We start from the raw sequence: 455777 nt of genomic DNA, 5'->3' as shown, positions 1-455777 counted from the left end.
GAGGACGCCATCAGAAACCGTCAGGTCCAGCTGGTGATCAACACGACGGACGGCAACAAGGCGATCTCCGACTCCAAGTCGCTCCGCCGTGCAGCGCTGATGCAGAAAGTGCCCTATTACACCACGATGGCGGGCTCGCTTGCTGCGGCTGAAGCCATTGCGGCGCTGAAGGGCGGCCAGCTCGAAGTAAAGCCGCTGCAGAGCTATTTTTAAGCGATAAAAAATGAGCGCGCCGTTCGATCAGCGGCGCGCCATCAGATCCATCAGCTTTCTGCCGGAGACGCCACGGCGGGAGCCTTGACCGCAGGTTCCCGACGCAAACGCTTGGTGAGCCGCAGATTGAAGAAAACGGCCAGACAGGCGACGGCGAGCGCAAACGCAAAAATCGTGACAATACCAGCCTGAACGGCATCCGGCAGAGCCCCCTCCCGGATGCCGGAGGCATTGGCGACGAAGCCGAAAAATGCGCCGCCGATTGCAAATCCGATCGACTGCAACAGCGGCAGAAGCGCTGCCATGCGATCACGATCATTGTCACTCGCCTTTTCCAGAAGAATCTGGCTGAGCGGGCCCCATGTCAGGCCGAATGCAAACCCGACAAAGACCTGCCCCAGCCCCGCGAGAACAACGCTGCCCGACGCAAATGCAACCAGCATCAGGCCGTAGCCAGCGGCAATGAGCGGACCGCCGAAAGCAGCGCAACGTTCGCGTGCCTGTGCATCGCGGTTTGAAACCCAGAAAGCAACGAGGCTCCAGCAGATGGCCAGCAGCGACCGCACCAGACTGGCGGCAAGTGTTTCCAGTCCGGCAATCTCGATCAGGGCGTAAATGAAATAGACGGAGCCAGCCGCCGCTGTCACCGGCATCAAGAAAGTCAGCCAGACGCCGTTTCCGATGATCGAGTTGGAGGAGAAAGCGCTATGGGGGAGAATGCGGGTCTGTCCGCGTTGATCGATCCAGAAAAACAGCCCGATAATGCCAGCCGAGGCCAGAAGGAAAATGAAGGCCGGCCCGATCTCGACCAGCGAGGCGGCAGACATCAACAGCACGGCACCGGCAAGAAACATCAATTGCAACCAGGGTGCACCCGCGCCGCCTTCGCCTCGCTTCTCCCCTTCGGGAACATAAAGCGAGAGCAGGAGCGCAAGCGCTGCCACGGGGATAGTGAGCGCAAACGGCGCGCGCCAGGACACATATTGCGTCAGCGCTCCCGCAAGTGCCGGCGCTATGAAGGCCGCTGCAGCCCAGACCAGCGATTCCAGGCCGAACACACGGGCAATCAGGCCACCGGTATAAACCTGTGGGATCAGCATATAGGCAAGCCCGATCGCTGCACCTTCAGCCACTCCCTGCAGCGCCCGCCCGGCAAGCAGGATTTGCGGATCATCTGCAAGATATCCCAAAAGAGATCCAGCCATCAGCACCAGATTGGCAAGCACCAGCGGCCAGCGCAGCCCGAAGCGACCGCGGATCGCCGATGCCGCAGCACCTGTGGTGACCGACGCCACCAGAAAGAGGATAAAGGACCACGGCAAGAGCCACGGACTTGCAAATTCATCGGCCGCAGCTGGCATCGCAGCAGAGACGAAGAACTCACTGAAGGCGAAAATCATCGTGGTGATGGACAAGAGAAACGTCGAAACGCGCCGCTCCGGCGTCACCAGGCCGGACCATGCGGCAACCTTTTTTTCGTCAGTCTGCAACACGAGAATCCTCCCCCAGCCCTTCCATTATCATGAGGCGGCCATAAATGCATTTTTAATTTTCCAAGTAAATGCTTTGAAAAATAAAAATGCGCTGTTCGCTCTACTGCTTCGCATCTCACACCTAACCACGATCGACGGCAAACACCATCATATCGTTCCTTCCGCGATATAGCCGGTAGTGCTCATGATCTCTGATTCAGTTTTCGCAAAGATCACGCTAAACTTTTGAAATAAAATGATTTTGTTGCCGTTTAGCAGGGATTTGGAACCTTTTCAAATCGACTGCGTTTGATTGATGACAGGGGAAAGATCATGCAAGAATTCGGACCGAAATTGCTCGAAGCGCTGACAATGATACTGGGCATGGCCTGGAAAACGGGTTGGTCGCTGTCCCTCGGCTTCATGATTTCGGCGATCATGCAATCCATCGTTGCCTCCGACAAATTGCGCGACGTGCTGGGCAAAGGCACCCCGAAGGAGATCGCCATTGCAACGGCAGCCGGTGCGGCAAGTTCCAGCTGTTCCTATGCATCTGCCGCCATCATGCGCACCCTCTTCAAGAAAGGTGCTGCGCTCGTCAACGCGCTCGCCTTTCTCTTCGCCTCCACCAACCTTGTGATTGAGCTTGGCGTCATTCTTCTCCTGATCATGGGCTGGCAGTTCATGGTTGGGGAGTGGATCGGCGGGATCGTGCTGATCACGATTATGGTGATCATCGTGAAGCTCACCTATCCGTCCAAACTGGTGGAGGAAGCGCGCAGGCACGAAGAAGAATCCAAAGGCCACGAACATGGCAGCATGGTTCTGGAAGGCGACACCTGGACGGAACGGCTCAAAAACCCGAAAGCCCCTGTCAGGATTGCCCAGAACTTCGTCATGGAATGGTCCATGTTGTGGAAGGATATCCTCATCGGCTTCGTCGTTGCAGGCCTCTTGGGCACATTCGTACCCGACAGTTTCTGGCAGGCCCTTTTTCTCAAAGATGCCGCGCCCTGGATTCAGGTGATTGGAAACGCCATGATCGGCCCCATCATCGCAATTTTCACCTTCGTCTGTTCTGTCGGCAATGTGCCGCTGGCCGCAATCCTCTTTTCAGGAGGCGCATCCTTTGGCGGCGTTCTCGCCTTCATCTACGCCGATCTCATCATTCTGCCGCTGCTGGACGCCTATCGCCGCTATTTCGGCTGGCGCATGGCCGCCTATATCGGTGGTGTCTTCTTCGTTACAATGGTGATTGCGGCGATCATCATGGAACTTGCCTTTGAAGGTCTCGGCCTCGTTCCGCAAGGCGGCCTGGATATCAAACAGGAACTGACCCAATTCAGCATCGACTACACCTTCTGGCTCAACCTGATCTTTGGCGCCGGCGCCATCTGGCTCTTCTGGCTGAACCACAAAAACCCGATGCATCACGACCACCATGACCACAGCGACCACGACGCCCACGCGCATCACCACGACTGAGCAAGGAGCCGGGAAATGTTCATGATTCCAACTGGCTGCAGGATTGAACGACGTGTTGCCAAGGGCGTGCCGCATCATTTGACCACCAGCCCGCACCTTTGCTCCCAGTTAAAAAATTCTCGCTTTTTGCCACATTTTCTGCCATAAAAGCGCAATCGATTTGCAACGGTCCTGTCGCATACCGCTTCCGGGGCCGTTTTATTTTGTGCCTGCGGCGGAAAAGCGGGCCAACAGGGGAAGGAAACAAAATGGTTGAAAAAGTCCCGATGACCCCAAACGGATTCGCGCAGCTCTCCGAAGAGCTTCGCTGGCGTCAACAGGAAGAGCGCCCACGCATCATTGAGGCGATTGCCGAAGCGCGCGCCCATGGCGACCTGTCCGAAAACGCTGAATATCACGCTGCCAAGGAAGCGCAGAGCCTCAACGAAGGCCGCATTGGCGAGTTGGAAGATCTCGTTGCCCGCGCAGAGGTCATCGATCTGACAAAGATGTCCGGCGCCACAATCAAATTCGGCGCAACCGTGAAACTGGTTGACGAAGACACGGAAGAGGAAAAGACCTACCAGATCGTCGGCGATCAGGAAGCCGACGTGAAGCAGGGCCGCATCTCCATCTCTTCACCGATCGCCCGCGCATTGATCGGCAAGGAAGTCGGCGACAGCATCGAAGTGAACGCACCCGGCGGTTCGCGCGCATACGAAATTCTGGCTGTAAACTGGGGCTGAGCCCCAGTGGGTCGGATAGATCACGCGATGCCTTATACTGATCCCTCTCACGTCGATATCATCGCCCCCAATTTCAAACGCCGTCTTTCCGGCGTGACCTCCACCATCGTTCAGCTCGTGCCGGTGCAAAACCGGCTCGGGCAACGTGTGGCCGTCATCGGCCCCGGCCTGCCCACGTCCCTGCCCCGCATCCGAAAACGCGACCTTTGGAAACTCTGGCTGAAACCAAAGGGGCAGAAACGTCGCGTCTGGCATGCGCGCCGCAACACCGAAATGCTGGCCGGCATTGTGCTGCGCGATGTTCTGCGCATGCCGCTGAAGCTGCTCTTCACCTCCGCCGCCCAGCGCCACCACACTGGCTATACCCGCTGGCTGATCTCGAAGATGGATAGGGTTGTCGCCACAAGCGGTCGCTCAGGCTCATTCCTGAAGGTCGACCACACGGTGGTCATGCACGGGGTCGATACAGAGCTTTTCAAACCCGCAGAGATCCGTCCCGAAACAGAAATCGCCGACCGGTTTCCCGGAAAGCGGATCGCCGGCTGCTTTGGCCGCGTGCGTGCGCAGAAAGGGACCGACCTTTATGTGCGCGCGATGATCGCGCTGCTTCCCAAATATCCCGATTGGGTGGCCGTGATTTCGGGACGCACCACCCAGCAGCATCAAGCCTTTGCCGATGAACTGAAAGCCGAAATCGACAAGGCCGGCCTCTCCGACCGCATCGTCTTTATCGGCGAAGTCGACGATATCAAGCCGTGGTTCCGCTCCGTCTCCCTTTGTGTGGCCCCATCCCGCAATGAAGGTTTCGGACTGACGCCGCTTGAGGCCATGGCGTCCGGTGCTGCCGTGGTGGCAAGCGACGCAGGCGCTTATGCGGAGATGATCGAGCCGGAAAAAACCGGCCTTGTGGTTCCAGCCGGTGATGGTGAAGCATTGCGAAACGCCATTGAGGTGTTTTTGGCCGATCCGCAGCGCACAGACGCAGCAGGCACTGCAGGCCGTGCACATGTGACCGAGCACTTCGAGCTCTCACGCGAAGCCGGTGCGTTGGGCGAAATTTACAAGGGTTTGCTTGAAGCGTAAAAGCGCCTCAAGCCCCTGCATTGCCCCGCTCGAGCGCCTGACGCCAGTAATCTGAATATTCCAGCTCACGCCAGACATGCGGGCGATCCTTGTAATAGACAATGTCGTCCTTTTTCAGCGCCGCAACCTTCTGCGGCTTCAAGGAATCCGAGACGAAGGTAACCGCAACAAGCCCTTTGCGACGGCGGGCAACCCATGGCACGTGGTTGCGGAGCTTTTCCAAAAACGTCCATCGCGTGAAAATGAACTCGTCTGCGAACTTGACCGCAAGCGTATCGGGAAAGACTTTCACAAGATGTGTTGCCTGTGACGACACGAAGCGCTCATCGGAGGCATATTTCTTCGGACGGACCTCCATCGGCTCAGCATAAATCCGCATCATCTCATCATACACGAACCAGGCATCTTCCGGAAAAAAGCCCATCAGCGAGGAATTCGCAAAATAGTATTTGCCGCGCAGAATGGGGCGAACGTAGTTCTGGATTTTCCAGAATTGGATATGATGGTTCGGCATCATGTTGATGCCGCGACGCTTGCGCACCACCTTGGCAAGGCGCGCCACATCTCCGCGGATCATCGTATCAAGATCGAAGAAGATGACCGGAACGCCGGGCTCGAAAAGGCCTTTCTGGTAGATCGCCAGTTTCGCCACGCAGCCATCGGTCATCACGTTCATCGGCTGGGGGAAGTCGGGAAAGCGTTCGATGCGGATTTGCGGATCGAATTGACCATCGACATCATCGGTAATGCAGCAGAAGCGAACCTCTTCGGTTGCATATTTACGGATGGAGTCGAACATGAAGTTCACCTCCCCCGCACTGTAACGGGTGCCCCATTTCACGCAGGCGATCTGTATCATTTCAAGTTCCAGCTTTCGTAAGCAGCTTCGTTGCGCGCCCAATAGCGCGAATGCTCAAGCTTGTCGACCGCGTGCCGGTATCGGGGCGGCCGCCGCCTAGAATTCAACCAGATTGAGCTTCTTCACCTGCCGGATGGTCAGCATGGTGCGCACCGTATCGACATTCTCATCCGCCGTCAGGGTCTCGATGACAAATTCCTGAAAGACGCTGAGGTTTTCAGCCACGCAGCGCAGCAGAAAATCGCTCTCGCCAGACACCATCCACGCTTCTCGCACAAGCGGCCATTTCTGCGTCGCAGCCGCAAAGGCTTTCAGATAGGGGTCAGACTGGTGCTGCAGCCCGATCATGCAAAAGGCCACCAGATCAAGACCCAGTTGCGGCGCATTCAGAATCGCGTGGTAGCCTTCGATGACGCCGGTTTCCTCCAGCCGCCGCACCCGCCGCAGACAGGGTGGTGCGGAAATGCCCACGCGCTGTGCGAGTTCGACATTCGTCATACGGCCATCGGCCTGCAGTTCTTTTAAAATTTTGATATCGATCGCATCAAGCGAAGCACGAAACATGAAAAAAGCGATTCCCGTCGCAGGTCCTGAGCCAAGTCATACTATAAGAGTAGATTTGCACAAGCTTCCAGCCTTTCTTGGTATTTTATGCCTCGCAGTCACGGACTTCTGTTGGTAACCCGTTCGGCATCTTGAGACACAGGCCGGCAACACCTAAATTGTTGCCAAATTAACGGATATCGGTCCGGCCTTCGCGCGCCGGATATGGAAGGAAAACGCCATGAGCGACCGTCACACCAAAGTGCTCATCATCGGCTCCGGCCCCGCCGGCTATACTGCCGCCATCTATGCCGCCCGCGCCATGCTGGAACCGGTTCTGATTGCCGGTCTCGATCAGGGCGGCCAGCTGATGATTACCACGGACGTGGAAAACTATCCGGGCTTTGCCGATCCGATCCAAGGCCCATGGCTGATGGAACAGATGCTCAATCAGGCAAAACATGTCGGCACCGAAGTCATTAACGACATCGTCAGCGATGTGGACGTGACCAAGCGCCCCTTCGTGGTGAAGACAGATTCCGGCGTCACATGGACGGCCGACACGGTGATCATCGCCACCGGCGCGCGCGCCAAGTGGCTGGGCCTGGAATCGGAACAGACCTTCCAGGGCTTCGGCGTCTCGGCCTGCGCAACCTGCGACGGCTTCTTCTATCGTGGCAAGGATGTGATCGTGGTGGGCGGCGGCAATTCTGCCGTTGAGGAAGCGCTTTATCTCTCCAATCTCGCCAAATCCGTCACAGTCGTTCACCGCCGCGACTTCTTCCGTGCAGAAAAGATCCTGCAGGAGCGCCTGTTGGCCAAGGACAATGTGAAGGTTGTCTGGAATGCACAGATCGACGAAATTACCGGCGACAATGCGCCCCGCTCCGTAACCGGGGTGAAACTGCGCGATTCACAGACCGGCGAAATCACAGAAATGGCAACCGACGGCGTGTTCATTGCAATCGGTCATGCGCCTGCAACCGAGCTGTTCCACGGCAAATTGCAGTTGAAACCGAATGGCTATCTATGGACAGCGCCGGATTCCACTGCCACAAGTATTGAAGGCGTATTTGCCGCAGGCGACGTGACGGACGACATCTATCGTCAGGCCGTCACCGCAGCTGGCATGGGATGCATGGCAGCGCTTGAAGCAGAACGCTATCTGGCTGGCCACGCAAGCATGCAGCAGGCGGCGGAATAGCCATCCAATTCGGCCCAGGGTCGCAGGCATAAAAAGGCCGCGACCCAAATCGACAACCTGAGGGGAACAGGCATGCCGGGACCATTGGACTGGGACAAATTGCGCATTTTTCATGCAGCTGCGGAAGCGGGTTCGTTCACGCATGCGGCAGAAATTCTGCATCTGTCACAGTCGGCCATCAGCCGCCAGGTGTCTTCACTCGAAGCAGATGTCGGCACGAAGCTTTTTCACCGCCACGCACGCGGCCTCATCCTCACGGAACAAGGCGAGCTGCTCTATCAGACCGCGCACGACGTCTTGATGAAGCTTGAGCATGTGCGCATGCAGCTTACCGAAACCACCGAGAAGCCGAGCGGCAAGCTGCGCGTCACCACCACGGTTGCGCTTGGACAAGGCTGGCTGAACGACAAGCTGCAGGAATTCCTGAACCTCTACCCGGACATGCAGGTACAGCTTCTTCTCGACAATGAAGAGCTGGATGTAAACATGCGCCAGGCCGATTGCGCCATCCGCCTGCGCCAACCCCAGCAATCCGATCTCATTCAGCGCAAGCTCTTCACGGTGCATATGCATGTCTATGCCTCGCCGTCTTATCTAAACCGCTATGGCGAACCGCAATCGCTGCAGGATCTCGACAACCACAAGATCATCACCTTCGGCGAGCCAGCGCCAAACTATCTGTTGAATGTGAACTGGCTCGAAATTGCCGGTCGCAGCCCGGATAATCCGCGTATACCGCAACTTCAGATCAATTCGCTGATTGCGATCAAACAGGCCTGCCTGAAAGGGATCGGCATCTCCATGCTGCCCGACTACATTGTCGGCCGCGACCCGGGTCTCGTGCAGCTTGTGACCAACGCCGACATTCCCTCTTTCGACACCTATTTCTGCTATCCTGAAGAGATCAAGAACGCTGCCAAGCTCAAAGCCTTCCGCGATTTTATCGTCTCCAAGGCGCGCAGCTGGAACTTTTAAGCAACACTCGGGAAAGTTCACGTTTTTGTTTTCGAAGCGTCGAGATGAGCGGCGGGTAATTTCGTATGTATACCAACGATTTAGGCAAGGATACAGCAAGCCATGCAGTTCGCGCATAACTGACATGCGCTCACATGAGTTGCACCTTGCCCAATAAAGCACCATATCCAGCTCAGTTATTGCGCATGGCGGTTCTTCCCAGTGCCGCTGCAATAACTGTTCCCCTCTGGAGGTTTATTTACCTTCACAACTCATAAGGGCCCGAGAGCAATCTTGCGGCCCTCTTTTTTTTGCCTTGCAGAATGTCGAAACCCGCGAGTCCCGCGTCTATACAATCAGACAGCTTCGCACCACCTTTCGTCGCTTAATCTAATGCTCAGAAACGATTCTGACAGAAGATAAGGCTCCTTTAATGTCCCTCAAAGTTCCAGACCTCGGTATGCTGGAGACAATGCGCGAAGAATATGCGCAACATCTCGCCAATTGTCAGGCACTGATCGATACCATTCCTGAACAGCATAGAATGCAGCGGCGCAACGCAGGCTTCCATGCCGACGCCTCTGTTGTCGCCGCACTGGGGAATTCATTGGGGCATGACAACATAAAGCTTCTGGAAATCGGCGTGTGGAAGGCAGCCACCTTGACCTATTTCCTCAAGAAGACAGGTCCGGCAAGCACCGCAGTGGGACTGGATGTCTTTCAGTTCGAAAACCAGCTTCTGGAGGCCAAGTTTGTGATTGCGCGGCAGGACCTTGTGGCACGAGCAGAGTTGCTTGTCGGCCCATCTCACTCCATCCCGAAGCCCATTTTCGATGCCGGACAAAGCTTTGATATTGTCCACATCGACGGTTCACACACATTTATGGACGCATGCCGCGATATCCTGATCTATTACCACTTCCTCAAGCCAGGCGGCTGGATGGTGATCGATGACTATAAGGACGATAAGCATTCCCCGGAGGTCAGAACAGCCGTCGACACACTGGTTGACAGAAACATCATCCGCGAAAGCAACAAGGGCTCTCTGGAGGGCTGGACAAATTATCTGATACAGAAAGCGTCTTAAAAGCCCATCAGCTGCAGCATCCACCATTTGTAAAGTCACGCCGCACAAAAAAAGGGCCGCGGATTGCGCCGCAGCCCTTTCCAACTCAATCACTGAAGCCGCTTTATTTGCAAGCTGCGCAGAAGCGCTGGATGCGGCTGCAGGCGTCTTCGAGGATCGCTTCAGATGTCGCGTAGGAAATGCGGAAGTTGGGGCTGAGGCCGAATGCAGTGCCGTGCACGACGGCCACGCCCTCTGCTTCCAGAAGCTCGGTTGCGAAATCCTCATCCGTTTCGATGACCTTGCCGGACGGCGCAGTCTTGCCGATGAGACCGGCGCAGGATGGATAGACATAGAACGCACCTTCCGGTGTCGGGCAGGAAATACCGGTTGCCTGGTTCAGCATGGAAACAACCAGATCACGGCGGCCCTGGAAGATCGCCTTGTTCTTCTCGATAAAGTCCTGCGGACCGTTCAACGCTTCAACAGCGGCCCACTGGGCAATTGTGTTGGTGCCCGACGTCTGCTGTCCCTGGATCATGTCCATGGCCTTGATCAGCTCGAGCGGACCAGCTGCATAGCCGATGCGCCAGCCGGTCATGGCATAGGCCTTGGACACGCCGTTGATGGTCAATGTGCGGTCATAAAGCTTCGGCTCCACCTGAGCAGGTGTGGTGAACTTGAAGTTGTCGAAGCAGAGATGCTCGTACATGTCGTCTGTCATGACCCACACATGGGGATGCCGCAGAAGAACATCCGTCAGCGCCTTCAGTTCAGCTTCCGTATAGGCTGCGCCCGAAGGATTGGACGGCGAGTTGAAGATGAACCATTTGGTCTTCGGCGTGATCGCCTTTTCAAGGTCTTCCGCCTGAAGCTTGAAATTGTTTTCGGTCGTGGTCGGGACGAAGACCGAGGTGCCGCCGCAAATGGCGACCATTTCCGGATAGGACACCCAGTAAGGGGCCGGAATGATCACTTCATCGCCGGGGTTAAGCGTCGCCATCAGGCCGTTGAAAAGAATCTGCTTTCCACCCGTACCGACGATCACCTGGGCTGCGGTGTATTCAAGACCGTTTTCGCGCTTGAACTTGTCGGCAATGGCCTGGCGCAGCTCGGGAATACCGGAAATCGGCGAGTATTTGGTCTCACCGCGGTTCATCGCGTCAATCGCCGCCTGCTTGATATTGTCCGGCGTGTCGAAGTCGGGCTCGCCGGCGGAAAGGCTGATCACATCGCGGCCTTTGGCTTTCAGTTCACGGGCTTTCTGAGCCATACCGATAGTAGCCGAGGGTTTTACGCGGGAGAGAGCATCAGCGATGAAGGCCATCATTATGTCCTTGAAGGTTTGAACTGTGTTGGAAGACAGCGCCACGCTGTCCAATGGTCTATGTCGAAATTGCCGGTGAGATTCAAGTCAAAAGCCGAAACCGCCGACGGATTCGCCGAAAAATGCGGACTGCCTTGCAGCTTGAACCGTGCCGCCGACAGACGTGTCCCTCGGCACCATTCATGCTTAAGGTAGGGGTAACTTATTGTGTGGTATTTTTGCAGCCTGTAAATCCGCGACCAGAAAACAGGCTGAAAGCCATGCAATCGAGTTCCATCCTGAAAAATATCGCCCGCCAAAATGACGGTACCTATACGACGTCGCATGGCGATTTTGAGCTGCGGAGCGCATTCCAGCCGATTTTCGGGACCAATAGCGCCGGTCGATTGGAACTGCGGGCATTCGAAGGGCTCGTGCGCGCAAACCGCAACGGCGAACCCGTTTCGCCCGGCGTCTTCTTCGAAAGCCTCTCGCGGGCTGAGATGCAGGATGTGGATAGCCTTTGCCGCACGCTGCACATTCTCAATCTCGGCCTCATGCAGCGGCGACAGGCAAAGCTTTTCGTGAACTTTCACCCCGGCGTCTTCGTCACGCCACACGATATTCGCCACGAAGTGGACCGTATTTCGCTTGCCACCTATGAGGCTGGCCTCACACCTGATCGCATTGTCTGCGAAATCGCCCGCGCCAATGCGGCCAATGCCGAAAACGAAGCCCTGCTGGTCGAACGCCTGCGCCAACTCGGCTTCCGCATCGCCATCGACGAATATGGCGAAGACGAAAGCGATGCCCAGCGCGTCGACAGCCTTCGCCCCGATTATGTGAAATTCGAGGCCAGTTGGGTGCTGGAATTCCTGGATAACCCCACTGGCTCTGCACTGCTGAAGATGATGGTGCAGCAGTTCAGCGAACGCGGCATCGAAACCATCTTCGAAGCATTGGAAGAAATCGAGCAGGTGGAGATCTGCCAGGAACTCAACGTGCCGCTAATGCAGGGCTATGTCTTGGCGCGTCCGCAAATTGCGCCGACGAATTTCAATCAGGAATACCCCGAGCAATATCTGCCCTTAAGCGCAGGCAATGGCGGTTCACACAGTTCACCTGCTGGACGTTCGCTTGCGGGTGCCGCCATGGCGCGCCGCCAGACAGCCTTCGGGAAACGCCAGTCCTGACACAGCCCCCCCAGGGCCTCACAATCCACATCAGGTCCGATGCCTAGACGCCTGTTTTCGCCGCTTTTCACGGCCTAAAAAAGCCGCGGGCATGGCCCGTCTTTGCCACAATCTGGCCCTTTCCCGGTCGCCTTCTGATGCAAGATGAAGACTGGGCAGGGAACGAAGGTTAGCGGTCTTCCTGATCTGGAAGCCATCTCACGCTCCATTCCAATGTGACGCTCTGTTCCCTCGGGAACATGCAACGCGCGCCCGGTGCAATAGGCATTTTAGCCTACGCATCCGATCTTTATGGGGGTTCACATGTTTCTCGATGACGAAATTGCTTTTGCCAAAACCCGCCGCTCATCGCTCAAACCGCTCATTTCAGTGGCCTTGATCGCAGTTCTCGGCGTCTTCATCACCCTGACCAGTCTGGCGCATTCGGCGCTGGCCGGCGAAAAGATTTCACCGCTTTTGACACCGAATGGCGTGAATATGGGTTCGCTGCTCCTGCCCTCGCAAGAGCCCGGCTATTATGTCGAAGCCCCGCGTCTCAAGGCGGATGTGCAAATCGACGTGACCGGACCGATCCTGCGCGCCAAGGTCACCCAGCGTTTCCAGAACCCGGGCAAAGGCTGGGTCGAAGGCACCTATGTCTTTCCCCTGCCCGAAGATTCAGCCGTCGATTCGCTGCGCATGCAGATTGGCGACCGTTTCATCGAAGGCAAGATAAAGCCGCGCGAAGAAGCCCGCGAGATTTACGAGCAGGCCAAGCGCGAAGGTACCAAGGCCGCTCTTCTGGAACAGCAGCGTCCCAATATTTTCACCAACCAGGTGGCCAATATTGGGCCCGGCGAAACCATCGTTGTGCAGATCGAATATCAAGAGACCGTGCACCAGACGAACGGCGAATTTTCCTTCCGCTTCCCTATGGTTGTCGCGCCGCGCTATTCGCCCATGCCCGTGGTGCAGAATGTGCGCTTTGGCGACGAAAGCGGCTTTGCCGTTGCCGAAGATAGTATCAAGGACCTCGACAAGATCACCGCCCCTGTGCTCGATCCGCGCGACAATGCCAAGATCAACCCGGTTACGCTGACCGTCAATCTGAACGCGGGCTTTGCCCTCGGCGACGTCACCTCTCCTCACCACAAGATCAACATCAGCGCTGACGGGCTGGACGGCAAAACCATAACGCTGAACACCGACGAAGTGCCGGCAGATCAGGATTTCGAACTGACCTGGAAAGCAGCCCCCGGCAAAACACCCGCCGCCGGTCTCTTCCGCGAACAGGGCCCTAACGGCAAGGACTATCTTCTGGCCTTCGTCACGCCGCCATCGCTGAAGGATGACAATGCACCCGCACCCAAGCGCGAGGCGATCTTCATCATCGACAATTCCGGCTCCATGGGCGGAGAATCGATCAAACAGGCCAAGGCAAGCCTGGAGCTCGCCATCGCAGCACTGAAACCTGAAGATCGTTTCAACGTCATCCGCTTCGACGATACGATGACAGTCTACTTCCCGCAGCTTGAGGCCGCTGATGACCAGCACAAGCAGGACGCCATTGCCTATGTGCGTTCACTGCAAGCGGAGGGCGGAACCGAAATGCTGCCCGCACTGAAAGCGGCGCTGTCCACGCAGGGTCCGGTTGCCGACGGCGCATTGCGGCAGGTGATCTTCCTCACCGATGGCGCTATCGGCAACGAATCCGACCTGTTCGGCGAAATCGCCAGAAACCGCGACGACGCCCGCGTCTTCACCGTCGGCATCGGTTCTGCGCCCAACAGTTATTTCATGACCAAGGCCGCCGAGATCGGCCGCGGCACCTATACCCATATCGGTTCGGAGGATCAGATTTCCGAGCGCATGATCGCGCTTTTCAACAAGCTTGAAAATCCGGTCATGACCGATATCACCGCCAGGCTTGAAAGCGGCTCGGATGCTGAAATCACACCCGACCCGGTTCCCGACCTCTACGCAGGCGAGCCTATTGTTCTAACCGCTGTGATCCCGACAGGTGAAAATGGCGAACTGAATATCACCGGCCAGGCAAATGGTCAGCCGTGGCGCACAAGCCTTGATCTGTCCAAAGCCGCAAAAGGCAGCGGCATTGGCAAATTGTGGGCGCGCCGCAAGATCGCCGATCTTGAAGCAACCCCTTACACCGATGACGGTCGCCAGAATGTCGATGCCGAAATCGAGAAGGTGGCGCTCGAACATCATCTCGTCTCACGCATGACAAGCCTCGTCGCCGTCGACGTGTCGAAGTCGCGCCCCGACGATGAGCAGCTGGACCGCACCAAAATGCCGCTGAACCTGCCCGCCGGCTGGGACTTCGACAAGGTCTATGGTGAGGTCTCTGCGCCCGCACCCGCCGACAAGAGCCGTGGCATTACGCTGGCGCAGGTGCAGAACATCGCCAAAATGGCAGCCAATTCGGTCGCTCAGGCACCCACCGCAGAAGCCGCGAGCATTGTTGCAACGCGCACGAAAAGTGTGGCGCTGCCGCAAACGTCAACACTGGCAGATCGTGATATCCTCTTGGGTCTGATGATGCTCGCCTTTGCCCTGATGGGTGGCTGCCTGCTCTTCTTGAGCCGCAGCGGCCTGAAAACCTACGCAAAGGCATGGGGTTGGCGAGATGAGTAACAGGAAACGTGGGGGCGGCTGGGAGAGCCAGAGCGCCCTCACCCGCGTGACCATTATCGTGCTTGCGCTGGTCGGCATTGCCGGCACGGCCCTCATCTGCAGCGGTCTTTACATCAAGGCCAAGGCGCGCCTGTCGCAATATTTGCTGCAACAGAGCTTTGCCGCGCGTCTGGCAGGCGACACCGATGCCCGGCCTTGGCCCTGGGCGGATTTTACCGTTGCAGCCAGAATATCCGTGCCGCGCCTGAACATTTCCGAAATCGTGCTGGAAGGCGCAACCGGCCAGACGCTGGCCTTCGGCCCCGCGCTCGTGAACGGAACGCCCGAACCCGGCGCGCCCGGAACCTCCGTGATAGCAGCCCATCGCGACACGCATTTTGCATGGCTGAAGGATCTGCAGGTGGGCGACCTGATCAACGTCGAAACGCCCGACGGCATTGACAGAACCTTCCGCGTCAATGGCAGCCGGGTCGCCGACTGGGAAAACAACGGCATCAATGCCGCAGCCTTCGGCACCCACCTGGCCCTTGCCACCTGCTGGCCCTTTGATGCGAAAACACGCGGCCCGTTGCGCTATATTCTCGATGCGGAACTGATTGACGATCCAGTCAATATCGCCTCGTCGGAGTAATCACCGCCGCTTTGCTTCGCTGCGCAGCGCAACGACAAGACGCCAGCCAAGAAGACCGGCAACCGCGCCTGCGGCCAGAAAACCGCTGGCATTTTCCGCAAGATCAGCGACGGCGGAAATGTTGCTGGAAAAGAAAAAGCCGAGCCCCACATAAAGCCCCACCCAGACGAATTCGCCTGCCGCGCCCGCAATAGTGAATACAAGCCAGTTCATGGACGCCGCGCCACCGATGAAATTCACATACGGCCCCAGCGGACTGAAAAGCCAGCGGGAAAAAAACACCGCAAGCCCACCATGGCTGTCCAACTGCAGTTTCGCCTTTTCCAGCATATTGGCGCGTCTTTTATCACGCGATATCCATTTGAGAATGGCGATACCAGCCCCTCGCCCGGTTGCGTAACCCATCTGATCGCCTGCCATGGCCGCGACATACGCTGCCAGAAAGACCTGCCACAGGGAAAGATCACCGGAGGCGACCAGTGATCCGCTTAAAATCATTGCGATTGACACTGGAACCGGTAGCGCAAGGCAGCTGAGAAAGGTGATCAAGGCCAGGAACGGCAAGCCATACTCTGTTGCAAGGCTGAGTACGCCATCGATCATCTTGCCTCTTGCTCCTTCAGCAATTGCTGAACGGCCGCATCAACCTCCTGCTTGAACGTCTCATAGGAAACACCTGCACCGTCAGCGATGTCCTCGATGGGTCTGCGCCGCAAACCGCCACGCTGATCAGGATCAATGTCGAGCGCTTGGACAAGCGCTTCAACCGGCACATTCCAGGAATGCGCCACATAACGAAGCGTCATCCACGGCTCGAGTGGCTGGTTGCGGTGTGAGGGATCGTGCCAATAGAGCGCTGCGAAGACAAAGCGCAGCGCAAACAGCAGTGTCAGCGCCGCCGCCACTGAGAAGGCAATCAGCAACAGCCTGTTTTCCTGCCATAATCTCCGCAGCATTCTCATCCACGCCCCCACGTTTAAGTCAGCTATCATTATGGCAATCGCGCCTTGTCGCCAAGCTTTTGGCCTGATAGTGCCGAGGCAAGAACAGGCCTTCGACTTAAAAAGAGACAGACAATGACACGCATTCAGGCAAACCTTGTGCTCCTATTGGCAGGCGCAATATGGGGCGCCGGCTTTGTCGCACAATCAACGGCGATGGAGACTATCGGCCCACTCTGGTTTGTCGCATTTCGCTTCCTGGCTGCAAGCCTGACCATTCTTCCTTTCGCAATCTGGGAATCCAGACGAGCAGAAACAGCCCTGACCCGCCGCCACAAGCTCGGTTTCACAGGCGTTGGCCTTGCACTATGCGCCGGCATCGTATCGCAGCAATACGGGCTCTTGACCACGAGCGTGACCAATTCCGGCTTCCTGACCGGTCTCTATGTTATCTTCGTTCCCCTGCTCGTCGTCATCCTGTTGCGGCGTGCGCCGCACTGGATCATCTGGCCGGCTTCGCTTCTCAGCTTCGTCGGCATCTTTCTCCTGAGCGGTGGAAAGCTCGAGGGCTTTTCAAGCGGCGACTGGCTGACGGTACTCTGTGCATTTTTCTGGGCGGTTCAAGTCTTTCTCATCGGTATTTTTGCAGCAGACAGCGGCAGACCGATCACGCTCTCGCTCTGGCAATTCGCCATTACAGCAGTCATATCACTGGTATTTGCTGCAGCGCTCGAACCCGTCACCCTCGAGGGTATCACAGGGGCCAGCCTGGAAATTGTCTACGGAGGCGTCGTCTCCTCCGGCATCGCCTTCTCGCTGCAGGTGATCGGCCAGCGTTACACAACCTCCGCTCAAGCCGCGATTTTCCTCTCCTCGGAGTCCCTCTTTGCAGCCCTCTTCGGCATCACGTTGCTGGGAGAAGAGATACCGGCGATCGGCTATCTGGGTTGCGCCTGCATCTTTATCGCCATGATCGCCGTCGAACTCGTTCCGGAACTCACCAAGCCCAAGACGGCGCGTGCGTGAGGTTGCGTTTTCTTCGCATCGCAAAACTTTCACTTGCCAATTTGCGAGAACTGCAGCAATCTTGACTCTGTTCGGGCATTTTACGAACACGGGAAGACCTCATAATTCAGCGCGCCGGAGACGCAAAAAAGTTCCGGGCGGGGCAATTCCAACACTGGCCGGGCCAGCGAGGCATGAGACCGCGGTAAAAATCAAGGACCTTTCCTCTTCATTCGAGAACTGCCTGCCGCGCGCCCCTGAAAAGGCACTTATTGAAGAAGCCCATAGTGGCATGGGCACATGAAAGGACTTGAACATGGCCTCAACCGGCACTGTTAAATTTTTCAATTCTGAGAAGGGTTATGGTTTTATCAAGCCTGATGAGGGTGGAGCAGATATTTTCGTCCACATCTCTGCCGTTCAGGCATCTGGCCTGACCGCGCTTACGGAAAACCAGAAGGTCAGCTTCGATACCGAGCCGGATCGCCGCGGCAAGGGTCCCAAGGCCGTCAACCTCTCCGTCTCCGACTAACCGATCTGAAATTCTTTTTTCAACCCGGCCCATCAGAGTATCGGGCCGGGTTTTTCGTTCAGCTTGCATTCAGGTTGGGCCGACTATCTTCAACCTCAACAGCCGAAAGAACGGCTTGAACAAGGGATGAAGAACATGAACAGGCTCACGAAAATCATCGTTTTGACCACAGCAGTTGCTGCAACCACGATTTCGACCATTCCCGCAGCCAATGCAGGCGAGCGCTGGCACCATCATCATCACGAAAGTGAAAGCCGTGGTGGCGGACTGAGCGGCGGCGACATCGCAACGATCGGTGTTCTGGGATTGGCCGCAGGCGTGCTTGCCTCATCCGTTGTGACGTCCAACTCCGCGCCTTCAGGCCGCGTCTACATCGACCCCCCAGTCGAGCCCGGCTACTATCCCGCCCCACCGGCGCCCCGCTACGAGCGCAGCTACCAACCGCACTATGCGCAACCTCCCCGCCCGCGCTACGTAAACAGCACGCTGGAACCGTGGACACGCGAATGGTTCGATTATTGCTCGGATCGCTACAGAAGCTTCAATCCGCGCACCGGCACCTATAACGGCTACGACGGACGCACCCACTTCTGCACCGCTGGCTGAACGCTTAAGCAGAGCAGAGAAACACACGAAAGGAGCCGCTTCGCGCGGCTCTTTTTGCGTTTAAATACCAGTCAGAAATGGATTGGTTCGGCGTTCATTGCCGATCTGTCCGCCGGGACCGTGGCCACAGATAAACCCGATATCGTCGCCAAGCGGAAGAACCTTGTTCTTGATGGAATCGAGAAGCTGTTGGTGATTGCCGCCGGGAAGGTCGGTGCGCCCGATGGAGCCGGAAAACAGCACATCGCCCAGATGCGCGAATTTCTGCTTGGCATTGAAAAAGATCACATGGCCCGGCGCGTGTCCCGGCGTGTGGAAGACCTCGAATTCATGATCTCCGAAGGAGAGTGTCTCGCCCTCCTCCAACCACCGGTCGGGAACCGCATTGCGAACCGTCATCTGTGCTCCAAAACGCTGCGCCTGTGCTTCAAGCGCGCTGAGAAGCGGTTCATCGTCCTTGTGCGGTCCAATGATATCGAGCCCCAGCGCCTCTTTCAGTTCCATGGCGCCGCCGGCATGGTCGAGATGACCATGCGTGAGCCAGATCGCATGAAGCTTGATGCCGTTTTCCCTGATCGTCTGCAGGATCACGTCGACGTCGCCGCCGGGATCGACGATCACGCCTTCCTTGGTGTCCTGGTCGAAAAGCACCGTACAGTTTTGTTCGAAGGGAGTGACGGGAATAATCCCGGCCTGAAGCATACCCATGAGAAATCTCCGTTTGCGGCGGTAACATAGTCGCTTTGACCGTGCACGCAACCGCCGGAGAGCGTTCTCTTTCGGATTTAGCCGGCTGGAAACGTCGTGAACACGACGGAGGAAATCATCACGAGAAACGCAAAGACGTTGGCCGCCGCATAAACAAACACTACAGGGCGGAGGGGATTGGAATTGCTGGTGGAATTGTCTGTCTGCGTTTTCATGGTGCTCGTCCTTATTCACGATGAATGAATGCACCAATAGCGCAATGGTTCCCTGCCCACGGTTCCCTGGGGAACGCACGTGAGAAAAATGCCAATCGTCAAGACAACATCACTTTGTGCACTGTTTGCGGCAAATATCGGCCACAGAACCATTGACAAAATGTCGCACCCGCCCAATCTGGGTATGAACCATGATTTGAAGGAGGCACATCTTGGATCCTATTTCTATCACGATCGCGCTGATTGCCGGCGTTTTGGCGGGCAACATTCTCAGCGCTGCCATGAAGCAGGACAGCATCAATTTCGTCTGGCGCACCGTTTTCGGTGCCGGCGGCGGAATAATCGGCTTCATTTTCTTCGGCGCGCTCAATGGAAACGGCACTGTGACAGGCCCGCTTGTCGACATTTACACAGGTGCATTCGGCGGCGCGATCCTGACCGCAATCGCAGGTGCCGTCATGGCCCCCATTTTCCCCAAAAAGCGATAACCTTTTCCCACACAAGCACATCAACTGTGTGTATACGGGAAGCTGCGAGGTGGCTTCCCGCTTGCGGTAATACCCTGCCAAAGCTACCTTCTCGACCAAAGAAAACGCCAAAAATGACTGGCATCATAAGGGGAAAGGCTTCGTGGCAGGCAAACAGAACAGGGCAGAGCCCCTGGATCAACCCATCACCGCCGCCGATGGCGTCGATTTGGAAATCATCGAGCTCTTGTTTTTCGCCTACCGGGATTTCACCTCAGACGCGGATGCAGCACTTGAAAGCAGCGGCATGGGGCGCGCCCACCATCGCGTGATCCACTTCGTCAACCGGCAGCCGGGCATGACGGTTGCCGATCTTCTCGACACGCTCAAAATCACCAAGCAAAGCCTGTCACGTGTTCTCAAGACGCTCATCGATTCAGGCTATATTGCCCAGGTTGTCGGCCCGCAGGATCGTCGTCAGCGTCGGCTCTACCCCACAAAAAGCGGGCGTGATCTCGCCCTTGCCCTTGCCAAGCCACAGTCTGAACGCATTGAAAAGGCGCTTGCCGACGCCGCACCTTCAGAACGGGCAACTGTCGTGCGTTTCCTGACCAACATGCTCAATTCCAAAGGTGAGGTCTGAGCCATGCCTGAAAAGAAGCCGCTGCCGGATGATGCACCCCACCTTTTGGTGGTCGATGACGATGTGCGCATTCTCGCCCTTCTGAACCGCTATCTCCAGGAGCAGGGTTTTCGCGTAACGGCGGCCGAAAGCGGAGCCGAGGCACGCCGCAAGCTTGAAGGCCTGGAGTATGACCTGATTATCGCAGACATCATGATGCCGGGCGAAAGCGGCCTTTCGCTGACGAAATCGCTGAAGGAAATCCGCAATATACCCGTCATTCTCCTGACAGCGCTGACGGAGGCGGAATCGCGTATTTCCGGACTGGAAGCCGGTGCTGACGACTATCTCGGCAAACCGTTCGAACCGCGCGAACTTGTGCTGCGCATCAACAACATCCTGCGCCGCGCCTTCACCGACCAGCCGATGAAGATCGAACAGATCATGTTCGGCCCATTCACCTTCTCGCTGACCAAGCGCGAATTGAAGCGCGGTGCAGAGTTGGTCAAGCTGACAGACCGCGAACAGGAAATCATGCTGGTTTTTGCAGAAAATGCCGGCGAGACCGTGCCCCGCTACAGCCTGAGCGACAACGAAGCAGGCGAGCGCTCCATCGACGTGCAGATCAACCGACTGCGCCGCAAGATCGAGGACGATCCGGCAAACCCGGTCTGGCTGCAGACAGTACGTGGCATCGGCTACAAGCTCAGTATAGAATGATCTATTCAGATCCGAAGCGAGGGGAAACCCGCAGCGAATGACCGTATTCGAAACCATACGCGGCGACAATGACAAGCCCTCCAAGTCGCGCTTGCGCAACTTCATCCGTTGGCTGCGCAGGCAGCTTCCCACGGGGCTTTATGCGCGCACGCTTTTGATTATCATCCTGCCGATGGTAATCCTGCAGGCGGTTGTGGGCTATGTATTCATGGAGCGCCACTGGCAGCTCGTCACCCAGCGCCTTTCAGAATCGGTAACCCGCGACATCGCAGCCATCATCGAGATTGTGCAGACCTACCCGCAGGATAGCACCTATGGCGACATCGTGCGCATTGCCCGCGATCAGCTTGACCTGAATATCACCATCGAACAGGACGACAAGCTTCCCCCGCCCGGCCCCAAGCCGTTTTTCTCGCTGCTTGACCAGACGCTTAGCCAGGAGATCGCAAACCAGATACAGCGCCCCTTCTGGATCGACACCGTGGGCAACTCCCAGCTGGTGGAAATCCGCATTCTGCTCGAAGGCAAGGTGTTGCGGGTCTTTGCCCCGCGCAGCGCCGCTTATGCCTCCAACAGTGGCATATTCCTGATGTGGATGACCGGCACCTCGCTGGTGCTGATCGGCATCGCCATTCTGTTCCTGAGAAACCAGATTAGGCCAATTCTGGCGCTGGCAAAGGCGGCGGAAAGCTTTGGCAAGGGCCAGAAAATGCCGGAAGGTTTTGCGCCGCGCGGAGCCGATGAAGTGCGCAAGGCAAGTCTCGCCTTCATTCTGATGCGTGAACGTATCGAGCGGCAGATCGAGCAGCGTACGGCCATGCTGTCGGGCGTCAGTCATGATCTGAGAACAATCCTCACGCGCTTCAAGCTGCAGCTGGCGCTGGCCGGCGACAATCCCGAATTCGACGCGCTGAACAAGGATGTCGAAGACATGCAGATGATGCTGCAGGGCTATCTCGACTTCGCCCGCGGCGAAAGCGAAGAAGATTACGGCGAAGTGAGCCTGAAAGAGCTTTTCCAGCGGCTGGAAATGGAAGCTGAATTGCAGGGCAAGTCCTTCCGCGGCGAATTTGACGGGGATGACGAGCTCAAAGTCCGTCCCAATGCTTTCAACCGTCTGGTCTCCAACCTCAGCTCGAATGCCTGGCGCCATGCCGACACACTGGAAGTGAGCGCCCGCCACAGCGCCAAATGGCTGACATTGACTTTCGATGACAACGGCCCCGGCATTCCCGAGGACCGGCGCGAAGACGTCTTCAAACCCTTCTTCCGCCTCGATGAAGCGCGCAATCTGAATGCATCGGGAACCGGGCTCGGGCTTGCCATTGTCCGTGATATTGCCCGCGGTCACGGTGGCAGTGTCGCACTCTCCGATAGTGCACTGGGCGGCCTGCGCGTGACCGTGCGCATTCCCGCATGAAACATCAGCGCTCGTAAACTCCGCTGCCCTCTGGCAGTCCGCGCCGGCTGTTGAGCCGGCGGTAGGCTTCGAGCCGAAAGGGCATGCGCGCACGCATCTCATCCAGCGGCGCGACCAGACGCCCTCCCCGGCCAAGATATTGATCCAGAATTTCGACAATCCGACGGTTCGGCCAGGGCTTGTTCACAATGCTCAGAAACGCGTTGAAAGCATCATATTCGTTTCCCGGTCCGGCGCGATAGGCAATCATGGAATAGGCAAAGGCCGTCGAGCGGCTGACACCCATGTGGCAGTGAACGAGGATGCGCGAAGAACGGTTCTCGGCAGCAGGTCGCACCGTCTCGAACAGGCTGACCACAATATCGGGAAACCGGCTCGTATCCTTCAGGTTTTCCTGATCGCGCAACCGGGCAATGATGTGCTCGCCGTTTTGAATGATCGGCAAAAGATGATCAGGCAGCTCAGGATCGAGAAGCGAAATGACATGACTGGCCCGCCACCGACGCGCCACATCCGCCGCGTTTGGCAAACAACTGACCCGAAACCGCTCGCCGAGCAGGCTTAAAGGCATCATTTCCCCCAGAGAATATCAGATAGTCCCTGAGCGGAAGTGTGCGCGTCAAATACGGCAAAAGACCGGCTTGCGAAGATCGTTGGAGCATAATTCGACCGGAGTGAAACGAGGATCGATCACATTAAGCTTTAGAAATAAACGGTTAGAGTATCGGGCGATACTCTAGAGTGCCGACCTGATTCATTGAGGTCGAATGGCGCTTCAGCGTTTTTCTCAGCAGAGTCTTGAGCCGTCCGGTACCGGCAGCTCTACCCCACCGAGAACGACAGCGCCGGCCTCGTCCATGAAGCCAAGCACGAGAACCTCCGACATGAAAGGCCCGATTTGCCGCGGCGGGAAGTTGACGACACCCATGACGCGACGCCCGACAAGCGTTTCCGGCGTATAGTGCACGGTCACCTGCGCCGACGATTTGCGGGTTCCGATCTCCGGGCCAAAATCCACCACCATCTTGATCGCGGGCTTGCGTGCCTCCGGGAAAGGCTCAGCGGAAATGACCGTTCCCAAACGGATATCCACCTTGGCGAAATCGTCGTAGCTGATCGTATCGGTCATGATTGTCCGCTTCAGTCTGCAAGTTCCTGGGCGCGCGCCTTGGCGGCGGCAATCGCTGCGTCAAACAGCGGCTGCATCCCCTCTTCCGCCATCAGCACCTGCAGCGCGGCAAAAGTGGTGCCGCCAGGTGACGTCACATTCTCGCGCAATTTTGAAGCAGTCTCCGGGGACTGGTAGAGCATTTCACCAGCCCCCGAGACCGTTTCCCGTGCCAAGCGCATGGCGAGGTCCGCCTGCAGGCCGGCTTTTCGGCCCGCCTCCGCCATACATTCCACGAGATAGAAGACATAGGCAGGCCCACTGCCGGAAACGGCGGTGACCGCATCGATTTCGCCCTCGGTACCGACCCATTCCACCGGGCCGCTCACCTTGAGCAGATCATGAACCTCTGCGCGCTGCGCATCTGTAATGTCAGGCGTCGCGAAAGCCCCGGTAATGCCGCGCCCGACCATGGCCGGCGTATTGGGCATGGCACGCACCATGCCGGCTTTACCAAGATGTGTCTCGAGAAATGCAAGCGTCTTGCCCGCTGCAACAGAAACGATAACCGTATCGGACCCGACCAGCCCTTTCAGAGGCGGCAAAACCGTCTCCATCATCTGCGGCTTGACCGCCAGAAACAGAATACCGGCTTTGAGCCCTTCGGGCGCGGCCTTTTCAACGCGAACGCCATGCGCTGCGCAAAGCTCGGCCATATGTGGCGAAACGCCCGGATCAATGACGAGTACAGAGCCACCTTCCAGCCCGCTCTTCAGCCAGCCGGAGAGCATTGCGCCCCCCATATTGCCGGCTCCGATGAGTACGAGCGGTGAAGTTGGAGATACCGTCATTATGCCTCCCCGGCCGTTTCAAACATCACGGCATCAACAGCGCTGGCAGCGTCCATTCCGGACCAGACCACAAACTGAAATGCCTGAAAATAAGCTTCGCACGCTTCCAGCGCATTGGAAAGCAGAACCTCGACCTGCGCGCCTGTCGGCTCAACCCCGCCTGCCAGCAGCAGCGATTGGCGAAAGATCACCACATCTTCCTGACGCCACAGATCAAAATGCCCCATCAGGGTCTGACCGTTGACATGCGACAGCAGGCGGATCACTTCATTGACGCGGCTTTCCGGCACCTTGATATCGAAGGCGCAGGCAAGATGCAGCGCTTCCAGATCTTCCATCCACGAAAAGGAGATGTGGTAATCGGCCCATACACCGGCCACTGTCATGGCAATTTCATCGTCGCCGGCGCGCTCGAACGTCCAATCATTGTTGCAAGCAACGAACTCGATCACATCAACAGGATGAGATTGCCGTGCGTAGTCGAATTGAGCCAGGCCCATGAAATGTCCTTCCGGTGCGTGCAAAAGCACACGATCGATCTTCATTTTGGTTCGGATCCGAGAGAACGAACCGCCTTTCAAAACGCTAGAGTGTGCGCCCTGTCCGAAACTTGCGGCTCGCTTCGAATCGTCATGTAAAATCAGTGTATAATGGCGATATGAGCGCGCCAGCCCCGGTCTTACGAATTTGCCGGCGAATCTGTGGACAGGCCCGGATTCACTTTTTCAAAAGAGCGGGATAAATGACTCTTTCAAAAACGCTTTTTGGGAACATCCACAGGACCAAAAAAAATATCGAAAAATAATGTTGAATAGAAAGCCGGCTAATGCGTTGCCCTTCAACGGTGATTCACGTCGAAAAAAACGCGCTGCCAGAATGAGACTTCGAACAACAACAGTCGGCGCGTTGCGTTTCTGCAGATCGACCCTGGTTAATACTTCAAGCGAAATACAAAAAAGCGCCCACCATAAGGCAGGCGCGCATTTCCAAAAACAAATGCCCGCAGACAAAGAGTGCTTCCTGCCCGTTCACAACAAACTGCAGGACATGCGGCCAACGAGATTGAAACGACTCAGCTTTTCGCCAGCTTCTCTTCGAGTGCGGCAATGCGGGCCTCAAGCTTTTCGTTCTCGTCGCGCGCCTTGATGGCCATTTCACGAACGGCTTCAAACTCTTCACGCTTGACCAGGTCCATGGAATTCAACCAGCGCTCGGCCTGCGCCTTGAAAGCTGTTTCCATTTCCTGGCGCACGCCTTGGGCGGCACCTGCTGCATCCGTCATCAGCTTGGCGAAATCATCGAAAATCCGGTTCGGTCCTGTGGACATGACAGCCTCCTCGCGTGCGTGCGGACGGTTATTGAAACACTCGCTTTCAGTTAGGATTTATGGGGGCATTTTGCAAGCATACAATCCAGCACTTGTTGCCGCTCTGGGGCGCTTCAACACTTGACCATTGGGCGATCTCTCTGCATTTTCCGCTGGTTCCATGAAAGGACGACGTAAGTGGAAGCTGTATTGAGTACATTGGCGGCGATCGCATATCCGGAAATCAACCCGATTGCATTTTCCATAGGGCCGCTTGATGTCCGCTGGTACGGGCTTGCCTATGTGGCCGGTATTCTGATCGGCTGGTACTATGCCCGCAAGCTTGCCGCGCGCGATAACCTCTGGCCGAACAACACCTCGCCCATTACCCTGCAGCAACTGGACGACTTTGTCTTCTATGCAGCCATCGGCATCGTGGTGGGCGGACGTCTGGGATATGTCATCTTCTATGAGCCCGGAAAGGTGCTGGAAAATCCGCTCTGGATATTCGCAGTCAACCAGGGCGGCATGTCATTCCATGGCGGTTTCCTCGGCACCACCATTGCCATGATCTGGTTCGCCCGCCGCCACGCCATCCCGCTGTGGAGCCTTTTCGATATCATCGCGGCGCAGGCACCCATCGGCCTTTTCTTCGGCCGCATGGCCAATTTCATCAATGGCGAACTGTGGGGCCGCATCACCGATGTACCATGGGCTATGGTCTTTCCGACCGGTGGTCCGTTCACCCGCCACCCCAACCAGCTTTATGAGGCGGGCCTTGAGGGCATTACGCTGTTCATCATCCTCGCGGTGAGCATTTTCATCGCAAAGGCCTTCAGGAAGCCCGGCCTGCTCACCGGCATATTCGTGACCGGCTACGCCTCCTTCCGCATCTTCATCGAATTCTTCCGCGAGCCGGATCAGCAATTGGGCTTCCTTTATGGCGGCTGGCTGACCATGGGAATGGTCTTGTCGCTGCCCATGCTGCTTGTCGGCCTTTGGGCCGCCGTTCGCGCGCTGAAAGCTGCCCCTAATGAATGAATGGACCCGTTTGATGACGACGCCACTTGGCGAAAAAATCAAAGCCCTTATCAAAAGCGGTGGCCCGATCAGCGTCACGGACTATTTCGCCCTGTGTCTCGCTGACCCGGAACACGGCTATTACAAGACCCGCGAGCCCTTTGGCCGCGAAGGCGATTTCACCACCGCACCGGAGATCAGCCAGCTCTTTGGCGAAATGGTCGGTGTTTTCATGGTTCAGGCCTGGCACGCGATGAACAAGCCGCCACGCTTCAATCTCGCCGAAATTGGCCCCGGCCGCGGCACCATGATGAGCGACATGCTGCGGGTGATCGAAAAGCTCTCGCCAGATATGTTCGACGCGGCCTCTGTCCATCTGGTGGAGACCAGCCCGCGCCTTCGCCGGATACAGGCCGAGACCCTGGCCCCGAAGGTCGACAAGATCGAATGGCACGATGGCTTTGACGGCATACCGGACGGCCCTCTTCTATTGGCCGCCAACGAACTGTTCGACGCGATCCCGATCCGCCAGTTCGTCAAGACCGAAACCGGCTTTCGCGAACGCATGGTGGGACTGGATAGCGACGACGCGCTAACCTTCACGCCCGGCATTGCCAAACTCGATCCTGCACTTCTCCCCGGCCCCGCTGCAAACCAGCCCATCGGCACAATCCTCGAAATCGCCCCGGCGCGCTGCGCTGTCATGCAAGCCATCTGCCAGCATCTGATGCTCCATGGCGGTGTGGCGTTGGCAATCGATTACGGCTATGTGGAATCGGGCTTCGGGGATACTTTGCAGGCGCTTCACGCTCATGCGTTCGACCCACCACTTGCCCGCCCAGGCCTTGCCGATCTGACGAGCCACGTCAATTTTGAAGAGCTGCTGCTGACGGCTGCAAAAACGGGTATTCACGTCAACGGGTTGACGGAACAGGGCGACTTTCTGATCGGCATGGGCATTGCGGAAAGGGCCGAAGCCTTGGGCCGCGGGCAGGACCAGCAAACGCAGGACACACTGCGCTCCGCGCTCGAACGTCTTGCCGGACAAGCAGATGGCCAGATGGGATCATTGTTCAAGGTCATGGCTGTGTCCCATCCGCCGATGGCGCTTGCACCCTTTGTGCCGCCCGCCAACTCTTGACATAAATGCCTGATAGGACCCTTCATGCGTGCGATGGCGCGCCGCCAAGGATCGCATTGACATGGGGAGACACGACACGATGACCGATCAGAGCCCTGCCCCCTTGCAAACTGCGCTGCTGAACGAAGGCGACGTGGCGCTGCATGGCTTTTTCACACGTAAAGGCGGTGTCTCCGCCGGCATCTATAGCGGTCTCAATGTCGGCCTCGGCTCCGAAGATGACAGGCAGAACGTGGCACAAAACCGCGCGCGCGTCGCCGCATGGTTTGGTGCCGCGCCGGAAAAGCTCGCAACCGTGCATCAGGTCCACTCGCCCGACGTGGTGACGGTCGATGACGCATACGATGGGGACCGCCCGAAGGCCGACGCCATGGTAACCGCAACGCCTGGCGTGGTGATTGGCATTCTGACAGCTGATTGCGGGCCCATCCTCTTTCTCGATCCTGAAGCCCGCGTTGCAGGCGCAACCCACGCAGGCTGGAAAGGTGCACTCACCGGCGTTCTCGAGAGCACGGTCGAGGCGATGGAGCGCCTTGGCGCGAAGCGGGAAAACATCCGTGCCGTTCTCGGCCCGTCCATCAGCGTCGACAATTATGAAGTCGGCCCTGAATTCGTGGAACGCTTCATTGCGCAGGATCCGACATACGAGCGTTTTTTTGCCCCATCCCGCAGAGCGGGGCACGCCATGTTTGACCTGCCCGCGCTGACACTCGCAAGACTGGCCGATGCCGGCGTGACGGCTGAGAAGACCGGTCATTGCACCTATTCAGATGAAGAACGATTCTTTTCCTACCGCCGTACCACACACCGGAAGGAGCCTGATTACGGCCGCCAGATATCGGCAATCATGCTTAAGGAATAGGTCTGGAAACGCTTGAACGCCCAACCCGCCCGCCCGAACATGTGGGTTTTGCCGTCAAAGCATTGACACGAGCCAGCCAAGGCACCAAAAATTTGCCCAACCCGGGGGCGTCCACGTGCAAATTGGCAAAATGATCCAAAAGCTCATCGCACCGCTTTTAATTGCAGCGATGGCAACGGCGTGCAGCACGTCCGAAACGCTGACGCCACCTGCCGATATCGGCAGCAGCAGCGCGCCTGACACCGCTCAGCAATTTCCCGCCAGTCAGCCGATGCAGCAGACCTCGATGGACGAAAGCCAGTTTCCGGCGGCCCCTGAGCAGCAAGAGCAGCCTATCGACCAGCAACCGCAAAATACCAGCCCCGTCCTTGGCACGCCGGGCGGCATCTCGGCGACCAACCGCTCGATTTTCCAGGCACCCGCCGGGCAGGCCGCAACGGTCTCCGGCTCAATACGCTTCCTGCCCGTCATTGGCGCACCCATTGAGGCCGTCACACCGCTTTCGCAGCAATTGGGCACGGCAGCGCGGGCGCGCGGCCTGACGCTGAAAAGCTCCAGCGACAACTCCGCAGACCATATGCTGAAGGGCTATTTCTCCGCCTTTGCCGATGGCGGCATGACCACGATTGTTTACGTGTGGGACATACTCGACGGAGCCGGCACACGTCTTCACCGCATTCAGGGACAGGAAAAGGTCAGCGGGACCTCTGCCGACAACTGGTCGATCGTGCCTGCCACGACAATGCAAAAGATCGCCAACGAAACAATCAGCGCCTATATCGCGTGGCGTCAAAATGCCGGTGGGTGAAACCACCTGTGAACCCTGCGGCCGCATCAATCCAACGGAAATTTCGGGCGCAAGGCTTTTGCCCCTTGCAATCGCGATGAAGGACGCTAAAAAGCGCGCATCCAGCACGAACACAGGCGGCCGAAAATGAAAGTTTTCGCAGGCAATTCGAACCGGCTTCTGGCGGAATCGATCTGTAACTATCTTGAAGTCCCCTTGGGGAAAGCCAGCGTCCGGCGTTTCGCCGATCAGGAAATTTTCGTTGAGATTCAGGAAAATGTCCGCGGTGAAGACGTTTTCGTCGTTCAGTCGACCTCCTTCCCGACGAATGACCATCTCATGGAACTGCTGATTATCATCGATGCGCTTCGCCGTTCCTCGGCACGGCGCATTACAGCGGTTCTTCCCTATTTTGGCTATGCCCGACAGGACCGCAGAGCCTCCGGCCGCACGCCGATCTCAGCCAAACTGGTCGCCAACCTGATCACCGAAGCCGGTGCTGACCGCGTTCTGACCCTCGACCTTCACGCAGGCCAGATCCAGGGCTTCTTCGATATCCCGACGGACAACCTGTTTGCAGCCCCCGTATTGGCGCGTGACGTCAAGGAACACTATGACCTGAAAAACGTCATGGTTGTTTCACCCGACGTTGGCGGCGTTGTGCGTGCACGCGCGCTTGCCAAACGCATCGACTCTCTCCTGGCCATCGTCGACAAGCGCCGTGACCGACCAGGTGAATCCGAAGTCATGAACATTATCGGCGATGTCACCGGCAAGGACTGTATTCTGATCGATGACATCGTGGATTCTGGCGGCACGCTTTGCAACGCGGCCGATGCGTTGCTCGCCAATGGCGCCACCAGCGTGACCGCCTACATCACCCACGGAGTTCTTTCCGGCGGTGCCGTAGCCCGCGTTTCCAGCTCCAAGTTGAAGGAACTGGTGATAACAGATTCCATTCAGCCCACCACGGCTGTGCAGTCGGCCCACAATATCCGCGTGATCTCCACTGCGAACCTGCTCGGCGAAGCAATCAACCGTACCGCAATGGAATCGTCCGTCTCGAGCCTCTTCGATTAAAATTAGTAAAAAATCGACAAAAATACATTGGGCTGGAGCAGCATGCTCGCAGCCCATTGTTTTTTATCTGGAAATTCCGCTGATGCCAATTTTTCGGCGGTTGCTATGCAACCCTGGCGCTCTCTGTCGTTGAATTCTGATAACCTAAAATTAGTGTTTTGAACCCCATTTGGTCGCAATACGGAGTTTTTCGTCATTGTGATGCTGCAGCATCGTGGGGGATTTGGAATATGACTACGAAAGCAACTCAGTTTAGCAAGTTGATGCCGCACTCGGTCAAGGCAAAGTTTGCCGGGCTTGTGATTGGCGCAACGCTGGTCTCGTGTTTGAGCGTCGGCGCAATCAGCTACTATGAAGGCCGGCTCGGCCTGATCTCTGCAAGCCAGTTGCGGCTGGAGACGGAAGCCCAGACGAAGGTCAAGGATCTGAAAAGTTTCGACAGGCGCCTGGAACAGGTTCTGGCGGAGATTTCGCAGAACGCATCGATCGGCGATGCAGCAAAATCTATCCCCACCTCCATGCAATATGAGCGTGACGACGTTTTGAAGGCTTTTCAAGACCCGGCTATGAATGAAGAAGAGCGCGCAGCGTTTAGCGGCGCGTCCCTGAAGCTGCTCTATGCAACACAGCATGCGGCAATTCACGGCACACTCTACAACGCTTGGAAAAACGCCAATCTGTCTGAAATCTACGTTATCGAGCCTGAGGGAACGATCTTCTTCACGATCACCAAAGGTGCTGACTTCCTGACCTCGGTGAACGATCCGGCAAACGCAAGCATCAAGGCGGTGGTTGACGCCGCCAATGCGGGTGGCCTTGAAGACGTGCACAAGAGCGGCTTTTCGCTGCAGCCAAACGGCAAGGTTTCGGCATTCGTTTCCCGTCCCCTCGTTGTTTCGGAATGGGGTCAGCAGAAGCGGCTCGGCACAATGGTCGTGCGGATCGATGCCGACAAGCTTGCAAATGTCATAGGCGGCGAAGACGGCGGGGAGGCACTCGACAGCGCCTTCATTCTCGGCGCAGATGGAACTCTGCTGGCAGGCCAGATTGACAAGGCCGGTGACAAAACCGCTCCAGCAGCGATCGAAACAGCTGCCAAGGCAGGCGAAACCGGCACAGAATTCGCCGAAACCTCAGAAGGCAACGTCTTCTTCTCCTATCTTCCCGTTGAATTGGTGGGCGAACAACATCTTCTGGCCGTCGGACAGACCGAGGACAAGGTTCTCGCCGCCGCCCAGGATCTGGCAAAGCTGGCATTTTCGGCCACGCTTGCTATTCTTGTCATCATGGGTCTGATTGGCGTATTCGTCGCCTCCCGCCTCACCCGCCCGCTGACCAAGCTGGCTGCGCTGATGAACCGCCTCAACGAAGGCGACAAGGCGATTGAGGTCGACGGAACCGAGCGAAGCGACGAAATCGGCACCATGGCCCGTGCGCTCGAAAGCTTCCGACAAAGCGCGGTCGACAAGGACCGCATGGAGCACGAGGCCGAAGAAACAAGCCAGCGTGTTGAATCCGAACGCAAGAACCGCGAAATCGAAAAAGCCCGCAGCGCCGAAGAACTGCAGGCCGCCGTCTCCGCACTCGGCACCGCCTTGAAGGCACTTTCTTCCGGCAAGCTCGACATCCAGATCGAAACGCCGTTCGTGGCACAGCTCGATCAGCTTCGCCTCGATTTCAACAATTCCGTCAAGACCTTGGAAGAGACGATCCGCTCGATCGGCGCGTCCGTCGATACCATCCGGGCCGGCTCGGGTGACCTGCGCAGCGCCTCGCAAGACCTTTCCGACCGCACCGAACGTCAGGCAGCATCGCTTGAAGAAGCAGCGGCTGCACTGGCCGAAATGACGGATTCGCTGCGCAACACCCTCAACCGCTGCGAAACGGCAAACCAGATGACCGGCCAGACACTGGAAGGCACTTTGGCCTCCGGCGTTGTGGTCAAGGATGCCATCTCCGCCATGCAGCGCATTGAAGAATCGTCCGCTGAAATCCGCAAGATCATCGACGTGATTGATCAGATCGCCTTCCAGACCAACCTTCTGGCGCTCAATGCCGGTGTGGAAGCGGCCCGCGCAGGCGATGCCGGTAAGGGTTTTGCGGTCGTGGCACAGGAAGTGCGCGAACTCGCACAGCGCAGCGCGGAAGCGGCAAAGAACATCAACTCGATCATCGAGAATTCGGCTTCCGAAATCTCCAACGGCGTTGGCCTCGTCCTCAAGACGGGTGAAAGCCTCGGCGAGATCGAAGAAAACGTGAAGGCCATCAGTGGCCATATCGGCGCCATTGTCGAAGCATCGCGTGATCAGTCTGCTCGACTGGGCGAAATCAACTCTACCGTCAACGCGCTTGACCAGGTGACCCAGCAGAACGCTGCCATGGTGGAAGAAACGACCGCTTCCGCACACAGCCTCGATGGCGAAGCCTCAAACCTTGCCGAACTCGTCTCGCGCTTTTCTGTCACGGGCAACGCAAGCTACAGGCAGCATGCAGCCTGAACCCAACTGTCAGTTTGAAATGCAAACCGGGCCCCAGCGGCCCGGTTTTTTGTTGGCCAGATAGAAACCACTCAGAAGCGATTTCTCCTCAGCGCTTAGAAGAAGCCCAGCGGTTTCGCGCTATAGCTGACCAGCATGTTCTTGGTCTGCTGGTAATGATCGAGCATCATCTTGTGGGTTTCGCGACCGATGCCGGATTGCTTGTAACCGCCAAACGCGGCGTGGGCAGGATAGGCATGATAGTTGTTCACCCACACACGACCCGCTTCAATGTTGCGTCCAAAATTGTAGCAGCGGTTCGCATCGCGGCTCCACACACCGGCTCCCAGACCATAGAGCGTATCATTGGCAATCTGCAGCGCCTCTGCATCGTCCTTGAATGTGGTGACGGAGAGAACCGGGCCGAAGATTTCCTCCTGGAAGATGCGCATCTTGTTATGGCCGCTAAACACGGTCGGTTTCACATAGAAACCTTCCGCCAGATCGCCCTCAAGCACATTGCGCTCACCACCGGTCAGCAGTTCGGCCCCCTCGCCTTTGCCAACTTCGATATAGGAGAGGATCTTGTGCAGCTGTTCGGAAGACGCCTGTGCGCCAATCATCGTTGACGCATCCAGCGGATTGCCCTGAACGATGGCATTGACGCGTGCAAGCGCCTTTTCCATGAAGCGATCGTAGATCTTTTCATGAACCAGCGCACGGCTCGGGCAGGTGCAAACCTCGCCCTGGTTGAGCGCGAACATGGCAAAACCTTCCAGCGCCTTGTCCAGATAGTCATCATCTTCCGCCATGACATCGGAGAAGAAGATGTTGGGCGATTTGCCACCCAGCTCCAGCGTCACCGGTATGAGGTTCTGCGATGCATATTGCATGATCAGCCGACCGGTGGAGGTCTCACCCGTAAATGCGATCTTGGCAATACGCGGGCTGGAGGCCAGCGGCTTGCCGGCTTCAAGGCCGAAACCGTTGACGATGTTGAGAACACCGGCCGGCAGCAGGTCCGCGATGATATCCATCAGCACAAGGATGGAGGCCGGCGTCTGTTCGGCAGGTTTCAGAACGATGCAATTGCCGGCGGCAAGTGCGGGCGCAACCTTCCAGGCAGCCATCAGGATCGGGAAGTTCCAAGGGATAATCTGGCCGACCACACCGAGCGGCTCATGGAAGTGATAGGCGATGGTGTCGTGGTCGACTTCGCCGATTGTACCTTCCTGCGCGCGGATCGCAGCGGCAAAATAGCGGAAATGATCAATCGCCAGCGGAATATCAGCGGCCATCGTTTCGCGGATCGGCTTGCCGTTGTCCCAGGTTTCAGCCTGCGCAATGATTTCGAGATTTTCCTCCATGCGGTCCGCAATCCGGTTCAGAATGCGGGCGCGTTCGGTGGTGGACGTCCGCCCCCAGGCCACCTTTGCAGCATGGGCCGCATCAAGCGCCAGCTCGATATCCTTTTCATCCGAGCGGGCAACTTCGCACAACAGTCCGCCATTCACCGGTGTTGTATTCTCGAAGTAACGACCAGCGACAGGTTCGCGCCACTCGCCACCGATGAAGTTGCCGTAACGAAGCTTGAATGGTGTTTCCACGATCTTCTGGTGAAGCATGTCTTTCCTCCTCAAAGAGCTCACAATTGAACTGGCGCCCAATTTGAAGGTCGCGCAGAAAAACAAAAGTGGGGCGAATGAAGCCGGAATTTAATCTGTCGCAAGGCTGATACAATTTAAGCGACACGCGACATCATCCAGCAGCGCAAAAAAAAGCTCCCCACGCCGGGGGAGCATCAAGATGGGAGGAGAAGTGGTTTTGAAAATGCCTTTGGGGGGGCAGGACCTAATTCAGGCCCAGCCGTCTGATCTTGCGGTGCATGGTGGCGCGGCTGATACCGAGTTTGACGGCAGCACGTGACACATTGCCGTTTGCCCGCGACAGTGCCTGGCGGATGGCGGCGCGCTCTGCATCCTCCAGCCCCTCAGCATCGTCGCTCGCCACCTCGCCCAGAAGATCAGCCGCCGGAAGACCCGCGGAAATTCGCGAATCGTCCAGTTTCAAGGCAAGTCGCGCCGCCCGGTTTGCACCAAGCACAATGTCGTGCCGGTCAACGGCAATCAGTGCGTTAGGGCCGGAATGACTGACCATCACGATGCGCGCATGCGGAAAAGCCCGGCGAAACAGGTTGGTTTCAATGCGCATTGCACAATCCCGCACCGCGCTGGACAGGATGGACATGGTGGCTTCCACCGTGTCGTCACGACAGGTGGAGATATCAAGCGCTGCTCGTATGCGGCCATTGTGGTCGCGGATCGGTGCGCCTGCACAGCTGAGATTGATATTTGACGAAAGAAAGTGTTGGTCTCGGTAAATAGTCGATGCCCGCTGGTCGGCAAGGGCCGTTCCGATCCCGTTGGTGCCGACGCTTTCCTCGCTCCAGAGCGTGCCCGACCACAGACCGAAGTCGCGAAAATCCTTATCGTCGCCGATTGCGCCGCGCCGATCCAGAACAACGCCGTTTTCATCCGTCAACAACACGCAGAAGCCGGATTGCGCGGTCATTGAGAAGAGACGATCCATTTCACCTGTCGCCTCTTCAATCACGAATGACGAACGCTCACGCACATGATGAAACTCGCTTTCGCCCAGCCGCTGAGGCTCGCGCGCCACTTCGGGCGCCAGTTTGTGCTGGCTGACACAGCGCCGCCAAGATGCGGCAATTGGCGAGCTCGCAGCAGCAGACGAATGCTCCGCTGTGGAGTAAACGCGATCGGCATGTTTTTCTGAATCCAACATTTGCTCCTCCCAAAGCAATGGAGAATACCCATCCGGTTAAACACACTGAGCGAAAACAACCCGGATAGACTTACAAATACCATCGACTGTGCTTTTTGCAGAATGATACTTTAGCGCAATCTGCCCACCGAAACTTGACCCGGATCAAAAATGCGACAGTTTCGACCAAAAACTGCAGCCATCCGTCACAAAAGTTTCGTCTCGTCGCCACGGAAATCGCTTCACCAAGATGAGCATACGGGGCTACACCCCTTGAGATTGCGCATTTTCAGACGCTTTGAGCGCTTGCAAAAACCGGACGACTGCGTTATGAGCCCGCATCCGTCTGGACACCCTTGGAGGCAAGGCGGTCAAGCAGAGTGTATTCTCTTGCTTCAAATCGGCTCATTTTGTGGAACGCAAGACTGCAAATTGGCCGGTTTCTCCAGTACATTCGAAAGGAAAGACCATGAGCCACGCATCATACGAGCTCAAGGCCGAAAAGCGCGAACGGGTTGGTAAGGGGTCCTCCCGCGAACTTCGCCGCAACGGCCGTATCCCTGCAGTTATCTACGGTGACAAGAAAGACCCCCTTTCCATCACCCTTCCCTACAAGGACGTGACGCTGAAGATCCACAATGGTGGCTTCATGACGACGATCGCGACGATCGACGTTGATGGCGAAAAGATCTCGGTTCTGCCGAAGAGCTACCAGCTTGATCCGGTTCGCGACTTTACCATGCATGTCGACTTCCTGCGCGTTTCTGCAAACACACAGGTAACGGTTGCTGTTCCGGTTCACTTCATCAACGAAGAAAAGTGCCCCGGCATCAAGATCGGCGGCGTGCTGAACATCGTCCGCCACGAAGTGGAGTTCCACTGCCCGGCCAATTCCATTCCGGAATTCATCGAAGCAGACTTGGAAGGCTTCAAGATCGGCGAAGGTATTCACATTTCGCACATCAAGCTGCCGAAGGGCGTAACGCCGGTCATCACCGACCGTGACTTCACCATTGCTACGATTGCTACCCCTGCTGGCGGCGTCAAGGAAGAGGAAGAAGTCACAACCGAGACCGAAGAATAATAGCTTCTCGGCTCAGCTCATCATCGAAAGCCCGTACGTCAGTGCGGGCTTTTTTTGTTACACTCACGACGCTTGGGTAAAGTTTGGCTTAACCACGAGACAACAGAGCACCCGAAAAAAGGCTCTCTTCAGCTTCATTTAAGAAAAAACTGTCATATTACCGTCGCATAAAAGCACGAATCGGAACTGAAGCCCCTGATGCCAGCGATGCAGACACACTCGGTTGAAAATCGATTTATCATAATCGTGCTCGCGGCATTGTTCGTGTTCGTCGCACCTCTGTTTGCCCTGTTTTACTTCCTGACCGCAGAACGCGCCTTAAGCGAGCGCGTCAACCGCGCCGAAGTCACCATGATGGCAAACGCCCAGGCACTCGGCAAACCGCTTTGGGATTTCGACGTGGAGAGCGTCAACAAGATCGCCGCCTCCATTGTTTCCGACAACGACATTCTGGCTGTGCGCGTCATCGACAACTCTGGCGGTATCGATGTCCAGCTGCCCGAAACCGTGGATGTGGCCGATGCAGGCGAAATCCGGGTCCTGCAGACGGATATTCAGTACGCCTCCATTGATGGCACCAAACATGTCGGCTTTCTGAAAATCACGATTGGTGCCGGCGGCTTTCTGTCGCTGATCCACTTCCGCGAACTGGCCTTCATGGGCATCTTCGCATTTGCCGTGGTGATCCTTTCTGCCGCCGCAATCATCGCCAACCGGATCACGATCATACGTCCGCTTTTGAAGCTCACAGAAGCCATCAGCGCAACGCGGCATCTGGGCTCTCGCCACCGTGTCGATTGGGACTCATCCGACGAGATGGGCGTTTTGGCGAAAAATTTCAATGATATGCAGACAGAACTCGAGCGCGAGGAAATGCAGCTTCGCTCTGCCCATGCTCTCGTTCAAAGCGTCTACAATCAGACCCCAGCCATGCTCTATTCTCTGGACGCAGCCGGCGACATATCCGCCGTCTCGGATTATTGGATTCTCGCAACCGGTTACCAGCGCCACGAGGTCATAGGCCGCCCCTTCCAGGACTTCGTTGCCAAGAAAGCCCTGAGCGCCTACCGCCGTCGTGCCAAACCGGCCATTGGTGCCGGTGCGACACCCGGCGTCACCGTGTCCTTCCTCTGTGCCAATGGCGAGACGATCGACGTTCTGATCCGCGAAACAGCTGCACTTTCGGAAAACGGCCAATTTCAGTCTCTCTCGGTCATGACCGATGTGACGGAGCTGAAGGAAGCGGAAAACCGCAATCACCGGCAAGCCATCACCGACCATCTGACAGGGCTTTTGAACCGCCAGGGTTTTGAGATCACGCTGGACGAAAAAATCGCCGAAACCGACCAGAAAAACGAGGAACTGGCCTGCCTCTTCATTGACCTCGACCGCTTCAAATGGGTCAACGACAATCTGGGACATGCCGCCGGTGACGCAGTGCTGCGCGAAGTCTGCAAACGTATCACCAATCAGATCCGTCCCACCGACACGGTTGCAAGGATCGGCGGCGACGAATTTGCAATTCTGGTCCCCGCCCGCGATGTCAAGGCAGCGGCGAGCAACATAGCCGAACGTATAATCGATGCTCTCGAAGAGCCGTATGTGCTGGAAAACAATGTCGCGAGCCTCAGCGGCAGCGTCGGCATTGCGCTTTATCCCGCCCATGCAAAGAATGCCGCCGAACTTCTGCAGAAGTCGGACATGGCGATGTATGAACGCAAACGCAACGGCAAGAACGGCACCCAGTTTTTCTCCGACACCTTGTCCGACATGGCTCGCGTACGCTCAGAGCTTGAACGCGATATTTCCGATGCGCTCGAAAACGATTGGTTTGAACCGTGGATGCAGCCGATCGTGAGCCTGAAGACCGGCCAGGTTGTCGGCTTCGAGGCGCTCATGCGGCTTTGCCATCCCATGCGCGGCGTTCTCCCGCCGGCCGATATCATTGTCGCCGCCGAAGAGAACGGCACCATCCACGCGATCGGCGACAGGATTATGGAAAAGGCGGTGGAATACATTGCCCGAATACACAAGATGCCCGGTTTCGAGAAGTGCCGCACAGGTATCAATATCTCGCCCTTGCAGATAACCCCTGACCTGCCGGCCAAGTTTTCGGCATACCTCATGAAACATAATGTTGCACCGAGCTCCATCGTGCTGGAAATCACCGAGGCGGTGCTGATGCAGGAAAACCCGGAAATCTTCCGTGTGCTCGATATCCTGCGCGACTCAGGTATGAACCTCGCCCTCGACGACTTTGGAACCGGTTATTCATCGCTCAGTTATCTGCACCGCTTCCCGGTCAACGTGGTCAAGATCGACAAATCGTTCATAAGGGCATTGACCCCCGAAAGCGCAATACTGCGCGACAAAAGCTATCTCTTGCTGGAAGGCATTTGCACGATTGCGCATCAGATCGACTGTGATGTTGTAGCCGAAGGGATAGAGGATGCAGCAATAGCCGACCTTCTTGCAAAGATGGGCATCGATTTTGTGCAGGGCTTTCACTTTGCCAAACCGATGAGCATTGGTGATGTCGAAAACATCTATGGGTCTGAGAAGCAGCGTCACATAGCCGCAAATTAAGAGGGATGGCCGAATGAAGACGGGTGCAGACAAGGAATTTTCCTCCACGCCGTCTTCGCCTGGCATCGAAGAACCGCATCGCCATGAATGGACGCCGGAAACCGCTCGTCCCCATAAATGGCGCAGAAAACATCCAGCAACCGCGGGCCGAACGGGATATTCAAGAATTCCGCCGCCTGCAGCAAAGATGGAACCACACATGAAAATGAAATCCATATTTGGCTTGAAGACAGCCGTTTTCTGCGCGGTATCATTGGTGTCGGCAACACAAGGCCATGCAGACGACAAGCTGCAGATTCTGACGGAAGATTACGCGCCGATGAACTTTCTGCGCGATGGCAAGATCGTTGGTGCCTCCACCGAACAGGTGGAGCTGCTGCTCGAACGTGCGAAGATTGATTATTCGCTCGAAATGGTGCCCTGGGCGCGCGGCTACGCCCTGACACAGAACGAAAAAAACAATTGCCTCTACAGCACAGCACACACAGATGAGCGCAACGCCAAGTTCAAATGGGTTGAACCGCTCGTGGTCACAAGTTCCGTGCTGATTGCCAAGGCCGGATCGGATATTCACCCCCTGCGGGTGGAAGACGCCTGGCAATATACGGTCGGCACCCAGCGTGCGGATGTGACCTATGACCTGCTGGTATCGTTCGGCTTTCCGAAAATAGACATTGCCGCAAATTTTGACATGACACTCAAGAAGCTGCTGGCCGGGCGGATTGACCTCATGGTCGCATCCGACGGCTTTTTCCGGGATGCAAAGGAAAACGGTGCCGACATCGAGATCGCATTCGTCTTGAGCCAGCAGATCAACTCCATCGCCTGCGGAAAGAAGGTTCCCGACGAGGTGATTACTAAGATGCAGACCGCCTTGGACAGTCTGATAGCCGACGGCACGCAGGAGCAAATTCTCAAGAAATATGGGATGGCGATCGAATGATGATGAAGCGCAAATGTAAATACGCCACCACATTCGCTGCATTGATCGGCTTCACGGCCTTGTGCGCGGGGCACAGTCCAACTCTTGCCGCCGAAAAGATTCATCTGGTGACAGAACAATATGCACCGTTCAACTATTCCGAAAACGGCGTCCTGAAAGGACTGACAGTCGAACTGGTCGAGGCCGTCATGAACGACGCCGGTCTCGAATACGATATGCATATCATGCCTTGGGCGCGCGCTATTGCGCTGGCGGAAAACAAGGCCGACCACTGCGTGTTTGCAACCGTTCATACCAGCGAACGCGATAAACGTTTCAAATGGGTCGAGCCGCTCGTCACGGCCAGAAATTATCTGACGAAATGGACAGGCAGCGACGTCCACGCCGAAACCATAGAGGAAGCCACTCAATACCTGGTCGGCTCACAGCTTGGCGACTACACGGTCGATGTGTTGAAGAGCAAGGGCTTCGAACGTTTGGATATCACATCGGAAATCGATTTGACGCTCAACAAACTCATCAAGGGCCGTATTGACCTCATGCCAATGGCCGATGCCATGTTGAAAGAAAAACAGGCTGCAGGCATTCCCATCGAACCGATGCTGGTCTTGACCAAAGTCATCAACAGTGTCGCTTGCAACAAGGACATGTCCGATGACGTCATTGCCAAAATGCAGGCAAGCCTCGACAGGATAACGGCAAACGGTACCAAGGCCGCTATTTTCGACAAATACGGCTTCTCACACGATAACTTTTAACAGCCTCAATACTGCCTGACGACTTGACAGACGCGGTGGTATTGCTGCTTTTCGGCGATAAACGCGGTCTAGAGCATCGAGCGATAATATTGAGCCATTCTGCGGCAAGGAATTTCCGTCAGGATCGAGGACTTTACCGAAGGCTGTACCCTTAGGTACAGTCGAGGTGAAGGCCGACGATGATGGCGGAAATTCGTGCCGCCCGACGGGTTGGCCGAAACCGGCCCGCCACAGCGTCGAAGGGTTTGACTGTAGCTATGGCTACAGCCTGCACCCTTCTCCTCGTGGAACGAACCGGTTTGGGCCAACAGAATGGCTCAATATTATCGCCCGATACTCTAAAACGGTCAGAAGCAGATGAAGATTATTGCAGGGCTCGGCAATCCGGGCGCAAAATACGCTGGCAACCGCCACAATATCGGCTTCATGGCCGTCGATGCGATCCACCGCAAGGGACCGTTTGGAAGTTGGTCGCGAAAGTTCAAGGCGGAAATCGCAGAAGGCGAAGTCGACGGCGAGAAAGTGCTGCTGATGAAGCCGGACACCTTCATGAACCTCTCCGGAGAAGCCGTTGGTGAGGCCATGCGCTTTTACAAGCTCTCGCCGGCAGACATCATTGCCATCCACGACGAGCTGGATTTGCCGCCCGGCAAAGTGCGCATCAAGACAGGTGGCGGCCATGGCGGACATAACGGCCTGAAGTCGCTCGATGCGCATTGCGGCAAGGACTACAAACGCCTGCGCCTCGGCATCGGACATCCGGGTGCCAAAGAACTGGTGCACAACCACGTGCTGGGTGATTTCTCGAAGGCGGATCAAGCCTGGCTCGATCCGTTGCTGGACGACATTGCGTTGAATGTGGGCCTGCTTCTGGAAGGTGATGGCTCAAAGTTCATGAACAAGCTTGCAGGTCCTGCAGACCACAAGAAAAAGCCTGAGCCAAAGCCGGCCGCAAAGCCGAAGTCGCATATTCATCAGGCCCGCAACGCCAAGCCGAATATTCCCGAAACCGGCCCCATGGCCGAAATGCTGAAGAAGATGTTCGGCAAGGGCTGAATATTATCGCCCGAAGCTCTAGGGTCAGGACCTATTCTTCCGGCTCTGTCTCGAACATCAGCGGGAAACCGCTTTCCTTGGCCATGTCGATCGCTTCGCTCGCCTTGGTTTCCGCAATATCGCGCGTGTAGACGGCAACCACGCAGGACCCTTTCATATGGGCCGTCAGCATCACATGATTGGCAGCACTTTCGCCCATGCGGAAGACGTAGTTCAGGATCAGCACAACAAACTCACGCGGCGTGTAGTCGTCGTTGATCAGGATCACCTTGTAAAGCTTCGGCTTCTCGATCTTTGGCTTGGTGACGGTGTTCGGTTTGATGATCGTGTCTGGCTTGGCCATGAAAAGGCTCCCACACAAAGGTATTTGCGGCTGAATTCATGTAAATCTGTCGGTATCACACGATTATACACGCATCGGCCGCGACCTCCAAACCAAACATGCCCCTCTGCCCCTTGACCTTTGACGGCCTCTTGCCGCATAGCCACTCCAGACAAATTCAAGAAACAGCGGGTTTTCAAAAACCATGGGCTTTAAATGTGGTATCGTCGGACTTCCCAATGTTGGCAAGTCCACACTCTTCAACGCGTTGACACGCACGGCTGCAGCGCAGGCCGCCAACTATCCCTTCTGCACAATCGAGCCGAATACCGGCGAAGTGGCCGTGCCCGATGCGCGCATGCGCAAACTGGCGGATGCGGCCAAGTCGAAGGAAATCATCCCGACCCGCATTTCCTTTGTAGACATTGCCGGCCTGGTGCGCGGAGCCTCCAAGGGCGAAGGTCTCGGCAACCAGTTCCTCGCCAATATCCGCGAAGTAGACGCCATCGTTCATGTGCTGCGCTGCTTTGAAGACGACGACATCACCCATGTGGAAGGCAAGATCGACCCGGTCGCCGATGCCGAGACGATTGAAACCGAGCTGATGCTTGCCGATCTGGAAAGCCTGGAACGCCGTGTGGACCAGACCCGCAAGCGCGCCACCGGCAAGGACAAGGAGGCCGTCCTTGTTCTTCCCATGATGGAAGCAGCGCTGAAGCTGTTGCAGGAAGGCAAACCGGTCCGTCATCTTCTCAAGGACATTGCCGCTGAAGACCTGAAAGTCCTGCGCGGTCTGAACCTTCTGACCTCCAAGCCGGTTCTTTATGTCTGCAACGTAGCCGAAGAAGATGCTGCCAACGGCAATTCCAAATCTGAAGCCGTTGCGAAGATGGCAGAAGAGCAAGGCGCTGAGTCTGTTGTCATTTCTGCTGCAATCGAGGCAGAAGTCGCGCAGCTCCCCGATGAGGAGGCAACCGAATTCCTCTCCGCACTCGGTCTTGAAGAAGCCGGTCTCGACCGTCTGATCCGCGCCGGCTATAAGCTGCTCGACCTGATCACCTATTTCACGGTTGGCCCGAAGGAAACGCGTGCGTGGACGGTCGTCCGCGGCACCAAGGCGCCACAGGCCGCAGGCGTCATCCACACGGATTTCGAACGCGGCTTCATCCGCGCCAACACCATCGCCTATGACGACTACATCGCCTATGGCGGGGAAGTGGGTGCAAAGGATGCCGGCAAGGCGCGTGACGAAGGCAAGGAATACGTGGTTCATGACGGCGATGTCATCCACTTCCGCTTCAACACCTGACTTTCCCAAGACATCAGCCAAAGCCCGTGCCGCGCGCCTATGTCAGTCTGACAGGCGGCGCGGCATTTACCTTCTTTTCAAACATCGGCATCGCAGGCCGGCAATTTCGCGCGCGCATCTGAACAAATGACAGATGGCCTGCTATTGATCATTGCGGCTGCGATTCTGCCCACAAAGCGTTATTCGCGCCGCACCGGGGTTTTCGAACGGATGAATTCAGCAGCCTTTGCCTTTGGTTCGCCAAAGCATAATTTGGGAAAGAGCACTGCATGGAATATTTGAACGCTATTCTTTTAGGTATTATCGAAGGCATTACGGAATTTCTGCCGATTTCGTCGACCGGCCACCTGATCATCGCCGAGCAGTGGCTTGGGCAGAGATCGGACATGTTCAACATCGTCATCCAGGCCGGTGCCATCCTTGCCGTGACAGTCATTTACTGGAAACGCATCTGGGCACTTGCCACCGGCCTCCGCGATCCGCAGAATTTCAAATATGCCGCCAAGCTTGCCGTCTCATTTCTCATCACAGCGGTTCTCGGCTTTGTCATCACCAAGCTTGGCTTCACACTGCCTGACAGCGTCATCCCCATTGCCTGGGCGCTGATCATCGGCGGTTTCTGGATTATCTTTGCCGAGCGCATGGCCGCACGTGCCAAACCCAGCAGCGAAATCACCTGGACGGTGGCGATCGTGGTCGGCCTGGCGCAAATTGTCGCCGCCGTCTTCCCTGGCACCTCGCGTTCGGCTGCGACCATCTTCGCCGCCCTGCTCTTCGGCACCGGAAGCCGGGTTGCAGCAACCGAGTTTGCCTTCCTCGTCGGCATTCCCACCATGTATGCAGCCAGCGGCTACGAGCTTTTGAAGTCTTTCAGGGCGGGCGGTCTGGCCAATGAGGATCTGACCTCGCTGGCGATTGCCTTCATTGCCTCGACCATCACCGCCTTCGTCGCGGTCAAATGGCTCTTGGGTTATATTCAGGTCCACCGCTTCACGGTCTTCGCCGTCTACCGCATCATTTTCGGCGCGGCACTCTTTGCCATGTTCTATCTTGGCTGGGTCAGCTGACCGTTGATATAAAAGGCCGGGCGGTCCGCAAATCCCGCCCGGCCTTTTTCTGTCTCAATGTCCTGCAGAATGGTCGTCACCCTGCAAACCGCAACGGATTGTCTTATTCCGGCAGAGTGGTCGACTTGTCTTTTGCACGGCGCTTGCAGGTGGAAATACCAAACAGCGCGTAGAAGGGGCACATTGAAATCACGCTTGTCGCCAGCGCGAAAATACCAGCCGCAAGCGCAACTTTTGCCTGCCAGCCGCCAGCCGGCAAGGTCAGGAAAACGACCAGCATTGAAAGACCGATTGCGGCACGCAGCGCGCGGTCACTGGTACCCAGATTCAAATTGAACATAATGCCAATCCTTGTGTCATATATTATATGGCAGCTAGATAGTTATGCGCGAATGTGATTTCCATAGCCGAATGACGCATTTGATTTCACACTCTGTTCACAAAACTGTAAAGCTTTTTGTTCGATATGTTCACGGTTGAACTTTCCTGCAAATGCGTCCACTGTCGAGCGCTCCATTCCGACGCGATTTCAAACACAGGAACGATACATGCCAGACGCGCAACTCATGTACGAGGACTTCGCACCAGGTGCTATTTTCGAGTCAGATGAACGGACCGTTACAGCTGACGAGATCATTGAATTTGCAAGCGAATTTGACCCCCAGCCGATGCATCTCGACGAAGCCGCCGGCAAGGCCAGTATTCTCGGTGGCCTCTCCGCATCCGGTTGGCATATCTGCTCGCTGAGCATGTCGCTTTTCTTCGACAGCATCCTTTCCAGAGCAGCCGGTGAAGGTTCCCCCGGCATCGACATCGTCGAGTGGCGACGCCCGCTTCTGGCCGGCGACACGATTCGCCTGACCACCGAAATCAAGTCCACGCGCGAACTCAAGTCCCGCCCAGGTATCGGCATGTTGGGCATTGAGCAGAAAATCACCAATGATCGCAATCAGACGGTCATGCGGCTGGAATGCTCTCTCATGGTTCGTATGCGCAACGGAGGACTGCCACAATGATGATGAAGGATATGACACCGGTCGGCGAGCCTGTCGTCATCGGCAGCTACACATTCAGTGAAGCCGACATCGTGCGTTTCGCCCGGAAATTCGACCCGCAATATTTTCACACAGACCCGGAGCGCGCCAAGGAGTCCGTCCTAGGCGGTCTATGCGCTTCCGGCTGGCATGTTTGCAGCGCCTGGATGCAGGTCAACTTGAAATTTCTCTTTGCCGAATTTGCAAAACTGGCAGCTGCCGGCAAGGCCCCGCCCAAAATGGGTCCGGCCATGGGATTCCGTGACCTGAAATGGCTGAAGCCCGTTTATGCCGGCGACACTGTCACCTACAGCAACACGTTTCTGAGCCAGACAGATGCACCTGCGCGGGAAGATCGTGTCATCAACGAGATACTCTGTGAGGGCGTCAATCAGCGCGGTGAAAAGGTGATTTCCTTTATCCCGCGCGTCGTCGAATTCAAATAGGCAGGTTCCCCATGTCCATATACGATTTTGAAGCCGTGGATATTTCCGGCAAGCCTCGCAAACTTGCAGAGTTCAGGGGCAAGATCATGCTGATCGTCAACACGGCCAGCGCCTGCGGTTTTACGCCCCAATATGCGGGTCTCGAAACGCTTTATGAAAAATACAAGGACGACCTCGTTGTTCTGGCTTTTCCCTGCAACCAGTTCGGCGAGCAGGAAAAGGGCGACAGTGCGGAGATCAAGGATTTCTGTGATCTGCGTTTCAACGTGACCTTTCCGCTGTTCGAAAAGATCGACGTGAACGGACCTGAAGCCCACCCGCTCTATCAATATCTGAAGAAAGCTTTGCCCGGTCTTCTCGGATCGCAGAAAATCAAATGGAACTTCACCAAATTTCTCATCGACCGCGACGGCAAACCCGTCCAACGCTATGGCCCGCCGACCAAGCCGGAGGCGATTGAGAAAGATATTGTGGCGTTGCTGGGCTGATTGCGGCCAGTCAGCGGATTTGCGGCAGGCGGGCGAGCACCCGATCAGGAAAATGCGTGATAATGAGCCGGCGCCACAGACGCCAGCCAAGGCCAAAGCCCAGAACCACGATGCCGACCGCAAGCAGCATGGACATGAAACGCGCATCGCCTTCGAGGTTCGCAAACCAGTTGCCGCCACCCTGCTGCAGCAGCGTGCTGAACGCATATCCCAGATAGACGAGACCCGCCGTCACGAAAGCACGGCGATCAAGAACAAGACCAAGCAGCATCATCAGCGCGACGGCAACCACCATGGCCACAGCATTGGCCGTGCCTGCACCCGGGTTCAAAGCATCGAAAACCGTCTTCAGGATTGCCGGCACCGCCACCAGGTAAAGCCAGAAGGCAATGTCGGAACGGCGGGTTACCCGCACCGGGTCCGAAATATCCAGAACGATGGCGGCAACAGTCAAAACGACGCCACTCGTCAAAAGCACGAAATACATCGCGTTTTCGACATTGTGCGGAAAGAGAAGCAGGCCAAGCGTTCCCAGTATAGCGGCAACGCCGGCAATCAGCAGCCCGGCAAAGGCGACCGGAACGCGATAGCGCCAATAATAGAGGCCGATCAGTACAAAAACGACGGCACTGGATATAATGTTGATCCATTCCGGTGAAGACGCCTTTATGTCATCCATCAAACCGGAATCGATGGAATCCACCACCGCAACCACGCACAAGGTGCCGGCAATCAGGCAGGCAACGGCCAGCACGAAGGACGGCAGGGCAAGTCGCTGCCGTTTTACAAAAATCTCCGAGAGAACAATCACGGCGGCCAGCATGGCATAAAATGACCAAAGGCCAGCAATGGCGACAAGCGTGACGAGAACACCAATAGTGATCAACACATCGTGGTAACCGCGGATGAAGCGCGGCATCTCGCTCTCCTCATCCGGATTGACGAAATCAGCATCATAGGCCGGCGCGGAGGCGGAAACGAAGCCAACGCCCTGTTGATCCAGATAGACCGAAAGCGGTTCGATCTTGTCGGGCGCGACCAGACCTGTGTCTGACGCCTTTTTGAGAACCTCGCGAAGTTCAGCAGCCATGCGGATCAATGCCCTTCGAATTCAACAAGCGCGCGCACATCAACACCCAGCGCTTCCAGCTTCTTGCGACCACCCAGCTCCGGCAGGTCGATGATGAAGCAGGCTGCGACGATATCGGCACCGATCTGCTGCAAGAGCTTCACGGCACCTTCAGCGGTTCCGCCGGTCGCAATCAGGTCATCGACCAGAATAACCTTCTCGCCGGGCTGGATGGCGTCTTTGTGCACTTCCATCTCATCCACGCCATATTCCAGGCTGTAGGCGATCCGCACCGTCTCATGCGGCAGCTTGCCCTTCTTGCGGATCGGCACAAAGCCCGAGGAAAGCTGGTGCGCGACGGCACCGCCGAGGATGAAGCCTCGCGCCTCCATGCCGGCGACCTTGTCGATCTTTGTACCGGCATAGGGATGCACCAGCTCATCGACGGAGCGGCGAAACGCACGCGGGTTTCCCAGCAAAGTGGTGATATCGCGAAACATGATGCCGGGCTTGGGATAATCCGGAATATTGCGGATTGCGGCAATAAGTTCCTGTTGCAGTGTCGTCGTCATGCGTCTTCCCTCAAAAGGTCGAGAATCTCTTAGAGCAAGTTATGAAGGATGGAAAGGCGCGAGGTGCGCCGGTTCCGGAAACCTTATACCAGGAGCGTCTTGAGAACGAGATTGGGATCGCCTGCCTGTTCCGGGGTGATCGGCTTGCCCGATGCCAGAAGACGTCGCGCAACCATATGATCACCGGCGCTGTTGATGCTGTCCACGGCACGCAGGTCACCGTTGCGGAAATGGAAAATGGAGAACTTATCTTCATCCACATTGCCGCGCACCACATGCGTATCCGTGCCGGTGCTTAGACCCGCAATCTGCAGCTTGATATCAAACTGATCGGACCAGAACCACGGCACGGCATGATAAGGCTGTGGCGTACCGCTGATGGCGGCGGCAACGCTCTTGGCCTGATCGATTGCGTTCTGCACCGATTCCAGCCGCACCGGCTCGCCGGCAAAGGGATGATGATAAAGAACGCAGTCGCCGGCGGCATAGATATGCGGATCACTTGTCAGCCCATGCTCGTCGACAACAATGCCATTGCCGCAATCAAGCCCTGCCTCAACCGCCAGCTCACAATTGGCAATCACGCCGATACCGACCAATGCAAGATCAGTCGCAATCACCTCGCCATTGGCAAGTGTCACGCCTTGAAGTTTGTCATTCTGCCCGACAAGCCCGCTCACACCCGTGCCCGTCAGCACGGTTGAACCGTGCTTGCGGTGGAGACCTTCAAAATAGCGCGAGATGTCCTCAGTGACGGCACGCCCCATCACCCGGTCGGCGGCTTCGATAATGGTGACGTTCTTGCCCTGCTTGCGGGCAACAGCGGCAAATTCCAGTCCGATAAACCCGGCCCCGATCACCGCAACATTCTGCGCCTGGGCGAGCGACGGACCGATCAGATCGATATCGGTCAGCGTGCGCAGGTAAAAGACGCCAGCAAGGTCCGCGCCCGGAACCGGCAATTTGCGGACCCGCGCGCCCGTTGCCAGCACAAGATCGCCATAGTGATAAACCGTGCCTTGATCATCCTTCACGGTTTTCGCCGTGCGGTCGATCGCCACCGCCTGACGCCCGGTCAACAACGTAATTGCGCCGTTTGTGTAGAAGTCGCGCCCGCGCAGTTCCAGCCGTGCAGCATCCATTTCACCCAGCAGATAGGCTTTCGATAACGGCGGACGTTGGTAGGGCGGGTGCACTTCCTCGCCGATCAGGGTGATCGTGCCCTCATAACCGTTCTTGCGAAGGCTTGCTGCACATTCCAGCGCTGCCTGCCCTGCCCCGATAATCAAAACGTCAGATCGCATTTCACTCGTCATAAAATTACCTGCTCATAACTGGCTGCCGAAAACCCACACGCGCAACGTTGTTGCAGCAGAATGAAAGACCGTCAAGCTTTGGCCTCCCTTGTGCATAAGCAATACCGATGCTCCGATAAGGGGTAGCTTGGCCCAAATCAATGACTGCACAAATCCTTCATGCTATGAAACAAGACTGCCGGTTTTGGCATGCAGGATTGCACTTTTCGTTCACATGGAGGAGACGATGGAAGGAAGGGGCATTGGCGTCACGATCTACGCTCTCTTCGGCGAGGAAGAGGGCTCCATCCAGGATCCGGAATTTATCCACATTGAAGACATCAAGAGCCGCTCCCGGCTCTACGAATGGCGCATCTCCACCCATGCTCATAACAGAATGTTCCAGATCATTTACATCGCCAGCGGCGGCGTAGCGATGCGCATGGAGGGAAAAGCCTCCAAAATCAAAGGGCCATGCGCCATCACGATACCACCCGGTGCCGTTCACAGCTTTGCATTCCAACCCGAAACTGTGGGCTACGTGCTGACAGCAGCAGACACATTGCTTCTCGACGCCCGCTTCATCCGGTCCCGCCCGTTGATCGAGCCACTTCTCAGCGAACCAAAGAGTGTCGAATTTCATGGCAGCCCACAGACCGCCGCATTCGCCGAGAATCTGTTCGTCGGCATGCTGCAGGAATTCAGCCAGGCCATGCCCGGTCGCAGTTCAATGCTCGACTGGCTGCTGCGGTCGATCCTGCTGACGGTCGCGCGGCAGGTGGCGATGACCGAAAATGCAGCGGGACGCAGAGGACCGGCACGGGAGCGCTTCTCGGACTTTCTTAAACTGGTGGAAGATCACTACCGCAGCCATCTGACGGTGCAGGACTATGCCGATAAAATGGCCATGAGCGCTGCGCGGCTCAATCGGCTTTGCAAGTCCGTGGCGGGAAAACCGGCACAGGAAATCATACATGCCCGCGTGGTGCTCGAGGCCCAGCGCCTGCTCACATACACCTCGGCCACATCGGCGGAAGTGGCCTATGAACTCGGCTTTCGCGATCCAGCCTATTTCACCCGCTTCTTCCGCCGCGAAACCGGCGTGACACCCAGCACATTTCGCCAGGACGTGGAATGAAAAAGGGCGGCCCGATGAGCCGCCCTCTGCAACTATGATTGCCTGAAAGGATCAATGTTCCTTGTTGGCGTAAACCGACTTCTTCGTCAGATAGATCAACGCGGTGAAGATCGCCAGGAATACCATGACCATAAAGCCAGTGTGCTTGCGCTCTTCGAGATGCGGCTCTGCAGCCCACATGAGGAAAGCAGCTACGTCCTGGGAATACTGATCCACCGTCTGCGGCGAACCGTCATCATAGGTCACCTGATCGTCGGAAATCGGCGGTGCCATGGCAAGCGACGGAGAACCGGCAAAGTAAGGATTGAAGTGGGTGCCTTCCGGCAGTTCCCAATCCGAACCGTCGATGTTCTTGATACCTTCCGGAGGATCCTGGTAGCCGGTCAGGAGTGCGTGAATATAGTCCGGACCACCTTCCTGATACTGCGTGAAGATATCGAAGACGAAGGTCGGAAAACCACGGGTGACACCACGGGCCTTGGCCAGCAGGGACATGTCCGGCGGAGCCGCACCGCCATTGGACGCTGCAGCCGCTTCCGGGTTCGCGAACGGTGACGGGAAATGGTCAGAAGGAACAGCCTTGCGGGTGAACATGTCACCGTCGCCGTTCGGGCCATCTTCAACTTCGTAATTGGCCGCGAATGCCTTCACCTGCGCCTCTGAATAGCCCAGATCTTCCAGCGTACGGAAAGCAACCAGGTTCATGGAGTGACAGGCCGAGCACACTTCCGTGTAGACCTTGAGACCACGCTGAAGCTGGGCCTTGTCATAGTGACCAAAGGGACCGGCAAAGGACCAATCCATTTCCTTCGGCTTTAAAACCGGAAAGTGGCTGTTTGCAATCGCGTGGGTGACTTCAGCTGCGAGGCCATGCGCCTCGCCGCCTTCTTCTGCTGCCTGGGCCAGACCGAAACTGGTCACGGCTGCGGCAAAGACAATGCTCGTTACAAGCTTTTTCATCGTTTTTATCCTTTCGCCGCTCAAATCAGGCTTTGCCGCTCTTTTCCAGAACCGCTTCCGTAATCGAATTCGGAATGCGCTTCGGGGTCTCGAAAAGACCGAGCAACGGCATGATGATGATGAAGAAGCCGAAGTAGTAGGCCGTACCAAGCTGTGCCATCAGCGTGTAGGTGCCTTCTGCCGGCTGTGAGCCGAGCCAGCCAAGCATGATGGCATTGGCCACAAAGAGCCAGAAGAACAGCTTGTACCACGGACGATAAACCGCAGAGCGAACCTTTGACGTATCGAGCCAGGGCAGGAAGAACAGGATGATGATCGAACCGAACATCACCAGAACGCCGCCAAGCTTGGAGTCGATCGGGCCGATGTTGAAGGTGATCGCACGCAGCATCGCGTAGAACGGCAGGTAGTACCATTCAGGAACAATGTGCGCCGGCGTCTTCAGCGGGTTGGCTTCGATATAGTTGTCCGGGTGGCCCAGATAGTTCGGCATGTAGAAGATGAACCATGCGAACACCAGCAGGAACACGCTCAGACCGAGAGCATCCTTCAGCGTCGCATAAGGCGTGAAGGGAACCGTATCGGTCTTGGACTTCACTTCAACGCCGGTCGGGTTGGTCTGGCCCGTGACGTGCAGCGCCCATACGTGCAGGATAACGACGCCTGCAATCATGAACGGCAGCAGATAATGAAGCGAGAAGAAGCGGTTCAGCGTCGGGTTTCCAACGGCGAAGCCGCCCAGCAGGAAGTTCTGGATCCACTCGCCCACCCATGGGAAGGCCGAGAAGAAGCCGGTGATAACCGTCGCGCCCCAGAAGGACATCTGACCCCAGGGAAGAACATAGCCCATAAAGCCGGTCGCCATCATCAGAAGGTAGATGACAACGCCCAAAATCCAGAGGATTTCGCGCGGCGCCTTGTAAGAGCCGTAATAGAGGCCGCGGGCAATATGCAGATAAACTGCGATAAAGAAGAATGACGCGCCGTTGGCATGCATGTAGCGCAACAGCCAGCCATGGTTCACATCACGCATGATGCCTTCAACGGAATTGAAAGCCATATCGATGTGGTCGGTATAATGCATCGCCAGAACGACACCGGTCAGGATCTGGACAACCAGCATGACCGAGAGCATTGCGCCGAATGTATATGCGTAATTCAGGTTACGCGGAACCGGGTAAGCGACAAAGCTGTCATAGACCATACGCGGCAGCGGAAGGCGCGCGTCAACCCATTTTTCAATACCGGTTTTTGGTTCGTAGGAAGAATGTCCACCACTCATAATCAGTTATCCCCTCAACCGATCTTGATCGTCGTGTCGTTGACAAAAGAGAACTCCGGCATGTGGAGGTTCTCCGGTGCCGGACCCTTGCGGATGCGGCCGGCGGTGTCATAGACGGAGCCGTGGCACGGACAGAACCAGCCACCATATTCACCGGCCTGACCAAGCGGAATGCAGCCCAGATGGGTGCACGATCCGATCATCACGATCCAGTTTACCTTGCCCTCGCCGGCTGAACGGTCAACGCCGGTTGCGGGCGCATCGGCAGGAAGGTTTGCGTTACGCGCAATCGGATCCTTCAACTCGTCCATCGGAACGCCGTTGGCTTCCTCGACTTCCTTGTCGGTACGGTTGCGGATGAAAACCGGCTTGCCGCGCCATTTGACGGTCAAGGACATGCCCGGCTCCAGAGCCGAAACATCGACTTCAATGGAAGCCAGCGCCAGCGTCGAAGCATCCGGGCGCATCTGATCGATAAACGGCCATGCAGCAGCAACGGCGCCTACCGCGCCTGCCATGCCGGTCGTCAGGTAAAGAAAGTCGCGACGAGTAGGCTCGCCGCTCGCTTCGCTTGTGGTCTCGTGTTCGCTCACAGCTCAATCATCCCCTGCACAGGAAGTTCTAAAGTCTAGGGCCCGATGAATTGGTCATTTGCAGCCGCAATACGGCCACAGATTCCCCTCCAATCCGGCGCGTTCTATGCTTGATCGCAAATTATGTCCAGCCTTGGCAAGACCGAGGAGGCACAATGTCGCGGGAATTTTGCAATTCGCTTTATTTCTACACAGGTTAACATTGGCTGCCATGCGTTGCCTCAAGGGCGGAAAAGCGCCATTATTGCCTTGCTTCCGGACATCATTTGGCTGCATTGTCCGGTCATTGCAGGTTTCATCTGGTTTTCTCGAAATTTCAGCATCCATGGCGACATTCATTTTGCATTCTGCAGCAATTTTGCTGTTCTTTTCCGCGCTGCGCTACGTTACCGGTTTCTGGCTGTTCTCCTTTATCTATAGTTTTCAAACGCATATCAGCATTTTGGTGGCGCTCGTCTGCGTGCCATTTCTCATTGCACGGAAGCGCCCCGGACTTGCCATCCCGCTTTTCATTGCCGCCATCGGGCTGGGAGTTCATTCGCTTTATCTGAAAGGCTATTTCCAACCTTCACCCGATATCGCAGCCGGCACGCCGGAATTTCACCTGCTCGAGTTCAACGTCCTCGGCGACAACACCGAAGGCGCTGCAGAAATTGCGGCTTTGTTGGAAAGCGCCGATATTGATGCCGCCGTCATCCTCGAATCCGGCCCGCTGGCCCCCTATCTGGACCGTCTTTCCGAGCGATTCCCCTACCGGCTGGGATGTGGCGAAGGCACAGACACCTGCGACCTGATGATTTTGTCGCGATATCCGCTGGAAAACACACGTGTCGATAATCTGAGCGACTTGCGCCGGCACCGTTTTGCCCGCGCCGAACTCGAAATCGACGGAAAGCGGCTGACGCTTGTGGCCGCACACCTGACAAAACCCTACTTTGACGACTATCACACCGAAGAACTCAGTGTTCTGGGCAGGCGACTTTCCCGGCTGAAAGGACCGCTGGTCTTGGCCGGGGACTTCAACTCTTCAATTCTGGCACCGGATATGACGCGTTTCGTGAAGCATAGCGGGTTGAACACCTTCCATGGCGAGCCTGCCACTTGGCCGGTGGAACTCGACCGCTTCGGGATCGGCATCGATCATGTTTTTGCCCGCGAACCTCTTGAGGTCACCTCGCTTGTCCCGCTTGACGACAACTACGGTTCCAACCATTACGGCCTGCGCGCGACGATTGCCCTGACGCAGAATTGAGGCGACTCAGACGCTCTCAGCCGGTTCACCGGCGATGAAACCGCCGGATTGCCGCGCCCAAAGTTCGGCATAAAGCCCCTCCCGGCTCAAAAGTTCGTCATGGGTTCCCATTTCAACGATCGCCCCTTTGTCCATAACGATCAGGCGGTCGAGCGCGGCAATGGTGGAAAGCCGGTGCGCGATCGCCAGCACGGTCTTGCCTTCCATGAGCCTGTAGAGATTGGACTGGATGGCCGCCTCGACTTCGGAATCAAGTGCAGACGTGGCCTCATCCAGAACCAGAATGGGCGCGTTTTTCAGCATCACCCGCGCAATCGCCACGCGCTGGCGCTGCCCACCGGAAAGCTTCACCCCGCGCTCGCCCACATGGGCGTCGAAACGTTCACGCCCGCGCTGGTCTTTCAGTGTTTCGATGAATTCCAGCGCTTCGGCCCGCCGGCAGGCATCAATCAGCTCGGCTTCGCTCGCATCCGGTCTGCCGATCAGGATATTGTCGCGGATCGAGCGATGCAGCAGGGCCGTATCCTGCATGACCATGCCGATCTGCCCGCGCAGCGATTCCTGTGTCACATCGGCAATATTCTGTCCGCCAATGGTAATGCGCCCGCCTTCCAGATCGTAAAACCGCAACAGAAGGTTCACCAGCGTGGATTTGCCGGCACCCGATCGCCCGACAATCCCGATCTTTTCACCGGCGCAGATTTCAAAAGACAGATCGTCTATGACACCACTGCCCTTACCGTAGTGAAACCGGATATGCTCGAAACGGATCGTCGGTTCGGTCATTTTCAACGCAGTCGCATTCGGCTTGTCGAGAAGGCTGATTGGACGCGAGATCAGTTCGGCGGAATTCTGGATCGTGCCGAAATTGCGCATCATCGCGTTGAGCTGCGTCATCAGTCGCCCCAGCAGCATGTTGAGGCGCAGAACGAGGCCGAGCGTGAAGGCAACACCACCAGCCGTCACCTCCCCCTGCAGCCAAAGATGGATCGAAAGCACGCCGAAGGCGGAAATCATGATGCCGGAAAGCAACGCCAGCGTGGCGCGCACCGCAGTCAGCACCCGGGTAAAGGGAAAAATCGCCTTTTCAAATCGCGCAAACCCATCGCGGATATGCTGGTCATGGTCTTCGCTGCGCCCGAAAAGCTTGAGCGTCTGGATATTGGAAAAGGCATCCACCACCCGCCCGTTCAGCATGGAACTGGCTTCGGCTGTGTCGCGCGCATATTTTCGCACCCGCGGCACGAAGAAGCGCGCCGTGAAACCGAAAAGGACCACCCACAGCGCCACAAGACAGGAAAGCCGCCAATCAAGCTGCGCTACCAGCACCATGGTCGAAACGGTGTAGATGACGATGAACCAGGCAACCTGCAGCACCGAGATGACAAGATCGCCCGAGGCCTGCCCAGCATTGAGAACCTTGGAGACGATGCGGCCTGCAAAATCGTTCTGGAAAAAGCTGAGCGGCTGGCGCGACACATGCAGATAGGACTGCCAGCGCACCATATTGAAAAAGCGCGCAACCACCGTCTGCTCTTCCACCAGCGCGCCGAGCGACGTCACCATAAAGCGCCCGACAAGCACAACAGCCAGCATACCGAAAAGCGCGGAACCATGAGCGGAGAGAAGTTCGCTCCACCCTGCCCCCGTCGGCAGCGTGTCGAAAATATCGACGAGTTGTCCGACAAACCAGAAAAGAGAGGCTTCAAGCAAGCCAACCAGTCCGCCGAGGATCAGCATGGCCACAAACGGCCCCTTGGCCTGCCGGATATAGAACCACACAAACCCGATGACATCGCTTGGCGGGCGAATATCGCCACGCGGTTCGTAAGGGTCTATCCAGTTTTCAAAGAGGCGAACAAGAGGCTTGATGAACATGGCCTCGTGTATAGGTGAATTGCCGCTGCGCGCAAGTTACCGTTTTGCAGCGGATCGAAAGCCTGCCCGGCGACGGACCTACTCTGCAGCCGCATCATCAAATTGTGCGGCGATGAATCCACCAGACTGGCGCGCCCAGAGTGCCGCATAAAGCCCACCCTTGGCGACCAATTCGTCGTGCGTTCCCATTTCCACAATACGGCCCTTATCCATAACGACCAAACGATCAAGCGCGGCAATGGTCGAAAGCCGATGGGCAATTGCCAGCACTGTTTTCTTTTCCATGAGCTTCGTCAGATTTGCCTGGATAACCGCCTCGGCCTCTGAATCCAGCGCAGATGTCGCCTCATCGAGAATGAGGATCGGCGCATCCTTCAAGAGCACCCGCGCAATGGCCACACGCTGGCGCTGACCGCCGGAAAGTTTCACCCCGCGTTCGCCGACATAGGCCTCATATCCCTTGCGCCCTTCGCTATCGGCAAGGCCGGAAATGAACTCGTCGGCATTGGCCATCCTGGCGGCAGCACGCACCTCGTCCTCGCTCGCATCAGGCCGACCATAGCGAATATTGTCGCCCACCGAGCGGTGCAACAGCGAGACATCCTGCGCAATAACCCCGATATTGTCGCGCAGGGAGGATTGAGTGACAGAGCTGACGCTTTGTCCGTCGATGAGAATTTGCCCCGACTGCAGGTCGAAAAAGCGCAGGAGCAGCGACACCAGTGTCGATTTGCCCGCGCCGGAAACACCGACGAGCCCAACCTTTTCGCCCGGTTTGATGGTGAGCGAAAGCTGATCGACCACCGGCTGCCCAGCGCGATAGGCGAAGGTGATGTTGTCAAAACGGATTTCGCCGCGTTCCACCGTCAGCGTTCCCGCCTTCGGTGCGTCCAGAATGGTCGGCGGCGTGGTCAGCACCGGCATAGCGTCTCTCAACGTGCCAATGGTGCGGAAGATCTGTTGTCCCATGCTCTGGAAGGCCTGACCATTGGCCGCAAGTCGCTGTACGGCGGCCACAGCGGCCACAAATTCGCCAATGGAGACGAAGCCGCCGCGCAACCCGAAAATGCCGACCACAAATGTCGCCAGATAAAGCAGCGCATTCAAGGCAATCAGAATCATGTTCGACGAGATGAACACACGCCGCTCCTGATGCTGGCTTTCAATCGAGGTGCCGATGGCCTTGCGGATCTGACCGGCCTCGCTGTCTTCAGCGGCAAACTGCTTGACCATCTGAATATTGCTGTAAATATCCGTCATCGCGCCAACGACAAGGCTAGACGAGCGCGCAACGCGTCCCGAGCGGCTGGCATAAAGCGGCACAACGCGCCAGGTGAGAATACCGTTCAGCACGGTCCAGACCAGAACCGGCATGGCAAGCGGCCATGACAGGGCCGCCAAAAGGATGAGCGAGCCGAAAAACTGCACGACGAAATGCGGCATGTCCTGAAAGGCAAGCGATAGCTGGCTCTGCACCGCATTGGTGACCTGCGAAATACGGCTCGCCACCTGCCCTGCAAAAAGCTCGTGGAAAAACGCGATATCCTGACGTTCAACCGCCTTGTGCCCCTGCCAGAGAATGGCGGCAGGCAATGCAACACCAAGGGACTGCGAGACCACCGTTCGATTGACAAAACCAAGCGCCGGACCAACCGGAAAGATCAAGACACCGAGCGTTACCAGCGTCGGCCAGTGCATGCCCAGGAAAACGTCGACACTGCCACTGGCAATACCGTCGATAAGGAAGGAAAGCCCCCACACTGTCGACAGGTTGATGCATTCCATAACAATGCTCAAAATGGCGATCAGGATCAGAACGCCGCGAAAGCGTTTCATGAAATGCAAGAGAACCGCCACCGGTCCGCTGGCGGGAAGCGGCTCAACTGGCATGTCGAGCGGCTTCACAAGTCCCTCAAAAGGGCGAAATATGAAATCTGCAAACGACATGAATGCACCCGCAATTCAGCAAAAAGAGGCGGAAGATGCAGGCTGCACCCTCCGCCGCATGACCTTCTAAAATCCAATAGCCGCCAAAATCTGGCAGCAATCGAAAGACTATTCCGCCGCCTGTTCCTCAAGCTGCGCATCAATGAACCCGCCAGACTGGCGCGCCCAAAGCGATGCATAAAGCCCGTTTTGGGCAACGAGATCGTCGTGCTTGCCCATTTCGGCAATGCGGCCCTTGTCCAGCACCACGAGGCGATCCATGCCGGTGAGCGTCGAGAGGCGGTGGGCAATGGCAATCACCGTCTTGCCCTCCATCAGTGCAAACAGGTTTTCCTGAATGGCCGCCTCGACTTCGGAATCGAGCGCGGAGGTTGCCTCATCCAGAATGAGGATCGGCGCATCCTTCAGGAACACCCGCGCAATGGCAATACGCTGGCGCTGACCACCGGAAAGCTTCACCCCACGCTCGCCCACATGGGCATCAAGCCCAATCCGGCCCTTCTGGTCGGTGAGGTTCTGAATGAAATCCCAGGCATTGGCGCGTTTTGCCGCTGCAATGATCTCCTCATCGCTCGCATCCGGACGGCCATAAGCGATATTGTCGCGAATGGAGCGATGCAGCAGAGAGGTATCCTGCGTCACCACGCCGATCTGGCTGCGAAGACTGTCCTGGGTGAAGGTCGAGATATCCTTCCCGTCGATGCGGATCGCACCCGCCTCCAGATCGTAAAACCGCAACAAGAGGTTCATGATCGTGGTCTTGCCCGCACCCGAACGGCCAACAAGACCGAGCTTTTCACCCGGCTTGACCTCCAGCGACAGGTTGTCGATCACGCCGCCTTCCTTGCCATAATGAAAGCGGATGTTCTCGAACTTGATGTCGCCTTTGGTCGGCCCGATGGGCGCTGCATTGGCCGCATCATTAACCTCACGCGGCCTGGACAGCATGTTCATGCCATCATAGACCGTGCCGATATTTTCAAACAGCGCCGACACTTCCCACATGATCCACTGCGACATGCCCTGCAGACGCATGACCACGGCCGCAGCAATGGCCACCGTGCCGACAGCAATCGTGCCAGACAACCAGAACCAGATGGAAAGCCCCATGATGAAAGCCAGCGCAATACCGTTGTTCAGGTAAACGCAGAAGAACAGCATGGTGACGAGACGCATCTGCCCGTGAACGGGTTTCAGAAACGCATTCATGCTCTCGCGGGCGTAGCTTTCCTCACGGCTTGCATGCGAAAACAGCTTCACCGTTGAGATGTTGGTGTAGCTATCGACAATCCGGCCCGTCATCATGGAGCGCGCATCGGCCTGCTCCTCTGAGATCCGCCGCAGACGCGGAACGAAATAGAAAAGCAGCGAGACATAAACCACCAGCCAAAGCACCAGCGGTGCCACAAGCCGCCAATCCGCCGAACCGACAAGCGCAAAAACCGAGACGAAATAGACGCCGACATAAACCATCACGTCGAGCATCTTCATCGCCACTTCACGCACCGCCAGCGAGGTCTGCATCACCTTGGTGGCAACGCGCCCGGCAAATTCGTTGGAGAAAAAGCTCACACTCTGGCGCAGCAGATAGCGGTGCATCTGCCAGCGGGCAATCATCGGGTAATTGCCGAGCAGCACCTGATGCATGACCAGCGATTGCGCCAGAACGATCAGCGGCAGACCGACCAATATGAAGGCCCCCATGCCGACAAGCTTCCAGCCTTCATCGGCCACAAAGGTCTCGCGATTGGCCGCACTGAGCCAATCGACGACATGGCCAAGGAAGCTGTAAAGCGCGACTTCGCCAACACTGATCGCCGCTGTCAGCACCGCCATGAGAAGAAGCCAGGGCAGCGCCTCGCGCGAATAATGCAGACAAAACGCAAAGAATGTCGCCGGCGGCTGGCCGGGTTCCTTTGCAGGATACGGATTGAGGCGTCTTTCAAACCAGCCAAACATGGCGGTCTCCTTTGAAAATCCCATGGAGGGGAGATGTAAGTATTGAAAAGCTGCGAAAAGGGGCGCGCAAAAACGCCCTTGGGAAAAGCCCGCAGCCCGATAACGATTTCAGATAGAGAAGAACCCGCTAATCAAGCAGCCTCAGCACAGTGGGGCGAATGCACCAAATCATCGGTTCTGCCATGATCGCCTCCTGCTTGCGGGTTTTAAAGATGGCGGCAAGCTAGCCGAGTCTTTGAGATTTGACCACCCACATGGCGCGCAAATTGTGCATCCCGCCCGCTCGCATTGCAAAGCTTGTTGCCCCCCGGCAACATTTGCGATAGCGCTGCGCCTCATGCCGAATTTAAAAATCGCACTCTACCAGCCTGATATTCCGGGCAATACGGGAACCATCCTGCGCTTTGCCGCCTGCATGGGCCTATCGGTTGAAATCATCGAACCGGCAGGCTTCATTCTCTCCGACAAGAACCTGCGCCGCGCCGGCATGGACTATATCGCCTCAGTCACCATGACCCGCCACATCAATTTCGAGCACTTCGAGACATGGCGCAAGCAAACCGGCCGCAGACTGGTACTTGCCAGCACCAAGGCAGCCGTGCCCTATACGGATTTTGAATTCAGAGACGATGATATCCTGCTCTTCGGACGCGAAAGCGCAGGCGTCCCCGATCACGTCCACAACGGAACCGACGCCCGCATCCTGATCCCCATGGCAGAAGGCCAACGCTCTATCAACGTGGCATTATCCGCCGCCATGATCTCAGGGGAAGCGCTGCGGCAGACAGGTTTTGCCTGAAGGCTTGCCGACCCAAATCGACTAACCGGTAAGCTGTTAACGGAAAGCGAAGGCATATTCCGCCTGCGTTCCCGAGCCCATATACCCGGCACCTGTCGTCCAGCCCGACAAGATGTCATTGGTTCTGCTGAGCTCCAGGGTAGGATTATCCGTCCCCCGATATGAGATTATTGTTTGGCCGTTCCAGGCATAGGCGACCGCGTAGAAGCCCGCTCCTTTCCAGTCGGCTACATCAATGTTATTTGGTCGGGCCAGAATTCTAGCATTCCCAATAATCCCCGCTTCGCCAAGCCCGTCAGCGGTGCCTGCGCCGTCGAGTACCTCGTCTTCAATGCCAGCGTTGTATCCTCTATTATAGGAATCCATCGACAGGATCGCCATCATCAATTCGGGGGAAATAGACATTGCCAGTCACCTCGTCTTAAAATCTATTGCGTACAGGGTTTCTTCAACTGCCAGTTCATCTGCAAATTTCTTGTAAGTTGGCTTTATTCTGCCGCTTTGGAGGCCCAACCATCTCAACACCGCTTCCACCTTGCCCTTGGTCACCGGCTCATCTGTGATGGATAACGTGATGGATTGAAGGTGATAGCCGAGACCGAATGTGGCGGCGAAATCATTGGGATCGACACGCTTCACGCTCGCCGGGTCATCAATGTCGTCAAAGGTCACCAGAAGCGGATAGCGATCAGAGGAAAGCTCTGTCGTCGCGTGCAGTGTTTCGAAGGCACCATAGATTTTTTCAAGCGCCTCACGCCCTTTCGGTTGAGGCACGAAACCGGCGTCGGCAAATGCGTGCAGCGCAGTCTCATGGCCATACCCCTTCAACAGGGCAAACAGGTAACGGCCGCCCCCAAGGTCAACGACGACGGCCTCTCCCTTCAGTGAACTTGACGAACTTCCCCTGAAGTCACCAAGCCCGACATTTTCCGACAGAAGCGAGACTTCGATCTCTGAGACAGCGCTCCCCTCTTTCAACCCCTCAGGTGTTTCCACACTGACCGTCAGCTTTTGGTGCCATGACCAATCCTGGCCGCAGCCGGAAAGAAAAATTGTAATCAGAAAAATCGAGATGATGCGGGCCGTAAAACGCAGTGACTTCAAGTCGGATCACCTTTGGACTGCTGCTGAAACCGATTGTCTTCGTCAGACACGAAATGCCAATTTTGCACGATTCAATGTTCAACCAAACGTATTTTTGACTAGGGAATGCAAGCGGCCCGTGTTTGACCAACCAAATAAAACGGGGAAGCGCTGCTGAATGCAGGCTTCCCCTAGATGCTGAACCGAAATGCATAGCCTCCGCCCGATCAGGCAAACAGCATGAGCATGTTTTGCGGCTGCTGGTTGGCGATGTTGAGGGCTGTGGTCTGGAGCTGCACCTGCACTTTTTGTGCAGCCATGTTCACCGCCTGCTCTTCCATATTGGCATCCACCAGGCGCGCGACGCTGCGGTCGGTCACATCCTGCATGCGCTGCATGAAATCGGTATTCATGGTGATGCGGCTTTGCGTGGCGCCCAGTTTTGCACCGGCATCCGTCATGGAACTCAGCATACCGTCCATGGCCGAAATCATGCCGTCCAGCTCATCATTGGTCGTGTTGGCGGAAACCGAAATTTCCTGACCTGACGATGGCGTGGTGGAGCCTGCATCAAGCAGCTTGTAATCATAGGCGTTGCCCGCTGGCGTCGTGCCGGTATAGGACTTGGTCAGAAGGCCGTCGGCTGCGTCACCCTTGGCGACGAGATTGGTGGTATTGGTATCGAAATCCAGCGTTTCGACGTTGATCGAGCTGTCTTCATTGGCCGAGACGCCTGCAACCAGCGAGGTTGTACCCGGCTTTTCGGCTGCGCCCGTTGAAAGCCAGTTCTGGCCGGAAAAGCTCGTCGATTCAGAAACCGATGAAAGCTGTTCTTTCAGCTGCGAAATTTCCGCATTCACCGCATCGCGCTGCGTTCCGCTGACGGATTTCGCCAGGATCAGCTTGTTGCGAATATCAGAAACCAGATTGGTCGCCTGCTCCATGCCAAGTGCTGCCGTATCGGCTGTGGCCTGCGCAAGGCCCGAAGCATCCATTGCCGCGCTCATGGAGGTGCTGTTCGACGACATCGATTTGGCAATCGACCAATAGGCGGCATTATCCTGGGCGGCGTTGACCTCTTTACCGGAGGCAACCACCTTGTTTGTTCTTTCCAGCGCCGAGGTCGAGCCCGTGAGAAGGGCGACAGCTGATGCAGCAGTGGCATTAATCGAGATACCGGACATAGTGGGTATTCTCCGTTTGATTTCCATTGCATGCCGGCTCTCCGGCCAAGACAGATCGGCATCATGCCGCTGCCGGCGGTTGATAGACGCCAAGCAGACTGCTCCACATGCCACAATGACAGCAATGTCTTTCGCGGCGTTTGAAAAGATTGCTAAAAGTTTAACAATGCTGCATTTTTCGTGAAAAGCGTTTCGAGGAGAAAATGGTATGGCGCGTGCGGTGATATTCGGAGCCGGAGCAATCGGTTGTTTCAACGGGCTCTCATGGCTGTCGGAAAATCTCGACATTGCCTTTCTCGGTCGACCGAACACAGGCACGGAACTGAAAGAGCATGGCGGCACGATCACTGGCCCTTTTGGCAATCGGCACATTTCCGCAGAAAAAATCACCTATGGCACGACGCCGGATATCCTGCGCGAAAGCGAGATCATTTTTCTTGCGGTGAAGGCAACCGGCAACGAAACCGCAGCCGATGAAATCAGGGCCAATGCCAAACCGGGCAGCCTGATCGTTGCCCTGCAGAATGGCGTTGGAAATGCCGAGAGGCTCCGCGCCTGGCTGCCGGGTTTCGACGTTGTGGAGGGCATGACGCCGTTCAATGTGATCAAGACTGGTCCGGCCCAATGGAAGAAGACAATGAATGGCAAGGTGATCCTTGCCGATCATCCAAAACTCAAGCACTTTCTGGAACCGTTGAGCAGAACCGAATTCGACGTCCGGTTTCACGGCAACATGCGCGCAGTCTTGTGGAGCAAGCTGTTGCTCAATCTGAACAATGCGCTCAATGCGCTTTCAGGCGAAACCATTCACGCCGAATTTTCCAACCGGCAATGGCGCAAAATTCTGGTGGCCGCACAGCGCGAGGCCTTTGCGGTGATGGATGCGGAAGGGATAGAACCTGTACAGTTCACGCCTCTTCCACCGCGTTCTCTTCCCGCCTTCCTCAGCACACCAAATGTCATTTTCAACACGCTCGGCCTGCGCATGCTGGGCGTGACGCGCGACGCACGCTCCTCCATGTCGAGCGATTTTGCCGCCAATCGCAAAACCGAGATCGACTATTTGAACGGCGCTGTCGTTGATGTAGCGTCCCGCCACAACATCGCCTGCCCGGTCAACACCGCCATCGTGCGCATGGTCAAGGAAGCCGAAGCAGGCGGACGGAGAACGTGGTCCGCAAAGGAAATGTCTGCGGTAATCAGAAGCGGAAAATTCTAATCGGCTGTCGGAAGCCGTCGCATGGTGAATTCGATATCGCCGGTGTCGGTCTGCCGCCAGCTTTCCACGGTTGTCCAATAGGCGGCTTTGGGAAAGGCATCGAACCATTCACGCGCTTTCACGCGCGCTGCCTCGCGCGGCAAACAGAAGGTTTCACGCACGAACTGCCCATCGCGCCGCCCGGCATTTTGCTGCCGATGCCTGGCGATCTGCTGCTTCAATCCATCCAGATTGGGTGGCCTTGGAATACGCGCCATCACTTTTGCCCGACGTTCGATGCCTGAAAAACATGGGACCTGGCAGGAAAAGAGTCAATAAGTCGCAACATTTGCGCGCACCCTGAAATCACGTGGTTTTCTTTACCCGTCACATGTTCTAGAGCAGGAGTATGAACGCGATGAGGGCGCATCGCCAAAAATATGCGAATTGAACGGGGCAATACATGGAACGGCCGGACCTGCCGAAGGGGCTTCCATCCGATATCGAAGACAAGAAAGCTGCAGCGAAAGCCTGGTTTGAAAGCCTGCGCGACCATATCTGCGCGGAATTTGAAAAGCTCGAAGATGAGTTGACAGGCCCGCTGTCCGATTTTCCCGCCGGGCGTTTCACCGCCAAAGACTGGCAGCGAGACGAGGGAAAAGGCGGCGGCGGACGCATGTCGATGATGGAGGGCCGCGTTTTTGAAAAAGTCGGCGTGCACACCTCGACCGTCTATGGCGAGTTTTCAGACGATTTCCGCGCCCAGATGCCAGGCGCCAAGGAAGACCCGCGTTTCTGGGCCTCGGGCATTTCGCTGATTGCCCATCCGGTCAACCCCAATGTGCCTGCGGTGCATATGAACACCCGCATGGTGGTGACGACCTCCCGCTGGTTTGGCGGCGGCGCTGACCTGACGCCGGTTCTTAATCGCCGCCGCACGCAGGATGATCCCGACAGCCGCCTCTTTCACCGCGCCATGCAGATTGCCTGCAACCGCCACGCTCACGTTGCCGATTATGAGCGGCTGAAAGAATGGTGCGACCAGTATTTTTTCCTGCCCCACCGCAATGAAGCACGCGGCATCGGCGGCATTTTCTATGACTGGCTGCATTCTGAAGGTGAAGCGGGCGGCTGGAATGCCGATTTTGCCTTCACACAGGATGTCGGGCGCACCTTCGCACTCGTTTATCCGAAGATCGTGCGCACCAACTTCAACAATCCCTGGAGCGAGGAGGATCGCAACGAACAGCTGATCCGCCGCGGACGCTATGTCGAGTTCAACCTGCTTTACGACCGCGGAACGATCTTCGGCCTGAAAACAGGCGGGAATGTCGAATCCATTCTGTCGTCCATGCCGCCGGTCGTGCGTTGGCCCTGAGCGGGCCTGATCCAAATGGGGCAATTTTGTGATCTTGGGATTTTGGGATTCCCAAGTGCACAATTCGTGTTATCCTCTTTTTACATCATTGGAGGAGGATAGAAGCATGACTGAGTTTCGTAATCCTGCATACAAGCAAGATGCCCCCGGTTCGGCGGCGTCAGATGTCAATCGCATTCCGTCCAAGCGTTTCAAGAATACCGAATGGACAAAGGTGATCCAGCTCGAAGATAAGCCTTCGGATACGGTAAACCACGGGCCGGCATCCAGCGACGCCTACAATTCATGGGCAATGCCGGAACACCTGCGCGAAACGCACTAGCAGGCGGGATTAAACATGCACGCCTCCGTTCAATCGCCGAGATGCGCGACAAGAACGGCGGCGTCCTCCCCATGGAAATTGCACTGCGTGACAAAACGCATGCCGGCGAAAGGAGGAAACGATGAAAACCTTTGAATGTGGTAGCCTGGTCCCCGGGTGTGACTGGCACACCCGCGCAGACGATAGTGCCGAAGTGGTTCGCCGCGCGGTGGAACACCTGCGTCACACCCACGGCGAGACATATATCCGCGAAAATATGGTCGAAGAGATCAAAGCCCGGATCAGAGACACGTCCAAAGCGGCTTAAATTGACAGTTGGCAGATTGCGCCTGTTATCTGCCTCCGCGTTATCAGTATATTTAAGCTTTGCACCTAGGCTCCCCTCGTTGAAAAGGGGAGCGTTAAGTGGCGCTGATCAGCATACCGACAATTTTCATTTGTGCGTTTATTTCGATGGTCACGGCCAGCGTTGCAATGGGCGTTGTCGCATTAAACGACCGTCGGGAGAGCGCTGCTGGCTATTGGTTTTTGTGCTTTCTGCTCGGTGCCATCGCTCCGCTCGTCGTGTCCGTGCGCTCGATCTTTCCGGAGCATATCGTCCTTTTAGCCGCCACGCACTCCGTTATATCATTCTCGGCCTACATGCTTTTTTGGGCCGGCTTTCGTGCGTTCAGCAATCAAGCGGTGCCGAAATGGCCTATTTGGCTGACACCGACAGTTTGGCTGGCAATCTATTTGCTCTGGCCGCAGCTACGCCATGATACATATCTGCAAATCGCGCTGCATGGCGGGATCACGGGTGCGATAACATTGTTGTCGGCCTATACACTTTATGGCAATCCGCTCAACCGCCGCCTCCCCATGGCGTTTCCGCTATTGGTATTTCTTGTTGCCCACGTCGTTGTCATTTTCGCTCAGGTCGTTTTTGCCCTCACCAACCCCTCACCTAGCGTGGTTACGCATATCAACAACGCGTTGTGGAAGCTCTTCATGCTGGAGTCGTTCATCCACACCGTCTTCGTTGCGATCTCCTGCGTCATTCTCATCAAGGATCGTTCAGAAGAACAGCATCGCATTGCATCCGAAACCGACGCGCTGACAGGCATATCCAATCGCCGGGCCTTCGTAAAAGACACCGAACGCCTGCTGGAAGACGCCAATGACAGTGCTGCACTTGCCATCATCGATGTCGATCACTTCAAACTGATCAATGACCAATATGGTCACCAGGCCGGCGACCACGCGCTGATAAAATTTGCGCACTTGGTAAGTGAAAAGCTGCCGCCATCTGCCTTGTTCGGACGATTGGGCGGTGAAGAATTCGGCATCTATCTGCCGCAGTCTGCCGATCAGGCAGAACAGACACTCGAACTATTGCGCCAGCACGTTGCTGCCAGAAGCATTCAGTTTCATAACGTGGAAATCAAGCTGACAGTCAGCATCGGCATGGCCACAGTTGAAAAGGCAGGCAATGGTTTCGACCTGCTGGTTGCCGCAGCCGACTGCGCGCTCTATATCGCCAAGGAAAGTGGACGTGACAAGCTGGTGGTCTTCTCACCCGCCCAGCGCCTTCACAAGATTGTCGAAAAAGATGGCGAGAAACGCATCGGCCTTGCTGATGATCGTGTAAGCCGCAAGATCTCGCGCGGCACACCGCTTTCAGCAGCAGACTGAGGTTCGGTTATGGCCGGACGTTAATCCGGCTTAGCCAACAGCGCTTTGGCGCGCTCAAGCAGCATATCCCGATCGCCGGAGAAATTACGCTCGACCCAGGCATCTTCGACCTTGCCCAGTATCTCTCCGATCTGCGGACCCGGTGTAACGCCAAGCGCAATCATATCGGCACCGCTGATGGGAAATTGCGGTCGAGACCAGTTTTCAGCCCGCCGCACAAGTTCACTCAGCCGCGCAACCTTTGCCGTCATATCGATATCGCCACCACTCTTGGCGCGCGCAATAGCAAGCTTGATGCGAAGCCGGGTCAGAATGCCGTCGGGACCATACCGGTAAAGCATCCGGTCAAGCGCTGTCCCGGCAAGATCATCGGCAATCTCCGGCGCTGCGGCCCAGCGCTCGAAGAAGCCCGCCTCGGCCTTCGACATGCGCAACCGTTCGGCCATGGCGCTCAACCGCGCGCTGTCCGGCGGCACCATGCCGGCCAGCCGAAACAGCGGATCAGGCTTCCAGCCAAAGGCTCTGCCCGCGTCCACCAGCGCAGGCACCTCGTCGATCCCCCATTTTTCGCTTTCCGGCAGAACCAGCGTCAAAACACCGGTCGTGCGCATCCACAAGAGCGCCCGACCAGGATCCTCAGCGGCCAGAAGTTTTTTGAGCTCCTGCCACACGCGCTCCGCCGAGAGTTTGGAAATACCCTCTTTCGTGCGTGCAATCGCCTTCAGGGCGCTGGCATCGGGCCTGCCGGACCCGTAATGAGCGAAGAAGCGAAAGAAGCGGAGAATCCGCAGATAATCTTCGCGAATACGATCTTCAGCCTCACCGATGAAGCGCACTGTGCGGGTTTCGACATCGGCAATGCCATCGACAAGGTCGATCACCTGGCCTTCCGCGTCCGCATAGAGGGCGTTCATCGTCAGATCGCGACGCTCGGCATCTTGCCTCCAGTCCGTACCGAAAGCCACCTCGGCATGGCGCCCAAAGGTCTCCACGTCACGCCGCAGGGTCGTCACCTCAAAGCCACGGCCTTCCACCACCAGCGTCACGGTGCCATGTTCTATTCCGGTTGGCACAGCCTTTAGACCGGCATCTTCAGCCCGCGCCACCACATCCTGGGGAAGCAGTGTCGTTGCAATATCAACGTCAGAGATCGGCAGGCCCATCAGCGCGTTTCGCACCGCACCGCCCGCCACGCGCGCCTCGCCACCATCACCGTTGAGGAGGTCCATCACCCGCTTCAGCCGCGGTTCGTTGAACCAGTCTTCCTGAGCGACACTCACCATCCGTATAGCCTTTCGTAGAGTGTGCGCAGAATTCCGGCCGTCACACCCCAAATGTAATGCTCACCATAAGTCATGGAATAATAATAGCGCTCGCGTCCTTCCCAGACGCGGCTCTCGAGACGATGGTTACCCTCATTCATCAAGAAAGCCAGCGGGACCTCGAACACGTAATCCACCTCGTCCGGGTTCGGCTCAATCACAAAGCCGGGGCGCACGGAGGCAATGACCGGGGCGATCTTGAAACCTGTCATTGTGGAATAGTCTGGCAGCCGCGCAATCACATCGACATATTCAGGCGCCAGTCCGATTTCTTCTTCCGCCTCGCGAAGGGCCGCTGACTCAACCGACACATCGCCCGCATCAACTGCGCCACCAGGGAAAGCCACCTGCCCTGAATGTTTACGCAGATTGGACGTGCGCCGGGTAAAAATAACGCGCGGATCACCGTCATCATCAATCACCGGTATCAACACTGCTGCGTCGCGCAGATGAACTTGCGTCAACGTCTCGGCAAGTCCCGGATTGAGCAAAACATCGGCATGATCTTCCCAATCGAGATGGTCCGGCTCGCCCACCTGCTTAAGCGCCCGCCGCTTGAACTCCTCGATACTGAACCGTTCACGCGTCATTCGCTCAGCGATTCCAGCTCGGCCATTGGCATGATCGGGAATGTTGCACCGCCGGAGCGCACGCAGAACATCTCAACGCCATCAATGACAACAGTCTCGCCCAATTCCACCAGATCGTACATGACAGCCCGTGAAACAAGCGCCTCCAGCCGCCCGCGAACGTGAAGGTATGGCTTTAACTCGTTGTTGTCGCCATGAATGACAAAACGCAGTTCATGTTCCGGACCCGCCTCAACAAGATCGCCCACATTGGTGCGGAAGGTCAAAAGCGGCTGACCGTCACGCTCGGTCCGGCGCATCTCGACTGCCAGGAATGGTGCATCCTCGACCTTTATTCCCACCTTTTCCACAGGGGTCACCAGATAGGTCTTGCCATCCTCGTCCTTGCGCAAGACGGTGGAGAACAGCCGAACCAGCGCCTCGCGGCCAATCGGTGTTCCGAGGTAAAACCACGTTCCGTCCGCCCGGATTTCCATATCGAGATCACCGCAAAACGGCGGTTCCCACTTATCCACAGGCGGCAAGCCACGTCCTGATTTTGCCGCCCGCGATATCATCGCCGCCAGTCCTGCCGCATCCGAAGCCTGATCGAGTTTACCGTCTGCCATTCTTTTGTCTTTCTTCCAGTCATTCATGAAATAGTGATTTGAAAAGCGCTTGTCAGCCCGTCACAGGCGAATAAGCTGACATTACGCAAGCGGGGACCGTTTCTCCGCGATTCGGCAAAATCCGGTTTCAAGGAGGCCAACATGAGCGCACCAGCCAGTTTCGAGGATGCCATGGACGAAGCAGCAATCGTTGCTGAAGCGGAAAAAGCGCTTGTGGATATCGCCACCATCAAGGCTGAGATCGGCAAGGTGATCTACGGCCAGGAAGCGGTGGTGGAACAGGCACTTCTGGCCATCCTTTCCAGCGGCCACGCACTGCTGGTGGGCGTGCCGGGGCTGGCCAAGACCAAGCTGGTGACAACGCTTGGAACCGTTCTCGGGCTTGATTCCCGCCGCGTCCAGTTTACCCCCGATCTGATGCCGCCCGATATTCTGGGCTCTGAAGTCATGGATCAGGATGCTGAAGGCCGTCGGTCTTTCCGCTTTATCCGCGGACCGATTTTCACGCAGCTTCTGATGGCCGACGAAATCAACCGCGCCTCACCGCGCACCCAGTCGGCACTCTTGCAGGCCATGCAGGAATATCACGTGACCGTTGCCGGCCAGCGCAACGACCTGCCCCAACCCTTCCACGTTCTGGCCACACAGAACCCGCTGGAACAGGAAGGCACCTATCCGCTCCCCGAAGCCCAGCTCGACCGCTTCCTTTTGCAAATCGATGTTCCCTATCCGGAACTCGAAGCCGAGCGGCAGATCCTTCTCGAAACCACTGGCGTTTCGGAACGCACCGCTGAGCCTGTCATCACCACCGAAAGGCTCATGGAAATTCAAAGGCTCATCCGCCAGATGCCGGTGAGCGAGAAGGTGGTGGACGCCATTCTTGATCTCGTGCGGTCAGCCCGTCCCGGTCACGGCAATGAGATGACCGACAAGAATGTGGCCTGGGGTCCCGGCCCCCGCGCCGGTCAGGCCTTGATGCTGGTGACCCGCGCTCGCGCGCTTTACGAAGGCAGGCTCGCCCCTTCCGTGGACGATGTAATGGCAAGTGCCGAAGCCGTGCTGCAACACCGCATGGCGCTCACCTTCGCAGCCCGTGCCGAGGGTATGAGTGTCAAACAGGTCATTGCCGGCCTCACAGAACAATAGGACGTTATTGGATGGCGGCAATCGGACAAAGCGTTGAACCGGTTGCGGGCAGCGAAGCGCTGGCCCGGGCGCAGGCGCGCGCCGCCCTCATCCCCGACTGCCTTGTCGAAGCACAACGCGTCGCCAATACGGTGATCAGCGGCTGGCACGGCCGCCGCAAACGCGGGATTGGTGAAAATTTCTGGCAGTTCCGCCCCTATGCGCAGGGTGAAAATCTCGCCCGCATCGACTGGCGGCGCTCTGCCCGTGATGATCACACCTATGTGCGCGATCAGGAATGGGAAGCCGCCCACACGATCTGGCTCTGGGCCGACATGTCGCCGTCCATGATGTACAAGTCCTCGCTCGGGCAGGTCTCGAAAGAGAGCCGGGCCTTGGTGCTCATGCTGGCGTTGGCCGAGATCCTGGCAAGGTCCGGCGAGCGCATCGGCTGCCCGGGTGTTATGGAGCCGGTGGCGGCACGCAACGCCTCCGAACGGCTGGCTGTCGCACTTCTGCATTCCGATCAAACCGGCGGTTTGCCCGACACATCCATGATCCGCTCGCGCAGCGATATCGTTCTGATCGGTGATTTTCTCGATCCCGCCGAAACGATCATGAACCGCATTAGGCCGCTGGCAAGACGCGGTTTTCGCGGCCATGTGATCGAAGTGGCAGACCCCGCGGAGGAAGATTTTCCCTATTCCGGCAGAACCGAGTTCTCCGACCCCGAAACCGGCGTAAGAATCACCGCGGGACGCGCCGAAACATTGCGGGACGATTATCGCACCGCCTATTTTGCACGCCGTGAGAGCCTGGGCGAAGGCCTGCGCCAGCTTGGCTGGACCTTCACGCCACATTCCACCGGAAGACTGGCCTCCGAAGCGCTGGTCAAGATTCACATGTATCTTTCCGGCCGTCCCGGCGAAGCGTCAGGTGGGGCGTGATGGGGGCTTTTGCATTCACGGCCCCCTGGCTTCTGGTCGCCCTCATTGCCATTCCGGCGATCTGGCTTTTGCTTCGGTTGACGCCACCGCGACCGCGCCGCGAGGTTTTCCCGCCGCTTGCCATTCTCTCAGGCGTGTTGAAGCCTGAGGAAACGCCCGCCACCAGCCCATGGTGGTTGACCTTGCTGCGCATGCTCTTGGCCACGCTGGCCATTCTGGCCATGGCCGGCCCGGTGCTCAATCCAAACGAAAGCACGCTGTCGTCCACCGGCCCGCTTGTTTTGCTCGTCGACAATGACTGGGCCTCAGCACCGGAATGGGAACAGAGGATCGAAACCGCAAAGGCTCTGGTCGCCGAGGCTGAGGACAAGGACATCCCCGTGTCCGTAGCCTTCACCGCCAACGCACAAAACGATGCGACCGCAGGCGATGCCCGCGCAGCAATCGAAAAGCTCGACGCAGCAAGACCGCAGCCGCTACCGGCAAAACGCGAAACCGCCATCAAGGCCATCAGTGAGGCGCTTGGCGGCACTGAGCCGGGCACCTTTGCATTCGTCAGTTCCGGTGTCGCGGCACAGGATGAGGGTGTTGGTGAAGCCATTGCAGCGCTGAAGCCGCAGGATACGCTCCTGATCGAAGGCGATGCAGCAAGCACGGTTGCTCTGACATCGGTCCGCAACACGGCAAACAGTATCGAAATCAACGCTGCCCGGCTTTCTTCTGCCGAGGCGCAGACATTTCAGGCCGATGCGCTGGACACAAAAGGTCGTGTGATTGCCTCCGGCACACTCAGCTTTGGCGCCGGATCGACGGAGACGACCGGCAGCATTGAAGCCCCCTTCGAGTTGCGCAACGACTTTGCCCGCGTTGTCCTGCGCGCCGAACCGAGTGCGGCAACCACATACCTTCTGGACGACGCCTTCAAGCGCAGACGTGTCGGCCTCCTGAGCGGCGAGGCACGCGATCTCGCCCAGCCGCTTCTGTCGCCACTTTATTACATCCGCGTGGCCCTTTCGCCCTATGCCGATATCAGCGAGCCGGACGGCAGTGATTTCCTCAAGGTCATCCCGCGCCTGATTGAAGAAAAGCCCTCCGTGATCGTGATGGCCGACATCGGTCGCCTGCCGGACGAAGCCTATCCGCCACTGGAGAACTGGATTGAAAATGGCGGCACGCTCATACGCTTTGCCGGTCCGCGCCTGGCCTCCGCACCGACGGATGACCCGCTCGTTCCCATTCGCCTGCGCCAGGGCGAGCGCACACTCTCAGGTGCCATGTCTTGGAGCGAGCCGCAGCCGCTCGCCCCGTTCACCCGCACAAGCCCTTTCTTCGGTTTGCCAACGCCCAAGGACGTATTGATCAACCGTCAGGTTCTTGCTGAACCCTCACCCGATCTTGAGCAGAACACATGGGCAAGCCTTGCTGACGGAACACCGTTTGTGACCGGCAAGAAGGTGGGTTCGGGCAATATCATTCTCTTCCACACAAGTGCGGAAGCCACATGGTCGAACCTGACACTTTCGGGCAGTTTCGTTGAAATGCTGCGCCGGCTGGTGCAGCTCTCATCCTCCACCGGCGGCGCAACTCAGCAGCAGGGCGCCCTGCCCCCTTATCGCCTTCTCGATGCAAACGGTCAGCTCACAACACAGACAGGCGCAGCCAAGGCGCTGCCGGGCGGCGATATCACGCAAACCAGCGTCAGCATCGACAACCCGCCCGGCCTTTATGGGTCCGAAGACGGCTTCCGCGCGCTCAACCTCTTCAGCGCGGGGGCAGAACTGAAGCCGCTCGATCTCACAGGGCTTCCCGCCCTCAGGCAGATGGGCTTTACCGGCTCCGATCAGGTTTCGCTGCGCAGCTATCTGCTGATCGCCGCATTCCTGCTCTTGATTGCAGACAGTATCGCAGTCCTGGTGACCAATGATGCGATCCCGCGTCCCCGCCGGTCGATCTCCACGAGCGCGGCAGTTGTTTTGGCCATCATGTTCGGCATGAGCGCTTTCCATGATGCCCGCGCCGATGATCGCATGCCGGGCGACGAAAAGATCATGGCCGCGGTCGATGAGACCCATTTCGCCTATGTGCTGACCGGCGAAAACACAGTGGACGATGTTTCGCATGCGGGTTTGCAGGGGCTGTCCGAATTCATCAGCTATCGCACCGCACTCGAACCGGGTGAACCGATCGGCGTGAACCCCGAGACGGACGATCTCGTGTTTTACCCGTTCATCTACTGGCCCGTAACCTCCACCGCGCCCGTGCCCTCGCCGGAGGCCATCAGCCGCATCGGTGCCTATATGCGCTCGGGCGGCACGGTGATCTTTGACACCCGCGACCAATATGCCGTTCTTGACGGCACCACGGGCGCAAATGGCAGACGGCTTCAGGACATTCTCTCCAATCTGGATATCCCGCCGCTTGAGCCCGTGCCTGCCGACCATGTGCTGACAAAATCCTTTTACCTTTTGCAGGACTTTCCGGGCCGCTATACGGGTAGCCCGCTATGGGTTGAAGCTGCCGGCGACGCCTCCCCTAGCGGCGCACGCCAGGCCGATGGCGTGTCCTCGATCCTCATAACGGGCAACGATTTTGCCGGTGCCTGGGCGGTGGATGATCAGGGCTATCCGCTGCTGCCGATGTCTGCCTCGGACGGAAACCAACGCGAAATGGCCTACCGCACCGGCGTGAACATCATCATGTATATGCTAACCGGCAATTATAAGAGCGATCAGGTGCATGTGCCTGCCCTTCTCGAAAGGCTCGGCCAATGAGTTCGATCAGCTTTGCGCCGCTTTTGCCATGGCCTGTAATTGCAGCCGGTGCTTTCGTTGCCGCCGTTCTGATTGCAATCGGCTTGCGGGCACGTCTGCGCGGCGCATGGCTGCGCGCCACCGCATTGGTGCTTCTGCTGCTGGCCATCTGCAACCCCTCTTTTGTTTCCGAAATCCGCGATCCGCTCTCATCCATTGTCGCCATCGTGGTGGACAAGAGCCAGAGCCAGCAACTGCCTGAGCGGCAGGCGCAGACGGATATGGCCGTAACAGCCTTGCAGGAGCGCCTTTCAAAACTCTCCGGCATTGAGCCGCGCGTGATCGAGGTGCGCAACAAGAGCGATAACAATTCGCCCTCTACACAGCTTTTCACCGCCCTCACATCCGCACTTTCCGACCTGCCGCCCACCCGCATTGGCGGTGCTGTTCTGGTGACGGACGGTCAGGTGCACGATATTCCAGACAATATCGACCAGCTGGGCTTCAACGCACCGGTTCACGCGCTGATTACCGGGCGTGAAGACGAGTTCGACCGTCGCGTCGAGGTGGTCAAAGCGCCGCGCTTCGGCCTCGTGAAAGAACCCCAGGAACTGACCTTCCGCGTGGTTGATGATGGCAAGAGCCCCGGCGGTGAAGCGCTGGTGACCGTGCGGCTGAACGGCGAGGAATTCGGCAAGGTGCGCGCTGTCCCCGGACGCGAGCAGACCATGCAGTTCACCCTCGACAAGGGCGGCGAAAACGTTCTCGAACTGCAGGTCGCCGCACTGCCGGGCGAAGTGACCGCCACCAACAACACCGCCGTTCACGTCATTGACGGCATACGCCAGAACCTGCGCGTTCTGCTCGTATCGGGCGCACCGCATATGGGTGAGCGCGCCTGGCGCAATCTTTTAAAATCCGACACCTCCGTCGACCTCGTGCATTTCACCATTCTGCGCCCGCCGGAAAAACAGGATGGCACGCCGATCAACGAACTGTCGCTGATTGCCTTTCCGACGCGCGAACTGTTTGTCGACAAGATCAACGATTTCGACCTGATCATTTTCGACCGCTATCAGCACCGCGGTGTTCTGCCGATCCTCTATTATGACTATATCGGCGAATATGTGCGCAATGGCGGCGCGCTTTTAGTCGCCGCAGGCCCCGAATATGCCAGCACCCACACGATCGCCGACACGCCGCTTGCCGACATTCTGCCCGCGCTGCCAACCGGCAACGTGGACAATGAACCCTATTATCCCCGCCTCTCCGATATTGGCCGCAAGCATCCCGTCACACGGGGACTGCGCGGGGCCGACAGCGAACCACCCGCCTGGGACCGTTGGTTCCGCACCGTCGATGTGAACCGGCCATCAGGCGAAACGGTGATGGTGGGTGCCAACGAAGACCCGCTTCTGGTGCTGAACCACGAGGGCGAAGGCCGCGTGGCCATGCTGTTATCCGATCAGGGCTGGCTCTGGGAACGCGGCTACAATGAAGGCGGCCCGCATGTGGCGCTTTACCGGCGCATCGCCCATTGGTTGATGAAAGAACCGGAGCTTGAAGAAGAGGCGCTGACCGCCACATCACAAGGGCTGACGGTCGAAATCACCCGCCAGACGCTCGCCGACTCTGCCGAGCCCGCAACAGTGAAACTGCCCTCGGGCGAGAGTGTGCAGGTGCCGCTGACCCGTGAAGAGCCCGGCCTCTACCGGGGCCGCTTCACGGCCGAAGAAACCGGCCTCCTGCACATTCAAAACGGCGACCTGACCACACTGCTTCACCTGGGCGCTGTGGATGCACCGGAATTCAAGGCCGAAGTCTCGACGACCGAAACACTCCAAAACATCGCCAGTGCCTCCCACGGCATCGTCCAGAGGCTGGCCGACGGTGACGGTATCAAACTGCCGCAAATCCTTCCCGTCCGCGGCCAGGTCCGCATCGACAGCGGCAACCGCATGGTCTTCCGCCTCACCGACGAAACGGTCCTGAAGGGCATCAATACGCTGCCGCTGTTTACGGGGCTTTTGGGATTGGCGGCGCTTTTGATGGCGGTCAGCGCGATGTGGTGGCGTGAGGGGCGATAAGGCACTGGACCGCCTAATCCGCAGAGGGATGCAGGCCATAGTCAACGCCGGCCTCGAAGGCTCGTGTTAAGGTTGCCACCGTGGCGCGTAGCTGAGGCTCAACAGGCGCGTTCATCTCAATGGCCTGCGCAAGCAGTTGGGGATGAACGAAGACCGTGACAGCGTCGCGCACCACGGCTGCCGCTATGGAAACGTCATTCACGTGCCACTCTCCCCGCTCAACACCCTGGGCGATCAGCTTCTCGATCAGCCGGGTCATGCGCTGCGCATAAGCGACGATCATGTCCTGGCGCTCGACCAGAATGCGCCGAAAAAGTTCATGGATCTCCCTGTCGCCTGAGAACCGCGCACGCTTGCGATGATGAATGTCGAGCACCATTTGCAGCAGACGTTCGGCCGCGGTGCCATCCGCCTCCAACCACCTACGGGCAAGTTCCTCTTCTTCATCCATGGCTTCCTGAACGATGGCGTCCATAACCGCGGCCTTGGAAGGAAAGAACCGATAGAGCGCAGCATGGCTGACCCCGAGCGCTCTGCCGATATCCACCATATTCGTCTTGCCTTCGCCCAGCCTGCGGACAAGGGCAGTCGCGGCTTCAAGGATCGTCGCAGGCGAGATGAGATTTTGCTTTTCCGGCATGGGCGGAAAATACGCACGCCGCCACCCCTTGTCAACAAGTTACAATATACGTATTTTGTAACTTGTTACTGAGATCAGACTAAAAGGTAGCAAAATGACCAAGGCCTTCGTAACAGGTGGCACCGGCTTTCTCGGTGGCCGACTGATCAAGATGCTCGTGAACAGAGGCTGGCAGGTGCGCGCCTTGCACCGATCACCTGGTGATGCGGCGAAACTGCAAGCATTGGGTGCCGTGCCGGTACTGGGCGACCTCGACAGCGTGGATGCGCTGTCACGCGGGATCGGTGATGCTGAAGTGGTGTTCCACGCAGCCGCCATGTTCAAGCTGTGGGGGACGGCAGAAGCCTTCGAGCGGGCGAATGTCGACGGAACACGCAATGTTCTGAAGGCCGCAAAGGCACAAGGGGTCAAACGCTTCATTCAGATCGGCGCGGGTGCCGTTGTCATGGGGCCGGGAAAATCCATGCGCGACGTTACCGAAGACGCACCGCTCTCTTTCCCCCATTGGGCGCCTTACATTGCCAGCAAGGGGCGCGCGCAGCAGCTTCTGATCGAAGCCGACGACCCTGCGGGCATGCGCACGGCGATCATTCTTCCCCCCATGATCTGGGGTGCCGGCATGCCCATGATCCGCGAGACAATCCACAATGTGAATGCCGGGAGGTTCAGGTGGCCGGGCGGCGGCAAAAGTCTGATGTCCACCGCGCATGTCGAGAACGTGTGCCATGCCGCAGTGCTTGCGGCTGAAAACTCTACCACCGGTGGCCGCGCCTATTTCGTCACCGACGGTCAGGACCGAAGCCTGCGGGAGGTGATGGGCACCTTGCTTGCCACACAAGGCGTTGATCCGGGCGACAGATCTGCCCCCCTCGGTGTCGCGTGGTTCATGGCGACCATCATGGAAGCGGCGTGGCGCACCTTCCGCCTCAGGGGGGAGCCGCCGCTGACGCGCCAGATGCTGCGACTGGTCGGCTACGACTTCACCATGTCCGACCGCCGCGCCCAAAACGAACTGGGATACACTCCAGTGGTCACTTGGGAGCAAGGCATCGAGGAAATGCGCGCGGCAGCTCTCCGATCATGAACGCCAGGATGCGCGCCACGGCCGCATACATGTTCTTTCGCAGATCGGAGCGACCCGACATTGACAACAAACTAATTTCCATTATTCTGGATATATGGATAATACAAAAACTATCGCGGCACTGGCCGCTCTTGCGCAGGCGACAAGGCTCGAGACCTTTCGGCTGTTGGTATCTAACGAACCCGATGGGATAGCCGCCGGAGAGCTCGCGCGTTTGATCGGCGTGCCGTCGAACACGATGTCGGCGCATCTTTCCACCCTGTCGCAAGCAGGCTTGGTTAAAGGCGAGCGCCATAGCAGATCGATTATCTATCGCGCTGACCTTGATGTGCTGCGAGACGTCACTCTGTACCTTCTCAAGGACTGCTGTGGCGGCAACGCAAGTCTCTGCGCCCCGCTCATTGATGAGCTCAGCCCCTGTTGTCCACCAAACACACGACCGCAGGTAGATGCCTAACCAGAGAGAACACCGTCATGTCCGACAAAGTTTATAATGTTCTGTTTCTTTGCACGGGCAATTCTGCCCGTTCCATTCTGGCCGAATCCATACTGCAAAAGGAAGGCGGAGGGCATTTCAATGCCTATTCTGCAGGAAGTCACCCCAAGGGTGAAGTCCATCCGCTTTCGCTGAAGACGCTTTCCGCGCTCGGTTATCCGCATGAGGGTTTCCGATCAAAGAGCTGGGACGAATTCGCCGAACCCGGCGCTCCGGAGTTCGACTTCGTTTTCACGGTCTGCGACAATGCCGCCGGTGAGACTTGCCCTTTATGGATCGGCCATCCGATGACTGCCCATTGGGGTGTCGAGGACCCCGCGGCTGTGGAAGGTACAGCTTTCGAACAGGAACGAGCCTTTGCAGAAGCTGCACGCTATTTGAAGAACCGCATCGTCGCATTCACCAACCTGCCTCTCGCATCAATCGACAAGATGGCGCTTGAGACGAAGCTTAAACAGATTGGCACCATGGAAGGTTCAACCAATCCCGACGGAAAGGTCGCCTGAGCATGTCCACATTTGAACGCTATCTCACAGTCTGGGTAGCTCTATGCATTGTTGCCGGTATCGCGCTCGGTCACGCATTCCCCGGCCTTTTCCATGCAGTCGGCTCTATGGAAGTCGAGCAGGTCAATCTGCCCGTCGCCGTTCTGATTTGGCTGATGGTCATTCCGATGCTGCTGAAGATCGATTTTGCAGCACTATCCGAGGTGGGAAGACATTGGCGCGGCATCGGCGTGACCTTGCTGGTCAATTGGGCCGTCAAGCCGTTTTCGATGGCTCTGCTCGGCTGGCTGTTCATCGGTTGGCTGTTTCGCCCCCTGCTGCCGGAAACACAGATCGACAGCTACATCGCCGGACTGATCATCCTGGCAGCCGCGCCCTGTACGGCGATGGTCTTCGTCTGGTCCAACCTCACAAAGGGTGAACCACATTTCACATTGAGCCAGGTAGCACTCAACGATTCAATCATGGTCGTCGCTTTTGCACCCATTGTTGCTCTGCTGCTCGGCCTTTCCGCGATCACCGTCCCGTGGAACACGCTCATTCTGTCGGTTGTGCTCTACATCGTCATCCCAGTGATCGTTTCCCAGCTTATCCGCCGCGCGCTTATAACGAACGGTTCGACGACCCGGCTCGAAAGCCTGCTTGGCAGATTGCAGCCTCTGTCCCTTGTTGCCCTGCTTGCAACCCTCATTCTTTTGTTCGGCTTCCAGGGAGAACAGATCATTGCTCAGCCCGGCGTCATCGCGTTGCTTGCTGTTCCCATCCTCATCCAGGTTTATTTCAACTCCGGGCTTGCCTACCTTTTGAACCGCTGGTCGGGCGAGCAGCATTGTGTCGCGGGACCCTCTGCGCTGATCGGTGCCTCGAACTTCTTTGAACTCGCCGTGGCAGCCGCTATCAGCCTGTTCGGCTTCAACTCCGGCGCAGCGCTTGCGACTGTAGTTGGCGTTCTCATCGAGGTTCCCGTGATGCTCTCGGTTGTCTGGATCGTGAACCACTCCAAAGGGTGGTACGAAAGCGCCCCCGCTGTGGCCCGCAATACCACTGCGGTCAAGGAATCCTGATCATGGACGTCACGATCTACCACAATCCAGCCTGCGGGACGTCGCGCAACACGCTCGAGCTTATCCGGCATGCGGGCATCGAACCCACTGTTATCGAATACTTAAACACACCACCGAGCCGCGAAAAACTGGTCAGCATGATTGCAGATGCGGGTCTGACAGTCCGCGAAGCCATTCGTCAGAAGGGTACGCCCTACACCGAACTGGGGCTTGATAATCCGGCCCTATCTGACGATGCGCTTCTTGATGCCATGTTGGCCGAGCCGATCCTGATCAACCGGCCTTTCGTCGTCACTGCGATGGGAACGCGCCTATCGCGCCCGTCCGAAGTGGTCCTCGACATTCTGCCCGCAGACGCTTTCAAGGCACCATTCGTCAAGGAGGACGGAGAGGCCATCTTGGGTGAAGGAGGCAAACGTATTGGCTGATTTTCCCGCCGCCGAGCCGCAACATCTCGCAAAGCCTGATCTTGACGCCCTGCGTCCTGCCTTTTCGAGCCATCCACCGCGAATTATGATCCTCTATGGCTCACTGCGGCAGGTCTCCTACAGCCGCCTTTTGGCCGAAGAAGCAGGCCGGTTGCTGACCGAACTCGGAGCAGAAGTCCGCTTCTTCGACCCATCCGGGCTGCCACTGCCCGATGATGCGCCGGTAGAACATCCAAAGGTTCAAGAACTGCGGCAACTGTCTGAATGGTCTGAAGGGCAGGTCTGGGTCAGTCCCGAGCGGCATGGCCAGATTACGGGTATCATGAAGGCACAGATCGACTGGATTCCGTTGTCCATCGGCGCAATCCGCCCAACACAGGGAAAGACGCTCGCGGTCATGCAGGTTTCAGGCGGATCACAGAGCTTCAACGCCGTCAACGCGCTCCGCCTACTCGGGCGCTGGATGCGTATGATCACAATTCCGAACCAGAGCAGCGTTGCCAAGGCATGGCAGGAATTCGACGCGAATGGGCGGATGAAGCCCTCGTCTTATTACGACCGTGTCGTTGACGTCTGCGAGGAGCTAATGAAGTTCACCCTGCTGACCCGTGATTGCGCCGCCTATCTCACCGACCGATACAGCGAGCGGAAGGAAGAAGCAGCCAGGCTTGAGAAGCGGGTGAGTTTGCAGTCGGTTTGAATGACCAACACCTGAAATAAATTCCTGTCCGTCGATGCGCATGAAAAACCAACGAAGGACAGGAACTTTGAACGGGCACGATGATATTCGCACGGTTCTTGCACACCCGACGCGGCGAGGAGCCCTGAGGCCATATCCATATCGCTGATCACAGCGCAAACCGACCCTCCCCGCAGCCTCGTGCCCCTCACCCCCGCCAGCCAATCACACCTTTCAGCCGCGCATGCGTATCATCCGCCATCGGCACCACAAGCACGCGTGCCGGATCGACCGGGCCGGGAAATTCCAGTGCATTATAGGCCACCTTTTCGAAACCGAGCGGGCCGTAATAGGGTGGGTCGCCGACGAGGATGACGCCTTCGGAGCCTTTTTTGCGCGCGCCTTCCACCGCGATGCGGACAAGCTCGCGACCAATGCCGAGGTTCTTGTGGGAGGGGCGCACGGCGAGCGGGCCAAGGAGATGGCCGTTCACACTGCCCGCCAGCACCGGCGTCATGCGCACAGATGCGATAACGGCACCATTGTCGGTTGCCACGAAGGACAGCGCGCGGTCATGCGGCCCCTGCTCACGGATGCGCTGGGCAGCCTTGGCGAACCGGCCTGGGCCGAACGCTTCGTCATTGATGATTTCGATAATGTCGTCGTGGGTGGCGTCTTCGGTCAGGAAGAGGACGTCGTGCTTTTTCATGGATGTTCAAACCGCGATAAACTGCATAAAAGACCGGTCGCGCAAATGCGCGTTTTCAAAAAGATCTTCAGCGTCGTCGCAGGTTGTTCGCAAACATCGGATGCACATTCCCCAAAAAGTAGGAACGCCGATAGCAGTATTTTTGAGCGTCGCCAATAGCAAAACGGACCGTTCAACGCATTTACGGTTCATTTTCTGATTCCTTGCCACTATCTCCATACGAAAGGAGATTGATAATGGGTAAGCTGGTTGATGGCATCTGGAAGGATGTCTGGTACGACACGAAGGAAAACGAAGGGAAGTTCAAGCGCTCCGAAAGCGCATTCCGTAACTTCGTGACGGCAGATGGTTCACCGGGGCCGACTGGCGACGGTGGCTTCAAGGCAGAAGCAGGACGCTATCACCTCTATGTGTCCCTGGCCTGCCCCTGGGCGCACCGCACGCTCATTTTCCGCAAGCTGAAGAAGCTCGAAGACATCATATCCGTTTCGGTTGTCGATTATCTGATGCGCGAGAACGGCTGGGAGTTCAAGAAGCGCGATGGCGCAACCGGCGATGCGCTCTATGGTCTGGATTATCTCTGGCAGCTTTATACCCGCGCCAAACCGGATTATTCGGGCCGCGTGACCGTGCCGGTTCTGTGGGACAAGAAGCAGAACACGATTGTCTCGAACGAATCCGCCGAAATCATCCGCATGTTCAACTCCGCCTTCAACGATCTGACCGGGGATGAGCAGGATTTCTACCCTGAGGACCTGCGCGACGGTATCGAAGAAATCAACGCGCGCGTCTACGACACGGTCAACAACGGCGTCTACAAGAGCGGCTTTGCCACCACGCAGGAAGCCTATGGGGAAAACGTCTTCCCGCTGTTTGAAACACTCGACATGCTGGAAGAACGGCTGTCTTCGAACCGCTATCTGATGGGCGACCGTTTGACGGAGGCCGACTGGCGGCTCTTTACGACGCTCATCCGCTTCGACCCGGTCTATGTCGGCCATTTCAAATGCAACATCCGCCGCATTGCCGACTATCCGAACCTCTCAGCCTATATGCGCGAGCTTTACCAGTGGCCGGGCGTGAAAGAGACGGTGAATTTCCACCACATCAAGTCGCACTATTATGCAAGCCACACGATGATCAACCCGACCGCAATCGTGCCCGTCGGGCCTGCCCAGGACCTTGAAGCCCCGCACGGGCGGGACAACCTTTAGACCGTCTTACCACTCTTCCGAGATCGGGGCCTCGCCCATGATCTCGGCAAGACGGCGGCGGGTGGCCGGTGTGGTATCTTCCGGCAGATTGCCGATTTCGAAGAAGCCACACTCGATGATTTCCTTGTCCGGCTCACGCGGAGCCGTCTGCTCGACATTGCGGCAGACATAAAGCTGCACATGGTCGCGCGGTGTCACGTTGCGGTTCAGATAAAGCCCGAAGGATTGCGCCGGTTCGGTGAGAACAAGGTTGCCCTCTTCGCGAATTTCCTTGGCAAGCGCTGTCAGCATGGTTTCACCCCATTCAACACCGCCACCGGGAAGATACCAGCCTGGCATATAGCCGTGCTTGACCAGAAAGACGCGGCCTTGCCCATCAAAACAGGCAGCGCGCACGCCGAGCGTCATTCCGCGGCTGAGCAAAAACCATATATGCAGGATCCTGGCCAGAAAGAGCATCCATTTGCTGCTGACTTCCGGGGCGTTTTCTTCACTCATTGTCTTGCTCACCTAAAAACGCGCGGATAAAACCCGCCTATGTTCAAACTTGCCCACATCTCTGATGTCCACCTCGGACCGCTGCCAGCCATTACCATGCGCGAGCTCATGTCCAAGCGAATTACCGGCTATGTCAATTGGCAGCGCAATCGCAAGAAACACCTTTTCGGCGATACGTTAACGCGGCTGATCGAGCATATACGCGCCCAAGCGCCGGACCATTTGGCAATTACGGGTGACTTAGTCAACCTCGCGGCGCGCACGGAAATCGATAAGGCCCAGATGTGGCTCGAAAACCTCGGCGACCCACAGGAAATTTCGGTGGTGCCGGGCAACCATGATGCTTACGTGCCGCGCGCGTTAAGCCGATCTTTAAAGGCCTGGAGGCCGTTTCTGACCGCCGACGGCGCTCCACTTTCCGAAACACCCCAATTTCCCTACCTGAGGGTACGCGGCCCCGTTGCCCTGATCGGTTGTTCGACGGCGCATGCCACGCCGCCCTTCTCGGCAAACGGCACCTTCGGCCCAAACCAGGCAGAACGCACAAGACAACTGCTGAAGGAAGCAGGCGAACGCGGCCTGTTCCGCGTCGTGCTGATCCATCACCCCCCCGTTCGCGGTGCAGCCTCAAACTACAAGCGCATGACCGGCATTCGCCGTTTTGGAAAGATGTTGAGGGAGGTCGGTGCAGAGCTGGTGCTGCACGGCCATACCCATCTCAACACAGTCTACCATCTGGAAGGACGCGATGGGCCTGTTCCTGTCGTTGGCATCGCATCGGCATCGCAAGGTCAGGGCGGACGGAAACCGCCGGCAGGCTATAATCTCTTTTCCATCTCTGGCGAGGCAGGCAATTGGCAACTCACCCGCGAGCGCTTCGCCATGGAGGGCGACGATGGAGCCTTCATCCTCGCGCAGAGCGACAAGCTCTAACCCCTTCTAATCAAGCGTTCTGCGGAAGCGTGTGAGCGCAATCAGAACATAGACCGCGATAAAGCCGATGAGCACGTGGATTTCAAACGAAACCGCATTCCAGTCTGCACCTTTCAGCATGACGGCGCGAATGACACGCAGGAAATGCGTGAGCGGAAAAATCTCACCCAGCATCTGCGCCCATTCCGGCATGCCGCGATAAGGGAACATGAAACCCGACAGCAGGATCGACGGCAGGAAGAAGAAGAAGGTCAGCTGCATGGCCTGCATCTGGTTTCTGGCGGCGGTGGAAAATACATAGCCCAGAAGAACCAGCGCCAGCACGAAAACCAGGATTGCCGCCAGCAGAAGCGTCATGGAGCCGACAAAGGGAACACCGAACAGGAGCTTGGCGGCGACGAGTACCACAACCACCTGCATAGCGCCCACCGCCATGAAGGGCATGACCTTTCCGAGCATGATTTCCGCCGGATTTGCCGGCATGGCAAGCAGGTTCTCCATCGTGCCGCGCTCAATCTCCCGCGTCAGCGCCATCGATGTCATCATCATCATGGTCATCTGCAGAATGACACCCAGAAGCCCCGGAACGATGTTGTATTGCGTCACGCCTTCCGGATTATAGCGCTTGTGCACCACCACCTCGATCTGATTTTCAGCCGATTGCTGCGCTTGAGCCTCCAGCCCCTGCTCGCGCAGAAGCGCCTGCGCAGTGACTGTTGAGAGCGTTGAAATGGCGCCTGAAGCAACCGACGGATCAGTTGCGTCCGCCTCGATGAGAAGCTGCGGCCGATCACCGCGATCAACACGGGCGGCAAAATCGGAGGGAATGGTGACGACGAAGGACACCGTTCCTTCCGCAATCATCTGCTCTGCCTCTTCCGCAGAAGCGCCAACCTTGATGAAACGGTAATAGCCCGTCAGTTCCAGCGCCGACACCATGGCGCGAACATAATGGTCAGGCTTGGTGGAGACCAGAACGGCAGGCAGGTCCTTGGGGTCGCTATTGATTGCAAAACCAAAAAGCAGAAGCTGCATCAACGGCACGCCCAGCATCATGCCAAAGGTGATGCGGTCGCGCCGCATCTGGATGAATTCCTTGGCAAGCAGAGCCCCGAGCCGCTGGAAGGAGAAAAAGCCGCTCATAACATATTGTCCGTGGAGTGCGCCATAAACTCGATAAAGACATCTTCGAGACTGGTCTGCCCCCTGTTGACCTCAACGCCGGGTCGGTTGCGAATATCGGCAAGTGCGGTTTCAAGCGCCGCGCGATCCTCGCCGACCACATGCAGCGTTGCGCCGAAGGGCGCCACCTGTGAAATGCCTTCTCTACCCCTCAACTCTTCAGCCAGTCCGGCAATGTTCTTGCCATGAACAACAAAGGTCGTAAGGCCGGCATTGGAAACCACCTCTTCCACAGTGCCGCTGGCCAGCAGGCGACCATAGGAAATGTAGTTGATGCGGTGACAGCGTTCGGCTTCGTCCATGTAATGGGTGGAAACCAGCACCGTCAGGCCGTCGGCCGCGCGCTGGTGGATCTCATCCCAGAATTCGCGCCGAGCCTTCGGGTCCACGCCAGCCGTCGGCTCATCCAGCAAAAGCAGTTTCGGCTTGTGCATGATGCAGGCAGCCAGCGCCAGCCGCTGTTTCCAGCCGCCCGAAAGCGTACCGGCCATCTGCTTGCGCCGCGCCGTCAGCCCCAGATCCTCAAGCGTATCGCGAACATTCTGCGCCGCAGGTTTCAGCTCATAAAGCCGCGCGACAAACATGAGATTTTCTTCAATGGACAGATCTTCGTAAAAGGAAAAACGCTGGGTCATGTAGCCCACCTCGCGCTTGATCTTCAGACCATCCTTGCGCAGATCGAAACCGAGTACCTGCCCCTCGCCCTCATCCGGCGTCAGCAGACCGCACATCATGCGGATCGTGGTGGTCTTGCCCGAACCGTTCGGCCCGAGAAAGCCGGCAATTTCACCCTCGGCCACTGACATGCTGACATCATTGACAACAGTCTTCTCGCCGAAGCGCTTGGTGAGCCCGCTGACCTCAATCGCATTGGTCATGGATCAGCACCTTCCAGTGCCACATCGACAATCTGACCGGGCTTCAACGCCGCACTGCCAGGCTCCGGCCGCGCCTCGACGAGATAAACGAGCTTCTGCCGGTTATCGAGCGAATAAATCACCGGCGGGGTAAACTCCGGACCGTCGGAAATATAGGTGATGCGCGCCTTGTCTTTGCCCGAACAGCCATCGCAATGCACCGCCAGAACCTTTCCATAAGCGATGGAGGCGAGATATTTCTCAGGCACATAAATGCGCAGCTTCACCGCACCATCCGGCAAAATGGAGACCACCGGCTGCGACGGCCCCGAAAGCTCGCCGACACGGCGGATCACATCGTCGACCACACCATCTGCCGGTGCCTTGAGCGAACGGCGCTGCAGCCGGAACTGCGCCAGTTCCAAAGATGCCTCGGCCTGTTTCACCGCCTCTTTTGCGGCCTCGATCTGCTGTTTGCGCGCCGGCAATTGCGACACGGCAAGATTGGCCTGCATCTGCTGCACCGAAGCATTGGCGAGTTCGGCGGCGGTCTGCGCCTTGTCATAGTCCGATTGAGCGGCAATGCCGCGTTTGAGCAGGTCTGCCGTGCGCTTCAGCGTGCGCTGCGCCTCCTCCGACTGGGCAATCGCCGATGCCAGATTGGCCTGGATGACCGCCACCTCTTCCGGTCGCGATCCCACCTGCAGGTTGGCCAGTTGAGACCTGGCCTGCCCAAGCGCCGCCGTTGCCTGATTGACGGAATAGACCGCATCTTCGCTTTCCAGTTCCGCCACCAGGCTGCCAGCGGCTACGCGGTCTCCACGCTTCACTTTCAGCGTCTCGATGCGCGCCTGATCAATGGGCGCAAGGCGCACATATTCGCCTTCCACATAGCCCGTCGCCAGCGGCTTGTCCGGCGCACAGGCACTCAAAAGCGAGCTGACAATCGGTATGGCGCAAAGCAAGCCTTCAAACATGGCCTAGTCCTTCTTGTAGGCTGCAATCAGCCCGCGCAGGTTCGTTTTCAACACGGCGACAATCTTGTCAGCTTCCTCTTCACGTATGTCTTCCCAGTTCATGCGCTGCATGATCGCGGGCCTGCCGATACGGAAGTAGATGGTTTGCCCAAGCATGCAGAAGGTGGCCAGACGCACCTCTTCCGCCTCCGCATCCTGGCCGGTCGCCATTGCAAAAATCTCGCACATCCGCTCATGAACCGGCTTGAAAAGCTGGCTGTAGACGGTCTGGAAGACCTCCCCCGGCTGCATGACCTCACGCAATATGAACGTTGCAAGCAGCTTGGCTTCGCCTGAAGTGGCAACAAACCGGCCGAATTGCTCCACTTGCCATTCCAGCACGGATACGGCCTCAGCCGGTGACAGTTTCGGCAACGGACCGGCAAAGGCCGGGCCGATGAAGGAGCGTATCCGCCCCATGACATAATCCGCACAGGCAAGCCGCAATCCGGGCTTGCCGCCGAAATGATAGGCAATCGACCCAATATTGGCTGCCGCATGATCCGCAATCTCGCGTGTGGAGACCGCCTCATAGCCCTTTTCCCCAAACAGCCTGAGGGCCGCTTCGACCAGTGCCTTTCGTGTGATTTCCGCACCTGAAATCGGTTTCTCGATATTCACTTTTTTGCCTCGCCTGTAATTCACATCAATTTAATCAATCGATTGATTAAATGTCAATGGCTTTCGGAATGGTTAGTCCGCCCCTGTTCCCCCGGAAACAGCGGCCAGCTGCAAAACGTCGAATAAAGGCGCCAATAGGAACGTATTACCGGGGAAGTGAAATGTTTGAAGCAAGCGTTAGCCGCAACGAAAGTGCGGAGCTGGTTCGTTTTCTACCGCGCATGCGCCGATTTGCCATCACGTTGACACGCAATGCCAACGATGCTGACGATCTGGTGCAGGAAGCATGCGAGAAGACGATCACAAAGGCGCACCTGCGCCCGCCGCAGGCAGGATTTGAAAGCTGGGTTTACACCATGATGCGCAACATGTGGATCGACGAGGTGCGGAAGCGCAAGGTCCGGCTCGGCAAGGGCAACGTGGATTTCTCCGAGCAGGACGAGCTCAATGTCAGCCCATCAGGCGAGGACGCGATCTATATTGCGCAGGTCAAGGAGATGATCCAGTCGATGCCGGAAGGGCTCGCTTCCGTATTCCTCCTCGTCAACGTCGAAGGACACAGCTATCGCGAGGCCGCCGATATCCTGGGAATTCCGATCGGCACCGTCATGAGCCGCCTCTCCACCGCCCGTCTGCGCCTTGCTGAGATGGTCGGACAACCCATGAAGAAAAGGGCATGATTTGAAAACGAACGCTGACATGTTTGACCAGCTCCCCGTAAACGTCCAACTATCTGCCTATCTTGACGAGGAGCTGCCGGAGCCCTTGGCCCGCCGGCTCTCTCTGCGCCTACAAAAGGAACCGGCGCTGCAGTGCGCGCTGGATAGCCTGCGTAGCGGGAGTGCATTGGGAAATCTGCTGTTTGCGGCCTTGTTGAAGGAACCGGTTCCGCTGACCTTCGCCCGCGCTATCCGGCGTGGGCAAGGTATTGCTGCCAAACTGACACAAGACGTCTGATCAACGTTGAGGATGCAAAACACTACCGTCCGAACGCCGAAATCAGCGCATGGGCCACCCGCTCCGGGCACTCATCGAGCAACATATGCCCCACACCGGAAATGGTCGTTTTTTCGAAGTTTTCAGGCATACGCGCCATCTGGCTCACCGGAAGCGTGGGGTCCAGATCGCCCCAATAGACCGCCGCGGGCTTGGTAATGCTTGCCAGCATATCGCGCGGGATCGCGCCTTGTTCCGCCGCGCCTTCCGAAGCGAACATCGCCGCATAAACGGAAAGCAGAGCCTCTTTCGCACCCACCTGCTGACGCTCCGCGACAATCGAATTGATGAGCTCTTCAGGTACATGGAAACCATTGGCGACCATCGTCTGCATTTCAGCACGAATGGCCTCTGCCGTCTCAGCCCGTGCGAAGGCCTTCAGCCCGGCAGCATCGATTTCCGGTCCCATTCCCCCCGGCGCAAAAAGGGTTAGGGAACCCACCCTATCGCCGGCCCGCAATGCAATCAGCGTCGCAACCGCGCCGCCCATGGAATGGCCGGCAAGATGAAACTGGCCTATTCCACGCGCATCGAGATCGGCCAGAAGCGCCTTTGCCATGCGCCCTGCCCCACCTGATCCTTCCGCATTCACGGAATGACGATGCCCCGGAAGGTCATAGACAATCAGCGGCATGGTGGCCGGCAAAAAGCTGCGCACCGAATTCCAAGCCGCAGCACTTCCCCCAAACCCATGGATCAAAACCATCGGTGTCTGTGCCGTGTGGTCCCCGAACAACTCCGCATAAAGCCGCATCAAAATCCCCCCTTGTTTGCCCCAACTATGGCAGACCTTGATCGGCAGCACGAGAGGGCTTATTCGCTTCCACCATGCTGACGCTCGAAAACATCATTTCCGACCGTGGATCGAAATATGCCGTGTCCGGCGGCCCTTGCAACTCTGCCGAGGCGGCAAAAGTCTTCCTTGAGGAACTGAAAAAGACAAAGAAATTCGCCAAGGCGACCCACAACACCTGGGCGTTGATCTGCTCAGAAGGCCAGATCAAGAATGACGACGGCGAGAGCGGTGCAGGCATGATTATCCTGAAGATGCTGGAGCGGGAAAAGCTTGAAAATCATATCGTTGTGGTAACGCGCTGGTATGGCGGCAAACATCTGGGGGGCGACCGTTTCCGTCATGTCCAGAATGCGGTGCGCATCTACCTTGATGAGAATCAAAAAGGGCGCTGAACCGCGCCCCATTGATCGTTCCTCATGCGGCCCCGGCTCTAGCGGCGGCCACCCTTGCGCGGTAGCAAGCCTTCGCGCTGCAACATCTTGCGCTCTGCCTTGCGGCGGCGGCGAATGGCTTCATTCTTCTGACGCGCGCGCTTTTCGGAAGGCTTTTCATAAGCCTTGCGTGCCTTCATCTCGCGATAAAGCCCTTCACGCTGCATTTTCTTCTTCAGTGTCCGGATTGCCTTTTCCACATTGTTGTCTCGCACATAAATCTGCAAATTTCTCTCCTTTCAGGGGAGCTTTCGCTCCACTTCGGTTAAAATCACCACGCAATGATCGGCCAGCCAAACGGCCAAGTCACACGCATACGCAACCGCCGCAACGAACGGTAAAACGCCTCTGACCGTTCATCGCGCAAAATCACTCAAAGCTGAGGATCGAAAGGCGTTTCAAACGCCGAGCCGAAGCAAGATGCCCCGGAAAGAGCAGGTATGTCTGCTCCTGAACAAGCTCCATCAAAGCCAAGGCGGCTCGAAACGATGGAACAAATCGATGATCGGTATAAACAATTTAAGCGCCCGCCGGTCATTTAGCAACCGGCGGAGCCGAATTCATGGGGCAAAACCAACCGTTCAGCCGTACCACGGGCCTTTCACCACGTTGGTTTCGACACCAGCGTCGGTCACCATCTTGGCAAAGGCATCAATGTCGCTGCCCTTGTAGTGATAGGGGTAAACATATTCCGGTGCGAACGCCGCAACACCCGCGCTCGCCTGCTCCACATCCATTGTGTAAGGCAGGTTCATCGGCACGAAGGCAACATAGATATCTTCCAGCGCCCGCATTTCCGCAGTGTCTTCCGTATCGCCGGCAATATAGAAGCGTTTGCCACCAATGGTCAGGATATAGCCATTATCGCGCCCCTTGGGGTGATACTGCAGGCGCTCCTCGGTGGTGTTGTAGGCCGCAATTGCATCGATGCTCATGCCCTTCACCGTCGCGCTTTCACCATTGGCGATCGCGGTCGCCTTCGCCTTCAAGTCCTCGGGCAGCATGTCGTAGACAGCTGGGTTGGTCACCAGCTTGGTGTTCTCGCCGACGATGGCATTCAGCGTCTCGACATTGTAGTGGTCGCTATGTTCGTGGGTGATGAGAACGAGGTCAGGCTTCGGCATGTTTTCATAGAGTGCTGCGCCACCAACCGGATCGTTGTAGATCACCATCGACGGGGTCTCCATCACAAATGAGGCGTGCTGCACCGGGTGAACGACGACCTCGCCGCCCTCCACCGCATAGGTGTCGCCGCCTGCGGCGCGTGCTGCAAACGGCATGATGATGGATGCCTGCAGGCCGATCAGCCCGGCTGCGCCGAGTTTCAAAGTTCCACGTCGTGTAAGCTGCATGTTCCTCTCCATGTTTTTGATGTCATCGGAGGGGCTCGTGCAAGAACCCCGCACATAATCTATTTGGGGACTACGCAGGCCTGGAGCAAACGGATCGCTCCTGACATTTTCGTGAACGGTGTTGACGAGGGTCGAGGGTTCAAGCCTCAGGCACCGCCGCACATATGCTGCGAATCCGGCATGATCCAGCTGCCGTGTGTCTCGGTATCCAGCCCATAATAGAAATAACCGCGATTATCGCCATCCGGGCAATCATGGGGAATTTGCGTCAGGCAGAGAACCACCTTATGCCCCGCCTTCACCTCGTTCATCGGCCACTCGCGATCATAGGAAACCTGGTAGAGCCCGTTGGCGAACTGGAAGACGGTGCCGGATTCTGAATTGTCGTAGCTCAAAGGCTCGCCAAATCGCGTCATCACCTCCGTCACATGGGACATCACGCACTGGGCTGGCACGCTTGGCAGTTCGTCGCTTTCAGAAGGTTCCTGCGCGGCAAATTGCCCTGCCTTGCGCCCAACAAGCGCACGGGCATAGTCCTGCGGCCAGGACGATGATTGCGCCCCGAATGTGGAAAGTGAATAGGCAAGCACGGAGGCAAGGCAAGCCTTGTCCGCTCCACATTTTGCCCGGTCCTGCAACAGGGCCCGTGCGACGTCCTTCTTCGGCTGATGATAGGCCTCGAAACCCTCATAGGCTTTCGACACCATTACATCGAGTTCGGAAAGAACATCGTCGCCGCAAATCGCCTTCTCCTCCGGGGCATTTGCTTTCGCGCAATCAAACGAAGGGTCCGCGAAAACGGACCCGGCACAGAAAAAGAAAGCCGCAAACAGGGCTGCGCGGCAAAAATCACTTTCGATAGCCATCAATATCCCCGGCGGTTGAAGATGGATTGTGTCACTATGCCAAAGACGAAACGCCCCGACAACGGAAAACGCAAGCGCGCAACGGCAGTCCACTACCCTTGCAAAAGCCCCTTCTGGACAAGCGTAAACCGGGTTGCCTCGTTCAGATCATACGAACCCAAATCCTCTGGCAACACCCAGGCAAAGTCTTCAAACTCGTCATTGATCTTTACATCGCGATTGCCCGCATGGCAGTCGAAAATCAGATAGATCATATAGATCTCTTCCGTCGTGCCATCGGCATAAGTCTTTACCCGGCGCTCATCCCGGAACGTCCACGGCTCGACTTTCTCAATAACGAGCGCCTCGCCCAGCTCTTCACGAATTTCGCGCCGAAGCCCCTCTTCAATCGTCTCATCAGGCTCCTGCCCACCACCCGACAATGCCCATTGCCCCGGGAATACCCCGCGGTCTGAAGGCATTTTGCAAAGCAGATAAGCACCCTGGTTTTGGATCAGGGGGCACAGAATAACGCGCTGACGCATGGCAACCTCATGGAAGAATCACATCTAGAGCGTGCAGGCTAACCATTGACCGGCAACATTTAAAGCAAACGACCCGCGATGGAATCAAAAAGGGCGCCGCAAAGACGCCCTTTTCTACAAGGTCAAATCGCTGTTGCGAGCAATCAGCGGCCAATCAGGTTCGCTGCGGAAACGATCGCCTCAAGGGATGCCGCCACGATATTGGCGTTGATCCCAACACCATGGACCGTCTTGCCCGCTGCATCGATTTCCATATAGCAGATGGCGGAAGCATCCGAACCATGCTGCAACGAGTGTTCGGAATAATCGTTCACACTCAGATCAATGCCCAGATATTTCGACAGTGCATCAACAAACCCTGCCACGGGACCGGAACCCTTGCCCTCGATCCGCTTCTTCTCGCCATTGTCGATGATTTCAGCGGCAACGATGCGATAGCCCGGACGATTCGGGTCGGTGTGGGAATGGTGGTCAAGGAACTTCAGGCGCGCGCCAGGCTGCTCTACATAGCGCTCCATGAAACGTTCATAGATGCGCTTCGGCGGAAGCTCCACGCCCTCTTCGTCGGTAATGCGCTGAATCTCTTCGCGGAACTCCACCTGCAATTTGCGTGGCAGGTTGATCCCGTAATCCTCGGCCATGATGTAGGCGATGCCGCCCTTGCCCGACTGCGAGTTGATGCGGATAATCGCCTCATACGTGCGTCCCACATCCTGCGGATCAATCGGCAGGTAAGGCACTTCCCAGAGCGGCTTGTTGGCCGTCTTGATCGCCTTCATGCCCTTGTTGATGGCGTCCTGGTGCGAGCCGGAAAAGGCTGTGTAAACCAGCTCACCCACATAGGGATGACGCTCGGGGATCTTCAATTCGTTGGAATATTCATAGACCGCCTTGATGCGCTCGATGTCGGAGCAATCGAGCTTCGGATCGACCCCTTGGGTGAACATGTTCAGCGCCAGAGTGACGATATCCACGTTGCCGGTCCGCTCGCCATTGCCGAACAGCGTTCCTTCCACACGATCAGCACCAGCCAGCAAGCCCATCTCGGTTGCCGCAATGCCGGTCCCCCGGTCATTGTGCGGATGCAGGGACACGATCACATTTTCGCGGTTTTCGATGTTGCGGCACATCCACTCGATCTGGTCGGCATAGATGTTCGGTGTGGACATTTCCACCGTCGCCGGCAGGTTCAGGATCAGCTTGTTGTCCGCCGTCGGCTGCATCACTTCAATCACCGCATTGGAGATTTCCAGCGCAACATCCAGTTCCGTGCCGGTAAAGCTTTCCGGCGAATATTCGAACCGGTAACCACCGCCCGCCTTCTCCGCCATGTCGCGGATCATCTTGGCGGCATCAACGGCAATCTGCTTGATGCCCTGCACGTCCTTGCCAAACACCACGCGGCGCTGCAATTCCGAGGTGGAATTGTAGAAATGCACAATCGGCTTGTTGGCGCCTTCCAGCGACTCGAAAGTGCGGGTGATCAGTTCCGGGCGGCACTGAACCAGCACCTGCAAGGACACATCATCGGGTACGCCGCCTTCTTCGATGCACCAGCGGGCAAAATCGAAGTCGGTCTGAGAGGCTGAAGGAAAGCCGATCTCGATTTCCTTGAAACCCATGTCGAGCAGCAACTGAAACATGCGTGCCTTGCGATCATGCCCCATCGGATTGATGAGAGCCTGATTGCCATCACGCAGATCGACCGAGCACCAGATCGGCGGCTTTTCAATCTGTTTCGAAGGCCATGTGCGGTCGCTCAAACCCACCTGCGGATAGGCCTGATATTTCACGCCGGCAGCCGGCATGCCGTTTTGCGGATGATAAACTTGCTTGATCATTGTCGTCTCGTCTCTTCCCTTGTGCCGCGCTTTTAGCCCATCAAAGAAGCTTTGGCGACACACATCGGCGCAATCTTTACGCCTGAAATTCAAGTTATAGGGTGATTTTGAAAGAGCGCTTTTGCCTCAGGCGGTTTTCGGCCGCCGGGCGCTCTTTCCTCAGACCCGGCAACCGCGTGTAAGGCCGAGGAGAAGAAGCGAGTTTACGGTGCGCGCGATGATACCGGAAGCATTGCGCTCCCGCGAAATCGTCGTCGTCTGTTTTTCGAACCGTGTCTTCATGGCAAGCCGTATAGCCCGGCATTTGGATTATGGCAAGTCCTTGCGAAAAACGGCATTCATCGCCAGCACCGCGCCACCGGCAATGAGGCCCCAGAATGCGCCCGACACCCCACCGAACGAGAGCCCGGAGGCTGTGACCAGAAAGGTAACGCCCGCCGCCTCGCGTGTGCGCGGATCGCTGAAGGCCGCCGTTGCGGCCCCCGTCAGCGCGCCAATCAACGCAAGACCTGCCACGGCCTTGATATAGACAGGATCAGAAAGCGAGACAAACCAGGTGATCACGCCAGTTGCCAATCCGAAGAGGATATAGAAAAGCCCGCCAAAGGCCGCCGCCCAATAGCGTTTTGTCGTATCGGGATGCGCATCCGCCCCCGCACACATGGCCGCCGTGATTGCGGCCAGATTGACGGCCAACCCGCCGAACGGCGCCGAAAGCAGCGAGAAAACACCTGTACTGGCAAAAAGCGGTCCCGGAGCCGGCTCATAACCATTGACCTTCAAGACAGCCACACCAGGAATATTCTGAGACGCCATGGTGACGATGAAGAGCGGCAGTGCGATGGAAATCAGGGCCTGCAGATTAAATTCGGGTGAGACAAAGACCAGCCCTGCCCCTAGCCCCGGCATGCTCGAGGGATCAAACGAGCCATTCAGATGGTAGGCAGTGAGACCGACAAAGACGGCCAGAGCTGCAGGTAGCGCCCAGAGGCGCTTGAAGACACCGACAACCGCCCAGGCTGCAAAAATCAGGATACCGCCCAGAGGATCAATGCCGACTGCAGTCACGGGAGCCAGGCAAAGCGGCAGCACGATGCCCGCCAGCATGGCATTGGAGAGCGACGGCGGAATGGAGGCCACGGCCCGCCCGAACGGTCTGAATAGACCGGCTGCAACAATCAATGCCGATGATATCAGGAATGCCCCGACCGCTGCTGAAAAGCCACCTTCGACGACACCCGTGCCGGCCAGTAGTGCAGCTCCCGGCGTCGACCAGGCAACCGAAATCGGCATTTTGGACCAGAGCGACAGCACGATCCCGCATAGCCCCATGGCAATGGAAAGCGCGGCCAGACCTGATGCCGCCTGTGCAGGCGTTGCGCCAACCCCTTCAAGCCCCTGCAGGACGACAGCAAAAGAACTCGCAAAACCGGCGAAAGCCACCAGAATGCCCATGAAGAAAGACTGCGCGGAAATATCTTTGAACATATGCCTTTTAAAATTCCAAATTGCCTCAAGCAATTTTGCATAGCGATTGTTGCATCTCAAATCCAGCCGGTGCGATGAAAATCGAAAGGCCCGCCGGGTGAACCGGGCGGGCCTTCAAAAGTCGACGGCAGCGGCTGTAAATCAGCCGATTTCGTCCTGCGAGGTGATGATCTTCGAAACGAGACCATATTCCTTGGCGTCTTCGGCAGAGAGCCAGTAGTCGCGGTCGGTGTCCTTGGCGATTTTCTCAACCGGCTGGCCGGTGGCCTCGGAGAAAATCTTGTTCAGGCGCTCGTTCATCTTGATGATCTCGCGGGCCTGAATCTCGATATCGGATGCCATGCCGCGCGTACCACCGGAGGGTTGGTGCAGCAGGAAGCGGGTATTGGCCAGGCAAACACGGCGCTCCTTGGGGACCGAGACGTAAATCAACGCACCGGCGGAAGCGACCCAGCCCGTGCCGATCATCCAGACCTTCGGCTTGATGAACTTGATCATGTCATGGATGGAATCACCCGATTCCACATGACCGCCAGGAGAATTCACAAAGATGCGGATGTCTTCGTCACCAGCAGCGGCCAGTGCCACAAGCTGCGCGCAAACCTTGTTGGCCAGTTCCTGCGTAATGCCACCATAGATGAAGATGGAGCGCGACTTGAAAAGTGCTGCCTCCGCATCCTTGCCCAACGGCGCTTCTTTCGTCTTCTCGTCGTCTTCTTCCATGCGCATTCCGCAAACTCCAGAATATTCCATTCGAATTCTCCTTGAGATAAGGCGACTCGGATGAGAAAACAATGCAACATTTAAGACAGGCTTAAAAGGGCGCTAAAATGGACAGGGCCGGAATGCCCGGCCCGCCTGCGGCTGAGCCTCAATTCATACCTGATCTTTAGAAAGGCATGTGCCTAACGATGCTTGTCGATCCATGCCGCAAACGCCTTCATGAACGTTTCGAGAAACGTCTTTGTGTTCTCGTTGGTCACGTTTCCGCTGTCATCGAACAGATTACCAAGACCACCAATATAAGCCTCAGGCTGCGCCATGGCCGGCACATTGAGGAAAACCAGCGACTGGCGAAGATGATGGTTCGCACCAAAGCCGCCTATCGCACCGGGTGAGCCGGTAACCACCGCACCCGGCTTCCCGTTCCAGACACTCGAACCCATCGGCCGCGAGCCGACATCGAGCGCATTTTTCAGCGACGCTGGCAGCGAGCGGTTATATTCCGGCGTAACGAAGAGGACCGCATCGCAGGCGGTGATGGAAGAACGGAAATCCTTCCAGGCTGCAGGCGCTTCATCTTCAAGATCGGAATTGTAAAACGGCAGATCGCCGATTTCCACAAAGGAAAAGGCCAGATTCTCGGGTGCCACCCGCTCCAGCGCTTTAGCGAGCTTACGGTTCAGCGAACCCTCGCGCAGGCTACCGACAAGAACAGCGACTTTCACGTTTTCCATCTTTTCTCACTCCTGATTGAACAGCATCATTTTCATGGTAACTTTTGATCGGCACGTCCGTTCCGTTCGGACAAAAAAGTCTGTGCAGTCGCAATTGGAACTATGCACGTCAAAATTTCAATGGACAGCGCGTCCGAACTTCTCCTAACATTGAAGGATATTCAATCGGAATCGGCACGACCCAATCCGGGGTGCCTTGTTGACCAGAAAGAGGGACATAATGTTCAAGAAAATTTCGCTTTCCACCATCGCCTTTGCAGCCGCAACACCGGCCTTCGCCCACCTGAACCCTGCCGAGCATGGTTCTTTCATGGCTGGTCTCTCCCACCCCTTCACAGGCCTTGACCACATTCTGGCTATGGTGTCGGTCGGCCTTTGGGCGGCTATGATCGGCGGCAAAGCGAAGATCGCGGTTCCAGCGGCATTTGTCACAACGATGGCCGTCGGCTTCGCACTGGCACTTTACGGCGTTGCACTTCCTTTTGTCGAACCCGCGATCATGGCCTCCATCGTCGCGCTGGGCCTGCTGGTGGCCATGGCTGTGCGTTTCCCATTGGGTGCCTCTGCCGCAGTGGTTGCCGTTTTTGCCCTCTTCCACGGCTATGCGCACGGTTCTGAGCTCGGTGCTGCCGGTGCCATGCAGTTTGGCCTTGGCTTTGTCGCAGCAACAATCCTCCTGCACGCTGCCGGCGTGGGTCTTGGTGTTGCGCTTGGCCGCTACGAAAACGTCGCCCGCTTCCTCGGCGCAGGCACCGCAGTTGCCGGCCTTGCTTTGATGCTCGGCTGAACCATCAAAACACGCATTGAAAAAAGGCGGGCTTTGCAGTCCGCCTTTTTTGTTATCCCCGGCCTCGATAGGTCGGCACGCCCTGATCCGGCAGCCACAAACCTTCCGGCGGCGCGCCGGTCTGCCAGAACACATCAATCGGAATGCCCCCGCGCGGATACCAGTAGGCACCGATCCTCAACCATTCAGGGTCAAGAAGCGCAACCAGCCGCTTGGCGATATAGACCGAGCAATCCTCGTGAAAGGCCCCATGGTTGCGGAAGGAAAACAGAAAGAGCTTCAGAGACTTGGATTCCACCAGCCATTCACCCGGCACATAATCGATAACGATATGGGCGAAATCCGGCTGCCCTGTCATCGGGCAAAGCGAGGTAAATTCAGGTGCCGTAAACCGCGTGACATACTGGGTTCCCGCATTGCTGTTGGGAACGCGCTCAAGCACGGCTTCCTCAGGCGACGTTGGCGCCTGTGTATTCGCACCAAGCTGCGTCAGCCCGGAAACATCGGTCTTGGACATGTGCGTCTCTCCGTTCAGATTTTGACGCGCCTGCCATGCGCCTTTTCACCTTCCGGTTCAACATGAATTGCGATGCTGGCACCGGAAATGATGGCATGGATCGCGTCTTCAAGCCGGTCACAAATCGCATGTGCATCGCCGACAGCCATGTTCTTCGGCACAACGAGGTGGAAATCGATAAAGACGGCTGGCCCCGCACGACGCGTTCTCAAATCATGCACCCCGATAGAACCCGTCGCGTGGTCGGCGATTGCCTGTTTGATATCGGTTTCCTCTTCCGGCGTCACCGCCCGGTCCATCAAACCATCCAGCGAATGCGAAATGACTTTCCAGCCCTGGAAGAGAATGTTTACGGCAACAATCAGCGCCATGATCGGATCGAGAATGGCATAGCCGGTCGCCAAAACCAGCAACAAACCAACAAGGACCCCACCCGATGTGACAACGTCGGAGAGAATATGACGACCGTCCGCAGTCAGCGCCGGAGAATGGTTTGCCTTGCCGGCCCTGATCAAAGCCCATGCCCAAATGGCATTGATGGCCGCTGCGGCAAGATTGATCGAAAGACCGAGCACCGGCGCCTGCGGCAGTTCGGGCGCCAGGAGATCAGCACTGGCCTGGCGAACAATCAACAGCGCGGCCACGACAATCATCACGCCCTCGATGACCGCCGAAAGATATTCAGCCTTATAGTGTCCGAACTGATGGTCGTGGTCGGCGGGCTTCTGCGAATATCGAATTGCGGCATAGGCGACGATGGCCGCAATCACGTTGACGGTTGATTCCAGCGCATCCGAAAGTAGCGCCACCGAACCCGTCACATACCAGGCAAGCGCCTTCAGCCCCATGACGCCGAAAGCGACCGGAATGGTCCAGAATGCTAAGCGCCGCACGATTGGCGAAAAAGTCGGCATCGTTGCCGGTCCCCGTTCAAATCTCAGCGTGGGATAGACCCGACCTATGACGAGGGCAAGGCATGTTTGAAAAAATACACCGGAAGCTTTGCCGATGAATTGTCGTGGAACAACCACCCCAAATCATATAGTGCTTGGCCAAAGGCCAACCCCATTGAAAGCCTTCGAGACCTGCATGACTGCCTCGGTGACTGCCCAATGACTGCATTGAACCAAACCCCTCTCGAAATCGCTCCGCTTGCGGAAAACCAGCGACAGACCATTGCCGTCATCGGCGCAGGCTTCGTGGGACTATGCTCGGCCCTCTGGCTGCAGCGTGCAGGTCACAAAGTGACGATCATCGATCCTGAGCCGCCGACCGGCAACGTGTCCTATCGCAACGCCTGCTCCTATGGGAACGCCTGCACGATTGCAGCCCACGCGGTGCTGCCGGTTGGAACGCCGGGCATTGTCTGGGATGTCCCCCGCATGCTCCTGCGCGCAGACGCACCACTCTCGATCATCTGGCGCTATCTGCCGCAATTGGCTCCTTGGCTGATCGCGTTTCTCTCTGCCAGCCGAACAAAAGAGGTCGAACGTATTTCCTCCGTATTGGGCCAGATGCTCTATCATGCCGATGCTGCCTGGTTGCCGCTGATGCAGCAATCCGAAAGCATGCATCTGCGCCGCGAAAACGGCTGCCTTTATCTCTACAAGAGCGAAGCCGATTACCGCTCTGCCGAGCAAAACGACCGGCTGCGCGCCAAATATGGCGTGGCGATCGATGAGGTCAGCCGCGATGAAATCCGCGACCTGGAGCCCAATCTTGCCCCGGTTTATGAGCGCGGCGCGCTTTACAGGGACTCGTTCAATCTTTGGAGCCCGCTGCAACTCGCCCAAGCGCTTGCCCGCGCCTTCGAGGCGGCAGGCGGCACATTCGTCAGGCAGGAAGCCCTGAACGTTGAGGCCAACGAAACCGGCGGCAAAGTTCACACAAGCGGCGATCCCGTCGAGGCCGGTCATATTGTTATCGCCGCCGGTGCGCATTCCAAGCGGTTTTGTGCGCAGTTGGGCGACAAGGTCCTGCTTGACACCGAACGCGGCTATCACGTCCTTTTCCCGGAAGGTCGCGATCTTCTGAACCGGCCCGTCTGCTACCCTGAACACGGATTTTACATGGTGCCGATGCAGAATGGCATTCGCACCGTCGGCACCGTTGAATTCGGCGGGCTCAAAAGGCCGCTCAATCCCAAACGCACCGCCATGCTGCGCAATGCGACACCCAAATTGCTCCCCAATGTGGGAACCGCAACCGACGAGTGGATGGGTTTTCGTCCCTCCATGCCGGACTCGCTGCCCGTCATCGGCCCCTCGCCCAAATCACCCAATGTGACCTACGCATTCGGCCACGGCCATATCGGCCTGACGCTGGGTGCTCTGACCGGCTATCTCGTCGCGCAGAATATCGCGGGACAACAAACGCTGATTGACGTGGAGCCGCTGCGCCCGGTGCGGTTTTGAAGGCAGATTTCGTCCCATTGCAGGTGACTGATTGGCAAGTGCGAGACGGGGCAAAATGCCAGTTGTTAATGGCAGATAAATAAGCTAACTGCGACGGTAAACTTTTAAAGGAATGACGGCATTTCATGCGCCGGGGTCATGTCATAAGACTTCTGTTTATTGTTGCGCTGATGCTTGCTGGCTTCACGTACAGGCCACCGCTTGTTCACGCCGGCAATTATGACGTCGCCTATCAACTTCCAGATGGAAGCTTTGCGTCGCTTTGTGCACAAGGGCAGGAACCCGGCGCGCCGGAACACCAGTCGCATCCTTGTGAATTCTGCACACTTTCCCACTCTCTGTTCAGTCAAAATTGCAACTACGAGACATACCTTCCATCTACTATTGCCGGGAAACGCCTGCTTTCCCGGAAGTACGAAGGACCTGAGCAGAAGACCGCGATAGCAAGGCCGCGGTCCCGTGCGCCACCGTTCATCGGCTGAATCTCGAAACAAATCAAACTTCAACAGATTTTTGGCCACGGCTGTCAAAGAACCCGTGCGCCTTGGAGAAATGCGATGAACTTCAACAAATTGATGACGATCACCCTTGGCCTTGCCGCGATTTCATCCACACAGGCTCTCGCCCACTCAACATTGGTCACACGCGAAGCAGCTGCTGAAAGCTATTTCGTGGCGCAAGTGCAAATCCCGCATGGCTGCGACGGCAAGGATACCAACGCGGTTTCAGTGAAAATGCCGGAGGGTTTCATTCTCGCCAAGCCGATGCCAAAGGCAGGCTGGACTTTGGAGATCATCAAGGGCGACTATCAAAAGACCTACGAAAATCACGGTACTGAGGTAAAATCGGGACCTGTGGAAATCATCTGGAAGGACGGCAGCCTGCCGGACGACTTCTACGATGTATTTACCATGCAAGGGAAAGTCACAGGCATTGAAGCCGGAACGGCCCTGCCCTTCATCGTCACCCAAACATGCGGAGATGAAAAACTTGAATGGAATGAAATCGCCAAGGATGGAGAGGATCCGCACGCGCTAAAACATCCCGCTCCCTTGCTGATGGTGACAGAGCCGGCGCATCATCATCATTGATCAAAAAGGGCAGCGGTGTTGAACGGCACCGCTGCCCACTCAGCATAGTTTGAATGCGCTTAAGCCGCTTTCACGCGCGCCCGTTTGGACAGATGCGCCACCACGTTTTCAATCATGCGCATGCCGGCGTCCTGACCGAGTGTCATGATGGATTCGGGATGGAACTGAACGGCGGCAACCGGCTCTTTGGAATGCTCAATCCCCATGATCGTTCCGTCTTCGCTTTCTGCCGTGATCATGAAATCGGGGTGCAGGGTCGAAGGATCGGCGAAAATGGAGTGATACCGTCCAACGGTGATATCTTTCGAAAGACCCGAAAATACAGTCCCCTGCTCCAGCACCCGGATCCGCGACGGCTTTCCATGCATGGGAATGGCAAGTTGGCGCAGCTCACCGCCATAGGCCTCGGCAAGCGCCTGAAGCCCGAGGCAGACGCCGAAGATTGGAAGCGAGCGTGACCGCGCCTTCTTGATCGTCGTCTTGGTATCGAAATCCTGCGGAGAGCCCGGCCCCGGCGACAGCACAACAAGATCAGGATCAATCCGATCAAACACATCATCGGCCACCGGTGAGCGTACGGTCGTGACCGTCGCGCCGGTCTGGCGGAAATAGTTGGCAAGCGTATGCACGAAGGAATCCTCGTGATCCACCAACAGGATTTTCACTCCGCTGCCCACCTTCGCCGCCTCGCGAGAGGCTTTTGAAGAATTGCCGGCACCGGCATCGCGAATGGCTGAAATCATGGCTGAAGCTTTCAGTTCCGTTTCTGCTTCTTCCTCTTCCGGATTGGAATCATTGAGAAGCGTGGCACCCGCACGCACCTCGGCAATGCCGTTCTTGATGCGAACGGTGCGCAGCGTCAGGCCGGTATTCATATCACCATTAAAGCCCACCATGCCAATGGCCCCGCCATACCAGGCGCGCGGGCTCTTTTCATGATTTTCGATAAACCGCATGGCCCACAGTTTCGGCGCACCCGTCACTGTCACCGCCCAGGCATGCGAGAGGAAACCGTCAAAGGCGTCCATATCTTCCCGCAGCCGCCCCTCGATATGGTCCACAGTGTGGATGAGGCGCGAATACATCTCGATCTGGCGACGGCCGATCACCTTCACCGAACCCGGCTCGCAAACACGCGACTTGTCGTTGCGGTCCACATCCGAACACATGGTCAGTTCGGACTCATCTTTCTTCGAATTGAGCAGCTTCAGGATCTGCTCGCTATCGGCAATGGCATCTTCACCGCGTTTGATCGTCCCGGAGATCGGGCATGTTTCGATGCGCCGGCCGGTCACACGCACAAACATTTCAGGCGAGGCACCAACCAGATATTCCTGGTTTCCGAGATTGATGAAGAAGGAATAGGGCGACGGGTTGATTTCCTTCAGCCGCCGGGAAATCTGCGATGGCTTGCTTTCGCAGCGCTCCATGAACTTCTGCCCCGGCACCACTTCGAAAAGATCACCCTTGCGGAAACTCTCCTTGGCCTTCACCACCAGTTTTGCATATTCGCCGACCTGATGGTCGCTGCGCGGCGGAATGGAGTCCGTTTGTTTGAACGGCTCTGCCGGAATGTCGCCCGCCTTGCCTTTGGTGGTCTTGCCGCCCATCTCGAAATCGTAACGGTCGACCCAGGCGCGCGCCGAATAGTTATCCACCACCAGCACTTCGTCGGGAAGGAAAAGCACCATGTCGCGCTGATCCTTGGGCCGCTCGAGCTGCAGTTTGATGGCATCGAACTGGAAGGCGAGATCATAGCCGAAAGCGCCGTAAAGGCCGATGCTGGCATCTTCCTTGGAATGGAAAAGCTCGGTGATGGCACGAATGGCGGTGAAGACCGTCGGCATTTTCGACCGTTCTTCTTCCGTGAATGTCCGATCAGGCTCGTTGACGCTCAGATCAAGCCGACGAGCGGTTCGCTCTCCCATCGTCAACTCGCCGACCTTGGCAAGCGCACCGGCTATAAAGTCAAGAATGACCTCGCCGCGCTCATTATAGGCTTCCACCCAGACATTGCGTCCGAAAGAGGAAATACCGACCGGCGGATCGACGATGGCCGTATCCCAGCGGGTGTAACGGCCGGGATATTCATAATTGGACGACAAAGCCGCGCCGCGGCGCTCATCCAGCATGTCGATATAGCTGGAAAGCGCATCGCTATAGTCGACCTCGCGCCGCTGGCGGACGACTGTCACGCCACCCTTTGTGACATATGCCTCCGAACCGTCGTCCAAAACCCGCGTACTCATAGTCCCTCTTCCTTATCTGGCCCCTTCCTCAGGCAGCCAGACACAAAAAAAGCCGCCTGAGGTTCTCGGGGCGGCTTGTAGCTTAACGCTTCACATGACTGGTCACGGCCGCCTTTAGCGAGCCCACCACCAGTTAGCAATGTTCAGCGTCTTGATCATGGCGAAAAGTGTTAGCGTGGCTTTGTTGAAATCGCAAGAGCCTTGGGGAAAATTCAGGTGCCGCGCCCTGCAAGGCTGGTGAAAGCCTTCACCTTGGCCTCTTTTATTTATGACCGTAACATTTTTTGAAACGAACAATCCCGCTCCCGCTTCATTTCCATTCCACGAAGGCCCGAGAAGGAATGGCGATGACAAAGTGGATATTGATAGCCGTCACGGCACTGGCACTGGCTCAAGGGGCAGCGGCTGAGGATATTCCGATCCCGCAGGAAAGGCCGAAGTTGGAAACGCCAGCACCTGCCTCGCTCCCAGTCCCGACCCCCACATCGCCGAGTTCGGAAAGCACAGATAAGCCCTCGCCCGAAAGCACCGATCAAGAGACGGAAGAGCCGAAGGCACCTGTCGCAAAACTTGAAAAAGAAGACCTAAAAGAGCTCGCCCAATGCCTGAGCGATCTCAGGGCTGAAGGTGCGGCGTTCAAAACGGCTGAACAGATCGACGACGGGGACGGTTGCGGGATCGACAAGCCGATCATCCTCAGTGAAGTGCTGCCCGGCATCAAGGTGATACCGGAGGCAAAACTGCGCTGCCAGACCGCACTCCAGCTTTCCCGGTGGACCAAAGACAGCGTCTTGCCCGCTGCGAAAGTCGCCCTCTCCGGCGACAAGCTGACGGTGATTGAAAACGCCTCCGACTACGTTTGCCGCAAACGCAACAATGCCAAGACGGGCAAAATATCCGAACATGCCCATGGCAATGCAATCGACATTGGCGGCTTCCGCTTTGCCAGCGGAAAGCGTCTTGATGTTGAAGCGCGCGACACCGATTCGACCCTTCAAGGGGCGTTCCAGCGGGCCGCCAGAGCCACCGCCTGCCTCTATTTCACCACGGTTCTCGGGCCCGGCAGCGACGATGCGCACAAAACGCACTTCCATATCGATATTCTGGAGCGGTCGCGCGGATATCGCTACTGCCGCTGAGACCCCCGCCAGCAAGGGAATAAAGTCCACCTCTTGAACGTTGCTCCGGCGTATCCAAATAAACTTCCGGGGATTGCGCGATTGGGAGTTTGTCACCTCCACCACATCCGCTAATCTCGCGCCAGTCAGATTTTTCAGGGGACGCAATATGGCAACGCTTCAATCGCTCGATTCCGAAATCGAAAAGACCCGTTCTGTTGTCAGCGAGATGCGCGGCAAGCTCGAACAATCCGGCAAGGTTCTCGACGAATTTTCCAAGGCCGAAACGAAAATCGGCGATGCCAATTTCGATATCGAAAACGCCCGCATTCAGGATGTGCTGAAACAGCAGAAGGTGATGGAGGCCAATATTGCCGACCTGATCATCGGGCTGGAAGATGCGACCAACGTCTTCGGCGAAGAATTCGAAAGCATGAAGACCTTCTCCGGTTATGAGAAGTTCGTCGGCATTTTCTCAAAGCAGCGCGCCCAGCGCATGCGCACCGACCGTGTGCGCAACATGTCGCTGGCCGGTAACCTGCAGGAATTGCTTGCCAAGTCAGACACGATCGTCGGCATTCTGCGCGAGCAGAAAAGCGTACTCGAAGAGCGCTACGCCAATTCCGAAACCAGCCTGAAACAGGTGATCGAGCGCCGCAAGTCAACCTTGGACGCACTTGAACAGACGCAAAAGCGCATTGAAGAACTCAATCCAATGCTCATGGACATTGAAAACAAGATCGCCTCCTCCACCGACCAGCAGACCCGCGCAGACCTGGAAAGCGAGCGCTCGGCCATGGCGACCGAATATAACCAGATGCAGGCCAAAGAGCAGGAGCTTCTGGCCGAAAGCCAGACGCTGGAGCGCTACACCTCAATGTTCCAGACCTTCGTGGATTCGCTGAACAACCAGATTGCCGCGCAAAACACGCTGATCAACAAGCTGACCATCGATACCGAGCAGCGCATCGTGCTGTACAAGGCGCTGGAAGACTCGCTGAAAACCGCAGCCCAGCAGGACGTTGCCCACCGCATCAACACGCTCGGCAGCCAGGTGGACACGGCCGCTGAAGAGACCATGGCCGGTATTGGCGCCGCTGCCCAGAGCCACATTGGCGACCTCTTGGAAATGCATGAGAAGAACATGCTCTCCACCCAGGATATTCAACGCCGCAAGAAGCTCGCAGACGATGCTTTTGCCCGCCGCTTCAAGGACGTGATGGATAAGCACAACGCCGCTGACTACGTGCAGAAATAAGGTCTTCGGCATCTGAAATGAACGAACAGTCCCCCACCGCTGCACACTATTTCCAGTCGATGGAAGCCGCGCTCGATGGTTTGCAGCGGTTTCTTTCGATGGACACCGAGGTGAACCGGGCGAGCCGGATCATGGGGCCTTATGTGGAGCGATTGGCAACCTCCTTTGCCTGCTGGCGCAATCGCCTCGGCTTTATGGAGCAGTTCCGCATTTCCCGCGCAGAAAGCGGTTTTCCGGTTTTCCAGAACCTGCTGGAATTGGAAAACGACCGCAAAACCGCCCCCGAACGCCTCTCCGCCATTCCCGCAGCCGACCTGCTGCGCGAGGAGATGGCCGATTTCATTCTGCGCCAGAAGTCCTTCCCATCCGATCTGCAAGCCCGCATGGCCGAGCGGCTCTACCTTGAGGAAATCGGTAAAGGCCAGCTTTTTTCGCCCTTCATCCTGCCCGAAACGGTGAATGTCGACGTCAACACCAAGACGCGTCGCCCTGCCTATGGGGTGCGGTGGGCAACGTTTGACGGCTCGCAGATGCTGCCAATCATCTACGCGCTGGTGACAGAGGATTCGTCTCCGAAAATCGCCGACATTCTGGTGACGAAAGATGGCACGCTGAATGAGGATGTCGAGATCCAGTTGCCCGTTGGAGGACTTTTAAACCCCGAGCTTGCCAAACCCTTCGACGCGTTTGCTGAAAAGAACAGCGCCTACGGCCTGTCACCACTGACAATCGCCCGGAACCTCGACCGGGATTTTGCCGACCTGCATCCCAAGCGCCTGCAGCGCGCCATTCTCGGCCCCTTCTATTCAGCCGGTATTACGGAAAACAATGCCCGCGTGAACGATATCATTTCCAAGGTGCGCAAGCCCGAAAACGCCTGGGTTCTGACCTGGACCGTGCAGGAAGTCTTTTCCAAAAACGAGAAGCCGGCCAAAAGCGGCTGGTTTTCATCCACACCGGCGGAAGAAGAATTCCACATCAATACCGACGATCTGGAAGCCACCCGGCAAGGCGTCAGCCTTTATGAAAAACATGCCCTCGTTCCCCACGATGCCTATCAGGCGCTCTATGCCGAGGGCGAGGCCGACAACATCTTTGCAGGCTACAAGGTCCACGTGATTTCGGGCCACAATATCGTCAGCCAGGTGTGAGGAGAAAATCATGGCGCTCAATGCAGGCCTCACCACGATCCACGAAGACGATATCGCCAAACATCAGGCAGCCGCACAATCGCTGGTGACGCGCATGGTGATCATTGAAGCGGATGATCCGGGCGCGAAAAGTGCGCTTGCCGGCACAGGTCGCCGTTTCATTTCCACTGTGTCTTCCACGCCAACGCGCCGCACCCGCGAGGTGGAACTCGCCCGGACAATCCAGTCCATTCCCCCCGGCGATCCGTTGATGACCATTGCGCAGCACACGCTGCTCTATCGCGCCCGGCGTGGCCTGCAGATTGCGCTGGCCATAGCCGATGTCTTCGCCGAACAGACCGATCTGGAAACGCTCAAAAGCCGCAATGCATCAGCTCCACTCGCCGGGGATGAGGCAACACGGTTCAAGTCACTCCTGGCCGCATCCGCCTATATCGCAGCCTTCACCTTTAGTGCCTATCTCGGTGTTAAAATCGATGGCGAAACGGAGCCGGTCAACGACACGCATGAGCCGGATTTCCTGTTCGACACGCCGCAGGATGCGCTGAAATCGCTGATCTCCGGCCTCGACAAGGCTATTGCCGGTTCGCCCGACGAAACCGCCATGACGGCCCGCGCCAAAGCCTTCGTGCGTGAGGCCCTTGAGGGACTGATTTCCCGCAAGGCGCGCTTCACCAGTCTGGCGAGCTTCGAAAACACCCATATTCGCATCGATCAGGATGATTTCGATCTGAACGGCTTCGATGTCGCACCCGGCACCAAGCGCAAGCCGCTGGTGATGAGCTTCAAGAAACCGAACGAAATCATCGGCAATCACATCGCCAAATATCAGGCGCTCAAGCTTGCCAAGATGCTGATGGCCTACGATTTCGACCGGCAGATGAACCCGTTTGTCGAGCTCGGTGGCTTCCTCTTCACCTTCATCGGCGACGGTAATCCGGGAACCGGCAAGACGATCCTGATCCAGATGATCGCGGGCCTGCTGAACGATTATTGTGAGGTCGCGGGCTATGCTTTCCATTATGAAAATTTCGGCGTCGACCAGATTTCTTCCTATCAGGGAAAATCCGGTCAGAACGCCAAGGAATTCATCAACAATGTAATGAGCCCGCGCGCCATCGGCTTCGGCACGATTGACGATATCGACCAGGTGGCCGCCAAACGCTCCGACGACCGCGCCTCTGCCGGTCAGCAGGAAGTAACCGCAGTGCTGATGGAGAGTTTCGCCGGTGCATCCACCGTTGTGCGCGGCAATTGCTCTTTCGGCATGTTCTCCAACTATCCCGAAAATGTCGATGATGCGCTGCGCCAGCGCGCAGGTGCCCGCTGGCTGGTGGACGGCCCGCAAACACGCGACGACTATATTGACATATTCGCCCTGCTTGCCGGCAAGAACCACAGGATTCCGCTGGGCGATCATGAACTTTTTGCCGCTCAGCAAATTCAAAAGGCGGTGTCGGAAGCCTATTCGAGCTACACGCGCCCGCAGGAAGAAGGCTTACGCGCCGTCTGGGATACTTTCGAGAAGGAAATCGGCGCGGTCAAGACGCTTGCCGATATCGGCACCTATCTCCATCGCATCAAACAGGCCGAGCCACGCTTCACCGGTCGCGCCATCAAGAACATCACCGATGCCATCAAGATGCGCACCATGGATGTGGAATTACCGGACGAATGGTTCGAAACCCCGGAATCCTTTATGCACAAACCCTACGATGAGAAGAAGGCCATGATCGAGGCGCTGCGCGGACCGATCACCATCGATATCGTGCTGCAGGAAATCAACCGCTACGCTGACAGCGAATTCCGCTACACAGATAAGTCAGACGACGCAGCAGTCTCAGAGATCATCCGCCGCGAACGCCAGCGCGAGAAGGCCATCCGCGAAATCGAGACCATGAAGAAGGATGGGAGGTGGCAGGTGTAGCAGAAATTCGCTTTTAGCGAATTATATTGAAAGTCTTGCTGGAGCGGCTATAGTGCAGAAAACTATTATATATAGTCGGGAAGCCAGCAAAAACCTGAGCAGGATGCCAGCCAATGACGCAAAACGCATCAGATCGAAAATGGCACAATACGCCAATGACCCGGCATCGCTTGCCAACAATATCAAGAAGCTTCAGGGCGGATATTATTACAGGCTGCGTATCGGTGACTGGCGGGTGATTTTCAAGGAAGACGGCACTGTGGTCGATGTTGTCCGGGTTGCGCCCCGCGGCGACGTTTATAAGGGAATAGACCTATGAATAAGGCAGTTTCTTTCGTCTCGCCAGGTGGCGAGGAATTGATCGTTTTGACCAGAGCACAATATGACGCCTTGATTGAGCGGATCGAAGATCTGGAGGACATGGAAGCAATCCGCCGCCATGAGGCGCGCGTTGCGGCAGGTGAAGAGGAACTTGTCCCCGCCGAATACGTCAGCCGCATGATTGATGGCGAGAGCCCTGTGCGCGTGTGGCGCGACTTTCGCGGGCTGACGGCAAAGGAACTGGCGGCGAAGGCAGGACTGAGCCCCGCATATCTCTCAGAAATCGAAACCGGCAAGAAAGACGGCAGCATTGCCGCGTTGAAATCGATCGCGGATGTCTTGAAACTCGACCTCGACGACCTGTACTGGAATCGCGAAGAAAAAGGACCGAGTGAAGAGTAGCATGCAGCGCCTCCTGGAAGCCGAACTGATTTATGGACGCCTGCTCACCATTTCCGAGCCGCATCTTGTCGAGCGTTATAACAAGGCGATGAAAGGCTTTGGCCTGCCGGAAACCAGGCTCAGCGAATTCGAAATCGACATGACCGGCTTTTCGCCGCAAGTGGCGTCCGAGCTCAACGACAAGGACTATCTTGACCCGCTCAAGGTGAACCGCCGTTTCATCATCATGACCCCGGATCAGGAGAACCTGCCGGTGGTGCATACGAGTTTTTCCAACACCGCCGGCCTGATGCACGAATTTTACGAGGCCAATGCGCGAGCGATTTCCGCAGTCACCATCCGCGATGCGCTCTATGGCGAGATCGAGGATAGCGTCGCCAAGGTCGATACACTTGAAGACCTACTCAAGATCAATGAAGTCTCTTTTCGTGTCCTCTCTGCAGAAGACATTTTGAGCCGGGCCGCGGAGTTGCGGGGTCTCGTCGATCGGCTGAAGGCCGAACCGGATGCATGGCGCGACGATGCCATGCTGAACCGCATGGTGGAGCTGGCCAAAAAGACCGGCGACATACGCGAAAACAAGCTGGTCCCCGACCAGCTCGTCTTCCGTCACGAAAGCTACTGGGCCAACCACTTCGGTGGCGTTTACATTTTCCACGAAGGCCGCGACGCGACCGTGATCTGCGACAAGGATGCGCCCGGCTTCCGGCGCTCGCGCCCGTGGCAGGTGAGCTATATCCCCATCGACGATCATAAGCGCGTCTTTGAATTCCTCATGCGTTCGGGCCGCATAGAACTGCCGCGCGGCTCCTGGGCGGCAGCCACCGGCCTTTTGCAGCACCGTGCCAACATGACGCTGGAAGGGCTGATCCGCGAGACCGTGGCCGACGCAGACTTCAAGGCCAGCGATCCGATCTGGCGCCAGACATGGCTCTCGCGCCACGTCGGATTGGTCGCGGAGGAAGGCTCCTACCCGTTCCTTCAGGATCTTAGCCGCAAACTCGCGCAGACCGGTCAGGCCAATATCAACGACATTCCACACAAATGGCGTTTTCTCGCCGTGCGCGCAAAGCCCGATCATCCCGATTTCTGGCTTGTCGGTCGCCTGATTGCGCAGCTGACACCGCGCGACTATGTATCACGCTTTGTGTTTGACAAGCAGGGCTTCTACGATAGCTATGAGCACTTCGGCGAAATGTTCAGGGAACATGTTGTCAGCACGCTCGCAGACACATATCTGAAAGACAAGAAAACATTCCGCCAGCGGCTATACGGTATTGGAGGCCCTACCCATGCTTGATCCCATCATCATGTTTTTCGAAGGGATGTTTCTGCGCATCGGCCGTGCCTTCGGCATCTTCATAAGCTGGCTTGCCTGGCCCTTTGTTGCCATCACCCGCTGGTTTCGCGGTCGCCATTGGGTGATCAAGGGACCCATTGCGCTGGTGCTGATCGGCCTCGCGCTACTGTACGGCTACTTTATCGTGCAGGCGGAAAGCTGGACGAACTTCAACGCCGCCTATCCCGATAAATATGAATTTTCAAAACGTACAGCTTCTGCCGGGGAGCAGCTGACAGGCGACGCTTCCGGCAGGAAGTGTGAAAATTCAGGCATCGTGGCAGTAACGGCGGATCTTATCGATTTCAACGTCAATCAGAACGCCTGGATCTCCTCCATGATTGCCTACAAGATGGGGCTCTTCGGTCTCGACTGGGACGACACGCCCTTCCTCGACAACAAGGCAAGCTTCCAGCGCGGCATCAACCAGGCGCTTCGCCGCACAGCTGTCGAACTGGTGGATACGCTCGGCCGTGTGCGCGGCACATCGGCGGTCAACAGCGACCTTCAGAACGCCCGCGGCAATCTGCAGTTCGATGAATATACCTGGTATTTTGGTTTGAGCCCCTTCGGACCCAAGACCCCCTCACCGAGCTTCTACCGCTCGGCCATGAAGGATCTGCGCAAGTTCAATTCATCGCTTGAAAATTGCGATGCCGTATTTGATGGTCGCGCCGATAACCTGATGAGCTTCCTTGATCGCATTGCCAACGACCTGGGCTCGACCTCCGACATTCTGCGCGAACGGTCCGAAAACTACAGCTCCGGCTGGTTCGACACACGCGCTGATGACCGCTTCTGGTTCGCCTACGGCCAGCTTTACGCCTATTACGGCATTCTCGAGGCTGCCCGTTCCGACTTCTCCAATGTCGTGCGTGAACGCAATGTCGGCTCTCTTTGGGATCGCCTGGACAAGCAGTTTCAGTCTGCCTTGAGAATTCAGCCCGCCATTATCTCCAACGGCAGTGAAGACGGCTGGATCATGCCGACCCACCTCGCCACAATGGGCTTTTACATTCTGCGCGTGCGCGCCAACATCACTGAAATCCGCGACGTGCTCGACCGGTAGAGCATCCACCATACAAATGAAAAAGCCGCCCGGAATGTCCTGGGCGGCTTTCTTTACCTTGGAATTCGGCTGGCTTATTTCAACGTCGCCAGATAGGCGATCACGTTTTGAACGTCCTCGTCCTTTGTCAGCTTGAAGGTCATCTTTGTCTTGCCGCCCTCGACCTTGTCCTTGATATAGGCCTTCGGGTCCTTCAGATATGCAGCAAGTTCTTCTTCGCTCCAGACAGCGCCCTGTTCGCCGAGCTTTGTGTAAGACTCGTCATACTTGTAGCCATCCACGGCACCAACAGTGCGTCCGACAACGCCGAACAGATTGGGGCCAACCTTGTTCTTGCCATCCTGCTCGAACGTATGACAGGCAACACATTTCTTCGCCACCTTCTCGCCTGCTGCAGCATCGCCAGCGGCTTGAGATACGCCGGCAGACAGCGCGAGACAGCCAAACGTGATAAGAATTTTCTTCAGCATCAATTCCCCTTTCCAGGTTTCAATCATGATTGCCAAGGCACAATCATTGGCATAAGCAGCCTGTATCACAAAACTGCTATCATACCGTTGCTACTAAAGCTCGAATTGCAACTGCGCCTTGACGGAAATCAATCGCAGCGCATTTTGTCTTCCCAGTGGCGGCGACAAAACGACACATATTTTTCGTTTCCACCGATATCGATCTGCGCGCCTTCCTTGATGACATTTCCATTTTCATCAAGCCTGGCGACCATTGTCGCTTTGCGCCCGCAGTGGCAGATCGTGCGCACCTCACGCAACTCGTCGGCAATCGCCAACAACTCCCGTGAGCCCGGGAAAAGCTTGCCCTGAAAATCGGTTCTGAGACCATAGGCCATGACGGGAATTTTCAACCGGTCTGCAACGCGTGCCAACTGCCAGACTTGTTCAGCAGTGAGAAACTGCGCTTCATCCACAAAGACACAGGCAATTTCACCCTCAGCATGCATGCGCGCGATCATCGAAAAAAGATCGTCGCCGTTGTCAAAAGCAATCGCGTCGGATGAAAGGCCGATACGCGAGGAAACCGTTCCCTTGCCCGCCCTTTCGTCGATGGCAGCAATGAGAATCACCGTCCGCATGCCCCGTTCCCGATAGTTATAGGACGCCTGCAGCAGGTTTGTTGACTTGCCGGCGTTCATTGCGGCATAGGAAAAGTAGAGTTTGGCCATGGTTCACCTCCCCTTTTCCATGCGGCCATCCGTGCGAAAAGCCAAGCGCGCACCTCGAAAAACCACAGCAATTTGCATCGACAACCTCAATGCGACAGAAACTGCATCATTTGCGAAATGCACCTTAACAGTTGCCAAAAAGCCCTTGATATTACCGGGCATTGATGTTTCGTTAAGCCAACTTCAAAGAGGGAGAACAATCAAATGTTCATGAAATTCGCTGGAAAATCCGCTCTGGCAGCCGCCGCTTCCGTCCTTGTGCTGAGCATTGCCTCTGCCAATGCAGCAGAGCCGGAAAGCTGTGGCACCGTTCGCTTCTCCGATGTCGGCTGGACCGATATCACGGCAACAACGGCAGCAACATCAGTCGTTCTTGAAGCTCTCGGCTACGAAACAAAAACCGAGTTGCTCTCTGTGCCGGTAACCTACACGTCCCTGAAGAACAAGGACATCGACGTCTTCCTCGGCAACTGGATGCCTTCCATGGCCGCTGACGTTCAGCCTTTCCTCGACGACAAGTCCGTTGAATCCATCACCGAAAACCTCACTGGCGCAGGCTACGGCATTGTCGTGTCGCAGGATGCTTTCGATGCTGGCGTCAAGTCGCTTTCAGACCTCGAAGCGAATGCCGACAAGTTTGATGGAAAGATCTACGGGATTGAGCCCGGAAACGACGGCAACCGTATCATTCTCGACTGGATCAAGGATGGTTCGCTGGCGAATTTCGAACTGGTGGAATCTTCGGAAGCCGGCATGATCTCTCAGGCACAAAAGGTTATGAAAAACGGCGAATGGGTGGCCTTCCTCGGCTGGACACCCCACCCCATCATGGGGGCTATGGATATCGCCTATCTGGACGGAATGGGCGACAGCGGTTTTGGCGCGGCGACAGTGCACACCAATGTTCGTCAAGGCTATCTCGAAGAATGCCCCAATGTCGGGCAATTCCTCAAGAACCTGAAATTCACCCTGGACATGGAAAACGTCATCATGGGCAAAATTCTCGATGACGGCGAGGATGCCAAGGTGGCCGCCACCGAATGGCTCAAGGCCCATCCCGATGCCTACGCCTCATGGCTGGAGGGTGTTACGACCAAAGACGGTGGAAATGCAGCAGAAGCCGTCAAGTCGGCGCTTGGCAGCTGATCAGGCCAAACACAAGAGGGCGGGATTAATCCCGCCCTTCCTCATTGCGCAAAAAACAATTTCTCTCAGGGGCGACAAAGGTGGATTTTCTGACCGACAACAAGGTGCCGATCGGCAAGTGGGCTCAATGGGCCGTAGACTGGCTCACAGACAGCGCGGGCTGGTTTTTTGATGCGCTTTCGTCGTTCTTACGCGTCGTTATCGATGCGCTTCTTCTTGTTCTCCAAGGTCCCGAATTCGTCACCCGAAGCGCGAATGGAGAAATATATTACGCTCTGTTTGTCATCGTTCTGATTTCGGCACTCGCCTGGTTCATGCGACGCTCCGTTTCTGTTGTCGTTCTGACGGCGCTTGGTCTCCTGCTGATCGTCAATCAGGGATACTGGGAAGAAACGACGGACACTCTGGCGCTGGTTTTGGCCGCAACTGCCGTGTGCATGTTGATCGGTGTGCCGCTGGGCATTGCTGCTGCGCGCCGGCCCTGGGTTTACGCAATCCTCCGGCCCATACTGGATCTCATGCAGACGATCCCGACCTTCGTTTATCTCATCCCGGCTTTGATTCTCTTTGGTCTCGGCATGGTCCCCGGTCTGATCGCGACCGTTATCTTCGCCATCCCCGCGCCGGTGCGGCTCACGCGGCTTGGCATCATATCCACGCCAGGCTCCTTGGTCGAGGCGGCCGAGGCGTTTGGCGCAACTCCATCGCAGGTGCTGCGCAAAGTGGAACTTCCCTTTGCCCTGCCTCAAATCATGGCTGGCCTCACCCAAACCATCATGCTCTCGCTCTCCATGGTCGTCATCGCGGCCCTCGTGGGAGCCAACGGACTTGGCGTTCCCGTTGTCCGCGCTCTCAACACCGTCAACATTGCCAAAGGCTTCGAAGCAGGCCTGTGCATTGTTATATTGGCCATCATTCTTGATCGCCTCTTCAAGGTTTCCGGCGAAGGAGAAGGTGCATGACCGCGGTCGTTTTTAAGAATGTCAGCATCGTCTTCGGCGACCGTCCGGAGCGCGCCCTTGCATTGGCCGACGAGGGGAAAAACCGCGATGAGATCAGCGCCGAGACCGGCTTGGTTCTGGGCGTCGCCGACGCGGACCTGACAATTGAGGAAGGCGAAATCGTCGTGCTCATGGGCCTTTCCGGCTCTGGCAAGTCGACCCTGCTGCGCGCCGTCAACGGACTTGCACCTGTGGTTAGAGGCAGCGTGGAGGTGCAAACCAAAGACGGCCCGGTCAATCCCTACACATCAGGCGCAAAGGCCTTGCGCAACCTTCGCATGCACACCGTGTCGATGGTGTTTCAGCAATTCGGCCTCCTGCCCTGGCGAACCGTGGCCGACAATGTCGGCTTCGGTCTGGAACTGGCCGGCGTTTCTGAAAAAGAACGTGAAAAGCAGGTCGCCGAACAGCTTGAACTCGTCAATCTTTCGCAATGGAAAGACCGCAAGGTCAACGAGCTTTCCGGCGGCATGCAGCAGCGCGTGGGCCTTGCTCGCGCATTTGCGACCGGCGCGCCAATTCTCTTGATGGATGAGCCTTTTTCGGCTCTCGACCCGCTGATCCGAACCAGGCTTCAGGACGAGTTGATCGAATTCCAGAGCAGACTGAAAAAGACCATCATCTTCGTGAGCCACGATCTCGACGAAGCCTTCCGCATCGGAAATCGCATTGCGATCATGGAAGGCGGACGCATTGTTCAGTGCGGCACGCCTCAGGAAATCGTCAAGAACCCCGCCAACCAGTATGTCGCCGAGTTCGTGCAGAACATGAATCCGATCGCCATGCTTTCGGCAGCAGATATCATGCGCCCTGGTCCCTCTGACGGCCCGGTCTCGGCAACGGCCAGGTCTAACACGCCGCTGGAGGATATATTGGGCGCGATGGCCGATAAGCCGGGCGATGTGGGCATTGTCGATAACGGCAAGATTATCGGTACGATTTCGGCTCAGGACATTGTCGCCGGACTGACAAAACACAAACGGCGAGAGGCATGAGTGAGAAGATCAATCCGATAAGGGAAACAGATGAAGACGCGCGCCGGCAAGCTCGGCTTCTCTTGCGCGGTTCACCCTTCGGGTCGATTGCTGCTCTTGATCCTGAAACCGGATATCCCAATTGCAGCCGGGTTTTGCTTGGCACCGCTCCCGACGGCATGCCTGTCATACTCATCTCACGGCTATCGGCGCACACAAAGGCGCTGCTTTCCGATGCTCGCGCCTCACTCTTGGTGGGAGAACCCGGCAAGGGCGATCCCCTCGCCTCGCCAAGGCTGACCATCCAGTGCGATGCTCTTCCCGTGGCCCGGCAGAGCGAAGATGACCGCACCATTCGCGCCCGGTTCCTGAGACGTCACAAGAAGGCCGCGCTATACGCCGATTTCGCAGACTTCCTCTTCATGCGACTACGACCATTAAGAGCCAGCCTCAACGGCGGTTTCGGGAAGGCCTACGCTTTGACTGAAAACGACCTGGCAATCGACTCCGATGCGACGACCATGATGGCTGATTACCAGGACAAACTTCTGGAAATTGCAAATCGCGACTGGAAAAATCGCGACCACGAAGATTCGCGACTAGGGAACTATGTCGTCTGCTCTCTTGATCCGGAAGGATTTGACCTGAGGCGCGGCAGTCAGTTCTTACGGTTGGCTTTTCAAAAAACCATGAAAACAGAAGGTGTGAAAAACATCCTGAAAAGCGGCTTTTTCGCCGATTATACATAAGTTTGCCGATATACAATTTTACATACTTGGGTTATTCTCGGGCGGGGATTTTTTTGCCAATTTTTTGTAAAGTTTGCTGGAAAGTCCCACACATTATAGATGTGAGGGAATCGGTACATATGGACTTGAAATTTCTACACGATAATACAGACCCGGCCTCGGAGTTCCTCTCCGCAATGGCCAACGCAAAAAGACTTCTGATTTTATGCAATCTTGTTGAGGCAGAGATCACGGTGGGGGCGCTTGCCGACAAGATTGGTCTCAGCCAATCGGCACTTTCTCAGCACCTATCAAAACTCAGAGCCATGGATCTTGTCGCGACCCGTCGCGATGCGCAAACCATCTATTACTCGTGCACTGACGAGCGCGTTCACGAAATGCTGCAGACACTGAACGGTATCTTCGAGAAGGGTTCCTGCGGCAAGTCTGCCGCGTGAAAAGCCGTGTTCTTTTCGAGGTTCCTGAAAAAGAAGTGGCCTGTGCCATCTTAAAAGATGACACAGGCCAACTCTGCCGCCGGTCGTTAGAAACATATGAAAGCCAATCTGTTTTGCCCTTCGATTGGTGCTTTCAGCCGCTGTAGCAGGTCAATATTCATTATTCGCCATCCAAAGCAACAAGCTTTGGAAAGCGGCTTGTGTCGCTTTGATGACATGACAAACTTGTCCGGACCTGTTCATTTTGGATGGCAATAGGCAGGCTGCCAAAAGACCGCCCAATATCAAGCATCGCATCCAGGTTGCAAAAACAAACTTTTCATCCTCTGAACGCACTTCCGCTTGCATGGTTAACCCTTCGTTATCGTGCGTAGTGTTAAGGATTGGCGCTAAGCATGATCCACATTACCGCATACCGGTGACACCCGAGGGAAGAGCGCGTGAACCAGAGAGAGAAATTGCTGGAACTTGCATGCGAGCGCATCCACAGGCTTGACAAGCCGGCCTGCATCAAGAGCTCGGAGCTCGTTCATATCGAGGTCAACACAGCCTATGCCCGACTGTTCGGCCAATCACCGCAAGCCTTTCCCGGAAAACGGATCGGTTTTTTTGATGCAGCTTTCGTCGGCAGCGAGCGGGAAATAGCCGAGCGCCGCTGCATCGTCTTCGGTGAGGAGACACGCACCAGGGCCAAGGTCGGCACAGCCGAAACGGAATATGACATTATCGCGGAGCAGTTCGTCACGGAACATGGCGGGATATTCCTGTTCGAATATATGGAACCGCTGGAAAGCGCGCCCGCAATACAGGCCGCAAATGATACCTACGTGGCACCCAGGCGCACGCCGACAAACGAGAGCGAAGAGTATCTCTTGCGTGTGATCAAGGATGCGGCGGATGGGATTGATGTCGCGCTGTTCATTCTGTCACCCGATAATCGCCTGATCTACGCGAACGATGCTTTCAAGGCACTTGCAAAGGAAGATCACTTTCCCACCGAGGTCGGCATCTCAATACGCGATGCCCTTATCACCCTCGCCCATGAACATGCCGGCAAGGACGGTTGCCCATCGACACCAGACGAAATCGACGACTGGGTGGAGAGGCGGCTCGACGACCTGAATCAGACCCATTCGGAAAGCATCATCAAGCTGAGCGGCGGCCGGCACATCCGTGCAACCAATCACCGAATGGCAAACGGATATCTGGTCGCGGTGAGGATTGACGTCACCGAAAGTGCAGAACGCGAAGCACTTTTGAGCGAAAGCTACACCGAACTCAGCCTTTTCAAGACTTTCCTCGACAATGTTCCGGTCGCCACCTTTGCCCGCGACGAAAATCACCGCATGATTTACGTCAACGAGACTTATTGCAAGATCGTAGGAAGATCGGCCGAGGAGCTTGTCGGCACCACACTTGAGGATCTCTTTGGCGAAGAGGCTGACAAATACCGCCGATCCAATGAGAGCCTGGCCCGGAACGGCGGCGTCTGGACGGGCGAGGAGACGATCCCGTGCGCCGGAGGCAAACAGACCGACGTCATCAAAAAGCTGATGTGGCTTACCCTTGCCGACGGCAGGCGGATCATGACCGGCTCAATGACCGATATTTCAACAATCAAGGAGCGCGAGGCCGAAGCCGAAGCAGCCAGACGGCGCGCGGAAATGGCCGAGCAAAGACTTGAAGCGGTGATGGATGCGGTCAATTTCGGCATTCTCGTCATCAACCAGGAAACATTCCAGATCGAGATGGCCAACAACGCGATCAACGAAAACTGGGCCGCCGCGGAGCTAGGCGAACTGGAAAGCCGAACCTTCGTCGAGCTTCTGGACTACAATTTTAAAGTCGGCCGATACAATTTCACCGAACAGGAATTCGCAGCCTACAAAGCAAACTGGTTGGAAGACATCCGCCAGAACAGCGAAATGCCGGAAAAGCTCATTCAGCCAAACAATGGCAAACATTTCATCGTGAAGGGCAAGCCGATCGGTGAAAATCGTTTCATGCTCACCTACAATGATATTTCCGAATTGCGCCAGCGCGAAGTGGAGATCATTTCAGCGCGCGCTAAACTTTCGGAAACCGGGAAGCTGATGAACGAGGCACTGTCCTCCATGCAACAGGGCTTTGTCGTCGCCGATTCTCGTATGCGCATCCTCGTAAGCAATGGAGCGGCCCAGAAGATGCTCTCCCTGCCCGACGGACTGACCGATCCAGGCCACAAATGGACGGATCTCATGGAGTATTGCGTTGGGCAGGGTTATTTCACTGAAAGCATGGAAGAATTGACCGAGCGTTGGCGCGAGTGCCGCGCGAGCAGCGTACCAATGCATATGGTCGCCCAGGTCGATAACCAGCGATGGGTGCGCCTCGAAATCAAGGCCTCGCCCGACGATTTGCGTGTTATCACCATGACGGACATTACCGAAGAGCGGGAGCGCCAGAAGAACCTGGAACAGCTGGTCGCCCGCGCTGAAACCGCCGACCGGGCCAAATCCGAATTCCTGGCCAATATGAGCCACGAAATCAGAACCCCGATGAACGGCATTCTCGGCATGGCTGAACTGCTGGCGAAATCGGAGATGGACAACAAGCAGAAGACCTTCACCGATGTGATCGTGAAATCCGGCAATGCACTGCTGACGATCATCAACGACATTCTGGATTTTTCCAAGATCGATGCCGGTCAGATGAAACTGCGCGAAGGCGTGTTCGATCCTCTTGAAGCTGTCGAAGATGTGGCCACGCTGCTGTCCGCTGCGGCCGCCGAAAAAGATGTCGAGCTGATCATCAAAAGCAGTCCCGATCTGCCGGAGAGAATTCACGGCGACGCCGGCCGGTTCCGCCAGATCGTCACCAACCTGGTCGGCAATGCCGTGAAATTCACCGAAAAAGGCCATGTTCTGATTGTTCTCTCATGCGAAGAACAAGACGGCGAGCCCATGCTGAAGTTGGATGTCAACGACACCGGCATCGGTATCCCTGAAAACAAGCTCGGCGATATTTTCGAAAAGTTTTCACAGGTCGACGGATCGTCCACGCGCCGGCACGAGGGAACCGGTCTCGGCCTCGCCATCACGGCGGCCCTCATCAATCTGTTCGGAGGCACCATTGATGTCACAAGCAAGATGGGTTCAGGGACCACATTTTCCACCCGGCTTCCCCTGAAAGCTGCGGAAGGTGCAAGGCTACGCAAAACCTCAATCGGGCATCCAGGCGCCCGCATTCTTGTCGTTGATGATAATGAGGTGAACCGGACCATCCTGATCGAGCAATTGAACAGCTGGGGCTACGATGCCTGCGCGGCCGAAGACGGTCCCCAGGGGCTCGCGGTTCTGGACGCCGCACAGGGACTTCAAGTGCCGGTCCATCTGGCTATCCTGGACTATCACATGCCCGGCATGAATGGTGTGGAACTGGCACGTGCAATCCGCCAGAACGCGTGGTTCGATGACATGCCCATCATGTTTTTGACGTCAATGGACATGGCGGCAGATGAGCAGCGGTTTGCAAATTTGAACGTTCAGGCCCATCTCATGAAGCCGGCTCGGGCTCAGCTTTTGAAAACAACCATTTCCGAGGTTCTCAGCAGCCCGATCGCCAAGTCCGCCACAGGCTCTGCGGAACATGCCGAGACAAGTCCTGCATCACAGGAAGGCGAAGCGCCTGCCGTTGGCGGCGCTTACGTGGACCTGCTGGTCGCCGAGGACAATGAAGTCAATCAGATTGTCTTCACGCAGTTTCTGCAACAGACACGCTATAAATTTCACATTGCACCGAACGGCCTGGACGCTTTCGAGTTCTGGAAAAAGCACCACCCGTCGCTTATCCTGATGGATGTCTCGATGCCCATCATGAACGGCCATGAGACAACCCGAAAAATAAGGGCGCTCGAGGAGGAGCTTTCGCTCCCGCGCACACCGATTATCGGTGTGACAGCGCATGCGCAGGAAAGCGACAAGGAATTGTGCCTTGCTGCCGGCATGGATGACTATATGTCGAAACCCATCAGCCCCGAACGTCTGCAGGACAAATTGCGCCGCTGGATGCCCGCCGGCGAGAGCCGCAAACAGGCCTGATAGAGCAACGGGCGATAATATTGATCCATTCTGTTGGCCCAAACCGGTTCGTTCCACGAGGAGAAGGGTGCAGGCTGTAGCCAAAGCTACAGTCAAACCCTTCGACGCTGTGGCGGGCCGGTTTCGGCCAACCCTTCGGGCGGCACCAATTTCCGCCATCATCGTCGGCCTTCACCTCGACTGTACCTGCGGGTACAGCCTTCGGTAAAGTCCTCGATCCTGACGGAAATTCCTTGCCGCAGAATGGCTTAATATTATCGCCCGATGCTCTGGCCGCGCACCCGTCAGCCGATAATGGCAAACTGATCCACATCCACCAGACCGCGATCCGAAATCTTCAGATGCGGGATGACCGGCAGCGGCAGAAAGGCCAGTTGCAGGAACGGTTCATCCAGCGTCGCGCCGAGATTGAAGGCCGCCTTTCTCAAATCTTTGAGGATATCGCGAACCGTTTCGTAAGGTTCCAGACTCATCAGACCCGCAATTGGCAAGGCGATCTCGCCTGTCACCTTGCCATTTTCCACCACGACAAAACCGCCATTGATATCGGACAGACGGTTGACGGCGACAGCCATATCCTCATCGCTTGCCCCCACCACGCAGATATTGTGGCTGTCATGTCCAACCGTTGAGGCAATCGCTCCCCTCTTCAGACCAAAACCCTGAACGAAGCCGTTCGCGTGATTTCCGTTCTTGCCATGACGCTCAACCACGGCAACTTTGAGAATATCCCGCTCAAAGTCCGCTGTTGTCTCATTGCCCACCACCGGCAGGCGGTAACGCCTGTGTTCGGTGATGATCTTGCCGGGCATGACCCCGATGACCGAACTCTCGCCCTCCGTTGCGGGGATCACGAAATCAGCGGCCTGCACTTCGCGGGCCTTGACACTTTCCAATCCCACAGGAGCCACAGATTTGCGGCTGGCAAAAAGCGCATCGGTGACCAGTCGCCCGGCAGCAAACACCATATCAGCATGGCACCCCTCAAGACTGTCGATCACCACCAGATCGGCTCGCCAGCCGGGCGCTACAAGCCCGCGATCACGAAGACCGAACGCCCTTGCCGCAGAGATTGAGGCCGCCCGATAAATCGCCAGCGGCTCCACGCCGCGCGCAATCGCCGTTCGGATCAGGTAATCGAGATGGCCCTGCTCCGCGATATCGAGCGGATTGCGGTCGTCGGTGCAAAGCGCCAGAAAGGGCGACAGCCGCTCGGTAATGATGGGAATCAGCGCTTCAAGGTCTTTGGAAACCGAGCCCTCGCGCACAAGGATATGCATCCCCTTGCGGATCTTCTCCATCGCTTCGGGGACATTGGTCGTCTCATGCTCAGTGCGCACCCCGGCAGATAGATAGCCGTTGAGGTCATAGCCGCTCAAGAGCGGTGCATGCCCATCAATATGCCCGCCTTGGAAGGCCTCGAGCTTGGCCATGCAGATCGGGTCCTTGTGGACGACGCCTGGAAAATTCATGAACTCCGCAAGGCCGATAACCTTGGGATGGCCCCGATATGGCAGCAGCTTTTCGACCGGCAGATCGGCTCCGGATGTTTCCAGATGGGTCGCCGGAACGCAGGAGGAAAGCTGAACGCGAATATCCATGATGGTTTCGAGTGCTGAGTTCAGGAAATACTCAATGCCCGTTGCCCCCAGCACATTGGCAATTTCATGCGGATCGCAAATCGCAGTGGTCACGCCATAGGGCAAAACACAGCGGTCGAACTCGTGCGGTGTCACGAGTGAGCTTTCAATATGCAGATGCGTATCAATGAAGCCGGGAACCACGATCCGCCCCGATACGTCGATTTCGGTTTCCCCTTCGTAGTCACCACATGTGCCAACGACGGTGTCGCCGCAGATGGCAATATCGGAAGCGACAAGCGCACCGGTCACGAGATCGAAAAACTGTCCGCCTTTGAGAACAATATCCGCTTTCTGGCGACCAGTACCCTGATCAATCCGGCGCTCGAGCGAAGAAACCATTGAAATGCCTTTGTCTTTATTCTCAATCCGTAAAGGTTAGCCTGCCGGCTGCCAAAGCTCAACAGGATTGGACAGCGCCGATGCAAGCGAAAGGAAATGCTTGACAAACGGCGCGATTAATAGGACAAGCTGGCCAGCTTATCTATTGCAGGCCGCAGCGTGAGCGGGCCGCCGTCCAACAAAAAACGGCAATTGAACCAGGCGCGTAAGAAACCGAATACGGCACGCGCCTCTAAGCAAATCTTGAAACTCACAAGTTCCCATTTCACGCGGGGTTCTTGACGCTGAACGCAACCGGAAACCAAACCCTGGGCTTCCGGCATTTGCTGTTTTGCGCACGCCTCGAAAGGTATATATTTTGACGAAGTTTTCCGATTTGGGCCTCGGCCCGAAAAACCTGGCAGCTCTTGAAGCGCTGAACTTCTCCGAACCCACCCCCATCCAGAAACAAGCCATTCCTGTCGTTCTCTCTGGCCGCGACCTGATCGGCCTCGCCCAGACCGGCACCGGCAAGACCGCCGCTTTCGGCCTGCCGCTGATTGAACACCTGCTGCGCGACGAAGCACAGCGCGAGCCGAAGGCTGTCCGTGCGCTGATCCTGGCTCCGACGCGCGAACTCGTGACCCAGATTGCGACCAACCTGAAGGCGCTCGTGCGCCAGACGAAACTCAAGGTCAACATCGTTGTCGGCGGCGCCTCCATCAACCGCCAGACCGAAGTGCTGGCACGCGGCACCGACATTCTGGTGGCAACGCCTGGACGTCTGATCGACCTGACCGAACGCCGCGCCTTGAACCTGACGGCCACGCGTTACCTCGTCCTGGACGAAGCCGATCAGATGCTCGACCTCGGCTTCATCCACGACCTGCGCAAGATCGTCAGACTGGTGCCGAAGAAGCGCCAGACCATGCTGTTCTCGGCCACAATGCCGAAAGCCATAGCCGATCTGGCCGCAGACTATCTGACCGATCCGGCAAAGGTGGAAGTCAACCCGCCCGGCAAGGCTGCCGACAAGGTTGAGCAGTTCGTCCATTTCGTGGCTGGACGCGACCAGAAGGCGCAAATTCTGCGCGACACGCTAAAGGAAAATCCCGACGGCCGCTCGATCGTTTTCCTGCGCACCAAGCACAGTGCTGAAAAGCTGTCCAAGCACCTGATTAATATCGGCTTTGCCGCTGCCTCCATCCACGGCAACAAAAGCCAGGGCCAGCGCGAACGGGCATTGAAGGCGTTCAAGGACGGTGAGGCACGCGTGCTGGTGGCAACCGATGTTGCAGCCCGCGGGATCGATATTCCAGGCGTTACCCACGTTTACAACTACGACCTGCCCACGGTGCCGGACGCCTATGTTCACCGCATCGGTCGCACCGCGCGCGCCGGTCGCGACGGCATTGCCATCGCATTCTGCGCACCGGACGACATCAAGCTGCTGCGCGATATCGAAAAGCTTACCGGCATCGCACTGACTGTTGCAAGCGGCGAGCCACCGGCAAACGAACGCCCGGCCAAATCCGCACAACCTGCACGCCGTCGTGGACGTGGCGGACAGCAGGCCAAGAGCGAGGGCGGCGAACGCGCACCCGGTCAACAGCGCCCTGCACGCAACAAGAACAAACGGCGTGCAAACGCAGGCGGCAACAACAATACAAATCGCCGCCGGCCGAACCGCAACGCCGAGCGCCGCCAGTCCGGCGCGAACTGACAGAAAAAGCGCCGGGCAGCCTGATGCTGACCGGCGCTTCCCGGCTGCAAGGATGAACGCACCTAACGGACTGCCCAAATTTTACGCAGCAAAGCCAAACGTGTAACAGGGCCTGCCACAAAGCAGGCTTTTTTTTCATCATTTTTTGCCAGAAGCGATATGAGTATCTAAATTTACTATTTATATCAGTGGCTTAATCGAAGCATACGTTTTCCGCTAAAACTGTGCATGCTTCTTGCATTCCCTCTCGTGTTGTATTCAAATGAAAAAAACAGAGGGAACAAAGCATTGGCATTCGATGAAATGTTGAATGCGGGATCCGCGCCCAGGGAACCATACAAAAACTATTACGAATGGTATTCCGCACAGGAACCCGGTAGCCTGATGGTCAAATCGAGAGATGCCGAAAACATCTTTCGCAAGACCGGCATAACCTTCGCAGTCTACGGACACGAAGATTCCTCCGAGAAACTCATCCCCTTCGATCTCATCCCCCGGATCATCGCAGCCAATGAATGGCGAAAACTGGCCCAAGGCATCGAACAGCGCGTGATGGCGCTGAATGCTTTTCTGGATGACATCTACCACAAGCAGGAAATCATCAAGGCAGGCCGCCTGCCCCGCGAACTGATCGAAAGAAACGACGCGTTCCTGCCCGAAATGATCGGCATGCGCCCGCCTGGCGGCGTCTATACGCACATCGTCGGTACCGATATCGTGCGCACTGGCGAAGACCAGTTCTACGTTCTGGAAGACAATGCGCGCACGCCGTCCGGCGTTTCCTATATGCTGGAAAACCGGGAAACGATGATGCAGATGTTCCCCGATCTGTTCCAGCGGAACCGGGTGCGCCCGGTGGAAGATTATCCCGCCCTCTTACGCCAAAGCCTGGAATCACTGGCACCACCCGGTTGCGACGGCAGGCCGCGCGTCGCCGTTCTCACACCCGGCATCTACAATTCCGCCTTTTACGAGCATGCCTTTCTGGCCGATCAGATGGGTGTGGAACTGGTTGAAGGCTCCGACTTGCGCGTGATCGACGGCAAGGTCTGTATGCGCACGACATTGGGCTACAAGACGATCGACGTTCTCTATCGCCGTGTGGATGACGACTTCCTTGATCCGCTCACCTTCCGCCCAGATTCCGCGCTTGGCATTCCCGGCATCATGGATGTCTACCGCGCCGGCAATATCACCATTGCCAATGCGCCCGGCACCGGCATTGCCGACGATAAGGCCATCTATTCCTACATGCCCGAAATCGTCGAGTTCTACACCGGCCGCAAGGCCCTCCTGGAAAACGTGCCGACCTGGCGCTGTTCGGAGCCCGACAGTCTGAAATATGTGCTGGAACACCTCGAAGAGCTGGTGGTGAAGGAAGTGCATGGTTCAGGTGGTTACGGAATGCTGGTTGGCCCCACGGCCACGAAGAAGGAACGTTCTGACTTTGCCGCCAAGCTCGCCGCCAAGCCCAACAACTACATTGCCCAGCCAACGCTGTCGCTATCTACGGTGCCAATCCTGGTGAAAAACGGGATCGCACCACGCCATGTCGATCTGCGCCCCTTCGTGCTGGTCTCGAAAAACATTCAGATCATCCCTGGTGGCCTGACCCGTGTCGCGTTGAAGGAGGGGTCGCTCGTCGTCAACTCCTCGCAAGGCGGCGGCACGAAGGACACCTGGGTTCTGGAAGATTGATGAGAGGCTGACACATGCTGGGAAGAACTGCAAACGGCCTCTACTGGATGTTCCGCTATATCGAGAGAGCCGAAAATATCGCCCGTCTTCTGGATGCGGGCCTGAGAATGTCACTGACCCATTCATCCGGAGAACAGGGTGATTGGGAGGGCGTGCTGCAAAGTGCAGGCATGCACACCGCCTATAGCGAGTCCTATGACGACGTGACGAGCGTGGATGCTGTTGATTTCATGCTGAGGGGCAAGAACAACCCGTCCAGCATCATGCACTGCATCGATTCGGCGCGCAGCAACGGCCGCATGGTGCGCACTGCGCTGACCCGCGAATGCTGGGAAGCCACGAACGAATTCTGGATCGACATGAAGCAACTGCTGGCGCGCCGGGTTCGCCAGCAGGATCTGCCCGCCGTGATCGGCAGCATCAAGCAGCGGGCCGGCCTCGTGCGTGGCGCGTTTCACGGCACCACGCTTCGAAACGACGGCTATAATTTCGCCCGCATGGGAACGTTCATCGAGCGGGCTGACAACACGGCACGTATTCTCGATGTGAAATATTACGTGCTCCTGCCCTCGCTCTCCCATATCGGCTCGTCGCTGGACAACGTTCAGTGGGAATCGATCCTGCGGTCGGTCTCGGCCTACCGCGCTTTCGGCTGGGCCTATGATGGCGAAATTACCCCGGCCCATATCGCCGATTTTCTCATCCTGAACAGCCAGATGCCGCGCTCGCTGGCTTATTGTTATGAAAAGATGTGCTCAAACCTCGGCTATCTGGCCAAACAATATGGCCAGACGATTAAAGCCCATGACACCGCGGCCGCGACCTTGAAATCGCTGCAAAAGGGTTCGATTGAAGAAATCATGGATCAGGGCTTGCACGAATTCATCGAAGAATTCATCCACCACAACAACAAGCTTGGCCTGGAAATTTCCGAAGGCTATCGCTTTTACTGAGAACGACGGACCTTGAAGCGATGCGACTGAAAATCAGCCACACGACGGAATATGTTTACAGTGAACCGGTCCAGCACTCGCTGCAACGCCTGCGCCTGACACCGGAAACCGGACCGACCCAGAATGTGATCTCCTGGGAGACCAAGGTTGAAGGGGCCGAGCCGGAGGTTTTCTACATCGACCAATACGGCAATCGCACTGAACTGGTCTCCACCAACGGCGACCAGCACGTCATCCGCATCACAGCAAATGGCGAGGTGGAAACGCTTGATCGCAGTGGCGTTTTCGGCCAGCATAAATCTTTCGCCCCGTTGTGGCTTTTCCGCCGCGAAACGCCGCTGACGAAAGCCGGCAAGCTGGTGCGCGATCTTGTAAAGACACTGGAGCCGGGTGACGAGCTCGCCCGCATGCACTCCCTGATGGCCGCCATCCACGAAAAGGTGGCCTATGTGCCAGGCACCACGACCTCGGCAACATCGGCAGAACAGGCGCTGGAACAGAAATCCGGCGTTTGCCAGGATCACGCGCACATCTTCATTTCGGCAGCGCGTAGTCTGGGTCTGCCGGCCCGCTATGTGTCCGGATACCTGATGATGCCGGAACAGCAGGAGCAGACAGCAAGTCATGCCTGGGCCGAGGTGCACCTGGAGGGTCTGGGCTGGGTTGGCTTCGATCCGGCAAACAATATTTGTCCCGACGAGCATTATGTGCGGATCGCCAGCGGCCTTGATTACCGGGATGCAGGCCCGATTTCAGGCATGGTCACCGGCATTTCCGGCGAGGATATGAAGGTGACGATCAAGGTCGAAGAACAGGGGCAAAGCCAGAGCCAGAGCCAAAGTTGAGCGCCGACCAGAAACCGACCGTGTCCAACCAACTGCCCACCTGGTTAATACCCGGTAGCGCGCTAATCAGTGATGCTGTGCTCGATAAGAAAGATCGGGAAGATGCGCTTGTTGCGGACAAGACATTTCGGAACAGCCGATTTTGCGACTGCGTTCTCGAACTCTCAACGTTCCAACGTTGCAACTTCATCAACTGCGATTTCAAAGGCTGTTCATTCAAGGAAGCGGTTTTCGAAGATTGCCATTTCTGCGAAGACGAAACGGGCTCGGTCTGGCGCTATTGCGAGCTCTCCAAGGCAAGCTTCCGGCGCTGCAACATTTCGCTCAACAAGTTCATCGGCTGCGAGGCCTATGGTTTGACGCTGGAGGATTGTTCGGCCCAGGGCGTCAAGTTCGACCTGAACGTTCACCGCAAAATCGCCACCAAAACGATGTTCGGTGGCCTGACCGCGGAAAAATGCAAGCTGCAATATGCCGACTTCTCATCAATGGACCTGACGGAAAGCCGCCTGGAAAGCTGCGACCTTCGCGACGCCAATTTTGCCGGCTGTGGTCTCAGTCATGCAAGTCTGCGCGGTTCGGCGCTGAACAATGCTGATTTCAGCGAGGCCGTTCTGGATGGCGCAATTCTGGCGCATGCGAGTTTCGACCAGATCGATTTCGCCGCCATGGGTTCTCACCGCAGGGTGGTTGTCAGCAGCGACCAGCACGAAAATATTCTCGCCTCAATGGGGATCGTGACGCTGGATTAAACCACCTATCGAGAGCGGCGCAAAAAACAAAAAAGGCCAAGCAACCATTTGCCTGACCTTCCTTCGAACGAAGTCTTCGCGCCAGTACATCCGTGGCTCCAAAGCTTCGTATGATTTCTATATAGTGCGTCAACATGACATTTCAATGAAGCCTGCCCACAAGTTTCGCGAAATGCTTCCGTGATTTGTCTCAATCAACGATCGGAAACCGACAACGGCGCGAAACATGATCATCGGTCAAAGCATTTTCGATGCCGTAATGGCACGTTTGGAGGAAGAGTGGGAAGAGCGTGGCGAAGGCGGTGCTCAAACCCATCAGCAAGCCTGGACAGGTGCGCGCGGGCTCGGCTCCAGCTTCCTATTGACATCCACGCTGCGCGAAGACCCCGGCGTCTCGAATATGCTCGGCAAAGCCTATTTCGATCTTGTCGATGATGAAATGACAGCGGATGCGACGAGGGAAAGCTCATCCGCAGCCTCGGACTTCGATCCGGCACCGTTTGAGCGCCTCAGTCTCGAGGAAATCGCCCACGACCTCGGAATATCCGACAAAGACACCACCGCCAAGCTGATTGAAAGCCGCCGTCAATTCGCCCGCATCAATCACCCGGACAGGGTGCCGCCGGAGTGGCGCGAAAAGGCCAATATGCGCATGAAAATTGCCAATCTGCTGATCGACGAAGCGATGAAGTTGCAGAAATCTGCAAGCGGGATGTCCAAAGCGCGGTAACTGAAGCCGATGGGCAAAGGCGGTTTGGTTTTCACCCCCTACCAAAGTCCAATATAGAAAAGTTATACGTTATAGCATCTTTTTCGCGGACAGCCTTTTTAGCTTGGGAAAACAATGCTAATTTGGCTGTCAGTGCTAAAGGGGGGAGCCGGGGCATTTGCGGTTAAAACTCACCCCGTTTTAGCTTGAGGGAGAACTTGCGGCACCACACGGGCCGCCTTCAGGGAGGAATAATATATGTTAAACAAGATGCTTAAGGCTGCCCTTACGGGTGCAGCAATGCTGGCGATGACGGGCAGCGCCTTCGCAGCCGACGTTACATTGCGCCTTCACCAGATGCTGCCGCCACAGGCGACGATTCCCGCCAAGGCGATCGACCCTTGGATCAAGAAGGTTCAGGATGAATCTGGCGGGCGTATCGCCATCGAGCATTACCCGGCCATGCAGCTCGGTGGAAAGCCATCTGATCTGGTGGATCAGGTCAAGGACGGCGTTGTGGACTTGATCTGGACAGTGATCGGCTACACACCAGGCCGCTTCCCCAAGACAGAAGCCTTTGAGCTTCCGTTCATGGTGACCAACCCTGTCGCCTCTTCCATGGCATTTCAGGAATATTACGAAAAGCACCTCACGGACGAGTTCAAGGACTATCACGTCATTGCCGTGCATGTGCATGGCCCTGGCCTCATCCATATGCGTGAAGCTGCCATCACCAAGATGGAAGACCTGAACGGCAAGAAGCTGCGCGGCACATCGCGCGTGGTGAACAGCATGTTGACCACGCTTGGCGCCAGCGCCATCGGCATGCCGGTTCCCGCTGTTCCGGAAGCCCTCTCCAAGGGCGTTATCGATGGCACGGTTATTCCGTGGGAAGTAACCCCGACGGTGAAAGTGTCAGAGCTTGCTCCCCACCATACCCAGTTCTCCGGCGGCAAGGCGCTCTACACCGCAACCTTCCTTTTTGCGATGAACAAGGACACCTACGACAACCTGCCGGATGACCTGAAAAAGGTTATCGATGACAATACCGGCATGGAAGTTGCCAAGGCATTCGGTCAGGCCATGGCCGACGGCGATGCAGCTGGTCTTGCGATTGCCGAAAAGGACAACAACGAAATCGTGACGCTTTCTGAAGAAGAAACAGCACGCTGGCAGGAAGTTGCCGACAAGGTCAGCCAGGACTGGGTCAAGGAAATGGACGACAAGGGTCTCGATGGAACCGGCCTTTACAAGGACGCCCAGGACCTGGTGGCCAAGTACACAGCGATGTAATTCGCACAATTGTGCCTTTTATCTGATGTGAAAAGGATCGCGGGGACCCTTCCCCGCGATCTTCTTGCAAAGAAGCGCGTAAACAAAAATAAACCGGGGGATTCCATTGAACGGTAGCTTTTATGCCAAGGCTGAGAAGGCGATGGGTTCGCTTGCTCTTTGGCTGGCACTCTTGAGCGGTGTTTTTCTGCTCATCGCCGTCATCATCACCTCATTGAGCATTGCCGGCCGCTTGGCCATTCCCTTGGGTCTGTCCTCAATTCCCGGCGACTACGAGCTGGTGGAAACGTTTGTCGGCCTCGCCGTTTTCGGTTTTCTGCCCTATTGCCAGCTGGCGCGCGGCCATGTCGGCGTCGATCTCTTCATCATGCCGTTTGGCAACCGGGCGATGCTCCTGACACAGCTTCTGGGCGACCTCGTGATCGCCGGTCTCACACTTCTTCTGACCTGGCGGCACATTCTGGGTGCCATCGACAAATACGATTCAGGCGAAACAAGCTTCATTCTGGCCTTTCCCATCTGGTGGGGGTTTGCCTTTTCCGCTGTGATCATGGTTCTCCTGTGCATCGTGACGCTCTTCACCGTATGGCGCGACATCCATGATCTGCGCACCAACACCACTCTTGAAGTCGGCTCCGGGGGACACTGATGAGCAGCTTTGAAATCGGGCTCTGGTCCTTCCCTATCCTCATCGCGCTGATCTTCCTGCGCATTCCAATCGGGGCTGCGATGCTGCTCGTCGGTATTGTCGGCACCTATGAGGTCACCGGCCGCTGGGTCGTCGTTCTGTCCAAGCTGAAAACGGACACGTGGAGCACCTTTTCCAGCTATTCGCTGTCCATCATTCCGCTCTTCCTGCTCATGGGGCAGTTTGCGGCCCGCGGCGGCATGTCGACTGCACTGTTCAAGGCCGCACAAGCATTTCTTGGCCACCGCAAAGGCGGCGTTGCCATGGCCGCAGTGGGCGCTTGTGCGGGCTTTGGTGCCATCTGCGGCTCCTCGCTCGCCACCGCGGCAACCATGGCGCAGGCGGCCCTGCCGGAACTGCGCAAATATGGCTATGCAGGCGGCATTTCCACTGCCGCACTGGCAGCCGGCGGCACGCTTGGCATTCTCATTCCGCCATCCGTCGTTCTCGTCATTTACGCAATCCTTGCCGAGCAGAATATCGCCAAGCTGTTCATGGCCGCATTCATACCCGGCATGCTGGCAGCCGTCTCCTACATGGTGGTGATAGCAATCTATGTTCGCCTGAAGCCTGAAAGCGCAGGTCATCGCGACCGTATGCCGTGGCGTGAGCGCATACCCGTCATTCTCGACGTCTGGCCGGTCATGGCAATCTTCATTCTGGTTGTCGGCGGTATCTATCTGGGCTGGTTTACCCCGACAGAAGCAGCCGCCATCGGTTCGGCAGGCACGGGCCTGATCGCCTGGGCAAAGGGTGGCCTGAACCGCAGGGAACTGATCGCCTGCTTCAAGGAGACGGCTGTGTCCACCGGCATGATTTTCTTCATCGTTCTCGGTGCCGGCACCTACAATGCCTTCCTCGCCTTTTCGCGCCTGCCGCAGATTGGCGCGGAATGGGTGGTCACCCAGGGCTTCTCCCCCATGCTGGTGCTCAGCATCATTCTGCTGCTCTACATCATCTTTGGCTGCATCATGGATTCCATGTCGATGATCCTGCTGACGGTGCCGATCTTCTTCCCCATCGTCACGGCCATGGACTTCGGCCTGCCACCGGAAGAATTCGCCCTTTGGTTCGGCATTCTCATCCTGATGGTGGCTGAGATCGGGTTGATAACGCCACCTGTGGGGCTCAATCTATTCATCATCAATGCGCTGGCGAAAGATACGCCGACACGGGAAACCTATGCCGGTATCGTGCCCTTCATCAGCGCCGATCTGTTGCGCATCATCATTCTGACCATGTTCCCGGCAATCAGCCTGGTTCTGGTGCGTATGCTCTATTGATACAATGAAGCTCAATGCCGGGAGACAAGCCAGACACCGAAAACAGTCAGGCCCATCCCGGCAAGTGAACCCGCGGTGAGCACCTCACCCAGCAGCGCCCATCCATAAACCGCCGATACCGGTGGCACGAGGAAGAATAGAGCAGAAACCCGCGACGCGTCTGACCTGCGGATCATGAACAGCAACAGCGAAATGGCAACGATAGAGTTTGCCACCACCAGCCAGCTCAATGCGGCAATCAGCTCGCCCGCCCATTCCACCTGCATGGTCTCCAACATAAGCGCCAGCGGAAGCACGCCGAGAAGGCCGACCCAATAATGCACGAAATTGACCGTCACCGGATGGGCGACGACCGGGAAACGCTTCTGATAGAGCGTCCCTGCCGACATGCCGAGCGCTGACAGCACACTGAAAGCCAGCCCATAATCGATCGTCCCATCAAAGCGCGTTCCGGCCACAACAACCGTAACCGCACCCGCCGCACCAATCAGAAGCCCCAGCCATTTGAGCCCGCTCAAACGCTCGCCGGTGACGAAGGGAGACGCCAGCGCAACGATCAACGGTTGGGTTGAGGCAATCACGGCGGCCGCGCCGACAGAGACACCCAGGCTCATACCGGTAAAGGCCGCGCCGAAATAAACCGCCTGCATCATGACGCCGACAAAAGCGATATGAAACCAGTCCTTGAAGTTCGTTGGCTTCGAAGGCCGCATAATAAAGAACAGCGGTGTGACGACAACAACGATGATCCCGAACCGCAAGGTCAGGAACGTCAACGGTTCAACATGCTGAAGCCCGACCTTGGCCACACCAAATCCCGAACCCCAAAGAAGAAGGAAAATATAGGGTGCGGTTGTCGCAATAATTTCCAGTCCGGAAAACTTGGGCTTCCCGGCCGGTGTCTCAGTGGAGGTCATGGCTTCTATACTTTCTGAAAGCGAGCCAGCACCATGATTTGCGAAGCTATCGGAATCAAGCCGAATTCCATTATGTTCAGGTTTATTGAAAATCATTTCAATTCTGCTGATCATATTTCCCGAAACGGCTTCAAACTTCCCCTTGTCGGACTCCAAAGTTTGTTATACAACATAACTAATTTCGGCATCACATTGTCTTTGGGAGGAGAAACATGCCAGTGGTGAATATGCCGGGCATCCGGCCAGTCAACATGGGTGATCTGTCTGTCACGCTTGATAAGGGCAAAGACGGCGTCATGTACATTCGCCCCAAGGATCAATTGAGCGAAGTCCCGGTTTCCATGATCGCCAAGCTGGAAGAATGGGCAGAAAAGACCCCGGATCGCCTCTTCATTGCCGACCGTCTGCCGAACGGCGAGTGGCGAAAGGTGACCTACGGCGAAGCGCGCAAATACGCGCGCTCCGTCGCTCAGTTCATCATTGATCAGGGCCTATCGGTGGATCGCCCTGTAGCAATCCTTTCAGGCAATTCGGTCAACCACGCGCTCGTGGCGCTTGGCTCCATGATGGCCGGCGTTCCCCATGCGCCGATTGCGCCTGCCTATTCAACGAAATCGAAGGATTTCGACAAGCTTCATCATGTGTTCGATCTGATCACACCGGGTCTAGTCTTCGCAGAACATATCGAACTCTACGAAGATGCCATCAAGGCCGTGGTTCTGGAAAGCGTACCGGTCTTCGGAACGGGCGACCTGTCAACGGTCCATGAAGCCCATGACCTGTCTGAAATCATGACGCGTGAGGCAACCACAGATGTCGATTTCGCCTTGTCGGAAGTCGGCCCTGACACGATTGCGAAATTTCTCTTCACCTCCGGCTCGACTGGAAAGCCGAAAGCAGTCATCAACACGCAGCGCATGCTCTGCGCCAACCAGGTCATGATCCGTGACACGCTCGCCTTCCTCAAGGACGAGCCGCCTGTGCTCGTTGACTGGTTGCCCTGGAACCACACCGCTGGTGGCAATCACAATGTCGGCATTACGATTTTCAACGGCGGCACGCTCTATGTTGATGACGGCAGCCCGACGCCGATTGGCATACACAAAACCGTCCACAACCTGCTCGACATTGCCCCAACCCTCTATTTCAACGTGCCGAAGGGCTATGAAATGCTGGTGGAGCACCTGCGCCAGAACAAGACGCTGCGTGAGCGCTTCTACTCCCGCCTGAACGTCCTCCAATATGCCGGTGCCAGCCTTGCAGATCACGTTTTCCAGGCGCTCGAAGAAATGAGCGAGCAGACGATTGGCAAGAAAGTGATGATCATCACGGGCTACGGCTCGACGGAAACCGGGCCATTCCTGGCAACCACCACGTGGCCTGTGGGACGCCCGGGAGAAATTGGCCTGCCCGTTCCAGGCTCGGAGATGAAGCTCGTGCCCAATGGCGAGAAGCTGGAAGTGCGCGTCAAGGGCGCTTCCATTACGCCTGGCTACTGGCGACAGAGCGACAAGACCAAGGAAGCCTTCGACGAAGAGGGCTACTATCTCATGCAGGATGCCCTGAAATTCCACGATCCGGAAGACCCGTCCAAAGGATTGCTCTTCGACGGTCGTGTCACGGAAGACTTCAAGCTGAATACGGGAACCTGGGTGAACATGGCCGGCGTTCGCGCCGCCACCATCCGCGGTCTTGCCCCGCTGGTGCGCGACATGGTGCTGACCGGCCTGGACCTGCCGCATATCGGTGCCCTGCTGTTTCTCGATTACGACGCCTGCCGGACGGAATTTCCCGAGCTCGCCGGCGAGGAAGACCCCGGTGTGATTGCCCGTCATCCTGCGCTGGTGGAACGCATTCAGTCGGGGATCAACGCGCTTGCACGCCAGGCCACAGGCTCATCGACGCTTGTCAGCCGCGTTATCATTCTGGAAACACCCCCTTCCCCCGATGCCAGCGAAATCACCGACAAGGGATCGATCAACCAGCGCGCCGTCATGGCCAACAGAAAACAGGAATGCGACGACCTCTACGCGGACACCATTCCCGCACATGTTCTCGTCGCCGATAAAAAGGGCAAATAGGGAGGCTTCGACATGGATATCAAGGGAAAGGCAGTCGCCATCACCGGCGGCGCGTCGGGACTGGGTGCTGGCGTTGCCCGCCGGCTGGCCGCACAAGGGGCTAAGGTCGGCATTCTCGACCTGAATGAAACGGCAGGCGAAGCCATCGCGGCAGAGATCGGTGGCACTTTTGCCAAATGTGATGTGGCCAGTGAAGAAAGTGCAACAGCCGCGCTGGACAAGCTCGAAGCCGCTCACGGAACGGCAAGCGTGTTGGTCAATTGCGCCGGCATCGGCACCGCATCACGCATTGTCGGCCGCAATGGCCCCATGGACCTTTCAGCCTTCGAACGGGTCATCCGCGTCAATCTCATCGGCACGTTCAACATGATGCGGCTTGCCGCCGACCGCATGCAGAAGCTCGAACCCGGCGAATTCGGCGAGCGCGGCGTGATCATTTCCACGGCCTCCGTCGCAGCCTTCGAGGGCCAGATTGGCCAGGCCGCCTATGCTGCCTCAAAGGGCGGCATCGTGGCGCTGACGCTTCCCGCCGCCCGTGAGTTCACGAAAATCGGGATCCGCGTTCTCACCATCGCACCGGGCCTTTTCAAGACCCCGCTCATGGATGAACTGCCTGAAGACATTCAACAGGGACTGGCCAACTCCATCCCCTTCCCTTCACGTCTCGGCACGCCGGACGATTTCGCCCATCTGGCGCAATCGCTCATCGAGAATCCCTATATCAACGGCGAAGTGATCCGTCTCGACGGTGCACTGCGCATGCAGCCGAAATAACAAAAAGCCGCGCGGTTGAAATAGCCGCGCGGCAAGTCTCCCTTGAGGTTATTCGAACGGCCTCTAATTTGCCGGCTCCAAAGGCGCAGCCGGCACAGAATTCATCTGTTCGCTCTCCTGAACGGCCTTTGCGCGCTCTTCTTCCAGCTTGGCGGCCTTGAGCGTCACAAACTCTGGCGCGGCTTCCACCTGCTCGACAGATGTATTGAGCATCATGGTCTTCGCCCCGTTTTCATCGGTCGAGGTCTGAATGGCATCAGCCGGGACAGCAACCGTGCGGTCGCCCATGCCCAGGAAACCACCAACAGAAAGCGTGAAACCGGAGACCGTGCCGTCCTGATCGACGATCACATCATTGATTTCGGCAACAGTCTCGCCGCCTGAAGACATGACATTCTGGCCGATGTAATCGCTGGCAAGCCACTGACCTTCAGCCTGCGCGGCAATAAATCCACCATCGGTCTGTGCGCCAGCCGTATCGCCTGGGCTTGTCGCAGGTGCTGCTCCATCATTCATCTCCATTGTGCCGCCCGTTGGCGCGATCGGATCGACCTGTGGAGCTTCCTGTGCAAAAACAGGTGTTACCATCGTCAACAGCAACGCATTGGTCGCGAGTAGTTTTCCCGTAAGCATGACGTTCTCCTCTCGATGTTTCACTCAGCGCCTCGTATGTAGAATTTCAATAAGTGCTGAATGCCCAATCTATCAGAGAACGAAAAACCGGCGTTTTCGCGCCAAAATTGAGGACTTTAGACGGAAATATTTGGGCAATGCGGCTCTTTTATTTGTCGGCCGGAACAGCAGGACCATAAAGTACGATTGCGCCGGCAACATCACCTGGCTGAGGCTTCGTGAAGTCTTCGGTATATCGGAAGTTCATCAGAAAGCCCCGCTGCCCAACGTGATCAAGCCCGATGGCGTGGCCGATTTCGTGCATGAATGTGTATCGCAAGTCATAAACATTGAGATCGCCATCCAGCCCGACCTTCCAATGCTTTTCCGGATTGAAGCAGATCAATGCCTTGGCGATGGGAGAAACCGGCGCACGAACATGCCCCTCGGGTTTTTGCAACTGAGAATCGGGTATACTGAATGCACGCTCACCGCGCTTTGCTGCCGATTGCCCAATCAGGCCGGGAGCGACCGGCCTGACATTGGTATAGGCAAAACCGCGCGGTTTCGTCTGCGCGCCGATCACGATATCGGCATGCTCTACGTCGTCCGATTTTATAAACCGGAGATTGGCCACAGCTTCCCAGGCAGCAAAGGCCGCTGCGGCCTCCTCTTCCACCACCTCGGTCGAAACCCTCGCGCGCTCGGCAAGGGGCTCTATGCCCGAAATGCTGGCGCAATTGCGCGCGCCGGGATCAGCATAGTGGTCCTTGGCAAAGGCGTAGCGAACGACTGCAGGACGGCTGTAATCAGCCTCGCCCCACTTCACTGCCCTGCCTTCCAGAAGCAGAAGCTTGTAATCCGCCGCCTCGGCACTAACCGGAACCATTGTTGTAATGAATACGAAGGTGAAAAAGCGCGCCAGACGTCTTCGCATCGATAAAACCGCTCGCAGATATGTATATCTTCAGGCCATTGAAGGCCCCGCCCGCCTTTACTCTTACCCCATCAACCTTGCCAGCAACTGGACAAGCTGGTCGCGCGCATCCTCGCCGCCCAATTTGTCGACAAAGCGTTTTTCATGCTCGGCCCAGCGCGTCATCATAGTTTTGGCAAAGGCTTCGCCTTGCGCGGTCAGGTGAAGCGCCTGCACGCGCCTGTCCTCTTCCGACTTGCGCCTTTCAGCCAGCCCGCGCGCCTGAAGCCCATCGATAATCGCCACGAAATTGGCGCGCTGAATGCCCAGCGCCTCGGCCACCTCGCTTTGCTTGAGACCCGGATTATGCGCGATGATCAACAGGACGGAGAAATCCGCCGGCCTCAGGCCAAGTTCTGAAAATGTTTCCGTAAAATCCTGAAACACCGCAAGCTGAGCCCGCCGCAGGTGATAACCGATCGCCTCGTCCAGTACCGAATAATTGATGATCGTCCTGTCCCCCGACATCCATACCCCCCGCGACGCCGGCACAAACCTCAAAAGCAAAGATGAAGCGCTTGCCCGAACGTCGATAAAGTTATACTATATAACAAAATCACCTTATATCAATTCGAGTTGTGCCTCAACTCAACGGGAGGAAAGCGCTGATGCAGGACGACAAACAGAATATTCGTGTGAGTGTGGAAGGCAAGCTTGCAATTCTCACATTCTGCCGTCCGGAAAAACGCAACGCCATCAACGACAGAACCCTGGATGAACTGCGGTCCTTCTTCTCCAATCCGCCCGAAGGTGTTCGCTGTGTGATCATGCATGGCGAAGGCGGTCATTTTTCTGCCGGCCTCGACCTCTCCGAAGCCGTCCACCGTGAATCCGTCGATGTGTTTAAACATTCGCGCAGCTGGCACGCGGTGATGGAAATGATGCAGTTCGGCGGCCTGCCGATTGTGGCTGCCATGCAGGGTGCGGTTATGGGCGGCGGCCTTGAAATCGCCGCGGCAACCCATGTGCGCATTGCCGAACCCTCCGTGAAGTTCCAGCTCCCCGAGGGCAAGCGCGGCATCTATGTCGGCGGTGGCGCAACAGCGCGCATCTCCCGCATCATCGGCCCCGACCGCATGACCGAAATGATGCTCACCGGCCGTATCTATAGCGGCGAAGAGGGCCAGAGAATTGGCCTCGCCCACTATTGCGTCGGCGAAGGCGAAGCGCTCGCCAAGGCGAGAGAACTGGCCGAAAACATCGCCTCCAACTCCACGCTCATCAACAATATGGTGATCCAGGGCATTTCGCGCATCAACGACATGAGCCGCGCAGACGGCCTCTACACCGAAAGCCTGACGGCCGCCCTGACCCAGACCGGCCCCGACGCCCGCGAAGGGCTGAACGCTTTCCTGGAAAAGCGCCAGCCCAACTTCTCTTAAACAGAGAGGCTTTCAGCCCGAAACAACAAAGAGACGCGTTTTTAAGATTGAAGCAAACGCGTCTCTGCGCTAAGACCGCTCTCGAACGGTGCTAGAGCGAATCTCGCAAGTCCCGTTCCAGTGCGCCCGTAGCTCAGCTGGATAGAGTGTTGGATTCCGATTCCAAAGGTCACAGGTTCGAATCCTGTCGGGCGCGCCATTTATCAGATTTCCCTTTACGGCCCATTCTCGACTCGATTTGCGTACAGTGAACTTTCGCGTGTCGATCGCGCGAATTCACGCAACGTTTGGGGAAACTGGAGAACACCGCAGTGCAGATGGCCTCGCGGGCACCTCCACTCGAAATCCGCGCATCTCATTCATAAAGCGACTTCATCAATCGTGCCGATGATTTCGCTTTTTTGTTGAGTTGTTTGCCGCCAGTATGATGGAGCGTCATGGCCGTGGCCTGCCCCACAGGCGAGGAGTGCGGGCAATTGGAGCCGGGCCATGACGTATAGAAAAAGCCGATGCCTGTTCGATGGCGGCCTCTCATGCGAGGCAATGTACCGCGTTCATGGGGGAAGTCGGCACACGTGTCGGGAGGAAAACTATGAACACGTCCATCCACTCTGCCGAGACCTATCCGGCACTCAGAATGCATATTGATGGCGAGTGGGTGGAGGCCGGCGACCGCCGCACCTTTGACGTCGTCAATCCGGCAACCGGTTCTGTTCTGGCAGCCCTCCCCCTGGTCGACGCTGCAGACCTCGACCGCGCGTTGGATGCAGCCCAAAGAGGCTTCAAGATCTGGCGCAATTCGTCACCCGAAGAGCGCGCCGCCGTGTTGAACGGTGCCGCCCGCCTCTTGCGCGAGCGCATTGATGTGATTGCCCGCAACGCCACCCTGGAAGAAGGCAAGACCGTTGCAGAAACCCGCATAGAGGTGTTGGCAACGGCCGGGCTTTTCGAGTTTTACGCGGGCGAGGCCAAGCGCATTTATGGCCGGGTTCTCGTGCGGCCAGATGGTGCACGTTCAATCGTCATGAAAGAGCCGGTCGGCCCTGTTGCAGCATTTGCGCCCTGGAACTTCCCTATTGCAAACCCGGGCCGCAAGCTCGGTGCGCCCATTGCTGCAGGCTGCTCGGTTATTCTGAAACCTGCAGAAGAAGCACCGGCCTCTGCCATAGCCATTGTCGAAGCGCTCGTTGAAAGCGGCCTTCCTGCTGGCGTCTGCCAACTGGTGTTCGGCGTTCCAAACGAGGTCTCGACGCATCTTCTGGCCTCGCCGATCATCCGCAAGGTCAGCTTCACCGGTTCCACGGTGGTTGGCAAACATCTGATGAAACTGGCCGCCGACAATGCGCTGCGCACCACAATGGAGCTGGGCGGCCATGCACCGGTGATCGTGTTTGATGACTGCGATTTCGACAAGACGATCCAGCTTCTGACCACGGCGAAAGCCCGCAATGCCGGCCAGGTGTGCGTGGCCCCCACCCGCTATTACATTCACGAAAACATTCACGACCGCTTCGTTTCAGCACTCAGCGAACGCATGGCGGCCCTCAAGGTGGGCAACGGTCTGGATCCGGACGTGCAGATGGGACCAATGGCCAACAGCCGCCGACCCGAGGCCATCGAAGGTTTCCTGCAGAACGCCATGAGCCGCGGCGGGCGCATTTTGACCGGCGGCGAGCGGATCGGAAACGAAGGCTTCTTCTTTCAGCCAACCGTGCTGACCAATGTCAGCAACGACATGCGTATCATGAACGAGGAGCCTTTCGGGCCGGTGGCGGCAACGCAGAGCTTTCGCGAGTTCGATCAGGTCGTGGAAGAGGCAAACCGCCTGCCCTTCGGCCTCGCCGCTTATGCCTTCACCGAAAACGCCCGCACCGCCAACCGGATCGGCGCCGCGCTGGAGAGCGGCATGGTTGGCATCAACGCAGTCGTGCTGGCAGCCCCCGACAGCCCCTTCCAGGGTGTGAAACAGTCAGGTCACGGCTCTGAGGACGGTCCAGAAGGTGTTGCCGCCTGCCTCGTCACAAAAAGCATCCATCAACTTTGAGGCGCGTTGTCGCCGTATTGACGCCGGGAGAACGCGGGCAGCAAACCCGCAATCAGGCGCATTTTGGCAAAGGCACAATCTCAAAAACACACTTCATTCGTAATCAAGGAGGAGAAATCTATGAGTGAACGTTATCCGCCCATGCCGGAGCGCAACCCGAACCCGCCTTACAAGCGGATTGCCACCGAAGAGGCATGGCTCCCGCAGGAAATCATGGACATGTACATCAAGGGGCTCGATGACGGTTCTATCAGCGATCCGGGCTTTCGCAGCCTCTGGGGCTTCTTCGGCAAATCCACCACCGAAAAGGCGCGCGCCCATAACCGGCGCATCACCTCGCTCGACGGCGAACGCTTGAAAGACATGGACGAGAGCGGCATCGATATGGCGGTTCTGGCGCTTTCGTCTCCCGGCGTACAGGTCTTTGAGCCCGCTCAGGCCACATCACTTGCCGTAATGGCGAACGACATGCTCGCCGAAGGCATAGCCAACCATCCCGACCGCTTCGTGGGGCTCGCCGCCTTCTCGCCACTCGATATCGGTGCAGCGGAAAAGGAGCTGGAGCGTGGTGTCACCAAACTCGGGCTTCGCGGCGGCATCCTGAATTCGCACACGCTGGGCGTCTATCTGGATGACGAGAAATACTGGGGTCTGTTTGAAGCCGCCGAAGCGCTCAACGTGCCGATCTATCTGCACCCCAACACGCCCCCGGCCGATATGATCGATCCTTTCCTGCCTCGCGGGCTGGATGCAGCCGTCTACGGCTTTGCCTGCGAAACCGGCCTGCACGCGCTGCGGCTTGTGGTTTCCGGCCTCTTCGACCGCTTCCCCAAGCTCAACATCGTGCTGGGCCATTGCGGCGAGGCCCTGCCCTACTGGCTCTACCGCATCGACTATATGCACGGCCATATTTCGAAGACCGGCCGCTATCCGAACGTGCAGCCGCTCAAGCGCCGAGCCTGGGACTACCTCATCGACAATTTTTATTACACATCCTCGGGCGTTGGCTGGACCCCGCCGGTCAAATACGTGATGGACGTCATCGGCCCCGACCGCATGATGTATGCGATGGACTACCCCTGGCAGTTCGTCCAGGGCGAAGTCGGCGTCTTCGATCATATGGATGTGGACGACAAGACGAAGAAGGCATTCTTCGAAGATACAGCCCGCAAGGTCTTCAAAATCTGAAACAATCCACGCATAGAATAACCAAAGGGGCGGTCCAGACGGGCCGCCCCTTCTGCGTTGGTATTCCGAGATGAAACAGCAGCGCTTCGGACCCTTACAAAGCCTGCATGCGAACGCAATCAGCGGATTTTCACATCCAGCACCGCACAACGGCCTTCAGTCTCGATAGCCTTGAGCGCTGCCTCAATCGCATCCGAAAGCTCTTCAGGCTTTTCCACCCGGCGCGCAAAGGCGCGGCTGGCTTCCGCCGTCTTGCAGAAATCCGGTGACGGCTTGAGCTCCACCAGCGGCATCTGGTTGGATTTGGCCGCATGGCCCTCGGGATAGATCGACGTCACCGAGCGACGCACCGCGTCCCACTCGCTATTGTTGGCAATCACGATGAGGATGGGAAGCTGCATTGCCTCGGCGATTTGATGGCAGACCGTGGGGTTTGCAAACATATAGGAGCCGTCGCCCATCACCGCGACGCAAAGCCGATCAGGATCGGCAAGCTGCGCGCCCATGGCAGCCGGAAACGACCACCCGAGCCCGCCGGAATGCGGCGTGTCGAACCAGCTATGCGCTTCGCTGCGCTCCATCGGCCCCAGCACTGCCCCCAATTCGCAAAAGACGGTCGATTTCCTGCCTTTGAGTGCGTCAGAAAGCGCCCGGCTCAATTGCGGTTTGGTCAGTGTCTGGCCGGTGACAGGGGTGCTGACGCGCGACACGTCATCCCGCCAGCTTTGATTGGCCTGCGCTATCCGTTTGCGGCGTTCTGCAATCATCCCCTCATCGCGGGCATGCAATTGCATCGCCTTGAACAGCGCCGTCAGGGTCGCGCCCGTATCACCTGCGAGAGAAAGATGAGACGGAAAATTGCGCACCGGAAAACGGGCATAAAGCGGGTCAGGCCCCAGATGCACAACCTTTGCATCTTGTTTCAACGCGTGTGCTTCCGGCATCCAGGGCGCAAGGCAGTCTATTGCCAACACCACATCTGCCTCGGCCATCCATGGGCCGGGATTGGGGCCGACATGACACGGATGATCTGTTGCTATCGCCAATTGATTGACCCACCAGGATGACACCGCAATGCCCCATTCTTCCGCCCACCGGGCAAAAGCAGCAAAACCGTCCGCATCACCAACGCCGCGCTGAGCGATGATCAGAGGGGACTTGGCCGTTGCCAGCATGGCCGCCAGCTTTTCAATGCTTGCCTGATCCGCAGCCCCCGTTGCCGGTGCAATTGATGGCTCAGCGGTGAGATCGTCAAAGACGATTTCCTCGCAAAGAACCTCACGCGGCAGGGACAGATAGACAGGCCCCTTCGGCGTAGAGCTGGCAATCGCATGCGCGCGGTCGAGAAGCTCGGTGATCTGCTCGGGGAACCGCAGCTCGTAATCCCATTTTGTTGCCTCGCGCACCAGGGCGTGCTGGTCCCGCATCTCCTGGCCCCAGCCGATCGGCACCGTGCGCGCGCCCAACCGCCCGGCTTCGAGCGTCGGTGTGCGGCCGGACATGAGAATAACCGGTATCTGCTCGGCAGCGGCATTGATCGCGCCCATAGCGCCATTGGCCAGACCCACATTGGTGTGCATCATCACCGCCTGCGCGCGCCCGGTCATCAGCGTATAACCATGCGCCATACCGAGTGCCGCACTCTCATGGGGAATAACCACAGCCTCAGGCAACGCCTCACCGCGCGCTTTTGCGGTTGCCAGACCCTCGATAATGGGTGGAAAATCGGTTCCGGAATTGCAAAAGACGTAGTCGACACCGAGCGCTTTCAGTCGTGGAAAAATAGCCGAGCCGGCTGGAATTCGTGTTTCTGTCATGCGCTTTCCCGGCTGGTATTCAAGGTTTCAGGCTCAGACCGGCGCACCAGAAACACCAGAATGGCACCGACGACAGCGGTCGCGAAAATCCAGGGTGACTGCGGTCCGGTCACCACCGGCACAAGCAACATGATCGCGCAGATGCCCGTCAAGCCAGCCCGCATGGCAAAAGAGACTGCCGCACTGGCTTCTGCATAGAGCCACAATGCAATGAGCGTGGTGATCGAAACGAGCGCTATGTCGATGGGCGATCCCATGAGCAGGATCTCCGGCCGATAGCACCAGATGAAGGGGAGAACGAAGGCGGCAAGTGCGGCCCTCAGAGCAAGCGCGCTGGTGAGCCACATGCTGGTCTTGGCAAGGCCCGCCGCCACATAAGAAGCAACGGCAACCGGCGGCGTCAGGAAGGACATCACGCCGAAATAGAAAATGAAGAGGTGTGATGCGAGCGGCGGCACCCCCAGCTCCGTCAAGGTCGGCCCGATCAGCGTTGCCAGAACCACATAAATGGCGGTCGACGGCATGCCCATGCCCAGGATCACGCAGAGAACAGCGGTCAGGAAGAGTACGGTAAACAGGCCATAGGACTCGCCCACCTGTGTCAGCAGGAAGGACAGCGATTGCGCCAGCCCACTCACATTCATCACGCCGACCACAATGCCCGCCCCACCTGCAATCATCAGGATCGGCAGCATGTTGGCGCCGCCTTCAAGGACCAGCTGCTTCCAGTCTTCCAGGTTCAGGAAACGGCCCTTGACCAGAGCAAACGCGAGAAGGACGAGCGCGGACCAAAGCGCGGCCATCGCTGGCTGGGTTCCGGCCCAGAACAGCAGGTAAATCAGCCAAGCGAGCGGAAAGAGAAAAATCCAGCCAGTGCGCAGCACGGCAAGCGCGGAAGGAAGATCAGCCTTTGAAAGACCAACAACCTTTTCACGGCGCGCCAGCGCATCCACGTGGAAAAACAGGCAGAGATAGTAAAACAGTGCCGGGATAAGAGCGGCCTTGACCACGTCGACATAGGATATCTGCAGGAATTCGGCGATCAGGAACGCCGTTGCGCCCATCACTGGCGGCGCAATCTGCCCCCCGGTTGAGGCCACAGCCTCAATGGCCGCCGCCTGATAGGCACGAAACCCCGACTTCTGCATGAGCGGTATCGTCACCACCCCGGTCGACATGATGTTGCCGACTGGCGAGGATGAGACAGAGCCGAAAAGGCCCGATGCCACCACCGCCACCTTGGCTGGCCCGCCCCGACGATGCCCGATAAAGGCAAGGCAAATGTCGGTGAAAAACCGTGTGGCGCCGGAAACATCGAGCATGCGCCCGAAAACGAGAAAGGCAAGAACGAGCGTGGCGACAATGGAAAGGATCGCCCCGACCACGGCGTTCGAGTCCGTATAAAGATAATAAATCAGACTGTTCAGGTTCGTATAGTTAGCCTGAACGGGCTGCGGAAGATGATAACCGAAGAGACCATAAACGATCATTGCCCAAACGAGGATGGTGATGGAGAGACCGCAGGATTTGCGCAACCCCTCCATCAGAGCGATGAGAGCAATCGCACCCGGAATAATCTTGTCCGGAGACTTGCCCGTGATTGAAAACATCCAGGCTTCGGTATGCACCGCAGACCAGGTCCAGGCTGCAAGCCCCAGAAGACCGACAGCGATATCGAGCCAAGCGGTCTTCTTGCCATAGGGATAGGCAAGGTGAACCGCTGCCACCGCCACACCCAAGTAGGTCGCCAGCCATTCATATTGAATAAGCGACACACCCAGACGTTCGGGAAGGTTGATGATCCACGCGATCCCGGCCACAAACAGCACCGCCAGATAGAGGTTCAACAAGCTTTTGGAAACGCGCTTCATCATCAACACTCTCTATGCCCGGATCAGTTCAGGAACGCGGCTTGCTGCGCGTCGTGTTCCGGTGTCCACAAGCCGACTTCCTTGAAGAACCGGATGGCGCCCGGATGGAAGGGGAATGCCAGACGCGGCGGAACCATCCACTCCTGCTTCATGCCTTTCAAGGCCGGCAAGGCAGCCTGAGCATCCGCCCAGTGGGTGTAGATGACCTTGACGAGATTGTAGGCATCATCGTCGGACATGGACGCGCCGACATCAAGGAATGTGTTGAAGGACAGGGCCTTGATCGGCTCCGGCACGCCGATCTGCGCCGGCGAGGGCTCAATATCGACAGCCTGAAGGTCCGGCACCTCGTCCACAACGTCGAGATTGTCGCCCAGCGTCAGCATGCGCACGCCACCGCTGATCGAGGCATCAGCCTGCCGCAACGGCACGATACCGAGTGCCACCATGGCAGAATCAATACGGCCATCCTGCACAGCGTCGATGGCTTCGACAATACCGCCCATTTCAACGGCTTTGACATCCTTTTCCGTCAAACCTGCAGTGGCAAGACCCGCCATGATCACCTGATCAAAGCCAGCCAATGCCTTGTAGCGTGTCACCACGGTTTTGCCCGCGAGATCTGCGACCGACGTCATGCCATCCGATGCACGGGCGAAGAACTGAAAGGCCGGACGCGAAACCACCATCAGGGCGCGAATATTGTCCATTGCCTGCGGATAATTGCCCTTGCCGAGATAAGCATCGCTGGACTCCAGACCGCCCAGAATGCCAGCTTCGATTTCACCCAGATGCACCATGGGCATATAGCTGGTTGTTCCGGTGAAGGGCTGGGCGGTTCCAGGCTTTCCGGTTTCCTTCTGAAAGAGAGCCGAAAGTGTGGTTCCGATCTGGTTGTAAAGTGCGCCGCTTGGCCCAGTACCAATCGTCAGCCGATCGAGCGCCAGAGCCGGACCACCGGCAATCGCGAGCCCAACAGCGAGTGCAGCAACAAATGATTTCTTCACGTCATCCTCCCATTTTGTCGGGCAGCCCACCGCCACCCAGGTTAACTGCAGAGAGGTCTTGTGCCACCGACATTAAGGCGCGCGCGCAAGTCGGTTCTATACTCGGTCAAATCATCCAGACGCCGTTTCAAAAAGCACGGCATGATAAAGGAGATTTTGGCCGGGCGGCCAGTCCGTTTGTTATTGTCCGGACTTTCGGTGGCGACTTTCAATGCTCCTCAACATCCAAAGCCACTCTACTCCCTGAAGAGCCCTCAATGTGCACAGGAACCACTCAATAAAAAAGCGAAATTATGAAAGAGATTAATGAAGCCCCTTTATGAATGACGCGAAACCCGCAGCTGACTTTACCAATCAACGCAGGTCCTCGACCAGCATCTCGGCAAATTTTGCCGCTGCCTCAGGCAGGGAACGCCCCTTCTTGGTGACGATACCGATGTCACGCGTGGCGACAGGCTCGACAATCGGAACCTTGCAAACGTCACGACTCCTGATCTCCTCTGCCAACCGGCTTGGGAACACGCTCACCCCCATATCGCAAGTCACCATCCACTCCGCGCTGTAGAGAAAGCCGATTTCATTGGCGATCTCGAGACCGGCACCAGCATTGCGCAGATGATGCTCTACCACGGCGCGTACACCATAGTCGCGCCGCGAGATAATCATCGGTTCACCCTTCAAGTCTGCCCAGCTGACCGTTGACTGCTTCGCCAGCCGGTGATCGACATTGCACAACAGGCAGAGCGGGTCGGAATGGACCACCTGCACATCGAATTCACCGCGATCTACCGAAGCGATGCCCAGCCCGAAATCCACCTTCTCATCGCGGATGATGGAGAAGAACTGGTCGGGCGCGCAATCGTTCATCGACAGTTCGACATTCGGGTATTTCGTCTTGAAGCGCCGAACTGTCGTCGGAAGCAGCGCAATGCCTGTGGCCGGTGTCGCAGCAATGCGAATGCGTCCACGGTCAAGATTGCGCAAATCATCGGTCAGAACCCCGAGCGCCTGCACATCGTCGAGAATGCGCGTGATCGTTCCAATGGTCAGCTCTGCAGCTTCCGTGGGCGCGATATGGCGCGTGGTGCGGTCGAACAATCGGTTTCCGAGCGCTGCCTCGGCCTGGGACAACAAAACGCTCGCCGCCGACTGACTGACATTCAGCCGCTCTGCCGCCGCGGAAATACGGCCCGTTTCATAGACGGCTCTGATCGCCTGAAGCTGCCGCAATGTGAGATGAGAAATAGGCATTCCCATTTATAAGCATTGATCATGAATCGTGTCCAATTCTAAATCAAAACAGGATTATGAATTCTGAAATGCCCGCTGAAGCGCCAGGCTCCACAGACCGCACATGGCGAAAAAAAGCACAAACCCCGGCGCATGGCACCGGGGTCCCTCAAGCTTCAATCTGAATGCCGCTTTTACCGAGGCTCGCTCGCAAGCCCTTTCACAATGGCATAACACGCCAGAAGCAGCACGATGGTGAAGGGAAAGCCGGTCGAAACGGCCATCGCCTGCAATGCACCAAGACCGCCACCGAGCAGCAGCGCAATTGCCACAATGCCCTCGAAGCTTGCCCAGAACACGCGCTGCGGAACAGGCGCATCCACCTTGCCGCCGGCCGTGATCGTATCGATCACCAGCGAACCGGAGTCGGATGAGGTGACGAAGAACACGATGACCAGAACGATGGCGATGAAGGACGTGATCTGCTGCAGCGGCAATGCCTCCAGCATCGAAAACAGCTTCAGTTCAAGCGGCGCGTTGGCCACGGCCTGATAACCATCATTGACGATCTGGTCGATTGCGGTACCACCAAAGGCTGTCATCCATAATACCGAAACGAGCGACGGAATGATCAGAACGCAGGTGATGAACTCGCGCACCGTGCGGCCACGTGAGACGCGGGCAATGAACATGCCCACAAACGGCGACCAGGAAATCCACCACGCCCAATAAAACGCCGTCCAGCCATCGCGGAAATTATCGTCCGTTCGACCGAAGGGATTGGAAAGCTCAGGCAGATAGCGGGCGTATTCATAAAGGTTGGTGAAGAAGCCGGAGATGATGGCAAGCGTCGGCCCGACAAACAAAACAAACAGCAGCAGAAGGGCTGCAAGCATCATGTTGATCTCTGAGAGCCGCTTGACGCCGGCATCAAGGCCCGCAACCACCGAGGTAAGTGCAACCGCAGTAATCGCCACGATCAGCAGCACCTTGGAAACATCGCTGACCGGCAGTCCAAAAATGTGATTGAGACCGGCATTGGCCTGTTCGGCACCAAAGCCCAGCGACGTGGCAAGACCGAACAATGTTGCAAAAACAGCCAGGATATCGATCACATGCCCTGTCCAGCCCCACACGCGCTCACCGAAAATCGGATAGAAAACCGAGCGCATGGTCAGTGGAAGGCCCTTGTTATAGGAGAAGATCGCCAGCGCCAGCGCCACGATGGCATAAATTGCCCATGGATGCAGGCTCCAGTGGAAGATGGTCGCAGCCATACCGAGATTATGCGCCTCTTCATTGTTGCCAGCAGCACCGCCGAGCGGCGCCCAGCTTTCCGGCGACCCAGCATTTTCGGCAACCGATGAGGAGAAATGCGAAATCGGCTCAGACACGCCGTAAAACATCAGCCCGATGCCCATGCCGGCGGCAAACAACATCGCAAACCAGCCGGAATAGGAATAGTCCGGTGTCGCTTCCTTGCCGCCGATGCGAACCTTGCCGTAGGGCGAAACGATCAGGAAGAAGCAAAGAAGGACGAACACATTTGCCGACAGGAGGAAAAACCAATCGAATGTCGCCGTCAGCCAATCGCGCAAACTGTTGAACATCGATCCGGCCTGCTCCTGAAATGCGAGCGTCAGCAGAACGAACGCGACAATGGTCAAACCGGACACCATGAAGACCGGATTGTGAACGTCGAGGCCGAAAGGCCCGATTGAAGCGGTGATATTGTCCTGACCGATTTCATAATCGGTTTCAATTATGTCGGTTGGCCCTTCCGGTGCCGGAATTCCTGTGTCCGTCATGGGTCTCTCCTGATTTTTATGTTCTGATCAGCCCGGCGATCCCAAAGCCGATGTCCCCTTATTTCGACTTAGGAGCGCACGAGAAATACGGATGCATTCGTATGCGTCGCCAGTTTGCCTCCATGGGAGGGCCAGATGTGGTCGGCAACATTGGGTATATGCGTCGCCATCACGATCAGATCACTTCCCGTGTCGCCAACAGCCTTTACAAGCGCTTGGTCCAGATCCACCGCCGGATCATGGCTGGCGACGCTGTGAGAGGTAGCTTCCAAACCGTATTTCGCAGCCTCCTGCGCCGCAAAAGCCTTCAGCTTCTCACCATATTCGGTGATATTATGGGCCATCGCGCCCGGCGTCTCGGCGGTGACACCCACATAGACGATTGGCGCACCATAGAGCTTTGACAATTCACCCGCCGCTGAAAGCGCCCTTGATAACTTCTCGGCATGCGCCAAATCGACGGGGACCATGATTTTCTTGAACATCCGCCCCTCCATTTCTGTCTTCTCACAAGACACTGTAGTGGTGAAAATGTGTCGCTGTCAAAATAGATGTTCCAATTGCGACATAGACTGATCGATATGTTTCGCCTGTCCACAGGCTGAAGCCCTTCGCAATAAAGGATTGGAGCGCAAAAGATTCCTACAGGTGTTGTGAACGGCTGGCATGTCCGGAGCGGCCTGTGCCATAGTCAATCCAGTTGAAGGAAAGCGATTCCATGCCAAATCTGTCGGAGCGCATTGATCCGGTATTTGAAGATCAGGGCGCTCAAAATCCCCTCGCCGTTCTCAAACGCGTCTATGGCTATCCTGCCTTCCGCGGCAAGCAGCAAGCGGTTGTCCAGCGCGTCGTGTCCGGGCGGGATGCCGTGGTGCTTTTTCCAACAGGGGCAGGTAAATCTCTCTGCTATCAGATCCCGGCGCTGTGCCGTGATGGCATCGGCATTGTCGTGTCACCACTGATTGCCCTGATGCGTGACCAGGTGGAAGCGTTGAAGCAGCTTGGCGTGCGGGCGGCGGCCTTGAACTCGTCCCTGTCGCAGGACGAGTTTGCCGCAGTCCGGAATGCCCTTTCCTCCGGCAGCCTGGACCTCCTCTATGTCACGCCGGAGCGCATTGTCACACCGGCATTCAAGGACATGATCGGTCGCACGAAGATCGCACTGATTGCCATCGACGAAGCCCACTGTGTGTCTCAATGGGGCCATGATTTCCGCCCCGAATACCGGGCGCTGGGGTCCCTGAAAGACGATTATCCCGGCGTGCCGCGCATGGCCTTGACGGCAACAGCAGATCCGCACACACGCGATGACATTATTGAGCGGTTGAACCTGCAGTCGGCAGAGGTTTTTACCACCTCCTTCGACCGCAAGAACATCGCCTATGAAATCGTCGAGCGCCAGCAGGCCCGCCAGCAGCTTCTGCAGTTTTTGAGCCGCCACAAGGGGCAAAGCGGCATCGTTTATTGCTTGTCCCGCGCCAAGGTGGAGGACACGGCAGAATGGCTGAACGGTCAGGGTATTCGGGCACTCGCCTATCACGCAGGTATGGATAGAGCCGTGCGCGACGCCAATCAGGACGCTTTTCTGAAAGAAGAAGAGCTTTGCCTGGTAGCAACGGTCGCATTTGGCATGGGGATCGACAAGCCTAATGTGCGTTATGTTGCCCATCTCGACCTGCCCGGCTCGGTGGAAGCCTATTATCAGGAAACCGGACGCGCCGGACGCGACGGCCTGCCCTCGGAAGCCTGGATGGCCTATGGCATGACCGACGTGGTAAGCCGCACCCGCATGATTGAGGAGGGAGACGCAAGCCCGGAGATCAAGCGGGTAGAACGCGCCAAGCTGAACGCGCTTCTCGGAATATGCGAGACGGCAGGTTGCAGACGGCAGGCCATTCTTGCCCATTTCGGCGAGGCGCATCCGGGTCATTGCGGCAATTGCGATACCTGCCTGAAACCAGTGGAAACCTGGAATGGCACAGAAGCCGCTATCATTGCGCTTGCCGCCATCTACCGCACCGGCGAGCGGTTCGGTGCAGGCCACGTCATTGATGTGATCACCGGCAATGATAACGAAAAGACACAGCGCTTCGGCCATGCCGATATGCCGGTCTTCGGCGCTGGCAAGGATATTCCGGCAAAGACATGGCAATCGGTCTTCCGCCAGCTTCTCGCCATGGGCCTCGTTCGCGTCGATCATGACGCGTTTGGTGCCTTGAAGCTTGAGCCAGAGGCGCGCGCCGTTTTCAAACGCGAGCGCGACATCCATTTCCGCAAGGACCGCCCTGCTGCAGGCAAAAAGACCAAAAGCAGTTCGGCCAGTGCATCAAAGGCAAAATCTGCCTTGGCCGAGGCCGATCAGGCGCTGTTTGAAGAACTGCGCGCCAGGCGTATGGAGATTGCCAAGGAAAACGGCGTCCCGCCTTATGTGGTTTTTCCCGACACCACACTGGTCGCCATGGCCACGGAACGCCCAACCTCGCAAGACGCGCTTTTGGGCATATCAGGTGTGGGGCAAGCCAAGATGGAGCGCTACGGCGATGATTTCCTTGCCGTTATCTCCGCTCACGAAGATTAGGAGCGCCGTTTCGCCGCGTTGTCGGTTGCATACAATCATGTCATAAGCCGCTGGAAACAAGCGAAATCGATCCGAAGGAATTTGTCCGTGGAGACGTCCGAAGACAAGGAAACGATCACCCTTTACGAGGCCATCGGTGCTGACGATACGGTGCGCAAACTGGTGCGTCGTTTCTACGAATTGATGGAGACCTTGCCGGAAGCGCAAAATGCGCGTGCCATCCATCCGCCAAGCCTCCAAAATGCAGAAACAAAGCTCTACGAATACCTGACAGGCTATCTCGGTGGCCCACCGCTCTTCGTGGAAAAATACGGCCATCCGCGCCTGCGCGCACGACATCTCCATGCGCCGATCACCAAGCGGGAGGTCGATGAATGGCTCTTGTGCTTCCGTGGCGCTCTAGACGACACGGTTGAACATCCCAAGCTGCGTGAAATCATCTGGGAGCCAATCGAGCGATTGGCCTATCACATGCAAAACAAGGAAGACGCGCATGAAGGCTGATGCAAATTGGCAGCGCCTCTTCATCCTCTTTTCAGGGCTTTTCGGACTGGCTGGTGTCGCTCTCGCTGCAGCAGCCTCGCATATGGGCGATGAACGGCTTCTGGGCGGGGCGTCAACCATGTGCCTTGCACATGCGCCGGCTCTGCTTGCACTTGCCCTTGCCTATGACAAGCTGAAAACCGCCGCACCCGCAGGTGTCCTTCTGCTTGCCGGGACACTTCTCTTTGCCGGAGACCTTGTCAACCGCCACGTCGTCGGCACCGGCTTTTTCCCCATGTCGGCCCCGACAGGCGGTTTCCTGATGATGGGTGGCTGGCTTGTTGTGGCAATTGGAGCGTTTTTCAAACGCCCCTTAAGCATTTCGGCCAAAACGCAATAGATTGCCGTGCGGATCGTGGATGTAGAATTCTTTCATCCGCCAGGGCCGCACGGTGAAATCGCTCAGGCGCTCAATATCGGCGCGACAGAATTCTTCGTAAAGCTGATCGATTCCACCACCGCGCAGATAGACTGAGGTGTTCTCGCAGATCGTGCGGTTATCACAGAGCCAGAAATGCAGCTCCATGATGTCACGCTTCAAAATGAGATAGGTATCATCGCGATAAATGACATTGGAAAAGCCGAGCTTGCCGGCATAAAAGTCCTGCGTCTCGGCGATATCCAGCGACGGAAGCACCGGCAGCGCCTCCACAGCCATTTCATCGGGATGGATGCTCAACTGATCCCCTCAACAGAACTGAAGCCTTCAAAAACCGGGGGCCCCATATAGATTTCCCGGTGCTGACCCGCATTCTTGTGCGCCTCGCGAAAATGCTCCGATTTCGTCCATGCCTCGAAATCTTCAGCACGCTCCCAGATCGTATGAGATGCGAAGAGCGTGTAGCCTTCTTCATCAAATGTCTTGCCGCGCAAAAGGTGGAACTGCACGAAACCGGGATTTTCCTTCAGTTTCGAATCGCGGCTGCGCCAGATTTCTTCAAATCGCTCTTCGGACCCCTTGGCGACCTTGAAACGGTTCATCGCAACGAACATCGTTGTCACTCCTGTCTTTCGTTTAATCTTTGACCCGGCGGGCCGTGAGGTCAACCACCTCCGCGGCATCGGGAAATTTGAGCGAAGTGTCACGCTCAACGGCAGGAAAAACAACAATGTTGTCTCCGGTTGGTCGCCGCTCTATTTCGCCCATGAAAAGATCGCGCAGTTGAGGGATCAGCCCATCGCCGCGTTGGGCTGCCATATCATGCAGCCTGAAGAGCGGCTGACCGCTGTCAAACCGCCTGTCGTCACTGTCTTTCACTTTGAGATTTACCTTCCGGAGAGTTCGTCAAGCGCCCGCGCCAGGCTGGATTTGGAACCGTTGCGCAACGGAATGAAACGCTTTCCATGTTTCTTGCAGCCTGACTTCACGCGCGAACACGCATCATGGCTGATACAGTCGATCGGGCAGAAAACACAATCGACAGAGGGAAGAACGGTATCAATGCGGCTCACCGCCTCACGAAGACCGCCATCGTGGTGGATCAATTCGGCACCATGTGATTGCGCAATCTTGCGCAGATGGGCAACCTGACAATCCCGTCCGCCGACATAGAGAAAGCTGCGAACGCCCGCACCGTTTTCAGCAGGGCTCGAGCCCACCTCAAACGACGCTTCCTGCTGCGGTTTGCGATTCTTCTTTTTCCCCATTGTCTCACCTCCAATCCTGTGATTGGTGGTGACGTTATATAACTTGAGTATTCGAGTAAAGTATAAACATGACAATCCAACTCATATTAATTTCGAGAGGACGTTCGTGCCTTTGGCTGCCGGGAATGCAGCAATCTCCACCACTGTCATAATGCCTTAGAAATAGCGGGTTAGCTGGAATGAACGAAAAAATGTCAGGTATGTCATGTTCGAACTCACCGAAACCACCCTCGCCAATGAAGCTGCAAACCTCGAGGCAGAACTGCGTGCTCTGAAAGACGCAGTCGCAGTCGAGGGTGCTGCCATTCTCAGCCGTCTAGAGGACGATACGCCACTGGAGGGAGCTTATCGACAAAGAGTGGAGAATCTCTGCCACTATCTCGCGCTGCGCCGCCATGACATTCGCCCACTTCAACGCAGGCTGATGGTGTTGGGCCTCTCCTCGCTCGGGCGGCTTGAAAGTCGCGTTATGCCGACCCTTGAGGCAACGCTGAATGCACTCTCGGCCATCAATGGCACGAGCACTGAAAAACAGCCCTATGACAGCGCCTTATTTTTCGCCGGCGAGACAGCGTTGATCCAGGCAGCCGATGAGCTGTTTGGAGCGCCGCGCGCAAGCCGCCGCGGGCGTATCATGGTGACGATGCCCTCCACCGCTGCCGACGACACCAATTTCGTATCCGACCTTGTGGCGCGTGGAATGGACATTGCCCGCATCAACTGCGCCCATGACGACAAGGAATGCTGGAACAAAATCGCTGAAAATGTGCGCGCCGCAGCCAATGCCGCAGGTCGCCCGGTCAAGATATTGATGGACATTGCCGGCCCCAAAATCAGGACCGAAGACGTCTTGATGCAGAAAAAGGCCCGGCTCAAGCGCGGCGATCTCCTGCGGCTGGTTGCAGAGGGTGAACCGCATCTCGCCGACGATGTCAAAGCCAGCGCGCGGGCGTCCTTGCCCGAGATTGTGACGCGCCTGGAACTTGGACACCGTATCCGCTACGACGATGGCAAACTTGAAGGCGAGGCCATCGCCACAGGTCAAAATGAAGTGATTGTGAAAGTAACACACGCGAAAGCAGGCGGTGTCAAACTGAAGCCTGAAAAGGGCCTCAACCTGCCTGACACGGCCCTCGGTCTTTCGCCGCTGACCTCCAAGGACAAGAGCGACCTCGAAGCCGTATCCGTTATCGCGGACATGATCGGCTATTCCTTTGTCAGCGAGCCAAAAGACATCCCGTTGCTTGATGAGGCACTGGCCGAAATCGGATATCTCGGCGCACCGCTCGGGTTGGTCGCCAAGATCGAACAACCGCAGGCGCTGCGCAATCTGCCGGCCCTGATCCTGGAAGCACGGCGGCAGAACCGGCCATTCGCCGTCATGATCGCGCGTGGTGATCTGGCGGCCGAAATCGGCTTTGAAAGGCTGGCGGAAATGCAGGAGGAAATCCTGTGGATCTGCGAAGCGGCATCCATCCCCGTCATCTGGGCGACACAGGTTCTCGAAGATCTGGTAAAGACCGGCCTGCCCTCCCGCGGAGAAATGACCGACGCCGCAATGGCCTCGCGCGCTGAATGCGTGATGCTGAACAAGGGACCCGCCGTCGGCGAAGCCGTGACCCTTCTCGACACGCTTTTGGCGCGCATGGATGGACACGTCTTCAAGAAGACCCCGACGCTCCGTGCGCTACACACCTGGGAATAGCACGCCTTAAGTCACGGACCTAGTCCGGCAAAAGTGCCGCGATTGCAAGCGCCGTGGCCGTGACCAATGCGCCGGCCCAAATGGAGATATCCACCCAACCGTGACCGATCAGCCCCTCCAGAACGATCACGAACGTCGGGATGAGATAGCCATAGGCCAAGGTCTTGGAAGTCGGCAGGCGTAGCGTCGCATATTGCAGCAGCATATAGGTCAACGCGGTTGTAATGATGCCAAGATACAAGATCGTCACCCAGACAATCGGCGGCATCGCCAGAAGATTGATCTGCAACAGGCTTGGGATGCCGGGGATCAGCAGCCACAGGCCGGTTGCCGCCACTGCCCAGAAACCCACAAATGCGGCATCCTCACCGCGATTATAAAGACGCAGCAACGGCGCATAGGCGGCATGCGCAACAACGCCGACAAAATAGATCATCTCACCACGGCCGACATTAAAAGCAAGCAGCGCCTCGACATTGCCGCGGAAAATGACCCATATCGCTCCGCTTGCCGCAACAATAAGGCTGAGAATGACAGCTGGCTTGCTTCGCTGGCGCATTAATATCCAGGCAAAGACAGCCGACAGAAGCGGCATGAGCGTAAAGACCGCCCCGGTGGCAACCGGAGAGGTGAACTCCAGCGCCACAAACATGGTGAACATGTAGATAGCCATGAGAAGTCCCAGCACGGCAAAGCGCCATGGCGATTTTGGAAACGTCAGTGAGACACCTTGAACGCGGCTGGCATAAAGCCACATCGCCAAAACAGCGACAGCATAGCGCGGCACGTTGATTGCTGCCGACGGGATATATTTCGCCGCCATGCCGCCGAGTGAGAAGGAGCCGGAAATCAGCAAGGCAAAAAGCAGCACCGCAAGATGGGCCTTCACCTTTTCTATGCCTTTGGCGTGCGTATTGTGGGTCACAGTCGACGCGTTCATGTGGACAGGTTTTCCTCAGGCCTTGATGTTGTGTGCAAGCCGGTTTCACGTGCAGGCAAAATCCAGTATCAGTAGGCGGCATCGAGTGGAAGGAGAATTGTGTGGCAAATTTGAAGGCACGGCTGGAGGAACTCTACGAAGGTGAAAGCAATGCCGCGCACACATTCCGCTATGCCTTGCTCGCGCTGGACGTGCTGACCATCGTCTATCTGGTCGTCTCCACCTTCTTCTACGGTTCAATGGTGACCGAAAAGATCGATGCGATTTTCGGCGCTTACCTGCTGATCGATTTGCTGGCCCGACTCTGGATTTCACCACAGAGACTGGGCTTCTTTCTTCATCCGCTGAATCTGGCCGATCTTGTTGCCATGATTTCGTTTCTCGCGCCGGTTCTGGGCGCAGACTTCTCGTTTCTGCGCAGCCTGCGTGTACTTCGGCTCCTGCGGTCTTATCGTCTGCAACAAAAACTCGGACAGGATTTCCCCTATTTCAAACGCAATCAGGATGTCATTCTTTCTGCCGTCAATCTGTTCATCTTCATCTTCGTGATGACAGAAGCCGTTTTCGTCTCCCAATTTGCCGTCAACGAAAACGTGAAGAACTTTCTCGATGCGATGTATTTCACCATCACCACACTGACCACCACCGGCTTTGGTGACATAACCCTGCAGGGACAGAGCGGGCGACTGTTGTCGATCCTCATCATGGTCTTTGGCGTTTCGCTTTTCCTGCGTCTCATTCAGACGATTTTCAGGCCGTCGCGCGTGCGCTATCCCTGCCCCAACTGCGGCCTCTCCCATCACGAACGCGACGCCATCCACTGCAAGCATTGCGGCACGGTTTTGAACATCCCCAACGAGGGCAATGTCTGACGGGTAAAATGCAGCACCAAGCCAAGGCCGAAACATTAATACCATCGGCCATGGATAATTCGTCCAGAACCCAGCGGCAATCCTTTGCCCAAAACGAATGAAAAGTACCAGTAATTGATTGCTTTCTACATTGTTGGGAAGCGGCCCGTCGCTATGATTGCCGCACTATCAACATATGGGAGGAAAGCGGATGCGCACGCAGGTCGCTATCATTGGTTCGGGGCCGTCTGGCCTGATGCTCGGTCAGTTGCTGACCAATGCCGGCATCGACAATATCATTCTGGATCGCGTGGACCGCGACTATATTCTTGGCCGAATTCGCGCCGGTGTTCTTGAACAGGGCATGGTCGATCTGATGGATCGTACAGGTGCCGGTGCACGCATGCACAAGGAAGGCCTGCCCCACGATGGCTTTTCGCTTTCCTTTTCCGGGCGCATGACCCGCATCGACATGAACAAACTGACCGGCGGCAAGCGCGTCATGGTCTACGGTCAGACCGAACTGACCGCCGACCTGATGGATCACCGTGCGGCAACCGGTGGCGTCACCATCTACAATGCCAGCGGTGTCACACCGCATGATTTCGATGGCGACAGCCCCTATGTGACTTACGAAAAGGACGGCGTAACGCACCGCATCGATTGCGATCTAATTGCCGGCTGTGACGGCTTCCACGGTGTGTGCCGCGCCAGCGTTCAGGACAAGGGCGTGCAGAATTTCGAAAAGGTCTACCCCTTCGGCTGGCTTGGCCTTCTTGCAGATGTTCCCCCGGTCCATCACGAGCTGATCTACGCCAACCACGAGCGCGGTTTTGCACTCTGCTCGCAGCGTTCAAAAGAGCGAAGCCGCTATTATGTGCAGGTGCCGCTTTCCGATGAAGTTGAAGGCTGGTCGGATGATGCATTCTGGGACGAGCTGCGCGCCCGCCTCCCCGCCGATGTGGCTGAAAAGGTCGTCACGGGCCCCTCGATTGAGAAGTCCATTGCGCCGCTTCGCTCCTTCGTTGCCGAACCCTTGCGTTTTGGCCGGCTCTTCCTCGTGGGCGATGCCGCCCACATCGTGCCGCCTACGGGCGCAAAAGGCCTGAACCTTGCAGCATCCGACGTTCACTATCTCTTTGAGGGGCTGCAGGAGTTTTACAGCGACAAGAAGTGGAGCGGCCTCGATGTCTATTCGGAACGTGCACTGCGCCGCATCTGGAAGGCAGAACGCTTCTCCTGGTCCATGACCATGCTCATGCACCGCTTCCCCGATGAAGGCGCTTTTGGACAAAAGGTGCAGGAATCAGAACTCGACTACCTCTCCAGCTCAACCGCTGCACAGACAGCAATGGCGGAAAACTACGTGGGCCTGCCTTACTAAGATCTGCCACGCAGAGTAAATTCGGCGGCTTCGGTTTCAGCGAAGCTGAAGCCCGCCGATATAAAACTGCTCCAGGAATCGGGCGGCATCTTCAAACCGCCCTTCTCCGCTCTTATCCGGACCCAGCACAGCACGCACCTGCGCATCAAAATCGGCATAGTGCTGCGTCGTCGCCCAAATAGAAAAGATCAGATGGTAAGGGTCGCAACGCGCAATCTTGCCGGCCTTGATCCAGGCTCGGATCACCTGCGCCTTCTCATCCACCAGCGCTTTCAAATCCGCCAGTTCCTCCTGAATCGAGGGTGCGCCGCGCAAAACCTCGTTGGCAAAAAGCCGGCTTTCACGCGGGTAGTCCCGCGACATTTCCAGCTTGCGGCGCACATAGCTTCTGATTTCCGCGACGGGATCGCCCTCGGCATCCAGTTCCCTCAAGGGATCAAGCCAGGTGTCCAGTACCTGATCCAGAAGTGCGCGGTGTATCGCCTCCTTGGTGCGGAAATAATAAAGCAGATTCGGCTTCGACATGCCTGCCACTTCCGCAATCTGATCGATTGTCGAACCCTTGAAACCATGGAGCGAAAAAACGTCGAGAGCGGCTTCGAGAATGATCTGTTCTTTTTCTTCCTGAATGCGCGTCCGGCGCTGCGTTTTCGCGGCTCTGGGTACAGGCATGAACGATCCCCCGTTTTTAAAAACACCTTTGGCGCTACCGCATACAGTGCCGATCATTAAGGCGCTGCAAGAAAAATGTGCAGCACCCCGATTTTTCTTCTTGAGTGACGCCTCAGAAATTGTATTGTTTACCAATCGGTCAAATTATCAGACAAGCGCTGATGAAACGCAATAACAAAAATCAATAAAGCGAAGTTTGACCTCGGGAACAATGAAAAAGGCTTTTCAGCATATGAAAAAGCCTTCAAAAACTGAGGAGTAAGCACGATGGCGGCACCTGGCGAAAACATGCGGATCAACGGCGACCGCCTGTGGGATTCCCTGATGGAAATGGCCAAGATCGGCCCGGGTATCGCGGGTGGCAACAACCGCCAGACGCTGACTGACGCCGACGCTGAAGGCCGTGCACTCTTCCAGAAATGGTGCGAGGCCGCCGGCATGACCATGGGCGTCGACAAGATCGGCAACATGTTTGCCACCCGCCCCGGCGAAGACCCCGATGCGCTCCCCGTATATGTCGGCTCTCACCTCGACACACAGCCGACGGGCGGCAAGTATGACGGTGTTCTGGGTGTGCTCGGCGCCCTCGAAGTCGTGCGCTCCATGAATGACCTTAACATCAAGACCAAGCATCCAATCGTCGTCACCAACTGGACCAATGAAGAAGGCGCACGCTTTGCGCCCGCCATGCTGGCCTCAGGCGTTTTCGCCGGCATGCACGAACTCGACTGGGCCTATGAGCGCACCGACCCCGAAGGCAAGAAATTCGGCGACGAACTGAAGCGCATCGGCTGGGTCGGCGACGAAGAGGTCGGCGCGCGCAAGATGCACGCCTATTTCGAATACCACATCGAGCAGGGCCCGATCCTGGAAGCCGAAGAAAAGTCCATCGGCGTCGTGACCCATTGCCAGGGCCTCTGGTGGCTTGAATTTACCCTCACCGGCAAGGAAGCCCATACCGGCTCCACCCCGATGAACATGCGCGTGAACGCAGGCCTTGCCATGGCTCGTATTCTCGAAATGGTTCAGGGCGTGGCCATGGATGCCCAACCGGGCGCTGTGGGCGGCGTCGGCCAGATGTTCTTCACCCCGAATTCGCGCAACGTGCTGCCCGGCAAAGTCGTCTTCACCGTCGACATCCGCTCGCCGGACGAGAAAAAGCTGAACGGCATGCGTGCCGCCATTGAGGCAGCGGCTCCAAAAATCTGTGACGAACTCGGCGTCAAATGCTCAATCGAGGCCATCGGCCACTTCGACCCCGTAACCTTCGACCCGACGCTGGTCGCTTCCGTCCGCAAAGCAGCAGAAGACCTCGGCTACAGCCACATGGACCTGATTTCCGGTGCGGGCCACGACGCCTGCTGGGCCGCCAAGGTCGCCCCCGCCACCATGGTCATGTGCCCTTGCGTCGGCGGCCTCAGCCACAACGAAGCCGAAGAGATTTCCAAGGAATGGGCGGCGGCGGGCGCTGATGTGTTGATGCGCGCGGTTGTTGAGACGGCGGGGATTGTGGAGTGAGCGCAATCGCACTATGTTCAAGGCATAACGAGGTGACATCATGTCCGACAAGGTCACGAACGAGCTCATCTATGAAACGCTCAAGCGAATGCAGGAGACGCTCGCCCTGCACACGCAATACCACCTCGAGACAAAAGAGCGTCTCGGCTTCATTGAACAACAATACGCGAGCATTTCGAGACGCATCGACCGCATTGACGAGCGCTTGGAGAGGGTCGAGCGCAGGCTTGAACTCGTCGAGGTCTGAATTTCTCAACAAATTACCGGCATTCGCTTTTTCAGCGTTTCTTGTCTTAGCTATACACGCCTCGGCTGTTGCCGCGTCATGGTCGATTGACGAAGATCGTGACGAACCGCCTATCGAATATTCAGAGCGAGATATTGAAAATGCTGGCATCGTTGCCGTTGACGAAGCCTTTGCGCACTGCGCAGAAATCAAGGCACAAGCGCAAAGGCTGCAATGCTACGACAATGGCATGAGGGAACTGGGTTACAAGGTGGAGAGTGAATAAAATGAGCAGCAAAGTCATCAAGGGCGGCACCATCGTTACCGCCGACCTCACGTACAAAGCCGACGTCAAGATCGAAGGCGGCAAGATTGTCGAGATCGGGCCGAACCTTTCCGGCGACGAAACACTGGATGCGACCGGCTGCTATGTGATGCCGGGCGGCATTGATCCGCACGTTCACCTGGAAATGCCCTTCATGGGCACTTACTCCTCAGACGACTTCGAAAGCGGCACGCGCGCAGGTCTTGCCGGCGGCACGACCATGGTTGTCGATTTCTGCCTGCCTGATCCGAACCAGTCTCTTCTGGATGCCCTGAAGCGCTGGGACAACAAGTCCACCCGCGCCAATGCGGATTATTCCTTCCATATGGCAATCACCTGGTGGGGCGAGCAGGTTTTCAACGAGATGGAAACCATCGTAAAAGAGAAGGGTATCAACACCTTCAAGCACTTCATGGCCTATAAGGGCGCGCTGATGGTGGATGACGACGAGATGTTCTCATCCTTCCAGCGTTGTGCAGCGCTTGGCGCCATGCCGCTGGTTCACGCCGAAAACGGCGATATCGTCGCGCAGATGCAGGCCAAGCTTCTCGCCGAAGGCAATAACGGCCCCGAAGGTCATGCCTATTCGCGTCCGACCTCTGTTGAAGGCGAAGCCACCAACCGCGCCATCATCATCGCCGATATGGCGGGCGTGCCGCTTTATGTGGTGCACACCTCCTGCGATGAGGCGCACGAAGCCATCCGCCGCGCCCGCCAGAACGGCATGCGCGTTTACGGCGAGCCGCTGATCCAGCATCTCACGCTCGACGATTCAGAATACAAGAATGCCGATTGGGACCATGCCGCACGTCGCGTCATGTCGCCCCCCTTCCGTGACAAGAAGCATCAGGATTCGCTCTGGGCTGGCTTGTCTGCCGGTTCGCTGCAGGTGGTTGCCACCGACCACTGCGCTTTCACCACCGAACAGAAGCGCTACGGTGTTGGCGACTTCACCAAGATCCCGAACGGTACCGGTGGCCTCGAAGACCGCCTGCCGATGCTGTGGACCTACGGCGTTGCAACTGGCCGCATCACCATGAACGAGTTCGTGGCCGTCACCTCCACGAATATTGCCAAGATCCTCAACATCTATCCGAGGAAGGGCGCAATTCTTGTGGGCGCTGACGCCGATATCGTTGTCTGGGACCCGAACCGCGAAAAGACAATCTCCGGCTCCAACCAGCAGTCGGCCATCGACTACAACGTCTTCGAAGGCAAGGAGGTGAAGGGCCTGCCGCGTTACACGCTGACCCGCGGCTACGTAGCAATCGAGGAATCAACGGTGAAGACCCGCGAAGGCCACGGCGAATTTGTTGCCCGCGACCCCTTCCCGGCGGTCTCCTCGGCCCTCTCCACCTGGAAGGAAGTCACCGCGCCCCGGAAGGTGCAGCGCAGCGGCATTCCTGCGTCAGGCGTCTAAACTTCAACATGCGAGCCGCGCCTTGGAAAGAATGCGCGGCTCGCTTTTCCTCTTGCGCTGAATAAGCGGCTGAGGTGAACATGCGTCCCATCAAAAAAGAGGCGAAAACGCCCGGGAACAATTTGAAAAATCAACTGGGTAAATATGGCGGAAAATCAGTCAAGCGTCGTTTCGGCGAAAAATCTCGGCCTCACGTTTCAAACCAATGACGGGCCAGTCGTTGCGCTGACCGGCGTGAACCTTGAAGTGAAGAAAGGCGACTTCGTCTCCTTCATCGGTCCTTCCGGCTGCGGCAAGACCACCTTCCTGCGCGCCATTGCCGATCTGGAGAAGGCAACCGAAGGCGAATTGCGCGTCAACGGGACAACGCCGGAGGACGCCCGCAAGAATCGCGCTTATGGCTACGTCTTCCAGGCCGCAGCCCTTTATCCCTGGCGCACCATTGAAAAGAACATCGCCCTGCCGCTGGAAATCATGGGCTATTCTGCCCAGGAGCAACAGGCGCGCATTGCCCGCACCATGGAACTGGTGAACCTCACAGGGTTTGAGAAGAAATTCCCCTGGCAGCTTTCCGGCGGCATGCAGCAGCGTGCATCGATTGCCCGCGCCTTGGCCTTCGATGCCGATCTTTTGCTGATGGACGAACCTTTCGGCGCGCTCGACGAAATCGTCCGCGACCACTTGAACCAGCAGCTTCTGGAACTCTGGGCGCGCACCAACAAGACCATCTGCTTCGTCACCCACTCCATTCCCGAAGCCGTCTATCTTTCCACCAAGATCGTGGTGATGAGCCCGCGCCCCGGTCGTGTGACCGATATCATCGAGTCCACCCTACCCCGCGAACGTCCGCTCGACATCCGCGAAACACCTGAATTCCTGGCAATCGCCCACCGTGTTCGCGAGGGCCTTGCCGCAGGGCATAGCTATGATGACTGAAACTTTGCGCACAAGGGTCTGGCCAGTTGTTGCAGTTTTGATCGTTATCATCGCGCTCTGGTACGTCGCCGCACTCTTCATGAACCGCTCCGTAGCGGTCAACGAAGCTGAGTTGAAAGGCGAAAACCTGACGAGCAGCGAGCTATGGATGAAGTCCTTCACGCTCAAGAAGCCGCTTTTGCCAACCCCCGATCAGATCGGCGTGGAAATCTGGAAAACGACGGCAGAGATGAAGGTGACCTCCAAGCGCAGCCTTGTCTATCATGCATGGGTGACGCTCTCTGCGACATTGCTGGGTTTTGCAATCGGCACGGCCACTGGCATCCTGTTGGCCGTTGGCATCGTGCACAACAAGGCCATGGACAAGTCGCTTATGCCCTGGGTGATTGCCAGCCAGACAATTCCCATTCTCGCTGTCGCCCCGATGCTGATCGTGGTTTTGAACGCCATCGGCATTTCCGGCCTGTTGCCCAAAGCACTGATCTCCACCTACCTTTCCTTCTTCCCCGTGGTTGTCGGCATGGTGAAGGGGTTGCGCTCGCCGGAGGTCATTCAGCTTGATCTGATGCATACCTATAATGCCAACAAGACCCAGATTTTCTGGAAGCTGCGCTTTCCAGCCTCTGTTCCCTTCCTCTTTGCATCGCTTAAGGTCGGCGTTGCAATTTCGTTGATCGGGGCCATTGTAGGTGAATTGCCGACAGGTGCGGTTGCCGGACTCGGCGCACGCCTGCTCTCCGGTTCCTATTACGGGCAGACGATCCAGATCTGGTCGGCGCTCTTCGTTTCCGCCTTCCTGGCTGGCGCCCTGGTTTTTGCAGTCGGTGCAACCGAGCGCGTCGTCAACCGCCTGATGGGCGTGAAACCGGAGGCTAGAGTATGAACCTGGTGATCCTCTTTCTCATCGTCGGCATATGGGCAGCCTCCTGGTTGCTCAACGAATATCTCGTGCGCATCCAACCGTCCGGACCGGCATCCGCGCGCAATATCGACCTTGCGGTTCCCGCCATTTTCGGCATAACCCTGCTCGTTCTCTGGGAACTCATCACCCGCGGTTTCGGGGTGCCGGAAATCCTTCTGCCTGCCCCTTCGAAGATCATTGCCACGGCATTTTCCTCCCTGCCTACAATCTGGCTCGATTTTCAGCAGACCTTCTTCATGGAAGTGTTGACCGGCTATGTGATCGGTTGCGGCGCGGGTATTGGCCTGGCACTCCTGATCGACCGGTCGACTTTCCTGAAAAACGGCCTTCTGCCGCTCGGAAACCTCATCTCCGCCCTCCCCATTGTCGGCCTTGCCCCGATCATGGTCATGTGGTTCGGCTTTGACTGGCATTCCAAGGCGGCCGTCATTGTCACCATGGTCTTCTTCCCACAACTGGTGAACACCATAGCCGGTCTCAATGCCAGCGGCCACATGGAGCGCGACCTCATGCGCACCTATGCCGCAAGCTGGTGGCAAACGATGACACGGCTGCGCCTGCCAGCGGCCTGGCCCTTCATTTTCAACGCATTGAAGATCAATTCCACGCTCGCAATGATCGGCGCCATTGTGGCAGAATTTTTTGGCTCGCCATCCTATGGCATGGGCTTTCGCATTTCGGTCGAAATGGGCCGAATGAACACTGCAATGGTTTGGGCGGAAATTTTGGCCGCCGCCATTGCAGGATCGCTGTTTTACGGGATCGTTGCGCTGATCGAGCGTAAGGTCACGTTCTGGCATCCATCCGTCCGTGGGGGACGGGGATAAAAAACGAAAGAGGGTTGAACAGATGAAAAAGACAATGACATCGCTTCTCGCCGCAAGCGCGGTTGCGCTCTCGGCTTTTGCCGCCCACGCGGCAGATGTGACGCTGCAGCTGAAATGGGTCACCCAGGCGCAGTTTGCCGGTTATTACGTTGCTAAGGACAAGGGCTTCTATGAAGAAGAAGGCCTTGATGTGGAAATCAAGCCTGGCGGCCCCAACATCGCGCCTGAACAGGTGATTGCAGGCGGCGGCGCCGACGTGATCGTCGACTGGATGGGCGCGGCCCTTGCAGCGCGCGAAAAAGGCGTGCCGCTGGTCAATATTGCACAGCCTTATCAGGCAGCAGGCCTTGAAATCATTTGCCCGGCTGATGGACCGATCAAAACCGTTGCCGACTTCAAGGGCCACACGATTGGCGTCTGGTTCTACGGCAACGAAGTTCCCTTCTTCGCCCTCATGAACCGCGAAGGCTTGACCGCTGGTGAGGGTCCCGAAGATGTGAAGGTTCTGCAGCAGAGCTTCGACGTTCAGCCGCTGATCCAGAAGCAGGCCGACTGCATCCACGTCATGACCTATAACGAACTCGGCCAGGCCATCGACGCTGGTTACACGCTCGATAAGCTGACTGTCTTCAACTACACCGACATGGACGCCAACCTCCTCGAAGACGGCCTTTATGTTCTTGAAGACAAGCTTGCCGACCCGGCCTTCAAGGAAAACATGGTGAAGTTCGTGCGCGCGTCAATGAAGGGCTGGGCCTATGCCAAGGAAAATCCGGAAGAAGCCGCTGACATCGTGCTCGACAACGATACAACCGGTGCCCAAACAAAGGAACATCAGGTCTACATGATGGGCGAAGTGGCCAAGTTGCTGGGCGACGCCACCGGCGTGCTGGATGAAGCCGCTTACGAGCGGACGGAAAAGGCCGTTCTGGACCAAGGCATCATCACCAAGAAGCCCGAAGGTGCGTGGACACACGACATCACGGACGAAGCTGTCAAGTAAGCCATCTCGAAAGATTGAACGTCAGAACGCGCGGAAATTCTCTTCCGCGCGTTTTTCTTTGAACCAAATCTCAAAACTTTCGTACTAGACGATATCAGGGATCGTTGTATTGTGCAGTGCAAAAGGTTACACTTATTTAGATTTTGCAGGGGCATACTTGCGCTTCTCTAGTGTGACCACCACATGCAGCCCAATTCGCCGCAATGTGAGTTTGCGCGGCATCTGGAGGGGCATCGCTGCGATTTGTCGCGGCGGCAGGGTTTAAAGTTCAGAAAGTCGGGAAATGACAAGAAACAAACTACGGGTAATTTGCGCGCTTTTTTTGATGACAGCCGCCGCATCGCCGAGTCTGGCTGCCGACACCGAAGGCGCTGAGCCGAAGGTTTCTCTGCCTGCGATTATCGTCACCCCCGTTGAGGTTCGCGACCTTGTCGATCGGGTTGTCGCCTCTGGCACAATCCAGCCTGCCGAAGAGGTCTTCGTGCTTCCGCTGGTAGACGGCCAGCCGATCAAGACACTGAATGTTGACGTGGGCGACACGGTCAAGGAAGGCGATGTGCTTGCCGTTCTGTCGACCGATACGCTCATTCTCCAGAAGGGTCAGCTTGAGGCCAACAAGGCCAAAGTTGCGGCGACCCGCGCCCAGCTTGAAGCGCAACTTGCCCAGGTGAAGGCCAACACCGCAGAAGCCGTGCGCCAGAGCGAGCGGCTCGCCAAGCTTGTCAAAAGCGGAACCGTCTCCACCGCCCAGGCCGACCAGGCAAAGGCCGCGGCCGATGCTGCGCTGGCGCAGCAGACAGCCTCTGAAGAAGCACTCAAGAGCAACGACGCAGACATGAAGGTGATCGATACACAGATTGCCGAAATCGATCTGAAGCTTGCCCGCGCTGAAGTCAAAGCCACTGCCAGTGGCGTGATCTCGGCGCGAAACGCAAAAATCGGCGCGATTGCGGTGGGTGCCGGCGCCCAGCCGCTCTTTACCATCATCCGCGACGGCAAACTTCAACTTAAGGCTGATCTTGCCGAAAGCGATGTGCTGAAGGTCAAGAAGGGTCAGAATGTCAAGATCACCACCACGGCAAACGTGAAGCCGGTGGATGGCAAGGTCGCGCGCGTTGAACCGACCGTTGACCCGACAACCCGTCTGGGCTCGGTGCTCATTGACATTCTCAACCCGGATGAAGCCCGCTCGGGAATGTACGCCCAGGCCTCCATCACGATCGACGAGCATTCTGCACCGTCCCTCCCGCTCACCGCTGTCACGAGCGAAGACGGCGAAAACATGGCCCGCAAGGTTGAAGATGGCGTCGTCAAGTTGACGACAGTGGAGACCGGCATTCAGGATGGCGATTACATCGAAATCACCAGTGGGCTCCAGGCCGGTGACGAGGTTATTGCAAAAGCGGGCGCTTATGTGCGCGATGGCGACAGGATCAATCCGGTGCGCGATCTTGACCAGGCAACGAACTAGATAGGGTCTAGGATATGAACTTTTCCGCATGGGCAATCAGGAATCCCGTCGCGCCGCTCCTGGCGTTCTTCCTTCTCTTGGTCTTGGGCATCCAGTCTTTCTATTCGCTGCCGATCACCCGTTTTCCGAATATTGACGTACCTGTTATCGCGGTTACCGTAACGCAAAGCGGTGCGACACCGAGCGATCTGGAAAGCCAGGTGACGAAGGAAGTCGAAGATGCCGTTGCAGGCATCAACGGGGTCGACACGATCAACTCGACCATCAGTGATGGCTCCTCGCAAACCGTTATTCTCTTCGACGTGGATGTGGTAACCAATCAGGCGCTTCAGGATGTGAAGGATGCCGTCGACCGCATCCGGACCTCTCTGCCTGCCTCCATCGACGAACCGACTGTTTCAAAGATCGACGTTGAAGGTCAGGCAATCCAGACCTATGCCGTGTCCTCCCCCAACATGACGCTTGAAGAGTTGTCATGGTTTGTGGACGATACGGTCAAGCGCGCTCTGCAGGGCCAGCCGGGTGTCGGCCGTATTGACCGCTTTGGCGGCGCGGACCGTGAGGTGCGCATTTCGCTCGACCCGCTCAAGCTCAAGTCGTTTGGCATTTCAGCCTCCGACGTGAACGCCCAGCTCCGCCTGACCAATGTGGACATCGGTTCGGGTCGAAGCCAGATCGGCGGTGGCGAACAGACGATCCGCACGCTTGGTGATGCTCACTCGGTTGAGCGGCTGGCAAACACCACCATCTCACTCGGTTCGGGACGGTTTGTGAAACTTGCCGATCTCGGCACGATCAAGGATACCTACGAGGAGCAGAAATCCTTCTCGCGCTTCGATGGTGACCCCGTCGTGACATTTGCCGTCTTCCGCTCGAAGGGTGCCAGTGAAGTCACCGTTGCGGAAGGTGTGACCGAAGCTCTCAAGGACCTGCGTGCTGCACACCCCAATGTCAACATCAAGCTGATCGACGATGCCGTATACTTTACCTACGGCAACTACGAAGCCGCCATTCACACCCTGATTGAAGGTGCGATTCTGGCTGTTATCGTGGTGTTCCTTTTCCTTCGCAATTGGCGCGCAACGCTGATTGCCGCTGTGGCCCTGCCGCTTTCCGCGATCCCCACGTTCTGGATCATGGATATGATGGGCTTCTCGCTCAACCTCGTCAGCTTCCTGGCCTTGACGCTGGCGACCGGTATCCTCGTGGACGACGCGATCGTGGAAATCGAAAACATTGCCCGGCATATCCATATGGGCAAGACGCCTTATCGTGCAGCCATTGAGGCGGCCGATGAAATTGGTCTTGCAGTGATTGCCACCACCTTCACGATTATCGCCGTGTTCGCCCCGGTTTCCTTCATGCCCGGCATTCCCGGCCAGTACTTCATCCAGTTCGGCTTGACGGTGGCCTTCTCGGTGTTCTTCTCGCTCATGGTGGCGCGATTGATAACGCCCATGATGGCCGCCTATCTGATGAAGGCAGGCGATATCGCTGAAGACCACGAAGCCGCCGACGGCTGGATCATGCGGGCCTATACGAAGGTCGTGCGCACAACCACGGGTCATTGGTATTCACGCTTTGCGACACTGCTTGGGGCCATCGGCTTCCTCGTCGCCTCAGTGATGCTGTTGATGCAGGTTCCCGGCAGCTTCATGCCGCCGGAAGATGCAGGCCGCATCATCCTTTCGCTGGAGCTGCCGCCCAATGCCTCTTTGGAAGAAACCGGCGAGACGACGACAGAGATTTACAACCGCGTGAAAGACATAAACGGGGTAAAGGATGTGTTCGTGCTGGGCGGTTCTTCACCAAAGGGCGATCTGGCCATCAGCCGCGCATCGGTGACACTGTTGCTCGAACACAAGGAATCCTCGCTCGCGACGGCGCTCGTCAATGATCTGGGCGGAAGCATCCCCCTGATCGGGCCATATCTGCCCAAGGTCAAGACGGAAGGGCGCACCCGGCCGCAGTGGGATATCGAGGCGGAAGTCTTCTCCAAGCTTGCCGACATTCCCGATATTCGCCTTCTCAAACTCAATGACCGTGGTGAACGCGACCTCTCCTTCAGCCTGCTTGCCGATACCGACGAAAAGCTGAACGAGGGCACGGCCATCATGGAATCGACGCTGCGCAAGGAACCTCTTCTTGCCAACGTTTCCTCTGAAGGAGCCCTGCCCCGTTCCGAGTTGCGCATTGAGCCCAACGATGACCTGATCGCCCGCCTGGGCATTACGGTTCAGCAGATCTCGGAAACCGTCCGCGTGGCCACAATCGGTGACACGGATGCATCGCTTGCAAAGATGTCGCTTGACGGTCGTCAGATCCCCATTCGCGTGATGCTCAGCACGAACATGCGCAAGGATCCGGCAGCCATCAAATCGCTGCGGGTGAGAACCAATACGGGCGCCTCCGTGCCGCTCTCCAGCGTTGCGAAAATCTACTATGCGGAAGGGCCCGCCACCATCAAGCGGCAGGACCGGAACCGCGTGGTGACCATTGGCGCTGACCTGCCGCGTGGTGTTGCGCTTGATACCGCAACGGCTCGCTTCCAGGCCGCCAAATCCAATCTGCCCGAAGGCGTTCGCTTCGTTGAAAGCGGTGATGCCAAGATCCAGGCCGAGATGCAGCAAAGCTTCGTCAACGCCATGATCCTTGGTTTGCTTCTGGTGCTGATGGTGCTGATCCTGCTCTTCAAGGACGTTATTCAGCCTTTCACCATCCTGCTGTCGTTGCCGCTGGCAATTGGTGGCGTGGCTGCAGCCCTGATCATCACCAACAATGCGCTCTCCATGCCGGTGCTGATCGGTATCCTCATGCTGATGGGCATTGTGACGAAGAACGCGATCCTGTTGATCGACTTCGCCATCGAAATGCGCAACCAGGGCATGCCCCGTCTGCAGGCGATGGTCGAAGCTGGGCGCAAGCGTGCGCGTCCGATCGTCATGACCTCGATTGCCATGTCGGCGGGCATGCTGCCCTCTGCACTGGGCGTTGGCGAAGGTGGTTCGTTCCGCTCCCCGATGGCCATAGCCGTTATCGGTGGCATTATCGTATCGACCGTGCTCAGCCTTGTGGTGGTACCGGCATTCTTCCTTATCATGGACGATCTCTCGCGCGGCCTCGGCTGGATATTTGGCCGCTTCATCGGCAAGAAGGATGAGGATGATGTGGAATTGAGCGGCGAAGAGCTGCAGGAAACCGTGCTCCACACCGCCAGGAGTGTCGACTCGCTTGAAGAGCGCATCAGCAAGCTCGAGGGCAAGAAGAAAGGTTCAAATGTCGTGAACCTCAATTCACTGGCCGCCGAATAAAACTGCCAGAAACAACGAGAAAAGCCGGGCCCCCAGCCCGGCTTTTTTCTTTGTGCGCTGCGTTTTGATTTCGATCAAACCTCAATTGCCAAGTGCGGGGTATGACTGCTCCCCATGAAATGCTGTTTCACAGCGGTAAACGTTCGGGGCGCGGAGGCCAACGGTGGTGAACAAGATCCTGAAATTGAACGGTCGTGACCGAGATATTCTGGCGACCTCACCTTTGTTCAAGGGGATGAGCCAGCAAGGCTTCAGCAAGGTCATAGAGCATGTGGCCGTGTCGTCTTTTGAAGCCAAGGACCTCATCTTCCGCGAAGGTGACAGCCCGGAATATTTTTACACAGTGCTGACCGGCTTCGTGCGCGCCTATCGTCTCAACCGTGAAGGCCGTGAGGCGGATATCGCGGTCTATGGGCCCGGCGATACCTTTGCCGAAACCGGAATCTTCAATTCCGATGCCTACGGCTTCAACGCACAGGCCGCCGAAGGGATTACGCTCGCCCGCTTCGAAACCGAAAGCGTGCGCAAGCTGGTGACTGAAAGCCCGGAAATTGCTTTTGCATTAATGACCACGCTTTCGTGCAATTTGAAAAATGCACTGGAATGCGTCGCCGATGATCGTCTCCACACTGCGCCGCAGCGGGTGGCAAACTTCATCCTCAAGCACTGCCCTGAAAGCGCGCAATCAGCCCGCTTCCGCCTGCCTTTCCAGAAGAGCCTTTTGGCAGGCAAGCTCGGCCTCGCGCCGGAGGCTTTGTCGCGAGCTTTCTCATCGCTGAAATCGGCGGGCGTTTCCGTCCATGGACGCGTTATCGAGATTAACGACGTCAGCGCATTGCGACGTTTTTGAAAACCTGTCTTCACGGGGACTGGTGCGGCCGGCGGGGTGGTCTCTTTCGCAGCGTTAGAGCGGTTCAGCTCTTAACTGAAGCGCTCAAGGCCACAAGCGTGGCCCGGCGCTCATGCGCCGCCCCAGTGGAGCATTGCGCAAAGCGCAATTGGCGTGAGCGAAAAAATGTAGACTGTTTCAGTCAAAAACTGAAACAGTCTAGAGACCACCTTGCATTTTCAAGAATTCGATCACTGACTCTGCACCTTCCGCCTTCTTCATATTGGTGAAGAGGAATGGCTTCTCGAGGCGCTGCTTGCGCGCATCACGCTCCATGACGGTAAGATCGACTTCGACATAGGGCGCCAGATCCGCCTTGTTGATCACCAGCAGGTCTGATCGGGTGATACCCGGCCCGCCCTTGCGTGGAATTTCCTCGCCCTGACAGACGGAAATCACATAGATCGTCAGATCGGCCAGATCGGGTGAAAAGGTTGCCGCCAGGTTGTCGCCGCCCGACTCGATGAAAACGACGTCGAGATCGGGAAACCTTTCGTTGAGTTCGGCAATCGCCTGCAGATTGATCGATGCATCCTCGCGAATGGCCGTGTGCGGACAGCCGCCCGTTTCCACGCCTGAAATACGCTCGGACGGCAGAGCCTGCATGCGCACCAGCGCATCGGCGTCTTCCTTGGTGTAAATGTCATTTGTGACCACCGCGACCGAATAATCCTTGCTCATTGCCTTGCAGAGCGCAGCCGTCAAAGCCGTCTTGCCGGAGCCGACAGGCCCTCCTATCCCCACGCGTAAAGGCCCATTTGCCGATGCCATCACATTCACCCTGTTTCTTTCAATTTCGATCACGAACGGAAAAGCCGTGTCACCTGCGTCTCATGCCGCATGGAGGCAATATCGGCCCGAATGGTTGCGCTGCCAAGATCATCCAACGTAGCACCGCAAGCCGTAGATGCGGCTTCCAGAATAGGCTTTTCAAGGCTCGCCAGCAGGCCGACCCCCTGGCTTTGCCCAATCACACCGCAACGAATGGCGACCGAAACAAGCTGGCTGATTGCCGCATGCAGATAGGCCGAAAGCGCCGCTTCAAGGCCGACATTGTGGGAGCCCGCCACGGCACCCGCCGCCACGGGATACGCCGCACGCGCACCCAGCCAATCGACAGCCTGGCACGGCCAGGCTGAGGCCGCCGTCAGGAACGCGCCACCGAGCGCCATGGTTTCCTTTTGCCGCTCTGCAGACCCCGCCAGGGCTGCTGCGAGATTACTCAGCTCTATCAATGTCCCGCTATCGCCGGCACGATAACTGAGGGAGAATAAAATAGCATCCGTCTTTAGAAAACCATGGCTTAACAGGCTCGCGAGCCAATCATTGAGCGTAGACCCGTCTAAGACACGCCCGTCCTCAATGACCTTCTCCAATCCACCCGAATAAGCGAATGCGCCCACCGGAAACGCGGGAGAAAGCCATGTCATCAACCGCACGAGCGCAGCCGGATCTGTAGGCTCAATCGTGGTGATGATGCCCATGCCCATGTGCCTGTGAGTGATAAGCGCCGCGGACCGGCTGGAAGGGTTCCTCGACATCGCAAACGGATGCGCCAAGGCGCTCCAGCATATCGCGGATAACGTGGTCGCGCAGAATCAGAATACGGTCCTTTTCAACTTGCGCGGCAAGGTGGCGATTGCCGAGATGCCAGGCCAGTTCAATGAGGTGCAAACCGTCGCGTGCACGAACCTCCATCAACGCTTCCGGCTTGGCGTCGATCAGAACATGCCCGCCATTGTCGAGCGCCAGCACATCGCCGCCGGCCAGCATCACCGCCTCCTTCAAGTCGAGCATCACCATGCGCCCGTCTTCAAGATGCAGCAGCTTGCGCCGAAGATGGCGCTCATCATGCGCAAGTGTCACCCGACCGAACAATTCGCCGGGCGCATCGTCAGGCCTCAGGACCGATGTTGCGTAGATCATGCTTCCCCCAGGGTGAGAAGCAAGCAAACACGCTGCACCGCAAAAAATCAAGCGTTTTCAAGGGAACGAATTACGGCGTTTGACGTAGGAACAATCGTCCGTCTTACCGGCAAACAAAAAGCCCCGGCGCGACACCGGGGCTGAATGCAATTCGCAAGCGATGGTCTGTTAAGCAGCCTTCTTTTCAGTCAGCTTTTCCAGAATGTTCTGCGGCGAAGAAACGCCATAGGGATCGGTATCGCAGTTGTCGGAGAAGCCTTCTTCTTCGAACCACTGTTCCACAAAGCCGTCGTTGATAACGGCGGCATAGCGCCACGAACGCATACCGAAACCGAGATTGTCCTTGGCAACGAGCATGCCCATCTTGCGGGTGAATTCGCCGGAACCATCGGGAATAAGCTTCACGTTTTCAAGGTTCTGGCTCTTGCCCCAGGCATTCATCACGAACGCATCATTGACGGAGATGCAGTAGATTTCATCAATGCCTTCAGCCTGAAATTCGGGAAAAAGCTTCTCGAAGTCGGGCAGCTGGTAGGTCGAGCACGTGGGCGTGAAAGCGCCCGGCAAAGAGAAGAGAACAACCTTCTTGCCCTTGAAATAGTCGTCAGAGGTCATTTCCTGCCAGCGGAACGGATTCGGTCCTTCAATGGACTCGTCGCGAACGCGTGTGCGGAACGTTACGTCTGGGACACGTCTGCCTAGCATGTGAATTCTCCTTTATTCGAGTCAAGTCTTGGGAGGACCACTCTTAGATAAGATTGATATTGTGCAATGCAACCAGGAACTAGCATTTATGGCGCAGGCCATCCAGTCCTGAAATGTATACAGATGTGGAAACCGGAAAAATGGGCGGCGACATAGCCGGTGCGGCTATTGTTTGGACAAGGCCATGGAGCCGCCAGCCGCCACCAAAGCCGCGCCAACAGCCCGATTGAGCAGGACAAAGACGCCATCTGATTTGATCAGCCTGCTCAACAGCTTTCCGCCGAGAACGTAAAGCAACACGGCAACGACCTCCATGGCAAGGAATGCCGCACCCATGGCCAAGAGTTGCGGCCAGGCAGCAGCACTCGGATCGAGAAACTGCGGAAAGAAGGCTGTGAAGACTGCAATCGCTTTTGGATTGGCGATCGCAATGGTGAAATCGCGCCGCATGAGGGCACCAATGCCATCATCACGCGACTGCGCCTCAGCCAGTTTGCGCGCGCTGAGGAAAATCTTGACGCCGACATAGACGAGGTAAATCGCACCGGCAATGCGAATAACGCCCAGCGCATCAGACGACGCCGCCAGCAATGCGCCGAGCCCCACCACCGTCAGAAAAATCAGAAAGGCAAATGCCGGCATGCGCCCCATGCCGCCCAAAAACGCACGCTGCACACCAAGACGCGCCCCATTGGAAAAGGCCAGCATATTGTTTGGCCCCGGCACGATGTTGAGAAGAAAGCAGGCGGGAATGAAAAGTGACCAGGCGATCATGAGAGCCTCGAAAACGAATAGACGAATACGGCGATTTAGAGCGCAATTGCCGGGCAGGTCAATTGAACAAACGCAATGACGTCGAAAGCGAAAATGGCAATGGGTTCCACCATCCAGTCCGCAAGCCAGCCGATCTCAGGGCATGCGCCGTCCAGGTATTGCAGCCGATCAATGCATTGAATGAACCGTGCGCTTCGAAAAACTGATCGGAAAACCCATAGCCCGCGCCTTCAACGAGGACCGGCACTCCGCGTTCAAGCACAAAACTCTCCCGGATACGCGCCAGCAAGGCCTTATACCCGCTTGTGCTGATACGAAAGCTTTGCACAGCAGGCGAGGCAATGTCGATTTGACCCGCAACATCAACATGCATCACGGAGCGATCAAGAGTCAGCGCGCGCATCACAGGCATGGGCTTCAATTCCGACCATGTCGGCGTTTCCAGATAAAAGGACCGCCCGCCCCAACCGAAGACGATCCACTCAGCCGCTGGATGATCGATGAGAACCCCGGCGTCGCGCAAATCTGCGAAATACGCCTTCGTTTCGTCCGTTACAGGAATAGCAATGTCCGTATGGATGGGGTTGGAGATAACCAGTATTTCCAGACCACCGCCCGCTTCACCCGCACCGCCTGCAAACTGAAAGGGCCGCGGGATCAACATCCCCGCCAGCCCGGCCAGAACAACGAGCCCGACAAGAACCATGCCGAAGCGCAAGAAAGTGCTCAGGCGGGCCATCGCTTCTTGAGGCTCAGAACAAGAAATACCGCTGAGCCATCGGCAACACGGTTGCCGGTTCGCAGGTCAGCAACTCGCCATTGGCCCGCACCTCATAGGTTTCCGGGTCGACCTCGATCTGCGGCATCAGCGCATTGTGGATCATCGAGGCTTTTCCAATGCCGCCGCGCGTATTCTTCACCGCCACCAGTTCCTTGGCCACACCGAGTTTGCCGGCAAGCCCGGCATCCAGCGAGGCCTGCGAAACGAAGGTCACAGAGCAATTCGTGCGTGCCTTGCCATAGGCTCCGAACATATGACGATAGTGCACCGGCTGCGGTGTCGGGATCGACGCGTTCGGATCACCCATGGGGGCCGCAGCAATCGTTCCGCCAAGCAGCACCATATCCGGTTTTACACCGAAGAAAGCCGGCGACCACATGACCAGATCGGCGCGTTTGCCCACTTCCACCGAGCCAATCTCATGGCTGATACCATGCGCGATGGCCGGGTTGATCGTGTATTTGGCGATATAGCGCTTCACGCGGAAATTATCATTGTCGCCGCTTTCTTCCGGCAGGCGACCTCGCTGCTTTTTCATCTTGTCGGCGGTCTGCCATGTGCGGATCGCAACCTCGCCGACACGCCCCATGGCCTGGCTGTCGGAGGAGATAATGGAGAAGGCACCCATGTCGTGCAGAATATCTTCCGCCGCAATCGTTTCCTTGCGGATGCGGCTTTCGGCAAAAGCGATATCTTCAGGAATGGATGCCGAAAGGTGGTGGCACACCATCAGCATGTCGAGATGCTCGGCAATCGTGTTCTGCGTGTAGGGTCGTGTCGGGTTGGTGGAAGACGGGATCACATTGGATTGCCCGCAAACCTTGATGATGTCCGGCGCATGCCCGCCGCCTGCCCCCTCCGTGTGGAAGGCATGGATAGTGCGGCCTTTGAGTGCGCCAACCGTGTCTTCCACGAAGCCGCTTTCATTCAGCGTGTCTGTGTGGATCATCACCTGCACATCGTAATCATCGGCAACCGACAGGCAGCAATCAATGGCAGCCGGCGTCGTCCCCCAGTCCTCATGCAGCTTCAGCGAGGAAGCACCACCGAGAACCATTTCCTTCAACGCGCCGGGCAGCGAGGCATTTCCCTTGCCGGCAAAGGCAAGGTTCATCGGGAAGGCGTCAGCTGCCTCGATCATGCGGGCAATGTGCCATGGGCCGGGCGTGCAGGTGGTGGCAAGCGTGCCATGGGCCGGTCCCGTGCCACCGCCGAGCATCGTGGTCAGCCCGCTCATCAACGCGTCTTCAATCTGCTGCGGGCAGATGAAGTGTATATGCGCATCCATGCCGCCAGCCGTAATGATCTTGCCTTCTGCGGCAATCGCCTCGGTGCCGGGGCCGACGATAATATCGACGTCCGGCTGCGTATCGGGGTTGCCCGCCTTGCCGATTGCAACAATGCGCCCGTCTTTCAGACCGATATCGGCTTTCACAATGCCCCAATGGTCAACGATCAGCGCATTGGTGATCACCGTATCGACCGCACCATCGGCGCATGTCACCTGGCTCTGGCCCATGCCGTCGCGGATAACCTTGCCGCCACCGAATTTCACCTCAGAGCCATAGGTCGTGAAATCCTTCTCGACCTCGATAAACAGCTCCGTATCGGCAAGCCGCACCTTGTCGCCGGTGGTCGGGCCGAACATTCCGGCATAGGCTGCGCGGGACATCTTATAGGGCATGGATTTCGGGCTCCTGATACGTGGGAATAGGATAGAAAGGATCGGCGCGCCGCAGACGCCCATTGGCCGCATGGGCATCGACCCAGCGCCGTTCGGCATCCCAGGGGTGCAGATCCCACCCCTCATGCGAGAACCCGCCAAGAACGACGTCATCGCCGGGCTGAGCCCGGTTTTCCAGTACATCGGCCATCAAAAGCAGACCACTGGAAGGTGATACGAAATTTGCAGCACCCAGCTGGGTGAGCTCATCTTCCAACCGTTGGTGCAGTTCGAGTGAGCCAGTCCTGAACGTCTTTCCGGTTTCGCGCGCGAAGGCTTCGAATGCCTCGGTATAGTCGTCGCAGAAATCGTCAAGCTCCGGGTGCGTTATGGCAAGGCTTGCGCGCATGCGCTCGTAGCGCTCGGGCGGACGCACACAGTAAATCTCTTTGGCCGCGCGCACCGCCTCACTTTCGCGCCATGCAGCATTGAGAACCATGGCTTTCGCCGGTCGCCCGGTGTTGCACACGGCAACGACATCGGTTCGCTTCGCATCTGCGCCGGCCGAGCGGCAATCATTGAAGCGGATCACCAGATCGACCTCATAGGCAAGCATCGCCGCCTGCCCCAGCGCACCATTGCCGAATATCGCAATCCGCTGCCCCATCCCTTACTTGCTCTCTTCGTCAGCAGGCAGTTCCTCAGGCCAGGCCATGATCTCTTTCAGTTCGCGCGTGCGCTTGCGCGTCAGTTCCGCCTGACAGCTGAAGATCAACAGCGGTTCCATGGAACCACCACGTGCATTGAAGCCTTCAAGATCGCAGGTTCCGTCGCGGTAATCGATCCAGGCACGCTGCCCCTTTTTCAAGGCTTCGAGCGCTCCCTTCATTGAGGGATTGTCGTCGAAAAAAGCATCCTCTTTCTTGGCAAAAGCAACGGCATCCTTGTAAACGGCATTCAGCTCTTCGTCCGCCTTTTCCCAATCGTCATAGGCGCAGGTGTTCAACTCCTGCTGATTGCCGTCCGGATTGCACTTGAAGCCGTCATCGTCATCGTCGCCATAAGCTGGCGCTGAAAGGGCAAGGCAAGCCAAAAGCGGGAAGAAGGCAAGACGCATCTTCATGCGAAAACTCCTCAAAGTTTGCCCATCACATCCTGACGGAAGCCATAAACCTCACGTTTGCCCTGCATGGGAATGAGGCTCACTGTGCGGGTCTGTCCGGGCTCGAAGCGAACCGCAGTGCCAGCCGGAATATCCAGCCGCATGCCGCGCGCTTTTTCGCGCTCGAATTTCAAGCCGGGATTGGTCTCGAAAAAATGATAATGAGACCCGACCTGAACCGGCCGGTCGCCGGAATTCGAAACATCGATCTGTATGGCCTCAAGCCCTGCATTGAGTTCGATCTCGCCCTCTGCGGCAATCACTTCACCGGGAATCATTCAACAATCTCCTGGGCGTTTAACGGATGGGTTCATGCACGGTGACGAGCTTCGTTCCATCCGGGAACGTCGCTTCCACCTGCACATCATGGATCATTTCGGCGACACCTTCCATCACCTGATCGCGGGTAATCACATGCGCGCCCGCCTCCATGAGATCAGCGACAGCACGCCCGTCACGCGCCCCTTCCACCACAAAGTCGGTGATCAGCGCGATGGCTTCGGGATGGTTCAGTTTCACGCCCCGCTCCAGCCGGCGGCGCGCCACCATGGCTGCCATGGAAATCAGAAGCTTGTCTTTTTCACGTGGTGTCAGGATCATGTTTCGCCCGTTATTCTTCCCTCACAGAGTCCAGACTTTCGGGACTGACGCACCGTTGCGCAAGACCGAAATGACCGGAATCAGCAGTTTTCTCAATTCAAAACCGTCTTTTGCCGTCATGCGCACGAGAAGCTTGCCATCCCAATGGCTCGCCCCGCCGCCTGCCTTCTCCACCAATGCCCGAATTTTAGGCAAATGGGCATCGGCATAGGCACCACAATAAATGAGGGTCGCAAAAGCTATGTCCCCGCCGAGAACCGCGCCCACCGCCGTCAAGGCGGAGAGATCGCCATCAAGACGCATCTCTTCTGCATGCAAGAGACGCCCCTCGCGACGCACCCGCCATCGATCACGGAAGAGCCCCCGCTCCACGGCTTCACCCATAGCCGTCCGTCCGAGTATCACAGCTTCAACACCGACAAATTCGGCGTCCTTTGCCAGATCGACATCCAGCCGCCGCGTCAGATGGCCATTGTCATAGAGAATGGTTTCCTGCGGCAGCCAGGCGAGCTTCGCGCCATCGCCCACCCGCAACTGCGTTTCCACCTCGGCAACGCCGCTGCTGGCCTTGTATATCTTTTCGCAGGCCTGCGTGGTCACCACAAGATCGGTGTCAGCACCCGCCTCGATCTCCCACGTCATCCGGTCGCCGCCAGTCAAACCGCCGGATGTGTTGATCAGCACGGCCTCAAGGGATGCATCGAAAGAGTCCGGCATTCGTATCTTGCCGCAGCCTTCCTGAAACAGCGTATCGATGCGGGTGCGGTCTCCCGACCGTTTCACCGCCAAACGTCCCGCACCTTTTGCGCGCTGATGCACCGGCGCAAGCGCGTCCCTCAAGACCATGGTTTCATTCCTCGTCAATGCCGCAAGTCATTCAAAAGCAGTTCCGACGAATAGAAAGCAAGTTTTACACCAATTTGACAAACGCGGCGCATCAAACCGTCAGATGGCGGCGCGCCTCCTCCGTATCCAGCGTTTCCGCCGTCCCCTGATGCACAATCTCGCCGCGATCCATGATGTAAACATAGTCAGCCAGCTCACGGCAGAAGTCTAGATACTGCTCAACGAGCAAGATCGCCATGCCGGTGGAATCGCGCAGATATTGCAGTGCCCGGCCAATATCCTTGATGATGGATGGCTGAATGCCTTCCGTCGGCTCATCGAGCACCATGATTTTCGGACGCGTGACCATCGCCCGGCCGATCGCCAATTGCTGCTGCTGACCACCGGAAAGATCACCGCCACGCCGCGACAGCATGGATCGCAACACCGGAAACAGATTGAAAATGTCATCCGGGATTGAGCGGTCGGCGCGCTTCAGCGGCGCATAGCCCGTTTCCAGATTTTCCCGCACCGTCAAGAGCGGAAAGATCTCGCGCCCCTGTGGCACGAAGCCGATGCCCTGCTTGGCGCGCGCATAGGGTGCCATGCCGTCAAGCGTCTTACCATCAAAGGCAATTTCACCGGCGCTGGTCGGATGCTGGCCGGTGACTGCCCGCAACAGCGAGGTCTTGCCGACCCCGTTGCGACCGAGAACGCATGTGATCTTGCCCATTTCCGCCTGGATATTCACGCCGCGCAGAGCCTGCGCTGCGCCATAGTGCAGATTTACGTCTTTGACCGTCAGCATATCAGCGCCCCAGATAGTTTTCGATCACAGCCGGATCGTTGGAAACAAAATCGATGGACCCTTCCGCAAGGACCGACCCTTCCGCCAGGCAGGTCACTTTCACGCCGAGATCACGGATGAATCCCATGTCGTGCTCCACAACGACGACCGAACGCGTCTCGGCAATTTTGCGCAAGAGAATGGCCGTTTCCGCCGTTTCTGCGTCCGTCATGCCGGCCACCGGCTCATCGACCAGCAGAAGCTTCGGGTCCTGCGCCAACAGCATGCCGATTTCGAGCCACTGCTTTTGACCATGCGAGAGATTGGCCGCAAAATCATCCTTGCGCGCCGTCAAGCGAACCGTTTCCAGAATGTCCTCGATCCGGTCGCGGTCCTCACCGGACAGCTGATAGAACAGCGTTCCGAACACCGTGCGCTTGCGGTCGAGCGCCAGTTCCAGATTGTCCCAGACAGTGTGACTTTCGAAGACGGTCGGTTTCTGGAATTTGCGTCCAATACCAAGCTGGGCAATATCCGCCTCATCCTTCTTCGTCAGGTCAATCACGCCGTTGAAGAAGACATCGCCGGAATCGGGCCTCGTCTTGCCGGTAATGATATCCATCATCGTGGTCTTTCCCGCCCCGTTGGGACCGATAATGGCGCGCAACTCACCGGGCTCCACCACAAAGGAAAGAGAATTCAACGCTTTGAACCCGTCGAAAGAGACCGACACACCGTCGAGGTAAAGCATGCTGTTGGATTTATAATGCTTCATATCCGTGGCCATTACGCAGCCTCCCCGGCTGTTGCCGCTTCGTCTTCAGCAACCTGTTCGGCCTTTGCCGCAGACTTCTCTTTGCGTTTCGCGAGAAATTCCTGAACCGTTCCGACAATGCCCTTGGGCAGAAACAGTGTCGAACCGACAAAAAGAGCACCGAGCGCGAAGAGCCAATAGTCGGGCCAGGCCGCCGTGAAGATCGATTTGCCGCCATTGACCAATATGGCCCCGATAATCGGCCCGATCAGCGTTCCGCGTCCGCCCACCGCGGTCCAGATCACGACTTCGATGGAATTGGCCGGTGCAAACTCACCCGGATTGATGATGCCAACCTGCGGCACATAAAGCGCACCGGCAATACCCGCCATCATGGCCGAAACGGTGAAGATGAAGAGCTTGATGCGTTCAACGCGGTAGCCGAGAAAGCGCGTCCGGCTTTCCGCATCGCGCACGCCCACCAGCACCTTGCCGTATTTGGAGCGGACGACGGCGGACGAGAAGAGAAGTGCCAGCGCCAGCATGAAGGCCGAAAGCATGAAGAGAATGCCACGCGTTCCATCCGCCTGCACGGAATAGCCCATAATATCCTTGAAATCGGTCAGCCCATTGTTGCCGCCAAAGCCCATGTCGTTGCGGAAGAAGGCCAGGAGCAGCGCATAGGTCATCGCCTGTGTGATGATGGAGAGATAAACGCCGTTGACGCGCGAGCGGAAGGCAAACCAGCCGAAAACAAAGGCAAGCAGCCCCGGCACGAGAAGCACCATGATCATGGCAAACCAGAACATGTCGAACCCGTACCAGAACCACGGCAGTTCTTTCCAGTTCAGAAACACCATGAAATCGGGCAGGACCGGATCGCCGTAGACGCCGCGCGTACCGATCTGGCGCATCAGATACATGCCCATCGCATAACCACCGAGTGCAAAAAACGCCGCATGACCAAGCGAGAGAATGCCGCAGAAGCCCCAGACGAGATCCAGCGCCAGCGCCAGCAATGCATAGGTGAGATATTTTCCGAAAAGCTGCATGATATAGGTCGGCACATGCAGCGGGCTGCTTTCCGGCAGAAAGACGCTGGATACGGGGATGAAAATGCCAACGGCGACAAGGATCGCAATCGCAACAACGATCTTTCGATCCATCGCCCTGAAAAGAAATGCTGAAATCATGATTCGACTGCCCTTCCCTTGAGCGCGAAGAGGCCACGCGGACGTTTCTGAATGAAGAGAATGATGAGAACCAGAACGATGATCTTGCCGAGAACAGCACCCGCATAGGGCTCCAGGAACTTGTTGAGCACGCCGAGGGACAGAGCCCCGACCAGCGTTCCCCAAAGATTGCCCACACCACCGAACACCACGACCATGAAACTGTCGATAATGTAGCCTTGGCCGAGGTTGGGTGAGACGTTGTCGATCTGCGAAAGTGCCACGCCGGCAATACCGGCAATGCCCGAGCCCAGGGCAAAGGTCGCCGCATCCACCCAAGGCGTGCGAATGCCCATGGACGAGGCCATGCGGCGGTTCTGCGTAACCGCGCGCATCTGCAACCCGATCGGCGAACGCTTCAGAAGTGCAAGCAGCGCGAAGAAAACACCGATGGTGAAAACGACGATCCACATGCGGTTCCAGGTAATCGTCAGACCACCCAGTTCGAACGCGCCCGACATCCAGCTCGGATTGCCCACTTCCTTGTTGGTCGGCCCAAAGATTGTGCGCACTGCCTGCTGCAGGATGAGCGAAATACCCCAGGTCGCAAGCAGCGTTTCCAACGGTCGTCCATAAAGAAAGCGGATGACCAGCCGTTCGATCACAAGTCCGACAGCACCAGAGACGACAAAGGCAATCGGCAGGGCAATCGCCAGCGACCAGTCGAACAGATGCGGTGCCGAATTGCGGATAATCTCCTGCACCACATAGGTGGAATAAGCACCCAGCATCACCATTTCGCCATGCGCCATGTTGATAATGCCCATCACGCCGAAGGTGATGGCAAGGCCGATGGCGGCCAGCAGCAGAACAGACCCAAGAGAAATGCCGTACCAGATATTCTGCGCCGCATCCCACATGGCGAGATCGGAATTGATACTTTCAATGGCAGCGTCAATCTGCGGTTTCAGACTTTCATCCGCTTGGCCTTGAAAACCGAGGAGCAAGGACAGCGCCTCGCGCCCGCCCATATTCTTGATGCGGGTGATCGCCTCGACTTTTTCCTCCGGCGCGCGCGACGAAATAATGATGGATGCCGCACGTGCCTGCTCCAGAGCTGCCAGCACATTGGCATTCTGTTCCTTTTCGATGGCCGCATTCAGCGCATCGATGGCGTCCTCGTCCGGTGTTTTGATAATCGTATTGGCCGCAGCCAGACGCGTCGAGGCATCCTTTGCCTGCAGCGTCAAACCTCCGACCACCGAACGAATCTGCCGGCGCAGACTGTTCTTGACCTTGATCTTTTCGAAATTCCGGGTGGGTTCTTCACCGGCGACCTCACCGGAAAGCGGATCAGTCAGCTTGTAGTTCTTGCCCGATTTCTTGACGATAAAAACCTGACCATCGGCTTTGCGGACATAGAGATCACCCTCCGAAAGCGCCTCGAGTGCAGGCACGATGGCCGTGTCTCCTGTCGCAGCGAGCTTCTTGATCGTTTCTTCGGTCTGATCGTAACTGCCGAGTGCAAGTTCGTTGATCATTTCGGGCGTTGCGTCTTGCGCTCTCAAGTCCGTCGCCACAAAGGCAACAGCCAAGGAGACAGCAACGAGGAAAAGCTGGATCGCTTTAAGCATCGGCTTGCACCAGGAAAGAAGAGGAAAAAAGGACGGGCGCTTCAAGCACCCGTCCACCAGTTGGCTGGGGAAGAATTAGGAGCCCTTGCCGCCGCACTTGCCGGTTTCGACATTGAAGTTGCCGCAAGACATCGGCGCGCGCCAATCGGAGATCAGCACCTTGGAGTCCGGCAGATAATCCGACCATGCATCTCCCGGAACGAGGCCCGGCGTCTGGGACACGATGTCGAATTGACCGTCTTCCTGGATTTCACCGATCAGAACCGGCTTGGTGATGTGATGGTTCGGCATCATGGCCGAATAGCCGCCCGAAAGGTTCGGAACCGCAATGCCTGGCAGAGCATCGATAACAGCGTCCGGATCGGTCGTCCCGGCAGCCTCAACCGCCTTAACCCACATGTTGAAGCCAATATAATGGGCTTCCATCGGGTCGTTGGTCACGCGCTTGTCGTTACCGGTGAACGCGTGCCACTGCTCGATGAACTCGCCATTGGCTTCGGTATCGACGGATTCGAAGTAGTTCCAGGCAGCCAAATGACCAACGAGCGGTGCGGTATCGATACCGGCAAGCTCTTCTTCACCGACCGAGAAGGCAACGACGGGAATGTCTTCAGCCTTGATGCCCTGGTTGCCGAGTTCCTTGTAGAAGGGAACGTTGGCGTCACCGTTGACGGTGGAAACCACGGCAGTCTTCTTGCCTGCAGAACCAAAATTCTTGATGGCGGATACTTCAGCCTGCCAGTCGGAGAAGCCGAATGGTGTGTAGTTGACCATGATGTCTTCTTCGGCAACGCCCTTCGACATCAGATAGGCTTTGAGGATCTTGTTGGTCGTCTGCGGATAAACGTAGTCGGTGCCTTCCAGAACCCAGCGCTCAACCCCTTCTTCGTTCATCAGATAGTCGACAGCCGGAATGGCCTGCTGGTTGGGAGCAGCACCTGTGTAGAACACGTTGCGCTCGGACTCTTCACCCTCATACTGAACCGGATAGAACAGAATGTTGTTCAGCTCCTTGAACACCGGCAGAACGGACTTGCGCGACACCGACGTCCAGCAACCGAAAACGGCAGAAACCTTGTCTTTCTCGATCAGCTCGCGTGCCTTTTCAGCAAACAGCGGCCAGTCAGACGCCGGGTCAACAACAACGGCTTCGAGTTTCTTGCCGAGCACGCCACCCTTCTTGTTCTGCTCGTCGATGAGCATCAGCATGGCGTCTTTCAGCGTGGTTTCGGAAATCGCCATCGTGCCCGAAAGCGAATGAAGAATGCCGATCTTGATCGTGTCATCTGCAGCAAAGGCGCCGGAAAGCGCGGTGGTGGACATGGCGGCGGCAAGCGCCAGACCTGTCAGCTTTGACTTGAAATTCATGTCGTGGAACCCCTCTTGTTTTTGTCCCGGCCTCCCTGTGACCGTGAGACTGGAGGGACTATCTGACGTCATTGTGCATTGCGATATACGTCAAATTACGTAGGTGGCGGGGGAAAGGGGGAAATACAGGATATCGCAAGCCGTACTACGTCATTTGACGTAGACGCGGCCCAGATGCCCCATGTTTGCGCTTGAACCCTGAGGAACCCCGTGCTTTCTGATCATCAGTGAAACCAGGCCATCCGGGATTGAGCGGAAAATGCCGCATGAAAATTGAGTGCACACACCCATGAGCACCGCACGCCAGCGCATCGTTCCCATACGCCGCGAATATAACCGCTGGGTCGCAAACCAGACGCTGGAAGACTACGCGCTGCGTTTCACCGCCAAGAGTGCACGCCAATATAGCCCCGCCCGCATCTCGCAGACCGCCATCGGCGCGATCTCTTTTCTGGCGCTGGAAGCCGTTGGCGGCACCATCACCATGGCTTATGGCACGACGAATGCCATCTACGCCGTGATTGCCGCCTCCATTCTGCTTCTGGCCATCGGCATCCCGATCAGCCGCTACGCGATCCGCCATGGCGTCGATATCGACCTGTTAACGCGCGGTGCCGGCTTCGGCTATATCGGTTCGACGATCACGTCACTGATCTATGCGAGCTTCACCTTCATCCTCTTTGCCATCGAAGCATCGATCATGACCGGCGCGCTGGAGCTGGCGCTCGGCATTCCGCTCTGGCTGGGCTACATCATCTCGGCCATCGCCGTCATTCCGCTGGTCACCCATGGCGTCCGTCTGATTTCCAGATTCCAGTTGCTCACCCAGCCCATCTGGATCGTTCTCAACATCCTGCCCTTCATCTTCATCGCCTTTCTGGACTGGGAAAAAGTCGATCTCTGGCTGGGCTTTGCCGGTCATGGGCGGCAGTCGGGCGAACTTGGCACGATCGCGCCCTTTGACCTGGCGCAATTCGGGGCCGCTTCAGCCGTCATTCTGGCCCTCATGGCCCAGATCGGTGAGCAGGTGGACTTTCTGCGTTTCCTGCCCGCCGACGGAAAGCCGCAAACGATTGGCCAGCGTGTCGCCCGCTTCTTGGCCGGTCCGGGCTGGATTGTGGTTGGAGCACCAAAGCTGCTGGCCGGCTCGTTTCTGGCGGTTCTGGCACTATCGACCGGCATACCGGCGGGACAGGCAGCCGACCCGGCACACATGTATGTCACCGCCTTCGGCTACATGGTGCCGAACCACACGCTGGCGCTGATCCTCACGGCTGCCTTTGTGGTGGTTTCGCAGCTCAAGATCAACGTCATGAACGCCTATGCGGGCTCGCTTGCCTGGTCCAATTTCTTCTCCCGCCTCACCCACAGCCATCCAGGCCGCGTGGTGTGGCTGTTCTTCAATGTTGCGATTGCGCTTCTCTTGATGGAAATGGGCATCTACCGCTTGCTGGAAGAAACGCTGGGCGTATTCTCCATCATTGCCGCGGCCTGGCTCTGCACAATCTCGGCAGACCTCTTCATCAACAAGCCGCTTGGTCTCGCCCCGCCGGGTATCGAATTCAAACGCGCCCATCTCTACGACATCAATCCGGTCGGCACCGGCTCGATGCTGATCACCGCCGCCATTGCCCTGGCCGCACATTTTGGCGCATTCGGCCCGTTTGCAGCCTCCATGGCCATCTACATTGCACCTGTTGTGGCTTTCATCGCAGCGCCCACCATCGCGATCCTCACCAAAGGCAAATATTACCTCGCGCGCAAACCGAGACCGCAGTGGAAAGACCTCTCCTCCATCACCTGCTCGATCTGCGAACACCCGTTCGAGCCCGAAGACATGGCCTGGTGCCCGGCCTATGCGGCTCCGATCTGCTCTCTCTGTTGCTCGCTCGACAGCCGTTGCCATGATCTGTGCAAGCCCAAAGCCCGGCTGAAATATCAGGTCACGGAAGCGGCCGCTTCCGTGCTCCCGCAAAGTGCCATCGAAAAGCTCTCGACCCGTCTTGGCCGCTATATCCTGACGGCAACGACCGCCATTGCCGCACTTGGCATCATCCTCTGGCTGGTGGCAGAGCGCGCAAGCCATGTCTCGCCGCAGACGTCGGCAACTGTGGACGACATTGTGCTGGCGGTCTTCTTTGTCTTTTCCATCATCACCGGCATTGCCGCATGGTTCTTCGTTCTGGCGCATGACAGCCGCGTCGTCGCCGAGGAGGAATCCCGCCGCCAGAATACGGCACTCTTGAAAGAAATCGCCGCCCACGAAAAAACCGATGCTGAACTTCAAAAGGCCAAGGAAATTGCCGAAGCCGCCAACCAGGCAAAAAGCCGCTACGTTGTCGGTTTGAGCCACGAGTTGCGCACACCGCTGAACGCCGTTCTGGGTTATGCGCAAATTCTTGAACGCGACGAAACAATTCCGCAGCCGAGACAATCAGCCATCAAGGTGATCAAGCGGTCCGCAGAACATCTCTCCGGCCTTATCGACGGACTTCTCGATATCTCGAAGATCGAGGCCGGACGCCTGCAGGTCTATCCCGGCGAGGTCAACACCTATGACTTCCTCGACCAGATCGTCGATATGTTCCGCCCGCAGGCGCAGGCCAAGGGACTGGAGTTTGTATTCGTCCGTTCGGATAATTTTCCCCGCTATGTCCGCATCGATGAAAAACGCATGCGCCAGATCCTGGTCAACCTCATCTCTAACGCGGTCAAATTCACTGATGAAGGAACCGTGACCTTCAAGGCCGAATATCGCAGCCAGGTGGCGACCTTCACCATTGCCGACACGGGACGCGGCATTTCCGAAGAAAACCTGCCGCATATTTTTGAGCCCTTCCAACGCGGCGAGGCCGAAGACATCCGCCCCATGCCGGGCCTTGGTCTTGGCCTGACGATCACCCAGCTTCTATCCCACATGCTGGGTGGCGAGATTTCCGTGACCAGTAAACACAACGAAGGCACCCGGTTTCAGGTTCGCCTCGGCATGCCCGTCATCAACCGCTCCGAAAGACAGCAGGCCGCAGAACGCCGCATCACGGGTTATGAGGGAAGGCCGCGAACGCTCGTCGTGGTGGACGACAATGCCGACCACCGGGATCTGATGGTGGAGGTTTTGAGCCCGCTCGGGTTTATTGTGCTGGTGGCAGGCAGCGGACCGGAATGTCTGGTCTTGATTGAAGGGGCCGAGCCCGATCTGTTTTTTGTTGATATCTCGATGCCGGGCATGTCGGGCTGGCAGCTGGTGGAAAAGCTGCGGGACCGGGGAACCACAGCGCCCATCATCATGCTTTCGGCCAATATCGGAGACGGTGCCACCGGCAGCAATGCCAAGCCTGGCTATAATGACGCCATCGCCAAACCCTTCGACATGAAACAGCTGTTCGACAAGCTGGAAAACCACCTGAAGCTTCGCTGGACCTATGACAATGACACGGAAGCAAAGTCTTCAACCGACGAGGCAATCATCAAAAGCCCCGGCGCAAACCACGTTGAAGAGTTGATTCAACTTGGAGAAATTGGTTATGTCCGTGGTATTGAAGCGAAATTGACGGACCTGGAGCGCGACAGCGCACACCTGCCCTTCACCAAACCGCTTCGCGCCTATGTTCAGGCATTCGACTTGAGCGGTTATGCCCGCTTCCTCGAAACCTACAGGGATACGGAGACGCAGTGACAGCACCTGCAAAGCCACGCGACATTGTTCTCATCGTCGATGACTCGCCCGAAGCTCTTGGCTTTCTGACGGATGCTCTGGAGCAATCCGGCTTCTCCGTACTCATTGCAACCTCCGGCCAGGCAGCCCTGAACATCGCCGAACGCATCACACCCGATATTATTCTCATGGATGCCGTCATGCCCGGCATGGATGGCTTTGAAACCTGTACCCGCCTGAAGGCAAACGCCGCCGTTTCACCTGTTCCCGTGATTTTCATGACCGGGCTCAGCGAAACAGAACATATTGTCCATGCGCTGGAATCCGGCGGCGTCGATTATCTCACCAAGCCGATCAATATCGACGAGCTGCGCGCGCGCATCCGCGTTCACCTCACCAATGCCCGTTCGGCGCAGAATGCCCGTGTCGCCCTCGACGCTGCCGGTCGGCATCTTTTGGCGGTCAGCGCGGACGGGCATGCACAGTGGTCCACACCGCAGGCAACACAGCTCGTCAACGCCGCCACCGGCAGCGACGATGGGCTGAACCGCATCGCCCGCGACATTGCCCAATGGATCGCCAACCGGCACGGCAGCACAGAACCGCTGACCGTTGCTGCGGGTGGCAAGGCAGCGCTGCATCTGAATTATCTGAGTGCAATCGGTCAGGACGAGTTTCTCCTGCGCCTCACCCCCGCCAACAAGGCGCCAGACGACGAGATATTGCGCCAGCATTTTGCTCTCACCGCCCGCGAATCCGAAGTTCTGGCATGGATTGCAAAGGGCAAGTCCAATCGTGATATCGGCGAAATTCTCGGGCTTTCAGCGCGCACGGTGAACAAACATCTGGAGCAGATCTATGTGAAGCTCGGCGTGGAAAACCGGGCATCCGCAGCCGTCAAGGCGGCATCGGTTCTCCACGAAGGCTGATCCGCCCGGGGACGTGCATCGCAATTTCCGCAATGAATTCAGCAAACCGGTAGAATTTCATCCCCGCCGAAACCGGTCCATCTAGCATTGGCGTCAAAGAAAAGAGCATCACCCTGCTTGAGAGGACGCCATGACCGACAACACACCCAATCTTGCCCTTCCCTATATTCTGGCCTCTCAGGCCCAGAAGCACATCACCCACAACGAAGCTTTGCGCCAACTGGACGGACTGATTGCGCTCACGATCTCGAACACGCTCCCATCACCGCCAGCCTCACCGGCAGAGGGCGAAACCTTTCTCATCGCCCCCTCCGCAGACGGAGACTGGGCAGGAAAAGATGGCCAGATTGCCAACTTTGTTGATAGCACATGGCAATACTTCACACCAAAGGCCGGCTGGACCGCATGGTTCAAGACAAACAACCAAATCCTGGTTTTCGACGGCACGGCCTGGGTTAATCCGCTTTCCACCGGCAACCTCGATATGCTGGGCATCAACGCCGCGCCGGATGAAACCAATCGCCTTTCGCTCTCCGCCGCAGCCTCGCTTTTCAACAATGCAGGCAACGGCCACCAGATCAAGGTGAACAAGGCAAGCGCCGGTGATACCGCGTCGCTGCTCTTTCAGACCGCATGGTCGGGCCGCGCGGAAATGGGAACGGCAGGCAGCGACGATTTCACCTTCAAAATGAGCCCTGACGGCGCAAGCTGGAAAACGGCCCTGCAGATCAGCGGCAGCGGCATCGTCACGATGCCACAGCGGCCAATGGCAAAAGCTGACAAGACAGGCGCAGCCTTCACCCCGGCAGACGGCTCCCAAAGCGGTTTTGATACACTGTCCTTGAGCCAGGGCGGCATGACATTGGGTGCGGCCTTGGCAAGCGGCAACGGCTCCAAACTGGTCATACCGGCTGCAGGCACTTACCTATTGTCACTCAACGCAAAAATTCACCCCACAGCCGCCTTTGCCATGCAACTGGTCGCCAAGGGTTCAACGGTTCTGACCTCCGTCTCCTCCGACATGAGCGAAAGCGGTTATCGGACATTCTCAGCAACCACGATGGCCACGCTCTCAGCCGGCGATACGCTCACCTTCCTCCACTCCGGAAGTGCCGAAATCGCCGGCGGCACAAGCCTGACGGCGCTTCTGGTTTAGAGCAGAAAGGTGACCGCCGGCCAGAGGAGCTTGAGCCCCACCAGCACCAGCAACACGTTGATGACCTTGTAGAAATCTTCCGTCGAAAAGCGGCGGACAAGCCAGATACCCGCAAGCGTCGATAGGCCAGCCAGCGGAAACAGCGCCAGCGATATCTTCAACGTCTCCCAATTGAGTTCTCCGAGCATGAGATAAGGCGGAACCTTGATCCAGTTGACAGCGGCAAAGAAGAAGACGCTGGTGCCGACATAGAGGTCGCGCGAAAGCCGCTGCGGCATGACGTAGATCTGAAAAGGCGGGCTACCGGCATGCAGGATCATGCTCGTGAACCCGCCGACCATGCCCCAGAAGATGCCCGGCCCAACCTCCGCCTTTTTGGCAGGCGCATTGGCAACAGCCTTGGAAAACAGGCTGCGCAAACCAAAGACGATCGAAATCAGCCCGATCATGCCGCTTGCCCACTCTTCAGGCAGGTATTCGGCCTGAAAATAACCGATCACAATGCCGATAACGGCGCTTGGCAGCAGGATCAGAATATTGGTCCAATCGATATGCCGACGATAGGCGACGAGGCTGAAAGCATCCTGGAGCAACAGAATGGGCAGCATGATCGCGGCGGCATGAAGAGGCGAGATGGTCAGCGCCAGCAGCGGTGTCGAAAGCGTTGCAACGCCCGCAAAACCACCCTTTGAAAGTCCGGCCAGAGCAACCGCAATAACGGCTGTGATCAAGAATGCCGGATCATAGAAAATCTCCAAGACGCCCCCTTATGGCCCACTCCGGTTAACGCGGGCACGGCGCGGAATAACCCAAAAACAAATCATTAGGAAAGCCATTTCAATTTTTGAAAGCGTATTAAATTAAAAAACATAACTCTCCGCCATAATCCGCGATCATGAAAACAGACGATAAAAGACCGCTGATAACGCATGTTGTCAGACAGTTCCTGCCGAACCGTGGCGGGCTGGAGGATGTTGTCTCAAACCTCTGCCGCGAACTGATCGCACAGGATTATCGCGTGCGCGTGGTCACCCTTGATCGCCTGTTTTCCAACCCGCACGAGACACTTCCCCACCATGAAAGCATTGATGGCATCGAGGTCGTGCGCATTCCCTGGCGCGGCTCCACCCGCTATCCGGTTGCACCATCGGTCTTCGCCCATCTCCGCGACGCCGATATCGTCCACGTTCACGCCATCGATTTTTTCTACGATGCACTCGCCTGGGGTTTTCTGGCGCACCGCAAGCCGATGGTGGTGACCACCCATGGCGGCTTCTTCCACACGGCAGCCCATTCTCGGCTGAAGACTGTTTGGTTCAACACGATTACCCGCGCTTCGGCGCTCGCCTATCGCAATGTCATCGGATGCAGCAAGGCCGATGTCCGGCTCTTCAACCGTATCGCCCCTGGCAAAACCGTGCTGATCGAAAACGCCGCGGCCGTGGAGAAATTTGCAGGTGCCGCCTCACCGAGCGCTCTTCCCCGCATGATCACCATCGGACGGTTTTCCGCCAACAAGCAATTGGGCAATCTTTTGGAGACGGTCGAGGCTCTTGCGCGGGAAAATCCCGCCTGGCATCTCGATATCTGCGGCGTGCCGTCCGACCTCACCGAGACAGATCTGAGAGACCGCATTGCCGCCCTCGGAATTGAGAAAAATGTCAGCCTGCATATCGGCGCGTCGAATGCGGAAATCAAAGAATTAATGGGAAATACGAGCCTCTTCGTATCCGCATCGAACTATGAAGGCTTCGGCCTCGTTGCCATCGAGGCGATGAGCGCCGGGCTTTTCCCGGTGCTCCAGCCCAACGACGCCTATCGCGATCTGGCAGCCGCTCACCCCTTTATCCGCTTGGCTGACTTCACCAAGCCCACCCATGCCGCAGCAGCGATCAAGGAAACCCTTCAATCTGCAACACAACAGCCGGATGCAATCAGGCAGCAAGCGATGGATGCTGCTCTAGGCTATTCGTGGCAGAATGCCGCCGCCCAGTACACGGCCATCTACGACCGAATTCTCAAGACCGAGCGGAAGTGAGAAACGCCCATGACGACGATCAGGACACTGCACAAAAGTGCCATCGCAGGTCTTTGCCTGACCTTGGCAACCTCAAGCGCGTCTGCGACCTGTTTCCGCGGCGTCAACCTGGCTGGCGCTGAATTCGGCGATCTGGGTGGCACCTATGGTCAGAACTATATCTATCCGTCGAAGGAAACGATCCGCTATTTTGCCGACAAGGGCCTCAACACCATCAGACTGCCTTTCCTCTGGGAACGCTTGCAACCGATCCTCGGCTCGGACTTCGACCAGGACGAACTGAAGCGTCTGCGGGAAACCGTCGATGCGGCCAGAGCAGAACATCTCAATATCATCCTGGATGTTCACAACTACGCCTATTTCGCCGGGTCCATGATCGGCTCACACAGCACCACCGTCGCAGATTTTGCCGATCTCTGGGCGCGGCTTGCAAAAGAGTTCGCCAATCAGCCCGATATCAGTTTCGGCCTCATGAACGAGCCGCATGATATTGAAGCTGAGACTTGGCTGGATGCATCCAATCAAGCCATTGCGGCCATTCGCAAAACCGGCGCGAAGAATCTCGTTCTGGTTCCGGGAACCATCTGGACTGGCGCGCACAGCTGGTTTGCCACAACCGAGGTGGGCAACAACGCCGAAACGATGATCAACATTGTCGATCCGGGAAACAATTTCGCCTACGAGTTCCACCAATATCTGGACAGCAACTTTTCAGGGACGCATGACAATTGCCCGCGAGCGACGGACGCAGTTTCAGCGCTCGAAAACGTCACCGCATGGCTGAAGGAAAACGGCAAACGGGGTTTCCTCGGCGAATTCGGCGGCAGCAGCGACGCGGCCTGCCTCAAGGGCATGGCGGCCATGGTGGATTATGTGAACCGGGAAAAGTCGGTCTGGCTCGGCTGGACCTATTGGGCCGGCGGCGACTGGTGGCCGGCCTCCGAACCGCTGAACATCCAACCCCATGACGGCAAGGACCGTCCCCAGATCACGTCTCTGTTGCGTCCGGGTCTTGAGGCGACAAGCTGCGGCGAGCCTTAGGCGCATCCCGGTTCTCGTCGTCATAGGGCGTGCCGAGTGCCGTTCCAAGCAGGAACCACATGAGAGCGCCGGTCTTGATCGAATAGCCGGAATTCGAAATCAGAAGCAGCATCAGGAAGTAGATGATGATCATCGAATGGAATATCCATCCTCGCCTGCTCTTTGAAGGGATAAACACAAATGCGGCCCACAGCCCGATAAAGCCAAAAATACCGAACTGCGTCAGCGTATAGGCAAAGCCGGAATCGGCCACAAATTGATCGGTCGTCTCGAGGCCGAGAACCACATTGATCGGTAGTTTTATCAGAAGAGCCGAGGTGACGGACAAACGTCCGGCAACGCCGTTGTCACCGCCATCAGCGCCGGTTGCAATACCGAACGTAACGAAAGCCGCCAGAATGATGAACGGCACAAGAAGCCAAATCTGCCGCGGCACCATATGATAGAACGGGTAGCCGACCGTCACGACGATGCAGGTCAAGAGCCCGAAACGGGCATCGGCGAAACTGACAATCGCCAGCGCTCCGGCCATGACGAGATAACGGAAACGCATTTTCGTGCTGAAAAGCGCCCAGGCATAGGCAATCGCGCCGAAATTGCCTGCCGATACCGGCTCAAGGAAAATCGACGAAACGCGGTGCTGGCCCAGAAAGGGCAAAATCGTTCTAGGCTCCGGTCGCATACCCGAGATGAAAAGGCCGCGGGTCTGTCCGAACACTTCATCCAGCTGCACCGCACCCTTTGCAAGGTAAAAGCCGAGAACGTTGAAATAGTCGAGATAACGATCCGTATCGAGATATTCGAACAAGCCAATGGCAATGGTCAGCGGCACCGCAACGATAACGAGCAGATTGGCAAGGCGCGGACTGGCCAGCCGCAAACCCGCGAAAATGAAGACGATCGGAATCAGCGCGTCACGGATCGGCTTGGGATCACTCGATCCCTGCACCACCATCAAGAACAGCATGTAGCTGATGAAAACGCCGAGAACCACATAAAGCCCCATGCCACGTCCGGCGGCTGCAAAAAGGGCAAGGCTGATCAGCGTCAACTCGCACAGGATGACCATTTGCGCAGTGACCGGAAAGAGCCGGGTATTCACATAGGTCAGCAGGAAGTTGAAAATCAGCGCGCCGAAAATGGAGCAAAAGGCACAAATGGAAAGAAGGCGTTGATAAGACTTGCCCTCCTCCTGCGCTGACACCGCTGTCGGCAGGATTTGTGCCTCCGACACAGGCTGTGGCGCCGAAAGCGCAAAGCGTGCTGCAATGTCGCTGGGTGCCACACGCATCTTTGTTTACGAAGGCTCCACGACAACGCAGCCAAGCACCTTGTCCTGCCACGGTTCCAGAAGCTGACCCATCTCGTTCAGCGCTGCACCGGTTGCACCGGCCTGATCGGCAACGACGACAACCGCATCGCAGGAACGTAGCAGCACGGGCATCATTTTCTCCGCCCGCGTACCACAGGCATCGACCATGGCGATCGCAGGGGTAAAGCGGTCAGTGTTTTCAAAATAGCCGTCATGGATCTGCTCGAACGGGAGGCTGACACCCTGCCACTCATCATGGACTGCAACCGGCGCGCTTTGAAGACTGATTTTCACCCCGCCGGAGCGCGCAATCGCAGGCTTGGCAGCCGCCATTACCTGATCGTCGGAAATCCACACATCAGCCCGGGCGGATAGCGCCGATGCAATGCCGCGAAGGTCAAAACCCGCGATATGACCACCCGCAAGCGATATGAACAGAATACGATAGGCTTCTTCAAACGCTTCGGCTTCTGTTGCCGCTGTTTCAAGAATATAGGCAATGCGCATGATCGACATATCGCGCAGGTGCTGGGCCTGACCAGCCTTGCGGCCATTCGCCTGCCTGGGGAAGCGCACCAGATTGCTGGCAGGTCCGGGCTCGATATCCGCCTTGATGCGCGCCACCACCGGTATGGCTGCCCCGGCATAACGCTGGTCGGCAACGTTTGATGCAGGAGATGCGCGGCGGACGGCGGACAAACTCGCAACGAGATATTGCAGAATTGCGAGCCCGCAGCCGGCAGCAAAGCCGAACATGGCCGCAGCAGCCAGCACGATCCCCTTTGGCAGGTTCTTCGGCTCCCGCGGCGGTACCGCCGCTGAGATGATGCGGGCGGTTCCCACGTCGCTCTCTTCCTGCTGGCTCAGCCCCTCAGCCCCGGAAAGTGTTGACTGGTACAGCGTTTCAAGCGCCGTTGCCTGGCTTTCCAGTTCTGCCAGTTGCGTCTTCAGCTCCGCAGAATCGCCGGCTGCCTTGCTCGCTGCATCGAATTCCTTTTCCAATGCTGCGACTTTTGACCTGGCAACGAGATAATCGTTCTTCAGGCTCTCACGAACGCGCGACAGTTCGGACTCAATGGAGCGCCGCATGCTGGTGGCCTGCGAGGCAGCAGCTTTCAGCCGCGGATGGTTTGCCCCGAGATTCGCACTCAGCTGAGCCTGGGTATCGAGAAACTGGGCGTAGCGTGCGCGCAGCGAGTCCAGCGCGGTCGACTGGACAACGCCGGCAACGGTGCCCGCTTCCACATCCTCGACCGAGAGCTTGCGAGCTTCATCATAGACTGCCTGTTTGGACGCGGCGTCCTCACGTGCTGCCGCAAGCTGGGTGTTCAATGCTTCAAGCGACTGATCCTGCAAAAGACCTCTGCCGCCGGTGGAAAACAGGCCGTGCTCAGCCTTGAAATCCTCAACAGCCTGTTTTGCCGCATTCAGCCGCTTGCGCATATTCTCGGCCTGCTGATGCATGGTGGAGGCAGAGCGTTCCGCCGTTTGCAGACGGTAATTCCGGCTGTGTTCGAGATAGACATCGGCAAGCGTATTCACCAGATCGGCCGCTGTCTTGGAAACGGGGTGCTTGGCACCAATGGTAAAAACCAAAGACTGGTTTTCACGCTCCACCGTCATGACCTTCATGAGACCTGCAATCGCCGCATTGCGTCGCTCTTCGATAGTTGCCGATAAAGGCGCAGCCATGACGCCATCACGGGAGATGATGAATTCGTCATTTTCCAGATGCAGCCGATCGACCACCTCGCCCCGCAACTCACGCGAACCCATCAGGTAGGCCTGGCTGTCCGCCAATTCGCGGCTGGGCTCGGTCGCTGCAGCCGATCCAACGGGTGCAGCAATGGGTGCATTCAGCTTTGCCGGATCGATAATGAGCTGTCCTGAGGCAAAATAGAGCGGCGTGTAGTAAAGCAGTGCAGCAACGCCCATCAATATGCCCAGAAACATGCCTGCGACCGCATAATACCAGCGCTGCCACAGAATTCCGGACAATTGAAAAATGTCGATGCTCATTACTAACCAACCAGTCTACTGCAACATGCCACAGGCAAAGAGGCCGTCCGAAGACAGCTTCCGCGGTCGCCAGTGTGGCAAAGCATCATTAACAATCGGTCAACCATAGACGCGTTTTGTCGCAGAATTCGGCACGAAGGCGTGTCAAATTGGCGCTGACTTCAATCAATATTAAAGGCGAGCGCCTAGGGTTGCCGGCAACAGAAAAAAAAGCCGGACATGAAGATGCCGCCCGAAAATTCACCGCCATTCATCTCGATGGTCGCCTCCACTCTAGGTCGCGACACGGAACTGTCATTGCTTCTGGAAAGCTTGGCGGCTCAGGGCGATGATCATTTCGAGCTGATCATTGTGGACCAGAATGCAGACGACCGCTTGCTGCCGGTGATCGCGCCCTTCAAGGACAAGTTTCCAATCACCCGCATCCAGACTGACTTGAAAGGGCTGGACCGAGGCCGCAACCTTGGCGCGGCACATGCCCGCGGCGATTGGCTTCTTTTTCCCGACGACGATAGCTGGTATCCGGCAGACTTCCTGAAGAAGCTGCGCTATCTCATCGTGAGCGAACCCGCCGACATCTATTCAGGACGCTCGCTCAATGCCGACGGCAAGGAAATCATGGTGCGTTTCCTCCAGGAAGATGCGGAGATTTCGCGTCAGAATATCTGGCAGGTCCTTATTGAGTGGGTCATTGTCTTGCGCGCCGACGTCTTCCGGGCGGCAGGTGGTTTCGATGAAAATCTCGGCGTCGGCGCCGGCACCATGTGGAGCTCAGGGGAAGGGCAGGACCTTGTGCTGCGTTGCCTGTCTCGGGGCGCACGCGGCCTCTTCAGGCGTCAACTGCACGGCTATCATCCCGAACATCTGGAAAGCCAGACCACACCGGCGTCGATCCAGAAGATGTATGCCTACAGTGTCGGCTACGGTTTCGTCATGCGCCGCCATGGTTTTACCTGGGTGGACATGGCGCCTGCAATCCTGCGCCCGACCGCTGGCATGCTGATCTATTCATTGACGGGCAGAAGCGGTATGGCGAAGCGCTCGCGGCGCATTCTGCAAGGGCGGCTGGATGGCTGGCGCTCATGGGAAGGCCAGCCCGTTTCCGCAACCAATCTCAAAGGTGCTCGAACACATGAATGCTGAGCCCCGGAAGACCAATGCCCGCGTACCAATCATGCGCAATTCTGCGCTCAACGCAGCCGCCGGCATGGCCATGCTTCTCACCGGTTTCGCCTCATCGGTGGTTATTGCGCGCCTGTTGGGGCCTGAAGCCAATGGTGCGATCGCCTTTGCCGTCTGGCTTGCCACCACCGGCGGCCTTGTAGCCGAACTTGGCACCGGGGTTTCGCTTCTGCGCCTGCTGCCGCAATTACACGCCTCCGGTTATGACGCAGAGGCGCGCAGAGGCTTTGGTTCATGGCTCGCACGCGCTGTCACGTTTACAACCCTCATGATCGCACTCGGATACGGTCTGTTCATATGGGCCGCAGACGATGCCCACTGGCTGGCATCTGCTCCGCAGATCACCATCATCACGGCCTTTCTCTTTATTGTTCAGTCGATTGGCTCGTTTTCCAAGAACTTCCTGATTGGCGAGCAGCGCCTCGGAACGTTTTTCAAGATTTCCGTTGTCAGCGCCGTGTTGCAGCTGCTTGTGGTCGCACTTGGTGCCTATTTCTATGGCATTACTGGCGCAATCCTCGGTTATCTTGTTGGCCAATTGGGTCTCTTCGGCCACACGTTGAAACTCCTGAGCAACAAACCGCAGAACTGCGGCGTGGAACTGCGCGGACTGATCAATTCCTCCAGCATCGTCATCGCCGAATTCATCGTCACGGCCATTTTCCTCAACCGCCCGGAAATCCTGTTTCTGCAGCAGCTGACTGACGTTGAAACGGTCGGTTATTATGCCATCGCCATATCCCTGGCAAACCTTGCGCTGCAGCTTCCCATTCAGCTCTCCGGCAGTCTCATGCCGTATTTTGCATCCCACCGCACGGCCAATGGCGGCGAGATACCGAGAGGTGTTTTCACCACCGTGGTGCGCAACTTTGCGCTTCTGGCCATGCCGATGTCCTTTGGACTGGCCGCCGTGGCACAGCCTCTCGTCGTCGGCATCTATGGAGAACCGTTTGCAACCAGCGGCGTCATCGTGGCCATTCTGGCACTCGGCGCACCGGCAAACGTTTTTCTGCAACTGTGCACGCTCTATGTGTTCGCGCTGGACCGGCCTGCCATACGCCTGAAGGTGGCGATCGGCGGCTCAGTGCTTCTGGCCGGCGGCAGCCTTCTCACAATTCCCTATTTTGGCGGTGAGGGCGCAGCCATTTCACGCAACATCGTTTTTGTTCTGATGTGCATCTACATGGTGATGAACATGCGACTGGCAGAAGGTGTGTCCGCCATGCTGCTGCCTGTCCTGCGCATCACCGCAGCAGCCTCGATGACCGGCATGACCGCCTATCTGGTCGCCCATACGCTTGGCGGGTTGGGCGGCGTGGTTCTGGCGATTGTTGCCGGCATGCTTGTCTACATTCCTGGACTTCGCGTCTTCGGTGCTACTACCGCAGAAGACGGCCAACTTTTGGGGCCCGTGGCCAACCGTGCGCCGCGCCGGCTGCGGCCATTTGTCGAGGCGGTCTTGCGGTATGCGATTCCAAAAAGTGCCGGACCCGGCAGCGTCAAGGGAGCTTAAGCCTTGAATATGCACCTTGCCTCCAACCATGAGCCTTCAAAGATCGCATTGCCCGCGCATGCAGCCGAACCGATCTGCTTCGGCGTTTGCGCAGGCTTCTTCATGCCGGCGCAGGACGCTGCTCCGCCATCTGGCACAGCGGTGCTCATCGTCAGCCCGTGGGGCTTTGAAGACGTTTGCCTGCGCAAGTTCCATCGCCAACTCGCCGATGAACTGGCCGCACGCGGTGTACCAAGCCTGCGTTTCGACTTTCCCGGAGCCGGCAACAGTCTGGACGCGCCGCGCGACATATCCGAACTCGAAACGTGGCTGAATGCCATCACGCAAGCCACACAAGCGCTGAAGACGCGTTCGGGCTGTGAAAAGATTATTCTCGCAGGCCACGGATTGGGTGCAACGCTGGCCGCCAAGGCCTTGCCGCGCCTTCCTGATGGTGTCACCGGGCTTGCCCTTCTCGCGCCTGTCTATTCCGGCCGGCTGTGGGCGCGCGAGACGGGCCTCTGGTGGAAAATCATCGCCACAGATCTCGGTATTTCCGGAACCCAGCCGGAAGACGGCAGCCTGACCATTGCAGGACTGACGCTCGCGCCTGAAACCACCAAGGACATCAAGGCGACGAAATTGACCGCGGACATGATCCCGGCAGATAAGAGCGTCATCTTCGCTTGCCGCCCGGGCCGGGAAAACGATACCGTGTTCGCCGAGGAGATGCGTGCTGCAGGCTGCAATGTGGCAAGCATCGCCTTCAAGGGCCACGAAGCACTGATCGCCAACCCGCTGGTGCAGAAAATTCCAAACGACGTGATCACCGAGATCGCCGACAAAATTCGAAAAGCCGCACCCGTCGAGAAGCCGCAGAAGACGCCATCCGTTCCGGCTGCAGCTGCGCTCACCACTGGCGGTTTCACCGAAACAGGTCTGCGCTTCGGCAAAAACAATCGCCTGACCGGTATTCTCTGCGAACCAGTGGGGCCGCGCACCGGTGCGACGGTCATCATCCACAGCACCTCCTATGAGCGGTCCACCGGCTGGGCTCGCTCCACGGTCGAGGCTGCACGCAAACTCGCCGCTGAGGGTATCGCCACATTCCGGTTTGACAGTACCAATGTTGCCGACAGTGCTCCCCTGCCTGAGGCATCGCCGCGCGTCCTTTACACAGACCTTCAGGTTGCCGATCTGAAATCAGCCGTTTCGACGCTGGAAGAGCGCAACATGGGGCCGTTCGTACTTTCGGGCCGCTGCAGCGGAAGTTATGCGTCGTTTCAACTGGCACTCACAGATAGCCGTGTTGCCGGTCTCGTACTCGTCAACAATATCATCTTCGTTCGCGACCCGACGAAGGAACTGGTCGAAGATGTGACCAAGGTGGCGCGACCGCTGGAGGAATATTCCGCCCGCGCCCGCGACCCGGAAACCTTGAAGCGAATTCTGCGGGGCGAAGTCGATATTCCGGCGGCCGCCCGCAATATGCTGAGGTCCGTGGCCAAGCGCGTCGCCTCAAAGATCACGCCCTTTCTCGGTTCCCTTGCCGCAGAAAACCGGCACAATGCGCGCATTGCGGCAGCCTTCAACATGCTCGCCCAAAGAGACCTGCCGCTGACGCTCATCTATGCCGATAATGATGTTGGCCTTGAACAGCTGCAGCTCACCTTCGGCAATCAGGTGGTCGATAATCCGCCAGCCGCCAACGTGCGTTTCAGGTTAGTATCTGACGCCGATCACAACATGACCCCGGCGCATGCCAACGCCGCCGTTGTCGAAGAAATCAGCCGGCTGGCGCATTCCCTCGCTGTCCCTCGGAAGTAAGGTGAAGGGGCGGAAAATTGTGACTCCGCAACAAAGGCTTACAGCGCCAATGTGAATCACTTTGCGCGCAAGCCGGCAAGCTGCCGCCTCCGCGACAAGAAACTGAAGTTCTGATGTATAAACAGTGGCTTGGGAAGAATTGAAGATTCAACTTGCTCAGAACTGCGCTGACGGTTGACCACCCGGCAAACGGAGGGTTCCGGTCGGCTTCTTATCTATTGCATTGTCCAGCGGAGAAAGCCGGATCACACGCTCCTGACCAGGCGCTAGATGAAACCAATTGTCCGAAGCAAGGAAACCGGGAGCTTCGATAATCACATTTTGCGCGAGCCGGTCAGTGGCAACCCTGAGGGTCCAACCGTCCGCATCACTCAGTTCGGCTCGCAGCTCGCATGCATGCCTGGCGGCAGCACGGCCCAGCGGGAAATGAAATGCGGAAGCTATGTCTTCACCGGTCTCCGCCAACAAGAGACGCGCTACGACAACATCATGTGACGGCGGGCCAAAGCGAAATGCATAGGTCGTGTCAAAGAATGCGCCGAAGAAATCCGTTGCCGGAAGGGTTACGCCGGAGCGTGAACCAAGCATCATGTCCTTGCGTCCCGAAACGACCGGAACCTTGCCATCCTTCAGGCAGGTGATTTCAGCGATCACCGCAACATCGTGGCTCAACTCATTGATCAGATTCACATCAAGCCCGTTGGTGCCCTCGTCTGTGAGTGTGATCTGCAACGGACGAAAGGCGCGCCGCGCCGCATGCCAGACGGGTTTCGGCAAGCCGGTCGCATCCACCAGCCCCCAGCCGGGCCCGGCCATCAAATCCTGATAGGTCCACATCAAGGCACCGGCGCAGGACGAACCGGGTTTCCGCCATTCCGCATAAGTCGCCTCAACCACCTCGCCCGTCACGGCACGCGACAGGTCGAGATAGCGCGCCATATCTTCATGGCGCAGCTTGGCCGGTTCGACATCATAGAGAAGCTTCAGATAGTGATCGCGCACATCGTCGAAATCCCAACCTGCCCCACGATCCCTCGGCACGCGCGCCTTCCAGCGCGGATCATGCACCGGCGGCACCGGCAGATGCGTGTCCAGCGTGGCCTGCTCGGGAACATTCGCAAAGGCCAGGCACTCGGCGGCAAAACGCACATTGGCGCGCCGCGCATCATCCAGCGGACGGCAATAGGCGCCCACGCCATAATAATGCGTGACGCCCGCATTCGGCGAAAACGGCATCGCTCCGCCATGGGGCGAGTTCGGAACATAGACGCAATCGGGCCGGATACGCGAGACAATTTGGGGAATGATCTCCTGCGTCAGCGGACCTTCATAGGTCTCTTTCGGCAGGCCCAGCATGGCCGCCTGCTGATGCATTTCAGACCCGCCACAAAAAACGGTGATGGACGGTGATGCGGCGGTTCGCTCCAGAAACTGCTCGATCTCTTGGCCAAGGAGCGAAACCCATTCCTCATCCTTCACCGGATAGTCGAAATTGGCCAGCATCGCCTCCTGCCAGACCATCAGGCCGAGCTCGTCGCAGAGGCGGTAAAAGGCCTCCGCTTCATACACCATCGTGCCGCTGACGCGGATCATGTTCATGCCGGCCTCTGCCGCGCGCTCCAGCCACGGGCGATAGTCTTCAACACCACCCGGCAGGCTGACGATATCCGCATTGGTCCAAACGGCACCGCGGCAGAAGACCGATGTGCCATTGATCTTCAGCGCGAAACCTTGGCCGCCCGCACCATGATCCACCTCTGCGCGACGGAAACCCGTGCGCCCGATGAGATAACAACGGCCTTCGATTTCCAGTTCAATATCGTGAAGCACCGGTTGGCCATGCGTGTGCGGCCACCATGGGGCGACGCCGGGAATGGCCAGAACCGCCGTTCCATTGCGCAACGGTGCTTTCACACCCGCGCAAAGAACGGCGGCATTGTCCACCTCCCCCGAGATTGAAACCTGCAAATGCCCAACGCCATCCTCACCCAGCGTCGGAACAATCTTCACATCACCAATAGCATCGTCCAGAACAAGGCTTACAGGCCGCCACGGGCCGACAGCATGAACCTCCGGACACCAGCCCGGCATGCGGCCAAGCAAGGTTTGCCGGTGACCCCGGATATTGGCCGGCGTAATCATTTGCGGACGCCAACGCGCCCGCGGAATCTTTTTCTTCAGCTCAGGCCCCATCGCCTTGAAGCAAAAGGCAAGTTCGTCTTTGCCCGAAAGCGCAACCTCAACATCGTGAGCAAGGAACATGCTCTTCGATTGCAGGACAAGCACGCCATTCCAATAGACATCGGCAATGCCGGCCAATCCTTCAAGCCGCAGCGTTGCCCTGCCCGTCCCCTCCTCGATTGCCCGAAAATACCAGACATCCTTTTCATCGAGCGACGGAGGGTTATCCCGGTCAAATTGCCCGGCAGCTTCAAGAGCCGCGGCAACAGTTCCCGGCACAGGCGCGTCAAGCAGGTGATTGGACTTGAACGCCTCTCCTGGCGCATCAAATGCCCCCGTCTCCGTGACCACCATGCGCCAATCGCGATCGAGCTGACGGACCTTGCGGCCAGGCAAATGATCAGACGATGGCTTCCACGAAGAGATTGCGTCCATTGTTCTTCAGCCGACTGTCTTGGCGATCTTGGCCATGAGGCTGTCCCAGGCATCTGCTGCGGGATCGATCACGCCGTCCAGCTTGGCAAAATTGCTGCGGGCAACGGCGCGGGCCAGATGAAACTGCGATGTCTTCATCACTTCCGAAATCTTCAGCGCATCATCGCCAGCCGCTTCGAAATCGCCCCCCAGCCATTTCAGATAGCTGGCCGCCAGTTCGAAATTCGCACCTGCCTGACGAAGCGTGTTGAACGCATATTTGTGGAAGAAGCCAAACTCGCGCTGGCCCACGCTTTCTGCCTGATCAACAAAAACACCGGCAAAGGTGCGGATCGGATTGACCTTGGGCGCGCGCTTGAAATGATGGCCGCAGAGCCTGATCGCCTCGGCGCGAATGGCCGCTTCATCCGGATAGGTCTCGGGAAGTTTCACGAACTCGCAATAGGGCAAAAACGGAAGTGCATCCGCCGGTGCATTGCGATGGAACAACCCGTCGAAATCGTCACCTTCCAGATGGAAGAAACCCTCATTGTGGAAATAGTCCATCGAGCGACCGGCAATGTCGATCCGGTTGATCGCAACAGTCGATTTGCCGTGCTCGGAATGATAACCCACACCATGGGTGTCCGGCAGATAATAGCTGTCGACCTCTACCAGCGAATAGCGCCCGCGTTTCAGCTGGTTTTCCACGTGGTTTTCCACACGGTCGTAGATCGCAAGCTCGCTAACCACGATACCGAACAGGGTCTCGAGATCTTCCAGCGGCACCTTGAAGAAGGTGAAATGGTCGCCCTCAAAGTCTTGCGTGAGCGTAAAACCAAGCGTTGCCTCCGGCGGCAGGTTCAGTGCTGAAAGCACTTCAACCCACACATCCGTATAGCAATTGGTCTGCGGCCACATGCGCTCCGGATCGTGGAGCGCATGGATCTGCCAGCCTTGCGGCTTGATGTTCAGCAATTGCGTCATCGGGCTCAGCCCCAGAGCGCCTTGCGAACGCCTTCCGGCCAAAGCTTGGCATCAAGGCCATGGTGATGGAAGAGCGCCAGTGTGATGCGCTCCAGACCGAAGCCGACGCAGCCCGTATGCGCCACCTCACCGTCAGCGGTCTTCAGGCCGAAGGTCTGGCCGAACTTGTCGGTGTGATAGTTGAAGCTGCAGCAGGCAGTCGGGTTCGAGGTCGAGGTGATCGGGATCACCAGCTCGAACTTCAATGTCTGCTCGCGCTGCGTGTTCTTCATCATGCGGCCAGCGCGACCGAAGAAGGGATCGTTCGCCACTTCGATTTCATGGGGAAGCTGCAGTTCGGTCATGATTGCCTGGGCGCGGTCCATCCACTTCTGACGGAAGCCCTGCACATTTTCAGCCTTGCCCATCCACACGAATTCGCGCTGGCGGAAAAGCTGCTGACGCGCCGGGTCCTTGGAAGGCTCGTGGCGGAAGCAGTAGGATTCGATGTCATAAACACCGCCTTCGACAGGCAGCTCACCACGTGCAGCAACGATCGGATAAAGCGGATAGCAAGCCGCCGGCGTGTAGGCGAGATCGGTTGCCTTCTGGTCCTTCGTCCAGTCCTCACCGGCCTGCAGGCACTGGATGAGGCTCATGTGATCGGCTTCGCAGCCGCAGAAGGAATGGATCGTGCCGGCCAGTTGCGGGAAATTGCCCATATAGCCGGACTTCTCGAAGTGCTTCATATACATTCCCGGCGGAAAGCGCATGGTTTCAGCGCCATCTGCGCGGCCAACCCTGGACACCATCGCCTCAATGCCTGAAACGACGTCTTCGAACAGGCCCGAACGCGCATAAAGCCCGTCAACGCCCATATCCATGAGGATGCCTGCATCAAACAGACGATCCAGATAAGAAACTTGCATATCCATGTTCAGGGTCTCCTCAGCCCAGCAGGCTTGTATTCTGCTTATGTGCGAGCAACAGGTTCGACGTGTTGCTCAAAATGCGGTCGTTGGAAATCATGATCTGCGCGGAATGCGCGTCACGAAGGTGACGGCTCAGGCTATAAGGCGTGTTGTTCTTATAGGCCGCAATACCGGCAATCAGCATGCAGTGGTTGATCACGTCGAGCACGCCCTGCGAGGAAGCGAGCTTGATGTTGTTCATCGCCACCAGAAAGCCCATCGAAGTCAGGCTCGCCGGATTGGCCTTGGCCTCGTCATATTTCTGCAGGCCAGCGATCACATTCGACTTGATCAGCTGAAGCTTGCTGGACACCTCTGCCAGGCGTAGCGCACCAGGCGGCATGGAGCCGGGATTTGCCTTGGCAGCCTTGCGCACAAAATCCTGTGCACGGGCAACCGCATTGACGGCAATGCCATACCAGACACCGGACCACAGGATGTGGCAGACAGCGAGCATCGATTCAGCAGCAATTTCGGCAAATGGCTGCGGCAGGATCTGTTCCTTCGGCGCTTCGCCCTTGAACAGAAAACCTTCAGAGCGCGTGCCGCGCATGCCCATTGTGTCCCAGTCATGGGTTTTTTCCAGCGTATACTGGCCCTTCAGGAACACGGTCATCACCTGATCGGTCATGGCCGCATCAGGATGTGCACGGGAGGTGATGAGGATAGCGTCAGCCTGCTCCCCGTAGGAAATCACAGTCGCTTCCTTGGTCAGGCGGCAGATATCACCTTCAACCTCGATGCCACAGATGGAATTGCGCAGGTTGCCGCCGATGCCGGCTTCCGTTGTGGAAGAGGCAATCAAAAGCTGTTCGTCGGCCACGCGGCGCATGAAACCTTCATGCCACGCATCGCCAATACCGTGCTCCACTTCGCTCGAAAGCTTGATGTGGTGCATGGCAAAAATCATCGAAGACGATGCGCATTCCTGGCTGATGATCGAGGAAATTTCCGCGATATCGGCAATCGATGCACCTTCGCCACCCAGATGCACAGGCACCTGAATGCCGAGAAGACGCGCTTCCTTCATGGCCGCAACGGCTTCATGGGGAAAGCGCCCTTCCCTGTCGACGTCATCGGCAAACTGACCGGCAACGGCGGCGGCTTGGCGCGCACGTTCAACCAGGCTTTTGCCCTGAACTTCAGCCAGAACGTTCATTTATGCGGCCTCCTCTTCAAGGATAACCTTCAGCGTATCTTCAATGGCCTGAATGGAGGAGAACGACTTGCGATTCAAAAGGTGATCCGGGAATTCGATGTCGAATGCTTCTTCCAGGCCCAGCATCAGCTGAACGGACGCGAAGGAGGAAAGCCCCGCCGCATAGAGATCGGCATCGTCAGCAATGTCACTGACAGCAACCGGAAGTGTACCATGTTTGGACAACAGGTCCCTGATTTGTTCCTTCATTTTTCATCTCCTAGCCAATCATTCTGTGCCGTTCCGCTACAACGCGCTGGCAAACTAAGGCAAAGATGTACCGCAAGCCTGTTAAGATCGGGCTGACAGAGAAGGAAAAAATTTCGTTAATAGGTTGTGTTAGATTTGAGGGAATGCTGGTGCGCTACACCTGTGTACCTATTGATATATTGCTCAAAGCGCCTTCTACTGACATTGAACTGGTAAATCCGTGGCGGAAGAATGAACGACAATCCGGCGTCAGAATTCGAAGATTGGCTAATCGAAGGCCCTGCAGGAAAATGGCCCGAGCCTTGGGAAGGGAAAGAACTAAGTGTCGAGCAAAAAGCGATTGTCGAAAGAAACGCAAAGCTGTTGCTGGGGAAAAGGGGGCATTGGGACAATAAGGTTGAGCGTTTCATAAGGCACATAATCGGCGCGGAATTCCGCGTACCTGATGAAGTCAAACGATGGAAGAGAATCGCGAGTCATGCCCGAACATATTGCATCAGGTTTGATGGATTCGACTTTGGCAAGAACGCAGACCGGACTATTGATTTAAGAGGCTACACTTTCCCATGCAGTGTATCATTCATTGATACAGTTTTTGCCGATAATGAAGTCAACTTCTCCGAAGCCTCATTTCGCGGTGGGGACGTCTCGTTTGACAGAATGCGTGCCACTGGAGGCAATATCGCATTTGAGAACGCGCAATTCGCGAATGGAGATGTATTCTTTGATTCTGCAGAGTTCGAGGATTGCGACATTTGTTTTGATTTTGCACACTTCGACTGCGGCGCACTCATATTCCAGAACGCAAAATTCGTTACAGAACTCTTGGGCTTCGACAGCACCAATTTTTTCGATTCAAGAGTCGTCTTTGGTGGCGCTTCCTTCACGTCTCCGAGTGAGGAATTCAGCAGAATCAACTTCTGCAATTCGACATTTGGAAAGCAGGAAATTGATTTTCGAACAGCAAGCTTTGAACATTGTTGGCTGAATTTCAGCGGCGTTAAGCTAGATACCGGGGGTATGGCATTTACCCCATTGAACCTTATATCGACAGAAGTTGATTTCACGGATCTAAGTTGCCTTGGCAACTTCGTTGTCTCTGGAAGCTTCCCGAGAAACACAAGCTTCCGTCGTCTTTCAGTAGGCGGAAGCGCCATTTTCCACCAGTGCGAATTCGAAAAGATTCCAGATTTTCGCGATGCAAAATTTGAACGACCTCCCGAAGTCGCAGGTATGCAAGTGCCGCTCCCGGCAATGGAAAGGCATGGGATAATTAGCCTTGCGGCAAACGATGACGATGTTGCGAAGTATCGGAAGCTTAAAGCAATGGCGATTGCCGCAAGCGACCACGAGCGGGATGGCTATTTTTTCGCTCGCGAGATGGCTGCGAAACGTGGAATCGAAAAAACAGACCGTTTTGAACTTGCAATCGATTCCATTTATGCGGTTCTGAGCTTTTATGGACAAAGCATCAAGCGCCCGATATGCGGCTTTGGAATATCTCTATTTGGTTTCAGTCTTGTTTATTCTTTTATCCTGCTTTCAGCCCTGCCGCTGGGAAACTCACCAAGCTTTGCTTTTTACTACTCGCTTCGCAATACATTCCCTTTCGTCAACACACTGTTCCGATTTGCACCCGAGCCAACAGACGAAAACTACAAATCCTGGTTCCAAGCCGCACTCGACCGCGTCTACGAACAAAGCCCTGCAGCATACGAAATCATCGACTTTGTCGCCTTTTTTCAGCAGCTTATCGGCATCGTTTTGCTCTTTCTCTTGCTTCTCGGCCTGAGAAACAAATTCAAGATGCAATAGATTAGGGCAAGCGTTGCTTGCCCCGTCAAAGCAATCTTACCACTGATTATAAGACAAAAACTTCCCGCTCATCGTCACCACGATGCGGTCGCCTTTTTCGTAGGGCACCTTGTCGACGCTCATGTCGAAATCGATGGCGGACATGATGCCGTCGCCGCCTTTTTCGTGGATGAGTTCTTTGAGCGTTTGGCCGTAGACGCCGATGATTTCGTAGAAGCGGTAGATCAGCGGATCGGTCGGCACGGTCTGCGAAAAGACCTTGTTGGGATATTCGGCCAGCACCACGGCAGCCTCCTGCGGCAGGCCGAGTGTCTTGACCAGCGTATCGGCCTTGTCGCGTGGCAGCGAGTTCATGCCGAGACACGCCGATGTGGTAAAGACCTCCGACATGCCGATCGCATCGGCAATTTCAGACCACTTCATGCCGGTTGCGCGCTTGCGCTCAAAAATCATTTCGGTGACGTCCAACTTGTTCATGGCCTGTCCTTTCAGGGTTGTGTTTTCAGGAATAAAGACGAAGAGCGAGCGCAAAACTGAGTGCCGCAAAGAAAAGCGTCAGCATTTGCCAGACAATCAGCGGATGGCGCTCGACGAAAGAAACCTGGGCACCCTGCCCCAGAAAAGCGGGATTGGGATTTTTCAGGTCGAACTCGAATTCGGAAAGCGCCTGATAACGCTTCCATGGATCGGGATGCACCGCGCGCTTCAAGGCCCCGTCGATCCAGTCCGGAACGCTTTCATTATAAAGACTGGCTGAATGATAGCGCAGCTTGCGCGCCTGCTGCCGTGTCCTGATCTTCGACACCGATGCGCCATAGGGCAGCTTGCCGGTGAGCATGTGATAAACGATGACGCCGAGCGAAAAGAAGTCCGCCCGCTCTGTGCCCGTCTCTCCGTAGAAATGTTCAGGCGCGGTAAACTGCAGCGTGCCGAGAATATCGCCATCGTCACCGAGCGGATTGGCTTCCACGACACCGGCCACACGCGTGGAGCCGAAATCGATGATTTTCACCGTGCTTGCATTGTCGATGAGGATGTTCTCAGGCCGCAAATCCTGATGCACCATTTCCATACGGTGGAAAGCGCGCAAGCCTTTGATAATTTGCGCGGTGATATCGCGCACCTGATCAAGTGTGGGGCGAGGATTGTCGATCATCCACTGTGTCAGCGACCGACCCTCAATGAATTCAGTGACCGTGTAGAGGTAGTTGGGTGGCCTTGTCCGCGCATAGGCCTTCAGCACATGGGCCGAATTGATGCGCCGGGCGATCCAGTCTTCCATCATGAAGCGCCGCATATGGCCCTCATCGGAGACCATATCGATGGATGGCACTTTGATCACGACGCGCGCGCCGCTTTCCCGGTCTTCTGCCAGATAGACATGGCTACGCGACGATGCATAAAGCGAGCGCAGGATTGTGTATCCGTCAAAATCTGCACGCGGTGCAAGCACCGGCGGCAAGGGAAGGCGCACGGCCTCGCTTGCCAGATCAGCGGCGTCACCCGAGGCTGGAACGTGGTCGAGCCGAACCACCTGCACCGTCAGATTATCGCTGCTGCCATTGGCAAGTGCGGCCTCCACGATCCGCTCGGCAGCAGCATCGAGATTGTTGTCATTGGCCGCGACCGCATCGGCGATCAGCTTGCCGTCAACGAATTCATAGACCCCATCGCTTGCCAGAATATAGACATCGCCGGGAACAAGCCGTTCCACCCGGCAATCGATCTCCACATCGGGGTTCACACCCATGGCGCGGGCGAGATAGGCCTGCGAGGAAGAAACGACCGTCCGGTGATCGACCGTCAACTGCTCCAGCGAGCGCCCGGAAACCCTGTAGACCCGTGTATCGCCAATGTGAAAAATATGCGCCGACGCCGCCTTGAACACCACGACAGTGAAGGTCGTCACATAGCCCTTGTCCTGGTCGTGGGCATGCTGGCTCTGCCGGCTTTGGGAATAGAGCCAAGCATTGGTGGCGGAAATCACACGCTCGGCGGCAAGCTTCACCGTCCAGGCTTCAGAGGTGCAGTAATAGTCGGTGAGAAAGCTTTTGACTGCGGTTTCTGCGGCGATGTGGCTGACTGCGCTGGATGAAATACCGTCAGCAATCGCAACCGCAATGCCTTTCATGGAGCGCTCCGGCTCTTGCGGAACAAGCGCACCGTGGAAATCCTGATTGATCGCCTTCACGCCCTTGTCGGAAAACTGGCCGATGGAAACGGCAAGACCGGCACCCATGAAACACCTCACCCCCTGAAAGCCTCCGCCCCAACGGTGAGGGGCGGAGAAATGCGCCGCGTTTATTCGGCGGGAGCAACCTTCGCGCTGACGGCAGGGCCGCGCTTCGGAGACGTCTTGTAGTGGGTGGCATAGAGCGTCAGACCGACAAAGGTCAGGCCACCAACAAGGTTGCCGATAACGGTCGGGATTTCGTTGTAGAGGAAATAGTCACCCCAGGTGAACTGGCCGCCCAGAATGATGCCCGACGGGAAGAGGAACATGTTCACGATGGAGTGCTCGAAGCCCATGTAGAAGAAGATCAGGATCGGCATCCACATGGCAATGACCTTACCCGGAACGGAAGTCGACATCATCGCCGCGACAACGCCGGTCGACACCATCCAGTTGCACATGACAGCGCGAATGAAGAGCGTCAGCATACCGCCCGCACCTGCCGCAGCATAACCAAGCGTGCGCCCTTCACCGATATGGCCGATCTTTTCGCCCACCGCATTGGGTGCCTGCGTAAAGCCCATGGTGAAGATAATGGCCATGAACAGCGCAACGGTGAGCGCGCCGGCAAAGTTGCCGATAAATACGAGCCCCCAGTTGCGCATGACCCCACCCCAGGTGCAGCCCGGGCGCTTGGCAAAGACAGCGAGCGGCGCCAGCGTGAAAACGCCGGTCAACAGGTCGAAGCCGAGAAGATAAAGCGTACAGAAGCCAACCGGAAAGAGAAGCGCACCCACAAGAGGCTGCCCCGTATTGACTGTGATGGTCACCGCAAATGCGGCCGCCAGAGCAAGGATTGCCCCGGCCATATAGGCCCTGATCAGCGTGTCCTTCGTAGACATGAAGATTTTGGACTCGCCTGCATCGATCATTTTCGGAACGAATTCAGATGGTGCTAGATATGCCATGTTGGTTCCCCCTTGTAAGGCACATTAGAAACAGGTGAAATTCTCGCTCCTTGGCGACCGCGAACGGCCGTTTATGTGTTTCCTCAATTGTCTTTGGGCGTGATCGCTAAAAACGAAAACGGCGCCGCATGAATGCAACACGATCAGGTTGCATTCACACAGCGCCGTTGCTGCCCGGCCTTTTCGGCCATTTTTTAAGATAGTCATGCCGCGTCGTTGCGGACTAGGAAGAGCTTATATAGCAGAAGAGGAAACTGCACAAGTTTTAAACGAAAAATCATATGAACAAATTTTGTGCAGACATTCGAACGCAATTCCACATGTATTTACAATGCGCTAAAGCGATGCCGCTGCCCGCGTGGCCTGATCATAATGCCCGGAAAGAGCCCGCATGCGCGTGGCAATCTGCGAAAGCGCTTCCGGCGAAACCTCTGTCGCCAGAACCGACTTCACCAGCAACTCCTCGCGAATGGCCGCATAGCGCGCGCAGACATTCTGCCCCTTGCCTGTTACCGCAACCAGCTTCTCCTTGCCTCGTTTCGCACTTTGAATCAGCTTCAAACGCTCCAGCTTCTTGAGCGAGTAGGCAACTGTATGCGTGTCCTCGATATTGAGAACCAGACAGATGTCGGCCAGCGTCTTACCCTTGCCGCGGTGGTTGATGTTATGAAGAACAAGGACATCGAGCGGCGAAAGATCGGGAACACCCGCAGCCGCCATTCCGCGCACCATCCAGCGATTGAAGGCGTGACCCAGCATGATCAGACCAAATTCGACCTCCGAAAGCGCAGGCAGCGACCCGCTGGCAAGATGTCCAGATGACACGATTGGCCCAATTGCAACCTTATCGCCGCCTTCATCGCTTTCCATCACCGCGCTACTCCCGAACATGAATTCGTTTCAGACATCACTGATCTCAACTTGACGACACTTTGTCAATAATTTATCGATAAATTGTATTTAACGAGCGACCGGAGAAAACCTCAATGGAAAAGAAATGGGACTTCTGGATCGACCGTGGCGGCACATTCACCGACATTATCGGCCGCGACCCTGAAGGACATCTCCATGCCCGCAAGATGCTGTCGGAAAATCCCGAAGCTTATCGCGATGCTGCCGTTGCCGGTATTCGCGGCCTTTTGGGACTGGCAAACGGTCAACCTGTTCCCGCCGACCTCGTCAACGAGGTGCGCATGGGAACCACCGTTGCCACAAATGCACTTCTTGAACGAAAGGGCGCACGCGTCGCGCTCATCACCACACGCGGCTTCCGCGACGCACTTGCCATTGGCTATCAGGCCCGCCCGGATATTTTCGCCCGCAACATCCAAAAGCCCGAGGCGCTCTACGACAAGTTGGTCGAACTGGACGAACGCGTTCTGACCGATGGAACGGTCGAAATGCCACTTGATGAGCAAGAGGTCCGGCAATCACTCGAAGCACTGAAGGCAGAGGGTTATGATGCCATTTCCATCGTCTTCATGCACGCCTACCGCTATCCCGATCACGAAACCCGCGTTGCCGATATGGCTCGCCAGATGGGCTTTTCTCAGATTTCCGTCAGCCACGAAATTTCGCCACTCGTGAAATTCGTCGGGCGGGGCGATACCACCGTGGTGGACGCTTACCTCTCTCCCATTCTCAGCCGATACGTGGCTCAAGTTGCCGAAGAACTGGACCTGGAGCGCACCGGCATTCGCCTTCTCTTCATGATGTCCTCGGGCGGTCTTACCGCCGCCAATCTCTTTCAAGGCAAGGATGCCATTCTGTCAGGCCCCGCTGGCGGCGTTGTTGCCCTGGCACAAACCGGCCTTGCTGCCGGTTTCCCGAATGTCATCGGCTTCGATATGGGCGGCACATCCACCGACGTTGCCCATTACGCCGGCGACTATGAACGCGCCTTTGAGACGGAAGTGGCGGGTGTGCGCATCCGTGCACCCATGATGCAGATCCACACGGTCGCCGCCGGCGGCGGCTCCATTCTGCACTTCGATGGCGCCCGCTTTACAGTTGGCCCCGATTCCGCCGGCGCCAATCCCGGCCCCAAATGTTATCGCCGCGGCGGCCCGCTGACCGTCACAGATGCAAACGTCATGACCGGCAAGCTGAACCCGGATCTTTTCCCGGCCATTTTCGGTCCCGATCAGAACGAGCGGCTTGATGTTGAGGCCGTGCGCTTGGCCTTTACCGATCTCGCCGCCAAGATCGGCGACGGCCGCAGCGCCGAAGAGGTGGCCGAAGGCTTCCTGAAGATTGCCGTCGCCAATATGGCCGAAGCCGTGAAGAAAATCTCGGTCGCGCGCGGTTATGATGTCACCCGCTACGCACTCAACGCCTTTGGTGGTGCAAGCGGCCAGCATGCCTGCCTTGTTGCCGACGCGCTCGGCATGAAAAAAGTACTCATTCACCCCTTCTCGGGCCTCTTGTCCGCCTATGGAATGGGCCTCGCCGACGTCCGCGCCTTGCGACAGGGCGCAATCGAGAAAGATCTGAAGGAGGCAATTGCCGCCATCGCCACTGCAGCGACCCCACTCTGCAACGAGGTTGTTGATGAGCTGGCAATCCAGGGGCTGACCGCCGAACGGGTCGAGATCAACGTCAACGCACTCGTTCGCTATGCTGGCACCGACACGACACTGGAAATTGCCGTCTGCACGATGCCGGCAACCGACAATCACGCCGAAGCCATTTCAGGCACCTCAGCGGACAAAATGAAGGCCGAGTTTGAGGCTGCCCATGCTGCCCGTTTCGGCTTCATCGATGAAAGCAAGACACTTGTCGTGGAGGCGGTTGCCGTCGAAGCGGTGGGCGGCGCCAGTCAGGACAGTACGAGAAACGAAACCGAGAAGGCAGCAAGCGAAGCTGCGGCATCAGTACGTAGGCGCTTCTTTTCCCAAGGCACATGGCAGGATGCACCTGTCTATCGACGCGAAGACTTAAACCCTGGCAACATCATGAACGGTCCGGCACTGCTGATCGAAGCCAACCAGACGCTGGTGATCGAACCCGGCTGGCAGGCCAAATTGACAGCCGCAGACAATATCGTTCTCGAACGTGTCGTCGCACTGCCCGCCCACCATGCGGCAGGCACAAAGGCCGACCCGGTGATGCTGGAGATTTTCAACAATCTCTTCATGTCAATTGCCGAACAGATGGGGCTGACGCTGCAAAACACTGCCTATTCGGTCAACATCAAGGAGCGTCTGGACTTTTCCTGCGCCGTTTTCGACACGGACGGAAATCTGGTCGCGAACGCACCGCATATGCCCGTGCACCTCGGCTCCATGGATCGCTCGGTGCAATCCATCATCCGCAACAATGCCGAGATCAAGCCGGGCGACGTCTACGCCATCAACGCGCCTTATAACGGTGGCACGCACCTGCCCGATATCACAGTCTGCACGCCCGTTTTTGCTGAAGACGAAAGCCAGATCCTCTTCTGGGTCGCTTCACGCGGACACCATGCCGATATCGGAGGCATTGCCCCCGGCTCCATGTCACCGGATGCGCGCAACATCGAAGAAGAAGGCGTTTATATCGACAATTTCAAGCTTGTCGACAAAGGCCGCTTCCGCGAGACCGAACTGCGCGATCTGTTGACGGGTGCACGTTACCCGGTCCGCAATGTCACCCAGAACGTCGCCGACCTGAAAGCACAGATTGCCGCCAACAACCGCGGCGTGACCGAAATGAAAAAGGCCATTTCCGGCTTCGGCCTCGATGTGGTCAGCGCCTATATGGGGCATGTTCAGGACAATGCCGAAGAAAGTGTTCGCCGCGCCTTGAGCAAGCTGCAGGACTGCGAATTCAGCTATGAAATGGATCAGGGCTGCAAAATCCACGTCAGGATCACGGTTGATCGCAACGCCCGTTCGGCAAAGGTGGATTTCACCGGCACATCACCGCAGCGCAACGACAATTTCAATGCGCCAGAACCGGTGACCCGCGCCGCCGTTCTCTATGTTTTCCGCATGATCGTTGATGGCGCAATCCCCATGAATGCAGGCTGCCTGCGCCCCATCGAAATCGTTGTACCGGACGGCACGATGCTGTCGCCACAATATCCGGCTGCCGTGGTGGCCGGCAATGTGGAGGTCAGCCAGGCCGTCACAAACTGCCTTTTCGGTGCATTGGGTGCACTCTCGTCAGCCCAAGGGACGATGAACAATCTCACCTTTGGCAACGACACCTACCAATATTACGAGACCATCTGCTCCGGCGCACCCGCAGGGCCCGGTTTCAGCGGGGCCGATGCCGTTCACACGCATATGACCAATTCGCGCCTCACCGACCCGGAAATCCTGGAATTGCGCTATCCCGTTGTGCTGGAGGATTTTCATATCCGCAAAGGGTCCGGTGGCAAGGGCAAGTGGCATGCGGGCGACGGCACCAGCCGCACCATCCGCTTCCGCGCGGAAATGGATTGCTCGATCCTTTCCGGCCACCGAAAGATCAGACCTTTTGGCCTGAACGGCGGCGAGCCGGGCGAATGCGGTCAAAATCTCGTCCGCCGCAACACCGGAAAATCCGAGATTTTGGACGGCTGCGCCCACACATTGCTGAAAGCCGGGGAATCCATCACCATCATCACCCCGACCGGCGGCGGTTACGGCAAGCGGGACTAAGGCCACCCGCAATTTTCATGTTGCTTTTGTGACGGGATCAATCTCCCGCCGCAATTCTTTGCTATCAATCCCTCAAATCGAACGATCACGCGGCGATTCGGGAGGGGATCAAAGTTGCTCGAGAATGCATTCAGACAGGCAGCATTTTGCAGCCAGAACATGAAATCAAACAGTCACATGCCCGCAAACCTGCTTCATCACGCCTTCTGGATATCGCTCGCAACGCTCTCGGCTACAGCCACCTTCGCAGAAGAGATAAAGTCACCCGTCAAAGCCACGAAAAGCGAGATTGCCGCATTCGTGGCGGCAGACCTCGATAAATCGATCACGCTGACCGCCGAGGAGTTCAAGGCATTTGTCGACAAGATGGCAGAAGACGGTGAAACCAAGGCCCTGACCATTCGGCTCATGGGCCTCTACAATTACGCATTCAAGAAAATCGACAAAAACATCGACGGTGTTGTCACGCCGCAGGAATTGCGCAGTGCCAACGACGACTACAAGCGTACAGCAGGCAACTAATACCAGCCTTAGTGGATTGGGCCCGATCCAGAGATCGAGCCCAACTCAAATCAGCCCATACGCTCGGACTTATAGGAGCCCGGGCTCGGCGGGAACACCACCGTGCGATTGCCGTTGATGAAGGTCGAGTGATGGATATGCGCATGGATGGCGCGCGCCAGAACCTGGCTTTCCACATCACGGCCAATCGATACGTAATCGTCTGCCGACTGCGCGTGCGTGATGCGGGCAACGTCCTGCTCAATGATCGGACCTTCGTCGAGATCAGCCGTCACATAATGCGCAGTGGCGCCAATCAGCTTTACACCGCGCTCATAAGCCTGCTTATAAGGGTTTGCGCCCTTGAAGGAGGGCAGGAACGAGTGGTGAATGTTGATGATCCGGCCTGACATCTTCTTGCAAAGCGCATCCGAAAGGATCTGCATATAGCGGGCGAGAACCACCAGCTCGGCACCGGAATCTTCCACAATCTGCATCAGCTGCGCTTCGGCCTGCGGCTTGTTTTCCTTCGTCACCTTGATGTGGTGGAAGGGTAGATCGTGGTTCACGACAATCTTCTGATAGGTCATGTGGTTGGAAACGACGCCCACAATATCGATCGGCAGCGCCCCGATCTTCCAGCGATAGAGCAGATCGTTCAGGCAGTGGCCGAAATTGGAGACCATCAGGAGAACCTTCATCCGGTCGGCGCTGTCGTAAAACTGCTGCTCCATCCCGAATTTCTCGGCGATCGGCTCAAAGCCAGCCGATAGATCATCAAGCGAAACACCGCCCTCGGAGATGAAGGAAACGCGTGTAAAGAACATACCGGTATCCAGGTCATCGAACTGGGAGCTATCGACAATGTTGCATTCGTTATCTGCAAGATAGCCCGAAATCGCAGCAACAATGCCGCGGGTGGACTTGCATTTAACGGTCAAAACATAACTTTTCATTCTTCTGCTCGCTCCCAATGTTTCCCGAGGCGCTGCCCCGTTTGCGATCTCGCTAATCTAGTCAAGACCAGAAAAGTCGCCTCCTCAAAAACGACCTTGGTTTTTCCGCTCGCGAAATGACCCTGACTTGGCGTGACAGTCAAGCAAAATGTATACAATTTTTGCCGGAACAAACCTCAGACGCCCGTTCGGGCATAATCCTGCAGGCGGGTATAACCCATGGAAAGGTGCGCGCGGCGCAGAAGTGCCGCCGCCTTTATATCACCGATCCGCACGGCATTGACGATGCCGATCACCTCACTGCAGAACACAGCAACCTCATTCGCGAGATTATCGGCCGGAACAAGGGTCAGCCAGATACGGCAGGTCTGATAGAACAGCTTCTCGGACACTTCTTTCAGTGGCTCATTTTCGGTGAGAGACTGAAACGCATGAAAGAAGTCGATATTGAGCCGCGCGAAGCCGTCAAGACTGGGCTCCCGCTGTAGGTCTTCAGCACGTCGCCGCATGGTCTCGAACAGGCTCTGCACATCCCGGTCTGGGGTGCGCGGCATAAGCTTGCCCACCAGCTCATTCAGCTCCATCCGCAACTGATAGACCTGGCCCAGTTTGTCGATATCGACATCCGTCACGATGGTGCCCACGCCATGCGCGGACCGCAACAGCCCATCAGCTTCCAAAATCTTGAGCGCCTTGCGCAAGGGCGAACGGCTGACACCGAATTCCGCCGCCAGCGCCTCCTCGCTCAAGCGCATGCCGGGATGATAGACCAGCATGGAAATGCGGTCCCGCAAGGTGGAATACATGATCTCGAAGCGCGCCTGCGCATTGCTGGCATGTTCCAGTGTGGCAATCAGCCCAACGATGGCGCCGTCTTTTTCCTCAACAGTCATGCCGCCTTTACCAGATAGGATTTCAAACCCTCTAGCATATTAAGACAGGCCTGCAACTGTTCGCCCGAAATGAATTCATCGGGCTGATGCGCCTGCGAAATCGACCCCGGCCCGCAAACCACGACCGACATGCCAAGCGATTGAAACAAACCTGCTTCTGTGCCGAAGGCCACGACATCGCACAGCCTGTCACCGGTCAAAGCCGTCACGATATCGCGCGCCTCATTGCGATCTGCCACCTGCAGCCCTTCGACCTCGCCGATGATTTCCGTGGTGATATCAGCCTCTTCGAAAACCGCCTGCATGCCCGGCAGAAGCTCTTCGCGGCAAAACTGCTCCAGCTCCGCCTTCACCCAATCGCCATCCTCAGGTCGAACGGGCCGCATTTCCCATTCCACTTCGCAGCGCCGTGCAATCACATTGCGCGCCGAGCCGCCTTCGATCCGCCCCACCTGAACCGTGGTCCATGGCGGCGAAAAACGGTTGCCCGCAGCATGCGGCGCCTTCTTCAGTTCCTCGCCCAGAACCAGAAGCCGGTTCATAAACTTGGCGGCATAATGGATGGCGTTCACACCCTTGTCGGGTTCGGAACCGTGACCGTCCGTGCCGTGAAAACAGGTCGTATATTCATAGCAACCCTTGTGCCCTTCAATAACCCGCATCATGGTCGGTTCGCCGATAATGCAGACAGACGGCTTCACATCGCCCTGACGCAATTCGTCGGCCAGCTGGCGCGCACCCAGGCATCCCACCTCTTCATCATAGGTGAGTGCGATATGCACGGGGCGCGCAAGATCAAGCTTTGCATAGTCCGGCAGGATGGCCAGCACTGCGGCGATAAAACCTTTCATGTCGCAGGTGCCACGACCGTAATAAAGCCCGTCCGCCTCCCGCAATTCAAAAGGATCACTGGTCCACTCGCTCGGATCGACAGGCACGACATCCGTATGACCGGAAAGCACAATGCCGCCCGGCACATCCGGCCCGATGGAGGCAAAAAGATTGGCCTTTTGCCCCGATATGTCGTTGGAAATGGTCAGCCGTGCGCCAAGGTCACTCAAAACCTTGGCCGCATAGGTGATCAAGGCCAGATTGCCGTCCGACGAAACAGTCGGGAAAGCAATCAACCGTTCCAGGATTGCGACGGTTTCATCAAACAGCGTGTTCGACACCGGCTCAATCCTTCACATAGAGCGCACGCGGACGGTTGCAGAAACACTCAGCCGGACCGCTTTCCTTGATGAGGATGCTTTCGGTGATTTCCAGTCCCCAGCCGTCCATCCACAGACCCGGCATGAAGTGGAAAGTCATGCCCGGCTTCAGCAGGGTCGTATCCTCGTCGCGGATGGAGATGGTGCGCTCGCCCCAATCCGGCGGATAGGAAATACCGATCGGGTAGCCCGCTCGCGCGCCGCGTTCAATGCCTGCGGCCTCCAGCGGCTTGGCCAGCGCACGATAGATATCGCCGGCCATATTGCCGGCCTTTGCCGCTTCCAGCCCCGCCTCAAGCCCTTCAACCAGCGCCTTTTCCGCATCTAGAAGAAACTGCGGCGGCTTGCCGAGAAAGACAGTCCGGCAGAAAGGCGCATGGTAACGGCGGAAGCAGCCGGAGATTTCAAAGAAGGTCGCCTCGCCCTCTTCCATGAAACGCGCATCCCACGTCAGGTGCGGCGCAGAGGCATCCGCCCCACTCGGCAAAAGCGGCACGATGGCGGGATAATCCCCCCACGCATCGTCAAGACCGCGAATGGCGTCGCCATAGATTTCCGCGACCAGATCGGCTTTCCTGACCCCCGGCTTGGAGCGTTCGAACACGCCGTCAATGATCTTTTCCGAAATCCGCGCCGCCTTGCGCATGAAGACGATTTCCTCATCCGACTTCACGGCACGCTGCCAGTTCACCAGACCCGTCGCATCAATGAACTTCGCATTCGGCAGGGTTTCGGTCAGCGTCAGATAGGCCTTGGCGGAAAAATAGTAGTTTTCGAGTTCCACGCCGATCTTCTTGGACGCGTAGCCCTTTCCGGAAAGAATGGAGGCGAGCACCTGCATCGGGTGACGCTCGGTCGATTGCACGTAGTTGTCCACGTAGAATTCAACCCGGCTGTCATCCATCCACACGGTGCGCTTGGCGCCATTGGCATCCTGCCGCCTGCCCCACCAGATCGGGTCTTCGTCATGAAAAACAATGACGCCCTGGTGAACATAGAAAGACCAGCCGTCATAACCTGTAAGCCAGGCCATATTGGAGGGATCTTCGATAAACAGAACATCAATGCCCCGTCTGGACATATCCGCGCGCACAAGTTCAAGGCGTCGCTGATATTCGGCAGAGCTGAAAGGGAGATCGGCACCAGGCATTTCAAAAAACCTCCAACGGATATATTTGTACACAACTGTTTACGAGAGCATTCAAAAATGCAAGAATTATCTTTGTAGAGACCCTAAATTTCCTCTTCAATATTCATGTCGTACACAAATAACGATGCGAGGTGGCCATGACGCTTTCCATGTCCGATATTCTGGCCGCCAGAAAGACAATTTCCGGCAAGGTGATACGCGCGCCGCTTCTGCCCTCTCGCTATTTCTCCGAGAGAGCCGGCGCGCCTTTCTTCATGAAGATGGAAACAATGCAGCCGACAGGCGCGTTCAAACTGCGCGGTGCCACAAATGCCGCATTGAACGCACCTGAGGGAACCACCAAACTGACCTGCTGCTCAACCGGAAACCATGGCCGCGCTGTTGCCCATGCCGCCCACACACTCGGCCTGCAAGCCACCATTTGCATGTCATCGCTCGTTCCAAAGGCCAAGGTGGACGGCATCATCGCGCTGGGTGCGCAAGCACATATCAAAGGCAGGAGCCAGGACGAGGCACTGGCAGAATGCCGCAGATTGAGCCAAAGCGAAGGCGTCTACGAGATCCCTCCCTTTGATCACCCTCTCGTCATTGCCGGACAAGGAACCATAGGCCTCGAAATGCTGGAAGACCAGCCGGATATGGCTGCCATCCTCGTCCCGCTGTCGGGCGGCGGACTGGCTGCAGGTGTTGCACTGGCTGCAAAATCCATAAACCCGAAGATCAAGGTCATCGGCATTACGATGGAGCGCGGTGCAGCCATGTTTGCCTCTGTTCAGGCAGGCCGCCCCGTGGAGGTGGAGGAAGTGGCAAGCCTTGCCGATTCGCTCGGTGGCGGTATCGGGCTCGACAATCAACTGACCTTCACCATGTGCCGCGATCTTCTGGACGACATCATTCTCGTCTCGGAAGATGAAATCTACCACGCGCAGCAAGCGCTTTATTATGAGGAAGCGCAGGTTGCCGAAGGCGCCTCCGTTGTTGGCATTGCCGCACTGCTGGCAGGCAAGTTGCCAATAATAAACGGTCCTATCGGCACAATTATAACAGGTCGCAACCTCGACATGGGCGACTTCACCCGTATCATCGCAGGCGAAGATATCACGCTTGGAAACGATCATCTGAAAGGCCGGCCCTATGCCCCATGACATCAGACTTCTGACGGAAACCGAACTGCGCAAGGTGATCCGCCTCGACATGGAAGTCGTCGATTGCGTGGAGGCAGCCTTCGCAGCGCTCGCCACCGGCAAGGTTGTCATGCCGCCGGTCCTGTCCATGGCCCTGCACGACATCAATGCAGAGGTGGATGTGAAAACGGCCTATGTGCCGGGTTTCGACGGTTTTGCCATCAAGGTGAGCCCCGGCTTCTTCAACAATCCCGCCCTCGGCCTGCCAAGCCTCAACGGCCTGATGATCCTGCTTTCGGCAAAGACCGGCCTGGTCGAGGCCATCTTTCTCGACAACGGCTATCTCACCGATATCCGAACCGCAGCAGCCGGTGCGGTCGCCGCCAAACACCTGGCACCCGCACATGTAGAAACAATCGGAATCATGGGCACCGGCGTCCAAGCGCGTCTGCAGCTTGAGGCCGCACTCCTTGTCCGACCGGCAGAAAACGTGCTGATCTGGGGCCGTGATGTTACCAAGGCAACCATGCTGGCAGGTGAAATATCAGAAGAACTCGGCCTTGTGGCGCGACCCACCCACGACCCGATCCACCTTCTCACACAAAGCCAGCTTGTGGTGACGACGACACCTGCCACAAGCCCCATTCTCACCGAAGCCGGGCTTCATCCCGGCCTGCACATCACCGCCATGGGCTCCGATCAGGAGGGCAAGAACGAAATTGCGCCTGGGCTTTTCGCAGAGGCAAGCAAGGTGATCTGCGACCGCATTTCACAATGCGAATTGCTGGGCGAATTGAGATCGGCGCTGGAGGCCGGGACGCTTCAAGGCACCGAACATGTCGTTGAAATCGGCGATATCATTGCGGGCAAGAAGGCAGGCCGCGTCAGCGAAAACGATATTACCATCTGCGACCTCACCGGCACGGGCGTGCAGGACACGGCCATTGCCACGCTGGCCCTTAAAAAGGCAACCGAGGCAAATGCCGGTTCGGCCATCACGGCCTGATATGTTGGTAACTGGAAATTCTGCCACATGCTGAGACTAGACGACCGTGACCTCGAAATCCTGAGAGTGCTGGCGAGTGAAGCCCGCATTTCCAAGGCCGACCTCGCCAAACGCATCAATCTAAGTCCCAGCCCCTGCTGGAAACGGTTGGAGCGGCTGGAAAAGGCGGGCGTGATTGAAGGTTATCGCGCCGAGGTGAGCCTGAAGAAGCTCGCCCCGCATGTCATCGTTTTCGTCACGATTGAGCTGAAGCATCACCGCACGGAATATTTCCAGAAGTTCGAGCGCTTCATCCGCGATATCGAACAGGTGACAGGCTGCTGGGCGCTTGGCGGCGGTGTTGATTATCTCATGCAGATCACCGCCCGCGATATCGACAGCTACCAGCGGCTGATTGATCGTCTGCTCGACAGTGATCTGGGTGTCGAACGCTATTTCACCTATATCGTCACCAAGGCGGTCAAATCGAGTGGCCCGCCCTTGAAACAGCTTCTCGATGGCTTCCTGACGAATGATCCGTCTGCAATCGACGAGGATTAAGAAAGAAATCGCATTTCTTTCGCCCAATCTTGCTCGTTTCGTTCCCGTCTTTCCCTGCACAATACCAGGCAATGAACGGAGCAAGAAACCATGCAGACAAACGCAATTGAAGGCGCGCCCCTCGCCAATTCGCTTTTCGCGCAGATCGGCAACAAACACCTGATCCGCAGCTTTGGTTATATGGGTGGACGCTGGGTCGATGCAGAGGACAGCACAACTTTTGCCGTGAGCGATCCCGCAGACGAAAGCTGGATTGGCGACGTGGCCAAATTGACAGCCACGCAGGCAAGGCAAGCCGTCGATAGCGCTGACGAAGCCTTTGCCGCATGGTCGCGCCTGCTGCCGCAGGCCCGCGCCCTGCACCTGAAAAAATGGCACGCTCTGATCCTCGAAAATCGCGAAGACCTCGCCCGCATCATGACCCGCGAACAGGGAAAACCTTTGTCGGAAGCACGTGGCGAGATCGACTATGCCGCTTCCTTCGTGGAATTCTACGCCGAAGAAGCCAAGCGCCCGAACATCGAAAGCGTGACCTCGCATCTGCCGGATGCGGAAATGGAAGTCTGGCGCGAGCCGGTCGGTGTGGCAGCCCTGGTCACGCCGTGGAATTTCCCCTGCGCCATGATCACGCGCAAGGCCGCAGCAGCTCTGGCGGCAGGCTGCACTGTCGTGGTCCATCCAAGCGCTGAAACACCCTATAGCGCCCTTGCCTTGGCCGAACTCGCAGACAAGGCCGGTATCCCTGCAGGTGTCTTCAATGTTATCACCGGCTCAGCCCCGGAAATCGTCGGTGCGTGGATGAAAGACAATCGCGTGCGCGCCGTGTCGTTTACCGGCTCCACCGGCATTGGCCGCCTTCTCTATTCTCAAGGAGCAGACACGGTCAAACGGCTGGTCCTCGAACTCGGCGGCCATGCCCCATTCATCGTCTTTTCCGACGCCGATATCGAAAAGGCCGTCGACCAAGCCATTGCAGCAAAATTCGCCACATCCGGCCAGGATTGCCTTGCCGCCAACCGCTTTTATGTTCAGCGTCCCGTTTACGATGCCTTCTGCAAGGCCTTTGCCGAACGCACCTCAGCACTAACGGTCGGCCCCGGCATGAATGACTGCGACATCGGCCCGCTGATGAACAAATCCGCCTTTACCAAACAGGCAGAGCATGTGGAAGACGCCGTTCAAAAAGGCGCGAAACTCCTCACGGGCGGCAAGCGCCATGCAGCAGGCGCGCTCTTCTACGAGCCAACCGTCTTGAAAGACGTGAGCGACGACGCGCTGATCTTCAACGAGGAAACCTTCGGCCCTGTGGCCGGCATTGCCCCCTTCGACGACGAGGCTGAGGTCGTAAGACGCGCCAATAATACCGAATATGGGCTCGTCGCCTATCTCCACACCCGCGACCCTGGCCGCATCTACCGCATCAGCCGCGCCCTTCAGTTCGGCATGGTCGCGGTCAACCGCACCAAGGTCACCGGTGCGCCCATTCCCTTTGGCGGCATGAAACAGAGCGGCATTGGTCGCGAAGGCGCACGCCTCGGCATGGAGGCCTTTACCGAGGTCAAATATGTCTGCCGCGACTGGGGCTAAGCCGGAATTCAAACGAGCCGGAGAAACCCGGCAACAGATTACGAACCACGATTGAACAGAAAGTGAGATTGCCATGCTGACCAACGACCAGCTTGATAAATGGGACCGCGAGAACTTTTTCCATCCCTCCACCCACCTTGCCCAGCATGCGCGCGGCGAAAGCCCGAACCGCATCGTCACCGGCGGCTCCGGCGTCTTCATCGAGGATCGCGACGGCAACAAGCTGCTCGACGCATTCGCCGGTCTTTATTGCGTCAATGTCGGTTATGGCCGCACGGAGATTTCAGACGCCATTGCCGAACAGGCCAAGGAACTCGCCTATTACCACGCCTATGTCGGCCATGGCACGGAAGCATCGATAACCCTTGCCAAGATGGTGATGGAACGCGCGCCGAAAAACATGTCCAAGGTCTATTTCGGCCTCGGTGGTTCGGATGCCAACGAAACCAACATCAAGCTCGTCTGGTACTACAACAACATTCTCGGCCGCCCGGAAAAGAAGAAGATCATCTCCCGCTGGCGCGGTTACCACGGGTCTGGCCTTATGACCGGCTCGCTGACCGGACTTGAGCTGTTCCACAAGAAGTTCGACCTGCCGCTGGACAAGGTTCACCACACAATCGCACCGGATTATTTCCGCCGCGACGACCTTTCCATGTCGGAAGCCGATTTTGTCGCCCATTGCGCCGACGAACTGGAAGCGCTGATCACTCGCGAAGGGCCTGACACGATTGCCGCCTTTATCGGCGAACCCGCCCTCGGCACCGGCGGCCTCACCCCGCCACCTGCTGGCTATTGGGCCGCCATCCAGAAGGTTCTCAAGAAATACGACATCCTGCTCATTGCCGATGAAGTCGTCACCGGCTTCGGCCGTCTCGGCTCCATGTTCGGCTCCCTGCACTACGATATCGAACCCGATTTCATCACCATCGCCAAAGGCCTGACGTCTGCATATGCGCCGCTCTCCGGCTCCATCGTGTCGGACCGCGTCTGGAAGGTGCTGGAACAGGGAACCGACGAATTCGGCGCCATCGGTCATGGCTGGACCTATTCGGCCCACCCGATTGGAGCTGCTGCCGGTATCGCCAACCTCAAGCTGGTCGATAGTCTCGGCCTCGTTGACAACGCGGGCAAGACGGGCGCGTATCTCAAGAACGCACTGAAGGACGCGCTCGGCGAACATGCCAATGTCGGCGATATTCGCGGCGAAGGCCTGCTCTGCGCAGTTGAATTTGTCGAAGACCGCAGTGACCGCAAATTCTTTGATCCGTCGAAGAAGATCGGCTATGCGCTGGCTGCTGCCCTTCTAAAGGAAGGCGTGATCGGACGCGCCATGCCGCAAGGTGACATTATCGGCTTTGCCCCGCCACTTTGCATCAGCGAAAGCGAAGTCGACCATGTGGTCTCAGCCTTCAAGAAAGCAGTTGATAGCGTGCTTTAAAACAAAAAAAGCCTGCCGGGATGCGCATTGCGAACCCGGCAGGCCTTTTCTCAACTGAACCACAGCACGGCAGCTTCAGGCTTCAACCTCAAATCACATCATCGGCTTGATAAGCGTCGTAACGGCCTTTGAAATGCTCAAAAATCTGCAGCGTGCGCCGCGCAATGCCGGTCCAGCCGAAAGCGCGGCGGGCAAAGCGGGCTCCTTCGACGGCAAGCGTATCGCGCAGCCATGGATATTGCATCGGCAGGTTCACCATCGCCGCAAACTCTTCCGGCCGCCTCGGGTCAGCCACAAGCGCATGACGCCCGAACTCGATCTGCTCGTAAAGTCCGCCATGAACCGTCACCACGGTTGGCGTGCCGCAAGCCATCGCCTCCACCGCCGTCATGCCGAAGGGTTCATAACGTGAGGGCAGTGCAAAAACACCCGGCGCGCGATAGCTGTCGGCAAGGTCTGCGTCTTCGACATAACCGCGCCAACTGATCAGGTCCATTACACCGGCTTCTGACGCAATCTGTTTATACTGATCGAGAAGGGCAATATCGCTGTCGGAATTTGCACCCGCCGCCAGCACAAGGCGTGCATCCGGCTGCATATTGCGCAGATGCACCATCGCCTGGATCATCAGGTCATAACCCTTGTTTTCGGCTGCACGGCCCATCATGAAGACATCGTTCGGCCCAAGGTCCAGACGTCTGCGCGCAGCCTCAACCTTATCAGGCGTGGTCGGCGTAAAACGGCCTTCGTCGATACCAGGCGGAATGAATGTGATATGATCTGTGGGAAGCTGATAGTGTTCGGCGATCAACTCCGCCTGCTGCTCGCTCGTGGCAATCACGTGATCGCAGTTTCGATAAAGAATGAATTCCTTCTGAATACGTTCTTCAAATCGGTATCCGGCAATTTCATCTTCATCGGCACCCTGCATATCATGCTGTTTCCACCAGCCCAGCGAATGCGGGGTGTGAACATGGGGAATTTGCAATTCTTCGGCTATCTTCTGGCCGCTGACACCGGCATCCCAGTAATGGCTGTTGACCACATCGTAGCTCAGATTGCGGGCGCGAATAGCCGCCAGCGCATTGGTAACGAAATCGCCGTACCAATCGTGCATATCTTCTTTTCGAATAAAATCTTTGCCGCCAAACGGGATGCGCACAACGCGCAGATTATCGTTGATGACATCTTCCGCCGGCTGGTCTTCAAACTGACGTGTCATCACGTCCACTTTGTAACCCAGCCTTGCAAACCGCTTTGCCAATTCCAGAACGAATACAACCTGACCTCCCGTATCCGGCTTGCCGAGTTCGGGCGAACCGGCAACATAGCCATGCAGGGAGATCATCAACAACGAACCGCTATTTGTTTTTTCCATCTTTATTTTCCGCATCGCCAGAGGCGAAACAAACACTCCTTTTAGGTTTCAATTTCACATTTTAGGTTTCAATTTCTCATTCAGATAAGACGCCATGCGCCAAGAGCCCCTCCAACACGCCGCCGGCGTAGTTGGCTCTGGCGTGATACGTCTTGAAACGCGGCATGACCGCAAGAAGTTCCGCACGCGCATTCCCAACCGCAATGGCCACGCCTGCAGCCTCGAACATGGCAAGGTCATTGCCGGAATCACCGGCAGCGACGGTGTTGTCGATACCGATCGCAAAATGCTCCGCCAGATAGCGCATGGCAGCATCCTTGCCGGTGCCGGGGGCAATCAGGTCGAGATCGCTTTTGCCTGAATAGATCGCCTGATAGGGCAAGCCCGCCTCATCGAGTACCGCAAAAACACGCTCCGCGTCTTCGCGCCCCGGCACGTTGAAGCTCGCCTTGCCGGGGGTCTGAAATTCGCTCGCATGCGTCTCAAACCCCATGCCCTCGACAATAGCGGCAATTTTTCCCCGCGGCCAATCGGCAAAACGCTCCCGCCAGCCCGGCAACCATTCACCATCGACGCGTATTTCAGTTCCTAGTCCGGTAATAATCGCGTCGGGTGCGAAGCCCGCCGGAAAATAATCGGCGACCGTGGCATCGACGCTTGCCGAAGGCCGGCTGGAATTGAGGGCAAACCGGACCCGGCCGTCGGTTTCCTCAATCGCCTCACACAGGCGCGCAAGAGCGTCCTGATCACCGGTGAGCGTGTCATCCACGTCGCTCACCAGAAGCCACTGACCGTCCGCACCCGATCCCATCAACTTACACCCTCCTCGTCCACCAGCAGGGTGTGGGTTGCCTCGTAAATCAGCTCTGACCCGAGTTCGGTCACCGGCATGCTGAGCGTTTCGACGACCACATTCTGCACGCCGACAGCGGCAGACTCGACATAAAAGCCGATTTTGCCGCTCAGATAATTTTCATCCACCAGGCTCAAAACCACATAACCACCAATCGAGACCTCGATATAGGCACCGTGCGCCAGAACCTCGATGTCCCAGCTCCCTTCAGGATTGCCCCTAAAGCTCGCTTCCTGCAGCTGCTCATAGCGGAATGCATGCTCGAATTCGGGCGTCGGGTTGGCACCCCAGGCCCGCATCTGCGCCATGCCATTGATGAGATCCAGCGAGAGATAATAGCCATCGCCCTCCTCATTCGTGCGAATGACGAAGCCGCATTTGCCGAGCCCTTCCAGCCTGAACTGACAGCGCAGGCGAAAATCCACATAGTCGTCGGCCAGCAGAAAGGCCTCATAGCCACTGTCGCATTTCAGATGCAGCTCGCCGCCGCGATCCGTGGCCTTAGCATGCGGATTGCCGTAGAGGCGGCCATAGGAATCCGCCGAGCTTGCCATTGTTGTGCTGGTCACCAGCTTGTCAAAGCCGCTGAACGACTTTGCCTTCAAGCGTCCGGTGGGGCCGCGTTTCAGTTCCTTGGGCGGCGGCAGCAACTTTTTCACAACCTCGCGGCCATTGATCGTTTCGGTCTTGGTGAAAAAGTTGAACAGCAGAAGACGGCCATTGTCGCGGCAGATACGCCCCGCATAATTGCCATGCGGCAACAGAACGTTATCGAAATAGTTCTCGTAAGGCCCTTCGATCTTGTCCGCATACCAATAGTGGATCTTGATGTCCTCGCGGATCGAGCCGAGAAGGTAATAACGGCCATCCAGCTTGAAGAGGTTCGGCACCTCGACATCATCGTAGATGAAGGGATGATGCAGCGGCGCTTCAAACTCGAACCTGTCGGTTTCCACTTCGCGTGCGAGCCCAACACAACCACGCCGGATAATGGGGCCCTCTTTCACGCGCGCAGCACTCAAGAGCAGCCGCTCACCACTTTCCGCGTCATGAAAGAAAAACGGATCGCGAAAGCTCACCCAATGGCGTCCCTCGTCAATGCCGGTTTCATAGAGGTCGCCGGAAATCTCCAACGGGTATTTGCCGTGATTGCAGCGTTCCCACCGGTAGAGGTCCCTCGAGCGGGCAAGCCCCACTCTTTGGATACGGCCGAATTCCGAGCGCGCAAGCCCCGTATAAAACATGCGCCACTCGCCAGGCCTGTCCGGATCGGGTGTCACATGCATGGTCCACAACATGTCGTCGTCCCATTCGCCGGGATCGCCGACAAAAAGCGCATTCTTGACACGCCGCCAGGACATGCCGTCCTCGCTCACCGCATGCGCGATGAAATCGTGGTTCGGCAGAACAAGATGGAAAAGGTGATAGAGACCATCGTGATAAACGACGTCCACATCGCCGATATCAGACCTCAGAAAACCGTGAGAGGCATACATTCGCTTAAATTGCCCTCGTCTTTTGCTATTGCAATTGATGTGCCGCTGAAAGTGCGGCGGGCGCAGGCGCCAATCTCTGAAACGAGATCAAGCGCTTATCGGATTACACCATTCACCCCCTGGGGTCAAAAAAGAACCTCTGGGCAAAGCTTCAAAATTGTTGTTCAATGATCAACGTTGAACATCTTTGGGAGGAGAGGATGGAGTTCGATTACGTCATTGCCGGTGGCGGGTCTGCCGGTGCAACGCTTGCTGCTCGCTTGAGCGAGGATCCGAATATCACCGTTTGCCTGATCGAGGCGGGAGGGCGCGGCGATGATATTTTGATCCGCGCGCCAGCCGGTGTCGTGGCCATGTTGCCCGGTCACGGCAAGATTAACAACTGGGCATTCAACACTGTACCGCAACCTGGTTTGAATGGTCGCAGAGGCTATCAGCCACGCGGTCGCGCCCTTGGCGGATCATCTGCCATCAACGCAATGCTTTACGTCCGCGGCCACCGCGCCGACTACGATCATTGGGCCGAACTTGGCTGCACAGGCTGGGACTGGGAGTCGGTCCTGCCCTATTTCAAGCGGTCTGAAAGCAACGAGCGCGGCAGCGATGACTTTCATGGCGCAAGCGGCCCCTTGCAGGTCAGCAACCAGCGCGAGCCCCGTCCTGTCACCGAAGCTTTCATTGAGGCCGCCCAAACACTGCAATACCGTCGGACTGAAGATTTCAACGCCGGCGACAACGAAGGTTTCGGCCTCTATCAGGTGACGCAGTTTCACGATGCCAAACGCCGGGGCGAACGTTGCTCAGCGGCTGCAGCCTATTTGCACCCGATCATGGAAAGCCGCAAAAATCTGAACATCATCACCAAAGCGCGCGCCAAACGCATTGTCTTCGATGGCAAGCGCGCAACCGGCGTCGAATACCGCCAGGGCAGAGAGGATAAGATCGCCAAGGCAAAGCGCGAGGTTCTCGTTTGCGGCGGGGCATTCGGATCACCACAGTTGCTCCAGCTTTCCGGCATCGGGCGCCCCCAGGATATCAGACCGCATGACATTGAAATGCTGCACGAATTGCCAGGTGTCGGGCAGAACCTGCAGGACCATCTCGATTTCGTTATGGGATATAAATCCAAGGATACCGACAATTTCGGGATCGGCGTGAAGGGAACGGTCAACCTGATCAAACATATTCTGCGCTGGCGCAAGGATGGCTCGGGCATGATCGCGACACCCTTTGCCGAGGGAGCAGGCTTCTTCAAGACAAATCCGGCGCTCGCCCTACCCGACGTTCAGCTGCATTTCGTCATTTCCATTGTTGACGATCACGCACGCAAGCTTCACCCCGGTTATGGCTATTCCTGCCATGTCTGCGCGCTGCGTCCCTATTCGCGCGGCGAGGTGACATTGCAATCGGCCGATCCATTGGCTGATCCGGCCATTGATCCGAAATATCTTTCTGACGAACGGGACCTGAAAACCCTGATTGCAGGAGCCAAGGCCACACGCAATATCATGATGGCGGAGCCGTTGGCGAAATACCGCTACAAGGAGCTTTTCGGCGTCAAGGACGGTATGACGGATGCCGATTGGGAAGCACTGATCCGCGCCCGGTCCGACACCATCTATCACCCGGTGGGAACCTGCAAGATGGGCACTGACGATATGTCGGTCGTCGATCCGGAGTTGCGCGTTCGCGGTCTCGAAGGCTTGCGCGTGGTGGATGCCTCCGTCATGCCCACGCTCATCGGCGGCAATACCAACGCACCGACGATCATGATCGCCGAGCGGGCTGCCGACTTGATCAAACAGGCCGCGGCATGAGGCAGAAAAACGCGGACAACGAGGAGGACGCGACGAAAGGCGCATGACTTGAGCCCTTGTCCAAGGGCCGGTTTTGCGCTTACTACACCACTCTTGGTGGAGGAAAAGAATGATGGCTGAAGTACGCCGGTTTGAAGGGGATTTTGATTACATCATCGTTGGTGCGGGAACGGCGGGCTGCGTGCTTGCAAACCGCCTGACGGAAGACCCGAAAACCCGCGTGCTTCTGCTCGAGGCCGGCGACTCCGACAACTATCATTGGGTGCACATACCCGTCGGCTATCTCTTCTGTATCGGCAACCCGCGCACCGACTGGATGATGAAAACCGCCCCGGAACCGGGTCTCAACGGGCGCTCGCTGGTCTATCCGCGCGGCAAGGTTCTGGGCGGCTGTACGTCCATCAACGGCATGATCTATATGCGCGGTCAGGCCGCTGATTACGACCACTGGCGCCAGCTTGGCAATACGGGCTGGGGTTGGGACGACGTTCTGCCCTACTTCCTGAAATCCGAAGACCATCATGCCGGAAGCAACGCGTTCCACAGCCAGGGCGGCAATTGGAAAGTCTCCAAACAACGCCTGAAATGGGACATTCTGGAAGCCGTGCAGCGCGGCGCACGGGAATTCGGCATAGAGCCCCGCGCCGACTTCAACGACGGCAACAATGAAGGCTCGGGCTTCTTCGAGGTCAACCAGAACAATGGTGTGCGCTGGAACACGGCGAAGGGCTTCCTGCGCCCGGCCATGAAGCGCCCCAATCTGCGGGTGCTCACAAATGCCACTACCGACAAGGTTATCTTCGAAGGCAAGTGTGCCGTTGGCGTAAGCTTCCGCTGGCAGGGCACCGAATATGAAGCACGCGCGGGCTCCGAAGTGCTGCTGACGGCAGGCGCCATCAACTCGCCCAAACTGCTCGAATTGTCCGGCGTCGGCCAACCGGATCGGCTGCAGTCCCTCGGTATTGAACTTGTGCACGAGAGCAAAGGTGTGGGTGAAAACCTGCAGGACCACCTACAAATCCGCACCGCCTACAAGGTCAAGAATGCCAAAACGCTCAACACCTATGCCAATTCGCTCATTGGCAAAGCGCAGATGGGCCTGGAATATGCGCTCAGCCGAAGTGGCCCTCTGTCCATGGCACCCAGCCAGTTCGGCATGTTCACCAAATCCGATCCATCCATGGAAACGCCCGACCTTGAATATCACGTCCAGCCACTGTCGACCAATCGCCTGGGTGAACCCCTTCACCCCTTCCCGGCGATCACCGTCTCGGTGTGCAATCTCAGACCGGAAAGCGTGGGTTCGAGCCACGCAACAAGCAGCAATCCCGAGCCGCAACCGGAGATCAAGCTGAACTATCTCTCCACCGAACGCGACCGTGAGATTGCGGTCAAATCCGTCCAGCAGGCCCGACAGATCATGACGGCAAACGCGCTGAAGAAATATGAACCTGAAGAGTTTCTTCCCGGCCCCGCCATCCAGAACCATGAAGACTTGGTGCGTGAAGTCGGTAACATTGCGACAACGATCTTTCACCCGGTCGGCACCTGCAAGATGGGCCATGACGAAAATGCCGTCGTCGCGCCTGACCTCAAGGTCCATGGCTTGGAGGGATTGCGGGTGGTCGATGCCTCCATCATGCCCAAGATCGTCTCCGGCAACACCGCCTCGCCCGTCGTGATGATCGCCGAAAAGGCTGCCGACATGATCCGTAGAAAAACCGCCTGACAACAAAAGCAAGTTCACAGCCAGGCTTGAACCCGGTATTCTGACGAAGCCACATATGGGGGGAGAACATTTGGGCCAGGCGAAAAAACAGCTGAACCAGCAGCAGGCAAGCCCGGAATTCGGTCCCTGGCTTGCGCAATCATCCATCCTGATCGTCGATGACGAACCCGGCATGCGCAACTTCCTCGCGCGCACCCTGGGCCCGCGCTGTCGCCATATTGAGGAGGCTTCCAACGCACAGGAAGCCTCGCAAAAGCTTGACCAGCAGCATTTCGACGTCGTTATCCTCGACAATATCATGCCCGGCAAGAACGGTGTCGAGTGGCTGGCGGAGCAGCGGGAAATCGGCTTTTTCTCCAACGCCATTTTGATGACGGCTTACGCCGATCTCGATACTGCGATCATGGCGCTGCGGGCCGGCGCGGTCGATTTTGTGCTCAAGCCCTTCCGCTCCAATCAGATCCTCAACGCCGTCTCGCGCTGTCTCGACAGACGCCGGCTGCAAAGCGAGAACTTCGTGTTGCGCCACGAGCTGCGTGAAGCATCCGACCACCTGCGCCTGCGCGATAATCTGGTTGGCACCTCGGCTGGCATTGAGCGTGTGCGCGAAACCATTGCCCGTGTCGCGCCCCTGCCCACCTCGATCCTGATTACCGGCGAGTCCGGCACCGGCAAGGAAGTGGCAGCCCGCTCCATCCACGCACTGTCCGACCGCGCCGACAAGCCCTTTGTGCCGGTCAACTGTGCCGCCATTCCCCATGACATGATCGAGGCCGAGTTTTTCGGCCACCTGAAAGGCGCGTTCACGGGCGCGGAAAATGCCAGAGATGGGCTTTTCCTGCATGCGCAAGGCGGAACGCTTTTTCTCGATGAGGTCGGCGAGCTGCCGCTTGCCACCCAAAGCAAACTCCTGCGCGCCATTGAAGGCCGCCGCATCCGGCCCGTCGGGTCCGAGCGTGAAATCCCCGTTGACCTGCGCTTTGTCTTCGCCACGAATGTGGACCTGGAAAGGAAGGTGGAAGACGGCAGCTTCCGTCCCGACCTCTATTACCGCATCAACGTGATGCAGCTGCAAATGCCACCCCTGCGTGAGCGCGGCGGCGATGTGGTGGAACTCGCCCACCTCTTCATGGATCGTCTGTCCCGCCAGCTGGGCATGCCGGCTGTGGCAATCGATGATGAAATCAGCAATGGCCTGCAGGCCTACCGCTGGCCGGGAAATGTGCGCGAACTGCGAAACCTGATTGAACGAACCCTGATCCTGGGTTCCTTCCCTGATGAGATGCGGCACAAAGGCGATGAAACCACCCCCGCCGAAGGCACGCTGGAGGCGCTGGAACGTCAGCATATTTTGAAGGTGCTGGACGACTGTGGCGGCAACCGCGCAGAGGCGGCGCGCAGGCTCGGCATCTCGCGAAAGACCATCGACCGCAAATGCGCAGTCTGGAATGTCTGAAGATCAGCCGACATCAGCTGCGGAGCCGCGCAAGGAACGTTCGGTGCGCTTCCGCCTTCTGGCAATTGCGCTTCTGCCGATGCTTTTCATCGTGCCGCTGCTGCTCGGCATCACCATGCTGCGCTGGAACGGCAAGTTCGACACGCTACTGATCACCAAGGTCAATTCCGACCTGACGATTGCACATCAATATTTCACGCAGATCCTCGACAACACCGGCGAACGCATCAATGCGCTGGGCCGTTCAGCGGAATTTCGCGACGCACTGACGATCGGTTCCGACATGGATGCGCTTCTGGAAGACAAGCGCAAGCAGTTGGGGCTCGATTTCCTCTACATCTATCAGCCGGGGCGTGATGTCTCCAACGCTGCGCCCGCCAGCGCCAGACCGATTGATCCGGTACGGTGGCCAGCGATTGAAGCTGCCCTTTCAGGCACACCGGAGACAGTCATCGACATCTTCAGCCATGAAGATCTGGCCGCAATTTCACCAGCATTGGCCGAGCAGGCAAGCTTCGACCTCATCGACACGCCAAACGCAGTACCAACAGAGCGCAAGGTCGAAAATCGCGGCATGGTCATTCATTCCGCAAGCCCGGTCATCCTGCCCGGCGGCAGACCTGCGGCACTCGTCGGCGGCACGCTGTTGAATGGGAACCTTGCCTTTATCGATACGATCAACGACCTCGTTTACAAGCAGGCAAGCCTGCCCGCCGGAAGCCAGGGAACGGCAACGCTCTTTCTCGACGATGTGCGTGTCAGCACCAATGTGCGCCTGTTTGAAAATCGGCGCGCACTCGGAACCCGCGTCTCACGCGCCGTGCGCGAAACGGTGCTGGGCGAAGGCAGGGTCTGGCTGAACCGCGCCTTTGTGGTCAACGACTGGTACATCTCCGCCTATGAGCCCATCACCGACAGTTTCGGCAAGCGCGTCGGCATGCTCTATGTGGGCTTTCTGGAGGCCCCTTTTCGCGAAACAAAGCTGACCACGATTGTCTTTATCGCAGCCGCCTTTGTGATCGCGGCGGCCATTTCAATTCCCATCTTTCTGCGCTGGGCAAGCGGTATCTTCCTTCCATTGGAGCGCATGACCGCAACGATTGGCCGCGTGGAAGGCGGCGATCTTTCGGCCCGCACCGCAATTGAACGTTCAGACGATGAAATCGCCCGTGTGGCCTTTCATCTCGACGAGCTGCTCGACCAGATCCAGAGCCGCGACAAGGCGTTGCGGGAATGGAATGAAGCGCTGAACGACCGCGTGGAAGAGCGCACCCGCGAACTGCGCCGCGCCAACGACCAGTTGGAAGCTGCAACCCGCCAGCTGATCCTCTCCGAAAAACTCGCCGCCATCGGTGAAATCACAGCAGGCGTGGCCCATGAAATCAACAACCCCATCGCCGTCATGCAGGGCAATCTTGATGTGCTGCGCTCCACGCTCGGTGAAAATGCCAAGGAGGTGAAGACGGAGATTGCGCTGATCGACGAACAGATCAACCGCATTCACCTGATCGTCACCAAGCTTCTGCAGTTTGCGCGCCCTGAAGAATATGCCGGCTCCGTTGACCGGCATTCCGCTGCCGATGTCGTGGCAGACTGCATCCCGCTCGTTCAGCATCTCCTCAACAAGGCAGATATCGAGGTCAAACTCGAACATCATTCGGATCGGTTGATCCTGATGAACCGCACCGAGCTGCAGCAAATTCTCGTCAATCTGATCGTCAATGCGCTGCACGCCATGCCGAATGGCGGGACGCTGACGCTTAAGGATCGCGATCATATTGAAAACGGCAAGGATGGCGTCCTGATCGAGGTCGAGGACACCGGCATCGGCATGGACGAGACCACGCAGGCACGCATCTTCGACCCCTTCTTCACCACCAAGAAGAGCGAAGGTACCGGCCTTGGCCTTTCCATCAGCCAACAGTTGATCGCCCGCCAGTCAGGCCGGATCTCGGTGAAAAGCAAACCTGGCGAAGGCACCACATTTTCCATCTGGTTGCCGGAAGCAAACTGAGCGGGCGGCTGCGACATTTTGTCCAAACCGAAAGGACAGAATGGGCCAGGACATGGACATTTTGTCCAATTCGAAAAATCGGAAAACCATAAACAATTGAATTTCATCAACTTTCCATAGTGGCATGAAACTTGTTTGTTCCTAGCTTGACCGGTGGGAGGCGGGTCAGGATGCGCGAGGAGGAAAATTGCGCTGTCCGCACCAGCCACCGACGCCGGCAGGGTTCAAACGGGAGGGACATTCAATTGTTTGACAGCCTCAAGAAACAACACATCGTCGCAGGCGATGGATTTAACCGCTGGCTGGTACCGCCGGCATCAATTGCTATTCACCTTTGCATCGGCTCCGTTTACGCATGGAGCATCTTCAATCCGCCGCTGACCAAGGAATTTGGTGTGGTTGCGGCATCATCGGGTGACTGGGGTCTCGATTCCGTTGTCTGGATTTTCTCCGTGGCGATTGTTTTCCTCGGTCTGGCTGCAGCCTTTGGCGGCAAATGGCTGGAAGAAGTCGGCCCGCGCATGGTTGGCGTGGTGGCCGCACTCTGCTGGGGCGGTGGCTTCATCATCGGCGGATTTGGCATCATGATACATCAGCTCTGGCTGGTTTATCTCGGTTATGGCGTCATTGGCGGCTGTGGCCTCGGTCTCGGCTATGTATCGCCGGTGTCCACGCTCATCAGATGGTTCCCCGACCGCCGCGGCATGGCAACCGGCATGGCCATTATGGGCTTTGGCGGCGGTGCCATGATTGCAGCCCCCATCAAGGAATATCTGCTCGGGCTTTATTACAAGGCACCGACATTTTTAGGTGCCGAAGGTGCCGTCAATCTCGTTACCGAAGGCGGCAAGCGCATGGCTGAACTGAACGGCCAGATGGTTGAAGTTGTCGTTGCCAGCGCCAAACAGGTGGCGGGCGCTCCAGTACCGTTGGAGCCCGGCGTTTATGCCGTCGGCACAGGCAATACCGGTGCTGCATCAACCTTCTTCACGCTCGGCATTGTCTATTTCATCGTGATGATCATCGCGTCCTTCTCCTATCGCGTTCCGCGCGAAGGCTGGAAGCCGGCTGGCTGGAACCCGCCTGCAGCCGATGCCGCCAAGGCCAAGATGATCACCCAGAACCACGTTCACATCGACCAGGCCCTGAAGACACCGCAATTCTATCTCTTGTGGATTGTGCTCTGCTTCAACGTGACCGCCGGTATCGGCGTGATTGGCGTGGCAAAAACCATGATGACGGAAATCTTCGGCACCACCCTGCCGCTGATCGTCAACTCGGCCTTCGCTGCCACCTACGTCTTGATGATCTCGGTCTTCAACATGTGTGGCCGTTTCTTCTGGGCGTCCATTTCGGATTACATCGGCAGAAAGAATACCTACCACTGCTTCTTCGTACTGGGCATCGTACTCTATCTCTCGATCCCGTATGCAGCGCAGCAGGTGAGCGCCAACCCGGCAGTCACATGGCTCGTCATGTTCTATGCAGCCACGATGATCATCTTCACCATGTATGGCGGTGGTTTTGCCACGATCCCGGCCTATCTCGCCGATATCTTCGGCACGAAATATGTCGGCGGCATCCATGGTCGTCTGCTCACCGCATGGTCAACGGCAGGTGTTCTGGGCCCGCTGGCCATCACCCAGCTGCGTAGCGCTTCGTTGATCAGCTCCATCAAGGATCTGGCTGCAAAGGTCGATCCGGCAGCCTTCCAGGCGAAGTTCGGCGCAGGCATCGATCAGCTCGATCAGCTCGTTGCGGCAAAAACCGTGACGGTCGCACGCCTGATGGAAATTGCACCCGCTGGCACGGTTGACCCAACCCCCAGCCTTTACAACACCACCATGTATGCCATGGCCGGTCTGTTGGCGATTGCACTGGTGGCAAACTTCCTCGTCAAGCCGGTGGATGAAAAGCACCACATGGAGGAAGAGGACGCAGCATCCAACGTCGCCAAGCTGAAAGCTGCCGAATAGCTTCCCAAGGCTGAACGTGAAAAAGCCGGGCGAGGATCCTCTCGCCCGGCTTCATATTTCAGGTGTGAAAACTTAAAAAAATCAGATCGCCGTTGCGCGGCTGTTTTCGATGTAGATTTCGCGCAGTTTTGCCGCAACCGGACCCGGCTTGCCTGTGCCGATCACAGCCTCATCAATCTGGACGACCGGATAGACGAAGGTCGTCGCCGAAGACACAAAAGCCTCCTTCGCCGCCTTGGCCTCTTCCACGGTAAAGGGCCGCTCTTCCACTTTCATCTGCAACTGGCGTGCACATTCCAATACGGATGCGCGGGTGATCCCCGCCAGAATGCTGTGCGAAAGATCGCGCGTCACAATCGTTCCCTCTTCCGTCACGATATAGGCATTGTTCGACGACCCTTCGGTAATCACGCCATCGCGCACCAGCCAGCCATCATCCGCACCTTGCTTCTTGGCCATATTCTTGACGATGGAAGGATAGAGAAGCTGGACTGTCTTGATATCGCAGCGCTGCCAGCGCAGATCATCCACCGTGATCACCTTCATGGACAGCTCTTCAATTGGCTTTCCGGTCAGGGATTTCGACTGGGTGAACATAACGACCGTATTGGGCGTGGATGCATCCGGATAGACAAAATCGCGGTCGGCAGCGCCACGCGTAACCTGCAGGTAAACCAGCCCCTCGTCGATATTGTTTTCGGCAACCAGTTTGCGGTGCGCCGCCAGAAGCTCCTCTTCCGTCATGGAAAACGGCATGTCGAGTTCATTCAGAGAACGCTTTAAACGCTCATAATGCCCCTTGAAATCAAGCAGTTTGCCATCCAGCACCGACGTCACTTCATAAACCGCATCTGCAAAGAGAAAACCGCGGTCGAAGACCGAAACGCTGGCTTCGTTTTCCGGCACATAATGGCCGTTCACATAGACTATACGCATGAAATTAGCCCCAAAGTTCTGGTTGCGGCGGATCGATCAGCGATCCTTTGAAATGAAGTGGCGGGTCGCGGTCCGCCGCGAGAAGCAGCGGGCCGTCGAGATCGACATAGGCGACATTCTGCGCCACCAGGGTGGCCGGTGCCATGGCAAGCGAAGTGCCGAGCATGCAGCCAACCATGATGCCAAAGCCCATCGCCTCGGCCTCAGCCTTCAAGGCCAATGCCTCCGTGAGACCCCCGGTCTTGTCGATCTTGATGTTGATAAGGTCATACTTGCCAGCAAGCTTGGCAAGCGACGCCCGGTCATGGCAGCTCTCGTCAGCGCAGACGGGCAGCGGGCGCTCCAGATGCTTCAGCGCCTCATCTTCGCCAGCCGGCAATGGCTGCTCCACCATGGCGACACCGAGACGAACGAATTGCGGCGCGAGTTCACGGTAATAGTCCGCCGTCCAACCCTCATTGGCATCGACGATGATGGTGGAATTGGGCGCACCGGCACGCACGGCCTCAATACGCTCGAGATCGCCATCCGCGCCAAGCTTGACCTTCAGGAGCGGACGATGCGCGTTCTCGGCAGCCTGTGCCTGCATCTTTTCAGGCGTTGCCAGCGAGAGCGTATAGGCTGTCGTCAGTGTCTGCGGTGCGGCAAGACCGGCAAGTTGCCAAACCTGTTTTCCGGCCCGCTTGGCTTCGATGTCCCACATCGCGCAATCGAGCGCATTGCGGGCGGCCCCGGCAGGCAGGCGCGTTTGCAAACCCTGCCGGTCAAGTCCGGACGCCAGCTCACCTTCCAGCGAGCGGATCAAGCCGATCACGCTATCGACGGTCTCGTTGTAGCGCGCATAAGGCACACACTCACCGCGACCGGTAAACACGCCATCCGAAATCTCAACCGTCACGACGCGAATTTCAGTCCGCGACCCGCGCGAAATGGTGAAGGTCCCCGCAATCGGGAAGACCTCCTCGCAAACATTCAGCGTGAGGCTGGTCATAGCGCTGCCAGCGCATCCGCCAGACGCTCGGCCCCATGGCGGAACGGATCAACGGTCGGAAGGCCCATGCGCTTTTCAACCTCGGCGCAATAGGCAAGCGACTCCTCATCCGACATGGCCGATGTGTTGAGAGAAATGCCGACAACCTTGCAATCCGGATTGACGATATGCGCCATGGTAAGCGCCAGTTCGCGAAGCGCCTCCAGGCTCGGGAGCTGGTAATCGGGAAGGCCGCGCATATGCGGGCGGTTCGGCTCATGGCAAAGCACCAGCGCATCCGGCTGGCCGCCATGGACCAGCGCCAGCGTCACGCCGGAATAGGATGCATGGAAAAGGCTGCCCTGCCCTTCAATGAGGTCCCAATGGTCGGCATCATTGTCCGGTGTGAGATATTCTATGGAACCGGCCATGAAGTCGGCAATCACGGCATCCAGCGGCACGCCATCACCGGTAATGAGAATGCCGGTCTGGCCGGTGGCGCGGAAGCTTGCCTTCATGCCCTTCGCCTTCATGGCCTTTTCCACGCAAAGCGCAGTATACATCTTGCCAACCGAGCAATCCGTGCCGACGGCCAGCATGCGCTTGCCAGCGCGCTTTTTGCCATTGGCGATCGGATACTGCACGGAGGGAATGCGCACATCGTGCAGCGTGCGGCCGAGTTCCTTGGCCTTGGCAGCAAGATCGGCTTCATTGCGCAGCAGATTGTGCAGGCCTGAAGCAATGTCGAGGCCGGCTTCCAGCGCCTCGATCAACACCGTCTTCCATGCCGGAGAGATAATGCCGCCGCGGTTCGCCACGCCGATTACAAGCGTTTTGACGCCCTTTTCAACAGCCTCGGCAATCGTCAGATCGGGCAGTTTCATATCCGCATTGCAACCTGCGAGCCGAAGCTGCCCAACCGCAAATTCCGGCCGCCAATCCTTGATTCCCTGTGCCACCTTTGCTGCCAATGGGTCAGGCGCATCGCCCAGGAAAAGAAGATAGGGAGTCTCGATCATGTTGGCCTCTCATATGCGGGTTCGAAAAACTGAACCATTTGGAAAAAGCTAACATACAAAAGCGATTGCGCGCCGCAAGGTCATTTTCTTCGCATGTGCAAAATTCATCGACCCGTTAGAGACGATTTTTCCGGGCTCGACCCTTGCAACGACGAGGCCAACAGAAGCAGCGCGCTCTAAACGCCTACTGCTTTGTCCAACCCACTGACTTGCAGACAATCTTGGCCAGCACGCAGCCGCGCGTCGTCATGCTGTCACCGTTCACATCAACGGAGATATCATAGGTCAGACCGCGCTGCGGGTCGCGCGCCTCGCCCTCGAATTTCCCCGTTCCGGTTTGTTCAAGATCCATGATCAGGCGGTCACCGACCTTCTCGCCCTTGGTGCCAGGCTTGATCCAGACGTTGACGGCACATGTGTTGGAACCGCAGTCTTCAATACGCACCCTGGCTTTGCCATCGCCACGCGCCCAAACACCATCCATGGTGTTGGCTTGTGCATATGTAGATGAAACGCCAGCCAGAACGGCGGCACTGAAAGCAGCATATCGAAACATGGCAGCATCCTCCTGTCCAAAGATCATGCTCCGATAACGCTGCAATACAGCTTTTGGTTCACTTGTCGGTAATCCGCTTGGGCAACTGCTCCGTAATGCCCTTCTAACAGCAAACAAACGGAAAGAACCCATGACACTGGCTCTTCTGATTTCGATCGCGATCGTGCTGTCGGTCCTTCTGGCTGGCGCATGGGCCATCCAACGATTGACCGGCAACAGCGGCTGGATTGACACGATGTGGTCCCTGTCGGCGGGCATCGGTGCGTTGATCGGCATCTATTATGCAGCCGGCGCACAGGTTGAGCGCCAATGGATCGCCGCCGCCATCATCCTGATCTGGTCTTTGAGGCTTGCAAGCCATATCGCCAGCCGCAGCGCAGGCGCTTCAGAAGACCCGCGTTACGCCGCACTGATGGAAGAGTGGGGCGAAAAGCGCGCCTCCCGTCTCTTCTGGTTTTTGCAAATCCAGGCCGCCGCCGCCTTCGTTCTGGCGCTTGCCCCGCTTTCCGCTGTCAGCATCAACGCGCCCTTTCCGCAAGGAACCGATTGGCTGGCACTGGCAATTGCTGTCATTGCCATCGGCGGTGAGACACTGGCCGACCGCCAACTCACACACTTCCGCAAAACCAACACGGTCAAGGGTGCGGTCTGCGAAATAGGCCTTTGGAAATATTCACGCCACCCCAACTACTTTTTCGAATGGTTGTTCTGGTGCAGCTGGCCGGTTCTGGCGCTGAGCGGCCTTTTGCAAACGCCGTTTTATGTCCTGCTCGCACTCGGCGCGCCGGCGATGATGTATTGGCTGCTGGTTCATGTTTCCGGCATTCCCCCGCTTGAAAAACACATGCTGAATTCGCGCGGCGAGACCTTCAAGGCCTATCAGGAAAGGGTCAACGCCTTTTTCCCCGGCCCGCGCAGCACCAACGCCTGATATTTGAGGAGAGCAGGATGACGATCATTCAAAATGCCATTACCGCGGTTGAAAAGGTCAATCTTCCCGATTGGCTAACGCTGAGCGGTGTCGAATTTCTGGTGGGCAGGACCAAGCGTAAACTGGCCCGCACTGAGGATCAGGAAGAAGACGCATTTGCGAAAGCCATGCGCAATTTTCCCATTGCCGTTCACACCGAAGAGGCAAATGAGCAGCATTATGAACTGCCAGCCGAATTCTTTGCACTGTGCCTCGGGCCGCAGAAGAAATATTCCTGCTGCCTTTACGATGGTGCCCAGACGACCCTTGCCGAAGCAGAAACGCTGGCCTTGACCGAAACCGTTGAACATGCCGACCTGAAAGATGGACAGAGCATTCTCGAACTCGGCTGCGGCTGGGGCTCGCTTTCGCTGTTCATGGCAAAGCGTTTTCCCAATGCACGCGTCGTATCAGTCTCAAACTCCGCATCACAGCGCGCCTTCATCGAGGAAAAGGCGCGCGCTGAAGGCATCACCAATCTCCAGGTCAGAACCGCCAACATGGTGGATTTCGAACCGGGCGACACGTTTGACCGCATTGTCTCGGTGGAAATGTTCGAACACATGTCAAACTGGCCAGGTCTGCTGGAGCGCACGCGCAATTGGCTCAATCCGGAAGGCAAGCTCTTCCTGCATGTCTTCACGCACAAGAACCGCTCCTACCGTTTCGACCACGAGGACAAGGCCGATTGGATAGCCCAGCATTTCTTCACCGGCGGCATCATGCCCGCCCATGACCTGCTCCGCCGTTTCCCCGACCTTTATCAGGTTGAAGAAGAATGGCGCTGGTCGGGCCAGCATTACGAAAAAACCGCCCATGATTGGCTGGAGAATTTCGACCGCAATATCGACGCCATCCGCCCGATCCTGAAATCGGTTTACGGCAACAACGCCGAAACATGGGAACGCCGCTGGCGGCTTTTTTTCCTGGCAACCGCCGGCCTCTTCGGCCACGATAAAGGGCAGGTCTGGGGTGTATCGCATTACCGGCTGACGCCTGCATGACGAGCGAAAACATCAAAACGCGCGATACGCTGGTGGCTTCAGCCACCAGCGTCGCGTGGATTATCGCTTTGAACAAGCCAGTCTATCCGGCTTACGTGTGGTTTCTCGCCGAAGACTATTTCCGCGTCTCGCTTCTGACAGCGCTATCACTGCCGCTGTTTGCCGCCCTGCCCTTCATAGCCCGCAAAAGTGGATTTGCGGCAAGGGCAGGCATCGTCGCGATCGGCATGATCGACACAACCTTCATCAGCTTCGCGCTTGGATTTGAAACCGGCGCCTGGATGTTTCTGCTCCCGTGTTTCATGCTGGCGCATGGTTTGTTTTACGAGCACGAGAAATGGCCCGCGCGTATCGCAGCTGCCTTTGGCTACGTCGCCTTCCTGATGATCTTTTACCTGAAAGACTATGCAATTGCCGGTGAGATACCAGTCGAGCAGACAACGGCCCTGTTTGCCGTCAACGCCGTCGGTGCAGCATCGCTTGCGGCCTTTATCGTCCTGCGCTTTCCAAGAATGAAGCGGCCCTGATCAGGCCGCCTTGGCCAGCCTGAACTGGTAAACATCGATGTTGCGACTGTCGAAACCCGTTGCGCAATAATGCAGGTAATAGCGCCACATACGATAGAAGCGGTCGTCAAAGCCGAGTTTCCGGATCTCATCCCACTTGGCAACGAAGTCCACATCCCACTTGCGCAAGGTGCGCGCATAATCCAGCCCGAATGCAAAACTGTCTTTCAACGACAGTCCTGCCTCAACAACCGATTTGCGAAACGCCGTCACCGAGGGCAGCATGCCGCCCGGAAAGATATAGGCCTGAATGAAGTCTGCATTGCGCCGATAAGCATCAAAGCGCGTCTCATCGATGGTAATCGACTGTATCATCGCCTCGCCACCCGCCTTGAGCCGTGCAAAAACACGCTCGAAATAGGTCGGCCAATGTTCCTCGCCCACTGCCTCGAACATCTCAATGGAAACGATCTTGTCGAAATGCCCCTGACAATCGCGATAATCCTCGAGGCGAATGTCGCTCCGCTCAGCCAGACCGGCGCGCTGCAGACGCTCGCGCGCAAAAGCAGCCTGCTCCTTGGAAAGCGTCAGGCCCGTAACCTTGCAGCCCGTCTTCGCGATCGCATATTCGGCGAACCCGCCCCAGCCGCAGCCGATTTCAAGGACATGATCATCCGCTGTAATGCCAAGTTCATCCACAATACGCGCATATTTGGCCGTTTGCGCGGCCGCCAGGTCCATGTCGGGCTCGACATAGAGCGCCGACGAATAGGTCATGGTTTCATCCAGCCAATGGCCGTAAAAATCGTTCCCGAGATCATAGTGATAGGCGATATTGCGCCGGCTGCCCTTGCGCGAGTTTCCGCGCAGCTTGTGGCGAAGATAATCTGCAAGTCTCAGCGCGCCTGAGGACTGCGAAGCAACAGATGCGAGCGCTGCCTCATTCGCCAGACCGAAGGCCAGAAATGCGCCGAGATCCGGCGTATCCCAGTCCCCATCGATGTAAGAGCGTGCAAAGCCCAGATCGCCGGATCTGAGAAGCTGCCACAGCGGGCGCGCATTCCAGATGGTGAGTGCTGCATCGGGGCCAGGCTTGGTACCCGCTATGCGGATCGGCTCACTGTGACCAAAGCGCAGTTCGAGCGATCCGACGTCAATTTTCTGCACAATCCTGAGAATGAATCTCTGCCACATTTTCAACCGCACCGGCACCGCATAATCGTCAGAATAAGAGATCTCGGTCATGACGCTTTCGCCCCCGTATTGTCCACATCCACCAGCGTACTCGCGACCCTTTGTCTGGCAGGCACGTGCCGGAATACTTTCATACCCTTCAGCCATATGCGCAACGCCTCAAAATGGATTCCAGCCATAATTTTCAATGTCATAAGCGGATAGGCAAAAAACGCCTTCATGAGTTCTCTGTCGTTCAGCTTGGTGCGTTTCCCGGTAAAGCCAGCAAACAGTAGCGGCCCGCTCTCGTCCTCTTCATTGATCACGATGCTGACCGCCTCTGCGGGCGGCACAAGCCGGAAGTCATACCGGCACTCCATGGGAATGAAGGGGGAAACATAAAGTTCCTTGTTCGCCGAATGGCGGATCGTTCCGTCCCTTGTTACGGCAGGGATGACATAGGTGTGGCGCTCATGAAATGTGTTGCAGACTTCATAAAGCACCAGCGCCGTGGACCCATCTGGCCGGGTCAGAAAATAGACCGTCAGCGGATTGAATACATAACCCAGGATGCGCGGATAAACGAGGATGGATATCCGAAGGTCTTTGTCTTCAACCCCAGCCGAGCGGGCGTGGTTCAACACCCATTCCTTGAGATTTCCCCCGTCCAGCGGGCCATGATCCTGGTCGAAAAAGCTGAAAAGCGAAAACCGGTTATGTCCGAAAAGGCGAAGCCCCCGGTCCATTCTGCCAATTTCATCAATATCGAGGAGCAGCGAAAAGACACGGTACTTCAGCTTATGCTGCTTCGGTCGATGGCGCGTATGCACCACCTCGCCGCGATATATGGCGGAACGCAACGTCATTCCGCAGCGACCATTGCTGGTTCGAGATGAATGCGTCCCGATTCGTTCTCCACACGCCAGGGACGTTTGATGCCGCTGATGGCTTCGGCAACCGCAAGTCCGGCCTGTATGCCGTCTTCATGGAAGCCGCTGCCGAAATGCGCACCGCAATACCAGAGCCCGCCACGGCCCTGCACACGCCACATCTGCCTTTGCGCCTCCATTGCCTTTCGGTCGAAGAGAGGATGTTCGTAACTGAACCGGGCATGGACCTTGTCTTCGGCAATCGCCCGGATCGGATTGAGCGTGACGAAAACCGGATCGGCGGTCTGAAGCTGCTGCAGCCTATTCATCCAGTAAGTGACGCAAAGCTGGCTTTCATCTTCGCCTACGCTGTCGCTGACATAGTTCCAGCTTGCCCACACGCGTTTGCGGCGGGGCATCAGGCCGGGATCGGAATGCAGAACCGCCTCGTTTTTCGTGTAGCCGAAAGCACCGAGAAGTCGGCGCTCGTCGTCAAAGCCGCCCTTGAGCATACGCAAGGCCTGATTGGCATGCGCGGCAATCACCACGTGATCGAACAATTCCGGCTCTTGCCCCTTTACCTGCACCTCCACGGCACCGGGAAGACGCTCCACACGGACAACCGGGCTTCCAAGCCGCACGTCGCCATCAAAATCGGCCAGAAGACGCGTCACATATTCCCGGCTTCCACCATGAACGGTACGCCATGCCGGGCGTTCACCCAGATTGACGAGGCCATGGTTCTTGAAAAAGGAAATAAAGGCCGCAAGCGGATAGTTGCGCATTTCAGGCGCCGTCGTGGACCAGATCGCCGCCCCCATGGGCAGAATGTGATCATCAATGAACGAGCGCGAGTAGTTTTGCGTGGAAAGATAATCACCAAGCGTCAATTCATGCGGCAGGCTGGAATGTTCCATCTGCTGCGCGTTCCGGTAAAAACGCACGATATCACGGAGCATCATCCAGAACCGCAAATTGACGATATTGGAACGCTGTCCCAGCATGGTCGCAAGGTTGGTTCCCGAATATTCAAAGCTCCCGCCACGCAGCGACGCCGCAAAGGACATGTCGGAGGCATCCGTCGGGACATCGAGATATTGGAAGAGAGCCGTCAGATTGGGGTAATTGATCTCATTGTAGACAATGAAGCCTGTATCCACCGGAACCGGGCCGCCTGCTGTCGGGATATCGAACGTGTTGGAATGTCCGCCCGGCCTGTCCTCGGCCTCGAACAGGGTCACATCGGCGCTGTAAGACAACAGCCAGGCAGCCGATAGCCCGCTGATCCCCGAGCCAATCACCGCGACACGACGCAAATGACGATCCTCGAACCTGTCCAACCTCTTCAGCATGTGACGCAAAGCTCCCTGTTTGTTGTGAGGCATTACGCAGAAAGACGAAGGATGGATTGAAAAGTTTCGAATTTTTTCCCATCCTGTGATCCGGCATAAAATCGGCCCCGTATCGCTTGTCATGCAGATCGCCATGGAAAACGGGACCATTGCCAGAACACCGCCGCCGCCAACGCTTTTGGCGGGCCGAGCGGCTGTTCCCGGCAAAACAAAGGACGCAAGAAGCCGCATGGATGATAACGCAGACGGTGCGACAGCACCGGACTTTGCTAAGAAGATTGAGGCAGTTGGCGCCCGTCAGGACAAGCAGGCATTTGAAGTGCTCTTCAGGCACTACGGACCGCGAATCCGCGCTTTCATGCTCAAGAGAAATGCTGATCGGCAACAGGCCGAAGAACTAATGCAGGAAACAATGATCACCGTGTGGAAAAAAGCGGCTCTTTTTGATCCCGCGCGCGGCAATGCATCCAGCTGGATTTTCACCATCGCGCGGAACGTGCGCATCGACGCCTATCGCAAGACGAACCGCCCCGAGTTCGACCCCAATGACCCGGCCTTCGTGCCGGACGAAGTCATCCCGGCGGACGAAGTGGTTCAGATGGGACAATCTGCCGAGCGCGTACGCAGCGCCATGGAAGTCCTCCCGCCCGAGCAATTGCAGCTTTTGAAGCTTGCCTTTTATGAAGAGGCTTCGCACAGCGCCATTGCCGAAAAACTCAACCTGCCGCTCGGCACGGTGAAGTCGCGCATTCGGCTCGCCTTTGCCAAGCTGCGCGATGCCTTGGGAGAACGTCCATGAACATCTCCCACCATATCGGCGACGAACTGCTTTTGGAATATGCAACCGGCGCGCTGAGCGAAGGCTGGAGCGTTGCTGTGGCAACCCATCTGGCCATGTGTCCCCATTGCCGGGCGCGGCTTGCTGCAATGGAAGCGACCGGTGCGCAACTGATGGAAGGCATCGAACCGCCACCGACCACGGAAACCGACGAGATGTCCTGGTCCCTGCTTTCCGAGCGCATTGACACCGTTGATCAGGAAACATCGGGCGAGAAACCGATCAGGTATGAGCCCAGGAAGGAACGTACTGTTCCCGAGCCGCTCTATTCCTATCTTGGCGGAAACCCGGATGAGATCAAATGGCGTTCGCTGGGGCTGGGTGCCTATCATTTCCCGGTCAAGCTCGGCGACAAATCGACATCGGTACGCCTGTTGCGTATCCCCGCAGGCAAGCCTGTGCCCGAACACGGCCATGGCGGGCGGGAGCTGACGCTGGTGCTGAGCGGTTCGTTCAGCGACGCAAACGGACGCTTCGGTCCGGGCGACTTCGAGGAAACCGATGATGACATCGAACATCAGCCGGTGGCCGATCCGGGCGAGGATTGCATCTGCCTTGCCGTTACGGACGCGCCCTTGAAGTTCAAGAGCCGCATCGTACGCATCATTCAGCCGCTGCTGGGCATATGATTTGCCCAGCCTCAAAGACAAAAAGAGGCAATTATGAAAGCTTATGTCAAAGCCGCAATTGGATTGTCGCTGGTGTTTCTCGTCATCGACTTCATCTGGCTTTCTCAGATATCGATTGGCTTTTATCGCACGCATATCGGCAGCCATCTCGCTGAGGAACCGAACCTCGTGGCCGCGGCCGTGTTCTACGTCCTCTATCTCGGCGGCATTCTCTACTTTGCCGTCGCTCCGGCGATCATTCGCGGAACCATGGCCAGTGCGGCCTTTTCCGGCGCGCTCATGGGCCTTGTTGCCTATGGCACCTATGACCTCACGAACATGGCGACCATGTCTGACTGGCCGTTGATTGTCACGGTTGTCGATATGATCTGGGGCGCTGCAATCACCGCCACCGCCGCCGCTGCCGGCTACTGGTTTGCCATGTTTGAGCCAAAACGCAGTCAGAAGGCCGCGCGGTAGATCGCCAACGCATCAGCCTCCGAGACCGGACGCGGATTGTTCACAAGCAGCCGCGTCTGGTTCATCGCATCAGAGGCAAGCCTGGGAAGAAAATCTTCCGGGATATTCATCGCGCGCAAATTCGGCTGCAGCCCGCAGGCAAGCGACAGATCAGCCAGCCGGTCGCAAAACGCTGCTGCCCGCTCCTGCCCTTCCATGTCAGCCAGATTAGGGAAAACGTAAGGTGCCAGTTCTGCATAGGGTTGCGGAGCTGTGACGGCATTGAAGCGCAGCACATGCGGTAGCACCAGCGCATTGGAAAGCCCGTGCGGGATGTGGAAATGACCGCCCAGCGGATAGGCCAGGGCATGAACGGCAGCAACGGGTGAATTGGCAAAAGCCTGCCCCGCAAGCATGGAACCCAACAGCATATCCGAGCGCGCCTCGACATTCTTGCCCTCATGGACCGCTTTCAGGATGGACCGCCCCATCAGCGTGAGCGCCTGAACCGCGAGCATGCGGGACACCGGATTGTTGTTCGGGCTGGCAGACGCATAAGCCTCGATTGCATGCACCATGGCATCAATTCCGGTGGCCGCCGTAATATGGGGCGGCAAACCATAGGTCAGTTCCGGGTCGAGTAGCGCGATATCCGGAAGAAGAACCGGCGAGACCACACCCATCTTCTCGTTCTTGCCCGTCGTGACAATGGAAATCGGCGTAACTTCCGAACCGGTTCCGGCTGTTGTCGGAACCAGAATGAGCGGCAGCCGCGGACCCTTGGCATTGCCGACGCCATAAATATCCATCAACTGTTCTTCGCCACGCGCGAGAAGCGCCACCAGCTTGGCCACATCCAGCGAGGAACCGCCGCCAAGCCCGATCACGCCGCTGACCCCCACAGAAATGGCGTGCTCCGTGGCCTTCAACACCACCCGCTCGGGCGGGTCTGCTTCCACGTCGGCGAAGAGTTCCACCGTCACCCCGGCATCCTGCAGCGGCTGCAACGCCTTCTCCACAATGCCCGTTGCCATCATGCCCGGATCGGTGACCAGCATCACGCAATCACCGATCTGCTGCCGGACAAGTTCCCCGATCCTGCCGAGCGCACCAACACCGAACTGAATGGATTTGGATGTATTGAAGGTAAATGCGTCCATAGTCTCCTCCGCCGCACGCCGCTTGTTGTTCTCCCGTTTGCACAGGTAACACAATTTTTTCAAGCGTTGCACGCCCCCACCTCGAAGGATTGAGAGTCTCCAGTCTTTTTGGAGGTCACGCCCGTAGGACTATGATGGGGACGTACAATCGTTGTCGATCAGCGCGCGAAGATCATCGGCACGACGAACGGCCACTGGCTTCGCCCCGCCTCCGGGGGAATGGCGGGAAACGGCGAGGCGCGGCGCACGGCATCAAGTGCGGCCTGGTCGAGAACCGGTGATCCCGAGCTAGCAACGATGCGAATGGACACGGCCTGCCCGCTTGCCGTAACGGTAAAGCCCACCTGGGCCTGCCCGCCTTTCGCCTGCCGTGCAGCACTTTTCGGGTAGCGCAACGCGCGACGCAGCCGGCGCGCCACCGTGCCTGGATAGTTGGAAACAGCGGCATTGCCAGCGGAACTGTTGGAACGTTTCTGATTGCCTTGAGACTCGGCCCGCCGTGCATTGGCATTGGCCGTGCCTCCGGCGCCGGCCTTGGGCTTTGCTTTCTGTACAACGGTCTTTTTCGGCTGAGCCGGTTTCGGAGGCTCCGGTCTCGGTTGCGGCGTCGGCGGGTTGATGACAGGCTGCATTTCCTCAACCGCCTCCAGCGGCTCGGAAAGCGCCGCCGTCTGCGATGGTTCGATCACCGGGTTCGTCTCACTTGGTGCATACGCCTGGCTATTGGCAGGCTCTATCGCCTGCGTATCGGCAACCTGTTCGGCCTCGGTTTCTTGCGGTGTCAGTTCCTCGCTCTCCTCAGCCTGCACGGCCTCAGTCGGCACCGGCTCGATTTCGGATGTTTCCGAAGCCTCCTGAACCTCGGTTTCGGCACCGGCTGCAACGGCATCGAACTCGCTCTGTCCCAGAAGAATGATCTCACCACCGCCGGTAGCACCCTCGATCAACATGGCATCCTTGTCGCCCTGCATCACGTACGGAACGGAAAAATGCAGACCAACCGACAAGACCAAGGCGGCAAGCCAGTGTTTTGCGCCAAGCTTCATGGTTGCGCTCGTTCGCTGAAGACGACGATCTTGCCGCCGCCCGCTTCATGCAGTGTGGAAACAATGTCCAGAAGCTCGGTTGCAGGAAGCGCCCGGTCGGGCAACAGGCGAATGACCGGCTCTTCCCCTGCGTCCGTAGCCTCGGCGTTCAGCGCCGCAAGATAGGCCTCGGCAGTGGTTTCCCGCCCCTCGTAGATCATCGTGCCATCAACGCGAATGCCCAACATCTTCTCCTGCTGTGCCTCTTCGGCTTCACTGGTCTTGATCGCCTCGACCTCGGGGGCCGCAGTTGGTGCAATTGTGCCGGCAATCAAAAAGAAGATCAGCATCAGGAAAACGATATTGATCAGCGTGATCGTATTTTCCATTTGCCGTGGCTTAGACGGTCGCTCCATGCGCAACATTACATTACCTCGAAATGCTCACCTTCAGACCCATCACACGGAGGCTTTCCAGCGCTTCGACCAGCCGCTGGGAGTCCAGTGCGCTATCGACACCGAGCAGCACGCGCTCGGCACCCTTGTCCTTGTAGGTCTTCATCGTCTCCGTCAAAGCCTCGTTGCTGACCGCCACACCGTTGATCAGCCAGCCATCACTCAAGGGCTTGGCCAAGACGGCCGGGCTTTGAGAGGCGGTACCGCCACGCTGAACCGGAGGTGTAATCTCTGTTTGCGCAAAACGGGAGAAGGTGGAGGTCAGCATGAAAAAGAGCAGCAGCAAAAAGACCACATCAATCAGCGATGTCATCGAAAGCCGCCGCCGCTGATGTCGAGGCGCTTTAACCAGCATAGGCGGCTCGCACACGCCCGTGCGCGGTTGAAGCTTCAACCGCACCGCGCTCCGCCCGTGGCGAGAGCAACGCGCCGACCTGCGTTTCAATGATCATGCGTTCGTTCTCGATACGCGTTTCGAGAAGGGTCAGGATCAACGAAACCGGCATGGCAACGGCAAGACCGGCCGCCGTGGTCAGAAGCGCCACCCAGATGCCGCCGGCAAGAAGCGAAGGATCGACATTGGACCCCGCGCCCTGAAGCTGCTGGAACGCATCGATCATGCCGAGCACCGTCCCGAAAAGGCCAAGCAGAGGGGCCAGTTGTGCAATCGCATCCAGGAGACGAAAACCGCTCTGAAGCTCGTGAAGCCGGGTTGCTGCATATTGGCCGACCTCTTCCTCGATCGCGGCCTTGTCCATGTCGCCCCGCGCCTTCAGCGAATAGGCAAGCGCCACTGCACCGCAAGCCGCACTCTTCTGTTTCTGATACGCCATAAGGTCAGCTGGAACCCGGTCCGCTTTCAGACGCGCGACAAAGCGTTGGGCAACCCGCCCATTGCCGGTCGAGCAAGTGATAAACTGCCAGAGTTTTAAGATCACCAGAGCCAGCGCCAAAACGGAAACAGCCAAAAGAATGGCCACCACTGGGCCGCCCAATGCCAGGAAAGACTTGATCGTATCAAACGCAGCTTGCATGACTATGCTCCAAATTCGATTTTGCTCTTGTTGGCCGTCGCAAGTGCGGCTTCACATGCGTCAACGCCACCGGGAAACCCGTCGCAGGATTTGACTGCGTTGATGAGAACGCGCGAATAGCCGTCACACTTACTGCCAGGAATTTCAAACTGACGCACCACCGTGCGACCGTCCTGCAATTGCCCGAAATTGAGTGTCGTAAGCTTGTCCACAAGACCGTCGGCATTGAAGAATGCAACCTCGAAGGCAGCCTTCTCGATATCGTGTCCGGCGCTGTTTGCAGAGACGAAGGTAAACCGACAACCGGCAGACAGATCCTCCAGATTGTTCAGCTCCAGGCGAATGGAAGGCTTGTCTTCTGCCGCGGCAGCACCGGCGCCAAACACGGCTGCAGCAAGGCTAGCGATGATAAATCTTGAAAATGACATGGCTTTCTCCTTTGTCACTCGGCCGCCAGGCTCAAGTTCGTCGGCTGCGACGCAGCAGACTGCGGCAGCACGAAAATTCCGTCCCGTGGCGGCAATCCCGGTTTCAGGGCACAATCGAACACCGCTTCAAGCACCTCAGCAGTCACCACCTCGGCAGGGGTGCCTTCTGCGACGAAGCGGCCGTCCTTCATGAACGCAATGTGGTCGGCATATAGCGCGCTCAAATTGAGATCGTGCATGACCGCGATGACACCACCACCGCCCGCCGCATAGTCGCGCGCAAGCTCCATGACCGCGAGCTGATGGCGAACATCAAGACTGGAAACCGGCTCATCCATGATCAGCCAGCGCGGTCCCTCTTCACCAACCGGCTCCCATATCTGGCACAGCACGCGCGCAAGCTGGACCCGCTGGCGTTCGCCGCCCGAAAGCTCGTGCACGATACGGCGGGAAAAACCTGCCAGCCCGACCCGTTCCAGCGCGGCTTCCACCATCTGATTACGTACGGCTCTGTTGGAGAAGATACCCGTGGTTAAACCGAGACGAACAACCTCGCCTGCCGTAAAGGGAAAGGTAACGAGCGTTTCCTGCGGGAGCACCGCACGGACCGCTGCCATTTCCCAGGCTTTCATTGCGGATGCATCCACCCCGTTGATCGTCACGCTTCCTTCAAACGCAAGTTCACCGGAGATGGCACGAACGAGCGTCGATTTTCCGGAACCGTTCGGCCCGGCGACCACGGTGATCTCCCCGCTTCTGGCCTGAAAATCCACGCCATGAAGAATGGCTTTCTGGCCATGCCGGACGTTCAGACCCTTTGCCGTTATCATATGCATCGATCTTCCTTTCAAAAGTCGAGAACGCTGCGCCGCCGCAACAGGATCCACAAGAAGAAGGGCGCACCGCCAAGTGCCGTGATGATGCCAATCGGCAATTCGGCGGGCGCGAGCAGCGTCCGCGCCACGGCATCGGCGAGCACCAGCAGAATGGCGCCGAGAAGCGCTGCGCCCGGCAGCAGGAACCGATGATCCGGTCCGATGGAAAGCCTGAGAATATGCGGCACGACGATCCCGACAAAACCGATACCGCCACTCACCGCCACTGCCGTACCAGTCATTGCTGCAACGATGACGACCGCCGTCGCCTTCATGCGCTCGACCGGAACGCCCATATGCCCGGCAGCCGCCTCACCAAGCGCAAGCGCGTTGAGCCCGGCAGCCATGAACGGCAGCACGGTCATCGAGACGGCCAGCACGCCAGCCAGTGTTGCAATCTTCAGCCAATTGGCACCGCCCAGCGAACCGAGCAGCCAGAAATTCAGATCGCGCAGCTGCCGGTCATCGGCCATGAAGAAGAGTATGCCGGTGGCAGACTGCGCAAGCGCACCCAAAGCAATGCCCGCCAACAGCATGGTGGCAATTGAGGTACGACCCTTTCGTGTCGCCAGTTGATAAAGAAGCCCGGTCGTCAAAAGACCGCCAATAAAGGCCGCGAGCGGCAGCGCCAGGAAATTAGCCGTCACAATCTGCGGCAGCGCAATCGCCCCGCCCAGGACGATGATGGTGGCAGCACCGAGACCCGAGCCGGCTGAGACCCCGGCCAACCCAGGATCAGCAAGCGGATTGCGGAATATGCCCTGCATGACAGCGCCTGAAACGGCAAGGCATGCTCCCACCAGCGCGCCCATGACGACGCGCGGCAGACGAATTTGCTGGATGATGAGGATTTCCCGCGGCGCAACCGCATCACTTCCCGACAGGCCCAGCCAATAGCGAATGACATTGCCGACTGAGGCGCTCGACGCGCCCGCCGTCAGCGACATGCCCATGCCGATGACAAGCAGAACGCCGAGGCCGCAGAGCGTGAGAACAGCGACTGCCTCGCGCGATATAAACCCGCCGAGCATTGAGCCTTCTCCGGTCTCGACCACACCGCTCATGGATTGGCCTCGGTTGATTGCATCGCAAATTTCTCGTGCAGCGTTGCAATCGCATCGGCCGTGCGGGGTCCGAATCCCAGAAGATACATGCCATCCATGCGAATGAGTCGGCCCGCCTTGCCGGCTGGCGTTTCGGACACGGCGGCATTGGCAAGGATCGCCTCGTCGGGAAGCGAATGATCGCCCCTGCCATTCATCATCAGGATCACGTCGGGGGCGGCTTCAATCACGGCTTCATTGCTTACCGGCTTATAGCCGGAAAGCGAGGCCATCACGTTCTCGCCGCCCGCGAGCTTGATAATCCCGTCAGCATGCGTGTCGCGACCGGCGGCCATGATCCGGCCGTTCTGAAGCGAGAGGATAAACAGGACCCGTGTTTTGGCGCCTTCTGCAGAAGCGGCTTCCATCGCACGGTCGAGATCAGTCTTCACCTTCGCGGCAAGGGATTCTGCCTTGGCTTCAACACCAAGCGCGGTCCCCACAGCCTCGATTTTCCGCACGATCGCATCCCGATCAAAGCCCTCGGGTATTTCGACAAAAGGAACACCGGCAGATTTCAGCGTTTCAAGGGCATCAGGCGGCCCGGCACCCTCCAGGCTGAGGATGAGGTCGGGATTGAGAGACAGAATGCCCTCCGGCGAGAGCGCACGGATATAGCCGGTATCCGGCAGCTTCAGCGCCTCCGGCGGATAGATGCTGGTGGAATCACGCCCAATCAGCCGCCCCTCTTCACCGAGCGCATAGACAATCTCGGTAACCGAGCCACCAACAGCAACAATGCGTTGGGCATCCTTGTTTCCCTCCGCAAATGCGGCAGGCATGGTCAATAGAAACGCTGCAATTGTGATTGCGAGTTTGGTGAACCTCATCATCATGCCCTCACGCTGCCTTGGACGTGGCAAGGCGCGGAAGGTTCTCGACGATTGCACGCCACTCGACCCGCTCGTCCTGCCCTTCGATCCGCTTGCCGAAAAACTGAATGACGAGATTTCCATCCGCATCATAAGCTTCCAGGGAGGTAACATGCCCCTTGTCCGTTGGCTTGCGCACCGCCCATATTTCAGCCAACCGGTCGTTGCGCAAATGCATGTGGAATGTCTCGTCCATCACATTCAACCACGGCCCCATGGCCTTGGTCGTCTTGATCGGTCCGGAGTGAATTTGAATGCAGCCCTGGTTACCGATAAAGCACATGATCGGAACGGCAATCTCGGCGACCTGCTCCATCAGAAGCGCGACAGCGTCGTGATCGAGCCGCCATGCGAAATCATCACCGATGGTCGATAGAGCCGCCAAACGCGAGATCTTGAGCTTGCGGAGAATGCCCACGAACTGGTGCGTATCCGTCATGGCCTCCCAGCGCTCGCGCAATTCGGTGTGCGGAACGGCAGCGTCGTTTTCATAAACCTCCAGCACGGATGCTGATGTCTGAAGAGAACTCGATTGATTTGCCAGCGCAAGTTCACCGGCCAGCGCACGCCATGCCTCAACATTGCTGGCCGGGCGAAGATGGATCTTGTGAACGGCATCGCCCGCAGCATCGAAGAACTGAAAACTGCGCTTGACGGCATCACCGGCTGCCATCTCTACAGCAAAACCGAAAACCCAATGTTTGGGGAACATGCGCATGTCGATCAACTCGCCCAGCATCATGGCTGCATGCTTGCCCTGAATATAGCGGTCATAAACGCCGATTTTCTCATGAACGGCACTCTCGTTGCGGGTCAAAGCCAGCACCTCCCCGAGAGCTTCCAGACGCGGGAAGATCAGCTCGAAATCCGTCGCGATCCGCGTGGCACCATGTCCAAGCCAAGCGGCGACATATTCAGCTTCGGATATGCCGAAATGCTTGGCAATTTCGCGCTCACGCATCTTCGGATTATCGAGCTTGAACTGACGGATATGTTCGGCGTTCACCATAGCGGCGGTCATAGAAAGGCTCTCCTATTTATTAAGGATAAGCTTGCCCTGTCGCGTGATCTTCAGCCGATAGAATTCGCCATTGTGTTCAATGACGATTTCCTTTCGGCCTTTGAACAGGGACATACTGGAGAGAACCGAACCTTCAACCTTCATGACTGGCTCCAGCGCCTGCGACTTTTCGATCTCGTTTGCCATCGCAAATAAGGGACTTTGCTTTTCCGATTGCCTGGCTTGCCGGAGCTGGCTTGGCGTTTTAAATTCAATACTTGACTGCTATATTCATATTAAATAGGAGACGCAATACATGAGTTAAAAAATCATGTTTAGAACGTGCAAGCCAGCCTCCTCTGCCAGCCAGCGCTTATATGGGATAGGAGAGTAAAATGGGGCTTGTTAAATCCCGGCAGAAGGTTCTGCTGGCGTGCGTTGCATTTGTGGCTGCCGGCGGGGCGCTGGCACAGGATGCCGTGGACAATTCTAACGCATCACAGAAAAAGGGACGCGTCACGCAGCTCGAACGCATCGTCGTGGGTGCAGGCGTGGAGAAAGTGGCTATCGATACGCCGCAATCGGTCAGCGTTATCGACCAGCAGGAAATCGACACCATACAGCCTGAAACCGTGGGCGACATCATCAGGAACATTCCGGGCGTCAACACCAGCGGCTCGGACCGCATGTTCGGCCAGAGCTTCAATATTCGCGGCATTGGCGCGCCCGAAAGCGCTGGTGAAGAAGGCCGGATCATCGTCAATGTCGATGGCGTCAGCAAATTCTACGAGCAATATCGCCTTGGCAGCTTCTTCTCAGACCCCGAACTCTACAAGCAGGTGGAAGTGCTTCGTGGACCGGCATCGTCCACACTCTACGGCTCCGGTGCATTGGGCGGTGTCATAAACTTCGCCACAAAGGATGCTTCTGATTTTCTCGAAGGCGATGAACAAGGTGCCCTGAAGCTCAAGAGCACCTATTCCTCCAACGGCAACGCCATTCTGGAAAACTTCGTGCTGGTCCAGAAAATCAGCCCTGATGTCGATGTGCTCTTCAGCGGCAATTACCGCAAGGCCAACAACTATCACACCGGCGACGGCACCGTTGTCCGCTCCTCCTTCTACAACACCTGGTCGGGCCTTGCGAAAGTGACCGCGAATGTGGGCGATGAAGGAAAATTGGGCGTCTCCTATCAGCATTGGGATTCCGATGCCAACGATCAGGATTATGCCCAGACCGGAACCAGTGAGAGCTTCGGCACTGTCGACCGGCACATCATCGACGACACCTTTATCGTCTCGTATGAAAATCCTTTCACCGACAGCGATCTGCTCGACCTGAAAGTGTCTGCGTCTTATTCCAACACGCTGAACAAGCAGCGCGATGCTAGCGGCAATCCCACAGCGCGTCTGACCTGCGCAACCAGCACGCTCTTCTGCGATTCCGATTACGGCTACAAGGCGTTTCAGCTCAACATCCAGAACACGTCTGAGACCCATGGCGACGGTTGGGATAACTATCTCACCTATGGTTGGCAGTTTGCGCACCAGACCCGCACTGCCGACATCCTGACATCGACGAGCGGCGTGAACTTCCACCCGGAGGGAACCGACCTCAGAAACGGCATTTTCGTGCAGAACGAATTTGTCTGGAACGATGTGTTCACCGTCATCCCGGGCGCACGTTTCGACTGGAGAACGCTTTCGCCGGCATCCTCCACCGGTTTGAAATCCGATTTCAACGACACGGCCTTTTCGCCAAAGATTGCGGCCCACTACAAGATCACGGACAACTTCGCGCTGTTCGGCTCCTTTGCGCACACAGAACGCTTCCCGACCATCGACGAAGTATTCTCCACCGGTGCAAGCCGCTCCACATTCGACCCCAGCCTCGGGTTGAAGAAGGAAAAGTCGGACAACTGGGAACTCGGCTTTGCACTGTCGGGCAACGACCTTCTGCAGACCAACGACAGCGCGCAGTTGAAGACCACGTTCTTCCACAACAACGTGAAGAACCTGATTGCACTTAACCCGGCACTCAAGTCAGGTTACAACCGCGGTGTTCAAGGTTACGTCAACCTTGACCGGGCACGCTTCTACGGCATCGAAGTTGAGGCAGCCTATGATTCGGACTATGTGTTCGCGTCTGCCGCCTACACCCACATCATCGGCAAGAATCTTTCCGACAACAGCTTCCTGCCGTCAGTCGCTCCTGATGAGCTGGCGCTGACGCTCGGTGGTCGCGTCCCGGATTACGATCTCGAATTCGGCATCAAATCCCGCTTCATTGCCGGACCGCAGGATGCGTGCCGCAACGCCACAACGACGGTCTCTTGCACAGGCGGATCATCAAGCCGCTTCTCCAGGCCGTTCAACACCCAGGATATCTTCCTGACCTGGACCCCAAGCCAGGGGCAGATGAAGGGCTGGCAGGCACAGTTCGGCATCGATAACGTGTTCAATCAGAACTACAAGGAGTTCCTGAACAACGATTACTCGAAGGGCCGCACCTTCAAGGTCAGCCTGTCGAAGAAATTCGGCTGGTAAATATCAAAGCCGGTCCCGGACAATTTCCGGGGCCGGCAAAAACAATTATGCCTTCGGCTTTACGCGCGCCGCTGTCTTATTGGCAAAGGCCTCCAACCGGCCACGCGAAGCAGGCTGCGTGTTGACAATACCTGCAACGACAGCCTCCGCATAAGAGGCATCCAGAGCCGACATGTTCTGCATATGAGAAATCGCCGAGCAGATGGCGAAATTGGAAAGCGGCGGGTTCTGTGCAGCGGCCTTCGCAAGTTCCAGCGCCTTGTCCTCACTGCTGCCATCGACGAGATATTGGCAAAGCCCGACCTGCATCGCCTCCTCGCCCTTGTAGATGCGACCCGTCAGCATCATGTCGATCATCCGGGCCTTACCGATGAGGTCAGCCACACGGATGGTGGCCCCTCCCCCGGTAAACAGACCGCGTTGACCTTCGGGAAGCGCAAAATAAGTCGAGTGATCCGCAACGCGGATATGCGCGGACGAGGCAAGCTCCAGCCCGCCGCCAACCACAGCGCCATGCAGCGCTGCAATCACCGGAACGCCGGAATATTCCATCTTGTTGAACGCCTCGTGCCAGCGCAGACACACATGCATGAAATCGGCGGCACTGCGGTCTTCCTGATAATGCTCGATCAGGTCCAGCCCGGCACAGAAGTGGTCGCCCGCAGCTCTGAGAACAACGGCGCCCACGCCTGAACGTGGCAAGAGCGAAAACAGCGCAATCAGCTCTTCGATTGTGTCGGCATTCAAAGCATTGCGCTTTTCGGGACGGTTCAGCGTCACCAGCGCGACGTTCTCCTCCATCTCCACCGCCAAATTCTCAAGGTTCAGCGCCTCAATTCTGTTCATCGTGCTTCTCTCATCGTCATTTTCAGGATCATCATTTTGCAAGCCGCGCATCGAAACCTCCTCCGCGCGCTTCCTGCAAAATGCCTGAACCTGTAGGAGCATATGCCGGTGGCGATGTCACCTGCCACGCGCAAAATTTCGCATTTTTGCTCAAGCTCCGGCGAAAAGGGAAACAATCGCCTTGTTGAATTCGTCCGGCTTGTTGAAGAACGGCGCATGTTTGCCATCCTCGATCTCGATCAGAACATGCGGCCAGTCTTCAGCCGATGAGAGGCGGCGAATGTAATCGTGATTGAGGAACGGGTCGTTGTCGCCATTGACGATGGCAAATGGAAACGCATTCTCCCAAAGACGACGCATCTGGCGGGGCCAGTTCACGATGGCAAGCTTGGTCATCATATAGGCCCGTGCACGCCCGTCCGTGCGCGGCAGGTTGCGATGCATGAAGGCACTTTCAGCCGACTTCGGCGCTGTCGCCGAACTCGCATAATCATAACTCTCCTGCGCAGTGAAAAACTGTTTGCCCGACAGAATAAGGTGCGAACTCGCATCATACCCATCTGCGAAATCATCCGGCACGACAGTCAGCGGTGACGTGCCAGCAATCGCAAGTCCCAGAATTTTGACATTCTCCCGCGCCGCCAGCTCAAGCGCCACATAGCCGCCAAGCGACCAGCCGAAAACATAGGCCTGCGAAACACCCCTGTCGGCCAGCACGGATTCGGCCACTTCAGCATAGGCCACTGCATTATAGGTGGTCTCGGGATCGGCATTGGAAGAGACACCGTGACCGGGAAGGTCAAACGCAATCAGTCGGAAGCGATCCTTCAACGCGGCATACTGTTTGTAGAATGCTTCCTTGCAAGCCGAATTGCCGTGGATCAGCAGAAGCGCCGGCAGATTGCCGCCGCTGTCGGAGATCGCCGTCAGGCCATGCAGGGTCCGGATATAGCTCTCTTTCGCGCCGCTCATCATGGCTTCGCGCGCCGTCTTGCCCCGCTTTCGCCGGTAGGTCGCCGTGACACCGGTTCTCACCCCATCGACCTTCTCGCGCAGCTCCTGAATAAAAGCCCACAGCCCACCTGGATAAAACACCACCACGAGTATGATGATGAGGCCCATGATGATTTCGCGCCAGGGTCCGAGATCAACAAGCAGTTCGGAAAGAAAGGTGATCAAGAAGGCCGCGGCAATCGGCCCCCACAAGGTTGCAGCTCCGCCAACGAGAAGAATGGACAGAATGGTCGTCAGAAACCCGGTGCCATAAACATCAGGCGACGCAACGCGCACATAGGAACCGTAGAATCCCCCAGCAATTCCAGTGAAAAGCGCGCTCGCCGCCAGAGTGAGAACGCGCGTGCGGGCTTCGGAGACACCGCGGGCGATGGCGAAGAACTTGTTGTCGCGAAGAGCAACAGCTGCTCGCCCGAGACGCGAGCGCGTGATTGCATAGAGAAACGCTGTCGAGATGACGAGAAGCGCAAGCGCCGTATAATAATACCCGATCTTGCCGTCACGGATGAACGGGTATTTGCCGATTTTCAGACCCGGAAGAGAGACGACGCCCGATGTGCCACCGGTGAAATCCGACTGACTGACCGTGATCTGGTAGAGTAGCTGACTGACGGCAATGGTGACGAGGATGACGTAGATCCCGTCAAGCCGTAGAACCGGCAATGCAATGGCAACGGCCAGAATAATCGCCGCCGCGCCCGCCAGCACCAGCGCAAGCCAGGGCGAAACCGCGAGAAACTTCGTCGTCAGGGCATAGGTATAAAGACCGACCGCAAAGAGTGCGCCATGCGCGAAATTGAAGAGACCGCCAAAGCCCAGGCTGAAATCCCAGCTGGACGCCACGATGGCATACATGAAAGCCAGAATGAGCAGATGACGCGTGTAACTGTCACTGATCACGAAAGGCGCAACAGCGGCCAGCGCAATGAGAATGAGCGTCGGCCACAGGCCATTGGTGCGGTGAAAGGGAGGATCGTAACGCATCAGACAGACCTTTGCCGCCGGCCAAACAGCCCTTCAGGCTTGGCGACCAGAACGGCAATCATGAGAATGAAGAGAACGGCAGGCGTCCAGTAGAGGCCCACATAATAGGTCGCGAACGCCTCGATGAGGCCCACAAGGAAGGCCGCATAGATGGGCGAGGTAAACCGCGCCACGCCGCCCAGAATAACCACCACCAACGCCTTTTGCAGCGGATCGTCGCCAAGGTTCGGCGTCATGAACCGAATGGAGCCGATGAACACACCTGCAAGCCCGGCCAGAGACGCCGCAAGACCGAAAGTGGCCGCATAAAGCAGTGGCACATTGAGCCCCATCAGCTGGGCGGCTTCACGGTTTTGCGCCACCGCCCGCATGGAGCGGCCAAGCGGCGAGCGCAATAAAAACCAGCCAAGCCCGGCAAGCGCTGCCGCAACAACAACAACCATAACGGCTTCATTGGCGCTGATGCGGAAAAGGCCGAACGCGATATCACCGCTCACCGGCAGCGATATCTGCTTGGAACGCGGCCCCCAGATGACATTAATGACGTTCACAAGGATAGTCGCTCCAGCGAGCGTCGTGATGACGGTCAGGAGCACGATATTGGGCTTGCGCTCAAACGGCTTGATCAGCAGGAACTGGAAGACCACGCCAAGCACGAACATGCCCAGGACCGCCACAATGGCACCGGCCCAGAACCCCAAGCCAAAACCATCGGGATTGCCGACCTGCCAGGCAATATAGGCGCCCATCACAATGAAAGCGCCATGCGCAAAATTGAAAATGCCGAGCGTTGTCCAGACCAGCGCCAGACCAAAAGCCATCAACGAATACAAGACGCCGAGAACCAGCCCGCCAGTAAGAACCGAAACGAAGGTGGACGCATCCATCATCACTGCACCCTCCTGCCAAACAGTTCGGCCATCAGCGTTTCATGATCGGGAATGTCCGATTGGCTGAGCCGACGCGAGATTGATCCGTGGTCGAACACATTGAGCGTGCCGACAAGATCGCGCAGAAATTCCACATCCTGATCAACGAGGATGATTGGCACACCGCTTTCACGGATCGTATGAACCGCACCGGCCAGCTCCAGCCGCAATTTCGGCGAAAGCCCGAGCGTCGGCTCATCCAGAATGAGAAGCTTCGGCGCTGCCAACAATCCGCAGGCCATGGAAAGCATTTGCCGTTCACCGCCGGAGAGAAAGCGGGACTTGGAATGCATGCGCTCCTTCAACCGGGGAAAGAGCTGCAACACGGACCCCTCATCCGATTCACGTCCGCCAGCCAAGGCAGGGGCCGGCGCAATCGAGAGGATTTCGGCAACCGTCATATCGGGAAACAAGGTGGAGCCCTGCGCCACATGAATGAGGCCGGCGCGCGCCACCCGCTTCGGGTCCATGCGCCGCCGCACCAGCACATCATAATTGAGATTGCGTGAGCGCCGCGTCTTGCGCTCGCCTTCTGCAGCCAGATCCTCACCTTCAAACACGATGCGTCCGGCCCAGGGATCGATAATGCCGCTCAGCGTCTTCATCAGCGTGGTCTTTCCATGCCCATTCGGCCCGAAAAAGCCAACACAGGCCCCACGCTCAACGCTCAAGGTCACATCCTTGAAAATCTGCACAGGTTCATAACCGCCGCTCAAGCCGATGACGTCCAGAAGTGCGGTCATTGTTTCTTCCCCAGATAGGCTTCCACAACCAGTGGATTGGCAATCACCTCGTCGGGCAGGCCGTTGGCGATCAGTTCGCCCTGATTGAGAACGGCAAGCCTGTCGGAAACCGCCGTCAGCAGCGGCAAGACATGCTCAATCAGCAGGATCGTCATACCTGCACCCTTCAGCTTCAGGATCAGGGACTGGATGCGCGCAATCTCATGCGGCGTGAGGCTGGAGGCGGGCTCGTCCAGCAGCAAAACCTTTGGCTTCAGCGCTAGAGCGGAGGCAATCATCACCAGCTTGCGCAGGAAAACAGGCAGCGCACCGGCAGGCGTGTTGTGAAGCGTTGCGGGAAAATCGGCCAGTTCCAGCGCCTCTTCCGCAGCCTTCACATTATCGGTAAAGCCGCGTGCCGTACGCGCGTTTTCGGTCGTCACCAGCACATTGTCGATGGCACTCAGCGATGCAAAGACATTCTCGCGCTGAAAGGTGCGCGCCACACCATTGCGGGCGATTTCGTGCGGCTTCATGGTCAGGATGTTCCTGCCCTGAAGAAGCGCCGTTCCCTTGTCCGCGCCGAAAGGCACCTTGGTCACGATGTTGAAAAATGTGCTCTTGCCGCTGCCGTTCGGTCCCGCAATGCCCAAAATCTTCCCCTCATCCACCGTGAGGCTGAGATTTTTGACCGCATGAATACCGCCGAACGACTTCGACAAGCCTTGAACTTCAAAAAAGGCCGACAACGAAAATCTCCGTGACAGATCAAGCGTTGGCCACGCAATTCCGTGGGTGAAACTGCGTGGCCTCTCATGTTGGCAAACGGTTACTTCTTGATCCACGGCGGCGGCGTGAAGGAACCGTTGGCATATTTTGCCGGGCCAACGAGAATGCGTTTGCCGTCTTCGATCTGCCAGAAAGAGGTCGGCACATAGTCATTGCCGATCAAAGCGATATGCGTCTTGGGGTCGAACTTCACGATACCGGCAACGGTTTCCTTTTCCATCGCACCAATCGCCTTGCCGATGGCTTCGTGGTCGCTTGCATCGCCCACCTGCTTCAGCGCGTCGAAATACATGTTCGCCATTTCATAAAGGCCAACACCATAAGCACCGCTTTCGATGCCGAACTTGTCCTTGTATTCGGCAAGCAGCTTCTGCGCACGCGGCCATTTCGGGCTATCCAGCGGACCGCCGATTAGGTTGTAGAGAACACCGTTGGACTGCTCACCCGTCAGCGTCAAGAATTCCGGCACGGACGGCGCATATTGCAGGAACATGATGCTGTTGGTCGGGTCTTCCAGGAACTGCTTGAGGAAGAGTGCGGAATTGCCCGGCAGATAGTCTGTATTGATCACCAGGTTCGGCTTGGTCTCGCGTACCTTGGTGAGGATGGAGCGCCAGTCGGACACTTCGCCAAACGGCACGATTTCATCCACGGTGATGTTCCAGCCGTCCGCCGCAAACACCTGCTTCATGCCTTCCGAAATGCCCTTGGAATACGGGTTGTCGGAAGAAATGATGGCAACCGTCTTGTCGGAAATATCCGCCTTTCCGTCTGCGGCAAATTCCTTCACCACCGGCAGAAGATCGGTCACGTATCCTGCAAAATCTGCGGTGTAGGACCAGCAGCACCAATAGTCTTCCGGCGCCTGGCTAACGATCGCTGCAACGGCCGGCGAAGGCCCTGCCGAGAGATAAGGAATGCCATATTCCTTGAAGAGATCGACCTCGAACATGGAGAGGTTTGCATAGCCGGTCAGCACCACTTCAACGCCGTCAGTGCCGGCCAGACGCTCGACCGCGCTGGTCACATTGGCCGCAGAGCCGTCTTTGACGTCCGCCGTCATCACTTCGAATGTGTATCCGGCGACCCCACCGGCAGCATTGGCCTCTTCCACCGCCCAGGTCACGCCATTGACGAATTCCTGGCCGTCGGAAGCACTCGGCCCGGTCAAAGGAGCCAGCACACCGATCTTGATCGTCTCGGCATAACTGGCGCTGGCGGCCAGAACAGAAAGCACTGTTCCCCCTGCAAGGCCGATGAGAGATTGCGAAAATTTGAACGTCACAGCCATTTTGATCCCCTGTCTGCAATTATCGGTCTATTGTAAGGGAGCAAAATTCGGGGTTAGAACTATCAAACTTTATAAAAATGGCCCGTTTTGGCCGTGTGGGAACGAAAATGACAAGCCTGAGCATGACCGACGATCCGACGGCAGCCGAATCCATGGGCGAGCTGCTTTCGCTGGCCTCAACTTTCACGCGCAAAATGGGTTGCGACTATTTCGGCTACCTGATCACCCGCCTGCCCGACGGGCGGACGCCGGACGAAGACATTTTCATCAGCAACTACCCGGATGAGTGGCTGGATCGCTACCGCGCCCGCAGCTACAAGTTCTATGATCCGGTGGTGACGATATCGCGTCGGTCGCGCCTGCCCTTCTTCTGGGGCGAGCGCGGTTTCCTTCGCCCGTACAGAAAAGCCGAGCGTCACGTTTTTCACGAAGCGAGCGAGTACAGAATTCTGGAAGGTTATGGCATTCCGGCAGCGGGACCGGAGGGCGACGCCGGCATATTTTCCGTCACGCTTTCCAACCGTAATCTGGTTCACGATGTGGTGGAAGAGGAAACAGCGCGTTTGCAGCTTTTCTCAGCCCAATTTCACGACGCCGCAATTCGCCTGGCTTTCGGGCAGGAGCGCCGCGAAGCGCCTGAACTGACGAAACGGGAAAAGGAAGTTCTGTCGTGGACGGCAGATGGTTATTCCAGTGAAGCGGTCGCCGCCCGTCTTGGACTGACAGCATCGGCGGTCAATTATCACATCACCAATGCCTGCCGGAAACTCGGTGCCAGCAACAAGATTCAGGCTGTCGCCCTTACCATCCGCCGCAACCTGATCTGAAGATAAAAAAAAAGGTGTGCGGCGGACTGTTATGCCCAAACGCACACCCGAAGCGTTGCTTCAAGCACATCTGCATGCGCAGCTGTGCTCAGTCACCCTCTGCCACTTCATCGTTGACTTGAGGTACAGGGCGGAAATAACGGCCGACAATGATCGGCAGGACGAAGCCCGCAATACCGAGCGCCCAAAGGCCGATTGCCAAGGGTGAACCCACCAGGACCGACCAGTCGCCATCCGAAATCGTGATCGCACGGCGAAGGTTCACTTCCATCGCATTGCCGAGCAGCACGCCCATGATGACCGGCACCAGCGGAACATCATACTTGCGCAAGACCCAGCCAAGCAGGCCAAACAGGATCATCACGATCAAATCAAACGTCGATCCGGAGATGCCGTAAATGCCGACAAAGGAAATCATCGCCACCGTCGGCATGAGATATTTTGTCGGGATCAGCAGAACACGCACGAAGATCGAAACCATCGGCAGGTTCAGCACCAGAAGCATGACATTGCCGATGAAGAGCGCTGCAATGAGGCCCCAGACCACATCCGGCTGCTGGGTGAAAAGCAGCGGGCCAGGCGTAATATTGAGCGCCATCAGCATGGCAAGCAGAACAGCTGTCGTTCCAGAGCCCGGAACGCCGAGTGCCAGCATCGGCACCAGCGCGCCACCGGCAGCGGCGTTATTACCGGCCTCCGGTGCCGCGACGCCGCGCGGATCGCCCTTGCCGAATGTGCCCTTCTTGTCGTTCAGCCGCTTTTCAAAAGCATAGGCCAGGAACGAACCGAGCGATGCACCGGCACCGGGCAAGACACCGGCAATAAAACCGATGATCGTTCCCCGACCCATGCTGCCGGATGTTTCCTTCAACATGGAAGCCGGCGGCGTAACCCGGCCAAGCTGCATCTTTCCTTCGCTCGCGCCGTCATTGTCGCCACGATGCTCAAGAAAGACAAAAACTTCCGACAGCGCAAAAAGACCAACAATGGCGATCAGGAAGTCGATACCATCATAGAGGTGGACTTCCCCGAAGGTAAGACGCGGCACGCCCGTCTGACCGTCAACCCCGATCATGGCAATGCCGAGACCAAGAGCGGCGGCAAAAGCGGCCTTGCCCTGGTTGCGGCTTGCCACACCGCCGAGGGTCGCAAAGGCCAGGAAGTAGAGCGCGAAATATTCCGCAGGTCCAAAAAGCAACGCCACGTTGACGAGCTGCGGTGCCAGAAAGACCAGGCCCCAGGTGGCAACGAATGCGCCCACAAACGAGGCAATGCCCGAAAGCGCAAGCGCCTCGCCGGCCTGCCCGTTCCTGGCCATCGGATAGCCGTCGAGCGTGGTCATCATCGCCGGTTCGTCACCTGGAATGCCAAGCAGAATGGACGAGATACGTCCACCATACATCGCCCCGTAATAGACCGACGTCAGAAGGATCAGCGCAGAGGTGGCGGGAAGGCCGAGCGTGAAGGCAAGCGGAATGAGGATCGCCACGCCGTTCGACGGCCCAAGCCCCGGCAAGGCACCGATGATGGTGCCGAGAAAACAGCCGAGCAGCGCCAGAGCAAGGTTCTGCCATGTGAGCGCGATGAGAAAGCCATCGCCAAGATTTGCCAAAGTATCCATCGATCAGCCTCCCTTAAAATCCAAGTGGTCCCTTGGCGAGCGAAAGGCCAAGGATCAGATGGAAAACGACATAAATGCCAACCGAAATCGCCACACCGGCAATGACGCCTCTCAGGGGCTCTGCGCCAAGACGCCAGGACAGGAAGGCAGCCGCAAGCGCGGTCGCGATCACGAAACCGGCAGCAGGCAGGAGATAAACATAGGCAACCATCACAGCTGCCGAAATTCCGATTTCCAGAAGCTTCGCAGCCTGCGGCCAATGCGGATTGGCATCCGGTGAAAAAATCATGGCAAGGCTTGCCAGCGCCAAAACGATACCAATCATGATCGGAAAGGTTTTAGGCCCCACCGGATCGGTGATGAAGCTCAGCTCAACCAATGTCGATTGCCATATGTAAAAGGCAGCAACCAGCAGCCCTATGCCGCCGAGAATACGGTCGCTCATATCTCCCCCTTCGCGCGATGCGCAGAACAGAAAAGGCCGCGGACAGAGCTAACCGTCCGCGGTTTATGTCAAATATGTGAGGTTTATTTCAGGATACCGATTTCCTTGGAAATCGCCTGGATGTCGGAGACTGACTCCTGAACAAATGCCTGGAAGTCAGCGCCGCGCTTGTCGAGCGGTGCAAGGCCGTTGGCAGCCATGGTCTCTTTCCACTCGGCAGAATCATAGACCTTGCCGATAGCATCCACCCAATAGTTATAGGCATCGTCGCTCATGCCGCCGGGGGCATAAAAGCCACGCCAGTTGGCACCGATCACATCAATGCCCTGCTCCTTTGCCGTCGGGAAGGATGCAAAATCGCCTTCCAGACGCTCAGGTGCCAGAACCGCAATCACCTTGATGTCGCCGGAATCAACAAAGCCCTTGGCTTCCGATGCATCGCCTGTGAAGGCTGCAACAGAGCCCGCCAGAAGCTGGGTCACAGCCTCGCCACCGCCATCGAATGCAACATACTTGACCGTGCGCACGTCATCGATACCGGCCTTCTTGGCCGCCATGAGAACCTTCAGATGGTCCCAGCCACCCACCGCAGAACCACCTGCGATCGGCGCGGAAGCCGGATCAGCCTTCAGCTTTTCCATGAGTTCCGGCAGCGTATTGATCGGTGAATCTTTAGCAACGGCGATGATACCGTAATCGGCACCAACGCTGGCAACCCAGCGCACCTGATCCATCGTGTTGCCCGGAAAAGCGCCTTGGGCCAGACGGGTGGACGTGGCAGACGAGGCCGCCACAATAAGATCATTGCTGTCATTGCGCTTGTTGACAACAGCGGCATAGGCAACACCGCCACCACCGCCGGCCATATTGGTGACCTGCATCGTGCCGGGAACCAGCTTCAGATCCTGGAGGGTCTTGCCAACCTGACGGCAGGTAAAGTCCCAACCGCCACCCGGATTCGCTGGCGCGATACATTCGGTGGCTTCCGGTTCAAAAGCAAAGGACGGCGCAGAAAACGCCATGACGACAACGGCTGCAGCAGCAGCCTGAGCGAGAATTTTTTTCATATTATCCTCCTGATGGGATGGGCTGCCTCCACAGCCATGACTTGCTTGTGCTAGAAGCGTAACCTGTCATTAACCTGTCAAAGTGCGGGGATTCATTTCTCAGATGCGTTTTTTGCTTGTGGAAGATACGGGCGATGTCGCCGAAGCCATCGCCGAGCGGTTTTCAAAGGCCGGCCATGTGGTTGAGCTTGCAGGCAATTTGTCCGACGCAGAACAGCTTTGCGATTTCAACGACTATGATCTCATCATTCTCGACGTGAACCTGCCGGACGGGATCGGGTTGGATCTTTTGAAGCGGTTGCGTACCCGGCGCAGTGGTGTGCCGGTGTTGGTGCTGACAGCCAGGCTCGCCGTCGACGACAGGATCGGCGCGCTCGATCTCGGCGCAGACGACTACATGGTCAAACCCTTTGATCTCGGTGAACTCGAAGCGCGCACCCGCGCCATCCTGCGCCGCAAGGCCGGCAACACGACGCCGGTGCTGGAGGCCGGCAACCTGCGTTTCGACATGGCTGACCGCAGCGTAACAGTGGACGGTGAACCCCGTGAACTGACCCGGCGCGAGCAGATACTGCTTGAAATTTTTCTGACCCATAAAGGGCGCGTTCTGGACAAGAGCGAACTTTTGACCAAACTCTTCGGCCTTGAAGCCGAAAGCAATGCCAATGCCGTTGAGCTTTATGTCGGGCGACTGCGCCGCAAGATCGAAGGCAGCGACCTGGAGATCAGGACATTGCGTGGGCTTGGCTATCAGGCACGGCTGGCGGAGAGACAATGATCAGGCTCAGTCTCATTTCGTCCTCGGTCGCCTTCCGTCTCGTGATCGTGGTCACGGGCTTTCTGGCGCTGGCCGCCTGTGCCGGCGTTTATGCTGCCTACAGCTACGGACGGGCAGCAGCTGATCAGGCATTCGACCGCCTCTTGACCGGCGCGGCGCTGCAGATTGCCGAACGCATATCCGTCGATGATGGGCGAACGGTTGTCGATCTGCCGCTTTCGGCCTTTGAATTGCTTTCGCTTGCCCCTGATGACCGGGTCTTTTATCGGGTGGTTGGCCCCAGGGGCAACACGCTCACCGGTTTTGACGCGCTCCCCCTGCCGACAGCCGAGACAACCGGCAATAAGATCATCTATGAAACCGCCTATCGCGGTGTTCCGGTGCGCGCAGTCGAGGTGCGGCGCAGGCTGGCCGAACAATCCATTTCCGGCCAGACCGCAGTTATCGTGGCACACACGATGGATGCGCGCGCCGGCCTTGCACGCGATATTGCCGCAAAGGCGATGGCTGCAGTGGCGCTTGCCACACTCGTCATCATTCTCATCACATTCTGGGCCACCCGCTTTGCGCTGAAACCGCTGGACCGTATCGAAACCTCCATCAAGGCGCGCGACCCTACCGATCTCAGCCCCTTCACCGGCAAGGCACCGCGTGAAATCGAGGCGCTGGTTGCCGCAATCAACCATTTCATGGGCAGGCTCGACAGCCGGGTGCGCGACATGCAGGATTTCGTGGCAGACACTGCCCACCAGATGCGCACGCCAATTACCGCCATGCGCGCCCAAACCGAGCTTGCGCTCGAAGAAGACAATCCGCAGCGGCTGAAAGCCACGCTCATTAAAATCCGCCGCCGTGCGGTGGGCGTGAGCCGCTTGATGGAACAGCTTCTCAGCCAGGCGCTGGTGATCCACCGCTCCGACACCGTGCCGCTGTCCAAAACGGACCTGCGTCGCATTGCGCTCGAAGCCGAGCGCGAATACCGCACATCGTCGCTCAAACAGGGCGACGGCATAGAACTCGACTTTCCCGAGGACAATGTGCCGGTCATGTGCGACCCCTTCAGCCTGCGCGAAGCGATCAAGAACCTGCTTGCCAATGCCTTCACCCACGGTCAGCCGCCAGTGACGCTGAAGGTGGAAATTAAGGACGGCTTCGCGCTCCTGAAAGTGTCGGATCGCGGACCGGGCCTGAGCGCCGAAATTACCGAGAAAGCCGGTGACCGCTACATTCGCAACGAAGACAAACCCGAAAGCGCAGGCCTCGGCATCTCCATTGTCCGCCAGGTTCTGAATTCGCATCAGGGCGAACTGTTCACCTGGCGCGCCGAGGATAGCGCGCTGTGGCTTGGCTTTCGTCTGCCGCTGGCAAAGGAGGGGGCTGACGCATGAAATCTGCGCTAAGTAACATCGCAATCGCGGCAATGCTGCTCGCGCCCACCCTGTCTCATGCCGCCACGACCGAATTTCCCGCCAGGCGCGAAAGCAAGGGCGCAACGCTCAGGATCGCGTCGGTCACCGACCTGCCGGTTTTCCGCCCGATGATCGACGCCTTCCAAAGCCGCTATCCGGATATCGCCATCTCCTATGAGGAAAGCACATCCGACACACTGGACGTTGTGCTGGAAAAGGCCTGCCTGGAGGAGAAAGACTTTGCCGATCTCGTCATCTCCTCCTCCCTGCCCCGGCAGATCTGGTTCGTCAACGAAGGCTGTGCCGAGCCGATCGATGAGGTCGCGCAAGGCGGCCTGCCAAACTGGGCGCAATGGCGAAACGAGATCAACGGCCTGACCTATGAGCCCGCCGTGATTGTCTACAACAAGGCTGCAATCCCGCCGGACAAGGTCCCCCGCAACCGCTTCGACCTCATCGACCTGCTGCGCAGCTCGAACACCTATAACGGCAAGGTCGGAACCTACGATATCGAACGCTCAGGCGTCGGCTATTTCTTTGCCTTTGAAGATTCCGAACAGGCCAGCACCTGGGGCCGGCTCCTGGAAAGTTTTGGCCGCAACCGGGTGAAACTCTTCTGCTGCACGGGCGAAATTCTCGATCGCGTCGCCGACGGAAGGCTCCTCTTCGGCTATAATGTGCTTGGCTCCTATGCGCTGGAGCGCATGCGCAAGGACAACCGCCTCGGCATCATCATGCCGTCGGACTACACATTGGTGATGAGCCGCACCGCCTTCATCCCCAAGACCGCCAAAGCCAAGGCCGCCGCCAAGCTCTTCATCGATTTTGTCCTCTCTCGCGAAGGCCAGTCGATCCTCGAAGACAAGATGAACTTCACCTCATCCCTGCGCGGCGCAGAAGGCCTGAAAGACCAACTCACCGGCGGCATAGACTCCCTGCGCCCCATAGCCCTCACCCCCGCCCTCCTCGTCCCCCTCGACCAGGAAAAGAAACGCACTTTCATCGAACAATGGCGCCAATCGGTAAACCCGGACCGGGGACCGTGAGGGGGGCTTAGCAGAACACGCAAGCCATCCTTCAGCTCTTGAAATTTACAGAGGCTGCCTGGAATGCAATCAAGGGGCGTTTCGTATGAGCGTCTCGGTCATACAGAAAGAGCGTAGCCGTTTCAAAAGCTGACCAGCGTCAATGGATGCCTGCAGTCCTGGCGCTCACCCCTCTAGCGACATTTGCGGCTTTGACGACAGCATCAAGCCTTTGCTGGGCCTTTCCGTCCAGCCTTACAAAGCGCGTGCGCATCTTGTCATAGAGTGCAGGCGTTTCTTCAAGCTCTTCTTCGATGAATTCCAATTCCTCGATCATATCGCTGATCTTGCTCAAGGCTTTGTCGACCGCCAGATCACCGGCGTCAAAGCCACGCATATCGGCCACAAAGCCACAGAGAAACCCATCATCTAGTTCATCCAGCCGGCGCTCCACCATTTGCTTGAGCCCTTCAATATCGCCAAGCCCCGTGCGCTGCGAGAGGTTGAGTCGCTTGCCTTCCATATTCATCTGCGCAAGCGTATTCCACAGCGACATGATCATCCCCAAAAAATCGTTCGGTGCGTCCTCGCCTTCGAATTCCGGAAATTCGTCGTCCCACATGGATTTGATTTCCTGAATGGGTGAAACGCCCAAGGCGATTGTCGTGATCTGCCCCCACATGCGAAACTTGACCGACTGCAAAGTCATGGGGCAATCGTATTTTTCGAGGAACGCCGCGAATGCCTCATCGCCGGGATAGGGAATTTTGGGTGGAGTGACCATCATGGGAATTGTCTCGCTGATTTGCGAGGGCGTCATAGTACTTGCAGGCGCTGCAAATCCAGCAGCCTTTGGCAATGGGTGCAGGCGAGAAGGAAGCGAGAGGGCTGTTTGTCGGGAAGTGAATTTCAGGAAAGAACGAAAAAGGCGCGGCGATAATCAAGCCGCGCTATTTTTTTGAGAAGGCACTCAGTTAAGAGCTTTATTTTTCCAATCGCTTTTGCAGGCGACTAATATTTTCAGGGCTACCTTCAAATTCAAAGCCCTGACTAGTCTTTTTAATGCGAACGCCCGACGACGACGCTGCCTGACGTAAATTGCGTTCGATCTTTTGGTTCATGTCACGAACCATCGCGTCGGCCAACGAGCGCCCGTTGGTAAAGGTTCTTCCATTGAATTTCATCTTGATCATAGGTCAGCCTTTCGGTGGATAAGGATCATTGCCATAGCTCCAAGCCTCGCGAAACTTGGCGTCTTGGCCTTGAATGCGGAACTCCGCACCCTGATTGCGAGCAATGTCGCGGCCATATTCAATGGCTTCACGTTGAGTATCAAACGCCTTCGTGAGACGTTCATTACCCTCGCCGCGTACACCCCAACCTTCGCCATTCTTGACGACATATTGATTTTTACCGGTCATTCCGCGCTCCTTTCTAAGCAGCCATCTTATCAGTGCGAGAATTGATCCAATCCCAAGCCGGTTGAGGCAGCCAACCGCTATAGTCACGGGTAATTCCCACAATGAAGAAATTGTCGTTGCCATCTGCAAATGGAGCAATCTTGTCCCAAATGCCCTTGGCCGTGAGGCTGGTGTCAACCAACCAATAAGAGTCGAGATAGTGCCACCAGGCGCCACAGCTCTTGATTGCATCATGAAGATCGCTGTAATTTTGCCCGGGACGGTTCAAGTCGTAGTTAACTGAGTAGATCATGGTATTCCTCAAGGTATGCGATCAGCCAAGTCTTCGGCCTTAACTTCCCATGCTGAAAAAATGTCGCGGCTCGGACATGCCGTCTGTCCGTGCGAAGGTTTTTTTTCAGCATAGGACTTCGAGAAAAGGTGTTGAGCAAATGGACAGCATAGAAAAGACCGGCGCCTTGACGCCTCAAGAACTCGAGGAAGCAATCAACGAGTTTTCAGACGCGGATTTGCTTCGCCTCAAAAAGGTGTCCCAGCTTTACGCGCACTATCCCGTTGAACCGGAAGAGCTTCTACAAGAAGCGTATTGTCGGGCCTTGGCCGGGACCAGAAGCTGTCCAAGAAATGTGAGAGTAGTAAAATTTATCGCGGAAGCGATGCGCAGCATAGCTCACAATGAACTTCAAAAGATCGAAAACCAGCGCGAAGAGATTTCGCTGCAGGACGAAGAATTACAAAACTCGGTGGCGCTTACGCTCAAGGAACCGAGTCCAACCGCAGAGGAAAGGATGATCACAAATGAAACAGTTCGTGGCACAGAAAACAGACTGCTGGACCTATTCGATGGAGACGAAGAAGCACAGCTCATTGTCATCGGCATGTTGACCGGTTCTGAAGGAGCGGAACTGCGGTTGGCAACGGGGCTAGACCAAACCAGTTTCAACACTAAACGGCGTTACATAAGGCGGAAATTGAATGACGCAAGACAGAACGGGTTCACGCTATGACAGACAAGAGATACGACGAAAGAAGGAAGTTGGTGTCGCTCGCCGACGCACTCTTCGACGACCTCTTCTCTATGTCAGATGAAGAAATCATCGCCGAAGTCAGGGAGGCTGGGCTAGACCCCAAAATAGTCGCTGATGAGATGAGAGTAAAATTCAGCGAAGCTTCAATACTCGCAGGCAAGGAGCGCATGAAGGCTGCAAAAGCTCGACTTCGCTCCGCCGAACAGCACCACCGTACCGAGCGAAACACAGATATCGCCGTCGCACGACAAAGACTGCGTAATGCATTGTCGCAAGAGGGGGTATCTATGGCCGCACGAAATGAAACGGAAAATGAGTTGACCGATGAGGAGGTTCTACGAAAATACAATGATCTAATTCGCCTGGGTGTAATCGATCCAGAAAGCGACGGCGACACATGAAGGTAATTAATCCTGCCGAGCGGCTTTTGAAGTCGCTCGGTGTCACCGAGCCCGCTGAAATTGATCTGGAAGCCATCGCCTACGATCAGGGTGCCGAGGTGCGATATTGCAATCTATGCGGATGTGAAGCCGACATTCTCGGCTATAAAAACAGAGCAATCATTTCAGTTGATGAAAATAAGGCACCTCAACGTAAGCGATTTTCAATCGCGCATGAACTGGGGCATTGGCATTACCACCGTGGCAAAAGACTGCAATGCCGAATAGAAGAATATCAGCCTAAGCAAAAAATACAGGCCGAGCGAGTGGCAAATGGTTATGCTGCGTCCCTATTGCTTCCGCATTACCTTGTCTTGCCAAGAGCGCGAGACCGAAAACAACTCAATTTCAAAGTCATCGAAGAATTCGCCAGGGACTTTCACACAAGCTTGCCCGCGACAGCAATTCGCTTAGTTGAGGCCGACATTTGGCCCTGTATGCTGGTGTGCCACACTCGGACAGGTCGACGTTGGTTTACTCAAGCACCTATGTTTCATAGGCGTTGGTTCCCACGTGACGAACTGGACGCACAATCCTCAGCATTTGACACATTATTTGGTAAGTCTGAAGGGGGTAGTGTCCGGCAGCTTATAGGCGCTGATGCATGGTTTGATCGGAATGAAGCGCAGCGCTACGAGATTTTTGAACAGGCGAAGCGCATCAACAGTGATGAGGTACTCGTTCTTCTCACAATCAAAGACAACAAAATGATAGAAGAGGAACCAGAATGGTCGAACCGAAGACGCTACTGATCCAAACCTAGACGAGGAACATCGGTTAGGCCAGTTTCACACCTGACACCCAGAATGGCACCCGGCCCATCTACGCATGGGTTTCCCGTCGCAGAAAAAGACGTAAGCATCTGAAATATTTAAATGTTTTTGGTAGCGGAGGAGGGATTTGAACCCCCGACACAAGGATTATGATTTGGCCAAGGTGTCTGCGCGATGTGGTTCAGGTGTTAGCAGCTTGTTTCGGTAGATCATTGAATTGGTTGAAGTCGGGCTTTCCGATCTATCCCGAGTATTTTCAAATGCGTTCATTCAAGCGCAGCGATTTTAGCTCCCCTGTGGCACCCAAGTTAGAGTAACCACACACAACCGAGCATTTTGCGACTGTTTGACTACACCCCCTCCAGCAACATCTTCTTGATGTCATCAAATTTTGCTCTTGCTGCCGCTTGACCATGATCGTAGGTCTTTGCAAGAGTTTCAGAGGAATTGTCTAGCAGGCCACCGATTTTCTCTGTAGGCCAAATAATAACTGCACGACCAGCCTGCTCTTCGTTGATTGCTATATCAATCAGTCGATTCAATTTAAAAGGCTTTAGGGCGTATTGAATATATTTTGATGCACTTAGCTTACGTCTCTTGAATGGAAATACGAAAACTAAAAACAGCAAAGAAACCAAAACATACCTAAACTTCTTTAGAAGGTTTGCCTTCCCTTTCGTGAGGATAATCACCTTTTTTGAGGAAAGAATTTCAGGTATATCAATAGGTAGCGGATCTAGAGCCGCCGCATCCAAATATGTTTTGCTTTCAAGTGGCACGACCGAGTCAAAGATTAGTGGCGCAGCACTGGCAGCCTTAATCACTTCGTACAAATCGAGCTTCTCCACCTCACGCAAATCCCGGCGTGTATCATCTGATACCGGTCGATTAGTGAAATAGACAATCTGTTCTGATTCCGAATCTTGAACGGGCAAAAAGCACTGAATTTTATGGTGCTTCACTTTGCTTTGATCGATTGGGGTCTCTTTCTTAAATATTGTCTCGACCATGAAATCCAAATCATAGAGGGGTTGGTCTCGATAGAGGTCACCAACGCCTTTGAAATTCATAAATCGTGGATCAGTAAGAAGCGTCGTCCACATTTCTTTGCCAGGATGGTGATCCCCCATGGCGAGATAGTAGACAACGTTACCGGCGCTCGCTGACGCTCCAACCATGTAATCCAGATCATTGGCAAAATTTGGAAATTCACGCAGCACCTCATCGGCCGCACCGGCAATAAAACCAGCCTTTATCCCTCCATCCCCGAGGATCATTGCTATCTTGTTTTGTGTTGATTTTTCCATGGCAGGTTGTAGCCTCTCTAAAGCACTTGGCCGGGGTTTTAGCTGTGAAATTTAACGAATTCAACGCAGATGTCAGGGAAAATTCTACCACAAATAATTTCTGGGATTTCTGTTATCACCATCGCTATGTCCAGCTGCTGCTGCCGATCCTCGGATTGTTCGGTGCAGCAGATTTCTACAGCGCCTACCAAGATCAGAAATGGCCATGGGTATTAATTGGATCCTGCATAATTACGCTGTTGGTTGTCATCCTTGCTTGGAAAAAGGTGTCGCCAGTAGAGCTTCTAAGTCATATTTCATGCCGTCACTTTTATCCTTTTCTATCAAATATCACGCATGAAGAGCGCGAGAAATTCTTACTAAATCGAATTGGTCTTCTAAATGATCTCGAAAACAAGATTATCTCACTACAGAAAACGCATCTTATTATAATAGGAGAAAGCGGCGCCGGAAAATCCACGCTCAAAGAAAATTTCAAGGCCAGAAATAGAGAAAAAAAGATCATAGAATTAGAATCGAACTCTGCTGGCTTTGTAGAAGTTATTGATGCAATTCTCGCCAAGGTTGGAAAAAGCGATAACGTTCAAGCGCAGAGCTTAGTTACTGAAATTATTTCAAATGGTGAGGCTAATCTCAAATCAGCAATCGATAGGCTGGTTGGTCTCCTGTTCGAAGAACCAACAATTTTGATCTTCGACCAATCAGAACGGCTTAGCCCCTCGTTTCAAAGTCTCTCTAAAAAGGATCGGAAGAGAACAACCGAGCTTTTGGAAAAGCTGAAAGAAAGCGAATTCTGCAAGACGATATTCACCATAAGATCGGACAGGATTGATGGCCTAATCTCGATGTTAGGTGAACGCGGCTTCGAGATATTTTTTGTAGAGGGTTTTGACGCAGAGGATGATCTAGGCCTCGCAGAGCGGATTAAGATAAAGCTTAATAAGCTTCAAGTAAATGACACCGATACAACCTGGATTTTAGATAATCTTACTGAAAAAGGTACAATAAACGCATTTATTTTCCAACTCGCCGGATACTTAATTGAAAGCATAGGAATAAAGAAAATAAAAGCAATTGGCGGACGTCTGTATTCGGGAGAGAAGATGTTTCTCGAGGCCTATATCGGCTCGCTGCTAGACGAATTCGGCTACGTACAACATGATCATCTAAAGTCCGCAGATCTCGAGAACATACTTTTCTGCGTTGCAAGCTTCAACAAGCGCAAGAACTCTGCCCTTAACATCAAAGACTTGACACATATAAGTCACCTACCCGAATCCAAGTGTGAGAGATGCATTCAGTTTCTCAGGGACAAAAAAGTCTTCGATGAAAGAGATATAGAGGATCACAGGCTCAGGTTGGTACACGACCTCCTTATGGACCACCTCATGGCTAGAGAACCTAGATTTTTGCCACCCGAGCAAAGAATCGCGATCGAGCAAATAGTAGATCGATCCTCTTCCGAAAAACCGGCATTCACATCCTTAGATTACGTGTCTCCCTTTCTGAATTTTGCTCGTAGAGACGAAAATGGCAGTATTGACATTGGCTTGCCGGAAACCCTGCTATTATGGTTTTTTGCAATCGTCTATTTTTGGAGAATTGCGTTTCCCGAACAGGCATTCAACTTGCTGCTGCCTATAAATGACTATTTTTCGGGAGTGTATCCGGGGATCGTGTTTCCACCAGAAACCGCAACATATATGTTTATCCCAACTGCTTTTACACAGTACATTTGGGTGTCCATCATATACGGGCTCAACAGGGAATTCTTCTACTACCTCAGAAAAACTAACGAGATAAAATACCTGTATTTCTTTAGCAAATTGATTGGACCATTTGGGGCCCTCTTGGGTTTTCTGTTTAGCTTCATACCATCGTTTTTTGTAATCCCAATTGCTTTGCCAGGAGCAATACTCGGATCTATTTACATTTTCATTTCGGTGAAGAGCAAAAGCAACACAGCGATATACAAGTATTTATCACTAACTGGGATAGCAACTATCGGTAATATGATAATATCGCTCGCTGTTGTCTATTTCTTGATTCAAACCGTGTCACACCCCTCAAACGATCATGTCCGCCAGCATGTACTTACAGTAACTTTTATTTCTGGCCTTTTTTGCTACTTCGCTTATCAAATGAGGCTAAAACAGGGTTCAATCTTGGGAAGAACGGTACTGACGACCATGTATGCGGCGGGACGCGTCAAGTCATAGATTCGCGAGGTTTTGAAAAGAGAGCGTTCTAAGTAAACAAGCTAGACAGCGACAAAACCCTCTCAAACCATACCCTGACAATCGGACGTTGCAATCTTATTTTGCGCGTCATGAAGAAAAACCTGACGCCCAAACTGATTGAACATTTGCCGCCTGCGTCTGGCAAGCGCTACGAGGTCCGCGATGAATTGCTGACCGGGCTGTTGCTTCGTGTCTCAGCCACAGGTGCAAAGGTCTGGTATCTGGCAACGCGCATCGATGGCCGGTCCCGGCGCATCAAGCTTGGGTCGTGGCCAATCCTGTCGCTGAAGGATGCGCGTGAAAAGGCGCAAATGATCCTGCGCGATATTCAATTGGGATTGTTTCAGAAGCGCGAGGATGAGCCAGCGCCGAAATCCTTGACGCTTGGCGACGTCATCCCTCAGTTCATCGAAAAGCACGCCAAACGGCACACCAAGGACTGGAAGGGAACCGAAAGCGTATTGCTGCGCATAAACAAGCTTCATGGGCTGAAGATCGACGCTATCAAACGTGCCGATGTCATTCGCGAGCTTGAACGCCTGATATCTGACATTGAGGACAATGGTGGAAGAGGCACACGGGCAAACCGTGGACTGGCTGCAATCAAAAAACTGTATTCATGGTGCATCGATCAAGGCGTTGTCGAAATATCGCCCGTGGCCGGTCTGAAACCGCTCATCAAGGAAGTCGCCCGCGAACGATGGCTGTCCGATACCGAAATCAAATCCTTCCTGATGGGATGCGAGGCGGAAGGTTAGCCGACATCAAACGCAAGATGAGCCGAACGCGTGAGATTGAAGGTATTGAGTCTCGATTACAGTCTATTGCGCTAGACGTCAGTCAGCACTTTGCGGCCAATTTCAAAGGGACAGGACTCAAGGGGCAGCTTGCGGCGCCCTCGAAGCGCGCTGCGATTCAGCTCAAGAAGCTGATGGACACATTCGGTCTGGTCACAACGGAGGTTGTCATTTCGCCACCGGAAATGCGCGAAAGCGACGACGAGATCGACGAGGCTGACGATGATCTGGTCCGCAGCTTCTGGCGCAAAATGATGGATCGCTATAGCGGCGAAGAAGCCTACAACAAGTCGATTGTTGAACAGTTCAAGGGCCCTGGCGATCCGGATATCATCATTGTGGTCGACAAGCTGCTTACAGGCTTCGATGCGCCAAGGAACACTGTTCTCTATCTTGCTCGGAAATTGAAGGAACATGGGCTCCTCCAGGCCATAGCCCGCGTCAATCGCGTGTTCGACGACGAGGATGCACCTGAGAAGCCGTTCGGCTTTATCATAGATTACAACGGCATTCTCAAAGACCTCGGCGAGGCTCTGGCGAGCTACGACGCATTGGAGAATTTCGAAGACGCTGAAATCGCCCAGAGCGTGGTGGCGATCAGGGAAGAAGCCGAAAAGCTGCCGGGTGCGCATGCAGCGCTTCTTGATATCTTCAAATCCGTCTCCAACACCTTCGACGCCGAAGCATACGCCCGGCTTCTTGCGGAAGAAGACGTGCGCGCCGAATTCTATCGGCACCTTTCCGCATTCTCGCGCACGTTTATGATAGCGCTTGCCTCTCCCAGTTTTGTCGAAAACGCAAAGCCGAGCGAGTTGCAAAGATGGCAGAATGACCTGAAGCGCTTCACCTCTCTAAGGGCATCTGTCAGCCTAAGGTACGCGGAACGGGTCGACTGGAAGGACTATGAAAAGCGCATCCGCCAGTTGCTTGACCGACATGTGAACGCGGGGGAAGTCGTCCAGCTCGTCGAACCCTTGAACATCTTCGATGACATCGCGATCGACGAACGGCGCGCGGAAAAACAGGAAACGGATGCGTCGATCGCTGACACGATCGCTCACCAGCTCACCCGATCGATCGAGGAAAAATGGGACGAAGACCCTATTTTCTTCGAGAAGTTTTCCAAGCTCATTCGCGAAACTATCGACGACTTCCACAAGGGCCGCATAGAGGAACTGACGTACCTCGCGAAAATTCGAGGCATCAGGGACAAAGTTCAACAACGTGAAGACGACGGAGACTCTCCTCCCGAAAGATTGCACGAAGACAGCCATGCGACCGTATTTTGGGGATTGGCACGACGCGATTTAGTGTCAGCCGGACTGGACGATCCCGAACTTGCCGCCGATATAGCATTGGAGATCAGCACGATCATCACCAAACGTCGAAAGGTCGGATGGCAGAATGACCGGGACATCGAGAACGCCATTCGTAACGATATCGATGATTTCTTCTTCGAGGAGCTCCGAGACAAGCGTGGGCTGATGGTCGATCCGAAGATACTCGACACCGTTGTCGACGATGTACTGGCTTCAGCGCGGGTCCGTATGGCGCAATGAGCGAACCCATGTCACCCGAGATTGAAATCAGATGGGGCGAGCGTTCGACGCAGGCGATCCTCAGACGCTCCACACGGCGCTATCTGAAAATCGAGGTCATACCAACTGGGCACGTAGTTGTCACCGCTCCAGAGGACGCTGGTGCGCCTGAGATAGCAAAGCGGGCGTCGCGAAAAGGCGAATGGGTTTTTCGTGAGCTGGACAAAATTGCGGGACGCCCCTCGGTTACACCGGTTCGTCGTTACGTTTCCGGCGAAAGCCACCTATTTCAGGGAAAGCAATATCGACTAGCGCTAGAACCCTCGAATGACCCGCATGTCCGGCTTGATGGCGACCGAATGATCCTGTTTGCTCGGAACCCAAATGACGGCTCTCACTGCCGGCGCGTGCTCCTAGGCTTCTATCGCCTTCAAGCGAGAGATGTGTTTCCTGCTCGTCTGGCGGCCATGCTTCCACCTTTCGAGCGCAAAGGTCTTGAACGTCCACACTTAGTCATCAGGGCGATGTCAAAGCGTTGGGGAAGCTATACGGCTTCCGGGCGCATCGTGCTCAACCTTGACCTTATCCGCGCCGCACCTGACTTGCTCGACTACGTGATCTGTCACGAGCTCGCGCACGCGTTCCATGGGGACCATGGATTTGAGTGGCGAGACTTGTTGGCAACAATTATGCCTGATTGGGAGACGCGGAAAGCTCTGCTTGAGCGAAAGCTTCGGTAGCATTTATGCAACTCTAGCATATTGCGAACCCCGCTACACGAAACCAAATTCATCGGATGCAATCGACACCCAGAATGGCATCCAAGTCCTTTGCGCGCGGACCTGTCGGCAATGGCCAAGATAGTTCAGCCAGAGAGGAAAAACCAAGGAACTACATAGCTTTCAAATTCATCGCAATTTTTCGGCTCCAGACCTAGCTCCTTGCCACTGTTTCGTGCGCGTTCGATCCATTCATATGCTTCGTCAATTTCGAAGACCTCGAGCGAGTTACAATCGCGACCCACGTCGTGATGCTTCAGGCGGTTACGAGTAAAGTTCCAGGTCTTAAATGCTTCTTTTCTAGTGATGTTGTCAGCCAATAGTATACCCTTTTGCCTGACAGCTTCAATTTCTGCCCAAGTGCGGTCCGCGGGCACTTGACCACCATTGGCCTCTATCACTCCACAGAATATCGCGTCGGCGGCGCCGGCGAGTGTAATAGCTGATAAATACCTCCCCGAAATAAAAAGGCTAATGGCATCCTCAAGCTGGGTAACCGCAACATCTGCTTTGAGATAAACAGCAGCCGCATGTTCAGTATATTTCCCCATATGGCCATTCCCCTTGACTATATCGGGAATTTAATCCCCTGTGTGGATGGCATTTCGATCGATCGCTAGTTTATGAATCTTGGATTCCGTCCTCCATCCATCAAATGAACGCCTGACGACCGACCAACAATATCAACCTGACACCCAGAATGACACCCCGGCCAATCCGCGCACAGATTTACCGCCTTCGAAAAAGACATAAACATCTGAATTATTTAAAGATTTTTGGTAGCGGAGGAGCGCTACCGCCGATCCACACACCTGCCGGAAATACGCTATCGTCTTCAATTATTCTCTCGACGTCTATCAGCCTAGCAATCTTATGTTAAAGCGAAGCGGACAGACCTCAGATTTAGCCTGCGAAATCTCTGCGTATATTGGGTTGCAGAGTGGCAGAAGTTGGCATCAAATATCACCTTCAAAATGGAGGGTCTGTGTATCCCGCTGTTTTCCAAGGGTCCCATCCTTACGAAACCTCGTGCCATTGATGATAAAGGTCACACCCTTATCACTCCCATAAAGGCTGACCTCACTTACCGACAAACGAAGAAGGCGCCCCCGGTTTTCCGCTACCACGATATCTCCGGCTTCAACCCCGAGGATGGATCGAGCCAAGGCAGATCGCTCTGCCTCCAGCTCAGTCTCCCATCGTTCCATCTCATCCTGCACATGCGCCCAGGCATCTCGCGCGACTCGAAACCGACCTTCCTTGCCGAACCAGATGCTATCTGCCAACGCTAGTGTCTGACCGGGCATTTCTCGCTCCATTCCATAAGCGGTATTCGAAATCATGTCATAGACTTGATCAAGTTCCATCAAAGCTTTGAGGCGCTCCCGGTATGGCTTGACAGCGGCGCTGGAAATCTGGGGCGACAGCGGCACATCCCGTAATATCATGTAATCAATGGGCATGATTTCCCGCAAACTTAATCGACTCGTCACGAAGCGCTCCGCAGGCTCATCTTCGCGCCATGAATTTCGGGTAGCTTCAACCCACAACTCAGTTTTTGAGATGCACAACAAACTCTCCAGAAAGAGACGTGCTTCGGGGCCATGAACATGACGGACGGACCACGCGTGATCGCCCGTCATCAGCGGTAAAACGACATGAGACAGACTGCATTCCCGGACAACGCGGACGAGGGAAGCGATCCTTTCCTGCAACGGCGCTGTCAAACGCACCAGAACCGCCGGGCCTGTGGCCCTATGCCACCTTTGACTGGTTTCGCTTTCGAACATCAACAGCTGCGCGCGGGCCATCGGCATGAGTTTTTCGACGAGCTTCGATGCACTTGCCTGGACGGATTGGTTCCATCGCGTTGCCACGGTCCCATTCTTGACCCAGACATGCCCTCGGCTCTGAACAAGGAGCAAAATCTGAGAAGCGATGTCAGCATCGAGATCTGGCAATCGTCGCGCCCGAATTTCAGCCTGATTGATAGCAACACCCTGGCGTTTTAGGTCCGACAGAGCAGCTTGGTAAAACTGTTGCTGGAGCTTTGACAGCACCTTTGCAGACTTGGCTCGCACAGCTTCACGTCGCCTGCGATCAACCTCATCTTTAAAGGCAGCCAACGGGGGACGTCGGAGCACCTGTCCCGATCTGACTCTGGCCCAATAACCGCGCGCCGGCTTAGGAACCTGAAGCCGAGCGCATAACTTGGCAATCGCCACGTCTGATACAGCGAGTTCTTTCGCTACCTCTTGGGTGGGCTTTTCCCAAACCAATGCAAATAACTCTTCACGAGAGATATTTCGTTTTCGCATGCACATTCACCTTTTATCCGTCCAAATAACTGACAAGCGGGACTATCAGAGGAAGTGCAAGTAGCGCCCTGGAACATTCAAAAGAGGCTCATTAAATTGCGGGCTGCAGAAAATCACACCCGAGTTATTGTGCGATGAGACCGCTATGCGCCAAGTTCAGAATCTCTTAAGGTCCTAGCGTAGGTACTCTTGGTACAGGATCGACGGGAGAGGCTAATGAGGTTCTGGAAAAAAAGAAAAACAAATGAGGGCCCCAGCGCATCGGAATGGGGGGTACTCGTAAGATCTCTTCTAAGAAGACTGCTGCTTCCATTTTGTCAGCCGGCATATGTATTTTTTTTTGTTGTCTCCATGATAATTGGCGCCACAGGTATCTGGGTATCAATTGCCGAAGCTTGGATCTCGACACAAGGGCAAACTCCGCCGGGATCAATTTGGGCTGATCCCAGCGTCTTCAAATCGATTCTAACTTTCTTTGCAGGCCTCGGCTCGTTGTCCTGTATTCAGGTCATAGTCGTCGAGGACAAACAAAAGAATTTGCGCGCGTTACTCTCCCTATTGCTTATTACATTTATTATCTTAGCTGTAGTAGCTGCGCTGCTGGAGAACCGCGGCTCCGGTGAGGGATATCCTTTTCTGGCAACCGGCACAGCCCTAGCAATTGTCACTTGGTGGTTAGCAAACTGGGACGACGAGAAATATTCTCAAAATTCATCTCTGGATCCACTTGGTGGCGATACTGAGACTGCCCCTGCGGGCGACACTGAGGGTTACGCGCTATGACTGGCCGAGAAGAAGGTAGACCTTTCATCAAAGTACCCGCTATCAGAGTAGAACAACCGCTAGGTGAGTTTTACGCTGCCGCCATTCCCGCAAGGAAGCTCCTAGAAGTCTGCTACACAGACAGACTGCGTGCGATTACAGAGGGGGACAGCTACCGACTCGAAGGTTCCCAGCGTCTGATCAATGAACCACGTCTAAAAGTTATCGGACGCTACATTGAAACGAGAGAGGCCGCATTTCCGAATTCCGTCATTTTGGCAGCAAATTATTCAGCCAGCACGGGGCTCAGCGTCCAAGATGACGCAATCAGGTGGCGTATTGAATCGCACACCACAGATGGTGGGTGCCTTGAGCTTGTCATCCCGTCCAAGGAACGCCTTGCTCCGATTATCGACGGACAGCACCGGCTGTTTGGCTTCGCCTACGCCAGTGATGCTCGACTTGATACACCGGTACTCTGCTCCATCTTTCTGGACCTCCCACGCCCTTATCAAGCCTATCTCTTTGCAACAATCAACTCAACACAAAAGCCAGTCGATCGAAGTCAGACTTACGAATTGTTTGGGTACAACATTGAGGAGGAACAGCCAGAACTATGGTCACCCGAAAAGTTGGCTGTCTTTCTTACTCGCAAGCTTAACACCGACATCGAGAGCCCTCTCTATCAGCGCGTTCTAGTTGCAGCAGAGAACGACTTCGCAATCTCCCGTGCAGAGGCAAAAGCCGAGAATCGGTGGATGATTTCAACTGCAACGGTCGTCGACGGGATTACCCGATTGATTTCAACCTCACCCAAAAAAGACGCCGATACGTTACGCACTGGGCGGGAAAAGACTCGTTTAAAGCTCGCTGACGAGCGTTCAGGAGACAAAGCCCCGTTGCGCGAACTTTACATAAACACCCGAGACAAAGTCTTGCTGGGCGCCGTTTCGAATTTCTTCCTGGCAGTACTAGACGTGTGTGGTCCAGAGTTGCCCGCCGGTTCCTATCTCACAAAGACTGTCGGTGTACAGGCTTTGTTCGACACACTGCGAAAGTTGGCGCCGGCCGCACTTGAAGCAAAAGACTTCTCACGTGACTGGTTTGCAGAAAAACTGCGTCCCCTTGGCGAAATTGACTTTACCAACGAAGCCTTTCAGCAAGCCTCTGGGCAGGGACGCACGCAAATCCGCCGTGTCATCTTCCATAAGATTAATCTTGACGAAACTCTAACAACCGAACAACGAGACGACATCGAACAAGTCATCAAAGCCGCAACGAAGTAATATGAATAGCACCTTACGAGCCATTCAAAAACACAGTAGCAACAAGCCTAGGGCACAGAACACATCAATTAAAGCCGACGCAAAAGATTGTCCGAGCCTATTTGAGAAGGCCATCGTCGGAAATCACATTTTACATCAGTATGCGTGGCAATTGCCTGAATATTGAAAATGCGGCACCTTGGCAGCACATGACAACAGAAACAAATGATTCACGGCACCCTTTCAAGCAAGATGGCGACCTACGCCTGCAGAGCGTAACCTTTCCTGAGTCGCTAGATACCTCTGAAGATGATATTGTCGCGCGGCTCTATGTACCCGCGTTGCGTGCATCATCTCGGTATGACAGAGGCGTAGGCTACTTTACGTCTGGATGGCTCAGCTACGTAGCAGAGGGCCTTGCAGCTTTAGCCGCGAACGGTGGCAAAATGCGGCTCATTACAAGCCCACACCTCTCGCCGGAGGATTGGGGAGCGGTCAAGCAAGGCGAGGACGCAAAAAACGACCCGCGAATCCTCGCAACGCTAAATGAAGTTCTTGACGACTTGGAAAGCGCAGCGAAATCTATGCCACTCACGGTGTTGGCATGGCTGATTGCTGATGGTCTCCTCGATCTGCGGATCGCCATTCCCACTGCAAAACTAACTGGAGACTTTCATATTAAGATTGGCGTATTCCAGGATGCGGAAGGAGACTTCATTGCGTTCAACGGATCCCCAAATGAGACTGTTGGCGGTTTTCAGAATTTTGAAAAGCTGCATATTCATCTGGGATGGACCAACGACCGCGATGCAGTACATGCCAAGTCCATCGCCAACACCTTCGATCGCCTCTGGAACAAGCACGACCCAAATGTTCGGTGTTTCGAACTCCCAACCGCCATTCAAAAACGACTGGTAAGGTTTGCGGGAAAGACAAATCGCCCTTACCCGCTTCGTGGGCATAAAAAGATTGGTATCACCAATAAGTGGCGCCATCAGGATGAAGCACTAGCGGAATTCTTAAAGGCCCGCGCGGGTGTGCTCGGAATGGCCACGGGCACAGGAAAAACCCGGACAGCCCTGAAAATCGACACTGAGCTTCGGGAACGAGATCTCATTAGCTCAACTATCGTTGCCGCGTATGGAACAGACCTGCTAGATCAATGGTATAGTGCACTTGTTGGACATGATTATGTCGACTTGATCTATCGGCAGTACGATTCCCATAACGACGCCGACAAGTTTCGACTTTCAAAGCGGCCCGCATGCCTGATTGTAAATCGGCGAAAGCTCGCCGAAGTTATTCGACGACTTTCCCCAGAACGGATCGCTCAGACGTTAATAATTTGCGACGAAGTGCACGGGTTTGGTGAACCAGGACTAGTTTCAGAACTCGACGGACAAATTAAGAAATTTCCATATAGACTCGGGCTGAGCGCAACACCCAGTCGAGAGTATGACGATGATGGAAACGACTTTATCAAAAGGGAAATCGGCCCTGTCATTTTTCGATTTGATATCCAAGAGGCTATCCGGCGTGGCATTCTGTGTGAGTTTGACTACCATCCGATCGAATTTCAGTTCTCACCAAAAGACCGCGCCGCTGTCCAAACAGCCTTCGCGAAACAGCGAAGTCGCGAGGAGGACGGTGATACTGACCGTAAGCAACTTTGGATGGAGCTGGCAAAGATCAAGAAGCTATCCACGGAGAAGATACCTCTATTCGAGGACTACGTTGCACGAAATCCGGCCATTCTCCAAAGAACCATCCTGTTCGTGGAGCAGGCAGACTACGGCGCATTGCTCCAACCGATTTTGATGCGAGAACGCGTCAAATTTCATACTTATTATGGGGATGATGACCGCGAAAACCTAAGACGGTTCGCCCGTGGTGATCTTAGCTGTCTCATTGCATGCAAAAGGATTTCAGAAGGCATCGACATTCAGTCTGTCCACAATATTGTCTTGTTCGCAACGGCCAAAGCACCGATCGAAACAGTTCAACGGGTTGGACGGTGCCTAAGAATTGACCCTAAAAATCCAAACAAACGTGCAACGATTGTGGACTTCATCAAAACCGACGAAGACGACGAACTTCCCCCGCCAGACGCGCCTCTATCCACGGATGAAAGGCGGCGGGCGTGGTTTCAAAAACTTGCGGCCATCCGGCGCGAAAGGGCGGCTATGCCATGATCGACAACGCTATAAGGCGAGCAGTCAAAGCTGTCTGCAAAGTTGACGGGATGAACGAAGACTATGAGCGAGCGCTCGCCACGCTCATAGAAAACACCATGATGGACAATCTCGATACATCGGACATTTACGACCTGCTCGACAAGATCGAGGTCGAGGAGCCAGCTGATGAAGATTAGGATCACCGACTGGCGCTGCGATAATCTCAGGATCGGTGAAGGCACTGAGGTCTTCGAGCTTGGAGATCCTCCCGCACGTTGGTCGCTTGTTCAAATGCCCAACGGTCTTGGCAAGACATCAACTATGACATTGATACGCGCTGTTCTCGGCGAAGAAGACTTAAGCGTCGAAAAAGTGCGTGGTTTTCGCGCCAACGACACCGTCGAGTCTGGCACCTTTGAATTAGGTCTATTGATCGAAGGTCGCGGCGGTGGTCAGGCTAAGCATTACCGCCTTACAGCAGACTTCGACTTCAAAGCTGGCACTTACAGATATTCAACACTGCGAGCTGAAGAACGCGGCGGTGGCCATGAACCTGGGCTCGTTTTGCCGTCAGACCTCAAGCACATCCTAAAGCCCGAATTCATTAAACTGTTCGTTTTCGACGGAGAACTCGCACGGGATATACGGGATCTAAACAAGGCCGCCGCAGATCACGCTATTCGAACGTTGTACCAGCTCGACGATCTTTCGAGACTTCGTCAGCGGATCCGTGATGCGGTATCCAAACGCCAAGAAGCGCTCGAGCGTACCTCGGGCCGAACTCAGAAAGGCGTATCCCGTCATCAAAAGATTTTCGACGAAGCCGCAGGCCAGTTGGCAACCCTCAAAAAGGCGTTGGCAGAAAAGAAGTCCACCCGCACAAAACTCAAACGAGAGCAAGAAGGCGTTCGCACGCAGATCGAAGAGCACATCGCTCGCAGTGGCGATCTAAATGATCGACGACTAAAATTGTCCAAGGATGCTAATGACATAGCCAGCGACATCCAAACCACTACCTTGGCCGCTCTTATTGCTTATCGAAACCCGGCAACGCTTTCGCCAACCATTCGATCACGACTTACGAATCTCGGCACCGTTCTAACGAAGGCAAGACTTCCCAAAAGCGTATCTTCGGATTTTTTTGATGAAATTGCAGATGAAGGGGAATGCATCTGCGGTCGCCCGATTGGAGACGCAGAACGCGAAATCCTTAAGCACCGGAAAGAACAGTATCTAGCTCAGGATCAAATTTCTGCCATTGCAGCTATGAAAGATCGTCTGAATTCAAGCGCCACTTCAGAAACAAGCTTCTCAGCGACCTGCGACACTCTCCACGGTAAACTCGAAGATCGCCAAGCCAACGAAAAGGCCATGGACCGACTGAAGCAAGAGGCTGAAGAACGCGGCGATGAAGATATGGGTCCATTAACTGAACGCGAAAGCGAGATCAATGTTGAACTGGCGGCGCTCAATATTGACATTGAACGCTTGGAAACTGCAGATACTGCCAAGCAGCGCTCTTACCAAAGTACCGCGAAAACAAACATTCCGCTTGCACAAAAGCACTTGGGAGAATGCAAGGCTACGCTTGACGAAGTGGAAGCTTCGTTCCGGCTATCACGCCAGCGAGATAGCCTGCTCGATCAACTCTCAAGAATCGAAAAAAAAGCTCTAGCAGAGCTACGTGAAGTTATCCGAACCGAAACCAATGATCGCTTGAAAACACTAGTTAAAATGGAGCAGCTTCGCGTTAAACGCATTGACGGCGCCCTCGAGCTGGAGTCTGACAAATCATCGAGCAAGGATGATGTCAGCGAAGGACAAAGCCTCTCAGTCGCCTACGCCTTTCTGACGGCATTATTATCCAAGGCCCCCTTCGAGCTACCTTTCATAGTTGATAGCCCTGCGGTGTCATTGGATCTCGATGTCCGTAAAGAAGTCAGTAAGGTCATCCCAACTCTTTTCGAGCAAATGATTTTTTTCGTGATCTCTAGCGAACAAGCGGCGTTTGCAGAGAGCTTCTATGAACTCGAAGATACACGATTTGTTACGTTGTCCAAAACGGCAGATGGCCGAATAGAGACCCACTACGGGCTTGACGAATTTAAACGCCAGTCTGGTGAAGGAATAGCCGAATGAGCCTGCGCCTGACTGAAGATGCTGCATCCTTCTTTTCCAAAATTGACTCCCAGCCGATCAAGGGGGTTAGGTTTCTCGATATCGACAAGTTCTATGCGTGTCTGATGTTAGGGTTTCGATATGCGCAACTAGCGAGCGATCCCTCTTTAATGCCAGCATTTCTTGCTGCAGGCGCCAAATACCCAGACGCTTACCAGCCCTACGACAGCTACCTGCTGGGCCTCCTTGTGGAAGCGGAAATCCGTCGACGCAATCTAGATCCAAAAAACCGGGATCTCATCGAGCAGGAGACCGTAAAGTTGCTTGATCCGCATTCACCACTGGGGCTTAGCGAGGATGGGATTAGGTTTATGAACCGCTATGCCGCCAAAGGATTTGAAATTCTACGTGACGCAATGGCGCCGCCTCGAAGTGTAGACGACTTCCTTGTGGCGTATGCCGATCTCTGGCAAGCTAAAAGCGAGCCAGACTCAGGCCAGCCTGCCTGACCTTAGCTGGTTTATCCCGCGCGAAAATGCAACAATCGCGCGCGCTATATCGTGATCACTTGTGCCTCGGCCAAGCCCTATTCGGAACGCTCGGCGAGCCCGCAGCGTATCTCCAAACATTGCCTTTAGCACCGGAGAGGTCTCTACCCGGTCGGTGGAACAGGCGCTCGAGGCCGAAAAAGCAACCTCGCTTCTCAAAAGGCGCATCAAAGCTAGTGGTTCGACGCCGTCCACTGATACCGAAATAGTATTGGGTAGCGCATTTGACAACTCACCATTGAGACTCACACCTCCGATTTTCCGAAGCCCCTCCGCAAGACGGTCCCGACGGCTTCCGATTTCTGCAACGTCTCTTTCGTATCCTCGAATTACAAGATCGAACGCTGCGGCTAGCGCAATGATCGCTGGGGTATTCAACGTGCCGGATCGAAGGCCCCGCTCCTGTCCTCCCCCGTACAAAACAGGCTCAAGCTCAACGCGCGGCTTTCGCAAGCGCCTATACAGAACGCCTATACCTTTCGGCCCATACATTTTATGTCCGGAGAAGCTTGCAAGGTGCACGTTTGCATTGCTGACGTTAAGGGGGCGATAAGCGGTCGCCTGCGAATAGTCCGTATGAAAAACAAGACCCTTTTCCGCGCAAAGCGCGCCAATTTCATCAAGGGGTTGAAGTATACCAGTTTCGTTGTTCGCCGCCATTATCGACACAAGGCCCGTCTTATCAGTGACTGCTTCGCGAACTGCATCAGTGTACACCGCACCATGCTCTCCAACCGGCACTTGAATGACTTTTGCACCATGTTCAGCCGCCAATCTAGCAAGTGGCCCTTTAACCGACGGGTGCTCAATCATCGAAGTGATAATCTCCGTCTTGCCTGACTCTCTTAGCGCTGGAAAAGCCCCCAACAAAGCAAGATTGTTCGCTTCCGTGGATCCGCCGCAGAAGATGATCTCTGACGAGCGAGCGCCAATTGCTGTCGCTATTATTTCGCGTGCACGCTCAATCGCCTCCGAAGCAGTTGCTCCTGGTAAATGCTCACCACTCGACGGATTCGCGTAATGGGTTCGCATTGCTTCCATCATAACCTCGATAACAGCTGGATCGATAGGTGTTGAAGCATTATGGTCGAGGTAAACAGGGCCGGTCATCGGACGAGAATATCTCCAGCCAGTAACCGGGCTGCATCGCCAGGGGACTTTACCCTCGCCGAAATAGCCGTCAGCCCCCGGTCAATATGTGCACGTAGGCGGCGGATCAGTTCGCGCTCATCGAGCTCTTCACCATCCTCGGTCTCCACCCAACGCAAAAGTGTAGTATATATTGGTTGATCGGCACCAAACAATGTGTATGCATTAAACTCTTGCCCGTCCTCAGTGTCTGTTGCAGATCCGATCTTCCCCATTTCTAACGAGATCGCCATTGCCATGCGGCAAAGAAGATTGGGAGTCAGCGCTGCACGCTGACGCAGAACACGCAATCGGCCAGTTGCCTCATCGGACACGCGGAATTTGCTAATGTGCATAGATCACCTCCGGTAACCGCGCCGTAACCTGTGTTTTCAAATCACCTTGTACTACTCCGATTTCGTATCGGCGCGCCACAAAGGGTGAGACGAGCTCATCGAGATCAGGCGTCAATTCACTATCCGTACATAGAAGGATGATCTGCTGGCTGGCCGTAGGTACATAATCGCTCATAAGCGACCTGCGGTGTGCTCTATCGAGCCGCGAGAGTGGCGTATCGATAATCATAGGCAAGTCACGACCGGACGTCTTGCCGAGTGCCCAAAGCATTGAAATCGCAAAAATCTGGCGTTCTCCGGCTGAAAGTGCTTCCTTCGGAATTTCGACGCCATCGGCCCCAACCAAAGCGATATCAAAAGTGTCGGGATCAATCCGTACACTGCTAAGAAGCCGCTTTTTGCGGATCAACCCATTAAAACAACTCACGAAATGCTCCGAGAGGGAAGTTACGCGGCGCTCCAGTACCTGAACCTCATAGGCAGCAAGAGCCGCGCGGGCTCGGTCACCAAGCTCCATCTTATGGAGTGCAAGTTCAGCGTCAAACTTGACCTCAAGCGCCTGATCGCGATGCTTCTCGAGTTGTTCGATTCGATACCGTAAACTGCTAATTGCCTTTTCTTTTTCCCCTAGCTGGGCCTCCGCTCGCCCACGTTCATATTCCGCAGATTTCAGAGTCTCAAGCGTCTCGTTCGCTGCGCCCTCGTCTAAATTCCGTAGTTGTTTCTTGAGCTTGGCTTGACGCAGCCGCGCGCTGTCAAATTCCTTGCCAAGATCGAAAGCTTGGGTTTTGAGACCTTGGTTGACCGCGCCAATCCTGCCTTTGATCCACGCCGGCTCTGCATCGAGTTTGATGCTACTGGCCTGAGCAGTGGCTTTCGCAAGGAATGCCCTCAACTCGGAAAAATGACTGCTTGTCCAAGCAACACGGTTAGATGTCATTGCCTTATCACCGCTTTCAAAGGCGTCAAGAAAATCCCTGATTGCAGCATTTCCTACGATGAATCCGCCTTCGCCCAGTTTTTCACTCAAGCGACCGAGAAGAGCTGAAGCGAGTCCAAGGGGCAACGGACCCTCGGCAAGCCTCCTCAAATCACCCTGCAGCCAGTCGATGCGCTTTTCCACTTCATTCAAAGTCTGCCTGAGCGCCGTTCGGTCCAAGGCTGCAGCCCCTCCTTCTGCGTCGAATGCCTTTTGTGCTTTGGCAATTTGCCGATCAGCCTTTTCTCGGTCGGCGCGAACTTGCGCAGCATCTTCTTCCAAAAGCACCAAGTCTGCTTTTGCTCCGCTTAAGTCGCGCTCGATGGATTCTAAATCCACCACCGACCCTGACGGATTCCTTCTCGACATATAAACGGTAAGATCACTCCGGAGCTGACCAATTAGATCCAGGCCCAGCAGCGAGCGAATTGCATCCCTCAATCCATCAGTTGAGCTTCCATCAGCAATATCCTGGATTTTTTCTCCATCGAAAAAGAAAAGCTGAGATATCCCCGAGGGAATCATATCTTCGAGGTAATGGTCCCAATCCTCAGGAGGTATATCCTCTATGAGGGCACCGTTCCTTTTGAGCTCAATTGATTCAATCACGGACGTCCCTCGAGCTGCCCACGCTCGCCGAACTTCGTACTCGACCGGATATCCTTCTTCGTTTCGTGTAAAAGTAAGTACGACGAAAGCTGACCTTTCAGCCGCAAGGGCATTAATCCTGCGCAATAGATAGGTTTCGTAATCGGAACGTGCAACGCGTACGCCAAGCGCGCGTTTGCCATAAAGAGCGAGGCGCACAGCTTCAAGAAAGGTTGTTTTGCCTCCCCCATTGTGACCACGCACAAGGATAACAGGGCGACCTTCGTTAGACGCAGGCGAAAGTTCGAACCGATTTTCGCCGCCGTAGAGGCCAAAATTGCAAAGTGTGAGTTCTTTTAGAATCATTTGTCAGCCTTTCTGGCCCATTGATCCCGTTGGGAAATCACCTCCTCACGATTCCGCCACTCGCGCTCCATAACTGCGCCTATTTTCTGGTGAACAGCCGCACGACGCTTCAAGCCACGAACAGACCTTTCCACTTCAAGAAGCTGGGCAAGCAATGCAGGCGGCACATTGTACTCGGCACACACATGTTTCAAGATCACACCATCTTCGCCGTCAAAATTGAATGCACCGTCATCTTCGACCGGCAGTTCACGGCCAAGCACGTCGCGTACCACGGCAGCGACTGAGTCCTCCCAGTCGCCCGCTTCCGTTCGCCATAGTCGGCGTATCTCCTGAAGCTCCTCATCGTGTATGAGTATAGTCTTTTCCCCTGGTGGCGCATTCTTGTTCACCTCGAGCTGCGCCTTCAGAAGCTTTCTAAGAAACGACTTGCGAAATGCGATTGTATAGGGACCAGGAATGGTTTCATTACTGCCGGACTTAAAGACCACACGCCCATCACGCCGACGAAAGTCTCGAACTTTTGGCTTTTCTTCCGGATTTTGGGTTGCTGCAAGTTCGTCACGTAAATCGAGCAACGGCTCCAACCACGTTTCACCGTTATCTATCATGGCTTCCATAGCTTTGTCCTTGGTCACAACGGTACAAACCCAACATCCAAACCTCGAATTGCCGCAACTTTCAGTGTTCTTATCGACAACGAGCGGGCATTCACCCGCTTGCGCGTTCCGATACATCGCGAGTAGTTGGCGGTTATCACCGCCCCAAGGGCTTTCATTCTGAAGGAGATAACTCCAAACATCGTCAGTGCTAAACGCCTCAATCGGGGTGTAGACATAGGCCCCAGGCAGCGTTGAATGCCGCGAGAGCGCACTATTCTTGATCCGATGGAGCGACATGACCTGCGCCCGGGTGGCGCTTTCCGCCCGGCGTACACCCAGCACCATTACTACCTCGCCAAACAGTGCTACCTTTTCTTTGATAAAAGCGTTTGCAGGATCAATCTTCAATCGCTCCGTGCACCAACGAAAGCGTTTTGAGGGAGCTGGGTAACCGCGCCCAAGAAGGTTCACCCAAAAACTATCCTTAACGTCTGGCACGACTTTGCGCGCCTCAATCGGCATCGATTGCGCTCGCGCTGCCTCATTGAGGTTCATCAATGCTTGATCAATATAGTCGACAATTACCGGGGTTTCGACGAGCGTGTCAGAACTCAAGACATAAACCGGTTTCTTCCGTTTGGAGTTAGGCAGCTCTCTCAATGCTGACCAAATCAACTGCAACGCGCAAGTCGAGTCCTTGCCGCCGCTATATCCAATCACCCAAGGTCGATTGTCCCTTTCATAAATCGCCCGAATTTCTTCGAGGACTCCCTTCACCGTATGGTTGGGGCTCTCGTGTTCATGCATTTCATTTTGGGCGTCAAACAGAGTATTCATGTCAAGCTGCCTCCATCTCAAGGAAAGAATTCTCAGCATGACGACCCCGCTCATCGAGCGGCAGCTCGACTGCAGTGCAAAGAACGTTAGCACCAAGTTGGACAGCGCGTTTCTGACCATTCATCCGCGCACCGTTCATAACACGACCTTCCCAAAGGTCAGCGTTCCTTCGCGACCAATCAACAGACTCCAGTTTCCTGACATGCGTCCGCCAATCTTTCGGTTTTTCGGCGAGAAGCCTCCCACCTAAAAGTCCAAGCGCCTGCAAAAGAACCCCGTGGGCATGAACGGTACCTTGGCGAAGATCACAGGATTTCAGCGTGCCGGCATCCAATCGCTGCCAATCAAGCATGACGTCAAAGAGGGCACTCCAGTATTCAACAGCCAAGTCAACAGTGCTCTCGCCGAACCGATTTGCGTCTTTTCCCGCCAACCATTCATTTGCCCGGTTTAGGCTCGACAAGGTGTAAAGTGCAGTGCCGCGATTTGGAATTGAGCTGCGCTCCAAATCTGTAAAACGTCTGAAAAATTCAATCTTATTCAGAATACCGGAAGACAGCTGAGATAGCGGGCTACGACGGTCAAATAACACATTCAACGAACCCGATGGTCGCACGGCATTTTTGTTCAGATCAGCAAACATTTGCTGGCTGCGTTCAAGCCCACGGTCGGCGAATAAAACAACGGAGATAGTCTCATTTTCCAATTCAGGCCTTATTTTAAGGGCTTCCTCAATAGCAGCTCTCCTATGCTGCCCATCATTGATCAGTATTCTTGCGTCCATTGAGACCGTTAAAATCCCGACATTCCTAAGTCCAAGATCGTCTGACGCTGACCTGAAGCTTAACTCGCCATCCACAGATGCACACAGCGAGGAAAGAATATAGTTATCCCAGTTTGTAAAAAGATATTCTGCAATTTGCGGCACTCGCGCCTTGGACAAAACACGCTGAGCACGTAAGTCAGGCGGCAAAGTTTCGTCGTCAAAACTAAAGATACGTGGCACTTGGCCGAGCGGGATCATAACAGTAAAATATGGGTAGCCCGCTTGGGTTCCGCGAATAGCCGAAAAAGAATAGAAATTGTTCATGGGTGATCATCCTTGAGTTGGTGGAAGTTTGTGGAAGTTTGCTTGGAAGTCAACATTTTTTCATCAAACTCAACAGAGAACTCAAATTCCGAACCGAAAGAGTGATGAAAAACGGGCGTGCAAAGCGACGTGGATTTCTCCGTGACCCTCCCAAGAGTGAGAGCGCGGACAGGGGTGCCGTGACGGGTTGGAAGTCGAGAGAGAGGCTCTTGGCGCCCGTCGCGGAGAACCGCGATGTCCAGCAAGAACCGCAAATCCGGCGCCAGGGGTGACCGGATCAATCTCTATTCCGAAATCACCGACAAGATCATCGCCGAGCTGGAGGAAGGCCGCCTGCCCTGGGTCCAGCCTTGGGGGACGGCGGCGGCGAATGCGCCGCTTGGCCTCCCAAGGAATGCCGCCACCGCCCGCCTTTATTCCGGGATCAATGTGCTGCTTTTATGGGGCGCCGTCATCGAGCGCGGTTATTCCGGCCAGGGCTGGCTGACCTTTCGTCAGGCACTGGCGCTCGGCGGCAATGTCCGCAAGGGCGAGCGCGGCACCACCGTCGTCTATGCTGATCGCTTCGTGCCGGATGATGAAAAACGTCGCGCCCTGGAGACCGGCGAGGACGCCCGGACCATACCCTTCTTGAAACGCTTCACAGTGTTCAACACGGATCAATGCGAAAACCTCCCCGAGGCGATCGCGACCGCCGCGCCGCCTGTGCCTCAAGGCATGATCGAGCCAAGGGTCGAGGCGCTGATCAAGGCGACGGGCGTCGATTTTCGGATCGGTGGCAATCGCGCCTTCTATGCGCCAGCCCATGACTACGTGCAGGTTCCACCGCCGCAGGCCTATTTCGAGCCGATCAACTGGCATCGGACCGCATTGCATGAACTTGGACACGCAAGTGGTCATGCCTCCCGTCTCGATCGTAACATGACCGGTTCATTCGGCTCCAAACGCTATGCCTTTGAGGAATTGATTGCCGAGATCAGCGCGGCCTTCTCCTGTGCCGCGCTCGGCATCGTGCCGACCGTGCGTCACGCCGATTATATTGGTTCCTGGCTGGAGATCCTGCGCGAGGACAATCGCGCCATCGTTCGCGCCGCCAGTCAAGCGAGCAAGGCCGCCGATTGGCTGCTCGCCTTTTTGCCGGAACGCATGATGCAAGGCGACGAGACGTGGGCCTCCAGAGACAGGAGGGTGGCATGAAACTCCTGACCGATACTCTGCGCGCCCGCCTGCTCGAAAATGGCAAGCAACCAGATACCGACCATATCCCCGTGGTCAAATTCTTCAATCCGCTGGGCGCCGCCACCTGGATCGCCACGGAACTGGATGAAGACAAGGATACACTGTTCGGCCTCGCCGATCTCGGTTTCGGTTGCCCGGAGCTTGGTTCCTTCAGCCTGTTGGAACTGGCCTCCGTACGCCTGCCCTTCGGCCTCGGGATCGAGCGCGATTTCCTGTTCGAGGCCGATGTTCCGCTCTCGGTCTATGCCGAGGCGGCGCGCCATGCCCGCTGCATTGTCGAGGACAGGCGGAGCCTTGATGCCGCCGCGGCCAGGCGCAAGGCCCGCCGCTGATATCCCTGCCCCAAACGCGGCTCTGCAGTGGATCGGCATCAGGAGAGTGAGAGGGCTGCGCCCTTGTCCGTGACGGGTTGGAAGTCGAGAGAGAGACTCTCGGCGCCCGTCGCGGAGTAAACATCATGGCAACCGCGCCCCAGAAAATCACCCTGTCGTCCTCGCGCGACATTCCCTTCAACAAGCTTCTGCTCTCCCAGTCGAATGTCCGGCGCATCAAGGCCGGCGTCTCGATCGAGGAACTCGCCGAGGATATCGCCCGGCGTGGCCTCCTCCAGGGGCTCAGCGTTCGGCCCGTCACCGACGAGGCCGGAACCGAGACCGGCATGTTCGAGATCCCCGCCGGTGGCCGGCGTTACCGGGCGCTCGAGCTTCTCGTGAAACGCAAGCGTCTCGCCAAGACCGCGCTGGTCCCTTGCATCCTGCGCGAGGATGGTATCGCCGAGGAAGATTCGCTTGCGGAAAATGTCCAGCGCGCACCGCTGCATCCACTCGACCAGTTCCGCGCCTTCCTGACGCTGAAGGAGAAAGGCCAGTCCGAGGAGGAAATCGCCGCGACCTTCTTCGTCTCGGTCAATGTGGTCAAGCAGCGTTTGAAGCTCGCCGCCGTCTCGCACAGACTCCTCGACATCTATGCCGAGGACGGCCTGACGCTCGATCAGCTGATGGCCTTCACTGTCTCCGGCGATCATGAACGCCAGGAGCAGGTCTTCGAGCGGCTCCAGCAATCCTATGACAAGCAGCCCTATGCCATCCGGCGCATGCTGACCGAAGGCGCGGTGCGCGCCTCCGACAAGCGTGTGCAATTCATCGGCCTCGATGCCTATGTCGAGGCCGGCGGCACCGTCCTGCGTGATCTCTTCCAGCAGGACGATGGTGGCTGGCTGCAGGATGTTCCCCTTGTCGAGGAAATGGTGACCGACAGACTGCGGCGGGAAGCCGAGACCATTGTCGGCGAAGGCTGGAAATGGATCGATGCCGCGCCCGACTTTCCCTACGGCCACACATTTGGTCTGCGGCAGTTACGCGGCGCGGAAATCCCGCTCACGCCGCAAGAAGAAGCCGCGCGCGACGCGCTGACGGCGGAATTCGATCAGCTTGAGGCGGACCACGCCGAGGCCGATGAACTGCCGGACGCGGTCGACGAGCGCCTTGGCGAGATCGAGACGGACCTTGAGGCCTTCGAGCAACGCCCGGTCAAATTCGATCCCGACGAGATGGCCCGGGCCGGCGCTTTCCTCAGCATCGCCCATGACGGCAGCCTGCGTGTCGAACGCGGTTTCGTGCGGCCCGAGGACGAGATCGTATCCGAACCTAACGCGGAGACCGTGGACACGGATGAAACGGACGGTGGCCAGCCGGATACGGAGGGCAGCAGCGGCGGCGATGCCGGCACCGGTGCTCCGGAGCCGACCGAGGGTGAAGAAGAGGACGCGCTCGCGCCGATCTCCGATCGCCTGATGGCCGAACTCACCACGCATCGCACGCTCGGCCTGCGCAATGCACTCGCCGAACATCCCGAGATCGCCTTTATCGCGGCCTTGCACGCCTTGGCGCTCTCGGTCTTCTATCATCGCGGATCGGACAGTTGCCTGGAACTTGGTCTGAAGCGGGTTGGGTTCAGCACCCAGACGCCGGGGCTGAACGACAGCGCGATGGTCGAGGTCGCCGAAACTCGGCACGAGGACTGGTCCAAACGCTTGCCGAAAGAATCTGATGACCTTTGGGATACGCTTCTTCTGTGGAGCAACGAAGATCGGCGCCAGCTCTTTGGCCATATGATCAGCCTCTCGGTCAATGCCGTGGCCGAACCCTGGAACAGGCGTCCGCGTGCGCTTGCCGATGCCGATGTGCTCGCGCGGTCTGTCGGACTCGATATGGCTGCCGCCGGTTGGCGTCCGAGGGTGGACACCTTCCTCGGCCGCGTCACCAAGGCGCGCATCCTGCAAGCGGTCAGCGAAGCGAAAGGAGAGCGTGCCGCCGACCGTATCGCCCATCTGAAGAAGGGTGACATGGCGAAGGAAGCAGAGACCCTGCTCGCCGATACGGGCTGGTTGCCGGAGCCACTGCGCACTTCTGTTGAGCCGGAAGCGGATGCCGATGAAGCCGGAAATGCCGATGATCCCGCGACGTCTGAAACACCCGTCGTGGAAACGACGGCAGAAGACGGTGAAACGGCCATGGGCGCGGACGACATCCCGGAGGACAATGACCAAGCCGAACCAACATCTCACGTGGAAGCCGCCGAATAGAGCGGCATCCGAACCGGCAATCCTGGCCCGCCTTCGCGCGGGCCTTTTTCTTTGGAGGCCTTGATCATGACAGAAACAGCAGGTGATCTCGCGGAGCGGCTCGCCCAAAACGCCGAGGCGGTCTGCCGGTCCTATTTGTCCAATGGCCGTAAAACCGGACGCTACTGGGTCGTCGGAGACGTCCGGAACATGCCCGGTAGATCCATGTATGTGCGGCTGGTCCCGAGCGCGAAAGGGACTGCTGGCAAATGGACGGACGCCGCGACCGGTGAACATGGCGATCTACTCGACATCATTCGTGAAAGCCGGGGGCTTACCAGCTTCAAGGAAACCGCTGACGAAGCGCGGCGCTTCCTGGCATTGCCCCAGCCCGATCCAAAGCCGGTGGTGCATCGTGATCGAGTGTCACCGGCACCAATGGGTTCGCCACGGGCGGCGAAGCGGCTGTTCGCGATGTCAGGGCCCATTGCCGGCACGCTCGCGGAAACGTATTTGCGCAAACGCGGCATTAAGGCATTGCACGGAACCGGATCGCTGCGGTTTCATCCGCGCTGCTATTACCGGCCCGACGAGCACAGACCGACAGAAATCTGGCCCGCGCTAATCGCGTCGGTCACCGATCTAAACGGTCACCAGACCGGCGCACACCGAACCTGGCTCAACCCGAACAGCTTCAGCGCGGCGTCTCTCGGCAAGGCTCCGATCGAGACGCCGCGACGGGCGATGGGTGACCTGCTCGGCCACGCGGTGCGCTTCGGCGTGGCCGGAGAGGTCATGGCGGTCGGCGAAGGGATCGAGACCATGCTATCGCTACGATGCGTATTGCCCGAGATGCCAATGGCGGCTGCGCTCTCCGCAGCCCATCTTGCCGCTATCCTGTTCCCCGACACGCTGCGCCGGCTCTACATCGTGCGAGACGACGATCCGGCGGGCGACGGCGCAGGGGACACGCTCGTCGAAAGGGCAGATGCGCTCGGCATAGAGGCGCTGCCACTCTCGCCAATTCTGGGCGATCTCAACGAGGATCTGCGCCTTCGTGGCATCGACGCCTTCCGGGCCTCGATCCGGGTCCAACTCGCGCCGCAGGATGTCGCCAGGTTCATGGAGGCCGTTCTGTCCGCCTGACCGGGAGAGATCGGTGCGGAGTATGGCGATGACGTCGCAGCCTTCGTCAACGGCTCCCCGTGGATGTCGCAGAGGGCCGCGCCCGGCCTTCTTCAGAGGGCGACCGGACAGTAGACGGCCCGGTCCGGCAATGGCTGCGGCCAACGATTTTCCCTCGGCCCTTCGGGCCTTTCCATCGCGAAACAAAATCGCCGGCCTCCGCCATCCTCCGCTGCCGCTTCGGTCCTTGCGCTGACGCTCCAGGATGCAGGCCCGGTCCGCCCGCCGTCTTGTCTGCCTATGAAGGCCGCGGCGGGCGCGGCCAACCGACAAAGGGAGCCACACGATGACACTCGACGACGACACCTTCGAACCCCATCACGAATCCTCGCCGACCGAGCACGCGCTGAACGAACTGGAACTCCATGGCTACCGCCACGACGGGCACGGACCGGACCCACGCCTGGTCCCGGAGGACAACGTCATCGCAGGTGCCGTCTCCGACATCTTCGACGCCCTGATCGCCACCATGGCGGATACCGCCCTCGATGGCGAACTCGACGAACTGCTCTGGTCGACCGTCAACATGTTCCATCGCGCCGCCGACCGGCTCGAACGCAAGCTCGACGACAACGAGCAGGCCCAAAAGCGCGGGCAGCGCGAGCAGGACGGCTCTGAAATCAAGGCCGTCGAGCTCGAACGGCTCATCGAGACCGGACAAGGTCTCATCGAGTGGCGCGACAGCCTGGAGGTTTTCCGCGACAGCGCCGCCGAGCACTATCTGCGCACCACCGGATCGCCCTGGTCGCCGCGCACCGGCTCAAAGGTCAACCACCGCGGACTGACATCGGCGATGATCGACAGTCGGGACTTCATCGCCGAACGCAAACGCGCCAACCGCGAAGTGTTGTTGCCCGCCGGTCCGAAGGTCGCGGTCTCCGGAGGCGCCGATTACAACGATCACAAGCTGATCTGGGACAAGCTCGATCAGGTGCACGCCAAACATCCGGACATGGTGCTGATGCATGGCAAGTCGCCGAAAGGCGCCGAGAAGATCGCCGCCCGCTGGGCCGATCATCGCAACGTCACCCAGATCGGCTTCGCGCCGGACTGGACCAAGCACGGCCGCGCCGCGCCCTTCAAACGCAACGATCAGATGCTCGATGTCCTGCCGATCGGAGTCATGGTGTTCCCCGGCACCGGCATTCAGGAGAACCTCGCTGACAAGGCTAGGAAGCTCGGTATTCCGGTTTGGCGGTTCGGATGAACCACCTAGCTACCGGCCCCGTCGGGTGGAATCGCCATCGCACAAATCTCTTTTGCTCACCCCTACAGGCGTTATGGCGCAAAATCTTCAGGAGGCGAAACAGAAACAAATATTGATTCGGTTACTCTTTTTACGTTGAAGCCCCTTGATGCCGCGACGCATCGTATTAAGACGCGCAGAATCCTTGCAAATCTTGACGTAAACGCTGCATTCCGCATGATTCACAGCAGCAGAAACTTACTCCCTTGCTGAGTAGTCAGGAAGCTTACGACGGATTGCCTCCAGTCGCTCACCTTCAGCCCTAAATTCTTTGAGATCTACATCTTCCAGCATGACAGCCGTTTCATTGGCTTCAGCCCACCGGTTATCTGAGATATAAATCTCCGCAAGCCCTAATAGAGATCGGCTGACTTGCAGTTTTTCTGTATTCCTGTCTGCAAGGCGAAGAACTTTTCGATATGTATCCCTCGCTTTGTCGCTTTCTCCCCTCTTAAACTGAATGTCACCCTTCATTACAAGGCACATATTTAATCTATATTCGTCATTTAATCTCTTAAAACATGATATCGAAAGCTCGATATACTTGTCCGCTTTTTCCAACGCGCTAGTATAAAAATATAGTGATGCAAGTGCATAGTTCAAACCAGCAATCATTACCTCCTTGTCGTTCTCATCCGTTATTTTCTCGGCGATCTCGAGAGATTTTTTGTAATATTTCTCGGCTTCAGGATAGTTCTTTGTTCTACGTTCGATGACCCCTAAATGGCGAAGTCCCTTCGCCTCGTAAAACGCATTTCCTGTATCCTGGCTCAGCTCCATCCCGTGGATAATTGGACGCTTTGCCTCATCGTATCGTCCTAGTTCGACAAGTGACCAACCGACAGAATCAATTAATGCAGATATCTGCTTGTCCACTCTCTCGGATCGAGCGGCTGCCTCTTCAACAACTCTTCCGATTTTTAAGCGGGTTGAAAAGCTTCCGGACTCAAACAATGGGCGGCTGAGCGCCTCACCAATTCTTATTACCTCTACGTAATTTTTACCTCGAAGAGCTTCTCTAAGGGTCCCCAGAAGGCTGTCTTCGAAGGCTTCTGACGGCTCAGGTCGAGACTGAAATGGAAGCGCGCCAAAAACAGAAAGCATAGTTGTCACTGAGCCCGCCGCCACACTTGATGTTACAAGAAGGGATGCCTTCAGGTAGGGTAACGTGGTGTTGGTAAGAAAGGTTAGGCCGAAGTAATCATGTGCCTGCAAAACTCCGAAAAAGAAGGCGAATGCAGCAATAGTCGCTCCCATAAACACTTTGAGATGTTTCATTTTGCCAATCCTTTTGGAAGAATCGCTTTAACCCCAAACTTGTTTTCCGTTCACGTAGGTCCGAGTGACGTTGAAATCTGAATCCAGGATCGCAATATCAGCCGCGAGGCCTTCGCGTAACTCGCCTGTTTCTTCAGAAAGACCCAGATACTGCGCTGGATTACGAGACGCACAGTTAATTGCTTCATAAGTGGGGCATCCTGTGAACTCGATCATGTTCCGTACAGCTACGTTCAGCGTAAGGATGCTTCCAACCAAAGTCTCAGTTCCTTCGAGAACTGCGCGGTCCGGTCTTTTTTCGATCGACCGTGTTCCGATCTGGTGAATTCCTTCATCAAGGCCAGCGACCGCAGAGCCGTCCGTGATAAACATGACTTTTGACTTGTCTTGCTTGCACTTCCAGAAAACACGAACAGATGGCGGGCTTACATGAATACCGTCAGCTATAATCGAGCAGAAGTAGTCATCCCTATCCAGAGCCGCGCCTAGGACACCCGGGTTTCTTGAATTAAGATCAGACATTGCATTGTAGACATGTACGATCATCATTCGAGAAGCATCAAACACACCAACAAGATCTTCGTACGATATTAATGAATGTCCGACCCCAACTCGGAGTCCTCGGTCGACCAAGTCTTTAATGAACTGCTCGCCACCATCAAGTTCTGGTGAAAACGTAACTATGCGAACGTCATCATTTACATACGATGATAAATCGCAATCAATTGGCTCCATCATTAGATCGGCGGCTTGAGCCCCAACTTTTCCAGGGTTTAAAAACGGGCCTTCAAGGTGAAATCCAATCCACTTGGCACCCCCAGCACCAGCGGCGGCGGCTTTCAACTGCCTCAGGTGACTGGGATACTCTAAAAATGGTTTCGTCGTAACAGTTGGACAAAACGATGTTGTTCCAAACTTCGGAAGCCCTTGGCACACAACAGGGATGGCGTCCGCATCAGACTTGAACTCCTTACCAAATGCCCCGTTGATTTGAACGTCAATGAAGCCAGGCGCAATCAAATGGTCATCAGGAATCCGCGTCGCACCATCCACAAATGAGCTTTCAGTATCGATGATTTTGCTTATCCTACCGTCACGGATAACCACCTGGCCGTGAACGATTCTATCGGGTAGCGCGAGATTTCCTTGAATTGTTTCAGTCATCGTAGACCTTTCGTGTTATCGGTTCGATAGCATTGAAGACAACTGTATTCTCGGGAACAGATTTTGCCACAAGAGTACCTGCCCCAATGACGCAGTTGCTACCTATATTGACCCCATCAAGGATCGTTACGTTTCCGCCCACCCAAACATTGCTTCCGATACTTATTCCTTTCCGGACATCTCCCTGGAGCATGGTGGGCAACTCGCGACTTCCGAACGCATGGTTGCTGGCGATAATGTAGCAGTTGGCACCAACTATGGTGTACTGTCCAATGCTGACCCCTCCCCCACCATGGATTATGGTATTTTGTGCAAAGGCGCATTGTCCCTCGACGTTAATGAATCCGCCGTAAGCGTCGAAGTAGCAGTTCTCTTTTAGATATGTTTCAGGTCCAAAACTGATGCCGAAGTCCCTCAGACTAGATCGACCATTCAAGATCACCCCTGGTTGAAGTCGGCAGGATCGACTTAGCCTTATTTGTTCAGGATTTCTTATATCCACCGAGTAATGAATATCAAAAGGACTGATTTCTGATCCGAACTGGTCTATCAACGTGTAGTTGAATGCCCCTTGCCTCACCAACTCAAACAATGAACGTGACTTACGGATAGCACTCACTATGAATTTATTCGGCACTTAAGAGCCTCCGAAATGAGGGCCTGATCGGATTCACCGATCTCCAACGCGTTCTGGTCTCTGAGCTTCATTGCCAAAAGCTTTTTCAGCCATATATCTTTCTCATCGTAAAAAAGTCGAAGCACCCCCTGTGCTTGAAGCCGAGTTTCTGTCTTCAAAGAACGGTAGCGCGATCCTCGATGCTCATATGCTTCCACTTTCCCCATTTCCGAATATCCTGACAAGTTACGGGACTGAACGATCACGATCCTCGTATTTGAACTTCAATATACAAATCCGTGACTTCCAGGCAACGCGCAGGGTCGCACGTCTGGCGATTGCAATCTGTGGCGATGCAGTACATTTCGCTCCGATATGCATACAGCATTTTCGCGCCCGGTGTCGCACCGTTTCTAAGAGCAAGTCTCAATATCTTACGCACGAACTAGGCCCTCATCTCGCCATTCAAGCGTCGATGTGATAAATATCCGTGGCGTCATGGTGGTGGTGGAAGCGCGACCGTTCGGACCTCATCTTACGGAGACACCACCATGATCATCTTGGCAATCATTGCATCCCTTGCTGCAATTGGCGCCCTCTGCTGGTTGCTGTTCACGCTCGCGACCTTCGCACTACCAGCTTTCGCCGGCCTGGCTACCGGAACGTGGGCCTATCAGTCCGGCGCCGGCCTTCCGGGAAGTCTCGTCGCAGGCATCGGCTGCGCCGGCCTCGTGTCCGGCATCTGGTATTTTCTCATCATTGTTGTCCGCCCTATGTGGATGAAGATGGTCGTAGCGCTCGCTTTCGTCGCGCCCGCTGCGATCGCCGGCTATTTCGCCACCCATGGCATCGTGAAACATCTGATACCGATGGAAACCTGGCAGACTGTCTTCTCCGTGATCGGCGCGGTGGCGGTCGGCATCACGTCCTTCGTGCGCGTGACCTCCATGGCCCCGCCCAGACTTACCGAGCGGACCCCCGCCAGCATCTGAACGCACTTGCACGCGAAGCCGAGACAGGGGTTGAGGTCTGTTGCCGCGCCCGTATCGAAGGTTGAGCAATGTGGGGCGTGGTATCGGACGGATCGACGATTTCGGTTGAGCGCCGGCGCTCCCGGACGGCATGGCGTGAGTTGCCCCGAAACGCGCGACCGGCGACGGACGCAGAGCGGCTTGTTTCCGCATCAGGTGGCATCGCTGGGTATGAAGCGGACTGGCCTGCAGGGCCGAAGACGATTTCCGTGCCTTCGCCGGGCTTAAACCGGGGTGTTCGGTATTGCCAATCTCTCCTTGCACGATCCCTTTGAGCCGACCGCTCCAAACGGCCTCTTCAATGGGCTGATCTGGCCGAAGGCCGGCTGCGCCTCGATCGCCTGTAGCTCAATGGCGCCCGTCAAGTTTCTTCCCCTGCCGGCTGCGCCGCCATTCCTCGCGAGGCAATAAACCCGCCGGATCGCCATCCTCCGCTGACGCTGCGGTCGCAAGCGATGCGCCGTCGATCGCCTCCGGCCTCTCCGATCGCCATCGAGGCCGCAATGGTGCGGGATCGAAACCAAAGATCAAGGAGATATCATCATGGCGACCATTGGCACCTTCAAGAAATCCGGCAACGAATTCACCGGCGAAATCGTCACCCTCAACGTCCAGGCAAAGAATGTCCGCATCGTCCCCGAGGCAAGCCAAACCAGCGAAAACGCTCCCAGCCACCGCGTACTGGTCGGCCGTGCCGAAATCGGAGCTGCCTGGTCCAAGCAGTCCAACGAAGGTCGTGACTATCTCGGCCTCAAGCTCGACGATCCAAGCTTCACCGCACCGATCTACGCCAATCTCTTCAGCGATGAAGACGGCGACGGATATTCGCTCATCTGGTCTCGCCCCAGCCGGCGCAACGGCGAGTGATCCGATTGAAGACCTCCGCCCGGCTAGCCCGGGCGGACCATTACCTTATGTACCTCTTCACGAGCACTTAAGACTGCTCGTCCGGTTCGACTAATTTGACATGATCGACGCCAAGAGCCTGGGCCAGCTCGTAAAGAGTGATAACGGTTGGATTCCTGCGACCGCGCTCCAGACTACTGAGATATTGCTGGCTGAATCCGGAACGCGCTTCGACTTCTTCCTGCGTCAGGCCTTTTTCCCGACGAAGGCGGGCGAAGTTCCGACCGACCAGTTTGCGCATATCCATGCGCAGGAAGATTGCGATTTACACACTTTAAGTTTATCAACTATAGTATGTAATTCGCAACTTTGTTTGTTTTTGACGTTATGGGGCCAATTGTGATCTGCATTCCCGGCAAGGTTTAAAAGTTCGTTTTCCAGCACTTTCGGCTTCTCGTAGGTAACGGATTGCCGGACCTTGTGCAAATGTGTTCAAATTGTGTTAATGGAATAGGTGGGATTTTAAGATCCGCCGCAACGGGACGATATATGGCCAACCGGGATTATCTTGACGAACCACCCGCCGAGGATCGGGTTACGGATTATGACCGGTCCCAGTTGAAGACCTATCTGCGGCTCCTCGACGCGGACGCTGATGGTGCGGATTGGAAGGAAGCGGTGCAGATCATTTTCGGGATCGACCCGGATGAGGATGGCGAGCGGGCGTCACGTATCCATTCCTCCCACCTCGCCCGGGCACGTTGGATGACCGAGCGGGGATACCGCGATCTCATGAACGGAAGCGCGCATTAGTTCCGTGATGCGTTTTAGACAACACGCCTTGCCTAAACGGGGACTAGCCAAGATGCAATCAGAACGCGATCAATTCCGCCCGGAGCACTCTTGAGCTTTAGGTGGAGGCATATCCATGGCGGACCATTCCAATTGGCGGCACTCAAAAGCTTATGATTACGTCGAGCAACTCGACCCTGCTCAATTGGCATGGGAATTTCTACGCCGGAATCCCGACTATCAAAAAGACTACGATAAAATTCCGGAGCAGAAGCGCGAAACCGCCAGCGACGACTTGAGCGAACAGTGGGGGCTTCGATTTCCCGGTTTGCCCGAACATGCGCTCGATCGACACGGATATCTTCTTCACACCGCAATCCGATCCTGGAATGCTCATCCTGACGTCGCAATCGCCGGTCCTCGCATCCCCTAATAATCCCGCTATTGTTCTGCAAGAGCAGGCAACGCGCGAAGCGCCCGAAGGGCATTATCTCGATATCCAGTTAGCGGGACAGCGCTTCCCTGCCCTGTTTCTGGAAAGCACGCCCCCAGACGGTCCCGTGGTCGCCATCACGCCTTTCAACCATTCGATGCAGCTCCGTACCGATACGATTCATCGTTTCGCCGCAGCTTATTGGAAACGACGAGCGCTGCCAGATCCTCGAATAACCCCCTATCGCACACGCAATCTCCGGCAAATGCTCCAGGTTCTCGACGGTCACGGCGCTGGCGCCTCCTATCGAAAGATCGCGGAGGTCATGTTCAACACCGGCATTGTCACAGCCGCGCAATGGAAGACCATGCCCGAGCGCGATACAGTCATGCGCCGGTTCCGCGAAGGCCGGAAACTTGTCGCCGGCGGCTATCGTGAACTTCTGTTTCAAAGTCGATCCACGTTCTGACTTCAAACAGGGTGCGAAAGCGCCGTCAATTCTTCGCACTCCCCCTCGCCGGCCTTTCTTCTCCATCGTGCTCGCATGAAGCCGCCGATATCCGGCGGTCTCCAAGTTAATCACGGAGGCACGATCATGTCCGCGACGCAACCCGGCTTGCCGCCACGCTTTCTCAGAACCCCCGAAGCCGCGCGCTTTCTTGGTCTTTCCGGGCGCACCCTGGAAAAACACCGGACCTACGGAACAGGCCCTGCCTATCGCAAACTCGGCGGTCGGGTCGTCTATTCTGTCGAAGACCTGCAGGCCTGGGCAAATCGTGGCGCCAAGATATCGACCTCCGATCCGGGCGTCGGCACCATCCTGCCCGCCAAGCCACATGCCAATCGGCCTTCAAGCTCAAACGGCCGCTGATCCATCAGCATGACGCGATCATCCAAATCAGAGCGGCAGCAGCTCGAATTGTTTCTGGCACTCCCCAGCGACTTTGCCCCCCGTGATGCACAGGACCTCATGGCTTATCCGTTTTTCAGCCTGTCGAAATCACCACGCACCACGCCGATCGATTATCGGTCCGGTCCGGTGGCCATCAGGGTCGAGGCGGTGCCAGAACATGGCATGGCGACGATCTGGGACGCCGACATCCTCATCTGGGCGGCAAGCCAGATCGTCGAAGCCAGGGACAGTGGGCTTCGCACCTCCCGTCTCATGGCAGCAACGCCCTATCAGATCCTGACCTTCATCGGGCGCGGCACCAGCGCACGCGACTATCAGCGCCTCAAGGCAGCGCTCGATCGCCTGCAATCGACCACGGTTGCAACGACATTGCGCCAACCTCCGCGCAATCCACGTGCACGATCCGGCCCTGGAGACAGATCATCATCACGGATGCATCGCTTTTCCTGGATCAATGAGTGGACGGAACGCAGCGATAACCGAGGCATTCCCGAAGGCATAGAGCTTATCGTGCCGGACTGGTTCTACAGGGCCGTTCTGGATGACGCGCTCATCCTCACGATCGACAGGGCGTATTTCCGACTGACGGGTGGACTTGATCGCTGGCTTTACCGGATCGTGCGCAAGCATGGCGGCAAGCAGCCCGGTGGCTGGCGCTTCGATTTCCGCCATCTCTATCTCAAGTCCGGCAGCCTCTCACCCTTCAAGCGCTTTGCCTTTGAACTCAGAACCACGGTCAAGCGGCAACCACTGCCGGGCTATCGTCTTTTCCTCGAATTTGACGCGCGCCGCACGTTGCTCGCCTTCGAACGGACGACCTGTGGACAAGCTGTGGACGCCGTCGTGCTATCGGGAACCCAAACTATCGTGCCATCGGGAACCGGCACCTCGTGCTATCGGGAACCCGAACCAAGGTTAAATGCTGACAATCACAGGGGTAATCGCTCTCTTAACTTAGACTCTAACAAAGAATCTAACTTTTTAAGAGGCGACCGTTTTGGGGAAAACCCGGATCAGAACGACGTCCCGGAACCTGCTGACGACACTCCGAGTGCGCAAAATCGCGGAGATGCGTCATGATCGTCGCGCTCCTCAATCAGAAGGGCGGCGTTGGCAAGACTACGCTTGCCCTCCATCTCGCCGGCGAATGGGCGCGACGCGGTGACCGTGTCACCCTCGTGGATGCCGATCCTCAAGGTTCGGCTCTCGACTGGTCGGAGCAACGCGCCCGGGAAGATCTGCCCCGTCGTTTCGGCACGATCGGTCTTGCGCGCGATACGCTCCATCGAGAGGTACCGGAACTTGCCCGAACTGTAGATCATATCGTCATCGATGGACCGCCCCGTGTGGCCGGGCTTATGCGCTCGGCTCTGCTTTCCGCCGATCTCGTCCTCATCCCGGTACAACCGTCACCCTTCGACGGCTGGGCTTCAGCGGAAATCCTGCGTCTGATCGAGGAAGCCCGCATCTTTCGACCACAGCTCATCGTGCGCTTCGTTCTCAATCGCTGTGCCACGCGCACGATCATTGCCCGCGAAACATCGCAAGCCTTGAGCGATCAGGATCCGCCGGCAATGCGCACAACCATTGGACAGCGCGTCGTCTACGCAACTGCCGCGCAGATCGGTCGGCTCGCCTTCGAGATCGACGGGGACAGCCAAGCGGCCAATGAGATCGCCACGTTGGCTGCCGAAATTCGGGAGCTCATACCATGACGGATCACTCCACCAGGCGCGGTTTCGCGGCACGCCCGAGCGATCCCGAGGGCTGGATCAAATCGGCAAATCGGTCCGAAGCGAAACGCCCGGACTATACCGCGCGGCTGACCATCGACATCACCCCCGAATTGCGCGGACGCATCAAGATCGCGGCTTTCGAACGCGGCGTCACGGTCGCCGACATGCTGCGCGATTTACTCGCACGGGAATTCCCGGAAATCACAGGAGATCAGCCATGACAGGCAGTTCAGTGCCGCCCAGGCCAGGCGTCAAAGAAGATCGTGTCGACCATATGACGCGCGTCGAACTCACATGGATCGAAAAGCGCATCGAACATTGGATTCGCTTCGGTAATGTTGCCGAAGAACAAGTTCTCGACCGTAAGCGGCGGGTGGTGGGCTTCGCGCCCGGAAGCATCTTCGCGTTCGTCCGCTGGGCGGCGAACGACTATGGCACCATCATCTCACGCATCGATATTGTCAGCGCGGTCGAACCGGGCGCGCCATATCAGACCCTTCCTTTCGTGCGCCCCGGTGGTGATATCCTGCTCAAGATCACCGGTTGGCCAAAGGTCGAGCGCGTCCTTCAAACAATCGACGCGATTGAAGCACTCGGCATCGATCCCGCTGACGCCGCGCCAGACTATTGGCGCCACGTCCACAGCCGCCTGATCGTTGGACACGAGCCGCGCGGCTACAGCCGGGCTCAGCATCACGCCTGGCGGCTGCGACAAAGGTCGCAACAATGACCCGGCTTGGTTACATACTAGTCAGCACACTTGGTGCGCTTGCGGTTGGGGCCCCGACATTCGTTCCGGCAGCGCCGAAGCTGATTTGGAACGCTTCAGCCAGCGCGCCGATCGGCCTCTATTCAGTGCAACGGGCGGGACACCTTGCGGTTTCGGATTTCGTTGCCGTCATGCCGCCGGAACCCCTCGCCCGCATGCTCGATCAGCGCGGCTATCTTCCTCTCGGTGTGCCGCTGATCAAGCGCGTCGTTGCGTTGCCACCACAGTCGGTCTGCCGTCATGGTCTCCAAATAACCGTCGATGGGATTGAAATGGCGGAAGCGCAAGAGCGGGATCGGCTTGGCCGGGCCCTGCCCGCCTGGGAGGGATGCAGACGCATCGGCGATGGCGATATCTTTCTTCTCAATTGGCGGCATCCCGACAGTTTGGATGGTCGGTATTTCGGGCCACTACCGCAAAGCACGATCATCGGTCGTGTAGTCCCCTTGCTCACCGAAGAAACGGGAACCGGCCAATTTGAATGGCGGGCTTCGGCTGCGCGAGCACATCGCTCTGGTAACTCCAATTCTATTCCCACCACCCAGAATGACACCGAACGATGATGGATATAGGACAAATCACGCCTGCAAGGGAGAGGTTCCCTCCCCCTCCCCCTCCCCCTCACCCGTATCTCCGCCTCCTTACCGGTTTGCTGGCCTTCAGCATTATTCTGCCCGTTTTCCCGGAACGGGTTATTGCGCAGCCCGCGACAGCAAAGACACGGTCGGTGACAGATCCATATGACACATATGTCACTGAAGCGTCGCATCGCTTCGGACTTTCCAAGCGTTTGCTCTATGCGCTCATGATGGCCGAAAGCGATGGGATCGTGCGTGCGATCTCACCAAAGGGCGCGATGGGTCTGATGCAGATCATGCCCGACACCTGGATCGAGCTGAGCGCCAGATATCGCCTCGGCAACGATCCATTTGATCCGCGCGACAACATCCTCGCGGGCGCAGCCTATCTGCACGAACTCCACGAAAAATACGGATCGCCGGGATGCCTGGCCGCCTACAACGCCGGCCCTACACGCTACGAAGAGTATCTCGTCGGAGGCCGTCCGTTGCCTCTCGAAACGCGCAACTATGTTGCGGTTCTTGCGCCCTATGTCGATGCCTCCGCCACTTCCCTCGCAGCAATCCCGATGCAGATCAGTCGCAGCGACTGGACAAATTCGCCGCTCTTCGCCGCGCAAGCCGAAGACGGTACGGCAGCTGTTCCGCTGACATCTTCTGTGCAGCCTAAGACCAGGCCAGAACCACAGGCTGACAGCAGCGACGTGGGTCTCAAACCTCGCGATAGCGGGCTATTCGTCACTTCATCGCAAGCGAGCGCTCGCCAATGACTTCAAGTGTATCATGGCGAAGAGAAGCGAGCCTCCGCAAAAAGACGGTGGAAATGCATACTAATAGGAAAGACACGACCAAGGGACGGCGAGATAAAAGGCGCACGCCGCTCGAACCACAAGTCATTGAAATGACATGGGTTCCGGCGTGCCGGTCGGTCGGGCCGCGTGCCGCCGCCAATGAATTGTCATGTGATTTCAAAGCTGTTTGCGGCACCGCGGCTAGATTCCGGTATGAGGAAGGAACGCGATGAGCAGCGACGACCGCGACTTCCGTATCCGCCCCGGCCGCATCATTGACAAACGGGTTCCGCGCCAGAAGAGCTTCATCAACCAGGTGATCCGTGCCGCCAAGAAGTCCGGGCATGTCTCAAGCTCGGGAGGCGGTGGCCGCAGTTCTGGATACGGCCGATCGAGCTTCGGCCGAGGCCGCACGCGCTTCGCCCGCGCTCGTCTGTTCAGCCCATCCAGGCGCGTCGTCGTCAAGGCCCGCGTCGTCCGTCACAAGGGCCGCGCTTTTCGCTCCGCGCCTCTCACCGCCCATGTCGCCTATCTGAAACGCGAGGGCGTCACGCGCGATGGCGAGCGCGGTGTCATGTTCGATGCGGCGAGCGATAACGCTAACGACCGCGCTTTCGCCGAACGCTGCGAGGACGACCGGCATCATTTCCGCTTCATCGTCTCACCCGAGGACGCCGCAGACATGCCGGATATGAAGGCGTTCACACGCGATCTCGCTCGGCAGATGGAATCCGATCTCGGCACGAGACTCGACTGGATCGCCGTCAATCATTGGAACACCGACAATCCACATGTCCATTTGCTGGTCCGCGGCGTCGACCAAACCGGCGTCGATCTCGTCATCTCCCGCGACTATATCAGCCGTGGTCTGCGCTCGCGCGGTGAGGAACTGGTCTCGCTGGAACTCGGCCCGAAGCAGGAACACGAAATCCGCGCAACGCTCGAAAAGGAGATCACCGCTGAGCGCTGGACGAGCCTCGACCGCGAAATCCGTTTTGCCGCCGACGATACGGGGCATATCGATCTCCGCCTGGATGCTGGTGACTTGAGCGACAGCGAACCTCGCCGGTTGATGATCGGCCGCCTGCAACATCTGGAGAAGATGGGCCTCGCCGCCCCCGCCGGTCCCAGCGAATGGATGGTCGGCCTCGAGGCCGAACGCAAGCTGCGCGATCTTGGCACGCGTGGCGATATCATCAAGACCATGCACCGCGCCTTTGTTGAGCGTGGCCAGGACCGGGGCATCAGTGACTTCGCGATCGAGACCGGAGAAGAAGGATCACCGATTATCGGCCGGCTCGTGGATCGCGGCCTGCATGACGAGTTGACTGGCGAGGCCTATGCCGTGATCGATGGCACCGACGGTCGCGCCCATCATGTCCGCCTCCGGGGCATCGAGGCCTTCGAGCACGCGCCGCCCCTCGGCGGCATCGTCGAAGTGCGGAGGTTCCGCGGGACCGAGAACCGACGACCCACTCTCGTGCTGGCTCTACGGTCGGATCTCGATCTCAATGGTCAAATCGTTGCGCACGGCGCCACCTGGCTCGATCACCGGCTGGTCGAACGCGCTCCCATGCCGCTCTCGACGGGCGGGTTCGGTGGTGAGGTCAACGAAGCGTTGAAGGAACGCGCGGAACACCTCGCTGATGAAGGGTTCGCGCAACGGCAAGGACAGCGCATCATTCTGCAGCGCGACCTGCTCAACACGTTGCGACGTCGCGAGTTGGACACCGCAGCCGCAAAACTCGCCGATGAAACCGGATTGCCCCATGTGAAATCCGCGACGGGTGAGCACCTCACCGGCACCTACCGCCAAAGGCTAACGTTGTCCTCTGGTCGCTTTGCCATGATCGACAATGGTCTCGGCTTCCAGCTCGTGCCGTGGTCGCCGCCGCTCGAAAAGAAATTAGGGCAAGAGGTCTCCGGGTTGATGCGTAGCAGTGGCGGGGTCGATTGGAGTTCCGGTAGGAGGCAAGGCTTAGCCCTGTAGAACTCAGCATTCGAAGACGCTGGCTTTTGAGGCGCTAGCTCGCGCGCGGATGCTTACAGATGCCGCTACGAAAGCTCCGACGACCACGGCGGAAATGCCCGAAAATGATATCAATCCGCATTCCGCTCCGTCTCTCGAGCCACACGAAATTGAACATTCGGCGGTTTCCTGGGTGTCGAGCAGCAAATAGGTCAGCGGCTCCCTAGGCCTCGCGCCGTTGGTCGAGCGCGGCCGCGCCTATGTCGAGGCCTCGTCTTCGGCCAATACGCGTCGTGCATATGCCGCCGACTGGAGGCATTTTGTCGGATGGTGGCGGCGCCAGGGGTGATCTCCCCCACCCCCTGAACCTGAAACGGTGGGGCTTTACATTACCGCGCTCGCGTCCGACAGAGGACCATCCGGTCGCAGATACACATCTGCCTCGACCATCGAGCGGCGTTTGTCGGCTCTTTCCTGGAACTATAGCCAGCGTGGGCTTCAGTTCGACCGCAAAGACCGCCATATCGCCACCGTTCTCGCCGGCATCCGCAACAGCCACGCAGCACCGCCTCATCAGAAAGAGGCCATCCTGCCGGAAGAGCTGATTGCCATGCTGGTTACGCCAAATCGCCGCACACTTCGGGGCTTGCGCGATCGCGGCCGTGCCGTTGGACGGCTTTGCGGGCGGCTTGCGCCGCTTCCGCGTCAACCTTACCAAGGCGACCGGGCTGCAGCCAAAATTTGAGATAATTTATTATTTAGCCAAGGGCCGAATAAAAGCCGACCTGAGCTTTCGGGAAATCTCATTTGAGAGACGCTCCATATCACATCCAAAATTATCGCTGGGACTGGAGAATATGATGGCCTGATGCATTTCCAACTCGTCTGTTTCAACCTCGGACAGGCTGGTGGCCCTGAAACGTAACCTCGCAGCTTTCAGCGAAGCTGTCATCAATTTGTGTCTAATAGATTTCAGTTCTCTGACTTCAGTGGAAATATCAACTCCACATAGAAATTCAAGCTCACTCGTGGCTTGATCCAAATTTCCAAATACGATTGAAGCCTCGTTCAGAATATAATAGGTGCTGTAAATAGCCCAAAAAAATGGCTCGTCGTCTTCATTGACGAAATAACCGGCTTTGCACCTTTCATCAAGGAAAGTAAAAAAATCGGCGTCGCGCGCTTCGCTCAGAACATCAAGTGATTTTGTTAGAAGCTTTTGAGTTCGAATTACCACCTCACTTCTAGTGGCATAATCAATTTGGCGCTTCCAAGTGGTCAAAGCTGCCAAAGCTACCACAAGCGTTGCAACAGCAGCGCCTGCCTGAATTCCATATAAAGCCAGAGTCCAAATCTCAAATCTGCTCACGCGATACGGATTCTTTCTTCAGTTATTTTACCGTTAGTCACCGTTAGCTTGAAGAGATCACCATCTTTTTGCGTTCCTGGTTTTTTCGCAAAGAAGTGGCATTTGGCAATTCGCTTTTGCCCCGCTGCATTAAAATCTATAACACAAATGTCGTTATCAATTTCAACACGGTGGTTCTTGCCCCACTTCACCGTGACAATGTCAGCCTTGTGAAGGTTTTTTACCTTTGCAATTCTGTCCAAAAGGACGTCCAGTTCATTGACATCTGCAGTGCTTTTTTTTGTGGACGTGCCGGTATCTCTTTCGAGGATGGCGAACACCGCTTCATCTTTGTCTACTTCGTACATATGTCTTCCTCTTGCAACTGCTAGTAATCAAACATTAACCATTCTCGTCGTCAACAAAAAACAACTAGGAGATGCTCTCGTTAAACCTCAGCGTAGTTTTCGCCTCATCTCAATCGGCGTTCACAAACAATCCTTAACTCGCCCACTCCATTGCTGGAAATGTCATCTATTTCAACTATATCGACTGCTTAGGAAAATGCCTTGAACCGTTGCGCGCTTTGCCAAAATAGAGCGACGCCCCTGATTAGGTGGTAATTCAACGGCGCTATTCAATCGATCAAGTGGGGCTGATCGTCCTTTTTACGCTCAACTGTAACCGTTTACTCAATTACCTCACAACGGCACTTGATAACTAAACTGCCAGAGGCGTTTGTGGCCGAATGTCCGCAACCAAAATCCTCTGGGGCCAGATTGCCGTTGTCTTCCTGATCGTCCTCACAACCACGTGGGGCGCGACGGAATGGGTTGCCTGGCGGCTTGGTTTCCAGCCGCAGCTTGGAATGCCGTGGTTCAATCTGGCGGATTTCCCCTTCTACTATCCGCCAGCCTTCTTCTGGTGGTGGTATTCTTATGAGGCCTACGCTCCTCCGATCTTCGTCGAGGGGGCAATCATTGCAGCTTCGGGAGGATTTATGTCGATCGGCGTGGCCATCACGATGTCGGTTTGGCGCGCGCGGGAAGCCAAAGACGTCATTACCTACGGTTCCGCACGTTGGGCCGAACCGCAGGAAATTGCCAAGAGCGGCTTGCTTGGATCGGATGGCGTCGTCCTCGGCAATTTCGAGGAACACTACCTGCGTCATAACGGACCGGAGCATGTGCTTTGCTTTGCACCAACGCGGTCGGGCAAAGGCGTCGGCCTAGTGGTTCCCTCGCTCCTGACCTGGCCCGGCTCAGCCATCGTCCACGACATCAAAGGCGAGAACTGGGATCTGACCGCCGGCTTTCGCGCCAAACACGGCCGCGTGCTGCTCTTCGATCCGACCGACCCAAAATCGTCCCCCTACAATCCCCTGCTCGAAGTCCGCCGCGGTGACTGGGAGGTGCGTGACGTGCAGAACGTCGCCGACATTCTCGTCGATCCCGAGGGGTCGCTCGAACGACGCAGTCATTGGGAAAAGACCGGCCACTCGCTTCTGGTCGGCACCATCCTGCATGTCCTTTATGCCGAACTGGACAAGACACTCGCGGGCGTCGCCGCGTTCCTCTCCGATCCGAAGCGGCCGATCGAGGCTACGCTCAAGGCAATGATGACAACACCGCATCTGGGCGACAAGGGTCCCCATCCGGTTGTCGCGTCCGCAGCACGGGAACTTCTGAACAAGGCTGACAACGAACGCTCCGGCGTTCTCTCCACCGCCATGTCGTTCCTCGGGCTCTACCGCGATCCCGTCGTCGCACGGGTGACCCGGCAGTGCGACTGGCGCATCGCCGATCTGATCGACGGAGAACAGCCGGTCACCCTCTATCTCGTCGTGCCACCCTCGGACATATCGCGCACCAAACCTCTCATACGATTGGTGCTGAACCAGATCGGACGCCGACTGACGGAAGATCTGCAAGCAACGAACCGGCGCCAGCGCGTGTTGCTGATGCTGGACGAATTCCCGGCACTCGGTCGGCTGGATTTCTTCGAGAGTGCCCTCGCCTTCATGGCGGGCTATGGACTCAAGGCCTTTCTCATCGCGCAATCTCTCAACCAGATCGAGAAAGCCTATGGTCCAAACAATGCGATCCTCGATAATTGCCATGTTCGCGTGAGTTTTGCCACCAATGACGAGCGCACCGCGAAACGGGTTTCGGACGCGCTCGGTTCGGCGACCGAAATGAGGGTCATGAAGAACTATGCCGGCCATAGGCTCGCACCCTGGCTCGGGCATCTGATGGTTTCGCGGCAGGAGACAGCAAGGCAATTGCTCACGCCTGGCGAAGTAATGCAACTACCGGCGGATGAAGAAATCGTCATGTTCGCCGGACTGCCGCCGATCCGGGCGAAGAAAGCGCGCTACTACGAAGATCCAAGATTTACCGAAAGGATCATGCCCCCACCTGATCCGGCAAGATTCGAACCACACGTAAACGATGATTGCTGGACAGCTCGTATTGTCGGCGTGCCCGGAAGTCCAGTCTCCGAGGATCAACATGAAGCCGAAGATGCCGTTGATGGCGGTATCCGACGTGAGCCAGACCTCCCCGAGCATGAGGAGATCGTATTGCAGTCCGAGGAGCCGACGCCATCAACGGAATTCGACATGCTCGAGGACGACGCCGACGAGCCAGCGAAACAGGCCCGGACATTTCGTCGGCAGAGCCGTCAAATCGCCCGCCAGGCAACCTTGGATCCCAATGACGGCATAGATTTATGAGGAGTCGATCATGCGCAGCCGGATGAATGTCTATTTCCCGCCAGAGATGCTGAAGCAGATCGCCGATCTCGCTTACCGCAAGGGCCTGTCCCGTTCCGCGATCGTTGAGGCGGCCGTGGCGTCGTTTCTCTCTCCCGATGGATCCGATCGGATGGAGGCAGCTTTCACACGCAGGCTCGACCGGCTCACACGACAGGTCCAGCGGTTGGAACGGGACATCGGCATCAGTGCGGAGACATTGGCGCTCTTTATCCGCTTCTGGCTCACGATCACGCCACCACTTCCCGAAGACGCAAAATCATCCGCTCAGATCAAGGGCCGCGAACGTTTCGAAGGCTTTGTCGAGACGCTTGGCCGACGGTTGCAAAAGGGCCAGAGCTTCTTGAGGGAAATACCGAATGATGTGGACGTCTCGGAAGCACAGGCTCCGCCTCACGACATGCCGGAATAGGTTTAGCTGCACCGCGACACGAAGGAGTGCGCATCGCTGTCTCGCCGTTTCCCTGTCTTTTCACGCCACGCCCCTACTACGCCCTTGAAGCTGTTGCGCGAGGCCATTTTCTGCCTCTCTTACTCATCCCCGAACCGGGATCGCCGTCGCGATCCCAACCAAAATCGGGGGCGAGATGTCGGCGACCTTTCACAAATCGGAAACATCCTCGCGCGGCGCACGCATGCTGCGCACCGCGCTCGGGCCGACCATCGCGCGCTTCCTCGAAGAGCCCGGCATCGTCGAGGTGATGCTTAATCCGGACGGACGGCTCTGGATCGATCGGCTGTCCGACGGACTTTCGGACACCGGTGCACTGGTCGTCCCCGCCGACGGCGAGCGGATCATCCGGCTCGTCGCGCACCATGTCGGCGCCGAGGTTCATGCCGGAAGCCCGCGTGTTTCGGCGGAACTACCGGAAACAGGAGAGCGTTTCGAGGGCCTGCTGCCGCCCGTTGTCACAGCCCCGACCTTCGCCATCCGCAAGCCCGCCATCGCCGTCTTCTCGCTCGACGACTACGTCGCCGGCGGCATCATGGACGTTGGCCAGGCCGATGCCCTTCGCACGGCGGTCGCCAGTCGAAAGAACATCCTTGTCGCCGGCGGCACCTCGACCGGCAAGACCACACTGACCAACGCGCTACTCGCCGAAGTGGCGAAGAGCGCCGATCGCGTCGTCATCATCGAGGACACGCGGGAACTGCAATGCGCCGCGCCCAACCTCATCGCCATGCGCACCAAGGATGGCGTCGCCACGCTCTCCGATCTCGTCCGCTCGTCGCTTCGCCTCCGCCCCGACCGCATACCCATCGGCGAGGTGCGCGGTCCCGAAGCACTCGACCTCCTGAAGGCCTGGGGCACCGGGCATCCGGGCGGCATTGGCACAATCCATGCCGGAACGGCCATCGGGGCGCTGCGCCGGCTTGAACAACTGATCCAGGAAATCGTCGTCACGGTTCCCCGCGCGCTGATCGCCGAGACCATCGATCTCGTCGCCGTCCTCTCGGGCCGCGGTTCCGAACGCCGTCTCGCTGAACTCTCCGCCGTTACCGGCCTCACACCCGGCGGCGATTACCACCTCACAGCAGTCACCCAAACCCCGGAAGGAACCACCGCATGATCCGTCCCGTCTCCCGCCCTCGCCGCCAGATCGCCATCGCCGTTTCGACACTCGCCATCACCGTGATGATGGCGCCTGCCGCCCACGCCGCTGGTTCATCCATGCCCTGGGAAGCGCCGCTCCAGTCCATCCTCGAATCCATCGAGGGACCGGTCGCCAAGATCATCGCGGTGATCATCATTATCGTCACCGGTCTGACGCTCGCCTTCGGTGATACCTCCGGCGGCTTCCGTCGTCTGATCCAGATCGTCTTCGGCCTGTCGATCGCCTTCGCCGCATCGAGCTTCTTCCTGTCCTTCTTCTCCTTCGGCGGCGGGGCGCTCATCTGATGAGTGGCGTTCCTGGCTTCATCGTCCCTGTCCACCGTGCCCTGACCGAGCACATTCTCCTCGGCGGTGCGCCACGTGCGATCGCGATTTTGAACGGCACGCTTGCCGCCGCGCTCGGCCTCGGTCTGCGCCTCTGGCTGATCGGACTCATCCTTTGGGCTGTCGGACACGCCGCCGCCATTTGGGCCGCGAGGCGCGATCCGCTTTTCGCCGATGTCGGCCGACGGCATCTGCGCATTCCCTCCCATCTGAGCGTCTGACAATCCCCATGATGAATCTCACCGAATATCGCCGCACCTCCACCCGGCTCGCCGACTACCTCCCCTGGGCGGCATTGGTCGGCGAAGGCGTCGTCCTCAACAAGGATGGCTCGTTCCAGCGCACCGCCCGGTTCCGGGGACCTGATCTTGACAGCGCCGTTCAGGCCGAACTGGTCGCGGTCGCGCGACGGCTGAACAACGCCTTCCGCCGCCTCGGTTCCGGCTGGGCGATCTTCGTCGAGGCCATGCGCACGCCCGCCCGCGATTATCCGGAAAGCACCTTTCCCGACCCGGCATCGGCACTCGTCGATGCCGAGCGCAGGGCGATGTTCGAAGAGGAAGGCGGACACTATGAGTCGCGCTACTACCTGACCTTTCTCTATCTCCCGCCGGTGGAAGATGCATCACGCTCGGAACGGTTCCTCTATGAGGGCCGAGAACGGGGTGGCGATGCCAATGCCCGCGAGCAGCTTCTGGATTTCATCGACCAAACAGCGCGCGTTCTGGCGCTGCTCGACGGCTTCATGCCCGAATGCACCTGGCTTGATGACGCCGAGACCCTGACCTATCTGCATGCGACGGTATCAACCAATCGGCACCGCGTCCGTGTGCCCGAAACCCCGATCTATCTCGACGCACTGCTCTCCGATCAGCCGCTCACCGGCGGCCTCGAGCCAATGCTGGGAGACGCCCATCTGCGCGTTCTGACCGTCGTCGGTTTCCCGAGCGAGACGACACCAGGCATTCTCGACGAACTCAACCGGCTCGCCTTCCCCTGTCGCTGGTCGACCCGTGCCATCCTGCTCGACAAGGTCGATGCCACCCGGCTTCTCACGCGTATCCGCCGCCAATGGTTCGCCAAGCGCAAGTCGATCGCCGCCATCCTCAAGGAGGTGATGACGAACGAGGCCTCCGTGCTGGTCGACACCGACGCCGCGAACAAGGCCGCGGACGCCGACGAGGCCTTGCAGGAACTCGGCGCGGACGTCGCCGGACAGGCCTATGTGACCGCGACGCTGACGGTGTGGGACAAGGATCCGCGCATTGCCGACGAGAAACTGCGGCTCGCCGAGAAGGTGATCCAGGGGCGCGACTTCACGGCAATGCCGGAAACCGTCAATGCGGTGGAAGCATGGCTCGGCAGCCTTCCCGGCCATGCCTACGCCAATGTCCGGCAACCGCCAATCTCCACTTTGAACCTTGCCCACATGATCCCGCTCTCGGCGGTGTGGGCGGGGCCGGAACGGGACGAGCATCTTGCGGCGCCCCCTCTGCTCTTCGGCAAGACCGAAGGCTCGACCCCGTTCCGGTTTTCCCTTCATGTCGGCGATGTCGGTCACACCATGGTGGTCGGCCCGACCGGCGCCGGGAAATCCGTATTGCTGGCACTGATGGCGCTGCAGTTCCGCCGCTACGCGCAGGCCCAGATCTTCGCCTTCGATTTCGGGGGATCGATCAGGATCGCCACGCTTGCCATGGGCGGCGACTGGCACGATCTCGGTGGCGGATTGACGGATGGCATCGAGGACAGTGTTGCCCTGCAGCCGCTGGCGCGCATCCACGATGTTCCCGAACGCGCGTGGGCCGGCGACTGGATCGCCAACATCCTGCGCCGGGAGGGCGTGACGATCGATCCCCAGGCCCGCGAGCATCTCTGGGCCGCGCTCACCTCGTTCGCCTCCGCTCCTGTCGAAGAGCGCAGCATGACGGGACTCTCGGTCCTGTTGCAGTCGCAGGACCTGAAGCGCGCCCTCCAGCCCTATTGCGTTGGCGGTCCCTATGGCCGTCTGCTCGACGCGGAGAGCGAACACCTCGGCCATGCGCCGGTCCAGGCTTTCGAGACCGAGGACCTGATCGGAACCGGTGCGGCGCCCGCCGTCCTCGCCTATCTCTTTCATCGTATCGAGGCGCAACTCGATGGGCGACCGACCCTTTTGATCATCGACGAGGGCTGGCTAGCGCTCGACGACGAAGGTTTCGCCGGCCAACTTCGCGAATGGCTGAAGACGCTCCGCAAGAAGAACGCTTCCGTGGTCTTCGCCACGCAGTCGCTCTCCGACATCGACAATTCCCCGATCGCGCCCGCGATCATCGAGAGCTGCCAGACAAGGGTTTTGCTGCCGAACGAGCGCGCCATTGAACCGCAGATCACCGCGATCTACAGGCGCTTCGGCCTCAACGACCGGCAGATCGAGATCCTCGCCCGCGCGACGCCGAAGCGCGATTATTACTGCCAGTCCCGCGCCGGCAACCGCCTGTTCGAACTCGCGCTCGGTGAAGTCGCGCTCGCCTTCTGCGGTGCCTCATCGAAAGCTGATCACGCCGCCCTGGCAAAACTTCTCGCCGAACACGGCCGTGAGCAACTCACGGAAGCCTGGCTGCGTACACGCGATATCGGCTGGGCAGCAGACCTCATTCCCAACCTCACCAATATGGAGACCCCATCATGACCCTCCGTCGCACCAGCGTGGCCCTGATCGCCGCATCCGCCCTTTCCTTGCCCGTTGCCCTGTCGCCGCTGACAGCACCGCCCGCCTATGCGCTCTTCGGCTTCGGTGGCATCGTCTTCGACCCGAGCAACTATGTACAAAACGTCCTGACCGCCGCGCGAACGCTCGAGCAGATCAACAACCAGATCACCTCGCTGCAAAACGAGGCGCAGATGCTGATCAACCAGGCGCGTAACCTGACGAGCCTACCCTACTCAGCGCTGCAGTCGCTTCAGCAATCCGTTCAGCGCACGCAGCAACTTCTGAACGAAGCCCGGCGCATCGCCTTCGACGTCCAGCAGATCGATCAGGCGTTTCAGACCACTTACGGCGAGGCCCCACTCTCGGCCTCCGACCAGGATCTGATAACCGGCGCCCGCGAGCGCTGGGAAAACACCGTTGCCGGCCTTCAGGACGCGATGCGCGTGCAGGCCGGTGTCATCGGCAATATCGACACCAATCGCACCCAGATGAGCGAGCTGATCGGCCGCAGCCAGGGCGCGACCGGGGCCTTGCAGGCAGCCCAGGCCGGCAATCAGCTTCTCGCCCTGCAGGGCCAGCAGCTCGCCGATCTCACCGCCGTCGTCGCCGCCAACGGACGGGCACAGGCGCTTGCCGATGCCGAACGGGCCGCCGCGGCCGAACAGGGGCGCGAGCAACGCCGCCGTTTCCTCGCACCGGGATCGGGCTACCAGCCGGGCAACGCCCGGATGTTCAATGGCGGCAATTGAGGCGCATGAGATGGACGGCAAGACCCTCGCACGCATCGGCGCCATCGTCTTCGTCGCGGTCGCCATCACGGCGACCGTGCTCGAAGTGACCCGCGAACCGAAGCCACAATCAAACGCCATTTCCGCACCGGCGCCAGCCGGCCTGTCGAATGACGATCCGGCGCGCACGGAACTCCGGCGCTGCCAGCAGCTCGGCGAGGCGGCAACCCGCGACCGGGATTGTCTCGCGGCCTGGTCGGAGAACCGGCAGCGCTTCCTCGGCACCGAAACGGAAAGGTAAGAGGGCCATGGGCGATACCGGCGTCATCGACCATTTCCTGCAAGTCTTCACCGCCTACATCGATTCCGGCTTCGGCCTGCTCGGTGGCGAGGTGGCGTTCATCGCGACGACCCTGATCGTCATCGACGTGACGCTGGCGGCGCTGTTCTGGTCCTGGGGCGCGGACGACGACATCATCGCGCGTTTGGTCAAGAAGACGCTCTTCGTCGGCGCCTTCGCCTATATCATCTCCAACTGGAACAACCTCGCCCGCATCATCTTCGAGAGCTTCGCTGGCCTCGGTCTTCTGGCAAGCGGCACCGGGTTTTCCGCGTCCGATCTTCTGCGGCCGGGCAAGGTGGCCGAGACCGGGCTCGAAGCCGGCCGGCCATTGCTGGAATCCATCTCCGACCTGATGGGCTACTGGGCCTTTTTCGAGAATTTCATCCAGATCGCGTGCCTGCTGTTCGCCTGGGTGCTGGTCCTCCTCGCCTTCTTCATCCTCGCCATTCAGCTTTTTGTTACGCTGATCGAGTTCAAGCTGACGACGCTCGCAGGCTTCGTGCTCATTCCTTTTGGTCTCTTCGGCAAATCGGCCTTCATGGCCGAGCGCGTGCTCGGTCATGTCATTTCCTCCGGCATCAAGGTGCTGGTGCTCGCCGTCATCATCGGCATCGGCTCGACCCTGTTCTCCGAATTCACAGGCGGTTTCGGCGGCGACCAGCCGACCATCGACGAGGCCATGGCCATCGTCCTCGCGGCACTCTCGCTTCTTGGCCTCGGCATCTTCGGGCCGGGCATCGCCGGCGGCATCGTCTCCGGCGGCCCGCAGCTGGGTGCCGGGTCCGCCGTCGGAACCAGTCTTGCCGCGGGAGGCATGATGGTAGCCGGTGGTGCCCTTGCTTCAAGAGGTGGATCCGCAGCACTCACAGCCGGTTCTGGAGCGGCCCGAGGCAGCGCCGCTCTGGCAGGTGGTGCGGCAACATCCTATTCGCTCGCCTCTGCTGGACAATCAGGAGTCCCCGGTGTCGCAGGCGGTATCGGCGGTGTCGCGAAGGCAGCAGGCGGAGCCATAACATCGCCGCTTCGCCGTGCCGCTACCGGCATGAAGCAGAGCTATGCCGATGGTGGACGCGCCGCCATCGAAGCCGCTGGAGGCTCCGTCAATAACAGCTCTCCCGTTGCGACTGCCGGCACCCAAGCCGACATGCCCACCTGGGCGCACCGCATGAAACGCGCCCAGCGCGTCAGCCACGGTGCCTCCGCCGCCGCTCATTCCATCCGTTCCGGAGACGCCCATGGCGGCGGCTCCACAATCGATCTCTCAGAAGGTGACCGCTAATGTTCAAACGACCAGCAGCCCATTACGGCAGGACGCCGGAACCCGAGACCCCCTATCAGAAGGCCGCGCAGGTCTGGGACGAGCGCATCGGTTCTGCCCGTGTGCAGGCCAAGAACTGGCGGCTCATGGCCTTCGGCTGCCTGATCCTGACGACCGGCTTTGCATCGGCACTCGTCTGGCAATCGACCCGCGGCACGGTGGTGCCCTGGGTGGTTCAGGTCGACGCGCGCGGCGAGGCGCAGGCGGTTGCGCCGGCCGCGACCGACTATGAACCGACCGACCCGCAGCTCGCCTTCCACCTCGCCCGATTCATCGAGAACGTCCGGGCCATTCCTGCCGATCCGATCATCGTACGCCAGAACTGGCTCCGCGCCTACGACTTCACCACCGACCATGGAGCATCGGCGCTCAACGACTATGCTCGTGCCAACGATCCCTTCACCAAGGTCGGCAAGCAACAAGTGGCCGTCGAGGTCTCGAGCGTTATTCGCGCGTCGCCGAATAGCTTCCGCGTCGCCTGGACGGAGCGCCACTATGAGAACGGTCAGTTGTCCGTGACAGAGCGCTGGACCGCGATCCTGACGATCGTCATCCAGCCGCCGCGCAACGCCGAACGCCTGCGCAAGAACCCGCTCGGCATCTACGTCAACGCCATCAACTGGTCCAAGGAGCTCGGACAATGATAGTGCCGTTTTCTCATAAAGCCGGAGGGGCGGTTTTTTATAAAGCCTCTTTTGTGGTTCTCCTGCTTTCCGTATCCGCACTGTCCGGCTGCGCCACCTTCAAGCCCCCGGAAATCAGCTACGACAGCGACGTACCGCCATTGCCCCCGGTGCCGGCGGCGGTAACCGAAGAAAATCCAAAACCGCTTCACGTTCCCCCGGCATGGATACCCGCTCATGGTGGCAAAAAAGCTGACACGTCGACCGGTCGGGTCGAAAACGCCAATGCCGCCGCCCGGATCGAACCAAGGCGCGAGGGGTATTTCAACGCCATCCAGATCTATCCCTGGAGCGAGGGCGCGCTCTATCAGGTCTATGCCGCGCCGGGCCAGATCACCAACATCGCGCTCGAACCCGGCGAGAGCCTGACCGGCGGCGGACCGATCGCCGCCGGCGATACCGCGCGCTGGATCATCGGCAGTACCGAAAGCGGCAACGGCACTGCGCGCCGCGTCCATATCCTCGTCAAGCCGACACGCCCCGACATCACGACCAACCTCGTCATCAGCACGGATCGGCGTGTCTATATGCTCGAACTGCGCGCCGGCGAAGAGCCTTACATGCCCGCCGTCGCCTGGGCCTATCCGGCACGGACGACCGCACAGCGGCGGGCCACACCCGTCCGGCCAACGATACCAGCCATAAACGCGCGCCATTACCGCTACGGCCTGACCGGCGACACCCCGCCCTGGCGGCCGGTCTCCGTCTTCGACGACGGACGCCATGTCTACATCCAGTTCCCGCGCGGCATCGTTCAGGGCGAAATGCCGCCTCTCTTCGTGATCGGCTCCGACGGCGAAGCACAAATCGTCAACAGCCGTATTTATCAAAACATCCTGATTGTCGACCGTGTCTTCGCGGCCGCCGAACTACGTCTCGGCAGCGGCAGAAAGCAGCAGGTCGTGAGGATCGTCAGAACCGATGGGAGGCCAAAGCCGTGAATCCTAATAAAAGTGGATCACAGGACGTGAAGAAACGGGATTCTTCGACCGATGCGGCAACCGCGATGCGACTGCGCGCCAAACCGCCACAGGTCACCCGCTTGTCGCGGAAAGCGCTGGCTACAGCCGGTCTGGTCGTCTCGCTCGCAATAGGAGGTGCTTTGATCTATGCGCTCCGGCCGGCGGACCGGGATTCCGGTGGAGAAGAGCTTTATACGACGGACAACCGACGCACGGCCGATGGCCTCGAAAACCTCCCACGCGACTATACCGGCCCGATACTCGGCCCGCCCCTGCCCGGCGATCTCGGCCGGCCTATCCTCGACGCGCAGCAAAAGGGAAAACCGGTTGCGCCGCCGGTCATTGCAACGCCCGCCACCGACCCCGAGGAACAACGCCGTCTCGCCGAAGCGGAAGCAGCGCGGACCAGCCGCGTCTTCTTCCAGACTGGCGCGGTCGCTCAGAACACGCCCGCTAATGCCGCGGCTCCGGGCTCGTTCGGTCTCGATCTCGCCGGACAGGCGGCTGCCACCACCTCCCAGGATCGCCAACACGCGTTCCTCAATGCGGCAGCCGACCGGCAAACCGTCGCGCCTGATCGCGTCGCGCCGCCTGCCTCTCCCTATGTCCTCCAGGCCGGATCGGTGATTCCCGCCGCGCTCATCACCGGTATTCGGTCCGACCTGCCCGGTCTCATAACCGCCCAGGTCACACAGCACATCTACGACAGCCCGTCAGGCCAAATTCTGCTCATTCCTCAGGGCACACGGATCATCGGCGAATATTCCAACGATGTCGGCTTCGGCCAGCGTCGTGTGCTGCTCGTCTGGAACCGTCTGATCTTCCCAAACGGTCGCTCCATCGTCCTCGAACGTCAGCCAGGCGCCGACACTGAAGGCTATGCCGGCCTGGAAGACGGTGTCGATCATCACTGGTGGGATCTGGCAAAGGCCGCAGGCTTGTCGACGCTGCTAGCGGTCGGCGCTGAATTGACGATGGATGATGACGACCGCCTGGTCCAGGCGATCCGCGAGGGCGCGCAGGATACGATCAACGACGCGGGACAGCAGATCATCCAGCGCCAATTGCAAGTTTCGCCCACACTGACGATCCGACCCGGATTCCCGATGCGCGTCATCGTCACCCGCGATCTCGTCCTCGAACCCTATCGAGGCTGAACCATGACCACGAAACTGAAGCTCTCCACTATTCCCGACGACAAGCCCGTCAAACTTACCGTCGAGCTGCCTGCCGATATCCATCGCGATCTCGTCGCCTACGCCGAGGTAATGGCCCGCGAAACCGGTGACGCCGCACCGGAGCCGGCCCGGCTGATCGCGCCGATGCTGCAACGATTCATGGCGACCGATCGCGTGTTCGCACGCCTGCGGAAATCGAACCGGTCGCCTAATCAGAACTGACTTGGCGTGGCAGCCAATCCGAATTGCCGCGCCGCACCCTTCCCGCCAGAACGTGCGCGGTGCTGACCAGGCAGCGCAGCGCCGGATTGTCGTTCTCGGCAAGCCAGATCGCACTGAAACGCAGAACATCCCTGGGATCGGACAAAGGGCGGAGAATAAGATCCGGAAACTTCACGTCTGTCCAAGCGGAAGACGTTGCCGTAATCCCCTGCCCCAGACTGACCAGATTCATCAAGGTTTCGAAACAGGCGCAACGAATTTCGACCTTTGGCAATGGCGCATGTTCCGCAAGTCTATGGGCGATGTAGTCATGCAATTCCGGCCCAATCGCATGACAACTGGTGATGAACTCTTCTTCGCAAAGATCCGGCCAATCAAGTTTAGCCTTACCCGCCAACCTGTGTCCCTTGCAAAGAGCAATATGTATCTGCTCACACCATAACTCCGCGCATTCGCAGTTTCGGACCGGGGTCGAACATGGCAGAAATACAATATCGAGGTCCCGAGCGCGTAAGGAAGCGACATGCTCATCACGTCCACCGTCGCGAAGATCAACCCGCACCTTTGGATATTCGCGTTGATAAGACATAATAAGACGACGAAGAAACCCTCCAGCAAGTGAGGTCAATAGACCCACACGAATGGCACCAGATTCGGTACGGCCAGCGGCGCAGGCTGATCGTCGAGCCTGATCCAGTTGCTGCAGTGCAGGCCGCACGTCTTCCAGAAAACGCCTTCCCGCATTGGTAAGCCGGACACCTGTATTGCTTCGCTCAAAAAGCGAAACACCAAGCCTGTCCTCCAGCCGCATGAGGGACCGGCTGATGCAAGACTGCCCGATGCCAAGCGCCTCAGCCGCCTGTCTCAGGCTTCCATTCTCAGCGGCGGCTACGAAATAGCGGATTTCTGAAAGTTGGGGCACAATCGATTTTCCACCGATTTAAGAACATCCGGTATTGGTGCAATAGGTGCGTTTTTTCTGGAAGCGCTTAATACAATTTTGGTCAAGCTGTCGCGACCCTTGACCTATTGCCGATCCTGCGAGCTTCGCCCTAGATAATTCAACCGCATTGCAATCGCGATATAATTTTACTTTGCCCTGCCCTTCACAGCCTGCAGACATGCCGTAATCGCGTCTCTGGCCTCCTCCATATCCGAGGTCGTGCCAGACATGAAAATGCGACCCGTTGCCCCCATCATCTGCACGTCGTTGATTGCGGCATTGGGTGCCGCCCGTTCGGCTTCATTAGCGGCGACGCAGGCAAAAAGCGCCGGCTGCATTTCATAGATGAGTAGAGATACGCCGGGAACCAGAATGGAGGCATCGCGCGAGCGGTTGAGAATGATCGCATGCTGGTCGGACAGGTCTTCGATGATATCATGAAACAGTGTTTCCGGCGTCAACTGATCTTCAGGCTTGGCGCCGATCCCCTTGAGGATCGCCTGCCCTGCCTTATCCAGATCGTCCATATTGTCGGCATGCAGCTCAAGCAGGCCGAAATTGCGCTCGGTGAACAAAATCCCCGGTTCCAGATCGGGACGTTCCTTGAGCGCCAAATCGACGATACGATGAATGGAGAGCGCCGGGGCCACTTCGATAATCAGACTGTGCTGACCACGAAATGGGGGATAGCCCCGGGCGCGTGTGGGCGTGGCGAGGTAGGCCGCAAATTGTGGCTGCAGATCACGGACCGGCAAATACACACGGAGTTGAGTCATTATTTCGGCCTTCTTGCCTGTTGGATACTTACTTCAGCTTGGCAGCTTCGAAATACTTGCCGAGGTCTTCATGTGGACGCGGGATCACATGGACCGAGACAACTTCGCCGACATTGCTGGCAGCTTCCGCGCCGGCTTCGGACGCGCTCTTGACCGCGCCGACATCGCCCTTGACGATGACGGACACGAGGCCGCCGCCAACTTCATTTTTGCCAACGATTTCAACGTTCGCAGCCTTGACCATAGCGTCGGCAGCGGTCATCGCGGCGACGTAGCCTTTAGTTTCAATCATACCAATAGCTTGATTAGCCATTTCAGTTCTCCTTCATTAGGGTTTGGGCGTCGCCCGGTTACTTGCCATCGATGGAGCCGATGATCAGCGCATCGATGGGTGCCTTGATCTCAGTGAAATGGCCGGCAGCAACCGAGCCTTGTGTAATCAAGACGTCTTCTCCCACAGCGCAACCGAGCGGATCAAAAGCGATGATCTTGTTGCCTGCGACCTCCACTTCGAGAAGGGCGCCTTTGGGAAGAGATTTGATATGCCTGGATGACCAGACCTGACCTGTAACTTTGCCTTGGATCATGCCGCTTTCCTTTCGATGCGTATGTTCAGGCGCCGCAGTTCATCACGCGCCAGGGGCGTCAGACGCGCGGTATGGCCAAGCATTACGACCCGCGTTCCTTCCGGAAGGTTGTCGACGTCCCTCTCGGTCATCAGGTTCTTGCCAAACTCCTGACGCGCGGACGGCTGCGGTGCCTTCTGCTGAACCGGGACCGGCGAAGCCACGGGCTCAAATTTCGGAACCGGCGGGGCGTGATACTGGACTGAAGGGGCATAGTGCTGCGCCGGTGGATGACCGCAGGCGCCAAGTGAAAACGTATGCCTGCCGCTCATGATATCGTTGTATTTCTGGGGGTCCCGACCGAGATCCAGAATGCGTTTCACAAATGCATTGAGATCACCGTCGCCGTAGAAATCGACCCGCTCATGAACAGTCTTCTGACTGCCACCCAGGCTGCTCTTGAGCGCCTGGATTTCCTCAGAGAGGATCTGACGGATCATGGAACGGATATCGTCCATCAATTCGCCCCCGCCGCACGCAGCGCCGATTCAGCGGCATTGCGCGCATTTCTCACTTCGGCTTCATCACCGGCCAGATAGAGACGGCCATTGGGGCCGATCATCCGATAGTCGATGACTTTGATATTGGCCTCCTTCTCCGCCTCGTTGCAGGCGAGCATGGCATAGGAAGCCGATTGGCATTCCAGCAGGTAAAGGCTGTCGCCGCCAAGGATCATCGAGCCCATGCGATTACGGTTCATCAGAAAGGCATGCTGATCATCGACACGGGTCACGATCTTGGAGGCCAGGATCTTTGGCGGCGCAACGTCTTCGATCCTCGCATCGAGGGCCTGCAACACAGCGTCTGCCGCAGCCTGCACCTCTGAGGTGGATCTGGAGTGAAATTCCAATGTGCCGAACTGCCGCTCGACGACGAGAAGGCCGGCTTTCACATCCGCGCTCTTGAGAGCAATATCGGTCAGCGCTTCGATGTCGAGACCCGGTGCGATTTCGACAATCTGCGCCGCCATTCTGGCGCGCGGCAGGCTGCCGCGCATCCACGTCGCCACGTAAGCGAGCGTTTGTGGCTGAAGCTGATCGATGAAGATAAAAGAACGTAAATCGGGCATTATGACCTCAAGCAACTAGAATTGCTTTAAGCTCTTCCTGGATGAGCTTGCGCAGTTCGGCCCGCACGTCCTGGCCATCCTCTGGCGCGGAAACTGTGCTGACGGGGAAGGTATGGATGGATGGTGTGGGAGGTGGCAGCGTATCGCGCTCGAGGCCCTCGAAAACCCCGAAAGGTTCCGACGCCGAGCTGTTATAGGCGATACGCGCCAAGTTGATGAAATTGTCAGGCTTGAGGTTTTCGCCAACCGAAGACCCGCCCGCAAACCCGGTTCCGATCGTCATGCTGGGGCCAAGGTTGGTTTCAAAACCGGAAGCACCAAGTGAGCAACCCACATTGACGACGATACGCAGTGCCGGAACGGCATTGGCGTAAGCCAATATACGGCGTTCATCCGTGGAGTGAATGACGGCGGAATGCCCCTTGCCGGATTTGCGCATCACCGATCGCGCAGCCGCCAGGCCCTGATGGAAGTCGGCAACGCGGCCAAAAGCGAGGACCGGGCAGAGCTTTTCACGAACCAGCGGTTCCTCAGGCTGGATCAGATCGACAGGCGCCACCAGGATCTCAGCATTTTGCGCGCGGAAGCCCGCCGCCTCGGCAATCACACTGGCGTCCTTGCCGATCATTTCGACGTTGAAGCCCTTCTCTGTGAAGAGCAGCTTGCGCAGAGCCTTAACCTCATCCGGCTTGCAGATATGGGCCTTGGCCTGCTTGAGTTGCTGCAACAGCCGGTCGGCTACCGATTCAAAGGCAAGAATGGTACTTTCGTTGGTACATAGAACCGAATTGTCGAAGCCCTTGGAGCCGACAATATATTGCGCCGTCTTGCGCAGATCGCAGGTGTCGTCCACCAGCACCGGCGCATTGCCGGAACCAACGCCAATGGCCGGATTGCCGGAACGGTAGGCCGCCTTGACGACCGCGGGACCGCCGGTTGCAACGATCAGGTCCACCTCATCGCTCTTCATGAAGTGGTCGATCAGCGGAATGGTTGGCTCTTCGACGATCTGGATCAGGCCGGGAGGCGCACCAGCTGCCTGGGCGGCAACCGACAGGGTGCGCACGGCGTCGGCGCAAACCTTCTTTGCACCCGGATGCGGCGATACGATGATCGCATTGCGGGTGAGTATAGCGAGAATGGTCTTGAAGTAGACCGTCGCCACGGGGTTGGTAACAGGCGTCAGCGCGAACACGACACCTGCTGGCCGCGCAAGCTCGACCGTCTTCTTCGCATGATCGATCCGCGGGGTTACGAAATCGAGATCAGCGTATTTGTCATAGATACCGCGCGAGCAACCCTGGTTCTTGATGATCTTGTGCTCGACGCGTCCATATCCCGTTTCACGGACCGCACGCTCGGCATATTCTCCCGCCTTCGCGAAAGCCGCATCTGCCATCGCTTTGACGATAGCTTTGACGATTTGTGCGTCGGTTTTGGAAAATCGGTCCACCGCCCAGCGCGCGGTATTCAGCATTTGCCCGGCGCGCGCAGCGGCAACATCGGGCGTCAGCATTCTTGGTGCAGAATTCTGTTCTGGCATAATCAAATCTCCCGCCTTAGTTCCGCGACGCCTTTGCCAGCCTCTGGCGCAGCAGAGGCATGGCTGCATTGAAGCGATCTAAAATTTCCTGACACAAAGGCGCATCAAGCAGGACGCCTGGTTTGAATTGCAGGACGCGCTTGTCGAGTGACGAGAAAATCGCCCAGATGCCGTTTTCATAGAGCGCGCGTGAGGCGTAGACGGCGCCTTCGGGATGCTCGAACTCAAGTCCGAGAATGACACCCTTCTGGCGAATACCGCCAAAAATGTCGCTGTTCCGGGACTGTATTTCGGCCAACCCTTCAGCGAAGAACTGTGCCACGGCATGTACATTGACAACGACTTCGGGCCGTTGCAGCATTTCAAGAACCTTGAGACCGACAACGCAGCCAAGCTCGGAGCCGCCGGCAGTGGTGATGTGCGCTGCGCCGTCTTCGCGCTGCCATGCAGCGCAGCGTTCGGTCATGCAGGCAACGCTTATCGGATAGATGCCCCCGCTTATGCCCTTTGCCGAAACGAAGATATCCGGCTGAATGCCGTAGGCCTGCCAGCCCCACATGTGGCCGGTGCGCATCAGCCCCGTCTGCACTTCATCGGCGATATACATCACATCATATTTGCGGCAGAGGTCTACACAGCCGCGCAGATATTCGACCGAAGGCATCGGAAACCCATAGGTCGCCGGAATGGTTTCGAGGATGAAGGCAGCCACATCGCCCTTTTTCAGTTCCGCTTCGAGTGCGCCGAGATCGCGGAACGGCACCTGCGTGAATTCCTCGGGGCGGTCTGCGAGGAAGATCTTACTGAACCGGGCATCGCCTGTGGCAACGGAAAGCCCGGAATGGCCGTGATAGCCCTTGATGATGGAAACGATCCGGCGGCGCTTGGTTGCATAGCGCGCGCTCTTGATTGCCAGCTCGACGGCTTCGGCACCGCCGGCGCCGAAAACGCAGAAGTCCATGCCGGGTGCAGTCTTCAGGAATTCCTCGGCGAAGGCCGTGCGGGCCGCCGAGGGAAACCAGTGATTGCCGATATCGAAGTGATCAAGCGCCAGTTTCAGCGTTTCGACGAGTTCGGGATGACGATGGCCGAAATTGAACGTTCCGCCATTGATGTGCAGATCGATAAGCCGGCGGCCTTCGATATCGTAGAGATAATAGCCCTGCCGCTTGTCGATAACGAGGTCGATGCCCTCGCCGCGCCAGAAATCCACCTTGCCGGGATTCCAGAACGCTCTCGCCTTGGCGTAGAGCTGCTCCTTGTCCTCGAATGAGAATGCGCTGTAATCGAACATGAATACTTTCCTTTGACTGACTTCCAACATACATGTTTTTAAGTCGGGCACAAGTAGGAAAATTCAGAAGCACGATTTCACCCAAAACTGGATAATTTTCGCGAATTTTGAAGAAAATGTTGAATTTCGGTCACTTTTGTAGTTGTGATTTGCCACACGCAGATGTGTGACTTGCAACACAACGGTGCGGCTTGCGATCTGTTGCGGTTATGCAGTAAATCTCCAGAAACGGCGTGTCCCGGGGGAACCAATGGACAAAATTGAACGGCAAACAACAATCATAGAAGACCTCAGCCGTGAGCCGGCGCTTCGCGTGAACGAGCTGGCACGGCGTTATGACGTTTCATCGGAAACAATCAGGCGGGATCTGTCGGCACTCACCGACCGCGGCCTGATCAACAGGACCTATGGCGGCGCGCTACGCATCATTTCTCACGAACCGGCGGTCAGCGAGCGCGAACACATCCAGGTTGCCGAGCGCGAGCTAATTGCACGGATGGCGGTAGACGTCGTCGAGCCCAGCGACGTGCTGATGATTGGCGGCGGCATCACAACGCGCTACTTCGCCAAGGCTTTGGCGCTGTTCAAAGGTCCGCTCACGGTGGTCACGCCTTCGTTCCACGTCGCGCTTGCATTGGGGACATGCGACAATATCTCGGTTCATATGCTGCCCGGCGAGGTCAATGGCCACGAGGGTCTTGTCCAGGGAGCGGACACGATCGAGGCGCTCAGCCGCTATCGTGCGACAAAGGCATTTCTCGGTGCATCCGGCCTTTCTGAGGAGGGCCCCAGTGATGCGGCTATTCCAGCAGGCCGGCTTTACCAGACCATGATGGAGAGGGCGCTCCATACATATGTTCTGGCCGATAGCAGCAAGTTCAACAAGGAGGCTCTGTTCTGTTACGCACGCTGGCAGGCCAATGTCTCGGTGATAACGGACACAAGCCCCGAAAGCGAACTTGATGCAGTGCTGAAAAAGGCCGGCACGGCCCTAGTGCTGCCGTAAGACATCCAAAGCGGATAAAGCAGATGGCTCAGATCAACGAACACGCCGTATGACTTTCCGCGCGCCCTCACAGTCCCGAAAACCTTGTTCATCCCCGCATGCTTTCCAGATATTCCTTGGCGAGACGTACCGTGTTTTTGCAGAAATCGCCCGAAAGCTCTTTGACGACCTCCACTTCCGGGTGGGTGCCCATCCAGGCGAGCAGAGCCACACGGCGCAACATCACAAAAGTATCCAACTCGTCGTAGTCGGCGTTCGGAAGATTCCGCACTTTGCGGTATCCCTTGACCCAGGCTTCTTTCAAAGCCGGAACTTGGGGATGTTCTTCCATAAACGATATGCCGGCGGCAAAATCATAAAGATACCAGCCCAACCCACAGTCATCGAAATCAATGACATAAGTGGTATCGCCGTCGATCAGGAGGTTAGCTAGGCGCATATCCGCGTGGATCAGTCCAAAACGGCCCTTGCTGCGACCGAAAGCATCGAGCCTGTGCTTGATGACCAGCTCAAGCTCTTCAAGCACCTCGCCGTCTTGGGTGCCAACATTCGGCCCATTGCGCCAATCACCCCAAGTCGCATCTGGTCCAAATACGGTTTCGGTCGTCCACTGCATTCGCTCGAAGTCGTTAGGCCTTTCCCATTCCAGGGAATGATTATGGGTATGGGCCGCCATTTCACCCAAGTGCTCGAAAAGCCCGATCAGATCTTCGTCCGGGTTAGGCTCCTTGCCTTCGACGAATTCGAACATCACCATGTAACGTGGAGCGAAACCGGCGCCCATTTCCAATATCTGGATAGGGTCACCATTCCTCCCCACAAGATAATTCGGCGTCTGGACGGAACCTTCCTCCCGCAGGGCTTTTGCCCATGCCAATTCGCATTCGATTGCGCGATGTGTGTGATAGTTTTCACGATGCACGCGCAGAACATTGCGTTTGCCGTTCGGAGAGCGAACCAGGTAGGTCGCATTTTCCGATATGTTGATCAGATGCGCCCGGGAGCCCGAGGGTAGCGCCCACAGCACAAGAGCCTGATTAATCAACTCGTCCGCCGGGGCCTGCTCGTCTTGAACATCGAAAGCTATATTGGTCATGTACGTCACTCGATTATCGTTATAAACTCTACTGGAGGTTCAGCACCTCAGCGGTATCACCTGCCGCGAGGCCAAATGCCAAACTTCCGCCGCTGAACCGCACCGCTTCCCGCGCAACCTGGCCCACATTGGAACCGAACAAGTGCCGCAAAACCTGTCCAAAGATCCGTTGTGAGCCGTATGTATGGATCGAAAGGCACTTAAGAACGCCTCGCTCGAGAAGCGGTTCAGCGATGTCTTCCGACAAATTCCGCTATCTGCAAGGCAGTCCGTTCCGATTTCTCCCAATTCGGAGAATGGCCGACATCCGGGTTGAGCAGGATTTCTGCATTGGGCAATATGTCCGCAAGTTGCCTTTGCGCGTCCTCAACGAAGATTTCATCCTTCGTCCCTCCAAGCACAAGTGTCGGTGTTACAAGCGAATGTAGCGCCATGCCGTCAAAGTCGGCGGGTCGATAATCTATCAACCCCTTGACCGCGGCTTCCCAAACATGCGTGGGAAGCTGACTGCTTTCCTTGACGATATCCTCCATCGACATGGAGGCGTCGACTGGACCAACACAGGTGCCTCCCTGAAACTCCCAAACAAAGTCGGAAGGAACCGGGTCCGCGAATTCAAGCGCTTCTTCGTGGACACTTCGAAGCACAGGATTGTCGGCAGTAATCGCACTTCCGATCAGGACAAGGCTGGAAACCCTGTCCGGATCGCTAAGCGCAATACTCTGCGCGACAAAGCTTCCCATGGAATGCCCCACGATTGCCGCTCGTTCGATGCCCATCAGATTCATAAATTTCACGACATTGGCAGCATATCCCGGTATTGAGTAGGCCTGCTTTGGCTTCGAGGATCTGCCGTGACCCAAGAGAGTTGGCGCATAAGCTGCGAACTTCTGTGGCAGGTAGTCCAGAACCCCTTTGAACGAATACCAGCTGTCAGCATACCCGTGGATCAGGATGATCGGCTGGTCTCCATTTGGCCGACGCACATATTCCATGACGTTCCCATCAGGCAGTACCACCTGCTCAAGATCGTAATGCATGGTCCGCTCCTTACTCACCGACTTGCGATGCCAAGGAATTGGTAGCGTCCGTCTCGACCTGCGAAGACCGCCACCAGCCGATTACCCCGAGGATTACGATAGCGAGCGGGACCAGCCAAACCCTCCATGATTCATCTCCTGTCAGAAGTGAGAGGTTGGAGAGAGCGATCAACGTAAAGCCACCAAGCCCTGCAATAGCGAGGATGGGAGAAAGACGGCTTTGCCACAAGGTCGCGCCGCGCTGATCGGCATTGAAGAAGCGCAAAATAGCAAAGCAGACCAATATTTGGACGATGAGAATGCTAAGCGCCGCTGCCGCCGCCAGCCAAGAGTAGAGGATCGTGTAGGGATCCAGGCTGAGGACTGCCGAAATACCCACGAAGACGACCGCCACAACGGTATAGGAATGGCTTGCAAACTTGGGCGACCGATGCACCGGATGGGCATTACCAAGCGCCTTCGGCAGTAAACCGTCGCGGCCCAGCGCAAAGAGATAACGGCTGATCGTGTTCTGAAATGACAGAGCCGCAGCGAACAGGCTGGTGATGAGCAAGGCCGTCATCGCAACCTTGAGCCAGTTGCCGACCCGAGCGCCGGCAGTGTTCATAAATAAATCTGAGAGATCGCCGTTGGCGACCTCCTTGATGCTGGACGGCCCATATGCAACGACCATGCACCAGGCCGAGAAGGCGTAGAAGATCGTTATTGCGATAACCGCCACATAGGTTGCTGCCGGGATCGTGCGACGAGGATTCTTGGCCTCCTCGGCGAAAATGACGGTCGCCTCGAAGCCGATAAACGATGCCACGGCGAACAACAGACTAATGCCCAGACCGGTTGAGAACACTGCACCCGGCGTAAAGGACGCAAACGAAATGCCCTCAGGGCCGCCACCTTGCAGGAGGATTGCAATATCCAGGATAAGCAGGACCGCAACCTCGCCAAGCATGCAGATACCAAGCACCTTCCCAGAGAACTCAATGTGCCGTGTGGCGAAGAAGTCAACCACGATCATACAGACACCCGCCCATGCCCACCACGGTAGGCTCAAGCCAGCAGATTCCCCGATACCCGACATGACGATGCCGATGAATGCATAAACAGCGATCTGAATTTCGACATAGGTGAGCAAGGTGATTGCACCGGCTGCACCTCCCCACGATTTTCCCAGTCCTTTAGACACAAAGACATAAAATGCTCCAGCGCTACCGACGTGACGGCTCATGGCTGTAAAACCAGCGGCAAAGATCAAATAGACAAGGCCAGCCATGATGTAGGCAGCTGGAGCGCCAGCACCGTTACCAATTCCGAAAGCCAGCGGTGCTGCCCCCACCACGGCAGTGAGCGGGGCAGCCGCAGCAACAACAAAGAAAACTATGCTCGCCATGCCGAGCGCTTCGGGCTTGAGGCCCACCTGAGTTGATTTATCCGACATTTAAATATGTCCCCCTTTAGAGATAAACAAAATCTGCCCAATCCAAAGAAAACATGCTTGACAAAGTCGGACGCGGTTTTTGACAGTTTTTGCCAAAAGATTGCGTTAATGCTTCAGTTTTGTGATATTTTTGCGATGTCCACATACAAGGACCGTAACCACTGGTGAGGGTATCAAATTGGAACCAGCTCGCAGCAGGCCACCTCAGCCTCCAACCGTAGGCCATATGGGCATGGTTCACGCAGGTGTCACAATTGGCTTTGACGAAATCGTGAGGCGACATGGCGGTGATCCTGCACGAGTCATCGAATCGTCAGGATTGCAGCACAGAATTCAACCCGTGATGCAAACCTCCGAAATCACACTGTCTGCCTTCTCGTCGCTGTTGCGCGCAGCTGCGGCAGAAACTAAGCGACCGACCTTCAGCATCGAATTCGCTGAAGCTTTCGATCCAAGGTCCTTCGGAGCGATTGGCTACCTGTTCGAACTCGCTCCGGACATGGGTACTGCGTTGAAGGATTTCTGCGCGGCCTTTGAACTCCTACAAGAAAACACTGAAATTGGAGTCGAGACACACGGCGACTTGGCGCGCATAACATACTCGGTCCGGTCGGGAACGCCGGAAGAGAAGAGCCCAGACGCTGAATTCTCGGTGACAATGCTTGGTGCTGCAATCCGAGGCGGCGGCAGCATTTCTGACGTATGCCGTATCGATCTTGAACACCAACCCAATTGGGAACGAGACGCAGTTCCTGCTTGGCTCGGAACGGATTTTCGACCCAATTCGACCCGCAACGCTATCTATGTAAAACGGAATTCTTTGGACCGTCCGGGTAGGTTCAAAGACGCTTATCTCTACGGGATTTTTGCAGAACGCGTATTCGACGATCTTCGGCACATGGGCTCGAGGAACGACATCGTGAGTATGGTCGTAGAGTTGTTGAAGCATGCAGGCAGCTCTGGTGACTTCGAAAAAGTCACTGCACCTTATGTCGCGCGTCAACTCGGCATAAGTGCACGCACACTGCACAGACAGCTCGCTGCGCATGGAGCGAAATTTCGCGAACTGAAAAACTCGGTGCTGCTAGATAGCGCAAGGCTTCTTTTGTCCGATAATCGATATTCTGTGACGGAGGCCGCCTTTGTTTTGGGCTTCAGCGAGACAAGTGCATTTTCGCGAGCCTTTCGCGAACTTTCAGGCCTATCGCCGGCGCAGTTCAAAAAAAACCAAACCCGCTGCTGCAAATGAACACTTAATAATGAGCTCAATGGCCTATTTTTGAAATCAATTGCTGGATCGTTGATCTGAACCGCTCAATTCTCGACAGCGAAAGCCAAATTGCACCGACCGTAATGGAACCTCACCCGAACGCGAAACCACATCCAAGTGTGCGAATGTCAGATAAGCCCGACCGATTTGCACGCCGCAATTTCTTTCTACGCGATTTGGCAAACGGTCGCCTTTATTGTCTGAGGGTGTTGGCGCAGATTCGTGGGTATGGACAATCCCGATGGCCAATATCAAGATATCGAAGTGAATAGAGCAAGCACGAACGAACGTCGTGCTGGTGTCCCAAGTCAGGTGCGTCCAGTTCTCTCTTCTGAGTCAAACAGTTGCTGTGAAACCCAACCGCCCAGATATAAGAACTTGCCTGTCGTTGTCGATGATGCAATTCTGAAAATCGCGCGGGCGCTTGCACGTCAGGCTGCCAGAAAAGACCATGCGCGCCAACAAGCCGGGAGCGCATATTATGTCGAAACGCGCCGCAATCTACGCAAGATTCTCGACCGATCTACAAAATGAACGATCTGTTGAGGACCAGATTACACTTTGCCGAAAACATGCAGAACAGCACGACCTCACCGTCGTTGCGACATACGAAGACAAAGCGCGCTCCGGCGCTTCGGTCTTCGGTAGAGATGGTTTGCTGCGCCTCATGGATGCGGCCCGCGATGAGGCATTTGACGTCGTTGTTATAGAAGCCCTCGACAGGCTATCGCGTGACATGGAGGATTTGGCTGGTATTCACAAACGCCTTTCGTTCATGAATATCGAAATTCGCGCGGTACATGATGGCGTTGCAAACACTGTTCTTGTTGGCCTCAGAGGTTTGGTCGGCCAACTGTATCGCGAAGACAACGCGCATAAGGTTCGTCGCGGACAGGCCGGACGTGTCGGTCAGGGTCTCGCCGCGGGAGGCATTACCTACGGTTATGCCGCGGTTCCAGGCGAACCGGGTAAGCGACAAATCGTGGAAGAAGAGGCGGAAGCGGTCCGCCGTATTTTCAAAGAGTATGTGGCCGGCCGAACACCCCGCGACATCGCACGCGATCTGAATCGGGATAGCATTCCAGCACCACGTGGATCGAATTGGAACGCCTCAACGATCAACGGCAATTTGCAGCGCGGCACCGGTATCTTGCAAAATGAACTCTACGGCGGTCGACTTGTCTGGAACAAGGTTCGAATGGTGAAAGACCCTGACACCGGCCGCCGGGTATCTCGTCCCAACCCGAAGGCAGAGTGGCAATCGGTCGATGTCCCCGAACTGGCAATTATTGACCAAGAACTTTTTCAGCAAGTTCAGGCACGCAAACGTGAACGTAGTCTGGATCTGCCACATCATCATCGCAGACCCCGGCATATGCTGTCTGGGCTCCTGCGCTGCGGAGCTTGCGGTTCGGGGATGTCGACCAACGGCAAAGACAAATCCGGACGCATTCGAATTCGCTGCTCTGCCGCGACCGAAAGCGGTTCATGTCCCGACCCGAAAACCTTTTACCTCGAAACAGTGGAAGCCACAGTTCTAGATGGACTACGAGCCGAGCTGCAAAGCCCCAAGGTCCTTGCCGAATATGTGAAAACCTATCATGAAGAGCGCAAGCGTTTGTCCGCCGAGGCGAATTCCAATCGTGTTCGGCTGGAACGCAAAGCTGATCAACTCAAGAATGAAATCGACCGGCTTGTGGATCATCTCGCGAAAGGCGTTGGCGACCCGCATGTACTGGGACCCCGGTCAACTGAACTCCACCATCAGCGCGAGGAAATCCTCGCAAAACTGGCTGAAGTGCCGCCACCAGTCGACGTAGTGACGCTACATCCTGCTATTCTGAAGCGCTATGAACAACAGCTTGAGTCCCTTCAGACAGCGCTTAGTGAAGGGGTACGATCGGGTGACCGTGAATGCGCCGAAGCGATCCGGGAGCTTGTCGAAACCGTTACAGTCTACCGAGACCCTTCCACACCAGGCGCGGTGCAAATCGAAGTGTCGGGACGACTGAACACCGTCCTCGGTGACCGTGCCTATCCCAATGGCGTAAAACGGGTGTGTGGATTGATGGTAGCGGAGGAGGGATTTGAACCCCCGACACAAGGATTATGATTCCTCTGCTCTAACCTACTGAGCTACTCCGCCGGGTCAGGCTTCGGGCGCAAGCCCGACAAAAGCGCCTCGGGGTCGAAGCGCATGGCCTTCAGGTGTGCGGCTTATAGGGCGGGGCGGGCTTTTGTGTCAAGCGTGAAAAGGGCAAAAAACTCTTCAAACCCAATTGTCTTTTGCCCGCCCCGACAAAGCCCCACCCAAGCGGGCTTTTCAGGCGGCAGCGGGCTGGCTCAGCACGCGCTTCAGCGCCGCTTCGGCGTCAACCGAGCGTTCGGAACGATCAATGAAACCGCCGCCATAAACGCGGGCCATTTCGCCGGGGGCCGAGTAGAGAACGCAGGCCTGACCCGATGCAATGCCGTCTTCGCCTTCCGCGAGTTCAACGCGCACACCGTCAGCATCGGCATAAAGGGTTGCCGGGCGTGGTGGCCGGGTGGAGCGCACCTTGGCGTAACATTCAAACCCATGGGCAGCAGCCGCTTCCAGCGCTTCATCGCCCAGCCAGTTGACATCGCGCAGATAAATCCGGTGCGTTTCGAGCGCCTCCTTCGGCCCCACGATCACCCGCTTGGAGCGGGCGTCGAGATAGATCACATAAAGCGGTTCGCCGGTTGCCACGCCCAGGCCTTTGCGCTGGCCGATCGTGTAATGCAGGATGCCGTCGTGCTGACCGAGTATCCGGCCATCCAGATGCACGATATCGCCGCCGAGCGCCGCATCGGGCCTCAGTTTGCTGATCACATCGGAATATTTGCCCTGCGGCACGAAACAGATATCCTGGCTGTCCGGCTTGTCGGCCACAGACAGGCCCATTTCGGCGGCCAGTTCACGCGTTTCGGCCTTGGTGAGTGCACCCAGCGGAAAACGCAGATAGTCGATCTGCTCCTGCGTGGTGGCAAAGAGGAAATAGCTCTGGTCGCGCGCCGCATCGGCCGGGCGATAAAGCGCCCGCCGTTCAGGATGATTGCCCATCGGATTGGGTTCGGAGCGGATATAATGGCCGGTCGCCAACGCATCCGCGCCGAGCTCCTTGGCCGTTTTGAGAAGATCGGCAAATTTGACCGTCTGGTTGCAGGCAACACAGGGGATCGGCGTTTCGCCCGCCACATAGCTTTCGGCAAAGGGATTGATCACCGTTTCGCGAAAGCGGGCTTCATAATCAAGCACATAATGGGGAATGCCCAGCATGTCGCAGGCCCGGCGCGCATCGTCAATGTCCTGACCGGCACAGCAGGAGCCTGCCCGGTGCACGGCAGCACCATGATCATAAAGCTGCAGCGTGATGCCGAGCACATCATAGCCCTCGCGCTTCAATATGCCGGCCACGACGGAGGAATCCACACCTCCCGACATGGCCACCACCACGCGCGTATCTTCCGGTCGCTTGTCAAACCCTAAGCTGTTCACGGTCATTTCCGGCTGTTTTCGTTGTTCGGCAAAGGCCGATATTACGACAATTCGTCAAAAAAATGTGGTTTCCATATAAAATCTCGCAGCCGCGCCCGCAAGCCCAAGCCCCGAAAAACAAGGCATATCGCGGGCTTGCAAAGTGCAGAGTTCAAAAAATGAACAAATGGTTTCAAGCTGTTTAGGCAAATTTTAAAACTCGCGGGTCTATTCTCTCACCAATGGTCTTTAGTGTGTGTAGAGAGTCCAATGACCGAAGTAATGCGTCCAAGAGTTAAATATGTCATCGGCCCCGATGGCAGTCCGCTGACAATAGCCGACCTGCCGCCAGCCAATACACGCCGATGGGTAATCCGCCGCAAGGCGGAAGTCGTCGCCGCTGTGCGGGGTGGGTTGCTGAGCCTGGAAGAGGCCTGCGAGCGTTATGCGCTGACCGTGGAAGAGTTCCTCTCCTGGCAGGCCTCCATCAACGATCATGGTCTTGCCGGCCTGCGCACCACGCGCATTCAGCAATATCGCCACTAGGCCGCGCTTCTATTGAGGCAACTTTATCCGCCGCAGACCTCAGGTCTGGCGGCGGATCAGCGCGTGCAGAATGCTGACGCTGACGGCGGAGCCCGCATAGAACCACAGGCCCGGCTGGGTCAGCGCGCTGGCAAAGCCCGATGTCTTCGCCGCAACGATGGCGAGCGCCACCAGCAACACATCCATCATCGACCATTTGGCGAGAACCGGCAGCACACGCTGCAGATGGCCCGCCAGCGCACCGCCGCCCGCCTCAATGGCCACGGTGAGCAGTTTCGCCAGCGGAAACAGGATCGACACCAGCACCACGAGCGTCGCCAGGGCAGCATTTCCGCCAGCCCAGAGTGCGCGCACGATATCGATCAGCGAAGGCGTTTCGGAAAAGAAATAGAGTTTCTCAAAGCGCACCAGCGGCAAGGTTATTCCGAGTGCGAAGGAAAAGGGTCCGAACACCAGAAGAACTGCCAGCAAAAAGTTCATCGGCGCGCGGTCCGTTCAGCCAGCCAGATGCCACCCAGCGCCAATGTGAGCGCGATAAGGTGATAAAGATGGAACGTTTCACCAACCAGGATGATGGAAAGGATCGTGCCGAAAATAGGCACCAGATTGATAAAGAGCCCGGCCCGGTTAGGCCCGATCATCTCCACACCACGAACATAAAACGTCTGCGAAACAAGCGACGGGAAGAGCCCCGCATAGGCAACGATCATCCAGCCGGTAAAGTCGGGAAATAGCATATTCCCGCTTTGATACTCGACGATCCCCATCGGCAGCGAGGCAAGCACTGCACCAGCAAAGGCGAATGTGATCATGCTTTTCCAGTGAACGTCCGGCTTCCAGCGAAGACCGACGGTATAAAACGCATAGACGAGAACGGCCCCCAGAATAAGCAGGTCGCCCTTGTTGAGCGACAGGCCAAAAAGCGTAGCCGGGTCTCCGCGCGCCGCAGTCAACAAGACCCCGCAGAGGGTGATCATGAACCCTGCAATCTGGGCGGAGAACACCCGCACACGGAAGAATACAAAATTGATGATGAAGATGATGGCAGGAACACCGGCCTGAAGAATCACCGCGTTGATCGCCGACGTGTAGTGAAGGCCGGAATAGAGAAAGCCGTTAAACACCGAATAGCCGACAATACCCAGAAGCACGGGAATATACCATTTTCGCCGAAGTACCGGCCAGTCCCGCTTGATCTGAGCCGTTGAGACCGTGAGGATGATGATGAAGGCGATAATCCAACGGAAATTGGTCAGCAGAAGCGGGCTGATATGTCCGACGGCCAGCTTGCCGGCCACCGAATTACCACCCCATATAAGAGCTGTCGTTGTCAGCAATATATAGGCTTTAGCCGCAGATTGGGCTCTCTCTGACATCAACATTTCCTCTCTGCATTCCGTTTCGTGTAAAATATGCGGGTTGATAACGCCCGGTGGAGCGAATTGTCACGTGAAAATCCTTGATACATGCTGCGGGCGGGGTCGCTTTTACAAAATGAACACAGTATAGATGCGCGGGTTTGAGGTCCGCGTGGCAGGTTTTTGAGGCCGCCGCGCCAGTAAACAGGATAAGAAAATCGTATGACGAATGTCGTTGTCGTCGGGTCACAATGGGGTGACGAAGGAAAAGGCAAAATTGTCGATTGGCTGTCAGAGCGCGCCGATATCGTGGTGCGCTATCAGGGCGGCCACAATGCGGGTCACACCCTGGTCATCGACGGTGTCAGCTACAAGCTTTCCCTGCTTCCTTCAGGCGTCGTGCGGCAGGGTAAAATGGCGGTGATCGGCAACGGCGTTGTCGTTGACCCCCATGCACTAGTGGCCGAAATCGACAAATTGGCCGGCCAGGGCGTGGCGATTTCGCCTGAAAACCTGAAAATCGCAGACAATGCCACGCTGATTCTCTCGCTGCACCGCGAACTTGACGGCATGCGCGAAGATGCAGCCTCCAATTCCGGTACCAAGATCGGCACGACACGCCGCGGCATCGGCCCGGCCTATGAGGACAAGGTAGGCCGCCGCGCCATCCGCGTCATGGATCTGGTCAATCTGGAAACCCTGCCGGCCAAGGTGGATCGCCTGCTGACCCACCACAATGCGCTGCGTCGCGGTTTCGGGGTCGCAGAAATCGAGCACGCCACGATCATGAACGAACTGACGGAAGTTCGCGAACGCGTGATTCCATACATGGATACGGTCTGGGCCTATCTCGATAAGAACCGCCGTGCTGGTGCGCGCATTCTCTTCGAAGGCGCTCAGGGCACGCTGCTGGACATCGACCACGGCACCTATCCGTTCGTGACATCGTCCAATACGGTAGCGGGCCAGGCCGCAGCCGGCTCCGGCATGGGGCCGGGCGCACTTGGCTATATTCTCGGCATCACCAAAGCCTATACGACACGTGTTGGCGAAGGCCCCTTCCCCACCGAACTTCATGATGAAATCGGCCAGTTCCTCGGCGAACGTGGTCGTGAATTCGGAACCGTCACCGGCCGCAAGCGCCGCTGTGGCTGGTTTGACGCAGCCCTCGTGCGCCAGTCTGTGGCAACCAACGGCATCACCGGCATTGCGCTGACAAAGCTCGATGTGCTGGACGGTCTCGATGAAATCAAGATCTGCGTCGGTTACAAGCTCGACGGCCAGGAAATCGAGCATCTGCCGGCAAGCCAGGGTGCGCAGGCCCGCGTGGAGCCGGTTTACATCACGCTGGAAGGCTGGAAAGACTCCACCGTCGGTGCCCGCAAATGGGCCGATCTGCCCGCCCAGGCGATCAAATATGTTCGTCAGATCGAGGAACTGATCGGCGCGCCGGTTGCCCTTCTCTCCACCAGCCCGGAGCGTGAGGACACCATCCTGGTCACTGATCCTTTTGAAGATTAACAGCTTTTGCGTTTACTCAGCTTGCACAATGGTTAATAAGCGGACAAGAATGTCGGGGGTAGAAAAAGAAAAGTAAGAATATGGCGGATTTCACAGCGGTCATCCAACGCGCAGTAGACGGTCTCTCAGACAAGTCGCCCGAAATGCGTGTTAAAGTTTATGAGAAGGCAAAAGCTGCCGTTCAGCGCCAGCTTAACGCTATGAATCCGCCCCCGTCGGAAGACCTCGTTGCCCGTCAGATGCAAAAGATCGACGCGGCAATTGCCGAGATTGAGGCGACTTTTGCAACTGAACCCGTTGCCGCGGACGTCCACGAAGAGCCTGTTGTGGAAGAACCCGCCGCAGAAACGGTTGCAGCGGCGGAAGAACAAATTCCCGCCCAAGCGCACCATCGGGACGACCAGCAAGAGCCGGAAACACAGCAACCGGAAGCTGAGGCGCCGGCAGAACCCGAGGACACGACAGAGGTCGAAGAGCCATCCGTCGAGCCTGAAACCCAGCCTCTTCATGAAGCACCCTCGGTTGAGCCGGAAGCAGATTTCCGCGACGAGTCCGCGCACGCCGAAGAAGAGCCCTACGAAACGCCCGAGCCGGAAGAGCCGCAAGGCACTGATGAGCGCGAGTGGTCTGCGCCTTACGATGCAGATAGAAAAACCGAAGAATTCGAAGATGCGCCGCAGCCAGAGGACGCACCAACGGCCTTTGTCGGTGGCAAGCGCTGGGGCTCGCCGCCCGCAAATGAACACTATGAAGCACCATTCCCGGATGCAGATGCGCCGCTGATCGACGAGCAGGCCTACGAAGAAGAGCCGAAGCCTGCCGCGGAGCATAACGAAAAATCTGTTGATCCGGTAGACGCCGATCCGTTCCTTGCTGAAATTGCGGATAGCCATAGCCGTTACGATGCGCCGGAAAACGACCCATTGCAGGATCAGGAATGGGATATTCCATCAATCGACGATGCGCCGGAATACCAATCGGAAGAGCATATTGGTCGAAATCAAGACGATGTGCATGCCCTTCTTGACGAGCCCTATGTTGCAGCACCCACTTCCTCCGAGAGCAATCTTCCCGACGAGGAAGAGGACATTGCCGTCTCGGACGAAGCACAGTCTGGCTACACGTCCCGCAAAAGCGAGCCGGATATCGACCGCATCGTTTCGCGGATCGAGGAGCAGGACGATGACAATGGCCGGGGTGGAATTCTCAGAACGGTGGTCATCGCTGCACTCGCACTGATCGTTGTTGCCGGGCTTTCCTTTGCCGGATGGCAATACCGGGATGAGATTGCGGCGATGTTTGGCACCTCGGGAACAGATATCGCCACCACGGACAATGGCGGTGACGATGGCCCCGTGACTGCAGACGATCAAAATCAGGCCGATGGTGGCGCAACCGCCGATCAGCAGCCCACCGTAACCGGCCCTGAGAAGTTCACGCAGCGCCTTTTGGCGGATGGAACCGAGGTGGAAGGCGAAGCAGGCCCCGCCCCAACAGGCGATGAAGAAGGCAAATCCATCGCCCAACAGGAAGGCGGCACCAGCGCACCGGTTCAGCAGTCAAACGACACAAGTGCGCAGGCTTCAAAGTCTGTGAAAATGTTCCTCTATGAGGAACGGCTTGGTCAGGCCTCTCCAACGGCTATCGAAGGCAATGTCACCTGGACGCGTGAACTGGAAACGCAGGATGTCGGCAATCCCGAGCCTGTCATTCAGGCGAAGATCGAAATCCCCGAACGTTCAATGTCGGCCTTGATTACCTTCAAGCGCAATCTCGATCCGTCGCTCCCGGCAAGCCACATTGTCGAACTCGTCTTTTCGCTGCCCGAAAACTTTGAAGGCGGCGGGATAGAAAGCGTGGTTCGCATCTCCATGAAGGCAAATGAACAGGACCAGGGTCAGGCACTGATTGGCGTACCGGCACGCATAACCGATTATTTCCACATGATCGCCCTCAACTCCCTGCCGGAGGCACAACAGACCAATCTGGAGCTTTTGAGAACGCTGGATTGGATGGATATACCGCTGGTCTACGGGAACGGTCGCCGCGCACTTCTGACGCTGGAAAAGGGTGCCGAGGGCAAGGCCGTTTTCAATCAGGTGCTGAAGGAATGGAGCCAGGAGACTTCAGGCCAATGATGGCCTGAAGAGGTTGGCAAGGGTTCAGGCGTCCACGACACGCAGGCTGTTTGCCTGCTCTTCCGCGAACTTCTGCACGGCTTCCTGAACCTTTTCAAACGCACGCACTTCAATCTGGCGCACACGCTCGCGCGAAACGTCGAATTCGGAGGAAAGCTCCTCCAGCGTGATGGGATTTTCCGACAAACGCCGGGCCTCGAATATGCGCCGTTCGCGTTCGTTGAGAACGCTCATGGCGCGGCTCAGCATAGCGCGGCGGGATTCGAGCTCATCCTGCTCGATCAAGATGTCTTCCTGGCTTTCGGAATCATCCGCCAGCCAATCCTGCCATTGGCCTGAATCACCATCGGACGCGCGAATAGGCGCATTCAGCGAAGCATCGCCGGAAAGACGCTGGTTCATGGAAACCACTTCTTCCTCGCTGACGCCCAGCTTTTCGGCAATTTCACGCACCTGATCAGGCTTCAGATCGCCATCATCAATGGCCTGAATGCGGCCCTTGAGGCGACGCAGATTGAAGAACAACCGCTTCTGATTGGCCGTTGTGCCCATTTTGACGAGCGACCAGGAGCGCAGGATATATTCCTGGATCGAGGCTTTGATCCACCACATGGCGTAAGTCGCCAGACGAAAGCCGCGCTCAGGATCGAACTTTTTGACAGCCTGCATGAGACCGACATTGCCTTCGGAAATAACCTCGCCGATCGGCAGGCCATAACCACGATAGCCCATGGCGATCTTGGCAACGAGTCGCAGATGGCTTGTCACCAGCTTGTGGGCGGCATTTCGATCTTCATGTTCATGGAAACGCTTGGCCAGCATATATTCTTCCTGCGGCTCAAGCATGGGAAATTTGCGGATTTCGTCGAGATATCGGCTAAGACCAGCTTCGCCCGAAGCGATGGTCGGCAATGTATTGCGGGCCATAAAGCACCCCCTCTCTTTTGAACCGGCTTCCCGTGGGCAAGCCCCCTATTTCGCGCCTTCTCCACCCCGAAGCGCGCGCATAGGCCAAGAATAGATAAGCCGCACCACCCCTCGTTTCAAGAGTGGAGCAAACCGCGGCCTATTTTGCCGCACGCTTTTCGTTGCGCAAGGCGCTCAACAACTGCGCCATATCGTCAGGCAGTGGCGCTTCAAATCGCATAACACGTCCGCTCGCCGGATGTTCGAATTGCAAAAGAAAAGCATGCAGCGCCTGACGGTGAAACCCGCCGACAACGGCTTTGGTTCCATCGGAAAGCCGATTGACTTTCGTCTTGAACGCCGTGCCATATTCAGGGTCGCCGATCAGCGGATTGCCGATATGTGCCATGTGGACGCGAATCTGATGGGTCCGCCCGGTCTCCAGGCGGCATTCCACCATCGAGGCAATTGCAGTTCCGTCGGCCTGTTCGCCAAAACGCTCAACAACCTCAAAATGCGTAATCGCTTCGCGCGCGTCCCCGCTCTCAATCGACTTGACCGCACGTTTGGTGCGCGCAGACGAGCGGCCAAGCGGCGCATCAATTGTGCCTTTCAGCTGACGCGGCCTGCCCCAGACCAGCGCCATATAGGCCCGCTCCAGCGGCCCGGTACGCCCATGGTCGGCAAATTGCGCGGCAAGATGGCGATGGGCAATATCGTTCTTTGCCACCACCATCACACCACTCGTCTCCTTGTCCAGGCGGTGAACAATGCCGGGGCGCTTGACCCCGCCAATGCCTGACAGCGTATCACCGCAATGGTGGATCAACGCGTTGACCAGCGTCCCCGTCCAGTTTCCCGCTCCGGGATGAACGACAAGCCCGGCAGGCTTCATGATCACGATCACGTCATCATCTTCGTAAAGAACCTGCAGCGGAATATCTTCCCCCTTGGGTTCCGGGTCCTCCGGCTCAGGCAGCACGACACGCACCTCGTCCCCCGGCCTGATCTTCGCCTTGGGCTCGCTCACCGCCTCTCCGTTGATGCGCACCATCCCCTGCTTGACCAGCGCCTGAATGCGGCTGCGCGAAAATTCGTCGCCCAATGCTGCCGTCAGCCATGCATCCAGACGCCCGCCGGCGCTTTCATCAGCGATGAGGACTTTCATATCGGCGCCGGCTTCGCTAAATGGTGCACTCATTCATTCAATCCCATGAAGGCCGCCCTATGACGACCAACCAATTTGACGATCCCAACGACGAAAAGCCGCTGGACCCGGTTCTGGAAAAAGTCCGCCGCAAAATGATCAGGCTGCTGGTCGTTTCGATAGGCATCATTCTCGTTGCCCTTGTCGGCGTCATTATCGCGATTGTCTACAAGACGAAAGAGGTTTCCCAAAAAGACGTGCCGCAAAGTCAGGCGCTCAGGGTACCCTCCGATGCTCCCGTCAACGCGACCGTCAATCTGCCGGCTGGTTTCAGGGTAACATCGACGGCACTGTCGGGCGATCGCATCCTCTTTTACGGAGTAACGGCGACAGGACAGCCGAAAGCCTATGTCTTCGACATGTCCACAGCAAGCGTCATTGCCGACATCACGCTCAGCGGACAATAAGCGGCATAATCATGCGGCAACTCATCCGCATCACCGACCCGGACGATCCGGCAATTGTCGAGTTCACGAATATCCGCGAGCGCGACCTGACGCGTTCGGGCGGACGTTTCATTGCGGAAGGTACAGTTGTCCTGCGCATGCTCGCCGCCGCCCATCACGCCGGCACCCGCTTCAAGGCACACAAGATCCTGCTGCTGGAAAATCGCGTGGATGGCCTTGATGACATCCTGTCGGCCTTCCCGCCTGATGTGCCTGTCTACGTCGCCAGCGGCGATGTTCTGGATCGCATTGCCGGCTTTCACCTGCATCGCGGCGTTTTGGCCTTGGGGGAACGCCTTGAGCCGCCGCCGCTCAATGAGGTTTTAAACGGACTTCCGCAAAGAGCGCTGGTCGTGGTCTGCCAGGGTCTTGCAAACCACGACAATGCCGGATCGATCTTCCGCAATGCAGCCGCCTTCGGTGTCAGCCACATCATCCTGGATGAAACCTCCTGTGATCCGCTTTACCGAAAGGCGATCCGTGTTTCCGTCGGGTCGGTACTGACCGTGCCCTATGCGCGTGGCGGGAACATCGAAGCTCTATTGCAGACCTTGAAGGATAATGGTTTTGCCTTCTGGGGCCTCTCACCCGCCGGCAAAACCAGCATTCGCGCCCTGCCTAACAGCGAGCGCACCGCATTGATCTTGGGCACAGAAGGTGAAGGTCTGCCGCCACACCTGCTGGCAAGCATCAAAACGGCCCGCATCCCCCAAATGCCCGGTCTTGATAGCCTCAATGTCGCAACCGCCGCCGGCATCGCGCTTTATGAAACGGCCCATGCGATGGGGTTGTTGCCCGACCTCTGAGAGCCTCAGGAACGCTCGCCGTGAAGAACACGGCTGGCGCGCACGCCAAGGCTCACCCTGCCGTTCTTGCTTTCAACGGCGTCATCATCAAGCATGGCGCGGATCTTGGAATTCTCGCCCTCACGCGCCGCAGTTAATGCCACCATACGCGCAGCAATGGACGCGATTTCCTCACGCATCTCATCGTCATGCTCGGGACCCGTTTCCTGCAACAGCTGATTTGTGACCGCACCCTCGGCTGCATGAAGTTCGGAAGCCAGTGCATCCACATCCAGGGTCTCGACAACCGACGGCGGCGGTTCAACCAAATTCAAAACCGGCATTTCGGCTGCATCCGCCAATTCAGTATCCATGTCCACAGGATCAGCTTCCTCTTCAGGCTCATGCAGGTCCAGCGGCATCTTGATGCCTGCCTCCTTGAGCGTTCTGACCGCCTTGCGAGCTTGTGCATTGGCGTTCTTCAACCGCTCCGTCAGCCGCGCTACCTCGTCAACGCGACGCGCCAGTGTATTTTCGCGCCGCGCACTGACGGCAAGTTCACGATCCAGCCTGTCCTGCAGGCTCATCACTTTGTTGACTTCACGCGAGAGGCGCGTTTCGGCCATTCGTGCACGTTCATCGGCACTGCGCTCCATTTCACGCGCCCGGTCACGTTCCAATTTGAACGCTTCAAACGAAGCACGCGCATGCGAAAGCTCCTGATCGCGCTCCAGAAGCTCGTTCCTGTTGGCCTCGAACATTTCGGCCAGATAATCCAGCCGCTCGGTCATGTCCTTGATCTTGGCTGCATCTTCGACGAGTGTCTGGCGTGCAGCCGCAAGTTCGGTCCGCATGCCAAGCTCCCCAGCCTCCTGAGCTCTCAACTCCAGTTCGAGTTCACGCACCTTTTCCTCAAGCGCCTGACGGATATTGTCCAGTTCGGCCTTCTCGGCGGCCAGCGCATAGCTCGCCGCAACAACACGCTCGGCCCGCGTCTGCGCATCAACTGTCCGCTGGCGTTCGGCGATCAGCGATTGCGAAATCTTCGCATTTTCGGCGGCATATTCGGCGCGAACCATGTCCTTTTGCGCCTTCAGCTCCTGGGGGCTGATGGGCAGCGTCGCGCGCATGCGGTTTTCGGTGAAGGAAACGACCCGGCGCTGAATGGCCGGCGCAATCAGAAACGCCAGGAAGGCCGCGCTCAAAAAGCCAAGGGAAAAGAGCAGGATAGACTCTATCACGTTCGTTTCACTCTCATCCTTTGTGGTTGCGCTGGCGCGTTGCGGGCATGATCCATTAAGCACGGGTGCGTGCCGCGGGCAAGTCTATCCTTCTACCGCCCGCCGCCTCTATCCCCTGCGAATGCGTTTGTTCGTGACGCTTAGAACGGGTTCCAGGTCGGCTGCGCCGTCATCTTCAGATAACCGATATTGATGCCGAGCCGTGCACCGACGCCGGTGTGAATCGGGACGACCAGTACATTCTGGTTGCGAAGAACAGTCATCCCGAAACCCGCCACCACATAGGCCGAACCGGATACACCGGCATAGCGCTTATAGATCGCGTTTACATCGGGCAGATTGTAAACCAGCATCATCACGCGGTTACCATTCACACCATAGTCGATACCGAGCGACGGCCCCTGCCAGAACATGGGATAGTTGCCGGCATTCTTGGTCACCAACTCGCCTTCGCCATAGGTGACCCCGGCGATCAGCGCGCCGCCGCCTTCCTGACCAATAATATAACCGTTGGGCAGGCCATAGTTCTTGAAAGCGGATTCCACAACCTTGGCAAATCCGCCGCTCACATTTCCGAAGAAGCCATTTCCGGCATCGATGATTTCCTGCATCGAATACTTGTCATCGGCCCGAGCGGAACCTTGCATCGCGGCCAGCGAAACGACCAACGCGGCAACAAAAGCAGTAAGCCTGACGGCTGCAAAATTCTTCATAAGACGCAGCATGTTTCTCGTCCTTGTCATGTTCGCCGGCCCGCATTCTTCAAAACGCCGCCAGCAAGATCAAAATTCGGTGCGTTTACACATCTGGAGCACATAATGATTTGATCCCGTTAACAATCGGTTTACCAAAAGTGTTGTCATTATGGCACGAACAACGCAGACTCAGTTTCGCGCTGCTCAGAACCATTCCGGGAGATAAACATGGCAAAAAATCCAAACCTGACTCTGGCCGGTGTCGATCTGGCAGCCTTGCTTTGCAGCCGAGTGTGCCACGACGTGATTTCGCCCGTCGGCGCCATCAACAACGGACTTGAATTGCTGGACGAAGGCGGCGCGGATGCGGAAGCCATGGACCTCATCCGCACCAGCGCGCTCAACGCTTCGGTTCGCCTGAAATTTGCCCGTCTTGCATTCGGCGCGTCCGGCTCGATCGGCGCATCCATCGATACAGGCGAGGCCGAAAAGGCTGCCCGCGACTTTGCCGAGGCTGAAGGCAAGACCGAGATTTCCTGGAATGGCCCGCGCGCAATCATCGCGAAAAACCGCGTGAAGCTTCTCCTCAACATGTTCCTGCTGGCCTATGGCTCCATTCCGCGCGGCGGCAATCTGGATATCACGCTCGACCAGCCGGAATTCGACGCCAAGTTCACCATCGTGGCCAAGGGCCGCATGATGCGCGTTCCTGCGAAGTTTACGGAACTGAAAAGCGGCACGCCCGAAGAGGCCGTCGACGCCCATTCAATCCAGCCTTACTACACGCTACTTCTCGCCCAGGAAGCGGGTATGAGCATTGAAGTGAACGAGACGGGCGAAGAGATTATCTACACCGCCTCCATGGAAGCGGCGTAGAGCATTTCCAGCCGAAGCGTGCCTGCTTCGGCGTCAGACAATGCGGCAAAACAAGTAGATAGATAAAAACCGCCCCCTTGGCTTAGCGGAAATTTAACAGGCTCCGTGCTAGATTGGCACGCGTTGGGAAGACCGACGATGATATCGCCGCGTCACGTTGCGAATGGAGCATGTTATGCCGCAGGTCCTCATTGCAGACGAATCCGATATTGTGCGCAAGGTCGCCAAGCGCATCTTGTCGGGTCTGAACCTTGACGTGCTCGAAAGCACCTCGGCGAATGACGCCATCGTACAATCCCTGAGCGCGCTTCCGAAATATCTGATCGTGGATTCAAAGATGGACGGCGCGACCGATGTGATCACACAGATACGGTCCATGCCGGGCGGCAGCGAAACCCACATCTTCTATTGCGTGGTGGAAGCCGATCTGAAGACCCTGCTCTCGGCCCGGCGGGCCGGTGCCGACGATGTGCTGCAAAAGCCCTTCGACCGCAGCGTTCTGCTGGAAAAGTTCCAGGCCCTCCAGCCAGCCGCCTAAAGCATGTCGCGTTTAATCGCCCTCGATTAAACGATAACGTACATGCGATGCATATGAGCTAGAGCAACAGGCACACCCCGTCAAAGGCAGCCAATTCCACCGCATTCCCGCTGACTTCCGCACGCGAGGCCGGCATCGGCAACACCTGTGGATTGGAAAATTCGGAAGGCGTGATGAACGTCCTGCCCTCTGCAGTGAGATTGAAGGCAAAGAGAAGTCTTGTTTCAGCGTCGCTGCGCACGAAAACCAGAAGATCGTCATTGCCTTCGATAAACTGAATGTCGCCCTCCCGCATCACCGGGTTTTGCCGCCGGAAAGCAAGCACGGCGCGATAATGCTCCAGCACAGACCCGTCAACATCCTGCTGCTCGCTCAGGGCAAGCGCAAGATGCTCCTCTGGCACCGGCAGCCACGGCTCGACCTCTGAAAAACCGCCATGCGTGGTCCCACCATCCCAGGGCATCGGCGTGCGGCACCCATCGCGGCCCTTGAAGGCCGGCCAGAAGCGAATGCCATATGGGTCCTGTAAATCCTCAAAGCGCAGTTCCGCTTCCGGTAGACCCAGCTCCTCGCCCTGATAGATGCAGATGGAGCCCCGCAAACTCGCCAGAATGTTGATTGCCTGTTTGGCAACAACAGGTCGGTCTGCAACGCTCGGCGCAAAGCGGCTGACATGACGTTCGACATCGTGGTTTGAAAAGGCCCAGCAAACCCATCCGTCCTGCACCCGGCTCTCGAAGGCTTTCACGGAACGGCGAATGTGTGCGGCGCTGTATTCCGGTCCCAGAAGGTCGAATGTATAGCACATATGCAGCTTGTCGCCGCCGCTGGTATATTGCGCCACGGTTTGCAGGCTGCGCGCGCCATCGCCCACTTCGCCCACCGCCGTACGCCCGCCATAGGAATCCAGAAGGGCGCGGAACCGCTTGAGAAATTCAAGGTTCTCCGGACGCGTCTTGTCGAAGATATGCTCCTGCATACCGTAGGGGTTCACATCGGGCGCATCCTGCGACGTCGCTTGCGGATCGGGCTGCAGCGGCGGATTGTCCCGCAACAGCTTGTCGTGAACGTAATAATTGACGGTATCGAGCCTGAAACCATCAACCCCGCGCTCCAGCCAGAAGCGCACGGTTTCCAGCAGCGCATCCTGCACCTCGGCATTGTGGAAATTCAAATCCGGCTGCGAGATCAGGTAGTTGTGCATATAATACTGTTTGCGCACACCATCCCATTCCCAGGCTGGCCCGCCAAAAATCGACAACCAGTTGTTGGGGGCCGTCCCGTCGGGCTTCGGCTCCGCCCACACATACCAGTCGGCCTTGGGATTATCGCGGCTGGAGCGGCTTTCCTCGAACCAGAGATGCTGATCCGAGGAGTGCGAGAGCACCTGATCGATAATGACCTTCAGCCCAAGACCATGCGCGCTTTCAACCAACGCGTCGAAATCCTCAAGCGTGCCAAACCGCGGATCAACATCGCAGTAATTCGATACGTCATACCCCATATCGGCTTGCGGAGATGTGAAAAACGGTGAAATCCAGAGTGCGTCGACACCCAGTGACGCGATGTGCGGCAAACGCCGGGTAATACCCTTGAGATCGCCAAGCCCATCATTGGTCGTGTCCTGGAAGGAACGCGGATAGACCTGATAGATGACGGCACCACGCCACCAATCCTGTCCAGCTTCGTCGTGTGTTGTAATCTGGTTCATGAGAACTCCGCCGGTTTGGGGTTGAGACAGCGGCTCCATTCAAGAGCAACACATCTTCAAAGCAGGTGAGACTGATTTTGTTCGGAATAGTGATCAAGTGATTTGAGATAGGCAAGGCTCGCCCGAGAGACACCACTGTGTCAACGGGCTTGTAATAAGACTATCACACAACTCTGTCATACGGGCTGGAACGATGAGCATCGAATCGGAATCGGCATGCAGAAAATCACCATTGTCACAGACGCCTGGCATCCACAGGTCAACGGCGTTGTTCGCTCGATCGAGAACACAATCCGTGAGCTGAACAATATGGGCATTGCGACAGAACTGATAACCCCGCAGATGTTCCGCAATATCCCCTGCCCGACCTACCCGGAAATCCGCCTCGCCGTCGGCCGTCCGGGCCGCGTGGCAAAACTGCTTGACGAGCAGGAACCGACCTTCGTTCATATCGCTACCGAGGGTCCTCTGGGGCTGGCAGCACGCCGCTGGTGCAAGAAGCGCGGCAAGCCTTTTTCCACAAGCTACCACACACGCTTTCCCGAATATGTTTCCGCACGCCTGCCCATCCCGCAAACCCTGCTCTACAGCTTCATGCGGCGCTTCCACAATGCCGGCAACGCCTGCATGGTGGCCACCGAAAGCCTGGAGCGCGAACTTGATCAGCGCGGCTTCAACAACCTGAAGCGCTGGACCCGCGGCATCAATGGCGACCTCTTCCGCCCCATGGCAAAGCAGGAGCAACCCTTCGGCCTTCCACGTCCGATCTTCATGACGGTGAGCCGCGTCGCGGTCGAAAAGAACCTGCCCGCTTTTCTCGAACTCGATCTTCCTGGCTCGAAAGTGGTTGTGGGCGATGGGCCGGCGCGCGCTGATCTTCAGGAACGATTTCCGGATGTTCATTTCACCGGCATGAAAACGGGTGAAGACCTCGCCGCAGCCTATGCACAGGCCGATGTCTTTGTGTTTTCTTCAAAGACCGACACATTTGGCAATACCATTCTGGAGGCTTTGGCCTCGGGCGTCCCCGTCGCCGCCTATCCCGTCACCGGACCAGCCGACATTCTCGGCGGACACCCGCAGGCCGGCACCCTGAATGAAGACCTTCGCCAGGCAGCCCTGGATGCTCTGAATTGCTCAGGTGAAGCCGCGCGCAATCTCGCTGAAAGCTACACTTGGCGGGCTGCCGCCAACCAGTTCTGGGAAAATGCCGTTCAGGCGAATGAAGCATATCAAAAGAAGCGCAAAGCGGCGAAAGCAGCCTGATCAGCGCTTCTTCTTGCGGTTCTCAAACGGGTTCACCGAGGCACGATAGTAAATGCGGATCGGCACGCCCGGCATGTCGAAATCCTTGCGCAGACCGTTGATCAGGTAGCGCGTGTAGCTTTCCGGTATCGCTTCAGGTCGCGTGCACGAGATCATGAATCCTGGCGGACGGGCCTTCACCTGCGTCATATATTTCAGCTTGAGACGACGGCCGGAAACGGCAGGCGGCGGATGCTGTATCTGCTGGGCGTCAAGCCAGCGGTTGAGCTTGGCCGTCGATATACGGCGGTTCCACACCTTGTCCGTGTCGATCACCGCCTGCATCAGGCGATCAAGTCCCTCGCCGGTCTGGCCGGAAATCGTAACGGCGCGAATACCACGCGCCTGCGGCAAAAGCCGCTCGGTCTTTTCGCGAAGATCAGCGAGAACCGCCTGCCGGTCCTCGATCATGTCCCACTTGTTGAAGGCCAGAACCGCTGCACGTCCCTCGCGCAGCACGAGGTCGGCAATATGCAGATCCTGCTTTTCAAACGGGATTGTCGCGTCGAAAACGATGACCACGGTTTCGGCAAATTTGATCGCTCTGAGCGCATCGGCCACCGAAAGCTTTTCAAGCTTCTCCTGCACACGGGCCTTGCGGCGCATGCCCGCGGTGTCGAACATCTTGATCATCCGACCGCGCCATTCCCAGTTCACGGAAATGGAATCGCGTGTAATACCCGCTTCCGGCCCGGTCAGCAGTCGGTCTTCGCCCAGAAAACGGTTGATGAGTGTCGACTTGCCCGCATTCGGGCGCCCCACAACGGCAACCCGCAACGGCTTGCTGTCATCGTAAGCCTCTTCCTCGTCAAACTCTTCGTCGAGTTCGCCCTTTTCGATGACGACGTCTGTCTCTGCTTCTTCCATGATAGCAAAGGCGCGCTCTTCGCCAATCGCCTCAACAATGGCGTCGCGAAGGTCATGCAGGCCCTGGCCGTGCTCAGCCGAAATCGGCACCGGCTCGCCAAGACCCAGCGTATAGGCGTCATAAAAGCCGCCATCGGAACCACGCGCTTCGGCCTTGTTGGCAACCAGCACCACCGGCTTGCCACGGCGGCGCAGGATTTCGCCAAAAAGCTTGTCATGCGGCGTCAGCCCCATCTTGGCATCCACCACGAAAAGCGTCATGTCCGCTTCGTCGATCGCAGCTTCCGTCTGCTGACGCATGCGGCCTTCCAGCGTATCTTCGCCGCTTTCTTCAAGCCCCGCCGTATCGATGATGGTGAAGCGCAGGTCATCCAGCTTCGCATCACCCGGCCTGCGGTCGCGTGTCACGCCCGGCGTATCGTCGACAAGCGCCAGTTTGCGCCCAACCAGCCGGTTGAACAGCGTACTCTTGCCCACATTGGGACGGCCAACGATTGCGACGGTAAAGCTCATGGAGGTTACGATACCTTGCCGCTGGAGGCGATCAGATCAAGCATGATCTGGGTGCGATTGGCCACATTGCCCGGCGTCTGGCCATCGGCGGCAATTGCCTCATACCACTGCTTGGCCCGTGCATAATCGCCGTTCTTGTAGGCGGAAAGCCCAAGCGCTTCGCGTGCCGAGTGGCGCATCGGGTTTTCCGGCACAGCCAACTCTTCCACCTGAGCCGAAACGTCTGCATAGGGTGCGTCGTCAATCAGCAGCCAGCCGGCCCGAAGGCGCGCAGCGTCACGAACAGCTTCCGGCACAGATGTATCTCGCGCAATCGCGGCAAAAGCGTCCGCCGCGGCCTTCTTGTCGCCCTGCTCCGCAATCAGCGAAGCCTCGCGCATGCGCGCCAGATCGGGATAGGAGCCGAACCCGTCTTTTTCGAGCGCCTCGAATGCCGCCTTGGCCTGATCCCGCGTGCTGGGGTCTTCCGCAAGCTTCATCGCCGCCAGAAACTTGTCGCCCGAAGCCGAAGCCTGGCTCAATGTCCAGTAATCGTAAACGCGATAGCCGGCAGTGCCGATAACGATCAGAACAGCTGTCGCAATCAACAATTTGCCATACTGCCGCCAGACGGCCTTCATCTGATCGGAACGAAGTTCCTCGTTCACCTCGCGGATAAAGCTGTCGTCATCATGAGCCATTTGCAGTTTTCCGGGCGGACCGGCCTTTTCGTTTGCACATCAATTTGCCGCGCCTTCTACCCCATTTTTCAACGCTTGTAAGGGGGAAAGCGCGTTTTCCTTAGCTGCGGATCATAGCAAGCGGCGAAACGCCGATGAGAAGTTCATGCAGGTACATGATGAAGAGGCCGTAAAGCACAATACCGGTGATTACGGCAATGATATCCCACTGAACAGATTTGAACGCTCGTGGCTGGATATTCTGCCGCTTGGCGGAGATGCGCGCCGCCACCGCCCAGATGAGAAAACCGGCAAACAGGATGACAGAGTTCAGCTCCCCATTGGCAAGCAGATGCGCGAGCGCCCAGAACTTGACGGCAGCCAGAAGCGGATGCTTGGTCCAGACCGCCAGTTTGCCGGCCGGAAAAATCGATACCGCCGCCAGGATGAAGGAAATCAGCATCAGGAGAAAGGCAATATGGGCAAGCCAAACCGGCGGATAATAGAGCATCGGCGTAACAGCCCGCGACTGGGCAAAGGCATAGATCAGAAAGATGAAGGTCACGATCGAAAGGACCGAATAGACCCCTCTCCAGGCACGAACGCCCATCTTGTCGATCATGCTCTTGCGCCACGCGGGGGCGAAGATGCGGATCGAATGCAGGAGTAGAAAAAGCGCCAGCGCGACGACGAACATGACCATGGTATCAACCTCATTTTCTTACTGCCTGCATAGCGTCAATAGGCCGACAATTCCAGTCGGGAACAAAGGATCGCCTTAATCTCGCGCCAGTTGGGGAAAAAAGGACAATTTGCCCCATGAAGAAATTCGCTCTTTGCCTCGCTCCCTTTGCCCTGTTTCAGGGCCTGAATGCCGAGGCCGCTGACAAGCCGAAGCAAATCGTCATTGTTTCCTTCGATGGTGCCGCGGACAACGCTTTGTGGGACAAGAGCATGGAGATGGCAAAGCGCAACAATGCCCATTTTACCTACTTCCTGTCCTGCACCTTTTTCATGAACCCGGATGAACGCGCGGCTTACCAGGCCCCGCATCAACGCAAAGGCCGTTCCAATGTCGGTTTTGCCCAGACGCAAGCCGAGGTGAAAGCCCGCCTTTCCCACGTTTGGCAGGCGCATCTGGATGGCCACGACATCGGCAGCCATGTCTGCGGCCATTTCGACGGCGCGGAATGGTCGAAAAGCGATTGGGTGAAGGAACTCACCACCTTTCGCAACACGATGAAGAATGCCTATGAGGCCAATCGGCTGGACACTGAAAAGCCCGATGGCTGGGATGAATTTACCGCCAAACAGATGATCGGCTTTCGCGCGCCCTATCTATCCGTCAGTTCCGGCCTCGTTCCCGCCCTTGCAGAGACGGGTTTCCGCTATGACGCCAGCCTCGTCTCACGCGGGCCGGTGATGCCTGAAGAGGATCACACCATCACGCGCTTTTCGCTCCCGCTCATTCCCGAAGGCCCCAGGGAAAGGCGCATTATCGCGATGGATTACAACATGTTTGTCCGCCACTCCGGCGGCATCGAGAACACTGTCAAAAGCAAGGAATTCGAGGAGCGCGCCTATCAGGCGTTCCGCGCTGCCTTCGACCGCCAATATTCCGGCGACCGTATTCCGCTGCAGCTCGGCTTTCACTTTGTCGAAATGAACGGCGGGGCCTATTGGCGCGCGCTGGACAGGATAACGTCTGAAGTCTGCTCCAAGCCCGATGTTGCCTGCATCAGCTATGCTGAGGCGCTCCCGTTTCTGAACAAGGATAGAAGGGACAAGCCGTCAGCGTCGTAATGCCGACGGCTTGTAACTCGATCAATTCTCGCTCGGATTGGCCAGATATTCCTGATCGATCTCCGGCAGAGGCTCACCCTCCATCGCTGCCTCAAACGAACGCAGACGTTTGTGGATCGACAACAGGTCGATAATCGTTGACCAGGAGTTCACGAGGAACTGGAACGAGTTGCTGACCTGTCCGAAGGCGGTCAGAATCTGCTGGAAGATACCAAACGTGATCGCGCCTGAAACAATCGTCGGGATCAGCAGGATTGTCAGAAAGATACCATCGGCCTGAATGTAGAAACCACGCGCCAGATTGAAATAGACGTAGTGGAAATAGAGGCGGAAATAGTTCGTGCGAACATCGTTGAACAGCGAGCGAACCGTTTCCGGCTGGGCGCGTTCGGCATTGTCTTCACCGTAAACGAGTTCCTTACGGAAAGCTGCTTCCACGCGCTGGTTCTTGAACTCGAGTCCCGGAAGTTTGATCCCGGCAAACCACATCAGTGCCGTACCGAACGCCGACCAGAAAATTGCGATCCAGAACAGGGACGCGGGAATCTGGCCAATAATGGGGAGTTCCGTGACATATGCAGACAGCGCAAACAGCACCGGCAGGAAGGCGATCAGCGTCATCACTGCATCGATCAGGCTGACACCAAGATTTTCCATGATGCTGGCAAAGCGCATTGTATCTTCCTGAATACGCTGCGAGGCACCTTCGATGTGACGCACCTTCGGCCAGACGGCCAGGTAATAGTCGCTCATCGCGTTACGCCAGCGGAAGATATAGTGGCTGATAAAGAACCGGCTGATGATGTAGACGCCCATCCAGAGAAAGGCGAACTGCATGAAAATCCACTGCATGCCGAACATGTCGGCTGCCGTAACGCCCTTGTCGCCCGTCAGTGCATTCTGCAGCATGTCGCCGAAAGGCCGCCGCCAATTGTTGATCAGCACGCTGATCTGCACGTTGAAATAGGTGATGAAAATGATCAGCGCTGAACCCCAGACCGACCATGCTTTCCAAGGGTGATCCTTATCGAAAATCGTCCAGAACAGACAAAAGGCACCTGAAAAGAAACCGAAATAGATGTAAAACCACAAAAAATCGTGCGTCACGAAAAAGTCGAGACCGATCCGCGGCGGGGCATCAGGAGCAGCAGGCGGCAGACCGACAAGGCCGCCAAGCGCCTCTCCGCCAAAATACCAGCCGAATATGCCGATAAGCGTCCAGATGGCGGCACTGGTGAAGAAGAGTTTGGGTTTAGGAAAGAACGATTCTAGCAAGGCAAGTATTCTCCGGAAGGTCCGCGAAGCAGTCCACTATTTGGCCCGGAAACTATTTCAGAAAATGGTGCGCCGCAATGGCGGCGCGGCCTTTATGACCAAATTGTAATTGGATGACAAAGCACGCTTACCGGCGCAAGGATGGCAGGAACAGCAAGGCCGCCAGCAGCGCGGAAAGAACGAGCACAGCGGCGGCTGCAATCGTTGCTGCGCTGAAATCGCCGGTGCGTTCGGCAATCCAGCCCGCCACCACCGGCCCCACCATCTGGCCTGTACCGAAAGCCGCGGTCATGACCGCCAGCGCCTTGCGCGGGCTTTCCGGTGCTTCCATCCGACCGATCTGCAAGCCGAAGGCGGTGATCATGACGAACGTGCCGCCAAAAAGGAGTCCGCCAAAGATCGGCGCAACACCATCCGGCAGTGCAACGGTCCCCAAAACGCCAACAGCCTCGACCGTAACGCCGATCACGTAGGTGGTCACCAAACCGCGGCCCAAAACCAATCGACGCCACACAAATAACGAGACAGCGGCGGCAATACCGGTCACGAACCAGCTGGCAAACTCCATCAAAGAACCGCCGTCACCGCTGCGCGCAATGGTAACGAGGAAAGTGGCGGTAATCACATAACCGAACCCGAAGAGACCATAGGAGGCCGTGATCAGGACCAAAGGCAGACGCCAATTGAGCCTCGGCTCGCGAACCACAGAGCCGGTACGCTTGACCTGTTTTGGCAGAAGCGCAAGCACGGCAAGCAGCGCGACAAACCCGATCGCCGCCATCACCAGCCATTCGTTTTGCCACGCCGCGAACAGACCGCTCAGCGGACGCACCAGCACGACCAGCAACGAGGAAACCGCAATACCGATCCCCACACCTGCAAAATGCACTGCCTGCTGGCGATGCGCTGCCCCCGGCAGGCCCATGACAAGCGATGTGGTGAAAATCATTGCAAATGCGCTCGCCAGTCCTGCGAGAAAGCGGATCACGGAAAAGACCACCAGGTCCGAAAACAGAGGCATTGCAGCGAGCAGCAAGACAGTTGCCAGCAGCGAAGAAACCGCCACCTGCCGCTCACGTCCCGAGGCCCAATTATAGGTGGCGGCCACGGCGCCGGCGAGATAACCGGCAAAATTGGCCGATGCGATCAGACCCGCGTCGGACGCCGAAAGCCCGAGGTCAGACATCATTGAGGGCAGGATCGGCGTATAGGAAAAACGCCCAAATCCCATGGCGAGCGCCATGGCAAGCGCGCCACCCAAAGCAGCCTTCAAGAGTTGTGCATCTTCGACTTTGTTGTGTGTTTCCATGGCCCGCTTTTGCAACGGGCCGACAATTCGCTCAAGTCAAATAAACTGATGAATGGGTCATGGAGACGCTTCAGCCATCTTCGGCAAGCGTCAAAATCAAAGGACCGTTCTTGGTCACCACCAGTGTGTGCTCAAACTGAACTGTCAGGGCGCGCGGCATGGAAAATAGCGTCCAATCGTCCTCGTCGCCATCTTCGGCATAATAGGCACCGAGCGACAGAAACGGTTCAATGGTGAAGACCTGTCCTTCCTCCATGACCCTACGCTCCGACCTGTCAGGCCAGGTCGAGATTTCCTTAGGCTCTTCATGCAGCGACCGGCCGATCCCGTGGCTGGCAAGATTTTGCACCAGCGTGTAGCGGTTTTTCGCTGCGAACTTTCCGATGGCATCACCAATCGAGGCGAGCTTTGCACCCGGCTTGACCTGGTTGATGCCGAGCCACATGGCACGCTTGCCATCGCGCAGGAGCCGGGAGGTTTTGGGCGCGACAGGCCCGACACCGAACGACGCACCCGTATCGCCGAAGAAACCGTTCTTTACGGCAGAAACATCGATATTGACGAGATCGCCAGGCAAAATCTCGCGATCACCTGGAATTCCATGCGCAACCTCTTCGTTGACCGAGATACAGGTGGCGCCCGGAAAATCGTAACAGAACTCCGGTGCTGATTCCGCCCCTTGCGATTCCAGATATGCCCGCCCGATATCGTCCAGCCCCTTCGTGGTGATACCGGGCTCGAGCGCTTCGGACATCACCTTGACCGTATTGGCGCATATGCGCCCGATCTCTTTGAGGGCTGCAAGTTCTTCTTCGGTGGAAACAATCATTATCGGCCTTTCTTTGGGGCCGGAATGCCCCCTCAGCTGCCAGCCGTCAATGCTTTTCTGACCAATGGGGCAACCTTTGTGCCGAAAAGCTCAATCGCCCGCATCAGCTGGTCATGCGGCAAAAGCCCAATCGCCATCTGCAGCAAAAACCGGTCATTTTTGAAAATCTTGTGGTGCGCAATGATCTTGTTAGCTAGCGTCTCAGGGTCGCCGAGGAAGATTGCTCCATTGGGCCCGATCGATTGATCGAAGTGAGCGCGCGTCATGGGCGTAAACCCGCGTTCGCGCGCAATCCGGTTCATCACTGCCGCCTGTGCGTCATAAAACTGCTCAGCGGCAAGTTCTGTGGTTTCACCGACAAAGCCGTGAACATTGATCGACGTCGGCAGCTTAGCCGGATCACGCCCCACTCGCTCTGCGGTCTGCCGGTAGAGATCAAACAAAGGCGCAAACCGGCGCGGCTCGCCGCCGATGATGGCAAGTGCGAGAGGCAAACCGTGATAGGCTGCACGAGCCACCGAATTCGGTGTCCCACCGACTGCAATCCAAAGCGGCAGCTTCTCCTGCAAAGGACGCGGATAGATGGGCAGATTGTTGATAGGCGCGCGCGTTTCACCCGACCAAGAGACATATTCATTGTCGCGGATTTTCATCAACAGATCGAGCTTTTCCTCAAACAGCTTGTCATAGTCGTCGAGGTCATAGCCAAACAGCGGAAAGGATTCGATGAAAGAGCCGCGACCGGCCATGATCTCGGCCCGGCCTTTGGAAATCAGGTCAACGGTCGCATATTGCTGAAACACCCGCACAGGATCGTCCGAACTCAAGACGGAAACGGCACTTGTCAGCCGAATGTTTTTCGTGCGTGCTGCCGCTGCAGCAAGTAGTGTCGCGGGACTGGAAGCCATATAATCCGGCCGGTGATGCTCACCAAGCCCGAACACATCGAGACCGACCTGATCGGCCAGTTCGATTTCAGCGAGCAGTTCTTCCGCCCGTTTTGCCGCCGCCTCACCCTTCTTGGGCGCGGCCGGATCGACATCTGCAAATGTATAAAGACCCAGTTCCATTGAAAAACTCCGTTTTTCAACCTCACTACATCTTCAACCGCGCGCCGCCAAAGAAATTTCAGCGAACAAACTGTTCATCGGACATGCCCGGTGGCGTTTTTCTCTGCTCAGCTCAGCGTTCGCCGCACAGCATCCTTCCAGCCCTTCAGCTTGGCCTTGCGCGTCTTTTCATCCATCTGCGGTTCAAAGCGGCGATCACGCGCCCAGCTCTTGGAGAATTCGTCCCGCGACGGCCAGACCCCTGCCCTTGAACCGGCAAGCCAGGCCGCGCCCAGCGCCGTCGTTTCCAATATTGTCGGACGGTCCACCGGCGCATCCAGAAGGTCCGACAAGCGCTGCATGGTCCAATCAGAGGCCACCATGCCGCCATCGACGCGCAATACGGTTTCGCGTCCGCCGCCCTTCCAATCGCCCTTCATGGCGTCCAGAAGGTCACGTGTCTGATAACAAACCGCTTCAAGCGCTGCGCGAGCAAATTCCGCCGGTCCCGTGCTGCGCGTCATGCCGAAAATCGCGCCGCGTGCATCCGGGTCCCAATGCGGTGCGCCAAGACCGGTAAAGGCCGGCACGAGATAAACCTCCTGATTGGGGTCTGCCTCTGCGGCAAGCGTTCCGCTCGCCGATGCCTCACCGATGATTTTAAGACCATCGCGCAACCACTGAACGGCCGCACCGGCAATAAAGATGGACCCTTCGAGCGCATAGGTCGTCTCGCCATCAAGCCGATAAGCAATTGTAGTCAAAAGCCGGTTCTTGGAACGCACCATGTCGCTGCCGGTATTCAACAGAGCAAAACAGCCGGTTCCATAGGTCGATTTGAACATGCCGGGTTCAAAGCAGGCCTGCCCGATGGTTGCTGCCTGCTGATCACCCGCAACACCGAGGATCGGAACTTCAGCACCTATCACTGAGGCCTTGGTGATACCGAAATCTGCCGCACAATCCAGAACCTCGGGCAGCATGGCCGCTGGCACATCGAGAATGTCGAGAAGCTCCTTGTCCCACTTGTTCTTGGCGATGTTGAACATCAGTGTGCGCGATGCATTGGTCGCGTCGGTCACAAAGGCTTCACCACCGGTCAGCCGCCAGATGAGGAACGTATCGATGGTGCCAAAGCAGAGTTCGCCATCCTGCGCCCGCTTGCGCGCGCCCTTGACGTTCGAAAGCACCCAGGAAAGCTTGGTGCCGGAGAAATAGGGATCGAGAAGCAGGCCAGTCTTCTTGTTGAAGACCTTCTCCAGACCATCCTTTTTCGCCTTGTTGCACCATTGCGAGGTGCGCCTGTCCTGCCACACAATGGCGTTATGGATGGCCTTGCCGGTATGGCGCTCCCAGACGACAACCGTTTCCCGCTGGTTGGTAATTCCGATGGCCGAAAGGTCGCTGGCTGCAATGGACGCGTTTTTCAACGCCTCATTGATCGACCAGATCACACTTTCCCAGATTTCTTCCGGATCGTGCTCCACAAGCCCGGATGCTGGAAAAATCTGCGTGAATTCCTTCTGCCCGCTTCCTGCGATCTTCATCTCGCGATCGAAGACAATGGCTCGGCTCGAAGTCGTTCCCTGATCAATCGCCAGCACATAACTTGCCATGAAACCCTCCCGAATATCGTTTCGAGCGACTTCAATATCGCCCGCGCCTGATTGTCAAATATCTAATGGCAACAACACCGCGCAGACGCATATTTTACCAGCTGGAAAAACTTACCATTGCCAACGCTCTCCATTTGGTCTTAGCTTCCCATATTGGTGCAGCGCACACCGATCATCACCCACAAATTCAGGCCACGGATGTGTCCGTGCGCAAATCGGGTGACGCAAAAAAGGGAACAGAAATATATGCCGCAAAGCCAGATGATTCGTTTTATTCTCAATGACGAACCGGTTGCATTAAGCGACATATCACCAACAATGACGCTCCTGGATTGGTTGCGGGAGAAAAAGCGGCTCACCGGCTCAAAGGAAGGCTGCGGCGAAGGCGATTGCGGGGCCTGCACTGTCCTGGTGGGACGCCTGCTAAACGGCGAACTTGTCTACGAAACCGTCAACGCCTGCATCCGCTTCGTCGCGTCTCTGTCCGCAACGCATGTCGTCACCATCGAGCATCTGGCCGGCAAGGACGGCGAGCTGCATCCCGTTCAGCAAGCCATGGTCGACTGTCATGGCTCTCAGTGCGGCTTCTGCACACCGGGATTTGTCATGTCGCTCTATTCGCTTTGGATGAGCAATCCCGCGCCCAGCGCAAATGATGTTGAAGTTGCCCTGCAAGGCAATCTCTGTCGCTGCACAGGCTATGAAACGATTCTCAAAGCCGCCCTCAAGGTTGCTGCAGAAAGGCCCGACGCACTGGTGGATCCGGTCATGCGCAACCGCGCCGAAATCTCCGCAAAACTGGAAGAGTTGAAGCCCAAAAAGACGATCCGCCAGTTTGCCGGAACCGAACGCTTTATCGTTCCTGCAAACCTCAGCGAGTTTGCCCAGGTTCTGGCCACCGAGCCGAATGCAACCATCGTTGCCGGCTCCACTGATACCGGGCTTTGGGTAACCAAACAGATGCGCGATATTTCGCCGGTCGTGTTCATCGGCCACCTTGATGAATTGCAGACCATTCAGCAAACGTCCGAGGGCATAACCTTCGGTGCCGGCGTCACTTACAGTCAGGCGCTTCCCGTTTTCAAACAGCACTTCCCGAAAATCGCCAAGCTCTTTTACCGCATCGGCGGTCAGCAGGTGCGCAATATGGGAACGATCGGCGGCAATATTGCCAACGGCTCGCCGATTGGCGACACGCCGCCGCCACTCATTGCACTCGGTGCGACGCTGCGATTGCATTCAATGGCAGGTCCAAGGGAAATCGCGCTGGAAGATTTTTTCATCGCATACGGTAAGCAGGACCGCTTGCCTGGCGAGTTCGTCGAAAGCCTCACCATTCCTTTCCTGCCACGAAATGACCATTTCGCTGTCTACAAAATCTCCAAGCGGCGCGATGAGGATATTTCCGCCCTCTGTGGTGCATTCCGAATTGCGCTTGATGACGAAAACAGCGTGACGGAGGCCCGCATCGCCTTCGGCGGCATGGCCGCAACACCCAAGCGGGCAACAGAGGTCGAGAACTTCTTGAAGGGCAAACCATGGTCTGCGGAAACCGCCAATGCGGCCCGCGACCTGCTGTCATCTGCCTACAGCCCCTTGAGCGACTGGCGCGCAACGGCTGAGTACCGCGCATTGACCGCCGGAAACCTCATGCTGCGCTTCTTTGCTGAAACCACCGGCGAGGCCATAGAATTACAGCGCTACGCAATGCAGGAGGCAGGCGAATGAGTTCGATGAACGCGAAATCCATCACCGGCCCGATCCACGCGACGCTGAAACACGATTCGGCCCACAAGCATGTTACCGGTGCGGCAGACTATATCGACGACATGCCCGAGCCAGCCGGCCTGCTGCATGCCGCACTCGGCATGACACAGCGTGCGCACGCCCGCATTCTCTCCATGGATCTCTCCGACGTGGAAGCCTATCCGGGTGTCGTCACCGTGCTGACCGCCAAGGACATGCCCGGCACAAATGATATCAGCAGCGCACATCTGCACGACGAGCCGGTGCTGGCCGAAGACATTGTTGAATTTTACGGCCAGGCGGCCTTCACGGTTATTGCCGAAACACGCTTAGCCGCCCGCCGCGCCGCCCGTCTTGCCAGGATCACCTACGAAGACCTGCCCTTTGCCGTCGATGTTGAGAACGCGAAAAAGGCCGAAACGGGTTACGTCACCAAGCCCTTGCGCCTTGCCCGCGGCGATGTCGGATCAGCAATGGCCAAGGCGCCAAACCGCCTGCGCGGTCAGATGAAAATCGGCGGCCAGGAGCATTTCTATCTCGAGGGTCACATATCGCTCGCCATCCCCGGTGAAGACGACGAAATGACCGTCTGGGCCTCAACCCAGCACCCCTCCGAAATCCAGGACATGGTGTCCCATGTGCTCGGCGTGCCGGCCAATGCGGTAACCGTCCACGTTCGCCGCATGGGTGGTGGCTTTGGCGGCAAGGAGACGCAAGGCAATCAATTTGCCTGTCTGGCCGCCGTTGCCGCCCGCAAAACGGGACGCGCCGTCAAGTTCCGTCTTGACCGCGACGAGGACATGACCGTCACCGGCAAACGCCACGACTTTGTGGTCGACTATGAAATCGGCTACGACGACGAAGGGCGCATTGAAGCAGTGAAAGCCAATTTTGCTGCGCGCTGCGGCTACTCATCCGACCTCTCCGGCCCGGTTACGGATCGCGCCCTCTTTCACGCCGACAATGCATACTTCTATCCCCACGTGGAGCTCCTGAGCGAGCCGGTGAAAACCAACACGGTGTCCAACACCGCTTTTCGTGGTTTCGGCGGTCCGCAGGGCTTGGTGGGCGCTGAACGGTTTATCGAGGAAGTGGCCTACGCTGTCGGCAAGGACCCGCTGGAGATCAGAAAGCTGAACTTCTACGGCGAAGCAGGCTCGGGCCGCGATTTAACCCCCTACCACCAGACCGTTGAAGACAACATCATGCCACGCGTCGTCGCCGAGCTTGAGGAAAGCACGGATTATCAGGCCCGCCGCAACGCCATTGTCGAATTCAACAAGACAAGCAAATATATCAAGAAGGGCATTGCCCTCACGCCCGTCAAATTCGGCATCTCTTTCACGATGACGGCGTATAACCAGGCCGGTGCGCTTGTTCATGTCTACAAGGACGGCTCCATTCACCTGAACCATGGCGGCACGGAAATGGGCCAAGGCCTTTATACCAAGGTTGCCCAGGTGATTGCCGATTGTTTCCAGGTGGATATCGAGCGCGTGAAGATCACCGCGACGACCACAGGCAAAGTACCGAATACATCAGCCACCGCCGCGTCATCCGGTTCCGACCTGAACGGCATGGCCGCCTTCGATGCCGCACGCCAGATCAAGGAACGCCTGATCGCCTTTGCCGTTGAAAGCCGCAAAGTGCCCGAAGATCAGGTGACTTTCCTGCCGAACCGGGTGCGCATCGGCAATGAGGAAATCGCTTTCGATGACTTCATCAAACAGGCCTATTTCGCCCGCATCCAGCTTTCGGCCGCGGGCTTCTACAAGACGCCGAAAATTCACTGGGACCGCGACAGCGGCAGGGGCCGACCATTTTATTACTACGCCTATGGCGCGTCTGTTTCCGAAGTATCGATCGACACGCTGACGGGCGAATACATCGTCCACCGCTCGGATGTGCTTCACGATGTGGGACGTTCGCTCAATCCGGCCATCGACATCGGTCAGATCGAGGGCGGCTTCATTCAGGGTATGGGCTGGTTGACCACGGAAGAATTGTGGTGGGATGACAAGGGCATGCTGCGCACCCACGCGCCATCGACCTACAAAATCCCGCTCGCCTCCGACAAGCCAGAGGTCTTCAATGTCCGCCTTGCCGAATGGTCTGTGAATGCCGAACCGACGATCGGGCGCTCCAAGGCTGTGGGTGAACCGCCGCTCATGCTGCCGGTCTCCGTTCTGGAAGCGCTTTCCATGGCTGTCGCCTCGGTCTCAGGCTATAAGGTCTGCCCGCGCCTCGACACGCCGGCCACCCCTGAACGCATCCTCATGGCGGTTGAGCAGATGAAGGGCTTATAGAAAGATGTTTGATGCGCTGGAAACATTTCTGGCGACTGAAAAGCCCGCGATCCTCGTTGAGATTGCCGGGGCAAAAGGCTCGACGCCGCGCGAAAAAGATGCCTGGATGCTGGTTTCGAAGAAAGCACAGATCGGTACAATCGGTGGCGGCCAGCTGGAATATCTGGCCATCGACCATGCCCGCATGCTGCTTGCCGAAAAGAAGCATGCTCTGAAACTCGATATTCCTCTGGGGCCGGAAATCGGTCAATGCTGCGGCGGAAGGGTGGAGATTGTTTTTACCCCCGTCGATAGTGCCGTCGCGGAAAATCTGACCGCCCGCCTCAAGGCCGACGACGCGGAAAATCCGCATGTCTATATTTTCGGAGCCGGGCATACCGGCAAAGCGCTGGCTGCTGCCCTTGCCCCCCTTCCGCTGCACACGATTGCCGTGGAAACACGCGCGCATGAACTGAACGGGCTGGCAGCCGGGGTGGAGACTATCTGTGTCGCCATGCCGGAAGCCATGGTGGCAAACATCCCGCCGCACTCTGCGGTCGTCATACTGACCCATGATCACGCGCTTGATTTTCTCATTGCCGCAGAAGCGCTCAAACGCGGTGATCTTGCCTATGTCGGCATGATCGGATCAGCAACCAAACGGGCGACTTTTGCCAAATGGCTGCAGCGGGAGGGTGGCAAACCCTCCGCCCTCAACCGGCTGACAACGCCCATAGGTGGGAAGACGAAAGACAAGCGACCCGCAGTCATCGCGGCTCTCACAACAGCAGAAATCCTGGTAAAATTGGCAAACGGCAAGTCCACAAAGGCAACCAATTCCGAGCGAAAAACAAAGAAATAGTAATACGAATAGAAACATTATAATTGTGCATTGCAGCCGACGAAAACTAAACCAAAAATTGATTTTGCCTTCGCCTATTGGTAGAAGACAGACAAAATATAGAGTCTTTTACGGAATCAACACTTTTCATGAAAACGGCCAAAATCATTTTCTGGTCACTGTTCGTGGTCACCATGGGTCTTTACGCGACAATGGTTTTCTGGACATTGCCGTCCATACAGACCGAAGCTGGTGGCCTGATCCCTTTCGACTTGCGCCCAATGGGTTATTCTTATGAAGACGCTCTCGTCTTTCTGAGCCAGCTGAGCGAAAGTGGCCGAACTCTCTACCTTGGTCCACAGCACACACTTGACCTGCTCTACCCGCTCTGCCTGGCTTCCTGTCTCGCTCTTGCGATTGCGATGCTGGTGCCAAACACCAAGGTTTGGAAATTTCTCATCTCTCTCGTCGCATGGCCGGGCATGCTATTCGACTATCTTGAAAACGGGGCTGTCAAGAAATTGCTTGTGACACCGGTCGACGAGATTGGGCATGGTATGGTCACAGCAGCCAGCACATTCACCCTGCTGAAGTCGGTCTTTGACACCATCGCCTTTGTGACCTTGCTCTTCCTTGTTCTGCTCTGGCTTTTCCGTCTCCGGGCCGCCCGTCGCACCGCGCTTTAGAAAATACCACCTCTCTCAATATTTTTTTTTGGCGCCGGTTCAAGCCGGCAAAGATAATGCTGGGTTTTGCGGTCACTTTTCTCTTCCAAATGGTCAAAATTTTTCTCATTGTCATTTTGGGAGGCAAAAGGGGAACAATATGTACGAACTCGGCATCGTCTGGGAATGGTTGGGGTTTGCAATGCGGTGGTTCCACGTCATCACTGCGATTGCTTGGATCGGATCGTCCTTTTATTTCGTCGCGCTCGATCATGGCCTGCGCAAAGCGCCGGGCCTGCCGGAAGGGGTGTACGGCGAAGAGTGGCAGGTGCATGGCGGCGGCTTCTACCGCATGCAGAAATATCTCGTTGCACCGCCGGAACTGCCCGAACATCTGACATGGTTCAAGTGGGAAAGCTATATGACCTGGCTTTCCGGCTTCTGCATGCTGGCGATCGTCTATTATGGCAGTGCCGACCTTTTCCTGATCGACCGTCATGTGCTGGATCTGGAAAACTGGCAGGCAATCCTCATTTCCATCGCCTCGCTCTCTGTTGGCTGGCTGATCTATGACACGCTCTGCAAATCCCCGATTGGCAAGAACACCTGGGGCCTGATGGCCGTTCTCTACATGGCATTGGTTGTCATGGCCTGGGGCTATACGCAGATTTTCACCGGCCGCGCTGCCTTCCTGCATCTGGGCGCATTTACCGCCACCATCATGTCGGCCAATGTCTTCTTCATCATCATCCCCAACCAGAAAATCACGGTTGCGGATATGATTGCGGGCCGCACGCCCGATCCGAAATTCGGCATCATCGCCAAGCAGCGTTCACTGCATAACAACTATCTCACCCTGCCCGTTCTTTTCTTCATGCTGTCGAACCACTATCCGCTCGCCTTTGGCACGAAGTATAACTGGATCATCGCCGCTCTCGTGTTCCTCATGGGTGTCACGATCCGCCATTGGTTCAACACGGTTCATGCCCGCAAGGGCAAACCGCTTTGGACATGGATGGCGACTGCCGTTCTGTTCATCCTGATCATGTGGCTTTCCACTGTGCCAAAGATGCTGAGTGGAGAAGAAGAACAGGATGTCAGCATCGCCCCGGCTTTCCAGAAATTTGCACAGAACGCGCATTTCGATAGTGCCCGCGAGGTTGTGCAGGTGCGATGTTCCATGTGCCATACGGCAGAGCCGGTTTACGATGGCCTGGCGCGCGCGCCTAAGGACGTGATGTTCGATACGGATGGGGAAATCGTGGCCCATGCCCGCGAAATCTATCTACAGGCAGCCCGTAGCCATGCCATGCCGCCCGGCAATGTCAGCGAGATCACACCCGAGGAACGCGCCATTCTGAAGGGATGGTATGAAAGCGCTTCAGCTGGTAGCTAGAGCGGTCGCGATCAGGCGCTTCCCACGCGCCGCACTTCACTCGAACTTGGGTTTTCGAATGTCCAAATGTCTTCTCAGAGGCCGCACGCTCTCCTTCCATCGCCGTCCGGAAAATCTGGAGGACAAGGGTGCCTATACCTACCAGGAAGATGGCGCGCTGTTAATTCAGGCAGGCAAGATTGTCGCGGCCGGATCTTATTCGGATGTCAAACCGCAGGCCGGTGAAGATGCCGAGGAAATCGACCACCGTCCACATCTCATCATGCCAGGCCTGATCGACACCCATCTGCATTTTCCGCAGATGCAGGTCATTGGCTCCTATGCCGCCAATCTTCTGGAATGGCTCAACACCTACACCTTCATCGAAGAGCAGCGCTTTGCCTCAGCCGAACACGCCGCGCGATTCGCCGCTCACTTCTTTGATGAGATGGTGCGCCATGGCACCACAACGGCAGTCGCCTATTGTTCGGTTCATAAAGTATCCGCAGATGCGTTCTTTGCCGAAAGCCTGAAGCGGAACATGCGCATGGTTGCCGGCAAGGTCATGATGGATCGCAATGCGCCGGAAGCGCTCACAGACACGGCCCAATCAGGCTATGACGACACCCGGCAGGTGATTGCCGATTGGCATGGCAAGGGGCGCAATCATGTGGCCATCACCCCGCGCTTTGCCATCACCTCCACCCCGGCACAGCTGGAGGCCGCGCAGGCGCTGGCCAGAGAATTTCCCGATCTCCACATCCAGACACACCTGTCGGAAAACAGGGACGAAATCGCCTTCTCCTGTTCGCTCTATCCGCAGGCGAAAGACTATACCGACATTTACGAAATCTACGGACTGCTGGGACCAAGAAGCCTGTTCGGTCACGCCATCCATCTGTCCGAGCGTGAAATGGACGCCATGAGTGAGAGCGGTTCGGTTGCCGTCCACTGCCCCACGTCCAATCTGTTCCTGGGCTCCGGTCTGTTTCCCATGCGCAAATTGCAGAACCGCCAAAAGCCGGTGCGCATCGCCGTCGCCACCGATATCGGTGGCGGCTCCAACTATTCCATGCTCAAAACCATGGACGAAGCCTACAAGATCCAGCAGCTCCTGGGCGAAAGACTGAACCCGCTGGAAAGCTTCTACCTCATGACCCGCGGCAATGCCGAAGCACTGTCCCTGGACAATCATATCGGCGCGCTGGCCCCCGGTCTCGACGCAGACCTCGTGGTCCTCGACATGGCCTCAACACCGCCGATGGCGCTGAAGGCCGAAACCGTTTCAACGCTCAGCGAAGAACTCTTCCTCCTCCAGACCATGGGCGACGACCGCGCCATTGCCGAAACCTACATTGCCGGCGAACCGGCCAAGTCAGCATTGGGGATGCCGCGTTAACCTTTTGTTAACCATGCTCTGACAATCTCAACGCAATACCGGTGGAAACACCCGTTGAAAAGCCGCGTGAGCACGGATGTACTGCCACGCGGCTTTGCTTATCCTTGAGCTGCAGGAGCACCCACGCGGAGTCCCGATGTTCCTGAACCTTGTTATCGGCATCATCCTCATTTCAGCAACGGTCGTCATCCACACCTACGGCCTGATGTTTGTAACATACACGATGAACTGGATTACGGCGCGCTTCCGCATCAGGGGCCGGCGCAATCGGGTCCTCGCGATGAACACGGTCGTCATCGGTATTTTCGCGGTCATGACAGTGGAAGTCTGGCTATGGGCGGCAGTCTACGATTTGCTCGGAACCATGCCCGATTTCGAAACATCGCTTTACCTCTCCACCACCACCTTCTCCACGGTCGGTTTCGGCGATGTCGTTCCCAATCATCAGTGGCGCATTCTGGCGGCACTGGAAAGTATCAACGGTTTCCTGCTCATCGGCTGGTCCACCGCCTATCTCGTCACCGCCGGCATTCGCGTTGGCCCTTTCCGGCAGGGCGAGCATTTCTAGTCTTCAGGCAGCCATCCACCGCCAAGCACGGCGGCCCAATCATGAAAGCTCCGCTCGCGCGCGATCCGCGCAGCTTCATGGTGATCGTAGCGCACCTGTCGAAACTGAGCCTGCCAGCCACGCGCCATTGCTTCGACAATGGCGTAACTGGCGAAAGGATGTCCCACCTCGACCTTGTGATAACGCGGTACATCATAGTCATAGCCGGGGCAGCCCACGCTGCCCGGATTGACGATCATGCGTCCATCCGAGAGATGAACAGCGCGCGCAATATGCGTATGCCCGCACAGGATCAACGGCTCGGAAATCCCCTCAGCAATGCGCTCGATGTCCCGCAAAGGGTTCAGCTGAAAGCTCCCGGACGGCGAAACGGTTTCCGTCCAATAGGTATTGTCGTCCTGCGGCGTGGCATGACAACAATAAACACCATTCATCCGCATTTCGAACGGCAGCGTTCGTATCCATTCCAGATGCGCTTCGCTGAGCTGAGCAATGGAGGGGACCTCCCAATCGCTCATGGCTTCACGAGGCCGGTCGATGAGCGCCCGATCATGGTTTCCTCTCACCGTCGAAAGATTGAGCGGGATCAGCATGTCGGCAACCTTGCCCGCCTCCAGCGGCCCGCTGAAGCAGTCGCCGAGATTGAGCGTTACATCAACACCCTGCTTGGCAATGTCGTCCAGCACCGCTTCAAGCGCCAGGTGATTTCCATGAATATCGGCAATCACCGCCAGCTTCACCGCGATCAGCTCCCGCGATAGGTCGAATAGCTGAAGGGCGAAAGCAACAACGGAACGTGGTAATGCGCATCTGTGTCGGCAATGCCGAAGCGGATAGGAATAATGTCCAGAAAGGCAGGCTCGGGGAGCTTGTGACCCTTCGCTCTCAAATAGTCGCCCGCATGAAATTCGAGCTCGTAAGTGCCAGCCTGAAAGCTGTCCCCGACCAGCATCGGCCCGCCATCCACACGCCCATCGTGATTGGTCACCACCGTTTTGAGCAAGATTTTCTCGGACCCGGTGAGCCGGTAAAGATCGATTTTCAACCCTTCGGCGGGCGTTCCGGCTGCAGCGTCCAGAACATGCGTCGTCAATCCGGCCATAAAATGGGCTCCTCAATCGTGAATGGCGTATCGTAGAAATATTCTTCGAGATTGTTGCCGGGGCCTGAACGGTCCGCCACCAGAAAGTCGCTGACCTCCTTGAGACACATCAGCGGATGGTGCCACACGTTGGCGCGGTAATTCACCCCCTGATGCGGCCCCGCCAGAAACACCTGCGGCAGGCCGGGTTTTCCACCCTCATCGAGCGCAACCACCACCAGAAAAGGCCGCCCGGACAGCGGACTGAACGACTGGCTCCCCAAGGGGTGGCGCTCCATCATGTCAACGGCATAGGGAAAGTGTCGGGGCTGACCGCGGAAGATGTTGAGAATGATCTTTGCCCCCTCACCCAGAGCTTCCGTTTCGCCAAGCGCATGAAAACGCTCAGTCGTTCCGCCATTGATCAGATGCATGCGCGAGCCATCTGCCTCAAGAACATCGCCAAATGGCGCAAAGGTAGCGGCGGTCAAGGGAGAAATGGACAATGACATCAAACCACCTTCAAGCCACAATGCAATCGGCGTTCGAGCGAACAACCTGCAGGGTCACACTCATGTCTCGTCCTCGTGCAGGATGGCGTCGATGCGAAATCCCGCAATCCGTTCCACCTGCGCCGCAGCAGTCTCCAGTTCGGCCTCAGCCGAATTGTTGACGCGGGTTTCAAAGGCCTCAAGAATAGAATCCTTGTTGTGCCCCTTCACTGCGATGATGAAGGGAAAGCCGAACTTGTCCATATAGGCCGTGTTGAGCGCCGTAAAACGCGCATGCTCTTCTGCGCTCAGCCTGTCGAGACCAGCGCCGGCCTGTTCCTTGCGACTGTCGTCAGTCAGCTTTCCCGCAACCGCCAGCTTGCCGGCAAGATCGGGGTGCGCCCGCAGCACATCAAGCCGCTCTTCGGTTGAAGCTGCGCGAAAGGCATCGTTCATCGCCGACTTTACGACATCGGACGTCAACACCGCCGGCAGCCCTGCATCGAATGCCCTTTCAGCCACCCAGGGTGAATGCTCGAAAACGCCCCCGAAACGGGAGACAAACTCTTCTTTTTTCAACAAAACGCTCCGGCAAGAATCTCAATGCCGCCAAGATATCTGCCTTTCAAATCCAATGGCAAGCATAGAAAAGCCGCCCGGTTTCCCGGGCGGCGACGCGTCATCAAAAGGTCTTGCTGAAAAGGCTTAGTTTGTATTCTCCAGAACCGGGAACGGTCCGATGTAGCCGACATAAGCGCGGGCATCTTCGGGGTTCTCCAGCTTGTCTTCATCAGATTCGCCATAGGGGTGCTGAACGACCGTGGTCAGGTAGGCGTGACCGTTGACATTGGCGAACCAGTCGGTCGAGGTGTTTTCAGAACCGTAGGGCGTGGTGGTGATACGGGTCATTTCCTTGGTTTCGGTGTTCACCGCCCAGGTCGCATCGTTCTGGTGACCCGAGCCTGTGTCTTCCGCGATGATCAGCGTGTTGTAACCCGGAATGAAGGTCAGGTTGTCGGGGTTGGCAACGCCATCGATATCGCAAGTCTGGCCGGCATAGGGGCCGTCCGTATATTCATGCGGCTTGCCTTCCACGAAAGACTTCATGGAGGTCACGACATAGTCGTCGCCGAAAGGCATTTCATAAACAGCACCACAGGGGTTGGCGGCAACCTTCACGGCATTGCGGCCGCCAAGATCGTATTTGCCGTCCTTGATATTGTCTTCCATGCCGCGCTCGACTTCAGACATGGCGAGGAAGAGACGCTTGCCATCCGGATCGAAGGCCAGGCCTTCCATCTTGCGGAATTCGGTCGTTGCACCATGCATTGAAGCGTAACGACGGGTTTCAAGGCGCGAAGCGAGCTTTTCCATGCCCGGCTTCACCTTCAGGCACTCGGAGCGGCCTTCGGCATTCGAAGGCAGAAAACCTTCCGGGCAGTTGCCGTCATCGTCGAAGCGCTCGCTGTCGAAAATGTCGGAGAACTTGGCACCGAGATTGATGGCGACTTCCAGTTCGGCATCGGTGGCATGGCCAAGATCGATCCACTTGATGTCGGCAGCGCCTGCACCTTCATCCGACGTCTGGTTCCACTGAGCGGCATAAAGCTGACCGGCGGACAGATCGCCTTCCTTATCCGCGACGAAACGATAGAGACCGGTATTGGTGCCGTCATCGGTGATGTAGGCCGTCTTCAGGTCGGGCATAACATATGCCAGTTCAACAGCGCCGCGGCCCATGGCGTAGTGCTTGGTCACGTCGGTGTCGCCGTTCTCGTTGGTCACCTTCACTTCAACCGGATAGCCGTAGTTGTAAGGTTTAAAGACGTCCTTGAAGGCGGAAATCGGAGCTGTTGCGGTATCGACACCAAAGTAGCGGGCCATCGGCAGCATGTAATCATCGAGCTGGCCATAGGTGCGTGCGCGCTCGACTTCATCGGCGTTCGGCGAATATTCTTCAGAGCCCAGATGCGTATTCCACGGCGTGACAGAACCGGCGCAGGGAACCCACAGACCGCCGACGCTCGAGAAATCGACCGGACGCGTGGAGATCGGCGTCATATTACCGTCAGCGTCCTGCTTCAGTTCGCTGATATACATGGCGGCCGGGCGGCTTTCGAAATGAGTGATCGAGAAGAGCTTGCTGCCGACCGGAAGGATCGACGTGAAATCGGCCGAATCCTGAACAGCCGGCGTGCCGTCGATATTGTAGAGCGGCGTACCCTTTGCGTCCGTCAGAACGCCGAATTCCTTTTCGCCGATCTTTTGTCCAGCGCGGGCCATCGTGTGCCATGCCAGCGGATATTCCTTGCCGTCGATCGTTACCGATGTAGAAACGCGAACCTGGCGCTTGTCAGCATCTTCGGTCGGGGCATCAATGCCCTTGAACTGCAGAGTGCCGGCCATGGCGGCACCCGAGATGGAACAGAGTGCGGTTGCGGTCAACAAGACCGTGCGGATATTTTTCATCTCATGTCTCCCTTGCACGTCGGCCCCCGACGTTTCAGAAGAAGGAAATGCGCCGCCTCAGTTAAACCCGCATGACAAAACTATGAATATATTGTGACAGTGCGGCAGCGCCACTTTCACAGAAGAATTCGTTCCGGCTGTCTGCCCGCCCGCCACGCTGCGCTCATCTGCTCATAAGCCCGTTCCAGATTCCGTGTGTAACGAAGGCTGTCGAAAAGTGGAAGGCGCGCAGGGTCGGCACGCAAATGCGCTTTCAAGGCATCGAGACGGGCCTTGTCTGCAGCCAGATCGAGAGCAAGCTGCTCGTAGTGTTCACGGCTCTCAACCACAAGCTCCGGCAATTCAACCGCATGAAGCAGACTTGCCGAAACGCGCGCCGCAAAGGCGCGCCCCGCCATGGTGAGCACCGGAATCCCCGCCCAGAGCGCATCACTTGCTGTTGTATGCGCATTCACCACGAATGTATCCAGAAACAGATCCGCCAGCCGATGGCGCGCCAGGTGTGCGTCAATTTGGGTGCGCTCGGCAAAGATCAGGCGTTCCGGGTCCACCCCGCGCGCAGCCGCCGCACGGCGCAAATTGTCGGTTGTCGTGGATGTTGCCGCAAGCAGCCACAACACGCTGCCTTCGACACGCTGCAGAAGCCGCATCCAGATATCAAACTCATCCGGCGTGATCTTGTAGGCGCTGTTGAAGCAGCAGAAAACAAAACCGTCCTCAGGAAGCCCGCATTCGCTTCGCGTAAAGGTTTGCCCCGCGATTGCCTTGCGATCATCGTTGACCTGATAGCTATCGGGCAAGGCCACCAGCTTTTCCGCGTAAAACTGTTCTGCATCCTCCGGGATAATGCGCTGATCGGCAACGATATAGTCCCAATCAGAGCTGCCACAGGTTCCGGGATAGCCGAGATAGTTCACTTGAATGGGCGCAGCGCGAGCGGTGAAAGCGCCGGCGCGATTATCACGCGTATGGCCTTTCAGATCGACGGCGATTTCGATGCCGAGTTTGCGCGACAGTGCAGCAATGTCTTCCACACCCATTGCACTGACATCATGGAAAGCATCGATGTTTGCCACGAGACGCCGCCGATGGGCCCCTTCTTGATCATCCTTGGCGAAGGAAAACGCGTGAACCTCAAAACGGGAGCGGTCGTGCAGCTCAAACAGCCGCCCCATCAAGTGCATCGTTGCATGATTGTGAAAGTCGGCAGAGAAATAGCCGAGCCTGATCCTGTCGGAAACAGCCGGCACAGGCACGGCTGCGCTGACATTTTCTGGCGGCCGACGTACCGCCGCAGCCTTCGCCGCTCGCAATTGAAGCGCCGGGTCATCAAACATCGTCATCACGATAAACGGACTGGGCGACGACTTCTGCCTGGGATGAAATTCAGCGTCAGCCAGACGCTGCATATCCCGTATGCGTTCACCATCCCACTGGCAAAGCATCGCCCTGTAATAGAGGCTGGACGCAAGCGCCATCAGGTTTTCGGGATCGAGTGAAACTGCTTTTTGGTAGTGTTCTGCCGCCTTTTCGGGATGGCCCGTATTGGCATGAAAGGCAGCGAGGTTGATATGAAGCGCCGGCGATTTTGGTGAAAGCTTCACCGCCGTCTCGTAGGCTGAAAGCGCCATGTCTAGCTTGTCCATGGCCTGCAAGACCTCTGCCATGCCAGCATAGGCTTCGGCAAAATCCGGTTTGACCTGAAGCGCCGTGCGAAAGATCGACAAGGCGTCGGCATATTTTCCCAGCCCCGCCAAAACAGTGCCGAGATAGTTGTAGTTTTCGGCAGCCTTGGGATTGGCAACGATTGCCTGACGAAACAGCTCGATAGCCGCGCTGGTGTGACCGCTTGCCGCTTCCACATTGGCCAGTCCGGTCAAAAACTCCGCCCTTCCCGGCTCCATCTCCAGCCCTGCCTGCAGAGCCGTGCGCGCCTCATTGAGACGCCCGGCTTCGCGCAGCATATTGCCGAGATTGGCGCGCACCGGATGAAAGTCGGGTTTGAGCGCCAGCGACTTCTGAAAATTCTCCACCGCCTCCTCTTCCCGCCCCAGCATCATGGCCAGAACACCCAGAATATTGGAAAGCGCAGGAGAGCGCGGAAAGGCAAGCGCTATCGCCTTGCCCTGATCGTAGGCAGATGCGAACTGGCCTTCGCTATGAAGCGTTGCAAGACGCTGCAATTCATCAAAAGGCGGATCGGCAATCACTGGATTTTTCATACACCGGAAAATGCCTCACCCAGCTTGCGCGAGGCTACAGTATCAACGGCTTGTGATGCTCGTGCCAGTGACGAGCAATATCGATGCGCTTTGGTATCCAAACCTTGTCATGGGAGAGGACGTATTCCAGAAAACGCTTCAGCGCAGCCGCACGTCCCGGCCGCCCGACAAGACGGCAATGCAAGCCCACCGACATCATTTTCGGCGCACCGTCCTTGCCCTCTTCATAGAGCGTGTCGAAGGCATCTTTCAGGTAGTTGAAGAACTGGTCTCCCGCATTGAACCCCTGCGGTGTGGCAAAACGCATGTCGTTTGTCTCCAGGGTGTAGGGGATAATCAGGAACGGCTTGCCATCCAGGCCAGGAACCCAGAAGGGCAGGTCGTCAGAATAGTTGTCCGACGAATAGAGGAAACCGCCCTCCTCCATCACCAGTTTGAGCGTATTGTCGGAGGGCTTGCCCTGATACATCCCATAGGGCCGTTCACCGGCAACTTCGGTGTGCAGGCGCACCGCCTCCAGAATGTGCTGACGCTCGACCTCTTCGGGGAAATCCTTGTATTCAAGCCAGCGATAGCCGTGCGAGGCAATTTCCCAGCCGGCCTCATTCATCGCCGCCACGGCCTCGGGATTGCGAGCCATGGCAAGCGTCACCCCATAGACTGTCACCGGCACATTGAGCCCGGTAAACATACGATGCAGTCGCCAGAAACCGGCCCGCGACCCATATTCGTAAATCGATTCCATATTCAGGTTTCGCTGCCCCGGCCAGGGTGCCGCACCAACGATTTCCGAAAGCAGATTTTCCGAGGCCGGATCACCATCCAGAATACAACTCTCGCCGCCCTCTTCATAGTTGATCACAAACTGCACCGCCACATGTGCACCACCTGGCCATTTCGGGTCAGGCGTGTTGCGGCCATAACCAATGAGATCACGCGGGGTGCCAGTTTCAACAATCATATTCATGCCTCGAAAGAAGATGCCGGGAAGACAGCAAATGTCATTTGTCCAATCGGTCAAAACCTATTGCGCGCCTGAAAGCTTGTCGAGCATTTTCACCCCAGATGCGCTTCCAGCCGGAAGGTTTGCGGCAAGGCAGGATGGGGCTGACCGAGAATGGGCCCAAGCACACAATCTGCCAAGCGATGGGCAATGCCGAACGAAACCTTGAACCCGCCCGTCAACGCATGAATATGCCCGTGTTCGGGATGCGGCCCTGCCATCGGATCGCGCCCCACCGCCTTGGGCCGCAATCCCGCCCAACGCTCCAGAACGGGAGCATTTTCAAGCGCTGGCACCAATGCGCGTGCCTTCGCAATCAGGTCTTCCAGCTGTCCATCGGTTGAATAGGGGTCATCAAATTCGGTCTCGCTGGTGGAGCCTATCGCCACCTGCCCACCCTCATGCGGGATCACATAAAGACCATTGAGAAAAATCAGCGGCAGGGCTGGATCCACATCTGCCGCCAGCAAAGCCGACTGCCCCTTGACCGACTTGCCCAAAGGGCGCGGACCGATTGGACTTAGAGCTTCAAGAAGCGGAAAGGAGCCATTTCCCGCTGCAACAATGCAGTGATTGAAATGAATGCGCGCGCCATCCGCGAGCACGGCCGAACGCTGGTCTGCGCTGAGCGAAGACACCACAGCCCCTTCGTGAATATGAACGGATGGAGAATTGCGCAGCGCGGCAATCAAAAGCGACGTCAGCGCACGCGGGGCGGCGCGCGCCGCAAATGTATCGAGCACATAGCCGCTCTGAAATCCGCCGGCATCCGGCCAACCATCTACAGGCGGGGTATCCGTTACCCGCCACTCAAACTGCTGCCCGCCTGGTCGCCAGTTCTCACGCGCTTCTGCCTCGTGGCGCAGGGCAACCTCCCGATGATGTGGCTTTGCCATCGGGATGAGGCGTCCAGAACGGCGATAACCGGATGTGAGCCCGGTGCGCGCCTCCAAGGTCTGCAGGGCTCCCTCGAGTTCCAACAGGGCATCAAACTGAAACTGCTTCTTCGCATTCCAGCCATCCGGCTTGTGCGCCATCAAGGCACCAAGATGTCCATAGCTTGCACCATGTCCCAAGGCACCCGCATCCACCAGGCAAACCGCAGCACCGGCATCTGCCGCCTTCAGCGTAGCCCAAAGCCCCATGATCCCGCCGCCAATCACCAGGATATCGCAAGCGCGACCGCCCGATTGACCTTGCCCTGCTGCCGCTCTATCGACATTCACCATGGAAAACGAAACCACCTCTCCTCAGCCGCTGGAATGGCACGAGGGCGATATGCCCTATTCGACCACCTTTGGCGACCACTTTTATTGCCGCACCGACGGGCGCGCTGAATGTGATCATGTTTTCATTGACGCCAACCACCTGCATGAACGCTGGGCGGCGGGCGGTGAATGCGTGATCGGTGAATTGGGTTTCGGGACAGGCCTGAATTTCTGCGAGACCTGGCGACAGTGGAGCGCGTTTCAAGGCACCACTCCGACCCATGGCTCCCTGCACTTCATCTCATTTGAACTCTTCCCGATGGATCGCGAAAGTATCAAACGAGCGCTCATTCAATGGCCCATTTTAGAGCATGAACGGGAAAGGCTGGCGGCGGCATGGCCAGACACCCCCTCAGGCATCGTATCGCTGGAATTCGATGATAATGTTCGCCTGAGCGTCATCTGCGGCGACGCATTGTCGAACCTTGCCACATCGCAACAGACATTCGACGCCTGGTATCTCGACGGTTTTGCACCGTCCCGCAACCCGGACATGTGGTCGTTGGAACTCATGCAGGCGGTCTATGACCACACAAGACCCGGCGGTTCGTTCGGCACTTATGCCGCAGCCGGCTTCGTGCGCCGAAATCTTCAGACCGCCGGTTTCAAGGTGGAGCGCCGCCCCGGTTTTGCCGGCAAACGCGAAATGCTTTGCGGCATCAAGGACTAACCCTTAGATATCATGCAAAAAACCCGCCTTGCGGCGGGCTTTTTCAAGAGCTTGATCAGGCTGTTAAGCCGTTTCGAGATATTCCGTGCTGCCATCCGGCTCGCGCAGCACATAGCCGCGACCCCAGACGGTTTCGATGTAGTTCGTGCCGCCTGCAGCATTTGCCAGCTTCTTGCGCAGCTTGCAGATGAAAACGTCGATGATTTTCAGTTCCGGCTCATCCATACCGCCATAAAGGTGGTTGAGGAACATTTCCTTGGTGAGCGTGGTACCCTTGCGGAGCGAAAGCAGCTCCAGCATTTGGTATTCCTTGCCGGTCAGGTGAACGCGCTGGCCGCCGACTTCAACCGTCTTTGCATCCAGGTTCACAACCAGATCACCCGTGGTGATAACCGACTGAGCATGGCCCTTCGAACGGCGAACGATGGCATGGATACGTGCAACCAGCTCATCCTTGTGGAAAGGCTTGGTCATGTAATCGTCTGCGCCGAAGCCCAGGCCGCGCACCTTGTCTTCGATGCCAGCCATGCCGGACAGGATCAGGATTGGCGTTTTCACCTTGGAAAGGCGCAATGTGCGAAGAACCTCGTAACCGGACATGTCCGGCAGATTGAGGTCAAGCATGATGATATCGTAATCGTAAAGCTTGCCGAGGTCTACACCCTCCTCACCGAGGTCAGTCGTGTAGACATTGAAGTTTTCGGACTTCAGCATCAGCTCGATGCTCTGCGCTGTAGCGCTATCGTCTTCAATAAGTAGAACCCGCATTCTTCCTTGTCCCCTTTTCCGCCGCCGAAAAGAAACCCCGAGGCCCCCTACGCGCTACGGATCCAGTCGTTAACTGATTTGGAGGCTGACAGCAAATGGTTAACAAATTCTGATTCACTCTGGCAAGAGGTTAGAATTATGTTAAATTTTTTTTCCAGCCTACTGTTTTCCATCAAGAATCCCAAGTCATGAATCTGAATCATCACATTAAGAAATCCGCTTAAGTGATTCATCGGACTCACGCATTGCCGCTTCGAAAAAATTCTTCCCGGCATTTACCGACCCTTAAAAGATCACCGCTATCATTAACCAAGCTCGTAAATGAAAGGTTACCAGCAGTAGGATTTTATTAAGATTGACTACTGTTTTTTCACCAAGAGCCAGCGTGACCCGTGTTTTTGGGCGCGTGGAATGACCCAGGTCTCACTTCGTTGGGAGTATTGCGTATGAAATCGCGTGAGAACCTTGTTCGTCTGAAGCAGTTTCAGGTGAACGACAAACGCCGTCAGCTTGATCAGCTCAAGATGATGATGGCGGAATTTGAGCGTATGAATCAGGATCTTGAAGCCCAGATTGCTTTTGAAGAAAAGAAATCCGGCATCACAGACCCGAATCACTTCGCCTATCCAACCTTTGCCAAATCCGCGCGCCAGCGTGCTGACAACCTTCAGGGCTCCATCAAGGAACTGAAGGTGCAGCAGGATGCCGCCGAACTGGCACTGGAAGAGGCCGAAGCCGAATACGCCAAAGCCGCTGCACTGGAAGAACGCGACCAGGCGCAGAAGATCCGCGCCTGATTGAGCGCAACTCTTCTACGCTTCAATCGCCGGACAACCCGACACTCTTCACAAAGGCCTCACCTTGAAGCCCTTGTGAAGGGTCTTTTGGTGTATGGAAACCGCGCCTGCCGGACGAAAGCCAGGCTGACCACAACGAAAAAACCCGGGCGTTTCCACCCGGGCTTCGACACATTCGATCGCGATCGACGATCAATCGATATTGAAGGTCAAAGTCTGCGCCTGCCGGATGGCCTCGTTCGCCGTCAGCTTTGCAAGCACGTCATCACTGACCGGCTCATCGACGTAGAGAAGTGCGATCGCATCGCCACCTTCCTTGTCGCGTCCGAGCTGGAAGTTCGCGATATTGACGCCGGCCTCACCGAGCGTTGACCCCATGAAGCCGATCATGCCGGGAACGTCGGTATTGGTGATGTAGATCATGTTCTGACCGACATCGGCATCCATGTTGATCCCCTTGATCTGGATAAAGCGCGGCTTGCCATCGGAGAAGACGGTACCGGCGACCGAACGGACCTGGTTGTCGGTCTTCACCGTCAGCTTGATATAGCCATCATAAACGCCAGTCTTGTCACGCTTGACCTCGGAAACGATGATGCCTTTTTCCTTCACCATGATTGGCGCAGAAACCATGTTCACATCGGCGACCTGCGGACGGATAAGGCCCGCCAGCAACGCGCTGGTCAGCGCCTTGGTGTTCATCTCCGCCGGAGCGCCATCATAGAGAATTTCAATTTCCTTGATGGCCGTACGCGTGACCTGGCCAACAAACGCGCCAAGGCAATCTGCCAGCTTCACGAAAGGCTTCAGGATCGGTGCCTCTTCCGCGGTGATCGACGGCATGTTGATCGCGTTGGAAACTGCACCCTTGACCAGATAATCAGACATCTGTTCGGCCACCTGCAAAGCAACATTTTCCTGCGCTTCTGTGGTTGAGGCTCCAAGATGCGGCGTGCAGACCACGTTTTCGAGGCCGAAGAGCGGGCTGTCCGTCGCAGGTTCGGTTTCGAACACGTCGAAGCCGGCGCCGGCAACCTTACCCGCCTTCAATGCGTCTGCGAGATCCTTCTCGATGACGAGACCGCCACGGGCGCAGTTGATGATGCGCACACCGTCCTTCATCTTGGCAATGGCTGCAGCATCGATGATGCCGCGCGTCTTGTCCGTCATCGGCACGTGCAACGTGATGAAATCAGCCTTGGCGAACAGTTCGTCCAGTTCAACCTTGGTCACGCCCATCTCTTCGGCGCGCTCTGCCGAAAGGAAAGGGTCATAGGCGAGAACGTGCATCTTGAGCCCGATAGCGCGGGCACAAACGATGGAGCCGATATTGCCGGCACCGATCACACCCAGGGTCTTGCCGGTGATTTCAACACCCATGAACTTCGACTTTTCCCACTTGCCGGCCTGCGTGGAGGCATCGGCTGCCGGAAGCTGGCGGGCAACGGCAAACATCAGCGCAATGGCATGTTCCGCCGTGGTGATGGAATTGCCAAACGGCGTGTTCATAACAATGATACCGCGCTTGGAAGCGGCTGGAATATCCACATTGTCGACACCGATACCGGCGCGGCCGACAACCTTCAGGTTGGTGGCAGCGGCAATGATCTTTTCGGTCACTTTGGTCGCAGAACGGATAGCGAGTCCATCGTAATTGCCGATGATTTCGAGAAGCTTGTCCTTGTCCTTGCCAAGGTTGGGCTGAAAGTCGACGTCTACGCCGCGATCGCGGAAAATCTGGACGGCGGTTTCCGACAGAGCGTCAGATACGAGTACGCGAGGTGCCATGATAGGCCTCCTTGAAGAATTGTCGTTTGTCTGAAGAAAGGAAGCCCCGCCCGTTTCAGGCGGGGGAAATCAGCTTACTCGGCAGCCGCTTTGGAAAGCGTCGCCTTTTGCGTCTTGAAGGCCCATTCGAGCCACGGCATAAGCGCTTCCATGTCGGACGTTTCGATCGTCGCGCCGGCCCAGATACGCAGACCTGACGGAGCGTCGCGGTAAGCGCCGATGTCAAACGCCACGCCTTCCTTTTCCAGCAGGCTGACCATGCCCTTGGCAAACGCCGCCTGTGAGCTCTCGTCAAGCGCCTGCACATCCTTGTCGATAATGGTGAGGCAGACAGAGGTGTTTGACGCCGTGGCCGGGTCTTTCGCCAGATTGGCGATCCAGTCATTGGCCGCGACAAAGTCGGCGATCACCTTGGCATTTGCATCCGCACGCGCAACAAGCGCCTTCAGACCGCCAAGCGACTTCGCCCAGTTCAAGGCATCCAGGTAATCTTCAACGCAGAGCATAGACGGCGTGTTGATCGTTTCGCCGATGAAAATCCCTTCAATCAGCTTGCCGCCCTTGGTCATGCGGAAGATCTTCGGCAGCGGCCAGGCAGGCGTGTAGCTTTCCAGACGCTCCACGGCACGTGGGCTCAGAATGAGCATACCATGGCCGCCCTCGCCGCCGAGCACCTTCTGCCACGAGAAGGTCACGACATCGAGCTTGGCAAAATCGAGTTCCTGCGCAAAGGCCGCAGACGTTGCGTCACAAATCGCCAGTCCCTTGCGGTCGGCCGGAATGAAATCGGCATTGGGAACCCGCACGCCAGAGGTCGTGCCGTTCCAGGTAAAGACCACATCCCGGTCGAAATCGACATCGGCGAGGTTCGGCAATTCGCCGTAAGGTGCCTCAAACTTGCGGGCGTCGATCTTGAGCTGCTTGATGACGTCCGTCACCCAGCCGGAACCGAAGCTTTCCCAGGCAAGCATGTCCACGCCGCGCTCGCCCAAGAGCGACCACAGCGCCATTTCAACAGCACCGGTGTCGGATGCCGGAACGATGCCGATGCGGTAATCCGCCGGCACGCCAAGAATTTCACGCGTAAGTTCAATGGCTTCCTTGAGCTTCTCTTTGCCGACCTTCGCGCGGTGCGAACGTCCCAGAGGCGCATCATTCAAGGCTTCAAGCGTCCAACCGGGGCGCTTCGAGCAGGGGCCAGAAGAAAAATGGGTATTATTCGGGCGTACGCCCGGCTTAGCGGTATCAACCATGTCAGTCTATCCTTCCAGATAGTTAGCTCCTCGTTGGGGAGGAGTGTCCCGCCGCCGTGGATATTGGAAGGGCGATGCCTCGTCAAGCGGGGCATGGCGCGATTAGGAAATATTTCGCCGCATGCGGCACATTTACACGGCGCAAAAACAAAAGCCCGCCACGATAGAGGTGGACGGGCTTTCGAGTTCTCGTATGACGTACAGCTTATTTGTAAACAGCCGGCGGATTGTAAACCGGAGGCGTATAAACCGGCGCGGCGCAATCATCACCGAAGGAATAACGCAGACCCGCACGGCCTTCGTGGATATGGAACCCACGATCGTAGCCGGGACCGCCGCCTGTCGAATAGCCGAACATCTTGCCACCTGCCACATTGCGGTAGCGGTAGCCGATATCAGCCTTGAGCTGGCAGTTGATCTTGATCGACGCACCCGCCATCAGCGCATAGGTAAAGCGCCAGCTGCCATGACCGGTATGCGTCACAGTCGCATCGCAGTTTGAAGAATTGGTCACGTCGCAAGCGGTATTTTTCAAATCGCTCCACTTCACATAGGTACCACCAACACCGGCACCCACATAAGGCGTCACCATGCCATAGGTGCCAAGGTCAACATAGGCATTGGCCATCAGGCTGAAGGCCGTCATAGATGCTAAATCTGTCGAAACGCAGCCCGATGCCGCGCTGTTCGCGCCACAGGAGCCCGTGGTCGAACCGCTGAACTTGGACTTGAATGTGTAATCTGCTGTCGCATCAACACGCAAATAGCTGTTGACCTGGTAACCGGCACCGACGCCCAGCGCAAACGAATTGCGCATCTTGGCGGACGCAAATTTCGAATAGAGTTTGTTCGAACCCTGATAGAAATCAACACCTGCACTCTTGTTGTAGACGAATGCGGCATCGCCGCGGAGATACCAGCCGCTGGCTTCCTGCACTTCCACTTCAGGAATATAGGTCGGCGGGGCCTCAATCACCGGCGGCTGATAGAGGTCTGCCGCCTGCACACCGGAAGCCAGAAGTGCTGCAGCAAGCGCACCTGTCATAATCTTTTTCATAACCAACTCCAAAGCCTGGACCGCCGCAGTCCGGCGTACCTTGATCCAATGAGGGTCAACTTTAGAGCGCAAAGGTTAAGGGGGGTTTAACTATGAATCTTCACCAACTTTATTGGAGAATTATTACCGTTAACAAAAGATTAGGGTTTCCATAGCAGCAGGCGCACGACAAACGAAAAGCCGGCGCGAAGCCGGCTTTCAATGCGTGTCGCTTCTGGAGTTGCAACTTTTGGGCTAAGCAGCCGCCGGGGCGGCGGCAATGACGCCGGCCAACTCGTCAACGATACGGTGAACCTGCCCCTCATCGTCGCCCTCCGCCATCACGCGGATCAGCGGCTCCGTGCCGGAAGGCCGGATCACCAGTCTGCCCTTCGAGTTGAGCTCAGCTTCAGCCGCTGAAATCGCAGCCTGCACGTCCTTACGGTTCAGCGGATTGCCGCCGGAGATGCGCACGTTTTTCAATAGCTGCGGCACACGCTCAAACTTGTGACAGAGCTGGCTGACCGGCTTGCCGGTCCGTTGAACACAAGCGAGAATCTGCAGCGCCGCAACAAGGCCGTCGCCTGTGGTTCCGAAGTCTGACAAAACGATATGGCCGGATTGCTCCCCGCCGACATTGAAACCATGCCCACGCATGTGTTCAACCACATAGCGGTCGCCCACTTTCGTGCGCGCCAGCGTAAGGCCCTTGCCGGTCAGAAAACGCTCCAGACCGAGGTTCGACATCACCGTCGCAACGATACCACCGCCCTGCAAAAGGCCGTCGGCTGCCCAGGTTTCGCCAATCACGGCCATCAACTGGTCACCATCGACCACGTTGCTGTTCTCATCGACGATGATCACCCGGTCCGCGTCACCATCAAGCGCAATGCCAATATCGGCGCGCACTTCATTCACCTTCGCAGCCAGGGCTTCCGGGCTGGTGGAGCCGCACTTGTCGTTGATGTTGCGGCCATTCGGCTCATTGCCGATCGTCACGAGGTCAGCGCCCAATTCCCAAAGCGCCAGCGGAGCAGCCTTGTAAGCGGCACCATTGGCGCAATCGATGGCCACTCTGAGTCCGTTCAGCGTCACATCCTTCGGCAGCGTGCGCTTCACAAATTCGATATAACGGTAGATGTCGCCCTCAACGCGCTTCACGCGGCCGATATTGTCGGCGGCGACCATCTGCGGATAAACATCTTCCTCAATCAGCGATTCGATCCGCGTTTCCAGCGCATCGGAAAGCTTGTAGCCATCGGGGCCGAACAGCTTGATACCATTGTCCTGATAAGGATTGTGTGATGCGGAAATCATGACACCGAGATCGGCACGCAGGGAGCGTGTCAGCATAGCCACAGCTGGCGTCGGGCAAGGCCCGAGCAGAAACACATCCATTCCCGCCGAGGTAAAGCCGGAAACCATCGCATATTCGAGCATGTAGCCGGAAAGGCGGGTATCCTTGCCGATCACCACCCGGTGCCGGTGCCCGCCATTGCTGAAAACGCGGCCTGCCGCCACACCCACTTTCATGGCTATGTCCGGTGTCATTGGGAAAACATTGGATTTTCCACGGATGCCATCGGTTCCGAAATATCGGCGCTCACTCATTATTCACCACCTGAAATGTCCCGACCCTGTGTTTTTTCGCGCTTATAACAGCAAGGACCATGTTTGGCAGGTAAATTACCGCAAACAAACATTACAAGCCGTTACCAAATGGTACAAAAAAGCCGCGCAGCACATGCCGCGCGGCTTTCATTATTTAACGATGCTTCAGGATTATTGCGGCTGCGGCTCCATGCCACCTTCCGGCTCGCCTTTGCCATCCTTCTTCGCGCCCGCACTTGGAACGGCGGAGCCACGGCTCGGCGGCGTATCATCGCCCAGATCGCGCGAAGGTTTCTCGCCCTTGAGGAGCTGCTTGATTTCATCGCCGGTCAGCGTCTCATATTCAAGCAGGCCTTCCGCCGTATCCACGAACGCCTTGTTGTGCTCGGTGAGAATACGCTTGGCTTCGTCATAGGCTTCGTCAAGAAGACGACGGATTTCATTGTCGATCTTCTGCGAGGTCGCCTCGGAAACGTTCTTCTGCTGTGCCACCTGGTGGCCCAGGAACACTTCCTGCTGGTTTTCGCCATAGGCGACCTGTCCGAGTTCGTCGGAAAAGCCCCATTGCGTCACCATCGCACGAGCAAGCTTGGTGGCCTGCTCGATATCGGACGATGCACCGGAGGTGATATTCTCCTTGCCGAAGGTCAGTTCTTCAGCCGCACGTCCACCCATCATGATCGCGAGACGCGAAATCATCCACTTGTAGCTCATGGAGTAGCGGTCGCCTTCCGGCAGCTGCATCACCATGCCGAGCGCACGACCGCGTGGAATGATCGTTGCCTTGTGGACCGGATCAGCCACAGGCACATTCAGCGCAACAATGGCGTGGCCTGCTTCATGATAGGCGGTGAGCTTCTTTTCCTCCTCGGTCATGGCCGAGTTGCGGCGCTCCGCACCCATCATGATCTTGTCCTTGGCATCCTCGAACTCGAGCATGGTGACAAGACGCTTGTTGCGGCGCGCAGCCATGAGGGCAGCTTCATTCACCAGGTTCATCAGGTCTGCACCGGAAAAGCCCGGCGTACCACGCGCCAAGATCTTCAGGTCCACATTGGGCGCCAAAGGCACGTTGCGGACGTGAACCTTCAAGATACGCTCGCGGCCGACGATGTCCGGGTTCGGCACGACAACCTGACGGTCGAAACGGCCCGGACGCAGCAGCGCAGGGTCGAGAACGTCAGGACGGTTGGTGGCAGCAATCAGAATGATGCTCTCATTCGGCTCAAAGCCATCCATTTCCACCAGCAACTGGTTCAATGTCTGTTCGCGCTCGTCATTGCCGCCGCCAAGGCCGGCACCACGGTGACGACCGACAGCATCGATTTCGTCGATGAAGATAATGCACGGCGCATTCTTTTTCGCCTGTTCGAACATGTCGCGGACACGGCTTGCACCCACACCAACGAACATTTCCACAAAGTCGGAGCCGGAAATCGTGAAGAACGGCACATTGGCCTCACCTGCAACCGAGCGAGCGAGCAGCGTCTTACCTGTACCAGGAGGCCCGACGAGCAGCACGCCACGCGGAATACGACCGCCCAGGCGCTGGAACTTCTGCGGGTCGCGCAGGAATTCGACAATTTCTTCCAGGTCCTGCTTGGCTTCGTCCACGCCTGCAACATCTGCAAAGGTCACGCGGCCATGCGCTTCCGTCAAAAGCTTGGCTTTCGACTTGCCAAAGCCCATCGCTCCGCGCGAGCCACCCTGCATCTGGCGCATGAAGAAAAGCCACACACCCAGGATCAGGATCATCGGCAGCAAGGTACCGAGATAGCTTAAGAAGCCCGACGAACCATCGCTTTCGGGGCGAACAGTCACCGTCACGTCCTTGGCCTGCAGGCGATCAACCAGTGCATCATCAATGCCGGGCGCATAGGTCTGGAATGTGGTGCCATTGGTCGAATAGGTGCCGACAATACGCTGGCCCGTGATCGTCACTTCCTTCACGCGCGAGTTTTCTGCGTCAGTGAGGAACTGTGAATAAGGGATGTCTCTTGAGCCGCTTTGGGTTTGGGGGCTTTGAAACATCGTGAAGAGCGCTACCAGCAGGAGCGCTATGATGGCCCACAGAGCCAGATTTCTCAGGTTTGGATTCATTAAGTTCCACCAAATTGAAAGGGCCGCACAAGGCCGCCCGTCAGTCTTGATCATAACATAGGTTCACGTGCCAGTCTTGCCAAGGCAAGCGCTGCCGCGAAATTCACTTTTTGGCCGTGCTCCGAAGGATTTGCCTTGGAAATTCGGCTCTCCCGGCTGCGTTTGCCACCGCCCGCGCCAGTTCAAAGTCAAACCCCGTCAGAAAACGCTCGAACGGCGCGAGATAGGGCGTCAACCTGAAGCGGTCGTTGTCAGCGTCTTCAACGAAGGGCAAGACCTGACGGATCAGTGCAGCCACCCGTTTGGGCGTTCCGGCAAAGACTCCATCATCAAAAGCAGGCCGTCCCAAGGCAGCCGTCACCTCTATTGGCAAAGGCGCGAGGTTCTCGATTGTGAAGCGCCCGTCCCATATCGCAATTTCGCCCGCTTGCAAAACCAGGTGAGGCAGGTCGCGCCGCTCGCGGCACAGATAAAGCGTTTCGCCCCGCCGCTCCACCACGCAGCGCGAAAGTGTGTGGCGAAAATCGCCGCCATCGGCCAATTGAGAGCGTAAGGCATCTGCTTGTTCACACGCCGGCAGAAAGTGCTGTCCACCCGCAACGGAAATCAATGTCTTCAGCGCAAGCCAACCGGCCTCATTGTCGACGGCTTTGGCCGCCATCGTGTAGTAGCCGGGCAATGGGCATTGTGCCGCAGAAAGGATCGCCTCTGCAGCCCCACCGGCCAGCCTGCGCCGAGCAGCACCCGCACTTACGATCTGCGAGGGATCAACACCCACCACCGGCTCCTGTCGCACCCGCACCCTTTCAAAACGCGTGTTGTCATTGCTCGGATCGTCAATCCAGCTGACCCTCTCCTCGCGCAAAAAATCGCGGATTGCCGCGCGGCGAATGCTTAAGAAAGGACGGAACATCCACATCCGCCCATTCAGCAGCGTGTCCTCGGCCATCCCGGAAAGCCCTCGCCCCACTTCGCTTCGCGCACCGCGCATGGCAACCGTTTCGATCTGATCGTCAAGCGTGTGACCAGTCATGATCAGATCGCAACCCAATCGACAGGCAGCCCCTTCCAGCAGGCGATAACGCGCCTCTCGCGCCGCGGCCATCAGGCCCGTTTCCGGCTTGTCGCCTTTCCAGCAAAGAACGTCATGAGGAATTCCAAGCGATTCGCACAGGCCGTGAACGGCCATGGCTTCGTCCAGACTGCCGGGCCTTAGACCATGATCGACAGTCGCCGCGCAGAGCTCGAAACCTGCAGGCCGCATCTGCAAAGTTTTAGATAAGGCCACCAGAAGTCCGGTACTGTCACTGCCGCCCGAGATTGCAACAAGGATACGCTTTGGAGCGTCCAGCCGCTCAAGAAAGGTGCGGCAGGCCTCAAGCGGACCGCAAACCGCCTCGCCAGCCACCGCCGCCTCAGCAACCAAGCTTGGATTGCTCCGTGGCAACCTTGGTGATCACGGCTTTGGAAGCCTTGGGGAAGCGCTTCGGAATTTCCTTCAGCGTCGCACACGCAGTTTCGCGATTATCCAGTTCGGCAAGCGACATGCCCAGTTTCAAAAGCACTTCCGGCGCTTTGGGCGCGTTGGAATAAGCCTTGTACGTATTCAGAAACGTCTCCGCCGCATCCTTGAACTTGCCTTGCGAATACTGCGCTTCGCCAAGCCAGAAAGAAGCATCGGCAGCCCGCGTCCCTTCCGGGTACTGTTCAAGGAAAGATTTGAAACTTTGCTCGGCTTCGCCGTAATCCCCGGACAAAATGAGGCTATAGGCCATCTGGTAATCATTGTCTTCAGAGCCGCCGACCATCGCGGTCGAGGCTGGTGGAGCACCGCCGCCAGTTTGAATCTGCGGTACGCTGACACCCGGCAGGCCCTCCTCCTGAACCGTCTCGGAGCGCGTGCTTTCAACGACATTTCCATCACTATTGAAAATCAGGCTGCCAAGTGTGCCGGGCTTGATATGTTCAAGCTGCGCCGACTGTGGCTCCTGATTGTCAATCGTGATGTCGTCCGAGGCAGGCGCATCTGCACCAGCATCCGCAGACAGAGTATCTTCACTGCCGGCATCGGCCGCGGGCGGCTCAGCGCCCGCAGTCTCAACCTGATTTTGCTCACCAGCAGGTGCGTCGAGCGCGCCGCTTTTCTTCGTCCCGCCCTTTTCAAGTTCCTGGAAACGGAACTCGTTGTCTTCCTGCATCTTGCGCATCTGCTCCTGCATCTGCAGCATCTGGAAGTTCAACTCCTCGATACGACCGTTCAAATCCCGAATCGTTTCTTCAAGCTGCTGGATCTGCAGTTCCGGATTCACGGCCTGAGCCAGCACCACGCCGGATCTGGAACCGGCTTCCATCGGCGCAAGCGGCATCGCCTGCAGACTGCTTGCCGCGAGCATCCCCGCAACCAAAAGCCCTGCCTTTAAAACTCTCTTCATTCAAAAAGCCCCATTCTGCCCAATAGTGACCGTCTGCTAACCCACAGACGACCGCATTGTTTCCAACCAGCGTGTAAAAGCAAGCAAGTCCGGCTAAACTATGATCAAAAAGAAAGGCGGCACACATGGCCGCCTTTTTTTGATCGAATTGACCGCAGTTCCTACTGCGACACACCGCCGCCGAGAACCGTAACGGCACGGCGGTTCTGAGACCAGCAGGAAATATCGTCGCAAACGGCAACCGGCTTTTCCTTGCCGTAAGAGATCGTGCGCATGCGGTTGGCGGCGACACCACGCGACGCCAGATACTGGCGGGTCGCTTCTGCACGGCGAGCACCAAGCGCGAGGTTGTATTCACGCGTGCCGCGCTCGTCGGCATGACCCTCGATGGTGATCGGATATTGCGGATACTGCGCCAGCCACTGCGCCTGACGGTCCAGCGTTGCCTGCGCATCAGCGCGGATCGAGGAGCTGTCCGTGTCGAAGAAAATGCGGTCGCCAACATTCACCGTGAAGTCCTGAGACGAGCCCGGCGCTGCACCATTGGCACCAAGGCCAAGTTCCGATGCATTATCCGGCAGGCCCTTCTTGGATGCGCAACCGGCAAGGCTCAGCGCGAGAAATGTTGCGATCATGACCGGATTGCGGGCCAACTTCTGCATCCGCGACATACCGGGGTTCATTGTTTGGCTCATCGCCAGTCTCCTAAAAAAGGGTCATGTATTTTAAGGTTGCTGGAAGGTAACAGACTTGGGTTAATCGCCCACCAACAACCATGGTTAACAGATTACTACATTTGTTGCCAAACGCCTAAAAACACGGGCAATTGCGGCACAAACGTGGCGTTTGGAACAGTCTCCACTCAATCCAGCAATGGCGACCACGCCGGGTCGGAGGCAAAGCTCGGGGTCGGCACAAGCTGCTCATTGTAGCCGCTGAGGTCGATGGAATAGAGCTGCGGACCAGCCGCACCCGCATTCTGACGGAAGAACATGATGACGCGTCCATTGGGCGCCCATGTCGGTCCCTCATTGTGGAAGCTGGTGGTGAGAATGCGCTCGCCCGATCCATCCGGCTTCATGACACCGATGGAAAACTTGCCGCCCGACTGCTTGGTAAAGGCAATCAGATCGCCGCGCGGCGACCAGACCGGCGTTGAATAGGAGCCGTCGCCAAAGGAAATACGTGTCTGGCCGGAACCATCGGCATTCATGACATAAAGCTGCTGGCGTCCGCCACGGTCGCTTTCAAACACGATCCGTCGGCCATCCGGCGAATAGGACGGTGACGTGTCGATTGCCTGCGTGGCGGTCAGGCGTGTCGTCGTGCGCGAACGCAGGTCCATCGTGTAGATGTTGGAATTGCCGCCTTCCTGCAGGCTCATGATCACGCGCTGGCCATCAGGCGAAAAACGCGGCGCGAAGGTCATACCGGGGAAGTTGCCCACCACCTCGCGCTGCCCTGTCTCAAGCTGCAGCAGGTAAACGCGCGGCTGCCCGCCCTCGAACGACATGTAGGTGATTTCCTGGCTGTTCGGCGAAAAGCGCGGCGTCAGCACAATGTCGTTCGTGTTCGTCAGCGCATGAACGTTGGCGCCATCCTGATCCATGATGGCCAGTTCGCGCTTGCGGTCAGTCTTCGGACCACTCTCGGACACAAAGACGATGCGCGTATCGAAATAGCCCTGCTCGCCGGTAATCTTCTCATAGATCGCATCGGCAATGATATGGGCGACACGACGCCAGTTTTCCGGCTGGGTAAAGAACTGCTGGCCAATCATCTGCTGGCCTGCAAACGTATCCCACAGACGGAATTCCGCACGCAGCCGGCCATCGCTTTCCTTGACCACCCGGCCCGTCACAAGCGCCTGGGCATTGATCACCCGCCAGTCTTCAAAGCGCGGCGGCTGATCCGGGTTGGATATCTTTTCAATAAAGGCCTTCTTGTCCACCGGCGCAAAAAGGCCGGAGCGCTTCAGATCGGCGGCGATAACCTGTGAAATATTCGCGCCCATTGCATCGCCGGAAACAAAGTCCGTGATGGCGATCGGCAAAGGTTGAACGTTTCCCTTGTTGATGTTGATCTCGACCAGCGCCCATGCGGGTCCGCAGCTCGCCGCGATAAACGCGGCAAGAAGCGTCAGAATCTTCAGGAGGTTGCGTTTCATTATACTCTCTCGCTTTCGCCTTCGGCACTCAGGGGTGTCAGCGCCTACAACATTAGTTCGCTTGGGTCGAAGTTTACGATAACCTCAGACCATGCATCATATTTGTCAGCCGGCAGATTGCTGAATGGCGCAGAGCGAAGCACCGCGCGTCTGGCGCTTGATGCCAGAACATCACGCGCCTGCGCAGACCCGCCGGTTGCCGTGACTTCCGGATCGCCGACGATTTCGCCGCTGCGATCCAGCTTCATCTTCACCTGAATGCGGATTTCGCCCGCATCGGCCATGCCCGAAACAACCGACCAGTTTTTCTGGATCGCGCCGCGCAGGGCATCAAGTTCGCTCTGGCTCAGCTTGCTTGCGTTGGAAGCCTTCGAGCCGCCGAGCGATTCTTCCTTGGTTGAACGCTTTGCGCCACCACCTGCCGGGTCCTGCTTGTTCAGCAGTGCCGCCACTTCATCGGCCAGCACGTCGCTTTCCTTCGAAGCGGTCGATTTCGCGCTTTCCTTCTTCGGCTGCTCTTTCTTGCGTTCCGGCGTTTTGGCCGTTGCCGCCTGCGCTGCTGCCGTTTCGTTCTTCGCCTGCTTCTGCTCCGGCTCGGGCTTCGGCTGGTCGGGGCGCGAACTCGGCAGCGGCACCGCGTCGGGCAGCGGAATGTCTTCCGCCTTGGCCGTCTGCTCTGCCTTCGCCTCGGGTACCGGATCAGGCTTCACGTCGCGCTTCGGCTCGGGCTTTGCTGCCACTTCCGTTGCAGGTGCACTCTCGGCGGAATCCTTGATAATGTCCTTGATGTCATTTGCCTTGTCGGCATTTTTCGGAACCGGGCTTTCCACCTTCTCAGGTGCGGCGGCGATTTCCACTTCCTTGGGGCTTTTCGTCGGAACCGGCGTCTTTTTCAGGTCAACGGAATTTTCACCCGTATTCTGTGCATCCGGTACGATATCGGGTCGTTTGGTGGGCGTTGGTGCCGGCGTTTCCTTTGCCGTCGCCTTCTTCTCGCCTTCCATGATCCGTGTCATGTCTTCAATAGGAACGATATCGACAGGCAGGGATTCCACATCCTGCACCTCAAATGCCGGCGGCGCGCCGAACGAATAGAGCGCCAACGCCAGCACGATGGCGTGAATTGCCGTCGATGTGAGAAGACTACCCTTCATAAACGTGCGCTCAATTACCCTGTTCCTGCTGGGTCACAAGGCCGATATTCTTGTAGCCCGCGTTGGAAATGCGCCCCATGACCTTCATGACTGTGCCGTAATCGGTGTTTGCGTCAGCCCGGATGAAAATCCGTTCCTCATAGCCGGTGGTCGCAATAGCCTGCAGTTTCGACACGATTTCATCGACGCCAACCTCGGTTTCCTGAAGGAAGACCTGACCCTGCGCATTCACCGAAATCGAAATCGGCTGTGTTTCCACATTCAGCTGTTTGGCTTCCGTTTCAGGAAGGTCGATCGGCACACCAACCGTCAACAGCGGTGCCGCCACCATGAAGATGATCAAAAGCACCAGCATCACGTCCACCATCGGCGTAACGTTGATTTCGCTCATCGGCGCGTGTTTGGAACCGCCCCTGCGAGACCGCCTGCCGCCACCGGCGCTTTTCTTGCCCACTGCCATTGCCATAGCGCTATCTCCTGCTCCAGCCGGTTACTGCGCTGCCTGACGCGGTTGCAGCTTCTCATCAATCTGTCGCGAAAGAATGGCAGAGAATTCGTCGGCAAAGGCTTCCATGCGTGCATTGAGTTTTGCTGCGTCACCGCTGAACTTGTTGTAGGCGATAACGGCGGGAATAGCCGCAACGAGACCGATGGCCGTTGCAAGCAGCGCCTCGGCAATACCTGGCGCGACGACTGCAAGATTGGTGGATTTTGAACCGGCAATCGACTGGAAGGACGTCATGATACCGACAACGGTTCCGAACAGACCCACAAAGGGTGCAGCCGAGCCAATGGTGGCCAGCGAAGAGAGTTTTGCCTCAAAACCTTCGCTTTCGCGCGCCAGGGTCACGTCCATCGCACGGTCGATACGCATCTGCAGACCGATGGGAGAACGGGCACCGCGTTCGAACGACTTCTTCCACTCGCGCATGGCGGACACAAAGATCGCACCCATCCCGCCGGGCGAACGTTCAGACAATGTGCGGTAAAGCTCTTCCAGCGACTGGCCGGACCAGAAAACCTGCTCGAACTGATCAAACTGGCGGCGCGCCTTGTTAAAGACCATCCACTTGTTCACAACAATCGCCCAGGTCCAGACGGATGCTGCCAACAGCCCCACCATCACCAGTTTGACCACGAAGCCCGCCTGAATGAAGAGAGACCAAAGGCTCACTTCGCTCACTGCCGCCAATCCCACTTGTTCCATTTATTTGTCCTTCGAATCCAAACGCCCGGTCCGGGTACGGTACCGGGCGGCAAAATCTCAAAAATTTCGTATTTGCGGCGACTTCGCCAGCCATTCGCCCAATGCACTCAACTTGCCTCATTACTGGCAAATTTGGTTAAACAAAGGCGTGAAACGCCTGCAAATCAAACATTTCTATTAAGACACTATTATGGTTAAGGTTCTGTTAGCGAATGGTGAGAGATTTGGCATATGTCAGCCTCTTGCGACTGCATTATAGGCTGGAAACCGGCGCACTGAATGATAATCTGCGCTTCAATAAAGCCCTTAGAGGCAGTGGGAGGATTTATGGCAGATTGCGATGTTCTGGTTATTGGTGGAGGTCTTTCAGGTCTTGTGGCCGCTTATGAAGCGACAGCGCGCGGATTGAAAGTGATTGTTCTCGACCAGGAAGGCGAACAGAACCTGGGTGGCCAGGCCTTCTGGTCACTGGGTGGCCTCTTTTTCATCGACAGCCCCGAACAACGCCGCATGGGCATCAAGGACAGCCTGGATCTTGCCCGGCAGGACTGGATGGGTTCGGCACAGTTCGACCGGCCGGAAGACCATTGGCCACGCCTGTGGGCCGAAGCCTATCTGGATTTCGCAAGCGGCGAAAAACGCGCATGGCTCCATTCGATCGGCATGCGCTGGTTTCCCGTCGTCGGCTGGGCCGAACGCGGTGGTTCGCTCGCCTATGGCCACGGCAATTCCGTACCGCGCTTCCACATCACCTGGGGAACGGGACCCGGCACGCTGGAGCCCTTCATCCGTCTTTGCCGCGAAGCTGAAAAGAAAGGACTTTTGACCTTCAGGTTCCGCCATCAGGTTGATGAACTCATTACCACCAATGGCGCGGTGACCGGCGCACGCGGCTCGCTTCTTGCGCCCGACCCCGTTCACCGCGGCGGCAAAAGCTCTCGCGACGTTGTCGGTTCGTTCGAAATCACCGCTGGTGCAACGCTCGTGTCCTCCGGCGGCATCGGCGGCAATCTGGATATGGTGCGCAAGAATTGGCCGCAGGAGCGTCTGGGCAAACCGCCAGCCTTCATGGTCGCCGGTGTTCCAGCCCACGTGGATGGCCGCATGGTCGCCATTGCGCAAGCCGCGCGAGCCTCCGTGATCAATGCGGACCGCATGTGGCACTACACCGAGGGTCTGCGCAATTACGATCCGATCTGGCCCAATCACGGTATCCGCATTCTGCCCGGCCCTTCCTCGCTCTGGCTGGACGCCGACGGAAACCGCTTCGCGCCTCCTGCCATGCCGGGTTTCGACACGCTCGGCACGCTGAAAGCGATCAAGAATTCCGGCCATGACTATAGCTGGTTCATCCTCACCAAGGCGATCATCAAGAAGGAGTTTGCCCTTTCCGGTTCCGAACAGAACCCGGACCTCACCGGCAAGTCCATCAGCAAGCTTCTCAAGCGTCTCGGCAAGAACCCGCCACCCAATGTCCAGGCCTTCATGGACAAGGGTGCCGACTTTATCGTGCGTGACAATCTCGACGACCTCGTCATGGCCATGAACGAGCTGAGCGGCGAGCACCGGCTGGACATCAAGAGGGTCCGCCAGATCGTCGAAGCGCGCGACCGGGAGATTGAAAACAAGTTCACCAAGGATGCGCAGATCGCCGCCATCCGTGTTGCCCGCAATTATCTCGGCGACAAGCTCATGCGCACCGCCAAACCGCACCGTCTGCTCGATCCGGCAGCCGGTCCGCTGATCGCCGTCAAACTCAACATTTTGACCCGCAAGACGCTGGGCGGTCTGCAGACCGATCTGAAAGGCCGCGCCCTGCAGATGAACGGCGATCCGGTTCCGGGCCTCTATGCAGCCGGTGAAGTCGCCGGTTTCGGTGGTGGCGGCTATCACGGCTACAACGCGCTTGAAGGTACCTTCCTCGGCGGCTGCATCTTTTCAGGTCGCATAGCGGGCAGGAATATCGGGGATTAGAGCATCGGGCGATAATATTAAGCCATTCTGCGGCAAGGAATTTCCGTCAGGATCGAGGACTTTACCGACGGCTGTACCCTTAGGTACAGTCGAGGTGAAGGCCGACGATGATGGCGGAAATTCCTTGCCGCCCAAAGGGTTGGCCGAAACCGGCCCGCCACAGCGTCGAAGGGTTTGACTGTAGCTATGGCTACAGCCTGCACCCTTCTCCTCGTGGAACGAACCGGTTTGGGCCAACAGCATGGCTCAATATTATCGCCCGGTGCTCTAAACCTGATCCTCGGCAATCACCCTTGAAGGATCAAAGGCCGCATGAATCGGCAGAATTTCCCGTGAGGCAAAAAGCCCGGCCCTGTCATAGGGGTCTGCTGCATTGAAAGCGTGAACCTTGTCCTCGCTTTCTGCTTCGACAACCATCCATGTCCCGTTCATGGTCTCGCGGCCAAGCGGCGAACCCACGAGCACGCGCAACACGCCGTCACCACCCGTCTTCACATGCGCCAGATGCGCCTCCCGTTCACGCTTGCGAACCTCAAGCATGCCGGGATTGTCGTGCGAGATCACCAGAAAATGCGGCATCGTCAGGCAACATCCTTTTCAGGCAGTTCAACAATGCTTGCCCGGTTGTTCAGCCCCTCGACATCCATGCCGGCGATCTTCTTGTAGGCGGCGGCAGTTTCGCTCAGCTCTTCACGGCTCAAAACTTCAGAAATATCGTCAAACGCGCCTTCACAGCGCTCTTCCACGATATTCATCACATGGTCCGGCCCATTGCCGCGATTGGCCATGACAAGACGCGTGGTCGCCGGGCGGCGCTCCGCCTCGTAGGCCTGAAGGGCTGCAACCCCAACACCGTGTTTGAGGAATTCACGCACCAGAACCCGCGCATCGAGAATGCCCTGCGAGGCCCCATTGGAACCGATCGGATACATGGCATGGGCCGCATCGCCAGCAAGCGTGGTGCTACCGAAAGTCCATTGCTCAACAGGATCGCGATCCACCATGGGGAATTCGTAACAATAGCCCCCATCCTGCATCAATTTCGGAATATCGAGCCAGTCGAATTTCCAATCGGCAAAGGCAGGAAAGAAGTCGTCGAAATTGCCTTTGCGGTTATAGTCTTCCCGGTTCCACTTCTTGTCCGGCGGAAACTTCAGTTCGGCAATCCAGTTGATCTCCGCTTCGCCCGTCTCAGGGTCAGTCTTGCTGATCGGGTAGGTCACGAATTTCTGCCATTCATGGCCAGCCATGCCCATCGTGGCTTCGGTGATGAAGGGTTTGCCCCGCGCAGTGCCGCGCCACAGGATCGAGCCGCCCCAATGCGGAGCCCCCTCATCCGGATAAAACTTGGCACGGATGTCGGAATGAATGCCGTCACAGGCAATCAGCACGGTGCCTTCGATGGCGCTCTCCTTGCCGGCGCGGTTGCGCAATGTCACGCGCACACCATTTTCCGTATCGACAACATTCACCGCACGACGGTCCGTCTTGACCACATCGGCACCGGCAATATCCTGCAACGCCTTCAACAGCATCATCTGAAACGTGCCGCGATGCACCGAATATTGCGGCCACTTGTAACCTGCAAATTGTCCACGCGGCTCCGACCAGATCAGCCCGCCCTTTTTGGAAAAATAGGAGACCTCGCGGGTGCGCACGCCGGTTGCTTCCAGCTCCGCTTCAAGCCCCATTTCAAAGAGCTCGCGAATAGCATGCGGCTGCACATTGATGCCGACACCAAGCGGCTTGATTTCGCTCACCTGCTCGAAAATCGCAAACGGTATGCCCGCCTGTTGACAGGAGATGGCAAGCGTCAGGCCGGTAATCCCCGCCCCGGCGATAAGAACTGTCACGGCATTTCCTCCAAGTATTTTTATTCTACTTCGGAGAAAACGCCGCAAAAGTCAATTTTGGTTTTACCGTAAAACTATTTTGCCGCCTGCAATACTGGCTCGCCTTGGTCGAACTGCAGTGCCGCGAGCTTCGCATAAACACCACCCTTCGCCACAAGGCTCTCGTGATTGCCCTCTTCGATGATGCGCCCATCGTCCATCACGAGAATCCGGTCTGCCTTCAGCACAGTCGCCAGGCGGTGCGCGATGACCAGTGTGGTGCGGTCTTTCATCAGTCCGTCAAGCGCCTGCTGCACGAGCTTTTCGCTGGCCGCATCGAGCGCAGAGGTTGCCTCGTCAAGCAGCAGAATGGGCGCGTCCTTCAAAATCGCGCGGGCAATGGCAATCCGCTGACGTTGTCCGCCGGAGAGCGTAACACCCCGTTCGCCAGCCACCGTATCATACCCGTTTTCCAACCGTTCGATGAATTCATGCGCCTGCGCAGACTTCGCCGCTGCAATCACCTCGTCGCGGCTCGCGCCCGGCCGCCCATAGGCAATGTTGTCGTGAATGGTGGATGCAAAGATCGTCACATCCTGCGGCACAATGGATAGCCGCTGCCGCAGCGCCTTCGGATCGGCATCCTTCACGGCCACGCCGTCAAGACAGACCTTGCCGGAGCGCGCATCATAAAAACGCATGATCAGAGAAAACAGGGTGCTCTTGCCCGCACCTGAAGGTCCAACGATGGCAACCGTCTCGCCCGGTTTGACCGAGAAGCTCAATCCGTTCAGCGCAGAGCGTTCGGGGCTGACGGGATAGGCAAAATGCACCTTGTCGAACGAGACCTCGCCGCGCGGCGGCACCGGCAGCGCAACTGGATTTTCCGGTGCCCTGATTTGGGGAACCTCCTGCAGCAATTCACCGAGGCGTTCTGCCGCCCCGGAGGCTTGCGCAATTTCACCCCAGACTTCGGAAAGCGACCCGAGGCTGCCGGCGGCAACCACCGAATAGATCAGAAACTGGCTGAGGGTCCCCGCCGACATCGTCCCTTCAAGAACCGAATGCGCCCCCACCCACAGAATGCCGGCCACACTGCCGAAAATCATGGTGATTGCAATTCCAGTGAGCAGCGAGCGGGACCTGATCGCCGATTGTGCTGCCGAAAACGCACCTTCCACAGCATTACCGTAGCGGTCGCTGGCAACGTCTGCGCCATTGAAGGCCTGCACGGTGCGCACGGCCCCGATCGATTCGTTGGCATAGGCGGATGCATCTGCCAAAGTGTCCTGCGCATTGCGCGAGCGCGAGCGCACCTTGCGGCCGAACGCAACGAGCGGAAACACAATGAAGGGGATTGCAATCAGCACCAATCCCGAAAGCTTCGGGCTGGTAACGACCATCATGCCGATGGCACCAATGCAAAGAATGGTATTGCGCAGGGCCAGCGAGGCCGTGGCGCCCACAACCGATTTGACCTGAGTCGTATCGGCAGTCAGCCGCGAGACAATTTCACCGGACTGGTTGACATCGAAAAAAGACGGCGAAAGCTTGATAATATGCGCATAAACATCGCGCCGTAGATCGGAAACGATGCGCTCGCCGATGCTGATGACGAAGTAATAACGCATGGCGCTGGCAACCGCCAGGACCACAGCAATCGCGACAAGCATGATGAAATACTTGTTGATGAAATCCGCATCGTCGGCGTTAAAACCGTGGTCGATCATCCGCCTCACGGCAAGCGGCAATACAAGTGTCGTTCCAGCCGCCAGCACCAGAAAAAACAGCGCACTCGCCACCATTTTCTTGTAGTGCTTCAGATAGGGCAACAGGTTGGCCAACGGCTTGATCGAGCGGCGACGCGCCGCCTGTGTGTCATCGAGATTGCTCAAACCATTCCCTTTCATGCCCCCGCCAACGGCAATTGCCGCAATTCTACCGGCGGGTCTTGTGATCCGGTGCGCCTTCATGTATAGGCACGCCAACTGAATTTGAAGGCTGTAGCCAAAACCGGGTTGCGGCTTCATTTACGAGTTTGGGCCGTCATCCGCAATGCCCAGCGGCAATTGGCCCCAGAAACAAGCAGGAAGTGATAAAATGAAGGCTGACATTCATCCCGACTATCACATGATCAAAGTGGTCATGACTGACGGTACCGAATATGAAACCCGCTCGACCTGGGGTTCTGAAGGCGAAACCATGAACCTGGAAATCGACCCCAAGTCCCATCCGGCTTGGACGGGTGGCAACCAGCAGCTGCTCGACCGCGGCGGCCGCGTTTCCAAGTTCAACAAGCGCTTCGGCGGCCTTGGCATCTAAAGCATGTGGCGTTCGACTGCACGCGGTTGAGCGACAACGAACATGCGACGGATAAAGCCGAAGCGTAACGGTCACCGGTACAACAATATTCAGAAAACCGCGCAGTGCAAAAAGCCTGCGCGGTTTTTGCGTTTTCGCTATTGGCATTCATGATTGATCCGGCCTGAAGAGCGGCAGCCGAACCAGAACGCGCAGGCCGCCTTCCGGTGCATCGGCCAATGACACATCGCCGCCATGGGCCTCCAGAAGTGCCCGCACGATACTCAGTCCAAGCCCGGCACCGCCTGTCTCGCGGCTTCGCGAAGTTTCCAACCGTTGAAAGGGTTCAAGCATCGCCGCCTTCTGGTCGTCGGGAATACCCGGCCCCCTGTCGTCGACTGTCAACAGAGCGAACGTCTCCGCCTTTGAAAGACCGACAATCGCCCGTTCACCGTATTTCACGGCGTTATCGATCAAATTCGCAATGACCCGCCGCAGCGCCATGCGATCGCCCAGCACCAACAGCCGGTCATCATCGACAGATCCACAGAACGTCACCGCCTTACCCACCCACGAAAAGGCGCGGCATTCGCTCCCGACCAGTTCCTGCAGCGAAATCAGCTCTTCCTGGAGTTCGCCCGCACCTGCCTTGGAGGTCATTAGTGCGTCGTCCAGAAGCCGGATCATATCTTCGATGTCGCTAATTGCGCTGTCACGCGCAGCCGGATCGTCGATCCCCTCCACCTTCAGCCGCAACCGGCTGGCAAAGGTCCGCACATCGTGCGAAATGCCGCCGATCAGCTCCATCCGGTTCTTGAGCAGCAAGGCGATGCGATCCTGAAGCGCATTGTAGGCCCGCCACAGGCGGCGCACCTCAACGGAAAACACTCTTTTGTTCGGCAGCCTATGCGGGCCCTGCCCCAGCTCAAGCGTCTCGACAGCCTCGGCGATCTCGCGCAGCGGACGGCTGACGAGGATGACGAGAATGAGGACGACGAGCCCGATCAAGCTGCCGAGCAGACCTGCAAACAACCCCACGGGCAAACCGGTGGCATTCGCCAGAAACGGGCTGCGCGCATCCAGAATGAGTGTCTCTCCGGTGTCCAGCGCGATACGAAACTCCAGCGTCGCCAAGAGCGCTGACCGTCCTGCATCCGGCCACGGCGCATCGGCTAAAGCTATCTGTGAGATGCTGAAATGCCGCCCGCCCAAAACCTTGTTGTAATCAGCAACTTCGTAACGGGAATAGACCGGCAGATCATCGAACCGATCCAACGCCCGGTCGCCCGGCTCGAGCTTCAGGAACAGCAAATCTGAACTGAAAGCTTCAACCAGCGTTTTCCGGCTGCCAGGCGGCGTCGTTTCCATCAGATGGACAATGGCAGCAATACGCGTCGGGCTCGGCAGCATCTCGCTCTGCCAAGGCGCCTTGCGATAGGTGTTGAACAGAAAAAGCAGCCACAGAACCAGCATGGCAACCCAGAACACGAGTATGAAACGAAAGATCACATATGTTGGCAACCGTTTCATAGCGCCCGGATGTCCTTGGCTGTGAAGATATAGCCATTGTTTCGAACGGTGGTGATCATGCCCGCAGCGCCTTCAACCGTTTCCAGTTTCTTGCGCAGACGTGACACCAGCATATCCACCGACCTGTCGAACGGATCGGCATTGCGACCATGGACAAAGTCGAGAATGATATCGCGGCTTAAAACCCGACGCGGGCGCTTGACGAAACAGGTCATCAATTCGAACTCGGCGCTGGTCAAGGCAAGTTCCTCGCCGGAAGGCGCTGTCAGTATTCGCGTGTCGAAATCAATCACAAACCCGTCGAACACAAAACGGTTGGAAGGTTTTTGCATCGCCGTCATGTCTTTCGAACGCCTGATCAGCGCGCGCACGCGGGCAACAAGCTCGCGCGGACCAAACGGCTTTACGAGATAATCGTCCGCTCCCATCTCGAGACCCAAGACACGATCAAACTCGTCGCTTTTCGCTGTCAGCATCAGCACCGGCACGTAGCTTTGCAGCCGAAACCGGCGGCAGATGGAAAGACCGTCTTCGCCGGGAAGCATGACATCAAGAATGACAAGATCGGGCTCTCGTCCAGTTGAAAGGTGGTTGTCAAAGGCCGCGCCGCTTTCGGCAAGCCCCACCTGATAACCTTCCTTGGCAAGAAGCCCCTGCACCAGAGCGCCAAGTTCCGGATCGTCTTCGACAACAATAATATGAGCAAGCGCAGCGTTCATGCCGCAATTCTATCCACGCCCGCGTCATCTCTGACAAGCCCGAAACGGCGGGTGTTACAAACCGTTACAAAGCAAAGACAAAACGCCAAGAAATACCGGTTTGTGGTGATCAATCCGTGACAGATCACCGGCAATCTTCTTCCCATCGCCTCAAGGGAAAGGCCCGGACAGGCATTCATCAAAAGGAGAAAGAGATGACCAAGACCCTCAAAATCGCCCTGATTTCAGCACCCCTGCTGATGGCAACGGCACTGCAGGCCGGCGCATGGGAACGGCACGGCACGGTTACCGGCACCAACGGCCGTTCAGCGTCAGTGAACACCTATGGCGGTTGCAGCGGCAACACATGCGGGCATACCACCACGGCAACCGGCCCGAATGGCAACACGGCAAGCCGCAGTCACAATGTTACGTGCGCAAACGGCGTGTGCAACTCCAACGCAACGGTAAACGGTGCCTATTACGGCTGGACCCGTTCCGCGAACATTTCGCGCTGATTGTCTCCGACCGAACGAGAGGAGCGCAGGCAAAGGGCCTGCGCAAAAACACCGTATGAAAAACAGTCTTTTACTGAAGCTCGCCGTCATCCCGTCTGTATTCGCCACCCCCGTCTTCGCAGACAGCGCTCAGCAGATCAGCCGGACGGAAATGATGAAGCTCTACTTTGCCTGCAAAGCAGATATCGACAAATTTTGCAGCGGGATCGAACCGGGCGAAGGCCGGCTTGCCATGTGCCTCGGTGAACACAAGGCAGATGTCTCACAAACCTGCATCCAGGCAGCCACCCCCTATATGAAGGATCAAAAGGCGGATTAGCCATGACCATTCTACTGGAAGCATTCTCCGGAATTGGGCGGGCCTTCGGTCTCGGGGCCGCCATTGCCCTCGGCGCAATGGCGCTCGAGTTTCTGGCAAGTCTCGCCAACGACGAGAAGACCCACGACGCGGGTGAAAGTCTGGCAAGCTTCGCCATCGCTTTCATCCGAAAGGGATTGGGCCTGCTCACTGCCGGCGCTGTCGCCCTGCCGCTGTTCTGGCTTTACCAGTTTCGCCTCTTCGATATCCCAAGTGACAGCCTGCCATGGCTGGCGGCTGCCTTTGTTCTCACCGATTTCTGCTATTACTGGCACCATTATGCCATGCACAAGATCAGGCTCTTATGGGCCACCCATAATGTGCATCATTCCCCGACGAAGATGAACCTCACTGCGGCAATCAGACTTGGTATTGGCGGCCAGTTTACAGGTGGCCTGATATTCTATTCGCCCCTGATCCTCATCGGTTTCCACCCGCTTGTGGTCATCACGATGATTGCTGCCGGCCTGTTTTATCAGCTTTTCATCCATCCTGCGAAAGCGCCGAACCTGGGTCCGCTGGAATATATCTTGAACACGCCGCGCCATCATCAGGTCCATCACGCATCAAATGAGACATGCCTGGACAAGAATTTCGGCGGCGTCTTCATCGTCTTCGACCGCGTGTTCGGCACCTTTGCCGAGGCTCCAAGGAACGAACCGCTGAAATTCGGCCTCGTCGGCAGAGAGCCTACCAACAATCCGCTAAGCCTGCTCTTCCGCGAATGGGCAGCGATCATGCGCGATCTCTTCAAGGCCCGCTCGCTGCGCCAGGGCTGGCGTGCACTCTTCAGCATGAAGGCCGGACATTGATGGTCTGAAAAAACAAAACCCCGGCTGGGAAACCGGGGTTTTGAACTCTCTCAAATAGATTTGGTATTGAAATTTCAGTGTGCGCCAAAGGCGGTGTGCAGCAGCGAAAGCTGTGCCTGCACGCTGTTCTGGTTGTCGTGCGAAACAGGTGACTCTGCCGGACGATAGATTTCGCGATCCAGAAGGGCAACGCGCGATTGAAGACGAAGCGAACGCTCGATCAGGTCGCGGAAGGACAGCGGCAGATCTTCCCAGCCCGGTGCTTCGCGGTCGATATTATAAGCGTCGAGACGCACTTTTTTCTTTTCGCTCACCACCTGATCGCGCGTCATCTCGCCGTTGTTCACGGCGCGCTGCAGAAGAAGCCAGGAGGCAACCTGCATGAGGCGGGTGGTAAGACGCATGGATTCAGACGCATAAAGCACCGAAACATTGCGCGGCAGCAGCTTGGAGGCTGCGCGGCCCGGACCATCAAGATATGCCGCTGTCTCCTCAACCAATGCCATGCCATCCGCATAAAGCGACTGGAACCCGTTGGAAGAAGCCATGTGTCCGGCAAAACTGATCGTATTAACGCCCTGTTCGCTCATCTTTAAAGCCCTCGTTTACGCATCACTTAATTCTTGGACTTGGAAGGAAAACCGCATGCCGCCTTCCGTATGGCCCTTAGATTATCGTGATAGCGCGTTTGCGCAAGCCAATTGTTAAGAAAGGGTTAATACCCACAGCGGCGATATGTTCCCGATTGGAAACAAAAAAAGAGCCGCGAAGGCGGCTCTCAAGGTAAAACAGGGAGAAAATCAGAAGTTGCCCACTAGAGAAACCATCTGAATCCAGAATAATCCGGATGCTCTGGTAATATCTTATAAAGGTTGCTCGAAGGTTAACAAACAGCCGCATGCATCAAAAACAACCGGATTTGTTTCAGTTTCGAGCGCCTTGAGAACTCATTTCTTAAAGAGGCTTTCGGCTGCGGATTTACTCGCAGACTTTGCCTTTATGTCTGCCTCCAGCCGTGCAATCTCCTCCTTTAGAAGTGCAACACGCGCGACAAGCTCATCCACCGAGATCATAGACAGATCGCAGCCGATTTCATGAGCAAGCGTTTTTTTGGGCCTTTCCTCATCAAACAGTGCCATGCTTCTCCACTCCCTCATCCGCTGAAACTTCAAATTCAAACACTTCAGGTTCCGGATTGGCCCGCGGGCTCATCTGGAATTTCTCAGGCGTAGTCGAAGTCGCTGGGCCAATCACGATATAATCGTCCTTGTCCTCCGCCGTCACGTCTGCACCGACGCGGCTGCGGAATACAGCATAGACCGTTATGACCACATGGGCGATGGCGGTAATGGCAAACAGGGCATAGGGGCCGAAGGCTGCCATCACCGTACCGCCAACCGTCGGGCCAAGCACCGTCCCGATCCCGTAGAGAAGCAGAAGCCCGCCCGAAACCTTCACAAAGTCTTCAGGTGCGGCCAGATCGTTGGCGTGCGCTGCGGCGATTGGATAGAGCGAATTCGCCGTTCCGCCATAGATAAAAATGATGACGAAAAGCACCAGCACGCTCGAGGGATGCAACATCACCAAGAGCCATCCTGAAAAGGCTGCGATAGCCGAAAGTCCCGCCAGCACCAGACGTCGGTCCATCTTGTCGGACAACCGCCCTGTCGGGATCTGGAAAAGCGCACCCGCAAAGATCGCCAAGCTCATCAGGGTGGCAACCTCCGCCGTGGAAAGACCTGCTTCCGTTCCAAACACCGCACCCAGAGTGCCGAAGGCACCGTTGGCAATACCGGTGAGAAGAACACCGGCCGAAGCGATTGGGGAGTTGGCAATCAGCCCTTTGATATCCAGCCGCACACTTTGCAGCGGCTGCGGCGAGGCCGCAGTCGATAGTGTCGTGGGCAGCAGCGCCACGCAGTAGAATATGCCGCAAACCATGAAGAGCGCCGGTGTTAGCACATCCCCCAGCGGTAACATCATCTGCCCGCCCATCACACCGACCAGGGTAACGGCAATATAGGTGGCGTAAACAGTGCCGCGCGTTTCATTGTCCGCCCGCTCGTTCAGCCAGCTCTCAACGATCATGGAGGTGCCGGCTGTCGCAAATCCGGTCACCGAGCGCAAGGCCACCCACCAGATGGCATTGGGATAGAGCCCGGTCATCAGAACAATAATGGCATTCAGCGCAATGAAGCTTGCAAAAGCGCGCACATGGCCGATACGCCGCACGACCAGAGGCGCGAAAAAGCAGCCAAGCACAAAGCCGAGCGCCCAGAATGTACCGAGAAAACCGAGAACCGAGGTCGGAAAATGCTCGGCTGCGCCCCGAACCGGCAAAAGCAGGCTCTGCAGCCCGTTGCCGAAATAGAGAAACAACGTGCCGGCAAGCAGCGCGAAGATCGGTATGAGATTGCGGGGCATTTAAAATTCCAGCAGTTATTGTTCACGCAAATCAGCGCATATGATGGCCAACTTGCATAGGGGGCGCAACCTTTCGCACCCCGCAAGCCGACAGTTTTCGGCGAATGGCAGAATTAGATCAAACCCTTGACAGAAGCAACAACCTGCCCGACACCAGCCACGCGGCCACTCGCCGCTTATTATGACGAAATTACGTCCATAGCCGGCAGGAGCAGTTTTCGTTGACCGCAAAATTCATCGCGCTTTTCATGGTTCTTGCCATCGCTACGCACCTGATCCGCCCTCTCGGACTTCCCGGCCTGAAAAAAAGGCGCGACTTCTGGAAGATCGGCGTCGGCGCATTCGTGATTACCATGCTGATTGTTCTCATCCGCCCGTAAGGCGATGCGGATCAAGAACGGCTCCTATTTTTGATGTTCGTACCTCAAATTGCCGAACGGCAGGCTTTGACCGCCGCAAAGCAGGCATCCACAAAAAACCCTTTAATTTTAATCGTTTAAATTCCAAAAGCGCCTCAAAAAACGCCTTGAAACTCCTAGACGGTGCCGGGTGAATACCCTATGCAATACGCAATTCCAGTCAGGACCCATGTCGACGTTTATGGAGGAATCAAGCGTGAGCGGATTAAAGTTGCGGCCCGGAGTTGTTGTAGGAGAAGACTATGCGCGCCTTGTTGAAGCGTGCAAGGATGGCGGCTATGCGCTGCCCGCAGTCAATGTCACAGGCACAGATAGTGTGAATGCCGTTTTGGAAGCCGCTGCCAAGGCAAAGTCCGACGTCATTATTCAAATGTCCAACGGCGGTGCGCAGTTCTATGCCGGCATGGGCATGGCGGATGCGGCCAAGGCCCGTGTTCTGGGCGCTGTCTCCATTGCCAAGCATGTCAATCTTCTGGCTGAAGAATATGGCATCTGTGTTGTGCTGCACACCGACCATTGCAACCGCAAACTGCTGCCCTGGGTCGACGGCCTGATTGAGGCCAGCGAAGCCGAGTTCAAGGAAACCGGTCGTCCGCTCTTCTCCTCCCATATGATCGATCTTTCCGAAGAGCCGCTGGAAGAAAATGTCGCCACCTGCGCCGAATACCTCAAGCGCATGGCACCACTCGGCATGAGCCTGGAAATCGAACTTGGCGTGACCGGCGGCGAGGAAGACGGCATCGGCTCCGAGCACAAGGAAGGCGACGCCAGCAATCCGAAGCTCTACACGCAGCCCGAAGATGTGCTCTACGCTTATGACGTTCTCTCCAAGATCGGCCATTTCACCGTGGCGGCATCCTTCGGCAACGTTCATGGCGTTTACGCGCCGGGCAATGTGAAGCTGCGCCCTGAAATCCTCAAACACTCCCAGGCGCTCGTTTCCAAGGAGCGCGGCGGTGGCGATCAGCCGCTCAGCCTGGTCTTCCACGGCGGCTCGGGCTCGGCCAAGGAGCAGATCACCGAAGCCGTTTCCTACGGCGTCTTCAAGATGAACCTCGATACCGATATCCAGTATGCATTCGCTGAAGCCGTTGCAGCCAAGATCGACGAAACACCGAAAGCGTTCAAATTCCAGGTCGATCCGGAAGACGGCACGCCTTACAAGAAGTTCTACGATCCGCGCAAATGGCTCCGCGCCGGCGAACTCGGCATGGTCGCTCGCGTGGAAGAGGCCATGAAGGATCTCGGCTCGGCAGGCCGCTCCATCGCATCAAAGTAAAAGAGCAGAACTGAAACAAAAAAGGCAGGCGCCATATCGGCGCCTGCCTTTTGCTTTCAGATATTGTTGCGAGCGCGCGGTCAGTCGCCGCGCTTCAGAACCTCAACGCCCGGAAGCGGCTTGCCTTCCATCCACTCGAGAAACGCGCCGCCCGCCGTGGAAACATAGGTAAACTCGTCCGCCACACCGGCATGATTGAGCGCCGAAACCGTATCGCCACCGCCGGCGACGGAAACCAGCTTGCCGGCTTCCGTCTGCTCTGCCGCATGTTTTGCCGCCGAAACGGTAGCTGTATCAAAGGGCTCGATTTCAAACGCGCCAAGCGGGCCGTTCCACACAAGCGTCGATGCCTGGCTGATCCAGTCGTTGACGAGCTCGATGGATTTCGGCCCGACATCGAGGATCATGGCATCGCCAGGGATTGCATCGACGGATACGACCTGATTTTCCGCATTCGCCCTGAATTCCTTGGCAACGACACCGTCCACCGGCAACACGATGGCGCAGCCGGCCTTTTCAGCTTCTGCCATGATGGTACGCGCCGTATCGGCCAGATCGTGTTCGCAAAGCGACTTGCCGACATCGAGACCCTTGGCTGCCAAAAACGTATTCGCCATGCCGCCGCCGATTACCAGCGCATCCACTTTCTTCACAAGGTTCTGCAGGAGGTCGATCTTGGTGGAAACCTTCGCCCCGCCCACAATCGCCGCAACCGGACGTTTGGGATTACCAAGCCCCTTTTCCAAAGCCTCAAGCTCGGCCTGCATCGTGCGGCCTGCATAGGCGGGTATATAATGCGCAAGCCCTTCGGTGGAAGCATGCGCGCGGTGAGCAGCGGAAAAGGCATCGTTGACAAAGATGTCGCCATTTTCCGCCAGATCAGATGTAAACTCAGGCAGGTTCTTTTCTTCACCCTTGTGGAAGCGGGTGTTTTCAAGAAGCAGGATGTCGCCATTGTTCAGCGCAGCAATCGCGGTCTTGGCAGGCTCACCGATGCAATCCGAAGCAAAGTGCACGCGGCGGTCGAGAACGGCTTCCACGGTCGGGGCAATGGTTTCCAGCGACATGGACGGTACGACTTCACCTTTGGGGCGACCGAAATGCGCGAGAAGAATAACCTTTGCCCCCTTGTCGGCCAATTCAAGGATCGTTGGGGCCACGCGCTCAATGCGCGTCACATCCGTCACCTTCCCGTCCTGCACCGGTACATTGAGGTCCACACGCACAAGAACACGTTTTCCTGCGACATCGTTAAGGTCATCGAGAGTCTTGAAAGTCATGGTTTGCCTTCCCGTCAAACTGGGCGCGTCAGCGCCGCTCCATCTTTGCTGCAATGCAAATGGCATAAGGCCCGGAACGGTTCAAGCCCAGGCGAACCTATGATAGCGAATCGAGAAATTCGCGCGCTCGTTTGCGCAAGTCTTGCTTTTGATCGTCACCCATTCGATCCCAGTTCGAATAGACACGGTTCAAGCGTCCGTTCGATTTGAGATGATGCCGGTTGCGCGCCATAAAATCCCAATAAAGCGCATTGAAAGGGCAGGCATCCTCACCTGTTCGCGATTTGACGTCATAACGGCAGCCCGAACAGTAATTCGACATTCGGTCGATATAGGATCCGCTGGCAGCATACGGTTTGGATCCTAAGAAACCGCCATCTGCAAATTGGCTCATGCCGAGCGTGTTGGGCAGTTCCACCCATTCGAAAGCATCGACATAGACACTCAAATACCATTCATGCAGCGCTTTCGGGTCAATACCGGCGATGAGCGCAAAGGTGCCTGTGATCATGAGCCGTTGAATGTGGTGCGCATAGGCATAGTCTCGAGTCTGGCAGACAGCATCACGGATGCAGGCCATATCCGTCTCACCTGACCAGTAAAACCAGGGCAAGTCTCGCTTCGCATCAAGTGCGTTTGCCTCGACGTAGTCCGGCATTTTCAGCCAATAGATGCCACGCACATATTCGCGCCAGCCTATAATCTGCCTTATAAACCCTTCTGCCGCGTTGATCGGCACCTTACCGTCTTTGAAACACTCTTCGACACGGCGGCAGACAGACAGCGGATCGAGAAGGCCGACATTGATATAGGCCGAAATCAGACTGTGGTAGAGAAACGGTCGCCCCTCCACCATCGCGTCCTGATAGTCGCCGAACTCGGCAACGGCACAGTTTATGAAGTCGTCCAGTGCCTCTTCTGCACCCTTTCGGTCGACCGCCCATCCAAACTGGGAAAGCGTGCCGAAATTGTCTGAAAATCGCGCTTCGACCAGCTCCATGACCTGTTGGGTGAGTGCATCAGGCGCGAAACGCTTCCGCGTCGGCAGAAACAAATCCTCTTTGAGAGGCTTGCGGTTTTCCTTGTCGAAGTTCCACTGCCCGCCTTCGGGCTCGTCCCCATCCATCAACAATCCGGTCTTGCGCCGCATTTCACGATAGAAATACTCCATGCGCATCTGCTTGCGCCCGCTTGCCCAATGCGCAAACGCGTCCTTGGAACAGATGAAACGGTTATCCGGAAGGCATTCTATTTCAACTTCCAGTTCCTCAGCCCAGCCATCGATCATCGCCTGAACCCGCCATTCGCCAGCTTCGGTGACGATCAGCTTTTCCGGCTTGTGCCGTTTCAATGCGCGTTTAACTTCACCGCTGAACGCACCGGAGTTCGCTTTGTCCTCCAAACGGACATAGTCAACTTTCCAGCCTGCATCCTCCAGTTCCGCCGCGAAATGGCGCATGGCGGAGAAGATGAAAACCAGCTTCTGCTTGTGATGCTTGACATAGGTCGCCTCTTCAAGCACCTCGCACATCAGAACCACGCTCGACGACTGATCTGCGGCCTTCAGGCTGGACATATCGCGGCTGAGTTGATCGCCGAGGATCAGAACGAGCGTATCGGTCATTCATCTACCATTCGATGAGGCTGCCATCATAGGCAAAGAAGCCACCGGACTGCGGGCTCTCAAGTCCATCGAGAACTGTAAGCATGCGCGCGGCAGAATCCCTGGGCGTCAAACGATCACGCTGACCTGCAAAGGGGTCGGAAAGACTGGTCTTGACTGTCCCCGGATGCAGCGCGGCCACCACCGCCTTCGGACGAAGCCGGGCAATCTCAACGGCTGCGGTTCGAATAATCTGGTTCTGCGCCGCCTTTGATGCCCTGTATGAATACCAACCGCCGAGGCGGTTATCGCCGATCGAGCCGACACGCGCGGAGACCGAGGCGAAGATGGAGCGTCGACCGCGCGGCAGGAAAGTGTGAAAATGTTTCAACAAAAGTGCCGGCCCAATCGCATTTACAGCAAATTGCGCGGCCATGGCATCTGCATCAATTGCCTTGAGTGACTTCTCCGGTTCACGCCCATCAATGATCAAGGCGCCCGTCGCATTGAAGATCAGGTCGATTTCGGCGTCACGAGATTGAATGTGCGACGCCGCCGCGGCGACCGACTCCGGGTCACGCAGGTCAAATCCTGCAAAATGCCTGCGGGAAAGGTGAAACACCTCATCGCAGCGCAAATCGCGTTCGAGGCAGTCGGCAACCGCTGCACCAATACCTCCACTCGCGCCGATCACCAGCGCCTTATAGCCCGAACACAATGATCTCATCATCACCATGTTCGCATTACGCGCGAAACACCGTTTTGGTTCATCTGCAGGGATGGAAGGAGTAAGTGCGATCCACGGCGACCGGTGGATATGTTTACGATCCCGGGAACCTACATAAGTAGGTGGGCGCCATATGCCTCAGCCCACGAGCCGAGGCAGGGACAGCTCCCTTAGGATCGAGTAAGGCCCCGGGGATGTGAAATCCTGCCGAGAAGCGCAGACCGCACGCGTTATATAGTTTTCATTTAAAGCCTGCGCTAGGGGCAGCATCGGCAAATTTGTGCCGCCGCACAGGTGCAGATAATCCTGCTGCACGGAAACAAATGCCGGCGATTGTAGTGACAACACCTGATCTCGACTCAGAGGCCGGGTGAACGAGGCAAAGGAGTTTGGAAACGCAACCTAAAGATACATAAGAGAAAAAATCAATCAGAAATTAATTTAGAATATAAGATATTAGTAATTATAGTTGTATAAGTAAAATAACTCGCCTCATTTGTATACACTTTTACTATTCTATATTTTAATCTCTATTTAATTCTTTTTACGAATAATGATTAGGCCTCACCACTGCATGATTCCCATCGCCTGCGATGAGGCCACAGCACCCAACTTCGGTCTGTGAACAGTCAATCGCTAATGCCAGACAATAGAGGTGTATGGTGAACTACTTCGCAAATCTTAGGACGATGACAAAACTTGTTATCGCCTTCAGTTTAATTCTCATTGCAGGCGTTGTTGTAAATGCGATCAGCCTGATGTCCTCCAGAGCACAACAGGACGCGACGCACTGGACCGAACATACGTATCAAGTTCTGCGTGCTGTCGATGACATGGTCGCCGGCATGGTCAACCAGGAAACGGGTCTTCGCGGCTATCTTCTCGCAGGCGATGAGAAGTTTCTGGAGCCGTTGAAATCAGGCGAAGCACAGTTCCAGAAAGCGTTTGATCTCGGCAAGAGCCTGACGTCTGACAATGCTGTTCAACAAGAGCGCTTCACGGAACTTGGCAAACTGGTTGACACATGGGCCAACGACGTCAAAGCCAAGGAAATCGCCCTGATGGCGAATGCCGCGACCCAGGATGAAGGCCGCGCCCTCGAAATAGGTGGTGCGGGCAAGCAGTACATGGACGCCATCCGGGTGATCGCAAAACAGATTTCCGATGAGGAAGCAGCATTGCTCGATGCGCGTGCCGCGGCATCCGAAGCGGCAGCGAACCGCACATTCTGGAGCATCCTTGTCGGCCTCGTGACCACAATCACGCTGATCGCCGTTTCGCTGTTCCTCCTGTCGAAAACGATGATCAACCCAATTCGGTCGATCACGGCATCCATGCTCGGCCTCGCCGGCGGGGACGACCAGAGCAAGATTCCCTTCGAAGGTCGCGCAGATGAAATCGGCGCGATGGCAAGCGCCGTCGAAGTCTTCCGTCAGAACGCGCTCGCCAACAAGAAGCTTGAGCAGGAAGCAATGGCCAGCCGCAGCGAAACCGAAAAGCTTCGTGATTCAGAACAGCAGCGGATTGCACGCGAAACCGAACAGCTGCGTTATGCTACCGGCACGCTGGGTGAAAGCATGCGGCGTCTGGCAAATGGCGATCTGACCTGTCGCATCGACAGCCAGTTTGCCGCAGAATACGAGACCCTGCGCGCCGACTTCAATGCCACTGTTGAACAGCTTAACCAGACGATCGGTTCGCTTGCTGCTGCTGTCGGCAATATGGACTCCGGCGCACGTGAGATTTCCTCTGGTGCTCATGATCTGTCGCGCCGCACGGAACAGCAGGCCGCGTCACTTGAAGAGACCGCCGCAGCACTCGACCAGATTACCGCCAACGTCTCCAGTTCCAACGAGATGACCAACGAAGCACGCAACGTTGCACAGGCTGCAACGCGTAGTGCCGAACAGTCGGTGCAGGTGGTGTCTCACGCAGAAGAAGCAATGCAGCGCATTGAATCGAGCTCGCAGCAGATATCCAACATCATTGGGGTGATCGACGAGATTGCCTTCCAGACCAACCTTCTGGCATTGAATGCCGGTGTTGAAGCCGCACGTGCCGGTGATGCCGGCAAGGGATTTGCGGTTGTGGCACAAGAGGTGCGTGAACTTGCACAGCGTTCTGCCCAGGCCGCCAAGGAAATCAAGGGCCTGATCCAGAACTCGACCACGGAAGTCGAGGGCGGCGTCAAGCTGGTGCGCGATACCGGTGAAGCCCTCAAAACGATTGGGGATTACATCACACGCATCAACAGTCACATGGAATCGATTGCAACCTCTTCGCGCGAACAATCGACCGGACTGTCCGAGGTCAACATCGCCGTCAACCAGATGGACCAGACGACACAGCAGAACGCGGCAATGGTCGAACAATCGACTGCAGCGGCTGCCTCCCTGTCCAAGGAGGCCGAAAACCTCCGCGAACTGGTCGCTCGGTTCCAGCTTGCCCAATCAGCAGGGCACCAGGCAGCAGCCTTGCGCAAAACGGCCAGCGCAATGTCCGAACCCCGCGCAGCACAACCTGCCAAGGCGCGGCCTTCAGTTCAGGGTAATCTGGCACACAAAACGGACGATTGGCAGGAATTCTAAGAAGACTTGCCGGTGTCATAGCCGGAAAGTGAAAATTCAGCGGCGGGCAGAAATGCCCGCCGTTCTGCGTTGCACCGAAGCGATGGGAGCGGTCTGCAATGGCCCATTGCGGAGCCGATGATTGAACGCAGCAGCAGTTAGCGCGGCTTCCCCCCACCGACCTTGGCGGCAATCTCATTGATCTGCCCTGTCAGTTCACCCAGCGTTGCCACCAGAAGCGCATCAGACTTTGAAGACGTGGCCAACATATTATCCCGGCTGGCGCGCAATTCAGCCACTTCCGCCTCCAGCCCCTGCATCTTGCGGCTGGCTTCGGACAGCTCGTCCATCACCATGATGCCGGCCATTACGGTGAGACGCGTGTCGCCGATTTCGCCAAACTGGCTGCGCAGATGTGTCACGTAGCGATCAAACCGCGCGGCAAGGTCGGTCAGGTGTTGTTCCTGCCCCTCTTCGCAGGCCATGCGGTAGGCCTTGCCGTCGATCTGTACCGTAACCTGCGCCATCTACCCTACCTGTCGAGCACTGCTCGAATTGTTTCCATCGCCGTGACCAGGCGCCGCGAAACCTCGCGGTTCACTTCTTCAAGCCTGTTGGCACGAAACTGCGACTCGTCCAACTCCTGTGCCAGACGTGCGCGGTCAGCGTGCGCCCGGTGCACTTCCTGCTTGATTTCGGCGCTCGCCTGCTCCCGTTCCATGCGCCCCTCCAAAGCACGGCCCAGCCCTTCGACTGCGCTACGCAAGTCTTCAATCGCTGTTTTAACCGTCTTTTCCGGAGGAACCATCGCCGGGTGCGTCCTTCACCAACAATACCAGAATCGCTTTTGGCGCTTATCAAAGAGCCGTCATAACGTAGTCAAGCGCTGCGCCCAGCGTCAATGGAACGCAACCGCCCGCAAGCGATCATTATGTGGATAGCCTGCAATCCACCACACTAACCCCAACAACAGTGGCCGTGATAGGGCGAAAACAACTTTAATGGAGAGCTGTGACGCTGCCTGATTTGTTGACTTGCGCACCGCACCTGCTATTTGTCACCGCGAACTTTTCGAAGGGCCTCAAGTTAGGCCTAGAACTAAAAACCGGAACAGCGGATTTATTCATGACCTCTCGTGAAAAACACAACCGGATGGCGAACGCGATCCGTTTCCTTTCGATGGACGCAGTTGAGAAGGCCAAGTCCGGCCACCCGGGCCTTCCGATGGGCGCAGCCGACATCGCAACAGTGCTCTTCACGCGCTATCTGAAATTCGACCCCAAGCATCCTGACTGGGCCGACCGCGACCGTTTCGTGCTGTCTGCGGGCCACGGTTCCATGCTGCTTTATTCGCTGCTCTATCTGACCGGCTACGACGACCTCACCATTGACGATATTGCAAATTTCCGTCAGCTCGGCTCCAAGACCGCCGGCCACCCGGAATATGGCCATATCAGCGGCATCGAAACCACCACCGGACCGCTGGGCCAGGGCATCACCAATGCTGTCGGCATGGCCATTGCCGAACGCAAGCTTTCGCAGGAATTTGGCGAAGACCTCGTTGATCATTACACCTATGCTCTGGCAGGCGACGGCTGCCTCATGGAAGGCATCAGCCAGGAAGCCATTTCGCTTGCAGGCCACTTGAAGCTCAACAAGCTGATCGTTTTCTGGGACGACAACGGCATCTCCATCGACGGTGCTGTGTCCATTGCAGATTCCACCGACCAGCACGCCCGCTTCCGCGCCTGCGGCTGGAACACACTGGCCATCGACGGCCACGATCCGGATGCGATTGCCGCTGCCATCGAAACGGCGCAGAAGTCCGACAAGCCGACCATGATCGCCTGCAAGACCATCATCGGTTTTGGCGCACCCCACAAGCAGGGCACGCACAATGTGCACGGCTCGCCGCTGGGTGCTGAGGAAATCGCCGCCGCACGCAAGTCGCTCAACTGGGAATCCGAGCCATTCGTTGTCCCCTCCGACATTCTCGATGCCTGGCGCCTTGCCGGCCTTCGCTCCAACAAGTTGCGCAGCGACTGGGAAGCCCGCCTTGCTGAAGCCGACGCCGACAAGAAGGCCGAGTTCACCCGGCGCATGTCCGGCACACTTCCGGGCAATCTCGACTCCGCGATTACCGAATACAAGTCCGAGCTGGCCGACAGAAAACCCACGCTTGCCACCCGCAAGTCCTCGGAAAATGCGCTCGAAGTCATCAATGGCGTCGTACCCGAAACGCTAGGCGGTTCTGCCGACCTGACCGGTTCAAACAACACCAAGACCAGCCAGACCGCATCGATCACACCGGACGATTTCTCCGGTCGTTACCTGCACTACGGTGTGCGCGAACACGGCATGGCTGCCATCATGAATGGTATCGCCCTTCACGGCGGCCTGATCCCCTATTCCGGCGGCTTCCTGATCTTCTCCGACTATTGCCGCCCGGCCATTCGTCTGGCCGCCCTCATGGGCATCCGCGTCATCCATGTTCTCACGCATGACTCGATCGGTCTTGGTGAAGATGGCCCAACCCACCAGCCGGTGGAACACATGGCCGCACTGCGCGCCATTCCGAACCTTCTCGTTTTCCGCCCCGCGGATGCAACGGAAACGGCGGAATGCTGGCAGCTTGCGCTTGAAAACCCCAAGCGCCCCTCGGCCATTGCACTCACACGCCAGAATCTGGCTCCGGCCCGCACCATCATGAGCGAGGAAAACCTCTGCGCATCCGGCGCTTACGAACTGATCTCGTCTGCCGATGCACAGGTCACCATCTTCGCCACGGGCTCGGAAGTCGAAATCGCCATGGACGCCGCAGGTCAGCTCGAAGGCAAGGGCATTGCAACCCGCGTGGTCTCGGTTCCCTCCTTTGAACTGTTCAACGAACAGACCGCCGAATACCAGGCTGCCATCATCGGCGAGAGCCCGGTCAAGATCGCTATCGAAGCCGGCATTCGCCAGGGCTGGGATCGCTTCATCGGCAATGACGGTATCTTCATCGGCATGTCGAGCTTTGGTGCATCCGGCCCCTACAAGGAACTCTACAAGCACTTTGGCATCACCGCCGAAGCAATTGTATCGGCTGCGGAAGCAAAACTGGCCTGATTGACCTCCGTCATGCGATCAAACCATCAGGTTTGGTAATAAGAAATCACCCAAATCCGTTTGATGAGAGCGCGGTTTGGATGCAAATATGAATTCATACTGGAAACCCAAGCGGGAGCTGAACACTATGACTGTAAAAGTTGCCATCAACGGTTTTGGCCGCATCGGCCGTAACGTATTGCGCGCGATCTATGAATCCGGCCGCAAGGACATCGACGTCGTCGCTGTCAACGACCTCGGCCCGGTTGAAACAAACGCCCACCTGATGCGCTATGACTCCGTCCATGGCCGCTTCCCGCACGAAGTCACCGTGAACGGCGACGTGATTTCCGTTGGCTCGGAAAGCTTCAAGGTCTTCGCAGAGCGCGATCCGGCAAACCTTCCCTGGGGCGATCTCGGCATCGACATCGTGATGGAATGCACCGGCATTTTCACCGCTCGCGACAAGGCAGCCATTCACCTTGCAGCAGGTGCCAAGCGCGTTCTCGTTTCGGCTCCCTCCGACGGTGCTGACAAGACGATTGTTTACGGCGTCAACCACGACACGCTGACGAAGGACGACCTCGTCGTTTCCAACGCATCCTGCACCACCAACTGCCTTGCGCCGGTTGTGGACGTGCTTCATTCCGAATTCGGCATCGAACGCGGCATGATGACCACCATTCACTCCTACACAGGCGACCAGCCGACGCTGGACACGATGCACAAGGACCTTTACCGCGCACGCGCTGCTGCCATGAGCCAGATCCCGACGTCGACAGGCGCTGCCAAGGCAATCGGCCTCGTGATACCCTCACTGAAGGGCAAGCTCGACGGTATCTCCGTTCGCGTGCCGACCCCGAACGTTTCGCTGGTCGACTTCAAGTTCATTGCCTCGAAATCCGTGACGGCAGAAGAGGTCAACAATGCGCTGATCGCGGCTGCCGATGGCCGCCTGAAGAACGTTTTGGGCTACACGCACCACCCGAACGTTTCCATCGACTTCAACCACGACCCGCATTCCTCCACCGTGGCGCTCGACCAGACCAAGGTCATGGACGGCACGATGGTTTCCATTCTCTCCTGGTACGACAACGAGTGGGGCTTCTCCAACCGTATGTCCGATACGGCTGTTGCAATCGCAAAGCTCATCTAATCCATTCGGGATTAAAGAGATTTCGAAAACGCGCCTCCGGGCGCGTTTTTTGTTGGAAAAAGCGCTCTAGCCGAAAAGACCGGGCAACAGCGGCGCGCCACCGTCGAGATAGACGCCCTCCATCGCCAGCAGCTTCTCCTTGGTCTTCAGCCCACCTGGCGCGGAAAACCCTCCCGGCTTGTTGCCGGCGGCAAGCACCCGGTGGCAAGGCACGATGACAGGCCATGGATTGCGCGCCATCGCCCGTCCCACACTCTGCGCCGCACCCGTCGGCCAGCCAGCCTTTTCAGCAAGTTCGCCATAAGTGACGGTTTCGCCACGGGCGACCATGCGTAAGGCGCGATAGACGGCACGTTCGAACGTCTCGAGATGTGAAAAGTCCAGTTCAACGTCGGAAAAGTCCACCGCATCGCCCGAAGCATAAGCGACGAGCTGATCGGTAACCGCTTGAACACCATCCGGTAACGGCCCCGCCCAAAGCTCTGCATCGACCTTGCGCATCCGCGCTTCGCTCAGCGATCTGGTCTTGTCTGGCAGTTGCACGCCAGTCAGACCGTTTTGCGACCACGCAATGCCGCAATCGCCCAAAGCCGTCTCGAACAAAGTGTAATACGACTTTGCCATCGCCGATTCTCCTCTTGCCCGATTATGTGGCCGCAAAGCCCGCATAACAAGAACCGGAACCGCTTGGCCGCGCCACCCGATTTGCTTATTGTCTGCCGAAATTTGTGAGGAGCCACCGTTTGAAAGCCGAAAAAGCTGAAATTCGAAAGTCCTGCCTTACCGCGCGCGACGCCATCCCCACCGAAGAGCGCATCGAAAAAAGCCTGACAATTGCCGATCTGGGCCATGACGCGATCGCCTTTGAACCCGGGACGATCATATCCGGCTTCATGCCGATCCGTTCTGAAGTTGATATCCGCCCCCTGATGGCCGATCTTCGAAGCCGTGGTGCGAAGCTCTGCCTGCCGGTGGTTCTCGACAAGGAAACGATTGTCTTCCGTGCCTTCGAACGCGAAGCCCCACTGATTGAGACGGGTTTCGGTACAATGGGTCCCGGTCCAGACGCCGCAATCGTCGATCCCGAAATCATGCTCGTCCCGCTTTCAGCATTCGATGATCAAGGCACCCGTATCGGCTATGGCGGCGGCTTTTACGATCGCGCAATCGAGCGGCTGCATGCCAAAGGCAAGGTGCCGAAGCTCATCGGCATTGCATTTGATCTCCAGAAGGTGGAAAAGGTGCCCGCAGAACCGCACGACATATATCTGGATGCAATTCTGACCGAGAGTGGATTGCAACTGTTCAAGGAGTAGGAATTCGGATGCGCTTGCTTTTTCTGGGCGACATGGTTGGCAAGACCGGACGCAACATTGTCTTCGAAAAGCTGCCCGGCCTGATTTCCGATTTCAAACTCGACTTCGTCATCGTGAACGGTGAAAACGCAGCCGGCGGTTTTGGCATAACCGAACAGATCCATCTCGATACGATTGACGCCGGCGCTGATGTGGTGACCACCGGAAACCATGTCTGGGACCAGAAGGACACCGTCTCATTCTGTGCACGCTACGACAATTTCCTGCGCCCGGCCAATTATCCCGCCGGCACGCCCGGCAAGGGGTCGGGCATGTATATTGCCCGAAACGGCGCCCGTGTGCTGGTTGCCAACATCATGGGCCGCGTCTTCATGCATCCGGAACTGGATGATCCCTTCAAGGCCGCGGAAACCATACTCGAAGCCTCGCCGCTTGGCGAACAGGCCGACGCCATCGTCTTCGATTTCCATGCCGAAGCCACCAGTGAAAAACAGTGTTTCGGCCATTTCTGCGACAGCCGCGTCTCCCTTGTCGTCGGCACCCACACCCACATCCCCACCGCCGACCATCAGATTTTGAACGGCGGAACGGCTTACATGTCGGATGCAGGCATGTGCGGTGATTACGATTCCTCGCTCGGCATGGACAAGGAAGAACCGATCAACCGCTTCATCTCCAAAATCTCCAAAGGCCGCATGGAAGTCGCCAACGGCCCGGCAACACTGTGCGGCGTCGCCGTGGAAATCTCAGACAGGACAGGTCTCGCCGAGAAGATTGCCCCCCTGCGTATGGGTCCGAGACTTGCCGAAACAATGCCGGATTTCTGGACCTGAGGGCGCCGTGTCCGGCCTATCCGGCCTTTTCAATCACATATTGTTGATCGCATTGCGCTAGAGCCTCAACTACCGCATCATGCCCTGACATTCATCAGAAGCGGGAAAATGGCCATGCTGCGTGCTCTGATCAGTGCATTCGCAATTCTTGTATGTCCTCTTGTTGGCGTTGCCCATACGCAGAACGCTCCACCGCCGGTCAGCATCTGCCATGCGATCGCATCTGGCATTCACCAGGCATCCTTTGTCCGCTTCGATCTTCAACCGAAGGAATATGCGGCGATAGAAGACGAGGTGAAATTCACCTATGTCGGCCACTCCACCTATTTCATCGAAACACCGGGTGGCGTGAGCATCGCGACCGACTATTCTGGCCATCATCCCACGCCCTACATGCCCACGGTCGTGACCATGAACAAGGCACATTCGGGCCACTACACGCTCGCGCCCGATCCCGGCATTCAATATGTCCTGCATGGATGGAATGATGATGGCAGCCCTGCAAACCATCAACTGGCTGTTGGCGACACCCTCGTTCGCAACGTGCCGACCGATATCCGCTCCTACAGCGGGGCCATGGAGGCGAACGGCAATTCGATCTTTATCTTTGAAGCGGCGGGCCTGTGCATCGGCCATCTTGGACACTTGCACCACGAATTGACCGACAGCCATATTACCGAAATCGGTAGGCTCGATATCGTCATGGTGCCGGTTGATGGCGGATTGACGATGGGAGCCGCCTCCATGAGCCGAACCGTAAAAAAGCTCCGCTCATCGGTGGTCCTGCCCATGCATAGGCGCTTTGGCACGATTGAGGATTTTGTCGCCAAATTCGGCCCGGATTTTGATCTTCATCCGAGCCCGACACGCACCGTTACGTTTTCGCTGAGAAATTTGCCCCGAAAGCCAACGATTTACGTGCTCCCGGGGCTATAGAAAAGATCAGGCGATCTTGAGGTGACGTTGAACGCCCACTTCAGGCGTTTCGTCCTCATTCAGATTGGCCTTGGCGACTTCCCAGCCAAGCTTCACGACGTTTGATGTCGATGCCCAAACATCGGCATCCTGCACACGAAACTCGATCAGGGTGAGTTTCGGATCATCCTTGCCATCTTCGAACCAGGCTTCCACCATGGCACTCCAATGTTCTTCAATCACCTTTTCGTCGCGGCGCACATCAAGCACGCCGGTGATCGTGGCGAAATAGTCATGATCCTTGCCGACAAGGCAGAACGTGCCCATCGTTCCGGGCTGAATGTCTTTCACAAGGTCGACATCCGTCTTGGTAAAAAACCAGATGGTGCCGCTACCCCGGTCACATTGCGGAGCCATGGGCTGCATCGGGTGGGGTGAACCCTGCACGCCAAGCATGCCGGCATGGACCTTTTCCAGTTCGTCCCAGAGCTGTTCTTCCGGCCTTTCGCGTGTCTTCGTCAGGCTGACCATTGTTTTCTCCTTTCGGGATTGTTTTCCTTCATTGAGATAACGAGCAGCCAACGAGTTGGTTCCTGCCGAATGCGACAATTCCCCAATGCCCCTTGAACGCATGCACGAGCAAGCTTATAACGCCGCCACTTATCGGAATTCGAGACATTGCAGGAAAGCCATGGCCGGCCATTCACAGTTCAAAAACATCATGCACCGCAAGGGCCGTCAGGATGCGGTTCGCTCCAAATTGTTCTCCAAGCTCGCCCGCGAAATCACCGTGGCCGCAAAGATGGGAACACCCGACCCGGACATGAACCCGCGCTTGCGCCTTGCCATACAGAACGCCAAGTCGCAATCCATGCCGAAAGACAATATCGAGCGTGCCATCAAGAAGGCCGCCGGCGGGGATGCGGAAAACTATGATGAAGTGCGTTACGAAGGCTATGGTCCCGGCGGCGTTGCCGTAATCGTCGAAGCGCTGACCGACAACCGCAACCGCACGGCCTCCAACGTCCGCACGATCTTCACAAAGGCCGGCGGCGCGCTGGGCGAAACCGGCTCGGTCTCCTTCTCCTTCGACCGCGTGGGTGAAATAACCTACAAGCCGGAAGCAGGCGACGCCGACGCCATGATGGAAGCCGCCATCGAGGCCGGTGCCGAAGACGTGGAATCCTCAGAAGACGCCCATGTGATCTATTGCGCCTTCGAGGACACCAACGACGTTGCAACCGCACTCGAGGCAACGCTTGGCGAACCGGATTCGGTCAAAACCATCTGGAAGCCGCAAAACACGGTTCCGGTGGACGAGGAAAAGGCCGAGTCGCTCATGCGCCTGATCGGCAACCTCGAAGACGATGACGACGTCCAGAACGTCTATTCCAACTTCGAAGTCTCAGATGAAATCATGGCCAAGCTCTCCGCTTGAACCTCAATATTGCGTGAAAATCAAAGAAGGCCGGACTGCTACAGCCGGCCTTCTTTCATTTTATATTCGTTTTGACGTTATCGCCTGTCCAAGCGATCTCAAAACTCTTCCCAGTTATCAGCTGCCACAGCCACAGCGGCCGAACCACCGCCCGCTGCAAGGCGTGGCGCAGGCGCTCTTGTGACAGGTGCAGGCGCCTGAGCCGGACGTTGGGCCACCGGCTGTTGCTGGGCTGTTCTGCGCATGTGCGGCCCGCCGCGCGCTGCCTCAGAACCCGGCTCACGTGCCTGCGAACGCCGGTTGAGATTGAACATCTTGACAAGTTGCTGCATCTTGCCGGCACCGTCGGATAAGACCGAGCCCGCATCGCCGATGCTGGTGACCAGCGAGGCATTTTTCTGCGTCACCTGGTCGAGTTGGTTGACCGCCATATTGATTTCCGAAAGGCTCGTGGCCTGTTCAGCAGCACCCATGGCGATGGCTTCGATATTGCCATTGATCGATGTGACAAATTCTTCGATACGCGAAAGCGCGTTGCCAGTCTCACTCACCAGCTTCACACCCTGTGATACTTCACGGGAGGAATTCTCGATGAGAGACGTGATTTCGTTGGCTGCGGTTGCAGAGCGCTGCGCCAGTTCACGCACTTCCTGTGCAACAACGGCAAAACCTTTACCCGCCTCACCGGCACGCGCGGCCTCAACACCGGCATTGAGCGCCAGCAGGTTGGTCTGAAAAGCAATTTGATCGATAACATCGATGATCTTTCCAATCTCGTTCGAAGCCCCCTCGATCCGTCGAATGGCCTCGATTGCCGATTTCACGACGCTGACCGATTCAGTGGTGGCGCTGCGCGCCTCTCCCACCATTTTGCGGGTGTCTTGCGTGCGTGTTGACGCCTCGCGAACCGTGACCGTGATCTCTTCAAGCGCAGCGGAAGCCTCTTCCAGAGCAGCCGCCTGCTGCTCGGTGCGTTGGCCCAGCGCAATTGCGTCGTCGTTCAGGCTGGCACTCTTCGTGCCCAACGCGTCGGTCTCGCCAAGAACGCTTTCCAACGTTCGCTGAAACTCGCTGATCGCGGTGTTGAAATCGCGGCGGAGACTTTCAAATTCCGGAATAAACGGCTCGTCGATCGTCATGCGAATGTTGCATTTGGCCAAACGCGCCAAACCGGCACCAATCGCCTCTACTGCCCGGACGCGACCGGTCACGTCGTCGGCATATTTCACCACTTTGGAAACACGCCCGCGATGATCCAAGATCGGATTATACGAGGCCTGAATAAAGATGTCTTCGCCCGCCTTGGTCTTGCGCACAAATTCGCTGGAAACAAATTCGCCGCTGCGCAAGCGATTCCAAAACGCGCCGTATTCGGGCGAGGAGACATAGGATTTGTCACAGAAGATTGAATGGTGCTTTCCGACGATTTCACCGAGCGTGTAGCCCATGGCATCCAGGAAATTCTGATTGGCGGTCAAGATCTTGCCGTCGGTATCGAACTCGATAACCGCCATGACTCGAGACAGCGCCTCAATCTTTCCCACCGCTTCAAGGCTTTCGGTCCGCTTTTCGGTGACATCAGTGGCGATCTTGACAACCTTATACGGCTTGCCGCCCTTCATAATGGGGTTGTAAGACGCCTCGATCCACACGTCTTTGCCGCCCTTGCCAATCCGCAAATAGGTTTTGCTCTCGAATTTGCCGGCACGCAGGCTGTCCCAGAAGGCCCTGTAATCATCTGACCTGGCATAGCTATCTTCGACGAACATGCTGTGATGTTTGCCAATGATCTCGGAGGGCGAATACCCCATGGTTTTGCAGAAATTCTCGTTTGCGGAGAGAATTTTCCCCTCAAGGTCGAACTCGATAATCGCTTGGGATCTGTCGATTGCCGCCATCACCGCAGCAACGTCACCACCACCGAAAGAAAACAACGACATGTCTATATTACCCCTCAAGATAGTCTTGCGGGATTTTTCGTTCAAAGAAGTTGTGCATTGGTTAATGATGCAACCCAGGACTAACTAACCACAATGGATGGAGACACAACCAATACTTGCGTTTTGTCAACTTCGGGAGCCAATATTGAAAAGAACTGCTCAGGCCGCCTTTCCGGTCGCCGGTATTGCACCGCCAGTCACCACACCACCTTCCGGCGACATGAGAAATGCGATCACCTCTGCAATGGCTTCAGGCGTGACCCATCCGTCCCTGTCGGAATCGGGCATCGCTTTGCGGTTCTGCGGCGTATCGATCGTGCCGGGCAACACGCAATTTGCAGAGATACCATGCTTGCGATTTTCGGCTGCCAGCGCCTCGGTGAGACGCAAGACCGCCGCCTTGGACGCGGCATAGGCAGCCTGTTGCGCGCCGGCCTTGATGCCGGGTGCAGCGGCAATGTTGACGATGCGACCATAGCCTGCATCCTGCATAGGCTTCAGCGCCGCGGCACTGATGCAATAGGCAGTCTTTGCGTTCATGGACATGAAACGGTCCCACATGGCCACATCGTTGAGGCCGACCGGTGCCATGCCAAAGCCACCGACCGTATTGACCAGACCATCAATGCGCCCGAACCGTTCGAGAACCTTTTCCACAACAAGGGCGCAGGCCTGCGGGTCTGATGTGTCGATCCCGCCCAGGGTGAAGACGGCGGCTTTGCCGTCGGCAGCCGGCTCGAACGTTTCTCCAACATCGTCATGAACAACCCTGACAATGCCTGCGGAACTGTCCATCAACACATCCACAACCGCACTGCCGAGATTGCCCGACGCGCCTGTTACCATGACCACCCGTTCCGACATGCTTGTTCCCCGCTTTTCGCTGACCCGGTTTACGTCATTATGCGCAGAATTTCAGGCGTCGCAAAGGCGTTTCGCCATCTTGCATTGGAATGCCGCAAGCCCTGAAAGGTTCCACATCAATGACCTGCGGCCTCAAAAACACTCAACCGCGAAAACGCATCCACCGCTTTCAACCGCGCGTCCAGATCATAGATCGGGAAGGAAACGATCACCTCGTCTGCGCCCGTTTCCTCAAGGAAGCCACGCAACTTTTCATCGACATTTCCTCTGGTTCCAACGGCTGCATAACGCAACGTATGTTCAACGCCGTTCTTTTCCATTTCATTCCATAAACCGTCCATGCTTTCGACCGGCTTTGGAAATGGTCCGGGCGCACCCCGCCGCAAATTGATGAACTGCTGCTGGGCGGATGTGAAATAATAGGCGGCCTCTTCATCCGTGTCGGCAATGACACCCATGGTCCCCACCATGACATAGGGTTGGTCAAGCTGGGCGGATGGCTGGAAGCGCGCACGGTAGATCGACAAGGCCTCCAGCAGCATGTCGGGCGCGAAGTGGGAGGCGAAAGCGTAGGGAAGCCCAAGTGCTGCAGCAAGATGCGCGCTATAAAGGCTCGACCCGAGGATCCAGAGCGGCACATGACTGCCGACACCTGGGAAAGCAATGACCCGCTGGCCCGCCTGCGCATCATCCAGCCAGGCCTGCAGCTCCTGAATGTCATCGGGGAAGCGGTTTGCTGCTGCATCAAGATCGCGCCGCAGCGCCCGCGCCGTTGCCATGTCCGTGCCCGGCGCACGCCCAAGTCCCAGATCAACACGACCCGGAAACAGGGCTTCCAGCGTACCGAACTGTTCGGCAATCACGTAAGGTGCATGGTTGGGCAGCATGACACCGCCCGAGCCGATGCGGATCTTTTTGGTCGCCGCCCCCACATGGCCGAGCACAACGGACGTCGCAGCACTTGCCACCCCACGCATGCCATGGTGCTCCGCCAGCCAATAACGGTTATATCCCACCTCCTCCGCTTTCACGGCCATATGACGTGTGTTGTCCAGTGCATCGCGCACCGTCTGGCCCTCGCCGACCGTGGAAAGATCAAGAATGGAAAAACGGGACATCATAAACCTCTTTCTGAATAACCCGCCGGATATAAGAACCGGGGATGGCGATTGCCAGACCATGGAAAATGTTTCCCCTTTGTTCACATTTTGCTGACACGGTGCCGGTCAAAGGTTAGGTTTTGTCATGGCAGAGATGATTCGCATTATCGGTATCGACCCCGGCCTGCGCCGGATGGGCTGGGGCATTGTCGAAACGCTGGGCAATTCCCTGCGCTTTGTCGCCTCAGGCACTGTCACCAGCGATGGCACGATGGATCTGGCGTCTCGCCTCTGCCAGCTTCACGACGGTCTGGCCGATATCATCCACCAATATCAGCCGCATGAAGCCGCCGTAGAACAGACCTTCGTGAACAAGGATGCAGTCGCAACGCTGAAGCTTGGCCAGGCCCGCGGCATAGCCATGCTGGTCCCTGCCCGCGCCGGCCTGCAGGTTGCCGAATATGCACCCAACGCCGTGAAAAAATCGGTGATCGGCGTCGGTCACGGCGAAAAACAGCAGATCCATATGATGCTGAAGGTCCTCATGCCGAAGGCGACCTTCAAGGGCAACGACGCCGCCGATGCGCTTGCCATCGCCGTCTGCCACGCCCACAATCGCGGCAGTGCCAAGTCGCGGCTGGCGGCGCTCACCGGCTGATTTGTTCTTGACTTGTTCCGAGAGTAAGATTATTTCTTACCGCCAACGGAGACAGGTCAATGCGTGTAACATCCAAAGGGCAAGTAACGATCCCACGCGATTTGCGCGAGCTTGCCGGTATCAAGCCCAACAGCGAAGTCATCTTTTCCATTGAGAATGGGAAATTGGTTCTAGCCCCCAAAGACAATCCCAATTCGCCACTCGAGCGTCAACGCCTCGACCGGCTGACAGCAGCGCTCGACCGGCTGGAGAACACAGGCGATCAGGCGATCAATGCAGATGAACTGATGGCCATGACACGGGATCGCGACTGATGGCCACGATGATCGATACCAATATTCTGGTTGATATCGCTGTGCGCGATCCCGAATGGATTGAATGGTCGCGGAAGAAGATCGCGGAAGCCGCTCGGCGTGGCGCACTTGTGATCAACCAAATCATCTTCGCAGAGTTTTCCGTGCGCTACAGCAACGCAGCCGAGGTGGAAGCAATTCTCCCCGCTGACGAATTCATTCGTGAAAGCCTTCCGTGGAACGCCTCTTTCGCAGCCGGTCGTGCCTTCGGCGCTTATCGCCGCGCAGGCGGAGCCCGCAATCGCGTTCTGCCGGATTTTCTGATCGGCGCGCATGCCTATTTACACGGATATGCTCTTTTGACGCGTGACCCGAAAGGCTACCGCACCTATTTCCCCGACCTCGAACTCATCACACCGGAAACACACCCATGATAGGCAAACTCAAAGGCACTGTGGACGAAATCGGCGAAGACCATGTGCTGGTCGATGTCCATGGCGTTTGTTATCTGGCATTCTGTTCAGGTCGCACACTGTCGAAACTGAATGCAGGCGAAGCCGTGACACTCTTCATCGAGACCTATGTGCGCGAAGACCAGCTGAAACTCTTCGGTTTCGCCTCCGCATTGGAGCGCGAATGGTTCCGTCTGCTGCAATCGGTTCAGGGCGTCGGCTCGAAAGTCTCGCTCGCCATTCTCTCCACGCTCACCCCGTCCGATCTCGCCAATGCCATCGCGCTGCAGGACAAAACCGCGATCTCCCGCGCGCCGGGCGTTGGCCCCAAGGTGGCGGTGCGCATTTTGACCGAACTGAAGAATAAGGCCCCGGCCTTTGCCGGAGAGGCGATGGGAACCATCGGCCTGAAACAGGAGCTTGGAGAAGGCGTTGCCTCCGCCCCCGTGGCCGATGCCGTGTCAGCGCTCTCCAATCTGGGCTATTCGCGCGATCAGGCCGCCAATGCCGTGGCCGCTGCGCTGAAAACCGCTGGCGAAAACCCCGACAGTGCCAAGCTCATCCGCCTCGGCCTGAAAGAACTTGCGCGTTAAGGCCGCTTCGCCTTTCCCGCGCCGGCCAAACACGATAAAGCCATTGCTGCAATGGAAGTTGAGACATGAGTGAACCTGAACGCCTGATCAGCGCCGAAAAGCGCGGTGAAGACCTGGAAGCAACGCTGCGCCCGCAATCGCTGGACGAATTCACCGGCCAGGCGGAGGCGCGCGCCAACCTGAAAATCTTCATCGAGGCCGCCAAGAACCGGGGCGAAGCGCTGGACCACGTTCTTTTCGTCGGCCCGCCGGGCTTGGGCAAGACAACGCTCGCCCAGATCATGGCAAAGGAACTCGGCGTCAACTTCCGCTCCACATCCGGCCCGGTGATTGCCAAGGCCGGTGACCTTGCAGCCCTGTTGACCAATCTGGAAGAAAACGACGTTCTCTTCATCGACGAAATCCACCGCCTGAACCCGGCCGTTGAAGAAATTCTCTATCCAGCCATGGAGGATTTTCAGCTCGACCTCATCATCGGCGAAGGCCCTGCCGCCCGCTCGGTAAAGATCGACCTGTCGAAATTCACCCTCGTTGCCGCAACCACCCGATTGGGCCTTCTGACAACACCGCTGCGCGACCGTTTCGGCATTCCCGTGCGGCTCAACTTCTACACTGTGGAAGAACTTGAATTCATCGTGCGCCGCGGTGCCCGTCTCATGGGACTCGGAATGACCGACGAAGGCGCGCGCGAGATTGCCCGCCGTGCGCGCGGCACGCCCCGTATTGCAGGCCGCCTTCTGCGTCGCGTGCGCGATTTCGCTGAAGTCGCCAAGGCAGAAGCTGTCACCCGCCAGATTGCCGATGAAGCGCTGACCCGTCTGCATGTCGACAATATGGGTCTCGACCAGCTCGACCACCGCTACCTTACCATGATCGCCAACAATTTCGGCGGCGGCCCGGTGGGCATCGAAACCATCGCCGCGGGTCTTTCCGAACCCCGCGATGCCATCGAAGATATAATCGAGCCCTACATGATCCAGCAGGGTTTCATCCAGCGCACCCCGCGCGGTCGCGTTCTCACATCAAACGCCTGGAAACATTTAGGTCTCAATCCGCCAAAGGATATGGATGGCTTTCAGGCCACCCTCTTCAATGATGACGATACGTAAATGAGAGAAACGTTCCCCCTCTCCGGCGAACTCGCCCCCGACGCCAGCCATCACCTCACGCAACGCGTCTATTACGAAGACACCGACTTTTCCGGCTTCGTTTATCACGCCCGCTACCTGCACTTCATGGAGCGCGCACGCACGGATTATCTGCGCTGCCTTGGTGTCGAGCAGTCCACACTTTTCGAGCTGGACGGCGAAGGGCTGATGTTTGTTGTTCACCGGATGGAAATCGACTTCAAGTCACCGGCCAAGATGGACAATATTCTCACCATCATCACCCGCACGCAGAAGGCGGGCGGCGCAAAGATGGTTCTGCAACAGGAAATTCGTCGCGATGATCAGCTTTTGATCGCCGCGAAGGTCATCATTGCCGTGGTGAATGCCTCCGGACGTCCGCGACGTCTGCCGGAAGAATTGGCAAAATCCTTTCTTGGCGAAACGTGATCACTTCTCGGTCAGCTTGAGCTCGATACGCCGGTTTTGCGCCCGTGCCTCATCACTATCACCTTCGGCAATCGGCTGAAATTCACCAAAGCCTGCAGCCACCAGCCGGTTGGCCGGAACCCCTTGCGAAATCAGATATTTCACCACCGATGTTGCGCGTCCGGAAGACAGCTCCCAGTTGTCGGCATATTTGCCCGTCCCTGAAAGCGGCACATTGTCGGTGTGGCCGTCGACCCGCAGCACCCAATTGATTTCTGGCGGAATTTCCTTCGCCAGATCAAGCAGCGCTGAGGCAAGCTTGGCCATCTCGGCTTTGCCTGCTTCGTTCAACTCGGCACCGCCGGAGGGAAACAGCACCTCCGACTGGAAAACGAAACGGTCTCCCACAATGCGGATATTGTCGCGGTCGGAGAGAATTTCACGCAAGCGCCCGAAGAAATCCGAACGGTACCGGTTCAGCTCCTGAACCCGCTGGGCGAGCGCCACGTTGAGCCGCCGGCCAAGATCGGCAATCTTCGTCTGGCTCGCCTTGTCCTTGGCTTCAGAGGCCTGCAAAGCCTCTTCAACAGCAGCAATCTGCAGACGAAGCGCGGCAATCTGCTGGTTGAGAAGATCAATCTGGCTAAGCGCCCGTGCACTCACCTTCTTCTCAGCCTCCAACTGGCCGCTCAACTGGCCGATTTTCACCTCAGCATCGCCCGCATTGCCACGTCCTGCTTCCAGCAATTGCTGAAGCCTGGAGCGCTCGCCCTCGGATTCGGTCAGCGATGCCTGCAATGCAGCCAACTGATCCTCCAGATCCTGCTTCCCGCTTTTTTCGAGCGCCAGAAGCTGCGTCAATTCGTTGATCTGACTGTTCAGCCGGTTCAGTACTTCGTCCTTGCCGGAGATTTCCCGGCTCAGGAAAAACTGCCCGAGCACAAAGACCGTGAGCAGAAACATGATGGCCAGCAACAGCGTCGACAGGGCGTCTACAAAACCCGGCCAATAATCGACACCGCGTTCGCGCTTATACCTGCGGGAAAGCGCCATTACTCATTCCCCAGCTTGTTCGCAATCTTTTCGAGCGCCGCATTGAGCTCTTTCGATTCGGCCTGATGCGCCTCGATCCAGTCGCGCAACATCTGCTGCTCGGAGCGCATGTTTTTCACCAGCCCCTGAATGCCTTCAGCCAGGCTGACAATCGCAGCCGTCGCCCGCTGGTTGGAAGAGCCCTCCTGTGCGAGACGCGAAACATTGTCGACCGCCTGCTTCAGCTCATCCACAGTAGAACCATCAAGCGCGGGTGCGGCAGCAGCGGCGACCGGCACATCGTTCATCACATCGGTGAAAGACGAAAGCCAGTTTTCCAGTTCGTTATAAAAGCGGTTCTGCGCCCGCCCGGCCTGCAGGTCGAGAAAACCGAGAACCAGCGATCCTGAAAGACCGAAGAGCGAGGAGGAAAACGCCGTGCTCATGCCCGAAAGCGGCGTGGAAAGTCCCTCCTTCAGTGTGCTCAAGAGGTCCGCCGTGTCGCCTGTACCCGCATCCAGAGATTGAATGACCGTGCTGATCGACCCCACCGTACCCAAAAGTCCCCAGAACGTACCCAGCAGGCCAAGAAAAACCAGAAGGCCGATGAGGTAACGGTTGATTTCGCGCATCTCATCCAGGCGGCTTGCAACGGAATCCAGAATGGAGCGGAACGCGGCGGCAGAAATCTTGCGCGACCGCCGTTCGCCGATCAGCGCGCGCATCGGGGCCAGCAACACAGGGTCTTTTCCCGCCTTCTCTGCACTGCCTGCCGCCATGAAGGCGTTGAACCAGCGCGTTTCCGGTCTGAGCCTCAAAACTTGGCTGAAAATAATGAAAACGCCGACCGCCAGCACGACCAGAATGAGCCCGTTCAGGCCCGGATTGGAGTTGAACGCCGTTTGCGCCTGCCGGAAAAGTATTGCGGCCACAAAGCCCACAAGAATGAGAAAGATGAGCATCGGCCAGAAGAAACCCATGGGGCTTGAGAGCCGGTGAACAAAACCGCGGTCTCTTTCACCATCAGTATCGCGGGCCGACACGTCCAATTCCACCATATCTCAAAAGCCTCCAGAGCCCGGCAGCGTATCGTGAGCGGCACAAAGCCGACACACCGAAGCTGTTTACAAACAACACAAAGGCGTCTTCATGCTTCGGAGAAGAATAAAGACGCTTCAGGATTCTGTGGCGAGGTTAGAGGAAGATTGTGCCAAATTGAAGAGGCAATACGAGGCTTTGGGCAGCCTACTTTCCCGGAACGGGACGATGCGTCACGTCCAGAAGTGCCTTGTGCACATATTCATTGGCCGCAATCACCGAGCCTGTCTCCAGCATATTGCTGCCGCCGGCAAAGTCGGAGACCCAGCCACCAGCCTCACGGATCAGCACGATTCCCGCAGCAATATCCCAGGCACTGACGCCCGTTTCCCAATAACCGTCAAACCGACCTGCTGCGACATAAGCGAGATCAAGCGCTGCCGAGCCTGTCCGGCGGATACCGGCCACCTCGCCCATCACATGGC

The 455777-nt window shown here is 56.9% G+C and carries 443 protein-coding genes, 2 tRNA genes, 1 other RNA gene and 4 pseudogenes (2 of these 450 running past the window's edge); 225 read left to right on the top strand and 225 right to left on the bottom strand.

Annotation, left to right across the window (positions count from 1 at the left end; all coding sequences use genetic code 11):
* On the top strand, nt 1–213 hold the 3' end of the coding sequence (gene carB, locus NHF56_RS04625) for a carbamoyl-phosphate synthase large subunit (RefSeq protein ID WP_252804838.1). The gene continues 3270 nt to the left of window position 1, outside the view; the window shows 213 of its 3483 coding nt (coding positions 3271–3483); its start codon lies beyond the left edge, outside the window; its stop codon occupies nt 211–213.
* A 50-nt stretch (nt 214–263) separates the two neighbouring features.
* Here carB and NHF56_RS04620 read toward each other — a convergent pair whose 3' ends face one another.
* On the bottom strand, nt 264–1706 hold the full coding sequence (locus tag NHF56_RS04620) for an MFS transporter (RefSeq protein ID WP_252801988.1): 1443 nt from the start codon (nt 1704–1706) through the stop codon (nt 264–266).
* Nucleotides 1707–2018: 312 nt separating this feature from the next.
* On the opposite strand from NHF56_RS04620, the gene NHF56_RS04615 reads away from it, so the two are divergent.
* The 3 genes from NHF56_RS04615 to NHF56_RS04605 all read left to right on the top strand — a co-directional run bounded on the left by NHF56_RS04615 (nt 2019) and on the right by NHF56_RS04605 (nt 4978).
* Complete coding sequence (locus NHF56_RS04615) at nt 2019–3170, top strand: permease (RefSeq protein WP_252801986.1); 1152 nt, start codon at nt 2019–2021, stop codon at nt 3168–3170.
* A 248-nt stretch (nt 3171–3418) separates the two neighbouring features.
* Nucleotides 3419–3895: a transcription elongation factor GreA gene (gene greA, locus NHF56_RS04610; protein WP_252801984.1), complete on the top strand. Its 477-nt coding sequence runs from the start codon at nt 3419–3421 to the stop codon at nt 3893–3895.
* 27 nt (nt 3896–3922) lie between these two features.
* The gene (locus tag NHF56_RS04605; RefSeq protein ID WP_252801982.1) at nt 3923–4978 is read left to right on the top strand and encodes a glycosyltransferase family 4 protein; all 1056 of its coding nucleotides are present in this window, start codon (nt 3923–3925) and stop codon (nt 4976–4978) included.
* Between the two features lie 7 nt (nt 4979–4985).
* Here the strand turns inward: NHF56_RS04605 and NHF56_RS04600 are convergent, their stop codons facing one another.
* Entirely contained in the window at nt 4986–5837 is an 852-nt protein-coding gene (locus NHF56_RS04600) for a hypothetical protein (protein ID WP_252801980.1), read from the bottom strand.
* Nucleotides 5838–5933: 96 nt separating this feature from the next.
* Nucleotides 5934–6401 (bottom strand): Lrp/AsnC family transcriptional regulator, encoded by a 468-nt coding sequence (locus NHF56_RS04595; RefSeq protein WP_252801978.1) that lies wholly within the window; start codon nt 6399–6401, stop codon nt 5934–5936.
* A 220-nt stretch (nt 6402–6621) separates the two neighbouring features.
* On the opposite strand from NHF56_RS04595, the gene trxB reads away from it, so the two are divergent.
* The 3 genes from trxB (at nt 6622) to NHF56_RS04580 (ending at nt 9625) form a co-directional block, all read left to right on the top strand.
* On the top strand, nt 6622–7584 hold the full coding sequence (gene trxB / locus NHF56_RS04590; protein WP_252801975.1) for a thioredoxin-disulfide reductase: 963 nt from the start codon (nt 6622–6624) through the stop codon (nt 7582–7584).
* 72 nt (nt 7585–7656) lie between these two features.
* Complete coding sequence (locus tag NHF56_RS04585) at nt 7657–8559, top strand: LysR family transcriptional regulator (protein ID WP_252801974.1); 903 nt, start codon at nt 7657–7659, stop codon at nt 8557–8559.
* 412 nt (nt 8560–8971) lie between these two features.
* Nucleotides 8972–9625, top strand: coding sequence for a class I SAM-dependent methyltransferase (locus tag NHF56_RS04580; protein WP_252801972.1), 654 nt, complete (start codon nt 8972–8974; stop codon nt 9623–9625).
* 103 nt (nt 9626–9728) lie between these two features.
* On the opposite strand, the gene NHF56_RS04575 is transcribed toward NHF56_RS04580, so the two are convergent.
* On the bottom strand, nt 9729–10931 hold the full coding sequence (locus NHF56_RS04575; protein ID WP_252801970.1) for a pyridoxal phosphate-dependent aminotransferase: 1203 nt from the start codon (nt 10929–10931) through the stop codon (nt 9729–9731).
* A 260-nt stretch (nt 10932–11191) separates the two neighbouring features.
* On the opposite strand from NHF56_RS04575, the gene NHF56_RS04570 reads away from it, so the two are divergent.
* The 3 genes from NHF56_RS04570 (at nt 11192) to NHF56_RS04560 (ending at nt 15365) form a co-directional block, all read left to right on the top strand.
* Nucleotides 11192–12103, top strand: a complete 912-nt coding sequence (locus NHF56_RS04570) for an EAL domain-containing protein (RefSeq protein ID WP_252801968.1) — start codon at nt 11192–11194, stop codon at nt 12101–12103.
* 303 nt (nt 12104–12406) lie between these two features.
* Nucleotides 12407–14734, top strand: a complete 2328-nt coding sequence (locus NHF56_RS04565; RefSeq protein ID WP_252801966.1) for a marine proteobacterial sortase target protein — start codon at nt 12407–12409, stop codon at nt 14732–14734.
* Nucleotides 14727–15365 carry a class GN sortase gene (locus NHF56_RS04560; RefSeq protein WP_252801963.1) on the top strand — a complete coding sequence of 213 codons (639 nt, stop codon included), beginning with the start codon at nt 14727–14729 and terminating at the stop codon, nt 15363–15365. The genes NHF56_RS04565 and NHF56_RS04560 overlap by 8 nt, the downstream gene beginning before the upstream one ends.
* Here the strand turns inward: NHF56_RS04560 and NHF56_RS04555 are convergent, their stop codons facing one another.
* Both NHF56_RS04555 and NHF56_RS04550 read right to left on the bottom strand, forming a co-directional pair.
* Nucleotides 15366–15968, bottom strand: coding sequence for a DedA family protein (locus NHF56_RS04555; RefSeq protein ID WP_252801961.1), 603 nt, complete (start codon nt 15966–15968; stop codon nt 15366–15368).
* Entirely contained in the window at nt 15965–16321 is a 357-nt protein-coding gene (locus tag NHF56_RS04550) for a hypothetical protein (protein WP_252801959.1), read from the bottom strand. Before NHF56_RS04550 ends, NHF56_RS04555 begins: the two co-directional genes overlap by 4 nt.
* Before the next feature lie 120 nt (nt 16322–16441).
* On the opposite strand from NHF56_RS04550, the gene NHF56_RS04545 reads away from it, so the two are divergent.
* The 3 genes from NHF56_RS04545 (at nt 16442) to NHF56_RS04535 (ending at nt 18449) form a co-directional block, all read left to right on the top strand.
* Nucleotides 16442–17332: a DMT family transporter gene (locus NHF56_RS04545; RefSeq protein ID WP_252801957.1), complete on the top strand. Its 891-nt coding sequence runs from the start codon at nt 16442–16444 to the stop codon at nt 17330–17332.
* Nucleotides 17333–17627: 295 nt separating this feature from the next.
* Nucleotides 17628–17843 carry a cold-shock protein gene (locus NHF56_RS04540; protein ID WP_252801955.1) on the top strand — a complete coding sequence of 72 codons (216 nt, stop codon included), beginning with the start codon at nt 17628–17630 and terminating at the stop codon, nt 17841–17843.
* A 135-nt stretch (nt 17844–17978) separates the two neighbouring features.
* Nucleotides 17979–18449 (top strand): BA14K family protein, encoded by a 471-nt coding sequence (locus tag NHF56_RS04535; protein ID WP_252801953.1) that lies wholly within the window; start codon nt 17979–17981, stop codon nt 18447–18449.
* A 60-nt stretch (nt 18450–18509) separates the two neighbouring features.
* Here the strand turns inward: NHF56_RS04535 and NHF56_RS04530 are convergent, their stop codons facing one another.
* Together NHF56_RS04530 and NHF56_RS04525 are read right to left on the bottom strand one after the other, a co-directional pair.
* Entirely contained in the window at nt 18510–19151 is a 642-nt protein-coding gene (locus tag NHF56_RS04530) for an MBL fold metallo-hydrolase (RefSeq protein ID WP_252804836.1), read from the bottom strand.
* Nucleotides 19152–19234: 83 nt separating this feature from the next.
* A complete protein-coding gene (locus NHF56_RS04525) occupies nt 19235–19372 on the bottom strand; it encodes a hypothetical protein (RefSeq protein WP_252801951.1) in 138 nt (45 codons plus the stop codon).
* A 212-nt stretch (nt 19373–19584) separates the two neighbouring features.
* Between NHF56_RS04525 and NHF56_RS04520 the strand changes: the two genes are divergently transcribed.
* The 4 genes from NHF56_RS04520 to NHF56_RS04505 all read left to right on the top strand — a co-directional run bounded on the left by NHF56_RS04520 (nt 19585) and on the right by NHF56_RS04505 (nt 22601).
* Nucleotides 19585–19860, top strand: a complete 276-nt coding sequence (locus NHF56_RS04520; RefSeq protein ID WP_252801949.1) for a hypothetical protein — start codon at nt 19585–19587, stop codon at nt 19858–19860.
* 142 nt (nt 19861–20002) lie between these two features.
* The gene (locus NHF56_RS04515; protein WP_252801947.1) at nt 20003–20482 is read left to right on the top strand and encodes a MarR family transcriptional regulator; all 480 of its coding nucleotides are present in this window, start codon (nt 20003–20005) and stop codon (nt 20480–20482) included.
* A gap of 3 nt (nt 20483–20485) precedes the next feature.
* On the top strand, nt 20486–21181 hold the full coding sequence (locus NHF56_RS04510) for a response regulator (RefSeq protein ID WP_252801945.1): 696 nt from the start codon (nt 20486–20488) through the stop codon (nt 21179–21181).
* A gap of 37 nt (nt 21182–21218) precedes the next feature.
* Nucleotides 21219–22601 carry an ATP-binding protein gene (locus tag NHF56_RS04505; protein ID WP_252801943.1) on the top strand — a complete coding sequence of 461 codons (1383 nt, stop codon included), beginning with the start codon at nt 21219–21221 and terminating at the stop codon, nt 22599–22601.
* 4 nt (nt 22602–22605) lie between these two features.
* On the opposite strand, the gene NHF56_RS04500 is transcribed toward NHF56_RS04505, so the two are convergent.
* The 5 genes from NHF56_RS04500 to NHF56_RS04480 all read right to left on the bottom strand — a co-directional run bounded on the left by NHF56_RS04500 (nt 22606) and on the right by NHF56_RS04480 (nt 25887).
* Nucleotides 22606–23175: a protein tyrosine phosphatase gene (locus tag NHF56_RS04500; protein WP_252801941.1), complete on the bottom strand. Its 570-nt coding sequence runs from the start codon at nt 23173–23175 to the stop codon at nt 22606–22608.
* Between the two features lie 213 nt (nt 23176–23388).
* Nucleotides 23389–23730: a tRNA-binding protein gene (locus NHF56_RS04495; RefSeq protein ID WP_252801939.1), complete on the bottom strand. Its 342-nt coding sequence runs from the start codon at nt 23728–23730 to the stop codon at nt 23389–23391.
* 11 nt (nt 23731–23741) lie between these two features.
* Nucleotides 23742–24560 carry a pyrroline-5-carboxylate reductase gene (proC, locus tag NHF56_RS04490; RefSeq protein ID WP_252801937.1) on the bottom strand — a complete coding sequence of 273 codons (819 nt, stop codon included), beginning with the start codon at nt 24558–24560 and terminating at the stop codon, nt 23742–23744.
* The gene (locus tag NHF56_RS04485) at nt 24560–25060 is read right to left on the bottom strand and encodes a YbjN domain-containing protein (RefSeq protein WP_252804834.1); all 501 of its coding nucleotides are present in this window, start codon (nt 25058–25060) and stop codon (nt 24560–24562) included. Before NHF56_RS04485 ends, proC begins: the two co-directional genes overlap by 1 nt.
* 572 nt (nt 25061–25632) lie before the next feature.
* A complete protein-coding gene (locus NHF56_RS04480; protein ID WP_252801935.1) occupies nt 25633–25887 on the bottom strand; it encodes an accessory factor UbiK family protein in 255 nt (84 codons plus the stop codon).
* 177 nt (nt 25888–26064) lie between these two features.
* Between NHF56_RS04480 and lgt the strand changes: the two genes are divergently transcribed.
* The 6 genes from lgt (at nt 26065) to NHF56_RS04450 (ending at nt 33254) form a co-directional block, all read left to right on the top strand.
* Nucleotides 26065–26907: a prolipoprotein diacylglyceryl transferase gene (lgt, locus tag NHF56_RS04475; RefSeq protein WP_252801933.1), complete on the top strand. Its 843-nt coding sequence runs from the start codon at nt 26065–26067 to the stop codon at nt 26905–26907.
* 13 nt (nt 26908–26920) lie between these two features.
* A complete protein-coding gene (locus NHF56_RS04470) occupies nt 26921–28027 on the top strand; it encodes a class I SAM-dependent methyltransferase (protein WP_252801931.1) in 1107 nt (368 codons plus the stop codon).
* Between the two features lie 79 nt (nt 28028–28106).
* The gene (gene pgeF / locus NHF56_RS04465; RefSeq protein ID WP_252801930.1) at nt 28107–28889 is read left to right on the top strand and encodes a peptidoglycan editing factor PgeF; all 783 of its coding nucleotides are present in this window, start codon (nt 28107–28109) and stop codon (nt 28887–28889) included.
* Between the two features lie 130 nt (nt 28890–29019).
* A complete protein-coding gene (locus tag NHF56_RS04460) occupies nt 29020–29697 on the top strand; it encodes a hypothetical protein (RefSeq protein ID WP_252801928.1) in 678 nt (225 codons plus the stop codon).
* Nucleotides 29698–29823: 126 nt separating this feature from the next.
* On the top strand, nt 29824–30756 hold the full coding sequence (locus NHF56_RS04455) for a ribose-phosphate pyrophosphokinase (protein ID WP_252801926.1): 933 nt from the start codon (nt 29824–29826) through the stop codon (nt 30754–30756).
* Between the two features lie 230 nt (nt 30757–30986).
* Nucleotides 30987–33254 carry a methyl-accepting chemotaxis protein gene (locus tag NHF56_RS04450; RefSeq protein ID WP_252801924.1) on the top strand — a complete coding sequence of 756 codons (2268 nt, stop codon included), beginning with the start codon at nt 30987–30989 and terminating at the stop codon, nt 33252–33254.
* A 95-nt stretch (nt 33255–33349) separates the two neighbouring features.
* Here the strand turns inward: NHF56_RS04450 and adh are convergent, their stop codons facing one another.
* Nucleotides 33350–34858 (bottom strand): aldehyde dehydrogenase, encoded by a 1509-nt coding sequence (gene adh, locus NHF56_RS04445; RefSeq protein ID WP_252801923.1) that lies wholly within the window; start codon nt 34856–34858, stop codon nt 33350–33352.
* Between the two features lie 226 nt (nt 34859–35084).
* Complete coding sequence (locus NHF56_RS04440) at nt 35085–36038, bottom strand: helix-turn-helix domain-containing protein (RefSeq protein ID WP_252801921.1); 954 nt, start codon at nt 36036–36038, stop codon at nt 35085–35087.
* A gap of 448 nt (nt 36039–36486) precedes the next feature.
* Between NHF56_RS04440 and NHF56_RS04435 the strand changes: the two genes are divergently transcribed.
* The 5 genes from NHF56_RS04435 to pth all read left to right on the top strand — a co-directional run bounded on the left by NHF56_RS04435 (nt 36487) and on the right by pth (nt 42444).
* Nucleotides 36487–37101, top strand: coding sequence for a 50S ribosomal protein L25/general stress protein Ctc (locus NHF56_RS04435; protein ID WP_252801918.1), 615 nt, complete (start codon nt 36487–36489; stop codon nt 37099–37101).
* Nucleotides 37102–37365: 264 nt separating this feature from the next.
* Nucleotides 37366–39687, top strand: coding sequence for a putative bifunctional diguanylate cyclase/phosphodiesterase (locus NHF56_RS04430; RefSeq protein WP_373456248.1), 2322 nt, complete (start codon nt 37366–37368; stop codon nt 39685–39687).
* Nucleotides 39688–39700: 13 nt separating this feature from the next.
* The gene (locus NHF56_RS04425) at nt 39701–40630 is read left to right on the top strand and encodes an ABC transporter substrate-binding protein (RefSeq protein ID WP_252801917.1); all 930 of its coding nucleotides are present in this window, start codon (nt 39701–39703) and stop codon (nt 40628–40630) included.
* Nucleotides 40627–41388, top strand: coding sequence for an ABC transporter substrate-binding protein (locus NHF56_RS04420; RefSeq protein ID WP_252801914.1), 762 nt, complete (start codon nt 40627–40629; stop codon nt 41386–41388). Before NHF56_RS04425 ends, NHF56_RS04420 begins: the two co-directional genes overlap by 4 nt.
* A 357-nt stretch (nt 41389–41745) precedes the next feature.
* Complete coding sequence (pth, locus tag NHF56_RS04415; protein ID WP_252801912.1) at nt 41746–42444, top strand: aminoacyl-tRNA hydrolase; 699 nt, start codon at nt 41746–41748, stop codon at nt 42442–42444.
* Nucleotides 42445–42475: 31 nt separating this feature from the next.
* Here the strand turns inward: pth and clpS are convergent, their stop codons facing one another.
* Nucleotides 42476–42787, bottom strand: a complete 312-nt coding sequence (clpS, locus tag NHF56_RS04410; protein WP_252801910.1) for an ATP-dependent Clp protease adapter ClpS — start codon at nt 42785–42787, stop codon at nt 42476–42478.
* Between the two features lie 184 nt (nt 42788–42971).
* Between clpS and ychF the strand changes: the two genes are divergently transcribed.
* The gene (gene ychF / locus NHF56_RS04405; protein WP_252801908.1) at nt 42972–44075 is read left to right on the top strand and encodes a redox-regulated ATPase YchF; all 1104 of its coding nucleotides are present in this window, start codon (nt 42972–42974) and stop codon (nt 44073–44075) included.
* A gap of 269 nt (nt 44076–44344) precedes the next feature.
* On the top strand, nt 44345–45142 hold the full coding sequence (locus NHF56_RS04400; RefSeq protein WP_252801906.1) for an undecaprenyl-diphosphate phosphatase: 798 nt from the start codon (nt 44345–44347) through the stop codon (nt 45140–45142).
* Between the two features lie 103 nt (nt 45143–45245).
* Here the strand turns inward: NHF56_RS04400 and NHF56_RS04395 are convergent, their stop codons facing one another.
* Nucleotides 45246–45482, bottom strand: coding sequence for a DUF2892 domain-containing protein (locus NHF56_RS04395; protein WP_252801904.1), 237 nt, complete (start codon nt 45480–45482; stop codon nt 45246–45248).
* Nucleotides 45483–45690: 208 nt separating this feature from the next.
* Between NHF56_RS04395 and NHF56_RS04390 the strand changes: the two genes are divergently transcribed.
* Genes NHF56_RS04390 through NHF56_RS04380 form a run of 3 tightly spaced genes read left to right on the top strand, consistent with a single transcriptional unit; the run spans nt 45691 to nt 47110 of the window.
* Complete coding sequence (locus NHF56_RS04390) at nt 45691–46158, top strand: MaoC family dehydratase (protein WP_252801902.1); 468 nt, start codon at nt 45691–45693, stop codon at nt 46156–46158.
* Nucleotides 46155–46622 (top strand): MaoC/PaaZ C-terminal domain-containing protein, encoded by a 468-nt coding sequence (locus tag NHF56_RS04385; protein WP_252801899.1) that lies wholly within the window; start codon nt 46155–46157, stop codon nt 46620–46622. Before NHF56_RS04390 ends, NHF56_RS04385 begins: the two co-directional genes overlap by 4 nt.
* Before the next feature lie 11 nt (nt 46623–46633).
* Entirely contained in the window at nt 46634–47110 is a 477-nt protein-coding gene (locus tag NHF56_RS04380) for a glutathione peroxidase (protein WP_252801897.1), read from the top strand.
* A gap of 10 nt (nt 47111–47120) precedes the next feature.
* Here NHF56_RS04380 and NHF56_RS04375 read toward each other — a convergent pair whose 3' ends face one another.
* The 3 genes from NHF56_RS04375 to NHF56_RS04365 form a co-directional block, all read right to left on the bottom strand.
* Nucleotides 47121–48200: a hypothetical protein gene (locus NHF56_RS04375; protein ID WP_252801895.1), complete on the bottom strand. Its 1080-nt coding sequence runs from the start codon at nt 48198–48200 to the stop codon at nt 47121–47123.
* A 5-nt stretch (nt 48201–48205) separates the two neighbouring features.
* Nucleotides 48206–48751, bottom strand: coding sequence for an adenine phosphoribosyltransferase (locus NHF56_RS04370; RefSeq protein ID WP_252801893.1), 546 nt, complete (start codon nt 48749–48751; stop codon nt 48206–48208).
* Nucleotides 48752–48834: 83 nt separating this feature from the next.
* On the bottom strand, nt 48835–50067 hold the full coding sequence (locus NHF56_RS04365) for an NAD(P)/FAD-dependent oxidoreductase (RefSeq protein WP_252801891.1): 1233 nt from the start codon (nt 50065–50067) through the stop codon (nt 48835–48837).
* Nucleotides 50068–50293: 226 nt separating this feature from the next.
* Here NHF56_RS04365 and NHF56_RS04360 point away from each other — a divergent pair, with 226 nt between their 5' ends.
* The gene (locus NHF56_RS04360; protein ID WP_252801889.1) at nt 50294–51184 is read left to right on the top strand and encodes a helix-turn-helix domain-containing protein; all 891 of its coding nucleotides are present in this window, start codon (nt 50294–50296) and stop codon (nt 51182–51184) included.
* 51 nt (nt 51185–51235) lie between these two features.
* On the opposite strand, the gene NHF56_RS04355 is transcribed toward NHF56_RS04360, so the two are convergent.
* The 3 genes from NHF56_RS04355 to petA are packed head-to-tail and all read right to left on the bottom strand — an operon-like array spanning nt 51236 to nt 54019.
* The gene (locus NHF56_RS04355; protein ID WP_252801887.1) at nt 51236–52144 is read right to left on the bottom strand and encodes a cytochrome c1; all 909 of its coding nucleotides are present in this window, start codon (nt 52142–52144) and stop codon (nt 51236–51238) included.
* A 25-nt stretch (nt 52145–52169) separates the two neighbouring features.
* The gene (locus tag NHF56_RS04350) at nt 52170–53426 is read right to left on the bottom strand and encodes a cytochrome b N-terminal domain-containing protein (protein WP_252801885.1); all 1257 of its coding nucleotides are present in this window, start codon (nt 53424–53426) and stop codon (nt 52170–52172) included.
* A 14-nt stretch (nt 53427–53440) separates the two neighbouring features.
* Nucleotides 53441–54019: a ubiquinol-cytochrome c reductase iron-sulfur subunit gene (gene petA / locus NHF56_RS04345; protein ID WP_252801883.1), complete on the bottom strand. Its 579-nt coding sequence runs from the start codon at nt 54017–54019 to the stop codon at nt 53441–53443.
* Between the two features lie 340 nt (nt 54020–54359).
* On the opposite strand from petA, the gene NHF56_RS04340 reads away from it, so the two are divergent.
* Nucleotides 54360–55271 carry an endonuclease/exonuclease/phosphatase family protein gene (locus NHF56_RS04340; RefSeq protein WP_252801882.1) on the top strand — a complete coding sequence of 304 codons (912 nt, stop codon included), beginning with the start codon at nt 54360–54362 and terminating at the stop codon, nt 55269–55271.
* Between the two features lie 6 nt (nt 55272–55277).
* Here NHF56_RS04340 and NHF56_RS04335 read toward each other — a convergent pair whose 3' ends face one another.
* From NHF56_RS04335 to NHF56_RS04325, 3 genes are all read right to left on the bottom strand, one after another.
* On the bottom strand, nt 55278–57149 hold the full coding sequence (locus NHF56_RS04335; RefSeq protein ID WP_252801880.1) for an ABC transporter ATP-binding protein: 1872 nt from the start codon (nt 57147–57149) through the stop codon (nt 55278–55280).
* Nucleotides 57150–57227: 78 nt separating this feature from the next.
* On the bottom strand, nt 57228–59096 hold the full coding sequence (locus NHF56_RS04330; RefSeq protein ID WP_252801878.1) for an ABC transporter ATP-binding protein: 1869 nt from the start codon (nt 59094–59096) through the stop codon (nt 57228–57230).
* 108 nt (nt 59097–59204) lie between these two features.
* The gene (locus NHF56_RS04325; RefSeq protein WP_252801876.1) at nt 59205–61055 is read right to left on the bottom strand and encodes an ABC transporter ATP-binding protein; all 1851 of its coding nucleotides are present in this window, start codon (nt 61053–61055) and stop codon (nt 59205–59207) included.
* 337 nt (nt 61056–61392) lie between these two features.
* Here NHF56_RS04325 and NHF56_RS04320 point away from each other — a divergent pair, with 337 nt between their 5' ends.
* Nucleotides 61393–61854, top strand: coding sequence for a tRNA (cytidine(34)-2'-O)-methyltransferase (locus NHF56_RS04320; RefSeq protein WP_252801873.1), 462 nt, complete (start codon nt 61393–61395; stop codon nt 61852–61854).
* Between the two features lie 36 nt (nt 61855–61890).
* Here NHF56_RS04320 and NHF56_RS04315 read toward each other — a convergent pair whose 3' ends face one another.
* From NHF56_RS04315 to NHF56_RS04305, 3 genes are all read right to left on the bottom strand, one after another.
* Nucleotides 61891–62259, bottom strand: coding sequence for a hypothetical protein (locus tag NHF56_RS04315; protein WP_252801871.1), 369 nt, complete (start codon nt 62257–62259; stop codon nt 61891–61893).
* Nucleotides 62260–62265: 6 nt separating this feature from the next.
* Nucleotides 62266–62958, bottom strand: coding sequence for a hypothetical protein (locus tag NHF56_RS04310; RefSeq protein ID WP_252801868.1), 693 nt, complete (start codon nt 62956–62958; stop codon nt 62266–62268).
* A gap of 206 nt (nt 62959–63164) precedes the next feature.
* Entirely contained in the window at nt 63165–64148 is a 984-nt protein-coding gene (locus NHF56_RS04305) for a flagellin (RefSeq protein ID WP_252801867.1), read from the bottom strand.
* Between the two features lie 181 nt (nt 64149–64329).
* On the opposite strand from NHF56_RS04305, the gene NHF56_RS04300 reads away from it, so the two are divergent.
* Nucleotides 64330–65340 (top strand): 2-dehydropantoate 2-reductase, encoded by a 1011-nt coding sequence (locus NHF56_RS04300; RefSeq protein WP_252801865.1) that lies wholly within the window; start codon nt 64330–64332, stop codon nt 65338–65340.
* On the opposite strand, the gene NHF56_RS04295 is transcribed toward NHF56_RS04300, so the two are convergent.
* Nucleotides 65337–65597 (bottom strand): hypothetical protein, encoded by a 261-nt coding sequence (locus tag NHF56_RS04295; protein WP_252801864.1) that lies wholly within the window; start codon nt 65595–65597, stop codon nt 65337–65339. The two genes, NHF56_RS04300 and NHF56_RS04295, sit on opposite strands and share 4 nt — an antisense overlap.
* Nucleotides 65598–65782: 185 nt before the next feature.
* Between NHF56_RS04295 and hemF the strand changes: the two genes are divergently transcribed.
* From hemF to NHF56_RS04275, 4 genes are all read left to right on the top strand, one after another.
* A complete protein-coding gene (gene hemF / locus NHF56_RS04290; protein WP_252801863.1) occupies nt 65783–66697 on the top strand; it encodes an oxygen-dependent coproporphyrinogen oxidase in 915 nt (304 codons plus the stop codon).
* A gap of 106 nt (nt 66698–66803) precedes the next feature.
* A complete protein-coding gene (locus NHF56_RS04285; protein WP_252801862.1) occupies nt 66804–67019 on the top strand; it encodes a hypothetical protein in 216 nt (71 codons plus the stop codon).
* 121 nt (nt 67020–67140) lie between these two features.
* Nucleotides 67141–67326 (top strand): DUF1059 domain-containing protein, encoded by a 186-nt coding sequence (locus NHF56_RS04280; RefSeq protein ID WP_252801861.1) that lies wholly within the window; start codon nt 67141–67143, stop codon nt 67324–67326.
* A gap of 98 nt (nt 67327–67424) precedes the next feature.
* Nucleotides 67425–68693 carry a diguanylate cyclase domain-containing protein gene (locus NHF56_RS04275; protein ID WP_252801860.1) on the top strand — a complete coding sequence of 423 codons (1269 nt, stop codon included), beginning with the start codon at nt 67425–67427 and terminating at the stop codon, nt 68691–68693.
* 20 nt (nt 68694–68713) lie between these two features.
* On the opposite strand, the gene NHF56_RS04270 is transcribed toward NHF56_RS04275, so the two are convergent.
* The 3 genes from NHF56_RS04270 to NHF56_RS04260 are packed head-to-tail and all read right to left on the bottom strand — an operon-like array spanning nt 68714 to nt 71213.
* Nucleotides 68714–69976, bottom strand: a complete 1263-nt coding sequence (locus NHF56_RS04270) for a CCA tRNA nucleotidyltransferase (protein WP_252801859.1) — start codon at nt 69974–69976, stop codon at nt 68714–68716.
* Nucleotides 69970–70605, bottom strand: a complete 636-nt coding sequence (locus NHF56_RS04265; protein ID WP_252801858.1) for a CoA pyrophosphatase — start codon at nt 70603–70605, stop codon at nt 69970–69972. Before NHF56_RS04265 ends, NHF56_RS04270 begins: the two co-directional genes overlap by 7 nt.
* Nucleotides 70602–71213, bottom strand: a complete 612-nt coding sequence (locus NHF56_RS04260) for a DUF1285 domain-containing protein (RefSeq protein ID WP_252801857.1) — start codon at nt 71211–71213, stop codon at nt 70602–70604. Before NHF56_RS04260 ends, NHF56_RS04265 begins: the two co-directional genes overlap by 4 nt.
* A 141-nt stretch (nt 71214–71354) precedes the next feature.
* Between NHF56_RS04260 and NHF56_RS04255 the strand changes: the two genes are divergently transcribed.
* Genes NHF56_RS04255 through NHF56_RS04240 form a run of 4 tightly spaced genes read left to right on the top strand, consistent with a single transcriptional unit; the run spans nt 71355 to nt 78122 of the window.
* Nucleotides 71355–72359 carry a MoxR family ATPase gene (locus tag NHF56_RS04255; protein WP_252801856.1) on the top strand — a complete coding sequence of 335 codons (1005 nt, stop codon included), beginning with the start codon at nt 71355–71357 and terminating at the stop codon, nt 72357–72359.
* Nucleotides 72360–72370: 11 nt separating this feature from the next.
* On the top strand, nt 72371–73285 hold the full coding sequence (locus NHF56_RS04250) for a DUF58 domain-containing protein (RefSeq protein WP_252801855.1): 915 nt from the start codon (nt 72371–72373) through the stop codon (nt 73283–73285).
* Complete coding sequence (locus tag NHF56_RS04245; protein WP_252801854.1) at nt 73285–76056, top strand: DUF4159 domain-containing protein; 2772 nt, start codon at nt 73285–73287, stop codon at nt 76054–76056. The genes NHF56_RS04250 and NHF56_RS04245 overlap by 1 nt, the downstream gene beginning before the upstream one ends.
* A complete protein-coding gene (locus NHF56_RS04240; protein WP_252801853.1) occupies nt 76053–78122 on the top strand; it encodes a hypothetical protein in 2070 nt (689 codons plus the stop codon). The genes NHF56_RS04245 and NHF56_RS04240 overlap by 4 nt, the downstream gene beginning before the upstream one ends.
* Before the next feature lie 13 nt (nt 78123–78135).
* Here NHF56_RS04240 and NHF56_RS04235 read toward each other — a convergent pair whose 3' ends face one another.
* Nucleotides 78136–78762: a TetR family transcriptional regulator gene (locus NHF56_RS04235; protein WP_252801852.1), complete on the bottom strand. Its 627-nt coding sequence runs from the start codon at nt 78760–78762 to the stop codon at nt 78136–78138.
* Between the two features lie 94 nt (nt 78763–78856).
* Here NHF56_RS04235 and NHF56_RS04230 point away from each other — a divergent pair, with 94 nt between their 5' ends.
* From NHF56_RS04230 to arsH, 6 genes are all read left to right on the top strand, one after another.
* A complete protein-coding gene (locus NHF56_RS04230; RefSeq protein ID WP_252801850.1) occupies nt 78857–79846 on the top strand; it encodes an NAD(P)-dependent oxidoreductase in 990 nt (329 codons plus the stop codon).
* A 94-nt stretch (nt 79847–79940) separates the two neighbouring features.
* On the top strand, nt 79941–80303 hold the full coding sequence (locus NHF56_RS04225; protein WP_252801848.1) for a helix-turn-helix transcriptional regulator: 363 nt from the start codon (nt 79941–79943) through the stop codon (nt 80301–80303).
* 17 nt (nt 80304–80320) lie between these two features.
* Entirely contained in the window at nt 80321–80848 is a 528-nt protein-coding gene (locus NHF56_RS04220) for an arsenate reductase ArsC (RefSeq protein WP_252801846.1), read from the top strand.
* A 2-nt stretch (nt 80849–80850) separates the two neighbouring features.
* Nucleotides 80851–81912 carry an ACR3 family arsenite efflux transporter gene (gene arsB / locus NHF56_RS04215; protein ID WP_252801843.1) on the top strand — a complete coding sequence of 354 codons (1062 nt, stop codon included), beginning with the start codon at nt 80851–80853 and terminating at the stop codon, nt 81910–81912.
* Between the two features lie 2 nt (nt 81913–81914).
* Nucleotides 81915–82340 carry an arsenate reductase (glutaredoxin) gene (gene arsC, locus NHF56_RS04210; protein WP_252801841.1) on the top strand — a complete coding sequence of 142 codons (426 nt, stop codon included), beginning with the start codon at nt 81915–81917 and terminating at the stop codon, nt 82338–82340.
* Complete coding sequence (gene arsH / locus NHF56_RS04205; RefSeq protein ID WP_373456246.1) at nt 82315–83040, top strand: arsenical resistance protein ArsH; 726 nt, start codon at nt 82315–82317, stop codon at nt 83038–83040. Before arsC ends, arsH begins: the two co-directional genes overlap by 26 nt.
* Nucleotides 83041–83227: 187 nt before the next feature.
* On the opposite strand, the gene NHF56_RS04200 is transcribed toward arsH, so the two are convergent.
* On the bottom strand, nt 83228–83728 hold the full coding sequence (locus tag NHF56_RS04200; protein ID WP_252801839.1) for a GNAT family N-acetyltransferase: 501 nt from the start codon (nt 83726–83728) through the stop codon (nt 83228–83230).
* Between the two features lie 236 nt (nt 83729–83964).
* Between NHF56_RS04200 and NHF56_RS04195 the strand changes: the two genes are divergently transcribed.
* Complete coding sequence (locus tag NHF56_RS04195) at nt 83965–84942, top strand: glutathione S-transferase family protein (protein ID WP_252801836.1); 978 nt, start codon at nt 83965–83967, stop codon at nt 84940–84942.
* A gap of 6 nt (nt 84943–84948) precedes the next feature.
* On the opposite strand, the gene NHF56_RS04190 is transcribed toward NHF56_RS04195, so the two are convergent.
* Nucleotides 84949–85440 carry an NUDIX domain-containing protein gene (locus tag NHF56_RS04190; protein WP_252801833.1) on the bottom strand — a complete coding sequence of 164 codons (492 nt, stop codon included), beginning with the start codon at nt 85438–85440 and terminating at the stop codon, nt 84949–84951.
* Between the two features lie 39 nt (nt 85441–85479).
* Here NHF56_RS04190 and NHF56_RS04185 point away from each other — a divergent pair, with 39 nt between their 5' ends.
* Nucleotides 85480–86373: a metallophosphoesterase gene (locus tag NHF56_RS04185; RefSeq protein WP_252801831.1), complete on the top strand. Its 894-nt coding sequence runs from the start codon at nt 85480–85482 to the stop codon at nt 86371–86373.
* 6 nt (nt 86374–86379) lie between these two features.
* Here the strand turns inward: NHF56_RS04185 and NHF56_RS04180 are convergent, their stop codons facing one another.
* Genes NHF56_RS04180 through NHF56_RS04165 form a run of 4 tightly spaced genes read right to left on the bottom strand, consistent with a single transcriptional unit; the run spans nt 86380 to nt 90049 of the window.
* Nucleotides 86380–87516: an ABC transporter permease gene (locus NHF56_RS04180; protein ID WP_252801830.1), complete on the bottom strand. Its 1137-nt coding sequence runs from the start codon at nt 87514–87516 to the stop codon at nt 86380–86382.
* Nucleotides 87513–88433, bottom strand: coding sequence for an ABC transporter ATP-binding protein (locus tag NHF56_RS04175; protein WP_252801829.1), 921 nt, complete (start codon nt 88431–88433; stop codon nt 87513–87515). The genes NHF56_RS04180 and NHF56_RS04175 overlap by 4 nt, the downstream gene beginning before the upstream one ends.
* Entirely contained in the window at nt 88430–89389 is a 960-nt protein-coding gene (locus NHF56_RS04170) for an HlyD family secretion protein (protein ID WP_252801828.1), read from the bottom strand. The genes NHF56_RS04175 and NHF56_RS04170 overlap by 4 nt, the downstream gene beginning before the upstream one ends.
* Nucleotides 89390–89392: 3 nt before the next feature.
* The gene (locus NHF56_RS04165) at nt 89393–90049 is read right to left on the bottom strand and encodes a CerR family C-terminal domain-containing protein (RefSeq protein WP_252801827.1); all 657 of its coding nucleotides are present in this window, start codon (nt 90047–90049) and stop codon (nt 89393–89395) included.
* Between the two features lie 161 nt (nt 90050–90210).
* On the opposite strand from NHF56_RS04165, the gene NHF56_RS04160 reads away from it, so the two are divergent.
* Together NHF56_RS04160 and NHF56_RS04155 are read left to right on the top strand one after the other, a co-directional pair.
* A complete protein-coding gene (locus NHF56_RS04160; RefSeq protein WP_252801826.1) occupies nt 90211–90729 on the top strand; it encodes an RNA polymerase sigma factor in 519 nt (172 codons plus the stop codon).
* 19 nt (nt 90730–90748) lie between these two features.
* Entirely contained in the window at nt 90749–91006 is a 258-nt protein-coding gene (locus NHF56_RS04155) for a hypothetical protein (RefSeq protein ID WP_252801825.1), read from the top strand.
* Nucleotides 91007–91028: 22 nt separating this feature from the next.
* Here NHF56_RS04155 and NHF56_RS04150 read toward each other — a convergent pair whose 3' ends face one another.
* Nucleotides 91029–91799 (bottom strand): alpha/beta fold hydrolase, encoded by a 771-nt coding sequence (locus NHF56_RS04150; RefSeq protein ID WP_252801824.1) that lies wholly within the window; start codon nt 91797–91799, stop codon nt 91029–91031.
* Between the two features lie 74 nt (nt 91800–91873).
* Between NHF56_RS04150 and NHF56_RS04145 the strand changes: the two genes are divergently transcribed.
* Nucleotides 91874–92233 (top strand): YigZ family protein, encoded by a 360-nt coding sequence (locus NHF56_RS04145; protein WP_252801823.1) that lies wholly within the window; start codon nt 91874–91876, stop codon nt 92231–92233.
* 38 nt (nt 92234–92271) lie between these two features.
* Here the strand turns inward: NHF56_RS04145 and rpsU are convergent, their stop codons facing one another.
* The 9 genes from rpsU to NHF56_RS04105 all read right to left on the bottom strand — a co-directional run bounded on the left by rpsU (nt 92272) and on the right by NHF56_RS04105 (nt 99800).
* Entirely contained in the window at nt 92272–92499 is a 228-nt protein-coding gene (gene rpsU / locus NHF56_RS04140) for a 30S ribosomal protein S21 (protein WP_252801821.1), read from the bottom strand.
* A gap of 354 nt (nt 92500–92853) precedes the next feature.
* On the bottom strand, nt 92854–93624 hold the full coding sequence (locus NHF56_RS04135; protein ID WP_252801819.1) for an MBL fold metallo-hydrolase: 771 nt from the start codon (nt 93622–93624) through the stop codon (nt 92854–92856).
* Nucleotides 93625–93770: 146 nt separating this feature from the next.
* Nucleotides 93771–94490, bottom strand: a complete 720-nt coding sequence (locus NHF56_RS04130; protein WP_252801817.1) for a lysozyme inhibitor LprI family protein — start codon at nt 94488–94490, stop codon at nt 93771–93773.
* A 92-nt stretch (nt 94491–94582) separates the two neighbouring features.
* Complete coding sequence (gene nudI / locus NHF56_RS04125) at nt 94583–95014, bottom strand: nucleoside triphosphatase NudI (RefSeq protein ID WP_252801816.1); 432 nt, start codon at nt 95012–95014, stop codon at nt 94583–94585.
* Nucleotides 95015–95157: 143 nt separating this feature from the next.
* Nucleotides 95158–96855, bottom strand: a complete 1698-nt coding sequence (gene leuA / locus NHF56_RS04120; RefSeq protein ID WP_252801814.1) for a 2-isopropylmalate synthase — start codon at nt 96853–96855, stop codon at nt 95158–95160.
* A 159-nt stretch (nt 96856–97014) separates the two neighbouring features.
* Entirely contained in the window at nt 97015–97137 is a 123-nt protein-coding gene (locus NHF56_RS20850; RefSeq protein WP_256995377.1) for a hypothetical protein, read from the bottom strand.
* Nucleotides 97138–97164: 27 nt separating this feature from the next.
* A complete protein-coding gene (locus tag NHF56_RS04115; RefSeq protein ID WP_252801812.1) occupies nt 97165–98343 on the bottom strand; it encodes a benzoate/H(+) symporter BenE family transporter in 1179 nt (392 codons plus the stop codon).
* Between the two features lie 141 nt (nt 98344–98484).
* Nucleotides 98485–99072: an ATP-dependent Clp protease proteolytic subunit gene (locus NHF56_RS04110; RefSeq protein WP_252804828.1), complete on the bottom strand. Its 588-nt coding sequence runs from the start codon at nt 99070–99072 to the stop codon at nt 98485–98487.
* A 176-nt stretch (nt 99073–99248) separates the two neighbouring features.
* Complete coding sequence (locus NHF56_RS04105; protein ID WP_252801811.1) at nt 99249–99800, bottom strand: NADPH-dependent FMN reductase; 552 nt, start codon at nt 99798–99800, stop codon at nt 99249–99251.
* 220 nt (nt 99801–100020) lie between these two features.
* Between NHF56_RS04105 and NHF56_RS04100 the strand changes: the two genes are divergently transcribed.
* Nucleotides 100021–100587 carry a HupE/UreJ family protein gene (locus NHF56_RS04100; RefSeq protein ID WP_252801810.1) on the top strand — a complete coding sequence of 189 codons (567 nt, stop codon included), beginning with the start codon at nt 100021–100023 and terminating at the stop codon, nt 100585–100587.
* A gap of 52 nt (nt 100588–100639) precedes the next feature.
* On the opposite strand, the gene queF is transcribed toward NHF56_RS04100, so the two are convergent.
* Together queF and NHF56_RS04090 are read right to left on the bottom strand one after the other, a co-directional pair.
* Nucleotides 100640–101104: a preQ(1) synthase gene (queF, locus tag NHF56_RS04095; protein WP_252801809.1), complete on the bottom strand. Its 465-nt coding sequence runs from the start codon at nt 101102–101104 to the stop codon at nt 100640–100642.
* Between the two features lie 14 nt (nt 101105–101118).
* A complete protein-coding gene (locus NHF56_RS04090) occupies nt 101119–102018 on the bottom strand; it encodes a cation diffusion facilitator family transporter (protein ID WP_252801808.1) in 900 nt (299 codons plus the stop codon).
* A gap of 198 nt (nt 102019–102216) precedes the next feature.
* Here NHF56_RS04090 and NHF56_RS04085 point away from each other — a divergent pair, with 198 nt between their 5' ends.
* Nucleotides 102217–103518 (top strand): FAD-binding oxidoreductase, encoded by a 1302-nt coding sequence (locus NHF56_RS04085; protein ID WP_252801807.1) that lies wholly within the window; start codon nt 102217–102219, stop codon nt 103516–103518.
* Nucleotides 103519–104075: 557 nt separating this feature from the next.
* Nucleotides 104076–104609, top strand: a complete 534-nt coding sequence (locus tag NHF56_RS04080; RefSeq protein WP_252801806.1) for a YcnI family protein — start codon at nt 104076–104078, stop codon at nt 104607–104609.
* Between the two features lie 59 nt (nt 104610–104668).
* Here NHF56_RS04080 and NHF56_RS04075 read toward each other — a convergent pair whose 3' ends face one another.
* Nucleotides 104669–106858 carry an anthranilate synthase gene (locus NHF56_RS04075; RefSeq protein ID WP_252801805.1) on the bottom strand — a complete coding sequence of 730 codons (2190 nt, stop codon included), beginning with the start codon at nt 106856–106858 and terminating at the stop codon, nt 104669–104671.
* 341 nt (nt 106859–107199) lie between these two features.
* Between NHF56_RS04075 and NHF56_RS04070 the strand changes: the two genes are divergently transcribed.
* The 8 genes from NHF56_RS04070 (at nt 107200) to NHF56_RS04035 (ending at nt 115443) form a co-directional block, all read left to right on the top strand.
* On the top strand, nt 107200–107997 hold the full coding sequence (locus tag NHF56_RS04070; RefSeq protein ID WP_252801804.1) for an extensin family protein: 798 nt from the start codon (nt 107200–107202) through the stop codon (nt 107995–107997).
* A gap of 148 nt (nt 107998–108145) precedes the next feature.
* Nucleotides 108146–109234, top strand: a complete 1089-nt coding sequence (locus NHF56_RS04065; protein WP_252801802.1) for a hypothetical protein — start codon at nt 108146–108148, stop codon at nt 109232–109234.
* 17 nt (nt 109235–109251) lie between these two features.
* On the top strand, nt 109252–110385 hold the full coding sequence (locus NHF56_RS04060) for a hypothetical protein (protein ID WP_252801800.1): 1134 nt from the start codon (nt 109252–109254) through the stop codon (nt 110383–110385).
* Nucleotides 110386–110395: 10 nt separating this feature from the next.
* Nucleotides 110396–112312, top strand: coding sequence for an ATP-binding protein (locus NHF56_RS04055; protein WP_252801798.1), 1917 nt, complete (start codon nt 110396–110398; stop codon nt 112310–112312).
* Entirely contained in the window at nt 112293–112631 is a 339-nt protein-coding gene (locus NHF56_RS04050) for a type II toxin-antitoxin system RelE/ParE family toxin (protein ID WP_306431139.1), read from the top strand. Before NHF56_RS04055 ends, NHF56_RS04050 begins: the two co-directional genes overlap by 20 nt.
* Nucleotides 112628–113035 (top strand): helix-turn-helix domain-containing protein, encoded by a 408-nt coding sequence (locus tag NHF56_RS04045; protein ID WP_252801795.1) that lies wholly within the window; start codon nt 112628–112630, stop codon nt 113033–113035. The genes NHF56_RS04050 and NHF56_RS04045 overlap by 4 nt, the downstream gene beginning before the upstream one ends.
* Nucleotide 113036: 1 nt before the next feature.
* The gene (locus tag NHF56_RS04040; RefSeq protein WP_252801793.1) at nt 113037–114335 is read left to right on the top strand and encodes a DUF6638 family protein; all 1299 of its coding nucleotides are present in this window, start codon (nt 113037–113039) and stop codon (nt 114333–114335) included.
* Complete coding sequence (locus NHF56_RS04035; RefSeq protein ID WP_252801792.1) at nt 114328–115443, top strand: DUF2333 family protein; 1116 nt, start codon at nt 114328–114330, stop codon at nt 115441–115443. The genes NHF56_RS04040 and NHF56_RS04035 overlap by 8 nt, the downstream gene beginning before the upstream one ends.
* Before the next feature lie 74 nt (nt 115444–115517).
* Here NHF56_RS04035 and NHF56_RS04030 read toward each other — a convergent pair whose 3' ends face one another.
* Together NHF56_RS04030 and NHF56_RS04025 are read right to left on the bottom strand one after the other, a co-directional pair.
* Nucleotides 115518–115913 (bottom strand): cytochrome c family protein, encoded by a 396-nt coding sequence (locus NHF56_RS04030; protein ID WP_252801790.1) that lies wholly within the window; start codon nt 115911–115913, stop codon nt 115518–115520.
* A gap of 128 nt (nt 115914–116041) precedes the next feature.
* Nucleotides 116042–116623 (bottom strand): thymidine kinase, encoded by a 582-nt coding sequence (locus tag NHF56_RS04025; protein ID WP_252801788.1) that lies wholly within the window; start codon nt 116621–116623, stop codon nt 116042–116044.
* 204 nt (nt 116624–116827) lie between these two features.
* On the opposite strand from NHF56_RS04025, the gene choX reads away from it, so the two are divergent.
* The 6 genes from choX to NHF56_RS03995 all read left to right on the top strand — a co-directional run bounded on the left by choX (nt 116828) and on the right by NHF56_RS03995 (nt 125009).
* The gene (gene choX, locus NHF56_RS04020) at nt 116828–117769 is read left to right on the top strand and encodes a choline ABC transporter substrate-binding protein (RefSeq protein ID WP_252801786.1); all 942 of its coding nucleotides are present in this window, start codon (nt 116828–116830) and stop codon (nt 117767–117769) included.
* A gap of 80 nt (nt 117770–117849) precedes the next feature.
* Nucleotides 117850–118731 carry a choline ABC transporter permease subunit gene (gene choW, locus NHF56_RS04015; RefSeq protein WP_252801785.1) on the top strand — a complete coding sequence of 294 codons (882 nt, stop codon included), beginning with the start codon at nt 117850–117852 and terminating at the stop codon, nt 118729–118731.
* Nucleotides 118728–119765: a choline ABC transporter ATP-binding protein gene (gene choV / locus NHF56_RS04010; RefSeq protein WP_252801784.1), complete on the top strand. Its 1038-nt coding sequence runs from the start codon at nt 118728–118730 to the stop codon at nt 119763–119765. Before choW ends, choV begins: the two co-directional genes overlap by 4 nt.
* Nucleotides 119762–120493, top strand: a complete 732-nt coding sequence (locus NHF56_RS04005; protein WP_252801783.1) for a HugZ family protein — start codon at nt 119762–119764, stop codon at nt 120491–120493. The genes choV and NHF56_RS04005 overlap by 4 nt, the downstream gene beginning before the upstream one ends.
* Nucleotides 120494–120612: 119 nt before the next feature.
* Nucleotides 120613–120930, top strand: coding sequence for a metalloregulator ArsR/SmtB family transcription factor (locus NHF56_RS04000; protein ID WP_252801782.1), 318 nt, complete (start codon nt 120613–120615; stop codon nt 120928–120930).
* A gap of 440 nt (nt 120931–121370) precedes the next feature.
* A complete protein-coding gene (locus NHF56_RS03995) occupies nt 121371–125009 on the top strand; it encodes a response regulator (protein ID WP_252801781.1) in 3639 nt (1212 codons plus the stop codon).
* Nucleotides 125010–125293: 284 nt separating this feature from the next.
* Here NHF56_RS03995 and ade read toward each other — a convergent pair whose 3' ends face one another.
* Nucleotides 125294–126991, bottom strand: a complete 1698-nt coding sequence (ade, locus tag NHF56_RS03990) for an adenine deaminase (RefSeq protein WP_252801779.1) — start codon at nt 126989–126991, stop codon at nt 125294–125296.
* 358 nt (nt 126992–127349) lie between these two features.
* On the opposite strand from ade, the gene NHF56_RS03985 reads away from it, so the two are divergent.
* From NHF56_RS03985 to NHF56_RS03945, 9 genes are all read left to right on the top strand, one after another.
* Nucleotides 127350–128693 carry a DEAD/DEAH box helicase gene (locus tag NHF56_RS03985; protein WP_252801777.1) on the top strand — a complete coding sequence of 448 codons (1344 nt, stop codon included), beginning with the start codon at nt 127350–127352 and terminating at the stop codon, nt 128691–128693.
* A gap of 288 nt (nt 128694–128981) precedes the next feature.
* Nucleotides 128982–130391 (top strand): circularly permuted type 2 ATP-grasp protein, encoded by a 1410-nt coding sequence (locus NHF56_RS03980; RefSeq protein WP_252801775.1) that lies wholly within the window; start codon nt 128982–128984, stop codon nt 130389–130391.
* A gap of 14 nt (nt 130392–130405) precedes the next feature.
* Entirely contained in the window at nt 130406–131344 is a 939-nt protein-coding gene (locus NHF56_RS03975) for an alpha-E domain-containing protein (RefSeq protein ID WP_252801773.1), read from the top strand.
* A 20-nt stretch (nt 131345–131364) separates the two neighbouring features.
* Entirely contained in the window at nt 131365–132189 is an 825-nt protein-coding gene (locus NHF56_RS03970) for a transglutaminase family protein (RefSeq protein WP_252801771.1), read from the top strand.
* Entirely contained in the window at nt 132186–132941 is a 756-nt protein-coding gene (locus tag NHF56_RS03965; RefSeq protein ID WP_252801769.1) for a pentapeptide repeat-containing protein, read from the top strand. Before NHF56_RS03970 ends, NHF56_RS03965 begins: the two co-directional genes overlap by 4 nt.
* 226 nt (nt 132942–133167) lie before the next feature.
* Nucleotides 133168–133671, top strand: a complete 504-nt coding sequence (locus NHF56_RS03960; RefSeq protein ID WP_252801767.1) for a hypothetical protein — start codon at nt 133168–133170, stop codon at nt 133669–133671.
* A gap of 237 nt (nt 133672–133908) precedes the next feature.
* A complete protein-coding gene (locus NHF56_RS03955; protein ID WP_252801766.1) occupies nt 133909–134943 on the top strand; it encodes a TRAP transporter substrate-binding protein in 1035 nt (344 codons plus the stop codon).
* Nucleotides 134944–135049: 106 nt separating this feature from the next.
* On the top strand, nt 135050–135592 hold the full coding sequence (locus NHF56_RS03950; protein ID WP_252801764.1) for a TRAP transporter small permease: 543 nt from the start codon (nt 135050–135052) through the stop codon (nt 135590–135592).
* Nucleotides 135592–136914: a TRAP transporter large permease gene (locus tag NHF56_RS03945; protein WP_252801762.1), complete on the top strand. Its 1323-nt coding sequence runs from the start codon at nt 135592–135594 to the stop codon at nt 136912–136914. The genes NHF56_RS03950 and NHF56_RS03945 overlap by 1 nt, the downstream gene beginning before the upstream one ends.
* Nucleotides 136915–136925: 11 nt before the next feature.
* On the opposite strand, the gene NHF56_RS03940 is transcribed toward NHF56_RS03945, so the two are convergent.
* Entirely contained in the window at nt 136926–137831 is a 906-nt protein-coding gene (locus NHF56_RS03940; protein WP_252801760.1) for a DMT family transporter, read from the bottom strand.
* A gap of 212 nt (nt 137832–138043) precedes the next feature.
* On the opposite strand from NHF56_RS03940, the gene NHF56_RS03935 reads away from it, so the two are divergent.
* Together NHF56_RS03935 and NHF56_RS03930 are read left to right on the top strand one after the other, a co-directional pair.
* Nucleotides 138044–139912, top strand: coding sequence for a feruloyl-CoA synthase (locus NHF56_RS03935; RefSeq protein ID WP_252801758.1), 1869 nt, complete (start codon nt 138044–138046; stop codon nt 139910–139912).
* Nucleotides 139913–139924: 12 nt separating this feature from the next.
* The gene (locus NHF56_RS03930; protein ID WP_252801756.1) at nt 139925–140686 is read left to right on the top strand and encodes an SDR family NAD(P)-dependent oxidoreductase; all 762 of its coding nucleotides are present in this window, start codon (nt 139925–139927) and stop codon (nt 140684–140686) included.
* A gap of 63 nt (nt 140687–140749) precedes the next feature.
* On the opposite strand, the gene NHF56_RS03925 is transcribed toward NHF56_RS03930, so the two are convergent.
* From NHF56_RS03925 to NHF56_RS03915, 3 genes are all read right to left on the bottom strand, one after another.
* Nucleotides 140750–141319, bottom strand: a complete 570-nt coding sequence (locus NHF56_RS03925; protein WP_252801754.1) for a PRC-barrel domain-containing protein — start codon at nt 141317–141319, stop codon at nt 140750–140752.
* A 148-nt stretch (nt 141320–141467) separates the two neighbouring features.
* The gene (locus tag NHF56_RS03920) at nt 141468–142235 is read right to left on the bottom strand and encodes a matrixin family metalloprotease (protein WP_252801752.1); all 768 of its coding nucleotides are present in this window, start codon (nt 142233–142235) and stop codon (nt 141468–141470) included.
* Between the two features lie 63 nt (nt 142236–142298).
* The gene (locus NHF56_RS03915; protein ID WP_252801750.1) at nt 142299–142742 is read right to left on the bottom strand and encodes a MarR family winged helix-turn-helix transcriptional regulator; all 444 of its coding nucleotides are present in this window, start codon (nt 142740–142742) and stop codon (nt 142299–142301) included.
* 140 nt (nt 142743–142882) lie between these two features.
* On the opposite strand from NHF56_RS03915, the gene NHF56_RS03910 reads away from it, so the two are divergent.
* From NHF56_RS03910 to NHF56_RS03895, 4 genes are all read left to right on the top strand, one after another.
* Nucleotides 142883–143656 carry a crotonase/enoyl-CoA hydratase family protein gene (locus NHF56_RS03910; protein WP_252801748.1) on the top strand — a complete coding sequence of 258 codons (774 nt, stop codon included), beginning with the start codon at nt 142883–142885 and terminating at the stop codon, nt 143654–143656.
* A gap of 122 nt (nt 143657–143778) precedes the next feature.
* Nucleotides 143779–143855 (top strand) — tRNA-Arg (locus NHF56_RS03905).
* A gap of 393 nt (nt 143856–144248) precedes the next feature.
* Nucleotides 144249–145700, top strand: a complete 1452-nt coding sequence (locus tag NHF56_RS03900; protein ID WP_252801746.1) for an NAD-dependent succinate-semialdehyde dehydrogenase — start codon at nt 144249–144251, stop codon at nt 145698–145700.
* A gap of 120 nt (nt 145701–145820) precedes the next feature.
* On the top strand, nt 145821–146888 hold the full coding sequence (locus NHF56_RS03895) for an amidohydrolase family protein (RefSeq protein ID WP_252801745.1): 1068 nt from the start codon (nt 145821–145823) through the stop codon (nt 146886–146888).
* A gap of 119 nt (nt 146889–147007) precedes the next feature.
* Here NHF56_RS03895 and NHF56_RS03890 read toward each other — a convergent pair whose 3' ends face one another.
* From NHF56_RS03890 to NHF56_RS03865, 6 genes are all read right to left on the bottom strand, one after another.
* Entirely contained in the window at nt 147008–148705 is a 1698-nt protein-coding gene (locus NHF56_RS03890) for a thiamine pyrophosphate-requiring protein (protein ID WP_252801730.1), read from the bottom strand.
* Entirely contained in the window at nt 148702–150579 is a 1878-nt protein-coding gene (locus NHF56_RS03885; protein ID WP_252801728.1) for a TRAP transporter fused permease subunit, read from the bottom strand. Before NHF56_RS03885 ends, NHF56_RS03890 begins: the two co-directional genes overlap by 4 nt.
* Nucleotides 150580–150599: 20 nt before the next feature.
* A complete protein-coding gene (locus NHF56_RS03880; protein ID WP_252801726.1) occupies nt 150600–151583 on the bottom strand; it encodes a TAXI family TRAP transporter solute-binding subunit in 984 nt (327 codons plus the stop codon).
* Between the two features lie 354 nt (nt 151584–151937).
* Nucleotides 151938–152834, bottom strand: a complete 897-nt coding sequence (locus NHF56_RS03875) for a LysR family transcriptional regulator (protein WP_252801724.1) — start codon at nt 152832–152834, stop codon at nt 151938–151940.
* A 173-nt stretch (nt 152835–153007) separates the two neighbouring features.
* Nucleotides 153008–154621, bottom strand: a complete 1614-nt coding sequence (locus tag NHF56_RS03870) for a BCCT family transporter (protein WP_252801723.1) — start codon at nt 154619–154621, stop codon at nt 153008–153010.
* 68 nt (nt 154622–154689) lie between these two features.
* Nucleotides 154690–155106 carry a universal stress protein gene (locus NHF56_RS03865; protein ID WP_252801722.1) on the bottom strand — a complete coding sequence of 139 codons (417 nt, stop codon included), beginning with the start codon at nt 155104–155106 and terminating at the stop codon, nt 154690–154692.
* 233 nt (nt 155107–155339) lie between these two features.
* On the opposite strand from NHF56_RS03865, the gene recQ reads away from it, so the two are divergent.
* The 3 genes from recQ to NHF56_RS03850 all read left to right on the top strand — a co-directional run bounded on the left by recQ (nt 155340) and on the right by NHF56_RS03850 (nt 158082).
* The gene (gene recQ, locus NHF56_RS03860) at nt 155340–157199 is read left to right on the top strand and encodes a DNA helicase RecQ (RefSeq protein ID WP_252801721.1); all 1860 of its coding nucleotides are present in this window, start codon (nt 155340–155342) and stop codon (nt 157197–157199) included.
* A gap of 87 nt (nt 157200–157286) precedes the next feature.
* The gene (locus NHF56_RS03855) at nt 157287–157703 is read left to right on the top strand and encodes a group II truncated hemoglobin (RefSeq protein WP_252801720.1); all 417 of its coding nucleotides are present in this window, start codon (nt 157287–157289) and stop codon (nt 157701–157703) included.
* Nucleotides 157693–158082, top strand: a complete 390-nt coding sequence (locus tag NHF56_RS03850; RefSeq protein ID WP_252801719.1) for a DUF423 domain-containing protein — start codon at nt 157693–157695, stop codon at nt 158080–158082. Before NHF56_RS03855 ends, NHF56_RS03850 begins: the two co-directional genes overlap by 11 nt.
* Here NHF56_RS03850 and NHF56_RS03845 read toward each other — a convergent pair.
* The 4 genes from NHF56_RS03845 to NHF56_RS03830 are packed head-to-tail and all read right to left on the bottom strand — an operon-like array spanning nt 158056 to nt 159389.
* The gene (locus NHF56_RS03845; RefSeq protein WP_373456245.1) at nt 158056–158421 is read right to left on the bottom strand and encodes a bleomycin resistance protein; all 366 of its coding nucleotides are present in this window, start codon (nt 158419–158421) and stop codon (nt 158056–158058) included. The two genes, NHF56_RS03850 and NHF56_RS03845, sit on opposite strands and share 27 nt — an antisense overlap.
* Nucleotides 158418–158735, bottom strand: coding sequence for an antibiotic biosynthesis monooxygenase (locus NHF56_RS03840; RefSeq protein ID WP_252801718.1), 318 nt, complete (start codon nt 158733–158735; stop codon nt 158418–158420). Before NHF56_RS03840 ends, NHF56_RS03845 begins: the two co-directional genes overlap by 4 nt.
* Before the next feature lie 22 nt (nt 158736–158757).
* Nucleotides 158758–159000, bottom strand: coding sequence for a hypothetical protein (locus tag NHF56_RS03835; protein WP_252801717.1), 243 nt, complete (start codon nt 158998–159000; stop codon nt 158758–158760).
* Between the two features lie 8 nt (nt 159001–159008).
* Entirely contained in the window at nt 159009–159389 is a 381-nt protein-coding gene (locus NHF56_RS03830; RefSeq protein ID WP_252801716.1) for a DUF2325 domain-containing protein, read from the bottom strand.
* Nucleotides 159390–159594: 205 nt separating this feature from the next.
* Between NHF56_RS03830 and NHF56_RS03825 the strand changes: the two genes are divergently transcribed.
* The gene (locus NHF56_RS03825; RefSeq protein WP_252801715.1) at nt 159595–161094 is read left to right on the top strand and encodes a pyruvate kinase; all 1500 of its coding nucleotides are present in this window, start codon (nt 159595–159597) and stop codon (nt 161092–161094) included.
* Nucleotides 161095–161113: 19 nt separating this feature from the next.
* Here NHF56_RS03825 and NHF56_RS03820 read toward each other — a convergent pair whose 3' ends face one another.
* On the bottom strand, nt 161114–162034 hold the full coding sequence (locus NHF56_RS03820) for a DMT family transporter (protein WP_252801714.1): 921 nt from the start codon (nt 162032–162034) through the stop codon (nt 161114–161116).
* 101 nt (nt 162035–162135) lie between these two features.
* Between NHF56_RS03820 and NHF56_RS03815 the strand changes: the two genes are divergently transcribed.
* Both NHF56_RS03815 and pobA read left to right on the top strand, forming a co-directional pair.
* A complete protein-coding gene (locus NHF56_RS03815; RefSeq protein WP_252801713.1) occupies nt 162136–162906 on the top strand; it encodes an ion channel in 771 nt (256 codons plus the stop codon).
* Nucleotides 162907–163096: 190 nt separating this feature from the next.
* Nucleotides 163097–164269: a 4-hydroxybenzoate 3-monooxygenase gene (gene pobA, locus NHF56_RS03810; RefSeq protein ID WP_252801712.1), complete on the top strand. Its 1173-nt coding sequence runs from the start codon at nt 163097–163099 to the stop codon at nt 164267–164269.
* A gap of 36 nt (nt 164270–164305) precedes the next feature.
* Here pobA and NHF56_RS03805 read toward each other — a convergent pair whose 3' ends face one another.
* Complete coding sequence (locus tag NHF56_RS03805) at nt 164306–164941, bottom strand: TetR family transcriptional regulator C-terminal domain-containing protein (RefSeq protein ID WP_252801711.1); 636 nt, start codon at nt 164939–164941, stop codon at nt 164306–164308.
* A 267-nt stretch (nt 164942–165208) separates the two neighbouring features.
* On the opposite strand from NHF56_RS03805, the gene NHF56_RS03800 reads away from it, so the two are divergent.
* The 11 genes from NHF56_RS03800 (at nt 165209) to NHF56_RS03750 (ending at nt 177750) form a co-directional block, all read left to right on the top strand.
* Complete coding sequence (locus NHF56_RS03800; protein WP_252801710.1) at nt 165209–166459, top strand: Zn-dependent hydrolase; 1251 nt, start codon at nt 165209–165211, stop codon at nt 166457–166459.
* Between the two features lie 40 nt (nt 166460–166499).
* Nucleotides 166500–166706 (top strand): hypothetical protein, encoded by a 207-nt coding sequence (locus tag NHF56_RS03795; RefSeq protein ID WP_252801709.1) that lies wholly within the window; start codon nt 166500–166502, stop codon nt 166704–166706.
* Nucleotides 166687–166971 (top strand): hypothetical protein, encoded by a 285-nt coding sequence (locus NHF56_RS03790; protein ID WP_252801708.1) that lies wholly within the window; start codon nt 166687–166689, stop codon nt 166969–166971. The genes NHF56_RS03795 and NHF56_RS03790 overlap by 20 nt, the downstream gene beginning before the upstream one ends.
* Before the next feature lies 1 nt (nt 166972).
* Nucleotides 166973–168430, top strand: a complete 1458-nt coding sequence (gene hydA / locus NHF56_RS03785) for a dihydropyrimidinase (protein ID WP_252801706.1) — start codon at nt 166973–166975, stop codon at nt 168428–168430.
* A gap of 144 nt (nt 168431–168574) precedes the next feature.
* Entirely contained in the window at nt 168575–169366 is a 792-nt protein-coding gene (locus tag NHF56_RS03780) for an ABC transporter ATP-binding protein (protein ID WP_252801705.1), read from the top strand.
* The gene (locus tag NHF56_RS03775) at nt 169356–170249 is read left to right on the top strand and encodes an ABC transporter permease (RefSeq protein WP_252801703.1); all 894 of its coding nucleotides are present in this window, start codon (nt 169356–169358) and stop codon (nt 170247–170249) included. Before NHF56_RS03780 ends, NHF56_RS03775 begins: the two co-directional genes overlap by 11 nt.
* Nucleotides 170246–171115, top strand: coding sequence for an ABC transporter permease (locus tag NHF56_RS03770; RefSeq protein ID WP_252801701.1), 870 nt, complete (start codon nt 170246–170248; stop codon nt 171113–171115). Before NHF56_RS03775 ends, NHF56_RS03770 begins: the two co-directional genes overlap by 4 nt.
* A 22-nt stretch (nt 171116–171137) precedes the next feature.
* Complete coding sequence (locus NHF56_RS03765; protein WP_252801699.1) at nt 171138–172118, top strand: ABC transporter substrate-binding protein; 981 nt, start codon at nt 171138–171140, stop codon at nt 172116–172118.
* Nucleotides 172119–172443: 325 nt separating this feature from the next.
* Nucleotides 172444–173589, top strand: a complete 1146-nt coding sequence (locus NHF56_RS03760; RefSeq protein WP_252801696.1) for an efflux RND transporter periplasmic adaptor subunit — start codon at nt 172444–172446, stop codon at nt 173587–173589.
* Nucleotides 173590–173603: 14 nt separating this feature from the next.
* Nucleotides 173604–176900, top strand: a complete 3297-nt coding sequence (locus NHF56_RS03755; protein WP_252801694.1) for an efflux RND transporter permease subunit — start codon at nt 173604–173606, stop codon at nt 176898–176900.
* A gap of 163 nt (nt 176901–177063) precedes the next feature.
* The gene (locus tag NHF56_RS03750) at nt 177064–177750 is read left to right on the top strand and encodes a cyclic nucleotide-binding domain-containing protein (RefSeq protein ID WP_252801692.1); all 687 of its coding nucleotides are present in this window, start codon (nt 177064–177066) and stop codon (nt 177748–177750) included.
* Nucleotides 177751–177948: 198 nt separating this feature from the next.
* On the opposite strand, the gene ureG is transcribed toward NHF56_RS03750, so the two are convergent.
* The 17 genes from ureG to urtA form a co-directional block, all read right to left on the bottom strand.
* Nucleotides 177949–178560: an urease accessory protein UreG gene (ureG, locus tag NHF56_RS03745; RefSeq protein ID WP_252801690.1), complete on the bottom strand. Its 612-nt coding sequence runs from the start codon at nt 178558–178560 to the stop codon at nt 177949–177951.
* Nucleotides 178561–178589: 29 nt separating this feature from the next.
* Nucleotides 178590–179273 carry an urease accessory protein UreF gene (locus NHF56_RS03740; protein WP_252801686.1) on the bottom strand — a complete coding sequence of 228 codons (684 nt, stop codon included), beginning with the start codon at nt 179271–179273 and terminating at the stop codon, nt 178590–178592.
* Nucleotides 179251–179715: an urease accessory protein UreE gene (locus tag NHF56_RS03735; protein ID WP_252801684.1), complete on the bottom strand. Its 465-nt coding sequence runs from the start codon at nt 179713–179715 to the stop codon at nt 179251–179253. The genes NHF56_RS03740 and NHF56_RS03735 overlap by 23 nt, the downstream gene beginning before the upstream one ends.
* A gap of 168 nt (nt 179716–179883) precedes the next feature.
* Nucleotides 179884–180420: a peroxiredoxin gene (locus tag NHF56_RS03730; protein ID WP_252801682.1), complete on the bottom strand. Its 537-nt coding sequence runs from the start codon at nt 180418–180420 to the stop codon at nt 179884–179886.
* Nucleotides 180421–180585: 165 nt separating this feature from the next.
* Nucleotides 180586–181194 carry a LysE family translocator gene (locus NHF56_RS03725; RefSeq protein WP_252801680.1) on the bottom strand — a complete coding sequence of 203 codons (609 nt, stop codon included), beginning with the start codon at nt 181192–181194 and terminating at the stop codon, nt 180586–180588.
* 58 nt (nt 181195–181252) lie between these two features.
* Nucleotides 181253–181933: a TIGR02117 family protein gene (locus NHF56_RS03720; RefSeq protein ID WP_252801678.1), complete on the bottom strand. Its 681-nt coding sequence runs from the start codon at nt 181931–181933 to the stop codon at nt 181253–181255.
* A 13-nt stretch (nt 181934–181946) separates the two neighbouring features.
* The gene (gene ureC / locus NHF56_RS03715; RefSeq protein WP_252801676.1) at nt 181947–183659 is read right to left on the bottom strand and encodes an urease subunit alpha; all 1713 of its coding nucleotides are present in this window, start codon (nt 183657–183659) and stop codon (nt 181947–181949) included.
* Nucleotides 183649–184305, bottom strand: coding sequence for a Urease operon accessory protein (locus NHF56_RS03710; RefSeq protein ID WP_252801675.1), 657 nt, complete (start codon nt 184303–184305; stop codon nt 183649–183651). The genes ureC and NHF56_RS03710 overlap by 11 nt, the downstream gene beginning before the upstream one ends.
* Nucleotides 184306–184308: 3 nt before the next feature.
* Nucleotides 184309–184755, bottom strand: coding sequence for a lysozyme inhibitor LprI family protein (locus NHF56_RS03705; protein ID WP_373456285.1), 447 nt, complete (start codon nt 184753–184755; stop codon nt 184309–184311).
* 17 nt (nt 184756–184772) lie between these two features.
* The gene (locus tag NHF56_RS03700; RefSeq protein ID WP_252801670.1) at nt 184773–185078 is read right to left on the bottom strand and encodes an urease subunit beta; all 306 of its coding nucleotides are present in this window, start codon (nt 185076–185078) and stop codon (nt 184773–184775) included.
* Between the two features lie 19 nt (nt 185079–185097).
* Entirely contained in the window at nt 185098–185400 is a 303-nt protein-coding gene (locus NHF56_RS03695; RefSeq protein ID WP_252801668.1) for an urease subunit gamma, read from the bottom strand.
* Nucleotides 185401–185421: 21 nt separating this feature from the next.
* A complete protein-coding gene (locus tag NHF56_RS03690; RefSeq protein WP_252801666.1) occupies nt 185422–186246 on the bottom strand; it encodes an urease accessory protein UreD in 825 nt (274 codons plus the stop codon).
* 91 nt (nt 186247–186337) lie between these two features.
* Nucleotides 186338–187033 (bottom strand): urea ABC transporter ATP-binding subunit UrtE, encoded by a 696-nt coding sequence (urtE, locus tag NHF56_RS03685; protein WP_252801664.1) that lies wholly within the window; start codon nt 187031–187033, stop codon nt 186338–186340.
* Between the two features lies 1 nt (nt 187034).
* The gene (gene urtD / locus NHF56_RS03680; protein ID WP_373456284.1) at nt 187035–187787 is read right to left on the bottom strand and encodes an urea ABC transporter ATP-binding protein UrtD; all 753 of its coding nucleotides are present in this window, start codon (nt 187785–187787) and stop codon (nt 187035–187037) included.
* An 11-nt stretch (nt 187788–187798) separates the two neighbouring features.
* On the bottom strand, nt 187799–188959 hold the full coding sequence (gene urtC / locus NHF56_RS03675) for an urea ABC transporter permease subunit UrtC (protein ID WP_252801660.1): 1161 nt from the start codon (nt 188957–188959) through the stop codon (nt 187799–187801).
* Complete coding sequence (gene urtB / locus NHF56_RS03670) at nt 188956–190572, bottom strand: urea ABC transporter permease subunit UrtB (RefSeq protein ID WP_252801658.1); 1617 nt, start codon at nt 190570–190572, stop codon at nt 188956–188958. Before urtB ends, urtC begins: the two co-directional genes overlap by 4 nt.
* A gap of 75 nt (nt 190573–190647) precedes the next feature.
* On the bottom strand, nt 190648–191940 hold the full coding sequence (urtA, locus tag NHF56_RS03665) for an urea ABC transporter substrate-binding protein (protein WP_252801656.1): 1293 nt from the start codon (nt 191938–191940) through the stop codon (nt 190648–190650).
* 289 nt (nt 191941–192229) lie between these two features.
* Between urtA and NHF56_RS03660 the strand changes: the two genes are divergently transcribed.
* The 4 genes and pseudogenes from NHF56_RS03660 (at nt 192230) to NHF56_RS03650 (ending at nt 197680) form a co-directional block, all read left to right on the top strand.
* The gene (locus tag NHF56_RS03660) at nt 192230–195616 is read left to right on the top strand and encodes an ATP-binding protein (RefSeq protein WP_252801654.1); all 3387 of its coding nucleotides are present in this window, start codon (nt 192230–192232) and stop codon (nt 195614–195616) included.
* Nucleotides 195613–196144: pseudogene (locus NHF56_RS21010) on the top strand (response regulator); the annotation flags it as partial. The gene NHF56_RS03660 and the pseudogene NHF56_RS21010, both read left to right, overlap by 4 nt.
* A 71-nt stretch (nt 196145–196215) precedes the next feature.
* Nucleotides 196216–196524: pseudogene (locus tag NHF56_RS21005) on the top strand (helix-turn-helix transcriptional regulator); the annotation flags it as partial.
* Nucleotides 196525–196654: 130 nt separating this feature from the next.
* On the top strand, nt 196655–197680 hold the full coding sequence (locus NHF56_RS03650; protein WP_252801650.1) for a DUF2793 domain-containing protein: 1026 nt from the start codon (nt 196655–196657) through the stop codon (nt 197678–197680).
* Here the strand turns inward: NHF56_RS03650 and NHF56_RS03645 are convergent.
* Complete coding sequence (locus NHF56_RS03645) at nt 197677–198438, bottom strand: sulfite exporter TauE/SafE family protein (RefSeq protein WP_252801648.1); 762 nt, start codon at nt 198436–198438, stop codon at nt 197677–197679. The genes NHF56_RS03650 and NHF56_RS03645 overlap by 4 nt on opposite strands.
* A 137-nt stretch (nt 198439–198575) precedes the next feature.
* Here NHF56_RS03645 and NHF56_RS03640 point away from each other — a divergent pair, with 137 nt between their 5' ends.
* Together NHF56_RS03640 and NHF56_RS03635 are read left to right on the top strand one after the other, a co-directional pair.
* On the top strand, nt 198576–199718 hold the full coding sequence (locus NHF56_RS03640) for a glycosyltransferase family 4 protein (RefSeq protein WP_252801646.1): 1143 nt from the start codon (nt 198576–198578) through the stop codon (nt 199716–199718).
* Between the two features lie 9 nt (nt 199719–199727).
* Nucleotides 199728–200759, top strand: a complete 1032-nt coding sequence (locus tag NHF56_RS03635; protein ID WP_252801644.1) for a glycoside hydrolase family 5 protein — start codon at nt 199728–199730, stop codon at nt 200757–200759.
* On the opposite strand, the gene NHF56_RS03630 is transcribed toward NHF56_RS03635, so the two are convergent.
* Both NHF56_RS03630 and NHF56_RS03625 read right to left on the bottom strand, forming a co-directional pair.
* Entirely contained in the window at nt 200707–202050 is a 1344-nt protein-coding gene (locus tag NHF56_RS03630) for a hypothetical protein (RefSeq protein WP_252801642.1), read from the bottom strand. The two genes, NHF56_RS03635 and NHF56_RS03630, sit on opposite strands and share 53 nt — an antisense overlap.
* Before the next feature lie 6 nt (nt 202051–202056).
* A complete protein-coding gene (locus NHF56_RS03625; protein ID WP_252801640.1) occupies nt 202057–204090 on the bottom strand; it encodes a GumC family protein in 2034 nt (677 codons plus the stop codon).
* A gap of 225 nt (nt 204091–204315) precedes the next feature.
* Here NHF56_RS03625 and NHF56_RS03620 point away from each other — a divergent pair, with 225 nt between their 5' ends.
* Genes NHF56_RS03620 through NHF56_RS03610 form a run of 3 tightly spaced genes read left to right on the top strand, consistent with a single transcriptional unit; the run spans nt 204316 to nt 208591 of the window.
* Complete coding sequence (locus tag NHF56_RS03620) at nt 204316–205233, top strand: glycosyltransferase family 2 protein (RefSeq protein WP_252801638.1); 918 nt, start codon at nt 204316–204318, stop codon at nt 205231–205233.
* A complete protein-coding gene (locus tag NHF56_RS03615) occupies nt 205223–206785 on the top strand; it encodes a lipopolysaccharide biosynthesis protein (RefSeq protein WP_252801636.1) in 1563 nt (520 codons plus the stop codon). The genes NHF56_RS03620 and NHF56_RS03615 overlap by 11 nt, the downstream gene beginning before the upstream one ends.
* A 9-nt stretch (nt 206786–206794) precedes the next feature.
* The gene (locus NHF56_RS03610) at nt 206795–208591 is read left to right on the top strand and encodes an alpha/beta fold hydrolase (protein WP_252804825.1); all 1797 of its coding nucleotides are present in this window, start codon (nt 206795–206797) and stop codon (nt 208589–208591) included.
* A gap of 156 nt (nt 208592–208747) precedes the next feature.
* Here NHF56_RS03610 and NHF56_RS03605 read toward each other — a convergent pair whose 3' ends face one another.
* From NHF56_RS03605 to NHF56_RS03585, 5 genes are read right to left on the bottom strand one after another with little or no spacing between them, the layout of a single operon-like run.
* Entirely contained in the window at nt 208748–211207 is a 2460-nt protein-coding gene (locus tag NHF56_RS03605; protein ID WP_252801634.1) for a glycoside hydrolase family 2 protein, read from the bottom strand.
* Nucleotides 211208–211213: 6 nt separating this feature from the next.
* Entirely contained in the window at nt 211214–212173 is a 960-nt protein-coding gene (locus tag NHF56_RS03600; RefSeq protein WP_252801633.1) for a DUF1839 family protein, read from the bottom strand.
* A 5-nt stretch (nt 212174–212178) separates the two neighbouring features.
* Nucleotides 212179–213087 (bottom strand): amino acid--[acyl-carrier-protein] ligase, encoded by a 909-nt coding sequence (locus NHF56_RS03595; RefSeq protein WP_252801631.1) that lies wholly within the window; start codon nt 213085–213087, stop codon nt 212179–212181.
* A gap of 13 nt (nt 213088–213100) precedes the next feature.
* Nucleotides 213101–214282, bottom strand: coding sequence for an acyl-CoA dehydrogenase family protein (locus NHF56_RS03590; protein WP_252801629.1), 1182 nt, complete (start codon nt 214280–214282; stop codon nt 213101–213103).
* Nucleotides 214283–214531, bottom strand: coding sequence for an acyl carrier protein (locus tag NHF56_RS03585; protein WP_252801627.1), 249 nt, complete (start codon nt 214529–214531; stop codon nt 214283–214285). It abuts the gene before it with no gap.
* A 231-nt stretch (nt 214532–214762) separates the two neighbouring features.
* On the opposite strand from NHF56_RS03585, the gene NHF56_RS03580 reads away from it, so the two are divergent.
* Nucleotides 214763–216346 carry a hypothetical protein gene (locus NHF56_RS03580; RefSeq protein ID WP_252801625.1) on the top strand — a complete coding sequence of 528 codons (1584 nt, stop codon included), beginning with the start codon at nt 214763–214765 and terminating at the stop codon, nt 216344–216346.
* Nucleotides 216347–216382: 36 nt separating this feature from the next.
* Here the strand turns inward: NHF56_RS03580 and cynS are convergent, their stop codons facing one another.
* From cynS to NHF56_RS03560, 4 genes are all read right to left on the bottom strand, one after another.
* The gene (cynS, locus tag NHF56_RS03575; RefSeq protein WP_252801623.1) at nt 216383–216823 is read right to left on the bottom strand and encodes a cyanase; all 441 of its coding nucleotides are present in this window, start codon (nt 216821–216823) and stop codon (nt 216383–216385) included.
* 25 nt (nt 216824–216848) lie between these two features.
* Entirely contained in the window at nt 216849–218585 is a 1737-nt protein-coding gene (locus tag NHF56_RS03570; RefSeq protein ID WP_252801621.1) for a bifunctional protein-serine/threonine kinase/phosphatase, read from the bottom strand.
* A 62-nt stretch (nt 218586–218647) separates the two neighbouring features.
* Nucleotides 218648–219487, bottom strand: coding sequence for a formate/nitrite transporter family protein (locus NHF56_RS03565; RefSeq protein WP_252801619.1), 840 nt, complete (start codon nt 219485–219487; stop codon nt 218648–218650).
* Between the two features lie 336 nt (nt 219488–219823).
* The gene (locus NHF56_RS03560; protein ID WP_252801616.1) at nt 219824–220378 is read right to left on the bottom strand and encodes a winged helix DNA-binding protein; all 555 of its coding nucleotides are present in this window, start codon (nt 220376–220378) and stop codon (nt 219824–219826) included.
* Between the two features lie 95 nt (nt 220379–220473).
* On the opposite strand from NHF56_RS03560, the gene NHF56_RS03555 reads away from it, so the two are divergent.
* Both NHF56_RS03555 and NHF56_RS03550 read left to right on the top strand, forming a co-directional pair.
* Nucleotides 220474–224112, top strand: coding sequence for a hydantoinase B/oxoprolinase family protein (locus NHF56_RS03555; protein WP_252801614.1), 3639 nt, complete (start codon nt 220474–220476; stop codon nt 224110–224112).
* A gap of 159 nt (nt 224113–224271) precedes the next feature.
* Nucleotides 224272–224634, top strand: coding sequence for a hypothetical protein (locus tag NHF56_RS03550; RefSeq protein ID WP_252801613.1), 363 nt, complete (start codon nt 224272–224274; stop codon nt 224632–224634).
* 50 nt (nt 224635–224684) lie between these two features.
* Here the strand turns inward: NHF56_RS03550 and purU are convergent, their stop codons facing one another.
* From purU to doeA, 4 genes are all read right to left on the bottom strand, one after another.
* The gene (gene purU / locus NHF56_RS03545; protein WP_252801610.1) at nt 224685–225569 is read right to left on the bottom strand and encodes a formyltetrahydrofolate deformylase; all 885 of its coding nucleotides are present in this window, start codon (nt 225567–225569) and stop codon (nt 224685–224687) included.
* 176 nt (nt 225570–225745) lie between these two features.
* Complete coding sequence (locus tag NHF56_RS03540; protein WP_252801608.1) at nt 225746–226462, bottom strand: GntR family transcriptional regulator; 717 nt, start codon at nt 226460–226462, stop codon at nt 225746–225748.
* Complete coding sequence (argE, locus tag NHF56_RS03535) at nt 226459–227634, bottom strand: acetylornithine deacetylase (RefSeq protein ID WP_252801606.1); 1176 nt, start codon at nt 227632–227634, stop codon at nt 226459–226461. The genes NHF56_RS03540 and argE overlap by 4 nt, the downstream gene beginning before the upstream one ends.
* A gap of 4 nt (nt 227635–227638) precedes the next feature.
* On the bottom strand, nt 227639–228823 hold the full coding sequence (gene doeA / locus NHF56_RS03530; protein WP_252801603.1) for an ectoine hydrolase DoeA: 1185 nt from the start codon (nt 228821–228823) through the stop codon (nt 227639–227641).
* Between the two features lie 137 nt (nt 228824–228960).
* Between doeA and eutB the strand changes: the two genes are divergently transcribed.
* The 5 genes from eutB to NHF56_RS03505 all read left to right on the top strand — a co-directional run bounded on the left by eutB (nt 228961) and on the right by NHF56_RS03505 (nt 234521).
* Nucleotides 228961–229968, top strand: coding sequence for a hydroxyectoine utilization dehydratase EutB (gene eutB, locus NHF56_RS03525; protein WP_252801601.1), 1008 nt, complete (start codon nt 228961–228963; stop codon nt 229966–229968).
* The gene (locus NHF56_RS03520) at nt 229958–230953 is read left to right on the top strand and encodes a cyclodeaminase (RefSeq protein ID WP_252801598.1); all 996 of its coding nucleotides are present in this window, start codon (nt 229958–229960) and stop codon (nt 230951–230953) included. The genes eutB and NHF56_RS03520 overlap by 11 nt, the downstream gene beginning before the upstream one ends.
* A 27-nt stretch (nt 230954–230980) precedes the next feature.
* The gene (locus tag NHF56_RS03515) at nt 230981–231493 is read left to right on the top strand and encodes an Lrp/AsnC family transcriptional regulator (RefSeq protein ID WP_252801597.1); all 513 of its coding nucleotides are present in this window, start codon (nt 230981–230983) and stop codon (nt 231491–231493) included.
* A gap of 90 nt (nt 231494–231583) precedes the next feature.
* Nucleotides 231584–233080 carry an NAD-dependent succinate-semialdehyde dehydrogenase gene (locus NHF56_RS03510; RefSeq protein ID WP_252801596.1) on the top strand — a complete coding sequence of 499 codons (1497 nt, stop codon included), beginning with the start codon at nt 231584–231586 and terminating at the stop codon, nt 233078–233080.
* A 73-nt stretch (nt 233081–233153) separates the two neighbouring features.
* Nucleotides 233154–234521: an aspartate aminotransferase family protein gene (locus NHF56_RS03505; RefSeq protein ID WP_252801595.1), complete on the top strand. Its 1368-nt coding sequence runs from the start codon at nt 233154–233156 to the stop codon at nt 234519–234521.
* Nucleotides 234522–234609: 88 nt separating this feature from the next.
* Here the strand turns inward: NHF56_RS03505 and NHF56_RS03500 are convergent, their stop codons facing one another.
* From NHF56_RS03500 to NHF56_RS03490, 3 genes are all read right to left on the bottom strand, one after another.
* On the bottom strand, nt 234610–235899 hold the full coding sequence (locus tag NHF56_RS03500) for a glycosyltransferase (RefSeq protein WP_252801594.1): 1290 nt from the start codon (nt 235897–235899) through the stop codon (nt 234610–234612).
* A 76-nt stretch (nt 235900–235975) separates the two neighbouring features.
* Nucleotides 235976–236710, bottom strand: coding sequence for an HAD-IIB family hydrolase (locus tag NHF56_RS03495; RefSeq protein WP_252801593.1), 735 nt, complete (start codon nt 236708–236710; stop codon nt 235976–235978).
* On the bottom strand, nt 236710–238248 hold the full coding sequence (locus NHF56_RS03490) for a glycosyl hydrolase (protein WP_252801592.1): 1539 nt from the start codon (nt 238246–238248) through the stop codon (nt 236710–236712). Before NHF56_RS03490 ends, NHF56_RS03495 begins: the two co-directional genes overlap by 1 nt.
* Before the next feature lie 200 nt (nt 238249–238448).
* Here NHF56_RS03490 and NHF56_RS03485 point away from each other — a divergent pair, with 200 nt between their 5' ends.
* The 5 genes from NHF56_RS03485 (at nt 238449) to NHF56_RS03465 (ending at nt 247240) form a co-directional block, all read left to right on the top strand.
* A complete protein-coding gene (locus tag NHF56_RS03485) occupies nt 238449–240065 on the top strand; it encodes a GMC family oxidoreductase (protein WP_252801591.1) in 1617 nt (538 codons plus the stop codon).
* A 112-nt stretch (nt 240066–240177) separates the two neighbouring features.
* The gene (locus NHF56_RS03480) at nt 240178–241794 is read left to right on the top strand and encodes a GMC family oxidoreductase (protein WP_252804824.1); all 1617 of its coding nucleotides are present in this window, start codon (nt 240178–240180) and stop codon (nt 241792–241794) included.
* Nucleotides 241795–241864: 70 nt separating this feature from the next.
* Nucleotides 241865–243250, top strand: a complete 1386-nt coding sequence (locus NHF56_RS03475; protein ID WP_252801589.1) for a sigma-54 dependent transcriptional regulator — start codon at nt 241865–241867, stop codon at nt 243248–243250.
* Entirely contained in the window at nt 243243–245264 is a 2022-nt protein-coding gene (locus tag NHF56_RS03470; RefSeq protein ID WP_252801587.1) for a HAMP domain-containing sensor histidine kinase, read from the top strand. The genes NHF56_RS03475 and NHF56_RS03470 overlap by 8 nt, the downstream gene beginning before the upstream one ends.
* Before the next feature lie 170 nt (nt 245265–245434).
* Nucleotides 245435–247240: an OFA family MFS transporter gene (locus NHF56_RS03465; protein ID WP_373456244.1), complete on the top strand. Its 1806-nt coding sequence runs from the start codon at nt 245435–245437 to the stop codon at nt 247238–247240.
* 81 nt (nt 247241–247321) lie between these two features.
* Here the strand turns inward: NHF56_RS03465 and NHF56_RS03460 are convergent, their stop codons facing one another.
* The 4 genes from NHF56_RS03460 to NHF56_RS03445 form a co-directional block, all read right to left on the bottom strand.
* Nucleotides 247322–248176 carry a D-amino-acid transaminase gene (locus NHF56_RS03460; RefSeq protein ID WP_252801583.1) on the bottom strand — a complete coding sequence of 285 codons (855 nt, stop codon included), beginning with the start codon at nt 248174–248176 and terminating at the stop codon, nt 247322–247324.
* 4 nt (nt 248177–248180) lie between these two features.
* Nucleotides 248181–249167, bottom strand: a complete 987-nt coding sequence (gene dgcA, locus NHF56_RS03455; RefSeq protein WP_252801581.1) for an N-acetyl-D-Glu racemase DgcA — start codon at nt 249165–249167, stop codon at nt 248181–248183.
* Entirely contained in the window at nt 249164–250165 is a 1002-nt protein-coding gene (gene dgcN, locus NHF56_RS03450; protein ID WP_252801579.1) for an N-acetyltransferase DgcN, read from the bottom strand. The genes dgcA and dgcN overlap by 4 nt, the downstream gene beginning before the upstream one ends.
* A gap of 184 nt (nt 250166–250349) precedes the next feature.
* On the bottom strand, nt 250350–250721 hold the full coding sequence (locus tag NHF56_RS03445; RefSeq protein ID WP_252801577.1) for a DUF2147 domain-containing protein: 372 nt from the start codon (nt 250719–250721) through the stop codon (nt 250350–250352).
* Nucleotides 250722–250851: 130 nt separating this feature from the next.
* On the opposite strand from NHF56_RS03445, the gene NHF56_RS03440 reads away from it, so the two are divergent.
* The 3 genes from NHF56_RS03440 to NHF56_RS03430 are packed head-to-tail and all read left to right on the top strand — an operon-like array spanning nt 250852 to nt 253222.
* Nucleotides 250852–251652 (top strand): DUF1295 domain-containing protein, encoded by an 801-nt coding sequence (locus NHF56_RS03440; RefSeq protein ID WP_252801575.1) that lies wholly within the window; start codon nt 250852–250854, stop codon nt 251650–251652.
* Between the two features lie 17 nt (nt 251653–251669).
* Nucleotides 251670–252695: a cyclopropane-fatty-acyl-phospholipid synthase family protein gene (locus NHF56_RS03435; RefSeq protein ID WP_252801573.1), complete on the top strand. Its 1026-nt coding sequence runs from the start codon at nt 251670–251672 to the stop codon at nt 252693–252695.
* On the top strand, nt 252692–253222 hold the full coding sequence (locus NHF56_RS03430) for a hypothetical protein (protein ID WP_252801570.1): 531 nt from the start codon (nt 252692–252694) through the stop codon (nt 253220–253222). The genes NHF56_RS03435 and NHF56_RS03430 overlap by 4 nt, the downstream gene beginning before the upstream one ends.
* Here the strand turns inward: NHF56_RS03430 and NHF56_RS03425 are convergent, their stop codons facing one another.
* Genes NHF56_RS03425 through NHF56_RS03415 form a run of 3 tightly spaced genes read right to left on the bottom strand, consistent with a single transcriptional unit; the run spans nt 253223 to nt 256595 of the window.
* Entirely contained in the window at nt 253223–254446 is a 1224-nt protein-coding gene (locus tag NHF56_RS03425; RefSeq protein WP_252801569.1) for a cyclopropane-fatty-acyl-phospholipid synthase family protein, read from the bottom strand.
* Nucleotides 254443–255240, bottom strand: coding sequence for a DUF1365 domain-containing protein (locus NHF56_RS03420; protein WP_252801567.1), 798 nt, complete (start codon nt 255238–255240; stop codon nt 254443–254445). The genes NHF56_RS03425 and NHF56_RS03420 overlap by 4 nt, the downstream gene beginning before the upstream one ends.
* The gene (locus tag NHF56_RS03415) at nt 255237–256595 is read right to left on the bottom strand and encodes an NAD(P)/FAD-dependent oxidoreductase (RefSeq protein WP_252801566.1); all 1359 of its coding nucleotides are present in this window, start codon (nt 256593–256595) and stop codon (nt 255237–255239) included. Before NHF56_RS03415 ends, NHF56_RS03420 begins: the two co-directional genes overlap by 4 nt.
* A gap of 85 nt (nt 256596–256680) precedes the next feature.
* On the opposite strand from NHF56_RS03415, the gene NHF56_RS03410 reads away from it, so the two are divergent.
* The 3 genes from NHF56_RS03410 to NHF56_RS03400 are packed head-to-tail and all read left to right on the top strand — an operon-like array spanning nt 256681 to nt 258521.
* On the top strand, nt 256681–257394 hold the full coding sequence (locus NHF56_RS03410) for a sigma-70 family RNA polymerase sigma factor (RefSeq protein ID WP_373456243.1): 714 nt from the start codon (nt 256681–256683) through the stop codon (nt 257392–257394).
* Nucleotides 257391–258062: a ChrR family anti-sigma-E factor gene (locus NHF56_RS03405; protein ID WP_252801565.1), complete on the top strand. Its 672-nt coding sequence runs from the start codon at nt 257391–257393 to the stop codon at nt 258060–258062. Before NHF56_RS03410 ends, NHF56_RS03405 begins: the two co-directional genes overlap by 4 nt.
* A gap of 33 nt (nt 258063–258095) precedes the next feature.
* Complete coding sequence (locus NHF56_RS03400; protein ID WP_252801564.1) at nt 258096–258521, top strand: DUF2177 family protein; 426 nt, start codon at nt 258096–258098, stop codon at nt 258519–258521.
* On the opposite strand, the gene NHF56_RS03395 is transcribed toward NHF56_RS03400, so the two are convergent.
* The 11 genes from NHF56_RS03395 to hemP all read right to left on the bottom strand — a co-directional run bounded on the left by NHF56_RS03395 (nt 258503) and on the right by hemP (nt 266617).
* Nucleotides 258503–259660 carry an iron-containing alcohol dehydrogenase gene (locus NHF56_RS03395; RefSeq protein WP_252801563.1) on the bottom strand — a complete coding sequence of 386 codons (1158 nt, stop codon included), beginning with the start codon at nt 259658–259660 and terminating at the stop codon, nt 258503–258505. The two genes, NHF56_RS03400 and NHF56_RS03395, sit on opposite strands and share 19 nt — an antisense overlap.
* A 158-nt stretch (nt 259661–259818) precedes the next feature.
* A complete protein-coding gene (locus NHF56_RS03390) occupies nt 259819–260706 on the bottom strand; it encodes an energy transducer TonB (protein WP_252801562.1) in 888 nt (295 codons plus the stop codon).
* On the bottom strand, nt 260703–261074 hold the full coding sequence (locus NHF56_RS03385) for a biopolymer transporter ExbD (protein WP_252801560.1): 372 nt from the start codon (nt 261072–261074) through the stop codon (nt 260703–260705). The genes NHF56_RS03390 and NHF56_RS03385 overlap by 4 nt, the downstream gene beginning before the upstream one ends.
* 40 nt (nt 261075–261114) lie before the next feature.
* Complete coding sequence (locus NHF56_RS03380) at nt 261115–261495, bottom strand: biopolymer transporter ExbD (RefSeq protein WP_256995376.1); 381 nt, start codon at nt 261493–261495, stop codon at nt 261115–261117.
* Nucleotides 261485–262174, bottom strand: a complete 690-nt coding sequence (locus NHF56_RS03375; RefSeq protein WP_252801557.1) for a MotA/TolQ/ExbB proton channel family protein — start codon at nt 262172–262174, stop codon at nt 261485–261487. The genes NHF56_RS03380 and NHF56_RS03375 overlap by 11 nt, the downstream gene beginning before the upstream one ends.
* A 2-nt stretch (nt 262175–262176) precedes the next feature.
* Nucleotides 262177–262602: a hypothetical protein gene (locus NHF56_RS03370; protein ID WP_252801556.1), complete on the bottom strand. Its 426-nt coding sequence runs from the start codon at nt 262600–262602 to the stop codon at nt 262177–262179.
* A gap of 14 nt (nt 262603–262616) precedes the next feature.
* On the bottom strand, nt 262617–263432 hold the full coding sequence (locus tag NHF56_RS03365; protein WP_252804821.1) for a heme ABC transporter ATP-binding protein: 816 nt from the start codon (nt 263430–263432) through the stop codon (nt 262617–262619).
* A gap of 17 nt (nt 263433–263449) precedes the next feature.
* Entirely contained in the window at nt 263450–264541 is a 1092-nt protein-coding gene (locus NHF56_RS03360; RefSeq protein ID WP_373456242.1) for a FecCD family ABC transporter permease, read from the bottom strand.
* Nucleotides 264538–265413, bottom strand: a complete 876-nt coding sequence (locus tag NHF56_RS03355; RefSeq protein WP_373456283.1) for a hemin ABC transporter substrate-binding protein — start codon at nt 265411–265413, stop codon at nt 264538–264540. Before NHF56_RS03355 ends, NHF56_RS03360 begins: the two co-directional genes overlap by 4 nt.
* Before the next feature lie 7 nt (nt 265414–265420).
* A complete protein-coding gene (locus NHF56_RS03350) occupies nt 265421–266473 on the bottom strand; it encodes a hemin-degrading factor (protein WP_252801554.1) in 1053 nt (350 codons plus the stop codon).
* A gap of 12 nt (nt 266474–266485) precedes the next feature.
* Nucleotides 266486–266617: a hemin uptake protein HemP gene (gene hemP, locus NHF56_RS03345; RefSeq protein WP_252804819.1), complete on the bottom strand. Its 132-nt coding sequence runs from the start codon at nt 266615–266617 to the stop codon at nt 266486–266488.
* A gap of 230 nt (nt 266618–266847) precedes the next feature.
* Here hemP and NHF56_RS03340 point away from each other — a divergent pair, with 230 nt between their 5' ends.
* A complete protein-coding gene (locus NHF56_RS03340; protein ID WP_252801553.1) occupies nt 266848–268998 on the top strand; it encodes a TonB-dependent hemoglobin/transferrin/lactoferrin family receptor in 2151 nt (716 codons plus the stop codon).
* Nucleotides 268999–269043: 45 nt separating this feature from the next.
* Here the strand turns inward: NHF56_RS03340 and NHF56_RS03335 are convergent, their stop codons facing one another.
* The 6 genes from NHF56_RS03335 to NHF56_RS03310 form a co-directional block, all read right to left on the bottom strand.
* Nucleotides 269044–269844: a crotonase/enoyl-CoA hydratase family protein gene (locus tag NHF56_RS03335; RefSeq protein ID WP_252804817.1), complete on the bottom strand. Its 801-nt coding sequence runs from the start codon at nt 269842–269844 to the stop codon at nt 269044–269046.
* A gap of 150 nt (nt 269845–269994) precedes the next feature.
* Nucleotides 269995–271842, bottom strand: a complete 1848-nt coding sequence (locus tag NHF56_RS03330) for an alpha/beta fold hydrolase (protein ID WP_252801552.1) — start codon at nt 271840–271842, stop codon at nt 269995–269997.
* The gene (locus NHF56_RS03325; RefSeq protein ID WP_252801551.1) at nt 271842–272732 is read right to left on the bottom strand and encodes a branched-chain amino acid ABC transporter permease; all 891 of its coding nucleotides are present in this window, start codon (nt 272730–272732) and stop codon (nt 271842–271844) included. The genes NHF56_RS03330 and NHF56_RS03325 overlap by 1 nt, the downstream gene beginning before the upstream one ends.
* Complete coding sequence (locus tag NHF56_RS03320) at nt 272732–273514, bottom strand: ABC transporter ATP-binding protein (RefSeq protein WP_252801550.1); 783 nt, start codon at nt 273512–273514, stop codon at nt 272732–272734. Before NHF56_RS03320 ends, NHF56_RS03325 begins: the two co-directional genes overlap by 1 nt.
* Nucleotides 273511–274242, bottom strand: coding sequence for an ABC transporter ATP-binding protein (locus tag NHF56_RS03315; protein ID WP_252801548.1), 732 nt, complete (start codon nt 274240–274242; stop codon nt 273511–273513). Before NHF56_RS03315 ends, NHF56_RS03320 begins: the two co-directional genes overlap by 4 nt.
* 80 nt (nt 274243–274322) lie before the next feature.
* Nucleotides 274323–275573 carry an ABC transporter substrate-binding protein gene (locus NHF56_RS03310; RefSeq protein WP_252801547.1) on the bottom strand — a complete coding sequence of 417 codons (1251 nt, stop codon included), beginning with the start codon at nt 275571–275573 and terminating at the stop codon, nt 274323–274325.
* 107 nt (nt 275574–275680) lie between these two features.
* Here NHF56_RS03310 and NHF56_RS03305 point away from each other — a divergent pair, with 107 nt between their 5' ends.
* Entirely contained in the window at nt 275681–276400 is a 720-nt protein-coding gene (locus NHF56_RS03305; protein ID WP_252801546.1) for a LuxR family transcriptional regulator, read from the top strand.
* An 88-nt stretch (nt 276401–276488) separates the two neighbouring features.
* Here NHF56_RS03305 and NHF56_RS03300 read toward each other — a convergent pair whose 3' ends face one another.
* The 3 genes from NHF56_RS03300 to NHF56_RS03290 form a co-directional block, all read right to left on the bottom strand.
* The gene (locus tag NHF56_RS03300; RefSeq protein WP_252801544.1) at nt 276489–278021 is read right to left on the bottom strand and encodes a tripartite tricarboxylate transporter permease; all 1533 of its coding nucleotides are present in this window, start codon (nt 278019–278021) and stop codon (nt 276489–276491) included.
* Between the two features lie 13 nt (nt 278022–278034).
* Nucleotides 278035–278466, bottom strand: a complete 432-nt coding sequence (locus NHF56_RS03295; RefSeq protein ID WP_252801542.1) for a tripartite tricarboxylate transporter TctB family protein — start codon at nt 278464–278466, stop codon at nt 278035–278037.
* Nucleotides 278467–278549: 83 nt separating this feature from the next.
* On the bottom strand, nt 278550–279533 hold the full coding sequence (locus NHF56_RS03290; RefSeq protein WP_252801540.1) for a tripartite tricarboxylate transporter substrate binding protein: 984 nt from the start codon (nt 279531–279533) through the stop codon (nt 278550–278552).
* A gap of 103 nt (nt 279534–279636) precedes the next feature.
* Here NHF56_RS03290 and NHF56_RS03285 point away from each other — a divergent pair, with 103 nt between their 5' ends.
* Genes NHF56_RS03285 through NHF56_RS03275 form a run of 3 tightly spaced genes read left to right on the top strand, consistent with a single transcriptional unit; the run spans nt 279637 to nt 282766 of the window.
* Complete coding sequence (locus tag NHF56_RS03285) at nt 279637–280311, top strand: response regulator transcription factor (protein ID WP_252801538.1); 675 nt, start codon at nt 279637–279639, stop codon at nt 280309–280311.
* Complete coding sequence (locus NHF56_RS03280) at nt 280308–281699, top strand: sensor histidine kinase (RefSeq protein ID WP_252801536.1); 1392 nt, start codon at nt 280308–280310, stop codon at nt 281697–281699. Before NHF56_RS03285 ends, NHF56_RS03280 begins: the two co-directional genes overlap by 4 nt.
* Nucleotides 281696–282766 (top strand): ABC transporter substrate-binding protein, encoded by a 1071-nt coding sequence (locus tag NHF56_RS03275; RefSeq protein ID WP_252801535.1) that lies wholly within the window; start codon nt 281696–281698, stop codon nt 282764–282766. Before NHF56_RS03280 ends, NHF56_RS03275 begins: the two co-directional genes overlap by 4 nt.
* Nucleotides 282767–282905: 139 nt before the next feature.
* On the opposite strand, the gene NHF56_RS03270 is transcribed toward NHF56_RS03275, so the two are convergent.
* The 4 genes from NHF56_RS03270 to NHF56_RS03255 form a co-directional block, all read right to left on the bottom strand.
* Nucleotides 282906–283532: a hypothetical protein gene (locus NHF56_RS03270; RefSeq protein ID WP_252801533.1), complete on the bottom strand. Its 627-nt coding sequence runs from the start codon at nt 283530–283532 to the stop codon at nt 282906–282908.
* A 196-nt stretch (nt 283533–283728) separates the two neighbouring features.
* On the bottom strand, nt 283729–283938 hold the full coding sequence (locus tag NHF56_RS03265; protein ID WP_252801532.1) for a hypothetical protein: 210 nt from the start codon (nt 283936–283938) through the stop codon (nt 283729–283731).
* A gap of 3 nt (nt 283939–283941) precedes the next feature.
* Nucleotides 283942–284166, bottom strand: coding sequence for a DUF2188 domain-containing protein (locus NHF56_RS03260; RefSeq protein ID WP_252801531.1), 225 nt, complete (start codon nt 284164–284166; stop codon nt 283942–283944).
* A gap of 13 nt (nt 284167–284179) precedes the next feature.
* Nucleotides 284180–284458 carry a hypothetical protein gene (locus tag NHF56_RS03255; protein WP_252801530.1) on the bottom strand — a complete coding sequence of 93 codons (279 nt, stop codon included), beginning with the start codon at nt 284456–284458 and terminating at the stop codon, nt 284180–284182.
* A gap of 139 nt (nt 284459–284597) precedes the next feature.
* Between NHF56_RS03255 and NHF56_RS03250 the strand changes: the two genes are divergently transcribed.
* From NHF56_RS03250 to NHF56_RS03240, 3 genes are read left to right on the top strand one after another with little or no spacing between them, the layout of a single operon-like run.
* Nucleotides 284598–285173 (top strand): hypothetical protein, encoded by a 576-nt coding sequence (locus NHF56_RS03250; protein ID WP_252801529.1) that lies wholly within the window; start codon nt 284598–284600, stop codon nt 285171–285173.
* Nucleotides 285170–285595: a hypothetical protein gene (locus NHF56_RS03245; protein WP_252801527.1), complete on the top strand. Its 426-nt coding sequence runs from the start codon at nt 285170–285172 to the stop codon at nt 285593–285595. The genes NHF56_RS03250 and NHF56_RS03245 overlap by 4 nt, the downstream gene beginning before the upstream one ends.
* A complete protein-coding gene (locus NHF56_RS03240; RefSeq protein WP_252801526.1) occupies nt 285592–286386 on the top strand; it encodes an ImmA/IrrE family metallo-endopeptidase in 795 nt (264 codons plus the stop codon). The genes NHF56_RS03245 and NHF56_RS03240 overlap by 4 nt, the downstream gene beginning before the upstream one ends.
* Nucleotides 286387–286757: 371 nt before the next feature.
* Here NHF56_RS03240 and NHF56_RS03235 read toward each other — a convergent pair whose 3' ends face one another.
* On the bottom strand, nt 286758–287714 hold the full coding sequence (locus tag NHF56_RS03235) for a patatin-like phospholipase family protein (RefSeq protein WP_252801524.1): 957 nt from the start codon (nt 287712–287714) through the stop codon (nt 286758–286760).
* 44 nt (nt 287715–287758) lie between these two features.
* On the opposite strand from NHF56_RS03235, the gene NHF56_RS03230 reads away from it, so the two are divergent.
* From NHF56_RS03230 to NHF56_RS03215, 4 genes are all read left to right on the top strand, one after another.
* Nucleotides 287759–289933 (top strand): AAA family ATPase, encoded by a 2175-nt coding sequence (locus tag NHF56_RS03230; protein WP_252801522.1) that lies wholly within the window; start codon nt 287759–287761, stop codon nt 289931–289933.
* A 110-nt stretch (nt 289934–290043) separates the two neighbouring features.
* Complete coding sequence (locus NHF56_RS03225; protein ID WP_252801520.1) at nt 290044–290712, top strand: Arm DNA-binding domain-containing protein; 669 nt, start codon at nt 290044–290046, stop codon at nt 290710–290712.
* The gene (locus NHF56_RS03220) at nt 290655–292310 is read left to right on the top strand and encodes a type I restriction enzyme endonuclease domain-containing protein (protein ID WP_252801518.1); all 1656 of its coding nucleotides are present in this window, start codon (nt 290655–290657) and stop codon (nt 292308–292310) included. Before NHF56_RS03225 ends, NHF56_RS03220 begins: the two co-directional genes overlap by 58 nt.
* Before the next feature lie 8 nt (nt 292311–292318).
* Nucleotides 292319–293029 carry a M48 family metallopeptidase gene (locus tag NHF56_RS03215; protein ID WP_252801516.1) on the top strand — a complete coding sequence of 237 codons (711 nt, stop codon included), beginning with the start codon at nt 292319–292321 and terminating at the stop codon, nt 293027–293029.
* 125 nt (nt 293030–293154) lie between these two features.
* Here NHF56_RS03215 and NHF56_RS03210 read toward each other — a convergent pair whose 3' ends face one another.
* Both NHF56_RS03210 and NHF56_RS03205 read right to left on the bottom strand, forming a co-directional pair.
* Nucleotides 293155–293619 (bottom strand): hypothetical protein, encoded by a 465-nt coding sequence (locus NHF56_RS03210; RefSeq protein ID WP_252801514.1) that lies wholly within the window; start codon nt 293617–293619, stop codon nt 293155–293157.
* 405 nt (nt 293620–294024) lie between these two features.
* Entirely contained in the window at nt 294025–295386 is a 1362-nt protein-coding gene (locus NHF56_RS03205) for a hypothetical protein (protein ID WP_252801513.1), read from the bottom strand.
* Between the two features lie 216 nt (nt 295387–295602).
* On the opposite strand from NHF56_RS03205, the gene NHF56_RS03200 reads away from it, so the two are divergent.
* The 6 genes from NHF56_RS03200 (at nt 295603) to NHF56_RS03175 (ending at nt 302214) form a co-directional block, all read left to right on the top strand.
* Nucleotides 295603–296169, top strand: coding sequence for a hypothetical protein (locus tag NHF56_RS03200; RefSeq protein ID WP_252801512.1), 567 nt, complete (start codon nt 295603–295605; stop codon nt 296167–296169).
* Nucleotides 296166–297434: a DNA phosphorothioation-associated DGQHR protein 1 gene (locus tag NHF56_RS03195; protein ID WP_252801511.1), complete on the top strand. Its 1269-nt coding sequence runs from the start codon at nt 296166–296168 to the stop codon at nt 297432–297434. The genes NHF56_RS03200 and NHF56_RS03195 overlap by 4 nt, the downstream gene beginning before the upstream one ends.
* 188 nt (nt 297435–297622) lie before the next feature.
* A complete protein-coding gene (locus tag NHF56_RS03190) occupies nt 297623–299605 on the top strand; it encodes a DEAD/DEAH box helicase family protein (protein ID WP_252801510.1) in 1983 nt (660 codons plus the stop codon).
* Nucleotides 299602–299784, top strand: coding sequence for a hypothetical protein (locus tag NHF56_RS03185; RefSeq protein ID WP_252801509.1), 183 nt, complete (start codon nt 299602–299604; stop codon nt 299782–299784). The genes NHF56_RS03190 and NHF56_RS03185 overlap by 4 nt, the downstream gene beginning before the upstream one ends.
* Complete coding sequence (locus NHF56_RS03180; RefSeq protein WP_252801508.1) at nt 299774–301726, top strand: hypothetical protein; 1953 nt, start codon at nt 299774–299776, stop codon at nt 301724–301726. Before NHF56_RS03185 ends, NHF56_RS03180 begins: the two co-directional genes overlap by 11 nt.
* The gene (locus NHF56_RS03175; protein WP_252801507.1) at nt 301723–302214 is read left to right on the top strand and encodes a hypothetical protein; all 492 of its coding nucleotides are present in this window, start codon (nt 301723–301725) and stop codon (nt 302212–302214) included. Before NHF56_RS03180 ends, NHF56_RS03175 begins: the two co-directional genes overlap by 4 nt.
* On the opposite strand, the gene NHF56_RS03170 is transcribed toward NHF56_RS03175, so the two are convergent.
* The 5 genes from NHF56_RS03170 to dndB are packed head-to-tail and all read right to left on the bottom strand — an operon-like array spanning nt 302197 to nt 308199.
* Complete coding sequence (locus NHF56_RS03170; RefSeq protein WP_252801505.1) at nt 302197–303363, bottom strand: cysteine desulfurase family protein; 1167 nt, start codon at nt 303361–303363, stop codon at nt 302197–302199. The genes NHF56_RS03175 and NHF56_RS03170 overlap by 18 nt on opposite strands.
* Nucleotides 303360–303737, bottom strand: a complete 378-nt coding sequence (gene dndE, locus NHF56_RS03165) for a DNA sulfur modification protein DndE (protein WP_252801503.1) — start codon at nt 303735–303737, stop codon at nt 303360–303362. Before dndE ends, NHF56_RS03170 begins: the two co-directional genes overlap by 4 nt.
* Complete coding sequence (gene dndD, locus NHF56_RS03160) at nt 303727–305670, bottom strand: DNA sulfur modification protein DndD (protein ID WP_252801501.1); 1944 nt, start codon at nt 305668–305670, stop codon at nt 303727–303729. Before dndD ends, dndE begins: the two co-directional genes overlap by 11 nt.
* The gene (gene dndC, locus NHF56_RS03155; protein ID WP_252801499.1) at nt 305667–307109 is read right to left on the bottom strand and encodes a DNA phosphorothioation system sulfurtransferase DndC; all 1443 of its coding nucleotides are present in this window, start codon (nt 307107–307109) and stop codon (nt 305667–305669) included. Before dndC ends, dndD begins: the two co-directional genes overlap by 4 nt.
* A gap of 1 nt (nt 307110) precedes the next feature.
* Nucleotides 307111–308199 (bottom strand): DNA sulfur modification protein DndB, encoded by a 1089-nt coding sequence (dndB, locus tag NHF56_RS03150; protein WP_252801498.1) that lies wholly within the window; start codon nt 308197–308199, stop codon nt 307111–307113.
* A gap of 234 nt (nt 308200–308433) precedes the next feature.
* Between dndB and NHF56_RS03145 the strand changes: the two genes are divergently transcribed.
* The 5 genes from NHF56_RS03145 (at nt 308434) to NHF56_RS03125 (ending at nt 314393) form a co-directional block, all read left to right on the top strand.
* Nucleotides 308434–309396 (top strand): ArdC family protein, encoded by a 963-nt coding sequence (locus tag NHF56_RS03145; protein ID WP_252801497.1) that lies wholly within the window; start codon nt 308434–308436, stop codon nt 309394–309396.
* Nucleotides 309393–309770 (top strand): DUF2958 domain-containing protein, encoded by a 378-nt coding sequence (locus NHF56_RS03140; RefSeq protein WP_252801496.1) that lies wholly within the window; start codon nt 309393–309395, stop codon nt 309768–309770. The genes NHF56_RS03145 and NHF56_RS03140 overlap by 4 nt, the downstream gene beginning before the upstream one ends.
* A 125-nt stretch (nt 309771–309895) precedes the next feature.
* Nucleotides 309896–312022 carry a ParB N-terminal domain-containing protein gene (locus tag NHF56_RS03135; protein WP_252801495.1) on the top strand — a complete coding sequence of 709 codons (2127 nt, stop codon included), beginning with the start codon at nt 309896–309898 and terminating at the stop codon, nt 312020–312022.
* A 66-nt stretch (nt 312023–312088) separates the two neighbouring features.
* Nucleotides 312089–313147, top strand: coding sequence for a toprim domain-containing protein (locus NHF56_RS03130; protein WP_252801494.1), 1059 nt, complete (start codon nt 312089–312091; stop codon nt 313145–313147).
* Between the two features lie 325 nt (nt 313148–313472).
* Nucleotides 313473–314393 carry a DUF2493 domain-containing protein gene (locus tag NHF56_RS03125; protein ID WP_252801493.1) on the top strand — a complete coding sequence of 307 codons (921 nt, stop codon included), beginning with the start codon at nt 313473–313475 and terminating at the stop codon, nt 314391–314393.
* 237 nt (nt 314394–314630) lie between these two features.
* On the opposite strand, the gene NHF56_RS03120 is transcribed toward NHF56_RS03125, so the two are convergent.
* From NHF56_RS03120 to NHF56_RS21000, 3 genes are read right to left on the bottom strand one after another with little or no spacing between them, the layout of a single operon-like run.
* Nucleotides 314631–315710, bottom strand: a complete 1080-nt coding sequence (locus tag NHF56_RS03120) for a tetratricopeptide repeat protein (RefSeq protein ID WP_252801491.1) — start codon at nt 315708–315710, stop codon at nt 314631–314633.
* A 27-nt stretch (nt 315711–315737) separates the two neighbouring features.
* Entirely contained in the window at nt 315738–316874 is a 1137-nt protein-coding gene (gene nagA / locus NHF56_RS03115) for an N-acetylglucosamine-6-phosphate deacetylase (RefSeq protein WP_252801489.1), read from the bottom strand.
* Nucleotides 316867–317511, bottom strand: a complete 645-nt coding sequence (locus tag NHF56_RS21000; RefSeq protein ID WP_252801488.1) for an acyltransferase — start codon at nt 317509–317511, stop codon at nt 316867–316869. Before NHF56_RS21000 ends, nagA begins: the two co-directional genes overlap by 8 nt.
* A gap of 530 nt (nt 317512–318041) precedes the next feature.
* Here NHF56_RS21000 and NHF56_RS03105 point away from each other — a divergent pair.
* On the top strand, nt 318042–318482 hold the full coding sequence (locus NHF56_RS03105; protein WP_252801486.1) for a hypothetical protein: 441 nt from the start codon (nt 318042–318044) through the stop codon (nt 318480–318482).
* A 582-nt stretch (nt 318483–319064) separates the two neighbouring features.
* Nucleotides 319065–319388 carry a DUF736 domain-containing protein gene (locus NHF56_RS03100; protein ID WP_252801484.1) on the top strand — a complete coding sequence of 108 codons (324 nt, stop codon included), beginning with the start codon at nt 319065–319067 and terminating at the stop codon, nt 319386–319388.
* Nucleotides 319389–319455: 67 nt separating this feature from the next.
* Here the strand turns inward: NHF56_RS03100 and NHF56_RS03095 are convergent, their stop codons facing one another.
* The gene (locus NHF56_RS03095; RefSeq protein WP_252801482.1) at nt 319456–319674 is read right to left on the bottom strand and encodes a helix-turn-helix domain-containing protein; all 219 of its coding nucleotides are present in this window, start codon (nt 319672–319674) and stop codon (nt 319456–319458) included.
* A 179-nt stretch (nt 319675–319853) separates the two neighbouring features.
* On the opposite strand from NHF56_RS03095, the gene NHF56_RS03090 reads away from it, so the two are divergent.
* From NHF56_RS03090 to NHF56_RS03040, 12 genes and pseudogenes are all read left to right on the top strand, one after another.
* Entirely contained in the window at nt 319854–320180 is a 327-nt protein-coding gene (locus tag NHF56_RS03090) for a DUF2285 domain-containing protein (RefSeq protein WP_256995375.1), read from the top strand.
* 115 nt (nt 320181–320295) lie between these two features.
* On the top strand, nt 320296–320592 hold the full coding sequence (locus tag NHF56_RS20995; RefSeq protein ID WP_373456241.1) for a transcriptional regulator domain-containing protein: 297 nt from the start codon (nt 320296–320298) through the stop codon (nt 320590–320592).
* The gene (locus tag NHF56_RS03085; protein WP_252801479.1) at nt 320498–321061 is read left to right on the top strand and encodes a DUF2285 domain-containing protein; all 564 of its coding nucleotides are present in this window, start codon (nt 320498–320500) and stop codon (nt 321059–321061) included. The genes NHF56_RS20995 and NHF56_RS03085 overlap by 95 nt, the downstream gene beginning before the upstream one ends.
* Before the next feature lie 126 nt (nt 321062–321187).
* Nucleotides 321188–321463, top strand: coding sequence for an AlpA family transcriptional regulator (locus tag NHF56_RS03080; RefSeq protein ID WP_252801477.1), 276 nt, complete (start codon nt 321188–321190; stop codon nt 321461–321463).
* Between the two features lie 9 nt (nt 321464–321472).
* Nucleotides 321473–322585: a replication initiator protein A gene (locus NHF56_RS03075; RefSeq protein ID WP_252801475.1), complete on the top strand. Its 1113-nt coding sequence runs from the start codon at nt 321473–321475 to the stop codon at nt 322583–322585.
* Nucleotides 322582–323220 (top strand): ParA family partition ATPase, encoded by a 639-nt coding sequence (gene parA, locus NHF56_RS03070; RefSeq protein ID WP_252801473.1) that lies wholly within the window; start codon nt 322582–322584, stop codon nt 323218–323220. The genes NHF56_RS03075 and parA overlap by 4 nt, the downstream gene beginning before the upstream one ends.
* Nucleotides 323217–323462 (top strand): hypothetical protein, encoded by a 246-nt coding sequence (locus NHF56_RS03065; RefSeq protein ID WP_252801471.1) that lies wholly within the window; start codon nt 323217–323219, stop codon nt 323460–323462. The genes parA and NHF56_RS03065 overlap by 4 nt, the downstream gene beginning before the upstream one ends.
* Complete coding sequence (locus NHF56_RS03060) at nt 323459–323971, top strand: DUF2840 domain-containing protein (protein WP_252801469.1); 513 nt, start codon at nt 323459–323461, stop codon at nt 323969–323971. The genes NHF56_RS03065 and NHF56_RS03060 overlap by 4 nt, the downstream gene beginning before the upstream one ends.
* Complete coding sequence (locus tag NHF56_RS03055; RefSeq protein WP_252801467.1) at nt 323968–324573, top strand: S26 family signal peptidase; 606 nt, start codon at nt 323968–323970, stop codon at nt 324571–324573. Before NHF56_RS03060 ends, NHF56_RS03055 begins: the two co-directional genes overlap by 4 nt.
* A 164-nt stretch (nt 324574–324737) precedes the next feature.
* Nucleotides 324738–325358 (top strand): transglycosylase SLT domain-containing protein, encoded by a 621-nt coding sequence (locus tag NHF56_RS03050; RefSeq protein ID WP_252801465.1) that lies wholly within the window; start codon nt 324738–324740, stop codon nt 325356–325358.
* 250 nt (nt 325359–325608) lie between these two features.
* On the top strand, nt 325609–327369 hold the full coding sequence (locus tag NHF56_RS03045) for a DUF3363 domain-containing protein (RefSeq protein ID WP_252801463.1): 1761 nt from the start codon (nt 325609–325611) through the stop codon (nt 327367–327369).
* 217 nt (nt 327370–327586) lie between these two features.
* Nucleotides 327587–328055: pseudogene (locus NHF56_RS03040) on the top strand (site-specific integrase); the annotation flags it as partial.
* Nucleotides 328056–328102: 47 nt separating this feature from the next.
* Here the strand turns inward: NHF56_RS03040 and NHF56_RS03035 are convergent.
* Nucleotides 328103–328717, bottom strand: a complete 615-nt coding sequence (locus tag NHF56_RS03035; RefSeq protein ID WP_252805006.1) for a hypothetical protein — start codon at nt 328715–328717, stop codon at nt 328103–328105.
* Entirely contained in the window at nt 328714–329064 is a 351-nt protein-coding gene (locus NHF56_RS03030; protein WP_252801462.1) for a hypothetical protein, read from the bottom strand. The genes NHF56_RS03035 and NHF56_RS03030 overlap by 4 nt, the downstream gene beginning before the upstream one ends.
* A gap of 380 nt (nt 329065–329444) precedes the next feature.
* Here NHF56_RS03030 and NHF56_RS03025 point away from each other — a divergent pair, with 380 nt between their 5' ends.
* From NHF56_RS03025 to NHF56_RS02965, 13 genes are all read left to right on the top strand, one after another.
* The gene (locus NHF56_RS03025) at nt 329445–331430 is read left to right on the top strand and encodes a conjugal transfer protein TraG (RefSeq protein WP_252801460.1); all 1986 of its coding nucleotides are present in this window, start codon (nt 329445–329447) and stop codon (nt 331428–331430) included.
* A gap of 10 nt (nt 331431–331440) precedes the next feature.
* The gene (locus tag NHF56_RS03020) at nt 331441–331881 is read left to right on the top strand and encodes a CopG family transcriptional regulator (RefSeq protein ID WP_252801458.1); all 441 of its coding nucleotides are present in this window, start codon (nt 331441–331443) and stop codon (nt 331879–331881) included.
* A gap of 175 nt (nt 331882–332056) precedes the next feature.
* Nucleotides 332057–333040, top strand: coding sequence for a P-type conjugative transfer ATPase TrbB (gene trbB, locus NHF56_RS03015; protein WP_252801457.1), 984 nt, complete (start codon nt 332057–332059; stop codon nt 333038–333040).
* The gene (locus NHF56_RS03010) at nt 333037–333369 is read left to right on the top strand and encodes a TrbC/VirB2 family protein (RefSeq protein ID WP_252801455.1); all 333 of its coding nucleotides are present in this window, start codon (nt 333037–333039) and stop codon (nt 333367–333369) included. The genes trbB and NHF56_RS03010 overlap by 4 nt, the downstream gene beginning before the upstream one ends.
* The gene (locus tag NHF56_RS03005; protein WP_252801453.1) at nt 333369–333629 is read left to right on the top strand and encodes a VirB3 family type IV secretion system protein; all 261 of its coding nucleotides are present in this window, start codon (nt 333369–333371) and stop codon (nt 333627–333629) included. Before NHF56_RS03010 ends, NHF56_RS03005 begins: the two co-directional genes overlap by 1 nt.
* Before the next feature lie 8 nt (nt 333630–333637).
* Nucleotides 333638–336079 carry a conjugal transfer protein TrbE gene (gene trbE, locus NHF56_RS03000; RefSeq protein ID WP_252801451.1) on the top strand — a complete coding sequence of 814 codons (2442 nt, stop codon included), beginning with the start codon at nt 333638–333640 and terminating at the stop codon, nt 336077–336079.
* The gene (trbJ, locus tag NHF56_RS02995) at nt 336076–336849 is read left to right on the top strand and encodes a P-type conjugative transfer protein TrbJ (RefSeq protein ID WP_252801449.1); all 774 of its coding nucleotides are present in this window, start codon (nt 336076–336078) and stop codon (nt 336847–336849) included. The genes trbE and trbJ overlap by 4 nt, the downstream gene beginning before the upstream one ends.
* Before the next feature lie 10 nt (nt 336850–336859).
* Nucleotides 336860–337129 (top strand): putative entry exclusion protein TrbK-alt, encoded by a 270-nt coding sequence (gene trbK-alt, locus NHF56_RS02990; RefSeq protein ID WP_252804815.1) that lies wholly within the window; start codon nt 336860–336862, stop codon nt 337127–337129.
* 7 nt (nt 337130–337136) lie between these two features.
* Entirely contained in the window at nt 337137–338450 is a 1314-nt protein-coding gene (gene trbL, locus NHF56_RS02985; RefSeq protein ID WP_252801447.1) for a P-type conjugative transfer protein TrbL, read from the top strand.
* Nucleotides 338450–339133, top strand: a complete 684-nt coding sequence (trbF, locus tag NHF56_RS02980; RefSeq protein WP_252801445.1) for a conjugal transfer protein TrbF — start codon at nt 338450–338452, stop codon at nt 339131–339133. Before trbL ends, trbF begins: the two co-directional genes overlap by 1 nt.
* Nucleotides 339130–340113 carry a P-type conjugative transfer protein TrbG gene (gene trbG, locus NHF56_RS02975; protein ID WP_252801443.1) on the top strand — a complete coding sequence of 328 codons (984 nt, stop codon included), beginning with the start codon at nt 339130–339132 and terminating at the stop codon, nt 340111–340113. The genes trbF and trbG overlap by 4 nt, the downstream gene beginning before the upstream one ends.
* A gap of 65 nt (nt 340114–340178) precedes the next feature.
* A complete protein-coding gene (locus tag NHF56_RS02970) occupies nt 340179–341291 on the top strand; it encodes a TrbI/VirB10 family protein (protein WP_252804813.1) in 1113 nt (370 codons plus the stop codon).
* 3 nt (nt 341292–341294) lie between these two features.
* Nucleotides 341295–341534 carry a DUF2274 domain-containing protein gene (locus tag NHF56_RS02965; protein ID WP_252801441.1) on the top strand — a complete coding sequence of 80 codons (240 nt, stop codon included), beginning with the start codon at nt 341295–341297 and terminating at the stop codon, nt 341532–341534.
* Here NHF56_RS02965 and NHF56_RS02960 read toward each other — a convergent pair.
* From NHF56_RS02960 to NHF56_RS02925, 8 genes are all read right to left on the bottom strand, one after another.
* Nucleotides 341521–342456, bottom strand: a complete 936-nt coding sequence (locus NHF56_RS02960; RefSeq protein ID WP_252801439.1) for a LysR substrate-binding domain-containing protein — start codon at nt 342454–342456, stop codon at nt 341521–341523. The two genes, NHF56_RS02965 and NHF56_RS02960, sit on opposite strands and share 14 nt — an antisense overlap.
* Before the next feature lie 167 nt (nt 342457–342623).
* Nucleotides 342624–343253, bottom strand: a complete 630-nt coding sequence (locus tag NHF56_RS02955) for a hypothetical protein (RefSeq protein WP_252801437.1) — start codon at nt 343251–343253, stop codon at nt 342624–342626.
* A gap of 28 nt (nt 343254–343281) precedes the next feature.
* A complete protein-coding gene (locus NHF56_RS02950; protein ID WP_252801435.1) occupies nt 343282–343566 on the bottom strand; it encodes a BMC domain-containing protein in 285 nt (94 codons plus the stop codon).
* A gap of 37 nt (nt 343567–343603) precedes the next feature.
* The gene (locus tag NHF56_RS02945; protein WP_252801433.1) at nt 343604–343840 is read right to left on the bottom strand and encodes a EutN/CcmL family microcompartment protein; all 237 of its coding nucleotides are present in this window, start codon (nt 343838–343840) and stop codon (nt 343604–343606) included.
* Nucleotides 343837–344337, bottom strand: a complete 501-nt coding sequence (locus NHF56_RS02940) for a hypothetical protein (RefSeq protein ID WP_252801431.1) — start codon at nt 344335–344337, stop codon at nt 343837–343839. The genes NHF56_RS02945 and NHF56_RS02940 overlap by 4 nt, the downstream gene beginning before the upstream one ends.
* Entirely contained in the window at nt 344337–344948 is a 612-nt protein-coding gene (locus tag NHF56_RS02935) for a BMC domain-containing protein (protein WP_252801429.1), read from the bottom strand. Before NHF56_RS02935 ends, NHF56_RS02940 begins: the two co-directional genes overlap by 1 nt.
* 7 nt (nt 344949–344955) lie before the next feature.
* A complete protein-coding gene (locus tag NHF56_RS02930; RefSeq protein ID WP_252801427.1) occupies nt 344956–346491 on the bottom strand; it encodes an aldehyde dehydrogenase family protein in 1536 nt (511 codons plus the stop codon).
* Between the two features lie 16 nt (nt 346492–346507).
* Nucleotides 346508–347785, bottom strand: coding sequence for an aspartate aminotransferase family protein (locus NHF56_RS02925; protein ID WP_252801425.1), 1278 nt, complete (start codon nt 347783–347785; stop codon nt 346508–346510).
* 250 nt (nt 347786–348035) lie between these two features.
* Here NHF56_RS02925 and NHF56_RS02920 point away from each other — a divergent pair, with 250 nt between their 5' ends.
* Complete coding sequence (locus NHF56_RS02920; protein WP_252801423.1) at nt 348036–348791, top strand: DeoR/GlpR family DNA-binding transcription regulator; 756 nt, start codon at nt 348036–348038, stop codon at nt 348789–348791.
* An 88-nt stretch (nt 348792–348879) separates the two neighbouring features.
* On the opposite strand, the gene NHF56_RS02915 is transcribed toward NHF56_RS02920, so the two are convergent.
* The 3 genes from NHF56_RS02915 to NHF56_RS02905 all read right to left on the bottom strand — a co-directional run bounded on the left by NHF56_RS02915 (nt 348880) and on the right by NHF56_RS02905 (nt 352362).
* The gene (locus tag NHF56_RS02915) at nt 348880–349887 is read right to left on the bottom strand and encodes a phosphotransferase enzyme family protein (RefSeq protein ID WP_252801421.1); all 1008 of its coding nucleotides are present in this window, start codon (nt 349885–349887) and stop codon (nt 348880–348882) included.
* 227 nt (nt 349888–350114) lie between these two features.
* Nucleotides 350115–350927 carry an alpha/beta fold hydrolase gene (locus NHF56_RS02910; protein WP_252801419.1) on the bottom strand — a complete coding sequence of 271 codons (813 nt, stop codon included), beginning with the start codon at nt 350925–350927 and terminating at the stop codon, nt 350115–350117.
* Nucleotides 350928–350937: 10 nt separating this feature from the next.
* Nucleotides 350938–352362: an APC family permease gene (locus tag NHF56_RS02905; protein WP_252801417.1), complete on the bottom strand. Its 1425-nt coding sequence runs from the start codon at nt 352360–352362 to the stop codon at nt 350938–350940.
* Nucleotides 352363–352594: 232 nt separating this feature from the next.
* Here NHF56_RS02905 and NHF56_RS02900 point away from each other — a divergent pair, with 232 nt between their 5' ends.
* The 3 genes and pseudogenes from NHF56_RS02900 to NHF56_RS20915 all read left to right on the top strand — a co-directional run.
* The gene (locus NHF56_RS02900; protein ID WP_252801415.1) at nt 352595–353611 is read left to right on the top strand and encodes an AraC family transcriptional regulator; all 1017 of its coding nucleotides are present in this window, start codon (nt 352595–352597) and stop codon (nt 353609–353611) included.
* Nucleotides 353612–353854: 243 nt separating this feature from the next.
* The gene (locus NHF56_RS02895) at nt 353855–354166 is read left to right on the top strand and encodes a hypothetical protein (protein WP_252801413.1); all 312 of its coding nucleotides are present in this window, start codon (nt 353855–353857) and stop codon (nt 354164–354166) included.
* Nucleotides 354084–355124: pseudogene (locus tag NHF56_RS20915) on the top strand (recombinase family protein); the annotation flags it as partial. The gene NHF56_RS02895 and the pseudogene NHF56_RS20915, both read left to right, overlap by 83 nt.
* A gap of 54 nt (nt 355125–355178) precedes the next feature.
* Here the strand turns inward: NHF56_RS20915 and NHF56_RS20910 are convergent.
* The 3 genes from NHF56_RS20910 to mnmA all read right to left on the bottom strand — a co-directional run bounded on the left by NHF56_RS20910 (nt 355179) and on the right by mnmA (nt 357152).
* Nucleotides 355179–355364, bottom strand: coding sequence for a hypothetical protein (locus tag NHF56_RS20910; RefSeq protein ID WP_306431134.1), 186 nt, complete (start codon nt 355362–355364; stop codon nt 355179–355181).
* A 337-nt stretch (nt 355365–355701) separates the two neighbouring features.
* Nucleotides 355702–355778 (bottom strand) — tRNA-Met (locus NHF56_RS02885).
* A gap of 177 nt (nt 355779–355955) precedes the next feature.
* Nucleotides 355956–357152 carry a tRNA 2-thiouridine(34) synthase MnmA gene (gene mnmA, locus NHF56_RS02880; protein WP_252801410.1) on the bottom strand — a complete coding sequence of 399 codons (1197 nt, stop codon included), beginning with the start codon at nt 357150–357152 and terminating at the stop codon, nt 355956–355958.
* Nucleotides 357153–357401: 249 nt separating this feature from the next.
* Here mnmA and NHF56_RS02875 point away from each other — a divergent pair, with 249 nt between their 5' ends.
* On the top strand, nt 357402–357677 hold the full coding sequence (locus NHF56_RS02875; RefSeq protein WP_252801407.1) for a DUF1153 domain-containing protein: 276 nt from the start codon (nt 357402–357404) through the stop codon (nt 357675–357677).
* A 39-nt stretch (nt 357678–357716) separates the two neighbouring features.
* Here NHF56_RS02875 and NHF56_RS02870 read toward each other — a convergent pair whose 3' ends face one another.
* Nucleotides 357717–358157: a paraquat-inducible protein A gene (locus NHF56_RS02870; RefSeq protein WP_252801405.1), complete on the bottom strand. Its 441-nt coding sequence runs from the start codon at nt 358155–358157 to the stop codon at nt 357717–357719.
* Nucleotides 358154–359053, bottom strand: coding sequence for a DMT family transporter (locus NHF56_RS02865; protein WP_252801403.1), 900 nt, complete (start codon nt 359051–359053; stop codon nt 358154–358156). The genes NHF56_RS02870 and NHF56_RS02865 overlap by 4 nt, the downstream gene beginning before the upstream one ends.
* A 204-nt stretch (nt 359054–359257) precedes the next feature.
* Between NHF56_RS02865 and NHF56_RS02860 the strand changes: the two genes are divergently transcribed.
* Nucleotides 359258–360556: an adenylosuccinate synthase gene (locus NHF56_RS02860; RefSeq protein ID WP_252801401.1), complete on the top strand. Its 1299-nt coding sequence runs from the start codon at nt 359258–359260 to the stop codon at nt 360554–360556.
* 80 nt (nt 360557–360636) lie between these two features.
* Nucleotides 360637–362694, top strand: a complete 2058-nt coding sequence (locus NHF56_RS02855) for a hypothetical protein (protein ID WP_252801399.1) — start codon at nt 360637–360639, stop codon at nt 362692–362694.
* 24 nt (nt 362695–362718) lie between these two features.
* Here the strand turns inward: NHF56_RS02855 and rpoH are convergent, their stop codons facing one another.
* Together rpoH and NHF56_RS02845 are read right to left on the bottom strand one after the other, a co-directional pair.
* The gene (gene rpoH, locus NHF56_RS02850) at nt 362719–363621 is read right to left on the bottom strand and encodes an RNA polymerase sigma factor RpoH (RefSeq protein WP_252801397.1); all 903 of its coding nucleotides are present in this window, start codon (nt 363619–363621) and stop codon (nt 362719–362721) included.
* A gap of 139 nt (nt 363622–363760) precedes the next feature.
* Nucleotides 363761–364801 carry an RluA family pseudouridine synthase gene (locus NHF56_RS02845; RefSeq protein WP_252801395.1) on the bottom strand — a complete coding sequence of 347 codons (1041 nt, stop codon included), beginning with the start codon at nt 364799–364801 and terminating at the stop codon, nt 363761–363763.
* 26 nt (nt 364802–364827) lie between these two features.
* Here NHF56_RS02845 and NHF56_RS02840 point away from each other — a divergent pair, with 26 nt between their 5' ends.
* On the top strand, nt 364828–365214 hold the full coding sequence (locus tag NHF56_RS02840; protein ID WP_252801393.1) for a hypothetical protein: 387 nt from the start codon (nt 364828–364830) through the stop codon (nt 365212–365214).
* Between the two features lie 8 nt (nt 365215–365222).
* Complete coding sequence (locus NHF56_RS02835) at nt 365223–366059, top strand: RNA methyltransferase (RefSeq protein ID WP_252804809.1); 837 nt, start codon at nt 365223–365225, stop codon at nt 366057–366059.
* 5 nt (nt 366060–366064) lie between these two features.
* Here the strand turns inward: NHF56_RS02835 and NHF56_RS02830 are convergent, their stop codons facing one another.
* Both NHF56_RS02830 and NHF56_RS02825 read right to left on the bottom strand, forming a co-directional pair.
* Nucleotides 366065–367279: a hypothetical protein gene (locus NHF56_RS02830; RefSeq protein ID WP_252801391.1), complete on the bottom strand. Its 1215-nt coding sequence runs from the start codon at nt 367277–367279 to the stop codon at nt 366065–366067.
* A 140-nt stretch (nt 367280–367419) separates the two neighbouring features.
* A complete protein-coding gene (locus NHF56_RS02825) occupies nt 367420–368004 on the bottom strand; it encodes a DUF1134 domain-containing protein (protein ID WP_252801389.1) in 585 nt (194 codons plus the stop codon).
* 198 nt (nt 368005–368202) lie between these two features.
* On the opposite strand from NHF56_RS02825, the gene chpT reads away from it, so the two are divergent.
* Nucleotides 368203–368850 carry a histidine phosphotransferase ChpT gene (gene chpT, locus NHF56_RS02820; RefSeq protein ID WP_252801388.1) on the top strand — a complete coding sequence of 216 codons (648 nt, stop codon included), beginning with the start codon at nt 368203–368205 and terminating at the stop codon, nt 368848–368850.
* 175 nt (nt 368851–369025) lie between these two features.
* Nucleotides 369026–369388, top strand: coding sequence for a PleD family two-component system response regulator (locus tag NHF56_RS02815; protein ID WP_252801387.1), 363 nt, complete (start codon nt 369026–369028; stop codon nt 369386–369388).
* Nucleotides 369389–369446: 58 nt separating this feature from the next.
* On the opposite strand, the gene NHF56_RS02810 is transcribed toward NHF56_RS02815, so the two are convergent.
* On the bottom strand, nt 369447–371099 hold the full coding sequence (locus NHF56_RS02810; RefSeq protein ID WP_252801386.1) for an alpha-glucosidase: 1653 nt from the start codon (nt 371097–371099) through the stop codon (nt 369447–369449).
* Nucleotides 371100–371315: 216 nt separating this feature from the next.
* On the opposite strand from NHF56_RS02810, the gene NHF56_RS02805 reads away from it, so the two are divergent.
* A complete protein-coding gene (locus NHF56_RS02805) occupies nt 371316–372365 on the top strand; it encodes a glycosyltransferase family 1 protein (RefSeq protein WP_252801385.1) in 1050 nt (349 codons plus the stop codon).
* Here the strand turns inward: NHF56_RS02805 and der are convergent, their stop codons facing one another.
* The 3 genes from der to NHF56_RS02790 all read right to left on the bottom strand — a co-directional run bounded on the left by der (nt 372366) and on the right by NHF56_RS02790 (nt 375146).
* The gene (gene der, locus NHF56_RS02800) at nt 372366–373784 is read right to left on the bottom strand and encodes a ribosome biogenesis GTPase Der (protein WP_252801384.1); all 1419 of its coding nucleotides are present in this window, start codon (nt 373782–373784) and stop codon (nt 372366–372368) included.
* Between the two features lie 5 nt (nt 373785–373789).
* Nucleotides 373790–374464: a tetratricopeptide repeat protein gene (locus tag NHF56_RS02795; RefSeq protein WP_252801383.1), complete on the bottom strand. Its 675-nt coding sequence runs from the start codon at nt 374462–374464 to the stop codon at nt 373790–373792.
* A 100-nt stretch (nt 374465–374564) separates the two neighbouring features.
* Nucleotides 374565–375146 (bottom strand): NnrU family protein, encoded by a 582-nt coding sequence (locus NHF56_RS02790; protein WP_252801382.1) that lies wholly within the window; start codon nt 375144–375146, stop codon nt 374565–374567.
* Between the two features lie 116 nt (nt 375147–375262).
* Between NHF56_RS02790 and NHF56_RS02785 the strand changes: the two genes are divergently transcribed.
* Nucleotides 375263–376246: a polysaccharide deacetylase gene (locus NHF56_RS02785; RefSeq protein WP_252801381.1), complete on the top strand. Its 984-nt coding sequence runs from the start codon at nt 375263–375265 to the stop codon at nt 376244–376246.
* A 21-nt stretch (nt 376247–376267) separates the two neighbouring features.
* On the opposite strand, the gene sbmA is transcribed toward NHF56_RS02785, so the two are convergent.
* The 5 genes from sbmA to glpK form a co-directional block, all read right to left on the bottom strand.
* Nucleotides 376268–377521 (bottom strand): peptide antibiotic transporter SbmA, encoded by a 1254-nt coding sequence (gene sbmA, locus NHF56_RS02780; RefSeq protein WP_252801379.1) that lies wholly within the window; start codon nt 377519–377521, stop codon nt 376268–376270.
* Between the two features lie 127 nt (nt 377522–377648).
* The gene (locus NHF56_RS02775) at nt 377649–378830 is read right to left on the bottom strand and encodes a YbfB/YjiJ family MFS transporter (protein ID WP_252801377.1); all 1182 of its coding nucleotides are present in this window, start codon (nt 378828–378830) and stop codon (nt 377649–377651) included.
* 70 nt (nt 378831–378900) lie between these two features.
* On the bottom strand, nt 378901–379659 hold the full coding sequence (map, locus tag NHF56_RS02770; RefSeq protein ID WP_252801375.1) for a type I methionyl aminopeptidase: 759 nt from the start codon (nt 379657–379659) through the stop codon (nt 378901–378903).
* A 32-nt stretch (nt 379660–379691) separates the two neighbouring features.
* On the bottom strand, nt 379692–380729 hold the full coding sequence (locus tag NHF56_RS02765; protein WP_252801372.1) for an LLM class flavin-dependent oxidoreductase: 1038 nt from the start codon (nt 380727–380729) through the stop codon (nt 379692–379694).
* A 107-nt stretch (nt 380730–380836) separates the two neighbouring features.
* Nucleotides 380837–382324: a glycerol kinase GlpK gene (gene glpK / locus NHF56_RS02760; protein WP_252801370.1), complete on the bottom strand. Its 1488-nt coding sequence runs from the start codon at nt 382322–382324 to the stop codon at nt 380837–380839.
* A 261-nt stretch (nt 382325–382585) separates the two neighbouring features.
* On the opposite strand from glpK, the gene xdhA reads away from it, so the two are divergent.
* The 7 genes from xdhA (at nt 382586) to NHF56_RS02725 (ending at nt 391203) form a co-directional block, all read left to right on the top strand.
* Entirely contained in the window at nt 382586–384052 is a 1467-nt protein-coding gene (gene xdhA, locus NHF56_RS02755) for a xanthine dehydrogenase small subunit (RefSeq protein ID WP_252801368.1), read from the top strand.
* Nucleotides 384049–386376, top strand: a complete 2328-nt coding sequence (gene xdhB, locus NHF56_RS02750; RefSeq protein ID WP_252801366.1) for a xanthine dehydrogenase molybdopterin binding subunit — start codon at nt 384049–384051, stop codon at nt 386374–386376. The genes xdhA and xdhB overlap by 4 nt, the downstream gene beginning before the upstream one ends.
* Nucleotides 386377–386380: 4 nt before the next feature.
* The gene (xdhC, locus tag NHF56_RS02745) at nt 386381–387217 is read left to right on the top strand and encodes a xanthine dehydrogenase accessory protein XdhC (RefSeq protein ID WP_252801364.1); all 837 of its coding nucleotides are present in this window, start codon (nt 386381–386383) and stop codon (nt 387215–387217) included.
* Between the two features lie 128 nt (nt 387218–387345).
* Nucleotides 387346–387882: a hypothetical protein gene (locus tag NHF56_RS02740; RefSeq protein ID WP_252801362.1), complete on the top strand. Its 537-nt coding sequence runs from the start codon at nt 387346–387348 to the stop codon at nt 387880–387882.
* 139 nt (nt 387883–388021) lie between these two features.
* Entirely contained in the window at nt 388022–389257 is a 1236-nt protein-coding gene (locus tag NHF56_RS02735; RefSeq protein WP_252801360.1) for a urate hydroxylase PuuD, read from the top strand.
* A 58-nt stretch (nt 389258–389315) separates the two neighbouring features.
* Nucleotides 389316–390635: a guanine deaminase gene (gene guaD, locus NHF56_RS02730; RefSeq protein WP_252801359.1), complete on the top strand. Its 1320-nt coding sequence runs from the start codon at nt 389316–389318 to the stop codon at nt 390633–390635.
* 136 nt (nt 390636–390771) lie between these two features.
* On the top strand, nt 390772–391203 hold the full coding sequence (locus tag NHF56_RS02725) for a potassium channel family protein (protein WP_252801357.1): 432 nt from the start codon (nt 390772–390774) through the stop codon (nt 391201–391203).
* On the opposite strand, the gene NHF56_RS02720 is transcribed toward NHF56_RS02725, so the two are convergent.
* The 8 genes from NHF56_RS02720 to NHF56_RS02685 form a co-directional block, all read right to left on the bottom strand.
* Nucleotides 391200–391943, bottom strand: coding sequence for a metallophosphoesterase family protein (locus NHF56_RS02720; RefSeq protein WP_252801355.1), 744 nt, complete (start codon nt 391941–391943; stop codon nt 391200–391202). The two genes, NHF56_RS02725 and NHF56_RS02720, sit on opposite strands and share 4 nt — an antisense overlap.
* A 5-nt stretch (nt 391944–391948) precedes the next feature.
* Nucleotides 391949–392305, bottom strand: a complete 357-nt coding sequence (uraH, locus tag NHF56_RS02715; RefSeq protein ID WP_252801353.1) for a hydroxyisourate hydrolase — start codon at nt 392303–392305, stop codon at nt 391949–391951.
* Complete coding sequence (locus NHF56_RS02710; protein WP_252801350.1) at nt 392293–392796, bottom strand: ureidoglycolate lyase; 504 nt, start codon at nt 392794–392796, stop codon at nt 392293–392295. The genes uraH and NHF56_RS02710 overlap by 13 nt, the downstream gene beginning before the upstream one ends.
* 60 nt (nt 392797–392856) lie before the next feature.
* Complete coding sequence (gene uraD / locus NHF56_RS02705) at nt 392857–393357, bottom strand: 2-oxo-4-hydroxy-4-carboxy-5-ureidoimidazoline decarboxylase (protein ID WP_252801348.1); 501 nt, start codon at nt 393355–393357, stop codon at nt 392857–392859.
* Between the two features lie 123 nt (nt 393358–393480).
* Nucleotides 393481–395244 (bottom strand): PhoX family phosphatase, encoded by a 1764-nt coding sequence (locus tag NHF56_RS02700; protein WP_252801346.1) that lies wholly within the window; start codon nt 395242–395244, stop codon nt 393481–393483.
* A gap of 116 nt (nt 395245–395360) precedes the next feature.
* Entirely contained in the window at nt 395361–397466 is a 2106-nt protein-coding gene (locus NHF56_RS02695) for a tetratricopeptide repeat protein (protein WP_252801343.1), read from the bottom strand.
* A 34-nt stretch (nt 397467–397500) separates the two neighbouring features.
* Nucleotides 397501–398427, bottom strand: coding sequence for an allantoinase PuuE (puuE, locus tag NHF56_RS02690; RefSeq protein ID WP_252801341.1), 927 nt, complete (start codon nt 398425–398427; stop codon nt 397501–397503).
* Nucleotides 398428–398522: 95 nt separating this feature from the next.
* Nucleotides 398523–399698, bottom strand: a complete 1176-nt coding sequence (locus NHF56_RS02685) for an FAD-binding oxidoreductase (protein WP_256995400.1) — start codon at nt 399696–399698, stop codon at nt 398523–398525.
* On the opposite strand from NHF56_RS02685, the gene mnmD reads away from it, so the two are divergent.
* On the top strand, nt 399697–400407 hold the full coding sequence (gene mnmD, locus NHF56_RS02680; protein WP_252801337.1) for a tRNA (5-methylaminomethyl-2-thiouridine)(34)-methyltransferase MnmD: 711 nt from the start codon (nt 399697–399699) through the stop codon (nt 400405–400407). The two genes, NHF56_RS02685 and mnmD, sit on opposite strands and share 2 nt — an antisense overlap.
* A 63-nt stretch (nt 400408–400470) precedes the next feature.
* Here mnmD and ctrA read toward each other — a convergent pair whose 3' ends face one another.
* Nucleotides 400471–401175 carry a response regulator transcription factor CtrA gene (ctrA, locus tag NHF56_RS02675; protein WP_252801335.1) on the bottom strand — a complete coding sequence of 235 codons (705 nt, stop codon included), beginning with the start codon at nt 401173–401175 and terminating at the stop codon, nt 400471–400473.
* Between the two features lie 446 nt (nt 401176–401621).
* Here ctrA and NHF56_RS02670 point away from each other — a divergent pair, with 446 nt between their 5' ends.
* A complete protein-coding gene (locus NHF56_RS02670) occupies nt 401622–401972 on the top strand; it encodes a flagellar export protein FliJ (RefSeq protein ID WP_252801333.1) in 351 nt (116 codons plus the stop codon).
* A gap of 192 nt (nt 401973–402164) precedes the next feature.
* On the opposite strand, the gene serA is transcribed toward NHF56_RS02670, so the two are convergent.
* From serA to tolQ, 12 genes are all read right to left on the bottom strand, one after another.
* Entirely contained in the window at nt 402165–403760 is a 1596-nt protein-coding gene (gene serA, locus NHF56_RS02665; protein ID WP_252801331.1) for a phosphoglycerate dehydrogenase, read from the bottom strand.
* A gap of 74 nt (nt 403761–403834) precedes the next feature.
* A complete protein-coding gene (locus NHF56_RS02660) occupies nt 403835–405013 on the bottom strand; it encodes a phosphoserine transaminase (RefSeq protein ID WP_252801329.1) in 1179 nt (392 codons plus the stop codon).
* 205 nt (nt 405014–405218) lie between these two features.
* Nucleotides 405219–406070 (bottom strand): outer membrane protein, encoded by an 852-nt coding sequence (locus NHF56_RS02655; protein WP_252801327.1) that lies wholly within the window; start codon nt 406068–406070, stop codon nt 405219–405221.
* A 234-nt stretch (nt 406071–406304) separates the two neighbouring features.
* Nucleotides 406305–407660: a phosphoglucosamine mutase gene (glmM, locus tag NHF56_RS02650; protein WP_252801326.1), complete on the bottom strand. Its 1356-nt coding sequence runs from the start codon at nt 407658–407660 to the stop codon at nt 406305–406307.
* A gap of 171 nt (nt 407661–407831) precedes the next feature.
* Nucleotides 407832–409760, bottom strand: coding sequence for an ATP-dependent zinc metalloprotease FtsH (gene ftsH / locus NHF56_RS02645; protein ID WP_252801324.1), 1929 nt, complete (start codon nt 409758–409760; stop codon nt 407832–407834).
* Nucleotides 409761–409863: 103 nt separating this feature from the next.
* Nucleotides 409864–411186 (bottom strand): tRNA lysidine(34) synthetase TilS, encoded by a 1323-nt coding sequence (gene tilS, locus NHF56_RS02640; protein WP_252801322.1) that lies wholly within the window; start codon nt 411184–411186, stop codon nt 409864–409866.
* The gene (gene ybgF / locus NHF56_RS02635) at nt 411176–412192 is read right to left on the bottom strand and encodes a tol-pal system protein YbgF (RefSeq protein WP_252801320.1); all 1017 of its coding nucleotides are present in this window, start codon (nt 412190–412192) and stop codon (nt 411176–411178) included. Before ybgF ends, tilS begins: the two co-directional genes overlap by 11 nt.
* A 161-nt stretch (nt 412193–412353) precedes the next feature.
* Nucleotides 412354–412887 (bottom strand): peptidoglycan-associated lipoprotein Pal, encoded by a 534-nt coding sequence (gene pal / locus NHF56_RS02630; RefSeq protein ID WP_252801318.1) that lies wholly within the window; start codon nt 412885–412887, stop codon nt 412354–412356.
* 167 nt (nt 412888–413054) lie between these two features.
* Entirely contained in the window at nt 413055–414359 is a 1305-nt protein-coding gene (gene tolB, locus NHF56_RS02625; RefSeq protein ID WP_252801314.1) for a Tol-Pal system beta propeller repeat protein TolB, read from the bottom strand.
* Between the two features lie 44 nt (nt 414360–414403).
* Nucleotides 414404–415513: a cell envelope integrity protein TolA gene (locus tag NHF56_RS02620; RefSeq protein ID WP_252801312.1), complete on the bottom strand. Its 1110-nt coding sequence runs from the start codon at nt 415511–415513 to the stop codon at nt 414404–414406.
* Nucleotides 415514–415523: 10 nt separating this feature from the next.
* On the bottom strand, nt 415524–415979 hold the full coding sequence (tolR, locus tag NHF56_RS02615) for a protein TolR (RefSeq protein WP_252801310.1): 456 nt from the start codon (nt 415977–415979) through the stop codon (nt 415524–415526).
* A gap of 24 nt (nt 415980–416003) precedes the next feature.
* Nucleotides 416004–416720 carry a protein TolQ gene (gene tolQ, locus NHF56_RS02610; RefSeq protein WP_252801309.1) on the bottom strand — a complete coding sequence of 239 codons (717 nt, stop codon included), beginning with the start codon at nt 416718–416720 and terminating at the stop codon, nt 416004–416006.
* Nucleotides 416721–417047: 327 nt separating this feature from the next.
* On the opposite strand from tolQ, the gene NHF56_RS02605 reads away from it, so the two are divergent.
* Nucleotides 417048–418694: an FAD-binding dehydrogenase gene (locus tag NHF56_RS02605; RefSeq protein WP_252801308.1), complete on the top strand. Its 1647-nt coding sequence runs from the start codon at nt 417048–417050 to the stop codon at nt 418692–418694.
* Between the two features lie 267 nt (nt 418695–418961).
* Here NHF56_RS02605 and NHF56_RS02600 read toward each other — a convergent pair whose 3' ends face one another.
* The 3 genes from NHF56_RS02600 to NHF56_RS02590 all read right to left on the bottom strand — a co-directional run bounded on the left by NHF56_RS02600 (nt 418962) and on the right by NHF56_RS02590 (nt 422436).
* Entirely contained in the window at nt 418962–419273 is a 312-nt protein-coding gene (locus tag NHF56_RS02600; protein ID WP_252801307.1) for a YciI family protein, read from the bottom strand.
* A gap of 2 nt (nt 419274–419275) precedes the next feature.
* A complete protein-coding gene (locus NHF56_RS02595) occupies nt 419276–420547 on the bottom strand; it encodes an FAD-dependent monooxygenase (RefSeq protein ID WP_252801306.1) in 1272 nt (423 codons plus the stop codon).
* Between the two features lie 74 nt (nt 420548–420621).
* Complete coding sequence (locus NHF56_RS02590; protein ID WP_252801305.1) at nt 420622–422436, bottom strand: ABC transporter transmembrane domain-containing protein; 1815 nt, start codon at nt 422434–422436, stop codon at nt 420622–420624.
* A gap of 190 nt (nt 422437–422626) precedes the next feature.
* Between NHF56_RS02590 and rpmE the strand changes: the two genes are divergently transcribed.
* Nucleotides 422627–422848, top strand: coding sequence for a 50S ribosomal protein L31 (gene rpmE / locus NHF56_RS02585; RefSeq protein WP_252801304.1), 222 nt, complete (start codon nt 422627–422629; stop codon nt 422846–422848).
* 147 nt (nt 422849–422995) lie between these two features.
* Here rpmE and NHF56_RS02580 read toward each other — a convergent pair whose 3' ends face one another.
* Nucleotides 422996–424357 (bottom strand): cell wall metabolism sensor histidine kinase WalK, encoded by a 1362-nt coding sequence (locus NHF56_RS02580; RefSeq protein ID WP_252801303.1) that lies wholly within the window; start codon nt 424355–424357, stop codon nt 422996–422998.
* Nucleotides 424354–425076 carry a response regulator gene (locus tag NHF56_RS02575; RefSeq protein WP_252801302.1) on the bottom strand — a complete coding sequence of 241 codons (723 nt, stop codon included), beginning with the start codon at nt 425074–425076 and terminating at the stop codon, nt 424354–424356. Before NHF56_RS02575 ends, NHF56_RS02580 begins: the two co-directional genes overlap by 4 nt.
* 194 nt (nt 425077–425270) lie before the next feature.
* Here NHF56_RS02575 and NHF56_RS02570 point away from each other — a divergent pair, with 194 nt between their 5' ends.
* Genes NHF56_RS02570 through NHF56_RS02560 form a run of 3 tightly spaced genes read left to right on the top strand, consistent with a single transcriptional unit; the run spans nt 425271 to nt 426743 of the window.
* Nucleotides 425271–425573, top strand: coding sequence for a hypothetical protein (locus NHF56_RS02570; protein ID WP_252801301.1), 303 nt, complete (start codon nt 425271–425273; stop codon nt 425571–425573).
* A 55-nt stretch (nt 425574–425628) separates the two neighbouring features.
* On the top strand, nt 425629–425892 hold the full coding sequence (locus NHF56_RS02565; protein ID WP_252801300.1) for a cysteine rich repeat-containing protein: 264 nt from the start codon (nt 425629–425631) through the stop codon (nt 425890–425892).
* 2 nt (nt 425893–425894) lie between these two features.
* Nucleotides 425895–426743, top strand: coding sequence for a sterol desaturase family protein (locus tag NHF56_RS02560; protein WP_252801298.1), 849 nt, complete (start codon nt 425895–425897; stop codon nt 426741–426743).
* 74 nt (nt 426744–426817) lie between these two features.
* Here NHF56_RS02560 and NHF56_RS02555 read toward each other — a convergent pair whose 3' ends face one another.
* From NHF56_RS02555 to NHF56_RS02545, 3 genes are all read right to left on the bottom strand, one after another.
* Nucleotides 426818–427333 carry a DUF1465 family protein gene (locus tag NHF56_RS02555; protein WP_252801296.1) on the bottom strand — a complete coding sequence of 172 codons (516 nt, stop codon included), beginning with the start codon at nt 427331–427333 and terminating at the stop codon, nt 426818–426820.
* 357 nt (nt 427334–427690) lie between these two features.
* Nucleotides 427691–427882, bottom strand: a complete 192-nt coding sequence (locus NHF56_RS02550) for a DUF1192 domain-containing protein (protein ID WP_252801294.1) — start codon at nt 427880–427882, stop codon at nt 427691–427693.
* Nucleotides 427869–429167, bottom strand: coding sequence for an MFS transporter (locus tag NHF56_RS02545; protein WP_252801292.1), 1299 nt, complete (start codon nt 429165–429167; stop codon nt 427869–427871). The genes NHF56_RS02550 and NHF56_RS02545 overlap by 14 nt, the downstream gene beginning before the upstream one ends.
* 221 nt (nt 429168–429388) lie before the next feature.
* Here NHF56_RS02545 and NHF56_RS02540 point away from each other — a divergent pair, with 221 nt between their 5' ends.
* Together NHF56_RS02540 and fbaA are read left to right on the top strand one after the other, a co-directional pair.
* A complete protein-coding gene (locus NHF56_RS02540) occupies nt 429389–429547 on the top strand; it encodes a hypothetical protein (RefSeq protein ID WP_252805003.1) in 159 nt (52 codons plus the stop codon).
* 235 nt (nt 429548–429782) lie between these two features.
* Nucleotides 429783–430865, top strand: coding sequence for a class II fructose-bisphosphate aldolase (gene fbaA / locus NHF56_RS02535; protein ID WP_252801290.1), 1083 nt, complete (start codon nt 429783–429785; stop codon nt 430863–430865).
* Between the two features lie 80 nt (nt 430866–430945).
* Here the strand turns inward: fbaA and pgk are convergent, their stop codons facing one another.
* From pgk to ssrS, 4 genes are all read right to left on the bottom strand, one after another.
* Nucleotides 430946–432145 carry a phosphoglycerate kinase gene (gene pgk, locus NHF56_RS02530; protein ID WP_252801288.1) on the bottom strand — a complete coding sequence of 400 codons (1200 nt, stop codon included), beginning with the start codon at nt 432143–432145 and terminating at the stop codon, nt 430946–430948.
* Between the two features lie 97 nt (nt 432146–432242).
* Complete coding sequence (locus NHF56_RS02525) at nt 432243–433769, bottom strand: cryptochrome/photolyase family protein (protein WP_252801286.1); 1527 nt, start codon at nt 433767–433769, stop codon at nt 432243–432245.
* Nucleotides 433770–433773: 4 nt separating this feature from the next.
* Entirely contained in the window at nt 433774–434478 is a 705-nt protein-coding gene (locus tag NHF56_RS02520; protein WP_252801284.1) for an SDR family NAD(P)-dependent oxidoreductase, read from the bottom strand.
* A 62-nt stretch (nt 434479–434540) separates the two neighbouring features.
* Nucleotides 434541–434701, bottom strand: a non-coding RNA gene (gene ssrS, locus NHF56_RS02515) — 6S RNA.
* A 463-nt stretch (nt 434702–435164) separates the two neighbouring features.
* On the opposite strand from ssrS, the gene NHF56_RS02510 reads away from it, so the two are divergent.
* Nucleotides 435165–437063, top strand: coding sequence for a methyl-accepting chemotaxis protein (locus NHF56_RS02510; protein WP_252801281.1), 1899 nt, complete (start codon nt 435165–435167; stop codon nt 437061–437063).
* Nucleotides 437064–437200: 137 nt separating this feature from the next.
* Here the strand turns inward: NHF56_RS02510 and NHF56_RS02505 are convergent, their stop codons facing one another.
* Together NHF56_RS02505 and NHF56_RS02500 are read right to left on the bottom strand one after the other, a co-directional pair.
* Nucleotides 437201–437569, bottom strand: coding sequence for a cell division protein ZapA (locus NHF56_RS02505; protein WP_252801279.1), 369 nt, complete (start codon nt 437567–437569; stop codon nt 437201–437203).
* 5 nt (nt 437570–437574) lie between these two features.
* A complete protein-coding gene (locus NHF56_RS02500) occupies nt 437575–437850 on the bottom strand; it encodes a DUF4164 domain-containing protein (RefSeq protein ID WP_252801277.1) in 276 nt (91 codons plus the stop codon).
* Nucleotides 437851–438053: 203 nt separating this feature from the next.
* On the opposite strand from NHF56_RS02500, the gene tkt reads away from it, so the two are divergent.
* Complete coding sequence (tkt, locus tag NHF56_RS02495) at nt 438054–440150, top strand: transketolase (RefSeq protein WP_373456240.1); 2097 nt, start codon at nt 438054–438056, stop codon at nt 440148–440150.
* A 127-nt stretch (nt 440151–440277) separates the two neighbouring features.
* Nucleotides 440278–441285, top strand: coding sequence for a type I glyceraldehyde-3-phosphate dehydrogenase (gap, locus tag NHF56_RS02490; protein WP_252801274.1), 1008 nt, complete (start codon nt 440278–440280; stop codon nt 441283–441285).
* A gap of 66 nt (nt 441286–441351) precedes the next feature.
* On the opposite strand, the gene NHF56_RS02485 is transcribed toward gap, so the two are convergent.
* Complete coding sequence (locus tag NHF56_RS02485; RefSeq protein ID WP_252801272.1) at nt 441352–441909, bottom strand: methylated-DNA--[protein]-cysteine S-methyltransferase; 558 nt, start codon at nt 441907–441909, stop codon at nt 441352–441354.
* A gap of 119 nt (nt 441910–442028) precedes the next feature.
* Here NHF56_RS02485 and NHF56_RS02480 point away from each other — a divergent pair, with 119 nt between their 5' ends.
* The 3 genes from NHF56_RS02480 to NHF56_RS02470 all read left to right on the top strand — a co-directional run bounded on the left by NHF56_RS02480 (nt 442029) and on the right by NHF56_RS02470 (nt 444370).
* Nucleotides 442029–442601, top strand: coding sequence for a 5-formyltetrahydrofolate cyclo-ligase (locus NHF56_RS02480; RefSeq protein WP_252801269.1), 573 nt, complete (start codon nt 442029–442031; stop codon nt 442599–442601).
* Nucleotides 442602–442609: 8 nt separating this feature from the next.
* The gene (locus tag NHF56_RS02475; protein ID WP_252801267.1) at nt 442610–443434 is read left to right on the top strand and encodes a TIGR00282 family metallophosphoesterase; all 825 of its coding nucleotides are present in this window, start codon (nt 442610–442612) and stop codon (nt 443432–443434) included.
* Between the two features lie 114 nt (nt 443435–443548).
* A complete protein-coding gene (locus NHF56_RS02470) occupies nt 443549–444370 on the top strand; it encodes an MBL fold metallo-hydrolase (protein WP_252801264.1) in 822 nt (273 codons plus the stop codon).
* Nucleotides 444371–444376: 6 nt separating this feature from the next.
* Here NHF56_RS02470 and NHF56_RS02465 read toward each other — a convergent pair whose 3' ends face one another.
* Nucleotides 444377–444880, bottom strand: a complete 504-nt coding sequence (locus NHF56_RS02465; RefSeq protein WP_252801262.1) for a pyridoxamine 5'-phosphate oxidase family protein — start codon at nt 444878–444880, stop codon at nt 444377–444379.
* 160 nt (nt 444881–445040) lie between these two features.
* Between NHF56_RS02465 and NHF56_RS02460 the strand changes: the two genes are divergently transcribed.
* On the top strand, nt 445041–445787 hold the full coding sequence (locus NHF56_RS02460) for a YebC/PmpR family DNA-binding transcriptional regulator (protein WP_252801260.1): 747 nt from the start codon (nt 445041–445043) through the stop codon (nt 445785–445787).
* 98 nt (nt 445788–445885) lie between these two features.
* On the opposite strand, the gene NHF56_RS02455 is transcribed toward NHF56_RS02460, so the two are convergent.
* The 3 genes from NHF56_RS02455 to NHF56_RS02445 all read right to left on the bottom strand — a co-directional run bounded on the left by NHF56_RS02455 (nt 445886) and on the right by NHF56_RS02445 (nt 449709).
* Nucleotides 445886–447727, bottom strand: coding sequence for a PAS domain-containing methyl-accepting chemotaxis protein (locus NHF56_RS02455; RefSeq protein ID WP_252801258.1), 1842 nt, complete (start codon nt 447725–447727; stop codon nt 445886–445888).
* A gap of 159 nt (nt 447728–447886) precedes the next feature.
* Entirely contained in the window at nt 447887–448591 is a 705-nt protein-coding gene (locus NHF56_RS02450; protein ID WP_252801255.1) for an SDR family NAD(P)-dependent oxidoreductase, read from the bottom strand.
* Between the two features lie 116 nt (nt 448592–448707).
* On the bottom strand, nt 448708–449709 hold the full coding sequence (locus tag NHF56_RS02445; protein WP_252801253.1) for an LLM class flavin-dependent oxidoreductase: 1002 nt from the start codon (nt 449707–449709) through the stop codon (nt 448708–448710).
* Nucleotides 449710–449836: 127 nt separating this feature from the next.
* Here NHF56_RS02445 and ruvC point away from each other — a divergent pair, with 127 nt between their 5' ends.
* From ruvC to ybgC, 6 genes are all read left to right on the top strand, one after another.
* Nucleotides 449837–450349 carry a crossover junction endodeoxyribonuclease RuvC gene (gene ruvC, locus NHF56_RS02440; RefSeq protein WP_252801251.1) on the top strand — a complete coding sequence of 171 codons (513 nt, stop codon included), beginning with the start codon at nt 449837–449839 and terminating at the stop codon, nt 450347–450349.
* A gap of 59 nt (nt 450350–450408) precedes the next feature.
* Complete coding sequence (locus tag NHF56_RS02435; RefSeq protein ID WP_252801250.1) at nt 450409–450663, top strand: AbrB/MazE/SpoVT family DNA-binding domain-containing protein; 255 nt, start codon at nt 450409–450411, stop codon at nt 450661–450663.
* Nucleotides 450663–451076: a type II toxin-antitoxin system VapC family toxin gene (locus tag NHF56_RS02430; RefSeq protein WP_252801248.1), complete on the top strand. Its 414-nt coding sequence runs from the start codon at nt 450663–450665 to the stop codon at nt 451074–451076. The genes NHF56_RS02435 and NHF56_RS02430 overlap by 1 nt, the downstream gene beginning before the upstream one ends.
* The gene (gene ruvA, locus NHF56_RS02425; RefSeq protein WP_252801246.1) at nt 451073–451687 is read left to right on the top strand and encodes a Holliday junction branch migration protein RuvA; all 615 of its coding nucleotides are present in this window, start codon (nt 451073–451075) and stop codon (nt 451685–451687) included. Before NHF56_RS02430 ends, ruvA begins: the two co-directional genes overlap by 4 nt.
* Nucleotides 451688–451752: 65 nt before the next feature.
* Entirely contained in the window at nt 451753–452796 is a 1044-nt protein-coding gene (gene ruvB / locus NHF56_RS02420; protein ID WP_252801244.1) for a Holliday junction branch migration DNA helicase RuvB, read from the top strand.
* Entirely contained in the window at nt 452797–453243 is a 447-nt protein-coding gene (ybgC, locus tag NHF56_RS02415) for a tol-pal system-associated acyl-CoA thioesterase (protein WP_252801242.1), read from the top strand.
* Here ybgC and NHF56_RS02410 read toward each other — a convergent pair whose 3' ends face one another.
* The 3 genes from NHF56_RS02410 to NHF56_RS02400 all read right to left on the bottom strand — a co-directional run.
* Complete coding sequence (locus tag NHF56_RS02410; RefSeq protein ID WP_252801240.1) at nt 453244–454275, bottom strand: peptidoglycan -binding protein; 1032 nt, start codon at nt 454273–454275, stop codon at nt 453244–453246.
* The gene (locus NHF56_RS02405; RefSeq protein WP_252801238.1) at nt 454275–455312 is read right to left on the bottom strand and encodes a MotA/TolQ/ExbB proton channel family protein; all 1038 of its coding nucleotides are present in this window, start codon (nt 455310–455312) and stop codon (nt 454275–454277) included. Before NHF56_RS02405 ends, NHF56_RS02410 begins: the two co-directional genes overlap by 1 nt.
* 187 nt (nt 455313–455499) lie before the next feature.
* Nucleotides 455500–455777, bottom strand: the 3' portion of a protein-coding gene (locus NHF56_RS02400) for an inositol monophosphatase family protein (RefSeq protein ID WP_252801236.1). The gene runs 526 nt beyond the window's last position; 278 of the gene's 804 nt are visible here — the last part of the coding sequence; the start codon falls outside the window, past its right edge; its stop codon occupies nt 455500–455502.

Source organism: Rhizobium sp. L1K21 (assembly GCF_024055895.1).
GTDB lineage: Bacteria > Pseudomonadota > Alphaproteobacteria > Rhizobiales > Rhizobiaceae > Ensifer_A.
This window is presented reverse-complemented; position numbering and strand designations above follow the sequence as displayed.

What these genes read in the sequence shown, in the direction of transcription:
- NHF56_RS03740 (WP_252801686.1), bottom strand. Translation starts at nt 179,273, where the DNA reads ATGGGCATCATCACCACGATTGAGCCTACAGATCCGGCTGCGCTCGTG.
- NHF56_RS02450 (WP_252801255.1), bottom strand. Translation starts at nt 448,591, where the DNA reads ATGTCGGAACGGGTGGTCATGGTAACAGGCGCGTCGGGCAATCTCGGC.
- NHF56_RS04575 (WP_252801970.1), bottom strand. Translation starts at nt 10,931, where the DNA reads ATGGCCTTCATCGCTGATGCTCTCTCCCGCGTAAAACCCTCGGCTACT.
- NHF56_RS03800 (WP_252801710.1), top strand. Translation starts at nt 165,209, where the DNA reads ATGGCGGCACCTGGCGAAAACATGCGGATCAACGGCGACCGCCTGTGG.
- NHF56_RS04545 (WP_252801957.1), top strand. Translation starts at nt 16,442, where the DNA reads ATGACACGCATTCAGGCAAACCTTGTGCTCCTATTGGCAGGCGCAATA.
- trbK-alt (WP_252804815.1), top strand. Translation starts at nt 336,860, where the DNA reads ATGGACGGCAAGACCCTCGCACGCATCGGCGCCATCGTCTTCGTCGCG.
- NHF56_RS02765 (WP_252801372.1), bottom strand. Translation starts at nt 380,729, where the DNA reads ATGGAACTGGGTCTTTATACATTTGCAGATGTCGATCCGGCCGCGCCC.
- NHF56_RS04315 (WP_252801871.1), bottom strand. Translation starts at nt 62,259, where the DNA reads ATGTCTATTTCCCCCGAATTGATGATGGCGATCCTGTCGATGGATTCC.
- NHF56_RS03405 (WP_252801565.1), top strand. Translation starts at nt 257,391, where the DNA reads ATGAACATCTCCCACCATATCGGCGACGAACTGCTTTTGGAATATGCA.
- NHF56_RS04360 (WP_252801889.1), top strand. Translation starts at nt 50,294, where the DNA reads ATGGAAGGAAGGGGCATTGGCGTCACGATCTACGCTCTCTTCGGCGAG.
- NHF56_RS02915 (WP_252801421.1), bottom strand. Translation starts at nt 349,887, where the DNA reads ATGACCAATATAGCTTTCGATGTTCAAGACGAGCAGGCCCCGGCGGAC.
- NHF56_RS03865 (WP_252801722.1), bottom strand. Translation starts at nt 155,106, where the DNA reads ATGTTCAAGAAAATCATGGTCCCCGTCGATTTGGCGCATGCCGAGAAG.
- NHF56_RS04065 (WP_252801802.1), top strand. Translation starts at nt 108,146, where the DNA reads ATGGCAACGCTTCAATCGCTCGATTCCGAAATCGAAAAGACCCGTTCT.
- NHF56_RS03210 (WP_252801514.1), bottom strand. Translation starts at nt 293,619, where the DNA reads ATGGGGAAATATACTGAACATGCGGCTGCTGTTTATCTCAAAGCAGAT.
- dgcN (WP_252801579.1), bottom strand. Translation starts at nt 250,165, where the DNA reads ATGATCGAGACTCCCTATCTTCTTTTCCTGGGCGATGCGCCTGACCCA.
- NHF56_RS03780 (WP_252801705.1), top strand. Translation starts at nt 168,575, where the DNA reads ATGGCGGAAAATCAGTCAAGCGTCGTTTCGGCGAAAAATCTCGGCCTC.
- NHF56_RS03870 (WP_252801723.1), bottom strand. Translation starts at nt 154,621, where the DNA reads ATGACGGACACAGGAATTCCGGCACCGGAAGGGCCAACCGACATAATT.
- NHF56_RS02810 (WP_252801386.1), bottom strand. Translation starts at nt 371,099, where the DNA reads ATGAACCAGATTACAACACACGACGAAGCTGGACAGGATTGGTGGCGT.
- NHF56_RS04265 (WP_252801858.1), bottom strand. Translation starts at nt 70,605, where the DNA reads ATGACGCGTGAACGGTTCAGTATCGAGGAGTTCAAGCGGCGGGCGCTT.
- NHF56_RS03140 (WP_252801496.1), top strand. Translation starts at nt 309,393, where the DNA reads ATGAAACTCCTGACCGATACTCTGCGCGCCCGCCTGCTCGAAAATGGC.
- NHF56_RS03390 (WP_252801562.1), bottom strand. Translation starts at nt 260,706, where the DNA reads ATGAAGCTTGGCGCAAAACACTGGCTTGCCGCCTTGGTCTTGTCGGTT.
- NHF56_RS04030 (WP_252801790.1), bottom strand. Translation starts at nt 115,913, where the DNA reads ATGCTGAAGAAAATTCTTATCACGTTTGGCTGTCTCGCGCTGTCTGCC.
- NHF56_RS04500 (WP_252801941.1), bottom strand. Translation starts at nt 23,175, where the DNA reads ATGATGCCTTTAAGCCTGCTCGGCGAGCGGTTTCGGGTCAGTTGTTTG.
- dndB (WP_252801498.1), bottom strand. Translation starts at nt 308,199, where the DNA reads ATGAACAATTTCTATTCTTTTTCGGCTATTCGCGGAACCCAAGCGGGC.
- NHF56_RS04320 (WP_252801873.1), top strand. Translation starts at nt 61,393, where the DNA reads ATGCCGAATTTAAAAATCGCACTCTACCAGCCTGATATTCCGGGCAAT.
- NHF56_RS03020 (WP_252801458.1), top strand. Translation starts at nt 331,441, where the DNA reads ATGCGCAGCCGGATGAATGTCTATTTCCCGCCAGAGATGCTGAAGCAG.
- NHF56_RS04180 (WP_252801830.1), bottom strand. Translation starts at nt 87,516, where the DNA reads ATGAGCGGCTTTTTCTCCTTCCAGCGGCTCGGGGCTCTGCTTGCCAAG.
- NHF56_RS02840 (WP_252801393.1), top strand. Translation starts at nt 364,828, where the DNA reads ATGACGACCAACCAATTTGACGATCCCAACGACGAAAAGCCGCTGGAC.
- NHF56_RS03385 (WP_252801560.1), bottom strand. Translation starts at nt 261,074, where the DNA reads ATGGAAAATACGATCACGCTGATCAATATCGTTTTCCTGATGCTGATC.
- NHF56_RS04175 (WP_252801829.1), bottom strand. Translation starts at nt 88,433, where the DNA reads ATGACCAATGCGATTGAGGTCAGCGGGCTCACCAAGCGCTTCGGCGAG.
- NHF56_RS03730 (WP_252801682.1), bottom strand. Translation starts at nt 180,420, where the DNA reads ATGCTAGGCAGACGTGTCCCAGACGTAACGTTCCGCACACGCGTTCGC.
- NHF56_RS03420 (WP_252801567.1), bottom strand. Translation starts at nt 255,240, where the DNA reads ATGACGTTGCGTTCCGCCATATATCGCGGCGAGGTGGTGCATACGCGC.
- NHF56_RS04420 (WP_252801914.1), top strand. Translation starts at nt 40,627, where the DNA reads ATGATGATGAAGCGCAAATGTAAATACGCCACCACATTCGCTGCATTG.
- xdhC (WP_252801364.1), top strand. Translation starts at nt 386,381, where the DNA reads ATGTTTGATGCGCTGGAAACATTTCTGGCGACTGAAAAGCCCGCGATC.
- NHF56_RS02455 (WP_252801258.1), bottom strand. Translation starts at nt 447,727, where the DNA reads ATGTCGTTGTTTTCTTTCGGTGGTGGTGACGTTGCTGCGGTGATGGCG.
- NHF56_RS04055 (WP_252801798.1), top strand. Translation starts at nt 110,396, where the DNA reads ATGGCGCTCAATGCAGGCCTCACCACGATCCACGAAGACGATATCGCC.
- NHF56_RS03360 (WP_373456242.1), bottom strand. Translation starts at nt 264,541, where the DNA reads ATGAGCGGTGTGGTCGAGACCGGAGAAGGCTCAATGCTCGGCGGGTTT.
- NHF56_RS02965 (WP_252801441.1), top strand. Translation starts at nt 341,295, where the DNA reads ATGACCACGAAACTGAAGCTCTCCACTATTCCCGACGACAAGCCCGTC.
- pal (WP_252801318.1), bottom strand. Translation starts at nt 412,887, where the DNA reads ATGAGCCAAACAATGAACCCCGGTATGTCGCGGATGCAGAAGTTGGCC.
- nagA (WP_252801489.1), bottom strand. Translation starts at nt 316,874, where the DNA reads ATGACTGAAACAATTCAAGGAAATCTCGCGCTACCCGATAGAATCGTT.
- NHF56_RS02500 (WP_252801277.1), bottom strand. Translation starts at nt 437,850, where the DNA reads ATGGTTCCTCCGGAAAAGACGGTTAAAACAGCGATTGAAGACTTGCGT.
- NHF56_RS03970 (WP_252801771.1), top strand. Translation starts at nt 131,365, where the DNA reads ATGCGACTGAAAATCAGCCACACGACGGAATATGTTTACAGTGAACCG.
- NHF56_RS02575 (WP_252801302.1), bottom strand. Translation starts at nt 425,076, where the DNA reads ATGAACGCTGCGCTTGCTCATATTATTGTTGTCGAAGACGATCCGGAA.
- NHF56_RS03510 (WP_252801596.1), top strand. Translation starts at nt 231,584, where the DNA reads ATGCAGACAAACGCAATTGAAGGCGCGCCCCTCGCCAATTCGCTTTTC.
- NHF56_RS03825 (WP_252801715.1), top strand. Translation starts at nt 159,595, where the DNA reads ATGTTCGAACTCACCGAAACCACCCTCGCCAATGAAGCTGCAAACCTC.
- eutB (WP_252801601.1), top strand. Translation starts at nt 228,961, where the DNA reads ATGACGCTTTCCATGTCCGATATTCTGGCCGCCAGAAAGACAATTTCC.
- doeA (WP_252801603.1), bottom strand. Translation starts at nt 228,823, where the DNA reads ATGCCTGGTGCCGATCTCCCTTTCAGCTCTGCCGAATATCAGCGACGC.
- NHF56_RS04305 (WP_252801867.1), bottom strand. Translation starts at nt 64,148, where the DNA reads ATGGAAATCAAACGGAGAATACCCACTATGTCCGGTATCTCGATTAAT.
- NHF56_RS04510 (WP_252801945.1), top strand. Translation starts at nt 20,486, where the DNA reads ATGCCTGAAAAGAAGCCGCTGCCGGATGATGCACCCCACCTTTTGGTG.
- NHF56_RS03485 (WP_252801591.1), top strand. Translation starts at nt 238,449, where the DNA reads ATGGAGTTCGATTACGTCATTGCCGGTGGCGGGTCTGCCGGTGCAACG.
- ybgC (WP_252801242.1), top strand. Translation starts at nt 452,797, where the DNA reads ATGAGAGAAACGTTCCCCCTCTCCGGCGAACTCGCCCCCGACGCCAGC.
- NHF56_RS03735 (WP_252801684.1), bottom strand. Translation starts at nt 179,715, where the DNA reads ATGATCTACGCAACATCGGTCCTGAGGCCTGACGATGCGCCCGGCGAA.
- NHF56_RS03660 (WP_252801654.1), top strand. Translation starts at nt 192,230, where the DNA reads ATGAGCACCGCACGCCAGCGCATCGTTCCCATACGCCGCGAATATAAC.
- NHF56_RS03725 (WP_252801680.1), bottom strand. Translation starts at nt 181,194, where the DNA reads ATGATCGCCTGGTCACTTTTCATTCCCGCCTGCTTTCTTCTCAACATC.
- NHF56_RS02555 (WP_252801296.1), bottom strand. Translation starts at nt 427,333, where the DNA reads ATGAGCGAACAGGGCGTTAATACGATCAGTTTTGCCGGACACATGGCT.
- NHF56_RS04000 (WP_252801782.1), top strand. Translation starts at nt 120,613, where the DNA reads ATGGACTTGAAATTTCTACACGATAATACAGACCCGGCCTCGGAGTTC.
- cynS (WP_252801623.1), bottom strand. Translation starts at nt 216,823, where the DNA reads ATGAACAAGTTGGACGTCACCGAAATGATTTTTGAGCGCAAGCGCGCA.
- NHF56_RS20850 (WP_256995377.1), bottom strand. Translation starts at nt 97,137, where the DNA reads ATGAAGACACGGTTCGAAAAACAGACGACGACGATTTCGCGGGAGCGC.
- NHF56_RS04615 (WP_252801986.1), top strand. Translation starts at nt 2,019, where the DNA reads ATGCAAGAATTCGGACCGAAATTGCTCGAAGCGCTGACAATGATACTG.
- clpS (WP_252801910.1), bottom strand. Translation starts at nt 42,787, where the DNA reads ATGGCCAAGCCAGACACGATCATCAAACCGAACACCGTCACCAAGCCA.
- NHF56_RS03690 (WP_252801666.1), bottom strand. Translation starts at nt 186,246, where the DNA reads ATGGTCTTGAGGGACGCGCTTGCGCCGGTGCATCAGCGCGCAAAAGGT.
- NHF56_RS04595 (WP_252801978.1), bottom strand. Translation starts at nt 6,401, where the DNA reads ATGTTTCGTGCTTCGCTTGATGCGATCGATATCAAAATTTTAAAAGAA.
- hemP (WP_252804819.1), bottom strand. Translation starts at nt 266,617, where the DNA reads ATGAAGGTTGAAGGTTCGGTTCTCTCCAGTATGTCCCTGTTCAAAGGC.
- NHF56_RS04585 (WP_252801974.1), top strand. Translation starts at nt 7,657, where the DNA reads ATGCCGGGACCATTGGACTGGGACAAATTGCGCATTTTTCATGCAGCT.
- NHF56_RS02775 (WP_252801377.1), bottom strand. Translation starts at nt 378,830, where the DNA reads ATGGAAACACACAACAAAGTCGAAGATGCACAACTCTTGAAGGCTGCT.
- NHF56_RS03280 (WP_252801536.1), top strand. Translation starts at nt 280,308, where the DNA reads ATGATCAGGCTCAGTCTCATTTCGTCCTCGGTCGCCTTCCGTCTCGTG.
- NHF56_RS03185 (WP_252801509.1), top strand. Translation starts at nt 299,602, where the DNA reads ATGATCGACAACGCTATAAGGCGAGCAGTCAAAGCTGTCTGCAAAGTT.
- NHF56_RS03060 (WP_252801469.1), top strand. Translation starts at nt 323,459, where the DNA reads ATGACAGGCAGTTCAGTGCCGCCCAGGCCAGGCGTCAAAGAAGATCGT.
- chpT (WP_252801388.1), top strand. Translation starts at nt 368,203, where the DNA reads ATGGCAAAAAATCCAAACCTGACTCTGGCCGGTGTCGATCTGGCAGCC.
- serA (WP_252801331.1), bottom strand. Translation starts at nt 403,760, where the DNA reads ATGGCACCTCGCGTACTCGTATCTGACGCTCTGTCGGAAACCGCCGTC.
- NHF56_RS04025 (WP_252801788.1), bottom strand. Translation starts at nt 116,623, where the DNA reads ATGGCCAAACTCTACTTTTCCTATGCCGCAATGAACGCCGGCAAGTCA.
- NHF56_RS04385 (WP_252801899.1), top strand. Translation starts at nt 46,155, where the DNA reads ATGATGATGAAGGATATGACACCGGTCGGCGAGCCTGTCGTCATCGGC.
- NHF56_RS03350 (WP_252801554.1), bottom strand. Translation starts at nt 266,473, where the DNA reads ATGACCGCCGCTATGGTGAACGCCGAACATATCCGTCAGTTCAAGCTC.
- ureG (WP_252801690.1), bottom strand. Translation starts at nt 178,560, where the DNA reads ATGGCATCGGCAAATGGGCCTTTACGCGTGGGGATAGGAGGGCCTGTC.
- NHF56_RS02565 (WP_252801300.1), top strand. Translation starts at nt 425,629, where the DNA reads ATGAAAAACAGTCTTTTACTGAAGCTCGCCGTCATCCCGTCTGTATTC.
- NHF56_RS03300 (WP_252801544.1), bottom strand. Translation starts at nt 278,021, where the DNA reads ATGGATACTTTGGCAAATCTTGGCGATGGCTTTCTCATCGCGCTCACA.
- NHF56_RS20910 (WP_306431134.1), bottom strand. Translation starts at nt 355,364, where the DNA reads ATGCGGGTCGCCAACGCCTTTCGCGAGATGATCCACAAGCCGGTCGAT.
- xdhA (WP_252801368.1), top strand. Translation starts at nt 382,586, where the DNA reads ATGATTCGTTTTATTCTCAATGACGAACCGGTTGCATTAAGCGACATA.
- NHF56_RS04390 (WP_252801902.1), top strand. Translation starts at nt 45,691, where the DNA reads ATGCCAGACGCGCAACTCATGTACGAGGACTTCGCACCAGGTGCTATT.
- NHF56_RS03565 (WP_252801619.1), bottom strand. Translation starts at nt 219,487, where the DNA reads ATGGCATATCTAGCACCATCTGAATTCGTTCCGAAAATGATCGATGCA.
- NHF56_RS03910 (WP_252801748.1), top strand. Translation starts at nt 142,883, where the DNA reads ATGCAGGACGACAAACAGAATATTCGTGTGAGTGTGGAAGGCAAGCTT.
- NHF56_RS04060 (WP_252801800.1), top strand. Translation starts at nt 109,252, where the DNA reads ATGAACGAACAGTCCCCCACCGCTGCACACTATTTCCAGTCGATGGAA.
- NHF56_RS02700 (WP_252801346.1), bottom strand. Translation starts at nt 395,244, where the DNA reads ATGAAAAATATCCGCACGGTCTTGTTGACCGCAACCGCACTCTGTTCC.
- NHF56_RS03400 (WP_252801564.1), top strand. Translation starts at nt 258,096, where the DNA reads ATGAAAGCTTATGTCAAAGCCGCAATTGGATTGTCGCTGGTGTTTCTC.
- uraH (WP_252801353.1), bottom strand. Translation starts at nt 392,305, where the DNA reads ATGGCCGGATTGACGACGCATGTTCTGGACGCTGCAGCCGGAACGCCC.
- NHF56_RS02870 (WP_252801405.1), bottom strand. Translation starts at nt 358,157, where the DNA reads ATGAACTTTTTGCTGGCAGTTCTTCTGGTGTTCGGACCCTTTTCCTTC.
- NHF56_RS04260 (WP_252801857.1), bottom strand. Translation starts at nt 71,213, where the DNA reads ATGGCAGACGGTAAACTCGATCAGGCTTCGGATGCGGCAGGACTGGCG.
- NHF56_RS02465 (WP_252801262.1), bottom strand. Translation starts at nt 444,880, where the DNA reads ATGGTCAGCCTGACGAAGACACGCGAAAGGCCGGAAGAACAGCTCTGG.
- trbL (WP_252801447.1), top strand. Translation starts at nt 337,137, where the DNA reads ATGGGCGATACCGGCGTCATCGACCATTTCCTGCAAGTCTTCACCGCC.
- NHF56_RS03270 (WP_252801533.1), bottom strand. Translation starts at nt 283,532, where the DNA reads ATGATGGTCACTCCACCCAAAATTCCCTATCCCGGCGATGAGGCATTC.
- NHF56_RS03555 (WP_252801614.1), top strand. Translation starts at nt 220,474, where the DNA reads ATGGAAAAGAAATGGGACTTCTGGATCGACCGTGGCGGCACATTCACC.
- NHF56_RS04355 (WP_252801887.1), bottom strand. Translation starts at nt 52,144, where the DNA reads ATGAAAAAGCTTGTAACGAGCATTGTCTTTGCCGCAGCCGTGACCAGT.
- recQ (WP_252801721.1), top strand. Translation starts at nt 155,340, where the DNA reads ATGCCAAATCTGTCGGAGCGCATTGATCCGGTATTTGAAGATCAGGGC.
- NHF56_RS04325 (WP_252801876.1), bottom strand. Translation starts at nt 61,055, where the DNA reads ATGTTTGGCTGGTTTGAAAGACGCCTCAATCCGTATCCTGCAAAGGAA.
- trbF (WP_252801445.1), top strand. Translation starts at nt 338,450, where the DNA reads ATGTTCAAACGACCAGCAGCCCATTACGGCAGGACGCCGGAACCCGAG.
- trbE (WP_252801451.1), top strand. Translation starts at nt 333,638, where the DNA reads ATGATGAATCTCACCGAATATCGCCGCACCTCCACCCGGCTCGCCGAC.
- NHF56_RS04050 (WP_306431139.1), top strand. Translation starts at nt 112,293, where the DNA reads ATGGGAGGTGGCAGGTGTAGCAGAAATTCGCTTTTAGCGAATTATATT.
- NHF56_RS03695 (WP_252801668.1), bottom strand. Translation starts at nt 185,400, where the DNA reads ATGATCCTGACACCACGTGAAAAAGACAAGCTTCTGATTTCCATGGCA.
- NHF56_RS03500 (WP_252801594.1), bottom strand. Translation starts at nt 235,899, where the DNA reads ATGGAAAAAACAAATAGCGGTTCGTTGTTGATGATCTCCCTGCATGGC.
- NHF56_RS03065 (WP_252801471.1), top strand. Translation starts at nt 323,217, where the DNA reads ATGACGGATCACTCCACCAGGCGCGGTTTCGCGGCACGCCCGAGCGAT.
- trbJ (WP_252801449.1), top strand. Translation starts at nt 336,076, where the DNA reads ATGACCCTCCGTCGCACCAGCGTGGCCCTGATCGCCGCATCCGCCCTT.
- NHF56_RS04300 (WP_252801865.1), top strand. Translation starts at nt 64,330, where the DNA reads ATGGCGCGTGCGGTGATATTCGGAGCCGGAGCAATCGGTTGTTTCAAC.
- NHF56_RS03640 (WP_252801646.1), top strand. Translation starts at nt 198,576, where the DNA reads ATGAAAACAGACGATAAAAGACCGCTGATAACGCATGTTGTCAGACAG.
- NHF56_RS02560 (WP_252801298.1), top strand. Translation starts at nt 425,895, where the DNA reads ATGACCATTCTACTGGAAGCATTCTCCGGAATTGGGCGGGCCTTCGGT.
- NHF56_RS02670 (WP_252801333.1), top strand. Translation starts at nt 401,622, where the DNA reads ATGAAATCGCGTGAGAACCTTGTTCGTCTGAAGCAGTTTCAGGTGAAC.
- NHF56_RS03960 (WP_252801767.1), top strand. Translation starts at nt 133,168, where the DNA reads ATGATCATCGGTCAAAGCATTTTCGATGCCGTAATGGCACGTTTGGAG.
- NHF56_RS03935 (WP_252801758.1), top strand. Translation starts at nt 138,044, where the DNA reads ATGCCAGTGGTGAATATGCCGGGCATCCGGCCAGTCAACATGGGTGAT.
- ctrA (WP_252801335.1), bottom strand. Translation starts at nt 401,175, where the DNA reads ATGCGGGTTCTACTTATTGAAGACGATAGCGCTACAGCGCAGAGCATC.
- NHF56_RS03710 (WP_252801675.1), bottom strand. Translation starts at nt 184,305, where the DNA reads ATGGGGCAGCGGATTGCGATATTCGGCAATGGTGCGCTGGGGCAGGCG.
- NHF56_RS04130 (WP_252801817.1), bottom strand. Translation starts at nt 94,490, where the DNA reads ATGGCTATCGAAAGTGATTTTTGCCGCGCAGCCCTGTTTGCGGCTTTC.
- nudI (WP_252801816.1), bottom strand. Translation starts at nt 95,014, where the DNA reads ATGCGTCAGCGCGTTATTCTGTGCCCCCTGATCCAAAACCAGGGTGCT.
- NHF56_RS03085 (WP_252801479.1), top strand. Translation starts at nt 320,498, where the DNA reads ATGCGCTCGATCGACACGGATATCTTCTTCACACCGCAATCCGATCCT.
- NHF56_RS02785 (WP_252801381.1), top strand. Translation starts at nt 375,263, where the DNA reads ATGAAGAAATTCGCTCTTTGCCTCGCTCCCTTTGCCCTGTTTCAGGGC.
- NHF56_RS03075 (WP_252801475.1), top strand. Translation starts at nt 321,473, where the DNA reads ATGACGCGATCATCCAAATCAGAGCGGCAGCAGCTCGAATTGTTTCTG.
- dndD (WP_252801501.1), bottom strand. Translation starts at nt 305,670, where the DNA reads ATGATTCTAAAAGAACTCACACTTTGCAATTTTGGCCTCTACGGCGGC.
- NHF56_RS03460 (WP_252801583.1), bottom strand. Translation starts at nt 248,176, where the DNA reads ATGCGTATAGTCTATGTGAACGGCCATTATGTGCCGGAAAACGAAGCC.
- tolR (WP_252801310.1), bottom strand. Translation starts at nt 415,979, where the DNA reads ATGGCAATGGCAGTGGGCAAGAAAAGCGCCGGTGGCGGCAGGCGGTCT.
- NHF56_RS03840 (WP_252801718.1), bottom strand. Translation starts at nt 158,735, where the DNA reads ATGTTCGTTGCGATGAACCGTTTCAAGGTCGCCAAGGGGTCCGAAGAG.
- NHF56_RS04005 (WP_252801783.1), top strand. Translation starts at nt 119,762, where the DNA reads ATGAGTGAGAAGATCAATCCGATAAGGGAAACAGATGAAGACGCGCGC.
- NHF56_RS02475 (WP_252801267.1), top strand. Translation starts at nt 442,610, where the DNA reads ATGCGCTTGCTTTTTCTGGGCGACATGGTTGGCAAGACCGGACGCAAC.
- pobA (WP_252801712.1), top strand. Translation starts at nt 163,097, where the DNA reads ATGCGCACGCAGGTCGCTATCATTGGTTCGGGGCCGTCTGGCCTGATG.
- NHF56_RS03620 (WP_252801638.1), top strand. Translation starts at nt 204,316, where the DNA reads ATGCCGCCCGAAAATTCACCGCCATTCATCTCGATGGTCGCCTCCACT.
- NHF56_RS03920 (WP_252801752.1), bottom strand. Translation starts at nt 142,235, where the DNA reads ATGCGAAGACGTCTGGCGCGCTTTTTCACCTTCGTATTCATTACAACA.
- NHF56_RS03335 (WP_252804817.1), bottom strand. Translation starts at nt 269,844, where the DNA reads ATGAACAGAATTGAGGCGCTGAACCTTGAGAATTTGGCGGTGGAGATG.
- NHF56_RS02905 (WP_252801417.1), bottom strand. Translation starts at nt 352,362, where the DNA reads ATGTCGGATAAATCAACTCAGGTGGGCCTCAAGCCCGAAGCGCTCGGC.
- NHF56_RS03275 (WP_252801535.1), top strand. Translation starts at nt 281,696, where the DNA reads ATGAAATCTGCGCTAAGTAACATCGCAATCGCGGCAATGCTGCTCGCG.
- NHF56_RS03630 (WP_252801642.1), bottom strand. Translation starts at nt 202,050, where the DNA reads ATGCGTGTGGCACCCAGCGACATTGCAGCACGCTTTGCGCTTTCGGCG.
- NHF56_RS04435 (WP_252801918.1), top strand. Translation starts at nt 36,487, where the DNA reads ATGAGCCACGCATCATACGAGCTCAAGGCCGAAAAGCGCGAACGGGTT.
- ruvC (WP_252801251.1), top strand. Translation starts at nt 449,837, where the DNA reads ATGGCAGAGATGATTCGCATTATCGGTATCGACCCCGGCCTGCGCCGG.
- NHF56_RS02545 (WP_252801292.1), bottom strand. Translation starts at nt 429,167, where the DNA reads ATGCCCCGCAATCTCATACCGATCTTCGCGCTGCTTGCCGGCACGTTG.
- NHF56_RS04070 (WP_252801804.1), top strand. Translation starts at nt 107,200, where the DNA reads ATGGCGATGACAAAGTGGATATTGATAGCCGTCACGGCACTGGCACTG.
- NHF56_RS03125 (WP_252801493.1), top strand. Translation starts at nt 313,473, where the DNA reads ATGACACTCGACGACGACACCTTCGAACCCCATCACGAATCCTCGCCG.
- NHF56_RS03135 (WP_252801495.1), top strand. Translation starts at nt 309,896, where the DNA reads ATGGCAACCGCGCCCCAGAAAATCACCCTGTCGTCCTCGCGCGACATT.
- tolB (WP_252801314.1), bottom strand. Translation starts at nt 414,359, where the DNA reads ATGAAACGCAACCTCCTGAAGATTCTGACGCTTCTTGCCGCGTTTATC.
- NHF56_RS03610 (WP_252804825.1), top strand. Translation starts at nt 206,795, where the DNA reads ATGCACCTTGCCTCCAACCATGAGCCTTCAAAGATCGCATTGCCCGCG.
- NHF56_RS03945 (WP_252801762.1), top strand. Translation starts at nt 135,592, where the DNA reads ATGAGCAGCTTTGAAATCGGGCTCTGGTCCTTCCCTATCCTCATCGCG.
- greA (WP_252801984.1), top strand. Translation starts at nt 3,419, where the DNA reads ATGGTTGAAAAAGTCCCGATGACCCCAAACGGATTCGCGCAGCTCTCC.
- NHF56_RS03470 (WP_252801587.1), top strand. Translation starts at nt 243,243, where the DNA reads ATGTCTGAAGATCAGCCGACATCAGCTGCGGAGCCGCGCAAGGAACGT.
- NHF56_RS02550 (WP_252801294.1), bottom strand. Translation starts at nt 427,882, where the DNA reads ATGGCACTGTTTGATGAGGAAAGGCCCAAAAAAACGCTTGCTCATGAA.
- NHF56_RS03625 (WP_252801640.1), bottom strand. Translation starts at nt 204,090, where the DNA reads ATGAGCATCGACATTTTTCAATTGTCCGGAATTCTGTGGCAGCGCTGG.
- arsC (WP_252801841.1), top strand. Translation starts at nt 81,915, where the DNA reads ATGGACGTCACGATCTACCACAATCCAGCCTGCGGGACGTCGCGCAAC.
- NHF56_RS04270 (WP_252801859.1), bottom strand. Translation starts at nt 69,976, where the DNA reads ATGGTGAGTGTCGCTCAGGAAGACTGGTTCAACGAACCGCGGCTGAAG.
- urtD (WP_373456284.1), bottom strand. Translation starts at nt 187,787, where the DNA reads ATGAAGCATTATAAATCCAACAGCATGCTTTACCTCGACGGTGTGTCG.
- pgk (WP_252801288.1), bottom strand. Translation starts at nt 432,145, where the DNA reads ATGACTTTCAAGACTCTCGATGACCTTAACGATGTCGCAGGAAAACGT.
- NHF56_RS04450 (WP_252801924.1), top strand. Translation starts at nt 30,987, where the DNA reads ATGACTACGAAAGCAACTCAGTTTAGCAAGTTGATGCCGCACTCGGTC.
- NHF56_RS02860 (WP_252801401.1), top strand. Translation starts at nt 359,258, where the DNA reads ATGACGAATGTCGTTGTCGTCGGGTCACAATGGGGTGACGAAGGAAAA.
- NHF56_RS03055 (WP_252801467.1), top strand. Translation starts at nt 323,968, where the DNA reads ATGACCCGGCTTGGTTACATACTAGTCAGCACACTTGGTGCGCTTGCG.
- NHF56_RS02470 (WP_252801264.1), top strand. Translation starts at nt 443,549, where the DNA reads ATGCTGCGTGCTCTGATCAGTGCATTCGCAATTCTTGTATGTCCTCTT.
- NHF56_RS04105 (WP_252801811.1), bottom strand. Translation starts at nt 99,800, where the DNA reads ATGGAAAACGTGAAAGTCGCTGTTCTTGTCGGTAGCCTGCGCGAGGGT.
- NHF56_RS03720 (WP_252801678.1), bottom strand. Translation starts at nt 181,933, where the DNA reads ATGGCCCGCCTGAGCACTTTCTTGCGCTTCGGCATGGTTCTTGTCGGG.
- NHF56_RS03260 (WP_252801531.1), bottom strand. Translation starts at nt 284,166, where the DNA reads ATGACCGGTAAAAATCAATATGTCGTCAAGAATGGCGAAGGTTGGGGT.
- NHF56_RS04230 (WP_252801850.1), top strand. Translation starts at nt 78,857, where the DNA reads ATGACCAAGGCCTTCGTAACAGGTGGCACCGGCTTTCTCGGTGGCCGA.
- trbG (WP_252801443.1), top strand. Translation starts at nt 339,130, where the DNA reads ATGATAGTGCCGTTTTCTCATAAAGCCGGAGGGGCGGTTTTTTATAAA.
- NHF56_RS03340 (WP_252801553.1), top strand. Translation starts at nt 266,848, where the DNA reads ATGGGGCTTGTTAAATCCCGGCAGAAGGTTCTGCTGGCGTGCGTTGCA.
- NHF56_RS03540 (WP_252801608.1), bottom strand. Translation starts at nt 226,462, where the DNA reads ATGACTGTTGAGGAAAAAGACGGCGCCATCGTTGGGCTGATTGCCACA.
- NHF56_RS03925 (WP_252801754.1), bottom strand. Translation starts at nt 141,319, where the DNA reads ATGCTTACGGGAAAACTACTCGCGACCAATGCGTTGCTGTTGACGATG.
- NHF56_RS03570 (WP_252801621.1), bottom strand. Translation starts at nt 218,585, where the DNA reads ATGGGTGCCGGTCTTGCCGTTTCCATCGGCCAGTTTTCCGACAAGGGC.
- NHF56_RS04335 (WP_252801880.1), bottom strand. Translation starts at nt 57,149, where the DNA reads ATGTTCATCAAGCCTCTTGTTCGCCTCTTTGAAAACTGGATAGACCCT.
- NHF56_RS03765 (WP_252801699.1), top strand. Translation starts at nt 171,138, where the DNA reads ATGAAAAAGACAATGACATCGCTTCTCGCCGCAAGCGCGGTTGCGCTC.
- NHF56_RS02520 (WP_252801284.1), bottom strand. Translation starts at nt 434,478, where the DNA reads ATGATGAGATCATTGTGTTCGGGCTATAAGGCGCTGGTGATCGGCGCG.
- NHF56_RS03120 (WP_252801491.1), bottom strand. Translation starts at nt 315,710, where the DNA reads ATGAAACATCTCAAAGTGTTTATGGGAGCGACTATTGCTGCATTCGCC.
- NHF56_RS02970 (WP_252804813.1), top strand. Translation starts at nt 340,179, where the DNA reads ATGCGACTGCGCGCCAAACCGCCACAGGTCACCCGCTTGTCGCGGAAA.
- NHF56_RS02920 (WP_252801423.1), top strand. Translation starts at nt 348,036, where the DNA reads ATGGACAAAATTGAACGGCAAACAACAATCATAGAAGACCTCAGCCGT.
- ruvB (WP_252801244.1), top strand. Translation starts at nt 451,753, where the DNA reads ATGAGTGAACCTGAACGCCTGATCAGCGCCGAAAAGCGCGGTGAAGAC.
- NHF56_RS04470 (WP_252801931.1), top strand. Translation starts at nt 26,921, where the DNA reads ATGACGACGCCACTTGGCGAAAAAATCAAAGCCCTTATCAAAAGCGGT.
- NHF56_RS04045 (WP_252801795.1), top strand. Translation starts at nt 112,628, where the DNA reads ATGAATAAGGCAGTTTCTTTCGTCTCGCCAGGTGGCGAGGAATTGATC.
- NHF56_RS04240 (WP_252801853.1), top strand. Translation starts at nt 76,053, where the DNA reads ATGAGTTCGATCAGCTTTGCGCCGCTTTTGCCATGGCCTGTAATTGCA.
- puuE (WP_252801341.1), bottom strand. Translation starts at nt 398,427, where the DNA reads ATGATTGTTGAAACTGGCACCCCGCGTGATCTCATTGGTTATGGCCGC.
- NHF56_RS02485 (WP_252801272.1), bottom strand. Translation starts at nt 441,909, where the DNA reads ATGGCAAAGTCGTATTACACTTTGTTCGAGACGGCTTTGGGCGATTGC.
- NHF56_RS03940 (WP_252801760.1), bottom strand. Translation starts at nt 137,831, where the DNA reads ATGACCTCCACTGAGACACCGGCCGGGAAGCCCAAGTTTTCCGGACTG.
- NHF56_RS03180 (WP_252801508.1), top strand. Translation starts at nt 299,774, where the DNA reads ATGAAGATTAGGATCACCGACTGGCGCTGCGATAATCTCAGGATCGGT.
- NHF56_RS04035 (WP_252801792.1), top strand. Translation starts at nt 114,328, where the DNA reads ATGCTTGATCCCATCATCATGTTTTTCGAAGGGATGTTTCTGCGCATC.
- NHF56_RS03355 (WP_373456283.1), bottom strand. Translation starts at nt 265,413, where the DNA reads ATGATGAGGTTCACCAAACTCGCAATCACAATTGCAGCGTTTCTATTG.
- NHF56_RS03775 (WP_252801703.1), top strand. Translation starts at nt 169,356, where the DNA reads ATGATGACTGAAACTTTGCGCACAAGGGTCTGGCCAGTTGTTGCAGTT.
- dndE (WP_252801503.1), bottom strand. Translation starts at nt 303,737, where the DNA reads ATGCACATTAGCAAATTCCGCGTGTCCGATGAGGCAACTGGCCGATTG.
- guaD (WP_252801359.1), top strand. Translation starts at nt 389,316, where the DNA reads ATGTCCAAATGTCTTCTCAGAGGCCGCACGCTCTCCTTCCATCGCCGT.
- dndC (WP_252801499.1), bottom strand. Translation starts at nt 307,109, where the DNA reads ATGAATACTCTGTTTGACGCCCAAAATGAAATGCATGAACACGAGAGC.
- NHF56_RS04580 (WP_252801972.1), top strand. Translation starts at nt 8,972, where the DNA reads ATGTCCCTCAAAGTTCCAGACCTCGGTATGCTGGAGACAATGCGCGAA.
- NHF56_RS03285 (WP_252801538.1), top strand. Translation starts at nt 279,637, where the DNA reads ATGCGTTTTTTGCTTGTGGAAGATACGGGCGATGTCGCCGAAGCCATC.
- NHF56_RS03025 (WP_252801460.1), top strand. Translation starts at nt 329,445, where the DNA reads ATGTCCGCAACCAAAATCCTCTGGGGCCAGATTGCCGTTGTCTTCCTG.
- ade (WP_252801779.1), bottom strand. Translation starts at nt 126,991, where the DNA reads ATGGTTTCTTCGCTCGAGCGCCGGATTGATCAGGGTACTGGTCGCCAG.
- NHF56_RS04185 (WP_252801831.1), top strand. Translation starts at nt 85,480, where the DNA reads ATGTTCAAACTTGCCCACATCTCTGATGTCCACCTCGGACCGCTGCCA.
- adh (WP_252801923.1), bottom strand. Translation starts at nt 34,858, where the DNA reads ATGCTTCACCAGAAGATCGTGGAAACACCATTCAAGCTTCGTTACGGC.
- NHF56_RS04245 (WP_252801854.1), top strand. Translation starts at nt 73,285, where the DNA reads ATGGGGGCTTTTGCATTCACGGCCCCCTGGCTTCTGGTCGCCCTCATT.
- NHF56_RS03255 (WP_252801530.1), bottom strand. Translation starts at nt 284,458, where the DNA reads ATGATCTACTCAGTTAACTACGACTTGAACCGTCCCGGGCAAAATTAC.
- NHF56_RS04040 (WP_252801793.1), top strand. Translation starts at nt 113,037, where the DNA reads ATGCAGCGCCTCCTGGAAGCCGAACTGATTTATGGACGCCTGCTCACC.
- NHF56_RS03930 (WP_252801756.1), top strand. Translation starts at nt 139,925, where the DNA reads ATGGATATCAAGGGAAAGGCAGTCGCCATCACCGGCGGCGCGTCGGGA.
- pgeF (WP_252801930.1), top strand. Translation starts at nt 28,107, where the DNA reads ATGACCGATCAGAGCCCTGCCCCCTTGCAAACTGCGCTGCTGAACGAA.
- NHF56_RS03440 (WP_252801575.1), top strand. Translation starts at nt 250,852, where the DNA reads ATGACACTGGCTCTTCTGATTTCGATCGCGATCGTGCTGTCGGTCCTT.
- NHF56_RS03045 (WP_252801463.1), top strand. Translation starts at nt 325,609, where the DNA reads ATGAGCAGCGACGACCGCGACTTCCGTATCCGCCCCGGCCGCATCATT.
- NHF56_RS04395 (WP_252801904.1), bottom strand. Translation starts at nt 45,482, where the DNA reads ATGTTCAATTTGAATCTGGGTACCAGTGACCGCGCGCTGCGTGCCGCA.
- NHF56_RS04440 (WP_252801921.1), bottom strand. Translation starts at nt 36,038, where the DNA reads ATGTTGGATTCAGAAAAACATGCCGATCGCGTTTACTCCACAGCGGAG.
- NHF56_RS04495 (WP_252801939.1), bottom strand. Translation starts at nt 23,730, where the DNA reads ATGACCGATACGATCAGCTACGACGATTTCGCCAAGGTGGATATCCGT.
- NHF56_RS03615 (WP_252801636.1), top strand. Translation starts at nt 205,223, where the DNA reads ATGAATGCTGAGCCCCGGAAGACCAATGCCCGCGTACCAATCATGCGC.
- NHF56_RS02875 (WP_252801407.1), top strand. Translation starts at nt 357,402, where the DNA reads ATGACCGAAGTAATGCGTCCAAGAGTTAAATATGTCATCGGCCCCGAT.
- mnmD (WP_252801337.1), top strand. Translation starts at nt 399,697, where the DNA reads ATGGAAAACGAAACCACCTCTCCTCAGCCGCTGGAATGGCACGAGGGC.
- NHF56_RS04255 (WP_252801856.1), top strand. Translation starts at nt 71,355, where the DNA reads ATGAGCGCACCAGCCAGTTTCGAGGATGCCATGGACGAAGCAGCAATC.
- NHF56_RS04075 (WP_252801805.1), bottom strand. Translation starts at nt 106,858, where the DNA reads ATGAGTACGCGGGTTTTGGACGACGGTTCGGAGGCATATGTCACAAAG.
- NHF56_RS04110 (WP_252804828.1), bottom strand. Translation starts at nt 99,072, where the DNA reads ATGCGCATGGAAGAAGACGACGAGAAGACGAAAGAAGCGCCGTTGGGC.
- NHF56_RS02855 (WP_252801399.1), top strand. Translation starts at nt 360,637, where the DNA reads ATGGCGGATTTCACAGCGGTCATCCAACGCGCAGTAGACGGTCTCTCA.
- pth (WP_252801912.1), top strand. Translation starts at nt 41,746, where the DNA reads ATGAAGATTATTGCAGGGCTCGGCAATCCGGGCGCAAAATACGCTGGC.
- urtA (WP_252801656.1), bottom strand. Translation starts at nt 191,940, where the DNA reads ATGAATTTCAAGTCAAAGCTGACAGGTCTGGCGCTTGCCGCCGCCATG.
- NHF56_RS04570 (WP_252801968.1), top strand. Translation starts at nt 11,192, where the DNA reads ATGCAATCGAGTTCCATCCTGAAAAATATCGCCCGCCAAAATGACGGT.
- NHF56_RS03145 (WP_252801497.1), top strand. Translation starts at nt 308,434, where the DNA reads ATGTCCAGCAAGAACCGCAAATCCGGCGCCAGGGGTGACCGGATCAAT.
- NHF56_RS03425 (WP_252801569.1), bottom strand. Translation starts at nt 254,446, where the DNA reads ATGACCGAGATCTCTTATTCTGACGATTATGCGGTGCCGGTGCGGTTG.
- dgcA (WP_252801581.1), bottom strand. Translation starts at nt 249,167, where the DNA reads ATGACCAGCCTCACGCTGAATGTTTGCGAGGAGGTCTTCCCGATTGCG.
- NHF56_RS03760 (WP_252801696.1), top strand. Translation starts at nt 172,444, where the DNA reads ATGACAGCCGCCGCATCGCCGAGTCTGGCTGCCGACACCGAAGGCGCT.
- NHF56_RS03805 (WP_252801711.1), bottom strand. Translation starts at nt 164,941, where the DNA reads ATGCCTGTACCCAGAGCCGCGAAAACGCAGCGCCGGACGCGCATTCAG.
- NHF56_RS02460 (WP_252801260.1), top strand. Translation starts at nt 445,041, where the DNA reads ATGGCCGGCCATTCACAGTTCAAAAACATCATGCACCGCAAGGGCCGT.
- NHF56_RS04160 (WP_252801826.1), top strand. Translation starts at nt 90,211, where the DNA reads ATGTTTGAAGCAAGCGTTAGCCGCAACGAAAGTGCGGAGCTGGTTCGT.
- NHF56_RS03375 (WP_252801557.1), bottom strand. Translation starts at nt 262,174, where the DNA reads ATGCAAGCTGCGTTTGATACGATCAAGTCTTTCCTGGCATTGGGCGGC.
- NHF56_RS03465 (WP_373456244.1), top strand. Translation starts at nt 245,435, where the DNA reads ATGCGCGAGGAGGAAAATTGCGCTGTCCGCACCAGCCACCGACGCCGG.
- der (WP_252801384.1), bottom strand. Translation starts at nt 373,784, where the DNA reads ATGAGCTTTACCGTCGCAATCGTTGGCCGTCCCAATGTGGGCAAGAGT.
- NHF56_RS03520 (WP_252801598.1), top strand. Translation starts at nt 229,958, where the DNA reads ATGCCCCATGACATCAGACTTCTGACGGAAACCGAACTGCGCAAGGTG.
- NHF56_RS04220 (WP_252801846.1), top strand. Translation starts at nt 80,321, where the DNA reads ATGTCCGACAAAGTTTATAATGTTCTGTTTCTTTGCACGGGCAATTCT.
- NHF56_RS04540 (WP_252801955.1), top strand. Translation starts at nt 17,628, where the DNA reads ATGGCCTCAACCGGCACTGTTAAATTTTTCAATTCTGAGAAGGGTTAT.
- NHF56_RS03700 (WP_252801670.1), bottom strand. Translation starts at nt 185,078, where the DNA reads ATGATTCCCGGTGAAGTGATTGCCGCAGAGGGCGAGATCGAACTCAAT.
- NHF56_RS03295 (WP_252801542.1), bottom strand. Translation starts at nt 278,466, where the DNA reads ATGAGCGACCGTATTCTCGGCGGCATAGGGCTGCTGGTTGCTGCCTTT.
- NHF56_RS03170 (WP_252801505.1), bottom strand. Translation starts at nt 303,363, where the DNA reads ATGACCGGCCCTGTTTACCTCGACCATAATGCTTCAACACCTATCGAT.
- NHF56_RS03755 (WP_252801694.1), top strand. Translation starts at nt 173,604, where the DNA reads ATGAACTTTTCCGCATGGGCAATCAGGAATCCCGTCGCGCCGCTCCTG.
- rpoH (WP_252801397.1), bottom strand. Translation starts at nt 363,621, where the DNA reads ATGGCCCGCAATACATTGCCGACCATCGCTTCGGGCGAAGCTGGTCTT.
- NHF56_RS03030 (WP_252801462.1), bottom strand. Translation starts at nt 329,064, where the DNA reads ATGTACGAAGTAGACAAAGATGAAGCGGTGTTCGCCATCCTCGAAAGA.
- NHF56_RS02590 (WP_252801305.1), bottom strand. Translation starts at nt 422,436, where the DNA reads ATGAAAGGGAATGGTTTGAGCAATCTCGATGACACACAGGCGGCGCGT.
- NHF56_RS03240 (WP_252801526.1), top strand. Translation starts at nt 285,592, where the DNA reads ATGAAGGTAATTAATCCTGCCGAGCGGCTTTTGAAGTCGCTCGGTGTC.
- NHF56_RS03095 (WP_252801482.1), bottom strand. Translation starts at nt 319,674, where the DNA reads ATGGATATGCGCAAACTGGTCGGTCGGAACTTCGCCCGCCTTCGTCGG.
- NHF56_RS02825 (WP_252801389.1), bottom strand. Translation starts at nt 368,004, where the DNA reads ATGCTGCGTCTTATGAAGAATTTTGCAGCCGTCAGGCTTACTGCTTTT.
- NHF56_RS04505 (WP_252801943.1), top strand. Translation starts at nt 21,219, where the DNA reads ATGACCGTATTCGAAACCATACGCGGCGACAATGACAAGCCCTCCAAG.
- NHF56_RS02410 (WP_252801240.1), bottom strand. Translation starts at nt 454,275, where the DNA reads ATGGCGCTTTCCCGCAGGTATAAGCGCGAACGCGGTGTCGATTATTGG.
- NHF56_RS03430 (WP_252801570.1), top strand. Translation starts at nt 252,692, where the DNA reads ATGACGAGCGAAAACATCAAAACGCGCGATACGCTGGTGGCTTCAGCC.
- NHF56_RS03080 (WP_252801477.1), top strand. Translation starts at nt 321,188, where the DNA reads ATGTCCGCGACGCAACCCGGCTTGCCGCCACGCTTTCTCAGAACCCCC.
- NHF56_RS03190 (WP_252801510.1), top strand. Translation starts at nt 297,623, where the DNA reads ATGACAACAGAAACAAATGATTCACGGCACCCTTTCAAGCAAGATGGC.
- NHF56_RS04100 (WP_252801810.1), top strand. Translation starts at nt 100,021, where the DNA reads ATGTTCAAGAAAATTTCGCTTTCCACCATCGCCTTTGCAGCCGCAACA.
- NHF56_RS02435 (WP_252801250.1), top strand. Translation starts at nt 450,409, where the DNA reads ATGCGTGTAACATCCAAAGGGCAAGTAACGATCCCACGCGATTTGCGC.
- NHF56_RS04280 (WP_252801861.1), top strand. Translation starts at nt 67,141, where the DNA reads ATGAAAACCTTTGAATGTGGTAGCCTGGTCCCCGGGTGTGACTGGCAC.
- NHF56_RS04170 (WP_252801828.1), bottom strand. Translation starts at nt 89,389, where the DNA reads ATGTTTGAAGGCTTGCTTTGCGCCATACCGATTGTCAGCTCGCTTTTG.
- NHF56_RS03100 (WP_252801484.1), top strand. Translation starts at nt 319,065, where the DNA reads ATGGCGACCATTGGCACCTTCAAGAAATCCGGCAACGAATTCACCGGC.
- hydA (WP_252801706.1), top strand. Translation starts at nt 166,973, where the DNA reads ATGAGCAGCAAAGTCATCAAGGGCGGCACCATCGTTACCGCCGACCTC.
- NHF56_RS20995 (WP_373456241.1), top strand. Translation starts at nt 320,296, where the DNA reads ATGGCGGACCATTCCAATTGGCGGCACTCAAAAGCTTATGATTACGTC.
- urtB (WP_252801658.1), bottom strand. Translation starts at nt 190,572, where the DNA reads ATGCTTAAAGCGATCCAGCTTTTCCTCGTTGCTGTCTCCTTGGCTGTT.
- NHF56_RS04080 (WP_252801806.1), top strand. Translation starts at nt 104,076, where the DNA reads ATGAACTTCAACAAATTGATGACGATCACCCTTGGCCTTGCCGCGATT.
- NHF56_RS02865 (WP_252801403.1), bottom strand. Translation starts at nt 359,053, where the DNA reads ATGTCAGAGAGAGCCCAATCTGCGGCTAAAGCCTATATATTGCTGACA.
- NHF56_RS04235 (WP_252801852.1), bottom strand. Translation starts at nt 78,762, where the DNA reads ATGCCGGAAAAGCAAAATCTCATCTCGCCTGCGACGATCCTTGAAGCC.
- NHF56_RS04135 (WP_252801819.1), bottom strand. Translation starts at nt 93,624, where the DNA reads ATGCAGCTTACACGACGTGGAACTTTGAAACTCGGCGCAGCCGGGCTG.
- NHF56_RS04285 (WP_252801862.1), top strand. Translation starts at nt 66,804, where the DNA reads ATGACTGAGTTTCGTAATCCTGCATACAAGCAAGATGCCCCCGGTTCG.
- NHF56_RS03395 (WP_252801563.1), bottom strand. Translation starts at nt 259,660, where the DNA reads ATGGACGCATTTACCTTCAATACATCCAAATCCATTCAGTTCGGTGTT.
- NHF56_RS02805 (WP_252801385.1), top strand. Translation starts at nt 371,316, where the DNA reads ATGCAGAAAATCACCATTGTCACAGACGCCTGGCATCCACAGGTCAAC.
- xdhB (WP_252801366.1), top strand. Translation starts at nt 384,049, where the DNA reads ATGAGTTCGATGAACGCGAAATCCATCACCGGCCCGATCCACGCGACG.
- NHF56_RS03635 (WP_252801644.1), top strand. Translation starts at nt 199,728, where the DNA reads ATGACGACGATCAGGACACTGCACAAAAGTGCCATCGCAGGTCTTTGC.
- NHF56_RS04600 (WP_252801980.1), bottom strand. Translation starts at nt 5,837, where the DNA reads ATGATACAGATCGCCTGCGTGAAATGGGGCACCCGTTACAGTGCGGGG.
- NHF56_RS02795 (WP_252801383.1), bottom strand. Translation starts at nt 374,464, where the DNA reads ATGGCTCATGATGACGACAGCTTTATCCGCGAGGTGAACGAGGAACTT.
- NHF56_RS03310 (WP_252801547.1), bottom strand. Translation starts at nt 275,573, where the DNA reads ATGGCTGTGACGTTCAAATTTTCGCAATCTCTCATCGGCCTTGCAGGG.
- NHF56_RS02725 (WP_252801357.1), top strand. Translation starts at nt 390,772, where the DNA reads ATGTTCCTGAACCTTGTTATCGGCATCATCCTCATTTCAGCAACGGTC.
- NHF56_RS03515 (WP_252801597.1), top strand. Translation starts at nt 230,981, where the DNA reads ATGCTGAGACTAGACGACCGTGACCTCGAAATCCTGAGAGTGCTGGCG.
- leuA (WP_252801814.1), bottom strand. Translation starts at nt 96,855, where the DNA reads ATGATCAAGCAAGTTTATCATCCGCAAAACGGCATGCCGGCTGCCGGC.
- NHF56_RS02955 (WP_252801437.1), bottom strand. Translation starts at nt 343,253, where the DNA reads ATGACTCAACTCCGTGTGTATTTGCCGGTCCGTGATCTGCAGCCACAA.
- NHF56_RS03650 (WP_252801650.1), top strand. Translation starts at nt 196,655, where the DNA reads ATGACCGACAACACACCCAATCTTGCCCTTCCCTATATTCTGGCCTCT.
- NHF56_RS03320 (WP_252801550.1), bottom strand. Translation starts at nt 273,514, where the DNA reads ATGACCGCACTTCTGGACGTCATCGGCTTGAGCGGCGGTTATGAACCT.
- NHF56_RS03915 (WP_252801750.1), bottom strand. Translation starts at nt 142,742, where the DNA reads ATGTCGGGGGACAGGACGATCATCAATTATTCGGTACTGGACGAGGCG.
- NHF56_RS04115 (WP_252801812.1), bottom strand. Translation starts at nt 98,343, where the DNA reads ATGTTCAAAGATATTTCCGCGCAGTCTTTCTTCATGGGCATTCTGGTG.
- NHF56_RS03795 (WP_252801709.1), top strand. Translation starts at nt 166,500, where the DNA reads ATGTCCGACAAGGTCACGAACGAGCTCATCTATGAAACGCTCAAGCGA.
- glpK (WP_252801370.1), bottom strand. Translation starts at nt 382,324, where the DNA reads ATGGCAAGTTATGTGCTGGCGATTGATCAGGGAACGACTTCGAGCCGA.
- NHF56_RS04365 (WP_252801891.1), bottom strand. Translation starts at nt 50,067, where the DNA reads ATGACGAGTGAAATGCGATCTGACGTTTTGATTATCGGGGCAGGGCAG.
- NHF56_RS03955 (WP_252801766.1), top strand. Translation starts at nt 133,909, where the DNA reads ATGTTAAACAAGATGCTTAAGGCTGCCCTTACGGGTGCAGCAATGCTG.
- NHF56_RS03550 (WP_252801613.1), top strand. Translation starts at nt 224,272, where the DNA reads ATGAAATCAAACAGTCACATGCCCGCAAACCTGCTTCATCACGCCTTC.
- NHF56_RS03290 (WP_252801540.1), bottom strand. Translation starts at nt 279,533, where the DNA reads ATGAAAAAAATTCTCGCTCAGGCTGCTGCTGCAGCCGTTGTCGTCATG.
- NHF56_RS03365 (WP_252804821.1), bottom strand. Translation starts at nt 263,432, where the DNA reads ATGATAACGGCAAAGGGTCTGAACGTCCGGCATGGCCAGAAAGCCATT.
- NHF56_RS02405 (WP_252801238.1), bottom strand. Translation starts at nt 455,312, where the DNA reads ATGGTGGAATTGGACGTGTCGGCCCGCGATACTGATGGTGAAAGAGAC.
- NHF56_RS03200 (WP_252801512.1), top strand. Translation starts at nt 295,603, where the DNA reads ATGAGGTTCTGGAAAAAAAGAAAAACAAATGAGGGCCCCAGCGCATCG.
- NHF56_RS04295 (WP_252801864.1), bottom strand. Translation starts at nt 65,597, where the DNA reads ATGGCGCGTATTCCAAGGCCACCCAATCTGGATGGATTGAAGCAGCAG.
- NHF56_RS03895 (WP_252801745.1), top strand. Translation starts at nt 145,821, where the DNA reads ATGAGTGAACGTTATCCGCCCATGCCGGAGCGCAACCCGAACCCGCCT.
- NHF56_RS03505 (WP_252801595.1), top strand. Translation starts at nt 233,154, where the DNA reads ATGCTGACCAACGACCAGCTTGATAAATGGGACCGCGAGAACTTTTTC.
- NHF56_RS04525 (WP_252801951.1), bottom strand. Translation starts at nt 19,372, where the DNA reads ATGAAAACGCAGACAGACAATTCCACCAGCAATTCCAATCCCCTCCGC.
- rpmE (WP_252801304.1), top strand. Translation starts at nt 422,627, where the DNA reads ATGAAGGCTGACATTCATCCCGACTATCACATGATCAAAGTGGTCATG.
- NHF56_RS04090 (WP_252801808.1), bottom strand. Translation starts at nt 102,018, where the DNA reads ATGCCGACTTTTTCGCCAATCGTGCGGCGCTTAGCATTCTGGACCATT.
- NHF56_RS03250 (WP_252801529.1), top strand. Translation starts at nt 284,598, where the DNA reads ATGGACAGCATAGAAAAGACCGGCGCCTTGACGCCTCAAGAACTCGAG.
- NHF56_RS02940 (WP_252801431.1), bottom strand. Translation starts at nt 344,337, where the DNA reads ATGGACGATATCCGTTCCATGATCCGTCAGATCCTCTCTGAGGAAATC.
- NHF56_RS02910 (WP_252801419.1), bottom strand. Translation starts at nt 350,927, where the DNA reads ATGCATTACGATCTTGAGCAGGTGGTACTGCCTGATGGGAACGTCATG.
- glmM (WP_252801326.1), bottom strand. Translation starts at nt 407,660, where the DNA reads ATGAGTGAGCGCCGATATTTCGGAACCGATGGCATCCGTGGAAAATCC.
- parA (WP_252801473.1), top strand. Translation starts at nt 322,582, where the DNA reads ATGATCGTCGCGCTCCTCAATCAGAAGGGCGGCGTTGGCAAGACTACG.
- NHF56_RS04555 (WP_252801961.1), bottom strand. Translation starts at nt 15,968, where the DNA reads ATGATCGATGGCGTACTCAGCCTTGCAACAGAGTATGGCTTGCCGTTC.
- choX (WP_252801786.1), top strand. Translation starts at nt 116,828, where the DNA reads ATGTTCATGAAATTCGCTGGAAAATCCGCTCTGGCAGCCGCCGCTTCC.
- NHF56_RS02740 (WP_252801362.1), top strand. Translation starts at nt 387,346, where the DNA reads ATGAAAACGGCCAAAATCATTTTCTGGTCACTGTTCGTGGTCACCATG.
- NHF56_RS04400 (WP_252801906.1), top strand. Translation starts at nt 44,345, where the DNA reads ATGGAATATTTGAACGCTATTCTTTTAGGTATTATCGAAGGCATTACG.
- NHF56_RS03445 (WP_252801577.1), bottom strand. Translation starts at nt 250,721, where the DNA reads ATGTTTCGATATGCTGCTTTCAGTGCCGCCGTTCTGGCTGGCGTTTCA.
- NHF56_RS02605 (WP_252801308.1), top strand. Translation starts at nt 417,048, where the DNA reads ATGGCAGATTGCGATGTTCTGGTTATTGGTGGAGGTCTTTCAGGTCTT.
- NHF56_RS04155 (WP_252801825.1), top strand. Translation starts at nt 90,749, where the DNA reads ATGTTTGACCAGCTCCCCGTAAACGTCCAACTATCTGCCTATCTTGAC.
- map (WP_252801375.1), bottom strand. Translation starts at nt 379,659, where the DNA reads ATGATTGTTTCCACCGAAGAAGAACTTGCAGCCCTCAAAGAGATCGGG.
- NHF56_RS04085 (WP_252801807.1), top strand. Translation starts at nt 102,217, where the DNA reads ATGACTGCATTGAACCAAACCCCTCTCGAAATCGCTCCGCTTGCGGAA.
- NHF56_RS03875 (WP_252801724.1), bottom strand. Translation starts at nt 152,834, where the DNA reads ATGCCTATTTCTCATCTCACATTGCGGCAGCTTCAGGCGATCAGAGCC.
- NHF56_RS04250 (WP_252801855.1), top strand. Translation starts at nt 72,371, where the DNA reads ATGGCGGCAATCGGACAAAGCGTTGAACCGGTTGCGGGCAGCGAAGCG.
- NHF56_RS03220 (WP_252801518.1), top strand. Translation starts at nt 290,655, where the DNA reads ATGGCTGTCCGATACCGAAATCAAATCCTTCCTGATGGGATGCGAGGC.
- NHF56_RS04535 (WP_252801953.1), top strand. Translation starts at nt 17,979, where the DNA reads ATGAACAGGCTCACGAAAATCATCGTTTTGACCACAGCAGTTGCTGCA.
- NHF56_RS02900 (WP_252801415.1), top strand. Translation starts at nt 352,595, where the DNA reads ATGGTTCACGCAGGTGTCACAATTGGCTTTGACGAAATCGTGAGGCGA.
- NHF56_RS02790 (WP_252801382.1), bottom strand. Translation starts at nt 375,146, where the DNA reads ATGGTCATGTTCGTCGTCGCGCTGGCGCTTTTTCTACTCCTGCATTCG.
- ureC (WP_252801676.1), bottom strand. Translation starts at nt 183,659, where the DNA reads ATGCCCTATAAGATGTCCCGCGCAGCCTATGCCGGAATGTTCGGCCCG.
- NHF56_RS03480 (WP_252804824.1), top strand. Translation starts at nt 240,178, where the DNA reads ATGGCTGAAGTACGCCGGTTTGAAGGGGATTTTGATTACATCATCGTT.
- NHF56_RS02600 (WP_252801307.1), bottom strand. Translation starts at nt 419,273, where the DNA reads ATGCCGCATTTTCTGGTGATCTCGCACGACAATCCCGGCATGCTTGAG.
- NHF56_RS03130 (WP_252801494.1), top strand. Translation starts at nt 312,089, where the DNA reads ATGACAGAAACAGCAGGTGATCTCGCGGAGCGGCTCGCCCAAAACGCC.
- NHF56_RS03010 (WP_252801455.1), top strand. Translation starts at nt 333,037, where the DNA reads ATGATCCGTCCCGTCTCCCGCCCTCGCCGCCAGATCGCCATCGCCGTT.
- NHF56_RS02685 (WP_256995400.1), bottom strand. Translation starts at nt 399,698, where the DNA reads ATGGTGAATGTCGATAGAGCGGCAGCAGGGCAAGGTCAATCGGGCGGT.
- NHF56_RS03215 (WP_252801516.1), top strand. Translation starts at nt 292,319, where the DNA reads ATGTCACCCGAGATTGAAATCAGATGGGGCGAGCGTTCGACGCAGGCG.
- NHF56_RS02445 (WP_252801253.1), bottom strand. Translation starts at nt 449,709, where the DNA reads ATGTCCCGTTTTTCCATTCTTGATCTTTCCACGGTCGGCGAGGGCCAG.
- NHF56_RS03975 (WP_252801773.1), top strand. Translation starts at nt 130,406, where the DNA reads ATGCTGGGAAGAACTGCAAACGGCCTCTACTGGATGTTCCGCTATATC.
- NHF56_RS02935 (WP_252801429.1), bottom strand. Translation starts at nt 344,948, where the DNA reads ATGCCCGATTTACGTTCTTTTATCTTCATCGATCAGCTTCAGCCACAA.
- purU (WP_252801610.1), bottom strand. Translation starts at nt 225,569, where the DNA reads ATGAAAAGTTATGTTTTGACCGTTAAATGCAAGTCCACCCGCGGCATT.
- NHF56_RS03705 (WP_373456285.1), bottom strand. Translation starts at nt 184,755, where the DNA reads ATGCGTCTTGCCTTCTTCCCGCTTTTGGCTTGCCTTGCCCTTTCAGCG.
- NHF56_RS03490 (WP_252801592.1), bottom strand. Translation starts at nt 238,248, where the DNA reads ATGTATGCCTCTCACGGTTTTCTGAGGTCTGATATCGGCGATGTGGAC.
- NHF56_RS03885 (WP_252801728.1), bottom strand. Translation starts at nt 150,579, where the DNA reads ATGATGAAGCGCGTTTCCAAAAGCTTGTTGAACCTCTATCTGGCGGTG.
- NHF56_RS02620 (WP_252801312.1), bottom strand. Translation starts at nt 415,513, where the DNA reads ATGAAGGGTAGTCTTCTCACATCGACGGCAATTCACGCCATCGTGCTG.
- NHF56_RS02925 (WP_252801425.1), bottom strand. Translation starts at nt 347,785, where the DNA reads ATGTTCGATTACAGCGCATTCTCATTCGAGGACAAGGAGCAGCTCTAC.
- NHF56_RS04565 (WP_252801966.1), top strand. Translation starts at nt 12,407, where the DNA reads ATGTTTCTCGATGACGAAATTGCTTTTGCCAAAACCCGCCGCTCATCG.
- NHF56_RS04195 (WP_252801836.1), top strand. Translation starts at nt 83,965, where the DNA reads ATGGGTAAGCTGGTTGATGGCATCTGGAAGGATGTCTGGTACGACACG.
- tolQ (WP_252801309.1), bottom strand. Translation starts at nt 416,720, where the DNA reads ATGGAACAAGTGGGATTGGCGGCAGTGAGCGAAGTGAGCCTTTGGTCT.
- NHF56_RS02430 (WP_252801248.1), top strand. Translation starts at nt 450,663, where the DNA reads ATGGCCACGATGATCGATACCAATATTCTGGTTGATATCGCTGTGCGC.
- NHF56_RS03900 (WP_252801746.1), top strand. Translation starts at nt 144,249, where the DNA reads ATGAACACGTCCATCCACTCTGCCGAGACCTATCCGGCACTCAGAATG.
- NHF56_RS04425 (WP_252801917.1), top strand. Translation starts at nt 39,701, where the DNA reads ATGAAGACGGGTGCAGACAAGGAATTTTCCTCCACGCCGTCTTCGCCT.
- ruvA (WP_252801246.1), top strand. Translation starts at nt 451,073, where the DNA reads ATGATAGGCAAACTCAAAGGCACTGTGGACGAAATCGGCGAAGACCAT.
- NHF56_RS03175 (WP_252801507.1), top strand. Translation starts at nt 301,723, where the DNA reads ATGAGCCTGCGCCTGACTGAAGATGCTGCATCCTTCTTTTCCAAAATT.
- NHF56_RS03560 (WP_252801616.1), bottom strand. Translation starts at nt 220,378, where the DNA reads ATGTTCGGGAGTAGCGCGGTGATGGAAAGCGATGAAGGCGGCGATAAG.
- NHF56_RS03325 (WP_252801551.1), bottom strand. Translation starts at nt 272,732, where the DNA reads ATGATGGATGCGTCCACCTTCGTTTCGGTTCTTACTGGCGGGCTGGTT.
- NHF56_RS04550 (WP_252801959.1), bottom strand. Translation starts at nt 16,321, where the DNA reads ATGCTGCGGAGATTATGGCAGGAAAACAGGCTGTTGCTGATTGCCTTC.
- NHF56_RS03850 (WP_252801719.1), top strand. Translation starts at nt 157,693, where the DNA reads ATGAAGGCTGATGCAAATTGGCAGCGCCTCTTCATCCTCTTTTCAGGG.
- NHF56_RS03595 (WP_252801631.1), bottom strand. Translation starts at nt 213,087, where the DNA reads ATGGATATGCAAGTTTCTTATCTGGATCGTCTGTTTGATGCAGGCATC.
- NHF56_RS02510 (WP_252801281.1), top strand. Translation starts at nt 435,165, where the DNA reads ATGACAAAACTTGTTATCGCCTTCAGTTTAATTCTCATTGCAGGCGTT.
- NHF56_RS03205 (WP_252801513.1), bottom strand. Translation starts at nt 295,386, where the DNA reads ATGCGAAAACGAAATATCTCTCGTGAAGAGTTATTTGCATTGGTTTGG.
- NHF56_RS04530 (WP_252804836.1), bottom strand. Translation starts at nt 19,151, where the DNA reads ATGCTTCAGGCCGGGATTATTCCCGTCACTCCCTTCGAACAAAACTGT.
- NHF56_RS03380 (WP_256995376.1), bottom strand. Translation starts at nt 261,495, where the DNA reads ATGCTGGTTAAAGCGCCTCGACATCAGCGGCGGCGGCTTTCGATGACA.
- trbB (WP_252801457.1), top strand. Translation starts at nt 332,057, where the DNA reads ATGTCGGCGACCTTTCACAAATCGGAAACATCCTCGCGCGGCGCACGC.
- NHF56_RS03495 (WP_252801593.1), bottom strand. Translation starts at nt 236,710, where the DNA reads ATGGGATCGGGTGCGGACGGTCAGTGGCTTCTGGTGAGCGACGTGGAT.
- NHF56_RS03330 (WP_252801552.1), bottom strand. Translation starts at nt 271,842, where the DNA reads ATGCGTTACGATCCTCCCTTTCACCGCACCAATGGCCTGTGGCCGACG.
- proC (WP_252801937.1), bottom strand. Translation starts at nt 24,560, where the DNA reads ATGACGGTATCTCCAACTTCACCGCTCGTACTCATCGGAGCCGGCAAT.
- NHF56_RS03600 (WP_252801633.1), bottom strand. Translation starts at nt 212,173, where the DNA reads ATGACGCAATTGCTGAACATCAAGCCGCAAGGCTGGCAGATCCATGCG.
- NHF56_RS03590 (WP_252801629.1), bottom strand. Translation starts at nt 214,282, where the DNA reads ATGAACGTTCTGGCTGAAGTTCAGGGCAAAAGCCTGGTTGAACGTGCG.
- NHF56_RS03195 (WP_252801511.1), top strand. Translation starts at nt 296,166, where the DNA reads ATGACTGGCCGAGAAGAAGGTAGACCTTTCATCAAAGTACCCGCTATC.
- ybgF (WP_252801320.1), bottom strand. Translation starts at nt 412,192, where the DNA reads ATGAAGAGAGTTTTAAAGGCAGGGCTTTTGGTTGCGGGGATGCTCGCG.
- NHF56_RS03580 (WP_252801625.1), top strand. Translation starts at nt 214,763, where the DNA reads ATGAACGACAATCCGGCGTCAGAATTCGAAGATTGGCTAATCGAAGGC.
- NHF56_RS02735 (WP_252801360.1), top strand. Translation starts at nt 388,022, where the DNA reads ATGTACGAACTCGGCATCGTCTGGGAATGGTTGGGGTTTGCAATGCGG.
- NHF56_RS03830 (WP_252801716.1), bottom strand. Translation starts at nt 159,389, where the DNA reads ATGGGGAAAAAGAAGAATCGCAAACCGCAGCAGGAAGCGTCGTTTGAG.
- NHF56_RS03820 (WP_252801714.1), bottom strand. Translation starts at nt 162,034, where the DNA reads ATGAACGCGTCGACTGTGACCCACAATACGCACGCCAAAGGCATAGAA.
- NHF56_RS02580 (WP_252801303.1), bottom strand. Translation starts at nt 424,357, where the DNA reads ATGAAACGGTTGCCAACATATGTGATCTTTCGTTTCATACTCGTGTTC.
- NHF56_RS03370 (WP_252801556.1), bottom strand. Translation starts at nt 262,602, where the DNA reads ATGTCATTTTCAAGATTTATCATCGCTAGCCTTGCTGCAGCCGTGTTT.
- NHF56_RS04455 (WP_252801926.1), top strand. Translation starts at nt 29,824, where the DNA reads ATGAAAGTTTTCGCAGGCAATTCGAACCGGCTTCTGGCGGAATCGATC.
- NHF56_RS02710 (WP_252801350.1), bottom strand. Translation starts at nt 392,796, where the DNA reads ATGTCATTGTCCATTTCTCCCTTGACCGCCGCTACCTTTGCGCCATTT.
- NHF56_RS04485 (WP_252804834.1), bottom strand. Translation starts at nt 25,060, where the DNA reads ATGGGCCTGGCTCAATTCGACTACGCACGGCAATCTCATCCTGTTGAT.
- arsB (WP_252801843.1), top strand. Translation starts at nt 80,851, where the DNA reads ATGTCCACATTTGAACGCTATCTCACAGTCTGGGTAGCTCTATGCATT.
- NHF56_RS04375 (WP_252801895.1), bottom strand. Translation starts at nt 48,200, where the DNA reads ATGGCTGCTGAACTTCGCGAGGTTCTCAAAAAGGCGTCAGACACAGGT.
- NHF56_RS02815 (WP_252801387.1), top strand. Translation starts at nt 369,026, where the DNA reads ATGCCGCAGGTCCTCATTGCAGACGAATCCGATATTGTGCGCAAGGTC.
- NHF56_RS02945 (WP_252801433.1), bottom strand. Translation starts at nt 343,840, where the DNA reads ATGATCCAAGGCAAAGTTACAGGTCAGGTCTGGTCATCCAGGCATATC.
- NHF56_RS03105 (WP_252801486.1), top strand. Translation starts at nt 318,042, where the DNA reads ATGATCATCTTGGCAATCATTGCATCCCTTGCTGCAATTGGCGCCCTC.
- NHF56_RS04200 (WP_252801839.1), bottom strand. Translation starts at nt 83,728, where the DNA reads ATGAAAAAGCACGACGTCCTCTTCCTGACCGAAGACGCCACCCACGAC.
- NHF56_RS02570 (WP_252801301.1), top strand. Translation starts at nt 425,271, where the DNA reads ATGACCAAGACCCTCAAAATCGCCCTGATTTCAGCACCCCTGCTGATG.
- NHF56_RS02525 (WP_252801286.1), bottom strand. Translation starts at nt 433,769, where the DNA reads ATGACCGATACGCTCGTTCTGATCCTCGGCGATCAACTCAGCCGCGAT.
- NHF56_RS04225 (WP_252801848.1), top strand. Translation starts at nt 79,941, where the DNA reads ATGGATAATACAAAAACTATCGCGGCACTGGCCGCTCTTGCGCAGGCG.
- NHF56_RS03415 (WP_252801566.1), bottom strand. Translation starts at nt 256,595, where the DNA reads ATGCTGAAGAGGTTGGACAGGTTCGAGGATCGTCATTTGCGTCGTGTC.
- ftsH (WP_252801324.1), bottom strand. Translation starts at nt 409,760, where the DNA reads ATGAATCCAAACCTGAGAAATCTGGCTCTGTGGGCCATCATAGCGCTC.
- NHF56_RS03005 (WP_252801453.1), top strand. Translation starts at nt 333,369, where the DNA reads ATGAGTGGCGTTCCTGGCTTCATCGTCCCTGTCCACCGTGCCCTGACC.
- ychF (WP_252801908.1), top strand. Translation starts at nt 42,972, where the DNA reads ATGGGCTTTAAATGTGGTATCGTCGGACTTCCCAATGTTGGCAAGTCC.
- NHF56_RS04150 (WP_252801824.1), bottom strand. Translation starts at nt 91,799, where the DNA reads ATGCGGCTTTATGCGGAGTTGTTCGGGGACCACACGGCACAGACACCG.
- NHF56_RS02655 (WP_252801327.1), bottom strand. Translation starts at nt 406,070, where the DNA reads ATGAAAAAGATTATGACAGGTGCGCTTGCTGCAGCACTTCTGGCTTCC.
- NHF56_RS04145 (WP_252801823.1), top strand. Translation starts at nt 91,874, where the DNA reads ATGCTGACGCTCGAAAACATCATTTCCGACCGTGGATCGAAATATGCC.
- NHF56_RS02845 (WP_252801395.1), bottom strand. Translation starts at nt 364,801, where the DNA reads ATGAGTGCACCATTTAGCGAAGCCGGCGCCGATATGAAAGTCCTCATC.
- NHF56_RS03265 (WP_252801532.1), bottom strand. Translation starts at nt 283,938, where the DNA reads ATGATCAAGATGAAATTCAATGGAAGAACCTTTACCAACGGGCGCTCG.
- gap (WP_252801274.1), top strand. Translation starts at nt 440,278, where the DNA reads ATGACTGTAAAAGTTGCCATCAACGGTTTTGGCCGCATCGGCCGTAAC.
- NHF56_RS04330 (WP_252801878.1), bottom strand. Translation starts at nt 59,096, where the DNA reads ATGTCGTTTGCAGATTTCATATTTCGCCCTTTTGAGGGACTTGTGAAG.
- NHF56_RS04370 (WP_252801893.1), bottom strand. Translation starts at nt 48,751, where the DNA reads ATGACGACGACACTGCAACAGGAACTTATTGCCGCAATCCGCAATATT.
- NHF56_RS02505 (WP_252801279.1), bottom strand. Translation starts at nt 437,569, where the DNA reads ATGGCGCAGGTTACGGTACAGATCGACGGCAAGGCCTACCGCATGGCC.
- NHF56_RS03435 (WP_252801573.1), top strand. Translation starts at nt 251,670, where the DNA reads ATGACGATCATTCAAAATGCCATTACCGCGGTTGAAAAGGTCAATCTT.
- NHF56_RS04480 (WP_252801935.1), bottom strand. Translation starts at nt 25,887, where the DNA reads ATGTCCACAGGACCGAACCGGATTTTCGATGATTTCGCCAAGCTGATG.
- choV (WP_252801784.1), top strand. Translation starts at nt 118,728, where the DNA reads ATGACCGCGGTCGTTTTTAAGAATGTCAGCATCGTCTTCGGCGACCGT.
- urtC (WP_252801660.1), bottom strand. Translation starts at nt 188,959, where the DNA reads ATGATTTCAGCATTTCTTTTCAGGGCGATGGATCGAAAGATCGTTGTT.
- NHF56_RS02695 (WP_252801343.1), bottom strand. Translation starts at nt 397,466, where the DNA reads ATGAAAAATCCAGTGATTGCCGATCCGCCTTTTGATGAATTGCAGCGT.
- NHF56_RS03585 (WP_252801627.1), bottom strand. Translation starts at nt 214,531, where the DNA reads ATGAAGGAACAAATCAGGGACCTGTTGTCCAAACATGGTACACTTCCG.
- NHF56_RS03305 (WP_252801546.1), top strand. Translation starts at nt 275,681, where the DNA reads ATGACAAGCCTGAGCATGACCGACGATCCGACGGCAGCCGAATCCATG.
- queF (WP_252801809.1), bottom strand. Translation starts at nt 101,104, where the DNA reads ATGTCCAAGACCGATGTTTCCGGGCTGACGCAGCTTGGTGCGAATACA.
- NHF56_RS03090 (WP_256995375.1), top strand. Translation starts at nt 319,854, where the DNA reads ATGTGTTCAAATTGTGTTAATGGAATAGGTGGGATTTTAAGATCCGCC.
- NHF56_RS04560 (WP_252801963.1), top strand. Translation starts at nt 14,727, where the DNA reads ATGAGTAACAGGAAACGTGGGGGCGGCTGGGAGAGCCAGAGCGCCCTC.
- NHF56_RS03890 (WP_252801730.1), bottom strand. Translation starts at nt 148,705, where the DNA reads ATGACAGAAACACGAATTCCAGCCGGCTCGGCTATTTTTCCACGACTG.
- NHF56_RS02660 (WP_252801329.1), bottom strand. Translation starts at nt 405,013, where the DNA reads ATGGTTGATACCGCTAAGCCGGGCGTACGCCCGAATAATACCCATTTT.
- trxB (WP_252801975.1), top strand. Translation starts at nt 6,622, where the DNA reads ATGAGCGACCGTCACACCAAAGTGCTCATCATCGGCTCCGGCCCCGCC.
- NHF56_RS04460 (WP_252801928.1), top strand. Translation starts at nt 29,020, where the DNA reads ATGATCCAAAAGCTCATCGCACCGCTTTTAATTGCAGCGATGGCAACG.
- hemF (WP_252801863.1), top strand. Translation starts at nt 65,783, where the DNA reads ATGGAACGGCCGGACCTGCCGAAGGGGCTTCCATCCGATATCGAAGAC.
- NHF56_RS04190 (WP_252801833.1), bottom strand. Translation starts at nt 85,440, where the DNA reads ATGAGTGAAGAAAACGCCCCGGAAGTCAGCAGCAAATGGATGCTCTTT.
- NHF56_RS02930 (WP_252801427.1), bottom strand. Translation starts at nt 346,491, where the DNA reads ATGCCAGAACAGAATTCTGCACCAAGAATGCTGACGCCCGATGTTGCC.
- NHF56_RS04350 (WP_252801885.1), bottom strand. Translation starts at nt 53,426, where the DNA reads ATGAGTGGTGGACATTCTTCCTACGAACCAAAAACCGGTATTGAAAAA.
- NHF56_RS03605 (WP_252801634.1), bottom strand. Translation starts at nt 211,207, where the DNA reads ATGGACGCAATCTCTTCGTGGAAGCCATCGTCTGATCATTTGCCTGGC.
- NHF56_RS03235 (WP_252801524.1), bottom strand. Translation starts at nt 287,714, where the DNA reads ATGGAAAAATCAACACAAAACAAGATAGCAATGATCCTCGGGGATGGA.
- NHF56_RS03770 (WP_252801701.1), top strand. Translation starts at nt 170,246, where the DNA reads ATGAACCTGGTGATCCTCTTTCTCATCGTCGGCATATGGGCAGCCTCC.
- NHF56_RS04380 (WP_252801897.1), top strand. Translation starts at nt 46,634, where the DNA reads ATGTCCATATACGATTTTGAAGCCGTGGATATTTCCGGCAAGCCTCGC.
- NHF56_RS03225 (WP_252801520.1), top strand. Translation starts at nt 290,044, where the DNA reads ATGAAGAAAAACCTGACGCCCAAACTGATTGAACATTTGCCGCCTGCG.
- NHF56_RS02950 (WP_252801435.1), bottom strand. Translation starts at nt 343,566, where the DNA reads ATGGCTAATCAAGCTATTGGTATGATTGAAACTAAAGGCTACGTCGCC.
- NHF56_RS04605 (WP_252801982.1), top strand. Translation starts at nt 3,923, where the DNA reads ATGCCTTATACTGATCCCTCTCACGTCGATATCATCGCCCCCAATTTC.
- NHF56_RS03245 (WP_252801527.1), top strand. Translation starts at nt 285,170, where the DNA reads ATGACAGACAAGAGATACGACGAAAGAAGGAAGTTGGTGTCGCTCGCC.
- urtE (WP_252801664.1), bottom strand. Translation starts at nt 187,033, where the DNA reads ATGCTGACGGTCAAAGACGTAAATCTGCACTATGGCGCAGCGCAGGCT.